Here is a 461,373-nt window from a genome sequence, read left to right on the forward strand (position 1 = left end):
GCGCATTAAACATAGTATTAAACCTGCATGAAGATCTGGAGTATCATCTTTTTTTGCACTTTGATCAGCTAGAAAGTCATTTAATCCAGAGATTGCTGCTTCGATGACTTGTTTTTGAATTAGAGTTTCAGTGTGAATTTGCGGAGCGAATCTAATTTCTGCATAAACTAAACCTTGTTGTTTTAACTCTACTAATAAATCATAGACAATCGTTTTAATATCGTGTTTTGTTTGCATTAATTTATTTGGTAAAGCAAATTTGGTTAAAAACTGATCTAAACTGGCACAACTTTTATCCACAAATAATTCTTGAGTAAGCTGTGTGTCAGTGTAAGTTAAATTATGTTCTTTCAGTAATTTTTGTACAGTATTTACTGGAACTGAGCCGTCGAGGTGTAAATGGAGGTCGATATAATGTTTCATGGTGTCCTTTCAAAAAATAAAATTAAATTGAAAGTATTTTACCACCAAAAACAAAAGTATGGTTAATAAAAAAGCTCGAAAAGATTTAATGTGTGTATTAATATAATTAGATAGCTAATTGAGATTTATTTGTGTTATAAACTACTAGATGTTTTACCATAATATTTCTTCTATTTTATTTGTGATAGTACATTTATTACGCATACATATTTGTCTTTTCACAATACTGATTAAGTGTGATACAATATTGTTTGTAACGAATCAAGGATTTCCGTTATGAGAACATAAACTCAAAAAGCTACATCTGTGCTGAGATGTAGCTTTATTTTTTCACTTAGTATAGTTCAAGCGTGAGTGCTGAATCTAACCATAATTTTAACGATGGTAGTGATTATTCAGCAAGTAATCAAATATTCCCACTATAAGTGGAGCGACCACCGTTTCAAGGATTTCCTTGAACATAACCTTCACCTCCTTTCAGGGGAGGATCATAAAGGCCAGACTTAATAAGTATACCAGTAAAATTAATGTGTAAAAAGCGAACAGCTAAAAAGCGTTATTCAATTAACAAATTTCTGGTAAAGTAATTCAAAAAATGATATGATTATCAAGTATTGATATCAAAAATATAGGTGGTGTAACATATAATGGCTGAAAATATAATTCTTGCTTGTACCGAATGTGGTGACAGAGATTATTTAACTAAGAAGAATAAGCGCAAGCATCCAGAACGTTTAACTTTGAAGAAATATTGCCCACGTGAAAGACACGTGACACTTCACCGTGAAACTAAGTAATTAAAGACAACAGGTTTTACCTGTTGTTTTTTCATATATAAAGCCAAAAAGCTATGGATAAAAAAGAATTTCGAAAAAAGCAAATTGCTAGAATTAAAGCCTTTGGTCAAACTGATACTAAAAAATTAGAAGATACGCAGCTAACTAAGCATTTTTTTAAGCAAGTTGATTTATCCAATATCAAAAAAGTTGGTATTACCATTTCAATGCCATATGAAGTAGATACTAGTAGGCTCATTATTATGTTACAAAAAATGGGTAAAAAAACTTATCTACCTAAAACTAATCCAGATAGATCAATGAACTTTTATGAATATAATAAAGATACTGAATTAAAACTATCTAAATTTGGTGTAATGGAAATAGTTAATCCAACTAATCTTGAGAATAATTTGGATTTAGTTATTGTTCCAGGGGTTGCATTTAGTGAAAGTGGACATCAACGAGTTGGCTTTGGTGGTGGTTATTATGATAGATTTTTAGCAAAATATGATCTAAAAACAGTGACTTTAGCAAACACGGCAATGAAATATAAGGATCCTATTTGGTCAATAGAGTCAACAGATGTTCCAATAGACCAAATAATTTTTGCAAATTAAATAAAGGATATAAATTATGCAATCGAGATTTAATTATCGTCAATCTTATATGACGATGCTCATATTAGTTGTATTATTTGTGGTATTCATTTTTGAAACTCTGAATGGTGGATCTGAAAATACTGCAACTTTGCTCAAAATGGGAGCTATGAATAATCTAGCTGTTGCTCAAGGTCAATGGTGGAGGTTATTTACGGCACAATTTTTGCATATTGGGATTATGCATATTGCTTCAAATGCAGTTATGGTCTTATATATGGGGCAATATATTGAACCATTAATCGGGCATTTTAGATTTTTGATAATTTATTTATTATCAGGAATTGGTGGTAACTTATTAAGTTTTGCTTTAGGCAATGACAATAATTTAAGTGCAGGTGCGTCAACTGCTTTATTTGGACTGTTTGGTGCGATGATTGCGATAGGATTAGCTAACAGAAATTATCCAGCAATTTCATTTTTATCAAGGCAAGCATTTGCACTGGCATTTATTAACTTAGCCCTAGATATATTTATGCCAAGCATTGATATTTTAGGCCACTTAGGGGGGCTAATTGCAGGATATTTATTAACTGTAATAATTGGCTCAAATAAATTAAGAAATTATAATACTATGTGGCGAATTGCCGCATTAGTTATACTAGTTATTTATACATTATGGACGATGAGGACAGGTATGGTGATAACTAACTGATGAAAAATTTATATGATGTAGAGCAGCTTTTAAAAAGGTTTAATATTTTTGTTTATGTTGGCAAAAGAAAATGGGATATTGAACTCATGGCGTTGGAATTAGATAATTTGAATCATGCTGGAGTTTTGACTCATAAAGAATATATGACTGCTAAGTTGATATTGCGACATGAACATGAAATTGAAGTTGCAAATGAAAAAAATTCAGAAAAGCGTTATCATTAAAGAGCTAAATAAATTAAGGAGTTGTTGTTTGTGGTTAACCAAATCATTTACATTATTGATATAGTATTATTGGTAATCTTACTAGGCTTTGTGGTCAACTGGGCTTGGAACAAAATTCAAGAAAAACGCTACGGCGGAAACTTGACGAATGAGCAATTTAAAGCAGGGATGCGTAAAGCTCAAATTATTGATGTTAGAGAAAGTGCAGAATTTAAGAAAAAGCACATTGATGGTGCAAGAAACATCCCATCAACTATGTTTAAATACCAATACAGTGAAATTCGTCCAGATTTACCTGTGTATATTTATTCTGATTCTAAAGCAATTACCTTGCGTGCAGTAAAAGTGTTGAAAAAGCATGATTATCCTAAAGTATTTTGGCTAACAGATGGCTTTGAAAAATGGGATGGGCGCACTAAGGTATCCAAATACTAAAATAAAAAAAGATTAATGATCTTCGTTTTTACACGTTGATACATTAATCTTTTTTGTTAGCTATTTAATTAAAACTTAGCCAAAGCGCCCATTGGATCCCATGGCAATAATTCAATAGGATTTTTAGTGCCTTCATCAAATGCCTTTTTCAAATCATTACTAAAGAATTTTTTGTTAATGACAGCTTGATATACAAAGTCATTGAACCAATCATCACTCATCACAAAGTATCCTTTAAATCCAGGCTTATCACCCCATGAATTTTCGATCTTCCATCTAGTTGGTTTTCCTTCAACTAAATCAACTCCAGTAATAACCATTGCGTGATCCATCATGCTTTCACCTGAATCAAGTTTTTGGGCTTTAGTCATTGAAAAGTCTACATCAAATAATTGGCTGCGTTGGTACAACTTAGTATCTAATAATCCAGCTTGTCTTTCTGAATCCTTAACAACATTAGAACCAAACCAAACAACTTCACCAGCTGATAGTTGCTTAATGATCATTTCTTTCATTTCATCAATTGGCAAGTTTAAGTGACGCACTTGACGACCATTAACAACATTACCTAGGTATTCAACAGAAAATACTTTGTGATATGGCTTGTCTGCAGTTGGTGCATTAATTGTTGAGATCATATCAGATAAATTCCAGCCGACATATTTTTTGAAAAATTCTTGTGGAGTAATATCTGCATCACGGTGATATACTTTGTCATCATCGCGGTATTCAAAGTCAAATTTAGTAGGTGGTACACCTAATGAAATTGCTAGAATGCGGTATACATCTTCTAACATCTTATTTTTGCGTTCTTGAATATCTTGTGCAGATTTACCATCTTGAACTAATTTACGTAGTTCTAGTCCATCTTTTCTAAGCAAAGTATTCAAAGTATCATTTAATTGACTTGAATTTTGTGAGCTAGCAGTTTCTGGATAAACATATTTTGGAACAATCCCATATTTTTCAATTAAACCACATAACATGTCCCATTGACCACCATCTTGTTGAGGAGTTGCAAACAAAAATGCAACTTTACGATCACCTAGCTCTTGGTTGGCAGTTTCGATTACATTTTCAAAGAACCAGTTAGACTTTTCAAATTTGTCCCAAAAGTTGGTGTAGTTTTGAGATAATTCAAATCCCTTGATCTTGAAGTTCTTTTGTAAATCATGGCGCATAGTGTTTAAAGCAGAAAACATCCAGCAACGACCAGATTGTTTTTGGTTAGAAACTTTACCAGTATCAATTTCAATTGAAAAGACAGGATCTAGATCAATTTTAGTTTCTCTGTTTTCACTTGCTTTAAAAATCCCATTGGTTTGGGTAGCATTTGCGGCAATTTGAGCTGATTTATCAGCAGATAATGCTTTAGTGAACTTTGCGATTTCGCTAGTTGTAATTTCTTTTGTCATATTTTTTTAATCCTCCTTAAACGGTTACATATATAGTAACTTAAATTAATTTTTGAGTCTATGTATTTGAATACCAGACACTTTTTACTAACTCAGGATTATTTTTAAAATATTGCAGTGAGGTAGGACCTAGTGGCCAAATTTTTAGTTGGTGATGTTTGGCAAAGTCAATTACTTGATTAAACAAGTCATTTGTTAAATCAGTTTTTACTTTTGGATTAATAAAGATATGATCTAAAACCATTACTCTCTGATTATTTTTATTAATTATGTTATAGTGCAAACGATAAGCAAGTTGGTTATTGATATTTTTTTCAAAACTTTGGTTTTCTTTTGACCAAATAAACATGTTAATGACCTTTCTATTAAATGGATTTCTGTATTAATTATACAAACGTATTGATATTTTTGTAATAAGAAAAAGTGTAAAATAAATAAGTTGCCAAAGGAGAAGTTGAAGATGAGGACAAGAGGATTTGAAGTTTGTAGTAAGTATCAAAGAGCTGGAATTAATTTACCTAAAAGACAAACTATAACAAGTGCAGGTTATGATCTAGAAGCTGCTGAAGATACTGTGATTCCTAGTATTTGGCGACTTAATTTTGTGAGAATTTTTCGTTTAATTAGAAATGGTCATCAATTAAATGAACGTGATTTAGAATTAGCTGAGCAAATTTTAAAACCAATCTTAGTCCATACTGGAATAAAAGTATATATGCCAGAAGATGAAGTGGTGATTTTAGCTAATAGATCATCAAATACTTTTTTGAGAAATTTAAGTTTGCCAAATGGGGTAGGGGTAATTGATGCAGATTATTACAACAATCCTGAAAATGAAGGTGAATTGATGATGCAAATTGTCAATTATGGTGTTCGTTCAATTCATATTCATAAAGGTGATCGTATTGGACAAGCAATATTTATGAAATATTATAAAACAGATGATGATGAACCAATTAATCGAGTTCGTAAATCAGGATTTGGTTCAACTAAAATGAAAGGTGATGTGGATGGCGAGAATACAGACTAGATATAAGTGTAAAAATTGTGGATATATTTCTGCAAGTTATCTGGGAAGATGTCCTAATTGTGGGGCTTGGAATCAATTTGAAAAAGAAACTCAGCAAGTTCAAAAAACTTCAACTAAGGCTACTGCAAGTAGATTAATTCAAAAAAAAGGTGCTAATGAGCCAGTTAAACTAGATGAAGTTGAAGCCAAAAAAGAAGATAGAGTTGTAACTAAATTTAATGAGCTAAACAGAGTTTTAGGTGGAGGGATTGTTCCAGGATCATTAGTTTTAATTGGTGGTGATCCAGGAATTGGAAAATCCACATTAATGCTGCAAATTATGAGTGACTTAGCTAATGATCACAAAGTTTTATATGTATCTGGAGAAGAATCTGCATCCCAAATTAAAATTCGCGCTGAAAGATTACATATAGGTAACTCCCCTATGCTTTTGTATCCAGAAACAAATATGCAAGACATTCGCGATCAAATAGATGAAGTGAAGCCAGAATTTGTTGTAATTGATTCAATTCAGACAATGAATGAACCAACAGTTGATTCAGTAGTTGGCAGTGCATCTCAAGTGCGAGAAGTAACAAATGAATTAATGAAAATTGCCAAAAATGAACAGATAACTATTTTCGTAATTGGTCATGTAACTAAAGAAGGCTCAATTGCAGGACCAAAAATTATGGAACATATGGTGGATACTGTTTTGTATTTTGAAGGTGATGAACATCATTCATATCGCATTATGCACGCTGTTAAAAACCGCTTTGGTGCAGCTAATGAAATTGGTATGTTTGAAATGCAGACAAGTGGATTGCAAGAAGTAACTAATCCATCAGCGATTTTTTTAGATGAAAGATTGCCCCAGTCAACAGGATCTGCGGTTGTAGTTTCACTAGAAGGAACTAGGCCAATATTAAATGAAGTCCAAGCTTTAGTGACACCAACAGCATTTGGCTATGCAAAAAGAACTACTTCTGGAATTGATTATAATAAAGTGGCTTTATTGCTTGCAGTATTAGAAAAGCGGGGCAACTTGATGTTGCAAAATCAAGATGCATTTTTGAAAGCAACTGGTGGGATTAAATTAAATGAACCAGCAATCGACTTAGCAATAATTGCAGCAGTTGCATCAAGTTATAAAAATAAAGAAATTGCTCCAACAGATTGTTTTGTAGGAGAAGTCGGCTTAACAGGGGAAGTTCGCAGGGTGAACAAGATAGAAGCCAGAATTAATGAAGCTCAACAGATTGGTTTTAAGAGAATTTTTATTCCTCGACATAATATGCAAGCAAAATATAAGGATTTAGATATTGAAGTTATTCCAGTTGCTAGTGTACCGCAGTTATTAAAATTGGTTTTTAACTAATAATTAATTGAACTTTTCCTATATTACGGGTAAACTAGATTCGTTAATAAATACATTGAAAGAAGCATAAATTAAATGGCTAAACAAAAAATTAGGGTACGTTACGCACCAAGTCCAACAGGACACTTACATATCGGAAATGCAAGAACTGCTTTATTTAACTACTTATTTGCAAGACACAATAAGGGTACTTTAGTTTTAAGAATTGAAGATACTGATACTGCACGCAATGTTGAAGGTGGAGCTCGTTCTCAAATGGATAACTTACACTGGCTTGGCATCGACTGGGATGAAGGTCCTGATGTTGGCGGTAAATATGGCCCATACAAACAATCAGAGCGTAAAGATATCTACAACAAATACATCAAACAATTACTTGATGAAAATAAAGCATATTATTCATACAAAACTGAAGAGCAACTTGAAGCAGAACGTGAAGAACAACGTGCTATGGGCGTTGCACCACATTATGTATATGAATATGCTGATATGACTCCAGATGAAATTAAGCAAAAACAAGCTGAATATGAAGCACAAGGGTTAAAACCTGTTGTTAGAATTCGAATTCCTAAAGGTGAGACTTTAGCTTGGAAAGATATTGTTAAAGGTGATATTAGTTTTGACAGTGATACAATTGGTGGCGATTTCGTTATTCAAAAACGAGATGGAATGCCTACATATAACTTCGCTGTTGTAATTGATGATCATTTGATGGAGATTACTCATGTTTTACGAGGCGATGACCATATAGCTAATACTCCTAAGCAATTAGTAGTTTATGAAGCATTTGGCTGGCAACCACCACAATTTGGTCATATGACTTTAATTATTAACTCAGCTACTGGTAAAAAATTATCCAAGCGTGATGAATCAGTATTGCAATTTATTGAACAATACCGTGATTTAGGTTACTTACCTGATGCAATGTTCAACTTCATTGCATTGCTTGGTTGGTCACCAGTAGGTGAAAATGAAATCTTTTCAAAGCGTGAATTGATTAAAGAATTTGATCCTAATAGATTATCAAAATCACCTGCTGCATTTGATGAGAAAAAACTTGAATGGGTAAATAACCAATACGTAAAAACTGCTAATCGTGACACCTTACTTGACCTTGCATTAAACAACTTACAAGAAGCTGGAGTGGTTGAAAAAGATCCAACACCTGAAAAGATGGAATGGGTCCGTCAATTAGTTAATATTTATTCAGTTCAAATGTCTTATACTCAACAAATTGTTGAATTTTCTAAGATCTTTTTCAAAGAAGCTGAAAACTTAAGTGATACTGAATTTGAAGAGTTAAGAAATGATGATGCTCGTAAAGTTGTTGAAGAGTTTAGTAAGCAACTAGAAAAGATACCTCGCTTTACTGCAGTTCAAATCATGAATGCTATTATGGTAACTCGTCGTGAAACTGGTGTAAAAGGACGTAAGTTATTTATGCCAATTAGAATTGCAACAACTCGTTCAATGGTAGGCCCTGGAATTGGTGAAGCGATTGAATTAATGGGCAGTGAGCGTGTTCAAAAACACCTTGCATTAACTCTAAAACAAATGGCTGAAAATGGACTTTAAAGTTTTGTTTTAAAATAAAGAACCTAGTGTCTGTAGGTTCTTATTTTTTTGCTAAAATATATATTACAAGGGGGCATTAATTGTGAAAATTTATAATACCTTAACTAGAACAAAAGAAGAATTTAAGCCAATAAATCCAGGACATATTGGAATGTATGTCTGTGGACCTACTGTTTATAACTATATTCATATTGGAAATGCACGTAGCAGTGTCGCATTTGATACAATTAGACGTTATTTTGAATATAAGGGCTATGATGTAAAATATGTCTCAAATTTCACTGATGTTGATGACAAAATGATAAATGAAGCACGACAAGAACATACTAGTGTTCCTGCATTAGCTGAAAAATATATTGCTGCATTTTTAGAAGATACTAATGCATTAAATATTGAACCTGCAACGCTGCATCCAAGAGCAACCCATGAAATTAAAGAAATTATTGCTTTTGTACAAGATTTAATTGATAAAGGTTATGCATATGTGGTAGATCATGATGTGTATTATCACACTAAAAAATTTAAAAAATATGGGGAATTAAGCCATCAAAATATTGCTGAACTAGAAGAAGGGGCTTCTGAGCATGTTAATGAAGAACAACAAGAGCAAAAAGAAGATCCGATAGATTTTGCTTTATGGAAAGGGCAAAAAGAACCTGATGAAATTGCTTGGGATTCTCCTTGGGGCAAAGGTAGACCTGGTTGGCATATTGAGTGTTCTGAAATGAGTACCAGATATTTAGGGGATACTTTTGATATTCATGGTGGTGGCCAAGATTTAATTTTCCCTCATCATGAAAATGAAATTGCCCAAAGTGAACCGAAAACTGGCAAAAAATTTGTTAATTATTGGATGCATAATGGTTTTGTGACTGTTGGGCAAAAAGAAACCAAAATGTCTAAATCATTGCACAATTTTGTAACAGTACATGAATTATTAAAGACAGTTGATCCCCAAGTCTTGCGCTTATTCATGGCAAGTGTACAATATCGCAATCCAATTAATTATTCTGAAGAAAACCTAGCTCAAACTAAGGTTATTTTGGATCGATTCAAGACAACTTGGCGTCTTACTAATGAGCGAATAAATGATGATAGTAAATCACAAGCTGACAATAATTTACAAGCTCAAATTACTGAAACTAAAAAGCAATTTGAACTAGCAATGGATGATGACTTTAATGTTCAAAATGCACTGAGTGCTATTTATAAATTATTGCCAATAGTTAATACTAACGCTGGCCAAAATAATGCTGATAAGACTGCATTGCATGAATTTATGACATTATTTGACCAATGGTTAACAATTTTTGGAATTAATACAAGTGATTTCATAAAAGATAGTGATGATGAACAAATAATCCTAGACTTAATTAAAAAACGTGATCAAGCTCGAAAAAATAAAGATTGGGCAGCAAGTGATCAAATTCGTGATCAATTAAAAAAGATGGGGATTACAATTGAAGATACAGCACATGGAACGAGGTGGCTACGTGATTAAAAAATTAACTGAAACTGATTTTGATCCAAATACTTTAAGTGGTCAGACTTTGGCATATTTAGGGGATGCAGTGTATGAAGTATATATCCGCAGACATTTAATTAAAAGTGGAATTGTACGGCCTAATTCTCTACAAAAAATTGCAACACACTATGTATCAGCTAAAGCTCAAGCTGGATTAATTACTCGAATGCAAGAGCTGGAAATGCTTATGTCAGATGAATTAGTTATTTTTAAACGCGGACGTAACGCTAAAAGTTATACACATGCAAAAAATACTAAGCTTGCAACGTACAAGTTATCCACAGGTTTTGAAGCAGTTTTTGGTTATTTAGATCTTGCAAATAGAAATGATCGAATAAAAGAGTTAGTAAAATGGTGCATTGAAACAGTAGAAAATGGGGATTTAGAATCATATGAGTTCGAATAATTCAGAGTTTGTGTTTGGTAGACATGCTAGCCTAGATTTTTTAAAAACACAGCCTGCACAAAAAATTAACAAGATTTTTTTGCAAAATGGAGTTCAAGAAAGTTTTGCAAATCAAATCTATGCTTTGACTCAAAAAAAGCATATTGTTGTTCAAAATGCTCCCAAAAATAAGCTAGATCAACTAGTGGATCGCCAAAACCACCAAGGGATTGTATTAGCAGTAGCTAGTTTTGAATATGCAGAATTAGATCAATTGTTAATGAAATTTGATAAAGAAAATAAAGAGCCTTTTTTGTTAATGCTTGATTCAATTGAAGATCCACATAACTTAGGCTCGATTTTGCGAACAGCTGATGCTACTGGTGTCGATGCAATTATTATTCCAAAAAGAAGGGCAACTGGATTGACTTCTGTTGTTGCTAAGACTTCTACTGGGGCAATTGATCATGTTCCCGTAGCTAGAGTGAATAACTTAGTTCAAACAGCTAAAATCTTGAAAGAAAAAGGTTATTGGTTATTTGGTACTCAAATGGCAGGACAAGACTATAGGACTTGGAATGCCAATGGCAAAACAGTTTTAGTTATTGGTAATGAAGGTAGTGGAATTAGCCCACTATTGTTAAAACAAATGGATCAAACTTTAACTATTCCTATGATTGGTCATGTTCAATCATTGAATGCATCAGTTGCTACAGGGGTATTGTTATACCAGATGTACAACAGTCGACACCCATTTGTTCGCAAAAGTGATACAAACTAGCCTAATTTGTTCGTTTAAACTTATGTTCGCTAAAAAAATATGTAACTCTCTTTTAGTCTTTAGTTAAAAGATTTAAAAGGGAGTTTTTTAATGGACAAAAAAGATAAAGAATTAATTCAAAAAATAAAGGCAGGCGATGAAATTGCATTAAGTGAACTATTTTTTAAGTATGAACCAATGGTAAATGCTGCTTGCAAGCGATTTATAAGTAAAACTTTAGAGCGAACAGATTTATTACAAGAAGCATTTTTAATATGTTATCAGACAGTGATGGTGTTCGACTTTGAAAGAACCGATAATTTTGGTGCTTTTTATAAAATGAACTTAATTAATCGCTTTAGAACAATGTTTCGTTTAAGTTTTGCATATAAGAGACTTAGTAATCTGTATTCAGTATCATTTGATGATTACAAAAATACAATTAAAGCAATACATACTGGAGAATATATGATAACTAACGTAGATTTTGAAGAGTATTTAGATAACTTGTCAAAACTTGAAACCAAGGTACTTAAATATTATATGAACGATATTGATAATGGCTTATCAGACCATACTAAAAGTGTTATTAGTACAGCCAAAAAACGAGCAAAGAAGAAACTAATGGAGCATCTTTTTTATAAATAAAACTGTGTAATTTTAATATGATTAGCATTAAATTAAAAAAATATCATTTATTTCTTGATTTATAATAATTAATTGGACTATAATCTAAGAAATTAAGAAATTGATGAGGTGAAAATGCTATGAAGAAATTAAAACTATTTTGTTCGATGATTGCCGTTTCAAGTGTGGCTCTTACTCTAGCTGCGTGTGGTAGTAATCAGTCGAGTTCTCAGGTACCGCATTTTAAAACAACAGTGCCTAAAAAAGCAATAAAGCAAGGTGGAAAAGTTTCAGTAGCTCTAGAATCGGATACTCCAATTACGGGATATTTTAGTGAAGAGTTTGTTGAAAGCCAACCCGATGTACAGGCAATGCAATTTGGTTGTGAATCTTTATTTAAAACCGATAACCATTATAAATATATTGATGGCGGTGCTGCAAATATCAAGGTAAATAAAAATGCTAAGACTGTAACAATTACTATTAATCCAAAAGTAAAATGGTCAGATGGTAAACCCTTAGTTGCAAAAGATATTGAGTATGCATATGAAATGCTGGGTAATAAAGATTCTAAAACTACGCTTTATACAGGGAGTCTGCAAACTTTAGTTGGAATGAAAGAATACCATGACGGAAGCGCCAAGACAATCTCTGGAATTGATATGCCTGACGGTGATAATGGACGCAAAGTAGTTTTACATTATCTTCAAATGAAACCTGCAATGCTTCAAGCAGGAAATGGTTATATTTGGGAAAGTGCTGCACCATATCATTATTTAAAAGATGTACCATTTAAAGATTTATTAGCTAGTGATAAAATCAGAAAACAGCCACTATTTTTTGGACCATATAAAGTTAAGAACATGGTTCGTGGTCAATCGATTACCTGGGTGCCAAATGAATATTACTATAAAGGCAAGCCTAAGTTAGATCAAATTACAATTACAGTTATTAATCCCAACACAGTGACTCAAGCAATTAACAGTCAAAAATTTGATGTTGCCGACGTTATCAACTCGCAATGGAAAAATGTCAAGAATGCTAAAAATACTAACTTTGTTGCACATATTCCATTAGAATATAACTATTTAGGATTCAAAGTGGGTAAATGGGATGCCAAAAAAGGCGAAAATGTGATGAATCCTAATGCTAAGATGAATAATCGTGCTTTAAGACAAGCAATTGCATATGGAATGAATGTAAATCAAGTTTATAAACGTTATACATCTGGATTAACGTTTAGAGTTCCAACACTGATTCCAGCACAATTTGGCAGTTACTTTGATAAAAATGATAAAGGATATGATTTTAATATTAAAAAAGGTAACGAAATTTTAGATAAAGCAGGATTTAAAAAGAAGGGAACATATAGAACTCTACCTGACGGTAAGCCGTTAGTAATTAACTTAGCTGCTAAATCAAAGGATTCTACAACTGATCCAGTTATTAGAAATTATATTCAGCAATGGAAGAAAATGGGATTAAATGTCAAATTGGTTGGAGGACGTTTGATGGAATTTAACTCATTTTATGATAAGTTGGCAAAAGATGATCCAGGTATTGATATGTACTTTGCTGGATGGGCATTATCAACAGAGCCAACACCAGATGATGAATATGGAGTAAAGGCTCCTTGGAACTATAGCCGTTTTGTAACTAAAGAAAATAATAAATTACTTGAACAGATGAATTCTTTGAAAGCTTTTGACAACAAATATCGTGTGCAAAAATTCCATGAATGGCAAACTTATATGAACAAAGAAGCTTACATTGTTCCAGTAGATAATCATTATGCAATTATGGCTGTTAACAAAAAGCTAACAGGGTATTCACTTGATCCAGATAAAAGCGATGGTAATAGCTTCCCTGACTGGTACAATGTTGGTTATGCAAAATAAATAAATTACTTTTAGTACCTATAAAAATTAAAAATAAGTAGTAAAATAAGTGTGTAAAGTTTTTATAGGAGGTCTTTTAAGATGGCAAATGATATTATGAAAACAGCATTGTTGGATCGTCACATGAAAGAAGTCTTTGACTGGAGTGATTCTGAAACACCAGTTAGAGATGCCCTTTGGGACTACTTTATGGAAAAAAATGGTAGAAATACCATTGAAACTGAAGAAGCTTTGGCTCCATTTTTGAGCTACTCTGACGATCAGATTAAAGATTTTGTCAATGAAAATCTTAAGAAGTAATGTCATATAAATAATTTTACGCACGGTGGTCACGCAATATTTGGCTACCAAAAAAGGAACATTCAATTGTGAATGCTCCTTTTTTAATATTGTCGATTTAACATTTTATTAGTTAATTGCTTAATTTGATTTGTAGTTTCATTATCAGGAAAGCTCTTTTCTAAAATTTTAAGAGCTTGCTGGGTGTACTTGTCAGCTAAAATTTGTGCTTGTTCAACTCCGCCTAATTCGACAACCAATTGCTGAATCTGAAGTAATTCATCATTAGTTAAATCTTTTCCTTTATGGATTAAATTATGCAATTTTTTTGTATGATCATTTTGCAAGGCAAAAATTAATGGTCCTGAATAAACTCCATCTTTTACATCTAATAAGACAGGCTTTTTTAGTTGATCAGTAGAAACTGTATAGTCTAAAATATCATCTTTTAATTGGAATGTTTGTCCTAATAGTTCACCAAATTTTTTGGCTTTTAATGCAGTAGTTAGTTTGTTATTAGTTTCAAATAGACCAATGAAACAAGAAAAGCCAAATAAAACTGCGGTTTTGCCCTTAATCTGGTTCAGATATTGTTTAATAGTGATATTTTCGTTATATGTGTTGTTATATTGTTCAGTCTCTCCAACTAAGATATCTTGCATTGCTTTACTATCAGCTTTTACACTGTCCATAATATTTGTATTGCTGCTCAATAATGTTAAAGATACCGCAAACAAATAATCACCAGCATACACTGCAACATGCTTACCATATTTTGCATAAATTGATTCTTGACCATGTCTGAGAGTTGATTCATCAATAATATCATCATGAATTAAAGTGGCATTATGCAACATCTCAGTGGAAGCGGCAATATTTAATAAGTTAGATTTTTTTGCAGAATATTGAGATCCTAATTCTCCAAATAATAAAATTAATGCAGGTCGCAGCATTTTACCTGGACTTGCAAAATTATAGCGTAAGGCTTCACCTAAATTACTTTTAACAGGTTTTATTTGATTAATTATAATTTGATGTATGTCAATTAAATCTTGTTGGAGATCTGGATATTGATCCCAAAAAGAAAAATATTGTTTTTGATTTGAAAAGAGATTGTTAAACATGTGTCTTGCTTCTACTTAATACTTAATATTTACTATCAAAAGTATACCATTAACTAAAAGATCAATCGAGCCAGTTATTTAGAAATATATTGTGTTAATATACTCTGTTAACTTTTTCACATTATGGTAAAATAGTAATGTTAAGGAGGAAAAGTCATGTTTGCTACTATCTTTTATTGGGTTGTTGTATGTGCGGCAACTTTATGGGGACTATGGTCTTTAGTTTGGTCAATAGTATATTTAAGTAAGCGCGAAAACGGCAACTTATGGATTTTTGCAATCATTAATTTAATCAGCAGTATTGTATTGGGATTAATTTATTGGATATATACTTCGCAAGATTATCAATGGTATTGGTTCGCATCCAAGCGAGCTGATATAGGCTGGATTGCATATATCTTTATTGCATATTTAATTTTAGTGGTATTCCAGTTTGTTACAGGTTTTACCAGAAAAGCAAAAAATGCATAATTAACTATTAAAAATGCTTGGTTCATTTTGTTGAATCAAGCTTTTTCATTCTAAGAGGAGTAATTTGTGTCAATCAAAAAATATTTCAAATTCGTTGAAATTCAGACTTCTGCATTATCATTATTTGGCTTTGCACTAAGTGCTGTATTTATTTACTATTATTTAGGACATTGGAATTTATTAAATGCTGTAGTATTTTTTATTGCAGAAATGATTATGGATAATATGATTACAGGGATTAACAATGTGATGGATTATATTATGGCAAAAGATGAAAAGTCCAGAAATGATAGTGTTATTGTTAAAGAGCATCTTTCTTTGAAAGTGGTATTTACATATATCATTGTTTTAATGGCAATCTCAGCTATTATGGGTGTTTGGTTATGTTATAAGACTAATTGGCTTTTATTTTTTATGGGTGGGTTATTATTTTTGATTGTTGGATCATACACTTCAGGTCCATTTCCAATATCGCGAATGCCAATAGGAGAATTTGTTTCTGGAATTGCCCAAGGATTTGGAGTGCCATTTTTGTTTGCTTATGTTAATGATAATTTTAAGCAGATGGCTACGCTTAATTTCTATCGAGCTAATCATAATTGGAACTTCACATTAGTTGGATCATTAACTATTATTGTTGCCTTTATTTTATTGTGTTATCCTTCAATGACTTTGACTGCAAATGTAATGCTAGCAAATAACATGTCCGATGAAAAACAAGATAAATTAAATGAAAGATATACTTTACCTGTAGTATTTGGTATGAAAAAGGCCGCAACAATGTATAAAATATTTGCATATTCACAATATGTTTCAATTATTTTGATGGTTATTTTGAAAATGGCACCAATTTTATATTTATTAACTTTGTTAACTTTTCCTAAGGTGAGAAAAAATGTTAATGCCTTTGTCGCAAATCCTGTGAAAAACAAAACTTTTCCTACAGCTTTAGAAAATTACCGAATAGTTGTAGGGATGCAAACAATTACAATGCTTATTGGTGCATTATTACATTTTTAGTCAAAAAAATAAGGATTAGTAATTAAATCCTTATTGTATCAATAATAGTATTTATTGTTTCTTCATCAAAATGATCTTTTAAATATTGAGTTGCTTGAGTTAATTGATTATTATCTAATAATTTTCCAAATTCTCGAGCTTGATTTAATCGCTTGGAGGATAAATTTCCGCTGTAAGCACCAAGAAAACATGCTAATTCATATAGTGTGTTTTCTTTTTTAGTTGAAAAAGTATTAGCATTTTTTGCCAAAACAGTTTGTAAGTCATAAATATTATCTTTTAAATATTGTGTTTGGTGAATATTTTGTTCAAATAGCTCTAATGAAATGACAAATAAATAGTCTCCAGCATAAATAGCCAATTGGGTATCTAATTTATTACAATTATCTAACTCATTATGCAGTTGAATACCAAAATGAAATAATTCAATTGCTACTGCTAGATTAATAACCTCTTTAGTAAGTTTATTTTGACCTAATTGATTAAATAAAATTACTAATTTACTATGCAATCCAGGCTTAAATGATGAAAATTTGCTTTTTAGAAATTTTTGTAAAGTTCTTGGAATATGACTGTTAACACTAAAGACAGTTTTTTGAACTTGAGAATCAATAGGTCGCAAGTCTATTTTGTTATTCATAAATTGCGACCTTTCAAGTTAAATAAATATTTGCCAGAAAAATCAAGTTTTGCGATATGTTGTAAAAATGTTTTTGCAACTAATCCAATTGCTGATCCAGCTATAATACCAAACACAGTTAGAATAGGTAAATAAAGCATGACAGTATTTGTATTAGCAATTAAACTGGCAACTAATAATTGTCCCAGATTGTGGAAAACAGCTCCTGCAATTGAGATGCCGACTATGCTGATAAGATTAATTTTATATAGATATAATAATAATTCCATGATTAATAGACTTAACATTGATCCTGCAAAAGCATAAACAAAAGTAGTAGCACCACCGCTAATGAGGGATGTCAGGATTAATCTAATTAAAGTTAATAATAAACAATCGTTAAAAGGTAAACTAAATATCGCAAATAAAGTTACTATTTGACTTAATCCAATTTTAGCACCAGGTGCAAAAGCAAAGATTGGTGGTAGCATCGCCTCAATTAGCCCCAAGATAATTCCTTGACTGCATAAGATACCTATAAAAATTGTGCGTTGTAGTTTTAAATCTTTTTTCATTACGGATTTACCAAAGTATGATCAAAAGTGTCTTTTGATTTCTTTTTAGTTGGAGTAGATTGAGTATGATTATTATTATTATTTTTCAACTCAATAATTAATTGATGTGGTAAACAGACAATAGTTTGACCTGGTTTATTTTTCCAACCTTCATGTACACAGACTTGATCTGGACAGTTTGCTTCTTCAATATGGATTCGATGGTTTTGTACAACAATAGTATTAGTTTCCGATCCATCGCGATATGTCCATTTTGCATCTTGTGATAAATTAAATGTTTTTACTGTTTTATGCTTTGCTTTAACGACAGCAATAACTGTATTTGAAGAATACTTAGGGGTTAAATAATATATTGGTAAAAAGCTTAAACCAAGCAAAATAATAATAATTAAAATATCGCCAAACTTGATAGTCTTGTGTTTTGCCATAGAAATTTCAACTCCAATAAAAAAGGCACTATAAGTTGTTATACACGCTTATAGACCTTTTTACTATATGATTAATCAATAATTAATTTTTATGTCCATTTTTATCGACGTAATATATCGGCCGCATGACTCCATATCTAGCTTTACCTAATTTTCTTTCAAGCCAAGGTACAAACCACATATCTAATCCAAATGATCTACCAGAGCCATTCATAACTGCAATAGCAGCAAAGAACATCCAAACATTAACCCAATAATTCATCCCTGATAAACAAAAGATTGCGATAAATGCTGCGCTTAAACCACCTGCTAAGAATGTACAAAAACCAACTACTAAACATAACCCAATTAAGATTTCTACAATGGTCATACCTTTTTGAACAGCTAAGGCAACATCTTTATTAGGTATCATAACTCTAGTAATTGATTGCATCCAATGAGGCATTTGATCAAATACTGGCATTGGTGAGTGACCATAGTCATAGTTGAGGGAAAATCTTGCAGCATTTGTAGTTGCAGCAGCTGATTTAACACTCGCGCTACTAGTGACAGCTTTAGAACTAGCACCACTAGTTGCTTGAATTAACCATGGAAATTGCAATTGCAATTTATTAGTAAACCAAGAATCAGGTCCTTGAATTTTGTACCAACAATCAACTAACCACATCATTCCCAAAAAGATACGCATTGGAACTGTCCACAAAACATTTCCATAGCGATTTAAGTTGCCTCGCCATAAGGTAGGGCGCTTAATTCTGAACCATTCATTCATCAAAAAGTGGAATAAATAGTAACCTGAGTAGATTTGCACTAGATATAGCATGTCTACTAAATCTTTCATCAAGATTGCAAAAAAGCCACTTAAATGGAAGGTATTAACTAATGATGCAACACCCCATGCAGGCCCTAATGACACCATAAATCCTGAATAGGTTCCTTTAAATGGAACTAAACTAGATCCATTAATTTGAGCTAAAATATTTTTAAATGCACATTTACCAGCAGATTCTGCACCTTGAACTACTTGTGGTTCCCCACGTCCTGAACCATTTTCATCATATAAGGCAACATCTCCGATGATATATACATGATCATCATCTGGCAATTGAGAATATTTATTAACAATAATTCTGCCCGCACGCCCTGTTTCAAAGCCAAATTGTTTAGCACTGTCAACTGCTTTAACACCAGCTGTCCAAATTAATGTTCTAGTTGGAAAAGTTGAGCCGTCTTTTAAGTCAATATGATCTTCATGAACACCAACAACACCTGTATTAACTTTAATTGAAACACCATGTTTTGTTAGATATTTTTCAGCTTTATTTGCATCTGATCTATCTAACATGTTCATCACAGTTGGAGCCATTTCCATCATGGTAATTTTAATTTCATCAGGATCTAAACTATATTTTTTAGCCAAATCGCTACGCCATGAATTAAGTTCACCAGCCATTTCAGTACCAGTAAATCCAGTACCAACAATTACGAAGTTTAAATATTGTGCGCGAATCTTTTCATCACGTTGTTTAGAGCCGACTTTTACCATTTCATCAATATGGAATTTTAAAGCTTCAGCTTCATCTAAGTTACCTAGGGTAAAGCCATATTCTTTAACTCCAGCTGTTCCAAAGTCATTTGGTTGAGAACCAATTGCTAAAACTGTGTAGTCATATGGATATGAACCATTTTTACCAATAACTTGATGCTTTTCACGATCAATTTTAGTGATCTCATCTGTTACTACATCAACATTTTTTCTTCTAGAAAAAAGCCTTTGTAAATCATATTTTAAACTATTTGGTTCAACTCGATTAGCTGCAACTTCATGTAGTGAAGTCATCATAGTCATATACGGGTTTTTATCAATTAATGTGATTTTTATGTCATTACGCTTTTTTAATTTTTTGGCAAGGTGTTTAGCAGTATACAAACCACCAAAACCACCACCAATAATGACAATATTAGTTTGTCCCATTTTTGTGCCCCTTCTTGTGCAAAATAGTCTGGTGTTATTGATCAGACCAACAAAACAATTATACAAAACAAAGGTATTAAAGTCTATCTCTTCACAAATTAAAATCAAATAATAAAAGTAGTAAAAAATAGAGCAAAACTGTATTTATATATTTTAGGAACCGATTGCAATAACAAATGTGTTATTCTATAATAAATTTATGTGATCTAATGAACTAGATTATTATTGTAAATGAACTTTAGTTAGGACAGGTAATTAGAGATATGAAAATCAGAAAAGTAATTTATAGCGTTTCAGCAGTTGCATTGTCGGCATTGATGTTATCAGCATGTACTACATCTTCAAAAAGTAGTAATTCTTCATCTTCTTCATCAACATCAAAAGTAGCTAAAAAATCAACTCCTAAAAAACAAAACAAGCAAGTTGCAGGAGCTGCTTTAAAAGATGGTACATATAACTTGGAAGAAAAAAATTATGACCATGGATACAAAGTTAAGTTATCAATGACTGTTAAAGATGGAAAAATTGCTGATACTAAATATGACCAAATAAATAAAGATGGCAAGTCAAAGACTAAAGATACTAGTTATGAAAAGCAAATGAAGAAAGTTACTAAGACTGGACCTAAAGAATATATTCCTGAATTAGAAAAGGAATTCAAAGACAATGGTTCTAACGTTAGTGCAATTCAAGTAGTGTCAGGTGCAACTGAAAGTTCAAACACTTTCAAAAATTATGCTAACCAATTAATTCAAGCCGCACAAGCTGGTGATACTAAGACAATCATGATTGATAATGGTGCCAAAATGAAAGATGGTACATACAAACTTGAAGAAAAGAATTATTCACATGGTTATCGTCAAGTTTATACTTTAGTTATTAAAGACGGTAAAGTTTCAGATTTGAAATATGATCAAGTAAATAAAGAAGGCAAGTCAAAGACTAAAGATTCTAGCTATGAAAAACAAATGAAGAAAGTTGAAAAAGTCGGTCCTAAAGAATATATCCCTCAACTAGAAAAAGAATTTAAATCAGCTAATGGTGATTTAAGTAAAGTTCAAGTAGTATCAGGTGCAACTGATTCATCTGAAACATTTTTAATGTACGTTGCAGAATTAATGAATGCCGCACAAGCTGGAAATACTAAGCCAATCGAAGTAGACAATATCGTTTACTCAGATTAATTACCGTAAAAATAAGCAGCTCTTAATGCTGCTTTTTTGCTTTATGGAGTTTTTTATGAAGAAAAAGATTTTTTTGTTTTTAACATCACTTGCATTAATTTTGCCACTAACAGCTTGTTCTACAAAAAGTCAATCACAAAAGCCAACAAAGACGGCTTTAACTACTACACCTGTACAAGATACGCAGTTTTTAATGGGTACTGTATGTACGATAAAAATTTACAATAAAGGTAAAACCTCTGCTTTAAAAGATGGTTTTGATCGCATTAAAACTTTGGCACAAGAAATTACAGTTAATCAAAAAGGCAGCGAGATTGACAAAATTAATCAAGAAGCTGGCATAAAACCTGTAAAAGTATCACCAGATATTTATCGATTGTGTCAAAAAGCATATTATTATAGTAATAATTCAGATGAATCATTTGATATGGCAATTGGACCAATTACTAATTTATGGAGAATTGGGTTCCCTGATGCGCATAAACCAACTCAGCAACAAATCGATGAAAGATTGAAGTTTGTTAATTATAAAAATGTTGTTTTAAATAATAAAAATAAAACAGTATTTTTGAGACAAAAAGGCATGGCACTCGACTTAGGTGGAATTGCTAAAGGATTCATTACCGATGAAGTGAAAAAGACATTACAAAAAGATGGCGTCACTAGTGCAATTATTGACTTAGGTGGCAACATCTATGTATTAGGACAATCTCCAACTAATCACGGCAATTGGACTGTTGGAATTCAAGACCCTGATGCAAGTCGAGGAACAGCAATTGGATCAATTCCTGAAATGAATAAGACAATAGTCACAAGTGGTATTTATGAGCGATATTTAAAAGTTGGCAATACAGTTTATAGTCATTTGATGAATCCAAAAACTGGTTATCCATTCCAAAATAATTTGATGGGAGTATCAATCATTACTAATTCATCTACAAATGGTGATGCATTATCGACTGCAACGTTTGATAAAGGATTGCAAGATGGCTTAAAATACATTGAACAAAAGCCTGATACTGAAGCTATATTTATTACAAAAGATAAAAAAGTTTATATAACTAGTGGTTTGAAAAATAAGTTTAAATTATTTAAAGATTCAGGGTATACTTTAGCAAATTAAAGTAAATATTTTACTTAGGGTAATTTTTTTGCTAGTATTAATAAAGTTTGGAAGGTGACAATATTGGCAGTGAAAAAAGCAGCATTGGCATGCAGTATCTGCGGTTCGCGAAACTACTCAATCACCGCAAGTAATACTCGCACCAAAAGATTAGAAATAAAGAAATTTTGTAAGCATTGTAATAAAATGACACTCCACAAAGAAACGAGGTAGAAACATGTTTAAGTTTTTAAAAGGCGTAGTACAAGAAATGAAACAAGTTGTTTGGCCAACATATGCACAAAATAGAAGAGATACTGCAATTGTTGTAACCATTTCTGTATTATTTGCAGCATATCTTGGACTTTTGGACTGGGCATTTAGTGCATTGACACAAGTAGTTTTATAACCAAAAATATGATATGATATATGTATCAACGAAGAAAACCTCTAGATGTAGAGGCTTTTTTATTTGCACTTAAAGGAGAAAAATAATGGTAGAAACTGCAGAAAAGAAATGGTATGTACTTCACACATATTCTGGTTATGAAGATAAAGTTAAGTCTGACTTGTTATCTAGAGCACAATCAATGGGGATGCAAAATTATATTTTCCGTGTAGTTGTTCCTCAAGAAGAAAAAATCGAAACTGTTCGTGGTAAAAAACAAGAAGTAGAAGAAAAGGTATTTCCAGGATATGTTTTAGTGGAAATGGTTATGACTGACGAAAGTTGGTATATTGTTCGTAACACTCCTAACGTTACTGGATTTGTAGGATCACATGGGGGTGGTTCAAAGCCAGCTCCATTATTAGATGGTGAAATTGAAAGAATCTTACAAAATCAAGGCCAACCTGCACAAAAGCCAAAAGAAAACTTTGAAGTTGGTGAAACAGTAACTATAACTGAAGGACCATTTGAAAAGATGGTTGGTAAAATTACTAGCATTCAAGATGATAAAGATAAGTTATTTGTTTCAATTGATATGTTTGGTAGAGCAACAACTGCAGAATTAGACTTTGATCAAGTAAAGCCTTTTGATGCAAATGATTCAAACAACTAAAGTTGTAATTACTTATCCATGGTGGTAAGATATTAAAGTATCTTTATTATTGTGGGAGGAGAAAGTGGAATTTCTCCATTTTAACCGCATCACGGAATCAAGGAGGTATTGACCGTGGCAAAAAAAGTTATTAATGTCGTTAAGTTGCAAATTCCAGCTGGTGCTGCAACACCTGCACCTCCAGTTGGTCCTGCTCTAGGTCAAGCTGGTGTTAACATTGTTGGTTTTACTAAAGACTTCAATGCTAGAACTGCCGACCAAAAGGGTATGATTATCCCTGTTATTATTACAGTTTACGAGGATCGTTCATTCGAATTCGTAACTAAAACACCACCTGCAGCAATCTTGTTAAAGAAAGCTGCTAAAGTGGACAAAGGTTCTGGCGAACCAAGTACCAAGAAGGTTGCTAAAGTAACCAAAGCACAAGTTAAGGAAATCGCTGAAACCAAGATGCAAGACCTAAACGCTGCTGATATCGATGCAGCTATGCGCATGGTTGAAGGTACTGCTAGAAGTATGGGCTTTGAAGTTGTTGACTAAAGCCGTAGTCTAGGATGTCGGATTGTTAATTAAAGTTAACGAATCAAGTGGGAGAGTTAGAAAAACTTGTTTGACCACAATTGCAAGGAGGAAATCACATGCCAAAGCATGGTAAGAAATATTTAGAAGCTGCAAGTCACGTAGATAAGAATAAGTTATATTCTATTGCTGAAGCTGTAGCATTAGTTAAAGAAACTTCATATGCTGATTTTGATGCTACTGTTGAAGTTGCATACAATTTATCAGTTGATCCTAAACAAGCTGACCAACAAATCCGTGGAGCTTTAGTATTGCCAAACGGTACAGGTAAAACTCAAAAGGTTATCGTTTTTGCTGAAGGCCCTCAAGCTGAACAAGCTAAGGCTGCTGGAGCTGACGAAGTTGGTTCAGATGATTTGGTAGAAAAAGTTCAAAATGGTTATTTAGACTTTGATGTAGTTATTTCTACACCTATGATGATGGCTAAAGTAGGTCGTTTGGGTCGTATTTTAGGACCTAAAGGTTTAATGCCTAACCCAAAGACTGGTACTGTTACCATGGATATTGAAAAAGCTGTTAAGAACGTTAAAGCAGGACAAGTTGAATACCGTGTTGATAAACAAGGTTTAATTCATGCACCTATTGGTAAAGTTTCATTTGTTGATGATAAATTAGCTGAAAACTTTAAAGCACTAAGAGATGTAATTTTACGTGCTCGTCCAGCTTCTGCTAAGGGTCAATATGTTAAGAGTGTTGCTTTAAGTGCAACCTTTGGCCCTGGTATCCATTTGGATCCATTAAACTTGAACTAAAAAAATTAAGTTTATAATATTAGTCATGAAGACTGAAGTATTTCAGTTTTCATGACTTTTTTTGTATATTTTATTGTGCTACACTGAATATGAAAGCGCAATACTAATTTTTTAGGAGGTAAATATTATGTCGACTTTAAGAGATGGGGAAAAGGAAAACCGCGAATCATTTAAGCGTGCAAAAGAAAGAAAAGCTAAAGATCGTATGGAAAAGCGCGAAGAACATCATCACACTTTCAAAAAAGATGTAACTAACGCCGAGCGTAAGTTTAAGACAGAAGAAAAAGAAGAAATGCATAAGATTGATGAAGATTATTAATCTTTATTAAATAGAAGAAGGTGATATATATGAGAAAAGATCATGAATTTGAAGCAAAGAATGCTCGCGATGTTGAAGAAATGAAACGTAAAGTTGAACGTGAAATGAAACAATCAGACTTTAAGTTAGACTCAAAAGAAGAGCGTGAACATCAAAAACAACCCAAAGCTAGAAAATAATATATTGTAATTTTTTTGTTTTATTCACGCAAATTGTCTCAGTTTAAAAAACTGAGACTTTTTTATTGAAATATTAATAAATATAAATTAAAGTCTTAATTAAAGATGAAGTTGGGAGTGGGACTGATCCGATAGAAGGTAGCGCATTAGCTATTGCAATATTGCAAAAACTTCAATTAAAGGGATGCTTGATTGCTGCAATAAAGCAAGATTGAACAAAATCAGGCGGTGGTTTTTGTAAATAAAGAATTTCATACAGTGCCTATTAAGAGACTAAAACTTAGAAGAAAAGCCCAAGATTTATATCCTAAAGGTTATAATGTCGACTTTTTATTCATAAAAGATTATAAAGACTACAAATTTAATAAAGATTTAGATCGTTGGTCTAAAAAAGCCTTCAAAAATTAAAAAAATTTGACAAGGATAGCAAACGTTGATAAACTAATTATCGTAAATTCTACCAAAGACTCGGGTGGTGTAAACCTCAAAATCCCGCCGAGGCCAGAAGATAATGATGAGTTTTAATACTCCATGTCTTTGTGGCATGGAGTTTTTTATATGGTCTATATAGAATTTATAATAATTATGGAGGTGAACAATTTGAGTAAAGCTGCTATTGCACAAAAAGAAAAGTTAGTTGATGCTTTTGCTGAAGAACTTAAAAGTGCTAAAGCTATCTTAGTTATTGATTACTTAGGTCTTACTGTTGATCAAGTTACAAGTATGCGTAAAGAACTTCGTGACAACGACGTTAAGATGAAGGTTATCAAAAACACTTACCTAAGACGTGCCGCTGCTAAAGCTGGTATTGAAGGATTAGATGATACTTTTGTAGGACCTACTGCAGTTATCTACACAGATAATGCTGATGATGTTACAGAACCTGCACGTATTGTTTCTAAGTATGAAGATGACTACGATGCTATTGAAATTAAGGGTGGTATGCTTGAAGGAAAGATTACTTCAAAAGAAGAAATCAAGAAACTTGCTGCTATCCCAGGTCGCGAAGGATTGTTATCAATGCTTGTATCTGTATTACAAGCTCCTGTACGCAACTTCGCATATGCTGTTAAAGCTGTTGCTGAAAGCAAAGAAGACGACGGTTCAGCTGCCTAAATATTGTAAATTAATTATCTAAATTATACGGAGGATACTTAAATGGCTTTAGATAAGGATAAGATTATTGAAGATTTAAAGGGTGCTACAATCCTTGAATTAAACGATTTAGTAACTGCTATTGAAGATGAATTTGGCGTTACTGCAGCTGCTCCTGTAGCTGCTGGTGCTGCAGCTGGTGCAGCTGCTGAAAAGACATCATTTGATGTTGAATTGACTGAAGCAGGTCAAGAAAAAGTTAAGGTAATCAAGGCTGTTCGTGAAATCACTGGTCTTGGTTTGAAAGATTCTAAGGATCTTGTAGATAGCGCTCCTAAAGTTATTAAGGAAGGCGTTAGTGAAGATGAAGCTAACGACATCAAGTCTAAACTTGAAGAAGTTGGCGCAACAGTTACTGTTAAGTAATTTGTTTCCTTACGAAAAGGATGGCAGAGGTGTCATCCTTTTTTATTTTGTTCAAAATTGTTAAACTAAATAGTCGAAACTAAAAAAGGAAAAATAAATGGCAGAACAATACTTTACTAAAAATCCTACTGTAGATCATCAAAAACAAATAATTGATTATCATTTTAATAATATAAATTTAAAATTTAATACTGATAGTGGAGTTTTTTCAAAAAATCGAGTTGATTATGGTAGTCGTGTTTTATTAAATAATTTAAATGAGCTAGCTTTACCTAATGGCAACATCTTAGATTTAGGCTGTGGATATGGGCCAATTGGATTATTTGCTGCAAAACTTTGGCCTGAAAGATTAGTTGATATGGTTGATGTGAATGAACGTGCACTTAATTTAGCAAAAGAAAATGCGAGATTAAATCGAATTAATAATGTAAATATTTTTGAATCAAATGTTTATCAAAATATTACAAATAAATACGCTTTAATTCTAACTAATCCACCAATTCGCGCAGGTAAAAAAGTAGTATCTGAAATTTTAGCCAATGCAAAAAAGCACATAGTACCAAATGGTAAAATCTTAGTGGTTATTCAAAAAAAGCAAGGTGAGCCTAGTGCGAAAAAATTAATGCAAGCAACTTATAATAATTGTGAAATTTTGGATCGTGATAAAGGTTATTATATTTTGCAAAGCATAAATAATTAGGAAAAATATGGAAGAAAGTAATAAAGCAAAGTATATGCAACTTGCACTGGTTGAAGCTAAACAAGCATTAATGCAAGATGAAGTTCCCATTGGTGCTATAGTTGTTTCACCAGATGGAAAAGTAATTGGCACAGGATATAATCGACGTGAATTAGATGAAGATGCTACAGCACATGCTGAAATAATTGCAATTAAACAAGCATGTGCTAATTTAAACTCATGGCGGTTAATTAATTGTTCAATTTTTGTAACGCTAGAGCCTTGTGCAATGTGTGCGGGAGCTATTATTAATAGCCGAATTAAAACGGTGTATTTTGGTGCATTAGACCCTAAAGCTGGAGCTGCAGGTAGTGTGGTTAATTTATTTGAATTAAAAAAATTTAATCATCATCCTCAAGTAATCAGAGGAATTTATGGACAAGAATCTGCGCAAATGTTGAAAGATTTTTTTCGTAAAATAAGAGAAAAACAAAAAAGTAACAAATCAGATAGTGGAAAAAAATTCTAGTTTAAGGTATGATAGTTATCGAGGCAATGTTTAACTGCCAAATCGTGTCAGGACCGGAAGGTAGCAGCACTAAGGTCTTTTGAACATGTGCCTTTTTTAGATAATTAGACAGCTCTTAACTCTAGCTAGAGTTAGGAGCTTTTTACTATGAATTAATTGTGAGGAAAAACATGGTATATCAGGCACTTTATCGCAAATGGCGACCACGTACGTTTTCCGCAGTAGTCGGCCAGAGTGCAATTACTGACACATTAAAAAATGCTATTATCACACAAAAAGTATCACATGCGTTTTTATTTGCAGGACCCAGAGGAACTGGAAAAACTTCATGTGCGAAAATTTTTGCTAAAGCTCTTAATTGTTTAGACTTAAAAGATGGTGAACCTTGTAATAAGTGTGTGAACTGTATTGCTGCAGATAATGGCTCAATGCCAGATATAATAGAAATAGATGCGGCCTCTAATAATGGTGTTGATGAAATTCGTGAAATTAGAGATAAAGTAAAATATGCACCAACTCAAGGCAAGTATAAGGTATATATTATTGATGAGGTTCATATGCTTTCTATGGGTGCATTTAACGCATTATTGAAAACATTAGAAGAACCGCCTGAGCATGTAGTATTTATTTTAGCTACAACTGAAATTCAAAAAGTTCCAGCAACTATTATCTCAAGAACGCAAAGATATAATTTCAAACGTATCACTAAAAAAGATTTAGTTGATCGGATGAAGTATATTTTAGATCAAGAAAAAATCCCATATGAAGATAAAGCCCTTGATGTAATTGCACAAGTTGCAGATGGTGGGATGAGGGATGCATTAAGTATCTTAGATCAGTTATTAAGCTATGAAAAGGATCAAATAACTTATAAAGATGCATTAAAGATTACGGGCTTTGCTTCGCGCGAGCGAGTTGAACAATTATTAATTACAATTTTGCAAAATGATACTGCAAAAAGTATGGAATTAATTCAGCAAGCATTAAATGATGGAGCAAGTTCTAAAAATATCTTGGATGAAATTATTGAATTGGCAACTAAATCACTGCTTGCAACTAAAGCTGATAGTGAAGAAGTTTTTTTGACGAAAGATTTTATTAATACTATCACAAATATTCCTGAAGATCGTTTTTTTAATGTAATTACATTAGCAAATGAGGCATTAAATGATTTGCGTTATACAAATCAACAGCAAATACCATTGAGTGTATTTATTGTGAAAGCTTCTAACTATCAACCACATATTGCAAAATCCGAAGTTGTACATACAAATGATAATCAATTAAAAGATCAAATTGCAGCATTGCAAAAACAAGTTGCGCAATTAACGCAAAAAATACAAAATACTGCTGCTAACTCAGATCAAACTTATCATATTGATCAAATAAAAACACCAAAAACTGCTCAAGTTGAAAAAATAGAAACTAAGGTGCAAACAGCATCTAAACCTATTCAACATAAAATAAAAGTAAATAAAGAGCAAGTTTTTGGAGTATTAAAACACGCTACTAAAAAAGATTTACAAACTATGCATGACGTCTGGCCAGATTTACAAGCTAAATTAGAAGTGTCACAACGTGCTTTATTAGATATCTTAGAGCCTGTTGCTGCAAGTAGTGAAAAAGTAATTTTAAGTTGTAAATATGTTATGTGGTTTGAAAAAGCTAATAGTGACGATACTTTTTTGAATACGCTAACTCAAGATATTGATTTATTTGCTAAACATAATTATGAAGTTATCTTGATCTCAGATTCAGATTGGATAAAATTAAGACAGGAATTTGTCAAACACTATAAAGCTGAATTATTAGCAAAAAAGCGTGGTCAATTAGATGCAATAAAAAAAGTAGATGACGCAAACGATGATCATGAACAACAAGAAAAAATAATTCAAAAGGCAAAAGATATGTTTGGCGATTTAGCCAAGATTAAAGATTAAAGGAGTTTTTTAAAATGGGAAGACGACCTAACTTTGGCGGCATGGGCGGTATGAACATGCAAGCTATGATGAAACAAGCTAAAAAATTACAACAACAAATGCAAGAACAGCAAGCTGAATTAAATAATCAAACTTTTGTTGGAAAATCTGCAGATGATTTGGTAGTTGCAACTTTTTCTGGTGATAGAAGATTACAAGATTTGACTATTAATAAAGATGCAATTGATCCGGATGACCCAGATATGTTGCAAGATTTAGTTATTGATGCTGTAAATAAAGGCTTAAAAAATATTGATGAGACTACTCAAGCAAGTTTAGGTAAATATACGAAAGGCTTGATTTAATGCAATATCCATTGCCAATTGCAAGGTTAATTGAAAGTTATATGCGCTTGCCTGGAATTGGAGAAAAGACTGCAACAAGATTGGCATTTTATACTTTAGATATGCCTGAAAATGATGTTGAAGATTTTTCTAAATCATTAATTGATGTCAAAAAAGATTTAAGACAGTGTTCTATTTGTGGAAATATAACTGAAGAGGATCCTTGTGAAATCTGTCGTGATCCCAATCGTGATCGTTCAACTATTATGGTTGTTGAGCAGCCAAAAGATGTTATGGCTTTTGAAGAAATGGGTGAATATCATGGCTTGTACCATGTATTACATGGTGTATTGTCACCAATTGATGGGATTGGACCTCAAGAGATCAACATTAAGTCATTAATTACACGCTTGCAAAAAAATGATGAAGTAAAAGAAGTTATTATTGCGCTAAATTCAACTCCTGAAGGTGAAGCTACTGCAATGTATATTGCAAAGTTAATAAAACCTTCTGGCATTAAAGTAAGCAGATTAGCATCTGGTCTTGCAGTAGGGACAGATATTGAATATGCTAATACAATTACTTTGAAAAGAGCTGTTCAAGGGAGAATTGATCTATGAAAAATAAAACTAGTTTAATAAAGCAAACTGAAGATGCTCGTTTAATGGCATTAATTCAAAAATTGCAACAACAAATTACCACTGAGCAAGAATTAGATCAAACTACTCTTGATATGTCTGAAGATAATATTATTGCAACAAAAATCTTGCAAGCAAAATATAATTTTGTTTATAATGAAGCAAGAGATCGAAAAACTAAATATAGTGGCATTACAAGTGCAATCACACAATAAATTGAGTCTTCTTTTGAAGACTTTTTTATTTTAGACTGTTTTTACAGCTGCTAATAAAGTAAAATGCTTAAGTAAAGGAGTTTTTTTATGGCAGGATATTTTATTACATTGGAAGGCCCAGATGGTGCTGGTAAAACCACAGTATTAGCTGAAATAATTAAAAAACTATCAGGTAAACTAAAATATGATTTTATAGTCACACGTGAACCTGGAGGTTCAAAAATTGCAGAACAAATTAGAGAAATCATTTTAGATCCCAAAAATAATGCAATGAATGATAAAACTGAAGCGTTGTTATATGCAGCAGCAAGAAGTCAGCATGTTAGTGAAATCATTATGCCTGCTTTAAAGCAAGGAAAAATTGTTTTTTCTGATCGATTTGTAGATAGTTCGCTTGCATATCAAGGTGCTGGTAGAAAATTAGGAATTGATAAAGTAAAAACAATTAATGATTTTGCAACTGATAATTTGGAGCCTGATTTAACTTTATTTTTAGATCTACCACCCAAAATTGGCTTAGCAAGAATTGCTGCAGAGCGTGCGGATCAAGAAGATAGGTTAGAACAAGAAAAAATTGATTTTCATAATCGAGTTTATCAAGGATATTTAACAGTTAATAATCTCTCTAATCATCCAGTTAAGGTAATTGATGCTAATCAACAATTAGATCAAGTGGTTGATGACAGTATAGCTTTGATAAAGGCCAACTTGCCTCAAATATTTAAATAGAGGATTTTTATGATAGATTTGAATAATGCTGGAAAAGAAGAAACAAACTTTTTAAAAGATGCACTTGAGAATAATAAATTGGCACATGCCTATTTGTTTATTGACACATTAAATGAACGCGCTGTAAATACTGCATATTGGCTTGCTTGTTATATTAATTGTACAGGTGTTAATAAACCAGATGGTACATGCAACAATTGTCGAAGAATTTTATCAGGAAACTTTCCAGATGTACATTATTTGACTACTCAAAATCGTAAAACATTGTCAATTGATCAAATAAGGCCTTTGAAACAAGAACTTGCAAAAAGTCCTGTTGAAAGCAAGCGGCGCTTTTTTATAATTAATCAAGCGCAAGCTTTGACTTTATCTGCTGCAAATGCTTTGTTGAATTTGTTAGAAGAACCAGTAGCTCCCGTAACTACGATTTTGATTTCAAATAATTTAGATCAGATTTTACCTACGATTCAATCTAGAACTCAACATTTATATTTTAATAATGAAAAACAAAAAAATAGTTTATTAGATGAATTTACTGAAGAACAAATTGATCAATTAGGTGATACTAAAGAATTAAGTGCAGAAGTTAAATATTTATTTCAAGAAATGCTGGATCATGATCACCTTGCAATAATTCAGATTCATAAACTAGCTAATTTATGCAAAACGAGTTTACAAGAGCAATTTGTATTTTATGAGCTAAAAAGGCTATGCTTAAATGAGTTGAAAAATCAAAGTAATACTTTAGCTATTAGCAAACTGCTAGAATTATTAATGACTGCAGATAAAATGAAAGCAAGCAACGTTAATTTTAGAAATCGACTAGATTATGTGGCATTAATGGAAATTGGTGAAAAATAATGGATTCTTATACTGAATTACGGCAATTACGTTTGAACTTAGAAGCAATGATAAAGACAGTCAATGGATTAGAAAATGATATGCTTGATACATTGAAAGAAAATACTGAATTAAAAGTTGAAAATCAATTGCTTCATGAAAAATTAGATAAATTAACTAAAAAAGGCGATCATGAAACTAAAACTCGAAGTGGATTAGAATCATTGCGTAAAATTTATGATTCAGGCTATCATATTTGCAATATGTATTATGGTACTCATCGTGATCCAAGTTCTGATTGTATGTTTTGTTTAGATATTTTGGATAATTTTGAAAATATGAGCAGACGAGGAAAATAATGCAAGTTCAAAGTAGTTTTAAAAATGATGAAGGTAGATTATATTTAGTGCCAACTCCAATTGGTAATTTAGAAGATATAACAATACGTGCAAAAAGAATTCTAACTGAAGCAGATTATGTTGCAGCAGAAGACACTAGAACAAGTGGAATTTTATTAGAGAGATTAGGAATTCATAATAGAATGATCTCTTTTCACAAATATAATTCTGTACAAAGAGCGCCAGAATTAATTGAATTAATGAAACAAGGTGCTACAATTGCAGAAATTAGCGATGCAGGGATGCCTGTAATCTCTGATCCTGGATATATTTTAGTCAAAGAATGTATTAAAAATAATATCCCTGTCATACCGCTGCCAGGTCCTTCTGCTTTTGCGACAGCGCTAATTGCATCGGGCTTTGATGCACAACCATTTACTTATTATGGCTTTTTACCCAAAAAAGTTTCTTTGCAAAAACAATTTATGCAAGAAATTTCTGATAGTCATGCAACATCAATTTTTTATGAAGCTCCGCATCGTCTAATTAAGACTTTGGAAAATTTAAAGGCTATTTTACCTGCTGATCGTAAGGTTTGTGCAGCAAGAGAATTAACTAAAATTCATGAAGAATTTGTTCGTGGAACTATAGTAGAAGTTAATGATTATTTTGGAAATCATGCTCCGCGAGGTGAATTTGTTATTTTGGTTTCCCCAAATACTGAAGAGCCTAAACAATTGTCTTGGGATGAATTATTAAAACAAGTTGATGATTTAGTAAAAGCTGGATCATATAAAAAAGATGCAATTAAAGAAGTTGCTAAACAAAATAATGTATCAAAAAATGAATTATATGATAAGTATCATCAGGAATAAAAAATATGAGATATCAAGAAAAATTAAAAATCAAATTAACTCAATGTGATGAAACTGGTTATATAAAGCCATCTGCAGTGGTTGACTTAATGATGGATGTTTCTAATGATCAATTACATGAAAAAAATGCCGGAATTGAAGATTTATATAAAAAAAATCTTGGTTGGGTAGTTACGCAATATCATTTTGATTATTTGAAAACTCCAAAAGGAAATCAAAATGTAATTGTATCAACTGAAGCAATGGGATATAATCGCTTTTTTGAGTATCGGAATTATTATATTCAAGATGAAGATGGAAATTATTTAATCAAAGTTAGCAGTCAGTGGGTAATTATTGATTTAAAACAGCGCAAGATAGTTTCTCCAGATCCTAAAATGATGGAGCGATTTGGGTCACCGTTATTAACCAAAATGCCTCGTTTTATCAGATTAAGACCTTTAGATAAATATGATATTGAAAGACAATACCGAGTTCAATATGAAGATTTAGATACTAATCGTCATATGACCAATGCCCATTATCTAAATTGGTTGATGGATAGTTTAGATCGTAATTTTTTAAATCAACATCAAATACACAGTTTAGATTTGAAATTTGACCATGAAATTACTTATGGGCAAAATCCATTAGTCTATGCACAAAAAGATGGTAATATTAGTTATCATAAAATTTCTATTGATGATAAAGTTGCTGCAGTAGCTAAAATCACTTGGAAACAAGCATAGATATGGAGGCAATTAGAGGAGATGTCAAAAAACGTATTTAAAAAATTAGAGTTAAGAGATTTAGTTTTATTAGGGTTATTTGTTGCATTAGCAATCGTTTTGAAAAAAATGTCTATTGGTTCTTCCATTTTACAAATTGGCTTTGGATTTATTGGGACTGTTCTACTAGCATATAAATTCGGCCCATTTTGGGGTGCAATTGGTGCAATGATTGTAGATATTATTGGTACATTAGTTTTTAATTCAGGTGGAGTGTTTTTTCCTGGATTCACTCTTTCTGCAATAGTAGCAGCAATTATTTATGGAATATTTTTATATGATCAACCAATTGCATTTTGGCGAATAGCTGTGTCTACATTGTTAGTCACAATTTTAGTTAATACATTAATGAACACACTTTGGATAGCATGGATGGCTAATTTTAAGATTAATTTCAATGTGTTATTGATTCAAAGATTAGCCAAAGAGATAATTTCACCATGGATACAAATGGTGATCATATACATTATCTTGAAAGCAATAAATAATGTTAAAATAAAACAGTAACTTTTTAAATGAGGCGAATAAATGTGAAAATATTGAGTATTTCAACAGCTACTAATTTTTTAACAGTAGCGTTGAATGAAGATGAAACAACTATTGCGATTAAGGAGGAATCAGATCGTCGCAACCATAGTGAACACCTTGATCCTTTAATTGCTGAAATATTAAAGGAAAATAATTGGCAATTAAAAGATATTGATAGATTTGCAGTTGCTATAGGTCCTGGATCTTATACAGGGTTGAGAATTGGTGTAACTACAGTGAAGATGTTTGCAAGCATTTTGCATAAAGATTTAGTTGGGATTTCTACTTTACAAGCACTAGCAAAAAATATTAATCGAGAAAATACTTTGATTATTCCATCAATTGATGCAAGAAATGGCAATTTTTTTGCAGGAGCATATTATTTAAAAGATGATAAAGTAATCAATGTTATTCCTGATGGACACTATTATATTGATGCATTACTTAAAGAAATATCTAAAGTATTAAATGAAGACTTTAAAGAAGTGGTCTTTGCGGGATTTGGAATTCCAAATTATCAAGATCGAATTGAAGCATGCTTAGGCAAAATTCCATATGAATTTGCTGAAGATGCTAAAAACCAAATTCATGCCGATAAAATAGGAATGCTTGCAGTTAATGCAAAAAAAGTTGATCCAGATATTTTAGTTCCAAAATATTTAAGAAGAACTCAAGCAGAAATGGATTGGCACAAAAAAACAGGTCATCCATTTGAAAAAGACACAAATTATGTTGAAAAAGTTTAGTAAATTTTGGCATAGAGACGCTAGAATAAATTTAGAATTTGAACCATATATGGTTACAATCAATAGTCATGTTCTACAGATTATGAAAGCAACTGATGACGCAATACCTGATTTATTACTTTTGGAGCGAAAAGTGTATTTTGGGCGGACTCCTTGGGATCGATTCTCATTTAGAACTGAGCTTGCTAAATGGCATAATTCATTGTATTTAGTGATGTATGAAAAATCTCAACTAGTTGCTTTTATTGGTGTACGTTTTACTAAAAATGATATGCATATTACTAATATTGCAGTTGATCCTACATATCAAAGACAAAAAATAGGTTCATATTTATTGAAATATGTGATTGAACGTGCACGAATTAGTCATATGGAGAGTGTTTCACTAGAAGTTCGTGCAGATAATTTACCTGCTCAAGATTTATACAAAAAAATGAATTTTGAATTTGATCGAGTTTATGAAAACTATTATGAAAACCATATTGATGCGATTCAAATGGTATTGTATTTAAAGCCAAGAAAAGTAATAGGAAAGAGGAACTAATTTGTCTGAAAAAAAGGATATTAGAATATTAGCTTATGAAAGTTCATGTGATGAGACTTCTACTGCTGTAATAAAAAATGGTCGAGAGATTGAAAGTATGGTCATTGCAACACAAATAAAAAGCCATCAAAGATTTGGCGGTGTAGTTCCTGAAGTTGCAAGTAGACATCATATTGAAGTTATTACCCAAATTACAAAAGAAGCAATGTTGCAAGCAAAAACATCTTGGAATGATATTGATGCAATTGCAGTTACATATGGACCTGGATTAGTTGGTGCATTATTAATTGGTGTTAGTGCAGCAAAAGCTGCAAGTATGGCAACTGGAATTCCATTGATTGGAGTCGACCATATTATGGGGCATATTATGGCTGCTCAATTAACTGATGAAATTGAATATCCTGCTCTTGCTTTGCAGGTTTCTGGCGGACATACTGAATTAGTGATTATGCATGATCCAATTCATTTTGAAATTGTTGGTGATACTCGCGATGATGCAGTAGGTGAAGCATATGATAAGATTGGTCGAGTATTAGGTGTAAATTATCCTGCTGGTAAAACCATTGATTCTTGGGCTCATAAAGGAAAAGATACATTTAATTTTCCACGAGCTATGATGGAAGATGATGATTATGATTTTTCATTTTCTGGATTGAAAAGTGCATTCATCAATACCGTGCATCATAGCAATCAAATCCATCAAGAATTGAATAAATATGATTTAGCTGCAAGTTTTCAAGCTGCAGTAATTGATGTATTAGCACACAAAACGATTAGAGCAATCAAAGAATTTGAACCAAAGACATTTATCTTAGGTGGTGGAGTTGCTGCAAATCAAGGTTTAAGAGATCGATTAACTAATGAAATTAATCATTTAAATAAAAAACCTAAGATTATTATTCCTCCAATTAGGTTATGTGGAGATAATGGTGCTATGATTGGTGCTGCTGCATATAATTTATATCAAGCAGGGAAATTTTCTGGTCTTGATTTAAATGCTGATCCATCTTTGGAATTACCATATGCAATAAGCGCACTAAAATAAAAGTTAAGCTATGTTTAAAGAACATGGCTTTTTGTTTGTAAAAAAAGTTCGTATTTTTAACCACAAAAAATTTTTTTATTATCTTTTATCATATATCATTAACTATAATCGAACGATTTATGTTGTATATATAAAGAATGTATGTAATAATAAAAGACGTCAAGTTATCAAATCATTATAGTTGATGGAGGAATAATTTTGGATAACCAATTGCAAACTAGCAATATATTTGAGCGTCTATTTCATTTAAAAGAAAATAAGACTAATGTAAAAAGAGAATCTTTAGCTGGGCTGACTACCTTTGTATCTATGGCATATATTTTATTTGTAAACCCAAGTGTCTTAGGTGCAGCTGGCATGGATAAGGGAGCTGTTTTTACAGCAACGGCACTGTCAACTATTTTAGGGTGTTTGTTAATGGGGTTTTTGGCTAATTATCCTATTGCAATTGCACCTGGATTGGGAGACAATGCATTTTTCACTTTTTCAGTTGTTTTGGCAATGGGAATTCCTTGGCAAAAAGCTATGGCTGGAGTTTTTGTAGCGTCAGTATTTTTCACGATAGTATCATTTTTCAAAATTCGTGAAATTATTATTGACGCAATACCCCAAGATCTAAAACTAGCAATGGCTGCAGGAATTGGAATATTTATTGCCTTTGTTGGACTGGAAGGTGGGGGATTAGTTACTGCTAATAAGTCAACTTTAGTAGGAATTGGATCACTATCTGTTCCAACAACATGGTTAACAATTTTTGGGATTTTCTTTATTGCAATTTTAATGGCTAAAAAAGTAGCTGGTTCAATATTTTATGGCTTAGTTGCAAGTACAGTTTTAGGGTTAGTGACTGGGTTAATCAAAATGCCTTCCCATGTAATTTCTTTTGCACCAAGTTTAAAACCAACCTTTGGAGTGAGCTTATTTAATTTAGATGTAATGAAGAGCCCACAAATGTGGTCAGTAGTTTTAATCTTTTTCTTGGTAGCATTCTTTGATACCGCAGGTACGCTAATTGGACTTGCCCAACAAGCACATATTATGAAAAATGGTAAAATGCCAAGAATTGGGAAAGCATTACTAGCGGATTCACTTTCAATGCTTGCAGGTAGTGTAATGGGAACTACTCCAACATCTACTTATGTTGAATCATCTGCAGGAATTGCTGTAGGTGGCAGAACTGGATTAACTGCTGTAGTTGTTGCAATATTATTTGCTTTTAGTATGATTTTTTCACCTTTGTTAACAGTTGTAACTGAACAAGTTACAGCACCTGCTTTAATAATTGTCGGTGTGTTGATGGCATCTGCATTACGTGAGATTCACTGGGATAAATTTGAAATTGCTTTTCCTTCATTTTTAATTATGATTGGAATGCCCTTAACTTATAACATTTCATATGGGATTGCATTTGGATTTTTAACTTATCCATTGTTAATGGTTGCTGCAGGAAGACGCAAAGAAATCAATCCACTTATGTGGGTAATGATGCTGTTATTCATTTTATTAATGTACACATTAAATATTTTGCCTAAATAATACTCAAAATAAAAAAGAAGATCAAACAAGATCTTCTTTTTTATATGTAATAAATATTTAAATTAAATGTAAATTAGTTTGATTATCTAAAAATGGTAAGTTAAGTGCTGTTTTTTTGATAGGTGAAACTAAATTTAATAGATCTTCACTTGAAAAACCACCCTCAATTAATACACCACCTTGATCGTCTAAATCATTAAAAACTACTGTAGTTGGTGTAAATTGAATATTATATTTTTTAGCAAGTTTTTGATCCTCACAAATAGACTCTTCCAGATACTTACTTTGCATTGCTTTGCAAATTGTTTTTGGACATAAACCAATATCTGTGATTATCTTTTCAAATAAGTCCTCATCAAATTTTACCCCGTGCACATTAAGAGCTTCTTGTAATTCATATATATATAATCTAGCCTTTTTGTTACCAGCAATGAGTTTGATTGCATGGTAGTGATTTAAAGCGTCATATGAAGCTTTTGTGGCGCGATTAAACAATTCTACATCAGAAGTTGATAGATGACGACGGCGTAGATCTCTTTGAATTCCCTTCAAATTAACGATGGGCACAATATGGTAACTTGCCTCAACACCTGCATTTTTCATTGTCTGCATTATGGTTTGTTCAACTTGGTAACATCTAGTACCAATTGGATTTATGAACATGAATGCTTCGAACATAATTTCCAACCTCCAATTAATTTTCATATTTACTTTAGCAGACAAAAAAAATTTTCGCTATCATTTTGTCTTATTTCGATGTTCATATGCTCGACCTATTTTACTTTGATTTTGATATTTTGAATTGAGATCTAAATTATATTTGTTTTTAAGTATGTTAAGTGTAGATTGAATTAATCGTGGCTTAGGATTTTCAATTTCCAGTTCATAATCCACATATTGATCTGGATATTTTGTTTGATCAACTGTTAATTCACACATTTTTGGACCGTTGAGCAAAATTCGACGAGTTTTACTCCAAGTTAATAAACGCAAATTATCTACTTGATTATGATAATTATTTTCAAAATATTGACCAATATTTCCCGTGAATTTGATTACATAATTATTTTTTGCTTGTTCAACTAATCGTTCAGCTGTTTTTTTGGATAAAATATCACTAATTTCGATTACTTCATGATAATTATTTTGAATTTTTTCAGGATCAGGAACTTTTAAAGTTTGTTCTGCATGATCTTTATAGATTCTAATTCTCAAAGAATTAAAATGTTTTTTCAAAAAATCATCTGCTGTATCAAAATAATAATTACTCTGAACAAAATCTGCTTTTTTAGGATAATCTGCAATAAGATCACGATATTGTTTATTAGTTAATAAAATTTTAGCTTCGATTTCACGACTTTTTCCCATGATTAATTCTCGCTTTCTATATTCATAACTAAGTATATGGTAATATTAGAGTGTTTGTTAAGAAAAAAAGGGGGCTTTTTTGTGAAAGACTGGGAAGTATTTTTGTGGCCATATGCTGAAGCTGTTCAAGAATTAAAAGTGAAATTTCGCAGTTTACGTCAAAGCTTTTTGAAAAAAGGAGAACATTCGCCAATAGAATTTGTGGTTGGGCGAGTAAAAACTGTTGATTCAATTAAAGAAAAAATGCATAGACGTGTGATTAGCCCTGAAGTGATTGAAACTGATATGCAAGATATTGCTGGTGTCAGAATCATGTGTCAATTTGTTGATGATATTTATCGCGTTGTTGACTTAATTCATGAACGCACTGATATGGAAGTTATCGAAGAGCGTGATTATATTAAAAATGCAAAACCATCAGGTTATCGTTCATATCACATGGTAATTCAATATTCCGTTTTTTTGCCAGAAGGCGAGAAAAAATTGATTGCGGAAATTCAAATTAGAACTTTAGCAATGAATTTTTGGGCTACTGTGGAACATACCTTGAGTTATAAATATAATGGTGAATATCCTGAAGATATTGCTCAAAGACTAAAGAGAACCGCAGAAGCAGCATATCAACTTGATGAAGAAATGTCTTCTATTCGTGCAGAAGTACAAGAAGCACAACGAATTTTTACAAAAAGTAAAGGTAAACAACAATCATGAAAATCGCAATAGCTCATAATGATAAGCCAACTACATTAAGAGTAGTTGCCAAATTAAAAAAGTTATTAGCACAACATCATTTACTTATAGATAATCAATATCCTGATATTGTCATTTCTGTTGGCGGAGATGGAACACTAATCAATGCCTTTCATCGATATATCAAACAAATCGACTCTATCAGTTTTATTGGGGTTCATACAGGTCATCTAGGATTTTATACTGATTGGCGTGATTACAATATTGATCGCTTAGTTGATGAATTATCCATGCGTGAACCTGAACCTGAAAGATATCCATTATTGCAATTAAAATTAACTACTACTACCAATACCCATACATATTTAGCATTAAATGAAGCATCGATTAAAGGTGTTGCTAAAACGCTAGAAGCAGATGTATATATCAAACATCAATTTTTTGAAAGATTTAGAGGAGATGGTTTATGTGTATCAACTCCTACTGGGTCAACTGCTTATAGTAAATCATTAGGCGGTGCTGTAATTCACCCTAGATTAAAAGCACTTCAAATGACTGAGATTGCATCGATTAATAATCGAGTTTTCAGGACTTTAGCTGCACCAATTGTAATTCCATCTGATGAATGGATGACTGTTAAAGTTGAAAGCGGCCGCGATAGTGTTGTTGTAATTGATGGACGTGAAGTGGCATTAGATGGCCATGTTGAAAAATTAGAATATCGAATCGCGGATAAATATATTCAATTTGATAAGTTTGCTCATACAAGTTTTTGGATTAGAGTACAAGAAGCCTTTATAGGGCATGATGATAAAAAAGAATGATTTATAAATATAGAGTAAAAAAGGGAGATCCTACTAGATTAGGATCTTTTTTAGACAAAAAAGGCTTATCCAAAAAAGCTATTATTAATGCAAAAAATAATGGTGGATTAATTTTAGTTAATCATAAGAGGAGATTTACTAGCTATCAATTAACTATTGGGGATATAATTCATTTTAAATTGGGGCAAGAAAAAGAAAATAAGTGGCTACATGCTGCAGATAAACCCATTGATATTGTTTTTGAGACAGATCAATATTTAGTTATAAATAAACCAGCTGGATTATTATCAATTCCTTCACGCTATGAAGACAGTGATTCAGTAGTTAATCGAGTACTTGCTTATTTGCAAAACCAAGATGACACTTTTAGTAAGCCACATATTGTTACAAGATTAGATCGTGATACAAGTGGATTAGTCATTATTGGAAAAAATAGTGTTGCTCATGCGCGATTTAGTCAATTAGACAAAAATACTGATTTTATCAAAAGATATCATGCAATTGTCCATAATGAATTTAAAAGCGATAAACTAAAAGGGAAAATTGACTTGCCAATTGGAAAAATAGATGATTCAGTCAAAAGATATATCACGAATGATGGTCAAAAAGCTCTTACTTTATATAAAGTATTAAAACAAGATAAGCAAATGAATTTGGTAGATATTAGATTAATTACTGGTCGAACTCATCAAATTAGAGTGCATTTTGCGGCAATTAATCATCCGCTTTATGGCGATAAGTTATATGGAATCAAAGATCGGTTTACTAGACAGGCATTAAATTGTTATAAATTAGAATTTGTTGATCCGTTTACTAACCAAAAACAAGTAATTGAAATCAACGATCCTCAAGATATGCAGAACTTATTAAAAAATATAAAATATTCCAAATAACCATTGATAACGCTTACGTTATTTTTTATACTTTGTCATAGACGTTATAAAAAATATTATTTAAAAATAGCGAGGCATTAACATGTATTATTCAAATGGAAATTATGAAGCTTTTGCTAATCCTAAAAAGCCTGCAGATGTTGATCACAAGAGTGCTTATATTGTAGGCAGTGGATTAGCTGGACTTGCAGCTGCAGTATTTTTAATTCGTGATGGTCAAATGAAAGGCGACCATATTCATATTTTAGAAGAATTACCTTTAGCTGGAGGCAGCTTAGATGGAGAAAAGCGACCTGATGCTGGTTTTGTAACTAGGGGCGGACGTGAGATGGAGAACCATTTTGAATGTTTGTGGGATATGTATCGTTCTATTCCATCTTTGAGAATTAAGGGTGCGTCGTATCTTGATGAATATTATTGGCTTGATAAAAAAGACCCTAACTCTTCGAACTGTCGTTTAATTTATCATCGTGGTGATCGTGTGCCAACTGATGGTGAATATGGTTTAGGAAAAGCTCAAAATGAACTTGTAAAATTGATTATGACTCCTGAAAGTGAACTTCAAGGCAAGTCAATTGAAGAGTATTTTAGTGATGAGTTTTTTGAAAGTAATTTTTGGCTATATTGGTCAACTATGTTTGCCTTTGAAAAGTGGCATTCTCTTAGTGAAATGCGTCGTTATGCAATGCGATTTATTCATCATATTGATGGATTACCTAATTTTACAGCTTTAAAATTTAATAAATATAATCAATATGAATCAATGGTCAAGCCAGTTTTGGCATACTTGAAGGATCATAATGTAGACATTCAATACGATGTACATGTTGAAAATGTAATAGTTGATAGCAGTGATAATAAAAAAGTCGCTCAAAAAATCATCACTATTAAAGATGGAAAGACTAAAGAAATTCATTTAACAAAAGATGACCTTGTATTTGTAACTAATGGCTCAATTACTGAAAGTTCTACATATGGTAACCAAGACACCCCAGCACCTATAACACATGCTAAAGGTAGTTCTTGGAAACTATGGGAAAATTTAGCAAAACAAGACCCAGCATTTGGTCATCCTGATATATTTTGTGAAAATTTACCTGATCGCAGTTGGTATGTTTCTGCAACAACTACACTTGAGAACAAAAAAGTTGCACCATATTTTGAAAGATTAACTAAACGTGATTTATATGATGGAAAAGTAAATACTGGTGGAATTGTGACTGTAACCGATTCTAATTGGGGATTGAGCTTTACAATTCACAGACAACCTCATTTTGTTTCACAAAAGCCAAATCAAATTATAGTGTGGATTTATGGACTATATTCTGACACTAAAGGTAATTATATTAAAAAGAGAATTACTGAGTGTACTGGACGCGAGATCGCTGAAGAAATGCTATATCATTTAGGAGTTCCTATTGATAAAATTCATGAATTATCCGCAAAAGAAAATATGAACACAGTTCCTGTGTATATGCCATATGTCACAAGCTACTTTATGGTAAGAAAAGATGGAGATCGTCCTAGCGTTGTTCCCAAAGGATCTGAAAATTTGGCATTCATTGGCAATTTTGCTGAATCTCCAACTCGTGATACTGTCTTTACTACTGAATATTCAGTCAGAACTGCAATGGAAGCTGTATATACACTATTAGATGTAGACCGTGGAGTTCCTGAAGTATTTGATTCAATCTATGATATTCGTCAATTATTAAGGGCAATGTATTATATGTCAGACAAAAAGAAGCTAGTAGATATGGATATACCAGTTCCTAAATTTATTGAAAAATATGGTTTGCATAAGTTAAGACGGACTTGGATTGAAGAGTTATTGCAAGAAGCTAATTTAGTTTAAAAAAAAGATCTTGAGCAAAATTAATACTCAAGATCTTTTTTATTACGAACTTTTTTGATTAAAGTTAAAATAGCAAATGCTAATATACTGAATACAATAAAAATAATAACAAGGTGAATAATTCTATGAATATTTAGATGCAAGATTGCATCCCCACCAAAAGCATATACACAAGCCATAGGAATTGACCCAATTAAGATAATTGCAATTTGTTTTTTGATTGATTTAATCAAATGCATATTGGCGTAATTGACCGTGATGTTTGGGATAAATGGAATTGCATAACATAGTACTAATGCAAAAGTTGGATAAGGAAAGTTAAGAATTAATTTGAGATAGTGGGAAGTTTTGAAATCTTCTTTGCGTGAAATTCTTTTCATCAAGGCTAGTAATAAAAATTGCCCACAAAAAACACTAAGCCAATTAATTATGAATCCCCAATATGGACCATAAACTACTCCATTTAATACAGACAATATTGCATTTGACATTCCAGGTATTGCCGCAAATAACATAGTAACTATAAACATAAAGAACATATCTGCTATTCCATGATGACGTAGTAATTTTAAAAATAGTGCTTGATTATGAGGGGTGAAGTCAGTTAATAATTTAATTTCAGGCAAAAAAGAATAATATAAGTGAATTAAAATGCTAATACTTATAATTAAGCCAACAATAGTTAAAAATATTCTAGTCAAGATTCTTTTATTCATGTATTTCACCTTCTAATAGTTTATTATGCGCAATAAAAAAAGTTCTGACAACATAGTCAGAACAAATTATTGAATTTATTATTAATGTGCAAATACACCAATTAAAATAACAATTATCCCTAAAATAATACGATACCAGCCAAAAGGCTTGAAGTTATGTGTTTGAATGTATTTAATCAAAAATTTAACTGCAATATAAGCTACTACAAATGATACAACCATACCTACTATTAAAATGGCTAATTGATTACCTACAAATACATGACCATGATGGAAGTATTCATAGATTTTGAGAAGTGATGCACCAAACATTGTAGGAATTGCAAGGAAAAATGAAAATTCAGTAGAAACGTATCTTGAAGCACCTAATAGCATTGCTCCTAAAATAGTTGCTCCAGATCTTGAAGTTCCTGGAATTAATGATAATACTTGAAAAATACCAATCATAAAAGCCATTTGATAACTTAAGGAATTTAATTTTGTCAAACTAGGCTTGCGTTTTTTGTAGTAATCTTCTAAAACAATGAACAAGATACCATAAATAATTAATGTAGCTGAAATTACTTGCCAATTAGTCATATGGGTATCAAGCCAATCATTTAATGGCAATCCCACAATTACTGCAGGAAGTGTAGCAACGATAACTTTAAACCATAAATTCCAAGTTAAGTGTCTTTGGTGAGTTGTTTTTGATGGAGAAAAAGGATTTAATTTTCTGAAATAAATCATTACCACACTTAAGATAGCTCCTAATTGAATTACAACCATGAACATATCTATAAAACTTTTTGGCTGAGCTAATTTAACAAAGTAGTTTGCTAAATATAGATGTCCAGTTGAAGAAATAGGTAGAAATTCAGTAATTCCTTCAATAATACCTAAGATAACTGCTTTAAAAATATCTAACATTAAAAACTCCTAACTAAAAAATAGAACACAGGTACCCTCTGGTACTGAGATGTCTTGTTGAATAGGTGTTAAGTATCCAGTTTCTGCATTTCTGATATATAAAGATGCATTATCAGATTCTTGATTTGCAACGACAACGTATTTTTCAGATTTATCCCAATTAAAATCTCTTGGGAAATCTCCAAATGTTGAAACGCGCTGCGTTAAACTTAATGAAAAATCACTTTCTATCTTAAATACACAAATAGAATTATGACCACGATTTGAAACATATAAAAATTGATCATCATAACTTATTCTAATTGCTGCAGCTCCATTATGAGCTGAAAAATCAGCTGGAATAGTTGAATAAGTATTGATTAAGTCAAAATTCCAACTTGATTCATCATATTTAATTACTGCAACTTTTGATGATAATTCACCTACTACAAACATATAAGGTCGATTGTTCGCAAAAACTAAATGCCTTGGACCAAATCCTGCTGGCATTTGATAAGAAGCTAATTTTTCTAATTTGTCATTGTCATTCAGTTTATAAAAAGTTAATGAATCATTACCTAAATCGCATACTACTAAATTTCCTGCAGGCGTTATATCAAAATAATGTGGATGAGCACTATCTTGCTCTTTTTTTGGACCTAAAGTTTTATCAGTGTGTTGCATACTATCTAATAAAGTTAAATGTCCTTCATTATCATAGCGATATACACAAACAATCCCAGTATGATAATTAGCACTATAAAGTAGACGAAATTGTTTATTGATTCCTATATATGCAGGTGATGATCCAGTCATTAATATTTGATCAACTTTTTTAGCATAATCGTCAATTAAGATGTAACTTGTAATTCCACCTTCAGAATCAGTTTTATCAATTGAAAATAATAAATTTTTGTCTACTTTAAAGTATGTTGGTCCAGAAATATTGATAATATTTCTAACGTTTTGTAAACGAGCCTGTGTATTTTCACCAACTAAATCAAGTTCATAAATTCCTTTTGATGTTTTTTTAGTATATCCACCTATTAAAACATGCATTCTATTTTCCCTCCTTTAATAAGTCTTCTAAATTATAGCATTCTTTGATTTTTATCCATTAAAACTTAAGTCATTTTTAGTTATTTGTGCAAAAATAGAGGTAGACAAATGCAGAGGCAAAAAAATGAACGAAAACGAAATTAGAAAATTATATGGACAAGCTGATATTGTTACTGTCTATAAAACCTTAAATTCATCACCAAAGGGTATATCTGAAGATGAGGCACACAAGAGATTAGTCAAATACGGTATTAATGAGATTAAAAAGGGAAAACAAGAGTCTGAAATCAAAATCTTTTTGAAAAATTTTATTAGTTTAATGGCTATTTTATTATGGATATCAGGATTTATTGCAATTATTTCTGGAACTGTTGAATTAGGGATTGCAATTTGGTTAGTAAATATAATTAATGGAGTATTTAGTTACTGGCAGGAGCGGCAGGCAAGAAAAGCTACTGATGCACTAAATAAAATGTTGCCAACTTATGTCCAAGTAATTAGAAGTGGCAAAAGGATTCAAATAAATGCAAAAGATTTAGTACCTGGGGATGTTTTTATTATTCAAGCAGGAAACTCTATTCCTGTTGATGCAAGATTAATTTCCGCAAATTCAATGCAAGTTGACCAAAGTGCATTAACTGGTGAATCAGTTCCGCTAATAAAAACGACCACATATAATCAAGGTCAAGGTCAACATGCTGAAAGTGATCTGATATATGCAGGAACTACTATCAGTGCAGGGACAGGTAGTGCAATTGCATATGCAACGGGCATGGATACAGAGTTTGGCAAAATTGCTAGTTTAACTCAAAAAGAAAATATTAAAAAAAGTCCTCTTCAAAAAGAGCTTGATCGCTTAACCAGGCAATTATCAATTATTTCAATAACTATTGGAATTATATTTTTTATATCTGCAATCTTTTTTGTACATTATCCAGCAGCAAAATCATTTATTTTTGCTTTAGGGATGATTGTAGCGTTTATTCCAGAGGGATTACTGCCCACAGTTACTTTGAGTTTGGCACAAGGTGTTCGTCGAATGGCAAAAAAGCACGCCTTAGTCAAAGAACTGAGTAGTGTAGAAACATTAGGTGAAACTACGGTTATTTGCTCTGATAAAACTGGAACCATTACTCAAAATCAAATGACAGTTCATTATATAAGAACTTTAAATCAAGAATACCAAGTAAGCGGTAATGGTTATTTAAATAATGGACAAGTTCAGCTTGATAAAAAACAAGTTAATTATGATCATGATCCAGATTTAGCAAGATTGATTGAAATCAGTGCATTAGATAATGATACGACACTAGAAGAAAAGCCTAATCAAAAAACTAAGATATTAGGGACACCAACAGAAGCTGCATTAATAATTATGGCTCAAAAAGCTGGTTTTAATATCCAAGACCATGAATCAAAAATGCCAAGAATCAAAGAATATCCATTTGATTCTGTGCGTAAAAAGATGAGCACTATTAATAAATTAAATGCTACTGAAAACATTTTATTAGTTAAAGGTTCATTTAGTGACATGTTTAAATATTGTGATTCAATTCAAATTAATGGGAAAATTCAACCATTAACTGACGCTATGCGCAAACAAATTACAGAAATAAATGCTTCTTATGCTAAAAAAGGCTTGCGTTCAATGGCAATGGCATACAGAATTTTGGATAACAGCGATCAAAATAATTTATCAGATGAGCAAGCGGAAAATAAGCTAACTTTTGTTGGACTGGCTACAATGAGTGATCCCCCTCGCCCAGAAATTTATGCTGCAGTAAAAAATTGTCATAACGCCAAAATCAGAATTATTATGGTAACTGGTGACTCAAAGTTAACTGCAAAATCAGTTGCAGTTCAAATAGGGATAACATCTGATAAAGCACGTGTAGTTAGTGGTGATGAGTTAGAACAAATGACTACTAGTCAATTGCAAGCTGCATTAAAAGGTGAAGTAATATTTGCTAGAGTTGCTCCTGAACAAAAATATAAAATTGTATCAACTCTACAAAAAAATGGTGAAATTGTTGCATCCACAGGTGATGGGGTCAATGATGCACCTGCTTTGAAAAAAGCTGATATTGGAATAGCTATGGGGCAAAGTGGTACAGATGTAGCTAAAGATGCTGCTAATATGATTTTAACTGATGATAATTTTGCTTCAATTGTGGCAGCAATTGAAGAAGGCAGAGCAGTATATAGCAATATACGAAAATTTTTGACTTATATTTTGACTTCAAATGTACCAGAAGCCTTTCCTTCAATTCTATTTTTGTTTTCTGTTGGATTAATTCCATTACCTATGACAATTATGCAGATTTTAACCGTTGATTTAGGTACTGACATGCTACCAGCACTGGGACTTGGTGCAGAGCCTGCAGATCCAGAAGTTATGCACGAGGCTCCAAGAAAAAGATCAGCTCATTTACTAAATAAATCAGTAATGTGGAAATCATTTTTGTGGTATGGATTAATTGAAAGTGTAGTTTCCATCGGGGCATATTTCTTTGTAAATTATCAAAATGGTTGGCCAAAGGTTGCACTTGCCGCAAGTGGACAGACATATTTAAGAGCCACTACAATAGTGCTTGGATCAATAGTGTTTTCACAAGTAGCTAATGTATTGAATTGTCGCACAAATAAGATTTCAATTTTTGAAAAGGGCTTTTTCAAAAACAAATTAATTTGGTTTGGAATTGTTTTTGAAATTTTCTTGTTCTTTATTTTAAGTGTTACCCCAGGTATTCAAAAAGTTTTCAATACTACTGCACTAAATGGACAAGATTGGTTATATTTATTTGCATTGCCAATTCCGATTATATTAATTGAGGAAATTCGCAAGAAGATTATCTATAATAGAGATAGAAAAGTTTTAAAGGAGAAATAGGAAATGAAATGGACATCAACAATTGAAGAAATCGGAGAGCAAGCTTTAAATGGAGATCATACAGTAATTTTATTTGGTCCAGATGCTACAGATAAGTTGCGGTTAGTTTCAGTTATTCAAGAGTTTGAAAAAGATAGTCCGATTAAAAATTTTGTCTTTAAAAAAGGCGACACAATTACAATTGACGGTACAACTTATGTAGCTTCTTATGTTGGACCTATGGTTGAGATGAATATGAAAGCACTAGGACATGCGACCTTATATTTTGGGGCTAGCGTGCCTAAAAATCCATTAGCCAACGCAATTTATTTAGAAACTGCCAAAGACGCCAAAGTACCTGAATTCAAATTAAATGATTGGATAATGTTCGAACATAAATAAAGAGGCATATGTATGAATGAAAAATCATCTAACACTGAGCATAGAAATGTCTTTACAACTTGGTTTTTGAATAATCGTTTGAGTGTAGCGCTGATCAATTTATTTTTGTTTTTTCTAACAATCTGGATGTTCAATCAAATATCATTTGTTTTAAATCCATTTTGGGTATTTGTTAATGCAATTTTTCCACCATTGTTACTAGCTGGATTGCAATATTATTTAATGAATCCCATGGTTGATTGGTTAGAAAATAAATACAAAGTGCCACGGGTATTATCAATTTTAGTTATATTTATTATTGTGTTAGCTACTATAGTTTGGATGATTACATCATTAATTCCTGTAATTCAACATCAAACAGATGCCTTGATCAAAAATTGGCCCAAAATTTGGAATAATGCAGTAAATACATTTCAAGATGCTTTAAAGGATCCAAGATTAAGTCCAATCAAAAAAAATATTAACCAAATGGTTGATGATACTCAAAAAACTTTGTTTAAAGCAAAAAGTAATCCATTACTTGCAACAATGGGAAATTTGAGTTCTGCAGTTAGTGTTGTAACGATGATTTTTATGACCTTATTAACAGCACCATTTGTTTTATTCTTTATGTTAAAAGATGGACATAAATTGCGTCCATATATTGTGCAATTTTTCCCAAAGCGTTGGCAAAAAACTTCAAATGATTTATTGCATGATATTAATAATGCTATTGCTGCATATATCCGTGGGCAATTAACAGTTGCTTTTTGGGTTGGGGTAATGTTCAGTATTGGGTACACCATAATCGGGTTGCCTTATGGAATTGCTTTAGCGGTAATTTCGGCAGTGATGAATTTAATACCATATTTTGGTACTCCAATTGCAATGATTCCAACTTTTATAATTGCCGCAATAACTTCATTTCCAATGTTAATTAAAGTTTTAATTGTTTTTGCAATTGAACAGACTTTAGAAGGAAGAGTAATTGGACCATTAGTTGTAGGTAATAAGATGAACATGAATCCTGTAACGACTATTTTACTTTTAATTGGAGCAAGTGCAGTTTCTGGATTATGGGGTGTAATTTTTGGAATTCCAACATATGCAGTTTTGAAAATTGTCGTTTCTCGCGTGTATAATTATTATCGCAAGACATCGCGAGTATACAAAGAAACAGATATTTCAAAATCTGAAGTCAAAAAAGAATAACTTAGCGCGATGCAATTGCATCGCGTTTTATATTAATAAAGAGGTAAAAATGACGAATCACATAGTATTATATGAACCATTAATGCCAGCAAATACTGGTAATATAGCTAGAACTTGTGCTGGTACTAATACGGTTTTAGATTTAATTGAACCATTGGGTTTTCAATTAGATAATAAAAAGATGAAGCGAGCAGGATTAGATTATTGGGATAAAGTTGAAGTTCATCTTCATGATGATTTACAAGCTTTTTTACAAACATTGACTGATCAAGATGAACTATACTTAATATCTAAGTTTTCATCAAAAAGTTACACTGATGTGGATTATAATGATGAGAATAAGAATTATTATTTTATCTTTGGTAAAGAAACTACTGGTTTACCAGAGACATTTATGCGAGAATATTATGAGCGCAATTTGCGAATTCCGATGTCTGACAACATTCGTGCATATAACTTATCCAATTCAGCTGCAATGGTAATAATGGAAGCTATGCGCCAGCAAGGATTTCCTGGATTAGAGATGAGTCATCATTATGAAAATGATAAATTAAAAGATGATTATAATCGACATGACCGTTATGAACGCAATTTAGGTGATTAAAAATGGATATAAAAAAAGAAACAGAAATCTTAGTACAGTCGTTTCATTTTGACATCAATGAAAAAAATAAAATTAAAAATGATGTTAATTTTGGCTTACGTCCAGTAAAACCAAAAGATCAATTAAAAGCTAATGATCAAGATAGCTATTTTGAATTAGCAGTAACTTTCGAAGTGGCTCCAGCTCCTGGTAATTTCACAGTAAGTGGATTAATTAATCAAATTGTGTGTTTGCAAAGCTATCAGGGAGATGGTAGCGATTTAAGTGCAGCCGACTATACTTTATTATCAAGACCTTTAGTGGAATATATTGAAACTTTGACTTATCAAGTAACCCAAGTTGTATTCGACAATCCAGTTAATTTGAATTTTAAAGCTAATTTTTAAAAAGGACAATTTGAATGGCAAGAACTAAAAAAAGAACTAGGAATAAAAAAAAGAAAAAGACCCAACAAACAAAATTAAATTGGGTCATTTTTGGCATTCTCTTAGTTTTGCTTGGAGTATTGTCAATTTTAAAATTAGGATTTTTAGGTAGACAAGTAACTAATTTAATTAGATTGTTTGTTGGAGATAGTTATATATTTGCAAGTGCATTATTAGTTTTATTTGGATTAGTGATGATAATTTATAATTCTCCAATTAAGATTGGTTTTAAGCGTACAACAGGATTAATAATTGCATATCTTGGATTATTAACAATTTTAAGTGATAATTTTTTTACACAACAACAAGTACATCAAGAATTTATTAATGCGTTTTGGTATCAAATAAACAGTGAATTTGCGCGAGCAAATATTACTACTAATGTTGGTGGTGGAATAATAGGGACTGCAATTTATCAGTTTTTGTATCCCTTAATTGGTAATTTGGGTCTAAAAATTGTCAGTTATTTAGTAATTCCTATTGGAATTTTGATGTTTTTTGATGTCAAATTTCGTAGTGTAATTTCTGTTTTTCAAAATTATAGCCAAGATATCATTGATAAAAATAAAAAAGCAAGCGATATGATAAAAGATAGATATGATGACGCAAAACAAAAATATCAACAAAAAAAGTTAGAAAATCGCGAAAAATTGCAAGATCCTTGGCAAGATTCTGTAGAACTTAAAAAGTCTGTTGATACATCTGAAGAAGTAATACCAAAACCTGGTGAAACAGCTGAATCAAGTATCCCAATTGAAAAGCCAATAAAGCATCAGGAACCTACAATTCAAATTGCAACTCACCCCAAGCCAGATGTGTTGCCTAAATCGCATTCATATACAGATGATGATCAAAAAATGCACCAAGAATTAGATACTATTGATCATGGTGAATTACCTGCCAAAACAGACATTAATAAAAATTATAAAAAACCGCCTTTGACTTTACTTGATCCAATTAAAGATGTAGATCAACAAGAAGATGAAGACCAAATTAAGAAAAATACACAAATCTTAGAATCAACTTTTAAGAGTTTTGGGGTTCATGTCATTGTTAAAAAAGCAATTTTGGGTCCAACCGTTACTCGTTATGAAGTTCAACCAGCAGTTGGTGTAAAAGTCAGTCGAGTGGTTAATTTGACTGATGATTTAGCATTGGCGCTTGCAGCAAAAGATATTAGAATAGAAGCCCCTATTCCTGGAAAGCCATTAATTGGAATTGAAGTGCCAAATAAAACTACTATGGCGGTTTCTTTTAAAGATGTAATGCAAAATCAAGATAGCAAAGCAAAAAAATTACCTCTTGATGTACCTTTAGGTAAAGATGTTACAGGCAAGATTATATCTACTAATTTGACTAAAATGCCTCATATGTTAATTGCAGGTTCAACTGGATCGGGTAAGTCAGTGGCAATCAATGTGATGTTAACCAGTATTTTAATGAAGGCACTGCCAGAACAAGTTAAACTAGTTTTAATTGACCCTAAAATGGTTGAACTATCAGTGTATAGTGGGGTGCCACATTTATTGATTCCAGTAGTTACTGATGCAAAATTAGCAGCTAATGCATTACATAAAACTGTTAAAGAAATGGAACGACGCTACAAATTATTTGCGGCAGGAGCGGTACGAAATATTACTGAATATAACCATAAAGTCAATCTTAATAATCAAGATAAGCAAAAGCCAGTGATGGAACGCTTGCCTTATATTGTAGTAGTTGTTGATGAATTAAGTGATTTGATGATGGTTGGTGGACGCGAAGTCGAAGATGCAATTGTTAGATTGGGTCAGATGGCACGTGCTGCAGGGATTCATATGATTTTGGCAACACAAAGACCAAGTGTTGATGTCATTACTGGTTTAATTAAAGCAAATGTACCTTCAAGAATTTCATTTGCAGTATCTAGTGGAGTAGACTCTAGAACAATTTTGGATCAAGTTGGCGCAGAAAAATTATTAGGACGCGGAGACATGTTGTATATGCCAATTGGAGCCTCTAAGCCAGAACGTATTCAAGGAGCATATATTTCTGTTGAAGAAGTTGAAAAAGTTGTTTCATGGGTCAAAAACCAGCAACAAGCTCAATATGATGAAACTATGATTCCAAAACAAGGTGAGTCTAATAATTCACAAACTACAGATGATCCAGAAGATGAGTTTTATAGCCAAGCAGTAAGTTTGGTAAGAAAACAGCAAAGTGCAAGTGTTTCAATGTTGCAGCGACGTTTTAGAATTGGTTATAATCGCGCTGCCAGAATTGTTGACGAAATGGAAGCTAGAGGAATAGTTGGACCATCTGAAGGGTCAAAACCTCGCCAAGTATTATTACCACCTGAAGATAATAAGGAAAATGCTAATGACAAATAATATTTCTATAAAAGAAAATAAACAATTTACAACTGGTTTTATGGGATGCTTTCTAAGGTTGCCACTTACTACAAAAAACTTTGCTTTAGTCAATTTATTAAGTCGAATTCAATCAAGTATAAGCAAAGAATTTGGCAGTATTCCTGAACAAATTCAAGCATTAACTAAGCTATATAATCTTGAATTAAGCATAACACCACAACTTTTTGGGAATGAAATAGTCTTAAGCTATGCTGCAGAATTTATTGAACCTACTGAGGTAATGGATTCTGATTATACTTATGAACAAATTTTGCATGTGTTTTCTAGTATTGTTCAACATCCTGATTTTAATGAGGATATTATTGATTTTTGTAAAAAGCAAATTCATTCAGATTATCAAGAAATAGCAGATAGTCCAGCAGATTATGCTATTGAAAAGTATTTTAAGTATTGGTATTCAGCAGTCCCTGACTATGCGCAGGGATATTTTGGATCTTTAGATGAGATTGATAAAATTCAACTTGAAGATTTGAAATTGTTTTTTAGATCTATAAAACATTTTCCTGCAACCATCTTGGCAAGTACACGTAATGTTAACTTAGTTCAAGAACTAATCAAACAAGAATTTACTAGTTTTGATTTGAATCAAGATTTTTTGGTCAATGATTTAATAATACGTGTGGCGCCAACTAATCTTATTGAAAAAATAGAAGATAAGCATTCTAATCAAGCAAACTTATTGCTTGGGTATCAAAATATTAAAGAAAGTACTTTTCAAGATAAGATGACTTCATTTGTTTTAGAGCAATATTTAGCAGGAGATGAATCTTCAGTTTTATTTAGAAGAGTGCGCGAAGAACTAGGTGCAGCATATGCAATAGATGCATCTAGTTATCCAAATAATTCGCTTATGCTAATATCTGCTGGGATAGATCCTGAAAAAGTACAAAAAGTAAAAGATATTGTTTCAAAAGAAGTTGAAAAAATTCAAAATGGACAAATAGATTTATCTTTATTGAAAAAGTCTCGAAAAGCAGTGATTAGAAATTATTTGATTCGACTTGACCGCCAGCAAGTTCAAATAATGTATCGCTTGACCCATATTTTAATTGGAAGCCCAATTGATGATCGAGTTGAATTTGTCAAAAAAGTTACTCCAGCACAATTGAAAAAAGTTGCTAATAGGTTAGTTTTGAAAGAAAGTTATTGCGTAAAATGAAGAAACCACAGATTTATAAACAAAAATATGAATCAGGCTTTTCTGGTTTGATAATTAAAAGACCCAAATTTAATCAGCGCTTTTTTGGTATTATGGTAAATTTTGGTAGTAGTGATGAAAATCAAGTTGCAGGTACTGCCCATTTTTTAGAGCATAAACTTTTTGCTAAAAAATCAGGTGATATTTCGTTGCGCTTTGAAGAAATTGGTGCTAGCGTTAATGCCTTCACTACGTATAACAAAACTATGTTTTATGCTAGTTGTGTAAATCATGATAGCAAAGTAATTGAACTAATTTTTGAATTAGTTGGGAAACCGTATTTTACTGACCAAAATGTTGCAAATGAAGCTCCCATTATCAAACAAGAACTTGCTATGTATCAAGATTATCCAACTTGGGATGCAATGAATGCAGTTTTAAAAAATATGTTTGGTAAATCAAATCTTGCAACTGATATTGCAGGGACGAAGACAACAATTGACCAAATTAATGCGAAGAGTTTAGAAAAAACATACTCAGAAAATTATCGAGCTCAAAATTTAGAATTTGTTGCTGTAGGTGATTTCTCCGATACTGAAATAGAAAAAATTGATGAACAAGTTCAAAAATTACAGAAAAAATATTTCAAAATAAAAGATGCACCTAAAATTATTAGAACAAGTTACCAAGGTGAATTTAAGCGAGAAATACTTAATTCTAAAAATCAAGCTTCTCAAATTGCAGTAGGCGTTTTTTTGCCAGATTTTAAGAATTTTTTAGCAAGTAATGATTTAGTACAAATTTTATTGCAAATCATGCTAGAATCTAAATTGGGCATGATGGGATCATGGTTCAAACATCAACAAGATGCAGGATTACTTCATAATTCATTGCAAATTGGTGTTAATCATACCAGACAAGGCAATTTTATTTTGATTTCTGGTACTAGTCCATATGCTAAAAAACTACTTGATGAGATTTTGAAGGAATTATCTGTGCCACTTATCCATGGTAAAAATGACACACCAGAATTTTATAGCTTTTTGTTTAAAATATTAAAAAATGAATGGTTTGCTCATTTGATTCGTAGTTTTAATGATGAATCGGCTATGGCAATTGAATTTGCAGAAAATAATATGGATCATGAAGATATTTTTAATAATATTCAATTTATGCAAACAATGAGTTTTTCAAAATATCAAAAAATATGTGACAATATTATGAAACAAAGTAAAATTACTGGGTGTGCGATTATTGGAACAGAAAGAAGATAATAAAATTTGAAAAGAGCAATAGTTTTTGGCGCAAGTGGTGATATTGGTCAGGCTATTTGCTATCAAATGGCAAAAGAAGGCTGGTCGATATATTTGCATTATGTTAATAATGATGTGCTAATTACCAAAATACAAAAGAAGATGCAAACAAAATATCCAAACCAAGATTTTTTCAAAATTAAGTTAGATTTTCTAGCTGATGATAAACAATTAGAGTCATTTGTTAATGGGTTATTTTCTGTTAATGCTGTAATTTTTGCACAAGGGATTACCCATTATGGATTGCTTGGACAAGAAAAGCTGGATAGCATTTCAAAAATAATGAATATTAATCTAGTAACACCAATTAAGTTAGTAAAATTATTTGAAAAAATGCTGTTAAAACAAGATTTTGCAAGAATCATTTTTATAGGTTCTGTTTATGGTCTGCAAGCTAGTGCATTAGAATCAGTGTATAGCTCAACTAAAGCTGGAATCAGTAGATTTGCTCAAGGATATAGTCGAGAAACTGCATCAAGTAATCTAACAGTAAATGTATTAGCACCAGGTGCGGTTGATACTAAAATGAATAATATTTTTTTAGAGCATGATTTAATTGCATTAAAAGCTGAAATTCCTGCATCAAGATTTGCTAAAGTAGAAGATATTAGTTATTGGACTAGTGTTTTATTAAATCAAAAATCAAGTTATCTAACCGGACAAACTATCGCAATTAGTGGTGGATGGTTAGTTTGATTAAAGTATTTATGGTATACTCAAATTTGTTAATTTTAAGATATTTAAGGGGTTAATATGACCGATATAGGAGAAAAATTACGTACTGCGCGTGAAGCAATGGGATTGTCTATTGCAGATGTTGAAAAGACAACTAAAATACAAGCTAGATATTTAAATGCTATTGAAAATGATGATTTTGATAAATTACCTGGTGATTTTTATACCAGAGCTTTTATTAGACAATATGCTCAAGTGGTTGGCTTAGATGGCAAGAAATTATTGGCTGATTTCCATAAAGATGTACCAGAATCAAAACCTGATGAATATGTTGAAGATTCTGTTGATAATAAAACAGAAGAAGTTAAAAAAACAACTAATAATAAAAAAAGCCAGGTACAAAAATATTTACCAAGAATTGCAACAATTGCTGGAATTGTCATTGTAGTAATTATTATTTATATTGTCTTCACCAGAATAGCTGGGGGTTCTAATAAGCAAGCAGAACCTGACAATAATGTAACAGTATCATCACAAACTAGTTCTTCTAAATCTTCTAGCACAAATCCAGTCAGAGTAAGCGCTGAAGGTGATAATATTTTTAGGGTAACTGGATTGAAAGCAGATCGTAAATTAGTGATTACTGCTGGCGCAAATGACACTTTCATGCGTGTATCATTTGATGGTAATCCAAAATACGCTCGAGTATTAGCTGCAGATGATCGTTATGAAGTTAACGTACCAAAAGATGTTAATTCAATTAGTATTCGCTTTAACGATGCAAGTGGAACTAAAGTCACTATTGGTGGCAAAAAAGTTCCCTATGACGCAACTGAAGGTCCTATGAATTTACAATTACTTTTGGGAAAGAAAGCTAAAATTTCAGATAATAGCAATCATACAAATAATAATGTGAACACTCAAACTTCCCAATATCAACAACCTCAAACAAATAATCAACCACAAAATAATACTGGAACTTATTCAAATAGTGCACAATCAAGAACTCAACAAAGTGTACGTCAATCAGCTCCTCAAACAAATAATCAAGTTCAAAATAATACTCAAAAACCATCTCAACCACAAAATAACACTCAACAAAATCAACAACAAACAGCCCCACAAACCAATGGAGGCAATAAATAATAATGAATTTACCTAATAAATTAACCACATTTAGAATTATTTTGATTCCAGTATTTATGTTGTTAATTATCTTTAATTTTCCTGCTGGAAGTTTTACCTTACTAGGAACAACAGTACCTTGGAGTCAATTAGTCGCAGCAGTTGTGTTTGCTGTTGCTTCTTATACTGATTATCTAGATGGGCATATTGCACGTGCACGTGGATTAGTAACTAATTTTGGAAAATTTGCTGATCCACTAGCTGATAAGATGTTAGTAATGACTGCATTTATCTTTTTAGTAGCTATGGGCAAGGCGCCTGCATGGGTGATTGCAATTATTGTATGCCGTGAGTTAGCAGTTACTGGATTACGTTTATTATTGGTTGAAAATAAAGGTCAAGTATTAGCTGCAAAAATGCCAGGGAAAATAAAGACTACAACTCAAATGTTGGCGATTATCATTTTACTTTTAAATAATTTGTTTTTTGGTAAGATTCCAATGGGTGAAATAATGCTTTATATTTGCTTATTCTTTACAATTTATTCTGGTTGGGATTATTTCTATCAATCAAGAAATGTATTTAAAGGTGAGCTTTAAAATTTTTTTGACGAGTTTTGGTTAAAATTCGTCTTTTTTGTTGTAATTATATTATGGGGGATTAACTACATAGAACGTTTGTTTGCAAAAAGCTTGTAATTATTCACTCAAAAAAAGTATAATGTAATGTATATTTAACAGCTTAAGGGGGAAGAACTTTGGCTCAAGACGAAAAACAAGCTGCATTAGCAGCTGCTTTAAAAAAAATTGAGAAGAACTTTGGTAAAGGCGCAGTTATGCGTATGGGTGAAAAAGTTGATACTAAGATTTCAACTGTTCCAACCGGTTCTTTAGCTTTAGATGCTGCAGTTGGCGTAGGAGGATATCCTCGCGGTAGAATTATTGAAGTATATGGCCCAGAATCTTCTGGTAAGACTACAGTTGCACTGCATGCAGTAGCTGAAGTGCAAAAAAGAGGCGGAACAGCAGCTTATATTGATGCTGAAAATGCGATGGATCCCGCATATGCCAAAGCATTAGGAGTAGATATTGATTCATTGATTTTATCTCAACCAAATACTGGTGAAGAAGGATTGCAAATTGTTGATACTCTAATTTCTAGTGGTGCGGTAGATATAGTAGTTGTCGATTCTGTCGCAGCATTAGTTCCGCGCGCCGAAATTGAAGGTGAGATGGGCGATGCACATGTTGGGCTGCAAGCTCGATTAATGAGTCAGGCATTAAGAAAATTATCAGGAACAATTTCTAAGACAAAAACAATTGCAATTTTTATTAATCAGATTCGTGAAAAAGTGGGAGTTATGTTTGGCAATCCTGAAACTACTCCTGGCGGTCGTGCCTTGAAATTTTATTCAACCATTCGACTAGAAGTTAGACGTGCTGAGCAAATTAAGCAATCTAGCGATGTTATTGGTAATCGTGTCAAAATCAAAGTTGTTAAAAATAAAGTGGCACCACCATTTAAAGTTGCAGAAGTGGATATCATGTATGGTAAAGGGATCTCGCAATCTGGCGAATTACTTGATATGGCTGCTGATAAAGATATTGTTAATAAAGCTGGTTCATGGTATTCATATAATGATGAACGAATTGGTCAAGGACGTGAAAATGCTAAGACATACTTAGTTGAACATCCTGATATGTACCAAGAAATTATGGAAAAAGTTCGTGATGCTTACGGTATGGGTAGTGGATCTGATTCAGATGATAACGATAAAAAAGATACTAATGAAGAAACAAAAACTGCCAGTAAAAGCAAAAAATAGTGAAGAGATAAAGTTAGACTTGAAAATTTAGTTTCAAGTCTTTTTTCATGTTAATTGACATCTGCAATATCTATATTTATCATTAATATTGTGTGAATAATTCTAAAAAAGGCGATAGTGATTAATATGAATATAATTTTAATTCCCGTCGTGGTCGCTATTGTTTCGCTTTTAGTGGGTTATGGCAGCGGTTATGTAGTTCGTAAGAAGCACTGGGAAAATCAAGCATATAATGCAAGAAATGATGCTGAACATATTATGGCTGATGCTAAAGCTCAAGTTGCAACTGCAAAAGCTGAAGTTAAAGCAGAAAAGAAAGCTGCTGGGGCTATCAGACAAGAAGCAGAAAATGCAAAAAAGGCAAAAATTCTTGAAGCTCAAGAAACAATTCGTGTACAAAAGCAAAAAGTTGATGATGTTTTAAATGAACAACGCAATGAAATATCACGAATCCAAACACGATTGCAACAAAGAGAAGATCTAATTGATCAAAAAAATCAAGAAGCAAAGCAAAAAGAAGATCAACTCGCACAAAAAGAAGATCAATTAAAGCGGCGTAGTGCTGAAATAACGATTAAGCAACAACAAGCTGACGAATTGGTTGCTCAAAGACAAGATAAGCTTTATGAAGTAGCACAACTAAAGCCAGAACAGGCTAAAGAAATTGTATTACAAGATTTATCGAATCAATTAGAAAAAGAACGTGCTGAATTAATTAATAATAGTAATGAGAAATGGCGTGCTAAAGCAGATCGCTACGCACGGCAAATTGTTATTGATGCAGTTCAAAGTAGTGCTGCAGATACAGTAGCTGAAACTACAGTATCTGTAGTAGAATTACCAAATGATGAGATGAAGGGACGTATTATTGGTCGTGAAGGCCGAAATATACGATCTTTTGAAGCTTTGACCGGTGTAGATTTGATTATTGATGATACACCAAAAGTTGTTACATTGAGCGGATTTGATCCAATCAGACGAGAAATAGCCAAAAGAGCTATGGAACGTTTAATTAAAGATGGTCGAATTCATCCTGCTCGTATTGAAGAAATGGTTGATAAAGCTCGTAAAGAAGTCAATGATGATATTTATGAATCAGGAGAAAGTGCATTAATTGAATTAGGTATTCATAAAATGCATCCTGAATTAGTAAAGATCTTAGGTCGATTAAAATATCGTACTTCATATGGACAAAATGTATTAGCTCATTCAATTGAAGTAGGTAAACTAACAGGTACTATGGCAGCTGAACTTGGTCTTGATGAAAAATTAGCGGTTCGCGCGGGATTATTACACGATATAGGTAAAGCCATTGACCATGATATTGAAGGTTCTCACGTTGAAATTGGAGTAGAATTGGCACGCAAATACCATGAACCAGATATAGTAGTAAATGCTATTGCGGCTCATCATGGTGATGTGCCTAAGTTATCATTTATTGCCGAATTAGTTGTTGCAGCAGATACTATATCTTCTGCAAGACCTGGTGCAAGAAGTGAATCATTAGAGAATTATATTAGACGTTTAACTCAACTTGAAACTATTGCAAAAAGTTATCAAGGAGTTGCACAAGCATATGCTATTCAAGCTGGTCGGGAGATCAGAGTAATGGTAGAGCCTGATAAAATTTCTGATGATCGAGTTACAATATTAGCTCGTGATATTCGAAATCAAATTGAAGCAGAAATGGAATATCCTGGAAATATTAAGATAACAGTAATACGTGAAAAGCGTGCTGTTGAAATGGCAAAATAAAATATTTGGAACTTATCTTTTTAGATAAGTTCTTTTTTAGTTTGTCTTAATGCCTTACTACTTGTATAATTGTTGCTAGATATAAAGAAAGTAGCAATCTATGTTTAAAATTATTGTCGAATTATTTTTATTAGTAATCATTCAGGCTGCAATTACACCTTTTATTAGAAGACTTGCATTCGTTTTAGGTGCTGTAGACAATCCTAATGCACGTCGTGTAAATAAGAAGCCAATGCCAACTATTGGTGGATTGGGTATTTTTGTGACGTTCAATATTGGGATGTTTATTTTGTTGCGTGAACAATTTCCAACTCATGAAGCATTTGCAATCTTGTTAGCTTCCAGCGTAATTGTATTGACCGGATTGATTGATGACATATTAGAATTAAAGCCTAGACAAAAAATGCTTGGCATTTTTATTGCCTCACTAATTGTGTATTTCTTAGCTGGGATAAAGATGAATGAACTATCTTTACCATTTATTCCTAAAATAAATTTAGGTTGGTGGAGTTTCCCAATAACTATTTTTTGGATCTTGGCATTGACCAATGCAGTTAACTTAATTGATGGATTAGATGGACTGGCAGATGGTGTATCACTAATTTCGTTATCTACAATGGGAGTAGTTGGTTATTTCTTTTTGCATACTAGACAACTATATGTGCCTATTGCATGTTTTATGTTAGCAGCATGTTTATTAGGATTTTTACCATATAATTTCCATCCTGCTAAGATCTTTTTAGGTGATACTGGAGCCTTATATATTGGGTTCATGATCGCTGTATTTTCTTTAAAGGGATTAAAAAATGTAACGTTTATTTCACTTTTAGTACCAATAATTATTTTGGGAGTGCCAATTACTGATACAATTTATGCAATGATTCGAAGAGTATTAAATAAAAGGCCAGTATCAGAAGCAGATAAACATCATTTGCATCATCAATTAATGCGGATGGGATTAACTCATCGTCAAACAGTGCTTGCAATTTATGGATTATCCATGATTTTTTCATTTGTTTCATTACTGTTTTTATTATCACCTGCTTGGGGCATTTGGCCACTAGCGTTAGGGTTATTAGTAGCACTAGAATTATTTGTGGAATCAATAGGTTTATTAGGCGAAAAGTTCAAACCATTGTTGCATTTAATCCAAAAATTAATTAATCAAACACGTCGAAGCGATCCAAAAGTTCAAGTCTGGCATTTAGGAAAAGAAAAACCGCAAAACAAGAAAAAAGAAAAATAAAAAGCATTTTGTATATCCGTAAAAAATGCTTTTTTGTTTATATTTCATGATAATTTTTTGCTTCAATTGGTCTTTCAACTTCTCGAAATTCGCCTTTGATAAATTTAACTTGTCCAGCCAACAAATTTTTTATATCAGTTTGAACGGACTTGACTTGCTCATCTGGTAAAAAAATATGTTCAATTACATCAATACCATAATCTTGTTTAGCTATGAAAATATCATTTTCATTCAAATAGTGATTAATTTCATCTACTTTTTTGTAAGGGATGTGAAATGAAATATCTTGTTCATAACTAACTTGAACGACTCCAATTTTATGGACAACTTCTGTAACACTATTTGAATATGCTCTAATTAATCCACCAGCACCTAGTTTAATGCCGCCAAAATATCTAGTAACTACGACTACTACATCTTTTAAATGCATTAATTGCAGGGCCTTTAATTCAGGTACTCCTGCAGTTCCAGAGGGTTCCCCATTGTCTGATGTTTTTACATATTGATCATGGTCGCCAATTGTATAAGCAAAGGTGTTGTGGGTTGCATCATGATATTGTTTTTGGATTTGTTCAATAAAATTCATAGCTTGTTCGACAGTTTCAACTCTTTTGATATTAGCAATGAATTTACTTTTATTAATAATGATTTGGTGTGAACCAGTTTCTTTAATTGTTAAGAATTTATTAAGTGATGTCAACTTGGTCATCCTTTCGCGTAATTATATATTATGAGGATAAATGAAGAAGAAATAAGTAAGCTGCAAGGCAGACAAATACTTATAAATGCAAACACAGAAAATATTAACATATTTGCTACTTGTAATAAAATAAATGCAATAATTGATGACAAATGCATTCGCTGTAATAACATAACTTATGCAAGATTACCTAATGGAAAACTATATTGCAGAAAGTGCATTAATATTGGGCGTGTGGTAGAAGGAGATATATTAGTTAGAATAAAAGCACAAAAATATCCAATATTAAAAACTGCATTAGTATGGCAAGGACAGTTAACTGATCAGCAAAATAATGTTTCAAAACAACTAGTTAATTCATTTAATAAACAAAGAGATCACTTAGTGTGGGCAGTTACAGGTGCTGGAAAAACAGAAATGTTATTTGAAAGTATTGATAAATGTTTAAAACAAGGCAAACGTGCATGTATCGCTACACCAAGAATTGATGTAGTTAATGAGCTTTATCCACGAATGCAAGAAGCATTTAAAAAAATCAAAATAGGGAACTATCATGGTCGAGAATATCATTCATTAGATAATGAACAATTCATTATTTGTACAACACATCAATTATTGAAATTTTATCAGGCATTTGATTTATTGATTATTGATGAAGTAGATTCATTTCCTTATGTAGATAATGAAATATTACATTTTGCTGCAAAATTGGCGGTAAAAAAATGTGGGTCAACTTTTTATTTGAGTGCAACTCCAACTGAAAAATTATTATTACAAGTAAAAAATAAAAAAATTGCGTTATCAAAATTGACTAGAAGATTTCATGGGGGATTACTACCTGTACCCCGAGAAAAATTATATTTGCGACCATTTTTAAAAATGCAAAAATTACATTCTAAGTTAAGTAAAGAAATAATTAGAATGTCAAAAAAACATCCTTTATTAGTCTTTGTACCAAGGATTAATCAGATTAATGATTATGTATCAGCAATAAAAAATAGTAATCCAAATTTAAATGTAGCAGGTGTTTTTGCACAAGACAAAAATCGCTTGAACAAGGTAGAAGAATTTAGAAATAAGAAAATAGATATTTTGGTTACTACGACGATTTTAGAGCGTGGAGTGACATTTAAAAATGTCTGGGTAATTGTTATTGCGGCCGATGATAAAATTTATCAGACGGCTAATTTAGTTCAAATTGCTGGACGTGTTGGAAGAGCAATAGATGATCCATTAGGTGAAATTATATTTTGTTACCACAAATATACTAAGCAAATAAAATTGGCCACTAAACAAATTAAGGAAATGAATAAATGAATTTATGTTTAATCTGTGATAACTATTTTTTACCCAAACATTCTTTTAAAGATATATTTTCTCTAAATAAATCATCTCTGCAATATATGTGCCCTAATTGCCACCAAAAGTTTGAAAAAATATCTGGAAAAGTATGTTCTTTATGTAATAAACAAACAGAAGATAAAACTTGTTTTGATTGTAAATATTGGCAAAAAAAATATCCAGAAAATATTTTAAAAAATACTGCCGTCTATAAATATAACCAGGCTTTCCATGATTTGATGGTCGATTATAAGCGATATGGTGACTATGAGTTGCGATTAGTATTAGCGCAATTAGCTAGAAAAAAGCTAAGAAAAATAAAAGCAGATTATTATGTACCAGTTCCCACTTCAAAAACACATCGTCAAACTAGGCAATACGACACTATTAGTGAAATCTTTTCAAATCTTGTATTGTTAACCCCAATTTTAAATAAAAAAGATGTATCTGATAGTCAAGGAGAAAAAAATCACCAACAAAGACTTGCAACTAAGCAAACTTTTTATGTTGATCAAAACGCAAATGTTGAATTAAAGGGAAAAGTTTTACTATTAGATGATATTTATACTTCAGGTAGAACTTTATATCATGCAAGGGATGCTATTATATCAACATATCCACAAGTAAAAGTGAATAGTTTTACAATTGTTCATTAGTTGTTGCGCATAGCGCTTACATATTTGGTATAATAAAAGTGTAAAAGGAAATCGCTTTCGGGCGGTGAAAGGAGTAATCTGTCATGTTAAAATACAATGTACGTGGAGAAAATATTGAAGTAACTGATGCCTTAAGAGGTTATGTTGAAAAGCGTTTAGCTAAATTAGAAAAATACTTTGACCTGAGTTCAGATGTAATTGCTCATGTTAATTTGAAAGTTTATAAAAACAGAACAGCTAAAGTTGAGGTAACTATTCCATTACCTTACTTAGTTTTAAGAGCTGAAGAAACTACTGATGATATGTATCGCAGTATTGACTTTGTTTCAGAAAAATTAGAACGTCAAATTAGAAAATATAAGACTCGTGTTAACCGTAAAGGTAGAGAAAAAGGGGTTTCAGAATTCTTTGTTGAAACAGAAACTGAAGAAGAAAAGCCACAAAAAGAATTTGACATTGTTCGTAATAAACGCGTTAGCTTAAAGCCGATGGATGCTGAAGAAGCGGTATTACAAATGGATATGTTAGGTCACAACTTCTTTGTATTCCAAGATGCTGAAACTAATGGAACTAGCATTGTTTACCGCAGAAATGATGGTAAATATGGTTTGATTGAAACTAATGAATAATTTTTATAATTAATATAATGAGCTCTAGATATAGTGTCTGGGGCTTATTTTATTTCTATAATATTTTCATTTTAATAGCACTCATGGTAAAATTTAATCTGTATATTTAGATTTGAAAATAAATTTAAGGATCGATTAAATGGCAAACATTTTAAGAAAACTATATGATGATGACAAGCGAGAATTAAAAAAGTTCGAAAAAATCGCAAATAAAGTTGAAAGCTATGCTGATGAATATGACAAGCTTTCAGATGAACAATTGCAAAATAAAACAGTAGAATTTAGACAACGTTTAAAAGATGGTGAAACTTTAGATGATATATTACCTGAAGCTTTTGCAACTGCTAGAGAAGGTGCAAAAAGAGTTTTAGGATTATATCCATTCCATGTTCAAGTTGTTGGTGGTATTGCGCTTCATTTTGGTAATATTGCTGAAATGATGACTGGTGAAGGAAAAACCTTGACTGCTACTATGCCAGTGTATTTAAATGCATTAGCTGGCAAAGGTGTTCATGTTGTTACTGTTAACGAATACTTATCAAGCCGTGATGAAACAGAAATGGGTCAATTATATAAATGGCTTGGGCTAACAGTCGGATTAAATTTGAACTCAATGTCTCCTGATCAAAAGCGTGAAGCATATGCAGCAGATGTTACATATTCAACTAACTCAGAATTAGGATTTGACTATTTGAGAGACAATATGGTTGTCTATAAAGAGCAAATGGTTCAAAGACCACTTAATTATGCAATCATTGATGAGGTTGACTCGATTTTAATTGACGAAGCTAGAACTCCATTGATTATTTCTGGACAAGCAGAACAAGCAAACGGCGAATATATTCGCGCTGATCGTTTTGTCAAAACTTTAACTGAAGATACAAGTGATGATGATGCCGATGATGATAAAGATTATGGTGATTACAAGATTGACTGGCCTACTAAGACCATTTCTTTAACTCAACAAGGTATCAAAAAAGCTACAGAACATTTTGGCTTAAAAAACTTATACGATGTAGAAAATCAAACTTTAGTACATCATATTGATCAGGCATTAAGAGCTAACTATATCATGTTAAAAGATATTGATTATGTGGTTCAAAATGGTGAAGTTTTAATTGTTGATTCATTTACTGGACGTGTAATGGAAGGCCGTCGTTATTCAGATGGTTTGCACCAAGCAATTGAAGCAAAAGAAGGAGTTAAGATTCAAGAAGAATCCAAGACTCAAGCTACAATTACTTATCAGAACTTTTTCAGAATGTACAAAAAGTTATCAGGAATGACTGGTACAGCAAAAACTGAAGAAGAAGAATTTCGTGAAATCTATAACATGCAAGTTATTAAGATACCTACTAACAGACCTATTGCTAGAAAAGATAGATCTGATATCTTGTATCCAACATTAGATTCAAAATTTAATGCCGTAGTTGATGAAATCAAAGAACGTCATGCAAAAGGTCAACCTGTCTTAGTTGGTACTGTTGCTATTGAAAGTTCAGAAAGATTAAGCAAATTATTAGATAAAGCGGGTATTCCACATGCAGTTTTGAATGCCAAAAACCATGCAAAAGAAGCTGAAATCATTATGAATGCTGGTCAAAAAGGTGCTGTAACTATCGCCACTAACATGGCAGGTCGTGGTACTGATATTAAATTAGGACCTGGCGTTAAAGAATTAGGTGGATTAGCAGTTATTGGCACTGAGCGACATGAGTCTAGAAGAATTGATAATCAGCTTCGTGGACGTTCTGGTCGACAAGGTGATCCTGGTGTAACTAGATTTTATTTGTCACTAGAAGATGACTTGATGAAGCGATTTGGTGGAGATCGAGTTAAAGGATTTCTCGATCGAATTTCTGATAATGATGATGATAAAGTTATCGAAAGTAGAATGATCACTCGCCAAGTTGAATCTGCTCAAAAACGTGTTGAAGGTAATAACTATGATACACGTAAGCAAACTTTACAATATGATGATGTTATGAGAATTCAGCGTGAGATCATCTATGGTGAAAGAATGCGAGTTATTGAAGAGAAAAACTCTTTGAAAGATGTTTTGATGGGAATGGTTAAGCGAACTATTGATCATCAGATTGATTTGTTTACTCAAGGTGAGAAAAAAGATTGGCGTAATGATTCAATTCGTGATTTTATTGTTTCTACTTTAACTACAGAAGATATTGCCAATGAAATCAACTGGAAAAATATGACAGCGGATGAATTGAAGAAAAAATTATACCAAATTGCTGAAGATAACTATGAAGAAAAAAGGGCAATTTTGTCTGATCCAAGTCAAATGCTTGAATTTGAAAAAGTTGTTATTCTACGTGTTGTTGATGATCGCTGGACTGATCATATTGATGCAATGGATCAATTGCGTCAATCAATTGGATTGCGTGGGTATGGTCAATTAAATCCATTAGTTGAATATCAGGAATCTGGTTATAGAATGTTTGAAGAAATGATTTCAAATATTGAATTTGATGCAACAAGACTCTTCATGAAGGCACAAATCAGACAAAACATTACTCGTTAATGTTAGGGAGGCTTTAGCAGGCCTTCTTTTTTTAGTTAATTTATATAATATACGAGGTTTTATATGGAACTTAGTGAAATACAAAATGAGCTTGATCAGTTAAAATCAAAATTAGCTAGCTTTAGGGGGTCTCTTTGACTCAGATGCTTTAAAAGAAAGTATAGCAATTAATGAACAAAAAATGTCTGAGCCTAGTTTTTGGGATAATCAAGAAAAAGCACAGAAGTTAATTCAAGAAAATAATTTGTTAAAACAAAAACAAGATAATTTTGAAAAACTGTCTAAACAATATGATGATGAAAAAATTGCATTAGAGTTATTAAGGCAAGAACCAGATGATGATTTGCAGCAAGAAGTTGAAACTGATTTAGAAAATTTGAAAAATAATTTTCATGATTATGAATTAAATCTACTATTATCTGGTAAATACGATCACAATAATGTTTTAATGGAAATACATCCTGGAGCTGGTGGAACTGAAGCAATGGATTGGGCTCAGATGTTACTTAGAATGTATCAACGCTATAGTCAAAACAAGGGCTTTAAATTTTATATTGATGACTATGAACCAGGAGAAGAAGCTGGGGCTAAAAGTGTTAGTGTTAGAATAGAAGGCACTAATGCATATGGATTATTAAAATCAGAAAATGGGGTTCATCGTTTAGTGCGCTTATCGCCCTTTGATTCTGCCAATAGACGGCATACATCATTTGCGTCAGTTGAAGTAACTCCAGAAATCGATGATAGCATTCATGTAGATATTAATCCTGCAGATTTACGAGTAGATGTTTATCGTTCAAGTGGCGCTGGTGGCCAGCATATTAATAAAACCTCTAGTGCAGTAAGAATTACTCACCTGCCAACTGGGATTGTGACTACTTCTCAAGCTCAACGCTCCCAGCTTCAAAACAGAGAAACTGCAATGAATGCGTTGCGTGCAAAATTATTTAAATTAGAAGAAGAAAAAAAGCGCCAACAAAAATTGGCACTAAAAGGTGATCAAAAAGAAATAGGTTGGGGGTCACAAATTCGTTCATATGTTTTTCACCCTTATAGTATGGTTAAAGATCATAGAACAGACTATGAAACTGCGGATGTTAATGGTGTAATGGATGGTAAGATCCAACCATTTATTGATGCATATTTACAATGGAATTTAAGTTTGGATAATCCTGAATAGAGGTTATAAATATGTCATTTTTAGCAATTTTATTTGTTGTAATTGTATTATTAATTCTAATTACATTATTTTTAGTAGCACTTAAATTTTTAATTTATTTAATTCCTGTTGCATTAGTTATTGCATTAATCTTGTGGTTAATTTATCGTTTTTATTGGAGAGACAAAATATTATCAAATATGCCTCATAGTTATAAATTTGATGAATTTGATAAAGAATCAAAACCAATACACAAAAAAGCTAGAGATGCCTCTGATAAGGATGTTAAATAAGAAAGTAGGTTAGTAAAATGGCCAATTCCGTTAAATTATCAAGATTAATTAAAGATAATGATATAATTCGCGTTTTTGAAGGACAAGAATTTGTTGGCAAACATGAAGTTTCAGTGTCAGATATTTATCGACCAGGATTAGAATTAACTGGATATTTTGATTTTTATCCAGCAGAGAGAATCCAATTACTTGGCAGGACAGAAATTTCATATGCTGCCAAACTAGATCATGATAGTAGAATGGAAGTTTTTTCAAAAATGTGTACTCCCAAAACACCATGTTTTTTGATTTCAAGAAATTTACCAGTTCCAAGTGAATTGCAAGAAACTGCAGAAAAAGCACAAATTCCTATCTTAATTACTAATGAATCAACTACTTATATTTTGAGTATTTTAACCCAATATTTGCGTGCACGATTGGCTCCAAGAATTAGTATTCATGGTGTTTTAGTTGAAATTAAAGGTATGGGTGTCTTGATCACTGGCGCAAGTGGCGTTGGTAAATCAGAAACTGCATTATCATTAATTCAGCGTGGTCATCGCTTGATTGCAGATGATCGAGTTGATGTGTTTCAGCGTGATCACAACACTGTTGTTGGTGAAGCTCCAAAAATCTTGAGGCATTTAATGGAAATTCGTGGTATTGGAATTATTGATATTATGGACTTGTTTGGTGCAGGTGCTGTAAAAAATAGAAGTGAGATAATGCTTAATATTAATTTGGTAAATTGGGATCCAAAAACTTCTTATGATCGACTAGGATTTAATCAAGATACTAAAGAAATTGCTGGGGTGTTTATTCCAGAAATTACAATTCCTGTTAAAGTTGGACGTAATTTAGAGATTATTATTGAAACAGCAGTGATGAATTTCCGTGCTAAGAACATGGGCTTTGATGCGACTAGAAATTTCCAGCATAATTTATCAAAGTTAATTGAAGATCACGAAGATGAAGATAGAGAAAAGGATAAGAAATAGTGTTATTAGCATTAAATCCAGTTGCCTTTCGTTTAGGTAGTCTAAATGTAAAATGGTATGGTATTTTAATGGCAACCGCAGTTTTAGTTGCAACTGTGATGGCCATAGTTGAAGGTAAAAAAAGGCAAATAATCCCAGATGACTTTCTAGATTTTTTGTTATGGGCAATTCCAATTGGATTTTTAGGAGCCAGAGCATATTATGTATTATTTGAGTGGGGATATTTCTCACAACACCCTGATCAGATTTTTGCAATTTGGAATGGTGGAATTGCTGTTTATGGTGGGTTATTAGCTGGATTAATCACATTAATTGTATTTTGCCGATCTCGTGGTTTATCGGTATTTTTAATGCTAGATATTATTGCTCCTGGCGTGATGGCTGGTCAAATTATTGGTCGTTGGGGCAATTTTATGAATCAAGAGGCTCATGGTGGTGTAACAACACTACAATTTTTGCAAAATTTGCATTTACCAGAGTTTATAATTAAGCAAATGAATATCAACGGAGTATATTATCAACCTACATTTTTATATGAATCATTTTTTAATTTAATTGGTTTAATTTTAATTTTGTTATTAAGACATAAAAAGCACTTGTTCAAACAAGGTGAGGTCTTCATGACATATGTAATTTGGTATGGTGTAGTTCGCTTTTTTGTAGAAGGGATGCGAACTGATAGTTTATATATTGCAAATACAATTAGAGTATCACAAGCATTAAGCTTAATTTTAATAATTACGATGATCGCATTGTGGATTTATCGTCGCAAAGTCGTAAAACCAAAGTGGTATTTAGATGGTAGTGGATTAAAATATCCATATAAGAGGTAAGAAAATGACAAAAATTACGGTTTTAGGTAGTGGATCATGGGGATCAGTACTTGGCTCATTATTAGCAGATAATGGAAATGAAGTAGTATTATATGGAAATAATGCTGAAGTGGCTCGGCAAATTAATGAAGACCATACTAATGAACATTACATCAAAAATTGGAAATTAAATGAGAATGTGACTGCAACTATTAACTTGATGGATGCTGTTAGAGATAGTGAAATTTTATTATTTGTGTTGCCAACTATTGCCATTAGATCAGTTGCAAAACAAGTAAAACAAGTTATTAGTGACTTGAGGATGGAGCCTTTAATAGTTAGTGCAACTAAAGGGATAGAACCAGAAACAAAAAAATTAATCTCTGAAATTTTACAAGAAGAAATTTACCCTAATAAATTGGATAACATCGTTGCAATATCTGGACCAAGTCATGCTGAAAATGTTGCTCAAAAAGATTTAACTGCGATTACTTGCGCTTCAACTAGTTTAGATAATGCTAAAAAAATTCAAGACATTTTTTCAAATGAATATTTACGCTTATACACTAGCAACGATCTAATCGGTGTTGAAGTAGGTGGTGCAGTAAAGAATGTTATTGCGATTGCGGCTGGAATTTTAGCTGGTAAAAATTATGGTGATGATGCCAAAGCAGCGTTGATGACTAGAGGGCTAGCTGAAATTGCCAGATTAGGGGTGGCATTTGGCGGCCAACCTTGGACCTTTAGTGGCTTATCCGGTATAGGGGATTTAATAGTAACTTGTACATCTGTCAATTCACGTAATTGGCGTGCAGGTCGATGGCTTGGTCAAGGCAAGAGTTTAGATTATGTTTTAGAAAACATGGGTCAAGTCGTTGAAGGGGCAACGACTGTTAAGGCAATTCATGAAATTTGCGCTAAAAATGAGATCGATATGCCTATTAGTGAAGCAATCTATGAAATTTTATATCAAAATGCAGATATTGATAAAAAGATTAAAGAAATGATGCTTAGAAAGCGTGGCCCTGAAGTTAGACTGTAAGCATTATAATTGTAATTTCGACAGAGTTTTGTAAAATATAGCTAGATACTTATTAAAAGTAAGTGAAGGAGAAAAATATGTCTAAAAGTTATGATGTGATTGTTATTGGTGCAGGTCCTGGTGGGATGACCGCTGCGTTATATGCAGCTAGGGCAAACTTAAAAGTGTTAATGCTTGATCGCGGAATATATGGTGGAAAGTTAGTTAACACTGATAAGATTGATAACTATCCTGGATTTACTGAAATTAAGGGACCAGATCTAGCTAAGAAAATGTATGACTCAACAATGAAGTTTAAGCCAGACTTTGAATATGGGGATGTACAAGCAGTATCAGTTGAAGCAGGCAAAAAAGTTGTTAAAACTGATGCGGGAGATTTTGATGCACCAACTTTGATTATCGCAACTGGCTCTGAAAGCAAGTTGCTAAAAGTTCCTGGAGAAAAAGAATACTCAGGACGTGGAGTTTCATACTGTGCAGTTTGTGATGGTGCATTTTTCAAAGATGAACCTGTAGTAGTCATTGGTGGTGGAGATTCTGCATTAGACGAGGGTCTATATTTAGCTAATTTAGCAAGTGGTGTGACAGTATTGCATCGTCGCGATAAGTTACGCGCACAACCAATTTTGCAAGATCGTGCATTGAATAATGATAAAATGCATTTCAAATATAATGTTGATGTCACTGAAATCTTAGGTGATGGTAAAAAAGTCACTGGAGTTAAATATATTGATCAAAAAACTAATGAAACAAAACAAGAAGTTGCTAGTGGTGTCTTCATTTATGTTGGATCAAAACCTATGACCAGTGCATTTAGTGATTTAGGAATCACAAATGATAAAGGTTGGATTCCAACAGATGAAAACATGGAAACTAAGATTCCTGGTGTATACGCAGTTGGAGATGTTCGTGAAAAAGATTTGCGTCAAATCGCTAATGCTGTGGGGGATGGAAGTATCGCTGGACAGCAAGCATATAATTATATTCAAGAATTGAATAAATAAAAAACAAAAAAGCAACTTAACTAAAGCTATGTTTCGATATATTTGAAGCATAGCTTTTTTGCTAAAAAAATAATTTAAAATTTGAGCATTCTATAATCTATATGCATATATTTACGATATACTATTTGATGTAATAGATGAAAATTATTTTGAAAGCGTGAAGAGCACTATGGTAAGCAAGAAAAACAAACTTATTCGTGAAAAAAAGCTTGGTGTAAAGAATATAAAATATTCTATTCGTAAACTTAAGTTTGGTGCGTTTTCTTGTGCCATAAAAAATATATTTAATGTTGGCGTAAATAAACAACAAAATAGTATTAAACAAGTAGAAAATGACGAAATTAGTGATATTACCAAGCACATAATTCAGGGTGCTATAGCTTTTGGTGCAATTTCTGGGGGAGTAGCGCTCACAACTAATACAGCATATGCTGCTACAACACCTGAGCAAACTTCAACACTAGACGACAAACAAGAAGGAATAGTCGCTGGAAAAAATAGTGTTAATTTAACTCCTGCTACTAAGAGTAATTCGACTAGTACAAGTAATACAGAAAGCTTAAGTAGTAGTGACTCAACAAGTTTAAAACAATCTGTAAGTGCCAGTGAGTCAAAAAGTTTGAAATCTGAAAGTATTAAAGATTCATCACTGTCTTCTATTGATGTGACACAAACAAGTACATCAACTAGTTTATCTGCAGATAAGAGTTCATTAGAAACTATACAGAATTCTCAAGCTATTAATGATAATGGATTAGTTATTGATCCAACAATTCAATTTTATAATTTAAATACGCAGATAGATGTTGCAAATAATAACAATACTTTGAAAAACACCTCAACGCAAAATGGTGCAAACGTATTCACATACTCAACAAGTGAATCAGAGAGTAGTTCAACAAGTGATTCAGAATCAACAAGTAGTTCAACGAGCGATTCAGAGTCGACAAGTGATTCAGAATCAGCAAGTAATTCAACAAGTGGTTCAGAATCAGAGAGTAGTTCAACGAGTGATTCAGAATCAGAGAGTAGCTCAACAAGTGATTCAGAATCAGAGAGTAGCTCAACGAGTGATTCAGAATCAGCAAGTAGTTCGACAAGTGATTCAGAATCAGCAAGTAGTTCGACAAGTGATTCAGAATCAGCAAGTAATTCAACAAGTGGTTCAGAATCAACAAGTAGTTCAACAAGCAATTCAGAATCAGAGAGTAGTTCAACGAGCGATTCAGAATCAGCAAGTAGTTCAATGAGTGATTCAGAATCAACAAGTAGTTCAATGAGTGATTCAGAATCAACAAGTAGTTCGACAAGTGGTTCAGAATCAGCAAGTAATTCAACGAGCGATTCAGAATCAGCAAGTAATTCAACGAGTGGTTCAGAATCAGAGAGTAGTTCAACAAGTGGTTCAGATTCAACAAGTAGTTCAACGAGCGATTCAGAATCAACAAGTAGTTCAACAAGTGATTCAGAATCAGCAAGTAGTTCAACGAGCGATTCAGAATCAACAAGTAGTTCAACAAGTGATTCAGAATCAACAAGTAGTTCAACGAGCGATTCAGAATCAACAAGTAATTCAACAAGTGAATCAGAGTCAGCAAGTAGTTCAACGAGTGGTTCAGATTCGACAAGTAATTCAAACTCTGTGAGTGAAGCAACGAGTAAATCCACTTCAACTAGTCTAAGTACCAATGAAATAACATCATTGAATGACACAACGAGCGCAAGTAATTCGACTAGTGAAAGTACTTTAGCTTCTGAAAGTCAATCAAACTCAACCAGCACCTCAAATAATCAGAGCCCAATTATTAATAATTCAACTAGCACAGCAGAATCGACCAATAATTCTACCTCAATAAATAGTTCTGAAGTGGTGAACACAGTCAAACCTAAAGATTATAAGAGTAGCTATGAATTTAATGAAAATATGCCAATTTCAATTAAGTCAGAAGAAACTAAACATACACACTTACCCCAAACTGGTAATGCTAAAATCTTATTAACGCCTATGGGAATTGCTTTAGCAAGTTTAGGAATGATAGTTGGATTCTCTGCTTTAAAACGAGATGATAAATAAAAATAACAAAATCATATTATAAGAACTAAGCGATCATCATCAAAACTTAGTTCTTTTTTAATTTCTGAGTAATTAACTTTAAAAATAATAAAATAGAATACCTTACGTAAAAAATAACCCAAAACGTTGCTGATCTATGATAAAATTTTGCTTAAGTAGTATAAAAACAGAAAGTTAATAAAAATGAATGATAAAGTAAAATTAACCCAACAGGCGACTTCTTTATGGGGTAAAAAAGATATCACTGAAGGAAAGGAGTATTGGCTCCCTTTAATCGAACACTTAATTGATACTAAGAATGTAATTAATTGGTTATATAATCATTGGCTCAGTGAAGGACAACGAGAATTATTTGAAGAAAGTTTATCAGATAATGAAATCGAAAAACTTATTAAATTTCTTGGCTTTTTTCATGATATAGGTAAAGCAACACCCGCTTTTCAAACTAAAAGATCATATATACATAATGAAGAACTTGATCAAAGTCTTATAGAAAAATTAATTAGAACAGGATTTAATGGCCTAAATTTAGATGACTTGCCTCAATCAAAACAATCCCCACATGCTAAAGCAGGAGAAGCTCTATTAGAAAAAGCAGGATTAAATATATCAATTGGCGCAATTATTGGCGGACATCATGGTAAACCGGAAGAAAGTATACCTTCAAATCAAATAAATGCTTTTACCAGTAATTATTATCAAAAAGATCACGATAAAATTATTCAGAACAAATGGAAAGCAGTTCAAAATAACCTGATTGATTACGGATTAGATACAGTCGGCTACAATTCTATACAAGATGTTCCAGAAGTATCTCAACCAATGGCTGTAATTTTAGAAGGCTTATTAATTATGGCTGATTGGCTAGCATCAAGTCAGTATATGAATGATGATAAGATGCTACCACTGTTTCCATTAATACCTATTGAACAAGGATTTAAAGATATTGATTCTAAAGTAAGATTTCAGAACGCTATTAATACGTGGTTATTGACTGATGAGTGGGAAGCTAAACCCATATCTAATATTGATGATCAATATAGTAAACGTTGGAATTTCACACCAAGACCTGTCCAGAAGACAATTTCAAAAGCTATAGGAACTATATCGGATCCTGGGATGATTATTATTGAGGCTCCTATGGGAATTGGTAAAACTGAAATTGCATTAACAGCAGTTGAACAACTCGCATATGTTTCTAAAAGAACTGGTTTGTTTATGGGCTTGCCAACACAAGCTACAACTAATGCAATGTTTACACGAGTTGAAGACTGGCTACAAAATATTTCTCAATCAGAAAAATTAAAATTGCCAATTAAATTAATGCATGGAAAAGCTCAATTTGATGATGAATATGCTAAATTACCAAAAGCAGAAAACGTTGAGGGTCAAAGTGCTGTTGTTATCAACAGTTGGTTTTCAGGTAAGAAGTCTATTCTAGCAAACTTTACTATAGGAACTATTGATCATCTATTATTGATGGGGCTAAAACAGAAACATTTGTTTTTAAGACATTTAGGTTTAAGTGGAAAAATTGTCGTAATTGATGAGGTTCACGCATATGATATCTACATGAGTTCATATTTGAATAAAGTAATTGAGTGGTTAGGTGCTTATCATGTGCCAGTAATTGCTTTATCTGCAACACTGCCTAAGGAAAAACGAAAAGAATTATTAGACTCATATATAAAAGGAAAATATGGCAAAAATGTATTAGATGCACCAAATAATTGGGAAATCAATAAAGCATATCCCATTTTGAGTTATTTGGATGGCAATAAATTAACTCAAGTTGATAAGTTTGAGACGCAAAATAATGAAAAAAAGAAAATTAATATAATAAGATTTAATGGTAATGAACAAGCAATAATTGATAAAACTATTGAAGAATTAGCTGATGGCGGAGTTGCTGGAATTATTGTTAATACAGTTAAAAAAGCTCAAAAGCTAGCAAAATTAGTGCCTAAAAACACAAAATATTTAATCTTACATTCAGCATTTTTGACACCAGAGAGAATGAAGTTAGAAACTGAATTACAAAAATATATCGGTAAAAATGGTAAAAGACCTGATAAATTAATTGTTATTGGTACGCAAGTATTAGAACAATCACTAGATATTGACTTTGATGTTATGTTTACAGATATTGCTCCAATGGATTTATTAATCCAGAGAGTGGGACGTTTGCATCGACATGAAATATCAAGACCAAAAATATTAAAAAATCCGAAAGTATATATTACAGGGATTAATGATTTTGGCGATTATGGGGAAGCTAATGAAAATATTTATGAAAAATATTTACTTATTAAGACAGATTATTTTTTGCTAAATGAGTTTATTTTGCCAGATGACATATCTAACTTAGTTCAAAAAGTTTATGACGAAGATAAAAATACTGACACGCAAATTGGAAGTATACAAAAAGCAAGGGAAAAATTTGAACATGATCAAGCGAAACTTCAAAATAAAGCTAAAACTTTTCAAATAAATGAACCAGAATTTAAAAAGTCACGATTTTTAAAAGAAAAAGGAACTATTATTGGATGGTTAGATAAGATGCAGCCCAATGCTGACAAAAATGACGCTCAAGCCCAAGCTGCTGTTAGGGATATCAAAGAAACTTTAGAAGTGATTTTAATTCAGAAAACACAAAAAGGTAGTTTTTTGATTGATGGCCGAAATATAAATGAAGTTAAAGATAAAGAAATTGCTGAACAGATTATTAGATTGCCAAATGCTGTTACATATGATATTTCTAAAACTATAAATTATTTAGAAGAATTAACTAGTAGAAATTATCCTGATTGGCAGAATAGAATTTGGCTGAAAGGCGTTTTAGTTTTACCATTAGATTCAAATTTACAAGCAAAATTAAATGGCTATCAGTTAACATATTCAAAAGATTTAGGTTTAAGTTATGAAAGAGAGGAGCAATAAATGGAAGAACAATTTAATTTGATTACACAGCCCTGGATCAAAGTTCTCGATAATGAAAAAAAGATACAACTAGTATCATTAACGGATGTCTTGCAAAATGCACAAAATTATCGGCAGCTAGCAGGTGAAATGAAAATGCAGGATTTATCAATTTTACGATTTTTACTTGCAATCTTGACCACTGTATATTCACGCTTTACTTATGATGGAGAGCCTTATAATTGGTTGACTACTAATGAAAGAATGCAAGTTAAGTCTGTTAATGAAGATTTGTATGATCCTGATGATTTATTAGAAACATGGGCACAATTATATACTGATAAAAAGTTTTCAAATATTGTGGTTAAATATTTGAATCAATATAATGATAAATTTGATTTTTTGAGTAAAGAAGATCCATTTTATCAAGTAAATAGAAAAGAATATGACAATTTAGTTCCAGCAGCAAAGTCAGTAGAAAACGCAATAAATAAGGGCACGGGAACAGTTACAATAAAACAAATTAATAGAACTATATCTGAAAGTAATAATAGCCCAGCACTTTTTTCACCAAAAGCTAATTTATATAAAAATGATATATCTATTGATGAATTAGTCAGATGGATAATCACTTATCAAAATTTTACAGGTGTTACAGATAAAACTAAAATCAATACTGACGAAAAGTTTTCTGCATCCAGTGGTTGGTTGTATGGACTAAATCCTATCTTTATTCAAGCTAATAATTTATTTGAAACATTAATTTTAAATCTAAAATTAATTGATGATACTGAAAAATATAAAATTCAAAAACCATTTTGGGAATATAAAAATGTTGATAAGCATATGACTAAAATGAAGAATGCAATATTACCTGACGATATTGCAGAACTTTATACAATGTGGTCACGAGTTGTACATATTGAATGGATCAATAATCAACCAATTATATCAGTAGCGGGTTTGCCAAAAGTAGAAAATAATAATGCATTTATAGAGCCAATGACTACTTGGAAATGGGATAAAAAAGATAAAGTATATAAACCTGCTACCAAGTGGATAAAATCATATGATAAAGCAATGTGGCGAAACTTTGGTGATTATGTGGATACTATGTCTGATGATAATAAGCACCAACCAGGTATAGTTACGTGGTTAAAAATATTACAAAATAGTAATTTAATTTCAGAAAATAGATTACTACATTTAACCACTATTGATGTGATCAGTGATGGAAATGCAACTTCACAAGCACCTGTTATTGAACTATATGACAATATGAAAATTAATGCAGATGTATTATTTGATAAAGATACTACTAAATCAGCCTATTGGCCAGCAGTAATAGAAAGTGTAATCAACTTAACTCAAAGTGTTGGTGACCAGTATTGGCATTTTGCAAAAGACATAGGGAAATTAAGAAATTTATCTGATCCTGCAACTTTTGCAAGTAAAATTAGTGCTATTTTTTATGAAAGTCTCAATGAACCATTTTATGGTTGGTTAGCTAATTTATCGAATAAGGAAGAACGTGATTATAAAGTAAAACAATGGAAGGAAACTCTAAATAATATTGCTCATCAAGCTGCCAAAAGTTTATTTCAACAAACATCATTTGTCGAAATACGTGGTAGAAAAACTGGAGAAGATATAACCAATATATTTGTTTTATATCGAATTTTTAATACTAAACTTTCTAAGTTATTAAAGGATTAAAGTGAGGCTTTATATGAGTAATGAGATTCGAAATATTACTGGTAGAATAATTCAAAAAATATATAATGATGGAGATTCTGATAAAGCGGTATTAGCAAATTTAAGATCATCGAGTTCAATTATGAGTAGACAAGCAATCGATGTGTGGCCAATTTTATTATCAGAAATTGATTCTAAGTATTTAAGTAAAAATGGTGTGCCTACTCGTGCAGAAATAGCAATATATTCTGCATTGAAATGTTATGCAAATTATCAACAAGGTAATGAGAATAATGTTTATGCTTCAATTTATTTTGATAAAAAGCCAGGCATAACCTTGTTCCAAGCTTTAGCTAAATTGCGAAAAAATTCTGATTTAACTAATGCACTGGATAGAAGGGTAACAATGGCTTTAAGCGATACAAATGCTAAGGGAGTTATAACAGCTATAGTACATTTAATTGGAATTTTGAAATCAAACGATAAAAATTTAAAGATAGACTTTGCTCAGTTAAGTCAAGATTTATATTATTTTCAAATGGGGTATGAATCAGCACGCCAAACATGCTTAAAATGGGGCGAACAATATTTTTGGACGCAAAAAGAAGCTAAAGGAGAAGAATAATGACTAATAAAAATTTATATATAGATATTAACGTATTACAAACTGTTCCTTCATCAAATATTAATCGTGATGATACAGGATCACCAAAAACGGCAATGTATGGTGGCGTTATGCGATCACGTGTGTCATCACAAAGCTGGAAAAGAGCTATTCGAGAAGCTTTTAAATCCAATGATAAAGAATGGCTTGATAGTTACAGAACGCTAAAGGTGCCACATCTTCTTTTTGAAAATATCAAAGTCGCTAGGACAAGTTTATCTGATGATGATATCTGGGAAAAAGTTGATGACATTTTTAAGTCAGCCAAAATTAAACTTGATAAAGATAAACAAACAAAAGCTTTATTGTTGGTCAGTCAAGCAGAAATCAATAAATTAACAGAATATGCTTTATCTGATGATAAAATTGATGCCAAAAATATCAAAAAAATTTTAAAAGAAAATGATTCTCTCGATTTAGCTTTATTTGGTCGTATGGTTGCAGATAATCCCGAATTAAATGTTGAAGCAGCATCGCAAGTTGCACATGCAATTTCAACACATGAGATAGTTCCAGAATTTGATTTTTATACAGCTTTAGATGATGAACAGTCTGTAGATAATGCAGGATCGGCAATGCTTGGAACAATTGAATATAATTCAGCAACACTTTATCGATATGCAAATATTAATTTTAATGAATTAAAAGAAAGCATTGGAAAAAATCTCGCAGTTAAAGGCGTTAAAGAGTTTATTAAAGATTTTATTTTGTCAATGCCTACAGGTAAACAAAATACGTTTGCAAATAAAACTCTGCCTCAATATATTATGGCAACATTTCGAGATGATACACCTGTAAATCTTGTTTCTGCTTTTGAAACACCAGTAAAAGCAAAAGATGGTTATGTAACAGAATCAATAAAAAAATTGGAACAAGAATTTAATGAAACATTAAAGTTGGTGGACAAACCATTAGATACAGTAGTGCTGACAACTAAAAATTCAAACATTGGAAAAAATGCTGATAATCTAGAGAATTTCTTGATCTCAGTTACTGATAATCTAGAGAAGGTCAATAATGAAGACGATAACAATTAAGTTAACGAGTCCTTTACAGTCTTATGGTAATGAAGCTAAGTTCAACAGACGTACAAGCTATCATTATCCTTCTAAAAGCGCTATTGTTGGGATTATCGCTGCATCATTTGGTTATAAAAGAAACGATAAGCGAATAAAAAGCTTAGCAAAATTAAAATTTGCTGTTCGAATTGATCAACCCGCACAGACACTAACGGATTTTCAAGTAGTCGAATATCATAAAAGCCCTACAAATTTAGCAAAAAAAATTACATACCGTGAGTATCTTCAAGATGCAATATATTTAATCGCTATTAGTTCAGATAACGATGAGTTTATAGATCAAATAAAATATGCGTTGCGGCATCCCAAGTTTCAAATATATCTAGGAAGGAAAGCCAATGTCCCCGCTGGTGTTTTACAAATAGAAGAGTTTAAAAATAGGAATATTCCATGTGTATTAACTGAAATGCCATGGCAAGCTGCAAAATGGTACCAAAAAAGGAATTATAGTCATGAATATTCTGCTGAAATTATTGGGGATGCTGATTTAATTGATGGATATGATAGTTTGACTCGGGATGAAATTGGGAGTTTTGATAGAAATCATCGATATCATACATATCGAGCTATTAGCACCACAAGAGTTTCTTTGAAAAATGAAAATTATGAAGAAGATTCTACTAATCATGATATTATGTCATTTTTATAAGTGAGGAAAATATGTATTATTTATCAAGAGTTGAAATTGATGATAAGAATCGTCAAAAATTAAAAGACTTAACACATGTAGGTGCATATCATGCTTGGGTGGAAGATAGTTTTCGTAATAAAGAAATAAAAGAAACGCAACGTTCACGAAAATTATGGAGAATAGATGAATTATCCCTTAAAAGATATTTATTAGTACTTAGTGATCAAAAGCCAGACTTAGAATTGCTAGAAAAATATGGTGCACCAAATTCTGCTCAAACCAAAAAATATGATGATTTTTTAGCTAAACTGAAGCAAAATCAGATTTATAGATTCAGGCTGACAGCTAACCCAACACATAAGGTGTCTAGTCCAAATAACCCAAAAGGCAAGGTGTATCCACATGTTACAGTATTGCAACAAGAAAAATGGTTAATAGATCGATCAAATAAATTGGGGTTTGAAATTTTAAAAGATGTTACTGGAAATTATGAATTTGACATAAAAGATCGTCAGTATGTTAATTTATATCATAAACATCAAAAACGAGTAAAACTTAGCCAAGTTACTTTTGAAGGCGTGTTAAAAATCACGGATATGGATGAATTTAAAAAAACATTAGTAACTGGCATAGGACGTGAAAAAGCATATGGTATGGGATTGCTTACAATAATTCCAATATAAGGTATAAATGTGGATAGAAAGTTTGGTGCGAAAAAGCCTGAAATTAATGAACTAAGTAAGATTAGTGATCGTGTTAGCTTTTTATATTTAGAACATGTAACTATTAATCGCCAAGATAGTGCAATTAAAGTAACAGATGATCGAGGTAATGCTTGCATACCTGCTGCTTTAATTAGCGTTTTATTACTAGGACCTGGAGTGGATATTACACATCGTGCTATGGAATTAATTGGAACTTCTGGGATGTCAGTTTCATGGGTAGGAGAGCGTGGGGTCAGAATGTATGCTCATGGTAGAGCATTAAACCATTCATCCAGATTTTTAGAATCACAAGCAAAATTATTTTCAAATACTCGTAGTCGACTGCAAGTTGCTAGAAAAATGTACCAAATGAGATTTCCACATGAAGATGTATCAAATTTAACAATGCAACAGCTGCGAGGAAAAGAAGGTTCCAGAATTCGAAAATTATATAGAATGCAGTCTGATAAAACAGGAGTTAAATGGATAAAAAGAGAATATAAAGTGGATGATTTTGATTCTGGTACGCCTATAAATAAGGCTCTTACTGCAGCACACCAAGCTTTATATGGCCTAAGCTATAGTGTGATTGTTGCTTTAGGAGCTTCTACAGGATTAGGTTTTGTTCATACTGGACATGATTTATCATTTGTATATGATTTTGCTGATTTATATAAAGCTAATTATTCAATACCTATTGCATTTGAAATAACTCAGAAATATAAAAACGATCCAGATATTGCATCTAAAACGAGACGTCGAATGCGAGATGCATTTGTTGACGGGAAATTAATTAAACAAATGGTTCATGATTTGAAATATTTATTGAATATTCAAGATACTGAAGAAACTGTTGTAATGAATTTGTGGGATGACAAAGGGGCACTGCAAAAATTTGGTGTTCAGTACCATGAATTTGATAACGAGATTTAATCATGATAGTCATAACATTATCTAAAGTTCCTCAATCATTGCGAGGCGATTTAACTAAATGGTGTCAAGAAGTTCAAACAGGTGTATATATTGGAAACTTTAATGCTAAAGTCCGTGATTTATTGTGGTCAAGAATATTAAAAAATATTGGTAGTGGTGAAGCTACAATAATTTATAATACTAATAATGAAATAGGTTATTCATTTGAAACAACACGAAAAGATAAAAAGGTTGTTGATTATGATGGAATACCTTTAATGATTTCATTAAACGATTCACCAATAGTTAAGCATGGATTTAGCGATGCATCAAAGTTTCATAGAGCAAGAATAGGCAAAAGTAAGTTTATTATAAAAAGTAATGTTGGCATTGTTTCAATTGATATTGAAACAACTGGATTAAATCCTGTAAATGATGAAATAATTTCAATTGGTGCTGTGAAACAAGTAAATAATAAAAAGTTAGAATTTTATCAACTTGTGAAATGTAGTAATAAAATACCTAAAAAAATTATTGACCTAACAAATATTTCAAATGAAATGTTAGAAACAAAGGGCGCACCAATAAAAACAGTGTTACAAGAATTTCGAAACTTTATAAATAACTATGATTTGGCAGGTTACAACATAGCATTTGATTATTCATTTTTGATGAATAATTTTAATAAGATTCATGAGACAATGATTACTAATAAAACAATTGATATTTTGTCAATTGTAAAAAAGAAAAATAAATTTTTAGATAACTATAGATTACAAACGGTGTTAAAGGAATATGGTATTAAAAATGAACAACCACATAATGCATTATGCGATGCAAAGGCAACTTTAGAGTTGATAAATTTATTAACAAAAAGGTAGAATTATGTTGGATCAGAACTAAAAGTGATTAAAAAATTGCTCATGGTATTTTACAAAGCATACAGACTCAGGGATCTTTTAATGTGTTCTCCACGCATGTGGGGGTGATCCTAAAACGCCATCATTTTTAATAGATTGATCAGCGTGTTCTCCACGCATGTGGGGGTGATCCTATGGGAATACATCATATTTAAGATTAGGAAGAGTGTTCTCCACGCATGTGGGGGTGATCCCAACGTCGAGCAGATGCTCAAGTTGAACGAAAAGTGTTCTCCACGCATGTGGGGGTGATCCTCAGGTTGATTGGACTAGCTCACAAATTGCTAAGTGTTCTCCACGCATGTGGGGGTGATCCTGCTGAGGGAAAAACAACTCAAGCTAATCGTGAGTGTTCTCCACGCATGTGGGGGTGATCCTATTTTGTAAGCAGGATTTGGCTTGTATTTTTTGTGTTCTCCACGCATGTGGGGGTGATCCTATAGTAACTGCAAAGGAGGTAAAGAAATTGGTGTGTTCTCCACGCATGTGGGGGTGATCCTAAGTCATTGAATATCTGGCTTGAACAATCAAAGTGTTCTCCACGCATGTGGGGGTGATCCTGCTATGGTGTGTACGCAACCTTGGTGACTTGAGTGTTCTCCACGCATGTGGGGGTGATCCTCGGATGATGGTAGCGTTGCAGTTGTGGGGGAGGTGTTCTCCACGCATGTGGGGGTGATCCTCGGATGATGGTAGCGTTGCAGTTGTGGGGGAGGTGTTCTCCACGCATGTGGGGGTGATCCTAATACTTTAGACCCAATGATTGAAGCTAGTTCGTGTTCTCCACGCATGTGGGGGTGATCCTTCTGATATTTTTTCATTGATAATGCAATTATCGTGTTCTCCACGCATGTGGGGGTGATCCTTATCACATGATTTTTAACGATAAAATCGGTAAGTGTTCTCCACGCATGTGGGGGTGATCCTACCGTTGATTTGATTATTCCAACTTGCTACTAGTGTTCTCCACGCATGTGGGGGTGATCCTAAAGTTGCAAATGTGTGCCTGAATCCATGCACTGTGTTCTCCACGCATGTGGGGGTGATCCTAGCAGTATGACTTTATATAGCTACGACACGGCGTGTTCTCCACGCATGTGGGGGTGATCCTCAGGTGTATTTTGTCTTTGTAAATCTCTCAGAGTGTTCTCCACGCATGTGGGGGTGATCCCATAGGCAGATTGATCTTTGTCAAAAAAGAGCAGTGTTCTCCACGCATGTGGGGGTGATCCTGCGTACGATGACCAAAGATATAGAGATATCCAGTGTTCTCCACGCATGTGGGGGTGATCCTTTCGACAGCATACGATGATCCTACAAATCCGAGTGTTCTCCACGCATGTGGGGGTGATCCTTACCCCGTTTAGGATATAATATTTGTCATTTAGTGTTCTCCACGCATGTGGGGGTGATCCTTAATGCTAATTATGTCGATTCTCAGTTTTATGGTGTTCTCCACGCATGTGGGGGTGATCCTGTATATACTCGCGTTGAATTGAATCTATTTTTGTGTTCTCCACGCATGTGGGGGTGATCCTTAATGCTAATTATGTCGATTCTCAGTTTTATGGTGTTCTCCACGCATGTGGGGGTGATCCTGTATATACTCGCGTTGAATTGAATCTATTTTTGTGTTCTCCACGCATGTGGGGGTGATCCCAATACCGTTTTGATCTGTAGCTTTTCTAGTTAGTGTTCTCCACGCATGTGGGGGTGATCCTAAGTTTGAAGAACGTCTTTATTCACACGGCGAGTGTTCTCCACATATGTGGGGTGATGGAAGTTAGTAATAAATTTTCAGAATTATCAATTAGCGATATACGTTATTTAGGAGTAAAAAACAATGAAGGATAATTTCACAAAGACAGAAGTAATATTTTCAATTATTGGTGGCATTAGTAGCATTATTGTGATAATATTAAACATTTTCAAATTTATGGGGATAGTTTCATGGTAAGCAAATTATATAAATGAACAAGAAAAAATAAAATACAAGTAATTTCAAGTAATTGTGGAGAATTTTTGTTTTTTTAGCAATTTACGTATAAAAACAAGTTAAAAAGAAGAGAAAAAAATGAATGTACTTCAAAAATATTAAGACGAAAACAATATTAGTAAATATAAAGTCGCTAAATGTTCTGGAATATCTAGTATGACTCTATCTCATGCAACAGAGAGTTCAAAGACGTTAGCAGGTCAAAAAGTTAAAGTCATAGTAGAAGTAGCTTATGCGTTAAATAAAACACCAGGTACTGTATTAGATGAATTAATAGAACTCCAAAATATAAGTAATAATAAACAATGCTGAAAAGTATTCATTTATAATCTATTCGTGAATTTAAAGTATTCAGATTCAGATCGAATGGTAACAAGCACTATGAAAAAATACAAAGCTATTAAGAAAATAAAAGGAATAATTTTTGGATTTGATTTAGATTTAAGACCACGGGTAATAATATTGTGGGTTCTTGAGTTAACTATTTTAGCAATAACGATATGCTTTTTATGGAGAAAAAAATGGCAAAATATACAGAAGCTAGAAAAGAAGCTAATTTTAAATAGGGCGAAAATAATAAGCAACGTAAGCAATATTTAAATAAACGTTCAACCGCTAAAAATTTTATTTTAAAATTAGCAACTGATGATTTACAAATGTTGCAAGAAGCTATAGACAAACAAAAATAACAATTAACACAGATTTAATTTATATAATAAAAGGAATAATTATATGAACTTAGAAATGAAACTACAAGATGTGCGAGATGAAGGTATCGAACAAGGGAGGTCAAGCAAGAGCAGCTTAATGGGCTTAAAAGATTATTGACATCATGAAAATCTCTTGGAATTGATAAAGATAAAATTTTTACTCAATTGAAAGTTCAATATGGCAAATACTTCTCAGATGAAGAAATCCGTAAATACTTGAAATAGTTTTAAAGGGGTTGAATGACGATTGTTATTCAAGCCTTTTTTGTCTTGCATAATGTTAAAATTAACTAGTAATTTTATCTACGAAAGTACTAAATATGAGGAGTTATGCAATGAAATATATATTGGGTATAGATATAGGGACTACTTCAACTAAAGGAATTTTGTATACTGATCAACTTATTCCTCAAGTTGAATTTAACCAAGGCTATCCTTTAGTGCGCAACCAAAGTGGCATGGCAGAACAAGATCCGAAGTTGCTTTTTATGGCTGTGTTAAAAATAATTTCTAAAACTTCAAATTGGGCACATACACATAATATAAGGATTTCAGCTGTTAGCTTTTCTAGCGCTAATCAAAGCTTATTACTGTTAGATCATAATTATCAACCGCTAACTAAAATTATTACTTGGGCTGATACGCGAGCTAGGAGTGATGCTAAAAAATTAAAGCAGTCTATTTTAGGCAAACAAATTTACGAAAAAACTGGTACTCCAATTCACCCAATGTCTCCTTTAGCAAAGTTGTTATGGATTAAACGAACACATCCCAATTTATTGAAAAATACATATATTGCTGATATTAAATCTTATATTTTTAAGAAATTATTTGGAGTTTTTAAATTAGATCTGTCAGTAGCATCTGCAACGGGATTAGTTAACTTGCAAACACAAAACTGGGATCCAGATATTTTAAAATTACTCTCGATTAAAGAAAATCAATTACCCAAAATAGTTGATATCACAACTACTGAGGATAAATTATTACCAGTTTGGCAAAATTTACATTTAAATAATGTTCCATTTGTGTATGGTGCTTTTGATGGAGCGCTTGCTAATCTAGGTATAGGAGCAATTAATAAAAAAACATTTGCTATAACTATTGGCACTTCTGCAGCTGTTAGAATTATGGTAAATAAGCCAATTTTAGATCATAAACAAAGATTATTTTGTTATTCTTTTGATTCAAACACATGGCTAGTAGGTGGTCCATCAAATAATGGAGCTGCTGTATTTGAATGGAGTGTGAATCAGTTTGCAAATAAATCATATGATATTGCAAACAAATTAATTTCTAAAACTCCCTCTGGTGCACATGGGTTGATATTTTTGCCTTATTTAGGAGGAGAAAGAGCACCATTATGGAATGCTGAAGCTAGTGGTTCATTTTTAAATTTAGCTAATACAACTACTAAGGCTGATTTGTTGAGAGCAACAATAGAAGGTATAACTTTTAATATCAAAAATATCGTAACTCTTATCAATAAATCGATTGTGGGATCCAAAATCGTTATGGCAAGTGGCGGTTTTGCCAAATCTGAAGTTTGGAAACAAATATTATCAGATATTTTGAATACGCAAATAAAAGTTCCAAATTCATATCAATCAAGCTGCTTAGGAGCTGTGATTGTTGCGATGAAAAGCATGAGAATGATATCTGATTATCAGGAAGTTTTACCATCATTAAACGACTATCAAATCTATGAACCAAGTGCTAATGCGAATACTTACCAAAAAATCAGTCAAGTCTTTAATAAAATGAATGATCTAATGCATCCTGAATATAAGACTTTAAATAAATTACGAAAAAAATAAAAAAGTAAATAACAATATTATGTTGATTCTATGCGGATCATCAATGTCATTTATGCAACATCAAGTATTAGGGTATAAAAGTCCTTTATGCGGTAAATTATGATGATAGTCAAGCTATTGTTGGTGAATGTAAGTGGCATAATCCAGATAAATTAGAATATCAAATGATTACTACTTTAATTCAATATGATCAATTTTTAACTATGCAAAAAGCAGCTTGCAAGATTGAAGCGAGCTGCTTTTTTAGATTTATTTATAAATATAATTACGAGTCATTGGTAAGGTAGTACCAGATGAACCTTTAGTAAGCAAGTATTGAATTACATCAATATTTCCAGATTCAAATGAGGCTGCACATGCTTGTAAATATAGATCCCACATTCTAGTAGTGCGCTCTCCAAGCATCCCTTGAATTTGCTCGCGATGTTTATTAAAGTTTTTATCCCAGATTTCAAGGGTTCTTTGATAATGACGACGCAACATTTCTACATCACTAATTTGCAATTTAGCGTCTTCAATATGTCCAACAATTTCTTGTAATCCTGGTAGATAACCACCTGGGAAAATATATTTATCAAGCCAAGCATTTGTTGCCCCACCTTGCTGTCTAGTGATTCCATGAATTAATGCAACACCATCGTCATTTAGATAACCTGCAACATCTTTAAAATAAAGACCTAGGTTTTCTTTACCAACATGTTCAAACATACCAACAGAAGTGATGTAATCCCACTTTTGATCACCTAATTCGCGATAATCAACCAGTTTCACTTCAGCTACATCATTTAAGTTTTCTTTATCAATAATATTTTGAACAAAGTTATATTGTTCTTGACTTAATGTAACACCAGTAACTTTTAATCCATATTCACGAGCTCCAGTTAACATTAATGTTCCCCAACCACAGCCAATGTCTAATAAGGTTTTGCCTTTTTGAGGATTTAATTTCTTTAAAATATGGTGCACTTTATCTAATTGTGCTTGGTATAAATCATCTTGATTATTTTCAGTAAAGTAAGCACATGAATACGTCATAGTCTTATCAAGCCAGATTTTATAAAAATCATTACCTACATCATAGTGGCTTTGTATATCTTCTTTACTTTCTTTTTCATCATGGTTTTGTTTTGGCATAAATTTACGTAATTTTGAATTACGCATAAAACTATCAGCACTTTGGTAAGCGGAATAAATTACTTTTTGAGGCGCATTTTCACCACCTAAAATTTCTAATCGCTTGTCCATATATGCTTCACCCAAAGCAATAGAGGCATTACGAGTTAATTCTTTGATAGGAATTTTTTCATTAAAAACTATTGTTGCTTCGGGTTCTCCTTCACCATATTGGGCCTTAGATCCATCCCAAAAAATAATTTTTATCGGTATATTGAAAGACCGACTTAATAGTCGCTTATAAAAAGTTTTTTCCAACATAAAAATATATAATCCTCGGTTCTGTTTGTGATTAGTAGTAGCTTTACTAACTATTAGTAAACAATTATATACCTTTTTATTGGTTATTCACAAGTTGGCTAGGATTAGTTTGACCAAAAACAATATTATATTTTTGAAGTTGCTCTATATACGCTATTAAATAATCATTTTTTATTCTGATAGAATCTCCTTTTATAACCTGCAAATGAATTCTATAAGTAATATTAGCTCCCATTTGATCAATGATTCCATATATCTGAGGTGGGTTACCTAAATAAATTTCATGATCTTTTAAATTTTCATTAGCTCTTTTGATGGCTTTTTTTATTTCAGTCAAATTATTTGTTGCACGCAAAGATAAATCAATATTTATTCCAAAGCCTCCATGAGTGATATTAGTTACATTGATAATATTTCGATTAGGAATATAAGTTAGTGATCTATCAGAATGTTGTAAGACAGTAGTCCTAATTCCTAAGCGCAAGACCGTTCCAGTATCTGAACCAATTTTTACGAAGTCACCAACATTAAATTGATTTTCACTCAAAATAAAAAAACCATTGATCAAATCACTGACAAAACCTTGTGCTCCCATTCCTATAGCTAATGAAAAAATCCCAGCACTGGCAATTAATGTGCCAACTGGCAATCCTAAAATGCTTAAAACTCCAAATAAATAAAAGAATAAAACAGTATATTGAAAAATATTAGATATAAGTTCAGCAATAGTTTTACTGCGCTTAGTAAATTTATCTTGATTTTTATTGAAATAATGATTAATAATTTTTTTACCAAAATGACCAATTAGATAAAAAATTATACTAGTAATAAAAATTTGCCAGATTACTGAGAATAGGTGGGTATAGATATTTTGCCAGTTAATGGTCCAATTTTTAGTTTCTGTTGTAATTGGGTTATTCATAGTGTATTTCCTTTACTTTTTTACTAATTATTAGCATACCAAAAAATGATATTAAAATTGCTACTTAGGCGTTTTCATGCTAGACTTTTTTTAGATGATTAACAATGGAGGTATGATTATGATAATTTCATATGGTTCAATCGCTGGTCTTATTGCTGCAATTGCATTTTTGATCCTTGTATTTTATATGGGACATTTATTGAGCAAAATGGCCAAAACAATGACAGAACTCAATAAAACAATGACAATTGTAAATGATTCATTAGGAAAAATTTTAGATAATGTAAATGATATTACTGAACAAAGTAATGATTTATTAGAAAAATCAAATAGCTTGATGGAAGATATCAATGGAAAAGTTGAAACATTAGATCCAGTTGTTCAAGCTGCAGCCGATTTAGGCGAAAGTATTTCAGATTTGAACAAATCTTCTAAAAAAATGGTTGAAAATCTAGCAAACAATCCTTTTAGAAAAACAGGAATTCTATCATCAATTTTAGTAAGTACACTAGCAAGAAGAGCTAGACGTAAGGGATTAGATTAAGGAGAATAATTATGAAAAAATTAGGTTCATTCGTATTAGGCACAATTGTTGGTGCAGCGGCGGGTTTAGTTGCTGCTGCATATTTGCTTCCAGAAGAAAAAGTCGAAGATTTAAAGCAAAAAATGATTGATAATGATGCATTACAAGACTTGAAACAAAAATATGATAATGGTACTGAAATTGTTAAAAATCAATTATCATCATTCCCTAAAAATGTAGATGACGATTCAGAAATTAAAGATTTTGATGATATTGTTATTGATGATACAAAAGATAGCTTAGGCAAAAATAAAAGTGCTGATGAAGAAGCATTAAATGATTTAGAAAATTCAGAAAAATAGATCAAAAAAACTGGCTCAAATGATATGAACCAGTTTTTTCATGCAATAAATTATTTTTCACGTAATGGTATATATTTTAAATCTTTGTCAGTATGTGTAAATGGTTCAAATCCATGTGAAGTTACCACACCACAATCTTCAATTCTGACACCTGCGACATCAGGAATATAGATACCAGGTTCAATTGAAAAGCACATGCCTTCTTGAATTACTAAATCATTACCTTCCATAATGGATGGATATTCATGAACATCCATGCCAATACCATGTCCTAGTCGGTGAATAAAGTATTTACCAAAACCTGCCTTATCAATAATATCGCGAGCTACTGCATCTAATTGACTTGCAGTAATTCCAGGTTTTGCTGCATCAATTGCAGCTTGTTGGGCGCGTCTATCAACTTCATAAATTTCTTTTTCTAAATCAGTAGGGGTTCCATAAGCAACAGTTCGACTTGCGTCAGAAGCATATCCTTCATGCATAGTACCTAAATCAAATAATACTAACTCATTTGGCTCAACTTTATTCATTGTCGGTCCCAAATGTGGATTAGCAGCATCTTTTCCTGCTTGAACAATGGTTTCAAAACTTGTATGCATGACACCTTTTTGCAATTTTAACTGATAATCAATTTGACCTGCAATATAGCGTTCAGTTACTCCAGTCGCAATTGCATCAAAGCCAACTTTAAATGCAAAATCTGCTTCTGCACCTGCAGCTTGCAATTTCTTAACTTCTTCAGGTGTTTTATACAAACGCAATTTTTGAATAACTGGTGATAAGTCATTAGTAAAAGTAGCATCAGGAAATGCAACTTTTAAATCTTGTAATTTTGCCACAGATAAAAAGTTTTTCTCAATTGCCCATTTTCTGGTATCATTAGTACGTTTGGTTATTTGTTTTGCAATTATTTTCCATGGATCTTGATGATCTAAATATCCATATACATCACCATTCCATGTTGAAGCTTTAGCTTCTTCAACATTTAATTCTGGAACAAAAATGAATGGAGCGGCATCCTTGAAAACAAGTAATGCAAATTGTCTTTCATGTGGTTCCATTTCATAACCTGTAAAATATGCAATTGAAATAGGATTAGAGATAAATGCAATATCATTATTAGTGTCTTGCAACCATTTTTGTAATTTATCTATATTCATAATAATTTCTCCTTTACTTGTGTTTAAAGCAAGTATATCAAATTTTTGAAAAAGATGATAAATTATGAAAATATATAGTAAGCGCTTGCATTAGCTATATCTTAATGATATGATGAATTATATATGAGCTTTACACTGAAGATTGGAGACAAAAATGCATAAACAAGAAATAACAATATATGATGTAGCACGTGAGGCGCAGGTGTCAATGGCAACGGTCTCTCGTGTAGTTAACGGAAATTCCAATGTTCGCAAAGAAACCCGTGAAAAAGTATTGGCTGTAATTAAGCGCCTGCATTATCAACCCAATGCCGTAGCACAAGGTTTAGCATCAAAAAGATCAACAACAGTAGGATTAATCGTACCTGATTTAACTAATTTATACTTTTCTGAATTATCTAAAGGAATAGATGATATTGCATTGCTGTATAAGTATAATATTATATTATCCAGTGTAGAAAATAGATTGTTAAAAGAAGACGAAGTAATCCAAAACTTATTAAACAAACAAGTTGATGGAGTTATTTACATGTCTAATCGACTTTCAAATGAAGCTTTTGAAGCATTTGAGCGTACAAATACTCCAGTTGTATTAACAGGAACTGTTGATTCAAGAAAGAAATTTCCTACAGTTACAATTGATTATAAAAAAGCTGATCATGATGCTTTTGATTTACTATATAATAACGGCAAAGAAAAATTGGCGCTTGTTGTAGGTGAAGGGGATGCTTCAATTAATCGTGATAATCGAATTCCTGCGTATAAAGATTTCATGAAAAGTATTCGTTTACCAGAAGAGCATATTTATAGAAATATTTTTACTTATGAAGATGGATATAATTTATATCCACAATTAGTGCAAGAGGGTATCAATGGAATTTTAGTTACAAGAGATATGCCTGCAGCAGGGATCTTGAATGCGGCATTAGATAATGGCGTAAAAGTTCCAGATGAATTTGAATTAATTACTTCTAGTGCAACGAAGATCGTTTCAGTAGTGCGCCCTGCGATGACTAGTATCAAACAACCATTGTATGATATTGGTGCAGTAGCTATGAGAATGTTGACTAAAATGATGTCAGATGAAAAATTAGAACAAGAACATGTGATTTTACCATATCAAATTGTCAAACGAGGAACTACAAAATAGCAAAGAAAAAAGGGATCTGTGCGATCCCTTTTTTGATACAGTTAATCTTCAATATCTTTTGACTTGGTTAGTTCATAAATTGCTTCTGCATAAATAGCAATTGAATTAATTAAATCATCAACTTTCATATATTCATTTGCTTGGTGCATTACCATTGGTGCGTCTTCTGGTTGAGCTCCAAATGCTACACCATGTTCAAATAATCTACCATAGGTTCCGCCACCAATAACTACTTCATGACCACGTTTGTTTGTTTGGTGTTCATATACTTTCAATAAAGTCTTTACTAGTGGATCATTTCCTGGCACATAATGAGGTTTTTCAAAACTATTGTATGATGCTTCTAAAATACTACTGTATTTTGCCATTACTTGACCAACCATTTTATCTGGGTCAGTTCCTTGAGGATAGCGAATATTATCCAAAATTTCTGCCTTATCATTTTCTGGATCATAATCAAACATACTTGGTGCACTAGACAAATCGCCCATTAAATCATCATGATGACTAATTCCTAATTTAGTTCCATCAAAGTCTTCATGCTCAACATCGGCGATAAAGTTCAAATAAGTTTTATCTCTGCCTTCAAAGTCAAATCTATCTAAAAATGCTCCTAAAAATGTTGCTGCATTGCGTCCAACAGAAGGTGCACTAGCGTGAGCTCCAACACCAACTAGTTCAATATCAGCAGTGCCATTATCATTAATGGTGAATTTACCAGTTAAGTTATTTTCGGCAATGAACTTTTCAAAGTCTGACTTGATTCTATCTAAATAATCAGCCGCAATTCTTGCAATAGCTTTTTGCGGAGTAACATTTTCAGCAATTCCTGCTTTAAATTTCAATAAAGTTACACGTCCTGTGTTTACTTTGCCACTAAAGCTTAACTTCAAAGTAAAAATACCTTGTTCACCATTGATAATTGGAAATTCTGCATCTGGTGAAAAAACTTGTTCAGGTGTTGGTTCATGTTTTAAGTAATAGTCAATACCTACCCAGTTAGTTTCTTCATTAGTACCCACAACGAAGTCAATTTTCTTTTTTGGCTCATAACCATTTTCTTTTAAAATCAACATACCATAATATGCTGCAAGAGAAGGTCCTTTATCATCAGCTGAACCACGACCATAAATTTTTCCATCTTTGATAGTCATCTTAAATGGATCTGTATTCCAGCCATCACCTGCAGGAACTACATCCATATGTCCAATAATGCCTAAACGACGATGACCTGTACCAAAATCAATTCTACCTGCATAGTTTTCAACATTTTTAGTTTCAAAACCATCCCTTTTAGCAAATGATAAAAACTTTTTCATTGCTTTAACTGGACCTGGCCCAACAGGATATTCTTTTGAAGTATTATCAAGATCTTCAGATGAATCAATTGCAATCAATTCACCTAAATCATGTAAAATATCGTCTTTTTTTGCTAGTGCTAATTTTTTATAATCTATATCCATAGTGTAAAATCCCCCTTAACTACTAATTTTATCATAAATAAAAGCGCTATTATTTGTTTAGCGCTTTATATGAGATAATTTGTAAGAAATTTTGTTTTTGATAAAAATAATTTATTGGGTAATTGGTTTTTAAGTATAAATTATTTATCAGTTGCAAGTTAGCATAGCGGTTCATTTCAGGTAATTTTTTATAATACCAAAATCCTACACTATTTGGATTTAGGCCAGTGAATAAAACATCTTGCCTGCGAATCCAACCATATTTTGTATTAATCCAAAGAGATTTTGGTGAACCAGAGAATCCCAAGATTGAGACTTTTTTGTTTGGGAAAATTTTATTCGTCTTTTCCGTATTAGATGGTTGTGAATAAATATAAACAGATTTTGTGTTGGGGACTTCAATTTTTAAATGCTCATAGGGCATAATTGCTTGAGGTGTTAAATCAAAACTAATAAAGCTTGCTGGAACAAATTTTTTATCCCCAATTTGATAAATAGTTTGATTATTGACAATATAGGCATTAGAAACATGGACTTGGTCAAAATTCTTGATTTTAGACTTAGATTTCACATTTCTATATGGGTTCACAGTTGCAGTAATTTGGTCTTTGCCTAAATAATATGCATCTCGATCAACTTTATATTCTTTGGAACCACTCATTGCCAATTTATATTTATATCCGGTATCTGGGAAATTAGTAACTACACCATCTATATGGTTATTAACTATCCAATTCCATAGAGAAGGAGTTTCATCCATTTCTGTCCAAACATATATTTTTTTCCCTGTTCCATGAATCCAATTAACTAAAAATGGATCTTTTTTGATTAGATCATTTGATACGTTAACTCCATTGACATATTGCAAAATATCAAAATTAATTCGTTTTAAAGATCCTACGATAAATATTCTAGGAATTTTAGGAGCTAATTGATTTAGATATTCTAGACTTTTTCCAGAAAATGAGTGAATCATAACTCTATCTTCCATATTGTATTGTTTAATACTGTTAACTAGAATACGTTCTAAATGATCAGTTTTATCAACTCCATGATCAATTTTTGTTTCAATTAAAAACTTGGCTTTAGGATTATTTTGATAATGTTCAAATAATTGATTTAAACTTATTACATGTTCACCATTTGAATAGGATAGTCTATTAAGATTTGTAAAATTGTTTTGTGATACAATTGCAGATGTATGAATAACTTGTGATAAGTCATCATCATGAGAGATAACTAAAACATTATCTTTTGATAATCGTACATCTAGTTCTACATAATCAGCTCCAGCTTGAAATGCTGCATCATCGCTTTGAATAGTTTCTTCTGGATATTTTGTGGGAAATCCGCGATGACCGATCACCAAAAAGCCGCTATTTAATACAAAAATTGAGCAGAAAAATAATGCTATAATTATGCGACTTTTAAATTTCATGTGTGCACCTCTTATTGCATTAACAATAGCACGCTTGAATTAATTTTTCTATTTTTAATTTTAAATTTTAACAAAAAACAATTTGAGGAATATTGCATTGGAAAAACACCCTTATGAACAATTCGATTTGATTGAAGAAATAACCCGTAATGACGGCAGCAAGTATTATGAAATTTCAAATGTTGATCAAAATGGAATTGCTGAACTTGCTGTTGATAAAAAGATGATTAAAAATGTCCGTATCTTGCAGCTTAATATTGCACGAACTAAAGCATTGATTACTTATGAAAAATACATAAATAAAAATTATGAATTACCAACTTTGACTAATTTAACTAAGTGGACTGAATGGGAAAAACCAAAAGGCAAAATTTTAGATGCATATAATATGATCCTAGAAGCCAATCGAATTGGTTAAAAGAAAGGACAATTATGGAAGAATTGCGTATTTTACATACTAATGATTTACATTCACATTTTGAAAAATTTCCCAAAATTGGTCGTTTTTTTAAAATTGCTCAAGCAGATTCCTCTGTTGACCAAGTATTAACTTTTGATGCTGGAGATTTTATGGATCGCAGTCATCCTTTAACTGATGCAACTAAAGGTCATTTTAATATTAGATTGATGAATGATTTTAAATATGATGCAATCACCATTGGTAATAATGAAGGAATTTCTAATTCACATCAAGTTTTGGAGCATTTGTTTGATCATGCACAATTTCCAGTGATTTTGGCTAATTTGCGTGAAGAAGATGAAACTATGCCTAAATGGTGTGTTTCAGATAAAATTTTAACTACTAAAAAGGGCACTAAAATTGCAATTGTTGGTTTAACAGCACCATATCCAATGACTTATGGACCTAATCATTGGCATGTTAAGATGTTATCTGCAGTATTGCCAGATATTTTGCAAAGATTAAAAGGACACTATGATGTTTTATTTGCAATCACTCATATTGGTTTAAAACTAGATGAATGGCTTGCTCGCACTTATCCTGAATTTGATTTGATTATTGGAGGGCACAGTCATGATTATTTACCAGAAGGCAAAAAAGTAAATAGAACTTGGATTGTCCAAACCGGTAAGTGGGGAGAGCATGTTGGTGATGTTACAATGAAGTTAGATGATCAACACAAAATAACTTCAATTGTGCCAACAACTCATTCAACTAGTAAAATGACCGAATTACCAAATGATCGAGAGTTGATTCACAGCTATTTTGAGTTAGGTAAACAAATGCTAGAAAAAGAGAAAATAGCTGATTTACCAGAGAAATTTGCTCATAATAAAGATCTAGCAATTGCCGCATCTTTGAATGCAATAGCTGATTTTGCTGGTACTAAGATTGCTATGCTTAGTTCAGGCTTATTTTTGACTCCATTTAAAAAAGGGATTTTGACAGAATTTGATTTGCAAAATTCGTTGCCTCATCCAATGCATGTTGTTAAATCGACACTAAAGGGTAGTGATTTATGGCGATTAGTTATGGAAATTGAAAAAAACCGTCATTATTTAGATAAGTTTCCACTAAAAGGGATGAGTTTTAGAGGAAAGGTATTTGGTCAGATGCACTACAAAGGAATCAAAGTAGATCTAGTGCATCGATTAGTTTATGTAAATGGTCAAGAAATCAATCCAAATTTAGAGTATGAAATTGCAGTCTTAGATCATTATGTTTTAGTACCATTTTTCCCAACCTTAGCTATTGCAGGAGAAAATGAATTTTTATTTCCACAGTTTTTAAGAGAAGTTGTAGGAAAATATTTAGCAAAAAAATATCCTATTAAAAGAGGTGAACTTGGTGACAGAAATAAATAAAACAAAATATGATATAGATAATGAACAGCAGCCCTTGCGTCATGAACTGGCAGAGGTTGCTTTATTTGGTCAAAATTTAGAAATTAATGGACAAATGTATCATATTGTTGCAAATGTACGAGATGCACTTGATTTAGAAATGTTAAAAAATAAATATGATCCTTATTTAGATCAATATGATTATATTGTGGGGGATGTTTCAAGTGAACATTTGCGACTAAAGGGGTTTTATGAAAAAGCTAGTCGATATGCAATTGACAAAAAAGCTTTAACTATTGTAGATTATTTAACTGAATATTGTAATCCCGGGATACCTTATTTTATTTTGGAGCGAGTTAGCAAAGCTCATTCAAATGATATGGATGAAGATGAATATTTTTGGCATCCTAAACCAAAATTTCATATAAACAAGTCACGTAGAAATAAAAATAAGTATCATCAAAAAAAGATACATAAAACTAAATTTAGTAAATCATATGCTGTAAAGCGCAATAAACATGCATTTATCATAAAGAAAAGAGAGAATTAAGCAAGTGAAAGACTACCAAACTTTCCTGATTGATTTAGATGGAACTATTTATCGAGGAAAACAAACCATCGAAGCTGGTGTTAGGTTTGTTAAAAGATTAGAGCAAGCAAACAAAAAGTACTTGTTTTTGACAAATAATACTACCAGAACACCACAAATGGTTGTTGATAAGTTGAAAAAACATGGTGTGACTACTGATATTAATCATATTTACACTCCAAGTATTGCGACAGCTAGTTATATTTTGAAAAATAATAAATCTACAAAAATTGGTGTTTATATTATTGGAGAAATTGGATTATGGTCTGAAATTATGTCTCATCCGCAATTTTTTGTTAATGAAATAAATCCTAATTATGTGATTGTAGGTATGGATACTGATTTAACTTATCATAAATTACGAGTTGCAACTAAAGCAATTTATAATGGAGCAACTTTTATAGGTACTAACGCTGATCTAAACTTGCCTTCTGGCTCAGAGCTTCTTCCTGGAAATGGGTCAGTTTGTACAATGTTAGCTGCAGCAACTAGAAAAAAGCCTTTATATATTGGTAAGCCTGAGCGAATAATTGTTGATATGGCACTGCAAAAATTTAATATCGACCCTAAAACTGCTCTGATAGTCGGGGATAATTATGATACTGATATAAAAGCTGGAATTAATAGCGATGTAGATACCTTGTTAGTATATACGGGTGTTACTAAAAAAAGTGAAATGATTGGCAAAACGCCACCAACATATGAAGTTGATAGTTTGGATGAGTTTATAGTATGAAAAAATTTTCATTAAAATCATTTGTTATAACAGGCATCTTTGGTCTTAGTAATAGCGTAATAGGGACGCTATTACTAAGTTATCCACTCTTGTATTTATTTGTAATTGTTCAAAAAACTAATCAAATTGTAAACTTATCAATTTCAACCGTTATGTCAAATTACTGGCAGTTATTGTGGTATTTGATTTGGCCCTTTAAACGAAAATTGCAAATGACTAATTTTCCAACTTCGCCTGATGCTGCAGAACATTTTTATGAATGTAAATTATTATTTCAACTTGCATTAACAGTATTTGTCATTCAGTTAGTCATTATAGGATATGAAAAATATAAAAAAGCTCCCAGTATTATTTATTTGTCCAAGGCTGGTGCCTTAATTTTTATGATTTTACCAGTAGCAATTTTGCCCTTTGCGATGACAAATTTTGATAGCTTCTTTGTAGTATTTCATCATTTATTATTCAACAACAATAACTGGTTGTTTAATCCATTGACAGATCCAGTGATCAACATTTTAACGGAAGGCTTTTTTGCTGGATGTTTTGCTATTGCTGGGATCATTTATGAATTATATTTTGCTCAATTTTTGTTAAAAAAATAAGGATTTCACCTTAATGAAATCCTTTTTTTAATACAAGCTTTTTGCGTAGCCACATTATTAATACTGGCAATACTGAAATAATGATGATGCCAATCACTATCAGTGAAAAATGGGTCTTAACAAAGGGAATATTACCAAAAAAGTAACCTATTGATGTAAATAAACCAGTCCATAATACTCCACCAATTACATTATATGTAATAAATGTTCCATAATGCATTTTACTAGCGCCTGAAACAAAGGGGACAAAAGTACGAATAATTGGGATAAATCTACCAATTACAATAGTTTTACCACCATGTCGTTCAAAAAACTTCTGGGCGGCGTAACGTTTGTCTTTATTAATTAGTTTGTTAAACCAGGGATGTTTAGCACCATGTTTTTCAGACCAGCTCCCAATTTCATAGTTAACACTATCACCAATTATTGCGGCAATAGTAACAATAAAAAAGCTTAACCAAATATTAATTCCATATTTTGGATTAGCAGCCATTGCACTAATAGCGAAAATTAATGAATCACCTGGTAAAAATGGAAAAATCACTAAACCGGTTTCAATAAAAATTACTGCAAATAAAATCACATAAGTCCAATTACCAAATTGATTGACGATTGTAATTAAATGACGATCAATATGTAAAATAAAGTCAATTAGTGGCATATGTTACTCCTTATTTGTGCTTTTTGAAGTATAAACACTGTCATCTTCTAAATTCATTTGAGTATGAGCTAATCTACTTGCTGCGGCCGCTGCAACTGCACCAACTAAGTCATCTAAGAACACATTGACCTTACCAGTTGATCGATCATTTAAAACTCCCAATATTCCAGGCTTGATTTTGTCTAAATATCCAAAATTAGTAAACCCAATTGAACCATATAAGTTAGTAATTGAAAAAGTTAAAACTTCATCGCAACCATATAGTGGTTCATCACGTTCCATAATTGATTGGAGTGGTTCAGATAATTGTTTTTTTTCAGCTAATACGTCTAATTGAATTCCTGTCATGATTGAATTTTGAACTTCACGCTTTTGCAAAACTTTGACAATACTTTCTTGCATCATTTCATGAGTCAATGGTTTAATATAGTCTTTTTGTAAAAAATAAACTAAATCTTCAATATCTGATAATTCAACTCCACGCTCTTTCAATAAGCCAATTATATAGTTATAAAAATGTTCTTGAATTTCTTTCACTGGTAAAAATCCTTTCTAAATACTAGTTGAATGAATGGTTAAACTTTTTGATGGAAATAAATTTTGCATAATTTGAGTTACTGCAATCTGAGCTTCACCAAATCCTAATGCAATTAATGGAACTCGTCCCAAATATGTTGCACTATCACCAATTGCATAAATTCCATCTATATTGGTTTGCATTTTATGATCGACTGTAATTAATTTATTTTCTAATTCAATACCCCATTGCTTTACAAAATTATTATTAGCTCTAAAACCATATGCTACTACCGCTTTATCAAAAGTTTTATTAATGATTTGTTTATCACCAACTTTTTTTAAAGTTAACAATAATTGATTATCATGCATTTTGATATCTTTTGGAAGGTATGGAGTTAAAAATTCTACATTTTTTAAGTTTTTTAATTTTTTAACGCTGCTATCTAACCCTCTAAATTCTTTGCGACGGTGAATTATAGCCACTTTAGCTACTTTAGCAAGCTCAATTGCCCAATCAAGAGCAGAATCCCCTCCACCAAATACTGCAACATTTTGATTTTTGAAGCTAGTTAAATCTTGGAGTGAATAATATACCAAATTATTTATTTCAGGTGCAAATTTTAATGGTAATTTTTTAGGAGTAAAAGCTCCATTACCTGTTGCAATAATTACACTTTTGACCAAATAGTTATCATCAATCAAGAAAAGATCATTTTGTTTAATAATTGTTTGAACTTTGTGATTAGTTCTAATATTAACTTCAGTTGGAAGATTATTCGTAAGTTGTCTAATGAAGTCTTTTGCTAAAATTGATTTGAACAAGGGAATATCATGAATTTCTTTAATAGGATATAAATGACTAGCTTGTCCACCAACTTCATCTAAAGATTCAAAAATAATTGTTTTTAAATTATGCAAATTGGCAAAATATCCTGCAAATATTCCAACAGGCCCCGCGCCAATGATTGCTAAGTCGTAAGTTTTAATAGAAAATACCTCCTAAAAAATATTGTAAGTGTAGCTTAACTTTATCATAAAAAAGTTTTTTGCAAAAAATTTATGCAAAAGACTAGCCAAACAAGCAAGATAAATGATATATTATTTAAGTCGCAAAAAACGATATCCAAGATATAAAACAAGAAGCTTAAAAGCCTTGAACAAGAAGTTAAAAAATAAAGAATAAAGTTCTTGACAAAGAGAAACAAAGCTAGTAATATATTTAGATGTCGTCAGTTGAAAGGCTGAGCGGCGCAAAAGATTTATCAAAAAGTTCTTGACAAGAAAGAACGAGTTATGATAAACTAATAAAGGCTTTTTACAAAGCAAGTTAGTACTTTGAAAACTGAACAAAGTTTCGCTAAATAGTGTGCGGGTGTAAGAACCCAAAACAAATAAGCGAAGTCAATTTCGCAAGCAATAAATTTGAGATAAACAAATCAAAAAAATCTAGAGCTAAAAAGCTCAAACTTTTAAAATTGAGAGTTTGATCCTGGCTCAGGACGAACGCTGGCGGCGTGCCTAATACATGCAAGTCGAGCGAGCCTGCCTATAGAAGTTCTTCGGAATGGAAATAGATACAGGCGAGCGGCGGATGGGTGAGTAACACGTGGGTAACCTGCCCTTCAGTCTGGGATACCTTTTGGAAACAGAAGCTAATACCGGATAAAAGCTTTAATCGCATGATTGAAGCTTAAAAGGCGGCGTAAGCTGTCGCTAAAGGATGGACCTGCGGAGCATTAGCTAGTTGGTAAGGTAACGGCTTACCAAGGCGATGATGCATAGCCGAGTTGAGAGACTGATCGGCCACATTGGGACTGAGACACGGCCCAAACTCCTACGGGAGGCAGCAGTAGGGAATCTTCCACAATGGACGCAAGTCTGATGGAGCAACGCCGCGTGAGTGAAGAAGGTTTTCGGATCGTAAAGCTCTGTTGTTGGTGAAGAAAGGTCAGGGGAGTAACTGCCCTTGACTTGACGGTAATCAACCAGAAAGTCACGGCTAACTACGTGCCAGCAGCCGCGGTAATACGTAGGTGGCAAGCGTTGTCCGGATTTATTGGGCGTAAAGCGAGCGCAGGCGGATTGATAAGTCTAATGTGAAAGCCTTCGGCTCAACCGAAGAATAGCATCGGAAACTGTCAATCTTGAGTGCAGAAGAGGAGAGTGGAACTCCATGTGTAGCGGTGGAATGCGTAGATATATGGAAGAACACCAGTGGCGAAGGCGGCTCTCTGGTCTGCAACTGACGCTGAGGCTCGAAAGCATGGGTAGCAAACAGGATTAGATACCCTGGTAGTCCATGCTGTAAACGATGAGTGCTAAGTGTTGGAAGGTTTCCACCTTTCAGTGCTGCAGCTAACGCATTAAGCACTCCGCCTGGGGAGTACGACCGCAAGGTTGAAACTCAAAGGAATTGACGGGGGCCCGCACAAGCGGTGGAGCATGTGGTTTAATTCGAAGCAACGCGAAGAACCTTACCAGGTCTTGACATCTAGTGTAAACCCAAGAGATTGGGCATTCCCTTCGGGGACACTAAGACAGGTGGTGCATGGCTGTCGTCAGCTCGTGTCGTGAGATGTTGGGTTAAGTCCCGCAACGAGCGCAACCCTTATTATTAGTTGCCAGCATTAAGTTGGGCACTCTAATGAGACTGCCGGTGACAAACCGGAGGAAGGCGGGGACGACGTCAAGTCATCATGCCCCTTATGACCTGGGCTACACACGTGCTACAATGGGCAGTACAACGAGAAGCGAACCTGTGAAGGTAAGCGGATCTCTGAAAGCTGTTCTCAGTTCGGACTGCAGGCTGCAACTCGCCTGCACGAAGCTGGAATCGCTAGTAATCGCGGATCAGCATGCCGCGGTGAATACGTTCCCGGGCCTTGTACACACCGCCCGTCACACCATGAGAGTCTGCAACACCCAAAGTCGGTGAGATAACCGCAAGGGATCAGCCGCCTAAGGTGGGGCAGATGATTGGGGTGAAGTCGTAACAAGGTAGCCGTAGGAGAACCTGCGGCTGGATCACCTCCTTTCTAAGGAAAAGGCAAAGGATATGGAGAGTAGCAATACTAAGAGAAGTATCCAAAGACCAGGAAGCACACTAAAGAAACTTTGTTTAGTTTTGAGAGTAGTAACTCTCAAGTTAGTACATTGAAAACTGAATAACAACGAAAAAAACCGAGACAATCAAAGAGAAAAGACCGAGAGCGTAAATAGAGAGCGATCGAACGAAAAAGTTAGGTCAAGTAGAAAAGGGCGCACGGTGAATGCCTAGGCACTATAAGGCGAAGAAGGACGTGACGAACCACGAAAGGCTTCGGAGAGCAGTAAGTAAGCTAAGACCCGGAGATATCCGAATGGGGGAACCCAGTGCAGAGATGCATTATTTATCAGTGAATACATAGCTGATAAAGGCGAGACGCAGTGAACTGAAACATCTAAGTAGCTGCAGGAAGAGAAAGAAAGATCGATTTTCTTAGTAGCGGCGAGCGAACAGGAAAGAGCCTAAACCATAGGATTTATTTTATGGGGTTGTAGGAAATACGATAAAGCATAAGAGCAGAGATAGACGAATTATCTGGGAAGGTAAGTCAAAGAAGGTGAGAACCCTGTAGTCGAAATCGAAGCGAAGTGTGAGTATTCTCCTGAGTAGGTCGGGACACGAGGAATCCCGATTGAAGCGACGAGGACCATCTCGTAAGGCTAAATACTCGATAGTGACCGATAGTGAACCAGTACCGTGAGGGAAAGGTGAAAAGAACCCCGGAAGGGGAGTGAAAGAGAACCTGAAACCGTGTGCCTACAAATAGTCAAAGCACATTAAAGTGTAATGGCGTGCCTTTTGTAGAATGAACCGGCGAGTTACGTTAATTAGCAAGGTTAAGTCAGAAAAGACGGAGCCGTAGCGAAAGCGAGTCTGAAAAGGGCGCAATAAGTTAGTTGACGTAGACCCGAAACCAAGTGACCTACCCATGTCCAGGCTGAAGGCCAGGTAAAACTGGCTGGAGGGCCGAACCCACGTAAGTTAAAAATTGCGGGGATGAGGTGTGGGTAGCGGTGAAATTCCAAACGAACTTGGAGATAGCTGGTTCTCTCCGAAATAGCTTTAGGGCTAGCCTCGTGAGAAAGGATAATGGAGGTAGAGCTCTGTTTGGACTAGGGGCCCGTCAGGGGTTACTGAATCCAGATAAACTACGAATGCCAGATATCCATACACGGGAGTCAGACTGCGAGTGATAAGATCCGTAGTCGAAAGGGAAACAGCCCAGATCACCAGTTAAGGTCCCAAAATCTATGCTAAGTGGAAAAGGATGTGGAGTTGCGCAGACAACTAGGACGTTGGCTCAGAAGCAGCAATCATTCAAAGAGTGCGTAATAGCTCACTAGTCGAGTGACGCCGCGCCGAAAATTTACCGGGGCTAAGCATAGTACCGAAACTGTGGATGTACTTGAAAAAGTATGTGGTAGGAGAGCGTTCTAATAGCGGAGAAGTCAGACCGAGAGGACTGGTGGAGCAATTAGAAGTGAGAATGCCGGTATGAGTAGCGAAAGACAGGTGAGAATCCTGTCCACCGCAAGACTAAGGTTTCCTGGGGCAGGCTCGTCCGCCCAGGGTAAGTCGGGGCCTAAGGTAAGGCTGAGAAGCGTAGCCGATGGATAACAGGTAGAGATTCCTGTACTAATACTAATCGTTAATAGCGATGGAGGGACGCAGGAGGCAAGTAACGCATGGAGCTGGAATCCATGTGCAAGCAGTAAGGATAAAGATGAGTAAAATGCTTATTTTTAGGAAGTCTGAGCTGTGACGCGGAGCGAAATTAAAGTAGCGAAGGTTATGTAGTCACACTGCCAAGAAAAGCTTCTAGCAAGAGAGGTATTACCCGTACCGCAAACCGACACAGGTAGTCGAGGAGAGTATCCTCAGGTGAGCGAGAGAACTCTCGTTAAGGAACTCGGCAAAATAGCCCCGTAACTTCGGAAGAAGGGGCGCTGATCGAAAGATCAGCCGCAGTGAAGAGGCCCAAGCAACTGTTTATCAAAAACACAGGTTTCTGCAAAATCGTAAGATGACGTATAGGAGCTGACACCTGCCCGGTGCTGGAAGGTTAAGAGGAACGCTTAGCGCAAGCGAAGGCGCGAATTGAAGCCCCAGTAAACGGCGGCCGTAACTATAACGGTCCTAAGGTAGCGAAATTCCTTGTCGGGTAAGTTCCGACCTGCACGAAAGGTGTAATGATTTGGGCACTGTCTCAACGAGAGACTCGGTGAAATTATAATACCCGTGAAGATGCGGGTTACCCGCGACAGGACGGAAAGACCCCATGGAGCTTTACTGTAGCTTGATATTGGGTAACTGTAAAAGATGTACAGGATAGGTAGGAGCCAGAGAAAGCAGGACGCTAGTCTTGCTGGAGGCGCTGGTGGGATACTACCCTTGTTTTACGGTTGCCCTAACCTAGGTTGAAAATCGCAATCAGGGACAGTGTCAGGCAGGCAGTTTGACTGGGGCGGTCGCCTCCTAAAAAGTAACGGAGGCGCCCAAAGGTTCTCTCAGAATGGTTGGAAATCATTCATAGAGTGTAAAGGCACAAGAGAGCTTGACTGCGAGAGAGACAACTCGAGCAGGTAGGAAACTAGGGCTTAGTGATCTGGTGGTACTGCATGGAAAGGCCATCACTCAACGGATAAAAGCTACCCTGGGGATAACAGGCTTATCTCCCCCAAGAGTTCACATCGACGGGGAGGTTTGGCACCTCGATGTCGGCTCGTCGCATCCTGGGGCTGAAGTCGGTCCCAAGGGTTGGGCTGTTCGCCCATTAAAGCGGCACGCGAGCTGGGTTCAGAACGTCGTGAGACAGTTCGGTCCCTATCCGTCGTGGGCGTAGGAAATTTGAGAGGAGCTGTCCTTAGTACGAGAGGACCGGGATGGACACACCGCTGGTGTACCAGTTGTCATGCCAATGGCACCGCTGGGTAGCTAAGTGTGGACGGGATAAGCGCTGAAAGCATCTAAGTGCGAAGCCCCCCTCGAGATGAGATTTCCTTTGTGTAAAGCAATAAGACACCTCTAAGACTAAGAGGTAGATAGGCTGGAAGTGGAAGGATAGTGATATCTGGAGCAGACCAGTACTAATCAGTCGAGAACTTGACCAAAGAGATTGTAAGGTAAGGAAGTTGTTATTCAGTTTTGAGTGTAAGAGCTCAAAAAGAGGAAGAAAAGTGCGGTGGCGCTAGCAAGAAGGAAACACCCGTAACCATGCCGAACACGGAAGTAAAGCTTCTTAACGCCGAGAGTAGTTGGTGGGAAACTGCCTGCGAGGGTAGGTAGCTGCCGTGCTTTTTTTTAATAATCCGGTTTAGCTCAGCTGGTAGAGCGCTTGACTGTTAATCAAGATGTCGTCAGTTCGAACCTGGCAACCGGAGTTATTATATATTATGGAATGTTGTCCGAGTGGCTTAAGGAGCATGATTGGAAATCATGTATATGGGCTTATACCTGTATCGAGAGTTCAAATCTCTCACATTCCGCTATGTGATATGCAATTAAGTGTTACGTGCTTAGTGGTTTTTCATTTTATATAATGCTCTAGGTTTTCATATCAGGTGATAATAAAAAGTTTAAAAAAGTGTTGACACTAAAAATCCTTTTAGGTAAACTAATTATTGTCGTTAAACGTATTATGACCCGTTGGTCAAGTGGTTAAGACACCGCCCTTTCACGGCGGTAACATGAGTTCAAATCTCGTACGGGTCACTTTTGGAGGATTAGCTCAGCTGGGAGAGCATCTGCCTTACAAGCAGGAGGTCACAGGTTCGAGCCCTGTATCCTCCATAACATAGAAGACTACCAGTGATGGTAGTCTTTTTTGTTAATATTTAAATTATTTATGGCTGTTCCGAAAGGATTCGATAATTCGAAGATGCCTTGTAACCGTCTAGGGGGACTAATATGGAAAAACGTTTATTTACTTCTGAATCAGTATCAGAAGGGCATCCAGATAAAGTTGCTGATCAAATATCTGATGCAATTTTAGATGCTATTTTGGCAAAAGATCCAAATGGTCGAGTAGCATGTGAGACTATTGTTACTACTGGTATGGTATTTGTCTTTGGCGAAATATCTACTTCTGCATATGTTGACATTCAAAAGGTTGTTAGAAAGACAATTTTAGATATCGGCTATGATCGACCAGAACTTGGTTTTGATGGTAATAATTGTGCTGTTTTAGTTGATATTGATGAACAATCACAAGATATTGCTGCAGGTGTTGATAATTCACTTGAAGTTCGTGATGATCAAAAAGACCAAGATCAATTGGATAAAATTGGTGCTGGTGATCAAGGATTAATGTTTGGTTTTGCGATCAAAGAAACACCTGAATTGATGCCTTTACCAATTGCATTAGCTCATGCATTAATGCGACGAGTTGCTAAATTGCGCAAAGATGGTACATTATCTTGGCTACGTCCAGATGCAAAAGCTCAAGTAACTGTTGAATATGATGAAAAGGGAAAACCAAAGAGAGTTGATACCGTTGTGATTTCAACACAAACTGACGCAGATGTATCAAATGAGGAAATTCGTCGTGCAATGATTGATTTGGTAATTAAAGAAATTATACCTTCAAAATATTTGGATGATAAAACTAAGATTTTAATTAATCCATCTGGACGTTTTGTTATTGGAGGTCCTAAAGGAGATTCTGGTCTAACAGGACGTAAAATAATTGTGGATACTTATGGTGGTTATGCACGTCATGGTGGTGGTGCATTTTCAGGTAAAGATCCTACAAAAGTTGATCGTAGCGCAAGCTATGCAGCACGCTATATTGCTAAAAATATTGTAGCTGCTAACTTAGCATATCGTTGCGAGGTACAATTAGCTTATGCAATTGGTGTTGCGCATCCAGTGTCAATTATGATCGATACTGATAATACTGGTGTGGTGAGCGATGAATTATTAGTGAAAGCTGTAAGACAAATTTTTGATTTACGTCCTGCGGGAATTATTAAGATGCTGGATTTAAGACGACCAATTTATCGTCAAACGGCAGCTTATGGACATTTTGGCAGAGCTGATATTGATTTACCTTGGGAAAAAACCGATAAGGTTGAGCAATTATTAGATTATGTTGCCAAAGTTAAGGGACAAGATGAATAAAAAATTAAAGAAAACTAATGTGTCAGTGGTAACACTGGCCATTTTTATGACTACATTTATGACAGCAATTGAAGGAACGATTGTGTCAACTGCAATGCCGACAATTATATCTGATTTGAATGGATTAGATATAATGAGCTGGGTTGTATCTGCATTTTTATTGATGACAGCAGTTTCGACACCAATTTATGGAAAATTAGCTGATAGTTGGGGTCGCAAGCCAGTATTTTTATTTGGAATAATAATTTTTGTAGTTGGATCATCTTTATGTGGATTATCTCAAAATATGTTACAATTGATTATTTTCAGAGTCATTCAAGGATTAGGATCAGGTGCAATTCAACCAGTCGCAATTACTGTGTTGGCGGATTTATATACCCTTGACAAAAGATCAAAAATGTTGGGATTAAACAACAGCTTTTGGGGTGTTGCGTCAATCATTGCGCCGTTATTAGGTGGTTTTATCGTCCAAAAATTGTCCTGGCATTGGGTATTTTATTTAAATGTTCCTATTGGAATATTAGCTGCTATAATGATTTTATTTTGGCTAGTTGAACCAAGAAAACGCAAACCTTCAAAATTAGACTTAAAAGGAACTGTTTTATTAGTTGTCTTTTTAGTGTCATTAATGGTCTTGCTGCAAAATATTGGTGGAAATATTGCGATTGATCTTTCGTTGATTTTTTTAATAATAGTTAGCTTCTATCTCTTCATAAAGGTTGAGCATCATGTTGATGACCCAATTTTGCCATTAGATATGTTGAAAGATCATGAATTTATTGCTGAAAATGCGATTACTCTATTAGTTTTTGGTGTAGTAATTGGATTTGAATTTTACTTACCAACTTGGATGCAAGGCATTAACGGGGCAAGTCCTTCGCTTGCAGGATTCGCTGTAACGCCAAGTTCATTGATGTGGATTGCAGGTTCATTTTTGGTGGGTACCATTTTAACAAGATATGGTATTCAAAAAGTTATAACAAGTTCACTTATATTGCTTTTACTTGCTGATATTGCATTGCTAGCAGTTCCTATATATACTCCATTTTGGGTATTTTGTGTGATCGCTGCGGTGAACGGAGCTGGATTTGGAACGATTATCACATCAGCGCAGATCAGAAGCCAAATTGTTGTAAGTAAAAATAATATTGGGGTTGCTACTTCATTTAATACCTTGATGAAATATTTGGGGCAAACAATGTTAGTTTCAATTTTTGGTATTGTATTTAATATGTCTGTTGCAAAAGGTTTAAAAGCTAATCCTAAATTAACTGAAAACATGATGAATAAAATCGTTAATAGCCAGAACTTACATAAATTACCTAGTGCATTAGTTCCAGGATTAAGACAAGTATTACATTCTGCATTGCAATCAATTTATGTTGTATCACTAGTTGCTATAATTTTGTCGTTCATTATTAACTATACATATAAAGCAAAAAAGCTTGATCAATAGCGATCAAGCTTTTTATGTAGTATCAAATACCAAAATATTATAAAAAATATACCTTCTAAAAATCCTCCTAAAACATCTGAAGGATAATGAACATGCAAATAAATTCGACTAATTCCAATTAAGATTGTATTTAACGCCAAAATAATGATTAAAGCCCATCTTATTGGCCTATTTTTGACTAACAAATAAATAATCACGCTTAAAACTAACGCCATTGACATACTACCAACCGAGTGTCCAGATGGAAATGAATAACCTTCTGCATAAACTAGATGGGGAACACTAGGACGTGGTCTTTTAACTAGGATTTTTATCAAATCATTGCACCAGTTAGCACTAGCCATAGACAACACGGTAAATAATGTAAACCAATATTTTTTGAAAATTAACAAAATTAATGTCAAGATGATTGATAGTGCAATTGTAGTATTAGTATTAGCTAGTCTAGTGAATTGTCTGAAAAAAGCTATTTCTGCAATATTTTTATTAGTAATAATAGTAATAAATGTTGAATCAAACTTTTGAATAAGAAATGTATGATTAATTACTAACGTCATCCAAATTAAAAATATAAGCAGAGCAGAAATATCAACTAATTGTAAAATTTTTATTATCTTATCTTTGTTCATAGTATATTTATCTTTATCTTTCAGTTCTTATGTGGTAAATTATAAACATAAATTTATTAAGAAATTAGAGATAGGAGTAGTAAGATTTATTTAAGTTTTTAGAGAAGGTTTCATAATGCTGCAAGAACCTAACTTAAAAAGTCTGAACTTACCTATAACAAACTCTAACTAGTTTAGCATCACTATAGGATGCTTTGAGGGTTGCAATTCTGCAAAACTTAGGTGGTACCGCGAGATAGATCGTCCTATGATTTTTCATAGGGCTTTTTTTATTAATTAGAATTAAGGAGTTTATTGTATATATGTACAATCATAAAGTTGTCGAAAAGAAATGGCAAAAATATTGGGCTGAACATGATACTTTTAAAACAGGGACTGATCCTAAAAAGAAAAATTATTATGCTTTAGATATGTTCCCATATCCATCAGGAAAAGGCTTGCACGTAGGACATCCGGAAGGATACACTGCAACTGATATTATTGCTAGAATGAAGCGTGCACAAGGTTATAATGTGTTACATCCAATGGGGTGGGATGCATTTGGGTTACCAGCTGAACAATATGCAATCAAGACTGGAAACGATCCTGCAACCTTTACTGACAAAAATATTGCAACATTTAAAAAACAAATTAACATGTTGGGCTTTTCTTATGATTGGGATCGCGAGATCAAAACTTCTGATCCTAAATATTATAAATGGACTCAATGGATTTTTGAACAAATGTACAAAATGGGTCTTGCTTATGAAGCAGAAGTCCCAGTTAACTGGTCACCTGATCTAGGAACTGTTGTTGCTAATGAAGAAGTTATCGATGGTAAAACTGAGCGTGGTGGATTTCCAGTATACCGTCGTCCAATGCGCCAATGGATGTTGAAAATCACTGCATATGCAGATAGATTATTAGATGACTTAGATGACTTAGATTGGCCAGAACCAGTTAAAGAAATGCAAAGAAATTGGATTGGTCGCTCAATTGGGGCACAAGTGACTTTTGATGTACAAGCAACTGATTATAAATTCAATGTCTTTACAACTCGCCCTGATACCTTGTTTGGCGTTAGTTATGTTGTATTAGCTCCAGAACATGAATTGGTATCAAAAATCACTACTAGTGACCATCAAGCAGACGTTGATGCATATTTGAAAGCAATAGCTTCTAAGTCTGATCTAGAGCGAACTGATTTGAATAAAGATAAGACTGGCGTATTCACTGGCTCATATGCTATTAACCCAGTAAATGGGCAAGCTGTGCCAATTTGGATTTCTGATTATGTTTTAGCAAGTTATGGTACTGGTGCGGTTATGGCGGTTCCCGCCCATGATGAGCGTGATTATGAATTTGCCAAAAAATTCCATCTACCAGTTAAGCGTGTAATTGAAGGTGGAAACTTAGAAAAAAATGCTTATATAGAAGATGGGAAGCATATTAATTCTGAATTTTTGGATGGATTAAATGTTGAACAAGCAAAAAAGAAGATGGTTGAATGGTTAACTGACCATAAAGTTGGTGCTAAAAAAGTTAACTATAAATTGCGTGACTGGCTCTTTTCACGTCAACGCTACTGGGGTGAACCAATTCCTATTATTCATTGGGAAGATGGAGAAACTACATTAGTTCCAGAAGACCAATTGCCACTAACTTTGCCAAAAACTAATAATATCAAGCCTTCTGGTACTCCAGAAAGCCCACTTGCAAATGTAACTGATTGGGTAAATGTAGTTGATAAAAATGGCCGCAAAGGTAAGCGTGAAACGAACACTATGCCTCAATGGGCAGGATCTTCTTGGTATTATTTACGCTATGTTGACCCACACAATAATGAAAAATTAGCTGATTATGATTTATTAAAACAATGGTTACCAGTTGATTTATACATAGGTGGTGCAGAACATGCTGTGCTTCACTTGCTTTATGCAAGATTTTGGCACAAGGTGTTATATGACTTGGGAGTAGTTCCAACTAAAGAACCATTCCAGCGCTTATTTAACCAAGGCTTGATTTTAAAAGATCATGAAAAAATGTCTAAATCAAAAGGTAATGTGGTAAACCCAGATGAAGTTGTTGCAGAATATGGTGCAGATAGTATGCGTATGTATGAAATGTTCATGGGACCATTAGATGCATCAATTGACTGGAATGATAACGGTCCTGCATCAACTAAGAAGTTCTTAGATCGTGTATGGCGATTGTTTGTAAATGATCTAGATTTAAAGGCAATTCCTGCAGACAAGATTGTTAAGGAAAATGATGGCAGGTTAGATAAGATCTACAATCAAACTGTCAAAAAAGTTACAGAAGACTTTGATGAGTTGCACTTCAATACTGCAATTTCTCAAATGATGGTCTTTGTTAATGAAGCTCAAAAAGCTAATACGATTCCAATGGAATATGCTGAAGGTTTTGTACAATTGATGGCTCCAATTGCACCACACATGATGGAAGAAATCTGGCAAATCCTGGGTCACAATAAGACAATTTCTTACGAACCATGGCCAAAATATGATCCAGCTAAGTTAATAGAAGCTAATGTAGAAGTCATGGTTCAAGTTAATGGTAAGTTGCGTGGTAAATTTATTGCAGCAAAAGATGCAGCAAAAGATGAGTTACAAAAACAAGCTTTAGCCAATGAACACGTTGAAAAATTCTTAAAAGGTAAAGAAATTAAAAAGGTAATTGTTATACCTAACAAAATAGTTAATATTGTAGCAAAATAATAAATATGAGAGAAAATAATTCACAACATCATGATTCACGCGCTCAATTGTTGCGCGGGTCAGCATGGATGACATTTGGTTCTATTGCCTCACGTATTTTGGGTGCAATATACATAATTCCGTGGTATGCCTGGATGGGCTCATATGGAAATTTAGCCAATTCACTAACTGCAAAAAGCTACAATATTTATAGCTTATTTATCATAATTTCAACTGCTGGAATTCCTGGTGCTATAGCCAAACAAATCGCCAAATATAACGCTATGAATGAATATGAAGTTGGGCGAAGGCTTTTTCATAAAGGCCTTGGCTTAATGATGGTATTTGGGTTGGTATCTGCGATTGTTATGTTCGGGGCGGCTTATTGGCTAGCTAGTGGTAACATGCAGGAAGTCCCAGTTATTAGAAGCTTGGCTTATGCAGTTTTAATAATTCCGATCTTAAGTATCCTGCGAGGATATTTCCAGGGCTATAATGATATGAAGCCGAGTGCGATATCGCAATTTATTGAACAGCTCGCCCGAGTAGTATGGATGTTGCTAACTGCATATGTTATTATGCAAGTCCAGCATGGCAACTATGTAAAAGCAGTTATCCAGTCGAACTTAGCTGCAGCAGTGGGTGCAGTATTTGGAATTTTATTACTAATATATTATTATCAAAAACAAAAAAGGGTTGTAGATCCATTAGTTGCCAATTCTAATAAGGCAATTGATGTTTCAACGACTGATTTAGTTAAAGAAATTATCCAACAAGCTATTCCATTTATCATTATTGATTCAGGAATTACCTTATATCAATTGTTTGACCAGTATACATTTCATCCAATGATCGCACATGTAGTGCATAACGTGTCATATACACAAATTGAAGAATGGTATGCCTTGTTTGGATTAAATGCTAATAAATTAATCATGATCATTGTCTCATTGTCAACTGCTATGGCGGTTACTGCGATCCCATTATTATCTGGGGCACATGCTAGACATGATTATAAAGACATTGCAAAACAAGTTGAAAATACATTAGAGCTGTTTTTATTTGTAATGATTCCTGCATCACTTGGGATGGCTGGGATTGCAGTGCCGATTTATACTGTGTTTTACCGCTATGATGTATTAGGTAGCAGCGTATTATATGTAGCTTCATTTACTGCAATTACGTTAGGGCTATTTACCGTTTTAATGGCAGTGTTGCAGGGCTTGTCTGAAAATGGTTTAGCAATTAGATATTTAGTTGTAAGTTTAATCATTAAGGCAGTATTGCAGTATCCTATGATTTATTTATTCAAGATTTATGGACCACTGCTTTCAACGACTGTAGCATTATTAGTAATAATTTTATTATCATTAAAGCATTTAGAAGTGAAGTTCCACTTTAATTTAAGAAAGACCACTCGTAGGTTTATGGGAATTTTGTTTTTATCAATGATAATGTTTATTGCAGTTGTCTTGATTGTAAAATTCGGTGGAATTGTGTTAACACCTGAGCGTCGCTGGACTGCATTAGCATTAGTAATTGTTGCTGTAGCAGTTGGGGGATTCATTTATGCGATTATGACAATTAGGTTAGGAATTGCTCAAAGAATCCTAGGCAACAAAATAGAATCCTTGGCTAGAAAATTACATATACGAATATAAATAAAAGAACGTTTCGATTTTGGAACGTTCTTTTTGTTCAATAGTTTTAATTGATTAAATTAGCCTAAACTACTTATGTTTACCAAATTTTTTATATAATTTTAGGTCAAGAAATAATCCAATTAAAAGCAAAATAAAGAATATTATAGTAAATGGTACTCTAATAATCACTAAAGCCCAGTAAGTATTCCACTCCAGTAAAGCCCAATTTATATCTTGATAAATTTTGTTGTTAGAATGGGAATTGTTATAATTATTTAATCTATCAGCCCATGTTTTTGTGCGATCTGAAATGATATTTCCATAGCTATACTTATAAGGGATGCCACTGGAAATCCAGCACTTGCTACATAATAATTCCTCCGTCGCAAAATTAGTCACCTCTTACAATTAAATTATAATATGTTGGCTAATATTTTAATTTAATTGATCATCTGTGTATTGAGCTTTTGTGATCAATATCTAATAAAACCAAAATCAATTGAAATGCTGTATTGGATATGTTAGGCTTAAACTACATTGCTTATATAATGTCACAATATGGATGACGAGTTTCTACCCAAAACCGTAAATTTTGGACTATAGGTAAATTAAGATGTTAGTTAAATTAACGGGCTTATTTACTTCACTGTAATAAGTCTGTTTTGTTTTAGGAGGATTTAAGGTGCAATTATTAGAAGATAGAATTCGACAAGATGGATTGATTTTGCCAGGAAATGTGTTAAAGGTGAATAGCTTTTTGAACCATCAAATTGATCCTGAATTGATGTATGAAGTGGGACAAGAGTTCGCAAGATTATTTAAAGAAAAAAAGATTAACAAAATCCTGACTGTAGAAGCTTCAGGAATTGCACCATCAATTATGGCTGGTCTTATTATGAAAGTTCCAGTTGTCTTTGCCAGAAAAGTTAAGCCTACCACTATGAATGATGAAACTTATACTGCTGAAGTTTATTCTTACACTAAAAAAGTTACCAATACAATTTCAGTTGATAAAAAATTCTTGAATAAAGAAGATCATGTCTTAATTATTGATGACTTTTTGGCAAATGGACAAGCTGTTAAAGGGATGCTTGAATTATGTAAACAAGCTGGCGCACAAGTTGAAGGGGTTGGAATTGTAATTGAAAAATCCTTCCAAAATGGTGCTCAATGGATCAAAGACCAAGGCATTCAACTAGAATCACTTGCAAGAATAGAATCATTTGAAGATGGACATGTTAACTTTGTTAAAGATTAATTGATATTTTTCATAGGTAAGGACATTATGAATAATCAAACTCCTAAAAAAGTAAAACAATCACAAGCTGTGATCTTAGGATTGCAACACTTACTAGCAATGTATTCAGGAGCAGTTGCAGTTCCATTATTAATTGGATCGGCGCTGCATTTTACTAGTGAACAAATGACATATCTAGTTTCAGTTGATATTTTTATGTGCGGTCTTGCGACGTTTTTACAATTAACTAGAAACAAATACTTTGGTATTGGATTGCCTGTAGTATTAGGTTCTGCATTTCAAGCAGTAGAGCCTTTAAAGATGATAGGTAAGCAATTCACTATTGGAACTATGTATGGAGCCATTATTATTGCAGGGATCTTTGTATTTTTAGTAGCAGGCTATTTTTCTAAGATCAAAAAACTGTTCCCACCAGTAGTAACAGGAACGCTGATTACAGTTATTGGGTTGACTTTGATACCAGTCGCTATGCAAAATATTGGTGGAGGAAATACATTAGATAAAAGCTTTGGTAGTGTAAGTAATGTTGCACTAGGATTTTTGACTATCGCAATTATTTTAGTGATTCAAGTGTTTACTAAAGGATTCATTAGATCAATTGCGGTATTAATTGGCTTAATTGTTGGTAGTGTGATTGCTGCAATCATGGGTAAGATTTCTCTAACTCCAATCAATGAAGCTAGCTGGTTCAGATTCCCACAACCATTTTATTTTGGAGTACCACACTTTGAGTGGTCATCATCAATTACTATGATCATCATCGCCTTAACTACAATGGTTGAATCAACTGGAGTGTATTTTGCCTTAGGTGATATTTTACACAAAAAGATCGGTGAAAAAGACTTAAAATTAGGTTATCGCGCAGAAGGTATTGCATATATCCTAGGTGGAGTGTTCAACACCTTTCCATATACAACTTTTTCTCAGAATGTCGGATTATTAGAACTAACTGGAATTAAAACTAAAAAGCCAATTTATTGGTCAGCAGTTTTATTAATGTTACTAGGATTATTGCCAAAAGCTGGAGCTTTAGTTACTATGATCCCAACTCCAGTATTAGGCGGAGCAATGCTAGTGATGTTTGCAATGATTAGTGTACAAGGGATGAGATTGTTGAGCAATGTTGACTTTGAAGACCAAAGAAACTTCTTAGTAGTCGCAATTTCAATAGGCTTGGGATTAGGGGTTTCAGTATACCCACAGATTTTCCAAGGTTTACCTAAGTCGATTCAATTGTTTTTAGCAAATGGAATAGTTGTAGCAAGTATCTCATCAGTACTATTGAATGTCTTATTCAAAGGCAAAGCTGGCTTTGCTGAAGATGTAAAACAAGTTAGTCCAGAAGTAAAAGACGTCGAAGATATTAAAGAATTGGAATAAATATTTGCATCTCCAAAATTTTTAGTGTAACTTATTAAAAGTAAGTAAAAACCAAGGAGATCACTTTATGGATTCACAATATTTAAAATTAATGGAAAAACGTCGCTCAATTTATAACTTGGGCAGAAATGTACAGCTGCAACCAGATACTATTGCTGATATTATTAAACAGGCAGTTAGACTATCACCTTCTGCATTTGATAGCCAAAGTGTACGCGTAGTTACATTATTTGGCGATAATTCAGATAAGTTATGGGATATTACAAGAGATGTATTGCGCCCAGTCGTCAATAATGATGAAGCATTCAAGTCAACTGAAGCAAAGCTTGATTCATTCAAGCAAGGTGTTGGTACAAACTTATTATTCACAGATGTAAATGTTGTAGCCAATTTAAAAGAGAAGTTTCCATTATTTGCTGATAACTTCCAAGATTGGTCAGAACAAGCTATTGGTGGCAGCCAACAAGCAATCTGGACTGCACTTGCTGAACAAAATATTGGTTCTTCATTGCAACACTATAATCCTTTAATTGATGAAAAAATTGCACAAGAATATGATATTCCTGATAATTGGAAGTTGCGTGCACAAATGCCATTTGGGTCAATTGAAAAGAGACCTGAGACTGAAAAGACATTCATTGATGAAAATGAACAATTCAAATTGTATAAATAAAACATTGATAAATCACATCTTGTAGTAAGGTGTGATTTTTTTGTAAAGATAAACTATTCGTTATTTAATTGAACCATAATTCACTAGATGTGGTAATATTTAGATGTAAACGATTTTAGAAATAATTTATACAAAGATAAGTAATAAGTTATATTAGCTTAGGGCGTAGATTTGTTAAAAAGGTGTCAGTATTAGGTTAAATGTTCCATTTAATAATGCTTGATATCTTATTTTGTATAAATATTAAAATCCAAAATTTTTATCCGAGGTAGATATCATGAAAAAGCTATCAAGAAAAAATAAATTAGGTATTGAACAAAGCATGGCAGAAGAGCGGCAACGTTATTCATTCAGAAAACTTAATTCTGGTATTTTAGTTTCTGCTGCAATAGGTGCATTTTTATTCTTTGGTGCAGGGACTGCGCAAGCTGCAACTCCAGATAGTGCACAAAGTAATTCAAATTCTGCAACACTAGCACCAACTGATGCGATGCAGCAGAGTCCACAAAATAACTCCCAACAAAAACAAGTTACATTGCCTAGTGCTGGGCAAAATACTGCAAAGCAAAACCTTTCCACCACCCCAGTAGCAAACACAAGTTCTAATGACACACAAAAAGTTAACACTGAAGTGCCTGAACCTGTATCAAACAATAATTTGCAAAATAGTGAATCAAAGCAATTAGCTACTAAATTTGCTGCAGCAACTACTAATATGGCAGCTACTCCAACAGCTGATACCCCAAAAGCAACTCTTTCAACTGGAACCAGTATAACTATTAACCAATCAACTATTGGAGCAATTAACGGTTCAGGTGATTTGGTTATTACATTGAATGTACCAAATTATCAGGCGGGAACAAAAGTAACTTTGGCTGTACCTAATGGGTATTATTATGGCCCTGATGGGAGTCAGAATTTACCAACTGGTACAGGGACGACGATTATTAATCCTAGTCTGACTACTAATCCTGGTCCATGGACAATTACTAATACTTACACCTCTGCTTCGAATGGTGGTGGAGGTACTACTCAGTCATTTGTATTTAAAAGATATAACAACTATATTGGACAAACAACTATTCCGATGAATCAGATTGGATTAGTCGACAAGATAGTAACATTAACTCAAACAGATCCTGGGCAAAAATCTGAATCTATCCCATTGACCTTTCAGCAATACACTATGCCTCAAATGGATCCAAGTATGAAACTTAGCCGTCCAATTGGTACATCAATGACAACACCATTAACTCCAAATACAACTTATATGTATGAAGTTGATGTAAATGAAACTACGGGGGTAGATTATGGTTTAAGTGATGCAAGTAAGCAGGTTAATAATGCAGTTAACTCTGGCACCACTATTACTATTCCTGTACCAGAAGGTTTTTTATTAAATCAATCATTAACTAGCCAACTTAACGGTTTCACTGATCAAACTACCATTAGTCAATCGGACGGCGCAGGATCAGATATTATTATTAATGTGCCAAAAGGTAGTGGTAGTCAAAATTATGAAAATAAACTAGGTTATCAATTAGCAGGACAGTATAACTTGCCAACTCCGCAAACAGATACTACTTATACTGCAAAAGGTCAAATAACAGTTGATCAACAAGTGCAATATGCTGATGGAACAATGCACCAATTAACTGGTACAATTGCTCCATGGTCAGTAGTAATTCAAGGTGATTCTACTATTCCAAGTAAAGTTCCTGCACTGGACATTAATGGCATAGGGTATTCTGGAAAAGGAACTGGTACTTTGAGAACTAATGCGGATCCTACTAAGCCACTATTAACATTTGATATTGACAATCCAAGTGTTCTAAATGTAACTAATGGGCAAGTAATTTTCACCATTCCTGATGGACTAGGAATTAACAAAATTACCACGCCTGTTAGTGCAACTAATTTACCAGGGACTACTAGTTATCAATGGCAAGCAACGTTGACTAATGGCCGAACTGTTAGTGGAACTGCTAATGCAGGGGATGCGATTACGACTGATTCTGCAATTAAAACTTTAATAATAAATCCTAACTTATTAGAACCAGGTGCCACTACTATAGGGAATAGTTTTAAATTTTATGGAACAGTAGATAAAACATTGGCTAATGGAACCACATTAACTGCAACAGGTAAAACTCAATATGCAGTCCTTGGGACGACATACTTTAAAACTGTAGAAGTTAGTCAAACTATAAGTCAAGCAACAGCTGGCGAAAATACTTTTTTCTGGAAAAATCAAACTCTACCAGGTTCTCAAGCTGGTTACATGTCAGTATTTTCAACATTTGGAGATCCCAACTCTAATCAAATTTATGAACCAATCTTTTATTATGTAATTCCTGAAGGTTTTTCTTATAATATGGCAAAGGGACTAGTAAATCCAAATGGGACTCAACCAGGTAATATTAGTTCTAATCCAATAACACCAAAAGTATCTACGTTTGAAGTCAATAGTCAAGAAGTTGTTAAATTAGACTACACAGGTACGGGCTATAACTTTATGACTGGTGGTAATAGTAACAACCAAGTTTATTTAAACATTTCTTCATTAGCTACACCTGGCACTAATTATCGTGCAGCAATTTATGTGGTTAGTCCAACCACTAAAATGACCAATCAAGCAGCTACAACTGACCCTAACTTCAATCCAGCGTACACCCAAGGTCAAACTGCAGATGCTTACTTAGTGGGAAGCGGTAACTACACTGTTTCAACAGCTCAAGTTGTTAGTGTGGGATCGGCTGCTCAAGGCAATTTGAATGCAGTACCTGAAATAAAGGGTTCATCTGATGATAAAGGTAGTCCTGCAATGAGTTTTCAAACTCGTGTGCAAAATGCCAGCAATACTGCAATGAATGATGGAACCTTAGTAATCAATGTTGATCAAGGTGGCACTGATTTCCAACTTACAGGTTCAATTACTGGGTTATCTGCAGATACAACAGTTACTTATTCAACAACTGCTCAAAAAGCACCAAGTTCAATGACAGGTGCACAACCTGATCTAACAAGTTATGTTAGTGCAGATCAAGTTAAAGATTGGAGTGCAATTAAGTCTATTGCGATTCATTTAGGCACAATTGCAGCTAATAATTATTCACCAATAATTACCTTGAATGGTACTGATCCAACAGTTACTCAAGACGCAGGTAAAACTGTCGGTATTGTGACACAAATGTACACCACTAACTTAGCTCCGTTAATTGGTAAAACTACTGATAATGCCCAAATCGCTGTTAGTGGTAAGTCAACTGTCACTTCACAATATAGTTATGTTGATGATCAGGGTAAGACTCAAATTATTGCAATTCCTGATTTAAGTTATACCTATAATGACAATAAAGACACTGCGTTAACTGTGACTCAAGCAAAGAGTAATTTAACAGCGGCTGATAAAGCATTAATCCCAGCAGGGTATGTTTTAGGCAGTGTACAATTATTGCCACCTGCAACTAAGAGTTGGCAAACAGATGCTCCAATTGGTACTCCTGAATTTGGTCAAAAAGTACAATACTTTTATAACAACGCAGTTGTCCAATATAACTTAGTTAAGGTATATTCAACTGACGCACAAACTAAAGACGTAACGCGGACAATCGATTATATTGATCAGACTACTGGTCAAACAATGCCAAATTCTTTAGCTAAAACAGTTACTCAAACTGCAACTGTAACTCAATATGAAGTTAAAGATAGCACTGGTAAAGTAATTGGTTATAACACCACAGGCACCTGGGCTAATGGAGTATACACTCCAAGTAAAGATGCTAATGGCCAAATAAAAGTTGATACAACTGACGCAAATGCAAGCTGGTTGGCTAATGGTAGTAAATGGGATCAAGTAACTAATCCTAACTTAAGTAGTCACGGCTATAACGGTCCATTTACTGATGATAGTAAAACTGCAAATCCAAGCGTGGCAGAAAACATTAAGCCAACAGCAGATGAGACTGTAAAAGTTTACTACACAGAAAATATTGTTGAGGTAAGTAAGCCTGTAACTACAACTGATACAATTCCTGGAACAGATACGCATTTTGCCCAAAATATTACAGACAGTGATTTATCTAGGACAATCACGCGGACAATTAATGTTTATGATCAAACTGGCAAGCTTGTAAATATTGTGCCACAAACAGTAACCTTCACTAGAAGTGCCCAAGTTAATGCAGTCACTGGTGCAATTACTAGATATACTGATTGGTCAAGTACTAATAGTAATTTTGATGCATATAAGCCAACTGTAACTGCTGATCAAGGTATTCAGTCAATTACAGATAGTAAAGGATCTGATTACACCAATGTATTAAAAGATACTAATGGTAAAGTAGCTGGAGTTGGTGAAGTAGCCGTTCCAAATACTGACACAAGTGCAAATGATGAAACTGTGAATATCTATTTAAATCAAGCTAAGACTTTTACAGGTACTGAAACGATCACATACAACACTTATGATAAAGATGGTAAATTAGTTGGCACTCCAACCACAGAAACTCATAATTCAACTGTTTCAGGGACTGAGTATTATAATCCAGCAACAGGTAAAGTCGAATATACATTTGATAATCCAACTGCAACTTACCAAAGTGTAAATGTTGCGCCTAAAACTGGTTATTATGCTTCGACAAATACAATACCTGAAGTATCAAAGACAATTACTAACGCTAACCCACAAGATAGTGATTTGGATAATATTGCGACAGTTGATTACAAGCCTATGGGTCAAGTAATTCAAGTTGATCAAAATGGTTATCAAATCCCAGGAACAACACCAGTTACTTATAATAATGATCCAGGCGTTCCAACAAAAGCTGGTGCAACTACTATTCCAGATGCACCAACTGGTTGGGTACCGGTAACTCCAGTCCAAACTTCAGTTACTCCTACTGATCCAGGTACTGATACCAAAGTAGTGTATGAGCCATTGAATACAGTAGTTCCCAATATTGAAACTGTAACTAGAACAATTAATTATGTTGATAAAACAACTGGTCAACCAATGCCAAGTAGTGTAGCTCCAGCAGTTACACAAAACGTAACTTTGACTCAATACGAAGTTAAAGATAGCACTGGTAAAGTAATTGGTTATAACACCACAGGAACATGGACTAATGGCGTCTACACTCCAAGTAAAGAAGCAAATGGTCAAATCAAAGTTGATACTACTAATGCTGCTGATTCTTGGATGAATTCTGATGGTAGTAAATGGGATCAAGTAACTAACCCAGATTTAAGTAGTCAAGGTTATGTTGGACCAACTGATAATTCAGACACTAGTGATCCAACAATTGCAGAAGTTACACCAACAACTTCTACTAAAAATACAACTGAAACAGTTTACTACACTGAAAAAACTGTCACAGTAACGTCAGATGAACCAAAAACTCAAAGTGATACAATTGATGGAACTAATGTTAAATACCCAACAGGAGTTGGTGAAACTGATTTAAATAAGACAATCACTAGAACTGTTACAATTGTTAACCCAGATGGTACAAAGACCACAACTCCGCAAACCTTTAAATTTACAAGAAGCGCTACAGTCAATGCAGTAACTGGTAAAGTCACATATGGATCTTGGAATGAAACAAGTCACAATTTTGATAGTGTAACTGTGCCAACGATTACAGGGTATACTCCAAGTAGAGATGTGCCAGTCATTACTGTGACGCCAGATAGTAAAGATAGTGATGTTATAATCACATACGCAGCTAATGATCAATCGGCTACAATCACTTATATTGACGATTCAACTGGGAAAACAATTACAAGTGAATCTGCTAGTGGTAAATTTGGTCAACCAATTTCATTTACTACAAGTTCAACTGATGAAATTAAAACTTTAGTAGGTGAAGGCTATGAATTAGTCTCAAATAACTTTACTGGTCAAAACTACCAAGCAGATAATGCAAATAATAATTTTGAAGTACACTTGAAGCATAACCTTACATCAAGTACTAACCATAAGACTGTATCTAGAACAGTTACAATTTATATGCCAGATGGATCTATGAGATCACTAGGAACTCAAGATGCCAAGTTCACTCAAAATGTGACAACAGATGATGTAACTCATGAGGTTACAACTGGTGATTGGATCCCAGATGGTAATGTTAACTGGGATGCAGTCGATATGCCTAACTTACCTGGTTATACAGTAGATAATATTGTTGGTGATATTAAGCCAATGATTGCTACACCTGATACAGGAGATATTACAGTTAAGATTTATCTTGCAAAAGCTGTAACATATAAAGGTATTGAAACCATTACGTTTAACACACATGATCAAGATGGTAATGTAACTACAACTACCGATACTTCTCATCATGTAACTGTATCTGGAACTGAGACTTTTGATCCAACGACTAATAAGACAGTTTATACATTTAATACGCCAAGTGGAACTTATTCAAGTGTGAAAGTACCTGTCAAAGACGGTTACTATGCTTCAACAAGTCAAGTACCAGAAGTTTCAAAGACAATTAATAGTGCTGATCCACAAAATAGTGATTTGAATACTAGTGCAATAGTTGACTATTACCCAATGGGTCATGTAATTCAAGTTGATCAAGACGGTAATCCAATCCCAGGAACCACTCCAATTACTTACGCACCTGATCCAAATGATCCAACTAAGGCTGGTGAAACTACGGTAACTACGCCAACAGACTGGGTACCAGTAAAACCAAATCAAACTTCAGTTACACCAACTAATCCAGGTGAAAATACGACCATCACTTATAAGCATGGTACTAAACCTGAAGCACCAGAAACTAAGACAGTAACTAGAACCATTAATGTAACCGATCCAGTAACTGGTAAAGTAACAACAACAACTCAAACGGCTAACTTCACTAGGACTGTAACTAAAGATTTGGTAACAGGTAATTTGACATATGGTGCTTGGAACACTGATCAAAAGTGGAATTCGTTTACAACTCCAACAATTGCTGGATACACACCAAGTCAAACAACTGTCGCAGAAACACCAGTTACAGCTAATGACACCAATCAAACAGTTAATATTGATTACACTGCAGATAAGCAAACAACTACGATTCAATATGTTGATGATGATGAAGATGGTAAACAAGTTGGCGATATTGTTACTTTAACTGGTACAACTGGTGAAAAAGTTAATACTAATATCACAGTTCCAAATAATTATGAGTTAGCGACAAATCCAAGGGATTTACCAAAGACAATTACATTCACTGCAAATGGTTATCCAAAAATTGTGGTTCATTTGATCCACAAGACTGAAACAGTTACTCAAAGTCAAGAGATTACGCAAACTATCTACTATGTAATGAATGATAAAACTGAAGCTTCTGCAGATAATGTTCAAACTCTCACAGTTACTAGAACAGGAATCAAAGATTTAGTAACTGGTCAAATAAATTGGACTTCATCACCTAGTCAGACATTTAATGATGTAACTTCTCCAACAATTCCTGGCTACATACCAGATCAAATAATAGTTAAGGGATTTACTGTAAGTTATGGTGATGTCAATGTTGAAGTAAGAGTAATTTATATTCCAGTTTCTTCAAATCCTGGTGAAAATGGTCATGGACATGAAGGCGAGACTACTCCAAATAAACCTGGACAAAAGCCAGTTGTTCCAACAACTCCAAATAAGCCAAGTCAAAAGCCAAATTTATTTAATGGATCTAATATTACAAACTCTAGTTCAAATGATAAATTGGCTAACAAAGCTAATGTATCTAATGCAAAGGCTGGCAATCAAAGTATGAAAGCTAGTGCTAATAAAGCTAAGAACGCAACCCTTCCTCAAACAGGTCAAAAACAAATTGCAAGTGGTTTGTTAGGATTGTTATTAGCAGGAGTCGGATTAGCAGGATTATTTATTGATAGAAAACGTAAAGACATAAATAGATGAAGAAATTCGTAAATATATGAACTAGCTTAACTTGTTAAATTACAAATATTTTTAAATAAAAATATTTGTATACCAAAAAGGACACTTCTTATCAGAAATGTCCTTTTTATCTATCTTTAACTATTGTTTCCAAGCTGCATTGAATTTTTGATTACCTTGTTCAATTGCAGTATTCCAATTAGATCCTTTTTTAGCTAAAGCTAAGATAGTTTGCATGTTAGCTTTAACCTGGTCATATGCAGGAGTTGCATTCTTAGTTACAGGAACAAAGTATAGATTCTTCGAAGTTTTAGCTAATTGAGCTGGAACCTTGCTATCGGATTCAGTATAAGCTTTAGAAACTAAGGCTTGATCGTTTACTGGGAAGTATCCAGTATTTTTACCCCAAGTAATTTGAGATTGTTTAGAAACTAAGAATTTGATGAATTTGAAGGCTGCTGCTTTTTGCATTGCAGTGGCATTATTGAACATATAAATATCAGTACCTTGTTGAATGTTGTATTCAGAAGGACGAGGGGCAACGTCATAGTTGAATTTTTTGCTCATCCCTGACTTGATATATGAATCATTAGCACAACTTCCAACAAACATTGCTAATTTTTGTGCAGCAAATGGATATGACAAGTATTTTTGTGTACCAGCAGTTTGGAAATATCCAGCCTTTACACCATCAGCATAATAGTCAATGACTTGTTTTGAATCTTTTCCTGAAAAGTTGATATTCTTAGTAAAGTTAATGCCCTTGTCTTTCATTGCTAACATATAATAATTATTCAATGAATCAAAGCCAGCACCGACAACTTTATGATCACTCTTTTCATAAATTGTTTGGGCGGCTTTTTTCATCTCTTGCATATTGGTTGGAACTTTTACCCCATATTTGTCAAATAAATCTTTATTATAAAATAGTACTTCAACTGATTTATTAAATGGTACACCATATTGAGTGCCTCTAATTTTTGCACCATCCCATAAAGATTGTTTGATGTTACTTTGTTCTAAACTGCCCCAACCAATGTCTTTATTATCAATATATGGTGTCATATTGACTAATAGTTTGTTTTTGGCAGCGCTATATAACCATCCTGGATAAGAAGTAGAGATTGTAGGTAAGTTCTTTGGTGATTGCATAGTAGAAGTTAATTTAGCTTGCAGATCGCTATAATTTCCTCCTTGGCTTTCTAATTTAACCTTGATTTTTGGATTTTCTTTTTCAAACTCCTCAGTTAATTTAGTTAATGTTGATTTGGAATGGCCAATTAATGAATGCCAGAAAACAATTTTAGTTGCTTTGGTAATTTTAGTTGGTATTTTTTCACTATCAGCACTTTTGTTTGAATTGCTAGTACATGCACTTAGTCCAAAAACCGCTAACGACAATGCAGCAATGGCTACAATTTTTTTTAATTTCATAGTTCCATGATCCTCCATTGAAATATAAAAATGCTATGAAAATAGTGCTTTCACACTGGTTAGATTGTAGCATATTTGTTAACTATAATCATCAAAAAAATAAAATTGTTCGATATTGACATAGAAACTAACAGCATCTTAAAATTAAAGTATGTGTTATAAGAACTTTGTAAAATAAATATAGGAGAAAAATATATGAATAATGATCCATTAGTTTATCAATATGCTATCGGCCATCAAAAGCCTTATGACTATGATTTTGGTGTTAATCAAAAGAGACCTTGTCCATTTTGCGATGTAAAGCATTTAATCGACATCTATGAACAAGATGGAGATAAAATCTGGCTTAAAAATCGCTATCCTACGCTATTAGATACGATGCAGACAATTTTAATTGAGTCTAGTGATCATAAAGGAGATATTTCAACATATACAAAAGAAGATAATCGTGAATTAATGCAATTCGCACTTGGATGTTTTCATAGTATGATTGACTCAAATAAATATAAAAGTGTTTTATGGTATAAAAATTTTGGTCCAAAATCAGATGGTTCACTCCAACATCCCCATATGCAACTAGTTGGGCTGTATAAAAATGATGGATATAAATATATTCAAACAAATAATTTTACAGGTTATTTAGTAGGGAAAATCAATGATGTAGAAGTTAATTTATCTGACCATCCAGTCCATGGGTATCAAGAAGTTAATATAATTACTTGGGAAAATAAAGATTTAAATACTTGGGCAGATTTAATTCAGCGTGGTACTCAATATGTTCGCTCGGTTTTGTCACATGGGGTAGATTCTTATAACTTATTTTTCTATCCAGTAAATAATGGAATAGGAACTTGTTGCAAGATAATCCCCCGCTTTTATGCTTCACCATATTTTGTTGGTTATAAATTATCGCAAGTAGATGATGAGCAAACTTTATTATGGGAGGCAAGTCGTCTGCGTGGTTTTATGACAGGATTTTCATTTGTTGACGATTGATCATAATTTCACAAATATCCCTAAATTAGATAAAATTTATAGTGTAGATGTCTGAAAATTAATATTGATTCAATTTAGTATATGCTTAATCTTTTTAGCAATTGGACTAGTCTTTTATAAATAATAACTTATAAATAACAAGCATAAATGGTGTTTACCTGTTAAAATTACGTTATAATGAAAGCGGTAAAATAATAAGTGATTATAGGAGGTAAAGTTTTATGAAGTATCCTAAAACAAAGGAAATTTTGAATCAAGCAGTTGCAGATTTAAGTCAATTAGCAATGGTTGTTCACCAACAACATTGGTACATGCGTGGACCTGAATTTTTGAAATTACACCCATATCTTGATGATGTGATGGATGAATTAAATGATCAATTAGATTTAGTAGCAGAGCGTTTGGTAACTTTAGATGGCTCTCCATACTCAACTTTAAAAGAGATGGTTGATCATTCTAAGATCCCTGCTCAAAAAGCTAATTGGACAGATTCAACACCAACTAGATTTGCTAGAATTGTCGAAGGTTATCGTTATCTAGAAGGTTTATACCAAGAAGGTATCGATGCTAGTGCTGCAGAAGGCGATGATTCTACTAATGATATGTTTATTGCAAATAAGACAGCATTAGAAAAGAGAATCTGGATGATGCAAGCTGAACTTGGCAAGGCTCCAGATATTGATGCTTAGTTAAAAATATATTTTTTGAGACACATTAGTGTCTCTTTTTTTCTGTAAAAGTTATTCTTTTCACACAATCATGGTTATAATTAAAGTAACAATTGTACGAAAGGAAAAATTAACTATTATGCAAAAAATTGTAGTTGTGGGAAGTAGCAATGTTGATACAACACTGCAAGTAAAAGAGTTCCCAAAACCTGGAGAAACAATAAATGCAATTGAGATCTCAGAGGCTGGCGGTGGCAAAGGTGCAAATCAAGCAATTGCCATTGCAAAAAGTGGAGCTCAAGCATATTTTATTAACCGAGTTGGTGAAGATAATGCAGGAAGATTCACACTAACTCAACTTAAAACTTATGGTGTAGATACAACTTATGTACAAACAACTCATGGAGTTAGCACAGGTCATGCTTATATAACCTTAAATCAAGCTGGGCAAAATGATATTATCATTGACCATGGTGCTAATTTTGAATTGAGTGTAGAAGATATTGATGCAGCAAGTGACATTATTAAAGATAGTGATATTGTAGTTGCTCAATTCGAAACGCCACTAGATGTGACACTAGAAGCTTTTAAAGTTGCAAAAAATGCTAACAAAATAACAATTTTGAATCCAGCTCCTGCAATTAAAGAAATTCCACAGGAGTTACTTGATTTAACTGATCTAATTATTCCAAATGAAACTGAAAGTGCCATAATTACAGGAATAGAAGTTACAGATGAAAATGCACTAGCTATTAATGCTAAAAAACTACATCAATTAGGAATTAAGTATGTAGTGATTACTTATGGTGATAAAGGCGCATATATTTCAGCGCCTAATATAGAAGAGTTGATTCCTGCATTTAAAGTTGATACAACTGATACAACTGGTGCTGGGGATACATTTATTGGTTTTTTGGCAAGTAAGTTAGACCATGATTTTTCTAATTTAAAACAAGCTGCAATCTATGCAAGTATGGCTTCTTCAATTGCAGTCCAAAGGCTAGGTGCACAGCCTTCAATTCCAACAAAAAATGAAGTCGAAGAATTAATGGAGGAACAAAACAATGGATAAAAATGAACAAGATTTATTAAAAAAGCAAGCTGCTGTACAAGCTGCCAAAATGGTAAACCCTGGGATCAATTTAGGAGTTGGAACTGGATCTACTGTTATGTTTTTTATTGATGCGTTAGCTAAGCGTAATGAGGAAACTCCATTGAGTTTAAATAGCATAGTAACTACATCAAATCGCAGTCAAAAACGATTAGAACAATATGGTTTTCAAGTCGAAGTTTTATCAGAAGTTGACCAATTAGATTTAACTGTTGATGGGGCAGACCGCGTTGATAGTAATTTAGATGGAATTAAAGGTGGAGGTGGCGCATTAACCTTAGAAAAAAATGTTGCAGTCAATTCAAAACGTAACGTTTGGATTGTAGACCAAAGTAAAGTTGTAGATCATTTGAGCGGTTTTGTTTTACCTGTCGAAGTACTTCCTGTATCATGTGAACAAGTTAAAGTAAAACTTGAAAAAGAAGGGTTAAACCCTAAATTCAGAATTGCAGATAATGGTTTACGCTATGTAACACACTATGGTAATTACATCTTAGATTTGAATATTGATCCAATTCCAGTCCCTCATGGCTTAGCAGACTATCTCGATCATATGGTTGGCGTTGTGGAACACGGACTATTTTTGGATATTTGTGATGAAGTATTAATTGCAAAACAAGATGGTACAATAGAGGATCGCACTCGCAAATAATATGAAGAAAAATAATAAATTATTCACTGCATTATTTGGATTATTGGCTGGTTTTGGCTTTTATTGGATTTTGACATTATTAGGATTGTGGCCTTTTAAATGATATTAAAGTTGAGGAGAAAAATATGTCTAAGACACCTTTGATTATTAGTACTGACCCTGGAATTGATGATGCAGTAGCAATTACTTTGGCTTTGTTTTCAAAAAAATATGATGTAAAGTTAATTGCAGCAACGTGGGGTAATGTTAGTTTAGATAAGACTTTAAACAACGCATTAAGATTAGAAGCATTTTTAAAAACTAAAGTCCCTGTAGTCTCCGGAGCAAGATTGCCTTTATTAAAAAAGCCAATTGATGCTTCAGATGTTCATGGAAAATCGGGGATGGATGGGTATGATTTTCCTGCACCAAATACAGATTTATTAATTAAAGGAATAGCTGCAGATGCAATTCATAATGTAGTATCAAATTCTGATCAAAAAGTTACCCTAATGCAGATAGGCCCTGCAACTGACTTTGCGATGTATTTCCGCCAGTATCCAGATGATCTGAAGAAAGTAAAAGAGTTAGTAATTATGGGTGGTGCAATTGGTCGCGGCAATTATGGACCTTATGATGAATATAATGTATCAGGTGATCCAGAAGCTGCCAAAATTGTTTTTGATAGCGATTTAGATATCAAAGTAGCTCCCTTAGAATTAGGGCATCAAGCACGTATTACCCCAGAAGTTATGAAAAAGATCAGAGCAATTAACGAAGTGGGCAATATGTTTTATAGTATTTTGTCTAACTTACATGAAGGCAATGGTAGTTTAGACCATGAAATCTATGATGCATTAGCAACTGCAATTTTGATTAAGCCTGATATGTTCACTTTCAAAAACGCTTATGTGGCAGTAGATACTAAAAGTCCATATACTTATGGTGCTTCAGTGATGGATTTTGATAACTTTTTTGGCGAGCCTGCAAATGCAGAAATTGGTGTCAAAATTGATAATAAAGAATTTGTGGATTGGTTTATTAATGCAATCAAGCAAATTAATATAAAGGAAAACTAATAATATGACTGATTTTGTATATCGCTCAGTAATGCGTGATATCAAACACAACATTTTAAATAAAAAATATCCTGAAATGAAGTTGCCTGATGAGCGTAGTTTGGCAGCGCATTATCAAGTTAGCAGATCATCAATGAAAAGAGCGTTAGGTCTGCTTGCGGCACAAGGAATAATTTTTAAAAAGCGTGGTAGTGGCACTTTTATTAACCCATTATATTTAAAAAATCAATCATTATTTAGGTATGAAGGATCTAATTTGGGGTTAACAGATTCTTTTTTGGCACCTGGGAAAACCCAAGGGATTAAATTGCTAGACTTCCATGTAATTAAAGCAAGCAAAAGCCTGGCTCAAGATTTATTTATCAAACAAGATGATTTTGTGTATGAATTCAAAAGATTGCGTTTATTAGATAATCAGCCAATTATCATTGAAACAGGATATATTCCAATAAAAATTGTCCCTGAATTAGGACCTGAAATCTTGCAAGGATCACTGTATAATTTTTTAGAAGATACAGCTAATAAAACTGTTACTAGAGCATTTTTGAATATTACTGTTGAACCGTCAAATAAAGAAGATCAAACACAGTTGAAATTAACTCCAGTGCAGCCAGTTGGTGTGATGGAAGGGATCTTTTTTTTAGATGATGGGACTCCATTTGAAGTATCTAATATGAGAATTCATTATAAATATATGCGCTATAATAGTTTTGTAGATTTGAATTAAGTCGTCTATACAGGCGATTTTATTTTTATTTATAAAATTGGTAGGATCCAATTTATTTAAAGGTTGAACTTTTTAATAAATGATTGTATTATATGGATAAAGAAAATTAATTGTTATTAATAAGGAGAAAAAACAATGGCAGTTGATTACGATTCTAAAGAATATTTAACTAGTGTTGACGCATGGTGGCGTGCTGCAAACTACTTATCAGTTGGTCAATTATTTTTGATGCATAATCCTTTATTACAAAAAGAATTAGTTGCATCTGATGTAAAGCCAAAACCTATTGGTCACTGGGGTACAATTGCTCCTCAGAACTTTATTTATGCTCATTTAAATCGTGTAATTAAAAAATATAACTTAAATATGTTTTATATTGAAGGATCTGGTCACGGCGGCCAAGTAATGGTCTCAAATGCCTATTTGGATGGCTCATATACTGAACGCTATCCACAGATTACTCAAGATAAAAAGGGAATGGCTAAATTATTCAAACAATTTTCATTTCCAGGTGGTGTAGCTTCACATGCTGCCCCTGAAACCCCAGGATCAATCCATGAAGGTGGGGAATTAGGATATTCATTATCACATGGTACAGGTGCAATTTTAGATAATCCCGATGTAATTGCTGCAGTTGAAATTGGTGATGGAGAATCAGAAACTGGACCGCTCGCTGCATCATGGTTTTCAGATAAATTTATTAATCCAATTAAAGATGGGGCAGTTTTACCAATTGTTCAAATCAACGGGTACAAGATCTCTAATCCAACATTACTGGCTAGAATGAGTGATGAAGAGTTAACTAAGTATTTTGAAGGTTTAGGTTGGAAACCATACTTTGTCAATGTTTATGATAAATCACATATGCAAGCCCATGAAGAGATGGCAACAACTCTTGATAAAGTTATTAAAAATATTAAAGCTATCCAAAAAAACGCTCGTGAAAATAATGATCAAACTTTGCCTCACTGGCCAGTTGTATTATTGCGTGCACCAAAAGGATGGACAGGGCCTAAAAAAGACCTGGAAGGCAATCCAATTGAAAACTCATTTAGAGCCCATCAAATACCAATTCCTGTAAGCCAAGAAGACATGGTTCACAAGGATATGTTAATTGACTGGATGGAGAGTTATAAACCGCAAGAATTATTCAACGAAGATGGCACCATTAAAGATATTGTTTTGCAAAATGCAGTTCATGGTGATCAAAGAATGGCAATGAATCCAATTACTAATGGAGGAATAAATCCAAAACGCTTGAACTTACCAGATTATCGTAAGTGGGCAATCAAGTTTGATCAACCCGGTTCTGTTGAAAAACAAGATATGGCAGAATGGTCAAAATATCTTGATGAAATTTCAACTTTGAATCCTAATAACTTTCGTGGTTTTGGTCCTGATGAAACTAAATCAAATCGTTTATTTACAATCTTAGATGATAAAAAGCGTCAATGGCTTGATCCAATTCATACTCCAAATGATGAAGATTTAGCTCCACAAGGTCGTTTAATTGACTCTCAATTATCAGAACACCAAGATGAAGGTTTCCTTGAAGGATATGTATTAACTGGTAGACATGGATTCTTCGCAACATATGAAGCATTTGGCCGTGTAGTTGATTCAATGTTAACTCAGCACATGAAATGGCTTAGAAAAGCAAAAGAGCAATATTGGCGCCATGATTATCCATCATTGAATATTGTTAATACTTCTACAGTGTTCCAGCAAGATCACAATGGATATACTCATCAAGATCCTGGCATGTTAACCCATTTATTTGAAAAACATCGTCCAGATTTAATTGCTGAATATTTACCTGCAGATACTAACTCATTATTAGCAGTTAGTGCTAAGGCTTTACAAACAAGAGGCAAGATTAATTTATTAGTTACTTCAAAACAACCTCGTCCTCAATGGTTCTCGATCAAAGAAGCACAAAAGTTAGCAGACAAAGGATTAGGTTACATTGATTGGGCTTCAACTGATCAAGGTCAAGAGCCTGATTTAGTAGTTGCTTCTACTGCAACAGAGCCTACAATTGAGAGTTTAGCTGCAATTGATATTTTGCATAAACAATTCCCAGAGTTGAAGATTCGCTACATAAATGTTGTTGAAGTGATGAAATTAATGGATCCAAGAACTAATCCAGATGCTTTAAGTGATGCAGAATTTGATCAATTGTTTACTAAAGATAAGCCTGTATTATTTGTATGGCATGGATATAAGACCATGATGGAATCTATCTGGTTCCATCGTCATAATAAAAATGTTCTTATTCATGGTTATGAAGAAAATGGTGATATCACAACTCCATTTGATATGAGAGTGTTAAATGAATTAGACAGATATCATTTAGCAAAAGATGCTGTATTGAGTATTCCAGAATTAGCTGCAAAAAATGAATCATTCATTAGCAAAATGGATGATATGATTGAAAAACACCATCAATATATTCGTGATAATGGTAAAGACATGCCAGAAGTTACAAATTGGAAATGGTCAGGTTTAAAATAAATAATTAGACATATAAGAGGGGCTGAAAAGCTTCTTTTTTAGTTAAATGGATATTTTAACATTAAACAAAAAGTGCAAAGACTAGAACCAAATCCTATTAATCCAATTATTAATAAAATTATTTTAGTCCGTTTTCTTTTTGGTTTATCAAAACTGAAAACAATACAAAAAGCACTAATAGTTATTAACAAAGCTAAAATAAGAAATGTCCAAAGATTAATTGTCATAGCAAAAATACCTACTTTCAATTTGAAATTTTAGCATAAATACTGATTAAATAAGAAAAAATAAAGTTAATTAAACAAAAGATACCAAACTACTAGCAACTGCGGTATTATAGAAACTATGCGGAGGTTATTATGAAAAAAATAAAAGTAATGACAGTTTTTGGAACACGTCCAGAAGCAATAAAAATGGCACCCCTCGTTCTTAAATTAAAAGCTGATCCAAGATTTGAGGAAGTGACAGTAGTTACTGCTCAACACCGTGAAATGCTAGATCAAGTACTTGAAATATTTAAGATAAAGCCTGATTATGATTTTAATATTATGCACAAAAACCAAACTCTAGAAGATATTACAACTAAAGTAATGGTTGATTTAGCAAAAGTTATTAAAGATGAAAAACCAGATATTGTTTTAGTTCATGGTGATACTACAACTTCATTTGCAGCCAGTTTAGCTACATTTTATGAACAAACTACTCTGGGACACGTTGAAGCTGGACTTAGAACTTGGAATAAATATTCACCATTCCCAGAAGAAATGAATCGCCAGTTAACTGATGTATTGAGTGACTTGTATTTTGCTCCAACTGAATTAAGTAAGGCTAATTTAATCAAAGAAAACCATAATCCAGAAAATATTTTTGTGACAGGTAATACTGCAATTGATGCATTGCAGCAAACTGTCCAAAAAGATTATCATCATGATGTCTTAGATGAAATTAAGCTAGGAAATCGAGTAGTATTGGTTACTATGCACCGTAGAGAAAACCAAGGTGAACCTATGCGCAGAGTTTTCAAAGTGATGAAACAAGTGGTTGATTCACAATCAGATGTTGAAATTATTTATCCTGTGCATTTGTCACCTAAAGTTCAAGAAGTTGCAAATGAGGTTTTGGGAGGCGATCCTAGAATTCATTTGATTAAACCACTAGATGTGGTTGATTTTCATAACTTGGCAAAACGTAGCTTCTTTATTATGACTGATTCTGGTGGAGTGCAAGAAGAAGCTCCATCTCTTGGAAAACCAGTTCTTGTATTGCGAGATACAACTGAACGACCAGAAGGAGTCAAGGCAGGAACGTTAAAATTAGTTGGCACTCAAGTTGATGAAGTGCGCACTCAAATGCTTAAATTACTTGAAGATTCTGCAGCATATGAGGAAATGGCTAACGCTAAAAACCCATATGGTGATGGTCATGCATCAGATAGAATTATGGATGCAATTTATTATTACTTTAATAAAAAAACCAAACGACCTGTCGACTTTAATTAAACTAAATTATTTAGCTTCTCAAATAAGAGAGGCTATTTTTTTGCAATCAAATATTTTGACCAGTGACATAGTGTCACTATATAATGATGACAAGATGTCACTAAGGAGTTATATAGGGAATAATATTATGCAAAAAGAAAGAATATTTGAAGTTAAAAAATTAAACTTATTAATTATTGCAGGAATAGTTTGGTTTATTGCAGGATTTAATGTTGTAAGATTAGGATTAATTGCATATAAAGAAATTGCTCCATTTCAATGGTGGCAAGGAGTTTTGTCAACAGTTGTGTTTATTGCATTTGGGGCAATGTTTTTAAAAATTAGTCAAAGACATGTCTTGAGAATTGAACAATATAAACAGGCTTTCAGACCAATTTGGGATTTCTTTGATGGAAAATCTTATATCATCATGGCAATTATGATGGGCGGAGGAATTTGGCTTAGATTATCTGGTTTAGTTCCTGATATGTTTATTGCAATTTTTTATACAGGATTAGGCTTAGCATTGACCTTAGCAGGGATATTATTTTTATATCAATACTTTAGAAAAATTAGAAAATAAAAAAACTGTAGCATGACAAAAAGTGCTACAGTTTTTGCTTTGTAATTATTTAGTTAAGCATTTGGTCAGAGATTTCATCTGCTGCTGCGTCTATTTGGACAATTGCATCATCATCTGGTGAATTTTCAATGGTTACTGGCTTTGTGATTTCTGTTGCGCCACATTTAATAAACATTTTTTCAAAGTCAAAAACATTTTCACAATAATGTTCACCATAAGTTTTATCACCTGAACCCATCACTACGAATTTTTTGCCAGTTAAGTCAACATCTTTTAATTGCTCATAAAAATCAGCAATCTCATCAGTCATCACACCTTCGCCGTATGTATAAGTGATAAAAATACATAAGTCATAGTCTAAATACTCGGTTGCGTCAGCAAAATTCACATCACTATTATCTACTTCAAAGCCTGCATTGACTAGATCATCTTCTAAAATTTCAGCTATATCTTCATCATTGCCAGTCATGCTAGCATAAACAATTTTTGCTTTCATAATAATTTCCTCACTTAAAAATTTGCGAATTACACATTAATTATACATAATTGTAATATGCGTTGTTAAAACATAAAGTTTGCTTTAGTAAACCTTATGAAAGGCATATAATAAAACAGTATGATTTTTTTAAAAGAGGTAATAAATATTGATTACAATTAAATCACTTCGTGAATTACAAGGTATGCAAGCATCAGGGCATTTATTAGCTCAAATGTTTGAAGGATTACGTGATGTTATTAAGCCAGGAATATCGACTTGGGAGATTGAAGTATTTGCTCAAAAGTTTGTCAAAAGTCGTGGTGGTCGATTATCAGAACAAGGATTTGAAGGATATAAATATGGCACTTGTGTATGTGTAAATGATGAAATTGCCCATGCGATTCCTCGCAAAAACTTGATTTTAAAAGAAGGAGACATTGTTTCAGTTGATGTAACTGTTAATTTGAATGGTTATGAATCTGATTCATGTACTACTTATCCAGTGGGCAAAATCTCTACAGCTGATCAAAAATTAATCGATGTAACTAAAAACGCTATGTACATGGGAATTAAACAAGCAACAGTGGGTCATAGAATTGGTGATATTGGTGCTGTTATTCAACATTATGTTGAAGATGAAAACCATTATGGGGATGTTCGCGAATTAGTAGGTCACGGTATTCAACCATCAATTCATGAAGACCCAGAAGTTCCACATTACGGCAGAGCAGGACATGGTTTGCGCCTAAAGCCGGGTATGACAATTACTTGTGAACCAATGGTTGAAGAAGGCGGGCATTGGGAGATTAAGCAAAATGTTGTTAAAGATCCTAATTATCCTGATTCAGATTGGGTATATTATTCTACAATCGATGGTTCAAAAGCAGCTCAATTTGAACATACTTTTGCAATCACTGAAGATGGTCCGAAGATCTTAACTTTGCAAAAACCTTATGATGGATTGGAAGAATTTATCCCTCATTTTGATGAAATGTAATAGGTATACTTGTGGCAAATTTATCACAATTTAAAAAACAAACTGGCAAATTTTTCCAAACCTTATCTCAATGTATGGGACGAGGAGAAATTACTCAAAGTTCTATAATAATCGCATATTACGCATTGTTTAGCTTGTTTCCTTTGATCATTATTATTGGAAATATTTTGCCATTGTTTCATATCAATACTGCTCCAATTGCACAATATTTATCTTTGATTTTACCTGATCGCATCTCAAATTTTGTGATGCCAATTGTTGATTCTTTATTGAAAAAACACTCTAATGGGTATATTTCTTTTGGGTTAATTATTGCAGCATGGTCAGTATCTGGACTAATTAATGCGATTAGAATTGGCATGAATCGTATATATGGTGTTCATCAATCAGAGATGGAGATGTCATTTGGCTATGTATTAGTTAACAGAGTCTTAATTATCGTGATGTCATCTGTGATGATGGTTTTATTTGCGGTAATTATTTTTGCCTTTATTTTTGGACAACAAATTTTAGAATTTTTAGCGCCAATTTTTAACTTCTCAATTGCGCCAATTAGAAAAATTTTTAACTATCGATGGCCAGTAATTATTTCGATGATGTTTGTTGTTGTTTTGTACTTGAATAATGTGTTACCTAATTTAGTTCGCAAAAAAAGAACGATTGTTCCTGGTGTGTTAACAACTGTTATTAGTTGGATCTTTTTGTCATATGTATTTAGTCTGTATTTACAAAAATTCAACTTACGTTGGGAAAATTATGGTATTATTGGAACGTTCATCATCTTTATGCTTTGGTTGAATATTGGTTCTTTATTGTTATTGTTTGGAACTTGTATTAATGCTGCATTAGATAAAATAAAATATGGTATGAATTATTATTCTCGGGGTCGCTTGGAACATTTTTTTGATAAAAACAAACATAATGGGACTAGATGAAAGCGGTTAATTCTGCTATTATGATAATGAATTTGTTTATAAGAATATTATAAAAGAAAGTGTAAGTGTAATTATATGAAAGTTAGAAAAGCCGTAATTCCTGCTGCTGGATTAGGAACAAGATTTTTGCCAGCTACTAAGGCAATGCCTAAAGAAATGTTGCCAATTGTTGATAAACCAACTATTCAATTTATCGTTGAAGAAGCAAAGGCATCTGGTATTGAGGACATTTTAATTGTTACTGGTAAATCAAAGAGAGCCATTGAAGATCATTTTGATTCAAATCCAGAACTAGAAGCCGACCTTGAAGAAAAGCATAAGCAACAATTGCTTGAATTAACTCAAAGTATCACTCACTTGGGAATTAACTTATATTATACAAGACAACCTTACCCAAATGGACTAGGGGATGCAATTTACCGTGCACGTAGCTTTGTTGCAGGTGAACCATTTGTAGTGTTATTAGGTGATGACTTAATGATGGATAAAGTTCCCTTGACCAAGCAATTGATTGATCGCTATGATAAAACTCATGCTTCAACAATTGCTGTCAAAAGAGTGCCACATGATGAAGTATCTAAATATGGTATTATCGATCCAGCTACTGAAATTATGCCAGGTTTATACAATGTTAAGTCATTTGTAGAAAAACCTGATGTGGATAAAGCTCCAAGTAATATGGCGATTATTGGTCGTTATTTGTTAACTCCTGAAATTTTTGATATCTTAGAAAATCAAAAACCAGGTGCTGGTGGTGAAATCCAATTAACTGATGCAATTAACACCATGAACAAAACTCAAAGAGTCTTTGCCCATGTATTTACTGGTCAAAGACATGATGTTGGAAATAAAGAAGGTTATTTGGAAACTTCAATTAGCTATGGCTTAGAGCATCCAGAAACTAAAGCTGAATTGCGCAAATTTATTATCAATTTAGGTAAAGAATTGCAAAAAGAAGATAAAGACAAACCTGCTAAAAAATAATCACATCAAAGTTGCAGTATGATTTATTAGAGATATCTGTACCCCATAAAAAGGCAATAGACTTTTATCTTTTTGATAATAAATTGGCAAATTTTTGGGATGGATATTGTTTAACAATTTAATCAATTTATGCTGGGTGATCGCATTATCACCAGGCAGCAAAAAACATGCTTTGCTAGTAAGAGTTATCTTACTTAAAGGCATGTTTTTTTGATTGATTTGAAAATAGAATTTAGTATTCTGATCTAAATCAGAAATTAATTGTAAAAAATCAACTAGTTGCATAATTTGAATTACCTTTTATTAAAACTAATGTTGGTTTTTCCAAGATCAATTGTATAAGTTTCAGATTCTAATGGTCGTTTAGTCATTCCCATATCCGTTGAATAAATGATCAAAACTAATTTTGATCCAGCAGGAACTTGATAATAAGTTGGTTGCAGTTTAAATTTTAGATCAACAAATTGATCTTCTTTAATTTTTGCTGGCTTTTTCATGTCAGCATAATTTTGCAAGTTCATATGAGCTTTAGTAATTAATTTTCCTTCGGTCATTTTATCTGGAACAAATTCTTGCAACGTATCAGTACCAAAACGATAACCTAACTCTTGTCCATTTCTCATCAAAAATTTTGGAGTAGGAGTTAATCTTTTACGATCACCAATTTCGACTAAAGCAACAGATAATTGCCCTTTAGCTAAAGACCCACTAACTCTTACTTTGATTTCAGGACGGCCAATAATTGTAATAGGGTGAGCAAAGGCATCGGTTTCAAATCTTAAGCTGTTTTTAGCCCATTTTTTCTTCCCAATAATAAATTTATATTGCCAGTCTGCTTCAGAGATCTTTTCTTTTTTGAACTTGGTACCACCAACATCTTCAAAGCTAACTTCCTTTTCATCTGGACGCTCTAATGTTAATGAATGTTTTTTAGTAGGGTAATAAATAGTCTTTCTGCCTAAATCATTACTCCAGTCAATTTCTTCATGCCAAATATCAGCATGCAAGTTATCTTGTACCATTACAGTTGGCCACTGATTGTATGCATTATTTTTCAAGTTAAGTAATTCATGACAAAACCATAGATTCATTAAGTCAGTAAAGTCAATTGAGACCAAGTTGTTCATGTTGTAGTGAGGTCCTTGGTGCAAAAATAGATGAGATTCAATTGGTAATTTAGAAATCTTTTGCCACAACTTGTAGACATTTTTTGGCTTAACATTCCAATCATTTAATCCATGAACTGAAATAAATGAGCATTTAATATTATCAGTATGATGACGGTAATTTCTTGCATCCCAGAAGTTGCTATATTGTCCAGTTAATCGATCTGATTTATTGAGCAAAGTTTCTTGCATTTTATCAAAAACAGGCTTGATCTTTAAATAATCGCCCGCATCCCATAAATTAGATTGGCAAGTCTCAGCTAATTTATCTAAATCTTCACCTTGGCAAGCTTCAGGAGCAATAACTAATCCATGTTCGCGATAATAATCATACCAAGATGAAATTGCAGCTTCTGACACTACTGTCTTTAATCCCTTAACACCAGTTGTGGCAATTGCAATTTGCAGAGTGCCTAAATATGATCTTCCAGTCATTCCGATATTTTGGTTGCACCAATATGCTTTAGTCTGAGTTTGACGAGTGCGATCAGTATAAGCAATTCGATCACCAGTTAACCATTCAATCACTTCTTTAGCAGCAATTGTTTCTTCTGGTGACCCAGTGATTCTCAACCCATCACTTTTGCGAGTTCCAATTGCACCTGCATAAACATTAGCAAACCCTCTAGCAAGTAAATACTCATTCAAAGTATAAGCTGCTTTGTGTACTGCATTTTCAGTTGATTTTTCATTTTGATCTGTTGGCTTTTGTGCATTAATTTTAGATGATGGGACGTATTTTGGATCAGTCCAGCTAGTTGCATCAGTTAAGTTTACATCAACTGAATGGTTGGTTGATTCATTATTTATAATTCCACCAAAATATGGATCAGCAGTATATAATGCAGGCACTTTTAGACCATAATCTGATTCTTTAGGTCTAAAAATAGTGACTTGCATTAAATCGCTCTTGCCATCTTGATCAGTATCTAGATCACTTTCAACATAGACTACTTCGCGAATAACTTGACTTGTGTTAAAAACAGGTAGACTTTTACCATTGAAGAATTTGAATTGATTTTCTCCCCAGAATTGAATGAAATAGCCTAGTCCAGCTAAGTTGTCAATTAAGGTTTGACCATTTTTAGCGCGAGTATTTAATAATAAATAAAATGCATTAATTAAATCCATCATGCTATTGATGTCATGTTCAACAGATGGTAAATTGTTGCGCTTCATCATGGCAACAGGTTCACGCAATGAATAGTCATAATTGACATGATAGCCGAGCAATTGCAAAGCTACATTATAAAATTCATTTGTAGTAATTTGAGTTGGGTTAGTCTTTAGAAAATCAGCTAAAGTTTGCTTGTCGCTTACCGCAAATTCTTTTAGCTTACTAGTTTTAGCATCGTCAGTTTTAGCTTCAACTAATGCAGTTTTCATAAAAAAAGTTAGTAAATTGCTAAAAGATAAAGCCTGATAGTTTTGAGGTAAGAAGTTGATACTCTGCAATTCTTTTACTTTATTGTCAAAACTTTCTTGTTGATAGGCATATTGATTATATCTCATAATATTTTCTCCATTTTTTTAAAGCCAAGTATTGTCATATACATCTTGTTTAAATCCGCTAGTCAATTTATTGCCAGACACAACTAGGGGTCGTTTGATTAATTTACCATCTGTAGATAATAATTCAGCAGCCTTTTGCGCACTCATTGAATCCATCTGATCTTTTAGATGCAGCTTGCGATAATGGATGCCACTGGTGTTGAAATATGATCGCAAAGGACGATCGGGATGCGTTTTAAACCATTGCAACCATTGTTTTTTTGTTGGAGGCTGTTCAATTAAATCTTGATATTCATATGATATATCATGATTATCAAGATACTTTTTTGCCTTTTGAGAAGTTGAACAGCGATTATACCCATAAAACTTAATCATAAAAAATCCCTCCTAGAAAATCATCTATTTTCTTTAATTGTATGGTAAGCGGAAACATAAGTCTACTATAAAATTGGTACGAACCAGCTATTAATTTTATTAAAATAAAAAATATTTTTTTATTAAATAGTTATCTGTATAAAACCAATTGTAGCAAGTAATGTGGTACCAACCAGCAGTCACAAAAACAGTTATATAAAGATTTGAACATTGCTTTTATAAAAGTAACCGTTTACAATTAGCGGTGGTTATAACCGAAGTAATGTTTAGAATTCATAACAGAGTATGGGAAAATAAGGGAATAAATAACGATGAATAGTTCAAACAACAATCATTTTAACAACCGAAATTTCAAAAAGGGAGTTTTTTATAGTACTGCATTTTTATCGTTCTTAATACTAGCTGGAGGACATAGTACTAAAGTAAATGCAGAAGTTGTAAATAATTCTCCTGCTGTATCACAAAATAATACAACAGCTGCACAAACGCAAAATAATAATGCAAATACTAATCAAAATAGGGCTAATAAAACTGCAACTGGTATGGTAAATACAACACCTGCAAATAATGAATCACAACAAACAACTAATAATGTATCTTCTTCAAAGACAAATGCATCTACTTCAGCACAAAACAACGCTACTGGAAATACACCTTCAAAAAGTGATCCAACCATTCAAGGTGTAATCAATGATGTTTCCAAAAAAGACAAATATTACGAAGTAGATTATGCTTCTGGTCAACAGGCAAGATTATATTTGCTAAATGATACCACATTTAGATACTATATTGATCCAACTAAAAAATATGGTTCACCTGAACAATCAGCCCCTGGATTAAATGCTAAGATGTTTGTCCAAGATATTAATGATCTTGATTTAACTAGCTTTAATGCATCAAAATTAACTAAAAATGACCAAGGCTGGGATATTAATACAAGTATCATAGATATTTTGTTCAATAAAGATTTAGGTACTATGAAAGTTGATAAAGGCGGTCAAACTGTCTTTGAAGAAGCTAAGCCAATTTCAGTAACTGATACTGGCAGCACTCAATATATTAAAGATGCTGACAATATTAACTACTATGGTGGTGGTACTCAAAATGGTAAGTTTGTCTTAAAAGATCAACAAGTCAAAATTGAAAATGTTAATAGCTGGCAAAGTGGCGACGTTGCTTCACCTAATCCATTTTATTGGTCAGTTAACTCAAATGGCGGTCAAGCATATGGTGTAATTCGTGATACCTTTATGCGTGGATTATATGACTTTGATTCAAGTCATGATGGAGAAATTGCGACAACTCATAATGAAAATAGATTCGATGCAATTTATTTCTTTGGTGATAGTGCATATGACATAATCAAAGATTACCAAGAATTAACTGGTATGCCGGCAATGATGCCTGCATATGGCTTTTATGAAGCGCATTTGAATGCATATAACCGTGATTTCTGGGTAGAAGTAACGCCAACAACCTCGGGTGCTATTAAATTAAGTGATGGTAAATATTACTTGGAATATCAGCCAGGACATGTGCCAGATGGCAAAACTGGAGTCAAAGAATCATTAAATGGTGAAAATAATAATTATCAATTTAGTGCAAGAGCTGTAATTGATAGCTACTTAAAACAAGATATGCCAATTGGTTGGTTCTTGCCAAATGATGGTTATGGTGCAGGCTATGGTCAAACTAATACTCTAGAAGGCAATTTGCAAAACTTGGCAGAATTTATTCAATATGCTAACTCTAAAGGTGTCCAAGTCGGTTTATGGACTCAACAAAATTTAGCTCCAGTTGATCCTAATAATCCAAAGCCAGATGACCGCGACTTTGCAAAAGAAGTTGAAGCTGGAGTTGTAGCATTAAAGACTGATGTTGCTTGGGTTGGTAATGGTTATTCATTTGGATTAGATGGTTTGCAAAAAGCTACTGATATGCTGGAAAGCATTAAAGGTGACTTACTTCGTCCATTCATTATTACTCTAGATGGTTGGGCAGGTACTCAAAGATATGCAGGAATTTGGGATGGAGATCAAACAGGTGGTCAATGGGAATATATCAGATTCCACATCCCAACATACATTGGTGAAGGATTATCAGGTCAACCTTATGTTGGTTCTGACATGGATGGTATTTTTGGAGGTCAAAACCCAATTATTAACACCCGTGATTACCAATGGAAGGCGTTTACTCCTATTCAATTAAACATGGATGGTTGGGGACAAAACCCTAAGAATCCTTATGTGTTTGGTGGTAAAACTGAAGAAATTAACCGTGCATATTTGAAGTTGAAGACAATGTTAATGCCTTATAACTACACGATGGATCATGAAGCTGCAACTGATGCAAAGCCTATGGTTCGTGCATTGCTATTAGATTATCCAAATATCCCAGAAACCTATACTGATTTGACTAAGTATGAATATTTATGGGGTGACAACTTCTTGATCGCACCTATTTATCAAGATACTGCAATGGATGCAGAAGGTAATGATATTAGAAATGGTATTTACTTACCTGATCCAAATCAAACTTGGGTAGATTACTTTACTGGTAAAGAATATCAAGGTGGACAAGTTATTAATAATTTTGCTGCACCTATTTGGAAGTTACCTGTATTTGTTAAAAAGGGTGCAATTATTCCTAAGACTGCTGCACATAACACACCAAATCAATGGAATAAGGCAGATCGTGAATTTGAAATTTTCCCTGGTGGATCATCAAGCTTTACTATGTATGAAGATGATGGCATTTCTCAAAAATACAAGGAGGGTCAATTTTCAACAACTCCAATCACTAGTCAATTAGATGGTCAAACTCTAAAAGTTACTGTTGGCAAGATGACTGGATCATACACTAATATGGTAACTAATAGAACTACTGAATTTGATATTAAGTCAGATTCAGAACCAACTAGTGTTGTTGCTAAAGTTAATGGACAAGATGTTACTTTAACTAAAGCAAGTTCATTAGCAGATTTCCAAAATGGCTCTAATAAGTATTACTATGATACAAGTTACAACACTGATTCATACTTAGGTGCAGATGATCTAGGTGGAACTGAAGTTAACCAAAAATTCTTACGTGTAAAATTAGCAGCAAATGATGTAACAAATAATGCGATTGAATTAGATGTTAATGGAGTTAGCGAAAGTGCAAATCCATCACATACAAAAACTCCAAGTAAAGATGTTGCAGTGCCAGCTAATGTCAAACAAGACACAGTGAAAACTACGGATACTCAAATTCCTATCACTTGGGATGCAGTAGATAAAGCTACTTCATATAATGTTAAAGCAGATGGAGTTTTGTACACTGCTGTTACAAATCCAAGCTTTACTTTGAAGAATTTGCTTGCAGACTCTAGTCATAAATTCCAAGTTCAAACTGTAATTGGCGATAAGGTTTCTGATTGGAGCAAGTTGCAAACATTTAAGACAACTAAGAATCCATTCTTAAATGCTGTGAAACCATACAGTGAAGAAGTTGTTCAGAGTGGTTTTCCTTCTAATCTGAAGCCAGCCCAATATTGGCAACAAGGTACGCCGCTAGCAAATATGTTTGATTTAGACCCTAATACTCAAGCACACAGCAATTGGGCATACCATACTGCAACTCCGATGACTATTAGAGTTGACTTAGGCAAGATCACCAATCTAGATCATTTCTTATATATTCCAAGAAACGATGGAGGTATTAATGGTATTGTAAGTAACATTACATTGAGGACTTCACTTGATGGATTACATTGGAAAGATAGTGGCCATGGTTCATGGGGTTCAACTTCAACTAATCAACAAACTATTCAATTTAATCCTGGCACTAAAGCACAATTTGTAGATATTGTGATTCCTAAAGGAGCTGGCTATGGCGGTTTTGTTTCAGGAAATGAAATGATGTTCTTCCAAACCCCAGGCTCTAAACAAAACATGGCTGGAGATATCTCAAATGATGGTAAAGTTGATGAAAATGATATTGAATCATTGAAAAACTATGCTGGATTAACTGCTGGAATTGATAGTGACTTTGGTGGTTATGTTGAAAAAGCTGACTTGAATGAAAATGGTACAATTGATGCCTTTGATATTAACTTTGTAACTAGTTTACAAGCACCATATATTTCAAGTTATGATACAAAAGCTCCACAAGGATCATTGACTTTGACCGCTGATAAAGCTTCATACAAAGTTGGCGATACTATTAAGTTAACTGTATCTGGTAAAGATTTAGCTAATGTAAACTCATTATCAATGAGAATTCCGTTTAACTCAAAAGAAGTAGATGTTAAAGAAATCACCTCTACCAAAGCTACGTCTGGTATGATTAACTTCTCGAAGGCAAGAACTCACAGTAATGGATCACAAGATCTATATGTGATTTTTGCAAATGAAGGTGAAAAGCCAAGATTAACTGGCAATGAAGATTTGGCTACAATTAGATTAGTTGCTAAAAAGCCTTTGAATGGTAAAGATTTGCAATTTAGATTGTATGATCCAGAGTTTGTAAATCAATGGACTACTGAATATGTTCCAACAACTTCTGCACAATTGACTTTGCCTGTTGGAGATGGAACTACTTCACCAACACCAGGTGAAGACAATTCTGGTAACACTGGAAATACAGGAGATACTGGTAATACAACACCAACTACTCCGTCTACACCTTCACAAAATCCTGATATTAACAAACCAACAATCCCAGATAATAAACCATCAGAAAATAAGGGTGATGAAAAATCATTAGATGGTACAGTTTATGTTCCTGTAATTAACAATGACAAGAACTGGAAAGTTGCTTTGCGTGATGCTAATGGCAAGACTACAGGCAAATACATTAGTACTGGTACTAATTGGAAAGTATTAGCTAAAAAGACCATTATGGGAGTCACATTCTACAGATTGGGTACTCAAGATCAATGGATTCCAGCACAATTTGCTAAGTCATTTGTCAGTGCAGGTGAAGAAACTAAGGTTTCAGGCACTGTACATATGCCTGTAATCAACCATAATCCAAACTGGAAAGTGGCACTATGGGATTCAAATGGTAAGCTTACTGGTCAATACTTGAAGACAAATAGTAATTGGAAAGTATTTGCAGTTAAAATTATTAATGGAGTTAAGATGATCAGATTAGGAACTGAAAGTCAATGGGTTCCTGCTAAATATACAGATTTTAATCTTTAATAAGTTTAATTAATCAAAATAAGGGTTGATATCAATTATCAGCTCTTATTTTTTTAAGCATATTTTTTGCCAAACATCCTGTTATATTTCAAGATAAAGAAAACAAGTTTGGAGAATGTGTTAATGATTAATAAAATTTGGTTGTATACAAAATATCAACTATTAACTAAAACAACAATTGCAATAATAATCTTTCCAATATATGGTTGGTTAATCAACATATTGCTAAAAAATAGTGGTCAATCAGTGATTTCAAGTGGAAACTATTTATCATTTTTATTCAGTGTCAATGGGATAGGAATGCTAATTCTAACTTTATTATTAATGTCGTTATTAATTGCAACTGATATTAATGCATTTATTATCATGAGTGCATTAGTGCAAAATAATGATTATTCAATGAAGGCAAGGTCACTAGTTTGGATTGCATTGAAATCTATTAAAAATTTCTTTACACCTAGTGGATTTTTAGTGATGATTTATGTTTCATTGATTTTTCCAATTATCGGGATGGGGTTAACAATTTCTCCAATGAAGAGTTTTCAAATCCCTAATTTCATAACTTCAGTGATTTATTCAACACCGTTATATTCGGCGTTATATTCACTAGTTTTGTTAATTTTAATATATTTCAGCTATCGAGCAATTTTTACTTTTCATTTTGTATTATTAGAAAATATGTCTGTCAAAAATGCACTAAAAGCGTCTTTTGCAACAACTAAAAAACGCAAATGGAATTTTTTGAAGCGATCAGTAATTGGAACGCTGAAATTTGGATTAAGCTTACTAGCAATCATCGCATTATTAACCGTTATCGCTAGCATAGTTCCACAATTATTTATTGCCAATAAGTTCCAATATCATGTAGCTTTATTCATGTCATATTTTACTTTGGTTGAATTAATAACTTATGCTATATCAATTGAAATGCCTCTATTAATAGATCGCTTGACTAAAGTGTTTTACATATATGCAACTCAAGACCATAGCGATCACATTATTGATAAACAAGTTGCGTTGATTAAAAGTAATATACCTAAATTAAAGCGCAATAAAATTTTAACAACACTTGGTGCAGTTGCATTTTTAGGAATAATTATTCCATTTAATTTCTTGTCTGCTATTGGTTATGCTGCGGATTTTCATCCACAAGCAATTAGAGATAAAAGAGTCTTAGTGATTGCACACCGTGCAGGAGGAGAGTTAGGAGCAGAAAATACAACTCAAGGGTTAAAACAAGCCATTAAAAATCATGCTAACTATGGTGAAATAGATGTTCAAAGAACTAAAGATAACCAATATATAATTAACCATGATGATAATTTCAAAAGACTAACTGGTAATTCCAATAGGCCACAAGATTTAACTTTAAACCAAATTAAACAATTAAAAGTTCAAGATTCTATTCATCCAAATAATAAACAGCCAGTTTCTACACTAGATCAAATGCTAGATACAGCAGATCATAGAATTGGATTATTTATTGAATTAAAAGGCACTAGTGCGGACAAAAAAATGGTTGATGATGTTGTAAAAATGGTAAAACAACACCATATGGAAAAAAGTGTAGTTTTGATATCTTTGAAATATGATTTGATTAAATACGTCCATAAAACTTATCCCAAGATTAAAACTGGTTATTTATATTTCTTTGCAATTGGTAAACCAAGTAATTTAGTTGGAGATTATTTAATCATGGAAGAGCGCGAAGCAAGCAGTGAGCATATTGAACAAATTCATGAAGCGCATAAAAAAGCAATTGTGTGGACAGTTGATAGTCAAGAAGGGATGGATAAATATTTGAATACTGATATTGATGGAATTATTACTGATAAAGTGAAATTGTTGAATTCAAGACAAAAAATGATGTCAAAAAGAAGTGATTTTCAAATTATCTTAGATCAAATTGCCAATTTAGAAGAGAATTAATCAAGATTAAAATGTGCAAAGATATTGATAAATCAAAAAAGGCGCGGTAAAATAAAGAAGTTGTATTTGTGAAGCCTCACATCTGCAACCGCACAAATATTGGTAATAAGTTCCTTAAAAAGGACACCATATTTGGCGAGTCTAAGTATTTTTTCGGAGGTGTACAAATGTACGCAGTAATTAAAACCGGTGGTAAGCAATACAAAGTTGCTAAAGGCGACAGTGTTTTTGTTGAAAAACTTGATGTCAAAGCTGGCGATTCAGTAACATTTGATGAAGTTGTACTTGTATCAGATGGTAAAGATATTAAAGTTGGTGCTCCATTAGTTAAAGGTGCCAAAGTGACCGCTAAAGTAGAAAAGCAAGGCAAAGAAAAGAAAGTTGTAACTTTCAAATACAAGCCTAAAAAGCATTCTCATTCAAAATACGGCCATCGTCAACCTTATACTAAGGTAACTATTGAAAGCATTGAAGCTTAATAAGAGGTGAATAACATGATGAACTTAACAGGAATGAAATTATTTGCCCACCACAAAGGTGGTGGTTCAACTGCCAATGGTCGTAACTCAGCTGGTCGTCGTTTAGGCGCAAAGCGTGCTGATGGTCAAGCAGTTCATGCAGGATCAATTATCTACCGTCAACGCGGTACTAAGATCCACCCAGGAATGAATGTGGGTATTGGTGGTGACGACACTTTATTTGCAAAAGTAAATGGTGTTGTTAAATTTGAACGCCTTGGTAAATTTAGAAAACAAGTTTCAGTTTACCCAGTTGAAGAAGCAAAATAATTCTTTTGCGACTGAAGATTTTTGATCTTCAGTCTTTTTTTCTCTTTAGGAGACTCGCTATGCAAAGCCAAGAACTATTATCAATAATTAATCATCGAATTAGTAAAGTTACTGATGAAATCAAAGCAAAACAAGCTGATGCTTTGATCATTTTTAATCAACAAAATTATCGCTATTTGACTAATTTTACAGGTGAAGAAGCAGAAGTAGTTTTATCCCAAAATGGTGATCGTATTTTATTATCTGATTCAAGATTTGCAAGTCAGATAAAGTCACAAGTTCCAGGTGATATTACCACCATTATGAAACATCAAGATTCTATTATAGAAATAAGCAATGTTTTACATAAAAACAACTTTAAAAAAGTTCTGGTTGAAGGGGAAGATATTTCAGCTGTTCAATTTGATGAATTGCGAGCAATGAATCCGAATATTGATTTTTTATTAGTCAGTCAATTAGTTGAAAAAGCTAGAAATGTTAAAGATCAACTGGAGCTTGCAACAATGCAAAAAGCAGTTGATATTTCTATGGAAAGTTTTAAAGCTATCTTACCTGATATAAAACCAGGTGCTATTGAAAAAAATATTAGTGCTAAACTTGATTATTTATTCAAAATCAATGGTGGTGAAGGCCCATCATTTGATACGATTGTTGCCTCAGGTGTGCGTTCTGCATGGGCACATGGTGTTGCAAGTGATAAAAAAATTGCAGATGGCGATTTAGTCGTTATTGATTTTGGTGCATTTTATCATGGCTATGCAGCAGATATTACGAGAACTGTAGCAGTTGGAAAAATTGATCCAGAACTTGAAAAGATCTACCGAATTGTTTTAAATGCTCAAAAATTAGGAATTGAAGAAGCTATTGAAGGTAAGTTTGGTGCAGATGTTGACTTTGCAGCTAGAAGTTATATTTCATCACAAGGCTATGGTGAATATTTTGGACATGGCATTGGACATGGAGTTGGACTGCAAGTCCATGAATTATGTATGCCTCAAATGCCTTTTAAAAAACAAAAATTAATTAATAATATGGTAATAACAGTTGAGCCTGGAATATATCTACCTGATAAAGGTGGCGTGCGAATCGAAGATGATATTTTAATTTCTGGTGACAATCCTAAAGTCATGTCAACTCTCCCAAAAGACAAATTACTTCATTTATAATGTTAGTAATGATGGAAATATTATAGTTTAATTGGTAAGATAAATAAGTAGAAATGAGGTAGAAATCTATGCCAATGATTTCAGTAAATGAATTCAGAAATGGGCTAACAATCGAATATAATAACGATTTGTGGCGTATTGTTGAATTCCAACACGTAAAACCTGGAAAAGGTAGTGCTTTTGTTCGTTCAAAATTAAAGAGTTTACGAACTGGTGCAGTTCAGGATTATACTTTTCGTTCAACAGAAAAAGTAAGTACTGCGGATATTCAAAATAAAAAGATGCAATATTTATATTTTGATGGTTCAAATTATGTATTTATGGATACAAATACTTATGAACAACTTGAACTTCCTGCAAAGCAAATTGAACAAGAAGCAAAATTCTTAAAAGAAAACATGATGGTTAACATTATTATGCATGGAAATGAGACTTTAGGGATTGATTTACCTAATACAGTTGATTTGAAAGTTGCTGAAACAGAGCCTGGTATCCGTGGCGATACTTCATCTGGTGGTGGAAAGCCTGCAACAATGGAAACTGGCTTAGTAGTGAATGTTCCATTTTTTATTAATGCAGGTGATGAATTAACTATTAATACCAGTGATGGGACTTATGTATCTCGTGCAAATAAATAATTAAGAGGTAATTGATATGGCTGATAATTCAACAATTCTTTTAAATGATAAAGATGATGGAAATAAAATAAAGATTGATTTGAATGTACTTGAAGTAATATTAGGTATTGCAGCAGAAAAAGTTGATGGCGTTGCAGGAATGCAAAATAATATTAAGTCAAGCTTGAATTGGATGTTAGGTCATGTAGATAAATCTAAGGGTGTCAAAGTTGAAGTTGATAAAGATGGAAATTTGACAGCTGATATTTATGCATACTTTTATGCGGGGACAAATGTGCCAGAAGTTGCTGCAAAAATCCAAAAAAAATTAGCTAAACAATTGACACAAATGACAGATTTAAAATTAGCTAATATCAATATTCATGTTGTAGGATTAGTTTCACCTGAAGATACTGAAAATGATACTCAGCCTGAAGAATTATTCTCTGAAACAGAAAAGGAAGATAAATAAATGTCCCAACATGATAACAGAAGAATTGCAATGCAAGGAGTATATTTATCAAATCAAGATCTTACACTTTCTTCTGATGAAATAATTCAAAAATTAGTGGCAAGTTTGCAATTAAAGCAATTGTCATCATATTCAAAGCAAATTATTGAAGGCGTTGTTAACAATAAAAAGTCACTGCAACAAGCACTGCAAAGCCACCTAAAAAAAGGTTGGCGCTTAGATCGAATGAACCAAGTAACTGTCGCAATTATGGAAGTTGCTTTGTATGAAATTGAAAATAGTAATGCAATCAGTGCACAAGCCGCAATTAATGAAGCATTGAATTTAGAAGATGAATTTGATGATCCTAAGTCTAAAGCTTTTGTTAATGGAGTTTTGGCTAACTTCATTCAGGATTAATTTGAATTAACCGGCACTCAGCCGGTTTTTTTATAGGGGTTTTTATTATGGCAGTAATTTTAGATGGGAAAAAATTAGCAACAAAATTAGCTGATCAGCTATCTGAAAAAATCAAAATTTTAAAAAGTAAGAATATAATGCCAAAATTTGTAGTAATCAATGCATCTAATGATCCTGCTAGCAAGGTCTACATTAAAGCTAAAAAACATTTAGCTGGAAAAATTGGCATTGAGTTGCAAGATGTCTTTTTTGATGAAACAGCAAAACAAGAAGATATAATTGAGTTAATAAAAAAACTAAACAAAGATGATTCAATTAATGGAATTATGGTGCAACTTCCATTACCTGTTCAATTTGATGAAAATAAAATAATTGATACAATTAATCCATTAAAAGACGTTGACGCGTTAACTGCTACTAATATTGGGCATTTGTGGCGTGGTGATTATACTGTATTACCAGCAACTGCAAGCGGCGTTATGAGTTTATTGAAACACTATGATATAAAATTAGCAGGGCAAAACGTGGTTATCATTGGTCGTAGCAATATCGTGGGCAAGCCCCTAGCAGCATTGTTATTGCAAGCTAATGCGACAGTATCGATTTTACATAGTAAAACTCAAGATATAAAAAGGTATACTAAAAATGCAGATATTGTAGTAGTTGCAATTGGAAGTGCAAAATTTTTAACAGCTGACTTAATAAAGCCTGGAGCTACCATAATTGATATTGGAATCAATCGAGATGCACATGAACTTTGTGGGGATGTTGATTTTGATTCAGTTCAAAATGTTGCAGGTGCTATAACGCCAGTTCCTGGTGGAGTAGGTCCATTAACTGTTGAAAGCTTAATGGAACAGGTAATTACATTGACGGAGATTCAGAATGGCTGATGCAGATAAATATTTAAGCGTTACAGATTTAAATTATTATATCAATCAAAAATTTAAAAATGATCCATATTTGCACAAGGTCTTTTTAAAAGGTGAATTATCTAACTTTAGATTTCGGATGAATTCACATCAGTATTTTTCATTAAAAGATGAAAAATCTAAGATAAATGTAGTGATGTTTCGTACTTTTTTTGAAAAATTAAAATTTAAGCCTAAAGAAGGTATGAAAGTCTACATTTCAGGATATGTGGGAGTATATGAACCACAAGGATCATATCAATTCTATGCACAAACAATGGAGCCTGCAGGATTAGGTGAATTATATGAGCGCTTGCGTCAATTGCAAGAAAAATTGACTAAAGAAGGCTTATTTAACCAAGAACATAAACGTCCTTTGCCACATTTTCCAAATAAAATTGCTGTAGTAACTAGTGCTTCTGGTGCTGTAATTCATGATATTATGGTTACAGTCAATCGGCGTTATCCACTTGCTGAAATCGATTTATTTCCAGCTATAGTTCAAGGAGATACTGCAGCGGATAGTTTAGTTCGTGCAATGAAGCAAATCAATGCTCATAGCGATGAATATGATGAAATGATTATTGGACGTGGCGGAGGATCACTAGAAGATTTATGGCCGTTTAATGAAGAAGCAGTAGTTCGACAGATTTATAATATGAAAATGCCTGTAATTAGTTCTGTCGGACATGAAACTGATGTAACTCTGAGTGATTTAGTAGCTGATGCACGTGCAGCAACTCCAACAGCAGCTGCGGAATATGCAACTCCTAATTTAGTTGATGAAATAGCTAAGATTCATCAGTTGCAATCAAGAATGTATGCAAGCATTCAAGCAGTCATTAAGCAACGAAAACAAGCATTAGATCGTATAAATAATTCAATCATCATGCGAGAACCAATGCGTTTATATGACCAACAAGTACAAAAAGTTGATGATGCACATCGTCGTTTGAATCAAGCGATGAAAGCTTTATTTATCGGTAAAAGACAAAGGTATTTGTTAGTTAAGCAAAAATTAGCAACTTCAAATGTTCAAAACGATATCCAGCATGACTTACAGCAAGTTTTATTTATTAAACAAAAATTAAATCATACTATGCAAAATATCTTAAAAGATAAGCAAAACAAACTCGCAAATAGTGCTCAACAGTTAAATGATATTAGTCCGTTGCAGACTTTAGCACGTGGGTTTGTTTATACAAGTGATAAATCAGGGAAAACGATTACTAGTGTAAAACAAATTAAGGAAAATGATGATTTGATTTTGCATTTTAAAGATGGTAAAGCTGAAACAAAGGTAATAAATACTCAAGGAGAATAAAAACATGGCTACTGAAAAAAACAATTTTGAATCACAATTAACTGAACTTGAAAAAATAGTTGCTAACTTAGAATCAGGTAATATCCCACTAGAACAAGCACTTGATCAATTTAAAACTGGAGTAGAAATTAGTCGCAACTTAGAAAAGAAGTTGACTCAAGCACAAGAAACCGTTGCAAAATTAATTGATGAAAATGGTGAAGAGCATAAATTAGATCCACAAAATTCTGCGGCTCCAGAGGAATAAAAAATGAAAGATTTCACAACTTTTGTTCAAAAACAAAGACCAATTATTGATGAGTTTTTAAGAGAAAATTTAACTACTGAAATTGAAGACGCGAATATGGGTGAAATGCTATCATATTCTGTAATGGCTGGTGGTAAAAGATTACGTCCATTGTTATTCTTTGCAACTTTAACTGCATTAGAGTATCCAATTTCTGAAAAAGAATTAAAAATTGCATCAGGAATTGAATTAATTCATACTTATTCATTAATTCATGATGATTTGCCTGCAATGGATAATGATGATTATCGTAGGGGAAAGCTAACTAGTCATAAAAAGTTCGGTGAAGCATATGCAATTTTAGCAGGGGATGCGTTACAAGCATTAGGTATTGAATGGGTTGCAAGTGCTGGCAATAGCGAATTAGTGTCAATTATTACTCAAGCAATAGGACCAAATGGCATGGTTTTGGGACAAGACTATGACATGAGATTAACTAATAATGATAAGCAAGCACATAATAAAAAGTTAATTGAGAAAATGGAGTGGCTTAAAACAGGTTGTCTTATTTTGGCAAGTGTACAAATGGCTGCAGTATATGCCAATGCAAGTGATGAACAAATGCAAAAATTAGGGCAATTTGCACATGCTTTTGGTCGTGCTTATCAAATTTATGATGATCTAGTTGATGTAATAGATACGCTGGATCAAGCTGGCAAAGCTACTCATAAAGATGAAGCAGAAGGTAAAAATAATAGCCTTACTTTAAATGGAATAAAAAAAAGCCAGCAAGAGTTAAAGCAATTAATTATAGATGCAAAGAATGCACTAAAAGGTATTAATAATAATGTATTATCTGGATTTTTAGATGTATATCAACGGGTATTGTAATGGGAAAAAAAAGAGCAGATATATTACTTTTTGAACAAGGCATTTTTAATTCGCGCACTCAAGCTCAAAGGGCAATTATGGCTGGATTAGTAATGGATCATAATCATCAGAGAATTGACAAAAGTGGCGAAAAATTTGATGAAACAGAAAAGTTCTTTGTCAAAGATGATCATAAAAAATATGTATCTCGTGGTGGATTTAAATTAGAAAAAGCTCTGCAGGTTTTTAATATAGATTTAAAGGACAAAATTTGTTTAGATATTGGAGCATCTACTGGTGGGTTTACAGATGTTGCTTTACAAAATGGAGCAAAGTTTGTTTACGCACTTGATGTAGGCTATAACCAATTAGCGTGGCAATTGCGTGATAATCCAAAAGTTGTTGTTATGGAAAGACAAAATTTTCGATATAGTAAACCTGAAGATTTTGATCAAGGGTTACCTGATTTTGCGATGACAGATGTTTCTTTTATTTCACTTGATTTGATTATGCCCCCAATGTATCAGATTCTAAAAAATAACTGTGATGCGGTATGTTTAATTAAGCCTCAATTTGAAGCAGGACCTGAAAATGTTGGCAAACATGGGATTGTACGCGATCATCAAGTACATTTGAATGTGATTAACCATACAATTGAAATGGCACGCAAAATTGGTTTTAATGTAATTGGATTAGATTTTTCTCCAATAAAGGGTGGAAAAGGCAATATTGAGTTCTTGATACATTTGCAAAAAGATTTAGAAAATCCAGGACAAATAAGTTTAGATAAAACTCCTCAGCTAGTAATTGATGCTGCTGTTAATCAGCTATAAAGAAAGGTTCAAATTGTGTTAGTCGAATTAGATATTCAAAATTTTGCAATTATAAAAAATTTAAAAATTAAATTTCAAAACAAAATGACTGTCTTAATAGGTGAAACTGGAGCAGGTAAGTCTATTTTGATTGATGCATTATCTTTATTATTAGGTCATCGTGCACAAAGTGAAATGATCCGTTCTGGTGAACAAAAGGCTATTATTACAGGCTTATTTACTTTAGCTAGTCAAAAAAAAGATGTCCAAAAATTATGTGATGAATATGGTTTACCTATGGATGGTGATGATTTAATAATTAGCCGTGAAGTCACTAACAAAGGTCGTAATGTCATCAGAATTAATGGACAATTGACAACTATTACTGTTTTAAAATTAATTGGTCAATATTTGGTAGATATTCATGGTCAAGATAATCAGCAAGTTTTAATGAATCAAGATCGTCAAATTGATCTTGTAGATGAATATGCAGGCACTGTTTTTGAGAAAAAGTTAGCTGATTACCAACAATATTTTATCCAATGGAAAAAGTTAACTAATCAATTACATAGCTTACAAAAAAATGCCCAAGAACTGGCTCAACAGCAGGATATTTTAGCATTTCAAAAAAACGAAATTGAACAAGCTGACTTGCAAGATCCAAATGAAGATGAAGAGTTAGAATCGGAATTTACTAAGTTAAATAATTTTCAAAAAATCGCTGATACAGCTAATTTGTTAATGCAAATATTTGATGATGAAACTCATGGCTTAAGTAATATGCTTGGTGATGTTGAAAATGCAGCTAATGATCTAGCTGATTATGGTGATGATTTTAAAAATATGTCGCAATCTATTAGCGAGGGTGTATTTTCTTTGACTGATGCTCGTAGTGAATTAGGGGTTATTATGGATAACCTTGATTTTGATGAAGAGCGCTATCAGTACGTGGTGGGGCGATTAAATACTTTAAATTCTTTAAAGAAAAAATATGGTCCAAGTCTAGAAGATGTCTTTATATTTAAAACAAAAGTTGATCAGCAACTAACTCAGTTTGAAACTGGGAATCTTGATGAAGATAAATTGACTAATGAAATTAGAACATTAGAAAATATCATGTCTATTAAGGTAGAAGATTTACATAAATTGCGTGAAAAAACAGCCTTGCTATTAGAAAAAGACATCAAACAAGAATTACAAGATCTATATATGTCAAAGGCTAGATTTAGTATTCGAATTTCTCAAAAACATACTTTTAACAATTTAGGAACAGATGAAGTTGTCTTTTATATTGCACCAAACCCAGGAGAAGATTTAATGCCTTTGGTTAAAATTGTTTCTGGCGGTGAACAATCAAGAATTATCTTGGCGCTAAAAGCAGTCTTTAGTCGAGTAGAACCAGTTGGTACGATGATATTTGATGAAATTGATACTGGAGTATCTGGCAGAGTATCCGCTTCAATTGGACAAAAAATGCATTCAATTGCTCAAAGTAAACAAGTTATTGCAATTACACATTCACCTCAAGTTGCTGCAAGTAGTGACCATCGAGATAAGATCCAAAAAATAGTTCAAAATGGTGAAACTTTTACTAAGATAATGCCATTAGATGATAAACAAAGCATTAGTGCAATTGCACAGATGATGGCAGGAGAACATGTCACTCAAGCTGCATTAGATAATGCAAAAGAATTAATTAAAAATACAAAAGAGTTTAAAAAATAGGAGTTTGCAAAAACTCCTATTTTTAATTTAAATCTATACGCAATACCTTATTTAGAGTGATTATGTGAAGTAATTTTCGATCAATATCTTGCACTACAAACTTATCATATGCAGGGAAACTGCGTAATTTACCAATTAAAGTTTTTCCATTATTGAATGTTACTAAAATATAGTCTTTGTGCAATTTTGCATAACTTAAACGATTAAGAATTTGATAAATAGATTGACCAAATGTAGTTAATTTATCAGGGTCATAAGAAAACAAGTAATTATATAAATTCTTTACTGGATGAGTAATCTTTTCTGCGATATTATTCATAATACATTCTTCTTTCGAACATTTGTTTGTAAAGCAATTATACGAATAAATGTTCGAAAAAGCAAGAACAAAAATTAAATATCTAATACGTACCCAAAACCTCGAACAGTCTTTAATATCTTAGGTTTTTGTGGATCTAGTTCTAACTTATCACGCAAATGACTAATATGAATATCAACTATTCTAGTAGTGCCAGGAATGTCATACCCCCATACACCTTTCATTAGTTGTTCACGACTTAGTACTTGTTTACGGTTATCAAGTAAATATTTTAATAAATGAAATTCTTTTGGCGTTAATTCAATATACTCGCCGCGGACAATAACTTTGTGTTTTGCAGGGTCAAGTGTAATTTCTGAATTTGCGATCACCTTTTTTTTATGTGGCTTAGTATGTAAATGCTCATTATATTGATAATTTTGTCGCCAGCAACGCTGATTAATTATATTAATTAATAAATTTAGATCAAATGGATATTGTAATAAGTCATCAACATGAACACCTAATAATTTATTAAAAGTTGATACTTTATATTGGGCACATAAAGCAATAATAGGACCGTTAATTTTTTTATTGATAATCTCAATTGTTGCAAGTGTTGTATCTAAGGTTGTTAATTCTAAATCCCAAATTAAAATGTCGGCTTTATGACGATTAAGCCAATCATATGTTGCAGCTGCTGTAGTTATACGATGTGTTAACCAATCTTGATCAGCAAATCCAGCTGCTATTTGTGCAAATAATTTGTCATTTTTAGTAACCAATAAAGCATGTTTATTCACTTATAATCACATCCCATACTATTATATAAAACTTTTACAAAAAATTTACATTCATGATATTAAACTTTTACAGCAACCATCTAAAATAAAAAACGAATAATACCAGTGAGGGATACAAAATGAAAAGCCGAATTTGGAAAATAATATTTGTTGTGTTAGCTATAGGACTTGTATGGCTTGGAATTACCACTAAAAAATCTGAGCATCCTAAGACTAGATTGACTGCAGTTGGTTCTACTGCATTACAGCCATTAGCAGAAAAAATCGCATATCAATATTCAAAAGACCATAATGACATTGATATTACTGTTCAAGGAGGAGGTTCTGGTACTGGACTTAGTCAAATTCAAGCAGGCACAATTCAAATTGGTGACTCAGATATATTTGCTCAACAGCAATCAGGAATTAATTACAAAAAAATCCTAGATCACAAAGTTGCAGTTGTGGGGATTGTCCCTGTTGTAGAAAAACATAATCCAGTGTCTAATTTATCTATGAAGCAGCTGCAGGAGATTTTCACAGGTAAAATTACTAATTGGAAACAAGTTGGCGGAAAAGATATGAAAATTACTGTAATTAATCGTGCTGCGGGAAGTGGGACTCGGGCTGCATTTGAAAGTGCTGTATTAACTAAAAATATGAAGCCAGTTAATGCACAAGAACAAGATTCAAATGGAACTGTTAAAAAAATAGTCTCTAACGCTCCAGGTGCAATTAGTTATTTAGCATTGCCTTATGTCAGCAGTGAATTAAAAGCATTAACTGTTGATCATGTGAAAATTAATGCCAAAAACATTTCAGTTAATAAATGGAAAATCTGGGCATATGAACATATGTATACGAGCAAACACCCTAATAAAGCAACGATTAAGTTTTTAAATTATGTTACATCAAAAAAAATTGAGTCAACAATTGTAGATGAATCAGGGTATATAAGTATCTATGATATGAAAGTAGAAATGGATGCTAAAGGAAAAGTAAGTAAAATCACAGGTGATAAAAAATGAAAAACTTATCAGTTTTAACTAAGCCAAATGCTGAAACTAGACAAGAAAAAATTGGTCGAACAATCAGTTTTATTAGTATCGTATTAATTTGCTTATTAGTTTTATCAATTATTTACTTTATTAGTGTTAGAGGATTAACAATCTTTTTTAAAGATCATGTAAATCCATTTGATTTTTTGTTTGGTACTGATTGGAAGCCTGGAAAAATCGCTAATGGTCATCAATTGGTAGGAGCATTACCAATGATTTCTACATCATTTATTACTACATTATTGTCAGCGATACTAGCGACACCATTTGCATTAGCAACTGCATTAGTAATGACAGAACTTGCTCCACCTAAATTTATGAAAGGGATGCAACCAATAATTGAACTGTTAGTTGGTATTCCATCAGTTGTTTATGGATTATTAGGATTAACAATGGTTGTTCCTTTTGTGAGAAATATTTTTGATGGTACTGGATTTGGTATGCTATCAGGAATAATTGTATTGACATTTATGATTTTTCCAACTGTGACTTCACTTACAGTTGATAGTTTAAAGGCAGTTCCAAATTATTATCGAGAAGCATCTTATGCATTAGGCGCAACAACTTGGCAAACAATCTGGCATGTTGTCTTAAAAACTGCAATTCCAGGTATTTTGACTGCAATAGTTTTTGGGATGACAAGAGCATTTGGTGAAGCCTTAGCAGTTCAAATGGTTATTGGTAATATCACTAAGATGCCAACTTCAATTACATCCCCTGCAGCAACGCTAACTAGTGTAATCACTAATGGTGTTGGCAATACTGTTTTGGGTACATTCAAAAATAATGCATTATGGTCACTAGCATTAGTTTTATTGATTATGTCATTAGTTTTCAATTTGATTATTCGTTTAATTAATCGAAAAGGAGTGAAATAAGATGCATAATTCTAAAATTACTAACAAGATTGCAATTGGAATTTTGTATTTTCTAACAGGATTAACGCTCTTTGCAGTTATTGGATTGATTGGTACTATTTTATGGCAAGATTTACCTGCATTGTCATGGCATTTTTTGACTAGTAAAGCAGAATCATTTTTAGCAGGTGGTGGCATTAGAGATCAATTAGTTGATTCAATATATTTATTGATAATGACACTAGTTATTTCGACACCATTAGCATTAGGTGCAGCAATTTATTTATCCGAATATGCTCCTAAAAATAAATTTACTAATTTATTAAGAACAACAATCGAAGTTTTGAGTTCACTCCCTTCAATTGTAGTTGGTTTATTTGGATATTTAATTTTTGTAGTAAAGTTTCATTTAGGCTTTTCAGTGTTAGCAGGAGCGATTGCCTTAACATTTTTTAACTTACCAATTTTGACTAGAAATTTTGAAGAGTCCCTAAGAGCCGTTCCACTGTTGCAGCGTCAAGGTGGCTGGGCATTAGGTTTATCTCAATGGCATACAATTCGCAAAGTTGTAATTCCAACAGCAATGCCAAGTTTACTAACAGGACTTATTTTAAGTGCGGGTAGAGTTTTTGGCGAAGCTGCAGCATTGATTTTTACTGCAGGACAAAGTGCAGCTACAGTTAATTATTCTAATTGGAATCCATTCATGTCAGATAGTTTTTTGAATCCATTAAGGCCAGCTGAGACACTAGCAGTACACATTTGGAAAGTTAATTCAGAAGGATTAATTCCAGATGCTCAAAAAGTTGCTAATGGATCAACAGCAGTATTGGTATTAATGGTTTTATTGTTTAATGTTTGTGCCAGACTACTTGGAGCATACCTAAAAAGACGTCAAGGAAATAAAAACTAGAGGTGATTGAGATTGAAGACATATTCTTTAACTACAACGCATATTGCTGAGCCAACAGAAGATATTGCTTTAAAAACTAGAAACTTAGAAGTCTTTTATGGAGAAAAGCAAGCAGTTTTTGATGTTAATTTAAATTTTCCAGAACATAAAATTACCGCATTGATTGGTGCTTCTGGTTCAGGAAAATCAACCTTATTAAGAAGTTTGAACAGATTAAATCAAGAGGTTGCTACTGTAAAAGGCCAAATTTTGTATCATGATATTGATTTGAATGCTAAAAATATCAATGTTTATGCAGTTCGTCAGCAAATTGGGATGGTATTTCAAAGGCCAAATCCATTTGCAATTTCAATTAAAGAAAATGTATTATTTGGACCAAAACAACATGGTGAAAAAAATAAGCATATATTAGAGCACTTGTTAGAAGATAGCTTAAAGGGTGCAGCATTATGGGATGAGGTAAAAGATAAATTAAATAAAAGTGCGCTATCACTTTCTGGTGGGCAGCAGCAGCGTTTATGCATTGCAAGAGCATTAGCAATGAACCCAGAAATTATGCTATTAGATGAACCTGCAAGTGCACTAGATCCTGTTTCGACTGCGAAACTAGAAGTAACATTGCAAGATTTGCGTCCAAAACAAACAATTATTATCGTAACTCATAATTTGGAACAAGCTTCTAGATTAAGTGACTATACAGCTTTTATGCATAAAGGACATTTATTGGAATTTGATAAAACTAAGAAGATGTTCACTTTACCAGAATTAGAAGCTACAAATGATTATCTGACAGGAAAATTTGGTTAGTGAGGAAAAAATATGACACCAATAATTACAGTCAATGGCCTGCATTTGTATTATGGAGATGTAGAGGCGTTACATGGAATTGATATGGAGTTCAACAAAAATGAAATTACCGCATTAATTGGACCTTCTGGAAGTGGAAAATCGACATTTTTGCATTGCTTAAATAGAATGCATGATTTGGATCGTAATGTTAAAATTACTGGTTCAATTAATTATCAAGGCAAAAACATTTATGCACCAGATACGGATTTAGTTGAGCTTAGAAGAAATATCGGAATGGTGTTTCAACAGCCTGTTGCCTTTCCTTTCTCTATTTTTGATAATGTAGCATATGGATTGAGACTTGCTGGCGAAAAAAATAAGAAATTACTTTCTGAAAAAGTTGAAAAAAGTTTACAGCAAGCTGCGTTATGGGATGAAGTAAAAGACACCTTAACTAAAAATGCTCTCGGATTATCTGGAGGGCAGCAGCAGCGTTTATGTATTGCAAGAGCACTAGCAATACAACCAGATGTGTTGTTATTGGATGAATCAACTAGTGCATTAGATCCAGTTTCAAGTAGTAAAATTGAAGAAACACTATATAATTTAAAAGAGCAATATACTATAATAATGGTTACTCACAACTTACAACAAGCTGCTAGAATTGCAGATATTACTGCAGTTTTAATGAAAGGCAAGCTGATTGAAGTGGGCAAGACAAGAAAAATGTTTTTGCATCCTAAAAATCAAAAAGTTGATGATTATCTTAGAGGTAAATTAAGTTAAAGGAGGAATAAAAATGCATGAACTATTTGCAGATGAACTAAAAAAATTACGCGGTCGATTTATGGAAATGGGAATCAATACTAGTGAGCAACTTTATCAAGCAACCAAGGCTTTTATTGATGAAGATGAAGATTTAGCCAAAAAAGTAATCTCTGGTGATGACAAAATCAACCAAGAAGAAATGAACTTGGAAAAACAAGCCTTTAGTATTATGGCTTTGCAACAACCTGTAGCTGGTGACTTTAGATTAATTATGAGTATTTTAAAAGCTAGTTCTGATCTAGAGCGAATGGGAGATTATGCTGCACATATTGCTCGTGAAACAACTCATTTAATTAATAAAGATATCAAGGACTTAGATATTAATGAAGGTATTCAGCAAATGACATCTAAAGTACGAGTAATGCTTGAAGAAGTTCTTGATAGCTATGCATATCAAAATGAAAAAGTTGCTTATAAAGTTGCTAATGAAGACTTGGCAGTGGATATTCAATACGTTGCACTTCGCAAAAAAATTATGCGTTGGATGGTAGATCATCCTGCACAAATAGGTGAAGGTGAAAGATATTTATCAGTAGTTAAAGTCATTGAGCGCTTTGGTGACCATACTGTTAACTTAGCTGAATGGGTTGTATATAGTAGTACTGGTAAAATAGTTGAATTAAATCCTGGAAAAGCAGATCACGAATTGGTTCATCGCGAAATAAAGAAAAATTCAAAGAACTAAAAATAATATTGCTTGAAAATATTGCTATAAAAGCGCAATATATTAAGTATTAATACTTTTTTAGGAGCGATCATGTCAAAAAAAGGTTTATTACTTGTATTATCTGGACCATCTGGTGTCGGAAAGGGTACAGTTAAAAGCGCAATTGTTGAAACAAAGGCATTTCCATTTGAATATTCTGTGTCAATGACCACAAGAAAACCACGTCCTGGTGAAGTTGATGGAAAAGATTATTATTTTGTTAGTGAAGAAAGATTCAAGCAAGCTATTAGCCAAAAAGAACTTTTAGAATATAATCAATATGTAGGCAATTACTATGGCACACCTGTTGCACCTGTCAAAAAAATGCTAGATGAAGGTCAAGATGTTTTGCTAGAAATTGATGTTAATGGAGCAAAAAAAGTCCGCGATCAAATGCCAGATGGTGTGTTTATCTTTTTAACACCACCTGATTTGCATGAATTAAAACAACGATTGGAACATCGTGGCACTGATTCAGAAAATGTTATTGCAGGTAGATTAAAGCAGGCAAAAAATGAAATATTAATGATGGCAGATTACGATTATGCTATTGTAAATGATACAGTGGCTAATGCTGTTGACCATATCAAAGCTGTGGTTGATGCAGAACATGTTAGTGTCAAAAGAGTAATTGGTGACTATCGTAAAATGGTTGAGGAGGACTAAAATGAGGATTACATATCCATCTATAGATAAATTATTGGATCATGTTGATTCAAGATATTCATTATCAGTGTTAGCTTCAAAAAGAGCACATGAATTAGAAGCAGGTGACCCACCAGCCTTAGAAAAATTCAAATCTGATAAGGCTGTTGGAAAAGCATTAGAAGAAATCGCCGCAGGGAAAGTAATTATTGATCCTGATAGACGAGAAAATCTTGAATAAATAATAATCCTCTATCAATTTGATGGAGGTTTTTTAGTTAGGTGATTTAATGATCGCACAAGTTATTGTTGATGTAGCGGCTAAACAAACAGATCGAATTTTTGAATATAAAATACCAGAATCGCTCAATCAAGTCAAAATTGGCTCAAGAGTTGTGGTGCCCTTTGGACCACGTAAAGTGCAAGGATTCATAGTAGGAATTAGTGATCATACTGACTATAGGGGAAAATTGCGCAATTTATTATTAGTGATTGATGAAATGCCACCTTTAACTGAAGAATTAGTGAAATTATCTCAAAAAATGTCGCAGGATATTTTTTCATTTAGGATAACTATTTTAAAAACAATGCTTCCTAGAGTGATGAGAGCTAATTATCGCAAAATATTAACTCCAATGCCTGAAACAAGGAAAATGCCTTTTTTTCAAGGGGATCCAATTGATCTAAATAAGATTACTGATTTAAAAGAGATAGTTTTTATTCAAAAATTACTGAAAGATGATAAAGCCAAGATTGAATACGTTGTTGAAAATCGCGCCAAAGTAAAAACTGAAAATCAATATGAACTAAAGCTATCAATTGATGAATATAAGAACCTTTATGAGCAATTAAATAATAATGCCACTAAACAAAAAATATTGTTGATGGATATAATTACAAATACTGCTGAATATCCAAAAAAACAAGCAGATATCCAGCAAAATCTAAATATTAGTGGTCAAACTTTGACTGCTTTTATCAAAAAAGGATGGCTAGAAAAAACAAAGGTTGAAGTCTATCGTGATCCTTTAAAAACTTTTGATGTGAAAAAACATAAGAAGATCACTTTAAATGATCAACAGCAACTAGCATTATCTGCAATAAAGAAAAAAATTGATGAAAAACGGCACCAAACATTTTTGTTAGAAGGTATTACTGGCAGTGGGAAAACTGAAGTATACTTACATGCAATTGATGAGACCTTAAAAATTGGCCGTAACGCTATCATGTTAGTTCCAGAAATTTCGCTAACTCCGCAAATGGTTAACCAAGTAAAACAGCGCTTTGGAAATAATGTAGCGGTGCTACACAGTGGATTATCTGATGGAGAAAAATATGATGAATGGCGGCGAATGAGACGAAGAGAGGCTAGAGTTGTAGTGGGCGCTAGAAGTGCAATTTTTGCACCATTAGAAAATGTTGGTTTAATCATAATTGATGAAGAGCATGAATCAACGTATAAACAAGAAGATAATCCTCGCTATCATGCAAGAGATGTAGCTATTGAGCGTGCAAAATATAATAATGCACCATTGATCTTAGGTAGCGCCACACCGTCGTTATACAGCAGAGCACGTGCACAAAAAGGCATTTTTAAATTGCTTAAATTAACCAAGCGTGCAAATAATAAAGAATTGCCACAAGTTAAGTTACTTGATTTAAAGCAGGCAGTTTTTGCAGGAAGTCAATTCGATTTATCAGTTGAATTAATTAATGCAATTAAACAGCGAATTGCTAACCATGAACAAATTATATTGATGTTAAATCGTCGTGGTTTTGCTAATTTTATGTTGTGTCGTAATTGTGGTTTTGTTTTAAAATGTCCAAATTGTGATGTGTCTCTTGCGATGCATAAAGATATAGGCTTAATGCAATGTCATTATTGTGGCTATACTGAAAAAATGCCCACTCGTTGTCCAAATTGCCAAAGTATGCAAATTAGATTTTTGGGTAGTGGTACTCAAAAAATTGAACAAGAATTGTCAGAATTAATTCCCAAATTAAGAATTTTGCGAATGGATGTTGATACTACTAGGCGCAAAGGTAGTTATAAAAAAATCTTAGACAGTTTTGCCAATCAACAAGCTGATGTTTTATTAGGTACACAAATGATTGCCAAAGGACTAGATTTTCCAAATGTAACACTAGTTGGAGTAATTAATGCAGATACTGGATTATGGCTACCTGACTATAATGCTTCTGAAAAAACCTTTGATTTATTAACTCAAGTTGCAGGAAGAGCAGGGAGAGATAAGAAGCAAGGTCAGGTTTTAATTCAAACTTATAATCCAGATCATTATGCAATTAGATTTGCTCAAACTCAAAATTATGAGCAATTTTATCAACATGAAATGTCTGTTAGGTTTGAAGGAAACTATCCACCATTTTTTTATACAACATTAATATCAACGGCTTCTAAAAATGAACAGCAAGCAGCTAGGGAATCTTTTGCAATAAAAAGAAAATTAATGACTCATTTACATACTCCAACCATTGTATTAGGTCCAACTCCTGGTACAATATCTAAAATAAAGAATCAATATTATTATCAAATACTGGTAAAATATAAAAAAGAACCTCAATTAAATGCTTTGTTACATGAAATTCAAGACAGTGCTCAAGAAAAAGAAAAATATGGTTTGAGTATTTTTATTGATAATGAACCACAACGCATTTTTTAACAGAATGGAGAAAAACAAATTATGACATCAATTATTTTTATGGGAACACCACAATTTGCAGTTCCGATTCTCAAAGGATTAGTCGATAATGATTATCAAATAGTAGCGGTTGTAACCCAACCGGACAAAAAAATTGGCCGTAAACAAAAATTAACTCCTACACCAGTTAAAGTTTTTGCCCAAACGCAAAATTTATCAGTTTATCAACCTGCAAAATTATCTAAATCGCCTGAATTAGATGAGTTAGTTAATTTACATGCTGATTTAATAGTGACTGCAGCTTATGGGCAATTTTTGCCAAATAAGTTATTAGGTAGTGTAAAAATCGCTCCAATTAACGTTCATGGATCACTGCTGCCAAAATATCGTGGTGGTGCACCTATACAATATGCATTAATGAATGGTGATAAAACTACAGGAATTTCCATTATGCAAATGGCCGCAAAAATGGATGCTGGAGATATTTATTATCAACAAGCAATTGAAATTGAACCTCAAGACACTGCAGGTACTTTATTTGAAAAGTTATCTTATTTAGGCCGTGATTTATTATTAAAAACTCTGCCAAAGATTATTGATGGTAGTGCTATAAAACAACCCCAAGATGAAAGAAAAGTTACTTTTTCTCCAAATATTAGTAAAGCACAAGAAAAAATTTCACTTGATTTTACTGCTAAACAAGCTAATGACTTAATTCGTGCCCTAAATCCAGATCCAGGTGCGTATATTGTCATTAATGATAAGCGAATTAAAGTCTGGAAGGCTAAAGTTGCCCAAGATCATACTAGTTTAGAAGCAGGATGTTTAGTATCAAACAAAAAGCGTTTTGCAATTAGTTTTGCCCAAAATACTATTTTAGATTTGCTAGAAATTCAGCCTGCTGGCAAGCGCAAAATGAATGTACAAGACTATTTAAATGGTGAAGGTAAAAACTTGCCACTAGGAGAAAAGATTGTCAATGAATAATTCTGCTAGAACATTAGCATTAGATGTATTAATAAAAGTCTTAAATAATCAAGGATATTCCAATATAAGTTTGAATAAAGTATTGCAAGATTACAAATTATCAGTAAAAGATAAGAATTTTGTTACCCAATTAGTCTATGGAACTATTCAATACCAATTATTTTTGGAATATCAATTAAAAGATTTAGTAAAATCAAAATTAAAAGATAAGTTCTTACAACCACTACTATTGATGTCGATTTATCAGATTGTTTTTTTAGATCGGGTGCCAAATAATGCTGTCTTAGACGAAGCAAATAAATTAGCCAAAAGTTTTGGTGGCAATCATAGTGGTAGTTTTAGATTGGTTAATGGGATTCTGCGCAATTTTTTGCGTAGAGGGATTGTATTACCTGCTGAAAAGCAAAAAATAGAATATCTCAGTGTCAAATACAGTATGCCAAGTTGGATTGTTAATTATTTGATTGATAATTTTTCTTTAAAAAGAACTCAAAGTATCTTAAAATCACTTAATCAACCAGCTAAAAATTCTGTTAGAATGTGTGTGGAGAAAAATAAACAAGGTTTATTAATAAGCCAATTAAAAAAAGCTGGATATGATCCCGAAAGATCAGTTCTTACACAAAATGATTTGATTTTATCACATGGCGGAATTAGTCAAACTAACTTTTTTAAAGATGGACAATTAACTATTCAAGATGAAGCAGCAAGTTTAGTCGTCGAAAGTTTTGACTTTATTGGCAGCGAAAAATGTTTAGATGCTTGTAGCGCACCTGGTGGCAAAACTAGCCAAATAGCTGAGAATTTAACTACAGGGAATGTTTTAGCAACTGATTTACATAAAAATAAGTTAAAATTAGTAATGCAGAATGCGGAACGCTTACTTGTTAAAAATAAAGTTGCAATTAAACAAATGGATGCTAAAAAGGCTAATGAAATATTAAAGGGTCAACTTTTTGATAAAATATTAGTGGATGCACCGTGTTCTGGATTAGGTTTATTAAGACGAAAACCAGAAATTAGATATGCGAAAACTATGGCTGATATCAAAAATTTAGCTAAAATTCAGTTAGCTATTTTAAATAGTGTTTGCCAAATATTAAGACCAAATGGTGAACTTGTTTATTCAACTTGTACAATAACTAATGAAGAAGATGAAGAAGTTATTGCTCAGTTTCTAAAAATGCATCCTGAATTTGAATTAATACCAATAGAACTACAAAACATTCAAAGTAAATCAACAATAAAGATATTACCTGATACATATGGTTCTGATGGATTTTTTATTGCAAAATTAAGACTAAGAGGTTAATTATTTTGATTTTTACGGCATTTGCATCAAGTATTGGAAGAGTTAGAACATCAAATCAAGATTTTGTCCAAGTTTTCAAAAACCAAAAGCAAGTTACTTTAGCAATAGTTTGTGATGGTATGGGAGGACATCAAGGTGGTGATGTTGCTTCTACAATGGCGGTCACGCAATTAGGGCACAATTTTGAAATAACTGATTTTGATGAGCCTACTATGGCTCGTCATTGGCTTGATGTGCAATTAAAAGCAGAAAATGAAATAATTTTAAAAACTGCTGATAAATTTGAAGATCTAAATGGAATGGGGACAACTATTGTTTTATCAATTAATTTTGAAAACAAAGCATTAATTGCCCACTTAGGTGATTCGCGTGCCTATATTTATACTGGCAATGCATTAAAACAAATAACCCAAGATCATTCTTTAGTTAATGAATTAGTTAAAATGGGGCAAATTACTCCAAGTCAAGCAAAAAATCATCCTCAAAAAAACATTATTACTCAAGCTTTAGGTGTATCAAGCACTATTGATCCTGAGTATGATCAAATTTCAATACGTGGAAATGAATTGATTTTACTTTGTACTGATGGACTAACAAATTCATTAGAAGATGTCCAGATTCAGCAAATATTAGCTACTAAATCTTTGAATTTACAAGAGCGATGCAATAAATTAATCAATGAAGCTAACCGTTTAGGCGGTGGAGATAATATCACGGTCTGTCTAATCCAATATGAGGAGGGTGACCAAAAGTGATTACAAAAGGTTATCTTTTAGGCGATCGCTATAAAATCATTGATACTCTAGGCGAAGGTGGGATGTCAAATGTATATTTGGCAGAAGACATCATTTTGCAAAGAAAAGTTGCTGTTAAAGTGTTACGACTTGATTTGCAACATGATCCTCAAACTTTGCATCGTTTTCAAAGAGAAGCATTAGCAACTAGTGAATTAAGTCATCCTAATATAGTTTCTGTTTTAGATATCGGTACTGATCAAGGTTCGCCTTATATGGTGATGGAGTATGTATCAGGACCTAATTTAAAACAGTATTTGCGTGCCCATTATCCATTGAAGTTGACTGAAATAATCAAGATCATGGATCAAATTCTTAGTGCAGTGGCTCTTGCTCATCAACATAATGTAATTCATCGTGACTTAAAACCAGAAAATATTTTAATGGATGCAAATGGCAATATAAAAATTGCCGATTTTGGGATTGCAGTTGCTCTAAATCAAAGTTTAGTTACTCAAACTAATTCAGCATTAGGATCTGTGCATTATATGGCACCTGAACAAACTAGAGGAGGATTAGTTACTAAGCAGTCAGACATTTATTCATTAGGAATAATTTTATATGAATTAATCACAGGAAAGCCTCCTTTTGATGGGGACACTGCAATTTCAATTGCAATGAAGCACTTAAATGAAGCAATGCCCTCTATTCGTGCACATAATAGTGCAATTCCTCAGGCATTAGAAAATGTTGTATTAAAAGCCACTGCAAAAGATCCACGCGATAGATATGATTCTGTTTTGGCAATGAAAGATAGTTTGGATGCTTCGCTATCACCAGCTCATGCTCATGATTCAATTTTTGTGCCAGCACATGATCCAAATAAAGATAAAACTATAGCTATGCCTACTGGGATTGGCGATGATGTTACTAATACTCACAAAGATGCAAAAACTGATTCAAAACCAGATAAAAAAACACTTATGCAAAATATTAAAGATCACAAATGGTGGTGGATCAGTTCGATTTTAGCGGTTGTATTGATTACCTTAATTTTGATCTTTTCATTAGGAAGAAGACATGATGTAACTGTACCAAACTTGCAAGGATATACTGAACAAGAAGCTGTTGTTGCATTGAATTCAGCAAATTTATCAGTTGGTACAATTACAAAAGCATATTCTGATAAAGTTAAAAAAGGCGAAGTTATTAAATCAAATCCTGCTGGTGGAACCACAATAGACAAAGGTAAGTCAGTGGATCTAGTAATTTCAAAGGGGAAAGGCTTAACATCGGTACCTGATGTGACTGGTCTTGATTATGATGCTGCCAAACTTAAGTTAGAAAAACTTGGCTTTACTGTTGAACGCCGAGAACAATATTCTGATGACATTGATCAAGGAAATGTCATGATGCAAAGTATTGATCCTGGCCAAAAAGTTAATGCGGCTAATACAACAATTGTTTTAACTGTATCAAAAGGCTCTAAAGAAAATAAGAGTTCTTCTAAAAAATCTACAATTAAAATGCGTGATTTAACTGGGTATTCACTAAAGAGTGTGCAAGATTATGCACATGATAATGATTTGAATCTGCAAGTTCAACAGCAAAATTCCGATAGTGTTGAAAATGGTTTAATTATCTCACAAACTCCGACTGCTGGGACAGAAATAAGTAAAGGATCGACTATAACAGTTATTGTATCGAAAGGTAAAAGCGCTAAAAATGATCAAACTACTGTAAATAAAAAAGTTAATTTAACTTTTGATAGTAGATATGACAACAACGGTCAAGGTAACCATGTTCAAATATATATTTCAGATGCTAATCACAATATAAGCAATGTTTATCGTGATTTGTATATAACTAAAGATACAAGCTTTACTATTCCATTCGATTTACAAAATAAACCCGGTGAATTAAAGATTGTTCAAGATGGCAAAATTGTTAGTGACGAAAGTGTGACTAATTAATGAAAGATAATGGAATTGTAGTTAGTTTAAATGCAGGATTTTATGATGTTGCTATAAAAAAACAAATTGTTAGAACCCGCGCACGTGGGTTATTTCGAAAACAAAAATTAAGGCCAATGGTTGGCGATAATGTAACTATTCAGCTAGATGAAAGGGGCACTAATTATTTAACTGAGATAAGTGAACGAAAAAATTTAATTGGACGTCCTGCAGTTGCTAATGTATCACATGTTTTATTAGTTATTTCGTGTGTGGAACCTAATTTTGATACAAATTTATTAGATAAATTTCTTACTTTTTTTGCTTGGAAACAAGTTCCGGTTTCAATTTATTTATCAAAAACTGATTTAGCTGATGAGAAATATGTAAATAATATTAAGCAAATACTTAAGTATTACCAAAAAATAGGATATTTTGTTTATACTGATAAACGAGAATTAATGAGTAAAATTAATGACTTAATTGTAAAAAATCAAATTTGGACATTAGCTGGGCAATCTGGTGCTGGTAAGTCAACATTATTAAATCTAATAAAACATGATGCTAATCAAGCTACTGGTGAAATCTCACAAAGTTTGAATCGAGGCAAACATACTACTAGGACTGTTCAGTTATTTGAAGTTGGGTCTGGTTTTTTGGCAGATACTCCTGGATTTTCAGCAATTGATTTAAAGCAAATAAAAGTTAAAGAATTAAAAAACTATTTTATTGAGATGAATGCTGCTAGTAAATATTGTAAATTCAGAGAATGCCAACATTTAAAAGAACCTGGATGTGAAATTAAGAAATTAGTTGCTGATAAAGAAATTTTACAAAGTCGTTATGATGACTATCTATTGCAGCGTCAAGATATAATTGATCAAAGAATGCCAGAATATTTGAAATAGGAGAAAAGATTATGAAAATAGCTCCATCAATTTTAAATGCTAATAACATGAACTTAGGATTGCAAATCAAGACTGCTGTTGATACAGGAATAACTAGATTTCATATTGATGTTATGGATGCTCATTTTGTCCCTAATTTATCTTATGGACCAGAATTGGTAAAAGACTTCAAAAATCAATTCCCTAATGAATTAGCTGAAGTTCATTTAATGTCTGATGCTTTAGAAACAATGATTCCAGCATTTGTAAAAAATGGAACAGATTTATTAGAGTTTCATTATGAAGCAACTGATAAAGTAAATTATTGGCTTGATTACTTACATGAACATAATTTAAGAGCTGGAATTGTTTTAAATCCTGAAACAAAAGTTGGTGTATTAAAACCATATCTAGATAAAATTGATCAAATATTATTAATGTCAGTTCATCCAGGATTTGGAGGACAAAAATTTATTGAGAATACTTTAAATAAAATTACTCAAATAAAGGCAATAAAACACGATATCCCAGTTGAAATAGATGGGGGTATTAATTATGATACTGGTAAATTAGTATCCCAATCTGGAGCTGATATTATTGTTGTAGGGTCATATATATTTAATGATCCAAATAATATCGAAAATAAAATAAAAAAACTACAAAACATTAAATAATGAAAGCAATAGCATTAGTGGGTGGTCCAGTAAATTTGTGGCCACAAAATATTAAAGATTTAATACATAAAACACAAAACCAAAAAATTATTGGTGTTGATCGTGGAGCACTTTATTTATTAGAATTAGGTATTATTCCAGATGTTGCAATTGGAGATTTTGATTCTTTAAAGCCTGATGAATTATCAAAATTAGAGCAGTGCGTTTTAGATATTCGTTATTCTAATCCAATCAAAGATTATACTGATACTGAATCAATGCTGCAGACTGCTTTAATTGATTACCATGTAAAAAAATTAAAGATATATGGTGCAACTGGAGGCAGACTAGATCACTTTTTGTCAACATTATTTACTGTGATAAATCCTAAATTTAATGATTATGCAGAAAAAGTTGAATTAATTGATCAGCAAAATAAAATTGTATTTTATAATTCTGGCAATTATCGAGTGACTAATGATTTAAACTATAAATATGTTGGAGTTATTATTTTGGATCATGTAAAAAATTTAAATATTAAAAATGCTAGATATGATTTAAAAAATTATAATAGCCATTATCCTTATAGTTTTGCATCTAACGAATTTTTAGCTAATAGTAAATATTTTGACTTGTCTTTTGATGAAGGCAATATAGCAGTAATTTATTCTAAAGATATTAATCGATTTAACAATTTATAATATGCAAAAAAAGCATGTACATCATCAGTACATGCTTTTTAGAATACGCAATTAATATTCAAATTATACGCGAGTAACTTTGCCAGATTTCAAGGCACGAGCTGAAACCCATACGCGCTTTGGCTTACCATCAACAAGAATGCGAACTTTTTGAAGGTTTGGCTTCCATGCACGACGTGTAGAGTTCAAAGCCTTTGAGCGTTTATTGCCGAATGTGGTAGTTTTACCAGTAACATAATCTTTTGCCATTTTGCTAAACCTCCTTTAAGTGTTTTATAATACTTAAACAATATAGCAAAAATAAAGATGATATGCAACATAAGAGTATAATTTTTTTGTGAAAAGGTTAGATAAAGTTGCTAACATTTAAAGCTATGATAAAATAGGATTCGTATATTTAGATCGAAAGCGGTGGGTAACATGGCAGTTAAAATCAAAACTAAATATGGTTTAATAGATATTTCTAATAGTGTTATATCTACAGTAGTTGGGGGAGCAGCAACTTCTAATTATGGTGTAGTTGGAATGGCCTCAAAAAATGCTATTAGAGATGGTATGAATGAAATTTTGAATAGAGCTAATTATAAACGCGGAGTAGTTGTTAAATCCGTAGACAATCAAATAACTGTTGAAGTGTACATTATCGTAGGTTATGGGCTTAAAATCTCTGAAGTTAGTCGTAATGTACAAGATAGTGTCAAATATAATTTGGAACAACAACTTGGTATTAAAGCAAAATCAGTTAATGTGATTGTGCAAGGAGTCAAAGTACTAGACGAATAATACCTTTAAGGAGAGAGACAACTTGGTAGAAACTAAAATCGATAGTAAACAATTTAGGGATATGGTTCGCGTTGCAACGCATCGTATGAGCAAAAATGCAGAATTTGTTAATAAATTGAATGTTTTCCCAGTTCCCGATGGAGATACTGGCACTAATATGAATTTAACCATCGAAAGCGGTGCAAAAGCAGTTAACGAAAATACCAGCAATAATGTTGGTGATTTGACAGAAAGTTTAGCTAAAGGGATGTTAATGGGGGCTCGTGGTAATAGTGGGGTTATTACTTCACAATTATTCCGTGGCTTTTATAAAGCAACTCAAGGAATGGAAAATTTAGATGCAAATCAACTGGCTGCTGCTTTTTCAAATGGTGTAGCTACTGCATATAAAGCTGTAATGAAGCCTGTTGAAGGAACTATTTTGACTGTTGCCCGTGTTGCTGCAGTTGAAGGTGCAAATAAGGCTAGCGAAACAGATGATGTCACTCAAGTGATGAAAGCTGTTGTTGAAGGAGCTAAAAAAGCACTAAAGACAACACCTGATTTGTTACCAGTATTAAAGCAAGTTGGTGTAGTTGATTCAGGTGGTCAAGGATTACTATTTATTTATGAAGGATTCTTAGAAGGCTTATTAGGCGAGGATTTTGCAGATCAATATCAACCAGATGAATCTGAAATGGATGAAATGATTAATGCAATGCACCATCAATCAGTTCAAAGTCAATTAGCTACTCAAGATATCAAGTATGGATACTGTACTGAGATTATGGCTGACTTAACAGCAGATGTTCCAAATAAAAAAACATTTGACATTGAAGAGTTTAGAAAGCATTTATCTGGATTAGGTAATTCATTATTAGCTGTCTCTGATGGTGATGTAGTGAAAGTTCATGTGCATACTGAACACCCTGGTGAAGTATTTAAATATGGAAGTCAATTTGGTCAATTGGGTAAAATCAAAATTGATAATATGCGTATTCAACATGAAACTATTGTTGAAAATGATGAAACTAATCAATCAACTGTTGAATTTGCGGTAATTGCAATAGCGTCTGGGAATGGTGTGCGTGAATTATTTGAAAGCGAAGGGGTTAACAGAATTATTTCGGGTGGCCAGACTATGAACCCTTCAACAAAGGATATTGTTGATGCAATCAAAAAATCTGGAGCTAAAAAAGCTATTATCTTGCCAAATAATGGAAATATTATCATGGCTGCAAAACAAGCTGCTGAAGTTAGTGATATTCCAGTAGGAATTGTACCTACTAAGACTATTCCTCAAGGATTAACAGCAATGTTATCATTTAATCCAGATGATAGTGTTGAAGACAATGTGGCTAATATGTCAGAGGATTTGACTACAGTTAAGTCAGGAGAAGTTACTAAGGCAATACGCGACACTACTATTGATAAAGTAGAAATCCATAAAGATGATTATATGGGAATAATTGATGGTACAATTGAAATTGATGATCCCGATGTAATTGATACTGCTGTCAAGATGGTTGAAAAAATGCTTGATGAAGAGAGTGAAATTATTACGATTATTTATGGTCGTGATAGCAATAAAAAACAAGCACAAGAAATTGAAAAAAGACTATCTGATAATCATGATGATTTAGAATTTGAAATCCATGATGGTGGTCAACCAGTATATAATTTCTTGATTTCTGTTGAATAAAAAAATGAAAACAAATACTTTATTTGATCCTGTGACAAGTTTGTCAGGAGTTGGCGCAAAAACTGCTGAGAACTTATCTACTTTAGGTATAAATTCATTATATGATTTATTATTTTATTTTCCCTTTCGCTATGATGATTTGGAAAATATCCCTCTTGATAGTGTTGTTGACGGTCAAAAAGTTCTACTTAAAGGTATAGTTGCAACCCCTCCTTATCTAAATAGATTTGGATATCGAAAAACGCGATTAACTTTTAAAATGAGAATTGATCATGATATTGTCATGGTCAATTTTTTTAATCAACCATGGCTCAAAAATAAACTTGAAGTAGGTCAAGATGTAGCTGTATATGGAAAATATGCAGTTGCAAGACAAAGCCTGGCTGGAATGAAATTAGTAGCTGTTAAGAGTGAAAATGTTGATGCTATGGCTCCAGTTTATCCGATTAATAAACACATCAGACAAAAAAAGTTGATCGAATTAATAAAAAAAGCAATGGATACATATTTGTCTGATTTGCCTGATATTGTTCCTGCTGAAATTAGGAAAAAATATCGACTATTTTCAGATCGTGAATTAGTTCAAAAAATGCATCAACCCAAATCACCAAATGAGGCTAAATTAGCTAAAAGATCTGCAATTTTTCGAGAATTTTTTTTGTTTCAAATTCAATTAGCACTTTTAAACAAACATGAGATACAAAATAGTGGAATAGCTAAAAAATATGATTTGAAAGAAGTAGCAAAATTAACCAAATCATTGCCTTTTGAACTTTCTGATGATCAAAAACAAGTAGTTAATGAAATTTTTGCTGATATGCATTCGAAAATGCCGATGAGGCGTTTGTTGCAAGGGGATGTTGGTAGTGGTAAAACAATTGTTGCAGTTTTTGCGATATATGCGGCAATTACTGCTGGTTTTCAAGCGGCTTTGATGGTTCCAACAGAGATTTTAGCAACACAACATTTTGCAAAAATTGATGAATTATTAAGGCCTTTAGGAGTCAGAGTAGTACTGCTGACTGGTTCAACTAAAAAAATTGAGAAAAAAGAAATATATCAAGAATTAAAAGATGGCACAATTAATGTGGTTATTGGCACTCATGCTTTAATTCAAAAAGATGTCGAGTTTAAAGACTTAGGATTAGTCATTATTGATGAACAGCATCGTTTTGGAGTAATGCAGAGACAAAAATTAATTAATAAAGCAAATAAAGCCGATGTTTTGGCAATGACTGCAACACCAATCCCAAGAACTTTAGCATTAACTGTTTATGGACAAATGGATGTTTCAGAGATTAGGCATTTACCCGCAGGAAGAGTCCCAATTATTTCAAAATGGATTACTAATAGTCATTTAGATGAAATGATTAGATTAATGCAAGATCAATTGAAGTTAGGCTTTCAAATATATGTGGTATCACCATTAATCACAGAGTCTGAAAAAATTGATCTAGAAAATGCTGAACATTTGTATAGAAAAATGCAGGAATTTTTCCCTAAATATAATGTGGTATTATTACATGGGCAGATGTCTGGCAATGAAAAAGATGAAATCATGAGTGAATTTGCTGATGGTAAGATCAATATATTAGTAACTACTAGCGTAATTGAAGTTGGGGTTGATGTAGCAAATGCTAACATGATGGTGATTTTTAATGCGGATAGATTTGGTTTGAGTCAATTGCATCAATTAAGAGGCCGAATTGGCCGAGGAAAAACTCAGAGTTTTAGTATTTTTGTTGCTGATCCAACTAGTGATGTTGGCAAAAAAAGAATGCAGATTATTGAGAGTACAACTGACGGCTTTGAATTAGCTCAAGAGGATTTAAAGTTGCGCGGCGAAGGTGATTTATTTGGTAAAGCACAATCTGGTCTACCTGAATTTAAAAATGGTGATGTAGTCAATGACTATAATACGTTAGTTGTCGCACATCAAGTCGCACAAAAATTAGTTGATGCAGATCCTGATTTAACTAAACATCAATTTTTAAATAAAGTTGTTAATTATAAAAAAATATCTCATGAAGACTAGGTGAAATTTATGAAAACAATAGCAATTGACGCAATGGGTGGGGAACATGCACCTGAAGCGATCGTTCAAGCTACATTAAGAGCCAAAAATGAATTAAAAAATACTAAGTTCGTGTTATTTGGTGATAAAGACAAAATTGAAAGTTTGCTAACAGATCATGAACGAATTGAAGTTGTCGCAACTACAGAGATCATTTCTGACAGTGATGAACCTGTAAAAGCAATTCGTCAAAAAAAAGATTCTTCTTTAGTAGTCGCTGCAAATTATGTTAAAAAAGGCCACGCTGATGCGTTATTGTCTTTAGGAAATACTGGAGCGTTATTAGCAAGTGCTATCTTTATAATTGGCAGAATTAAAGGGATTGATCGTCCGGGGTTAATGCCAACACTCCCCGTTCAAACAACAGATGTTGGATTTAATATGATTGATGTTGGTGCTAATGCAAAAACAAAGCCACAATATTTTTTGCAATGGGCACAGATGGCCAATTATTATGCTGAAAAAATTCGGGGAATCAATAATCCTAGAGTTGCTTTATTAAATAATGGTGCTGAAGATGATAAGGGTGATGATATTCACCAGCAAGCATATCAGTTATTAAAAGCAAGTGATTTAAACTTTATTGGCAATATCGAAGGTAATGAGTTATTGAAAGGAAAAGCTGATATTGTCGCAACAGATGGATTTAGTGGCAATGTTGCATTAAAGACCATTGAAGGCACCTCTAGTGTATTATTGCATTTATTAAAACATGAACTACTCAATAGTGGACTTGCAGTAAAACTTGGTGGTGCTTTAAGTAAACCAGCTTTTGCAAAATTGCAAACTAAATTTGATACTGCAAAATATGGCGGTGCAGTATTATTAGGAGTTGCAGTTCCAGTTGTTAAAACACATGGTAGATCAGATGAGCGACCAATATATTATACTTTGTTGCAAATTGATAAAATGCTGTCTGAAAATTTGATTGAAAAGTTTAAAAAAGAGTTTTCAAGTAAATAATTATGATATAGTTTTATAAAATAAAAATATGGAGAAAAGAAATGTCAAAAGAAGAAATTTTTAATAAAATTGCTGATATTTTAGCTGATCATTTTGAAATAAATCGTGATCAAATTACTGATAAATTGAATTTTACACAAGACTTAGACGCTGATTCTATTGACTTTGTAGAATTTGTATTGGATTTAGAAAGTGAATTTGGAGCAGAAATATCCGATGCAGATGCAGAAAAATTAAAGACAGTTGGTGATGTAGTTAACTACATAAACGAACATCAAAAGTAAACAAATTATAAACTTTTTAAAGAAAACTATAAGCTTTTTGTTGCAAGACAAAAAGCTTTTATTTATAATTGATACAAAATAGCGAACCTATTATTTAAGCTTTTTTTTAGAAAGTTTAAATAAGGGTATGAGATGGAGGAATGACCAGTGGAAAAACAGAGCGACCTGTTACTAGATATTCAACATTTACATACAGCATATCGTTTGCAAGGTGAATTTTATGATGCCGCAGATGATATTAATTTGACGTTAAAACGAAATGAAATTTTAGCGATTGTTGGAGAATCTGGTAGTGGTAAGAGTACAATCGCCTCAAGTATTATTGGTTTATATGATCAAAAAAATACAAGAGTAACAGGTGATATTCAGTATAATGAATTAAACCTAGTTGGTCTTAACGAATCATTGTTTAACAAGATTCGTGGGAATAATATTGGTATGATTTTCCAAGACCCATTGGCTTCATTGAACCCATTAATGAGAGTTGGAGATCAAGTTGAAGAGACTTTGTATTATCATACTGATCTAAATGCTAAGCAGCGAAAAGAGCGTGTTATTGAGCTATTTAATCAAGTAGGTATGCCAAGGCCAGAAGAGATGTATCAAGCATATCCACATGAATTATCAGGTGGGTTGCGTCAGCGTGTAGTTATAGCGATTGCAATTGCATGTAAACCAGAAATTATTATCGCTGATGAGCCAACAACTGCTTTGGATGTAACTATCCAAGCACAAATTTTAGATTTACTAGAAAACATCCAAAGACAATCTAATTCAGGAATTATTTTGATAACTCATGATTTAGGTGTTGTTGCTGAAACTGCAGATCAAGTAGCAGTTATGTATGCGGGACAAATTGTTGAAAAAGCTGATGCAAAAACTTTATTCGAGCATCCTTTGCACCCGTATACCAGATCATTACTTAATTCAATTCCTCAAACAGAAGATGAAGATGAAGATTTACATGTTATTCAAGGGACAGTTCCGTCATTAAAGAATATGCCAAGAACAGGCGATAGGTTTGCACCAAGAATTCCATGGATTCCTGCAAGTGCTCATGAAAAAAATCCTGTCATGCATGAAGTGGAACCAGGACATTTTGTACGATGCACATGTTACAAAGTCTTTCATTTCCAAGATGAACCAGAAAAGGTGAGTGAATAGCATATGTCTGAAATTATTCAAATCAAAAATTTAAAAGTTCACTATCCAATTCGTTCAGGATTTTGGAATCGAATTACTGATTATGTTAGAGCCGTAGATGGAATTAATTTTTCAATCAATGAAGGTGAAACTTATGGCTTAATTGGTGAATCAGGCTCTGGCAAGTCGACAACTGGTAAAGCAATTGTTGGCGTTGAAAAAGCAACTAGTGGTCACATCTTATATAAAGGAGTTGACATAACTAAGGCAAGCAATCGAAGAAAATTAAATTACAACAAGGATGTACAAATGATCTTCCAGGACTCAATGTCTAGTTTGAATCCTAGAAAACGAGTTGAAGATATAATTGCTGAACCAATTAGAAACTTTGAAAATTTAACTACAGATGAGGAGCGTAAACGAGTTCAAGAATTACTTGATATTGTTGGGATGCCAAGCGATGCCATTTATAAATATCCTCATGAATTTTCAGGAGGTCAAAGACAAAGAATTGGGATTGCTAGAGCAGTAGCTACTAGCCCTAAATTAATTGTTGCAGATGAACCAACTAGTGCATTAGATTTATCTGTGCAAGCCCAAGTTTTGAACTTTATGAAACATATTCAACAGCAATATAATATTTCATATTTATTTATTTCTCACAACTTAGGTGTGGTAAAGCATATGTCTGAAAATATTGCAATTATGCATAGAGGCCGATTAGTTGAGATTGGAACTCGTGAAGAAATTTATTCAGATCCAATGCATATTTACACTAAACGCTTATTATCAGCTATTCCTGAAGTTGATGTGGCCAACCGAGAAGAACACAAAAAACACCGTTTAGAAGTTGAAGAAGAGTTCAAGAAAAATCAAAGCAGTTGGTATGACAAAGATGGACGTGTTTTTCCACTTCAAAAAGTGTCTGCAACTCACTATGTTGCATTGCCTAAAGAAAAAGTTGAACAATTGGAAAAGGGGGAATAATCAATGTGGAAGACAGTTTTACGAAGATTATTAATCATGATTCCGCAATTAATCATTTTGAGTTTTTTGGTTTTCATTTTAGCTAAAATGATGCCAGGAGATCCATTCAGCGGAATGATCAATCCTAATGCTGATCCTAAGCAAATTGCCAGATTGCGCCAAGAATATGGATTAAATGATGCTCCTTGGGTTCAATACACAAGATGGGTAGGTAATTTATTACATGGTGATTTAGGTCAAAGTTATATCCAACATGTTCCTGTGTCTTCGCTAATTTGGGATCGTGCGGTTAATACATTTTGGTTATCACTATTATCAACTATTTTGTTATATGGTATAGCTATTCCGATGGGAATTGCTGCAGGTCGTCATCAAGATCAATGGCAAGACCAATCTATTCAAATTTTTAATTACATCACTTTTGCAGTTCCTGGATTTGTATTTTATATTTTGGGATTATGGTTATTTGGATTTACGTTGAATTGGTTCCCAATTTCTGGATCTGTAGGAGCAGATGTTAACCCAGGAACCTTTGCATATTTTATTAGTCGCTTTTATCACATAATTTTACCTGCGATGTTATATGCGATTATTGGGACTACTGGGACAGTTCAGTATTTGAGAACTGGAATCATTGATAATAAAGTTGAAGATTATGTTCGAACTGCTCGAAGCAAAGGTGTACCTGAAAAAGTGGTATTTGATAAACATATTTTGAGAAATTCACTCCTTCCAATTGCTGCATTCTTTGGTAACACGATTGCTGGATTATTAGGTGGTTCAATGATTATTGAACAGGTCTTTAGTTATCCTGGAATGGGAAAATTATTCCTTGATTCAATTGGACAGCGTGACTATAGTACACTGACTGCATTGATTTTACTCTTTGGTATTTTGACGTTAGTAGGTAATTTACTCTCTGATATTATTATGAGTATCATTGATCCACGAATCAGAATTAAATAAAGGGAGGAGAAATAAAATGGCTAAAAAAACAGCAAATAAAAAAGATGAAAGTCAAAAAATTTCTCGTCCAGCTTCTGGTTTTAGAATCGCAATCAGAGAAATTTTACATGATAAAGTTGCGCTAACAGCATTAATAATTGTGATAGCGGTATTATTAATTACTTTTGGTGGATCATTATTTTTGAATAAAGGTCAAGTTACTGAAATTAATATTGCTGAAGCATATTACGGTTGGGGCGAAGCTGGTCATTTGCTTGGAACAGATGATGGTGGTCGTGACATATTGAAATTATTAATCATGGGTGGACGTAATTCTATCATGATTGGTTTATCAGTTACTGTCATTATTGAAACTGTTGGTTTATTAGTTGGATTAGTTGCTGGTTATTTTGGTGGTGTTATAGATGCTATAATCATGCGTATCGTTGATTTTATTCAGATTTTGCCACAAATGCCAATTATCATTGTTTTGACTACAGTTATTCCTAATTACAATGCTGTTACTTTAGTATTATTGATTGCGATGTTTGGATGGACATCGACATCGAGATACTATCGTGCTTTTGTTTTATCACAGCGTGAAAGAGAATATGTACTAGCTTCTAAAACATCTGGTTCATCTAACTTAAAAATTATGTTTAGAGAAGTTTTACCAAATATTACTTCAATGATCATTATTGATGTTGTATTAACGGTAGCTGGGAATATTGGTATTGAAACTACATTATCATTTATTGGATATGGGCTTCCACCTTCCACACCATCACTTGGTACTTTGATTGGATTTGCTAATGACCCAGTTAATGTTATCAATAGACCCTGGTTGTGGCTGCCTGCAACAGTGCTTTTATTAATAATTTCATTAAGTATTAACTATGTTGGTAGGGCATTACAACGTGCAGGGGATGCGCGTCAGCGTGAAAATTAATTAAGTCTTCAAACGCCTCTAAGTACAGTCTTAGAGGCGTTTTTGTGTACATAAAATTAATTTTATTAGCAAAAAATGATGTTTTATGAGAATATATGTTGAACTTTTTATAATTTCATGCTAATATTTGAGTCAACAATTAAGATTTATGGAGGGAAAAACATCATGAATAAATTAAAAGTTTTAAGTTCATTAGGACTAGTGACGACAGTTGCCTTAACTTTAGTGGGGTGCGGACAATCAAATAAACAAGCTTCAACCAATGTTAAGGATTTTAAGATGTCTGTGCCTAAAAAAGCTACAAAACAAGGCGGTACAGTAAAAGTTGCCATTGAAGCTGATACTCCTTTTACAGGTATTTTTAATGCTGAACTAGCAAGCAGCGGAATAGATTCAAGTCTTGTGGGTCCTGCTGATGAAAGCTTATTTAAAATTGATAAAAATTATAAATTTATTAATGGTGGAGCTGCAAATCTTAAATTAAATCATCAAAACAACACCGTAACGATCACAATTAATCCTAAAGTTAAGTGGTCAGATGGTAAGCCTTTAGTTGCAAAGGATGTTGAGTATGCATATGAGATTATCGCAAATAAAGATACTCAATCCCAAAGATATACTGGAAGTTTACAACTTTTAAAGGGGATGGCTGACTATCATAATGGTAAGTCAGATAAGATTTCTGGAATTGAAATGCCTGATGGTCCAGATGGCAAGAAAGTAGTATTACACTATAGTCAATTAAAACCAGGCATGATGCAAAGTGGTAATGGGTATATTTGGGAATCTGCAGCACCATATCACTACTTAAAAGATATTCCATTTAAGAAATTAATTTCTAGTGATCAAATTCGTAAAAAGCCACTATTTTATGGTCCATATGTAGTTCAAAAAGTTGTCCGTGGTCAATCTGTAACTTTGGTACCGAATAAATATTACTATGATGGCAAGCCAAAATTAGATAAGATTGTTGAAACTTTAATTTCAACAAACTCAGCTAGTCAAGCAATTAAAAGCAATAAATTCGATATTATTGATGTTGTTAACTCACAATGGAAGAGTGTTAAAGGAACTAAAGGTTATAACTATATAGCCAACGTTCCATTAGGTTATGGTTATTTAGGATTTAAAGTAGGAAAATGGGATGCAAAAGCTGGTAAGAATGTCATGAATCCTAAAGCTAAAATGAATGACCGCTCACTTCGTCAAGCAATTGCTTATGGTATGAATACCGATGCAGTATACAAACGTTATACAGATGGATTAAGTTTTAGTATTCCAACTTTAATTCCAAAGGAATTTGGCAAATACTTTGATAAAAATGTTAAAGGATATTCATTTAACATTAAAAAAGGTAATGAAATACTTGATAAAGCTGGATACAAGAAAAAGGGTGAATACCGTGTACAACCAGATGGCAAACCTTTAACAATTCATCTAGCTGCAATGACTGGTAGTTCTATTCAAGAACCAATCATCCAAAACTATATCCAACAATGGAAGAAGTTAGGTTTAAGAGTTAAGTTAACTGGCGGTCGTTTAATTGAAATGAATTCATTCTATGATAAAGTTGAACATGATGATCCTTCAATTGATATGTTCTTAGGTAACTGGGGCTTATCATCTGAGCCATCACCAGATGACTTGTATAGTGAAAATGCACCATTCAACTTCTCAAGATTTGTAACTAAAGAAAATAATCAATTATTAGAGCAAATGAATTCGCAAAAAGCTTTTAATCAACAATATCGTTATGACAAATTCCATGAATGGCAAGCATACATGGATAAAGAAGCTTATGTAGTTCCGACAATCGGTAGCTATTCAATTACTGCTGTCAATAATAAGCTAACCGGTGTTAGTCTAGATCCAAATTCTAACTGGGTAAATGTAGCATATGCAAAATAGTAATTTATAATAAAAATTTTCTTTCCATATTAAAATAATAAAAATCTGATCTTAAATATAATATTAAGGTCAGATTTTTTTGCTTTTTTGCCCTAAACAGAAATTATTATCTTGTATATTTGCTATAATAAGTAATATATGGAAAGGAAAAAGGCATTATGAAAACATCAAAAATTTTAAGCTCTATTGGATTATTAACAGGTGTAGCATTAACTTTAGTTGCTTGTGGCAAGCCAAATTCAAATAATGGCAATGCTAAAGTTAACTTCAAAACTTCTGTTCCTAAAAAAGCTACAAAGCAAGGTGGAACAGTAAAAGTTGCGATTGAAGCTGATACACCATTTACAGGAATTTTTAGTAATGAATTAGCTGAAAACTCAATCGACCAAGATATTGCACAATATGGTAATGAAGGTCTGTTCCAAATCAATGATACTTATAAGTTCGTTGATGGGGGTGCGGCTGACCTTAAATTAGATCGTGATAATAAGACTGCTACTATAACTATCAACCCTAAAGTCAAATGGTCTGATGGTAAACCTTTAGTGGCAAAAGATGTTGAATATGCGTATGAAATTATTGGAAATGCACAAACCAAATCATCCCGCTACACAGGTAAAATGACTAATATTGTTGGTATGGAAGACTATCACAATGGTAAGTCAAACACTATTTCTGGAATTGAAATGCCAGATGGTCCAGATGGCAAAAAAGTAGTCATTCATTTTAAAGAAATGAAGCCTTCAATGAACCAAAGTGGTAATGGATACATTTGGGAAGCTGCAGAACCATATCATTATTTGAAGGATGTTCCATTTGATAAGTTGATTTCTAGTGATAAAATCCGTAAGAATCCATTATATTTTGGACCATATAAATTAGAAAAGATTGTTCGTGGACAATCAGTAACTTGGGTTCCTAATGAATATTATTACAAAGGTAAACCAAAGTTAAGCAAAATTGTAGCAAGTGTTGTATCACCAAATTCAGTTGCTCAATCAATAAAGAGTAATAAATTTGACATTATTGGTGTTGTAAATTCACAATGGCAAAATGTTAAAAATACTAAAGGTTATAACTTCGTAGCTAAAGTCCCGTTATCATATTCATATTTAGGCTTTAAAGTTGGTAAATGGGATGCAAAAGCTGGCAAAAATGTTATGAATCCTAATGCCAAGATGAATAATAAGTCTTTGCGACAAGCAATTGCATATGGAATGAATGTTAATGAAGTATATAAGCGTTATACAAACGGCTTATCATTCAGAGTGCCAACACTAATTCCATCAAGCTTTGGCAAGTACTTCGATAAAAATGTTAAGGGCTATGATTTTAACATTAAAAAGGGTAACCAAATTCTTGATAAGGCTGGATTTAAAAAGAAAGGCGAATATCGTGTACAACCAAATGGTAAGCCTTTAACAATTCATCTAGCTGCAATGACTGGTAGCTCCATTCAAGAACCAATCATTCAAAACTATATCCAGCAATGGAAGAAGATGGGCTTGAATGTTAAATTAACTGGTGGTCGCTTAATTGAAATGAATTCATTCTATGATAAAGTTGGTAATGATGATCCAGGTATTGATATGTTCATGGGTGCTTGGAATGTTGCAAGTGATCCATCACCTGCAAACTTGTATGGTGAACAAGCTCCATTTAACTATTCAAGATTTGTAACTAAAGAAAATAATCAATTATTAGATGAAATGAACTCAGAAAAAGCCTTTAATACAAACTATCGTGTTGATAAAGTTCATGAATGGCAAAAGTATATGGATAATGAAGCTTACGTAGTTCCAATTGCTAATGCATATCAAATTGATGCTGTAAATAGTAATTTAACAGGCTACTCAGAAAAGCCATCATTCAACTGGTATGATGTAGCATATGCTAAATAACAAATAAAAATCAAAAAATAGCTATCTCTTTTAGTTGGAGATGGCTTTTTTAGTTGTAAAAATTGATATAATAGTAAACATAAGAAAGGACTGTATTATGGTCAGTACAAATTTTAAACTACAACTAAAGGAAAAATATGGAATCCAATTCCATAATGAAAAATTATTAGAAGAAGCATTCACTCATTCATCATATGTTAATGAGCATCCCACAACATCGGTGAGAGATTATGAAAAATTAGAATTTTTAGGTGATGCAGTTTTGGAACTAGCAATTTCTGATTATTTGTATCGTCATTTTCCAAATTTAAATGAAGGAGAATTGACTAGAATGAGATCTAATATTGTTAGAACTGAAGGATTCTCTGAATTTGCCATTGAAGTTGGTTTTCAAAACGAAATTCACTTAGGCAATGGTGAAGAAAAAGTTGGTGCTCGCTCGCGCAAGACTTTATTAGAAGATGTGTTTGAAGCATTTAATGGAGCTTTATTTTTGGATCAAGGGATGCCTGCTGTACAACATTTTTTGCATTTAACTGTTTACCCATTAATTGCTAGTGGCGAGTTTGATGCAAGTCGCGATTACAAAACGGATTTGCAGGAGTTATTGCAACAAAATGGAGCTGTTGATATTTCATATAATGTTATTTCTGAATCTCAATTACCATCTAGTTTTACAGTATCAGTATCAGTGAATGGGGAAATAATGGGTCAAGGGCAAGGGCATAATAAACGTGCAGCCGAGCAAGTTGCGGCTAAACAGGCATTAACGAAATATCAAAGAAATTAGGTGAAAGAGTGTCTCTAGAAAAGTTAGAGTTAAGTGGGTTTAAATCATTTGCGGATAAAACTGTAATTACTTTTGATAAGGGAATTACAGGCATTGTCGGCCCCAATGGTAGTGGTAAAAGTAATATTACTGAAGCTATCAGATGGGTATTAGGAGAATCTAGTGCCAAATCACTACGCGGAAGTCAAATGAAAGATGTGATTTTTGCAGGAAGCGAATTTCGCAAGCCTTTAAATCGTGCAGAAGTAACTTTAGTATTTGATAATAATGATCATAGTTTAAAAATGCATTCTGATCATGTAACAGTTACTCGAAGATTAATGCGTGATGGAGAAAGTGAATATTTAATTAACAATCAATCCGTTCGTTTAAAAGACATCCATAGTTTGTTTTTAGATTCAGGTGTTTCACAAGATTCTTTAGCAATAATTTCTCAAGGAAAAGTTGATGAAATTTTAAATTCAAAACCTGAATCACGTAGATCAATTTTTGAAGAAGTAGCAGGAGTATTACATTTTAAACAACAAAAACAAGCTGCTAATATTCAATTGGAAAAAACCACTGATAATTTGATCAGAATTAATGATTTAGTCAAAGAATTAAAAGCCCGTGTTGCGCCATTACATGAACAAGCAAGCTTAGCTAAAGAATATTTATTTCAAAAAAAACATTATGACGAAAAAATGAAAGTTTTACTTGCCTTTGAAATTGAAGATCTAGATAAACAACATCAGCAACTAAAACATGAATTAGCTAATAAGACAGCACAACTTGCTAAATTAGATGAAGAAGTAAAAACTTCTCAAAGTGATTTAGAAAGCAAAAAAGATGAATCACAAGAATTAAATAAACAAAAAGAGAGTTTGCAAGAAAAGATTCTAACTAGTACTCAGAAAATTTCTCAAATAAATACTGAACTTGTTGTAACTGATCAATCCAGTCAATATAACGATGCAACAAGAGATGAGTATCAAGAGCAGATTGCAACACTACAAAAAAATCTTGATAAAAATGAGCAACAATTAGCTTCATTAATTGATAACAAGAAGCAATTGCAAGATCAATTGACAAATCTAAAGACACAAAAAAAGCAATTAGCAGACCACCTTGCTGAAAATCCTGATGAATTGCATGATAGATTAGAGAATCTGCGTAATGATTATATTCAAATGCTGCAAGATCAAGTCTCTAATAATAATGACATCACTTATTTGCAAAAAGAAATTCTTAAAAGTGAAAATACACAAAAAGTTGAGACAAATGATGTTACTAAAAGATTAGCTTTAGCTAAAAAAGAATTAGCAGCAATAAAAAGTGATCGTGTTAAATTTATTGATGAGTTAAATAAATTAGAAGCTCAAAAAAAATCAAAAACTGTTGAACTGCAAGAATTAAGTATAAAACGTAATCAGCAAACCAAAATAGTTGCTGGCCTTGCAAATAAATTTAGGACGTTATCTGCACGTTATGATGCGATTAATACTGTGCAAAAGCGGCATGAAAGCTATTATTATAGTGTTCGAAACATTCTGAACAACTTGCAACGATATCATGGCGTTATTGGTGCAGTTGGTGAATTATTAGAGTTTGATCCACAATATGAAGCTGCGATGGTAACTGCTTTAGGATCTAGTGTTCAATCATTAATTGTTGATACTCAAAATAATGCTAGAGATGCAATCACTACATTGAAAAATACCCATGCTGGTTGGGCAACATTTTTACCATTAGATAATCTGCATTATCGAACAATTCCACTGGCAACAGTCACTAATCTAAAAACTTTACCTGGATTTGTTGGTGTTGCAAGTGAATTAGTTAAAGCTAATACTAGAATTGATATTAATAATGCAATTAATTATTTGCTTGGAACTACAATAATTATTGATAATATTGATCATGCTGTACAAATCTCACATCATATTCGCAGTCGAATTGTTACGTTAGATGGGGATGTGATCAATGCTTCAGGTGCAATGACTGGTGGAGAGCGATCAAAGAAAAATAATTCCCCATTACAATTGAATTCTCAATTGATGAACTTGAAAAAACAGGTCAAACAAATAAAGCAAGACTATCAAATAAAAAATACTGCTATAACAAAACTAAATGATAGTTTTACGCAAATTAGTAATGATATCGGCGTTATAACGGGTAAAATTCAACAGTTAAATCAAAAGAATCTTGAAGTTAAATCACATTATGATACTAAACATAATGAGGTAATTACTTTAATGCAGACAAATGATATGTACCATAAGCAACTTCAAATGCAAAAAGAAACTTTGACTACGCAAAAACAGCAATTAAAAGACGCAAAAGTTGAAGCTAAAGAATTTGACCAAAAAATTGCTCAAAGAAAACGATCAATTAGTTTGTTGCAGGATCAAATAAAAAATTATGATATTGTAAGTAAAAAAATCCAAAAACAAATTGCTGAAAATAATGCTGATATTGCTGTGATCAAGACTAGATTAAACAATACTAATGAACAAATTGATGATCACAATGAAATAATTGCTAATTATTCTAATCAATTAGAAGTTTTGAATAATAAATTGAATGAGATAGGATCTAATCATAAATTAGCTTTGATTCAAAAAAAAGACTACCAAAATCAATTAGAAAAACTAGAAACTCTGCAAACTCAAACTAAAAAAGAACTTGCAAAAATCAGCCAACAACTCGGAAGATTTGATGCACAGATTAATGAACTAAATTCAATTTTTACTCGTAATTATGATTTGCGTAAAAATATGGCTCGTGAAAATGAAGACTATGTTGCAGAAATTTCTACTATTAAAGAAAAACTTGATCAAAAATTAGAACAATTAGCAAACTATTCAATTACATATGAAGCTGTCCTAAATAATGCCAAGGTTGAAAACAGTTCTTTGGAGCGTCAAAAACTGCAAAAAGAAATTAAATTACATAAAATGTCATTAGATGATATTGGATCAGTAAATATTAATGCGATTGAAGAGTATAATAATGTTAAAACTCGTTATGATTTTTTGAATCAGCAACAAAATGATTTGCTTCAAGCAAAAAATGATATTGAAAAATCAATGTCTAGTTTGGATCAAGAAGTAATTACTAGGTTTAGTGATACTTTTAATAAAATTGCTGCTAGTTTTCAAAAAATCTTTCCAATCGTATTTGGCGGTGGTAAGGCAAGCTTGATTTTGACTGAACCAGATAATGTGTTAGAAACAGGAATTGAAATTATTGCACAACCACCTGGCAAAAAATTGCAAAAATTAACATTGCTTTCTGGTGGAGAACGCGCACTAACTGCAATTACATTATTATTTTCAATGCTTGATGTGAACCCAGTACCATTTTCAATTCTTGATGAAGTAGAAGCTGCATTAGATGAGGCAAATGTAACTAGATTTGCTAAGTTTTTGAAAAAATTTGATGTGAATACTCAATTTATTGTAATTACTCATAGACAAGGTACGATGGAGTTAGCAGATCAGCTATATGGAGTAGTAATGCAAGAGTCTGGTGTGTCACAAGTGTTATCAGTTTCATTAAAAGAAATAAAAAATAAGGTGAGATAGATGGGATTATTTGATCGAATCAAAAAATCATTATTTGGCGAAGATGATATCAAAAAAGAAATCGCAAATAAAGTCAAAGAAAACATTGAAGAAAATAAAGCAGAACTTCCAAGTGAAGAAACAGAAGTAAAAAAAGATTCTAAATTGCAATCAAAAGATCTTGAAAGAGCCAATGAAGTTGATCTTAAAGAACAAAAAAATGATGCTGAACAAGATATTGTAGAAACTGAAGCAGAAGATGAAGATTCTGAAGACGAATTAACACCAGAAGATATCTATGAAAAAGGATTAGAAAAGACTAACCAAGGTTTTGGCGCAAGATTAAATGCATTTTTAGCTCAATTTAGGTCAGTTGATGAAGAATTTTTTTATAATTTGGAAGAATTGTTGATTGAATCAGATGTTGGTTATGAAACAGCTGTAGAATTAACAGATCAATTGCGTGATGAAGCAAAATTGCAAAAAGCAAAATCTAAGAAAGATTTAAGACGAGTAATTGTTGAAAAATTAGTCGAATTGTATGATCAAAATGGCAACAGCGATGATGAAAAATTAAAATATAATCCTGATGTCAAGCCAAATGTCTATTTATTTGTAGGTGTTAATGGTGCAGGTAAAACCACTACAATAGGTAAATTAGCTAAAAGATTTAAAGATGATGGTAAAAAGGTTTCTTTGATTGCTGCTGATACTTTTAGAGCGGGTGCTGTTGAACAACTTGTCCAATGGGGTAAACGTGTAGGAGTACCAGTAGTTACTGGAAAAGCGCAGGCAGATCCAGCTTCAGTTGTGTTTGATGGAGTTCAAAAAGCTAATGATCAAAAATTAGATTATGTATTAGTTGATACTGCAGGTAGACTGCAAAATAAAGTTAACTTGATGAATGAACTAGAAAAAATTCAGCGAACTATTAAAAAGTTGCTCCCTGATCAGCCTATTGAAACTTTACTTGTTTTGGATGGATCTACTGGTCAAAATGCATTACTGCAGGCAAAAGATTTTGATAAAACCACTAAATTGACAGGATTAGTTTTGACCAAACTAGATGGCTCTTCAAAAGGAGGAGTTGTTTTAGCTATTAGAAATGAAATGAAATTGCCAGTTAAATTAGTAGGTTTAGGCGAAAAACCTGAAGATTTAGCTGATTTTAATGCAGCTAATTATGCTATTGGTCTGTTCCATGGTTTGGTATAATATAGGCAAAACAATATTAAAGGAGAAAAAATTATGTCAGAATTAAGCGCATGTACAACTATATTAGTTGGTAAAAAAGCATCTATTGATGGTTCAACAATGATTGCCAGAAATGACGATACTTTCAAACCTATTACCCCACAAAAGTTTGTAATTAATCCAAGTATCCATGATCAAAAAGACCGCAAGATTAAATCTTGGCTTAATGGTTTTGAAATGGATCTTCCAGAAAATGCCTATCGTTATCCAGCAGTACCTAATGTTGATTATAAAAAGCTAGGTTATTATGAAGAAAGCGGCATTAATGAAAAAAATGTTGCTATGTCATGTACTGAATCAACTTATGGTAATGAGCGAGCATTAGCATTTGATCCATTAGTTAAAGATGGACTAGATGAAGATTGTATGGAAAATGTTGTTTTACCATATATTGATTCTGCTCGTGATGGGGTTGCTTTTTTAGGCAAGTTGATTGAAAGATATGGTTCTGCTGCAGGAAATTCTGTCTTATTTTCTGATAAAGATGAAGTCTGGTATATGGAGATTGTGACTGGTCATCACTGGGTTGCACAAAGAATTCCAGACAATGCATATGCAATTGCAGCAAATCGAGTATCAATTCAACAAGTTGATTTCAATGATCTTGATAACTTCATGTGGAGTGATGGAATCGAAGATTTTGTTAGCGAAAACCATCTAAACACTGACCAATCTGGTTGGAACTTCCGTCATATTTTTGGTACAAATAATGAAAAAGATCGTCATTATAATAATCCACGTGTTTGGTTTGGTCAAAGATACTTTAATCCAGAAATAAAACAAGATCCAGAAGATGGAGAATTACCATTTATTTGTTATACAGATAAAAAAATCTCAACTGATGATATCGAATATATTTTGGGATCTCATTATAATGAAACTCCATTTGATCCATTTGGCAAAGGTACTGATGAAGAAAAGCATCGCTATCGTCCAATTGGCTTGAATAGAACTCAAAACTCTCATATTTTGCAAATTAGAAGTGATGTTCCAGATGAAGTGGCTGCAATTATGTGGTTATGTATTGGCGGCCCTACATTTACTCCATTTGTCCCATTCTTTACTAATGTGAATGCTACAGATCCTAGCTATGACAATACTTCACTAGAATATAATGAAAAAGATGCTTATTGGTATTACAAGTCATTAGCTGCATTAGTAGAAAGTCATTACCCTCAATTTGTTCAATTAGATACAGATTACTTAATTGAAGCACGTCGAAACTTTAGAGAACATGTTGCAAAAACTATTGAAGATGCTAAAGGTAAGAGTGGGGATGAAATAACTGACTTTTTGACTAAAGAAAACCAAAAGGCAGTTGCACATATCAAGGTAGAATCTGAAAAATTAATGGCTAAGATGTTTGTTCAAAGTATTGAAATGTCTAAGTTGACATTTAATATGGACAAAAACCTTTAATAAATAGAAATAATCGAAGTAAAGCAAGTGTTTAAGCAAGCGCCTGCTTTTTTGTTAAATTGACTTAACAAACTTTTTAAACTAGTATTTTGCTAGCAGTGATTTGGTATAATAAATTTTGAAAATTATTTTTGTCTATTTTCTTTAAAATAAAAAAGGAACTGGTTCAATGAAATTAACCAAAAGTGAATCTTTAGGTGATCTATATGGCTTTTATCGTAATTTGTTAACAGATATTCAGCAAAAATATTTTGAAGATTATTATTTTAATGATTTATCATTAGCTGAAATTGCGGATAATTATCAAGTATCAAGGCAAGCTGTATATGATAATTTGAAAAGGACAAGTGCAATTTTACAAGAATATGAAACCAAACTTCATTTGATGAAGCATTTTCAATACATAGATCATTCTTTGACACAAGCTTTGAGTTTATTACATGATAAAAACTATTCTCAAGTAAAAGAAATATTAATTGATTTAGAAAACAGACTCCAGGAGGAATAAACATTGGCTTTTGAAAATTTAAGTGAACGGATTCAAAAAGCATTAAAAAATTTAACAGGCCGTGGACGAGTATCAGAAGCAGATATTAATGCTGCAAGTCGTGAAATTCGTTTAGCATTATTAGAAGCGGACGTTAATTTTAAAGTTGTTAAAGAGTTCATCAAAAAGATTAAAGAGCGTTCATTAGGACAAGAAGTTCAAGGATCATTAACACCAGGTCAACAAATTATTAAAATTGTTGATGATGAATTAACTAAGATGATGGGATCTAGTGCAGCTACTTTAATTAAAGCACCACAGATTCCGACAGTTATTATGATGGTTGGGTTGCAGGGTACTGGTAAAACTACTACCGTAGGTAAACTTGCATCTTATTTAGAACGCACTGAAAAAGCTCGTCCATTATTGATTGCAGGAGATATTTATCGTCCAGCAGCTATTGATCAATTAAAACAAATTGGTGACCAATTAAAAGTTCCAGTATATAGTGAACCAGATGAAAAAAATGTTGCTAAAATTGTTGAAGATGGTTTGGAACAAGCAAAAGAAAATAAAAATGATTATGTAATTATCGATACCGCAGGACGTTTAGAAATTGACGAACCTTTGATGAAAGAATTAGAAGAGGTCAAAGCTGTTTCACATCCTAATGATATTTTGTTAGTTGTTGATGCAATGACTGGTCAAGCTGCAACTAAAGTAGCTGAAGGGTTCGATAAACGTTTAGATGTAACAGGAATTATTTTAACTAAGCTTGATGGAGATACTCGTGGTGGTGCTGCATTATCTATTAGAGCAGTTACTGGTAAGCCAATTATCTTTACAGGGCAAGGGGAAAAATTAACTGATCTTGAAAAGTTCTATCCTGATAGAATGGCCTCTAGAATTTTAGGTATGGGTGATATGTTGACGCTAATTGAAAAGGCTCAACAAGATTATGACGCTAAAGAAGCCCAGAAAATGGCTGAAAAAATGCGTGAAAATACCTTTGATTTTAATGATTTTGTTGATCAATTAAACCAAGTCCAAAAATTAGGACCACTCGACAAAATCATGAAGATGATTCCTGGTATGGCTAATAACCCACAGTTGAAAAACTTCCAAATGGATGAAAAACAATTAGATCACATCAAAGCAATTGTTTATTCAATGACTGAACAAGAACGTGAAGACCCAGATGTATTATCCCCATCAAGAAGAAGAAGAATTGCTGCAGGATCAGGTCGTTCGATTGTTGAAGTCAATCGAATGATTAAACAATTTAAACAAACAAAAGACATGATGCAAAAAATTTCAAAGGGTAATACTAAAGCCCTAGCAGGCTTGCCTGGAATGGATTCTCCAATGGGGAGAATGGCAATGAGATCGATGAATCGGAGTTTTAAGAAAAATAAACGTAAGCGAATGAAGAATCGTCACCATTACAAGTCCTAAGACAAACTGTTAAGTAAAAACACTTTACAGGTATGATATTTTTTGATATATTAGTTATCGTTAAGAAATTAGGAGGAAATTATTCATGGCAGTTAAAATTCGTATGCGCCGTATGGGTGCCAAGAGAAAGCCTTTTTACAGAATCGTTATCGCTGATTCACGAGCACCTCGTGATGGTCGTTTCATTGAAGAAGTAGGTTATTACAACCCAGTATCAACTCCCAAGGAATTGAAGCTTGAAGAAGATAAAATTCTTGATTGGCTAGAAAAAGGTGCTCAACCATCAGAGACTGTTAGATCATTTTTATCTAACGCAGGTATTATGAAGAAGTACCACGACTCAAAATTGAGCAAGTAATTTAACTTTATAAGTTTGAAGTCTATGCTTCAAACTTTTTTTATACTTAAGCTGCAGGAGAATTATATGCATTTTTTTGATGTAGGGAAAATAATTGCTACTCATGGATTAAAAGGTGAAGTAAAAGTTGCGCTGATAACTGACTTTGCTGATGATAGATTCGCACCTAAAAGCAGATTATATTTGAGCGACGATCATGAACATGAACTAATTGTAAAAAGCAGTCGCCCCTTTAAAAGCTATTGGCTTGTTAGTTTTGAAAATATTGATGATATTGATAAAGCACAAAAATTAGTTGGGAAAACATTAGTAATTAGCCAAGAAGATCAACCAGAACTAAAAGGCGGTAGCTATTATTATTATCAAATTTTAAATAGTGAAGTTTTCGATAATCAAACTCAAGAAAAAATAGGTACAGTTGTTGATATTGAAGCACCTGGTGCCAATGATATTTGGGAGATAAAGCCTGATTTTGGAAAGAATTTTTGGATTCCTAATATTAAATCTGTAGTAAAAAAAGTTGATCCTGATAATCATGCAATCTATGTAGAATTAATAGAGGGGCTAAGAGATGAAGATTAATGTATTAACTCTTTTTCCTGAAATGTTTGATGCTCTTAAAAGTTCCATGATGGGGCGTGCATTAGATGATGGCAAGTGGAAATTAAATTTAATTAACTTCAGAGATTTTACTCATGATGTACATCATCATGTTGACGATAGCCCTTATGGCGGTGGTGCTGGGATGGTTTTACAAATTATGCCAATAAAAATGGGATTAGATACTATCAAAAATCCTGGCAAAGTTATCATTACAACACCTCGAGGAAAAACCTTTAACCAAAAAATGGCTGAAAGATGGTCAAAAGAAAAAAATTTAACCTTTATTTGCGGACATTATGAAGGCTTTGATGAACGAATCTACAATTTAGCTGATGAAGAAGTATCTATTGGAGATTATGTTTTAACTGGTGGAGAACTACCAACAATGAATATGATTGATGCAACTGTAAGGTTGATACCTGGCGTATTAGGAAATTCTGCATCCCCAGTTGATGAGTCATTTGTAGATGATTTATTAGAATACCCGCAATATACTAGACCAGCTGATTTTGAAGGTCAAAAAGTTCCTGAAGTATTAATGAATGGCAATCATGGAAAAATTGCGGAGTGGAGATTATATCAATCAATTAAGGAAACTTATTTGCACCGACCAGATTTGATTGAGAGGCATAATTTTACTGAGCAAGAGCAAAAACTGTTTGAACAAATAAAGCGAAAATTGGCACAAAAATAATTTTTTAAATTTACAAGAGTTAGTATTTTTGTTAAACTAATAAGCGTGGTTTTGACTGCAATAATAGTTATGGATATTCCGCTGGCAACAATGGGTTGGATAAGAATATCGAAGAAGGAGAAAAAATAATGGATCCATTAATTCAAGAATTGACAAAAGAACAATTACGTGACGATATGCCTGAATTTCGTGCAGGAGACACAGTTCGTGTTCATGTACGTGTTGTAGAAGGTACTCACGAACGTATTCAGTTATTTGAAGGCGTTGTAATTAAGCGTAAGGGCGCAGGAATTAGCGCAACTTATACTGTTCGTAAGATGTCAAGTGGTATTGGTGTTGAACGTACTTTCCCAGTTAACGACCCACGTGTTGCTAAAGTGGAAGTTGTAAGACATGGTCGTGTACGTCGTGCTAAGTTATACTACTTACGTAACTTACATGGTAAGGCTGCAAGAATCCGCGAAGTACGTAGATAATCTTGTATTAAGAACTGTTCCAAAGATTTTGGGACAGTTTTTTTGTGCAAAAAAAACACCACCATATATGGGGATGCTCAAGTTATATTTTATGCAATATCGTTTCTATATAAGCCAACAACTTTTCCTAAAATTGACACATTATTCAAAATAATTGGAGACATAGTATCATTTTCTGGTTGAAGGCGATAATGCCCTTTTTCTTTATAAAATCTCTTAACAGTGGCTTCATTATCTTCAGTCATTGCAACTACAATTTGACCATTTTGGGCTGTTTGTTGTTTTCTGACGATAACACTATCACCGTCTAAAATACCAGCATTGATCATACTAGTTCCATGAACTTTTAGCATGAATAATTCACCAGCGTCATTTTCTAAATCAGGAGGTAATGGGAAATAATCCTCTACGTCTTCTACAGCTAATATTGGTTGACCAGCTGTTACAACACCTACGATAGGGATAGTTGTGGGTTTAATACCCAAGGCATCTTTTCCTTCTTGAGTTACTTCAATAGCACGTGGTTTAGTTGCATCTTTCATAATGTAGCCTTTATTTTCAAGGCGTGTTAAATGACCATGGATTGTAGAAGTTGAAGCTAAGTGAACTGCAGTACACATTTCACGAACACTAGGTGGAAATCCTCTTCTTTTTACGGTGTCATAAATATATTGTAATATTTCTAATTGCTTTGTATTATGTTTTGTCATAATTAATTGCTCCATCTCTATTTGTAATCCTTATTTTATCAAAGAATAAAGCGTATTACAAACAACTGTTCTGCAAAAAGTGTATTGACAGATATAATCAAAAAGTTTAAACTTTTTATAATTTAATGTTTTTTATGTCTTTGATGGAAAGGAACAAGGATTAATGGCAAGAAAAGATGTCGTTTTAGATGTAGATGAACGACCAAAACCTATGCAATGGTTTGGTCTGTCACTGCAACACATGTTTTCGATGTTTGGTTCAACTGTATTAGTGCCCATATTAGTTGGATTGAATCCAGGAATAGCATTATTTAGTTCAGGCGTAGGTACTTTGATGTATCTATTAATTACCAAGCATAAAATTCCTGCCTACATGGGGTCTAGTTTTTCATTTATTGTGCCGATGATTGCATTGATGAAAACTACAGGTTATCCAGGAATTGCTCAGGGGACAGTTGCAGTTGGTGTAGTTTATTTGATAGTATCACTGCTGGTTTCATTTTTTGGCTCGGCATGGATTGATAAAATATTGCCACCAATAGTTGTTGGACCAATAGTTGTTGTTATTGGTTTATCACTAGCTGGTGCTGCTGCAAAAGATGCCACAATGAATGGTGCACATTATGATTTAAGATATTTTGCAGTAGCGATTCTTACTTTGTTTGTCACAATTGCTTTTAATATGTATTTCAAAGGCTTTTTAGGATTGATTCCAATTTTAATGGGGATAGTTTTTGGTTATTTGATTGCAGTGGCGTTTGGAATTGTCAATTTTTCTGGAGTCATGAAAGCGCCTTGGCTGTCATTGCCAGCTTTTCAAATCCCATTTGTTAATTATCAACCACAATTTTATTGGGGAGCTATATTGAGTATGGCACCAATTGCATTTGTCACTATGACCGAACACCTGGGTCATATTATGGTATTAAATGAATTAACTGAGAGAAATTACTTTAAAGATCCTGGATTAAATCATACCTTGTTTGGGGATGGTACTGCTTCGATTATTGCAGGATTTGTTGGGGGACCTCCTGTGACTAGTTATGGTGAAAATATTGGAGTATTAGCAATAACTAAAGTACACAGTGTGTTTGTAATTATGGGTGCTGCAATTTTCGCAATTTTATTTAGCTTTGTGGGTAAACTAAGTGCCCTGATTGAATCAATTCCAAGTCCAGTCATCGGCGGGATTTCATTTTTACTATTTGGGGTTATTGCTTCTAGTGGATTACGAGTAATGATTACTAATAAATTAGACTTTGATAAAAAACGTAATTTAATGATTGCTTCGAGTATCCTAGTTATTGGGATTGGTAATGCATATTTACAATTAGGTCAATACCAATTTTCTGGTTTAGCAGTAGCAGCAATTTTAGGAATTATTTTGAATTTAATCTTGCCAAAAAAAGCTGCCAGCGAAAAAGAAGTAGTAAAAAAATAACATATTTTTGTAAAACATATTTTGATTTTTTGTCAAAATATGTTTTTTATTTTGCAATATAATAACTATTAAAAATGTTGTAATATTAGTATTTTTAGACGAATATAAATATTTTATTTTGATATGTGTGAAAAAATGCACATTGAAAATAATATAACAAGTGTTATTATTGATATGAATAATATGTTTTATTAAAAAAGTAGGGGATTATATGCTATCTAAAAATAACTATAAATTAAAATTTCAAAAAGCTGCTCAAAAAGATCATACTTTTACATTAAGAAAACTAAGTACTGGTGTAGCTTCAGTAATGCTTGGTACATTATTTATTTTGAATAATGCTAATACTGTAAAAGCTGATACTACTGCAGATAAAACGGCTAATCAACCAGCTATTGCAAATGTAAAAAATGGCAAGGTACAACCTTCTGCATCATCTGATAAAAATGATGCAGCTGCACCAGCTGCCAATGTACCACAAACAGATACAACTGCTTCAACAGCGCCTGTATCGACTAAGCCAAATCAGAAAACACCGAAAATTACAAAAGCTGCTCAACAAGATGTTAAGTTAATTGACGATAATGCTAATAGTAATAATGTTACTCTAACACACGGAGATAATGGTACTAGACAAGTAAGTGTTTCACTTTCCGCTAATGCAGGTGATACAGTCGTAGTTAAAGTTCCTTCAATTTTCAATGCGTCAACTGATGAAAAATCATCATTGTATACAACATCAATTACACAATCAAAGGCTACGCCTGACTATGTAACCAATAAGTCTGTATCTGACACAATTTTTACCTACACAATTAATACTTCTGGATCAATTGATTTTAATCTTAAGTTAACTCCAACAGTTAGTAATTGGTCTTTTTTGCCAGAGGGTGCAATTTATGACTTGCTTATTAGCCAAAATGGTCAAGACGAAGGCAAGATCGAATATAAGATTGGTGAGCCTGCAATTATTACTAGTGTTAATCCAAACTTTGATCAAAACCAAGCAAGTAATAATAGCTTAGTCAAAGATCAAAATTATGAAGTTGGCATTAATTTAACAAATAATGGGATTAGTGATGGAGATAATTTTGCAGGAACTGTTACAGTTGATGTTCCAGATGGTTTTGTCTTAAGTGATGCAAAATATGTTGGACAAGGATTTGTATCTAATAGCACTCAAGCTGGAGATACTGATAGCCAATTTAATGATCTTACAAATCAATGGACAATTACATATAGTCAAGCAAGTGCAGGCGCTCCAGTAGTTATTAACTTTAATAATGCTAAGAGTGATTTAAATGGTGGCAATTTATTATTCTGGGGTAAATATACGAGGGATATTAGTGCTGCGGATAATAACTTTAAAGCTAGTGTTTCATATTATTCAACCAATAACGATGGAGATAAGACTAAAGCAAATCCATTAATCGCTCAATCAAAAGTATTTAATGTGAATCTTCCAGTTAATGAAGATGAAAAGAGTTCATTAAATTCTAAGTTTATCAACAATACAGGTGATATTTATACTGATAATGGTAAAGCTGATGGCACTCACCAACAAGATAACCATCAATTTGATTATGGCAATGGTAGAAGTATCCAACTATACAACAATGGAAATGTTGAACAGACTAATGTAGATGTTCATGTAAATATTGAGCCGGGAACTGTTTTGAATGGTGGTAATGGTATATATGCATTAACCGATATAACACCAAGTATCAATCAAATACAAAGTGTGACTGTAACATTAACCAATGGTAAAAAAGTTATTATAGCAAGTGGATTATATACTGGTGCTTTTAATAATTCAGGAATGGTTAATATTTCTCCTGATACAATTGCTAAAGGCGTTGCACCAGATGGTTCAAATATTAAAGCATTAGATATTGTATTTACAAATATTGAACCGGGAACTAAAGTTCAAATTAATTTTGCAAACAATGCAATTTTATCAAGCGCGACTGATAAAAAAGTTGGTGATACAGCCAATTACGATTTGACTGTTACTTCTGACCAAGGAGCTAATAGTAAAGATTCGATGAAGCTACCTATCAAGAATCCTGTTAATACTCAAAATGCATTCACTGGACAAATAGAAGACTTTGTTAATGGTAGTTATCAACCAACTAGTACAAATGGTGGTAATAAAGCAACTATTACTTATACATTTAGAAATGTTGCTAGTCTTGATCAACCTAGTTCATATTTGGTAGCAATTCCTGAAGGTTTTGATGTTGATGCTCTTAGTCAATTACACCTATATCAAAATAATCAAATATATAAAGATGGTACTATTAAGGATTTAGGCTATGTTGGCTTAAACGGCGAGCATATGTTTGAAGTTGATCTGAAGACAACTCCAAGTTACCAAGCTCCAATTTATTTAAAGGGATTAGATAATAAGCCGATTATTATTACTGTAAATCCAAATGAATTGCCTGGGTCTTATAGTTATCGTAACGGTAGTGGCGCTAATCAAATGAGTTTAATCATGGCCATTGATGATAATGATGAATTTTCTGCTAATGCATCTTATGATGTTGAAGAATTAACATTAAAAGATGGTACTAAGCATAAAGTTGTTTTGTCTGGTACTGGCTGGTATCCAAATTTTCAAGAAGCTAATTACAACTTTACTTATCCATCAATGTATGGTGCAATCAATGGTGTTAAGCGTGATGGTCAACCATTTTATAATGGTGAATATATTCCTTCAAAACCAGCGGCTAATATTACTTCATTAAATTACAGCGACAATAATGATGTTGATAATACCACAGGTTCGATCCAACTAAGTAATATATTAACTGATGGCAGTACTTCAAATTATTCATATAATGTTATAAACTTGCCAAGTGTAGCTGATGGTGACTCTACAACATTACAATTAACTGGTGCAGGCACAATTAAAGATCCAAATAACACTGGTTCTAAATTGATGTATTTATTAACACCATCTGATGGCGTTAACCACGGATCAGATCTTTCTAATTGGTTAACTGCAGATCAAGTAAAAGATTGGTCTAAAGTTCGTGCAGTCATGCTACTGTCAAATAAACTTACAAGTGTTAACGTAGTCAGCGCTGAACTACCATTTAAAGTTACTGCAATGGCTAAAAAAGGTAATACTCAATTTATGCTTGTTACTAAGTTTGATGGTGATCATTCAGGTGAAGAGTATTCAAAAGATAATGATTACATGGTAAATGTTGATCGCTATGTAGATTTGACTACTAATTGGGTAAAAGATGATGGTACTGTGATTAAACAACCAACTAAGTCAGTTATTAAATCAGGGGATACATATTCTACTAGTGGATTAACCGATAGTGATATTCCTAAGGGATATGCTTTAATAAAAACAGCTGGTGATCCAGCTAAAGGTACAGCTGGAATTAACAATGTTGATGTGACTTATGTTTATGGTCCATCTACAACGACTGAAGCTACTTCAAAGACAGTTAATGAAACAATTCATTATGTATATTCAGATGGAACTACTGCAAAACCAAACTACACAAAGGCCGTAACATTCACTGGAACTAAGACTACAGATAATGTGACTGGAAAAGTTACTTATAAATGGGATCAAGCTGGTCAAATTTTTGCACCAGTAGTAAGTCCAACAATTGCAGGCTATACTGCAGATTTATCCCAAGTAAATGCACAACATGTAACTTCAGATAGCAAGGATATTGTAGTAACAGTAACTTATACTAAGAAGGCACCAACTGAAGTAACTGACTCTAAGACCATAACTGAAACGATTCACTATGTATATTCAGATGGAACTAAAGCTGCAGATGATCATACTGCAACAGTTACTCTTACCAGAACAGGTAAAAAAGATGCCGTAACAGGTGATATTATGTGGGGCGATTGGACTAGTGATACATTTGCACCAGTAGTAAGTCCAACAATTGCAGGCTATACTGCAGATTTATCTCAAGTAAATGCACAACATGTAACTTCAGATAGCAAGGATATTGCAGTAACAGTAACTTATACTAAGAAGGCACCAACTGAAGTAACTGACTCTAAGACCATAACTGAAACGATTCACTATGTATATTCAGATGGAACCAAAGCTGCAGATGATCATACTGCAACAGTTACTCTTACTAGAACAGGTAAAAAAGATGCCGTAACAGGTGATATTATGTGGGGCGATTGGACTAGTGATACATTTGCACCAGTAGTAAGTCCAACAATTGCAGGCTATACTGCAGATTTATCTCAAGTAAATGCACAACATGTAACTTCAGATAGCAAGGATATTGCAGTAACAGTAACTTATACTAAGAAGGCACCAACTGAAGTAACTGACTCTAAGACCATAACTGAAACGATTCACTATGTATATTCAGATGGAACCAAAGCTGCAGATGATCATACTGCAACAGTTACTCTTACTAGAACAGGTAAAAAAGATGCCGTAACAGGTGATATTATGTGGGGCGATTGGACTAGTGATACATTTGCACCAGTAGTAAGTCCAACTATTGATGGCTATACTGCAGATTTATCCCAAGTAAATGCGCAACATGTAACTTCAGATAGCAAGGATATTGTAGTAACAGTAACTTATACTAAAGTTGTTGTTCCACCAACAACCCCAATACCTGAACCAATTCCAGAGCCAATACCTGTTCCTGAACCTAATCCAGAGCCAAGTCCTCAACCTCAACCAGAACCAGAAAATCCTGAAGTTCCAACAATTACAAAAGATACTGAAAAGCCTTTGCAAGCTCAGCAAGTACAACCGAAAGCTACAGTTTATATTTCTAGTGTAGTACCAGCTAAAAAAGCTACCATATCTAATATGACTACAGTAAAGCCAAAAGCTACTTCACAAAAATTACCACAAACTGGTGAAAATAATAAAAATTTATTTTCAATTTTAGGAATATTGAGTTTAACGTTAGGATTATTTGGATTAACTGAGCGTAAACGCAAAAACTAATAAAAATATATAAATTAAAGCATTTCATAATTGCATTGAGTAGTTATGAAGTGTTTTTTTGTCTATTATTGAAAACAATAATATTGATATATTACCATTAATACGTAATAACTGGCTTAATTTAAAAGGGGTAAAAAATGAATAATAAATTGTTTTGTCCAAATTGTGGTATTCTTGTATCCAAAGGAGATATATTTTGCCCAAATTGGTTACTACTGATAATCTACAAAAATTACTGACAACGCAGTCAAGCCGACCCAAGAGTATTTTGCACATAATAAATAGTTCTGAAGCTATTATAGCTACTGAGCAATTAAAAAATACTGGGATTTTTGGTCAATTATCAATTATTCAAAAGGGTAGATATTGGTTATTCTTTCCAAAATATCAATTAAAACTCAACACATATAGTCCTACTATAAAGAATAATCATGCAAACAGCACAGTTTATGCAAATAATAAAAAATTACTGTCCAAAAATCGGGTGACAGTTATCAAGCAAAAATAAATTCAATCTTTCCTGATGAATACGATATTGCAGTTAAATCAAAAGTTGCTGGACGCAATTTATGAGCAACCCAGATAACTTCAGTTTGGTCAAATAATTCTATTAATTTGAATATTAAGACTGCTACATTTGAAGAAAACTCTATCCCTCATGGTAAAATTTTTATCAATGGAGAGTCAGCTGTCACATTAAATAGCAATGGTACTAAGAAGTTTACTTATTATCCAATTTCTGGGAATATGAAGTTATATGTTGCAGGTAAATTTAATGGAAAAACAATAAAGTCTGAAACAGTTAATAATATTTCAGATATGGTTGGAGAAAATTCTGATGACTTTGACACTAATTCAGATTTCACTAAAAAACATGGTGTTTATATAATTACCTCTAAGTGGAAAGGCTTAATTGAAAAGGATAAAGCTGAGTCATTATTAGATGACAATTTTAAAGATCCCAATTCTGCAGCCTTTGTAAATGGTGATTTAAATGCTTATTATAAAGTCTTGGAAAAGATGGCTGATAATTGGAATGATTCAGATAAAATCGACAGTTTTGATGTTGATGTTAAAGTGACTAGCATTATTCCAGCAGGTGATAATTTAAGTCAAGTTACATATGAAATAACTTATAATTTTGACCATAGTGATGGTTCAAGTAGAACTCAGGTAGTTTCATATAAGGACGCTATTTTTCAATATGATAAAACAACTGATGATTATAAGATTAAATCTACTGGAAATGGCAAGATAATTAAAATTAACATATTTGAGGGCATGTTATGTATATACGTAAGGCTGAATTAACTGATTTAGATCAGATGGTTAAAATATTAAATCAAGCTAAGCAATTTTTAAAAGAATCTGGTAGCACTCAATGGCAAAGTGGTGATCCTAATGAAAAAACATTGCAACAAGATATTATTAACCAAAATAGCTATGTTTTAGTAGATAAAAATATTATCGCAGTTGCGGCATTGATTATAGGATCTGATCCAAATTATAATAAGATCTGGGATGGTAATTGGATTAATAAATCAGAAAATTATATTGCAATTCATCGAGTAGCAATCTCTGAAGATTTTCGCAATCAAGGATTAGGATATAGATTTTTGAAATTATTGGTTAATGAAATTAAATCCAGAGGATATAAATCTGCTAGAATTGATACATTTAGACTAAATCAACCAATGCAAAACATTGCAAAAAAAGTTGGATTCAAATATTGCGGAAAAGTTGCAGTAATAGATCCAATTGATTCAGAACGTTATGCGTATGAATTAGTTTTTTGAGTATAAGTATTGTATATTAGTAGTGAAGAAAACTATATTTATTGAGGTGATAATTATGGACAAAAAAGAAGAAAAAAAGATGATTGACCGAATTAACTTTTTGTATCATAAAAAAGAAAAAGAGGGCTTATCTGATAAAGAAGAAAAAGAGCGTGAAGAATTACATAAAGAATTTATCAAAAACTTCCGTGCTGGCTTCAAACAAGAACTAGAAGATATGGTTATCATTGATAAAAATGGTAAAGAAATTACTTCTGAAAAAGCTAAAGAAGCTCAACGTAAAAAAGGTTTAAGAAAAGATTAGACTTTATTTTTCGCAAAGCTTAATGTAAAATATTGTCATTAAGACAGTTGGGAGAGATTATTTTTTATGAATTTAGGTTTAGCGATTACTTTGATTATCGTAGCTTTATTAGTAGGTCTTGTTGGGGGCTTCTTTGGAGCTCGTGCATATATGAAGAAATATTTTCAAGATAATCCGCCAATTAGCGAAGATATGATTGTTGCTATGATGTCACAAATGGGTCAAAAACCTTCTGCAAAAAAGGTTAACCAAGTTATGAACATGATGAAACATCAACAATCAAAGAATTAACCATAAAAAATAAGGCTTCTAATATAGAAGCCTTATTTTTTTAGTTTATTTAGCAATATAATGAAATTTAGGATTTTGTTCTTTATCTAATTTATCCCATGATTTTTCCAAGTTTTTATAAAGTGCAGGAACAGTTTCTTTGTTTACCTTGGTTTTTCGATCAATTCTAATTGGATCGCCAAAATTGATTTCTAGATCTTTTCTTTTTAAAAAGTTTTTGAAAGTTAATGGTCCTTGATAAACAACAGGAACTAATGGCTTATTTGCTAATCTTGCAATTACAAATGCACCTTCTTTTAATTGGGATGAATGTCTAGTTCCCGACGGAAAAATCATCAATGAAAGTTTTCCAGCTTTTAAGCCTTTAATTGGAATTTTTAAAACAGATGGGCCTGGATGTTTTCTGTCTACAGGGAAAGCATGGGCGTGACGTAAAATAAAAGATAAAATAGGATTTTTAAACAATTCAATTTTAGTCATAAACATAAATTCCATTGGGCTTGCAGCTAGTGCAAACAAAATTGGTTCCCACCAAGTTCGATGAGGTGCAACTAAAATATAATTACCTTCTGGCAAGCGATCTTTATGATTTACATGCAAATGGCCATTCAAAATCCAAACTACAAAGCGGGCAATCCCGCGAATAAAATGATAAAACATAGTTTCCTCCATAATTAATATTTCGATTATAGCAAAATATTGCAAAGGATAAAAAATGATTGAATTAAAAGAAAACGAAAGAATTGACTATATTTACAATAAACATCTTAAAATAATTCAAGATAAAACAGCTTTTAGCTATTCTTTAGATACTTTATTATTAGCAGATAATGCCAAAAAGGCAATTCGTGATAATTCAAAAGTTGCAGATTTATGTGCTGGCAATGCTGCAGCAAGTATTTATTTATCTGAATTTAATCGAGCTAAATATGATGCAGTTGAAATTCAAAAAGATATTGTATCCCAAGCTGAGCGTTCAATAGAATTAAATCATTTAGAAAATCGCATTAATGTTCATGAATTAAATGTTTTAGATAGCCCTCAAGTTTTAAAAAAAGATAGCTATGATGTTGTGTTAGTGAATCCACCATATTTTAAAGTGGTGCAAGGACATCACATTAATCCAGACCGCAAAAAAGCAATTGCCCGTCATGAAGTGTTAATTAACTTAGAACAAATCATTGAAGTAGCTAGTAAATTGTTAAAAATGAAGGGTAAATTTTTTATTGTTCATAGACCAGAAAGATTAGGTGAAATTGCTTATTTTTGTTTAAAACATAATTTAAGTGTGAAAACAATTCAACCTTATTGCGGCCAAGTTGGCCAAAATGCCAATTTGGTGGTTGTCGAATGTGCTAAAAATACTGGTAGTGATGGATTAGTCTTAAAAAATCCAATTGTTGTTAATGATAAAGATGGCAAATATACTGATGAAGTAGCTAAAATTTCTTGGAATAATAATGATGAAAATAAATCAAAATATTATTTTTATGTTTTATTGTGTAGTGATGGTAGCTTTTATGGTGGGTTCACAAATGATTTATTACATCGCTTGGCTATGCACAATCAAGGAAAGGGGGCAAAATATACTAAAGCAAGGCGTCCAGTGCGGATGATATATCATGAAGAATTTGATGATAAAAATTTAGCATTAAAAAGAGAATATTGGTTTAAACATCATTCAAGAAAATGGAAAGAAGAATTTTTGACAAAACACAACGTTAAATTTTGACTTAAGAATATTTTTTTTGTAAACTAATTAAGTGTGTTTAATTTGCACATAAAAAACACATCAAGAGCGATCAATATCTGGGTGCCATATTTGGTCAGGTATTGAAAAGACCGCTTGAGAGGTAAAACCACAGGAGGAAGTTTATTATGTCAGTTGTTACAATGAAACAATTGTTAGAAGCTGGTGTTCACTTCGGTCACCAAACTAGAAGATGGGATCCGAAGATGAAGCCATATATCTTTACACAAAGAAATGGTATTTACATTATTGATTTGCAAAAAACAATCAAGATGTTAGATGATGCTTACAATTACATGAAAGCAGTTAGCCAAGATGGCGGAGTTTTCTTGTTTGTAGGTACTAAAAAGCAAGCTCAAGAAGCTATTGCTGAAGAAGCAACTAGAGCTGGGCAATATTATGTTAACCAACGCTGGTTAGGTGGTACTCTTACTAACTGGACAACTATTCAAAGCCGTGTTAAGCGTTTGAAGCAATTAAAGACAATGTCTGAAGATGGTACTTTTGATGTATTGCCTAAAAAAGAAGTTGCGTTGTTAACTAAAGAAATGGACAAACTAGAAAGATTCTTGGGCGGTATTGAAGATATGCCAAGAATTCCAGATGTTATGTTTGTTGTTGATCCAAAGAAAGAAAAGATCGCAGTTCATGAAGCAAACATTTTGGGTATTCCAGTAGTGGCTATGGTTGATACTAACACAGACCCTGAACCAATCGATGTTATCATTCCTTCAAATGATGATGCAATTCGTGCAATTCGTTTAATCGCAGGTGCTATGGCTACTGCAATTATTGAGGGTAAGCAAGGACAAGATGAAACTCAAGATGTTGAAAAACAAATGAGTGAAGGTTCTGAAAATGATGCTGAAGCTGAACAACATGGTAATGAAGGCTTCGAATCAACTGAAGATATGGTAAATTCATCAGATGATAGTAAAGATGAATTAAGATAATTTTTACTTTTAGTTCCAATTAGGAGGAATTATTCAATGGCAAAAATTACAGCTGCACAAGTTAAAGAATTACGTGATCGTACCGGTGCAGGTATGATGGATTCAAAAAAGGCTTTAGTAAAAGCTGATGGTGATATTGAAAAGGCAATTGATCTTTTGAAAGAAAGTGGCGTTGCTAAAGCTGCTAAAAAGAGTGGCAGAATTGCTGCAGAAGGTTTAGCTGAATATGCAATTGATGGTAATAATGCTGTTTTAACTGAAATTAATTCAGAAACTGACTTTGTTTCATCAAATGATAAATTCATTAAATTAGTAGATGATATTACTAAAGCAATTTTAGCTGCAAAACCAGCTAATGTTGAACAAGCTTTAAAAGCTCCAATGGGAGATACTACAATTGGTGATGCAATCACTAATTTAACAGCAGTTATTGGTGAAAAAATAACTTTAAGAAGATTTGATTTAGTATCTAAAAACGATGACGAAGTATTTGGTGCATACAAACATAATGGTGGTGCAATCGTAGCTTTAGTTACATTAAAAGGTGGTAATGAAGAAGCTGCTAAGAACATTGCTATGCATGTTGCTGCAATTAATCCAGAATACTTAGATCGTGATCAGGTTCCAGCAGATGCATTAGAGCGCCAAAAGGAAATCTTTACTAAAGAAACAATTAACGAAGGAAAACCTGAAAAGATTGTTCCTAAAATAGTTGAAGGTAGATTGAATAAATACTTAAGTGAGATCACTTTAGTTGATCAACCTTATGTAAAAGATTCTGATATGACAGTTGCTCAATATGCGAAATCTCAAAATGCTACTGTTGTAAACTTCATTCGTTATGAAGTTGGTGAAGGAATCGAAAAGAAACAAGAAGACTTTGCTGCCGAAGTTCGCGAACAAATGAAATAATTTTGAGTATAAAATATTAGTGCCCCACAATTATTAGATTTATTTCTAGTGATGTGGGGCATTTTTATAAAATAAGTTTTAACTTCGAGATGTAACTAATAAAACTAGCAGAAAAGTATTCTCAGCTATGGTAGAATTAAAATGCAAAATATAGAAGGGATGCAATCAATCATGAGTCAAGTTAAATATAAACGCGTAGTATTAAAAGTATCTGGAGAGGCTTTAGCAGGACCACAAGGAAATGGAATTAATCCAATAGTTATCGCTCATTTGGCAAAAGAAATAAAGGTTGTTCATGATCTTGGTGTTCAAGTTGGTATCGTTGTTGGTGGCGGTAATATGTGGCGTGGTGAAACTGGTGCAAAATTAGGCATGGAACGTGCACAAGCTGATTACATGGGAATGCTTGCTACTATTATGAACGGACTGGCTTTGCAAGACGGATTAGAGCATATTGGTGTGCCAACAAGATTGCAAACATCAATTGAAATGCGTCAAATTGCTGAACCATATATCCGTAGAAAGGCTTTACGTCATTTAGAAAAGGGTCGTGTAGTAATTTTTGGTGGTGGTACAGGAAATCCATATTTCTCAACTGATACAACTGCTGCATTGCGTGCTGCGGAAATTGATGCAGATGTAATTTTAATGGCTAAAAATGGTGTAGATGGTGTATATTCAGCTGATCCAAAGCTTGATCCAAATGCTAAGAAATACGATAATTTGACTCAATTAGATTTAATTGCCAAAAACTTAAAGGTAATGGATCGCACAGCAAGTTCATTATCAATGGATACAGATATTCCGCTAATTGTATTCAATGTAAATACTGAAGGTAACATTAAAAAGATTGTAAAAGGCGAAAATATCGGAACTGTAATTAGAGGTAAAAACAATGGCTAATGAAGCAATTAACAATTCAAAGACCAATATGGAAAAATCTATTGCTGTCTTTCAAAGAGAATTAGGTTCAATTAGAGCTGGCGTTGCAAACGCAAGCTTACTGGAAAATGTTAAGGTTGATTATTATGGAGCACCAACTCCTTTAACACAAATGTCTGGAGTTACAATTCCAGAACCACGTGTTTTAATGATAACTCCGTATGACAAAAATTCTTTAGATCAAATAGAACATGCATTATTAGCATCAGATTTAGGTTTAACTCCTGCAAATGATGGTAATGTTATTAGATTAGTAATTCCTCAATTGACTGGTGAACGCCGTCAAGAAATTGCTAAACAAGTAGGTAAATTGGCTGAACAAGCTAAGGTAGCTATTCGTAATGTTCGTCGTGAATCAATGGAATCATTAAAAAAACAAGAAAAAAATGGTGATATTACTGAAGATGAACAACGCAGTTTAGAAAAACAAGTTCAAGATATTACTGATAAATCAACCAAAAAAGTTGATGAACTAGCTGAAAACAAACGTCAAGAAATTACTAAGGGATAATAAAATGTCCAAGTCAAAACAGTTAAATCACCTTGCAATAATTATGGATGGTAATGGTCGGTGGGCTAAGAAAAAACATTTGCCAAGATTTGTTGGACATCGGCATGGTATGGATAATATCGAAAAAATTGCTTTAGCTGCTGATAAATTAGGTATTAAAGTATTATCGCTATATGCTTTTTCAACTGAAAATTGGTCACGTCCTACAGATGAAGTTAACTATTTAATGAAGTTACCTGTAGACTTTTTTGGTAAGTTCATGCCAAAATTAATGGAAAACAATGTAAAAGTGAATATCATGGGATATTTAGATGAATTACCTGCAAAAACCTATGAAATTACTCAAGAGGCAATGAAACAAACCGCAAATAATACTGGAATGATATTAAATTTTGCTTTTAATTATGGTTCAAGACGCGAGATTGTCACCGCCACAAAGCAAATTGCTCAAGCATTAAAATATGGTGATATTAAACTTGAAGACATTAATGAAGATATGTTTAATGATAATTTGCTGACTGCTAATTTAGCACCTTATCAAGATCCTGATATGTTAATTAGGACTTCTGGCGAACAGCGAATTTCTAATTTTCTTTTGTGGCAAATTGCATATTCAGAGCTTGCATTTAGTGAAAAAAACTGGCCTGATTTTACTGTTGAAGATTTAGAAGAATTTGTAAATGAATATAAAAAACGCGATCGGCGTTTTGGAGCACTTTAAATAAGATGAAACAAAGAGTTATTACAGCTGTTGTAGCTTTAATTTTCTTTATTCCCATTGTATTAGCAGGGGGAATTTGGATAGATGTATTAGCTGCGTTATTGGCAGCTGTTGGTATAAGCGAAATATTTTTAATGAAAAGACAACTACTTTTTTCAATTGATTTCGTATTGTCACTGCTTGCAACCCTAACATGGACTGTACCTAATGCATTTTTTAATTTTATGCCTCATAGAATCACTCGTCCTGGTATTTATTTTGCTTTAATTATGTTAATGCTGACGTGGACAGTATTGTCGAAAAATCGTACTAATTTTGATGATGTGGGTGTATATACTATTGCATCATTATATATTGGGACAGGCTTTCATTATTTAGCAGCTATTAGAAATTTACATAACGGCTTAGGATTAATTTATTTAGGTTATGTTTTTGTGGTTGTTTGGTCAACCGATATTGGAGCATACATTATTGGACGTCAATTCGGTAAACATAAATTATGGCCTGTTATCAGTCCTAATAAAACATGGGAAGGTTCTATTGGTGCTGTCATTTCTGCGGTTATTCTAGCTGCAATATACGTTATAGCAATTCCCGCAATTCACACTAGATATGATTTAATTTGGGGCGCATTTTTATTGTCAATAGTGGGTCAAATGGGTGATTTAGTAGAGTCTGCATATAAAAGATATTATGGTGTTAAAGATTCAGGGAAAATTTTGCCTGGACATGGTGGAATTTTAGATAGATTTGATAGCATGTTATTTGTCCTTCCAGTTGTCGCCCTATTATTTATCTAAGAGGTAGGTAGTTTATGCGAGGAATATTAATTTTTATTGTAGTATTTGGAATATTAGTTTTTGTTCATGAATTTGGACATTTTTATGTTGCCAAAAAAGCAGGTATTCTCGTACGTGAATTTTCAATTGGGATGGGGCCTAAATTATTTCAGGTACGTAAAAGCAAAACAACCTATACAATTAGATGGCTTCCATTAGGAGGATATGTTCGACTAGCTGGAAGCGATGATGCAGCGACTATTGATCCAGGTACAAATGTAGTTTTAGCATTGAATGACCAAGGAGTAGTCACCAGAATTGATGCATCTGAATCTGATATGCCAATTGAAGGGATACCAGTTCAAGTAAAAAAAGCTGATTTAGTTGATAAATTAACTGTTACTGGATATGAAAATGGAGATCAATTAAAGACATTTCCTGTTGATCATGATGCTACAATAATTGATTCTAAGGGCAATGAATTAATTATTGCACCAAAAGATACTCAATTCCAAAATGCAAAAGTTTGGAAAAAATTAGCAGTAAATTTTGCAGGTCCATTCATGAATATTGTTTTAGGATTTGTAGTATTTATGATCTGGTCATTAGTTACTGTGGGACCTTCTACTACAGTAATTGATCATACTATTAATAATTCACCAGCACAAAGTGCGGGTATACAGGCCAATGATAAGATAGTTCGCGTCAATAATAAGAAAATTAATTCCTTTGATGAATTTGGACAAATAGTTGCACAAGATCATGGAAAAGCTATTAATGTGACCGTTCAAAGGAAAAATAAGGACTATACTTATAAAGTCATCCCTAAAATAATTAAAAAAAATGGGAAAACTTATCAAATTGGGATTTATGCTAAGAGCGATGAATCACTTACAACCAAGACCAAAAGAGGCTGGAATACTGCTACTATGACAACAGGATTAATTTTTAATGCTGTTGGTAATTTGTTCAATCATTTTAGTTTGAACAAATTGGCTGGACCTGTAGGAATCTATTCTGAAACAGCACAAGTTTCCAAAATGGGTATTGGCTATTTATTAGCGTTTTTAGGGATGATTTCAATTAATTTAGGAATCGTTAACTTATTACCAATTCCTGGATTAGATGGTGGAAAATTATTACTAAACTTAATTGAATTAGTTAGAGGTAAACCAATATCTCAAGAACATGAAGCTATTGTAGAATTAATTGGATTTGGATTATTATTATTACTAATTATTGCTGTAACTGGTAATGATATTTATCGATATTTTATAAAATAAAAATAAGGAGAAATTATGCGTCAATCAAAATTCTTTATGCCAACATTGAAGGAAGTTCCTTCTGATGCTGTTGTAAAAAGTCATCAATTAATGTTGCGAGGAGGATATATTAAGCAAGTTACAGCTGGTATTTATGCCTATTTACCACTAGCTTATCGTGTTTTGCGTAAAGCACAAAACATTATGGAAGAAGAAATGGCAAATATTAATGTGCCAGAAATGTTGATGCCAGAATTTTTACCTGCAAGCTTATGGGAAAAATCAGGTCGATTGAAAAAATACGGTCCTGAAATGTTCCGTTTAAAAGATCGTCATGACCGTGAAAGTTTATTGGGTCCAACTCATGAAGAGACTTTTACAGAATTAATTGCTAAGTCATTGAAGAGTTATAAGCAAATGCCAATTGCTTTATATCAAATTCAAACTAAATTCCGTGATGAAAATCGTCCTAGGTTTGGTTTGTTGCGTGGACGTGAGTTTATTATGCTAGATGGTTATAGTTTTGCAGCAACTAAAGCCCAATTAGACCAACAATTTGATGATCAATTTAATGCTTATAAAAAAATTTATGAACGTGTTGGAGTAAAAGCTCTTCCAGTTATTGCAGATTCTGGAACAATGGGTGGTAAAAACTCAACTGAATTTCAAGCACCAGCTGATGTTGGTGAAGATATTATTGCCACAAACGAAAAAGGCACATATAGTGCAAACTTAGAAATGGCTAAAAGTGTAGATACATTTAAGCCAGAAAAAGAAAAGTTAAAGGAATTAGAAAAAGTTGCAACACCTGATAAAGAAACAATTCAAGATTTAGTAGACTTTTTAAAGGTTCCTGCAACTAGAATTGTAAAGAGTGTTTTATACATTGCGGATGGTAAAAATATTTTAGTTTTAATCCGTGGTGATAAAGACATTAATGAAACAAAATTAAAGAATGTTTTAGATGTTACTGAATTGCGTCCAGCAACCAAAGAAGAATTAATTTCAATTACTGGTGCTCAAAAAGGCGGAGTAGGTCCTATAAAAGCAAATTATGCTGATCAAATTATTGCTGATGATACTGTTAAAGGCTTATTTAACTTCATAGTTGGTGCTAATGAGACAGGATATCAATATGCTAATGCTAATTTAGATCGTGATTTTAAAGTATCTTCTTTTGATGACATTAGAACTGCTAAAGAAGGCGAATTAGATCCAGTAGATCATTTGCCCCTTAAGTTTACTAAGAGTATTGAAGTTGGTCACATATTTAAATTAGGTACATATTATACAAAAACTATGGGTGCTGATTTCTTAGATAATAATGGAAAAGCTCAGCCGGTTATCATGGGTAGTTATGGTATAGGTGTTTCTAGATTATTAGCCGCATGTGTTGAACAACATTTAACTGAACGCGGAATTGCTTGGCCAAAATCAATTGCACCATTTGATGTACATATTGTCCAAATGAAGATGAAGGATGAAACACAAACTAAACTTGCTGAATCTTTATATGAAAAATTTGGATCAAAATATGATATTTTATATGATGATCGTAATGAACGTGCTGGTGTAAAATTTGCAGATGCTGATTTAGTTGGTGCACCAGTGAGAATTACTATAGGTAAAAAAGCTGCTGAGGGTATTGTTGAAGTTAAACGTCCATTAGATGAAAAAGCATCAGAAGTTTATCTAGATGATTTAGCAGCATATTTAAAGGAAGAATTAGGGTAGTTTTTGTGACACAGGAAAATGAACTTTTCTTAAAGTTATTAAAGCAAGTGAAATTCCCAGCAACATTTTCAGATAATGAAATATTGCAACAAGGAGAAATTAAAAACGTGGACGTTTATGCAAGAGAGCATAAATGGGATATCCACGTTTTTTTTAGCACACCATTACAATTTGATACTTATCAAGCTTTAACAAAGGCAATTGCACACAATTTTGAATCTTTTGTCAAAGTAGATTTTTTAGTGCAAACAAGTGATGGTTTAGATAATTATTTACCAGATTATTGGAAATATGCTGTTTTAAATAGTGATTTATCCCAAATGGTTAAACAGACTTTAAGTACGATAAAACCATATAAAAAAATTAACAGATGGATAATTTCGCTAGAACAAGCGGTAATTGATAGAGTAATATCTCAAGAGCAATTAGATAAATTAACCTTAGATTTACGTAAGTATGGATTTTTTAATTTAAAATTTGCAACAGAATCAATTGATGAAAATGAAGATGCCAATCTGCAAAGTTTACAAGAAATTCAAGAACAACATGAACAAAATATGCAACAGGTCTATGAAAAAACGCCTGATAAACCTAAGCCAGTCCCTAGACAAACTCGAAAGACTGAATTTGGTAGTATTTCTGAAAATGCAAATTTAGTCCAGATAAAAAATGTTGATGATGGTGTTCGCAACGTTGTTATTGAAGGTAATATCTTTCAAATGGAGACTAGGACTTTGAAGTCAGGTACAGTAATATTTACTGGTGAAATTACCGATTATACAGACTCTATTTCATTTAAAAAGTTCTTATCTGATAAAGACCAAATCGAATATGTTGAATCACTAAAACCTGGAGTTTGGGCAAAAATGCAAGGTAGTGCAGCTGAAGATCAGTGGGAACATCAAGTTGTATTCAATATTAATAATTTCCAGGTGGTTGAGCATATTGGTCGAACGGAAAAATACACTGGTGAAAAAAAACACATTGAATTTCATGTTCATACAACAATGAGCCAGTTAGATGCAACTAATACTGCAACTGATTTTATTAATGCAGCCAAAAAGTTTGGGCAAAAAGCAATTGCAATTACTGATCATGCTGATGTTCAATCGTTCCCTGAGGCTTATCACAGTGGTGAAAAAGCAGGTATAAAGATTTTATATGGTGTAGAAGCTAATATGATCGATGATCATGCAATGCTAGTATTGAATCCTGCTGACATGACATATGAAAATCGTGAATTTGTGATTTTCGATGTGGAAACTACTGGCCTTTCTGCACAATATGATACGATTATTGAAATTGGTGCAGTAAAAATGAAAGATGGTGTAGTATTAGATCGATTCGATGAATTTATCAATCCGCATCATCCATTAAGTGAAACAACAATCAATTTAACTTCAATTACTGATGATATGGTGTCTAGTGCCCAAGATGAAAAAGATGTTATCACCAAATTTAAAGAATTTTATGGTAATGATCCATTATGTGGGCATAATGTTCAATTTGACGTTGGATTTGTCAATGAAGCATTAAAAAGAGCAGGATTAGCTCAAATAAGTCAACCTGTGGTAGATACTTTGGAAGTTTCTCGTTTGCTTCATCCAGAACAAACGAAGCACACTCTTGATTCACTTGCCAAAAAATATAATGTTTCATTAGAACACCACCACCGTGCAAATCAAGACGCAGAGGCAACTGGATATTTGATGTTTAAATTATTAGATGCATTTAATGAAAAATTCCATCAAGATAATTTAGGTAAAATGAATGATTATGCTAAGTTTGGTCAAGTTTATAAACGTGCTAAGCCAACTCATGTTTCAATCATGGCGCTTAATCAAACTGGCTTAAAAAACATGTATAAGTTGGTATCAAAATCAAATACTGAATATTTTTATAGAATTCCTCGAATTCCCAAGTCTGAATTAGCTAAATATCATGAAGGCTTGATTTATGGTAGTGCTTGCAATCAAGGTGATGTCTTTATTGCAATGATGCAAAAAGGATATGAACAAGCATTAGAAAAGGCAAGGTTTTATGATTATTTAGAAATTCAACCACCAGCTAATTATGAACAATTAATTAAGGAAGAATTGATTCATGATAAAGCACAACTGTATGAAATATTGAAAAATATTTATAAATTGGGTCAAGACTTACATAAACCAGTTATTGCTACAAGTGATTCACATTTTTTGGAGCCTCATGATGGTATTTATCGGGATATTTTGATTGCTTCACAGCGCTCTAATCCAAACAGATTAAGGAAAAATCCTGATTTGCATTTTTATACGACTCAAGAGATGCTAGATGCGTTTGAATTTATGGGAGAAGATATTGCTAAAAAAATAGTTATCGATAATCCTAACGAATTGGCTGAAAAGATTGATGAAATTGCACCAATTAAAAGTGGTTTGTATCCTCCACATTTGAAAAATGCAGATCAAGAAATGAAAGATTTAACTTACAATAAAGCCTATGAATTATATGGAAAACCATTACCTCAAATAGTTCAAGATAGACTTGATATGGAGTTAAATTCAATTATTTCAAATGGTTACGCAGTTATTTACCTAATTGCACAAAGATTAGTTGCAAAATCAAATAAAGATGGATATTTAGTAGGCTCTCGTGGTTCTGTCGGATCTAGTTTAGTCGCTACTATGAGTGGTATTACCGAGGTTAATCCATTAGCGCCACATTATCGCTGCCCAAAATGTCAGTATTCAGAATTTTTTGAAGATGGACAATATGGTTCAGGGTTTGACTTACCTGATAAAAAGTGTCCAAAATGTGGAACAGAATTAGTAAAAGATGGTCAAGATATTCCATTTGCAACATTTTTGGGCTTCCACGGCGATAAGGTTCCTGATATTGATCTAAACTTTTCTGGAGACTATCAACCTGTTGCACATAATTATATTCGAGTTATGTTTGGACCTAAAAATTCATTTCGTGCTGGAACTATTGCTACGGTTGCTGATAAGACAGCCTTTGGTTATGTAAAGCATTATGAAGATGAAAAAGAATTGCATTTAAGAAATGCAGAACTTGATCGACTAGCTCATGGAACTAGTGGAGTAAAAAGGACAACTGGTCAGCATCCAGCTGGAATTGTTGTGGTGCCAGATGATATGGATATTTATGACTTTACTCCAGTGCAGTACCCAGCAGATGATTTAAATGCTGCATGGTTAACCACTCACTTTGATTTCCATTCAATTCATGATAATATTTTGAAATTTGATATATTAGGTCATGATGACCCTACTATGATCAGAATGCTACAAGATTTGTCGGGAATTGATCCAATGACTATTCCGACTGATGATCCAGGAGTAATGTCACTATTTTCTGGAACTGATATTTTGAATGTCACACCAGAGCAAATTGAATCACAGACTGGAACGTTAGGTGTGCCTGAATTTGGAACGAGGTTTGTCAGAGGAATGTTAGAAGAAACAAAACCTACGACATTTGCTGAATTATTACAGATTTCTGGGTTATCTCATGGTACTGATGTGTGGCTGGGTAATGCAGAGGATTTAATTAATGATGGAATTTGTAAATTAAAAGATGTTATTGGTTGTCGTGACAACATTATGATGGACTTGATTCACTGGGGTGTAAAACCAGAAGTTGCATTTTCAACTATGGAATCAGTTCGTCATGGTAAAGGAATCAGTGCAGATGATATGGAAGTTTTACAAAAAAACGATCAAATACCAGATTGGTACATACCATCGTGCCTTAAAATTAAATACATGTTCCCTAAAGCTCATGCTACAGCTTATATCTTAATGGCTTTGCGAATAGCATGGTTTAAAGTTTATTATCCAGTAATTTATTACACAGCATATTTCTCAGTTAGAGCTGATTTATTTGATTTAGTTGCTATGAGTCATGGAAAAAATTCTGTGAAAGCAGCTTTACAAAAAATTCAGGATAAAGGAATGGATGTTAGTGCAAAAGAAAAAAGTTTACAAACAGTTCTAGAAATTGCAAATGAGTGTTTGGAGCGTAATATCAAAATTAAAATGGTTGATGTTAATCAATCAGATGCGACTAATTTCAAAATATTAGATGAACACACTATTTTGGCTCCGTTTAATGCAGTCCCTGGACTTGGTGATAATGCAGCAAAGCAAATTGTTGCAGCACGTGCTGAACAAAAGTTTTTATCAAAAGAAGATTTAGCAACTAGAGGCAAAGTTTCTCAAACAATTATGAATTACTTTGAAGAAAATAATGTTTTAGAAGGGATGCCTGATCAAAATCAGCTATCGCTGTTTTAATTTACAATTATAAAAAAATGTGGTACGCTATTTTAGAAGTTCGAATAACAATTCGAGTGAGCAGTAATGCTCACTCTTTTTATTGCGGAGGATAATATTTGTCAAAGTTAGTTGATCAAGTTACTCAATTAGTAAAACCTTTAGCTCAAAAGCGTGGGGATGAGTTAGTTGAAGTTGAATATGTAAAAGAAAAAAAGCAAAATTATTTACGAATATTTGTTGATCATGCAAATGGAATTGATATTGAAGAGATTGCTGCGTTAAGTGAGATTGTCTCTGACGAACTTGATACTTTAGATCCTGATCCATTTCCTGAACCATATATTTTAGAACTATCATCGCCTGGACTAGAGCGACCAATAAAGACTGATCAAGATTGGCAAAAAGCACAAGATGAATACATTCATGTTGGCTTATTCCAAAAAATAGATGGTAAAAAACAATTTGATGGTTTTTTAATTGAACAAAATCCAGAAACAATAAAACTAAAATATAAAGAAAAAACATTAATAAAAGAAGTTGTTATTCCTAGAAAATTAATTGCAAATGTTAGGTTTGCTGTTGAATTTTAAGAAAGGCTGATCCAAAACTTATGTCAAAAGAAATGTTGGAAGCGTTCGCCACACTAGAAAAGCAAAGAGGTATTAAGCAGGACGTTATAGTTGATGCCTTAAAAGCTGCATTAGTAGCTGCATATAAAAGAAATTATAATCAGGCTTCAAATGTAGAAGTTGAATTTGATGCTAAAAAAGGTAATTTCAAAGTTATTGCAATTAAAACTGTTGTTGAAGAAGGTCAAGATCCTAGATTGCAAGTAAGCTTGAAAGATGCATTAGATATTAATAAAGCATATGAAGTTGGAGATGAAATTCGTTTCGAAGTAACTCCAAAAGACTTTGGACGATTAGCTGCGCAAACTGCTAAGCAAATTATTGTTCAAAGATTACGTGAAGCAGAAAAGAATCATATTATTGATGAATATTCTCAATACCAAGATGAATTAGTTACAGGGACTGTGGAGCGAGTTGATAATCGATTTGTTTATGTAAAAATTGGTAATGTAGAAGCAGTTATGCCTCAAAATGACCAAATGCCAAATGAGCACTATAATCCACAAGATAAAATTAGAGTTATTGTTACTCATGTTGGTTCTGATTCTAAAGGCGCACAGATCACAGTTTCAAGAACTGCTCCTGATTTAGTAAAGCGTTTATTTGAACAAGAAGTTCCTGAAGTTTATGATGGAACTGTTGAAATTACATCAATTGCTCGAGAAGCAGGTGATAGAACAAAAATTTCTGTTCGTTCACAAGATCCAAATATTGATCCAGTTGGTACCTGCGTTGGTCCACGTGGTTCTCGTGTTCAAAATGTAGTTAATGAATTAAATGGTGAAAATATTGATATTGTAAAATTTGAAGATGATCCATCTGATTTTATTGCCAATGCGCTAAACCCAGCTGAAGTCATTGCTGTACAATTTGGACAAGGTGAAGAAGAAAAGAATGCTTTAGTTATTGTGCCTGATTATCAATTATCTTTGGCAATTGGTAAAAAAGGTCAAAATGTTCGTTTAGCTGCACGTTTAACTGGATATAAAATCGACATTAGACCAGAATCTGAAGTAGAATTTGTTGATGAAACTTCAGATGCTAATGAAGATGTCGAAGATAAACAAACAGATGATACAGTAGCTGAAGAAATTTCTGAAAATGCTGATGTACCTGAACAAGATGATGAATCAGAAAGCCAAGATTCTGAAGAATAAGGTGTTTTTTTGAAAAAGAGAAAAATTCCGATGCGTAAAGATTTATTAACAGATACAATGCAACCCAAAAAAGAGTTGGTACGGATTGTTGTTGATAAAGATAAAAATATAAGTGTCGATCCTACAGGAAAAAAAGCTGGTCGTGGAGCTTATGTCTCACTTATTCCAGAAAAAATAGCCCAAGCACAAAAAAGCAAAATCTTAGAACATAGTTTAGGAGCAAAAGTTCCACCAGAGTTTTATGAACAGCTATATGATTATGTTGACCATCAAAAGGCACGTAAAGAACTATTTGGTGATAAATAATTGCAAAAAAGTAAAATTCTCAATTTAATTGGATTAGCTCAAAGGGCAGGCAAAGTTATCTCTGGTACTGATTTAGCATTACAAGCTATTAACCATAATGAAGCAAAAATTATTTTTGTTGCAAATGATATAGCTGAAAATACTTTAAAAGCTATTATGTTAAAAATAGATAATGAACCTGTTGTAGATATTTTTTCTGGTAAAGAACTATCTCAAGCAATTGGAAAACCTCGAAAAGTTCTTGTAATTAAGGATAATGGATTTAAAAAGGCATTAATAAAAATGTTAAATAATTAATAGGGAGTGTGATTTAATGGCTAAGACTAGAATTTATGAATTAGCTAAAGAATTAGGTATCGACAATAAAGTCGTAGTACAAAAGGCAAAAGAACTTGGTTTTGATGTAAAAAGTCACATGTCATCACTTGAAAATGATCAAGTAGTAGAACTTGAAAAGAGTTTCAAAGCTCCTAAAAGTAATACTAATTCTCATGAAAACAAATCACGAGATAAAAGCAAAATTCAAATCTCTGTTAAATCTATTCGTAGAAATGAAAAAGAGTCTGAAGAAAAAAGGGCTCCTCGAAACAATCATCGAAATAGAAATAACAATAATAGAAATCATAGAAATAATAAGCAACAGCAAAATACTCGTAGCAAAAAGCCAGCTGCACGTGATTTGCTAGCACAATTTAAACAAAAACAACGCGCAGAAGAGCATACATTGGATAAACAAACTCAAAAGTCAAAACAGAAATGGCATGAACAACAACATGCTTCAAAACAAAGTAAAACTGAAGAAAAACATGAACAAGTACATATAGATCAACCAAAAGTTACAGGACCGAAGATTTTAAAACCTTCTCCTGCAAGAAATAAGGCAAACGCTGATAATAGAAATGAAAATTCTAATAACAGATCACTACGTCGCAATAATAATCATGTAAGAAGAAATTCTAATACAAATAAGTCAACATCACCAAAACCTAATTTATTAGCTGCTGCAACTCCAGCTCCTGAAAATGAAAAGCGTCGTAACAATAATGGTCATGGTAGAAATACTGGTAAACCAGGACGTAAGGGAATTGATTCAAGATTTGGTGAACGCAGTGAACATTCTGATCGTTCAGAGCGTAGAAAGCGTAAGAACAAACGTCGCCAAGAAAGAACAGAAGTCAAAAAGCAACCGACCGCTAGAAAAGAACGTCCATTACCTGAAACTTTAGTTTTTGAAGAGGGAATGAATGCTCAAGATCTAGCAAAATTATTACATAGAGAACCAGCAGAAATTATCAAAAAATTATTTATGTTGGGAATTATGACTAATCAAAATCAATCATTAGATAAAGATACGATTGAATTATTAGCTGCTGAATATGGTATAGAAGCTAAAGAAAAAGTTCATGAAGATATTTCTGATATTGACAAGATCTATGATAAAGAGATGAAGGAATCTCTTAAATCTAAACATCAAGAAAAGCGTCCTCCTGTAGTTACGATTATGGGACATGTTGACCATGGTAAGACTACTTTACTTGATAGATTACGTCATACTAATGTATCAGAACATGAAGCTGGTGGTATTACTCAAAAAATTGGTGCATATCAGGTTAAAATTGATAATCGACTAATTACATTTTTAGATACTCCTGGACATGCTGCCTTTTCAAACATGAGAGCTCGTGGTGCTGATATTACTGATATTGTTGTTTTGGTTGTTGCTGCAGATGATGGTGTTATGCCTCAGACTATTGAAGCTATCGACCATGCAAAATCTGCTAAAGTACCAATTATTGTTGCTATTAACAAAATGGATGTGCCAGGTGCTAATCCACAACATGTTACTGAGCAATTAATGAAGTACAACTTAATTCCTGAAGATTATGGCGGCAATACAATATTTGTTGATATTTCTGCAAAAACAGGTGAAAATGTTGAAGATTTGTTACAAATGATTTTATTGCAAGCAGATGTTCTAGAATTAACTGCAGATCCAGATCAAAAGGCTATTGGAACTGTCGTAGAAGCTCACTTATCACGTGGGAGAGGGCCTGTAGCAGATATCTTAGTTCAACAAGGTACTTTGCATATTGGTGATCCAATTGTTGTTGGTAATACATTTGGTCGAGTTCGTGTTATGACTAATGATAAAGGTCGCCGAGTTAAGAGTGCTACACCATCAATGCCTGTTGAAATTACTGGTTTAAATGATGTACCAGAGTCAGCAGATCGATTTGTCGTATTTGATGACGAAAAAACTGCACGTAGTGTTGGTGAACAACGTGCTCAAAATGCATTAAGAAAACAACGTGAACAAGTACAACATGTTACTTTAGATAATTTGTTTGATACTATGAAACGTGAAAACATGAAAGAAGTTGACATTGTTTTAAAGGCTGATACTCAAGGATCTGTTGAAGCATTGCAACAAGCTTTGGAAAAAATTGATGTTGAAGGCGTTCGTGTAAATATTATTCATGCAGGCGTTGGTGCAATTAATGAATCTGATGTAACTTTAGCTAGTGCATCTAATGGATTTATTATTGGTTTTAATGTTCGTCCAACTGCAACTGCTAAAGATCAAGCAGCAACTGATGAAGTAGATATTCGTTTATATAGTATTATTTATAAGGCAATTGATGACGTTGAAGCTGCGATGAAGGGTATGCTAGAGCCAACTTATGAAGAAAAAGTCACTGGTAATTTAACTGTACGTGAAATCTGGAAAGTTTCAAAAGTTGGTACAATTGCAGGTGCTTTTGTTGATAGTGGATATGTTACTAGAGACTCTGGAATTCGTGTAGTTCGCAATGGTGTTGTTATCTATGACGGAAAAGTAGCATCTTTGAAGAGATTTAAAGATGATGTTAAAGAAGTTAAGCAAGGTTTTGATTGTGGACTAACAATTGAAAACTATAATGATATCAAAGTTGATGACGAACTTGAAGCTTATGAAATGCAAGAGGTAAAGCCTCAGTAGTTAGGAGGTTTATATGAAACATCGTATTGGCCGTGTTGAAGGTGAAATTCTACGCGAGTTAACTACAATATTGCAAAAAAAGATTCGTGATCCAAGACTGCGTGAAGTTACAATTACAGCAGTTGAAGTCACAAATGATTTTTCATATGCAACAATTTATTACAGCTTATTGACTGAAAACAAGAAAAAAGAAGAGGAAGTTCAAGAAGGGTTAGAAAAAGCTAAAGGAATGATGCGTCATTTACTTGGTCAAGAACTAACTGTTTATAAAGTTCCTGAATTAATCTTCAAACGTGATACTTCAGTACAATATGGTAGTAAAATTGATAAATTGATTGCAAAAATAAAAAAAGAAGATCAAGAAAGATAATATATAAAAGCGTCACATTGTGACGCTTTTATATTAGGTGAGAAAAATGATAAATGGAATAATTGTTGTTAATAAGCCTAAAGGCATGACAAGTGCTGATGTAGTTTATAAGCTACGAAAAATTTTACATATAAAAAAAATTGGTCATGCTGGAACATTAGATCCTGATGTTACTGGGGTTTTGCCAATTGCGATTGGACAGGCGACTAAGTTAATTGATTTAATGCATACAAAGTCTAAAAAGTATCAAGGCTCTGGAATTTTGGGCTATAGTACAGATAGTTATGATATATCAGGAACAGTTTTAGAAAGAAGACCACTTTTGCAAAAAATTACCGCAGATAAAATTCAAAGTACTATGGATACTTTTTTAGGTACAATTGAACAAGTGCCGCCAATTTATTCTGCTATCAAGGTAAATGGAAAACATTTATATGAATATGCTAGAGCTGGTATAGAAGTTGAAAGACCAATTCGAAAAGTAAATATTGATGAATATAAATTATTAAATAAACCAGAATATGATGCAGCTAATCAACAAGAAACTTTTGATTTTGAAATTGAATGTAGCAAAGGCACTTATGTCAGATCATTAGTTAATGATTTAGGTACAAAATTAGATATTCCTGCAGTGATGTCAAATTTGATTCGTACAAATAGTGCCGGATTTGATTTAAAACAAAGTGTAACTTTAGAGCAATTACAAGAAGATACAAATCAAATTGATAAGTGGTTAATTTCACTTGAAGATTTTTTTGCAAACTATCCAACAATTAATTTGACTGAAAAGCAATGGCAAAAAGTAAAAAATGGTAATCAAATAGTATTAGATACTGATGAAAAAAAAGTAGCTTTACGCTACAATAATAAAGTTAAGGCAATATATAAATTATCTGGTAGCATATATACTCCAGAAATGATGCTATTGCAAAATAGTTAGTGAGGTTATTGTGTGCAGATTATTCATATAAAATATCCAATTACTAAAAATATTATTCCAGGAAAACTTGTTTTAGCTCTAGGCTTTTTTGATGGGGTTCATTTAGGTCACCAACGTTTAATAAAAGAAGCTCATGATATTGCTATAAAAAAGAAATTACCATTAATGGTATTGACTTTTAACAAGCACCCCAAAGAAATATACGCACATGCAACAAATTTTAATTATCTTACAACACTTGATGAAAAAGCTGATTTAGTTGAAAAATTGGGGGCTGATTATTTAGGAATATTAGAATTTACTTCGGCATTTAGTCAGATATCACCTAAACAATTTGTCGATAATGTACTTGTCAGATTAAATGCAGATACTGTTGTTGCTGGATTTGACTATACTTTTGGACCAAAAGAAATTGCTAATATGATTACTATGAAACAAATGTCTAAAGGACGTTTTGATGTGGTGACATTGCCTGAACAGACTTTTGATGGAATAAAAATTGGTTCAACTGCTGTTAGAAAAGCAATAATTGAAGGTAGAATGATTTATGCGTCAAAATTATTAGGATACCATTATAAACTTAGTGGCAAAGTAGGGCATGGCTTAAGAAATGGTCATAAATTGAGTTTCCCTACAATTAACTTGAGATCATATGGTTCAAAAATAATTCCAAAAGTTGGTGTATATGCAACAAAAACTAAAGTTAATAATCATTGGTATGATTCTATGACTAGTGTTGGTTATAATCCAACAATAGGTAACAATAACCATATTTTTATTGAATCAAATTTATTTAATTTTGATGAAGATGTATATGATAAACCAGCCACTATTGAATGGTTTAAATATTTGCGTGGAGAAATAAAATTTAATAATTTGGATCAATTAAAAAAACAAATGATTATGGATAAAAAGCATGTTCAGGAATATTTTGAAAGTGTGAAAAAATAAATTATTTTTCAAAAAAATTAGCAAAGCACTTGATTTAGTGCTAATTTCCTGGTATCTTATTCATTGTTAGCACATAAGACAAATGAGTGCTAAATAAGAGGCGATAGTATGTTAACTGAACGTCAAGAATTGATTTTAAAAACAATCATTATGGACTTTGCTCAGACACACGAGCCTGTTGGTTCAAAGACCGTTATGCAGCAATTACCTATTAAGGTGTCTAGTGCAACAATTAGAAATGAAATGGCTTATTTGGAACACAAAAATTTGATTGAAAAAACACATTCATCAAGTGGTAGAATTCCTTCAAGTCAAGGGTATAGATATTATTTAGACAATTTGATAGAACCTTTAGAATTGCCTAGCTCTGTATATACAAAAATCATTTCATTATTAGATCAACCATTTAATCAAGTCAATGAAATTGTTGAGCAGGCAGCTAAAATATTGTCAAATTTAACTAATTATACAGCCTTTGCTGAAGGCCCTGAAGCTGTAAATACAAAAATTACGGGCTTTAGGATAGTTCCACTGTCTAATCGCCAAGTTATGGCGATATTAGTTACTGATGATGGTAATGTTCAAAACCAAGTATATACGCTACCAAATAACATTAATGGAACTGAAATTGAACGAGCTGTTCGTTTATTAAATGATAATTTAGTTGGTCATTACATCAATGAAATTTCAATGGATTACTTGCACAAGATAGGTTTAGGTAATATTGATAATAATTCATTTGATTTGTTAAAACTGGTTGATGATGTTGTCAAAGATGCTGCCAGTGATCAGATGTATGTTGATGGGCAAATAAATTTATTGAGTAATTCCAAATTGGAAAACCCAAAACAAATTAAATCTTTATATCAACTATTGCAGGATAATAGTTTTTCAGATTTAATGAATCCTGAGACCAAAACTAAAAAAGGACCATACAGTGTTAGAGTAAAACTAGGTTCTGAGATGCCTAGTCAGTTACTAGAAAATTATAGTTTATTAACTGCTGAATATAATGTTGGAAATCATGGTAAAGGAACAATTGCGTTGCTAGGACCTACTAACATGCCATATTCACAGATGATAGGGTTACTGGAATATTTTAGTAATGAATTGGCTAAGAAATTATTAGATTATTATGGTGGCTTTAAATAAGGAGGGCATTTTGAGCGATAAAGAGTTTCCTAGTGAAAAAGATTTAAATCAAGAAAATGAAAAGACAAAAGAAAATATAAAAAAAGAAGATACTAAAAAAACTAGTGAAAAAACAGATGAAATAAAAAAGTTATCTGATTCTCTAGCTAAATTAATGGATACTAATAAAGAACTTGAAGATAAGTTTTTACGTAGTCAAGCTGAAATTCAAAATGCTCAAAATAGATATGCTAAAGAACGAGCACAATTGATTAAATATGAGTCACAAACTTTGGCAAAAGATGTTTTACCAGCAATTGATAATTTAGAGCGTGCACTGCAAGTAAAAGTTGATGATGACGCTTCAAAGCAATTGAAAAAAGGTGTTCAAATGACCTTAGATGCATTAGTAAAAGCATTAAATGATCATGGTATTACTGAAATTGAAGCTGATGGTCAAAAATTTGATCCGACCATTCATCAAGCAGTTCAAATGACAACTGCTCAAAATGATGATCAAAAAGACCATGTTGTTCAAGTGCTTCAAAAAGGTTATTTATATAAAGATAGAACATTAAGACCAGCAATGGTTATCGTGGCACAATAAGAGAGGAAGTTAAATTAATAATGGCAAAAGTTATTGGTATTGATTTAGGAACTACAAACTCTGCAGTTGCAGTACTAGAAGGAAAAGAACCTAAGATTATTACAAATCCAGAAGGAAATCGTACAACACCATCTGTAGTTGCATTTAAAGATGGTGAAATTCAAGTTGGTGAAGTTGCTAAAAGACAAGCTATTACTAACCCTAACACAATCGTTTCAATCAAACGTCACATGGGTGAAGCTGGATATAAAGTTAAAGTTGGAGACAAGTCATATACACCACAAGAAATTTCAGCTATGATTTTACAATACATCAAGAAGTTTTCTGAAGATTATCTTGGTGAACCTGTAAAAGACGCTGTTATTACTGTACCTGCTTATTTTAACGACGCTCAAAGACAGGCAACTAAAGATGCTGGTAAGATTGCTGGTTTAAATGTTCAAAGAATAATCAATGAACCTACTGCATCTGCTTTAGCATATGGTCTAGATAAAGATGATAAAGATGAAAAAATCTTGGTTTATGACCTTGGTGGTGGTACTTTTGATGTTTCTGTCCTTGAATTAGGTGATGGAGTATTTCAAGTATTATCAACTAATGGTGATACTCACTTAGGTGGGGATGATTTTGATCAACGTATTATGAATTGGTTGATTGACAACTTCAAGCAAGAAAATGGTGTTGATTTATCTAAAGATAAGATGGCACTGCAACGTTTGAAAGATGCAGCTGAAAATGCTAAAAAGGATTTATCTGGTGTTTCTCAAACTCATATTTCACTTCCATTTATTTCTGCAGGTGAAACTGGTCCTTTACACTTGGAAGCCGATTTAACAAGAGCTAAATTTGATGAATTAACTCATGATTTAGTTGATAAAACTAAAGTGCCATTTGACAATGCACTAAAAGATGCTGGTTTAACAGTAAATGATATTGATAAGGTCATCTTAAATGGTGGTTCTACTCGTATTCCTGCAGTTCAAGAAGCTGTAAAGCAATGGAGCGGTAAAGAACCTGATCATTCAATCAACCCAGATGAAGCTGTTGCTTTAGGTGCAGCTATCCAAGGTGGTGTTATTTCAGGAGATGTAAAAGACATCGTATTGCTAGATGTTACTCCATTGTCATTAGGTATTGAAACAATGGGTGGAGTATTCACTAAGTTAATTGATCGTAACACTACAATTCCTACATCAAAGAGCCAAGTATTTTCAACTGCAGCAGATAATCAACCAGCTGTTGATATTCATGTTTTGCAAGGTGAACGTCCAATGGCTGCAGATGATAAGACATTAGGTCGTTTTGAATTAACAGATATCCCTGCAGCACCTCGTGGTGTACCACAAATTCAAGTTACATTTGATATTGATAAAAATGGTATCGTTAATGTATCTGCAAAAGATATGGGCACTGGTAAAGAACAAAAGATTACCATCAAGAGTTCATCTGGTTTATCTGATGAAGAAATTAAGAAGATGCAAAAAGAAGCTGAAGAACATGCTGATGAAGATAAGAAGAGAAAAGATGAAGCTGATTTACGTAATGAAGTAGATACTTTAATCTTCTCAACTGAAAAGACATTGAAAGATGTTAAAGGCAAAGTTTCAGATGATGATACTAAGAAAGTTCAAGATGCTTTAGATGCATTAAAGAAAGCTCAAAAAGATAATGATCTTGATGAGATGAAAGCTAAGAAAGACGATTTAGCCAAAGTTGCTCAAGATTTAGCCGTTAAGTTGTATCAACAAAATGGTCAACAATCAAACCCAGGACAAAATCCTAACCAAAACAATTCTGGCGATGCAAATGGCTCAGATGGTGATACTGTTAATGGCGACTTTAAAAAAGTAGATCCTGACAAGTAAAAGGTTTATACTTAAAAGAACTGCGCAAGTAGTTCTTTTCTTTTGTAAAATAATAAGGAGCAACAATGGCAACCAATCGTGATTATTATGACGTTCTTGGCGTCAGTAAAGATGCCAGTGAACAAGATATTCAGAAAGCTTATAGAAAACTATCTAAAAAATATCACCCGGATCTAAATAAAGCTCCGGATGCAGAAGAAAAATTTAAAGAAGTTAATGAAGCCTATGAAGTTTTAAAAGATAAGCAAAAAAGAGCCCAATATGATCAATTTGGTCAAGCAGGTGTAAATGGTCAAGGCGGCTTTGGCGGTGGCAGTGCTAATGCTTATGGTGATTTTGGAGGCTTTGGCGGTTTTGGAGACATTTTTAGTGATTTATTCAATGGCGGTCAAAGACAACATGTAGATCCTACTGCACCAGTTCGTGGTGATGATTTAGATTACACAATGAATATTGATTTTATGGATGCAATTAATGGTAAGACTACTGATATTACTTATACACGTAGTGAAACTTGTCCTACTTGTAAAGGTAGTGGTGCAGAGCCTGGAACTCATCCTATAACTTGTGACAAATGTCATGGCACTGGAATGATGACAATCACTCAACAATCTATGCTTGGAGTTATTCAACGTAGTGTACCATGTGATAAATGTCATGGTCGTGGTGTAATTATTATGCATCCATGTAAGACTTGCGATGGCAAAGGTACAATTGACAAAAAACAAACTCTTGAAGTTAAAGTACCTGCAGGAATTGATAGTGGTCAACAGATTAGATTGGCTGGACAAGGTGAAGCAGGTAAAAATGGTGGATCCTATGGAGATTTGTACATAGTATTTAGAATTAAGCCAAGTAAAGAATTCACTCGGCGTGGCACTACTATATATACTACTGTTCCAATTTCTTTTGCCCAAGCTAGTTTAGGGGATAAAATTAGTATTAACACTGTACATGGAAAGACTAATTTAAAAATACCTGCTGGAACACAACCTGGATCTAAATTTACCTTGCGTGGTCAAGGGGTACCATATTTGCGTGGAAATGGTTCTGGTGACCAACAAGTTACAGTTGATGTAGTTATTCCAAAGACGCTTAACGACAAACAAAAACAAGCTTTAGTTGATTATGTTAAAGCAAGTGGTGGATCAATATCACCTCAGGAAAAGAACTTTTTCGAGCGTTTAAAAGATTCATTTAGTTAAATAAGAGCAGGTTTATATAGCCTGCTTTTATTTTGTTCTAGTTTATTGCCTTTGATATAATAGATAGCAGACGAAAAAGGTGAAATTAATGGATTTTAAAGAATTAGAAAATTATCAAAAGCATATTCGTAACTTTTCAATTGTTGCACATATCGATCATGGAAAATCTACAATAGCTGATCGTATTTTAGAATTAACTGATACAGTTGAACATCGACAAATGAAAAATCAATTATTAGATGATATGCCACTAGAGCGTCAACGAGGAATTACCATTAAATTAAACTCTGTTGAAGTAAAATATCATGCTAAAAATGGTGAAACTTATATTTTTCATTTGATAGACACTCCAGGACATGTTGACTTTTCTTATGAAGTATCAAGATCACTAGCAGCATGTGAAGGGGCTTTATTGGTAGTTGATGCAACACAAGGTGTTCAAGCACAGACTTTGGCAAATACTTATCTAGCAATTGATGATGATTTAACTATTTTGTCTGTAATCAATAAAATTGATCTTCCATCTGCAGATCCTGAAAATGCAAAAGAAGAAATTGAGGAAATGTTAGGACTAGATGCCGCAGACGCAGTAGAGGTATCTGGTAAAACAGGACAAGGTATTCCAGAATTATTAGAGCGGATAGTTTCTGATATTCCTGCACCCCAAGGCGATTTGAAAGCACCTTTAAAGGCTTTAATATTTGATTCAAAATATGATGATTATCGCGGAGTTGTTTTATCTATTCGTGTAGAAGATGGAATGGTAAAGCCAGGTGATCAAATTGAAATTATGAATACTCATAAAACTTATGAAGTTACCGAAGTTGGTGTTTCTACTCCAAGTCCCGTGAAAAAAGACGTGTTAGTTGCAGGTGACGTAGGATATTTAACTGCCAATATCAAATCTGTTAGAGAAACTCGTGTAGGTGATACTATAACTATTGCCAAAAATCCTACACGAGAGCCACTGCCAGGGTATCGCCAAATTCCACCAATGGTTTATTCAGGAATGTATCCAGTTGACAATGCAAAATATGATGATTTAAAAGAAGCATTGCAAAAATTACAACTTAATGATGCTGCATTGGAGTTTGAACCAGAGACTTCAACTGCTTTAGGCTTTGGTTTTAGATGTGGTTTTTTAGGGTTATTACATATGGATGTAGTGCAAGAGCGATTAGAGCAAGAATTTAATTTAGATCTAATTATGACCGCACCATCAGTTGACTATCATGCAATTATGAATGATGGCTCTACTAAAGTTATTGATAATCCTTCTGATTTACCTGAAGCTGGAGAATATAAGCAAGTTCAAGAACCCTTTGTTAAAGCTGAGATCATGGTTCCTAATGAATTTGTAGGGGCAGTCATGGAATTGTGCCAACACAAACGTGGCGAATTTGTAACTATGGACTATCTTGATAAATATCGAGTTAATGTAATATATAATATGCCATTAGCTGAAATTATTTTTGATTTCTTTGATGATTTAAAATCTTCAACTAAAGGATATGCCTCCCTTGATTATGAAATTACAGGCTATCGCACTACAGATTTAGTTAAAATTGATATATTACTTAATAAAGAGCCTATTGATGCCTTAAGCTTTATTGCTCATCGTGATGAAGCACAAGAGCGTGCAAGACAAATGACATCACTACTTAAGAAATTAATTCCAAGACAAAACTTTGAAGTAGATATTCAAGGAGCAATTGGGGCTAAAATTATTTCACGTGCCACAATCAAACCATATCGTAAAGATGTAACTGCTAGAATTCATACTGGTGACCCTGACCGTCGTGCAAAGTTATTAGATAAACAAAAACGTGGTAAAAAGCGGATGAAATCTGTTGGTCGTGTAGAAGTGCCACAAGATGCATTTATGGCAGTACTAAGAATGAATGATGATGATATCAAAGGAAAGTAACCTATGGCAACAAAAAAAAGCAAACGAAATATTTGGCTGCGAATACTTGCAATTGTTTTATTGATAATTGGCCTGGTCTTAATTTTCAACAAACAAATTTCAAATATGATGGTTTCGCAAAACCAAGCGAGTGCATTAAGTAGTTTGAATCGTGATAGCATAGAAAAAAATAAAAAGAAAAAAGGGATGTTTGATTACAGTAAAGTTAAAGAAATTGACTTTGCTCAAGTTACACGATCACGTGTAAAAAACACCTCCGATGCAATTGGTGCATTGGCTATTCCAAAGGTAAAAATGTATTTGCCAATTATGTTGGGACTAAGCAATGATGCGATGTCAACTGGCGGTGGCACTATGAGAGCTGACCAAGTAATGGGAAAGGGCAATTATCCATTAGCTGGGCACTATATGACGACTCAAGGGATATTGTTTTCACCTTTAGAAAATACTAAGCTAGGCGAAAAAGTATATCTGACTGATTTAAAAAAAGTTTATATTTATAAAATTTACATGAAAAAAGTTGTTGATCCAACAGCTGTATGGTTAGTCAATAATACTAAAGATAATATTGTTACATTGATTACCTGTGCTGATGGTGGAACTAATCGTTGGGCTATTCGTGGTAAATTAATCAAAACAGAAACTGCTACTAATAAGAATTTACAAGTGTTTAAATTAAAATGATTAAATGGGAAAAAAGACAAGGTCAAAATATTTCACAAGATGTAATTGACCAATTTCAACTTAGTCCAATTCAGGCTAAGTTGTTTTCATTAAGAGGAATAACTACTCAAAAAGAAATTGATTTTTGGTTGAATGCTAATGAAAATGATTTAGCTGATCCATATTTAATGCATGATATGGATAAAGCGGTCAAGCGAATTAACAAGGCAATTGATCAAGGTGAAAAAATTACTATTTATGGTGATTATGATGCAGATGGTATTACTGCTACTACAATTATGGTTGAAACGTTAAGTATATTAGGTGCTGATGTTCATTATTTTATTCCAGATAGGTTTAAAGATGGATATGGCCCCAATCTTGATAGTTATAAAAAAATTGTAGCTGATGGAACTAAATTAATAATCACTGTCGATAATGGTATTACGGGTGTCAATGAAGTAGCATATGCAGCTAGAATGGGAGTTGATACAATAGTTACTGATCACCATACTTTCCAAGAAAAAGTCCCAGATGCATATGCAATTGTTCATTGTAATTATCCAGGTCAAAAGTATCCTTTTGATGATTATTGTGGTGCAGGAGTTGCATATACAATTTGCCGTGCATTAATGGATGATCCAATGCCCGAATTATTAGAGTTTGTTATGATTGGTACTATTGGTGATATGGTTAAAGTTACTGGTGAAGGGCATATCATAGTTAAACGTGGGTTAGAGCAATTAAATGAAACAGAGCATATTGGTTTACAAGCATTAATCAAGCAAGCTGGATTAAAATTAGGATCCATTGATCAAACAGATATTGGTTTTATGATCGCTCCAAGATTAAATGCTGTTGGAAGATTAGCAGATGCAAAACTTGCTGTTGAATTATTGTTAGCAGATGATGATGAAACTGCCCAAAAATTAGCTGAAAAAATTGAAGAATTAAATACCAAAAGGCAACAATTAACCAAGCAAGTTTTTGATCAAGCAATAATGCAAATTAATCAAATGAGCTACGGAAAAAATAATACTTTAGTTTTATACAATCCTAATTGGCATCAAGGAGTTTTAGGATTAGTCGCAAATAAAATTGTTGAACAAACAAATAAACCAGCGATTTTGTTAACCAAGGCTGAAAATGGCGAAATAGTTGGTTCTGGTAGAAGTAAAACCGGATTTAATTTATTTGATGCACTACATCCTTTTTCAAAAACTTTATTAACTAAATTTGGTGGTCATGATTTTGCTTGTGGTTTATCAATGAAGCAGTCAAACATTTCAAAATTACGTCAAGAATTTGAAAAAAGTTATCATTTGACTACTAATATAGCTATAAAAAATTATGATGAGGCTTTAGATCCAAATGATATTACTATAAATTTGTATAATGAAATTCAATTAGTAGGTCCATTTGGTACAGGTAATCCAGAGCCAATATTTGAAATAAATAATCCTAATATTACTAATTTAATGGTAATGGGGCAGACTAAAGCACATATTAGATTTCAATTAGCTAAGTTAAAGGTAGTAGGTTTTAATAAAAGTTATTTGACTCAAACTTTATTACCTTTTGTCAAGAAAATATTTGTGACTTTAAATATTAATGAATGGCAAAATAAAAAATCAATTCAAGCTTCAATAGTAGATTTTGAATTTGGACTACCTAAATTAGCAATGCCTACTAAGGTTATTGATTTTAGAAATGAAAAACATTTGTTAGGTTTTGCAGATAAGTATTTATTGTTTGATCCTGCAAATAAAAATGCTAGTTTAAACAGTTATAATATAGATCCTGAAAAAATAGAATTAGCAAATAATTATCAAGGTCAAAAACAAATTATTACTTTACTTGATGCACCACATAATATTTTTCAATTAAAGCAAGTTATTGAACAAAATAATTTTGAGCAAGTTTATTTACGTTTTACAATAGATAACTTACCAGTGGATGAAATTCCATCAGATATGAAATTCAGGAAGGCTTTAAAATATGTATATTCTCATCCTGGCTTGAAACCAGAGGATTATAAAATAGTTGCACCACATCTTGATATGAATACGGAAACTATATACTTTATCTTGCGAGTGTTTTTAGAGCTAAATTTTGTTAAAATGGAAGATGTTCAAATAGTTCCTGAAAAAAATGCACAGAATCAAGCCTTAACTAATTCACGGTATTATCAAGCTGTGAAATCGCAAGTTGATTTTGTACAAAATCTTAGAACTATGCCATCCATTAAACTTTTGAATTATATTAAAAGTTTAATGCATTAATGGAGGTTTTTGATAATGGCAATTGATTTTAGAAAGTATATTGCAAGCGTACACGATTTTCCTAATAAGGGGATAACTTTTCGTGATATTACACCATTGTTGCAAGATGGAAAGGCATATCGTGCTGCAACACATGAATTAGCTAAATATGCTAAAAGCAGAAATGCTGATGTAATAGTAGGCCCTGAAGCTAGAGGCTTCATTGTGGGTTGTCCTGTTGCATATGAATTGGGATTAGGTTTTGTTCCTGCAAGAAAGCCACATAAACTTCCTCGTAAAACAGAAATTGCTTCATATGATTTAGAATATGGATCAAATAGTCTAGAAATGCACATGGATGCAATAAAACCAGGACAAAAAGTTGTTATTTGTGATGATTTAATGGCAACTGCAGGAACCCTAAGAGCTGCTAGAGAGTTAATTGAACGTTTAGGTGGTACAGTTGTGGGTGCTGCATTTTATATTGAATTGACTAATTTAAAAGGTAGAGAAAAATTACCTGATATAGATATGTTTTCATTAGTTAAATATGATGATAATAAATAAAAAAATGCCAAGGCAAATTTGAAGTGCCTTGGCATTTTTTAATGTTAAACTTTATTGATCAATGGTTTATAAACTAAATCTATGATAATTGCAGCTACTAGTGCAACTATTGCAGTGATTAAGATATGCATAATTGAGATTTTACTCATTGCAATTCCTAATCCTGCTAATAAAAATGTCAATAAAACATCAATAATTTGTACAGTTCCAACATATTTTGAAGGATGAGATTGCCAGAAATATGTTTTGGTACGAGTAATTAAAATTAAAAACATAGCGGTTAATACTAGATAGACATAAATTGCTGTTGCGATGGTATTATGCGAATAATTTTGAGACATCATAAATTGCATATATCCAAATCCAGCAACAGTCCAACCTAAAGCTAGTGAAAATGAAATTTTTGAGAGTTTAGGAATATCCCAATTTTCTGGCTTATAAGTAACTGCTGCATGATCTGTTCCAATCATTAAAGTCACCATATTATTCATAATCGTATAAATAACCATAGCGTTAAATGCTAATGGTAAATATCCAAAAGCCAAATAACCTAAAGTAATCAAAACAGTTAATTCTGCTGTTCTTGATAATTTTGTTAGAGACCAAGTTGTCATTCGTTGGTATACACGGTGTCCAGCATCTAGGATTTTAATAATTGGCATTAATCCTTCATCAAGTAATACCATTTTGCTGGTTCTTTTTGATACATCAGCTGCATTTGACATTGCAATACCGACTTCAGCTTGCTTTAATGCAGGAGCGTCATTGACACCATCGCCAGTCATCCCCACTATATAGCCTTTTTTTTGAAATAGTTTGACCATATCAAGTTTATTTTCTGGTAAAACATCAGCGATACCTGATAATTCAGATAAGGGGGTGTTTTCATCAAACTCATGAATTGAAATAACTTTACCTTTAAGACCAACTTGTTTAGCTACATATGCTGCGGTTCTTTGATTATCACCAGTCAACATAATTGGTTTAATTCCACGCTTTTTCAATTCAGTTAGTGCACGTTTACTATCAGGTCTAATTTTATCTTGCAGGATAAATACACCAGCAAGTTTATTATCAATTAAAACAGCTACTGATCTACCAGCAGTAAAATTAATATCTTTTACTTTTATTTGTGCAGCAGGATCAATTTTAGACAATTGTCTAAATGAGCCAAGTTTTATATCATGATCTGAACTTTTAGCTTCTGAATATCCCTTATCAGAAGAAAAGGGGATGTAAGATTTTGCATCAACAATTGCGATGTTATGGTCTTTTAAATAATCAAGAATTGCTTCATCAATTACACCCAAGTTTTGTTTATCACAAGCTAATCCTGCTAATTTTAGAACTTGATTGTTTTTCATTGTAGAAAAGTTAGTCCAACTTGCAACCTCAGTTTTATTTTCTGTAATGGTACCAGTTTTATCTAATAATAATAAATTCAAATTAGCTGCATCTTGAATTCCTGTTAAATCAGAAGTCAAAATACCTTCTTTGCTCAATCTTTTTGCTTCAAATGAATTAGATAATGCAAAAGTTGAAGGCATCGCAACAGGAATTGATGCAATAAACATCATTGCCAAAAATGGCATCATCTGGATAATATTGTCATGTCTAATAATTGCAGCGATGATTAAAATGATAGTTAAAACAGAATCTAATAAACATAAATATAAAATTATTTTAGTTAATAGTTGTTGCAAATGACCTGGTGCAGCAGAATTATTAATCAAATTTACTGTTTTACCAGAGCGAGAATTGGCACCAGTTGCAGTAACAACGGCTAACCCATTACCCGCAACTACTGTAGTTCCAGCAAATAACTGACTATTTAGTTTTTTTGTGACAGATTTTGATTCACCAGTAATCGAACTTTCATCACAAGACATTTGTCCAGAAATCAATTTTGCATCTGCTGGCAAGATTGCACCACGATTTAAACTGATTAAATCACCTGGAACTAGATATTTAGAATTTATTTTTTGCCACGTATTATCTCTTTTAACAGAAACGATAGGGGTTAATTCATGTGAAATATCATCTAAGACTTTGCGTGATTTTCTTTTTTGGATGGTTCCATTTAATGCCGCAAACAATAACATTAATAAAACAAAGCTTGCTTGAATTCCTTTGCCTAAAAAGACTTCTAGAACTAATGCTGCCTCTAATATCCATGCAGATAAATTCCAAAGTTTAGATAAAAATGCTTTAAAAAAGTTGAATTTTGGTTCTGGAACTTCATTGTTTCCATATTTAGTTAATAATTGTTTAGCTTGATCAGAAGTTAAACCGGTTTTTTGTTCGGTCATATAAATGACCTCCTTACTAAAAGTTTGTCCATAATAAGCGTATAAAAAAAGTGAGATACTTGCAAATAAGTATCCCACTTTTTGAATTTAAAGATTAAATTTATTTCTTATCTAAGAAACTGTAATAATCAATATAATCTCTGTCAATTGAGTCAGGGAAGTAAGCTAAACGTTCACCTGCGCCTAATTCAGCTTCGATTCTTAATAATTGGTTGTACTTTTCAACACGTTCACTACGTGCAGGAGCACCAGCCTTTAATTGACCTGCGTTAGTAGCAACTGCAAAGTCAGAAATAAAGGTATCACCAGTTTCACCAGAACGGTGTGAAATCATGGTGTTGTAACCATTCTTTTTACCTAAACGAATAGCCTCTAGAGTTTCAGTTACACTACCAACTTGGTTCAACTTAATTAGTAAAGCATTACCACATTTTTCCTTCATAGCTTTAACAATTAATCTTGGGTTAGTACAAATAAAGTCATCCAAAACAATTTGAATACGGTCTTTGAAGCGAGCAGTAAATTTAGCCATACCTTCAACATCGTTTTCATCATATGGGTCTTCAATTGAAATTAATTCAGGGAATTCATCAATTAATTTACCATAGTAATCAGCAAGTTCTTCATCAGTATAAGTCTTGCCCTCAAGGTCATATTTCTTAGTTTCTTTGTTGTAAAAGTATGATGCAGCACAGTCACAAGCAATCGCAATATCTTCACCTGGTTTGTAGCCAGCTTTGATAATAGCTTCATGTAACATCTTCAAAGCTTCTTCAGAGTTGTTTAAGTTAGGTGCAAATCCACCTTCATCGCCTAATCCAGTAGTGAAGCCTGCATCTTCGATAACTTTTTTCAACATGTGATAAGTATTAACGATCTTGTTAAAACCATCACGGAATGAAGTCTTAGTAACTGGTGTGATCATGAATTCTTGGATATCAATACCATTGTCTGCGTGTTCACCACCATTAATAACGTTGTGGAATGTTTGAGGCATTTCCAAATCGTCACCACCGATGTAGCGATATAGAGGTACATTTAAGCTGTTTGCTGCAGCGCGCATAGTTGCCATTGATACACCTAAGATTGCGTTGGCGCCTAAACGAGCTTTGTTTGGAGTACCATCTAATTTAATCATAGTTTCATCAATTAATGGTTGGTTGTAAGGAGACAAACCTTTTAATGCATCATTAATTTCAGTGTTAACATTGTTAACTGCTTTAGTAACGCCTTTGCCACCTAAACGTGAACCACCATCACGTAATTCAACAGCTTCGTTTTCACCAGTTGAAGCACCAGATGGAACTTCAGCACTACCAGAGACACCATTTGATAAAACAACAGTAGCTTCAACTGTTGGGTTACCACGTGAGTCAAAAATCTCTAGTGCGTGAACATTTTCAATAACAGGTTTAATCATAAAAATCCTCCTATAAATATCACGAAAAGGTTCTGCGATAAACGTTGAATGAAGGTTTTCGCTTTTTATTATCCAAGGGCTATTTTAGTTCAAGCTTGTGACAATGTAAACAAAAAATAGATATAATAATGATCAAATGTGAGAAGTAGAAAAAGGAAGAATTAATTTTTATTCAAGTCTTTAGATAATTCATCAACTGAATTTGCTGTTTTATAGTTACCATTTCTGTATTCCTCTAATGATTTATCAATACTTTTTTGTATTTCAGGAGAAATATCAGAATATCTAGAAAGGTTTACTGGAATCGCATTATCACTTACAACTTGTGTTAGGATCATTCTCATAGCGGATGACCAATCTAAACCATATTCATTAAAAACTTTTGTAGCTTGTTTTTTTAGATCTTCTGGTAATCTTAAACTTATAGTAGTTGACATAATTATCACCTCTTATAAAATGTGTTACATTTAATTACATTGTATTACAAGTAAAACAAAAAAGGAAAAAATATGGATATAGAAATAAAATTTTATGAAGATAAATATTTTAATAAACTTTGTGCTGTTATTGATAAGGCTAGAATGCAAGAATTGGAAAGTGAAAACTTGCAAGAAGTTTTTATCCCATTAACAAAAGCACCATATCAAAATTACTTATTATCATGTAAAATTTATATAGCAGTAAAAAATGAAGAATTGCTGGGCTTTGTTGGATTTAATGATAATCATTTAGAATTTATCTATGTTGATCCATCAAAACAAAAGCAAGGTGTGGCAACCAAATTATTAGCTAAAGCATTGAATGAAATGGAAAGACCAATATATTTAGAAGTATTTAGCAACAATAAAGGGGCTAAAGCATTATATGAAAACTTCGGCTTTAAAACTGTCAAAACTGCAACAGAAAAGTGGTCAGATGAGTATCCAGTTGAATTTTCTCAGGATGCTATGGAATTAAGATAATACGAGGAAGAAATGTATGAATGAAAAACCATTTATTTTAGATTTTGATCCAAATAAACATGCTGTATTAGAACCGAGACATGAAGAGTGTCCATATAAGTTTCATTCCCGTCTTTTATTTGCATTTGTACCAAAAGAAAAAATTAATCAATTTTTAGATAAACATTTGCATCGTACTATCGGTGAATTTAAAACAATTTCGTTTAATCCCAAAATCTACGAAGTCCAAATAAATGGTGAATTTTTCAGTTTGTGTCAAGCTCCACTTGGAGCTCCTGCTGCAGTTCAACTGCTAGATTGGCTTATTTGTTATGGAGTTAAAAAAGTTCTAGCAATAGGGACTGCAGGAGCACTTGTTGATTTGCCTGAAAATACAATGTTAGTGCCCAAAAGAGCGATTCGTGATGAAGGTACATCATTTCATTATATGCAAGCTGACAATTTTGTTAATATTGATCCTGAATTTTTGAACAAGATAGAAAAAATTAGTGATGAATTGAATTTTAAATATGATGAAATTACAACTTGGACAACAGATGCATTTTATAGAGAAACTCCGCAAAAAATTGCGCAGTTTAAACAACTAGGTGCTGCAGTTGTTGAAATGGAATGTGCTGGGATGGTAGCATGCAGTAAATTTAGAAAAGCAAGTTTTGCACAAATTTTGTTTACAGCAGATTCTCTTGCTAACATGGATAATTATGATGAGCGTGACTGGGGTGAAAAATCACATAGCACAGGTTTAGATATAGGATCGCAAATTTTAATAAGGATATAGGGTTATTAGAAGATTGAAAAAAGCGTAAATGAATAATGAATTGAAGTTATATTGGTGCCAATTTTGCCAAAAACATAATTTAGATGTTAATACGAAAGTAGACAGTTATGCTTTTGGCAGAACTGAAAAAGAAGCAGATAACTTGGCTAATTTAGTAAATAAAGGAATAAAAACTGCTACATCATCAGCTTATGAATTGTATGCAAAAGATGAGAAGTTGCCACAAGTTGGTGAATACAGTATTATTTTGAATAGTAAAAATAAACCTGTATGTGTAGTTAAAGAAGTAGGTGTTGAAATTATTCCTTATAACTTGATTTCTCCAAAGTATGCATATTTAGAAGGAGAAGGGGATAGGAGTTATATTTATTGGAGAAAGGTTCATGATAAGTTTTTTAAACAAGAATATGAATTAGCTGGGAAGACATTTTATTTGCAAGCACCAATAGTGTGCGAAATTTTTAAAAAGATAGAATAGATGATTTGGTGACAAAAGATGCACAAGATATATTTTTTATGTACTGGCAATTCTTGTAGAAGTCAGATGGCAGAGGGTTTTGCCAAAAAAATATTTGATAATAGTTGGGACGTGCGCAGTGCAGGAGTTGAAATGCATGGTGTAAATCCATATGCAATTAAGGTTATGGCTGAAAAGGGTATTGATATATCACATAATAAGTCAAAACTGATTGATGAAGATTATTTGCGCTCATGTGATTATGTTGTAACTCTGTGCGGGGATGCAAGGGATAAGTGCCCTTATACTCCAAATAGTGTGAAAAAAGAGCATTGGACATTACCTGATCCAGCAAGAATAGTTGGCGATGATAAGACAAAATTGGCAGGATTTAGGCAAGTTAGGGATGAAATTGAAGATAGAGTTGTAAAGCTATATAAAAATATACAAGAAAAAAAGAGCTGTTAGCATTTAACAACTCTTTTTAAAATGGTAGGTTAAAGTTATTAGACTCTAAGGATCAAAGGTCATATAAATAATTATATCTTATTCATATGACTCATTAATTTCATCACCTGTGTAATCATGAGCAAGATTGTCAGTGTCCATATCAGAATACTCATTTTCTTTTACATTTGCATAAATATCTTTTACTTTAGGAATTAACGAAATAGTTCCATTAGGTTCAGCAATTGAATAAAATTCTTGACCTGGCTTTACATGTAATGATTTTGTAAGTGTAATCACTATGACATTACCTTGTTTATGTGTTTTTATAGTTTTCATTAAGCTTCACCTCTATTGACTATTTTACATATGATTACATGTAAATATAAGTAATATCAATAACTAATAAAACAAAATAGATAAAAGCACTCCATAAATTACTATTATTATAATTGCTATAATTGTTGCTACTATAAAATTTCTTCGCCTAATTTGGTGCTTAAGCTTTCGCTTCTCATTTAATGATTTTCGTGTTACTTTCACCCTTTTCACCACTTTTGTTGTAAACAAAAAGCCTTGAAATAGAATTTCTTCTCTTCAAGACTTACATTTAATCTGTTTTTAGCTTTAGTTCTTACCAGCCATTTCAAAGACTGCTACTAAATTACCATTAACTTGTCTAACAGCAACTGCTGCATATCCATTTCTGGCTGTTGAACTTTGAATTATGGTTTTATGCATATAATCCCCTACAGTCCAACCGTCAAATACTAATTGGGCTGATTGTTCATTAGTTAGACCAGAAACAGGAATTATTGCTAAGCATTCACCGTATCCAGTAATATAAATGTTTTTACCTAGTGTTGGTAATAATTTCTTATATTCTGCAACACTCATATCTTCACCGTTAGGACGAGTATGTGAATAACTTTGTTGTATTTCTTTTACTCGTAAATCAGCTAATGCCTGCATTTCAGAGTTTGGTTGATATGCGTTAACTAACCCATTGCCTTTCTTTTGAGCAATATTGGTTCCATCAGCATCTTCACCTAAATATGTGGAGGTTCTTAGAGCATTAATTTTTTGCATTAAATACATTTGAACTTTAGCTGCATCGAAAGGTTCAGCTTGTTGAACTGGTTTTGAAGGCTTAGAAGGGGTTGTTGGTTGACTTGGAGTGGTTGGTTTTTGATTATTATCAACATTTGGCTTGCTTGGAGTTACAGGCTTTGTTGATTGGCTAGGTGTAGTTGGTTTAGTTACTGATGAATTACCAGAACCAGAATTACTTACACTAGCTTTTTTAGGCTTATTAGTATAACGAGATGAAATCCATTGATTACCACCTAAGTTGTACCAAACATAACCATCATTACCATTTGCTTCTCTAAACATCTTCCAAGAAGTATTATGTTGCAATCTCTTGCCTATATAAGAACCATTTTGTGCTGCTGAATAAACATTAATTCCATACCCTGGAACATATTTAATGGTTACAACATCTGCTCTAGCTGAATTGCTTGAATTTGCAGTAACTTCTTGCATATTAGTGTATTTTTCAGGAATCCATTGCTTATCTGTACCTAGACGATACATTGTTTGACCATTAATAATAGCCTTTGCAAAAGTTTTCCATCTAGTATTCTTGCTTACATATTGGTTTTGATATTGTCCATTACCATTTAATAAACAAACTTTACCTTTGCCATCATATTTAACAGTAATTACTCCATGAATTGGACTTTCGTTAGTTGCAGCATCTACTTTGTTGTTAACTGACATTACTCCTGCACCTAATAGTGCAACACCTGCTAAAGCAGTTACTAATCTTTTTTTGTTAAATTTAGAACTCATGATAAACCCCTCCGTATATTTAGATTATTGTTCTAATATTCACTTATATTTTAAAATAACAATTTTTTATAATCAATATTATTTATAAGATGTAAAAAAAGTTTTGATATGCTTACATGAATTGTTATGGTCAGTAATCGCTTTTGAACATTCTTTTATGCAAATTTTCTGTCACTATAATAGCTACAAATTTTATAATGCATACCAAATGTTTGGTTATTACCTTATATTTTCAATATTATTATTTGGAATGGCATTATCTCATCCTAGAAAATGGACATTTTTAGTGGCAATAATAGGAGAAATCGTATTAGGTTTTGCTGTTGATCAACTACTAAGTCAGTTAGGTTTTACTTTTATGTATCAACAATGGGAAGTGTGGCTATATACTATACCTGCAGTGATCATGCAATTAATTGGTATTTGTTTTATCAAACGCAAAAAATAGGCTAAGTTTAATCATGAATTAATATTAAAAAAGCCCTATGTGTCAACACATAGAGCAATCATTTTAAGGAAAGTACAGGATTTGAACCTGCGCGCCGGTATAAACCAGTTCGCCGGATTTCGAGTCCGGTGCATTACCACTCTGCCAACTTTCCGAAACATTGACAATTATAACAATGTTTGAAAAAAAGATAAAGCTTTAGTTGATTATCTATAATGACAATTATTAAACCATTTTAGGACCATATTTCGATATTCAATCGGTGTTATGGCTGTTTTGCAATGTTATTGCTTCTATGCCTTGTTTTTTGATACAGTAAAACATATATTAACTGAGGAGTAAAAAATGAGCATAAGAAAAGATGAACTTGAATTTGAAAATGTGCTGATAGATCATCTAACAAAAATGGGTGGGACTAAACAGTGGCAGTATGAACCCAAAATAAAAACTAATGATGATTTGTGGCGAAATTTCAAGCATATATTAGAGTTACACAATCAAGATCGTATTTGTAATCCTTTATCTGATAATGAGTTCAATCAAGTTAAAAACATAATTACAAGTTTAAAAACACCATATCAAGCTGGTCAATTCTTATATGGTGTGAATGGAATATCACAAGTAGAAGTTGATTTAGATAATGGACAACATCAATATTTAAAAGTTTTTGATCAAGATAACATTGGCGCAGGTGATACTATTTATCAAGTGGTTAATCAAATTGAGCGCCCAGCAGTAATTCCCAATAAAAAGAGTCGTCGGTTTGATACAACACTACTAATTAATGGCTTGCCAATTATTCAAATAGAAGAAAAAGCTGACGGTCATTTAGTTGATGAAGCATTGAATCAAATGCATCAATATATTGAAGAACAACAATACACTGGCATCTTTTCAACTGTTCAAATTTTAGTTGCTTTAACTCCTCATGATGGGAAATATATGGCTAATACAACTAATTTCAATAAGACTTTTGCTTTTAGATGGCAACGAGCCAAAGACAATTCCCAAGTAATGGATGGCTTTGAATTTGTGGATTCAATGCTTTCAATCCCAATGGCTCATCAAATGGCAACAAATTATATAATTCTTGATGGAACAAGGAAAAATCAGAATATCAAAGTTATGCGTCCATATCAAGTATATGCCACTAAGCGTGCAATTAAAAAATTACGAAATCATGATTTTGAAACAGATCCTAAAGAAGTAGGATATATCTGGCATGCTACAGGATCTGGTAAGACGATAAGTTCTTTTAAAGCTGCATGGCTTGCATCAAGATTGCCTAATGTTGATAAAGTTGTATTTTTGGTAGACAGAGTAGCACTGACAGATCAAACTGTATCTGAATATCAAGCATATGATCCAGAAAACACAGATGACTCAGTTGGTGGGGTAGTTACTGATACCTCTAATAGATTTGTGTTAGCTAAAAAGTTAAAACGTAAGGGTAATGCAATCATTGTAACATCAACTCAAAAAATGGATGCTCTCGTTAGAAATGAAAAATTTCAAAAAAACAAAGATCATGTTGTCTTTATTGTTGATGAAGCACATCGTTCAACTTCCGGTGAAATGCTTGAAAGAATAAAAAATGGCTTTCCTAATTCCGCTTGGATTGGATATACTGGAACACCGATTTTTGATAAAGAACCAACAACTGAAACTGTATTTGGCGATTTAATTCATGCATATACAATAAAAAATGCAATTTCAGATGGTAATGTGCTAGGTTTTAATGTTGATTTTCAAACAACAATTCCAGAAGATATATTAAAAGATCAATATTTACCTGAATATTTTCATGCAAGGTATCCAAAAAAGACAGCCAAGGAAATAAAATATCGAATTGAGCATATGACTCCGAATGATATGGATGATACAGTAGAGCCATCAGTTTTTGATAATAACTTAGATCATGTAAAGGCAGTAGTGGATGATATTATTAAAAATTGGTCAAAACGTTCTAGAAACGGTGAATATAATGCGCTTTTGACTACACATGTTGGAGGAATGCATGCATCAACACCAATGGCAATGATGTACTATCGTGAATTTAAAAGAAGAAATAAAGAGTTAGAGCATCCTTTAAAAGTAGGTATTACTTTTAGTCAAGATACATCTAATAGTGATGGGATGCTTGAAAAAAACCAGGCATTAAGAGAAGCAATGGATGATTATGCAAAAGAATTTGGTACTCAATTTGATGATAATCAAACTAAAGAATATACAGCTGCAGTAGTTTCAAGATTAAATCGCTCAATTGATGATGGTAATTACTTTGATATTGTAATAGTAGTAGATCAATTATTGACAGGATTTGACGCACCACAGTTAAATACTTTGTATGTTGATCGAACGCTGCATGGTGCATCGCTAATTCAAGCTTATTCACGCACAAATAGAGTATTTGATATGCAAACAAAGCCATTTGGTCATGTTGTTAATTATCGCTGGCCAGCTAATTCAAAAAAACTGATGAATGAAGCTTTAGCTATTTACGCAGATCCGCAATCAGCATATAAGCAAATGGATTTTGTCGATAAAACTAATCCTAATAACCCAGGTGATGGTGTGCTAGCACCGAATTATCATAAAGCTGTAGAAAACCTTAAAGAAATAGTTACAACTATCAAAGAAGAATCTGACAACTTTACTAGTGAACTAAATGGAGAAACTAAAGATACTGTAGAAAAAATATATCATGATATTCGAGAATATAATGAGGCAATGAGTGCTGTTAAACAATATGAAGAATATGATGTAGATCATCCTGAAAAGCTCTTAGAACAAATAAATCTTACCGATGATGAGGAGGAAAAGTTAACTACAATTTTTGCTTCAGAAGTTAAAAGAAAATTAGCTGATATTCGTAAAGTAGACATTAGTGAGCTAAATTTTGATATGCGTATGGAGCATGTAGAAGAGGTAATTGTTAATTATTCATATCTTAAACAGCTAATTATTAAGATGATCAATAGCTATCATAATAATGATTTAAAAACAGCCCAAGAAAGTGCTGAGCAAATTAAAATTGCAGCTGCAAAATTAGAGAATGCAAAAGAAGAAGAAAAAATCGTTAACTTTACTAATGATGTTATGGCAGGTAATTTTACTGTTCATAAACATCCTGTTGAAGAAGGTGACATAGACGATCTATTAAAAGAACATGCTAAAAAATCATCACGTTCTGAAATATTAACTTTTAAGAAAAAATGGGGCTTAGTAGATATTGAAGATAGCCAAACCGTCAATAAGTTGGTTAATCGACATGTATATGCACAAGACGATCTAAACTCCAATGGTGAATTGGATAATTTAGTAATGGAAGCAAGCAAAGTTTATAAAGTTGATGCTGAATCAGAAATGGTTAGAAAATTGTCAAAAATCAAGTATCATAATAAATTAAAACAGCAACTTACTGAATTTGCAGATAAAATGAAGAGAAAGTATTAATAATGGCACAAGAAGAAATAAAAGATATTAGAAGTAAAATTTGGGATATGGCTAATAAACTGCGTGGCAATATGGATGCAAATGAATATAGGGATTATATTCTAGGCTTTATCTTTTATAAGTTTTTGTCTAAACACCAGGCTGATTTTCTAGAAAAACAAAAAGATATTTTAGAAATAGCTCCTAATCAATCAGTTAATGAAGCATATCAACAGCAAGCCAGTGGCGCTGACTTAAATGATTATTTAGAAGCGATTGCAAGTTCATTAGGGTATGCAATTGCGCCTGCATATACGTGGACTACATTAGTTGATAAAGTTCATGATAATACAATTGCACCATCTGATTTCCAAGATATGTTTGATAGTTTTGCTCATAATGCAGAATTGAATTCTAATTCAAGACAAGACTTTAGAGGTGTATTTTCAGACATTAATTTAGGAAATAATCGTTTAGGTAATACTACCGCAAGCCGTGCTAAAAGCCTGATTGGTATTGTTGATTTGGTTGATCAGATTCAATATAAAGATGAATCTGGACATGATATTTTAGCTGATGTGTATGAGTATCTAATTGCTGAATTTGCTGAAAATTCTGGTAAAAAGGCTGGTGAATTTTATACACCACACCAAGTATCAGAAGTTTTAGCTAGTTTGGTGACTATATCACTTGATCAAAATAATTTGCGACCTGAAGTTTATGATTTTGCCTGTGGATCAGGTTCTTTATTATTAACTGTGCAAGAGCATGTAGATAATAAACTCTATTATTATGGTCAAGAATTAAATACGACAACATATAACTTAGCTAGAATGAACTTGATGATGCATGATGTGGACTACAGTCATATGGATTTAAGAAATGCAGATACGCTTGAAAATGATTGGCCAGATGGGGTTGATGATAGGGGAGTTGATCATCCGCATAGTTTTGATATGGTTGTTGCAAATCCTCCATATTCAGCAGAGTGGGATAACAATGACAATAAAATGAAAGATCCTAGATTTAAAGAATATGGATTAGCTCCTAAGAAAAAAGCCGATTATGCATTTTTATTGCATGGTTTATATCATTTAAGCCAAGATGGGACAATGGCAATTGTTTTACCTCATGGTGTCTTATTCAGAGGAGCAAAGGAAGGCAAAATTCGTCAAGCTATATTAGAAAAGAACCAACTTGATGCTGTTATTGGATTGCCAGAAGGTCTATTTTATTCAACTGGGATTCCTACTGTTGTATTAGTTTTGAAAAAGAATAAAACGAATAGGGATGTTTTATTCATTGATGCATCAAAGAATTTTGAAAAAGGTAAGAAGCAAAATATTTTACGTCAAGAAGATCTAGACAAAATTATCAATACCTATAAAAAACGCAAAGATGTTGATAAATATGCACATGTAGCTGATTTTGATGAAATAAAGGAAAATGACTATAACCTGAATATTCCAAGATATGTTGATACGTATGAACCAGAACCTGAGATTGATTTAGGTGAATTAACTAAGGAAATGGCAGAAACTGATAAGAAAATTAATGAAACACAAAGTGAACTACTTAGGATGATGAAAGAATTAACTTCTAATGATAATAAGATACAGAGTGACTTAGATGGCTTTATCAGTTATTTAGAAAATGGGCTAAAAAATGAAGAAAAGTAAAAATGATAAACTTACGCCTGATGTACGGTTTCGAGGATATACTGACGATTGGAAACAGCGAAGATTGGGTGATGTAGCTACAATAGTTGGCGGAGGCACGCCATCTACAAAGAATAAAGACTATTGGAATGGTACTATTAATTGGTATTCTCCTGCTGAGATAGATAATGAGGTTTATGTGAATAGTAGTCAAAGAAAGATCACTAAGCTAGGATTAACTAAGAGTTCAGCTTTCTTACTTCCAATTGGTACTGTTCTTTTTACTTCACGTGCTGGTATAGGGAAAACTGCAATTCTTAAAACGGAAGCATGTACAAATCAAGGTTTTCAATCGATCATTCCATCTAAAGGTAAAATTAATTCGTACTTCATTTATACTATGACACCTCAATTAAAACATTATGGTGAAACTCATGGGGCAGGCTCCACTTTTGTGGAAGTATCTGGAACACAGATGTCAAAAATGTCGATAAAATTACCAAAGTATAATGAACAAATTTGTATATCTAAGATATTTAAAAAGTTAGATTCTCTCATTACTCTTTTGCAGCGTAAGCAAAAGCAGTTACAGCATCTGAAGAAAGCTATGTTACAAAAAATGTTTCCTAAGAATGATAGTCAAGTTCCAGAAATTAGATTTAATGGGTTCAGGGATGTATGGAAGCAGCAAAAGCTTGGAAATGTAGCTAGTTATAGAAACGGTAAAGCACACGAAAAAGATATTGATCCATCTGGTAAATATGTGGTGGTCAATTCAAAATTTGTTTCTTCTAATGGTACGGTAAGAAAATACTCTAATAAACTGATTGAGCCCTTAAGTAAAGGAGAAATAACATTTGTGTTAAGTGATGTTCCTAATGGAAAGGCTTTGGCTAAAACTTTTTTAATCGATCAAAATGATACGTATTCTTTAAACCAAAGAATAGCGGGGATTCTGCCCAAGCAAGAGACAAGTTCATATTTTCTATCAACATTACTAAACAGAAACAGCTATTTTCTCAAATTTGACGATGGTGTTGGCCAAACTAATTTATTAAAGAATGATGTTATAGAATGGAAAACTTTTTATCCTTCTTATTTTGAACAAAAAAAGGTGGGAACCTTTTTCAAACAGCTTGATTCTCTCATCACTTTCAACCAACAAAAATTAGACTATCTAACTCAACAAAAAAAATATCTACTTCAAAAAATGTTTATATAATTTAAACCTCCCGTAAAATTAGCTTGTAGAACTAATTAAAAGGAGGCTTTTTTCATGTCAAAACAATATAGTACTAAATTACTGTATAAATATTATCGTGAATGGATACATTTATATAAAGAAGGAGCTATCAGAGACGTAACGCTAGAGAAGTACTGGATTACATATAGTTGGTTGCGTAAACTTGCACCTAATGTACATCTTAATGAATTAAATCGTCGTACTTATCAAAAAATACTCAATGAATATGCAAAAACACACGAAAAGCAAACAGTACTTGATTTCCACCATCAATTTAAAGCAGCAATAATTGATGCAGTTGATGATGGATTATTAGAAAACTTGCCAACTCATCGTGTAATTATCAAAGGTATGAAGCCTAAACCAAAAAAGACAAAATATCTAAGTTTATTTGAGTTGCAACTTTTATTAAAAAATTTACAGCTTGATAATGAGATTTCCTGGGATTGGTTTATTTTATTAGTTGCTAAAACTGGCTTACGTTTTGCTGAAGCTTTAGCATTAACACCTAATGATTTTAATGTTGAAAATCAAACTATTAATATTAATAAATCATGGAATTATAAAGATAAAGTTGGTAAATTTCAAGAAACAAAAAATTTATCTTCTAATCGAAGTGTTATGATTGATTGGCAATTGATGAATCAGTTTCAAAAATTAATGATTAATTTGTCAGCTGATGAACCGATATTTCCCAATAAATTTGGAAAAATATATAATTCAACGGTTAATACTCGACTTGAAAAATATTGTACAAAGCTAGATATTCCAGTTATTTCTATTCATGGATTACGGCATACCCATGCTTCGCTTTTATTATATGAAGGAGTTTCTATTGCAAGTGTTGCCAAAAGATTGGGACATTCGAATATTACTACAACGCAAAAGACATATATTCACATAATTAATGAGTTAGAAAATAAAGATAACAATAAAGTAATGAAAACACTAAGTAAATTAAGCTAAAGAAATACCATGGTGCTTTTAACGCCATGGTATTTTGTATGCTATATAAACATTTTTTGAATTAAATATTTTTTTATTTGGATTAGATGGTCTAGTTTTTGCTGGTTGCGCACAATTAACTTATCAAATTGATGAAATAAATTACCCACTTTATTTTGTTCATTTAATTTAGTAATAGGAATAAAAAATATATCTAAGAAATTTTTTTGAACATGAGGAATATTTGGAGTACGGTAATTAGCATATATATCTTTTTGACGCAATTTTAAATATTCATACACAAAAAAATTATTACTATCGCTTAACTTATAGGCTTTAAGTGTCGAACCTAAAATTCCTGAAAAATTTGTGTATACAGTTCCTGCTTTTGAACCATCCCATAAAATAATAATATCGTTAATATTAACATCTTGAGCGCCACTTACCAGCAGATTTTTTCCCCCATTGAGACTACTGGTATCTAAATATTTGATATTTCCAGGTTGTAATTCATTAATTTTACCTTTACCTTTTATTTGATCTTTAACAACTGATTTTAACTTTTTCTGCTTCCATACATCCCTGAACCCATTAAATCTAATTTCTGGAACTTGACTATCATTCTTAGGAAACATTTTTTGTGACATAGCTTTCTTTAGATGCTGTAACTGCTTTTGCTTACGCTGCAAAAGATCAATAAGCGAATCAAAACACTTTAAAAACAGTCTAATTTTTTCTTGCTCTACTTTAGAAGGTAAGATTATTTTTTGATTTTTCACTAAATCAGAATTTAAGTTCACCTGACTGCCAGGTTGACCATACTTATTCCACTTTGGCCTGAACATCTCAAGCCATTGATACATGTATTCAAGATCAAAATTAGGCTCCAAAAATATTAGAAATCCATCGTGTACACCCGTTTTTACATAATTAATAACGGGCTTTCCCACTGTTGCAGCTATACTAAGCAATAAATGCGGTTCAGTAATAACTCTAGTTTTTTCTTGACCTAATTTTGAAATATGTTGTTTTAGATGATGAATTCGTCCATTTTGACTTGTAACATCTGAAATTCTTAACCAGCCTATATCTGAACCGTCATCAAACCATTTTGGATCGCTGATTGGCCTTGGACTAGCTCCTCGAACTATTTTTGCTAAATTTCCAAGTCTTCGCTGTTTCCAAATCATCGTGCTTTGAGATCGTAAATGCTAGTTTCTTATGCAATAATTAAAGTAACCAACAAAGTATTATTAGAAAGGGCAAACATCATGAAAATCATTATTAACAATAAAGAATTATCTCATTACAAATTACATCATTGGGAATACACAAGAGTAAAAAGTTCATATGCAGTATTACAACGTCTATGTAATAACTTGAATGATGAACGATTAGAACGTGCAATCAAGCAAAAAAATGTAGTTTTGGCACAACAATTATTAGCTGAAACAAAATACAACATTGGACCTACTAAATTAGAATCATTACTTAAAAAAGATACTAAAAAAGCCAATCTTCTTACTGAATTCATGGCACGCTTTTCTTTTGGTAAAAGAAAGTTCAGCGAAACTGACTTCGTTGTCCCTAAAAATGGATTCTCTGCAAAAAAATTAATGGACAGATTTGAAGAAATTCAATTAATTAATTCAAATCAAAATAGGGATCTAAACTTAAATGCTAATCCTGATCACTATGTATCAAAAGGATATCCTAACAAAAAACAAGAAGTTATTGAAACTACTGGTAGTGCAATTTTGCCTGGGCATTTTTTCATACAATATGGCGATCAAACAGGTCTGAAATCAAAATTTGATCCAAAATATAAATATGAAGTTCCAGGTGCAGCTTATACACCTACCGGCACAGTAATTGGTGGGGTGCGTCATCAATTTGGGGAAGATGAAAATCATATCCTAATAAAAACATTAGTAGAATTTCCATTACTAACACCAAATTATGTTGTCCATCAACATGAATTGCATTTGGCGTGTGAATTTAGTCATTGGATTGATGACATTTTGGGTGAATAATATGATTAATAAAGTAAGAATTATGCTCTATGTTGATGATGTAGAAAAGATAAGCGAATTTTGGCAAGATAAATTGCAAGCTTCAATTTTAGAAACAAACACTCTACCAGATAATAGTAAAAATATAGTCTTAAAAATTACAGATGATATAGAACTTTCATTATTTGCCAAGTCATTTATCAAGGCATTTTCGCCAGAAGTGTTAGATAATAAACCGTCATTGATGTTTTTTACCAATCAATTTGAAGAGCTTCACCATAAATTAGCACCTTCTGTAAAAGTTATGGAAATTAATGATACTAAAACTTTTAATTTCAAAGATCCAGAAGGGAATTATTTTGTAATTGCTTCTGAAAAATAGGCTGTATATTAAGGTATAATAAAAACAGTCTATTTAACAAAGGGGTAATTTGCATGGCAATAAAAATGTTGGCAGTGGATCTAGATGGAACTCTGCTTACTACAACTAATACTATTTTGTCTGAAACAGAAAAGACTATTAAACAAGCTACTAACCAAGGTATCAAAGTTGTTTTAGCTTCTGGTAGACCATTATCTGGAATCATAAAATATGCTAGGCAATTAGATCTTGCTGATAATCAATATGCAGTAGTTTTTAATGGTGCAGTTGTTCAAAAGTTATCTGGAGAAGTGATTATTGATAAACAATTAAATTATCAAGATTTTCACAACTTACATCATTTTCAAACATTTAGTCATGTTAACTTGCATTTTGAAGACACAAAGACTTTTGTCACTTTGGATCGTGATTTATCTGTCACTATGCAAAAAAATGCAGCATTGACTAATAACAGAATGTTAATTAAAGATCGTAAAGATATCGATAAACACTTTACTTTTAATAAAGCTGGATACACTGTAGATACTGATATTGAACAGATGGAGATATTCTGGAATCGATTACCTGATTGGGCATTTGCTAGTTATAACATTGTTAGAAGCTGGGATAATATTGTCGAAGTTGGTGCAATAGATGCTTCTAAAGGTGAGGCATTAATTGAACTTGCAAGTAGATTAGGCTTTGAACAAAATGAAGTAATGATTTTTGGTGATCAAGGTAATGACATCTCAATGTTTGATAATCCAAACTTTAAAAAAATAGCGATGGGTAATGCAATTGATTCGATTAAAGAACGTGCTGATTATGTTACAGATGATAATAATCACAACGGGATTGCTAAAGCTTTGAAAAAGTTTGTTTTATAAATACACTATAGATTAATAGTAATGTATATGCTAAAATATTAATCAAATCTGTAATTATTAAATTAAAATTAATAATTAAATAAAATTGAAGGAATGAGCATATGGAAAAAACAAAATCTTCCGCACCTAAACTGAAACGATCAATGAGTGCAGGACAAATGGAGATGATCTCTTTAGGTGGAGCCATTGGAGTTGGCCTTTTCATGGGTGCAACTTCAACAATTAAATGGACTGGGCCTTCAGTATTATTTGCCTATATGTTTGTTGGCTTAATTTTATATATAGTTATGCGTGCATTAGGTGAAATGCTATATGTAAACCCAGGAACTGGTTCATTTGCAGATTATGCTACAGAATATGTGCATCCTCTTGCTGGATATATGGCAGAGTGGGCTAATGTATTTGAATATATTGTAGTTGGGATGTCTGAAGTAGTTGCTGCTACTGAATATTTAAAATATTGGTGGCCGAATATTTCAATGCTTTGGAGTGGAATTATTATAATTGCATTTTTATTAATTGCCAATTTAGCCAGTGCCAAAGCATATGCATCTCTTGAATTTTGGTTTGCAATGATTAAAGTTATTACAATTATTTTGATGATCATCCTAGGATTTTTGGTAATCTTTTTTGGAGTAGGTCATGGAGGAAAACCAGTTGGCTTTAGTAATTTATGGTCACATGGTGGATTTTTCACTGGTGGAGTAAAAGGATTCTTTTTCTCAATGTCAATTATTGTTGGATCATATGAAGGAATTGAATTACTTGGAATTTCTGCTGGAGAGGTGGTAAATCCAAAGGAAGCTGTCGTTAAATCTGTTAAGTCAGTTTTACTAAGGATCCTGATTTTTTATGTAGGAGCAATTTTTGTCATTGTAACTATTTATCCTTGGAACAAATTGGATGCTATTGGATCACCATTTGTAACAACATTTGCAAAAGTTGGAATTACAGCTGCAGCTTCAATTATTAACTTCGTCGTATTGACTGCTGCACTATCTGGGGCAAACTCTGGAATTTATAGTTCTAGCAGAATGCTTTTTAAATTATCACATGATGGGGATGCACCTAAGATTTTTAGACATATTTCGAAAAGAATTGTCCCAAGTAGAGCAATTATGGGAATTTCAGGAGGGATCTTTATTGGGTTTGTCTTAAATGTTATTGCAGCTAAATTCAATAAGTCAGCTCAAGATCTATTTGTGATTGTCTTTAGTTCATCAGTTTTGCCAGGAATGATTCCTTGGTTTGTAATATTGCTTGCTGAATTAAAATTCAGACGACACAATCCTGATCTCTTAGAAAATCACCCATTTAAATTGCCACTATATCCATTTTCTAATTATTTTGCATTTATTATGTTGATAGTAATTGTGATATTTATGGTGATTAATCCAGAAACTAGAGTATCGGTAATTGCTGGAGCAGTTGTATTATTAGTTGCAATGGTTGTATATATTGCACGTCATGGCTTAAGAAATAGCGCGAAATAAAAAGCGCACATAATGTACGCTTAAGTGATTTGGTATCAATCATCTTGATGCCAAATTTTTTTGATTGAAGGAATGTTACCTAATTCAGTTAAATTATCTTTATCCATCACTACTAAATTATTTGGACCTTCAGCTAAGTTATTGAAGCTTTCCAAGCTTTGATTACGGAAATAACCATCTTTTGCTTGGCTCAATGCTTCATCTAATTTATTAATTTTGTATGCGTCAGCATCAGCTTGCAATTTAATTGCTTCAGCCTTTGCTTTGGCCGTTGCAACTAAGGCATCATTTTTAGCTTTTGTAGTTAATTCAATATTACGAGCTTCACCTTCAGCTTTTGCAATTGCTGCAGTTTTTTCACGATCTGCAGTTAATTGCTTGTCCATTGCACGTTGAATTTCTGGGCTTGGCAATAACTCATCAACATTAACACGAACTACACGAATTCCATATACATCAGTTAAATCACCGATTGCTTGTGCTAATTGCATATTAATTTGACTAGTTGAACCCAATGCTTCATTTAAGTCCATCCGTCCAATAATATCACGTAAGTGACCACGAACTAATTGAATCATAGATTCAACAGAATCTGTATTGTTATAAAAGTATTTATAACTATCAGTTACTAAATAATTCAAGGTCAAACTAGTTGTAACTTCCGCATTATCTTTAGTAATAATAGAATATTTATTAATTTCTAGTGGTTGCAGTGCTAAAGATACTCTGCGAATGCGCTGGAATAGTGGCCAAATAAAAATAAATCCAGCTTTAACAGTCTTTGAATATTTACCAAGAGTTTCAATTAGACCTTCATAATTTTGAGGGACAATTGAAAAGCCAATTGCTATATATACTAGCAATAATACAGCCAGTATAATAAAAATTATCATTAACATAACTTAATCCTTTCTCTTTTATGCATAAATGTGGTTTAATGTGCTCAATAACAAAATATGCTTACGTAAATTATATACTTGGAGGGATTAAAAATGCTAACTTTTGTATGGGCACAAGATTTACAAGGAAATATTGGATATCATGGTCATCTTCCATGGCATTTGCCAGCTGATTTAAAACATTTTAAACAAGTTACTGGTACTAATCCTATGATTATGGGGAGAACTACATTTGATAGTTTAGGCGGAATTCTACCAAATAGGTTGCATGTAGTTTTAACTAAAGATCAAGAATTAATGCAAAAATATCAAGATAATAAATCTGTCTTAATGTTTAATAATGAAGCTGACTTAGTAGATTGGGTAAAAAATAATACGACTGATATGACTGTTATTGGTGGCAGATCAGTCTTCAAGATATTTTTACCAATGGTTGATAGACTAGATTGCACAGTAGTAGACGGGATTTTTCCTGCAGATACAAAAATGATTAAAATTGACTATCATGATTTTGATTTAGTAGAAAAGACATTTTATGAAGCAGATGCGAAAAATAAGTATAACTATACAAGTTATATTTATAGTAGAAAAAAGCAATAAAAAAGCTGCCTTTTATAGCAGCTAATAATTCTATTTACTTTGCTTTTTTAACAAGTCACGGATTTCTTTTAAATACAGCTCTTGTTGGCTAGGAGCAGCAGGTTTTTCTTCTTTTTTAGGGAGAACTTTGCTAACAGCTTTTACTAATAAAAAGACCACAAAGGAAATAATTAAGAAGTTAATAATTGCGTTGATAAAGCTCCCATATTTAAAAGTTGCTCCTCCAACTTTTAAAACTAAGTTGGACAAGTCAATTTTTCCTAAAAACAATCCAATAAAAGGATTTAAAATATTGGTCACAAGTGAATTAACAATGGCTGTAAAAGCACCACCAATAATTACACCAATAGCCAGATCCATCACACTACCACGTGAAATAAATTTCTTAAAATCATTTATCATTTATTATGCCTCCTAAACAATTGTAAGTATTAACTAAGATGAATTATAAACATTATTAGATATTAAACAAATAAAAATATCGAAGTGGGTGATTATTATGAGAAAAAAACGTATTAAAAGACGTATTGTTATGAGTGTTATTACAGGTATCATCTTAATTTTAGGGTGGTTTTCATTTGGTCCAACTAGCAACCCTAAATCACAAAAGACAGTGACTGTTGGTGTAGTAGCCCAAACCAAAGACGATGCAAAAATATGGCAAAAAGTAGCTGAAAAAGTAAAAAAAGAAGCTGGTATTACCTTAGTTTTTAAAAACTTCTCTGATTATAATCAACCAAATAAAGCTTTACAAAATGGTGATATTGATTTAAACGCATTTCAACATCAAGCATATTTAAATACTTGGAATAAAGAAAATCATGGAAACATTGTTTCAATTGGAAAAACATATCTAGCACCTATTAGATTATATTCAAAAAAATATCATAGTGTGAAAGATCTCCCAGATGGTGCAACAATTGCAATTCCAAATGATGTAAGTAATGAAGCAAGAGCTCTTGCAGTATTGCAAGATGCAAAATTAATTAGTTTAAAAAATAAGCATAAATTAGCATCATTAACTGATATTTCTAAAAATCCACATAATTTTAAATTAAAAGAGCTATCTGCAGAGCAACTTGGTCGATTAATTAATTCAGTTGATGCTGCAGTAGTGAATAATGATTATGCCTTGCAGGCAGGACTATCTGAAAAACAAACATTATATGTAGAACCGATTAATAAGCAAACTGAACAATGGATAAATATTATCGCGACTACAAAAGCTAATCATAATAATAAAATGTACAAAGAAATTGTAAAAGCATATCAAACAAAAGAAACAAAGAGATTATACAAAAAGTACTATGGCAACATGCAAGTTGCAGGTTGGGATTTTGATACGAAGGATTAACAAATGTCAATTGTCGAATTAACAAATATTAGTGTGGCTTTCACGCAAAACAAAAAAACTAATATTGCTGTCAAAAATGTCAATCTAGTAATTGAAAAAGGCGATATTTATAGTATTGTTGGATTTTCTGGTGCAGGAAAGTCAACTTTAGTGCGGACAATTAATTTATTGCAACAGCCAACTAGTGGAGAAATAAAAGTAAATGATGTAGTTTTTGCAAAGGATGGTCAACAAGTCATTTCTGCTAAAGATTTACGTCAAAAAAGAAGAAAAATTGGAATGATCTTTCAGCACTTCAATTTATTAGATGAAGCAACCATTTTTGATAATGTTGCATTTGCCCTAAAACATGCAAAAATGTCTGATCAAGAAGTTGAAGACAAGGTCAAAAGGTTGTTAGAATTAGTAGATTTAAAAAATAAAGCTGATTTTTATCCATCACAATTATCTGGTGGACAAAAACAGCGTGTTGCAATTGCACGAGCTCTTGCTAATGATCCTGATATCTTGATTTCAGATGAAGCAACTAGTGCATTAGATCCTCAAAATACTGTCCAAATTCTAGATTTATTAAAAAGATTAAATCAAAAAATGGGATTAACAGTAATCTTAATTACTCATGAAATGGACGCAGTAAAAAGGATCTCCAATAAAATCGCTATCATGAAAGAAGGAAAAGTAATTGAACATGGTCTATTAAGACAGGTTTATTTGCATCCAAAACATGATTTGACTAGAAGATTTATTGGTGGTGCCCAAGAAACTATTCATACATTGAATAAGTTGCATTTAGACAAATTGAATGCTGATGAAAGTATTTATCAACTTGTTTATAGTTTATCTAATGTGACACAATCAATTATAATTGAACTTTATGAAAAAATTGGCGCACAAGCTAGTATGTTATATGGCAATGTAGAAGTTTTAAATGATGAACCAATCGGTACTTTAACAGTTTTATTAAGAGCTGATACTCCAACACGACAAAAGGCTATAGAATTTTTGCATAAAAAAGGAGTCATCACTATCCAATTAAATGAAAGAGGAGAGGTTATATGAGTAATCTTATAAAATATTTTCCTAATGTTTTAACACTAGGTTGGAGTGGTGAAACTGGATGGGGAACAGCAATTTTTCAAACCTTATTTATGACATTTTGGTCTGCAATTTTTGGTGGTATTTTGGGATTAATCTTTGGAATACTCTTAGTTATATTAAAGCCTGGTGGAATATACGCCAATAAGTTTTGGTTCAATATCTGTGATAAGTTAGTTTCAATCTTTAGAGCGATTCCATTTATTATTTTGTTAGCATTTATTGCACCAGTAACTCAAAAGATTGTTGGCACTCAAATTGGGATGAAAGCTGCAATTATTCCATTAACTTTAGGAGTATTTCCATTTTATGCTAGGCAGGTAGAAGTTGCATTATCTAGTGTGTCTATGGGAAAAATAGAAGCTGCTGAAAGTTTAGGAGCAAGCAATTGGGATATTATCTGGGATATATATTTAACAGAAGCTCGCAGTGAGTTAATTAGAATCTCAACAGTAACAGTTATTTCGTTAATTGGTTTGACTGCTATGGCAGGAGCTGTTGGAGCTGGTGGATTAGGAAATACTGCAATTGCTTATGGGTATAACAGATTTAATAACGATGTTACGGTTGTTGCAACGATTTTGGTGATTATTTTGATTTTTATTGTTCAAATAGTTGGAGATTCATTAGTTAAACATTTTAATCATACAAACTAAAAAAGCAGGCATAAGCCCGCTTTTTACTTGTAATAAATTAATTATTTGATGTTCCAGTTTGTGTCAAAAATTTTCCTATTTTTAATGTAATTTGATGAAACACCCATCATGTGAACACTAATGTGACCTGGATTATTCTTTAAATTACTAAAGCTCATACCAAAGTATTTAGTAGTTGCATCATAACCTTTGAGACTGCGCAAACCTAATAAATCTCCAGCGTGTTCCCATTCAGTATAGCGAGAAGCGTTATTCATATCGCTATTTGTACCATAAAATCCACCAAATAACATTTGTTGAACATTGTAGTAAATTTGAGCTTTTAAAGCATACATTGAACGTTTAGTACCACTAAATTCAGAAGTAATAGGAAGCCCCGCTTCATCTTCATATACTTGACCAGCAGTTGAATTTAAGCCCATCTCTGCAGCGGCACGTTCAATTCCTGTAGTATAGTGATCACTGTCCCAAACACTACGATTATTGTCATGATATTCACGAGCTACATAATCTGCAAAGTAAATTGCGCTTACGTTTAAAGTCCAAGGCTTTTTCCCTAATTGTGCACGAGCTGAATTAATTAAGCTTAATGCAAATTGATTGATTTCAACTTTCTGACCCCAAGTTAGGTTAGTTACATCAACCATTACATTTTTATCACTTGGATTGCCAACAAAATTATTGTTTTTCATACCAGCCATTGAACTAGCAATCAAAGCTTTCTTTTGTGCCGCTGATAATTGGTTATTGTTTGCCTTTAAAATAGCAGAAGTTGTGTAACCACTAGGTAATTTAATAGTAGAAGTTTCGCTTGCCTTCACAGTTTGTGTAGAAGCAATAGATGGATTAATAATATTAATTGCACTTACGCTAGTTGTTGTTAATAATAACGCTACTGATACACTGCTTAAAACTTTAATACTCTTTTTCATGATAATTAACTCCTTGTTATGTGTTTAAAAGTTTATATAAGTGATTTCTTATATCTTTTTACCATGAATAGTACTAGGTTTTATGGAATTGTATATCGACTTATATGATAAATAACTTCAGGTAAATAATTCAATAACAAGTGTTTTCTTTAAATAAGATAGCAGTAATGATTAAATAGCACATGTTATTAAATATATAGCAATTTAAATAAATGGTTAAGAAAGCTTAAAGGTAATTAAATATATACTAATCTATATAAAAATAACATTAGTTATTTAATTTTATTAAATGAATATTGTAAAAAAATATAGGATAAGGGTATAAAAAAGTTATCGTTCAAAAAAACAAGAAAAATGAAAGCGCTTGATGTATAATCAGTTATGTAAATATCTAATTATCGAGGTTTTAAGTTATGAGTAAAACAAAAGTATTTTTAGTTGGTGATGGTAGTGTAGGTTCAGCTTTTGCAAATGATTTATTGCAAAATACTGATTTAAATGAATTAGTAATCTGCGATGTTGCACAACAGCGTGCTGCTGGGGATGCATTGGATTTGGAAGATATAACTCCATATATGGGTGATACTAAGATCCACCAAGGCAGTTATGATGAAGCAAAAGATGCAGATGTAGTTGTAATTACTGCTGGGGTTCCTAGAAAGCCTGGCGAAACTAGATTAGATTTGGTCAATAAAAATGTTATGATCTTAAAATCTATTGTTAAACCAGTAGTTGATTCGGGATTCAAAGGAATTTTTGTTGTTTCAGCAAACCCAGTAGATATTTTGACTACATTAACACAAAAATTATCTGGTTTTCCTAAAAATAAAGTTATTGGAACAGGAACATCATTAGATACTGCTAGATTGCATGTTGCATTAGCACAAGAATTAGATAAGCCTGTAACTAGTGTGGATGGTTATGTATTAGGTGAACATGGTGATACTTCATTTGAAAATTTTGATGAAGCAGTAATTGATCACAAACCACTTAAATCTTATAGCAAATTAAGTGAAAATAAATTAGCTGAAATTGAATCTGCGATTCGTGCAAAGGGTGGTCAAATTATTAAGCGTAAAGGGGCAACTTATTATGGGGTTGCGATGATGTTAACGCAAATTGTAAAGGCAATATTAGAAAATAAAGAAATTGTTCTTCCATTATCTGCTCCAGTTAAAGGAATATATGGGATTCCAGATGAATTATACTTAGGAACTCCTGCTGTAATTAATTCAAATGGGATACAAACTGTAATTGAAACGAAGTTATCAGAAGATGAACATGCAAAGATGTTGTTATCTGCTGAAAAGATGCAAGAAGTAATTGAAACTATTGAATTATAGCTAATAGTAGAAATTTAAAATTATCAAAATAGCTCTGAAGTCGAAAGATTTCAGAGCTATTTATATGAAAGCAACTTGTAAATCTTTTTGTAACGTCTATAATTTTATATGTTTAACAAAAGTTAAGAGAGTAGAGATTTATGAGTCAAGATATAGAAAATTCAAAACATCATTTGTCCCATCATCATCATATGCATATTCAATGGGAAGAATTCTTTTTAAGTGATAATAAAACCCCAGCCAAGGAAGCAACATTAGTTGAAAAAGCTAGTATTGTAGGGCGAGTTGGATTAATGCTACTTAGTTGTGGGACTGGAGCGTGGCGAGTGCGTGAGTCAATGGATACAATGGCTAGGACACTTGATTTAACATGTTCTGCAGATATTGGTTTAGTTTCATTAGAATATACATGCTTTGATGTAAATAACCAAAGCTACTCTCAAACATTAAGTTTAGCTGGTACTGGTGTAAACATGACTAAGTTATATGAAATGCAAAAGTTTTTCAGACAATTTGCTGAAGGGGAGGGTAATTGGACAATAGGTCAAATTCACAGAAGATTAGGTGAAATAGAACACCAAAAAAGTCGTTATTCTCCAACAATCGCAATGTTTGCAGCAGCTATGGCAAGTGCTGGATTCATTTATTTATTAGGTGGCGGAATTCCTGAGATGATTTGTACTTTTGTGGGAGCTGGAATTGGTAGCTTAGTACAAAGAAAACTAGGAGATATGAGACTAACTGTAGTACTGAGAATCGCAAGTGCGGTAGTTACAGCATGTATTGGCTATGTACTGGTCTTTTGGCTATTGCATGGATTATTTCATATCAGTTTGCAACATGAAAATGGCTATATTGGAGCGATGTTATTCGTAATTCCAGGATTTCCATTTATTACATCAGGACTTGACTTATCTAAACTAGACATGAGATCAGGCTTAGAGCGTGCAGCATATGCATTATTAATTATTGTAATTGCGACGGCTGTGGGGTGGGTAATAGCTACAGTATTGCATTTACAACCAGGACAAATTGATAAGTTGAATTTGTCACCTGAGTTAACTACTTTATTTAGATTATTGGCTAGTTTTAGTGGGGTATTTGGATTTTCTCTAATGTTCAACACTAAAGTTGATATGGCAGCCCTAACTGCAGTAATTGGTGCTTTTGCAAATACTTTGAGATTATCCTTAATTGACTTCGGGCATATGGAGGCGCCCTTTGCAGCATTTTTAGGAGCACTACTTGCTGGGTTATTAGCATCACTTGTCCGCAAAGAACGTATTAGCTACCCAAGAATTGCAATTACTGTTCCATCAATTGTTATCATGGTTCCTGGATTATATATGTATCGTGCAATGTTTAATCTTGGCTTAACTAATGTCAATGTGGGTGCAGATTGGCTGATTCAAACAGTAATGATCGTAATATCATTGCCACTTGGATTAATTGCTGCAAGAATAATATCTGATAAAAAATGGCGGCATATGGATTAAAAATATAAATAAACAAATCAAGCATATTGATTTAGCTAAAACTAAATTGATATGCTTTTTTATTGCTCAGTTTTAAGAGATAATTTATCAAAATATTAGATAAATAGAATAAAAAGATAAAAGAAATTAGTAAAAAGTGGTATTATTAATTAAATATAAATAGTTGATAATAGAACTAGTGCTATAGATCATAAAACAAATATAAAAATCATAAAAAATATACTCGTTTCATCAAATACTATTTTATTCATAGCACATAATCTAGATTCAGCTACTTTGAAAATGTTTGATAAGATAATCAATATCAAATAAAAATAGCTCTCAAAGTTATTAAACTCTGGGAGCTATTTCTGCATCAAGATTAATTTATTTTTTTGGAGACTTTGTACAAAGTCCTATAATAAACATTATGACTACAAGGCCAATTAAGAAGCCTAAAATACCAAGAAATATATGCATAATATAACCTGCTTTCTCTTTTTATAACATAATTATTATAGCACAATCTACGATATATAAGAGCGCTTACCAAGTTATATAACACTATTTTTCAAGTAAGTCTGCAAAAGTTGCATCAGTAATTTTTTGTAAATCTAATGGATTCAAAAAGACACTTCTGCCAACTTTGCCACTTGATACAGCAATTTCAGGTTCTTTTTTCATACTTTCATCTAAATAAATAGGGAAGTGGTCATTTAAATAAATACCAATTGGAGTGTTTGCCCCATGTACGTAACCAGTAGTTTTTGCTAATATCTTTAGTGGTAGCATTTCGACTTTTTTATTTCCTGAAATTTTAGCTAATTTTTTTAAGTCTAAATGTTCAGTTACTGGAACAACCCCAACGACGGGTCCTGTTTCATTGCCAGATGCTACTAAAGTTTTATAAACAAGATGTTCATCTTTATCTAATTGCGATGTATGCATACGAGCTACTCCATGGTCATTTTTAACATCAAATGATGCTTGTCGATATGAGATTTTTGCTCGATCTAACATTTTTTCTACTAAGGTTTTATCTAAGCCTTTTTTATGTTTTTTTGACATTTTTATCACCTTGGATAATGATAACATTTACTAGCTGTTTAATTAAGGGATGTACATAATAATGAAGTTATTAGCAATAAAAATTGAAACCAGTCATGAAGTTGAAGATGCGTTAACTTTTTTTGCAGAAAATGATCTTAATGCATTAGGAACAGAAGTGAGAAAACGCAGTGATTTTGAACAAGCAGGTTGGGAAAAAGATTCAACTGTAGTTAAACTTGATGAGATTAAAGACTTGCCAGAAGATCTAGAATTTATTGCTTATTTTGATGAAGAAGCTGATTATCAAGTATTAATTAAAAAAATCGAAGCTAAATTGCAAGAATTAAAATCATATGGATTAAGTATTGCACCTGAAAAAATAAGTCGCTATTATATTGCAGATCAAGACTGGAATACTGTTTGGCAAAAATATTACCATGTAATTAATTTTTCACGTCATTTAGCATTAGTGCCTGAATGGGAAAATTATCAACCAAAATTTTCAGATCAACAAATTATTAAATTAAACCCAGGTCTTGCCTTTGGAACTGGTGGGCATACAACAACTCAATTAGTTTTAATGGGGTTAGAGCGAGTATTAACAAAACCTCAAAGTGTTTTGGACTTAGGAACAGGGTCAGGAATTTTAGCAATTGCTGCAAGTAAATTAGGTGCGACTAAAGTTTTAGCAACTGATATTTCTGATGAATCAATTACTGCTGCAAAAGAAAATATTGCCTTAAATAATTTGACTAATATTGGAGTGAAAAAGAGCAATCTATTAAAAGATGTTTCTGGAAAATATAATATAATTTTGGCTAATATTTTGGCTGAGATTTTGTTTGATTTGATTCCAGATTTAGATGCTCATTTACAAAAAGATGGAAAGGCTATCTTTTCGGGGATTGATTATTTACAATTAGACCAAATAAAGGAAGCACTAGAACATAATAATTTTGAAATTGAATTAACTATGCGTCAAAACCGCTGGGTAAGTATCATTATTTCGCGAAAGCATAATTAAAAGTGCTAAAATAAATAAAAAAATAAGAAGGATGAATTTTACAATTGATGAAAAATTTACAACAAAAACTGATGCATATTAAAGGTATATCTACCATAGTTAACTTTTTTAAAAAATTAAATAAGCACAAGTTTATGCCAGTTATCTGGTGGAGTTTGTTAATAGTTATTCTGACATATGCTTCAAGCCTTCTAAAAATTCCTAAGGTATGGCGATTAGGATTATTATTTTTGATAATTAATAATGTAATTGCTTATCATATTGGACGAGTTATTCAAGAAAAAAAGTTAGCTAAATGGTGGTTGTTATTAATGCCAGTAATTTTTGTATTAGTTATTTTGTCGCATTATGCAAAATACAATTTGATCTTAGCAATAAGCTATTTGATTTTAGAATTATTGGGGTTAATCCATGATAACTTTTATAGAGATCCTAGTAAGGGAAGGTTGTTTTAACTAATGTCAAAATATATTGAAATGACTCATGATGAAGTTATAGATACTGTCAAAAAATACATGAACAAAGACCAAGTAGCCTTTGTTGAAAAAGCATATGAATTTGCAAATCATGCTCATGCTAATCAAAAAAGAGCCAGTGGCCAGCCATATATAATTCATCCCACACAAGTAGCAGGAACTCTTGCAAACTTAGGCTTAGATCCAGACACAGTCGCCGCAGGATTTTTGCATGACACAGTAGAAGATACTCCTGTTACAAATGAAGATATTAAGAAAAATTTTGGCAGTGATGTAGCGTTTATCGTTGATGGGGTAACTAAGTTAAACAAGTATGAATATAATTCTCATGAAGAATTTCTAGCTGAAAACCATCGTAAAATGTTAATTGCAATGGCTAAAGACTTGCGTGTAATTATGGTTAAACTAGCAGATAGATTGCACAACATGCATACTTTAGATCATTTGCGTCCTGATAAGCAACGCCGCATTGCATATGAGACATTAGATATATATGCACCACTAGCTGATAGATTAGGTATTGGTACCATTAAGTGGGAATTAGAAGATATGAGTCTTCATTATTTAAATCCTGAAGAATATTATCATATTGTTAACTTAATGGATGCAAAACGTAGTGTCCGCGAAAAATACATTGCTGATGCAATAACTACTCTAAAAAAGACCCTAGATAGTTTAGGAATTAAATATGAAATTTATGGACGTCCTAAGCATTTATATTCTATTTATAAAAAAATGGTCAATAAACATAAAGACTTCAGCGAGATCTATGACTTATTAGCAGTTAGAGTAATCGTAAAAAACGTTCGTGATTGTTATGCAGTTTTAGGTGCAGTTCATACTAAGTGGAAGCCAATGCCAGGGCGATTTAAAGACTATATAGCTGTTCCTAAAGTCAATGGTTATCAATCCTTACATACAACTATTATTGGACCTGGTGGAAAACCACTAGAAATTCAAATTAGAACTGAAAAAATGCACCAAATTGCTGAATATGGTGTTGCTGCACACTGGGCTTATAAACAAGGTAATTTGCAAGGAGTTAATGAAACAAATTCTGGTAAAAAGCTTGATATGGTGCGTGAAATCTTAGAATTGCAAGATGAAACAACTGATGCTAATGAATTCATGAAGAGTGTCAAAAGTGATATCTTTTCAGATCGTGTCTATGTGTTTACACCAAAAGGTGAAGTTTATGAACTACCGAAAGGATCAATCCCTCTAGATTTTGCTTATATGATTCATACCGATGTAGGTAGTCATTCAGTTGGAGCAAAGGTCAATGGAAAATTAGTGCCACTAGATTACAAGCTAAAAAATGGTGACGTAGTTGAAATGTTGACTCAGACAAATGCAAGTCCATCGCGTGATTGGATGACCATGGTCAAAACTTCTCGTGCCAGAAATAAAATCAGAAGATATTATCGTGATCAATTAAAAACTGAAAATATCAATAAAGGCAAGCTTGAACTTGCTGAAATGTTCAAGCAAAAAGAGCTTTCTAGTAAAGACTTTTTGGATAAAGAACATTTAGATAAAATTTTTGATCATTTTAATTTCCGCAACAGTGATGAAATGTATGCTGCAATTGGCTATGGTGAAATTTCTGCATTAGTTATTGTAAATCGATTAACTCATGAAATGAGGCAACAAGAACAAGACCAAAAACAAAAAGAACTTGAACAAAAAATCATGAGTTCTGGTCAAATTGCTGCACAACGTGCAAATCAAAGCCAAAATTCTGTGATGAGAATCAAGCACAAAAATGGGGTTATGATTCAAGGTGTCAGCGATTTAATGTTGCATTTGGCAAAGTGTTGTAACCCAGTTCCAGGTGATCCAATTGTAGGTTATGTGACCAAAGGACGTGGAGTAACAATTCACCGCCAAGATTGTCGCAATGTAACTCAAGAAGCAGCAAATGCAGGTAGATTAATTGAAGTTCAATGGGAAAACATTGGTGATCGAACTGAACAAAACTTTAGTGCTGATTTAGAAATTTTTGGATATAATCGTTCTAATTTATTAAGTGATATAATCAATAAGCTAAATTCATTAACTAAAAACATTAAAAATATCTCCGGTAAAGTAAATGAAGATAATATCGCTCATGTATATGCAACAGTAGCTGTTAAAAATAGTGAACAATTAAGTAGTATTTTGAAAAAGCTAAAAGATATTCCGGATGTGTATGAAACAAAGAGGTCAGATAATTAAATGCGTGTAGTCATTCAAAGAGTCAATCAGGCTCAAGTTGCAATTGATAATAATGTTGTTGGTAAGATTAATAAAGGATTGCTTTTATTAGTTGGGTTAAGAAATGGTGATGAGCTAGCACAAGTTAAAAAAGCTGCTGATAAAATATCCAAAATGCGAATTTTTGAAGATGAAAATGGCAAGACAAACAAGAGCTTAAAAGATGTTAATGGACAAATTTTAAGTGTTAGTCAATTTACTTTGCTAGCTAATTTAGAACATGGTAATCGACCTGGGTTCACTAATGCAATGAAACCTCCTAAGTCAAAAGAATTATGGGAAAATTTTAATCAAGAACTAATAAATAATGGTTATCATGTTGAAACTGGTGAGTTTGGTGCAGATATGCAAGTATCATTAGAAAATGATGGACCATTTACAATTGTCTTAGATATTTAATGCAATAATTGCTTTTAAATATTGACTTTAGACGTTGAAAAAAGTAAGCTATAAAAGAATTATCGATGACAAAGACTGCAAGGTAAAATTGCTTATTCAGAGAGCTTTAGTTATGTGAAAAAAAGCTAAGCAAATGCCCGTGACCCCTTTAGCAGATAACAGATCGTATGACGAGCGTTAATCGTAGCAAGCAAAAGGTGGTACCGTGCTATTTAAAGCGCCCTTGATTAAGTTCAAGAGTGCTTTTTTATTTAAAAGGGATGAAATTAATGAAAGTACAAAAACCTAAAGGAACTGTAGATATTTTACCTGGTGAATCTAGCAATTGGGAAAAAGTTGAAAGCATTGCTCGTAATTTTTTCCAAAAAGCAGACTATGGTGAAATAAGAACACCAGCCTTTGAAAATTATGAAATATTTGCAAGATCTAGTGGTGAAACTTCTGATGTTGTAGAAAAAGAAATGTATGATTTTTATGATAAAGGCAAACGTCATATTGCATTGCGTCCAGAAGGAACAGCTGGGGTGGTTAGAGCATATGTCGAATCTAAATTATATGGTCCTGAATATCCAAAACCATACAACGTTTTTTATATTGCTTCTATGTTTAGATATGAAAGACCACAAGCTGGACGTCAGCGTGAATTTCATCAAATAGGTGTTGAAAGCTTCGGTTCTAATAATCCCTTAGCTGATATTCAAACTATCATGATGGGACATGATTTGTTAGCTGAATTAGGTGTTAAAAAATATGAATTACATATTAATTCATTAGGTAATGAAAATGTTAGAAAAGCTTATCATGATGCCTTAGTTGATTACTTTACTCCTGTTGTTGATCAATTATCAAAGGATTCTCAAAGAAGATTAAAAAGTAATCCATTGAGAATACTTGATTCTAAAGATGAAAAAGATAAGCAATTCTTACCAGCCGCACCAAAGATCATAGATTACTTAGATGATCAATCACGAAAAGATTTCGAATATATTACTCAAGTTTTAGATGAATTGGGAATTAAGTATGTGTTAGATAATGATTTAGTACGTGGACTTGATTATTATACTGGTGTAATTTTTGAATTTATGGTAAATGATCCTAGTCTATGGTCTAGTCCTTCAACTATTTTAGGCGGAGGAAGATATAATAACTTGGTTTCAGAATTTTCAGGACCTGAAACTCCAGCTGTTGGGTTTGGAATTGGTGAAGAGCGTTTGATGTTAGTGTTATCAAAACAAAATCCTGAATTATTTGTAAACCAAGGGATTGACTTTTTCGTAACAAATATTGGTGAAAATACTGATGTTAAATTGCTTGAGATAGTAAGAATGCTGCGTAAGCAAGGCTATAATGCCGACTTTGATGTTGATCAAAGAAAATTAAAAGCACAATTTAAAAAAGCTGATCGTTTGCAAGCAAAATTCGTAATCACAATTGGTGAAAATGAACTTGCTAACCAAAAATTAAGGGTTAAGCGTTTATCAGATGGTAAGCAATTTGATATTGCAATGGCTGATATTGAAGATATGAATAATGTAATGGATGAATTAATGGGGTAAAATGATGGAAAAAAGAACTGATTATTGTGGTAATATCACAAAAAAATATGTTGACCAAGAAGTAAATTTATATGGTTGGGTTCAAAGAGTTCGTGACCTTGGAAATTTAATTTTTATTGATTTAAGAGATCGTGCTGGAATTGTGCAGGTTGTTGTAAACCATGAATCTGGTGCTGATTTAATGAATAAAGCACAAGATTTACATAGTGAATACGTAGTTCAAATCAAAGGAAAAGTTGTTTTAAGATCAGATCCTAACCCTGAAATGAAAACAGGGGATGTAGAAGTTGATGCAAGCAAAATTGTGATTTTGAATAAAGCTAAGACTCCTCCATTTGAAATTAAAGATAATATTGATGCAAATGACATTACTAGATTAAAATACCGTTACTTAGATTTGCGTCGTCCAGTACTGCAAAAAGCATTAATGATGCGTTCAAAAATCACTGCAGCAACACATGCTTACTTTGATTCTGAAGGATTTATTAATATTGAAACTCCTGATTTAGGTAAATCAACTCCAGAAGGAGCAAGAGACTACTTAGTTCCATCTAGAGTATATCCAGGTAGTTTTTATGCATTGCCACAGTCACCACAATTGTTTAAGCAATTATTGATGGGGGCTGGATTTGATAAGTATTACCAAATTGCAAGATGTTTCCGTGATGAAGATTTGCGCGGTGATCGTCAACCAGAATTTACCCAAATTGATATGGAAACTTCATTCTTAGACGAAAAAGGTGTCCAAGATATCACAGAAGGCTTATTGCAAAAAGTTATGCATGATGTAAAGGGTGTTGATTTGCAACTACCATTACCAAGAATCACTTGGAATGATGCAATGAATTATTATGGTTCTGATAAGCCAGATATGCGTTTTGATATGAAGATTCACAACTTAAATGATGTATTTAAAGATTCGAACTTTAAAGTCTTCAAAAATGCAATTGATAATGACGGCTTTGTAAAAGCAATAAGTGTTCCAGATGGAGCAAAAGCATATTCAAGAAAACAAATTGAACAAATGCAAGATTATATCAAGCGATTCCATGCTAAAGGTTTAGCTTGGGTAAAATTTGAAGATGGGAAGTTTACAGGTCCTGTTGCAAAATTCATTTCTGATGAAGAAGGAAAGCAATTAAAAGACATCTTCAAACTCAATAATGATGAATTACTATTATTTGTTGCAGATAAATGGAAAGTGATTTGTGATTCATTAGGATATTTACGTCGAGCTATTGCAATAGAGCAAAAGATGGTTGATGACAATGATTATCACTTTGTTTGGGTTGTTGATTGGCCTTTATTTGAATTTGATGAAGGTACAAATAAATGGATCGCTGCACACCACCCATTTACAATGCCAGATGATAAAGGCATTAAGTTATTAGAAACTGATCCTCATAAAGCACATGCTAGAAGTTATGACATTGTATTAAATGGCTATGAATTAGGTGGAGGTTCGATTCGTATTCACAAACGTGAAATACAAGAAAAAATGTTGAAGGCATTAGGCTTTACAAAAGAGCGTGCATATGAACAATTCGGCTTTTTGCTAGATGCATTGGATATGGGATTCCCACCACACGCAGGATTAGCTATTGGATTAGATAGATTTGCAATGTTATTAGCTGGGAAAGATAATATTCGTGATGTTATTGCCTTTCCAAAAACTGCTAGTGCATCTGATCCTATGACTAATGCGCCAGCACCAGTTGAAGATGAGCAATTAGAAACTTTAGGAATTGAAGTTACTAAAAAAGCTCGCAAACAACGTGATGAAGACGAAAAAAAGCTTTATCATGAAGCTGAGGAAGAGATCAAGGCAAATAACGATAAATAATTGATAAATTATAAAAGTTTTTGGATGAAAAGTATCCAAGAACTTTTATTTTTTTGTATTATAGTGTATTATATACATATAACAATGGAAAGGGATGATTTGATGGAATTTAAAGATAATATCCCAATTTACTTACAAATTGAACAATATTTATATCAGCTAATTGCGACAGGAAAATTAAAACCAGGTGCACAGATACCATCTGTAAGGCAACTTGCAGTTGAGTTAACAGTTAATATAAACACAGTTCAGCGTGCATTGAGAGAGATGAATGCACAAGGGCTTTTGAGTACAAAACGTGGAGAAGGTAATTTTGTTACAAATGATGTTGAGTTAATTAACACTACCAAGCAAAAATTGATTGACCAAGTATTATTAGACTTTGTTACAAGTATGAAAACCTATGGTGTTCGTGAAAATTTCATACCACAAATGGTTCGCAACTTTATCAAGAAAGAAGGGGAGTAACAATGGAAAATGTTTTAAAAATTGAACAACTTACTTATAAAAAGAATATGCGTCCTATTTTACAAGATGTAAATATGAAATTAAAGCCTGGAAAAATAGTTGCATTATTAGGTGCTAATGGTTCTGGGAAAACTACATTAATGAGAATTATTGCAGGTGTTGCTAAAAACTGGAGTGGCACAGTAGAAGTTATGGGGCAAACAAGAGATGATCAAAAAAAGACCAAGCTTGCTTTCACTGACAAATTATCTGCATTTTCAGATATGACTAAAATATCTTATATTAAGCAATTTTATAGTACTATGTATCCCAATTTTGATGAAGCTGAATTTGAGAAATTAATTCAATTTATGAAGCTTAAAGAGGAAATGAGGTTGAATCAATTATCTAAAGGGATGAAAGAACAACTAATTATTGCTCTAGTTTTTAGTCAAGATGTAGATCTTTATTTATTAGATGAACCATTTGGCGGGATTGATATTATGACTAGGGAAAATATTATTAATTCTATCTTGCTTTGGAAAAATGATAAATCAACTATTTTATTATCTGATCATTATTTAAGAGAAATAGCCAATTTAGTTGATGAAGTGGCTATTTTAAAAGATAAATCAATCATCGATTTCCAAGAAGCTGATGATATTAGAGCAAAACACAAGAGTATAGAAGAATATTACACAAGTTTTTATGATGGAGAAGAGGATGAATAAAATGACTTCGTTTGGAGCAATTTTAAAACAAATGCTTAAAACAAAAAGTAAAGGAGTCTATATTGCAATTGGGCTTCAATTAATTGGTGCAATCATTTCAAGTGCTCTTTTTATAATTAATAATCACACTGTTCCAGTTGGTATAGTTCCACTAATGCACTTTATGACCTGGGGAGTAGCTGCAGGATTTTGCTACTTCATTTATACTATTATTCAAAATGAAAGAATAAATACCAGCCAAACTTGGCGATTGATTCCAATTAGTGATACTAAGTTTTATTTGAGTAATATATTTAGTGCTGTGATAACTTATATTTACTTTTTGGCAATTGAATTGATTACGGTATTAGCGTTTGCTGCTGTAGCATTTTTCAGTAATTCAATAGAACATAATAATTTTTTTGCAGTTAACGCACCAGCTGATTTTTGGGCAAACTTTGATTGGATTATAGTTATTAATATAGTTTTTATTTTGTTTTTGACAGGAGTATTAACGTATTTAACATTTTCTTTGATTAACTTTTCAAGTAGAACTATTATTGATTTTTTGCCTATTGCAAGAAGTAGGGTGATCTTAATAATTACTAGACTTATTATTGTTTCAATAGTCTTTATCTTAATTTCAAAAATTGGATCTAGTTTAACTTCATTAATTCAATGGTTATTAATGCATAATAGTGTTAGAGGTTCTCAATATATGTCATTATTTTATGTAAATATATCTTTGGTAATTATTATTTTAATTTTTGGAGCAGTCAATATTTGGCTAATTAATAAATTTGTAGAAGCAAAAATAAACTAAAAAAATTGATCTTCGCGAAATAAAGATCAATTTTTGATTTACATATTTGCATGAATATAATCTAATAACTGATTAATATCAGTCGATGATGGCAAGTCCTCGCCAACTTTCATTGCGTGAATTTTTTCTACGGATAAGTGGCTGGCAAAAGCTAAATCATTATCATTTACTTGATGTTTTAATTCGAATTCAATAATTTGATCTGAAAGTTCTTCTGGGTTCATTTTTACTTCTCCTTGATTTTCATCCTTAACTTCATTGTAACGATTTGAATTAACTTTTGTAAATATTATAGCTTAAAATACTGCAATTCTATTTAGTGGCCAATATCTTAATTTTACTTGTCCAACAATTGCTTGTCGTTTAATAAAACCGATAATTCTTGAATCTTTTGAAACATCGCGATGATCACCCATGACGAAGTATGAATTAGCAGGTACGCGATTAACATGGAATAAAGTTTCTAATGAAAAATTATTTGTATAAAGTTGACCTTTTGGCAATTTACTTTCATATTGAGTTAAATATGGTTGCTTAATTGGCTTACCGTTGATATACATTACATCATTTTTAGATTCCACAGTGTCCCCAGGCATCCCAATGATTCGCTTGATATATAATGCACCTGGTTCATCTGGTGCTTTTAAAATGACGATATCATTGCGCTTTAGTGTGCTATGTCTTACAGCGATTACTCGATCTCCTGATTCAAAAGTTGGCTGCATTGATGGTCCAGAGACTGTTTCATTTGATAAGAAAAACGTAAATACAATATAGTATATACCTAATAAAATAGCCATTATAATTACAATTTGCAATATTGAACTAGCAAAGCTCTCGCTTTTTTTATTTTCTTGTTTTTTTGCCATTAATAAAAACTCCTTTTATATGCACTTTTTATTATAACTGATTTTCACCTACGTGCATGGTAAAATTAGTTTAAGGAAAAAACTTATGACAAAATTTATTAATCAATTAAATCATCTCAATCAAAAATTTGAAGATCCATTAATTTTAAGTCAAATAGCAACTGTTAATGAGATCGATTATCATGTGAAAAATCATCTCGTCTTGTCTAAAAGCCCACAAAAATTAGGATTTTTACCTGATAAATTTGCATACTTAAAAGCTAAATATCCAGATAAAATAACTGATTTACAAAAACTAAATAACTTATTAAATAATGTAAGACAATATTTGTCTTTGCAATATGGTATTTGGTCTTTGCCTAATCAAAATGCAGCAGATAAATTCATTGAATTATTTAAAATTAATTCTGTATTAGAAATAATGTCTGGTAATGCATATTGGTCATTAGCTTTTTCAAAATCAGCTATGTCAATTGCAACTGATTCTTTTGTTTGGTCAAAAACTTCTAAAACTGGCAGTGATCTATTTTATCCTGTACAAAAACTCTCTGCTAAACAAGCAATTATAAAATATTCTAACGTTGATGCGATTTTTTGCTCATGGGCGCCCAATTTTGGTCAAAGTGATGTAGAATTAATTGATCACTGGCGTCAATATTCACCTAGATCGCGATTATTTTTTGTAGGTGAAAAAGATGGAAGTACTAACTCGCCACTTTTTTGGCAAAAAGTTAAGTTTAATAATTCTGATGAAATAAAAAAAGTCAATGAAACTTTTACTAGTTTTGATTTTATAGATGAAAGCTTTTTTGAGATATAGAAATGAATATAAGAAAAATTATAGTTTACATAGTATCATTTGTTTGTTTTGTGATAACTGGATTAATGATCTCAAATATCCAATCAATGCAGGCAGATCAAATATTAAATGCAAATGGGTTATCTGGAAATTCAAGAACTCTAACAACTAATCGAAATATTGAAATTGCTACATTATTAAAGCATTTGCAAAAATATCAAAATAAAGATGAATTAGAATTGCAACTGACAAATAGATATGATACAGATCAAGTTTTAGTGTGGTCTAATACTACTAAAACAAAATTGCCTGTCACTAAAGGCAGATATTTTATTCCATCTGATTTTATGGGACAAGTAACATTTGCTTTAGCCTCACCTGACTCTAATGTGCGCACACTCACTACCCAAAATAATGAGTATGTAATATTGAACAATCGCTATATTTCTGTTCTTGGTAAATTAAAACAAAATGTTAGTCAAACTCAAAATACATACTATTTAACTACTGGTGTCAATCAGTTTAATTCTAAAAATAGATTAAGTAATTATTATATTATCCTGGATTCTCCAACTAGAGGAGCAATTGACCACACTGCAAAATATTTGAATGCCAAGATAGGTATTCCAGCTTTTGTTAAAAAGCACCAGCAAACTCATCGTACACTTGAAATAGTGGAATTAAGTTTGATTTTGATATCAATTATAGTTGCTACTTTGGTAAGCGTTGTTTTTGCAATTATCCAAACTAAAAAAGCTGATTTGGTTAAAGTCAAAGGTCCATTATTTAAAAACTTACTTGCAAATAAGGCTTGGAGATTTATGTTGGGAGAAACTGCAATAGGTATATTGGCATACTGGCTTTTGAGCATTAAGGCATATTTTACTGATCAAAGTGTTTTTGGATATGTATTATTGATAACGATTTTAATGCAGATAATTGGTTATAGTGTTGTCTTTATTTTAGAAAATAAAAAGGCGGTTAATTAGGTGAAATTACCACAAGAGTTTAAGAATAAATATCATAAGTTACTAGGAGAAAAAGGATATAAGTCATTTATCAATGCTTTAAATCAAGAATCTAAAAAGGGCTTTCGATTAAATCCACTAAAAACAAATTTTCGAAATGTTGAATATAATCTAAGTCATCCAATTCCAGGGACAGAATATGGTTATTATGGTGAAGTTTCAGGAAAAAGCATTGATTGGGTGAGTGGATATGTATATAGCCAAGATCCATCTGCGATGTTTCCCGCGATTGCATTAGATGTGAAGCCTGGACAGAAAGTTTTAGATCTGTGTGCAGCCCCTGGTGGGAAAACTACGGCACTGGCTAGTGCAATGCAGAATCAAGGGCTATTAGTAGCAAATGAAATCTCAAAAAGTCGAGTTAAGATCTTGCGTGAAAATATAGAGCGCTGGGGAGCAAGTAATTGTTTAGTTACTAATAATGATTCAGAAAAGATTAGAGATAGCTTTCCTGAATTTTTTGATGCAATTTTAGTAGATGCACCATGCAGTGGGGAAGGGATGTTTAGAAAAAATCCTGAAGCAATTACTTATTGGACGCAAGACTATGTTTTAGTTTGTCAATCAAGGCAAAAAGAAATTTTAGATAACGCAGTAAATGCTTTAAAGCCTGGTGGTAGATTGGTATATTCAACTTGTACTTATTCACCAGAAGAAGATGAACAGATTGTTGAATGGTTAGTCGATTCATATGGGATGTGCGTGCTACCAATTGAAAACTTTGATCAAGGTGAACCTGGTAAACCTGAATGGACAAAAAATAATTTGCCAGAAGTTGCAAATACTAAAAGATTCTGGCCACAAGATAATATTGGAGAAGGCCAATTTGTGGCATTACTTCAAAAGCCAGGTATTGCTGTAGAGAAAAAAGTTAAACATAAAAGAAATAAAAATGGTCATCAAGATTTTTTGAACAAAAATGAGATGCAATTAGTTAGTGATTTTTTGAATAATTATAATATAAATGAAATATTAACTATTGATAATAAAAGTATTGTAAAAATAAATAATCACGTAATTTATCAACTGTATAATGTGAAAAATAGGCTATATATTATTAATAATGGGGTTGATTTAGGAGTATTAAAAAAGAACAGATTTGAGCCAAGTTATCAATTGGCACAGGTATTAGGGCAAGAAAAACAAGAGCGTATTTATAAAATAAAATCATTGGAAGAATTCTATAAATACATACATGGTGAAGCTTTACAAGTTAATAGTAAATTGAAAGGTTTTGTATTAGTAAGTTATCAAAATAAAGTATTTTCATTTGGTAAAGTTGCACAAAACATATTGAAGAATTATTATCCTAAAGGATTAAGAATTTTGAAATAAATATTGACACATACATTTATGTATAAGTATTTGAACTTATTTATTCGAAAATGCTAAGATATTACTAATAGATTGGAGTGAAATAATGGAAAAACATAATCACATAGTTAAGGGAATGACCTTGGCGGGATTAGCATCTGTTAGTTGGGGTGTATCTGGTACAGTTTTACAATATATTTCGCAAAACTTAGCAGTACCTGCAGCCTGGATGTTGTCAACAAGGACCATGGTTACTGGTATTATTTTGCTCTTAATAAGTGCAGTAATATATAGAAAAAAGATTTTTGATGTTTTCAAAACAAGATCTATGACTTGGTCTGTGATCAGTTATGGGATTTTTGGATTAGCTGCGAACTTGTATACATTTTATTACGCAGTTCAGACAGGTAATGCGTCAATTGCTACGATTCTACAATATTTATCTCCATTATTTATTGTATTAGGGGCTGTAGTTTTTCAAAGACGTAGACCATTGCGATTAGATGTAGTTTCATTTTTAGTGGCATTGGTTGGAGTGTTTTTTTGTATTACAAGAGGTGATTTATCTCACCTAGCAGTTCCAATGAATTCACTATTGTGGGGGATTGGATCAGGAATCACTGCAGCGTTTTATGTGGTATTACCTCAAAAAGCTTCAATAAAAAATCCACCTATTGTAGTACTTGCATGGGGAACGCTAATTGCAGGAGTATTGTTCAATATTATGCATCCCTTCTGGATTAATCCACCCCATGCATCAGTTGGATTAATTTCTGCAGTAGGAACTGTGATTATCTTTGGGACGATTTTCCCATTTGGAGTTTTATTATATGCAACAAGATTTGCTCCATCTGATGTTGTAAGTATTATGGATGCATTGCAACCAATTGTGACAACAATTTTAAGTGTGATTTTTTTCCATATAAAACTTACTGCAATTGAAATTGTGGGGATTGTCTTAGTGCTACTTGCAATTTATATTTTGCAATATGGTAGAAGATCCAAAATACCTCAAGTTAAAAAAGAAAAATAAAAATAGCTGTAAGTTTGAATTTTCAAACTTACAGCTATTTTGTTTATTTTAATAATTGCTCAACAGAATTTCTTAATTGTAAATCTAAGTAATATTTTATTTGAGTTACTTGAGATAAATTATTTGCGCCAAACAAAGCAAGCAAACTAGCTAATTCATATTTCCATGAATGAATTAACTCTTGCAAACCATCTGTACCATCTCTTTTAACAGTTTGCAAAAATGTATTGGCAACTCCCGTATATTTAGCCCCCAATGTTAATGCTTTTAAGATATCTAATGGGTTTCTAATTCCACCTGACGCAATAAAGGGAATATCAACTTTTTTGGCTAATATTTCACTTTGAATAGTTGATAATCCAATTTCATTTAGATAGGCTAATTGAGATTTTCTGCGATCATTTTCGATTTTGGCAAAATTAGTGCCCCCTTTACCACCTAAATCAACTAAATTACACTTATATTGTTTTAATAAGTTTAAACTAGCCATATCAAAGCCAAAGCCTACTTCTTTAATAATTACAGGAATAGTTACATGATCGCGAATTTTTATTATTTTATTCAACCATCTAAAATCGCGATCTCCTTCAGGCATTGCTAACTCTTGCACACTATTTACATGAATTTGCAAGGCATTGGCGTTTAATTCAGAAATAATATAATCAACTGTTTTTATTGGAGTGTCAGGATTGACGTTAACTATTATTACTCCATTCGGATTTTGATTACGTGCTATATAGAAGCTATCGATTAATTCAGATTCTTTTGTCAAAATATTTGCAGAACCTAATGCCATAGCGATATTTTCTTTATCAGCGATCATACCCAATGCTTCATTAATTATTTTTGATTGATTGGATCCACCAGTCATTGCATTAATGAAAAAAGGAGCTGCGACAGCTTTATTAAACATTTTAGTTTTAATTGAATCTAAATCTACATAAGTTTCTGGTAGGGCAGGGCGCACTAAATGAATTTGGTCAAAGTCGTTAATTTTTTCTTGATTAAAAAACTTAGCAGCGAGTGCTAAGTGTTCTTCTTTTCTTTTTGAATTTTGTGACATAAGAATATCCTTATTTACTGATAGAATGCACTTTAAAATCTAGCGGCAATATTTTATCATGTTTCCATTCATTTTTTAAAGCAGTTAGATCAGTATTTTTGTCAGCAATCACAATCCCGCAATCACCATTTCCAGCGCCAGAAGTTTTAGCAGCGGCGCCGAAGCTTTCAGCAATATTAATAAGTTGTGTTAATCTAGGTATTTCAATTGCAATATTGTTTAGTTTGGCAAAATGCTGCAACAATTGACGATTAACTCTAATTTGTTTTTGAATTAATTGAATATTATTTTTGCTAAAGCCTTTAATCATTTCTAAAACACATTTACGTGAATTATTTAAAAATTCTCGATATTGTGTTTCAATATTAACTTTTTGAGCATTAGTTTCATCAACTAAACGAGATGTTGAAGCTGGCTTTTGACTCCAACCAATTAATAATTTTAAATCTTTTGGTGGAGTTAATAACTGAACTTTTAACCCAGACCAGGCCATATTAATTGTTTGACTTAATGAATATTTATTTAGTTGATTTGTAAGCCATTTTTTATCAAAGGTTTGATAGGCAATCCATCCACCATAGACACTTGCAGCAATATCTCCAGCAGATCCATTGCCTTGGACTGAATAATGGGCAATTGCAGATAATTTATAAATCAAATCATTATCTAATTTAATCCCATAAAAATGCAGAATGGCCTTCACAGTAGCTACAGTAACTGCAGCAGATGATCCTAAACCATATTTTTTACCATCTGATGAATCTAAATCAGAGTTGACTTTTAAATCATAAACAGTTAATTTAACATTTTGTTCAAGTAAATAACGTTCAGTAAACTTTATAGCAGCTAAAATATATTCAAAAGGGTTATCACGATTATCGATAACCATTTTAGTGCCACGTCTTGTCCAATGAATTGAGTTTTGGGAATATTGCTTAGAATGAATAGTTCCCATCTGTCCAATTGCAGGTGCAATTGAAACTCGTACAAATTGATTAACAGCAACTAATATAGCAGGGCAATTTTGTTCTAAAACCGCATATTCTCCAGCTATATATAATTTTCCAGGTGCTTTTTCACTGATCAAAATTTTTCTCTTCCTTTTGTCATTAATTTTATATTTTAATCAAGATATTCAATACCCGACCCAAACCCTAACTCAATAATATTAACATTAGGAAGCAATTGTTGCACTTTTGTTTGAATAACTTTGCTATTTCTTAATTGAGTTAAGATTTTAACATTGGGTCCTGCATCAATTGTGTAATAGCATTCAATACCTTCTTGTCGCAATTGCTCAACTAATTTGATTAGAGAAATAGTTTCTGGTTCAAAATACGTAAATTCAGGCATTGCAGTGAAGTTAATTGCATGCATTTCATTAGCACTTAATTCTGCTAAACTACCTAATTTAGTAAAATCATTTTGTCTAATTGCAGTTTTCATTTCAAAAATTTCTTTATTATTGCGTCTCAGCCAAGGACGATAAAGTGGGGAAGTAGTTGCTAACTCCATGCCTTTTGTTGATGAAATTTTTTTAGGTGTTTTATCTAATTCAACAGCTAGTAGTTTTAGATCCATTGCAGGGTATTCATCAATAATTTCAGCATATGATGATTCATCGCTGCTGCCTTTTTTCCATTCCACAAACCCACCATAAATAGACCTTGTTGCAGATCCAGAACCTAATCTGGCTAATCTTGATAAATCTCTTTTTGAAAGATTAAGTTGATAATTTTTAGTAAATGCTGCAGCTAATGCTGCAAATGCAGAACTGGAAGATGCTAATCCTGCACTAGTTGGAACATGGTTAGTTGAATTGATAATAAAATTGCCAGAGACTTTAAATTTATCTTGCAACATATGAATATAGTTAATTGCACGAGTTGGCTGTTTCTCTTTTTGTCCATTTAAAATAAACTCACTATCGCCATCAGTTAATTTAAATTCAGTATCTGTATAATATTTATCTAATGTCATTGAGAGACTAGACATCATTGGCAAGCGCAATAATTCATCTGCCTTGCCCCAATATTTAATTAGTGCAATATTTGTATGTGCACGAACTTTACTCATTATATTTCCTCAATCCAATAATTATTAATTAAATTTTTGCTATCATTAGCAATTTTTTCGGCAAGTTTTGGTGATTCAACTAGCGCAATTACAATTCCGCCCAAACCGCCGCCTGATAATTTTACGCCTAAGGCACCATCTCGCAGACCGATAACACATAATCGATTTATTTTTTTAGTAGAAACACCAAAGTAGGTTAATAGATTTTGAGCCTGATTAAAAGCTTGACCAATTGTTTGGATATCTTGATTTTTCCATGCTTTTAAAACAATGTCAGCTAAATTACCTAATTCTTGCATTTTTTGTTTTGCAACACTATTTTCTTGGTATAATTTTTGTACTTTGGTTACGGCCTTTTTAGTATTTCCTAAATCACCTGTATCCATGATTAATAAATATGCCCCAAGTTTTGAAGTGATCTTTTTAATTCCTTTTTTAGGATTAAAAAAAACTAGGTAATTAGAAGCAACTGTTGCACTATCTAATCCAGAAGCCTTACCATGATTGATGGTTTCTGCATGGTTAGTGATTTCCATGATTTTTTTGTGTGATAAGTTCAAATGATAAAAATCATTGATTGCTCTAACTGTTCCTAAGGCTACTGTGGCACTTGATCCAAAACCGCGCTCAATTGGAATTTGACCTTCGTATGTAATTTTTAAAGCAGCATTATTATTTGCTAGATGCTGCATAGTTGTTAAGACATACTTTAATCCATCATATTCATCAGGAGCGTCCATAAATTTTCCATGATAATGCACAGTATCCATAATAGAATCTGCATTATCAGTTCTTTCAACGTAAGTTTTAATATTAAGGGATTTTATGGGCATTGCCAGTGCATCGTAGCCATAAACGACAGAATGCTCGCCAATTAAAATGACCTTCCCATGTGCTGTATAACTTGTTTGCAAAAATATTTCCCCTTTAAAAGCTAATACTAATTTTAAATTTTTTCCTATGCTAAAATGCTATAAGTAAGGAGCTAACGACATGATTACAATTCTTAGTGGTCGTCAAACAGACCCATTGCAAGAAAAAATTCTGGATCAAGCTGTAAATAATTACACAAAGCACCCAGAACAAGAAACATTTATCATTGTACCAAACCATATCAAGTTTACCACAGAAGTAAGTGCAATAAACAAAGTTGCTATTGCAAGACAAACATCAGAAACAACAGTTAAGAATTTACAGATTCTTTCTTTTTCTCGTCTTGCTTGGTATTTTTTAAAAGACAATCCTGAATTAATGCCTAAAATTATTGATGACGCAGCAGCTACAATGCTGCTTGCACAGATCATTCAAGATAAGCAAGATGAATTATCATTATTTCAAGATAATAATGTGAATAATGGATTGTTAAAACAACTTTATCAAACATTGCTAGATATAAAGTCTGGTAATTTTGATCTAGAAGACATTGATGAAAAAGAGTTAGATTTAGAAACAAAAAATAAAATCCATGATTTGAATATTATTAATGAAGAATTTACTAAAAAAATTGCTGATAGATTTACTACTAAAGACGAATTACTACATCGATTATTAGAAGCTCTAGATAGTAGTGATAAGTTAAAACAAGCTAGTTTTTATTTTACCGATTTTTCACATTTTTCACTTCAAGAAATGATGATTGTAAAACTACTTGCAAAAAGAGCTCAACAATTTGTTATAGCTTTTAAAACACAAAATGGATTGCTAAAAAATAATATTCAAACAGGGGATTATGATTATATTGTTCAAACTACTATCCAAACTTTAACAAGATATTTACAAAAAAATAATTTATCTTTTCAAATAAAAAAATATCCAGTTTCACCAAAACCAACAGATAGGGAAAATTTGAATAGTATCTGGGCTAGAAATATTAGTCAAGATCTTGATTTGCATAATTTTGTCCAATTAGTTAGGGCAGATTCTAGATATGCTGAAGCTTATTTTGTTGCTAGAACTATTTACCAACAAGTTGTACTGGGTAATTATCGTTATCGAGATTTTTTGGTATTAGCTCCTAACATGCAAGAATATGAAACATATTTAACTCCAATTTTGCGTAAGAATAAATTACCGTTTTTTAATGATTTGCAACAACAAATGAAGTATCATCCTTTAGTTATTGTGATTGAAAGCTTGAATACTTTATTAACAAGAAAACTGTATACACCAAGTATTTTAGCAATTATGAAAACTAAGCTAATAATTCCTGATTGGTACCATAGTGATGCTGAATATGTACATGACTTGGACTTATTAGAGAATTTTGTTTTAGCGCATGGAATTAATTATAAATTGTGGCAGCGATCTTTTAAGGATTTTGTGGATGCACAAGTCATCAGAATTGATCAACAAGAAAATATTATTGAACGTTTGGATCACTTGCGTGAATATTTTGTTAATCAAGTTACTGGTATTTTAGATACTCTGCAAAATCAAACAAATCCTCAAAAAGCTATTACTAGTTTTTTTGACTTTTTAATAAAAAATAAAATACCTGAACAATTAAATAATTGGCGAAATAAGGCTTCTGAAGTTGGCGATCTGCAAGCAGCTCAGCAACCAGAACAACTATGGTCATTATTATTGCAGTTACTGCAGGATTATTTATTAATTAATGAACAAGATTTTGATTTAGCAAACTTTTTTAATGTTTTGATCAGTGGATTCAAAGAAGCAAATTTTGCGCAGATCCCTTCTACACTAGATGGAGTTGTACTATCTGAAATGGGAATGGTGCAACCAGATAGTTATAAACAAGTCTTCATAATTGGCTCCACTAGTAATAATTTACCAAAAATTGAAAGAACACCTGGATTTTTAAATAGTGAAAACTTAGCTTCCTTAAATCATGATAGTAGTGATAACAGTTATTTAGAAGATCATCAGAGTTTAAATAATTTAGATCAGGATTATCAATTTGGATTGAAATTAGCACTAGCACATGATCGAGTATATATAAGTTATCCTGTATTAAATGCCAATAATGAGCAGTTAATGCCGTCGTTATACTTTAATCGTTTGAATAATTTGGCAACTATATTTGAACAACATGATTTACCAAATGAAGATGCTAGTGATTTATTGTCATTTATGACTAATGCTGATGCTAGTTTGGGTTATTTGAGCTTTATTAATCCTGGAAAAATGAAAGATGAACTAGTTAGTTTAACTAATAATTATTTACCTCAAAAAACTGAAAAGGTAATTAATGCCGCAGACTTTGATAATCAACCAGAGTCAATAACGCCTATGTTAGCTCAAAAATTATATGGTAATGAATTAAATTCATCAGTATCACAACTAGAAACTTATTATCAAAACTCATTTGAATATTTTTTGAATTATGGATTAAGATTGCGTCCACGCTTTGAAAATGAATTAGGAGTAGTAGAAGCTGGAAATTATTTCCATGAAACTTTTGATCGTTTAGTAAAATTACTTCATGAAAAGCAACTTGATTTATCAGCTTTATCTAAAAAACAATTGCAAGATTTGCTAATGCAAGCAAGAATTGCAATGCAAGATGAAGGACGCTATCGACAGTTATTAAATGATCCATTTAATAAGTTTTTATTTAATAGCTTAGATAAAACGACTGACAAGGTTGCTTTTAATTGGCAAAGCTCGCTAAAAAATACTCCATTTAGGCCTCAATATTCAGAGCTGAGCTTTGGTAATCATGAAAAATTGCAAGGGTTAAAATTTGAACTACCTGATCAAAAATCTGTGAGTTTGCGTGGAAAAATTGACCGTGTTGATCTAGCTCCTGGAGAAGGGCATATTTTGGGTCAAGTTATTGATTATAAATCTTCTCAAAAGCAATTTGAACTGGGATTATTTGCTAGTGGAATAGCCTTGCAGATGGTATCATATTTGGATGTTTTGACTAAAAATGATAAGTTTTTTTCAAAAAATGAACGATTAGCGTTATTAGGAGCGTTTTATCAAACGGTAACTAAGCAGGTTGATCGCTTAAATAGTGACAAATTAATTAATACTAATTTTGAAATCAAAGCGGAAAATGAAGATGCCAAGCCAAAATTAATGTATAAAGGGTTAATTGTTAACGATCCTAAATTATTGATTGAAGCAGAACCTTTGCTTGATCAATCAGATACCAAATCACAAATCTATGATGGATTAAGAACTAAGATAAAAGGTGGCTTTAGTCTGCCAGCTAAAAGAGCCTTTAATGAAAAAGAATTAGAGCAATTATTAAGCTATGATGAACATCTAATTAAACGAGCAGCTGATGAAATTTTATCTGGGAAAATTGATTTAAATCCATATAAATATGGTCAGCAAACAGGATTACAATATTCTGATTATAAAGATATTTTCTTTTTTGATGCAATGATGCCTCAAAATAAATACCATATAATTAAAAAATTAGACACAAAAGCATTATTTGAACAAATAAAAGAAGATTTAGAAAAGGGGGAAACAAAATAATAATGGTTAAATACACTCCTGAACAAAATAGGGCAATTAATGACCAAGATTGTGATATTTTAGTATCTGCTTCTGCAGGTTCTGGCAAAACCATGGTATTAGTTGAACGTGTTTTGCGTTTATTATTAGATAAAAACAGCTTAGATAATATGTTAGTAATTACTTTTACTAAAGCTGCTGCAGAAGAAATGAAGCAGCGAATAAAAAGTATATTAAATCAAAAAGTCATTAGTGCACCAGATAATGCATTTTTGCGCAATGAATTAATTAAAGTAGATACTGCTAATATTTCGACAATTGATGCTTTTTGTTTAGATGTGATTAGAAGATTTTATTTTGCAATTGATTTAGATCCAAGCTTCAGCATCCTAACCGATCCAACTCAATCAGAATTATTAAAAGAGCGCGCTTTAAAAGAAGTTGAAGCTGAATATTTAGAGAAAAAAGACAGTTCATTTACTCATTTTTATGAAAATTTTGTTGGTGATCGCAATGCTGACACAGCTAGAAAAATTTTGTTGGACTTATATAATTTTGCAATGGCAAAGCCTGATTATAAAAAGTGGCTACAAACTTTACCAGATAATTATCAAGTTGGTGATGACTTAGTAAATTCGATTATTTGGCAAAAACAAATTAAACCATATCTTCAATTGCGCATAAAAGATTTAAATCAGAAAATAGATCAAGTATTGCAAACATCAATCATAGAAAATACAGAGTTAGATAAAGTTAAACAAAATTTTGAATCGTTAAAAAAAACTCTACAGGTATATCGAAATGCACTTGATCAAGATGCTGATTTTAATAGTCAACAAGCTGCATTGCGCAATTGTCAATTTAGGATTTCTACTAGAAAAAATCCTAAATGGGATGAAGATATTGCAGAATTTTATGCAACAAGTCAAACTATAAAAAATGATTTAAAAAAAATAATATTTGCTGTTTATACAGCTTTTTATGCAGCAGATAATGATTTGCAAACTAAAGCTATGCAAAAAGGGCAAAAAATTGTTACTACAATTTGTCAAGTTGAATTGAAATTGATTAAGCGATTTCAAGATTTAAAAAAAGAACAAAACTTAATTGATTATGCAGATATGGAACAATATGCTTATCAAATCTTGAGTCAAGATACTTCTAATTCGCAAATGGCTAGACAATATTATCAACATAAATTTCAAAATATACTAGTTGATGAGTATCAGGATATCAACGCACTTCAAGAAAAAATTATTCAATTAGTTAAAACTAAAGATAACCATTTATTTATGGTGGGAGATGTCAAGCAATCTATCTATGGCTTTAGACAAGCAGAGCCAAGCCTTTTTTTGGATAAATATCAAGAATATGCAAATATTGATGAAAAAGAAAGAATTGTTTTGGGTGATAATTTCCGTTCTAGTAAAGCTGTAGTCAAAAATGTCAACAAATTATTTGATCCATTATTAACTGAAGATTTTGGAGGAATAGATTATCAAAAAGAAGGTCGTTTATCTTATGGAGCAGATTATGATGATCAGATAGGCCAAGCAACAGAATTTATTTATCATGAAAAAAGCAGAAACTCAGATCAAGATAGTAATCAAGTCGACTTTGACGAAATTCAGATGGTGATAAGTAGAATTAAACAATTAAAAAAAGAAAAGTTTAAAATTTATGATCCAAAAACTCGTGAAATGCGTCCATTTGAATATTCTGATATTGCTATTTTGACTCGAAGTCGGTCAAATAATTTAAATATTATGCAGCAGTTTGCGGAAAATAATATGCCATTATTTGTTATTGATGCAGAAAATTACTTCCAAACATTTGAATTGACTATTATTTTGGCTTATTTAAAAATTATCGATAATCCAGATCAAGATATTCCACTAGTATCTGTAATGAGATCTCCATTATATAATTTTGATGAATCAGATTTTGCCAAAATTAGAATTCATACTAAAAATGCCAGCTTTTACACTGCTTTAACTAGTTATGTAAGTGTTCATGATGAATTATCTGACAAAGTTAAATTGTTTTTGAATGATCTGCAAAATCTGAGAGAATTTGAGACAACTCATAGAATCTCTGAATTAATCTGGAGCATATATGAAAAAACAGATTTATTGGATATTGTGACAGGAATGCCTAATGGACATCAGCGTAGAGTTAATCTGCAAGCATTATATGAAAGAGCAAATTCATATGAAAGTGCTGGGTTTAAAGGACTATATCAATTCATTTCGTTTATTAATAGAATGCGTGCCAGTCAAAAAGATTTAGCACAACCTCTGCTTTCTAAACAAGCTGGGAATGCAGTAAAATTAATGACGATTCATGGATCAAAAGGTTTGGAATTTCCAATTGTCTTTTATGTTGGATTAGCACATCATTTTCAAATGCGTGACTTGAATGAAAATTACATTATTACTCCAAATAATTTAGGTATAACTATTAACTTTCCAAAATATCGCTTAGATACTTTAGTTAAGAGCATGAGTAATGTTTTAAAGAAAAAACAACTCCTAGAAGAAGAATCTAGAATTATGTATGTTGCAGTAACTCGTGCTAAGCAAAAGCTTATTATGGTAGCTGATATAGCTAATTTTTCTAAACAAATTAATACGTGGAAAATGCAATTAAATAATGGATTACTAGATATTAATGCAAAACTGCAAGCAAATACACCACTAGATATGTTTGGACCACAACTTGATTTTGATAATAATATTAGTCAAAATATTAATGATTTGACTTTAAATATTGATGAAGTTCCTAAAATGATTTATGTTAAATATGATGTGCAAACAAAAGATATTGAGACAAAATCCCAAGTTGAAACTGAATCTCAGATACAATCAAAGTTGATCTTGCAAACAGCTGATAAATTGTATAGTTTCAATTATCCATTTGATATCAGCACTAAAACTACCGCTTATCAAGCAGTATCTGAAATTAAATCAGCATTTAATAATCCAGATGATGTTGATTTAGCAAATAGTCATTTAATCAAATCAAGTAATCGCTATTTACAAACGATTGATACAAAGCCTAACTTTTTATATCAAACCAAATTTACTGGAGCACAAAAAGGTACGGCGATGCACTTAATTTTGCAATATTATGATTATTTTCATCATGAGAAAAATCAGTTAGATTTTGAGATTGGTAAGTTAATTAAACAAGGTCAATTAAATCCAAAAATAGTTGAAGAATTGCCACTTGATGAGATTAAGTGGTTTGTTAATAGCGAGTTTGCACAAAGATTTTGGCAAAATCCTAATCAATTATTTAGAGAAGTTGATTTTTCAAGTTTGATTAAAGCTTCTACGATATTTTCAAAATTTGATGATCCTAATGCTAAAATTTTAGTACATGGAACAATTGATGGATATTATCAAGAAGATGATGGGATAATCTTATTCGATTATAAAACTGATTATGTTGATAAAATCCATCATCAAGAAGCGTTAAATAATTTAACTAAAAAATATAGTGGTCAGTTAAACTTATATGAAAAAGCTTTAAGTGAAATGACTAACAAAAAAGTTAAAGAAAAATACTTAATTTTACTAAATTCAAAAGAATTATTAACATTAAAATAAATTAGAAAGGAAAGATAAGTGTGACACTAGCAGATGAAGTGTTTGCAGTAGTTGATTTAGAAACTACTGGCACCCAAAGAGAAGAAGGACATCATATTATTCAATTTGGTTGTGCCGTAATAAAAAATCTGAAGATTGTTAAAACTTATTCTTTTATGATTAATCCTAAAAGAAAAATTCCTAATGCTGTTGAAGCACTAACTGGTATTTATGATGAAGATCTAGTAGAAAAACCAGATTTTTCATATTTTGCACCAAAAATAATCGAAATTTTAAAAGATAAAATTTTTGTTGCACACAATATCAATTTTGACCTTCCTTTTTTAAATTATGAATTAGCCAACTTTGGCTTTGAACAATTAACTAATAGAGCTATTGATACTGTGGAGCTAGCTCAAATTGCTTTTCCAACTTTAGCTTCATATAAATTGCGAGATTTGACTACTCAACTGCATTTAAAACATTTAAATCCACATAAAGCAGACTCTGATGCATATGCCACTGCTGGGTTATTATTAGACATTATTGATAAATTATCTTCGTTGCCACAAGCTACACTAAATACTTTAAATGTTTTGGCAAAAGGGTTATTGCGAGACACTAATTTAATTTTTAAAGAAATAGCAGATGAGGCTAGACAAAATAAAAGACCATTAGGAAAACAATATCTGCAAGTTAAATCCTTAATTTTGCATCGAAATTCTGAATTTTTACAACATGATTTAACTGATACACCAGATTTTCCTATAACAGATAACCAAAAAGAAAAATTGTTTAACAACAAGATAACTTTTAGGCGTGGTCAAGTTACTTTAATTAATCGAATCCATGATTTTATTGAAGTTGATAAGAAAAATAAGTTATTAGTTGAAGCTCCTAATGGTACAGGGAAAACTTTTAGCTATTTATTTAGTTTTGCTTATTCTTTGATAGCAAATAAAAAATTGGTAATTGCCACAACAACTCAAGTTTTGCAAGAGCAAATTTTAAGACAAGAAATCCCGCAACTATTAGATATAACAGGTCTGTCACTTAATGCTCAAATAGTTAAATCAAGTAGTCATTATTTAGATTTAGATGGATTTATGCAAACTTTAATGCATCCCACAACTAATCAGCCAACTTTAGTTTTACAAATGAGAATTTTGATTTGGCTAACTCAAACTGAAACTGGCGATTTAGATGAACTTCAACTAGCAAACTTTAATGCACCACTATTCGTTCAGATTCAGCATCCAGGGGATGCGCGAGTTGGGACTGCTTTTGCAAAATATGATTTTTGGAATTTGGCTAGATTTAGACAAGAACAAGCTGATATTTTAGTTACTAACCATGCTTACTTAGCAAATCACTATCAAGATTCAATCTGGGGAGCTAATCCATATTTAGTAGTTGATGAAGCACACAGATTTGCGGATAATGTAACTAATTCACGCAATGATTCTCTGCAATTTGAATCATTTTGGGGAGTGTTAGCGCATTTGCGAAATTTGATTTTTAATAGTGAAGATAATTTAGCTAATAACTACACTACAGATTCTCAAATCAGCTATTTATTATCTAAGCTAGAACCAAATATTGGAAAATTAATCCATATAATTAATGAATTGCAGCGAATGCTATATAGTCAGCGCTCAAATGCGATTAGTCAAAATGTACGACCGAATAACACTATAGAATTAGGATTTGAATCAAAGACTTTATTTGCAGAATACAAACAATTTAATACTTTAATGAAAATAATGCAGCAGAGATTAGAGGAGGTTAGAAATCTAACTAATCAAGTGCTTTATCGGCTATATCAAGAACATGATGCATTTTTACCTAGTGAAGAAGCTATATTAAATGAAATATCAGATGAAGTAGACAAATTAGATTTTTATACCGAAAAAGCATACAGCCTTACCGATAAATTAACTGATCAAAATGTCTTTGAAAACTTAGGCTTTATGTTAATTGTAACTGATCCATCAGATCCATTAGCAACTAATCTTTCTTGGCTAACAATTGATCCGCGGGATGAACTAAAAGCAATCTATGAACACTTCAGTAAAGTATTATTGATTTCTGCTACATTAACTGATCAAAATAATTTTGATTATATAGAAAATATTTTGGCGCTTGAAAAGCATGAAGTAATAACATATCAAGCAAAACAAGCATTTAATTTAACAGATCATTTAAAAGTATTGGGTCTAAGTGATTCAAAAGTTCCAATGAATCCAAATGATAATCATTTCACTAAATTTATTGGGCAATTATTACCTCAAGTGTTAGAATCAGATCATATTTTAGTTTTATTTACGAATTTGGAAACTATTCGTGATGTTTTTGGGATGATTGTGAACCGACCAGAATTTAGTGATTATGAAATTTTAGCTCAAAAAATCACCGGCTCTAATGATCGGATTTCTAAGCGATTTACAGTTGCAAAAAAAGCAATTATTTTGGGTGCTAATAGTTTTTGGGAAGGTGTTGACTTTTTTGACACTAAAATCAATTTAGTCATTGCGACCAAATTGCCATTTGATGCACCAGATCAACCTGAAATAAAATTACGACAAATTAGACTGGAAAGAAATGGTATTGATGTGTTTCAACAAGATACTTTGCCACGTGCGATAATTAGATTTAAACAAGGCTGTGGTAGATTAATTCGCGGAGAAAATGATCATGGCATCTTTGCTATTTTAGATCAAAGGCTGTGGAATGATTCATATGGCAATTCATTTATTCAAAGCCTGCCCGTATCACCTAAAAAAGTTGATCACAAACAATTAATCAATAACCTGAAATCGAGGGATCAGAAATGATAGATTATGAGTGGCGTAGTGTTTGGAAATTTTTAGCTTGGCTTTTCGCAATATTAGTAGCTTTATATATTGCTGCAATTATTATTATGGGAATTGCAACTAGACCTAATCGTGTTGCTGCTAAAAACATCACTCAACTTGCTGAAAGCAAAACTTCAATGAAAAAAGTTGATAAGTATTATCATTTAAGTCGAGAAGTTACTAGCCAAGCAGTTGAAGGAGTAAATAATAAAAATCAAAAAAGCTATTTTATTTATTTACCAAAAACCAAAAAGGCATATTATTTACCAGCTACTAAAGGATACAGTGAAAATCAAATTAAGAAAAAATTTGAGCAATTACATCCATACAGACCTATTAGAGAAATTAACTTAGGGTGGTATAATGGAAAAGCCGTATGGGAGGTGGCCTTTGGTAAAGAAAATCAAAATTATGGTTATGCGCTATTTAATTTTAATAATGCCAAAGAGATATCATATATCGATAATTTGTAAAAATTTTGGTATGATAACTAATAAGAAATATTCTAAAAGGTGGTTGTGTTATGACAGAACTTATTTCAATTAAAGATTCATCCAAACATGTTGGACAAGAAGTTAGAATGCATGTCTGGTTAACAGATAAACGCTCAAGTGGAAAAATCATTTTCCTGCAATTGCGTGATGGTACTGCATTTTTTCAAGGTGTTGTATTAAAAAATAAAGTTTCAGATGAAGTATTTGAAGCAGCTAAAAGTCTGCACCAAGAAGCTAGTTTTTATATAACTGGTGTAATTAATGAAGATGCAAGATCTCATTTTGGATATGAAATTCAAATCAATAATATAAAGATTGTTTCTAATACTGAAGATTACCCAATTGGAAACAAAGAGCATGGTGTCGATTTCTTATTAGATAATCGTCATTTATGGTTAAGAAGTCGTCGTCAATTTGCAATTATGCAAATTCGTAACACAATGATCAATGCTACCTATGAATTTTTCAAAAAAGAAGGTTTTATTAAATTCGATGCTCCAATTTTGATGCATTCTGCACCTGAAGGAACAACAGAATTATTCCATATTGAATATTTTGATCATGATGCATATTTGTCACAATCTGGACAATTATATGCAGAAGTTGGAGCACAAGCATTTGGCAAAGTGTTTACCTTTGGACCTACTTTCAGAGCTGAAAAATCAAAGACTCGCCGTCATTTAACTGAATTTTGGATGATTGAGCCTGAAATGGCTTGGACTCATCAAGATGAATCATTAGAAGTTCAAGAAAGATATATCGCTGCACTGGTTAAAAGTGTATTAGATAACTGTCAATATGAATTAAAATTATTGGGTCGTGATCCTAAACTATTGGAGCCAACAACTGAAGGTAATTTTGTAAGATTATCATATGATGAAGCTGTTAAGGTATTGCAAGATGCTGGTTATGACTTCAAGTGGGGCGATGATTTTGGAGCTCCTGATGAAGCATTTATTTCAAAACAATATGATCGCCCAGTATTTATCAAGAATTATCCTACAGCAATAAAACCATTTTACATGAAGAAAAATCCTGAAAATCCTAAGGAATATTTATGTGCTGACTTATTAGCACCTGAAGGTTATGGTGAAATTATTGGTGGATCTGAACGTGAAGAAGATTATGAAGTATTAAAAGCTCAAATTGAAGAGGCTGGCTTGAATTTGGAAAATTATAGTTGGTACCTTGATTTGCGTAAGTATGGTTCTACACCACACTCGGGTTTTGGATTAGGATTTGAACGTGCAATCGCTTGGATTTGCCATTTAGATCACTTACGTGAGGCAATTCCATTCCCAAGAATGTTGAATCGTTTAGAGCCTTAATATAAACAATATAATAAATTTAAAAAGTTGAACTGAATTGCAGTTCAGCTTTTTTGAAAGGAAAAATAATGTCTTTTAATTCTTATCGTCAATTTGGTTTTAGTGTTTTACCAAATGCATTATTATCGTTTTATCATGATTTAAAAATTTCTGATGCGGAATTTCTGGTAATTGTTCAATTAGAATCTTTTATGCAAGCAGGTAATCAATTTCCTTCAGAAAAGCAACTTGCAACTAAAACAAATCTAAGTCCTTCAGAAATAGGGGCTTTATTACAAAATTTAATTGAAAAAAAGTTGCTTAATATTATGCAAGACCATGATAATAATGGAAAAATTTTGGATAAATATGATTTAGCCCTTCTATATGATAAATTAGATAAATATTTAGATGAGAATTATCCTATTGATAAAAATAATGTATCTGCCGAACCAAAGCAATTAAATCCTGCCGCCAGATTAGTTCAACAATTTGAAATTGAGTTTGGAAGATTGTTAAGTCCAATAGAGCGAGAAGAAATTTCTGCTTGGATCAGCCAAGACCATTATCAACCAGATGTAATTCAATTAGCGCTGCGCCAAGCAGTTTTGTCACACGTTTATAATTTTAAATATGTTGATAGAATATTATTGAATTGGCAAAGGATGAATTTGCGGAGTGTTGAAGATGTGAAATCATATTTGGGAAGGAATTAAAATGGCTGAAAAATTATTGACTGATGACCAAGCTAAAGAAGTTTTAGAGCGAATATTACAACTATATCCTGATGCAAAAGGAGAGTTAAAATGGGATTCAGTATTTCATTTATTATGTGCTGTTTTGATGAGTGCCCAAACAACTGACAAGCAAGTAAATCGTGTGACACCAAAATTCTTTGGTGATTTTCCAGATGCAGAAGCTTTAGCAAAAGCTCCAATAGAGAAAATTGAAGCAGATATAGCGTCAATTGGCTTATATCATTCAAAAGCTAAACATTTAAAGAAAACGGCCCAAATATTACAAGATAAATATGATGGGAAAGTTCCAAAATCAAAGTCTGAATTAGTTAAACTGCCAGGTGTTGGTATTAAAACAGCTAATGTTGTTATGGCAGAGGCCTATGGTGTTCCTGCAATTGCGGTAGATACTCATGTATCAAGAATTTCTAAAAAGTTTCATATTGTTGCCCAAAATGCAACCCCAATTCAAGTTGAAAAAAGATTAGAAGAAATTTTACCTAAAGATCAATGGATTACAATGCATCATGCAATGATCTTTTTTGGTAGATATACAATGACAGCTAGAGCAAAAAAAGATCCATATTCATATTTACCAGAATTGAAAAAGTAACAAAAAAGGATTTGACCATATTACATTGATATGAAATCAAATCCTTTTTTATTATTTTTTAACACGAATCAAAGTATATTTACGTTTACCTTTTCTAACAATGATAAACTTACCATCAAAACTATCTGCAGGATTTATTTCAAAGTCTAAATCTTGCTCTTTTTCACCATTAATATAAATGGCACCATTTCTAATATCCTCTCTTGCTTGACGCTTAGAAGGGACGATCTTGGCTTTTACTAAGAATTCAACAATATTTTGCTTCTCATTTGCAATTTCACTACTTGGAGCATTCTTGAATCCTTGTTCAATTTGTTTAGTCGTTAATGACTTAATATCACCAGAAAATAGGGCATTAGTAATAGTTTCAGCTTCTTTTAAGCCGCTTTCACCATGGACGAATTTAGTTACTTCTTGTGCTAATTTCTTTTGTGCTTCACGCTTCCAAGGCTCATTCTTAACTTTTTGCTCTAATTTATCAATTTCTTCATGTGATAAGAAAGTGAAGTACTTCAAGTATTTGATAACATCACGATCATCTTGATTTAACCAGAATTGGTAGAATTCATAAGGACTAGTTTTTTCAGGATCAAGCCAAACAGCACCACCAGCAGATTTACCAAATTTAGTACCATCCGCTTTTAACATTAATGGGATAGTTAATCCAAATGCTGGATGGTTATTGCCTTGCAGTTTATGGATTAAGTCAACACCAGAAGTGATATTACCCCATTGATCAGCTCCACCAATTTCTAATTCAACATGGTGGTCACGATTCAAAATATAAAAGTCGATGGATTGTAAAATTTGGTAAGTAAATTCAGTAAAAGAAATACCACTACTTAATCTGCTGGCAACAGTTTCTTTATTAAGCATAGTGTTAACGTTGAATAATTTTCCATAATCACGCAAAAACGGTAATAATCCAAACTTACCTAGCCAATCTTTGTTATTAACGATAGTGAAGTTTTCAGTCCCAAATAATTTAATCATTTGGCGAGTTAATGCTTGTTCATTATGTCTAACTTGTTCGTCGCTTTGCAAGACACGTTCAGTTTTACGACCAGAAGGGTCACCGATCTCGCCAGTTGCACCACCAATTAAAATGTAGGGATGGTATCCAGCTTCTTGGAATCTTTTCAAAATCATGAATGGAATTAAATGCCCAATATGAAGTGAATCACCAGTTGGATCAGTTCCACAGTATAAAGATAGATCATCGTGATCTTTTAAGTATTCACGCAGTCCATCTGCATCAGTTTCCTGATTAATAGCTCCACGCCACTTTAAATCTTCTAAAATATCAAATTTTGCCATGGTATTTTCCTCCAATAAAAAAATCCCTCAAGCAAATAAGCTCAAGGGACGATCAAAATCAATTTAAACCGTGGTACCACCCACATTTGTGCATCTATTGTGCACCTCAACATTATAAGAATGTATATGTATTTCGTTAAGTTAGTCTGCCTAGTTTGCACCTACCACTAGTTCTCTGAACACTGAACTAAATAACTACTAGTTGACTAATATGCTACAAGTAAAAATGAGATAAGTCAATACAATTAATAATATTATTTCTTTATATTTTGTGGTAGCCTATTGATAAAGTTAATGCGAGGAGAAAAAAGATATGGGTAATAAAGTAAAGCCAAAAATAAAAGCAATAGAAAGTTTAATTGTAATTATAGTAATATTATTGATCTTAGGATATTTAATTATTTTCAAAAAACAAGCTCCACAAATTCCTTTATTAATATCTGTATCTTTATTAATGTTATATGGATATTTGAGAGGATTTAATTGGGATACTATAGTTGATGGAATTGCTGATGGGATCAAGTTAGGTGCAATTCCAATGTTTATATTTATTTTGATTGGGGTATTAATTGCCACATGGATTTATGCTGGTACTATTCCGACTATTATGTATTTTGGCTTTAATATAATTTCAGTGGATTATTTTTTACCAACAGTTTTTATAGTGTGTTCTTTGATGGGGATAGTTGCAGGTAGCTCATTTACCACAATCTCAACTTTAGGTATTGCATTTTTAGGAATTAGTATTGCTTTAAAAATCAATGTTGGCTTAGCTTCAGGTGCAATAGTATCTGGCGCGTTTTTTGGTGCAAATGTTTCTCCATTATCTGGTACTACAAATCTTGCTGCTGGGATAGGGAAAATTAACTTATATGATCACATTAAAAGCTTATTATGGACTGATATACCTGCGTGGATTATCACTTTAGTTTTATATATAATATTGGGTTTTCATCATTCTAATGCTAGTTTGAAAACTATCAAAATAATGATGATGCAATTAAAACAAGGCTTTTGGATATCTATTTGGACACTTTTACCAATTGTATTGTTATTAGTGCTTGCTTGGCGTAAAGTTCCTGCAATTCCATCTTTAGCATTTGGATCATTTTTTGCATTAATTGTTGGATATCTACATAAGCCAGTTAAAGTAAATATCTTAGCCAATTATATTATGAATGGATATGTAGCAAAAACAGGTAGTCATCAAATGAATACGTTGTTATCTAAAGGTGGTATATCGAGTATGCTAGGGTCTCTTGCGTTAATTATATTTGCACTTGCATTAGGAGGATTATTAATAAAATTTGATATTATTAATAATCTTTTAAATAATATTTCTGCATTTATCAGCTCTCCTGGTAGGCTTAATTTTACGACAATTATTGCATGTTTAGGAGTTAATTATTTAGTTGGTGAACAATATTTATCAATAATATTACCTGGCGAAAGCTTTAAAAAATCCTATGACCAAATACACTTACCAAGAAAATATCTGACTAGAGTTCTTAATGATGCTGGCGCTGCGGTCAATTCAATTGTGCCATGGAGTGTTAGTGGTATATTTATATCTAGTACATTACGAGTTGATCCATTACAGTACATTCATTTTGCATTTTTCCCTATAATAGTATTATTGATAAATGTATTACTTGGTTTTAAATTGCATAATACGAATTAACAAATTGATGATGAGCAGATTCTCAACGACTTTTTTTATTGTTTGATATTATTAAGAAAACGAAGAAGGCGGGGAATTACAATGACAGAATTTAATAAAAAAGAAGCTTTAAAGAATTTAACTGATGAACAATATGCAGTTACTCAAAAAGCGGCAACGGAGCGCCCATTTTCTGGAAAATATGATAATTTTTATCAACCAGGTATTTATGTAGACGTAGTGTCCGGTGAGCCTTTATTTTCAAGTACAGATAAATATGATGCGGGGTGCGGCTGGCCTTCATTTACTAAACCAATTGAAAAATTAGATTATAAACGTGATCAATCATTTGGGATGGAACGCACAGAAGTAAAAAGTCCCAAGGCTAATTCTCATCTAGGACATGTTTTTACTGATGGACCAGTTGATAGAGGGGGGTTAAGATATTGTATTAATTCCGCTGCATTAAAATTTATTCCTGAACAAGATCTAGAAAAAGAAGGGTATGGGCAATATAAAAAATTGTTTGAAAAATAAGGTCTTAAAGTGCATTGAATAGTTAAAAGTAAGTACGATGGATAAAGTCGTACTTTTTTAATAAATAAGATTTGAACAACTATTTATATAGTATTAGTGTTCAAATAAAAAAAGCACAAACAACTGTCATTTGTACTTTTAAGCTAACTAATTTTGCTAATTCATGTATTTAAGAATTTGTGTGTCTGAGAAGTATTTAGCGTCATTCAAACCGTAAAACTAAACTACTTCTTGTTCTTTAAAGCGACCATAAATTTTTGTAACTTCACTTACACTAACAAATGCATAGGGATCACTTTTTGTAATAGCCATTCTGATATCATACATGTCATATCTATCAATAATGGTTAATAAGATTGTTTTTTCAACATGTCCATAAGCTCCTTCAGCATCATGAATGATTGTGATACCACGATGCATTTTTTCTTGAATACTATCTATAATTTTTTGAGGGTGTTCAGTAATAATCATTACTTGCATTTTTTGATGCTGCGTATACACCGCATCAATTACTCGACCATTAATAAAGATGTTCAATGCAGTATATAAGGCTCTTGTCCAGCCGAAGACAAATCCCGCTGCCATCACAATTAATAAGTTAATTGCAATATTGATAGAACCAAAACTAGTCCCAGTTTTTTTACGCAAGATAATACCAATAATATCTAAACCACCTGTAGAAATACCACTCTTTAAAGCCATACCTGTTCCTACACCATTGATAACGCCACCAAAAATTGCACATAATAGAGGATCTAAATGTGCAACCCAAGGGTGAATAGTATGCATCATAACGGAAGCAAGTAAGACTGTGATAATTGTATATAATGTAAATCTCTTACCAATTTTGAACCAGCCCAAAATAAATAAAGGAACATTCAAAATAAAATACATTACAGAAGTTCTTAAAGTAAATGGTAAATATCTAGTTGACACTGATTCCAAAATCTGAGCAAACCCAGTGACACCAGATGAATAAATGTGGCCAGGTTGCCAGAAGAAGTTCAATGCAATAGCAACCGCTAATGAATAAAAAAATGCCGCTGATAGTTTTGATAATATGTTATAGCGACGTGAAATTCGATCAAGTTGATCCATAATTAATTTCCTTTTCAACAAAACTTAAATCTATTGTTAAGTGTACACAAGTTTAACTTAAAAAACATTACAAAATAAATAAAAAAAGACCATTTTAATAAATGATCTAAAAAATTACTAGTTGTGTCTATTTACCCCAATGTTCCTTAATAAACTGACTTCGTCCACCCATTTCTTCAATTTGATAACGAAATGGGTTCTTTTTGTAAAAATCTTGATGATATTGCTCTGCTGGATAAAAAGGCATAGCTGGTTCGATTTTAGTAACAATAGGTTTGTCGAATTTATGACTTGCTTCTAACTCATCTTTTGATTTTTCAGCAATTTGTTTTTGCGAATCTGAATTATAAAAGATCACTGGACGATATGAATCGCCACGATCTTGAAATTGCCCCATGGCGTCGGTTGGATCAGTCACTTGCCAATAAATATTTACCAGATCGTTGTATGAAATAATTTTTGGATCATAAGTTATTTTTACTGCTTCAGTATGACCTGTAGTTTCTGATGCAACTTGTTCATAAGTTGGGTTAACAACATGTCCGCCAGTATATCCTGAAACTACTTTTTTGATGCCAGGAACAGTGTCAAAAGGTTGAACCATGCACCAAAAACATCCTCCAGCAAAAATTGCGGTATTTAAATTAGTATCTTTTTCACTCATAATGATAACCTGCCTCTTTTGATAACTATAAGAATTTTACAACGGAGCAAATGAGTAGGCGATTATTTTGCTTACAATTGAAACTAAAAAATGAGCTCAATCTATATAAAGTTGAACTCATTTTTAGATTATAATATTTTAAAATTAGCTAAAGATTTCTTTGATATCAATAACTACTGGGTATGCAGTTGGTGCATCTGATCCTTCAAGAACTTTCTTTGCATAATCATCATTTTCATGAATGTGAGCTACACCTAGGATACGAACATTAGTATGAGTAGGTACATCAGCAACTACAACAGCTACTTTTGAACCATTTTTAATGTTTTCATATGCATGTGCCTTAGTTTTTTCAAGATATTGTAAATGTGTTGAATCTAATACGCGCATAGATTGCTTAGGACCAACTTGTGGTTCACCATTTTTATCAACAGTTGCAAGGTATGCTAAATGAGTCTTAAAAAATTCTATTTGTTCAGGGGTAAGTTTTGTTGCATCTAATTTCTTCATAAAAAATTTCCTTTCTATTTTTGTAATATTTAACTTCACTGATAATTATAACAATCCATAAAATAGTTTACTAATAGTAAGTTTTAAAATTTTAAATTATTTTTGAGCAATAATAACAAATGCAAATATCAATAGGCGTCGAAGTAGTTGCATCAAGTCAATTTAAATAAAACATATTATTTTTCATCATCATAGCCTAAATGATGCAAGATTAATGCAGCAGTTTCCTCAATAGATCTATGTGCAACATTTACCACATAGCAATCTAATTTTTTGAATAGTTTGTTTGCGGACTCTAATTCTTCATTAATCGAATCCATATTTGAATACGCGGTATCTGGATTTAAACCATAACTGCGCATTCTTTCACGTCTGATTTCATTTAACACTTTAGGATCGTTAGTTAAACCAACAATTTTATTGTGATCAATTTGGTAAATTTCTTCAGGAATATGAGTTTCAGGGACAAGAGGCAAATTAGCTACTTTTAAGTTCTTATTTGCTAAATATAATGATAATGGTGTCTTTGAAGTTCTAGAAACTCCAAGCAATACCACATCAGCTTCCAAAAAACCTTTAGGGTCTTTACCATCATCGTACATAACGGCAAATTCCATTGCAGAAATGCGATCAAAGTAGTTTTTGGTTAATTTATGTTGACCACCAATTTTACCAGATGGTGCAAGTCCAGTCATTTGATGTAAATCATCAACTACAGGACTAAATAAATCAATATATTTGGCCTTATGTTCTCTTGAAAACTTAATTACTGCAAGTTGCATGTTGTCATTAACTAATGTATATGAAATTAATAAATTAGGAAATTTTTCAATTTCATCAAAAACAGTTGTTAACTTCTCCATAGTGGTGATGAATGGGTATCTTCTATAATTAATAGTGGTATCTGGATATTGTGCAGCAGCTGCTTGAACTAAATTAAATGCTGTATCACCAACTGAGTCAGAAATAATGATGATATTAATGTCTTTGTCTGTTTGTTTTTGATCTGTCATATTTGTTTCACCTCATACAGCTATTATACCTATTTAACATGGGATTGAATACGCTTTTAATTACTATATTTTATTTAGTAAAAAAAGTTTCATAAAATGTTGTTGCGACTATTGACGACAAAGGGCAGTTTTGTCTATAATTTATGTATATTGTAACTGGCAACACTGCCAAGAAATGGAAGGAGGGATCTCACATGGCTAAGACAATTGTTCACGAAAATGAGTCTATTGATGATGCTCTTCGTCGTTTTAAGCGTTCCGTTTCTAGAAGTGGTACCCTACAAGAATACCGCAAACGTGAATTCTATGAAAAGCCGAGCGTACGCAGAAAGTTAAAATCTGAAGCTGCACGCAAGCGTAGACATTATTAATTTACTTGAAGCTCTCGACCTAGATTTTGTCGGGAGCTTTTTTTAGGAAATAAAAGGGCAGGTAATATAAAATGAGTATATCAGATCAAATTATGGCAGATATGAAAACCGCGATGAAAAATCGTGACAAAGAAACTCTAAACACAGTTAGAATGTTGAAGTCTGCTTTAATGAATGAAAAAATTAAATTAGGACATGATTTAACTTCTGATGATGAAATTAAAGTTTTAAGTTCTGAATTAAAACAACGCAAAGAATCTTTAGATGAATTTATTAAAGGTAATCGAGAAGATTTAGCTGATGAAACTCGTAAAGAAATTAAAATTGTTCAAAAATACTTACCAAAACAATTGGATCCTGAACAATTAGCCAAAATTGTAGCAGAGACTATTGAAGAAACTGGTGCAAAATCCAAATCTGACTTTGGTAAGGTAATGAAAGCAATAATGCCGAAATTAAAGGGTCGTGCAGATGGTAAGGAAGTTTCTAAATTAGTTTCACAGAAGTTAAATAAATAGCTTTTTTAAACTAAGGAATGGTTAAATGGTTCAATCAATCTTCACACCACAAAATCCAGAAAATATTATAAATTTAGTTGGGGTAAATGACGCTAACTTAAAGTTATTAGCTGATGGTTACAATGTTAATGTTTCAGATACTGGCAGCAATATTCAAATATCTGGTGATGATGAAAAAGATATAAAAAAAGTAGAGAAAGTTTTGACTGCGCTTGAGCGTGTGGTTAACTCTGGTATTTTAATAAATGCAACTGACGTTGTTAGTGCTATGAAGATGGCAGATAAAGGTACAGTCGAATTTTTTGGTGATCTGTATAATCAAATACTAATTCGAGATGCTAAAGGCAGACCGATTCGTGTTAAAAACTTGGGTCAACAAAAATATGTCGATGCAATTCATAAATCAGATGTTGTTTTTGGAATAGGGCCAGCAGGTACAGGAAAAACCTTTTTGGCTGTTGTTTGTGCAGTTGCTGCATTTAAAAATGGTGAAGTATCAAGAATTATCCTAACTAGACCAGCTGTTGAAGCTGGTGAATCATTAGGATTTTTACCAGGTGATTTAAAAGAAAAAGTTGATCCTTATTTAAGGCCAATATATGATTCTTTATATGCAATCTTAGGCACTGAAACAACTAATAGATTAATGGATCGAGGAATTATTGAGGTTGCACCTCTTGCTTATATGAGAGGTAGAACTTTAGATGAAGCGTTCGTTATATTAGATGAGGCACAAAACACTACTGATGCACAGATGAAGATGTTTTTAACTAGATTGGGGTTTAACTCTAAGATGGTTGTAAATGGAGATGTCACTCAAGTAGACTTGCCTGGTAAACAACATAGTGGATTGATTCAAGCAATGCACATATTAAAGGGAATTGAGCAAATTAAGTTTGTGGAATTTACTTTCAATGATGTTGTAAGACATCCAGTTGTTGCAAAAATTATTCGTGCATATGAAGAAAAGGGAGAATAATGTCACCAATTGATATTACATTTACAGATGAAGTTAACTTTTTAGATGATCCAGCTAGAGATTGGAAAAAATGGATTTTAGATCTGTTATTACTTGCAAAAGATAAAATTCATAAAGGAAATAATCTTGAAATGAGCATTAACTTTGTTAGTCCTGAAAAGATTCATGAAATTAATAAAGAATATCGTAATAAAGATCGTGCTACTGATGTAATTTCTTTTGCAATTGAAGATGGTGAAGATAAAGTAGATCTGAAGTTATTTTCGTCTGATCCTAATTTTGTAGAAGATATTGGGGATTTATTTATCTGTCCTGAAGTTGTAAGACAGCACGCTGTAGAATATGAAACAGGTTTTGATCGTGAATTTGGTTATACCTGTGTTCATGGCTTTTTGCATCTTAATGGATATGACCATATAGATCCTGATGAAGCAAAAGTAATGTTTGGCATTCAAGGTGAAGTTTTACAAGAATATGGATTACCATTACATAAGGATTAATAAATGACACAAGAAAACAAATATAAGTCAGGTTTTGTAGCGTTAATTGGACGACCTAATGTTGGTAAATCAACATTAATGAACTATTTAGTTGGTCAAAAAGTAGCAATTACTTCAAATAAACCACAAACAACTAGAAATAAAATTGCTGGTATTTATACATCAGATTCAATGCAAGTTGTATTTGTTGATACACCAGGAATTCATAAGCCTAAAAACAAGTTAGATGACTATATGGATGATGCATCACTATCAACTTTAAATGATGTTGATATGGTCTTATTTATGGTTGAACCAAAAGAAGCTGGAAAAGGTGATGAATATATTGCTGAATTGCTTGCTAAGGTTAACGTACCTGTATTTTTAGTTATAAATAAAATTGATACAATTCATCCAGATAAGTTGTTGCCAATAATGGAATCATTTCAAAAGTTTGGAGATTTTTCAGAAACAATTCCGATCTCTGCACGTGTAGGAATTAATATCAATGATTTATTAGATACAATTCAAAAATATTTGCCAGAAGGTCCACAAATGTATGGGGATGATGAAATTACTGATCGTCCAGAATATTTTGTGGTGGCTGAGTTGATTCGTGAACAAATCTTGCAATTGACTCAACAAGAAATTCCACATGCAAGTGCAGTTGTTGTCAATCAAATGAATCAACGTGTAAATGGTAAATTGCAAATTGAAGTTACCATTTATGTTGAAAGAGATGGGCAAAAAGGTATCTTGATTGGAAAAGCTGGTTCAATGCTTAAAAAAATTGGAATCGCATCAAGAAAGCAAATTGAACAATTACTTGGTGAAAAGGTTAACTTAAAGTTGTGGGTCAAAGTACAAAAAAATTGGCGCAGTGATCCAATCTTTTTAAAACAAATTGGTTATGATAAAAAGGATCTTTCATAATGAGTAAAGAACTTGTTGAAGTATCTGGAACTATATTTAAACGACAAAAATATAAAGAGGCCGATGTTTTAGCAAAAATCTTTAGTAAAGAATTGGGTATCTTCACAATTTTAGTTCATGGGGCATTAAGACCTAAATCTAAAATGGGTGCAGATACCCTTAATTTTTCTACTGGAACATTTGTGGTGATGACTAATAGGCATGGAATTAGTGTTTTACGAACAATCAAAAAAGCAAAACAATTAGATTATATTTATAATGATTTAGTTGCTAATGCTTATGCAAGCTTTATTTTTGACTTGGTTGATCATGCATTTGAAGAGTATCAAAATTTAGGCAATTATTTTGAGTTGATTAATCAAGCTATTAACAAAATAAATGATAAACAAGATCCAGAAATTATTACTGATATGGTTGAACTGAAATTGTTAACTGCATATGGTGTACAACCTGAATTAAAACAGTGCATTATTTGTGGTAGATTTAAAGGGATTTTTGATTATTCAATTAAATTAGGTGGGGTTATTTGCGATAGACATTTTTTGCAAGTGTCTGATAGAATGCATCTAAAGCCAAAAGAAACTGCTTTAATTCGCACATTAGGTTTATTGCCAATAACTCAATTGGGCAATATCCAAGTTTCAATTGCAATGAAAAAGAGTATCAGAAAAGCAATTGATCGAATTTTTAATCATACTGTAGATTTGGATTTGAAAAGTAAAAGATTTTTAGATGAATTACAAACTTTTAATGAAAATATCTAAACAAATTTATATAATCCTTGATCAAAATGTGCTAGAATGTTTAAGTATTCAATAGTGATGATGAGGAATAAAAAAAGTACTAGTTTAGCGAGTGTTGGTTGATGAAAGAACACCTAGGAAAAGGCACCTCTAGCTATACAATTAAGTGCAGGAAATTTTTCCTGAATTAGGGTGGAACCGCGAGATAATCGTCCCTATGCAAAACTTTATTGCATAGGCTTTTTTTATGGTCTAATGCGTGATAGGAGCAAAAATATGACGAAAACTTTGGATATTCAAAATATGATTTTCAAACTTGAACAATTTTGGTCATCAAAAGGTTGTATGATTATGCCTTCTTATGATGAACAAAAGGGTGCAGGAACTATGAGCCCATATACTTTTTTGAGAGCTGTTGGACCAGAACCATGGGCAGCATGTTATGTAGAACCATCAAGAAGACCTGCAGATGGTCGTTACGGTCAAAACCCTAATAGATTATTTCAACATCATCAATTTCAAGTAGTTATCAAACCATCACCTCTTGAAATTCAACAATATTATTTAGATTCTCTTCGTGTACTAGGAATTGAACCACTAGAACATGATATTAGATTCGTTGAAGATAACTGGGAAAACCCATCAATGGGTTGTGCAGGTGTTGGTTGGGAAGTTTGGCTTGATGGCATGGAAGTTAGCCAATTTACTTATTTCCAAGTAGTTGGCGAATTAGAAGTAAAGCCAGTTATGAGTGAGATTACTTATGGTGTAGAAAGACTTGCATCATATATTCAAGATGTTAATTCTGTTTTTGACTTAGTATGGGGAAATGGAATTTTATATCGTGATATTTTCCAAGAGCCTGAATATGAACATTCTAAGTATGCTTTTGAAGAAAGTGATCAAGATCAATTGTTAAAATTCTTTGATATTTATGAAGCAACTGCTCAAAAATTATTGAACCAAAATTTAGTTCACCCAGCTTATGACTATATTTTGAAGTGTAGTCACACTTTTAACTTACTTGATGCACGTGGTGCAGTATCAGTAACTGAGCGTGCAGGATATTTATCAAGAATCAGAAACTTAGCTCATGAAGCAGCTTCAAGTTTTGTAGAAGTCAGAGAAAAATTAGGATTTCCACTACTAAAAAATGCAAATGAAAGGGGCAATGAAAATGAGTAAAGATTACTTATTTGAAATTGGTACTGAAGAAATGCCAGCACATGTCGTTTCAAAAAGTGTTGACCAATTAGCTACAAAAACTGCTAATTTTTTAAAGAAAAATGGCTTAACTTTCAAAGATATTAAGAAATTTTCTACACCACGTCGTTTGACTGTGTTAGTTCAAGATTTAGCTGAGAAACAAGCTGATATTGATGAAATAAAAAAAGGCCCCGCTAAAAAAATTGCTTTAGATAAAGATGGTAACTGGTCAAAGGCAGCTCAGGGCTTTGTTCGTGGTCAAAAAATGACTACTGATGATATTTACTTCCAAGAATTAAAGGGTACTGAATACGCATATCTTCATGTCCAAAAAGAAGGTAGAAAAGCTGAAGATATCTTACTAGGAATGTCTGAGGTTATTAAGTCATTAACTTTTCCTACTAAGATGAGATGGGGAGACAATAATTTTGAATTTATTCGCCCAATTCATTGGTTAGTATCAATTTATGGTAGTGAAGTAGTGCCAGTTAAGATTTTGAATATCACTGCTGGTCGCAAAACTGAAGGTCATAGATTTCTAGGTGATTCAGTAATCCTAGCAAATAGTGATGATTATGAAGAAGCTTTAAAAAATCAATTTGTAATTGTAAATAGTGGCGAAAGAAAAGCTATTATCACTAAGCAAATTAATGATTTGGCTGCTGAACATAACTGGAAGATTGTTTTACATCCAGGATTGTTAGAAGAAGTTACCAACTTAGTTGAATACCCTACTGTTTTTGCGGGAAGTTTTGACAAAAAATATTTAAATATTCCAGATGAAGTCTTGATTACTTCAATGAAGGATAATCAACGTTACTTTGAAGTATACGATCAAAATGATAAATTATTGAATCATTTTGTTGCAGTACGTAATGGTAATTCTGAATATTTAGATAACGTCATCAAAGGTAATGAGAAAGTTTTAGTTGCAAGATTAGATGATGCACAATTCTTTTATGATGAAGACAAAAAATACCCAATCAGTCATTTTGTAGATCGACTAAAGGATGTATCATTCCATGATAAGATTGGTTCAATGTCTGAAAAAATGGTTCGTGTAAAAATTATTGGTGATTATCTAGCTAATAAGTTTAATATGAACGAACAAGAAATCGTTGATTTTGATCGTGTAAGTCAAATTTATAAATTTGACTTAGTAACACAAATGGTTGGTGAATTTGCTGAATTGCAAGGTGTGATGGGGATGCATTATGCAAGACTAGCTGGTGAAAACGAAGCAGTGAGTGTTGCAATTAAAGAACAATACATGCCAAATACTGCAGAAGGCAAGTTACCAGAAACTAAAGTGGGATCTTTATTATCAATTGCAGATAAATTAGATACAATCATTGCGTTCTTTGGTGCAGGAATGATCCCTACTTCATCTAATGACCCGTATGCCTTGCGTAGATATGCTTATGGTATTGTTCGTATTTTATTAAATGAAAAATGGTCATTACCAATTAATGAAGTACTACCTGAAATTATTAAATTATTAACTGGAAAAACTCCAGCTAAATTACCAAAATCTTCAGAAGATGAGGCTATTATTGCAATTTTTGTACGTGATAGAATTAAGCAATATCTACAAATCAATGATTTTAAATATGATGTTATTGACGCAGTTATTGCTTCTAGCCAACAAGATCCTCGTCAAATTGTGCAAGCTGCTAAAGTGTTGCAAACACATCATGATAGCGAAGACTTTAAGCCAGTTGTTGAAAGTTTAACTAGAATTAATAATATACTAGTAAAAGCAAAATTTGATGCTCAAAAGCCAGTAAATACTGAATTATTTGAAGATCAAAGTGAAAATGAATTGTTCTTAGGTACTGAAAGTTTAGAAGCAACAACTGATCTAGTAGAACTATATGAAGGTTTTGTTGCTTTGCAACCAGTAATTGATCATTATTTCAGTGTTAATATGATCATGTCTAAAGATGAAGCAGTAAAGAATAATCGTTTAACTCAATTAGCGACAATTAATCAACTTGCAAGTCAATTAGGAGATTTGAGCAAATTAGTAATTAAAAAATAGGTGATGCTAAATGGCAGGACGAATTCCAGAGAGTTTTATCGATGAAGTTCGATCAAGTGTCAATATTGTTGATGTAATCAGCCAATATGTTTCTTTAGAAAAAAAGGGCAAAGATTATGTAGGTTTATGTCCATTTCATCAAGAAAAAACACCATCTTTCACTGTTAGTGAAGGTAAACAATTTTTTAAATGTTTTGGATGTGGTCGTGGTGGAAATGTATTTAAGTTTTTAATGGATAAGGATAATCTGACTTTTCCTGAAAGTGTTGAAAAAGTTGCACAAATGGCGCATATTGCGATGCCTTCAGGATATAATCATCAAGTAAAGCCTTTAAGTCCATTAAAAAAAGTTCAAGCACAAGCAAATGTCTTTTTTCATCATGTATTATTAAATACAAAAGTTGGCCAAAAAGCATTAGATTATGCGACTGATCGCGGTTTAAATACTGAATTAATAGAGCATTTTCAAATTGGGTATGCTCCTGATAGTCAAGATTTATTATTAAAGTATTTAAAAGATCAAGGCTTTTCAGAAAGCGACTTAATAAAAAGTGGCTTGTTTGCACAAAGTCAAAGTGGACAATTATTTGATCGGTTTCGAGATCGGTTAATATTTCCATTGACTGATGAATTAGGGCAAATAGTTGGCTTTTCTGGTAGAAGATTAAGCAATGATAAAGAAATTGCTAAATATTTAAATAGTCCCGAAACTGAAATTTTCACCAAGTCAAAGGTATTATTTCATTTTGCGGAAGCTAAAAAAGAGTCAAGAAAAGAAAAACACCTTGTTTTATATGAAGGTTATATGGATGTTATTGCTGGATATAAAGCTGGCGTAAAATCTGGAATTGCTTCAATGGGTACTAGTTTGACTGATGAACAAGTGTATATGCTGCGGCGAGTCACCCCAAATATCATTTTGAATTACGATGGAGATGCACCTGGAATACATGCAATGGAGCGAGCAACTAGATTATTTGATAAAGCAGGCCACTTTAATTTAGGAATTGTTGTTTTGCCAGATAACCTTGATCCAGATGAATATGTAAAAAAATATGGTATTGATAAATATCAACATGCGGTAAAAAATGCTATATCGACAACAGATTTCTTATTAAATCAATCAAGCAAAAAATATAATTTTGATAATGATCGAGAAAAGTTAGCTTACATTGATGAAGCAATTAATTTAGTTGCTCAATTACCAGATCCTGTCGCACGTGATTTATATTTAGTAAAAATTGCTAAGCAGACTGATGTATCAAAAGACTCCTTAAAAGTTAACTTAATTAGGGCAAGTAGAAAATTACGTCGTGTAAAGCAACATGTTGCTTCAACGCCTTATATTCAAAATCAAGAACTACCAGTTCAAGATCAGCCCAATATACCAAATACAAATAATCGTCAATTATTACGTTTGTTATATCTATTTATTCATTCAGAAAAGGCAAGAGATTATTTATTAAGTAAACATTTTTTGTTTCCAGATGAAAATTATGCTAAACTTGCTGAATATTGGCTAAATTTTATGGAAACGCATAATAATACAACCATAAATAGTTTCTTAGATTTTATTCCTGAACAATTACAAGGTATAATAGTAAACATGGAAATGACTCCAATGCCAGAAGAATTTAGTCAACGCGAATTAGATGATCAAATGAACAGCTTTGCTCAGCAACATATCAGTCAACAAATCAGACGTTTATTAAATCAGTTGCAGGAAGCAAAAGCAGTAGATGATCAAGCAAAAGTGCTGAAAATTACGCAACAAATATTAACGTTAAAAAGAAGTCAAAGCTAGAGGAGGCTTTTTAATGGTAGAAAAAAAGACTACGAAAACAGCAGAAACAACGACTTCTACTCCTGAAGTTAAAGAAAGTTTAGACAAAGTAGTCAAACAAGTAGTTAAAGAAGTAAAAAAATCAAAAGAAATTTCAGAATCGGAATTTGTAGATCGTTTAGTAACTCCATATAAACTAGAAGGAAAAGCAGTAGACCAATTGGTTCAAGAATTTGAAGATAATGGAATTAGTATTGTCGACGAAAATGGCGAACCTTCAAAGTTGGCTTTGAAAAAGCAAAAAGATGTTGAAAAAGCAGAATTGAAGGATATGTCTGCACCATCTAGTGTAAGAATGAGCGATCCAGTTAGAATGTATCTGAAAGAAATTGGGCGAGTTTCATTATTAAATGCAGATCAAGAAATTGCTTTAGCAAAACGCATTCAAGATGGTGATGAAGAAGCCAAACAAGAATTAGCTGAAGCTAACTTACGTTTGGTTGTTTCAATTGCTAAAAGATATGTTGGACGTGGTATGCAATTCTTAGATTTAATCCAAGAAGGTAATATGGGATTAATGAAAGCTGTAGATAAGTTTAACTACAAGCTTGGATTTAAGTTTTCAACTTATGCTACTTGGTGGATTAGACAAGCAATCACGCGTGCTATTGCTGATCAAGCTAGAACCATTAGAATTCCTGTTCATATGGTTGAAACAATTAATAAATTGATTCGAATTCAAAGACAATTACTGCAAGATTTGGGTCGTGAACCAACTCCTGAAGAAATCGGTGCGGAAATGGATATGTCTACAGATAAAGTACGTGATATCTTGAAGATTGCACAAGAACCAGTATCTTTGGAAACACCTATTGGTGAAGAAGATGATTCTCACTTGGGTGACTTTATTGAAGATAAGGACGCGACATCTCCTGAACAACATGCCTCATATGAAATGTTAAAAGAACAGCTAGAACAGGTATTAGACACATTGACTGATAGAGAAGAAAATGTTTTAAGACTTCGTTTTGGTTTAGATGATGGACGTACTAGAACTTTAGAAGAAGTAGGTAAAGTATTTGGTGTTACCCGCGAGCGAATTCGTCAAATAGAAGCAAAGGCTTTAAGAAAATTGCGTCATCCAAGTCGTTCAAATCAATTGAAAGACTTCATGGATTAATTCAAAGTATTGACTTACTAAAAGTTAGAAGATAAAATATATTTCAAATAATAAAAACTTGATTCTAAAGTGTTTTTAGAATCGAGTTTTTTGCTTGTTAAGTGAAATAAATTTATAAATAAATGGAGAAAATATTATATGGCAGCATTATTAATTGCATTAGTTAATATCCTAGGTTGGGGACTAATTCCACTAACTGTTAAAGGATCACCATCTAGTCAGGTAGCAGGTATGGGAATTGGAGCTTCTTTAATGGGGCTTTTGATTTTTGTATTAACTCGACCTACAGTTGATACAAAAGTATGGTTACTTGCATTTGTGGCAGGTGCCCTTTGGACAATTGGACAGATTGGACAGTTTATATCCTTTACTAGAATTGGTGTTAGTGGAACGATTCCATTATCAACTGGATTTCAATTAGTAGGTAATTCATTAATTGGAGTTTTAATTTTTGGTGAATGGCCAACTGCCACTGCTAAAGTTGTTGGATTTATAGCTTTAGCATTAGTAGTTGTTGGTGTAGTTCTTAGCTCAAAAAGTGAAGATCCAGCTAAAGGTTCAACTAATGCTCAAAATATAATCTTTTTATTAACTACTACAATTGGTTATTGGGCATATTCAAGTTTTCCTAAGTTTATTTCAACTCAAGTAAATTCACATATTACAGGATTAAACTATATTTTTCCTGAAATGCTTGGTGTGTTAGTTGCGACAAGTATTTATGTTTTAGCAACACATTCAACTAAGGTATATAGTGATCGTATTATTTTGAGAAACATTTTAGCTGGTATTGAATTTAGTATAGGTACATTGTTTTATCTATTTTCAGTTAAACAAAATGGTGTTACAAATGCCTTTATTTACAGTCAACTTAGTGCTGTATTATCTACTTTTGGTGGTATTTGGATTTTGCATGAATCAAAGACCAAAAAGGAAATGTTATATGTGGTAATCGGCATTTTACTAATAGTCGGTGGTAGTATTATGACTGGATTTGCAAAATAACTTAAATTGCTCAGAACGGATTATGTTCTGAGTTTTTTTAAGTCCAAAATTAGCTCAATAGTTTGATATAATTAAGTTTAATAAGGAAGTGAAGTTCATGTTAGAAGCTAGATTATCAACAATTGCTAGCATGGTTGCCCCTAATGCTCGCATTGCTGATATTGGTACGGATCATGCATATTTACCAATTGACTTAATTAAAAATAAAAAAATATCTTTTGCTATAGCTAGTGATGTTGCAAAAGGGCCACTAAAAAATGCTAGAAATGATATCAAAGAAGCTGGATTGTCCAAAAAAATTGACACAAGGCTTGGTTCTGGGTTATCAACTATAAGACACAACGACAACATTGATACTATAATTATTGCGGGTATGGGTGGTAAGTTAATGGTTCAATTATTAACAGAAAACAAGTTAGCTCCATTTAAGAATTTAATCTTGGAACCCAATGTTGGTGAGCCAGTAGTAAGAACATGGTTAGTTGATAATAATTATAAGATTGAAGCTGAACAAATCATTGATACAGGGGGGCATGTCTATGAATTGATTCGAGCAAAACTAAGTAATATACAAATTAACTTAACTCAAAAAGAAATCGAATTTGGACCATACTTATTAAAAAATAAGACTAGAATTTTCATCAAAAAATGGACCAATCAATTAAGATATTATCAAAATTTAAAATCCAACTTATTAAAAGCTAAAAATGTTGATTCAAATAAGCTCCAGCAAGTTGAACAATTAATTGAAATGATTCAAGAGGTATTAAGATGACAACAGTTCAGACAATAGTTGATAGATTAGAGCAAGATTTTCCAAAAGAAATTGCATCTGTTGGAGATCCAGTCGGATTACAGATAGGTAATTTAAACCAAGAAGTTTCATCTATTATGACCACGCTAGATGTTAGACCTAATGTAGTTAAAGAAGCAATAAAAGAAAATGCGGATTTAATAATTAGCCATCATCCTGTAATGTTTCGGCCAGCAAAAAATCTAGATCTAGCTAATCCGCAAAATCAAATGTATGCTGATATCTTAAAAAATAATATTACTGTATATTCAATCCATACTAATTCAGATAAAGCACAAAATGGATCAAGTGATTGGGAAGCACAAGAATTAGGCTTGCAAGAAGTCACTGGTTTTTGTCCTGACACAGATGGAATTGCAATTGGACGCAAAGGGATATTAGATCATGAAATGAATGCATATGACTTTGCAAAATATGTTGAAGAAAAAATGCATATTAAAAATGTTCGTTTGATTTCACCAAGTCATTCTAAAAAAATTCGTAAAGTTGCTTTAATCTGCGGAGATGGTAGTAAATATTTTATGCAGGCAGTTAAAGATAAAATGGATGCCTTTGTAACAGGAGATATTTATTACCATACTGGTCACGATATTATTTCAAACGGTTTATGCGTAGTTGACCCAGGGCATTATACTGAAGTATTATTTACTAAAAAGATGGCACAGCTTTTAACCGATTGGAATCAAATTGAAGAATGGAAAGTTAATATTATTCCATCAAAAGTTTCAACTAATCCGTTTGAAGAATTATAGTTAGGAGAATTTTATTATGAAATATCCAGAATTATTACCTAGATTTTTAAAATATGTAAAAATCAATTCACGCTCTGATGAACATTCAGACCGTTTTCCTTCGACTGAAAGAGAAGTAAAATTTCAAAAGGTTGTTATGAAAGATTTAGAAGATCTCGGATTAAGTGATGTTCACTATAATAAAAAAGCAGGTGCAGTAATTGCTGAAATTCCAAGTAATGTAAATTACGATGTTCCTGTAATGGGATTTTTGGCACACTGTGATACAGCCGATTTTAATTCAGTTGATATCAAGCCACAGGTTCATGAAAACTATGATGGAAAATCTAAAATTCGTTTGGGTAATTCTGAATTTTATTTAGATCCTGCCGTTTTTCCTAATTTGAAAAAATACAAAGGTCAAACAATCATTACTGCTTCTGGTGATACTTTACTTGGTGGAGATGATAAGTGTGGTGTTAGTGAATTAGTAACATTTGCACAATATCTTTTAAACCATCCTGAGATCAAACATGGTATTATCAAGTTAGCCTTCACTCCAGATGAAGAGATTGGTACTGGAGCTGAACATTTTGATGTAGCTGATTTTGGTGCAAAATTTGCTTATACAGTAGATGGGGAAGGTCCTGGAAAATTAGATTGGGGTACATTCAGCGCAGCACAATTTAGTTTAGATATTCAAGGAGTTAATGTTCATCCAGCTGTAGCTAAAGGGCAAATGATCAATGCGATTCAAGTAGGGATTAATTTCCATAATCAAATACCACAAAATGAAGTTCCTGAACATACTTCTGGTAGAGAAGGATTTTATCATATCTTTAACTTTTCTGGAACAGTTGATAATGCTCATATGGACTACATTATTCGAGATTTTGAACGAGATGGCTTGGAAAAACGTAAGAGTTTAGTCAAATCAATTGTTAAAAAGATGAATGATGATTTTGGAGTTGAACGAATCAAGCTAGAAATGCACGATCAATATTACAATATGGCAGATGAGCTTAAAAAGCATATGGATGTTGTTGATTTAGCAAGGGATGCATATAAAGCAGAGGGTCTTACAATTAATGAAGATCCAGTTCGCGGTGGTACTGATGGTTCTCAATTAACTTATATGGGACTACCTTGTCCAAATTTATTTGCAGGTGAAGAAAATATGCATGGTCGTTATGAATATACTGTTTTAGAGTCAATGTATAAAGCAGTTGATGTCATGATCAAAATAGCTGAATTAAATGCTGAACGTGCAAGAAAATAATTGTGAAACTTTTTCGACTATATAAAATCAACATTTTCAATTTTGTATAGTAATAAAAATCATTGATAATTCAATAAAATATACATATCGAACTGAATGAAAAAAGTTATGCACTTATACTCAATTCACTAAAAATAAGTCAATTAAAAGCTGATATATAAGCATTTTATATTGGCTTATTTTTATTTATATAAAAAATATAGATTTGTGAAACATTATAAATGTACATGTTAGAAATAGTGTTAAAAAAGATAATGCATTTAGAAAAAAGTTTGTTATAATTGACTTCAATTGAAACTAAATCATTTAAGATTTAGTTTTTAAAATATATATGTGGTGGTAGTATGAATAAATTTAAATTAATGAAATTTATCAATTTAATTATTGGTTTAGTTACAATTGTTTCGTTATTTTTATCATTTGCGATTCCAGCAAGTGCTGCATCAAAAAAAGTAGGTAATGGAACAATTTTGAAAAAAGTAGAGCAGACGCATACATTAGTTGTTGGGACATCTGCTGATTATCCACCATTAGAATTTACAACTAGTGAGAATGGTAAGACAAAATATGTTGGTGTAGATATTGAATTAGCCAAAGAAATTGCTAAGGATTTACATGCAAAACTAGTCGTAAAAAATATGAGTTTTGAATCACTTTTAGTAGCTCTTGAAACAGGAAAAGTTGATATGGTCATTGCAGGCATGTCACCTTCACCTGAACGTGCAAAAAGTGTTGATTTTTCAAAGATTTATTATAAAGCTTCTGGCGAATATTTCTTAATTAATAAAAAAGACAAAAATAAATATAAAACTATCAAGGATTTTGATGGAAAAAATATAGGTGCACAAACTGGTAGTATTCAAGCACAACTGATTAAAGATCAAATGACTAAGTCACATTACAAAGGGTTAGATAAAATTAATAATTTGGTTTTAGCTTTGCAATCTGGCAAGATTGATGGAATTGTTATGGATGAATTGACATCCCATGCATATCAAACCAATAATAAAAACTTAATTGCTGTGAGATCAGATCTAAAAGAAGACCAAACTGGTAATGCTGTTGCGATTGCTAAAGGTCAGCCTGGTATGTTAAAGGCAGTGAATAAAACAATTAATCGAGTTCAAAAACAAGATTTGATTAATAAAAAATATCTTCCAGAAGCTGCTAAATACATGAAGACTTCACAAAAAAGTAATACTATGATGAAGTATGCTCCATATTTTGTTCAAGGTGTTGAATATACACTAATAATTACGGTATTTTCTGTATTAATTGGTGTAATTCTAGGAATGGGACTAGCTTTAATGAGATTATCAAGCAATAAAGTCTTACATTGGATTGCGGTTTGCTATATCGAATTTGTTAGAGGGACTCCTCAATTAGTGCAAATTTTATTTGTATATTTTGGTATTGGAACTTTAATATCTAATATGTCAGCTGTTGTAGCTGGAACAATTGCAATTGGATTGAATTCAGGAGCGTATGTTGCAGAAGATATTAGGTCAGGAATTAATTCAATTGCTAAAGGTCAAACTGAAGCAGCTCGCTCACTTGGATTAAGTCAATCAAAAACTTATAGATATGTAATAATTCCGCAAGCTTTGAAAAACATCTGGCCTGCATTAGGTAATGAATTTATTACTTTATTAAAAGATAGTTCACTAGTTTCTGTTATTGGGGTTACTGAATTAATGTATCAGACGGAACTAATTCAAACTTCAACATATCGAGGAGTTTTACCATTATTTATTGCTATGATTATTTACTTTGTAATGACCTTTACCTTATCAAGAATATTAGGCTATTTTGAAAGACGGATGAACTACCATGAATAAAATGATTGAAGTTAAGCATTTAAAAAAGAATTTTGGAAAAACTGAAGTACTAAAAGACATCACCGCTTCAGTTGATAAAAAACAAGTTATTTGTATTATAGGCCCATCTGGATCTGGGAAAAGTACTTTCTTGCGTTGCTTGAATATGTTAGAGCATCCAACTTCTGGTCAGATAATTTTTGATGGAACCGATTTAGCAAAATTAGGTGAAGGAAAGAAATTAGATGAATTACGAGAAAAGATGGGGATGGTATTTCAAAACTTCAATCTTTTTCCTAATATGAATGTAATTGAAAATATTAAATTAGCTCCAATGAAAGTTAAAAATCTTGATGATAAAACAGCGACTGAATTAGCATTAGATTTATTAGAAAAAGTTGGGTTAAAAGATAAAGCTAATCAATATCCTACTAGCTTATCTGGTGGTCAGCAGCAGCGTGTAGCAATCGCAAGAGCACTTGCAATGAAGCCTGAAATGATGTTGTTTGATGAACCAACTAGTGCACTTGATCCAGAAATGGTAGGAGAAGTTTTAAAAACTATGAAAGACTTAGCCGAATCTGGAATGACTATGGTCGTGGTAACTCATGAAATGAATTTTGCACGTGAAGTGGCAGATGAGCTATGGTTTATGGCAGATGGCTATATTTTAGAAAAAGGTAAACCAGATGACGTTTTCGAGCATCCTAATAACCAACGTGCTAAAGAATTCTTGTCAAAAGTCTTGTAAAAAAATAAAATGTTGATAGTACTCATTTTAATGGAGTATCGTCAACATTTTTTATTTAGGTAATTTATCTACAAAATTTTCATAAGCGATTTGTTCGATAGTTTTTTTACTTTCAAAATTTCTTACATTTGCATTATGTAAATCATTTTCACTAATTGATACATTATCAGTAATTGTCGCATTACCAATTAATTCAATCCAATAATGGTTATTGTCATAATGCAAGATTGTTTTAACCATTCCACCTGGATTATAAACACTGATTTCTTGATTAAAATCAGCTAAATTAGGATAAATTAAAGCAAATGCCAAACTTGTGGCAGACATCCCAGTCCCACAAGCATTTGTAAAGCCAACTCCACGCTCAAAAGTTCTCACAAAAATACTATTATGTCCCAAAATTTTTGCAAAACTAACATTTACTCCATCACTAAAATAAGGGTTAGGAGAATTTAGATAAGTCCCCAATTTTTTTAAAGTATCACTTTCTAATTCTTTTTGATCAACAAAACTAATCAAATGTGGATTAGGCACTGCAAGTGCACTAAAGCGTAGATATGGCGATAGTTCTGGCACTAATGTATTTAAGAGTCTTTTATGGCCTAAGTTCGAAAAGGGTAGATCCTTATTATCAAAATTAACTGGTGAAATTTCAACTCCAAATGCTGGAACGTCAGGTGCAAAATCAGCGGTTTTATGAACTTGCAAGCTAGTGTTTAATGTATCAACTTTAAAATCATCAACTTGATCACGTTGAGATATATAGCGTGCAACTGTTCTAAGACCATTGCCACACATTAAAGCTTCACTACCATCTGAATTAAATATCCGCATTTGAGCAATCGAATTTTTTCGAGTAGGACAATTCACAACTAACAATCCATCAGCTCCATTTAAGACTTTATTAGCTGAATCAGTAATTTTTTTGGCGAGTTCAACTAATTCATGATCAGTTAAAGGACTATTTAATTTAGTTTGATCCAAAATAAAAAATGAATTTTGAGAACCGTGTACTTTTAATAATTGAGTCATATTTATCTCCTAATTAAAAAATCTATGGTAAATAGCACGTACCGCATCATCGGCGTCATTATCATATGTGCCAATCATTATAGAAATACGTGAAGCCCCTTGATTAATCATCGGTACCGCAATGTTTTTATCTGCTAAAGAAGTCAAGATATTATTAATAACTCCAGTTTTATTACGCATACCTTCGCCAACAACCATAATAATTGCATAATTATCAATCCATTCTAAACGATCTGGATTAACAGCTTCTTGGATTTCATCTGAAATCTTATCGATTAACTGATCATTAACTGCATTACGATCCAAGATAATAGTTATATCATCAATTCCAGAAGGCATATGCTCATAAGAAATATTATATTTAGCTAGAATTTGCAAAATTTTTAAAGTAAATCCAGTTTGTTTATTCAATAAATACTTGTGTAAATACAGTGCTGCAAAATGTTTGCCACTTACTACACCAGTAATAGTATTAGCAGGGTTGATATCTTTATCTGGAACAATAAAAGTACCTAATTCATTTGGATTATTAGTATTTCTAACATTTATTGGAATGTTAGCTTGAATAACAGGGATTAATGCCTCATCATGAAAAACTGAAAATCCAGCATAAGATAATTCTCTCATTTCTCGATAAGACATTTTGGTAATTGGCTTGGGATTAGTTACAACTTGTGGATTTGCTGAATAAATTGCATCAACATCTGTAAAATTTTCATAACTTGTCGCATGTAACCCTCTAGCTAAAATTGCTCCTGTGATGTCAGAACCTCCTCTTGAAAAAGTAGCAATATGTCCTGCTAAGGTAATTCCATAAAATCCTGGAAAAACTAAAATTTCATTTTTATTAACTTTAAATCTACCTAAATCTGCATAAGTTTTTGGAACTACACTGGCATTATTTGGGGTACCACTAACAGTAATTCCTGCTTTTTTTGGACTAACAAATTTTGCATTATAGCCTAATTTATTTAGGATAATTGACATTAGCTGCGCAATTAAATGTTCACCATGTGCTTTAAATGCAGCTAGTAAATATTCATCATTAGGATAAGATTGTTTGGCAAGTGATAATAATTGATCTTTAAGAGGGAATAGTTGATCAAATACATTGAAATAGCTACCAATTTCTTTATAACGGCTAAAAATCTCCTCTAGAATTTTCTGAAAATTAGTATGATTGATAACCGCATTAGCATAATTAATTAATAAATCAGTCACTTTTGTATCATTTGGAAATCTTTTTCCTGGAGCAGACACCACGACAACTTGACGTTCTTCATCACTTGTGATGATATTGATTGCTTTTTTAAAAGATTCACCACTTGCTAAAGAACTTCCTCCAAATTTGATAACTTTCATGTTCGATCCCCCTATAGTCGGATTATCTAAGACATTGCTTAAATAAATTAATCAAATTTTAGCACATTTTTTACAAGTTACAAGTAATTTAATGTTCGGAAAATAAGTAAATAAAATTCATTTTTGGTATTGACATTTAAACTGAACACTTATAAGCTATGAGTAAATCGAAAGAGGTGCAACCAACACAAGTAAATTAACTGAGCTTAGCCAAAAGTTATGAAGTTAATTGAAAAGGGAGGTTGCCGAAGGGCTTAACTATGGCAAAATTAAGTTTCCTGGGATATGGTTAAATAAACTATATACTGTCGTAAGAAAAACTTACGGTGCGCTGTCGAGAACTGATAATGGGTATGTTTCCACTGTTTGTTAAGCGCAAACAGTGGATTTTTTTATATATTTTTTGCGAGGACATTATTATGAATGAGCAAATTACTGATGAGCAAGTCAATTTGGCAGGTCATTTAACAATTGCAGGATGTGATGCAATTGAATTAGCGCATGAATATGGAACTCCACTAATTGTGTACGATGTTGAAAAAATCCGTAAACAAATTCATGCATTTAAGCAAGTATTCAAGCGAAATAATGTTGCTTATGTCATTAGCTATGCTAGTAAAGCCTTTACTTCAATTGCAATGTATCAGGTTATTGCTCAAGAAAGAATTCATAGTGATGTGGTTTCAGGTGGGGAATTGTACACTGCTATCAAGGCTGGATTTCCAATGCAAAATTTGAGTTTTCATGGCAATAATAAATCAAAACAAGAATTAGAAATGGCAGTCAAACATCAAGTAGGGATGATAATCATTGATAATTTTTATGAGATTGAATTATTGGAAAAAATTTTAGAAAATTATGATACAACAATCAAGGTATTACTCCGAATTGCACCTGGAATATCAGCTCATACTAATAAATATATTCAAACTGGTCAAGTTGATAGTAAATTCGGATTTGATTTACAATCAGGTCAAGCAGATAAAGCTGTTAAACAAGTTTTGAATTTACCAAGAATGAAATTACAAGGACTTCATGCACATATTGGATCACAGATTTTTGAAACAGTTGGCTTTAAATCAGTAGCTCAAAAATTAGTCCAAATAGCTGCTAGTTGGCAAGAAAAATTTGGTTATCAAAGCAAGATCATTAATGTAGGGGGCGGATTTGGAATTAAATATACAAAAGATGATCAACCACTTGCTCCAGAAATCTTTGTACAGTCAATTATTGATGCAATAAAACATGAAATAGCAAAAACTACGCTGACAATGCCTGAAATTTGGATTGAACCTGGTCGTTCAATAGTAGGGCCTGCTGGATATAATTTATATACTGTTGGCAGTAGAAAAGATATCCCTAGATATTTACCATATGTGACAGTAGATGGGGGGATGGGAGATAATATTCGCCCAGCATTATATCAAGCAAAATATGAAACTGTTTTGGCATCTGATCCTAAAAAGAAATTACAAGAGCATGTCAAATTAGCTGGTAAATACTGTGAGTCAGGAGATATCTTGAGCTATGATCAACCATTGCCAATAACTCATCCAGGAGATATTTTAGCAATGCTTGACACAGGAGCATATGGATATTCCATGGCATCCAATTACAATCGTAATTTAAAACCCGCAGTTGTTTTTGCGGAAAATGGAAAAGCACAAGTTGTTATCAAAAGACAAACTTATGAAGATTTGATTAGTTTGGATAAATCATATACTAACAATTGATTTGGAGGATAAAGATTTATGGAAGAGTTGAATGCACAAGAAATCATTAATTACATTAGTAATGCACCTAAAAAAACACCTGCCAAAGTCTATTTAAAAGGTAATTTATCAAAAATAGAATTTCCTAACACTGTTGAAACATTCATTGAAAATACAACTGGGGTAGTATTTGGTGATTGGAAAGACATAAAGCCTTTACTTAAAAAATATAAAGCTGAGATACAAAACTATCATATTGAAAATTTTGCACGTAATTCTGCAGTACCTCTGCTTAATATTAAGAATCTTAATGCTAGAATAGAACCTGGGACAATTATTCGTGATAAAGTCAAAATTGGCAATAATGCAGTAATTATGATGGGAGCAATAATCAATATTGGTGCAGAAATTGGTGATAATTCAATGATTGATATGGGAGTTGTATTGGGAGGAAGAGCAATTGTTGGCAAACACTGTCATATTGGCGCAGGTGCAGTGTTAGCTGGAGTAGTCGAACCAGCTAGTGCTAAACCAGTAATTGTTGAAGACAATGTTTTAGTTGGCGCAAATGCGGTAATTATTGAAGGAGTTCATGTTGGTGCAAATGCAGTAATTGCGGCAGGTGCAGTAGTTACAAAAGATGTTGAACCATATACAGTAGTTGCTGGAGTTCCTGGTAAAGTAATAAAAAAAGTTGATCAAAAAACTTCTAAAAAAACGAAATTAGAAGATGATTTGAGAAACATATAGGAAGTGTGTAATTTGTTAAGTGAAAAGCAATTAATTGAAATTAGGCGACATTTACATCAGATTCCTGAACTTGCACTGCAAGAAGATAAAACACATGAATATCTGTTAAAGATAATTTCAAGTTTTAATCAAAAATATCTTGAAATCAAAACCCCTGATGAATTATCTACTGCCTTATTAGTTTTAATTAAAGGTTATAGTCCAAAAAGAACAATTGGCTACAGAGCAGATATTGATGGATTACCAATATCTGAAAAAACTAATCTTGAATATACCTCAAAAACTCCTGGTGTTATGCATGCTTGCGGACATGATATTCATATGACAGTCGCATTAGGACTATTAAATTATTTTAGTGAACATCAACCAAAAGATAATATCTTAATTTTTTTCCAACCTGCTGAAGAAAGTGAAAGTGGTGGGAAAAAAGCCTATGAGTTAGGCATTTTTACTGGCAAATTTAAACCAGATGAATTTTATGGCTTACATGATAATCCTGATTTGCCTACTGGAGCAATTGGTTGCAGGATGGGAACATTATTTGCAGGAACTACTGAAGTAAATATTGATTTATATGGTAAAGGAGGACACGCTGCATTCCCACAAGATGCAAATGATACCGCTGTTGCAATGGCAAATTTAATTATGCAAATCCAAACGATAATTTCGCGCAATATTGATCCAATTGAAAGTGGCGTTATCACTTTAGGAAAAATACAAGTTGGCAACATTAGAAATGTGATTGCTGGTCACGCACGAATTGAAGGAACAATTCGCGGATTAACACAAGAAATGATTGAAAGAATTGATCAACGGATAAAAGAGATTTGCCTAGGAATTAATAAGAGTTTTAACATGAAAGTTGACTTAGAGTTAAATCAAGGTGGGTATTTACCAGTTGAAAATAATCCTAAACTAACCAAAAACTTCATTAATTATATGAAAAATAATTCTAATGTAGATTTTATTGAAACTAAACCTGCAATGACGGGTGAGGACTTCGGATTTTTATTATCTAAGTTTCCAGGAACAATGTTTTGGCTAGGAGTTCAAGATGATGCACAATTGCATTCAGCTGACTTAACACCTAAGGAATCTTCAATTAAAAAAGGTGTAGACGAAATTGTAGGATTTTTGAAATATAGAATGGAGGAGTGTAAATGAATTTATCAGATTTAAAAAATGCGGATCTAATGACTGCAATTGTGACACCATTTGATGACAATGGAAAAATCAATTATCAGGTATTAGAAAACTTAACTAATTATTTAATTGAACATGGCTGCAACGGCTTTGTAGTAGGAGGGACAACAGGAGAGACTCCTGAATTAACTCATGATGAAAAAATTGAGCTTTATACAAAGTTTGGTCAAATTGTTGCAGGACGTGTTCCAACAATTGCAGGAACTGGCAGTAATAACACTGTAGAAACTATTGCTTTTACAAATGAAGTATCACAAATCAAAGGGATAGATTATGCTTTGGTTGTGGTGCCACCGTATAACAAACCAAATCAGCGAGGGATGTTAGCACACTTTAATGCAGTTGCTAATGCAACAAAAATGCCTATTATTATCTATAACATCCCAGGTCGAACAGGCGTAAAAATGAATCAAGATACAATTGTTCAATTATCTCATCATGAAAATATAGCAGGGATCAAGCAATGTGCGAGTTTAGAAGAATTGCAATATATCATTGATAATAGTGATCCGAACTTTGCAATTTTTACAGGTGAAGATTCTCAAGCACTGACTGCAAGAGTATTAGGTGCAGATGGAGTAATTTCAGTTGCTAGTCATAGCTATATTTATCAAATGCGAAAAATGTATGATCTATTATACCAAGATAACTATCAACAAGCTGGTCGCTTGCAGCGCTGGCTTACGCCTAAGATGAGTGCACTATTTATGTATCCATCTCCATCACCAATAAAGGCGGTGTTGAATGCACAAGGGTTTAATGTAGGAAGGTGCAGGCTGCCGATTATGACATTAAACGATCAAGAAAAGCAAATGCTTGAAGAAAAATTAGAATTACCTACAAATTCACTTGCAGGTAATTTACCTTTGAATCTAGGTGAATAAAAAATGCAAAATATATTAGTTGCAGGTGCAACAGGAAATATGGGACAAGAAGTTATTAAGTTGATTAATTCATTGCCTAATTTTCAAATTGAAGCTGCATTAGCTCCAGACATAAGTGAAGACAATAAAAGTAATTATAATCTAGCTGATAATATAAAAACTTATCAGAATTTAGATCAAATTAAGACTGACAATCTTGATATTTGGATTGATTTTACACAACCTAAAGCTGCTTATGAGAATGTAAAATTTGCCTTAGACCATGAAATAAAGCCAATTGTTGGAACCACTGGAATGAGCGAAAGTCAGCAAAAAGATTTAGTTGAATTAAGCAAAAAAAACAAACTAGGTGGCTTAATTGCGGCTAACTTTGGACTTTCTGCAGTTTTATTGATGAAATTTGCTCAACAAGCAGCAAAATATTTCCCAGATGTAGAAATTATTGAAATGCATCATGCTGGCAAAAAAGATGCTCCATCTGGCACTGCATTAAAAACTGCTCAATTAATTGATGAAGTCAGACCAAAACATGAAACCAATCCTAATGAAACTCAAATTTTGCCAGGAGTGCGAGGTGGCGATATTGATGGAATTAAAATTCATTCAGTTAGATTGCCAGGATATATTGCTCATGAAGAAGTATTGTTTGGTGGAAATGGTGAAGCGTTAACTATCAGACAAGATTCATTTGACCGAAAGTCATTTATGAATGGAGTCAAAATCACGCTAGAAAAAATTGATAATTTATCAGAAATCATAATTGGATTAGAGAATATTTTATAAGAGGTACAAGATAATGCCAGAATTACAAAAAGAACTACATAGTATCATTAATAAGCAAATAAAGTCAGTTCCGATGGCAAAAATCAGAGCGTTCGATAACGAAATCTCCGCAATCCCAGGATTAGTTAAATTGACTATTGGTGAACCTGATTTTGCAGTTCCAGATCATGTCAAAAAAGCCGCAATTAAAAGTATTGAAGAAGATGACTCACATTATGCTCCAAGTCGAGGTAAAGAGAAATTATTACAAGCAATTAGTGATTATTTAAAGCGTTCAAGGGATGTTTATTATAATCCAAAGACTGAGATCATCGTTACAGTAGGTGCAACTGAAGCAATTACTGCTACTACAATGACTTTGTTAAATCCTGGTGATAAAGTCATTGTTCCAACCCCGACATTTCCATTATATTTTCCAAGTGTTGCACTAACTGGAGCACAAGTTATGATGGTAGATACATCTGATGAGAACTATTTATTGTCTGCAGATCATTTAGAAAAAGTCCTAGATAAACAAGGTGAAAGTGTTAAAGCAGTTATTTTGAATTATCCAAATAATCCAACTGGTAGATCTTATACTAAAGATGAATTGCAAGCTTTAGCACAAGTGATTAAAAAACATCATATTTATGCGATTGTTGATGAAATTTATAGTTCATTAATGTATGAACGTCCATTTTATTCATTAGCATCTATTTTACCTGAGCAAACTATCTTAATTAGTGGATTGTCTAAATCTCATGCAATGACAGGATATAGAATTGGTTATGTTGCAGGACCTGCTGAGTTTATTTCTGAAATGTCAAAGATGCATTCATTTATGGTAACCTCTGTTAATGATACTGCACAAAGAGCTGCAATTGAGGCGCTTAATAATGGGGATATGGATCCAGAAAACTTCAAAAAAGTCTATCGCAAAAGACGAGATAAATTAGCAAAAGCAATGAAAGACATGAGATTTGAAATTGCATTACCTGATGGAGCATTTTATATTTTTGCAAAAATTCCAGATAGATTTGGAACAGATGATACAGCGTTTGCGACTAAACTAGCATATGATGCAAAAGTTGGGGTAATTCCTGGTAGTGCTTTTGGTAAGGGTGGAGAAGGTAATTTGCGCTTATCTTATGCGGCAGCAGATTCTGTGATTGATACAGCAATTGAGCGAATGCAGGAATTTATGTCAGATAATTAGTCATATGGGGGAATAATTATGAGTAATGGATACAATGTAGCAATTTTGGGCGCTACTGGTGCAGTTGGTACAAGAATGATTGAGCAATTAGAGCAGTCGACTATTCCAGTCAAAAGTCTTAAATTATTAGCTTCTAGTAGATCTGCAGGAAATAAATTGAAATTCAAAGGACAAAAATTAATAGTAGAAGAGACTAAACCTCAATCGTTTGAAGGGATAGATATTGTTTTATCTTCTGCAGGTGGAGCAGTATCCAAAAAGTTCTTGCCTGAAGCTGTAAAACGAGGTGCGGTATGTGTTGATAATACTAGTGCTTATCGAATGGATCCTAATGTTCCATTAGTGGTTCCAGAAGTTAATGAATTGGCTATTAAAAACCATCATGGAATTATTGCCAATCCAAATTGCTCAACAATTCAAATGGTTGTTGCATTAAATCCAATTAGAAAAGCTTATGGATTAAAACAAATAATAGTTTCAACATATCAAGCAGCATCTGGTGCAGGACAAAAGGCACTAAATGAGCTACTAAAAGAAGCTCAAGATTATTTAGATGATAAAGATATGCAAGAAGATGCTAAAATTTTGCCAACCAAAGGTGATAAAAAGCATTATCCACTTGCGTTTAACCTATTGCCCCAAATTGATGTCTTTGAAAAAGATGGATACTCTCATGAAGAATGGAAGATGATCCATGAAACTAAAAAAATTATGTTAAATGATATGAATGATAAGCGTATTAAAGTAACTGCAACTTGTGTAAGGGTTCCTGTTCCTATAGCACATGGTGAATCAGTTTATTTCACTGTAGCAGATAGCAAAGCTACTAGTAATGATATTAAAAAGTTGTTAAGCAAAGCAGCTGGAGTAGTTGTACAAGATGATCCAAGTAATCAATTATATCCTCAACCTATTAATGCGGTAGGAAAGAGAGAAACATTCGTTGGTAGAATTCGACCAGATGAAGAAAATACAGGTGCATTTAATATGTGGGTTGTATCTGATAACTTATTAAAAGGCGCTGCTTGGAATGCGGTGCAGATTGCAGAATGTTTAGTTAAAAATAATTGGCTGTAAGAAAGTATACAGCAAGGCAATATACAGTAGATATTAAATTGTAAACTTATTACCATACTCATATAAAAATTAATACTTGAAAATCAGATATTTAAAATCCGTCTCTCATTGTGATATGAAAGGCGGATTTTTTTGCTATTATTCTATTATTTACTATTTAATCTCAAAACTAGTTTAATATTTTCCTTCTTCTAGTAATAATTACTTAGCTAAGCTCAATTCCTTTTCTTGATTTGGTGTCATATCTGGATAAGCCAGCGGCAACTCTTCCATAGCTTAGTCAAAATATTGGACATGATTAAGCGTGAATAACATGTTTACAAATTACTTTTTAAAATAAGAATTAACATCCCTTGACCAAATAATTGCCATACAATGTTGGCCAACATGAACCCCAACAACAGGTCCAATAATCGATTCAAGAACTTGAACTTTAGGGAAACTTTTCTTATAATCAGCTACCCATTTGGCTTTGACTTCAGGATCTAGTGCATCAAATATAGTCACTTGAATAGGGTAGTCTTTATCTTTGATTGCTTTTGCAAAATCATTTTTGATTTTCAGATAAGCTCTTTTTGCTTGGCGTTCTTTGCCAATGGCAGATATTTTGCCTTCACCTTGAACATCCATAGATAAGATAGGCTTTATTTTTAATAGACCACCAATAAAACTTGATGCATTAGATAAACGACCAGTTCTTTTTAGATGGTTTAAATCATCTACCATGAATCTAACCCCTATAGTGGATCGTAAGTCTTTTAGATCTTTTAAAATGGTTTCAAGATCTGCACCATTTTGAACTAATCTTGCAGCTAAGATAGCCAAACTTGCTTGACCTGCACAAGTTACTTTTGAATCAAAGGGATGAATATTAATTTTATTTTCTTGTTTTGCATATGCACTAACAGTTTGATAAAAATTAGAAATACCACTAGATAAAGTAATAACAATTACATCGCTATAACCATTTTCAATATACCAGTCAATTGCCTTATGAATTTCTCCAGTAGATGGTTGAGAGGTAGTAGGCAGCGTCGTATCAGTTTTTAGTTTTTTATAAAATTCTTCGTAGCCAATAGTTTTTAAATCATAATAAGTTTTATCGCCCCAGATAATAGGTAAAGCAAGAATTCTAATACCATATTGATCACATTGGGCGTTTGTTAAATAGCTTGAGCTATCAGTTAATACACCTATTTTCACAGTTTGTATTCCTTTCCAAATTAAACAATCATATATATTTTAAAATAGATTTACTTTGAATGCTAGAACTTGTTTTTATTGTTATAATACATTTGTAAAGTGAAAACGAGGGCGGTTTATGAAAAAGCATCTTATTTTTTTGAAAAACTCTGGGATTATTTATTACAGTTGGTTGTTTATCATCTTAGGGATTAGTTTAATTTTAGCTTATGAAGGAAGCCAAACTATAGTTTGGCCAGCCGTTATAGTTGGAATTATATTTGGGATATTAGCGCTATTTACTTGGTTTAATTCATATGTTGAACTGACTAAAAAGCAAACTATTCTTAAATTGCCTTATTTGAAAAAAAGAGTATTAACTACTAAACCTCAGTTAGTAACAAGTTGGCATAAGTTTAAGATTTATACCATTGCGGTATCTGAGTATCAAACAGTGAAATATTTAGTTATTGGTAAAGGAGTATAGTTCGATGAAAACAGATCTTGAAATAGCACATGAAATACAAGGATTGCCAATTAGTGAAATAGGTCGCAAATTAGGCTTTGATGTTCGTGATTTAGAGTTATATGGTTCAGATAAAGCAAAATTGACTTGGTATGCTATTAAGCGTTACCGCCACATGACCCCATTAGGTAAGTTAATTTTAGTTACTTCAATCAGTCCAACTCCTGCAGGAGAAGGCAAGTCAACGATGACTATTGGATTAGGGGATGCAATTAACAATCAATTACATAAAAAAGCAATGATTGCAATGCGTGAGCCATCAATGGGACCTGTTTTTGGATTAAAAGGTGGTGCCACTGGTGGAGGAATGTCACAAGTTATTCCGATGGAAGATATTAACTTGCATTTTACTGGTGATATTCACGCTTTAACTAGTGCAATTGATACTTTATATGCATTAGTTGACAACTATTTATACCAAGCAAATGATCTTAATCTAGATGAAAGTACTGTTACTTTAAAAAGAGCCTTAGATGTAAATGATCGAACATTGCGTCAGATTACTGAAGGTTTAGGATCAAAATTTAATGGTATTGAAAGAAAATCTGGCTTCACTATTACCGCAGCTAATGAATTAATGGCTATTTTATGTTTGGCAAAAGATATCGATGATCTGAAAAAACGTATAGGTGATATGTTTATTGGCTTTACTAAAGATAAAAATCCAGTTTACCTTCGTGATTTAGGATTTCAAGGTGCAATTGCGGCAATTTTAGCTGATGCATTAAAGCCAAACCTTGTACAAACGCTAGAACGAACTCCTGCCTTCATTCATGGTGGACCTTTTGCTAACATTGCTCATGGAACTAACTCAACTATGGCTACTAACTTAGCATTACATTTAGCAGACTATGTAGTAACTGAAGCTGGTTTTGGAGCTGATTTAGGTGGTGAAAAGTTTATGGATTTTGTTGCACCACAACTTGACCAAAAGCCATCTGTGACAGTTATTGTAGCTACTGTCCGTGCATTAAAATATCAGGTAATTAAACATACTGATAGATTAGATCATGAAAATCTAGATGCATTAAAAGAAGGTTTTGCCAACTTAAAGCGCCACATTGATAACATGAAGAAATTTGGGGTACCAGTAACTGTAGTTATTAATAAATTTACCACAGATACTCAAGCTGAACTTGATTTGTTAAAGAAATTAATTGAAGAACAAAATGTAACAGCTAATGTTGTTACTTTTCATGAAGATGGTTCAAAAGGTGGAATTGAAGCTGCTAAAGAGGTTGTTAGATTGGCTGATTCAAATAAAGCTGATCTGCAAGCAATTTATGAAACTGACGATGATATTAAAACTAAGGTATCTATGATTTCAACTAGAATCTATGGTGCCAAAGATGTTGTCTATACTGATAAAGCTAATGAACAAATCGAACAAATTACTAAATTAGGTTATGACAAATTACCAGTAATTATCGCTAAAACACAAGCAAGCTTTACAGATGATAAATCAATCTTAGGTGCACCAACTGGCTTTACAATGCATGTAACTGATGTAACAGTACGCAGTGGAGCTGGATTTGTCGTAGTCAAAATGGGCAAAATGCTATTAATGCCAGGATTGCCAAAGGAGCCTGCCGCATTGGGCGTTGATGTAGATAATGATGGTAAAATCACAGGTCTATTTTAAGGATAATCTATGCAGTTTTTATATTTGATAATTTCAGTAGTTGTAGTTATTTGTGATCAAGGGCTAAAGGCTTTTGTTGCAGGTAATTATGATTTAGGTAGTATTCACCAACTTATTCCAGGTGTCTTGTCATTAACTTATTTGCAAAATGATGGGGCTGCCTGGAATATTTTGCGTGGTCAGATGTGGTTTTTTTATCTAATTTCTATTGTTGCAATTGGTGTTACGCTATATTATTTATTTAACAAAAAATACCGTAATCCAGTTTTTGATGTTGGCCTTGCTTTAGTGTTAGGTGGAATAGTAGGAAATTTAATTGATCGAATGCATTTAAAATATGTGATTGATATGTTGCAACTAGATTTTATCAATTTTAATATTTTCAATATTGCAGATTCTGCTATTAGCATTGGCGTACTCTTAATTTTTATTTACTTATTATTTATGACAAAGGATCACGATTAAATGGCCAAAAAATATGAAATCACAGTTTGCGAAAAAGATCATGGACGCTTAGATAAATATTTGTCGGATAAATTAGATGATTTATCACGTTCAAAAATAAAAGAACTAATCGAAGATAAAAATATTTTAGTCAATCAAAAAGTAGAAAAAGTTTCTTATAAAGTTCAACCAAATGATCAAATTAGCGTAACTGTGCCTAAATTGAAATCTTTGAATTTAGAGCCAGAAAATATCCCATTAGATATAATTTATGAAGATGATGATGTAATTGTAGTTAATAAACCACAAGGAATGGTAGTACACCCATCAGCAGGACATCCCGACCATACCTTAGTAAATGCGCTTTTATATCACACTAAAGATTTAGCTGCAAGTCCAGAAGGTTTTAGACCTGGAATTGTTCATCGTATTGATAAAGACACCTCTGGATTATTAATGATTGCAAAAAATGATCATGCAAGACAGAGCTTAGAAAAACAACTTGCTCAAAAAACAAACAAACGTCAATATCTAGCAATTGTCCATGGTAATTTTCAGGAACAATCAGGAACAATCAATGCGCCAATTGCAAGAAGTCGATATGATCGCAAAAAAATGGCTGTTATAGAAGATGGAAAACACGCAGTAACTCATTTTAAGGTATTAGAGCAATTTAGGAATTATTCATTAGTGCAAAATCAACTAGAAACTGGTCGAACTCATCAGATTCGCGTACACATGAAATATATTAATCATCCTGTAGCAGGAGATCCGATTTATGGACCTCATAAAACTCTAAAGGGCAATGGGCAATTTTTACATGCAAAAACATTAGGATTTATTCAACCCACAACTGGTAAATTGCTGGAATTTAGTGTTGAACCCCCAATAATTTTTCAAGAAACTTTAAATAAGCTGCGTCAAGGAAAATAAAATGAAACGATATTTAATCTTAGAAGATGGAACTTCTTATGAAGGAACTGGCTTTGGTGCAGAAACTATCAGTACCGGTGAATTAGCTTTGCAAACTAGTAATTATGGTTATCAAGAAGCATTGACTGATCCAACTAATACTGGTAAGATTTTGGTTTTTGCAACACCAATTATTGGTTCATCTGGCATTAATGCGATTGATTATGAAGCAATTGATCCTACAGTAAAAGGAATAATTGCTAACGATATTGGAATTAATGTTTCTTCGAGTAATGATTTTCAAGATTTAAATTATTTTTTAAAAGAAAAAAAAATCCCTGCGATATGGGGAATTGATACTAGAGCATTAGCACATAAACTTGCATCTATTGATACAATTAAAGCTAGTTTAATGGATACAAACGACGAACATGCCTTTGATCAAATAAAAGCATTAGTTTTACCTAAAAACAAGACCGCTCAAGTCTCTACTATTAATCCATATGCTGCACCTAATATTGGTAAGTCAGTTGCCGTAATTGATCTAGGATTAAAACATTCTATGCTTAGATCATTATCTTTGCGCAAGATAAATGCGACTGTTCTACCATATGATGCCACAATGCAAGATGTGGATAATTTACGACCTGATGGGATTATTATCTCTAATGGTCCTGGACAGTATTTTGAAGTATCAAAATTTTTACAGCCAATTTTACAAAAATTCTATGGTAAATTGCCAATATTAGGAGTTGGCTTAGGTTTTTTATCAATTAGTGTTTTTTTAAATTTTGAGATCTTAAATTTGCCATACCCTTATAATGGATCAAATTATTCAGTCATTGAACAAAATAGTAATGTTATTTGGCAAACTGCAATGAATATTAGTCAATTAATAATGCCACAAAATATTTCTTTAGATTTGAGTGAAGAATTCTTTGACTTACATAGTGAGTTACTAGCTGGATTTGCTAGCAAAAAAGATAAAGTAATTGCCACTGCTTTTAATCCAGAAGGATCGCCTGGCACGTTAGATGCTAAAGCAATTTATGATCAATTTTTGCAAATGATGGAGTAAAAAATAATGCCTTTAAAAAAAGATATTAATAAAGTATTGATTATAGGTTCTGGTCCAAATATATCAGGAAGCATCTCAGAGTTAGATATTCTAGCTACTAATGCAATAAAAGCTTATTTACAAGATGATGTTTATGTTGTTTTAGTTAATCCCAATCCTGCAACTGTTCAAACTGATCCTCAAAAAGGAGTAACTGTTTATTTAGAGCCCATGACATTAGATTTCATGAAGCGAATTTTGCGGATGGAACAGCCTGATGCAATAGTTACAGCTTATGGGAGCACGACGGCATTAAAGATTGCTTATGCTTTAAAACAAGATGGTATTGTAGCTGATATGGATTTACGGTTTTTAACTATTAGCAAACAAGCATTAAATTTGAATACTCAAGGAAAAGTCATTAGTTTTTTGCATGAAAAAAGCTTACCTACAAGTGAGAGTTGGAATTTAGACAGTTTTGATAGGGAGAATATATCAAAGAACTTTCATGGAATAACTTATCCTGTATTGGTAACTAAATATCACCGTTATATTCAAAATGAACATTTTAAGTTCTCTGAAATACATGAGCTAGTAGAATTTTTTAAAAAAGAAATTACTGATGATCATTTTTCAATAAATGATTATCATTTTACTCAAGACCTATCTAATTTAGAAGAAGTTGTGGTTAGTGTTATTAGAGACAATCGAGGAAATTTTAACTTTATAAACTTCGCAGCCTCAATTGAACCTATATCAATTAATTCCGGAGATTCAGTATTAGTTAGTCCAGTATTAACTTTAAATAATGATCACATTCAAAAGTTGCGCTCAGTTAGCCAAAAAGTGATGGAGCGTTTGAATTTAAAGGGATATTTAAACATTCATTTTGCAATAGATCATACTGGAACACAAATTGGAGTTAAAATTCTATCAATCACTCCAGCTCTTACAAGATCTAGTTTAATTGGGATGCGAGTTGGAATGTATGATTTAGGATATGTCTTAGCTAAAATTTCTTTAGGATACAACTTAAATGAAATCATTAATCCATTAACTGGATTAAACGCTGCAATTGAACCCGTACTTGACAATGTTGCTGTTCGTGCTCCATATTGGTCATTTACGGGATCTGGGTATAATCATTATCAGTTATCTGATCAACAACAAGCTAGTGGAGAAGCAGTAGGAGTTGGACGCAATTTTGAGTCTGCATTTTTAAAAGCGGCCACTTCGACTATTGATTTTAATGTTTTAAAGCAAGTCTTTATATCTGAAACTAAAAAGTCAAAAGAAGAAATACTGGCTGATTTAAAACATCCAAATGAATTTCATCTGATCTATCTTGTCGCAGCGCTAAGAGTTGGATTAACTTATGGGGAATTACATCAAGTAATTAGATTACATCCTATTTATCTTCAAAAATTCCAACATTTAATAAGAATTAGCTCTAAGTTAAGCCAAGAGCCTTTAGATGAACAAGTATTATTAGAAGCAAAAGAATATGGTTTTTCTAATTTATTAATTGCAGCTATTAGTAATCAGTCTCCAGAATATGTTAGAAAAAAACTTGATGAATATACGATTGAACCAAGTTATATTGCCTTAGATGGTACAGCAGGTTTATTACATCCAGAAGTGTCTGCGGTTTACAGTGCTTATGGTGTGCAAAATGAAATTGATGCATTTAAAGCAAAGCAAAAAGTATTGGTTATAGGGATGAAGCCAATACAAATTTCTTTAAACAATGAATTTGACTATATGATTTATCATGTTGTTAAAACTTTGAAGCAAAATAATATTGGCGTAGTTTTACTATCTAATAATGCCGAAGCTGCTTCAACCAATTATAAATTAGCTGATCGAGTTTATTTTGAACCAATAAATATTGAAAATATCATTAACGTTACCAAAAAAGAAGGTATAAAAAAGATAATTACCCAATTTGCTGGTAAAGAAGTAAACAGTTTTCGAAACGAATTAAAAAAGCATGGATTAGCAATTCTGGGTCAAGAAGAATTAGAATTTAAAGAACTAGATTTTAGTCAGAATAATATTAAAAGTGTACCATATCTTCATACCCAAAATGATAAAAAAGCGATTGATTTTGCTAAAGAAGCAGGCTTTCCAATTTTAATTGGAGGTCAAAATCAGTCAACTAAACAAAAGTCTGCAGTTGTTTATGATCTACCAGCATTAAAAAAGTATATATTTGAAAATGAACTAGATGATATTCATATTTCGAAATTTATTTCTGGGAAAAAATATGAGGTCACCGCAATTTCTGATGGTAAATCTTGCACAATTCCTGGAATAATAGAGCATTTAGAACAATCTGGATCTCATGCCAGCGATTCGATAGCAGTCTTTCAACCACAAAATTTGACTAAATTTCAAGAAAAGCGTTTAAAAGATAGTACTATTAACTTAGTAAGTCAAATGAAAATAAAGGGACTAATAAATCTGCATTATTTGTTTGTTAATGAAAGATTATATTGTTTACAAGTAAAAACTTATGCTGGACATAATATTGCCTTTTTGAGCAAATCATTAAAACGCGACATTATTCGAGTTTCTACACAAGCTCTGTTAGGAAAAACTCTAGATGAAATGCAACTAACTTCTGATATTTGGCCAGCTAGTTCGTTAATTCATGTCAAAATGCCTGTATTTGCGATGCTTAATTATAGAAGTGAAAACACTTTTGATTCAAAAATGAAATCTTCAGGTTCAGTAATGGGACGTGATACTTTATTATCCAAAGCTCTATATAAAGGGTACGAGGGGAGTACCTTGAAAATTCCAAGTTATGGAACGATTTTTATTTCTGTAAGAGATGAAGATAAGCATCGAGCAATTAAGCTTGCAAAAAGATTCCATAAGCTGGGATTTAAATTAGTTGCGACAGAAGGGACAGCTATAATATTAGCAGAAGCTGGAATTACAACTGGAATAGTTAGCAAAGTGCAAGATGACCCAAATAATATCCTAGATAAAATTGCCTCACATAAAATAGTTATGGTTATAAATATTACTAATTTATCTGATACTGCAAGTCAAGATGCTATTGCGATCAAAGATAAAGCATTAAATACTCATATACCAGTATTTTCGAGTTTAGAAACGACTAAGTTAATTTTGGAAGTATTAGAATCATTAGCATTAACAACGCAGCCAATTTAATAGGATAAATTTACTAATAATAATCTATATTATGTAAAACAAATCATAGAAAATAAAACTTAAAAATCTAAAACAAAGAGAACAGTACCCAGGTAAAAATCTTCAAAATAAAAACGTTAGTATCAAAAATTGGTACTAGCGTTTTTATTTAATCAACTTTTTTAGCTAAGACATTTTTTTCATCTGGAGTTACTACAATTGAATTTTGACCTGTGTAAATTACAAATCCAGGTTTTGCACCATTAGGTTTTTTAACACGTTTATCTTGAACATAATCAACTTGTACATGTCCAGACATTCGAGCTTTAGAATAATAGGCAGCAATCTCTGCAGCTTCACGAATATCTTGTTCGCTTGGATCTGAACCTTCCAATATAACATGTGAACCTGGCATATTTTTTACATGGAACCAATAATCTGATTTATTAGCTTTTTTGAGAGTTAACCAATCATTTTGCAAATTATTTTTGCCAACTAAAACAGTTTTACTTGAAGATAAAATAAATTTATTCAAACTGCGGTCAGAAATTTTTTTGCGCCTTTTTTTAGTGGTTTTATATAAATATCCTTGACTGATTAATTCATCATTAATTGCATCAATATCTTCTGGATCAGCATTATCAATCGCAGATTGTACTGAATCAAAATATGCTAGGTTAGATTTTGCTAGTTTAATTTGTTCATTAACATGCTTAATAGAATTACGTAATTTTTGATATCGTTTAAAATATCTTTGAGCATTTTTGGCAGGGGAGAGTGCAGGATCTAATTTTATCGTTAATTCACGATTATTGTCATAATAATTTGGCAAACTAACTTTAGTTTCACCAGATCTTACTTGTCCTAAATATGTATTAAGCAATTCGCCTTTAATTCGATAACTTTCAGAATTTTCAGCTTCATCAAGTTGTTTTTGCAACTTGATGATTTTTTTACTTAATTTTTTGCGTTCATTAGATACTATATTTTCAATAATTCGTGAACGTTGACGCACCCAATCTTTATTTGCCTGCTCTTGATAGAATTGATACAAAATCTTATTTACATCATCATTAGAATCAACCTTAATTAAATCTAAATGATAAGGCAAATATAAAAATACTTTTTCTTTATGTTTAGTATTTTCCATAATGAATCCATGAGGATCAGAAAATTGATCAAAAAAAGTCTTAAAAGATGAATACGAATAAGCATCTTCTAGATATCCTGTCAATTCCAATCTATCATCACGATCTAATCCTGATAGCCTCTTAGCGAAAGTTTCAGGATCGGAATTATCTTTTAGCTGCTCAAATTGCTTTTCACTTATATCAAAACCATTGAATCCACTAGTTAATGGAGGCAGTTCGTACTTAGCTTTTGGAAGCAACATCCTAGCGCGATTTTCATCAGGATTAACACGTTTTAATAAATCGATAATCTTTCCATCTATTTTGTTATACAAAATGACATTACTATGACGACCCATTAACTCCACAGATAATACTAATTCGATTTCATCACCTAATTCATTTCGGTTAGTGAAATAAAAATTAACAATTCTGTCTACACCAACTTGTTTAATCTGCTTTAAAACAGATCCTTCTAGATACTTTCTTAATACCATTACAAAGGTTGGAGCAATATCTGGATTTGATATATTTTGATCGGTTAAATAAAATCTTGGATATTGTGCGTTTGCAGAAATTAGCAAACGCAAATTTTTTCTTTCTTTTCTAAAAACTAAAACTAAATCTTGAGCAAATGGTTGATAAATTTTTGATAATCTAGCAGTTTCCAATTTGGGAGTTAGATTAGTTAATAAGCTATGGATAAATACACCATCAAATGCCATAAAATCACCTCATTAAGTAATCTAATTATACCAATAAATTGGTATAATTTTAAACATTAAGATACGGTACTAATTATTAAATATGTTTCACAAAAAAGCACGATTTTGATCTGTGAAACATACGATTAAGCTTTTATTAATTTGAACTATGCAACAGAAGCGTTCGACTAGATATGAAAATTTATGATATAATTTTTTATAACAATCTCAAAAAGGAAAATAGAAGGTCCTAAAACGTGAAAATTGCACTTGTAACTGATAGCAGTAGCTATCTAACTAAAAATGAAATAAAAGATAATAATATTATTGTTGTTCCAATTCCCGTAATTGTTGACGAGCATTCATATGAAGAAGGAGTAAATATTACTGCAGAGCAATTATTCCAAATGGAAAATTCTGGTGCAGGATTTCCAAAGACATCCCAACCAGGAATGGGAAAGATGATGGAATTATTCAATAAGCTTCATAATGAAAATTACGATGCAATTATCGTGATTACTTTAGCTGGAACAATCAGCGGGTTTTATCAAACTTTAAAAAATATTGCTAATAATTATCCTGACTATCATTTGTATCCATATGATTCAAAAATAACTACACATTTACAGGGATACATGGTTATCGCTGCAGCAAGGATGATTAAAAAAGGCTATACACCTGAACAAATTACTTCTAAATTAGATGACATCAGCAACACAGTAGGAGAAGTTTTTGTTGTTGACGATTTAAAAAATTTGAGTCGTGGTGGTAGATTAAGCAATGCTAGTGCATTTATTGGCTCAATATTACAAATAAAGCCGTTACTTACATTTGATGATAAAAGTGATAAAATTGTTGCCTTTGATAAAGTTCGATCCATGAAACGAGCTATAAAAAAAGCAGAGCAAGTAATGATAAAGCAGACGAATGACTTATCATATTTAGATAGATTACGTTTTGTAATAATCCATTCTAATGATTTAGAACAAGCAAAAATAGTTAAAGATTTTGTCCATAATAAATACCCTGATAATCCTATAACTATTGATGAATTCGGCCCTGTAGTAGCGACACACTTAGGAGAAAAATCAATAGGAATTACATGGATGGTAAATATTGATAAATTAACTTTTTAATATAAAAAACAATCTAGTTTTATGTTGCTAGATTGTTTTTTTATGGTCAAAAATAACATAACATTTTTGTAATGATATGAATTGGACTAACATTTATAAGCCTTTACTTGATGGTGGTTAGTGGACTTTTTCAATTTAATGTCTGCACAATAATAATAACTAGTGTTATAATATTATTAACATAACGAGTGTTATTTTTATGGAATATTGGAGGATATTAATATTATGACTAAATTTAGATCGAAAAAGAGTAGCATTATAGCTGCTATAGCAGTATCGGGAGCTTTTTTATTGGCAAATGCTCCAACAACTGTCCATGCAGATGCAACGAATACTACTTCTGATCCACAAATTACCCAAAAGGCAACTTCTCCTTCTGCTAATAAAGAAAATAATACAACACCACAAGCGCCAAAAAGTGATGTTCCAACCAATACTAAATCTTCATTAAACAGCTTAGAACAAGCTGCACCAGTTGTTCTTTCTAATCCAAATATTAAAGGACAAGCAGAGATGGAAACAAATGGAGTCAAGTATTCCACATCAGTTTCTGCAATAGATAAATTTACTGGTGAAAAAGTTACTGTAAATGGCTCAAATGGGGGGCAGTACAGCGGCAATAGACCTGAAATCAACGGATTAATTGAATACAATAAAGCAAAAGATGTTACCGAACATATTGAATTCAGCAATACCACTGATCAAGATAAGTCATTAAGTGTTGATTTTAGTGGTTTTGTTGGTAACAACCCTGGTGTACAAGTCGACACAAATAATATTGATTTAAATGATGGTTTTGTCTTAACTGGTGATAAAGGTGATGCGATTCATAGTAAAATTTCATTAAATTCTGATGCATTAAAAAACTCTGCTGATCATGGTTATCATTCAATGCAATATTACATTGATCATGGATATACAACTTCTGAAGTTGCAAATAATGCTTCATATATTTGGTTCAATAATGAAGCTATGAAAGCTAATGAAACTTATTCATTGGACATTCCAATAAAGATTGAAGTTACTCAAGAAGAATTAAAAAAGGCAAATCAACTGACTATTAAAGTAGATCCATTATTTACTTATATCGATGGACAATTGACTACTAATGATAGTGTAATTACTCAAGCCTCAAAGCCAGTAACTAATTTCGACCAAAATGAAAATAAAAAGTTTTTACCTGTTTTTCGTCCAAATCCAAATATAGAAGATTATCATATTACAGCTGATGATTTGGCAGAATTAACTGATGCAATGCCTACTTTAAAAGATTTAGTTAAAGTTAATAACTTTGGTCATAATGAAACCAATGCTCAAATGTATAATAAAGGCCAAGATATGGGGACCTTATGGATGGGTGGTCATTATTTCTTTGACTTAGATACTGTTCAACAAGCTATACAAAAATTAGGTTATTCAGTCAATGTAGCTTCTAACAATCAAGATATTTATAATTATTATTCATATCAAACAACAGGGAATCATGCAGATCTTAATGTTGGATCTAACAATATAACCATAGGCTCTGGTAAATTTGCTGGTTATTTAGGTCATATTGAAATTCACCAAGTATTGAATACTCAAGATCTAACTTATGAAATGAACAGCCAAGACGCTAAAGATTGGTTAAATAATATCACAAGAAGCTTAGCTGAATTACCTGATGGGTATCTAGTTAATAATATAAATGGTAAAACTGATTTAGATATTAAAGGGGATCCTGCACAAGTATTTTTAGTTAATAATGGAGGCTATGATCCATCAAAGCCTGGAACTTATACCATAACTCTGGGTTATAAATTACAAGATTCTAACAACAAAACAATGTTGATTACTAAAAAAGCTACAATCACTATTACTCCAAAGCCAGTTCAACCTGTAACTCCACCAACTAGTGAACCTGCTCCTCAGCCACAACCTCAACCAACACCAGAACAACCAAATGATCAAGAGCCTGATACAGTGAAGCCTCAACCTGAACCCGCACCAGATGTAGATCAAAATACTTCAAATGAAGATAATACTGTTAAACCAAAGGCTACTATAGTTTCACCAATAACAGATACAACCGCTCCAAAAGCTGCTATTAATCCAGTAAAGAAAATTGCTGAAACTAACATCCCAAAGCCTATGGCTCAACAATCCGTTCATGTAAGAAATAATAAAAAAGTTCAATTACCACAAACTGGTGAAAAAGATAATTCTAAAGGATTAATTGGATTAATTTTAACAGGATTAGGAATGTTTGGATTATTTGCTGGTCAAAGACGTAAAGAAAATAATTAATTAATAAATTAAAAGGACGAGTTCTAAGAAACAAAAGTTTCAAAGTTCTCATCCTTTTTTATTTTAGCTATTTAAAACATCATTCAAAAATTCACTCATTGTTGGATGTGTATATATCATATCTCGTAATACTGTATAATCAATATTTTGATCAATTGCCAAACTAATAATATTAACAACTTCTTGTGATTCTAATGCATAAATTGTAGCACCTAAAATCTTATTCGTATTTTTATCAACTAAGATCTTATATATTCCACGACTATCACCAGCAACATGAGCTTTAGGATTATTTGCGGCTAATAATTTAAATACTTTATAGTCATACCCACGCTCTTTTGCACGCTTTTCATTTAGTCCTGTTCCAGATAATGGAGGAGTTATAAAAGCAGTGTAGGGGATATACTTTCTATCTTTTGTAGAACGAGAATTGTCACCTAACAGTTCATTTTTAACAATTCTAAAATCATCTAAAGATACATAAGTGAATTGAGGTCCTCCATTAACATCCCCAATTGCCCATACATTATCAACAGTAGTATGCAACTTGGCATCAACTTTTATTGCACCACGATCAGTGGTTTTAATATCAGTATTTTCTAAGTGTAAATTATCAATATTAGGTTTGCGACCAGTTGCTACTAATACCATATCAGTTTTGATTTTGTTTTGTTTACCATCTTTTTCAATTACAACTTCAATATTATTATCATTTTCAGTTAATTGAAGAACCTTACTACCAAGTTCAAACTCAATCCCATCATGTTGCATATCTTGATAAACTAGATCCGCAACATCTTGATCTTCTTTAGTTAATAATTGCTTTCTGTCATCTACAACAGTAACTTGACTGCCATAACTAGTAAACATTTCTGCAAACTCTAAGCCAATATATCCACCACCAATAATCAATAATGATTTAGGATTATTTGGTATTTCCATAATTTCTTTAGAAGTAACAATCTTAGAACTTAATGTTAATCCTGGAATATTAGGAATAATAGGGATAGCACCTGTATTGATAAAAATTCTTTTACCTTCAAATTCTTCAGCATTACCATTTGGCAGAGCTACTTTTATTTGATGATTACTAATAAAACTAGCTCTACCATCCAGGACAGTAGCATTAGGTAAGTCAGCAACCATATGATAATTTTTGTTTCTTAACTTGTCAGATAATTCTGTACGAATTTTTATTGCTTGCTTAAAAGGCATATGACGGCGACCATTAATAATTAAATTTTTAGAAGGAAGGCAGCCTACATTGATACAGGTTCCACCATACATTTGACTTGATTGTTCAACTAATAAAACTTCTTGACCCGCTTTTGCTAGAGCTTTAGCAAGGGTTTTTCCAGCTTTACCAAAACCAATGATAATATTTTGATATGTTCGCATATAATTCTCCTTGGATATTGTAAATATTTAACAGTACCAATGTATCACCGCGGTCTTATTTTTAGTTAGTAATATGCTCATCCTTTTTTATCTTTTGGCTAATTTCATTTAATGCTTGTCGCTGCAAAGTTTGATCAACATGAGTATACAAATCGGTTGCAGAAGTTCCTTTTTGTCCTAATTGTTGTGCAACTAAAACCTGATCCTTAGTTATCCCATACAATTCAGAAGCTAAAGTATGGCGTAATTTATGGGGTGTAAGAGGGTGCCCAAATAGAGCAGAGTACTTGTTTACCATTTTTTCAATTGCATTAGTTGTAATTCGTTTAGTTTTTCCATGATATAAGGTTAAGAAAAATGCACGCTCTTTTTTACCAGCACGATATCTTTTTTCTCGTAAATTGGCATATGCTTTAATATAAGGTAGTGTCCATGTCGCAATTGGAACACTATCACGCTGTCCACCTTTTCTAGTAACATTTAGAGTGGCGTCTTTTAAATTTAAATCTGCTAGGTTAATTCCAGCACATTCTGACACTCGCACCCCAGTACCTAAAATCAAGGCACAAATTGCTAAGTCCCTCTCCTTGTTTTGCTTAAAGGAGGGAAGGGCTTGTTTATTTGCCTTATGTTCATATTCATTATTAATAAAGTTTAGAAAGTCATATTTCATATCACCAACATACATATGAGATTCCAAAACATGAGCACGATAGTTTAAAGTTTTAGTATCATTTAAAGAATCAATTTTTAACATTACATTTCTATCAAAATATGCTTGACCGTTATTGTTATCAGCAGTAACCGTTAAGAATTTAAATAATGAACGTAGTGCATTAATTGAACGATTGACTGTAGTTGCAGAATTTAAACGTTGCTGTTGATTTTTTGTATGCTTAAGATAGTCGATATAAAGCATAATATCATTACGACGTAAATTTGAGAGCGTCTCAGTGTCGATCTCAGCATTAGTTTTGGCATTCGAGATGTTTTCTTGACGCAGCCAATCAAAGAACCGTCGAATTTCAGTTAAGTATTGATATGAAGTTGTCATTGAATGATTAGTCCCAAGATTATATTGTTTAACAAAATCTGGCATTAGAGAAAGTTCACGATTAATTAATTGTAAATATTTATTTGATTCCATATAAAAGACTCCGATAATTGGTCAATCTATAATTGATTCATGTATGTAGGTAAGTATATCTACCTGTCATTAAAATTATAGTTTTAATGACAGCTGATGTCAATTTTTAATTGAAGTAGTATTTTTATATTAAATGCTGACATGTTCATTGTGTTGTAAAAATAATTAAATGTTTTGATAACTTCCTCTTCATAAAAACTAATTATTATCTGTATCTTATAAACATTTATATTTTTTCGTAAAATTTCTTTGCTTATACCAACTAATAAATTGCGCAAAAAATGGTACGGATAAATAATTTTTCCTGTGATCAAAATTATCTAATAAATACTTGATTGATACATTTTGAACATTTGCTTGAGCTATTACATCTAATAAATGTCTATCTGTCTTTGAAATCTCTGTATTATAGTTTTTCATATGCATTCATATATAAATCATGCTTTGCAAGTTCTAGAGTTTCATTGACTACTTGATTAGTAATTTCCTTTTTATACTTGCTTTATACTTTTTTCTTTGCCTAGAATTTAAAATTTAAGTTGCAAAATCTAACATTAAATAAAACAACTAAAATAATTAAAATAGATCCTAATCTGTTAATAAAAATAGGTTTTATTTTTATGGTTCTAATTACTAATACATCAACTATCTATGCTGCAATAACATAGACTATCACAATCACTAAAATTATAGTCATATAAATAACAATTATCTAGTTTAATTGTGTATTAATCTAGTCCTAATCATGGTATATTAATTATAATTTTTATACTACTAAGGAGGAAAAACATGCATTCTAAGACGAAAAGATACTTAGTTATAAGTTCAATGATATTTGCTTTATTTTTTGGAGCTGGGAACTTGATTTTCCCTCTTCATTTAGGTCAAATTGCTGGCCATAATTGGTTTACAGCAGCTATTGGCTTTATAGTAACAGGAGTGTTACTCCCGCTACTAGCAATTTTAGCAATTGTAGTAACTCATTCTAAAGGAGTTTATGGATTAGGGTCTCCTTTAGGTGCCAAATTTGCAATATTTTTTATGGTTTTGATTCAAATGACAATTGGTCCTGTATTTGGTACACCAAGAACTGCTACCGTTTCATTTGCTGTAGGAGTTGCTCCATTTATTCCGACACATTATCAACAATTAGCACTTGGTATTTTTACGGCAGTATTTTTCTTAATCGCCTATCTGATTGCTTATAACGAAAGCGACATTTTGGATAGTTTAGGAAAAGTATTAAATCCTATTTTTTTAATTTTGTTATTTTTGGTATTTGTAGTTGCGTTCATGTTTCCTTTAGGAAATCCTAGCACAGCACCTGCAACAGCTCAATATACAACAGTTGGCAATTCATTTTTAAGTGGTTTTTTAGAAGGATATAACACAATGGATGCCCTTGCAGCCTTGTGTTTTGGTATCACCATCATCACTTCTATTAAACAAATGGGTATTAAATCTGATAAAGAAATTGCCCTTACTACTGCAAAATCAGGTACTCTAGGAATGATGGCAATCGCAATTATTTATTTATTATTAATTGTTTTAGGTGCAATGTCTCTTGGAAAATTTAAAGTAGCACCTGATGGTGGTGTTGCGTTCGCCCAAGTTGTTCAAAGTTATGCTGGAATGATAGGACAAGCAGTCTTAGCCACTATGATGACAGTAACTTGCCTTACTACAGCGGTTGGATTAGTTTCTGCATTTGCATTAGATTTTAACAGACATTTTCCAAGAGTCAGCTATCATAGATGGTTATTAGTTTCTTGTCTAGGATCATTTATTGTAGGAAACTTTGGATTAGATGCATTAATCAAATGGTCGATCCCAGTGTTAATGTTTTTATATCCTGTATCTATGGCAATTATCGTATTATCACTGCTCTCACCTTTATTTAAAAAAGATAAGATGGTTTATTGGATTGCAATAATCTTTACTATGATTCCTGCATCTTTAGATTTTATTGTTAACTTGCCACCTTTTATCAGTAATACTACATTTGGCAATTCTGCTAAAGCTATTAGAAGTTCTTTACCCTTAGCTAATTTAGGATTAACCTGGCTTTTACCACTTATTATAGGTTTAGTATTGGGAATGGCTATTTATAAATTAATCAAGCTTAATGATCAACGCTAATTAAATATTCAAAAAACGGTTCATATTATTGATGATATGAACCGTCTTTTATGCTATTTATTTTCTAATAACCAATCTAGAATATTTTTCTTTTGAATTCCATTATAATTTGCATCTTTATTTAAAGTATCTAGGGTTAACAAATATTTTGGATATGAGTCCTTAATATTTGTTAATGGTTTTAATTCTCTATCCAATACTTGTGGATCAAGCGTTGTTAACGCAACTTGAAAATATGTAGCATGGTTTTCACTATCTAATGCTACAAAATCAACTTCTAAATTATTAATATTTCCAACATATACTTTAGAATAACGTCGTAATAATTCAAGATAGACTATATTTTCAATAATATGTCCATAATCTTGATCATGATCTGGTAATAATAATCTACGAAGTCCTATATCAACTGCATAATATTTACTATTGCTATTCAAAAGATTCCTGCCATGAATTTTATACTTTTTTGCTTCATAAATTAATAAACTATTGATAATCCCATCCATATAATTACTAATAGTTTTATTATTAGCAGAAACATGATTACTTTTTAAAGTATTGGTAATTTTGTTAACTGAAATTTCACTACCAATATCACTGAATAAAGTTTGGATTAATCGTTCTAATACAGATATATCACGAATTTTCAATCTTGCAACTATATCCGTAAGAACAATTGTTGAGTAAATTCCTCGTAAATACTCTTGTCTTTCTTGATCGTTGTCTACAAATAAAGTATAAGGAAAAGAACTCTTTAAATAAATATTGAATAATTCTTCAATATTTATTTCTATATTATTTTGTTTATGCCACTGCACAAATTCACTAAATGATAAAGGTAAAATATTAAGTTGCACATATCTTCCTGTGAGCAGTGTTGCTATTTCTCCACTTAAAAAGTATGCATTAGATCCAGTAATATATAAATCAACATTATCTTTTATGTATAAAGAATCTACTACTTTTTCGAAGTTATTGACATGTTGAATTTCATCTAGAAAAATATAATTCATCCTGTCAGCAATCAGCCGTTTCTCAATATATTGATATAATTTTTTTGGTTGCAACAATGGTTCATTATTTATATCTTCAAAATTTAAAGTAATAATCTGTGATGATGAAATACCTGAATTTTTTAAATACTCTCTAAACAATAAGAATAAAATAGATTTTCCTGAGCGTCTCACACCAGATACTACTTTTATGATGTTCTTATCTTGATGTCGTTTTAAAAAATCTAAATATTGTTTTCTAGCCACATATCTTTTAATAATCATTAAATCACCTAATTTTTAAGCACTTTACTTTGTATTATAGTACTTAAAAGTTATATATATCAAAAATTTTTGTAGTATAGTACAAAAATTTTAAAAGAAATTAAAATTTTAAAGCTTTTCATCTTCTTAAAAATATTTTTTTGCTACTTCATGTACCTTAATATTATTGTCACAAAAAAGCTCTGAAGCTATCAAATTCTTCAGAACTTTTTGTATCTTTATAGTCAAACTTTTAGTTATTATCTTTATGTTTTCGATCAACAAATAGACTAAACAATGATACACCACTTGCTAACAACATTCCGACCAAAACTAATTTATTGGATCTTTCACCAGTCTTAGGTAAAATCTTTTCAGTATATGCTGAAGTTATTTTTGTATTATTGTTGTTGTTCTTAAATTTACTATTAGTTTCCTCATTATGTTTTTGAGCTTTAATAAAGATAACTTTATTAGAGTTGTGAATTTTGCGGTGTTTTTGAGGAATTAATGGGGGGTTAGATGGCGTTTCATTTATAGGAGTCTTTGGATTTTCCTTTGGTGGCTCTGGTGTTTTTATTGGTTCGTGTGGATTTTCTACTGGAGGAGTATATTCACCACCATTGCAAATTTTAGTCAAGTAAACATAAATATTTGTACTTACTTCAGAGATAGTTCCGCTAATTGCACCTGCTGGAATATCTTTAGTTGCCAATTTATATCCATGACTGCTATAATCCCAAAGTTTATTAGTGTATGGATCACCATAGTTCTTATCTTTAATATCTTGTTCAGTATCAGCTATTTCCGTTCCATCCGTTGATTGGAAATTACCATCTTTATCTGGCTGCTTTCCACTTACATCAATGTAGTGAATATGAACACTACCTTTTTTATGAGTTACATAGATAGTTAATAATTTAGGCTTTTCTTTGTCTGGATCAGTGAACGTTAAAGCATTATCAAGTGAATCTGATTTCTTTAATTTAGTATCTGTAGGGTTAGGATCCACAATATCATAATTTTTAAAAACATCATCTGTTCCTTTGAGTAAGTTCTGATATTTCTCACCAATAGTTATTGATCCATCTTTAGTTGATGCAATATTATCACCAGTTGCACCTATCCCTAATGGAGTTGGTTTAACCAATGTTTTTTCTACATTGCCATGTTCATCTTCAACTATGACTCGGTAATTAATAGTTTGGGCACGCTTCAAATAAACATAATAGTTTTGAACTATTGAAGACATGTAACCTCCCATTATCTCAGGACCGGGTTGATTATAATTGAAAGTACCATTTGCATCATCTGATGCATAAGGATCAAAGATTTGTTTGCCTAATGTTTGTTTATCACGTTGAACAACAATGTATTTATTATCTAGTAACTTTAATATTTGTTCATCTTCTTTAGTATTGCCGTAACTTTCTCCACCATCAGTAATTGGAATCGTTATAGTAGCTTGAGGTTGGTCATAAGTCTTCAATGGTTTGGTGGTTAATGTATGATCAGAATTAAGCAAAAATTCTGGTATATTTTGTCCATTGCTTAATGAATAATATGCTGAATACTTATAATCTTTATTCAAGGTGAGGTTATAACTATCAGCTATCTTTTTATAGTCAGTATCTGTTAAAGGTGGAATATTATCAACATCAACATAATGGATTCTAATTGAACTACTTTGATCAACTAATGGTAGTGGAGCATAGTGAATGGTAATAATTTGAGGAGCAGGATCTGTTTTGGCATCCCCGTAAGCCGTATCATCAAACACCCATCTTTTATCATCAGGTATTGGGGCAATATGTCTTCCAGAATCATCTAGTTCAAGATTAGACAATCCATCTATACTTATTTCATAATTTGGATTCTTATTGGTATCTTTAATTTGAATTAATTCATACATTCCAGAAGTTGTTAAAGTATTCAATAATTTCAACATTGAATCTGTTCCTGTATCACTATAAAGTCCATTCTTTTTAAAATTATCTATATTAAGATTATTAGTAATAGCAAATACATGAGTTTTACCAGTATTGTCTTTTACTTGATATGTTGCTTTTTGAATATAATATCCTGCACGTTTATACAAACTAAGGGCGCTTAACTCATAAGGCATATTTGGATCATATGGCCAATTAAAACAAGAAAATGCTGGAAATTCATAGCTATTATTTATCAAGCTATCACCTGATTTACCTGTAAGTTTAAAGTGATTACCAGTGTTTTCTGATTGGTTAATAGAGTCTGGTAAGGCATATGGTTTAGTTAAATCATTATTTTTATAAGGATCATCGTCACTCAGAATATATAAATTTTGATCACTGTCTTCAAGTGGAGTATAAACCACAAAGAAATTCTGCGTATACCCTGCAATACCCAGATAATTAGAATCTGAAGCATCTACTTTTTTATCATATTGTGGGTGAGCTAATAATGCTTGTTGCAGACTATCATATTTTTCAAGTGAACTATTTTGTAAAATCTCAGACGCTAATATGTAATGAAAAATATTATTACCCTCTGTATCATTATGAGGATAATAAGTTCCAGTTACACCAGAATCAGCTAAAGATTTATCTTGTGCATAAAAGACCTTATAGGTATAGCCTGTTTTTACTAAATCAGCATCACTTTTAGCGAAACTAATCTGTTCATTTACAGAACCATCTTGGTTGATACTGCTGGATGAACCTAAAAGCTGATTATCTTGTCCTAAATTTTGGCCAACAGAAATTAAGTTTGCTTCACTTGGAATGTAGTAAACAGTTACATCTTGATTGAATTCAGTTGTATTAACCTTTGGAGTCAATTTGGTATTAGGAGTTATTTTATTAGCTATATCAATATCGTAACATATACCTTTAGAATCAACATTGTTTGAAACATAATCATTAATTAACCCACTTGGAATTGAAGGAATTTTTCCATTATTGAGCTCAGATACTTGTATATATCCATCAATTGTTGGGAAATTTGTATACTCATCTAAAGTTTGACTCTTTAATGCATCATCAATATTAGTCACATCTGCGGCCCCAGTTAATGGATTGCGTTTACCTTTAATTGTCACTTTAGGAGTATCTTGTTCTACATCATGTGCTATTTCTTTTTTATTTTCTATATTAACGAAATGAATAACTCGGTTAATAACAACATTTTGTCCTTCAAAGTCTTCTTTTTTGACTAAATTAAATACTACTGTATCACCATCAAAGTAATACTGAACTGTTTTACCAAATTCTGCCAGTAAGTTATTTGGATCAGAGCTATCAGAATTTTCAATATGTGCCCCATTTTCGATTCGTAAGACATAATCAGATGGAATTGCATCAATTATGGCTTTTGAAATTTTGCTATAATCATGATTTTTAACTGCTTTATCATAATCACTGTTTTTATTCGCCTTTATGAAGTCACTTAATTGCATAGTATCAATTCCATCTTGATAAATATGACTCAGTGCGGGAATTGAAATATCAGGTTGACTGTTATCTTCAAAATGGAGTTTAAAGTTAACAGTTGCTTTACCTGTGATCTTAATAGAAGCAGAATTTTTATCTGCTGGATTTATAATAAAAGGCTTCAAAGTATCAGTCCAAAAAATTGATGAAGTATAAGCTATTTTATTAATGTCTTGTATAATATTTGGATCTTGGCCTTTAAATACAATACTATAAATTGATGATTGTGGAATTTTATTAATCTTAGTTAATACGCTCTTAACCTTTGACCAATCTTTAACTTGATCTGCACTAACAAAGTGTGACATCAGATTAGGATCATGCGAAGCATTTGCTAAATCAATTTTATCCATTGAATAATATTGTGTTATTCCGCTAGTAATAACACTATTAGTTGAATTATTTATCACACTGACAGAATTTTTATCTTTTAAATAAATATTATATTTAGATTTACCATCATCTATACTTGGCACATTAGTTATAACATCTGCGTTATTTAAAATTTTATCTTGGGAGTTGACAATAACAGTTGAAAATTCCATGTCTTTAGAACCATGACTGTCAGAGCTTGCTGAAGTAGTTAATGAAGCATTATTATTTCCTTGTGCTTGACTCGTCGAATATGATCCTAAACTAGCTAATATTTCCCATGTACCTTTATACAATTGATAAGCATTATTTGAATTTTCAACATAAATTTTATCAGCAGTAGAAACTTGACTTTGCTTTCCAGTAGATAATTCTTGTTCATCGGGCAATACTACATAAACGCTATAATCAGAATCATTAATAAGTTGATCTATAATATTTAGATTATCTAATTGAATATTCCAATGAGTATTTGGTTTTTCATATTCTACTCCAGCTGGAAAATATCCAGCAATTTTCAAAACACTTCGATTATTTATAGATAATTCAGATACTTTAGCATTACCAGGTAATCCTGTAATTCCTGTATTTAAATCTACTGTAGCATAAGTTGGTAATACTACATAATAAGTTAATTGTGTAGGGTTATCAATTAAATCATAGTTTATAACTTGAATATTTCCAGCATTTTTTTTGCCAGGATCTTTAGAAAGTTGAGTTGAAGAAGCATTAAAGCTATTTTTATGAACAACTTCATCTTTTGATTTACCTACGATTGTTTGTAAGCATGAAGCATTAGCAGTTCCTATTAAATTATCTGCCTTGATAGTTAAAGTAGTTAGTAAAGTATCACCCACTTTAACTTCTGAACCATCAGAGTATTTCTTTGCTAAAACACCAACTAAGTGAAATAAATTAATACTTTCATATGCCGGAAAATCTGGGAAAGTTAATTCTATGGTTTTTATTGAATGACCAGAAGGAACAAAGGTATCTGTTGTAATACTTCCATCATCTAATGTAAATTGACATGTATACTTTGGCATATTACGTGCGTTGAAATTAACGATATGCATACCATCAGGCACATTTATTGTAACAACCATATTTTTGATATCATATTCAAAATTACTAGCAATATTAATATCATTAAGCGAATGATAAGTTGTATTATCTATGTTAGTTATAGGTTTATTATCATTTTTATCATATTCATCAGGGTAAACCGTGGCATCTAGAACATTAGCAATATTATTATTTAATCCATCATTTTTACCTAATATGGTTACATATACTGGACTTATTTGTAGTGATTTTTGACTAGTATCGCCAGTATCTTCTATGAACATTGGTTGTTGAGAATTTCCCAGATATGTCTTTTTATCAGGTACATCCATACTAAAGGATCCTATCAATTTAAAAGTAAGTATTGATTGATTGATCAATTTGTCAATTTCACTATCCGTTAATTGTGGAAATGTTACATCGATCATTCCATATTGTTGTGTAATTGTTGCATGATAGTGATTGATTAAATCTGCATTTCTACTTTTGGTGGCAGCTTCATCCATAATAAAGTATTTAGGCATAGGAATAGTTACAGCTGTACTATGATTAAAATTAGGAATTGGATTTATCTCTACATCCCATTCATAATCAGTATTTGCTTGAATAGTCACATTTTTCACCTGATTACCTTCCATTGTGTAAATGGAACTTTCATATCGATCGCCATTATTCCACTGAAATGTAGGATTAACATTGACAACTTGTTTAAAGGGAAGTGTTTGAATGAGTTCATCGTTTTTATAAAGTGATACTACACGGTTGAAAATACCAGTAGAATGCAATGTTTGATTAAAATTGGTTCCAACACTCAATATAATTGGTTGTGTAAAAGTACTATCTTTATAAAAAGTATCAGTAATAATCAATTCATGCTTTTCAGGATCTTCATAACTTGATACCTTAGCGTAATCACCTGTAATTTGTCCAGGTTCTACATTATAAGTATTAGAAGCATCTAATTTATCATCTTTTTCTGGAATAATGATTTTATACACATCTCCAGCCTTTGCTTCATTAGTTTTAAAAATAAAAGTAATTTTATTATTTGCATTAGCTGTATCACCAGACACAACTTGAGTTTTATCTTCAGTAAATGTAGTTTCATTTACTTTTGGCACTTGTGCATTAGTAACTTGAGGCTTTACATCAAGTTTATTATTTTGCAGTACTTCTTGAGTTTTATTATCAGTTAGTTGTGAATTTTCATTTATATTAGTAGCAAGAGTTGTTTGTTTATTTACATTAGTTGTATTTGCAGCTTGATCTGCATGTGCAACAGCAGTATTACCATTCAAATAAAACACTGTACCTATTAAGACTGAAGCAGCACCAATAGACAGTTTTCGAATACTGAATCTTAGCTTTCCATCTGTAATATTATATTTTTTACTTTTCATTATTCTTTTCTCCCATAAATATAAATTTAAATTTATTCCATACACTTTAATAATATTACTTGTTATTATTATTTCAACTAATATTTCGAATATGTCGTTATAATATTAAATAAAATTTTGATTATCTAATTATTAAGGTTATTTATATTTTATTGATGTTAAACTAAGCTATTTATTTTCTTATAAAAAAAGACTTGAAACACAAAGTCTCAAGTCTTGTAAAAACTATTTTCTATTTGCCCAATATTGATAAAAGTCCACTCGTAAATTACCATTGTACAGTTTACGTTTTTTAGTTGCACGTTTGCCAAAATATTTTTCAAAATCACGATCAGCAGTTAAATAATATTGGCTAAAACTATCATAGAGTCTAAATACTTCCCCCATCTGTTTATATAATTTTTCTGCAGAAATTTTATCTTTTAATCTTACTCCATATGGAGGGTTAGCAATAATGATTCCATTTTCAAAGTCTGTCTTAAAGTCCTTTACAGCAACTTGTTTGAACTTAATATCAGTTAACACTCCCGCATTATTGGCATTTAATTTAGCAATTTCTAAGATAGATTGATCAATATCACTTGCTAAGATTGGAGATTCTAAAGGTCTTACTTCAGCTTTTGCCTCTTCTAATAATCCTTCATGCAATGTTTTATCGAACCAATCAAAGTTATCAAAAGCAAATTTTCTCCAAGTTCCAGGAGCAATATTTTTAGCAATTAATGCAGCTTCAATTGCCAAAGTTCCAGATCCAGTCATTGGGTCAATTAAGGGATGTGTACCATCATAAGGAGTTAATTTTAATAAACTAGCTGCGAAGTTCTCTTTTAATGGAGCCCCCCCATGTTCTACACGATATCCACGTTTGAATAAACTATCACCTGTGGTGTCTAATGATATTCTAGCTAAATCTTTATAAATATGAATACCTAATGGATATAAACTACCAGATTCTGGCAAAAATCCACGTCTTTTATATCCATCAATCATTTTGTTAACAATTGCTTTTTTGGTAATTGACTGAATATCTGGCTCCGAATGTAATTTTGATCTTACTGCACGACCTTTTACTGGAAACTTTGCATCTACTGGCAATAACTTAATCCAATCATAGTCATAGATTTCATCATATAACTGATCAAAACTAGTTGCTTTAAATTCCTTCAATAAAATCTTGAATCTGTCAGCGGTACGACTCCACAAATTTACCTTTACAATATCTTCTTGAGTGCCCTCAAAAAAGACTCGTCCATTTTCAGTTCTAGTCTCATATCCTAAACTCTGCAATTCTTTTGCAACAACACTTTCAAAACCAGCACCCATTGTCGCAAATATTGTATATTTTTCGCTCATATTTATTACCTCATAAAAAAAGGCTGAACTACAAAAGTTCAGCCCGTCCAATGTGAATTTCTATAAGCCACGTTTTGTTCAGACAAGCTTGACACACTTATCATCAGTGATCATCTATCTTCATTTAAAATGACCTCATCTTTAGTTCATTTTCTTAGATGAGACGCCCCTACCAAAAGTTTGGGTTGCCCGCTCGCAGGGTTTACCTCGTTCCACCAACTTAGTTTCCTAAATTGCTACGTCACTGTGGCACTTTCAAGGATAGTCACGCATGTTCAAAGAATTTAGCGCTTTTTCCGCCGTTGTACTTAAATACTCTCCAGCTTATTGAGCTGAATACGATCACTACAGGCACTCTCAGCCCGTGCGGGCGTGGACTTTCCTCAGCTAGCATAAGCTAACCGCGATCACTCAAAATTCACAATATATTATTATAATAAAAAATTATCTATTTTGGAAGCCAAACACACGTTGTTCCAAATTATATACCTTACGCTCTAAAGTTGAAACTCGTTGAATTAATTCCATGTTAGTGCTTAATTCATGATCTGCTTTATTTTGAATCGCATTATTTGGTACTTGATTTGCTTGTTGTCTAGCATCATGCAAACTACTAGGTTGATTATAATGTGGAACATAGCGTTTAACATCATCTTGTTGAGTAGCTGGTGTTATTGGCTCTTGACTATGTTGTACAGCTTGAGGGGGAGTATTTGGAGAAACTTTTTTTTGTTCCATGATTACATGTTGTAATTTTCCAATTTTTCCATATAGATCTTCAATTATTTGATTATAAACATTATAGTCAGAGATAATTTTGTCTAAATAAGCATCTACTTCTTCAGTATCATAGCCCTTCATTTTAGTTCTGAATTGTTTTTTTAAAATATCTTGAGATGAAAGTTTAATGTCGTTTAGATCTGCCATTTTAATAGCTCCTTTGTCTCCCTCATTTTAGCAAAAAGTAATACATCTTAAAAGTTATTATTTCACCACTGTGATATATATTTACCAAAAATTAATTATCAGTACTTATTATGCTTTTCTCTCATCAATTCTTGATATTCATCTGCATATTCTTGTAAATCATAGAAATCAATTAAATCAACAGGATAATCATGAGTATCTTGATAATTTTGCATTAATTCATAATCATATTTTGGCTTCCCTGGATGTTCTGGATCATAAATCATAATTGCTCGATCTGTATGTTGCACCATAAAATTTTGATAATTGCGCAATTGCACAGGATCTTTATATGGAGTGTTAGAAGTCGAAGCAAAAAAATCAACCTTAGTCGTCAAATCTGTAAATACTGCTTGATTATGTGCATTCCAGCGCCCAGCAAAATTTTCATATGGAGTCATAATACTAACATGAATTGCATCTTTTTGTTTCATTCCAAGCCCCACTTGTGCACTCCACTGTTCGACTCCTAAATTAGCTCCAGTTATGATCCAATCAAGCTGATCATCTTCATATAAGCTATGTAATCGAGATTTTAACGCAAATTTAATAACTGCAATTTTAGGGTCTTTATCACCGAAAACATTCAATTCATATGATCGATAACCACTAACCCATACACGTTGCATATCAATTCTCCTTCTTGATCAGTATTCAAGACTTAAGTTTATTGCTATAATATGCTAACAGGAAGTGAGGCTAATGGTCAAATATCCAAGTGGGAATTTGGCAAACTTTCGTAATACTCAAGTTAAGCAAAATTCCAAGCATCGTTTGGAAAAAAGCATTAATTTTTCCGATCGTGGAATGACGCTTGAACAAGAAATAAATGAATCAAATGCGTATTATCTAGAAAACGAAATTGCTGTCGTGCACAAAAAGCCAACCCCAATACAAATCGTTAAAGTAGATTATCCAAAGCGCTCCAAAGCTGTAATTCGAGAGGCTTATTTTAGACAAGCTTCGACTACAGACTATAATGGGGTTTATAATGGATATTATCTAGATTTTGAAGCAAAGGAAACTCGCAATAAAACATCATTTCCATTAAAAAACTTTCATGAGCATCAAATACTTCACTTGCAAAGATGTTTAAATCAGAATGGAATATGTTTTGTAATCATTCGGTTTGCTAGTTTGCAACAATATTTTGTCATGCCAGCTAGTGTCATTATTAGTGCTTGGAAACAAGCTGACAAAAGATCACTAACTCTTGACGAAATAAAACAATTCTCTATTGAAATTAAAAGCAGCTATCGACCAACACTACCTTATTTAACGGCAGTGGATCATTTTATTGCAGATAGGAAAGAACTTAATGGCAACAAATAATAATTCAGATAGAAATTCTCGCATGTCTATGCATAAAAATAAGGATAACCCTCCCGCCAGAACTTGGCTAAAAGTCTTAAAATGGACTTTTTTAGGACTTTTAATTGTTGTAGTATCTGGAATTGGATTATTTGCATATTATGCAAAAAGTGCGCCAAGTATAAGCATAGAACAGCTGCAAAGTGGTGGAACTTCTGGTTTGTATACTACTAGTGGTAAATTTTTAATGAATTTAGGCTCTGAAAAAAGAACTTATGTAAAAAATGCAGATATTCCTGACCAATTAAAAAATGCAATTGTATCAGTTGAGGATAAAAGATTTTATAGTGAAAAACTCGGCATTGACCCTGTTAGAATTGTTGGTTCAATGCTGTCTAATGCTCAAAGTAATTCTATTTCTGCAGGTGGTTCAACAATTACCCAGCAATTAGTTAAATTGACGGTCTTTTCAACTGCTGCTAGCCAACGTACATTAAAGCGTAAAGCCCAAGAAGCTTGGCTTGCAATGAAGGTGCAACATGATTATTCTAAAGACCAAATTCTAGAATTTTATATCAATAAAGTTTATATGAATTATGGTAACTATGGTATGGGGACTGCAGCGCGTTTTTATTATGGTAAGAAGTTAAATGAACTTGATTTAGCGCAAACCGCTTTAATTGCAGGGATGCCTAATGCTCCTGTAACTTTCAATCCATATCTTAATCCTGATAAGGCAAAATATCGTCGCAACATTGTGTTACAAGCAATGTATGAAAATAAAAAGATTACTAAAGGCCAAATGCAACAAGCAATGGCAGAGCCAATCACACAAGGGTTAGTCCCAATGAAGCCAACTGCTGAATCACGAATTCGTAAAATCAATGACCCATATTTAAAAGAAGTTATTAATGAGGTTCGTGAAAAAGGCTTTGATCCATATAATGATAACTTGAAGATCACTGTTAATATCAACCAAGCTGCACAAACTAAACTATATGACCTAGTAAATAACGGTAATATTCCATTTAGCAGCGATAAAATGCAAGTTGGAGCAACTGTAGTTGACCCAGCTAATGGTCATGTCATCGCAATTATTGGTGGTCGTCATTTACCTGATGTGCAATTAGGGTTAGATCGTGCAGTACAAACTTCTAGATCTACTGGATCTAGTGTTAAGCCAGTTTTAGATTATGCTCCTGCAATTGAATTTCTGGATTGGTCAACAGCTCATATCTTAGATGACTCAAAATATGTCTACCCTGGCACTCATGTCCAATTATATGATTGGGATGATAAATATATGGGTAATATGTCTATGAGATATGCTCTAGAGCAATCACGTAATGTTCCTGCAGTTAAGACATTAAGTCAAGTCGGACTCAGTCGTGCATCAAAATTTGCTGGTCAAATGGGAATAAGTGTTCCAATTAAATCAGGTGCTGGGTTATCAGTCGCAATTGGCGCTAACGCATCTTCTCTTCAAATGGCTGGTGCATTTGGCGCATTTGCTACAGAGGGTGTTTACCATAAGCCACAATTTGTTTCAAAAATTGAAACTCCAGATGGATTAGTAAGAAACTATGATGATCCTGGGGTTCGAGTAATGAAAAAATCAACTGCATATATGATCACAGACATGCTGAAAGGCGTCTTAACTAAAGGTTCAGGTACTCAAGCAAAAATTCCTGGTCTATATGAAGCTGGTAAAACTGGTACTGTTAAATATTCTGACCAAGATTTGTCAAAATATCCTAGTTATGAAGGTACTCCTAAAGATGCTTGGTTTGTTGGATATACTAAGAGTTATTCTATGGGAGTCTGGACTGGGTATGATAATCTGAAAGATGGAACAATTTCAGGTGATGGACAGTATGCTTCACAAATTTTGTATAAAGAAATGATGTCATACTTAATGCAGGACAAAGAAAATTCCAATTGGGAGAAGCCTAGCTCTGTTGTTCGAGTAAAGTCTGAATTATACGTAAAAGGACATGCACCAGCTGGAGCAGTTGATGATTATGATTCTGCAGATGAACAAAGTGACACTAACACTTACAATAATTCTAATTCTGATAACTTTAACACATCAGAAGATACTGGTACTTCTACAACTAACTCAGATAATTCTTCAACAACTAGTTCAAATAATAATTCCACTAATACTAAAACTGAAGAAAATAATAAGCAGAGTAATACAACCCCACCTACTGAAAATAAAAACCAAGGTGGCACTGGTAATGGGCAATCAACTCCGCCTAGTGCTCCACCAGCAGGTAATAATCAAAATAATGCTAATACGGGACATTAAGAAAAGCGCAGCTAAATTAGTTGCGCTTTTTTCATTGCTTTTATTTTATTATTGCGTTTTCAATCAAGGTTATTAATATCCACCACCTCATAATGCTTATTTTACAATTTTATAGCTATTTTCTAACCTCTTAATTCTTTTATCTAAACTTGGGTGATCAGAAAATAAGTTTTTAATCCAACTTTTGGTAGCTGGCAAATTGAAATATAAAGTATTTAACATTAAATTAGAATTTGACGGCTGAATTTGATTTGCTGAATCTTCTAGCACCTTTAATTTAGTTAATGCTGAAATCAAACCGCTTGGATCTCGTGTTAAATCAACAGATCCAACATCAGCTAGATATTCACGTTGTCTAGATACTAATAAAAACAATAGTTTAGCAATAGGAATACCTACTAATGAGACTGCACCACCTACTGCAATTATCATCACCCCTAGAATCTTAAATAATATTGTAATTAAGTTAACTTTGCCACTAACAACTATTGTCCAGCCTACTATAACTAATCCTAAACCTGTATAATCAATCAAACCAACTATCCCACTGGCAATTACGGTAATACGAGTATCATAATTTCTTATATGAGATAATTCATGCCCAACAACACCTGTAATTTCATGGATATCCATAAGTTCAAGTAATCCTTGCGTCAGTGCCAAACTTGCATGCTCAGGATCGCGTCCTGTCGCAAATGCATTAGGACTTGGATCAGGAACTATATATAATTCGGGCATTGGCAAATTTGCAGCAATACATAACTCTTCGACTATTTCAAAGATTTGAGGATATTTATCTTTAGTAATATGTCGTGCATTAACTACTTTCATCAAATGCCTTGTAGCATTGAAATATACGCGAAACATATAGATCATACCAACTATGAAAAATATTAAGCCTACTATTGCAGAAAAAATTGCTCCAATAAAACAACTAATCACTAATATTAAAACTGCAAATCCAAACATTAATATCCATGTATTGCGCTTATTTTGCGCTATCTGCTTGTATAACATTTTTGCTCCTTCAGTTTTTGCTTCCAACATTCATTATAGAGGATTTGTTTACTTATTGGATATGAATATTTTGTTTTAGTTAGATTATCTATGATTTGTTTTACATAATATAGATTATTAACAGAATATTTATTTAAAAAATTTTTTACCGATTTGTTCTTTCTTTATCGTTAAAATCAAGAAAAAATGATATATTACAGTCAATAATGTGTTACTTAATGTAGAAAAAAGAAATAAGGTTATTGGTAAATATCTATATTAAATAAAAAGGTTAGCACTCATGTGCTAGCCTATTTAATTATTTGAAATAAACAAGTCCATTCCATATTTAATTCTCTTCTTCTCTCCATTATCAGACTTAATAACCAAGTAATAATCTTTATCTAAATCATAATTTTTGTTTTGTATGTTAATCGTTATAGCTATCGTGCGATCAGCTGCTGACCCTACTCTCATAATGTCATAAACATCAAAAACTTTTAAATTTACTTTTGATGCTAATGGTGAGCTTTTTAGCTTATTTAACATTTTATTCATTTCAATAGTGTGATCAGCAGGATAATCAAATATATAATAACCTACTTCATTAGATAATCCTCTGTTAGCTTGAAAATTAGGATCAAGTAATTGCTCTTTTAAGTGATCAAACCTTATTTTTAAGTTTTCAGACATTATTTTTCTACTCCCAATGCTGCTAATTCATAATCTAACTTTGAAGCTTTCATTATTAATATTACTTGAGAATCTATTATTGGAAAGAGCAATTCATCTTCAGATTTATCCTTAATTTTCATTAATCCTGCATCCCTCAAAAAAGTTTTTATAGACCCTTTCACTCTTTTTTGAGTATTTAATGACCAATTATTTATTTCAGAACTTTCAATTTTCTTTTGATTAATAAAAGCTTCGATTTCATAATCTTGCAATAATGTTTCTTGTCTTAAAATTTTTGGTCGATAAACTTCATACATGAATTCATCTAGTAATCTGCTAGATAACATCAGTGAAAATAATGAAATTATTTTTTTATTTGTAATATTTAGGTCGCTATATACATCTATTAATGGCTTAGGTAACAACTTTATTCTCAAAGCCAAGTTCCTTGAACTTCTTTTTGCCCTAGTTGGCGTTGACATTTGAAAGACATTAGTTTTATCACTTAATTCTTTAATTTCAGCAATACTTTTTCCAGATTGATATAATTCAATGAATTTTGTCATTTCTAAAACCCATAGTGCATATGATGAAATTCCGCCATTATAACTTTGCTTCATAGATTACTCCTCATTCATAAATCTACTAACAATTATACATTATGCGTAAACTAAAAAAGCTTTGAAAATTCAAAACTTTTTTATAACTTCTATTCAACTGTTATTGACTTAATCACTACCTCATCTTTTGGCTTATCAGAATTATCTGTTTTGACTTTAGCTATTTTATCAACTATTTCCATCCCATCAATCACTTGGCCGAATACGGTATGTTTATAATCAAGCCAAGGTGTTCCGCCTTGCTTATAAGCTTTAACAATTTCATTTGGATAACCAGCTTCTTTTAATTGTCTGCTAATTCTCTTTGGAACATTCTTATTTTGAACAATAAAGAATTGACTACCATTTGTATTAGGTCCTGCATTAGCCATTGATAAAGCTCCTCGCAAGTTAAACAATTGATCTGAAAACTCATCTTCAAATTCATGTCCCCAAATACTTTGGCCACCTGCACCAGTTCCTTCAGGATCCCCACCCTGAATCATAAAATCACTAATCACACGATGAAATGTAGTTCCATCATAGTAACCTTTTTTAGCTAATCTAACAAAATTTTCTACTGTCATTGGTGCTTGTTTTGGAAATAATGTAATTGAAATATCACCAAAATTTGTATGCATAGTTGCATCAACTTTATGATCATCTAAATTTAATTGTGGATACATATTTTTTCACCTTTACTAATATAAATAAAGCTAGCTGCCCTTTTAGCAACTAGCTTTAAAATAATAATTAAGCATTAAAAGCATCTGTCAATGGTGGAACAACTTGCTTTTTACGTGATACAACACCTGGGAGTGCAACACTAGAGTCTTGCAATTTAACACCAAATGCTTTTTCAAAGTTTGCTTTCATTTCATCACTACCAACAACAATACCTTCTGAATCTGAATCTAAGATATTAGTAATAACTAAAACAAACATATCATAGTTGTTATCTTTACTTGATTTTTCCATTGCTTTAATGAAAGCATCTTTACGTTTCATAGCTTCTGGTAAATCAACTACATTAATTTGTGCAATTCTTACAGGATGACCATTTAATTCAAAGCTCTTAGCATCAACATCAATTAATTCATCTTCTGACTTATCAGCGATGTTAGTTCCTGCTTTTAACATTTCAAGACCATATTTCTTGAAGTCAACGCCAGCTTTTTCAGCTAAATCTTGAACTGCATGAACATCATCATCAGTAGTTGTTGGAGATTTTAATAATAAAGTATCTGAAATTATAGCTGACATCATAATACCAGCAATATTTTCAGGAATTACTACTCCAGCTTCTTGGAACATCTTCCATAATACAGTACTTGTACAACCAACTGGTTCATCACGGAAGAATAATGGCTTTGCAGTATCGAAGTTCATGATTCTATGATGATCAACAACATGAGTTACAGTTAGTTTATCAATATCTGAAACGCTTTGTTGAGGTTCATTATGATCAACTAACATAACTTCATCAACTTCATTAGCTGCTGTCTTAATTACTCTAGGTGCGCTAAACCCAAAAGTTTTTAATGCATATTGTGTTTCTTCATTAGCTTCACCTAATGCTACAGGTTCTGTATCATAGCCTTGTTGGTTTTGAAAATATGAATAAGCTATTGCAGTTCCAATTGCGTCAGTATCAGGATTTTGATGTCCAAAAATTAATTCTTTTGCCATTACAATTTGCCTCTTTACTAAAATTTTTTACTTATCACAGTTCATTTTACTAGACTTAACCAGTTTCTCCAAGTATTTATTCCATGCATCCGCAAAATTTGCAATTCGTGGAATTCGTAGTTTTCCTTTGCGATACATATAACAAATTTTAAAACTGTCATTACCTTTGATTCTTACTGGAGTCAAAGTAATTTTATCTTGGTGCATTTTATAATAGCTTTTAGAAACAAAAGTATTATATTTAGTAGCTTCAGCCGTTGCGATTAATTGCTCAGTATCCCCAAATCTGAACACTGGATTCATAGTGGTTCCAGTTTCTCTAACAAAGATTTGATCCATCAAACTAGCTAAATAATAATTTTTTTCAAAAGAGATCCACTTATCATATTTGAATTTGGTTATTGGATATTCTTTACAATGAATTAGATCTCGGTGTGTCAAAATGATTAATTCATCAGCAACAATTTCGTGTATTTCATATTGATGGAGTAATTTTTCATTGGTTCCAGTCACTTCAGGCATATATACAATTGCAAAATCTAATTGGTTAGCTTCAAGTTTATGCCAAAGATCTCGACGATTATATAAAGAATAGCTAATTGTAATATTAGGATATTTTTTGTTGAATTCTACTAAAAACTTTTCCAAAATATTAGACTTTAAAGTCATTAATACTCCAATTGAGATATGTCCTTCATCGGTTTTGGAATATTCTTGTATTTTACTTATGCTATTAGAGACCAACGAAAAAATTTTATGGGCAGTTTGTTCTAATTCAAAACCAGCTTCAGTTAAATATAACTTCTTACCCATCTGTCCAAATAAAGGCGCTCCAATTGCACGTTCTAACTTTTTAATTTGTTGAGTTAATGCGGGTTGTGTAATGCCAAGAATTTGAGAAGTCTGCGTGTAATTCATATTGTCAACAAGTTGTAAAAAATAATGTAATGATTTTGCTGATAAAACTGTATCAATATTTTCCTTAGACATTTCTTTTCCCTCCTTCTTAGTTAATTATTAGAAATATTTTTTAAATATTAAAATTGCGTATTATGCTTTGATAGCCTTAAAAACTCAATACATTATAATAATAACTTATATAACACAAAAAGGGCAAATTAATGCCCTTTTTAATCATTTATAATTTTATACTTATAAAACCATAAGTTTTAATCAAATAAATCAGAAACGTCTCTTGCTTGCTGACCTAATGGTCTGCCTAACTCCATTTTCGTTGGAACTCCATCCGTAGTAGGATCTAACACAAATGAACCATTGGAGTATCTATCACCTAAAGGATACTCATTAGTATTAACTTTTATAATTCTGTGACTAGTAGTTGTAATTATTAATTGATGGTTTTGATAATATCCAGCTAATGCTTCAATACGATGAGGTTTAGTTTTTAATTCTCTTAAGACTAAAACTCCACGTTTTGCTCTAGTAACTAAATTAATTAAATTCAACTTAAGCTGCTTGAATGCCCCTCTTTGCGTAATTAACCCAATTATTAAGTTATCAACTTGTGCAGGTTTAACTAATACATATGACACTACATAATCATCTGCTTTTAAGTTAACTGACTTAACTCCAGCTGCTCTTGCACCTAAAGTTGGCACCTCGCTCACTTTATACCTAACTGCATAAGCTTGATTAGTAAATAAAGAGATTTCTTGTTTACTATCTGGTTTTATTTTGTCTACACGAACAACTCGAGAGTTTTCAGTTTTAACTTTAATTGCCATCATAGCTTTTGATTTATAAGTCCGAGTAGGTTGAATATTTTCTAACTCTAGTTGCTTAATATATCCATCATTTGTTGCAATTAAGAAATTACTTTGTTCATGTAAATTCTTGAAGTCAAATACTCTGATAATTAATTCATCAGAAGCAAGTCCAATTTCTTGTGATAAATGTTGTCCTGTTTCTTTCCACTTAGTTTCAATTAATTCATGAACTGGTCGATAGATAATATTGCCTTTATTAGTAAACAAATATAGATTACTTAAAGTTGACAGATTTTTTTCAAATACTACTGCATCCCCATCAGGCAATCCATTATCTCCAACATCAGTTGACTGATATGAGCGAATAGAAGAGCGCTTTAAATACCCATCTTGACTAACCAATACTCTCACTTCTTCATCTGCAACTAATGCTTTTTCATCAATTGTAATTTTAGAAGTATGCTCAGTAATTTCAGTTCTTCGTTCACTACCAAAATCTTTTTTGACTTTAGTTAATTCTTTGATAATTTGTTTTTGTAATACTTTTTTGTTAGCAAGTAACTTTTCAAAACGAGTAACTTCTTTATTTAAAGTTTCTTGTTCTGAAACTAATGCATTAACATCAGTATTAGTTAAACGATACAGCTGCAAAGATACAATAGCTTCTGCTTGTCTTTCAGTAAAATGATATTGTGCAATTATGTTTTTCTTAGCGTCAGCTTTGTTTTTTGAACTTCTGATTGTTTTAATCACAGCATCTAATATATCTAAAGCATGAATTAAACCTGCAATAATTTCTAGGCGATCTTGATCTTTTTTAAGATCATATTTTGTTCTTCTAGTAACTACATCTTCTTCATGCAAAATGTATGCATGTAGGATTCTTTTTAAACTAGCTTGAACTGGTGCCATTTCATCAATAGCCACCATATTGAAATTATAAGAGACTTGCAAGTCAGTATTTTTAAATAAATAGTTCAAGATATTTTGTGAATCAGCACCCTTTTTTAATTCAATGACAATTGCTAAACCATGACGATCAGTTTCATCACGAACTTCACTAATTCCATCGATTTCACGATTTAATCTAATTTCATCGATTTTTTTAACTAAAAAGGCTTTATTCACATTAAATGGAATTTCAGTTACTACAATTTCTTGTCTCTGACCTCTAATATCTTGAATTGCAGTCTTTGATCTAACTTGGATTCTTCCACGGCCAGTTTCATAGGCTTCTTTAATACCTTTGGTACCTAAAACAATTCCACCAGTTGGAAAGTCAGGTCCTTTAATATATTGCATTAAATCATCTAAACTAGCATCTGGTTTTTTAATCAAATGAATTATTGCATCAATTACCTCAGCTAGATTATGCGGTGGGATTTCTGTAGCATATCCAGATGAAATTCCAGTTGCTCCATTAACTAACAAATTAGGAAATTGTGCTGGTAATACAGTGGGTTCATATTCTGTGTCATCAAAATTCAAAACCATATTGACAGTTTCTTTATCAATATCTTGCAATAAAACATTAGATATTTTACTTAATCTTGATTCTGTATAACGCATTGCAGCTGGACTATCGCCATCCATTGAACCATTATTGCCGTGCATTTCAATTAATGGCTCACGCATTTTCCAGTCTTGTGATAAGTGAACTAAAGCTCCATATATAGAACTATCACCATGAGGGTGAAAATTACCCATAATGTTACCAACTGCCTTAGCAGCTTTTTTAAAGGCTTTATCATAAGTATTATTATCTTTATACATTGCATATAAAATTCTACGCTGTACAGGTTTTAATCCATCCCTAATATCAGGCAAAGCTCTTTCTTGAATTATATATTTAGAATATCTTCCAAATCTTTCACCCATTACCTGAGCTAGTGGCATATCGGTGATTCGTTCAGTTTTTTGTGCCAATTAAAATCATTAACCTTTCTATTGATTTTCTAAAATTGAAGCTTCTTCACCCATTCTAAACTTCACATTTTCTTCAATCCATTTTCTTCTTACAGCAACTTTATCACCCATTAAAGTGGTGACTCTGCGTTCGGCTAGTGCTGCATCATCAATTAATACTCGAATTAACATTCTAGAATCAGGATTCATAGTGGTTTGCCACAATTGATCAGCATTCATTTCACCTAATCCTTTAAAACGCTGCAATGAATAGCCATGACCCAGCTGTTTTTCATCTTTTGCAAGTTCTTCATCAGTCCAAGCATATTCAATCTTAGTATTTTTGCCCTTGCCTTTTTGCAAGCGATATAAAGGAGGCAATGCAATATAAACTTTACCAGCTTCAATCATTGGTCTCATATAGCGATAAAAAAATGTCAAAAGCAATATTTGAATATGGGCACCGTCATCATCGGCATCAGTCATGATAATGATTTTGTCATAGTTACTATCTTCTACTTTAAACTCATTGCCAACTCCTCCACCAATGGTGTAGATCATAGTGTTGATTTCTTCATTTTTGAAGATATCAGCTAATTTAGCTTTTTGAGTATTTAAGACTTTACCTCTTAACGGCAAAATTGCCTGGAATTTACGATCACGGCCTTGTTTTGCAGAACCACCCGCAGAATCACCTTCGACTAAAAATAATTCATTACGCTTTGGATTGCGTGATTGAGCAGGTGTTAACTTACCAGATAGAATTTCTTTCTTGCGTTTTTTCTTGCCATTACGACTTTCATCACGGGCTCTTTTAGCAGCTTGTCTTGCATCTCTAGCACGTTGAGCTTTTCTAACTAAATCTTGAGCCCACTCACCATTTTCCATTAAATAGTAAGACATTTTTTCATAAACAATACTATCTACAACACTTCTAGCCTGAGGAGTACCAAGTTTTCCTTTAGTTTGACCTTCAAATTCTAATAGCTCTTCTGGAATCTTAACTGATAAAACTGCACTTAAACCTTCCCGGTAATCAGAGCCCTCAATATTTTTATCTTTTTCTTTTAATAAACCTTGTTTTTTAGCATATTCATTAAATGCTCTAGTAAATCCGCTGCGTGCTCCAATTTCGTGACTTCCACCATCAATAGTTCGAACATTATTAACAAATGAAACTAAGCTTTCTGAATAACTATCACTATATTGTCCACTAAATTCTACTTCAATCTCATCTTGCTTGCCTTCAAAATAAAAGACGTTCCCAATAGTATCTTTGCCTTCATTTAAATATTCAACAAATGACTTGATACCATCATCATATTTAAAGCTTTCATGATGATTTGGTTCTCTTTCATCAGTTAAATTAAATCTAACTCCTTTCAGCAAAAATGCAGATTCTCTGATTCGCTCTTCGATAGTTTCATAATTAAATGTTGTTGTCGAAAAAATAGATGCATCTGGTTTAAACGTAATTGTAGTACCAGTTTTTTCATTAGTTTTGCCTAAATCTTTTAAACTTCCTACAGGTTTACCACCATTGCGAAATTCTTCTTCATATGCTCGACCATTTCGTACAACATGTACTTTTAAATAAGACGATAACGCATTAACAACTGATGATCCAACACCATGTAACCCACCTGAAGTTTGATAAGTTTTTTGAGTGAACTTACCACCTGCATGTAATACAGTCAAAATAACTTCAATTGTTGGAATTCCTGACTCATGCATCCCAGTTGGCATCCCTCTCCCAAAGTCTTGAACTGTAACACTGTTGTCTTTATGAATAGTTACATTAATTTCTTTACCATATCCAGCCATTGCTTCATCGACTGAATTATCTACGATTTCATAAACTAATTGATTCAATCCATGTATATCAGTTGATCCTATATACATTCCAGGTCGTTTTCTAACGGCCTCTAATCCATGTAAAATCTGAATTGAAGAATCATCATATGTATTTTTATTACTCATTAATTTCTCCATTTATCTAAAATTACAGAAATAAAAACCCCATTTTGTTAAATCTTTTGCTACAATACCAATAGACTTAAAAGGGGTTGTATTTATGGCTGCTATAAAAATAGTGCTGTTAATTATTTTAGCATATCTTATCGGTTCTTTTCCTACTGGTGTGTTAGTTGGTAAAATTTTTTTCAAAAAAGACATTAGGAAATTTGGCTCTGGCAATACTGGATCAACAAATAGTTTTCGTGTATTAGGACCTGGTGCTGGAACAATAGTTTTAATTATTGACGTTTTAAAGGGTACTGTAGCCTCGCTATTACCACAATGGACGCATTTGGGGCCACATTATTTAGTTTTAGTATTTGGTGCAATTGCTATTTTAGGACATACATTTTCTATCTTTTTAAAATTCCATGGTGGTAAAGCTGTTGCCACAAGTGCAGGAGTTTTACTAGGTTATAGCTTAAACTTTTTCTTAGTTTGTGCAATAGTTTTTATTCCAATGGTCTTCATTACCAGCATGATCAGTGTATCAAGTTTAATCTCAGTAGTAATAATTTTTATTGCTTCATTTTTCTTTCATGATAAATATTTAACGATAGTAGCTGCAGGAATGGTTATATTATTTTATGCAAGACACATTTCTAACATCAAGCGCATTCTCAATCATGATGAAAACATGGTACCATTTGGTTTATATTACTGGTATAGAAAAAGAAAGAACAAATCTAAATAAACCAATAAAAGTCATACTTTGAAATTTTCAAAATATGACTTTTTAATATGTCTTATATTTTAATAAATTACTCTGCACTATGGAATGTCATTTCAAAACCACCTTGCCAAGTTTGCCCCTTTGATAAACGATTCATTCCTTTTTTATCTTCTAATTTACCATCACTGTCTAATGTGTCTGCAATTCCCCACCAAGGCTCTACACAAACATAATCTGCAGATTTAGGATATTGTGACCAAATTCCTACATAAGGAACATTTTTCATCCATACATTTATATGATATTTATTTTGATCATTTTTTAAAGTAACTTTGTTTTCGGATCCGCGTAGTTCATAAACTAAAGCATCATTTTTAAATAAATTATCAGTAATTGTAATTGGTGTATCAATTGCAGATAGTGTTCTATTTTGCCAATCAAGATATGGCGCTTTTAATGGGATTCTAATTCGATCTTTCAAAGGCATTATTTGGAAATAATAATCATCGCGCTTTAAATGCGCATTAGTTGGTAAATTAAATCCAGGATGTCCTCCAATACCAAAGATCATTTCACCATCGGTTTTATTAATTACTTCAAAATCTTCTCTAATCAAATTATTTAATAGCGAATATGTGACACGCAATTCGAATTTAAAAGGATATTTTTTCAAGGTTGCTTCAGTGTCTTTCAAAGAAAAAGTTATACTGTCAGCTTTTCTTTCAAACACATCAAACTCCATATCTCTAGCAAAACCGTGTTGACCCATATGATATGTTTTGCCTTGATAAGTATATTGATCACCTTTTAGTCGACCAACGAAAGGAAACAATATTGGTGCATGACGACCCCAAATTTTAGGATCAGCTTGCCAGAGATATTCCGTGCCGCTGTGGTTATCTTTGACACTTTGCATTTGAGCTCCATCTGAAGAAATAATCACAGTTAAAAATTTATTTTTTAGTTCATAGTTCATATGTCAAAATCCTTATTTACAAAATAAATTTAGTTAAGTCTTTATTTTTAATAATATCGCTTAATTTTTTCTCAACATAGGCTTGAGTGACTGTTATTTCACCCATTTCCATATCAGGGCCTTCAAATAATACATCTTCGAGCAATTTTTCTAAGATTGTAGCTAGTCTTCTAGCACCAATATTATCAGTTCCTTGGTTGACATCATAAGCAATTTGAGCAATTTTTTCGATTGCTTCTTTAGTAAAGATTAAGTTTACACCATCTGCTTTTAATAATGCACTGTATTGCTTTAATAATGAATTTTCTGGATCTTTTAAAATCTTGACAAAATCATCTTGTGTTAATGCATCAAGTTCAACTCTGATAGGGAATCTACCTTGCAGCTCAGGAATCAAATCACTAGGTTTTGATTCAGCAAATGCACCTGCAGCTATGAATAAAATATGATCTGTTGAAACTGAGCCATATTTAGTTTGAACAGTAGAACCTTCAACAATTGGTAAGATATCTCGCTGAACACCTTCTCTTGAGACTTGACCATTTTGTTGTTTATTACCAGCAGTAATTTTATCAATTTCATCAATGAAGATAATTCCATTTTGAGTGGTTCGTTCAATTGCTTTTTGATATAAATTGTCATAATCAACCATATTATGAGATTCTTCTTGAATCAAAACTTCTCTAGCATCCTTGACAGCCAAAGTTCGTTTGATTTTTTTCTTAGGTACTAAATCTCCTAACATTGAATTCATATCCATTCCCATTTGACCCATCATATCACTCATTGGGTTAACCTTAGGAGCTTCAGTTACTTCAATAGTTACTTCGCGATTTTCAAGTAAGCCTTTGCTTAATTTATCAGCTACACTCAAACGTTCATTGCGAATGTTATCATCTACTTCTTCAGTAGGTTCACTAGGGTTTTCATTGCCATTCATAAGCATTTGCATCATTTGCTGCATTTGATTTTCACGTTTTTCACGTTTGATTCCAGGAACTAGTAATTTAACCAGTTTTTTATTAGCTCTTTTTGTAGCTTCTGCTTTTACTTTAGCAAATTGATCTTTTTCTTCCATACGAACAGCTTCTTGAACCAAATCACGAACCATTGATTCAACATCACGTCCAACATAACCAACTTCAGTAAACTTCGTAGCTTCAACTTTTACAAAAGGCGCCTCAACAATATTAGCTAATCTACGTGCAATCTCAGTTTTACCAACACCGGTAGGTCCTGCCATTAACATATTTTTAGGTGTGATTTCTTCTTGCATGTTTTTTGGCAATTGCAAGCGGCGATATCGATTATATAAAGCAATCGCAACTGCTCTTTTAGCTTCTTGTTGTCCAATAATATATTGATTTAATTCATTAACAATTTCTTTTGGAGTTTTTACTGACATTTTTTTACCTTAAATTTCATCTGTAATAATTTCATGATCTGTAAAGACATCAATTCCGGCTGCAATATCGACGGCTTCTTTAGCAATTTGACTAGCAGTCATGTTTTGTGAATGCCTTGTCATAGCTAATGCAGCAGATTGTGCAAAATTACCACCAGATCCGATTGCTACAACATTTTCATCTGGTTCTAATACCTCACCATTGCCTGAAATTAACAATAAATCTTTTTGATTAAACGCTATTAACATTGCTTGCAATTTTTGCAAAGTAGGGTCTTTGCGCCAACTTTGAGCCATCTCTACTGCAGCTCTGCGCAAATCGCCAGAATAAGCCTCTAGTTTGCCTTCTAGCATCTCTTGCAAACTAACTGCATCAGCAACCCCTCCAGCAAAGCCAATAATTACTTTGTCATGATAAATTCTTCTAATTTTTTTAGCCGTTGCTTTAGCAATAACTTTTTCACCTAAAGTTACTTGCCCATCACCAGCAATAGCAGTTTTTCCATTATATTTTACGGAACATATTGTTGTCATAATTAATTGTCTCCTTTAATTGTGAGATAATTTACAATTACCTACTAAAACCATGTTATCAGTTTTGGAATATAAAAACACCAAAAAAGAAAACATTTTCATAAGTTTTAACTTTTTCTATTTTGGAAAATATTTATCATAATTATCTTTCAAGTGCTTCATAGTCACATGAGTATAAGCTTGAGTTGATGATAGATTTACATGTCCTAATAATTCTTGAATTGTTTGTAAATCCGCTCCATGATTGAGCATTTGAATTGCAAATGTATGTCTTAATTCATGTGGATGAACATTTTGTTCAATTCCATTTTCTTTAAAGACTTTCTTCATGACATATGAAATCCCCGTAGAAGTTAATCTATCCCCCAACCTATCTAAAAATACATAGTCATTGGTTTTATTTTTTAACAGAATTGGACGACTTTTACTTAGATATGCCAATAAAGCAGTTTTAGCAGGATTGCCAAAATCAACATAGCGATCCTTTTTACCTTTACCATGAACTAAAATCATTTTTAAATCAAAATCTATTTGATTTATCATCAAATGACTCATTTCACTTACACGCATCCCCGTCGCATAAAACAATTCAAATAAGGCTCGATTACGCATTGTAAAAGGATCAGTTGCAGTTAGTGAATCAAGCAACCCATCAATCTCATTTTCATAAAAAAAATCTGGTTGTTTTCTTTTTCCTATAGCAAATTCTATATCCATAGCGGGATTATTAGTAGTCAAATGTCTACGAACTAAAAATTTATAAAAAGACCTTAAACTTGATAACTTTCTAGCTTGAGTTGTCTTAGCATTTTTGGTATCCAATGTTTGCAAATAAAGCACAATATCATTAGTTGTCACTTTATTCCACCCTAAAAAGCCCTTATTTTTTTGAAAATAAGTTTGTATTTTTTGTAAATCTGTTTTGTATGCAGTAATAGTTTTAGAACTATATTGACGCTCATATTTTAAATAATTGATAAAAGCATTAATTTTATCATCATCGCTATCCATTTAATTCATCTCGCATAAATTCAGATAAAACTTCTAATCCACGTTCGCTAATCAATTGCTTGCGCAAGCGCTTATTACGTTCTTTATGATCTAATTTAGGAATTAATGCAAAACTTGCATTCATAGGTTGGAAATGCTTTACATCCACACTAGTAATATATTTTGCCATTGAACCTAAAGCGGTTTGCTTAGGAAATACAACTGGTTGCAATCCTTGCGCTTTTTTAGAAGCATTGATTCCAGCTACTAACCCGCTTCCTGCACTTTCTACATAACCTTCTACTCCAGTCATTTGACCTGCAAAAAATAATCCAGCTTGTTTTTTTGATTCATAAGTTGCATTTAGCATTGCAGGACTTGCAATATATGTATTTCTGTGCATTTTTCCATATCTGATAAAACGTGCATTTTCTAAACCAGGAATCATTGAGAAAACCCGCTTTTGTTCACCATATTTTAGATGAGTTTGAAACCCAACGATATTGTACATAGATCCTGCAGCATTATCCTGACGCAATTGTACTACTGCATATGGAATCTTTCCTGTTCTTGGATCTTGTAGTCCAACTGGCTTTAAAGGTCCAAATAACATGGTTTTAATTCCACGCTTAGCCATTACTTCAATTGGCATACAACCTTCAAAAACATTTTTGTTTTCAAAACCATGTAGTTGTGCAGTTTCAGCCTCAATTAAATTATTAGCGAATTTTTCAAATTGCTCTTGATCCATTGGACAATTAATATAAGCAGCTTCTCCTCGATCATAACGAGATTTTTTATATGCAATATTCATATCAATCGAATCAGCCGCAACAATTGGGGCTGCTGCATCAAAAAAGTGCAAACTATCAACCCCAGCGAATTTAGTAATACTATTAGCCAAATCATCACTAGTTAAAGGACCGGTTGCTACAATGGTAATCCCATCTGTTGGTAATTGAGATAACTCTTTTTGATGAACTGTCACATTATCTAAACTATTAAGTTTATCAGTGACCATTTGACTAAATTGACCGCGATCAACAGCTAATGCACCACCTGCAGGAACAGCAGTTTGATCTGCACATTGCATTATTAGAGAGTCTAGTTTTCGCATTTCTGCTTTTAATAAACCAACTGCATTAGACAATTGATCTGAACGCATTGAATTAGTACATACTAATTCAGCAAATTTATCTGTTTGATGGGCTGGTGTGTGTTTTACTGGTCGCATTTCATATAAATCTACTTCTATATTGCGTTTTGCTAGTTGCCAAGCAGCTTCACTACCAGCTAATCCAGCACCAATTACAGTTACTTTTTGAGGCATATTACATCTTTCCTTTATCTTGTCTTTGTTTAAAATCATATCATTTATTTTACAATACAGGATATTTTCTTGATTACAAAAATAAAGCCCATCTCTGAGCTTTATTATCTATTATTATTTAATCATTATCTGGAACTTCTTCGCGATAGTCTCCATTTGGACACAAAATTATTAAACCTTTCTTAGTCTTTTTTTCTACTAAGAAATGTCCATCATTTGGACAATTACGTCCTACAGGCTTATCCCAAGAAACAAAGTCACATTTTGGATAGCGTGAACATCCATAAAATTTACGACCACGTTTTGATTTCTTTTCAACAACTTGGCCTTTACCACACTTAGGGCAAATAACTCCAATTTCTTTAATAATAGGCTTAGTATTACGGCAATCAGGGAAGCGTGAACAAGCATAAAATTTACCATACCGTCCCATTTTTATAACCATTGGAGCGCCACAAATATCACAATTGAAGCCAGCGGGTTCATCTTTAATTTGAATTTTTTCCATTTCAGAATCAGCTTTATCTAGTTCTTTTGAAAATGGCTTGTAATATTCATCAATAACTTTTACCCAATTATTTTTTCCTTCTTCGACTTTATCCAAATCAGATTCCATTTGAGCTGTAAAATCAATATTAACAATGTCTGGGAAGAACTTTTCAATTAAACTATCAACAATTTCTCCTAATTCAGTAGGAACTATTGATCTACCTTCTAGTTTTACATAATAGCGTCTTTGAATTGTGTCGATAGTTGGTGCATATGTAGATGGACGACCCACACCATTTTCTTCTAGTGCATGAACTAAGCTAGCTTCAGTGTATCTTGCAGGTGGCATAGTGAAGTGTTGTTTTGGATCAACTTTTGTTAATTTTACTTGATCATTTTCTTTTAAATCAGGTAAATCAATATTTTTTTCATGTGCATTATCATAAACTTTTGTAAATCCAGCAAATTTTAATACAGAGCCTGTAGTTCTAAAAATAACACCATTTTGTTCAATATCTGCACGAACAGTATCATAAACAGCAGGTGTCATTTCACTTGCCACAAATCTTGACCAAATCAAAGTATATAAGCGTAATTGTTCTTTAGTTAACACTGATTCCAAAGACTTTGGTGTTCGATAAACACTTGTTGGTCTAATTGCTTCATGGGCATCTTGAGCATCTTCTTGGTTTTTGAAATGACGTTGTGATTTAGCGGCAAATTCACTACCATATATTTCATTTATAAATTTTGAAGCTTCTTGTTGAGCAATTGGGGAGGTTCTTTTTGAATCTGTTCTCATATAGGTAATCAATCCAACTGTTCCTTGCTTACCTAAACTAATACCTTCATATAGCTGCTGTGCTATACTCATAGTTCTTCTAGTTCGATAACCAAGTCGCTTATTTGCTTCTTGTTGCATTGTAGAAGTTGTAAATGGAGCAGCTGGTTGGCGTTTACGTTGCTTTTTGACAACTTTTGTTACTTCAAATGCCTTTTTTCGGTCAATTCTTGCTAAAACTTCTTGCACTGCATCATTGTTAGGTAAATCAGTCTTTTTACCATCTATTCCATAAAAGCTGCCTTGAAACTTTTTTCTTCCCTTAGTAAATTCACCATCAATTGACCAATATTCAACAGGTTTAAAGTTTTTAATTTCCTTTTCACGATCAATTACAATTTTTAAAGCAACCGATTGTACTCGACCAGCACTTAAGCCCTTTTTGACTTTTGCCCATAAAATTGGACTTAGTGAATAACCAACAAGTCTATCTAGTATTCTTCTAGCTTGCTGGGCATCCACAGTATCCATATCAATAGTTCTTGGAGTCTTAAATGCATTTTTGACAGCATCTTTAGTTACTTCATGAAATGCTACACGATTTTTTTCTTTTTCATCTAGTCCTAAAACATGAGCAACATGCCAAGCAATAGCTTCTCCTTCTCGATCGGGGTCAGATGCTAAATAAACATATTTAGCTTTTTTTGCTTCTTTTTTCAATTCTTTAATTGTGTCGCCCTTACCACGAATTGAAATATATTTTGGCTTATAATTATCATCAATATCAACACCCATTTGTGACTTAGGCAAATCACGAATATGTCCCTTTGATGCAATAACATGGTAATTACGTCCAAGATATTTTTCAATTGTTTTGGCTTTTGCAGGCGATTCTACAATAACTAAATTCTTTTTTCTTTTAGTAGGCATCAAATGCCCCTTTCTTATTTGTTAAAATCTTGATTAGTCTAAAATAATATCATTAATATTGTCAAATAATATCATTCAAAAGCGAAATCTTTCAAATTAATAATTGGAATAGCTCCACCAGCAATTAACTGATTTGGACCTTGTGATAATTGCTTTGTAATTAAACCAGGTATTGCATAGATATTTCTATTTTCTTGCAAGGCAATGCTTGCAGTAATTAAAGAACCTGATTTTTGTTTTGCTTCAGTGACAATAACATGTTTACTCAATCCTGCCAAAATTCTATTTCGCTCTGGGAACCTAAATGGTCTTGGTGGTGTATCTGGTAAATATTCACTTAATATTAATCCAGTTTCAGCAATCTGGTTTTGCAATTGATAGTTTTCCTTAGGATAAAAATGATTTAATCCATTACCAACAACTGCAATAGTCCCTATATTATTTTTTATAGCTTCTTGATGAGCTAGAGAGTCCACCCCTCTAGCTAAGCCACTAGCAATCAAATAGTTTTGTTTACCAATTTTAGGAACTAATTCACTAATTACTTTTTCGCTATATTTTGTAGGATACCGCGAACCGACGATTACTGCAATTTCTTTTTTAAGTAATTGAATATTTCCTTTGGCAAATAAAATTAATGGTGGGCAATAAATCTCCCTTAATTGCATTGGATAAATATCATCAAAAAAGGAGATTACCTGACATTGCTGATAAATACGATCTAATTTTTTATCATATTCATCAGACTCAAATGCCTTTATAGCAATCCTTTTTATATCATCTGGAATATTTAATGAGCTTATTTGGCTTTTAGTGACCAGATTTTGTTGCAACTGTGATGCAATTAATAATGTCTTTTTATATCCTATATTTTTTGTGAGCTTTAATCTTAATAAGAAATCTGTAATATTCATTTTTTATCCCCCTATTATATAAGTACGACAAAAACTAGAAATTATTACTTTTTTATTTAAAAAATTCACTCACTGGTTCAAAACTTTTGCGATGGATAGGAGTGGGTCCAAATTTTTGCAGTGCTTCAATGTGTTTTTTAGTTCCATACCCTGCATTATTTTCAAAATCATATTGAGGATAAATCTTAGCATAGTCATCCATCAATTGGTCACGAAAAACTTTTGCGACAATTGAAGCTGCCGCAATAGAATTAGATTTACTATCGCCTTTGATTAATTTTATTTGTGGAATTTCTACAGGTATCTGCATTGCATCAACTAATAAAGTTTGTGGCTTGATATTTAATGCATTAACAGCTTGTGCCATCGCAACTCGATCAGCTTCATAAATATTAATTTTATCAATTACTTCAGGTGATGATGTTCCTATGCCTACTGCAAGTGCTTCTTTTAGAATCTTGGGATATAGCTCCAATCTTTTTTTAGGAGATAATTTTTTAGAATCATTAACTTCAATTAAATCAAAATCCGAAGGCAAAATCACAGCTGCTGTAACTACAGGCCCAGCTAGTGGCCCACGTCCTACCTCATCCACTCCTGCCACTAACTTATTTTTATTCCAATAGTGTTTTTCATAGATAAATCTATTTTGAAAAGCTAACTTTGCAAGAGTTAATTTTTCTTGCCGTTTTTGATATAAGACTAATAACTTTTTCACACCAATTCTAGGATCAGACTTTAATTCATTAAGTTGATTTTCACTAATACTTTGACTAGTAAGTAACTGTTTTATTTCTTTAATTGTCATGGTCTGTCTAAAGTGATTCTTCCTATCTTACCTTTTCTTAAACGTTGTAAGAAATAAAGCGAAAAGCGTTCATAATCATCACGCATTCCATATTTTTCTGTCATTTGTAATAAAAGTTCAGGATTAGTTTCAGCTAAGACTTTTTCTTTATCAATTCTTGAAAACTTTACAAAATCTGCCAAATAATATTTTTTTAATAATTCCGTGACATATAACGCAACATCATCAGCATGAAACACGCTGTCTTTAATTGCACCTAGAGCAGCTAATTTATAACCAACTTCTTGATCTGAAAACTTCGGCCATAAAATTCCTGGTGTATCTAAAATTTGAATGTTAGTATTTGTTTTTAGCCAGCTTTGCCCTTTTGTGACGCCTGGCCTATCTCCAACGATCGCAACGTTTCGGCCAACCATACGATTAATAATCGTAGATTTCCCACAATTTGGCACACCTGCTAATGCAATTCTGATCATAGGATTGGGTACGCCTTTTTCTTTTAACTTATTAGTTTTCTCAGCAGCAGCTTTTTTTACAATCGCAAAAACATAATCCATATTAGTATTGTGTTGTGCATCAAGAGAAATTACAAATTTACCCTTTTCAGCTAACTTCTTTTGCCATTTTTTAGTTAATACTGGATCTGCTAAATCTGCTTTATTCAAAATAATAACATGTGGCTTATTCCCAGCAAGCTCTGCAATCATTGGATTACGTGAAGCTACAGGGATTCTTGCATCAACGATTTCAACTAAAACATCAATTAAATTAAGCTTATCTTCTAATTGATTTCTAGCTTTATTCATATGTCCTGGATACCATTGAATTGTTGACATTGTTTTTCCTTTCTAATCACAAAAAATACCAAGCAACTAGCTTGGCTATCATTTATTCCATATGTTCTACATATAATTGATAAGCATGGTCAAATATGCTCATTGCAGGTAAATACCCAGCATTTTCTTCTAGATATTCAGATAATTTTTGATAATCTTGTTCCTGTTTTGGAAAAGATTGGTCATGTTGCGCATTATTAGCAAATTGAGCAACTTCATCTAAAGAATCTGGATCGCGGCGAGTCATTAAAAATCTATAAAAGCTTTCTCTATATGCCATTATTTACTCCGTATAATATTCAATTGCATATGCACCATGTCCAGCATGAGTTATTATTATAGGACTAGTTTCTTGAATCATTACTTCAATATCTGGCTTAACTTGCTTGATCTTTTCAGCTATAATTTGCATCTCTTCTGGTGTATCTACATAGGATATCCCTATTTTTTTAATATTAGATGTTTGTTTAATTTTATCAATTAGATAAGTATCAAATTTTTTAGTAAATTTTTTACCACGACCACGTTCTGCAATTTCTAATTTGCCCATTTGCATTTTTAATGCAATTCGAATATTTAATAAGCTAGCAACTCTTCCTGTTAAAGTACCCAATCTTCCCCCTTTGATAATATTAGTTAAATTTGTAACCATCATTGATAGGTTCATATTTTTTTGGATTTGTTTAAGATGAGCTAATATTTCATCAACATTTTTTCCAGCATCAATATCTTGTGCTGCAGCAATTACTTGAAATCCTTCAGCCCAATCGATATATTCAGAATCAACGATTGTTGTTTTTGTTTCAACTAATTTAGCAGCTTGTTTTGCAGCGTCAATAGTCCCACTTAAACTCTTAGTCATAAAGATTCCCAAAATCTCGCTACCATCTGCAGACAACTCTTTCATTTTATCTACAAATAGTCCAATTGAAGGTTGACTGGTTTTTGGTAATTCTTTAGCTGCATCCATCTTTTGGATAAAATCTTTTCTAGTAATATCTTTTCCATCAACATAAGTTTTATTATCAATTGTGATGGACAAAGGGACAACAGTTATATTATACTTTGTAATTTCTTCTTGAGTTAATTGAACTCCAGAATCTGTCATAATCTTAATCAAAGTTAACGCCTTCCATTCTATGGCATATGTTTATTATGTTAAAATAAAAGCCATACAGTTATAATTCAGTATATCAAAAATTTGTTAGAAAGAAAGATCTTTACATGGAGGATTTGATTTGCACCTAAAAAAACTTATGCAACCAATGCAAAATCGCTCTAAAACTTATCATATACTTGATAATATTTTTAGTGCGATAACTCATGGAATTGGATTTGGGCTTTCAGTAGCTGGGCTAGTTATATTAATTGTAAAAGCTGCACAAACGCATAATCCATTGAGAATAACCACTTTTACTATCTATGGTTCTAGTTTAGTACTATTATATTTATTTTCCACGTTATATCACAGTTTAGTGTTTACTAAAGCAAAAAGAGTTTTTCAGATTTTTGACCACTCATCTATTTTTATTTTAATCGCAGGCTCTTACACTCCATATTCTTTAGTTGCAATTGGCGGAATTGCTGGTTGGGTGATGTTTGGAGTCATTTGGACAATCACAATAATTGGAATTTTATATTATATATTAAATAAAGGCAACCATATCATTTTTGATACAATTTTATATGTTGTAATGGGATGGATGGTTTTATTATCTGGAACCCAATTATATACCAGATTAGGCAATACAGGATTTTGGCTATTAGTTTTTGGAGGAGTGGCTTATACAGCAGGTGCTTTATTATACACATTACGAGGCATTCCATATATTCATGTTATCTGGCATTTATTTGTAATGCTTGGATCAATATTAATGTATTTTTCCGTATTACTTTATGTTTAAAGGGCGTTTAAACGTCTTTTTTTATTGCAAAAATTTATCAATATCATCTTCAGTGTTTTTAATTTCACCAGATACTACAGCTTGCAAAACTTGGTTTAATTTTTCTCCTATCTGAGGTCCCTTAGCGATTCCTTTTGCGATTAAATTTTGCCCATTAATAGCTAATTCATGATTACTTTTTATAGGAAGTGCTTGATATCTATCAACCATAGGCTCTGAACTAATCGGTTGACCTAAGGTATGTGCCACATCAATTGTAGAAATTATAGTTTTCAATCCAGCTTGATATAATTCAAAATCACTTGGTGTTTTTTCAGAAATCAAATCAAAAAATTCAATAATTTCTTCTACTTCTCGTGTCATCGCATTAGAATTTTTCCAAGCACGCATAAATTGATGAATTTGCGCATTTGGCAATTTTAATAGGATAATAATCACTGCCCAAATACTAGATTCACTTGTAGGAATAAAGTTAAGATCAGGAAAAACTGCCAATTGTGCTTTTTTACCTTTAAAATAAGGTACTTCTTCACTTAATTTGGTTGATAAAAATAATGAAAATGCTTTTTTGGCATCTTTTCCCATCATCATTTTTAAAAATTCTTCACGAATTCTTTCAACAGAAATTTTTGAAAGTAATTCATGATGATCTGAAATTGCCTTTTGCGTATTATGTTCTAATTTAAATTCTAATTGACTCATAAAGCGCAATGCTCGCATCATCCGCAATGCATCTTCATTAAATCGTTGTTCAGCATCCCCAACAGCTCTAATTAAATGATTATGTAAATCTTCAATTCCATTAAATAAATCAACGATATCTCCATTACTATCCATTGCTAGAGCATTAATAGTAAAATCTCTTCTTTTTAAATCTTCATTTAAATTTTGAACAAATTCCACATGATCAGGTCGCCGATAATCTTGATACCCAGATTCGGTTCTAAAAGTGGTTATTTCATAACTACTATCATGATATAAAACAGTTACCGTTCCATGTTTAATTCCAGTATCTATTGATTTATTGAATAATCTTTTTACTTCTTCAGGATACGCACTAGTTGCAATATCAATATCATGAATATGTCTTTTTAATAGTAAATCCCGCACACTTCCACCAACAAAATAGGCTTCATATCCAGCTGAATTTAACATATTCAATATTGGCAATGCCTCTTTAAAAACCGTAGGTAAATCAGAAATTTCCATTAGAACCTCATTTCTTATTAATTCTTTGATAAAATAATTATGTATATTTCAACTAAGGAGGTTAAAAATGAAAAAACATCAAAAACAATTCTTAATTGAACTTTTTATGATTGCACTAGGATGTGCGCTCTATGCCTTAGGTATTGATGCCATCAGCATACCTAATAAATTAGCTGATGGTGGGTTAACAGGTATCACTTTGATTTTACATTACTGGTGGCGCATTAACCCAGGGCTCAGTACTTTAGTGTTAAATATACCATTAATTTTAATAGGTTACCGCTATTTAGGCAAAAAACTCTTACTTGAAACTATTTGGGGAACTTTATGTCTATCATTTTTCTTATGGATCTGGCGATATGTTCCTATTATATATCAATTAAATTTAGAACATGATCTGTTAATTTCTGCAATTTTAGTTGGATTATTATCAGGTCTTGGATTAGGATTGGTATTTAAATATAATGGAACTAGTGGAGGAACTGATATTATTGCACGAATTTTCCAAATGCAATATGGTGTACCATCTGGAAAAACTATATTAATTTTAGATACTATAGTATTAACCGCTTCATTATCATATTTAGATATTAAACATATGATGTATACTTTGATTGCTAGTTTTATTTTGTCACAAGTCATGGATTCAGTTCAACAAGGTGCTTATAGAGCTGTTGGAATATTAATTATTTCAGATAAATATAAAGAAATTGGCAATTTGATCGATTTAAAATTAGAACGTGGATATACTTTAATTGATGCAACAGGTGGATATCAGCAAGCTGATAAATATATTATTTATTGCATTGTTTCTCCAAGAGAAGTCACCAGTGTTAAAAGACTTACTTTAAATGAAGATCCTAAAGCATTCATGTCAATTTTTAATGTTCATGAAGCTTTAGGGGAAGGATTCTCATATAAACGCAAGCGAAAAACTATTTTTAGAAAATGAGTATAACAAAAAAGCTATTAGCCTCAGTTATCTGTACAAATACTAAAGCTAATAGCCTTTTTATTTACCATTAATTAAATAATTTTGGAAAGTATCATAATCTTTATGGACTTGCTTACTATAAGCCCATGACCAATCACTCAGTCCTGCATCTAAATCTTTTTGACCTTTTAAATATCCATAAATCATTGGCGCTGTAGGTGTACGATAATGTGCCATTGATAGCATAAAACTACACATTTGAGAATATACATTAAAACTTTCCTTATCTAATTTAGTAGCATCAATAGAATCTTTCATATCACGGAATTGTCTAATATAATAGCTTCTACTGCCAAATTGCATACTACCTAAAAAGACATCTGAATATGTTTGTAAAACTCTTTGGGCAGTAATTATACGATCTCCTTCATCAAAACTCTGCTCATTTGCTTGACGTACAGTTAAAGATGACATATTAAATCTCAATGGCAATGCTTCTTTGATTTGCAATACTAAATGACTACCATCTTTACCTTCTAATAAAACTAAATAACATCTTGTCCCAAAGCTTCCAACTCCAACACTGTAGCGCATAATATCACATACTTTGAAGTTAATCAAAAATACTTTTACAGAATCTCTGCTAGCAGCTTGATATTGTCGAAATGCTTTTTTAATAGTTTCAAATAGTTCAGGTGAAACCCTTCTAGCTCGTGGAGGATTTTCTTTAAAAATCAACTTTCCGGAAGCATCAGTTGTAGTAAATTTTTTGACAACTTTATCGGAATTATTATTAGGTGCTCTTTTTATTATTTTGTCTAATACATGAGTCATTTGTGAATCATCTTTTGCAAAGGCCATTAAGTCAAGTATTGTATATGATAAATAAAATCGTTGAACTAAAGAAATTCCATTGGCATGTTTAATACCATGTCGATACATCCTAATCGTTGACTTCAATGTATCAGTTATATCTGATGAAGAATATCCATTAACTTCACCAGTTAAAATAATGCTAACTAATAATCGTTTTAAATCACTTTCCCAATTACCAACACGAGCTTCATCGAAATCATTTAAGCCAAACAATAACTGTCTTTCAGGAGAAGCATAAAAACCAAAATTATTTAAATGTGCATCCCCACAAATAATTGTTGGAATATGACTTTGATTCTGCTTTTTTAAATCTAATTCCATTAATCCTGCAGTACCTCTAAAAAAGGTAAAAGGATTTTGCATCATTCTTTGATGTCTTAATGGTAATAATTCAGGGATCATTTTATCTTCAGTAGCTTTGATTAAACTAACAATATCTCTATGGACTGGAATATATGTGGACAATTGTTGGGTGGTAACTTTTTGTTGCTTTTGTTCGCCAACTTTTATCAATTGATCTTTCGTTTCATTAATGAATACTTTTTCAATTTTGAAATCTTCCAAATCTTTTTCCATTTTATTAGCCTATTCTTCATCTAAATTAAGATCATCATCATGCTTTTTCATTGGAGTAAATGTTTCTTTATCCAATTCTAACTTTTGGTTATGAAACTCTCTAAGCTGCTTTTGCTTAGTTTCAGTTTCTTCAACAAAATATTTTTGTGCATTAAATGGTTCTTTGCCTCGTCTATCTATAAAACTATAAATATCATTGTTTAATATTCTAGTCTTAATATTATCTTGCCACAATTTATCAAAAATTTTAATTGTTCTGTCTTTTAAATCTTCTTGTTCAATTGGGAATAATGTTTCAACTCTTCTATCCAAGTTGCGTTTCATCATATCTGCACTGGCTAAATATATTTCACTACTTCCATCATTATAAAAGTAATAAATTCTACTGTGTTCCAAAAATCTTCCTACTATTGAATGCACTGTAATATTATCACTAATGCCTGGTAGATCAGTTCTCAAACAGCAAATACCACGAACTAATAAATGGATTATTACTCCAGCTTTTGATGCTTCATATAATTTTGCAATAATATCAGGATCAGACAGTGAATTCATCTTCATATGAGTTTCAGCGTGGCGACCTGTTTTTGCAATAGCAATTTCTTGATCCAATTTTTGATTAATAAATTCACGAATATATTTAGGTGAAATTCTTAACTTTCTGAAAAATGGTGGTTTAGAATATCCAGAGAGCATATTAAAGATATTAGTCACATCTAATCCCATATCTCGATCGCATGTAAATAAGCCCATATCTGTATAAAAATGCGCTGTCACGTCGTTATAATTACCCGTTCCCATATGCAAGTAACGTCTAATTCCATCTTCATCACGTCTGATGACCATAGTTAATTTAGTATGGGTCTTTAACCCTTTTAATCCATAAATTACATGACAACCCATCTGCTCTAGAGTCTTTGCCCAGTGAACATTATTTTCTTCATCAAATCTTGCTTTAACTTCAACTAAAACAGTAACTTGTTTTCCATCTTGTGCAGCATTCCCCAAATATTTAATAATTGGAGAGTTACCAGAAACTCGATATAAAGTCATTTTTATTGCTAAAACTTTTGGATCAATAGAAGCTTTTTTAATAAAGTTTAGTACTGCGTTAAATGTATCATAAGGATGATGAACTAAATAATCTTTTTTTCTGATTGCACTAAAAATATCACTATCAATTTCTAAAGCTGGATCAAGATAACCTTTAAATGGTTGATAGCGCAAATCATTATGTCCAGAAACATACCCAGGTATTTTTTTCAAAAATGTTAAATCAATTGGACCACTAATTAAATAAATAGCTTCTTTTTCAACATTTAAGTTTTTTACTAAATGCTTTAACAACTTATCACTAATATTGCTTTCAACTTCTAGCCTTACAACATGTCCATGTTCTCGATCTTTCAGCTGCTTTTGTACACTCTTTAAAAAATCTGATGCATCTTTTTCTGAAACATCCAAATCCATATCACGAGTTACTCTAAATGTTGAAACCTCATCAACTTTATATCCATCAAATAAATTACCAATATATTCTTTGATAATATTTTCAAGTAAAATGAATCCATTATCTACTCCAGGTAATTTTACTAAACGATTAAACACATTTGGTACACGGACTGTTGCATATTCATGATCACCTTTTTCAATATCTTTTAGTCTAATCGCAAGATTCAATGAATCATTTGAAATAAATGGAAATGGTCTAACAGTATCATCAGCCATTGGAGTTAACACTGGAAATAATTCGTCATTGAAATAACGTCTAACAAAATCTTGCTGATCTTGTGATAAATCTCTAATCCCTAAAATAAGAATATTATTTTTTTCAAGTAAAGGCATTAATGATCTGGTATAAGTAGAATAGCGCTTTTCCACAGCCTTATGTTCTTTTTTATTAATTGCTTTTAATTGCTTTTCAGGTGTCATTCCAGAAGCATCTGTTGAGGTAATATGAGCAGCAACTAATTTATGCAAAGATGCAACGCGCACCATAAAAAATTCATCTACATTACTTTGTGTTATTCCTAAAAAATTAATTCTTTCAAGTAATGGATTATCAGTACTTCTTGCTTCTTGCAATACACGATCATTAAATTCCATCCAACTCAATTCACGATTCATAAAATAGTCTGTTTTTTTGAATTCTTTAAGTTGCTTACTCATTAATTTTACCTCTTTTTTGTACAAACTTTACCTTCATACCAAATACTTTTTCAAATAATCGTATATTTTGTTTGAATGCCCACCTCTCTAATGTAATATCACCGTTGGTAAATGCTTTTACTACCATTATATTTTCTTTAATCGAAACAACAATTTGCTTGATTTTTTGCTTATGTGATGCATCTAAAGCTTCTGAAAGTCTTAAAATTGAGGCTATTTTTGCAATATTTAATTGCATTTCAGGATTATAGTGACTCAACTGACTTTGCATATCATCATCTAGATTATAACCCGATATTTGGGCAATCATCTCATTTTCTTGATCAGATAATCCAATTATTTTTTTAGCATCTAAAATATATGAGGAGTGCTTATATTGATTATCAGGACTGATGAAATTTCCAACTTCATTAACTACCGAAGTAACTTCTAATAATTTACGATCTGCAATATTTAATAAATTCAACCTTTTCATTCGATCAAATATATGTAAGGCAAAATCTTTAACTGCATTAGCATGTTTTAAATCAACTAAATATCTACGAGCCATATTTTGAACAGATGTCATAACAACTTGATCAAAATTTGCCTTTTGTCCTTTAGTTTGAAACTTTTCTTGCACTAATAATCCTGTAATTACTGATCGGTTAGTTAAATGAATTTCATTGGGATCAAGTAATTGTAACATTTGCTTGATGAATACTATATTTGGCAGTACATGTGCTAATTCTGATTGTTCTACATGAAGTTCATCTACAAAAAAATCATTTGACATATTTAAAGCTTGTTTAAAAAAATCATAAAATTGCTTTTTAGTTATTTGAACAGGCTTATCATCACTTGCCTCAAAACGATTATTCAATGCAGGAGCATGTTGAATAATAAGTGTCGCGTGGTCAGATTTTACAAATTGTCTTTTTAAATACTGTAATTTTGCACCAATATAATCTGACATAACATCAACAGAATTACCTGCAGTTTCACTAGTTAACTTATTTATTTCTTGTAATTCTTTAGGTCCTAATGCAAATGACCAAGTCCACATGAATTTACCCTTATTAAATAATGATAAATTCATCATAGCTGATCCTAAACTTAAAAGATAAGTATATGAATTTTCAATTATTTGTTTATGTTTATTTAAACTAAACATCCCAGCTAAAACTTTGTTATAAATAACCTGACTACTATTTAGCCAGGTTAATTTAAAGCCAGTTCTAACTTTTATCTGGTCTTCTACGAATCTAGCTAAATCTGAATCTAACAATTGCCTATTTGCATAAAACTTATAATTTTTTATTTTGTATTCTGCTAGCTTGATCTTAAATCCATCTAAAGCAGAACATATTTTAGTAAGAGATTCTTCATAAACAGCAAATTTGCTATCAGATTGAATAAAAGATGGAGAATCTAACTTTTCAACAACATTTAAATTTTTTAAATTAACAATGTCTAATTGTATTTTGTAAGAAGACATGTAAATTAGTCCGAATAACTTTTTCATATCTACACCTATTTTGAATTGATTTATCTTGTTTTATTTTACTATTTTTATCACAAAAAATAACATCATTTAAAAAAAACTGTCAAAAAAAGTCGAACAAATTGTTCGACTTCATATCATTATTTTTCTTCTAGTTGCTCTAATAATTCTTGCACTTGATAATCGTCTGGAACTAATTTCAAATAGTGCTTTACAAGTTCTTTTAAAGTTGTATTTTCACCAATAGTTTGGAAAAGCTCAATCATTTGATGGATAAATTCGGGATTATTTTGAAAAGCTGGATAAGCAAGTAAATATTCACTACGTGCTTTATCATATTGCTCCAAGCCTTGATATGAAATTGCTAAATTCCAATGATCTTGCGGTTCTAAGTTATCATCATCGACATTTTTAAATAAATTGATATTTTTTTGATACTGATGTTCATGAATATACAAATTCGATAATTGCAATCGCAAATTACCATTATCTGGGTTGATCTCTAATCCTTTAGCAAGTAATTCCTGAGCCGTATCTAATCGATCAACTTTGGTTGCTTGTAAAGCTCCAATTGAATATAAGGTCTCATCATATTGATTATATAATAAGCCTGTCTGTGCGATATCTAATGCATTTTCAGGATCATTATCTTGCTGATAAGCTTGTGCTAATACTGTATAGGCATTTACGTAATCTGGACTTTGATCTAATACTTCTTTTAAAAATTTAATTGCACCAGTGTAATCTTTTACAGCATATAAGATTAATCCAGCTTGATATTGTGCATCAATATCAAGTAATGCAGATTCATGTTCTTTAATTATTTGACTTGCTTGTTCATATTGACCTAACTTAGCTAAAGTAGTTAAAAGTCTTTCATACAAATTTACTTCGCCAAAAGTTTTTTGACGGTTAAGTAAATCTTGATATAATGCAAGTGCACCATTATAGTTTCCACTCAAATAGTCAAGTTCAGCCAAGCCAAATTTAATTGCATCTTCTTGTGGTGCTAATTTAAGTGCTTGAGTTAATTTGTTTTTAGCGGTTTCAATTAATCCATTTGTCTGGTAATAATCAGCTTGGGTAAGCAAACTTTCAACATATGCATCACTACTTGGCTTAATATCATATAATAAAGTCAATCCATCATCATCATTACCATCATTCAATAAGATTTCAGCCAGATATACTTTAAATAAATCTTCCTTAGGAAATTGAGCTATTAAGTATCTATAAACTTGCTTGGCTAAATCTGTAAAGCCCATATCAGTTAAATTGTCTGCCAAAGAAGCTAATATTTCAGGCTGATCATGATCCAAAGCTTTATTTAATAATTCTTGATTTTGAGAAAAATCGTGTCTTTCAATGGTATCTAATAATTGATCAGAATAATTCATTCTAATACCCCTTCTTTCAGTTAAAACAATATCAAAAAAAGACATCAGTTCAAAGTCTGATGTCTTTTTTAAAACTAAGAAGCTATTATTTAACAGCATCCTTAAGGGCTTTACCTGGTTTAAATGCAGGTACCTTGCTTGCTGGGATTTGGATTTCTGCACCAGTTTGTGGGTTACGTCCTTTACGAGCAGCACGATCACGTACTTCAAAAGTACCAAAGCCGATTAATTGAACCTTATCGCCCTTAGCAAGATTTTCTTGGATTGAGCTAAAGATTGCATCAACTGCTTCTGCAGATTCTTTTTTATTTAAATCTGTTTTTGAAGCAACTTCTGAAACTAATTCTGCTTTATTTGCCATAGTATTTTCACCTCCTGATTTTGAACCCGAAAGTTCAAAGCCTTACTCCTTTAAAAAAGAAAGAAGAAATAATGATCAAAGATCAATCATTGTTCCCTGAATTAAAAAATAGCACAAAAACCCCATTACGACAAGGTTTTTTCTAAAAAAAGTGGACTTTTTTATTATTATTTTCGTTTTCTAGGTAAAATTTTTATTGGTGTACCTTCAAAATCAAAATTTGATCTTAATTGATTAATTAAAAACCTTTGATATGAAAAATGCATTAGTTCGGGGTCATTGACAAATACTACAAAGGTAGGAGGATTAGTACTTACTTGTGTCATATAATACACTCTCAATCTTTTACCTTTAATTAAAGGCGATGGAACTAATTTAGATGCATCAAGAAGCATTTCATTTAAAACACTAGATTGAATTCGTTGATTTTGATTTTTATATACTTTTTTTACTAATTTAGGTATTTCTACCAAATTTTGATGAGTTTTTGCGGATACAAAAATTATTGGTGCATAATCAAGATACTGAAACTCTTCTCTAATTACTGCAGTAAAGTCTTTAGCAGAATTACTTGTCTTTTTAGGAACATCCCATTTATTAACTACGATAATTATGCCTCTACCAGCGTCGTGGGCATAACCTGCAACATGCTTATCTTGTTCTCTAATACCAGTACTTGCATCTAATACTAATAGAACTACATCTGATCGATCAACCGCACTCAAAGCTCTTAAAACAGAATATTTTTCAGTTTTTTCGTATACTTTACCACGTTTTCTAATACCAGCTGTATCAATTAATTTAAATTTAGTCCCATCTTCATCAACAAATGGAGTATCGATTGCATCTCTAGTAGTTCCTTCTTCGTTAGCTACAATTACTCGATCTTCACCTAATAAACTATTGATGATGGACGATTTTCCAACATTAGGACGTCCAATAACACTAAATGAAATAACATCTTTTTCCTTTGTATCACTTTCTGCTGGAAAATCAGAAACTATTTCATCAAGTAAATCACCTATTCCAGTACCATGACTGCTTGAAATTGGAATTGGGGTTCCTAATCCTAAACTATAAAAATCATAAATATCTGCTCGTTGTTCAGGATTATCAGCTTTATTTGCCGCAAGAATAACTGGTTTATCACTTCTATATAATAACTTTGCAATTCTTTCGTCTAAATCTGTTATATGCTGAACTGCACTAACAACAAACACAATAACATCTGCTTGAGTAATTGCGATATCTGCTTGGGCACGGATTTCTTCTTCTATTTTTCCGCCTTCCCAAGTGATTCCACCAGTATCAATAACATTAAATTCATGTCCTAACCATTGTGCTTTAGCGTAATTTCTATCTCTAGTAACTCCAGGCTTATCTTCAACAATTGCTAACCTTTTATTAATAATTCGGTTAAATAGCGTTGATTTACCAACATTAGGTTGTCCCACAATCGCAACAGTAGGAATTGCCATATAAATTCACCCTCCTTGAAAAATATAAAAAAAGCCGACTAAAGTCGACTCTTTTATAACCTTAATATGACTTATTTGCGGTCTTTAAGTTGATCACCAATAATATCACCAAGTGCAAATCCATTATCATTATCGTTCATGTATTGATTTGATACATTATCACGACGTGATTGACGACGTTGGTGTCCAGATTCATTTGATGAAGGTTGTGCTTGCTTAATTGAAAGAGAGATTCTTCTATCATCAGGATCAATACTCAAAATTTTAACCTTAACCTTTTCGCCAACCTTTAAAACATCACTTGGTTTATCGATGTGCTTATTAGCAATTTCTGAAACGTGTACTAATCCTTGAATTCCATTTGCAATTTCAACAAATGCACCAAAAGTAGTTAATGATTTAACTTCACCTTCAATAACATCACCAGGATTCAATTCAGAAGTAGCTTGTTCAAATGGTGATAATTCAGTTTGTTTGATAGATAGGGAGATGCGATGTCTTTCATCGTCAATGCCGATTACTTTAACTTTCACAGTTTCGCCAACTTTTAAAACATCACTTGGTTTATCAATGTGCTTATATGAAATTTCTGAAATATGAACTAATCCATCAACACCACCAACATCAATAAATGCACCAAAGTTAGTTAAACGAGAAACAGTACCTTCAACAATGTCACCAACAACAAGTTGTGATGCTACGCTTTCAAAAGCTTCTTCACGTTCTTCTTCAATTAATTCTTTATGTGATAAGATCAAACGATTCTTATTAGGATCAATTTCTGTAATCTTAACTTTAATTTGTTTACCAATATATGGTTTCAAATCTGAAACATAATGATTTGAAATTAATGAAGCAGGTAAAAATCCTCTTGTACCAACATCTACTAATAAACCGCCACGTACAGAACTTGTAACTGTACCTTCGATTGCCTTGCCTTCTTCGAAGTCTTTTTGAAGCTTGTCATAAGCTTCTCTTTCCTTCAAGCGAGTAACTGATAAGAAGAATTCACCATTTTCTTTATCGCCACCAGCTCTTCTTAAAACTAAAGCTTTAAATGTGTCGCCTGGTTTTACTAATTCGCGTAAATCTGCGTTACGATCAGTTGTAAATTCTCTGCGAGTAATTACGCCTTCTACACCGGCATTTTGGACACCTACAGTGATTTGACCGTCTTCAACATCTAAGACTTCAACGTTAACGATGTTGCCAACTTCAACTCCCTGCATTTCCTTTAAAGCATTTAAAAATTGATTACTATTATCTGACATATATACCTCCAATATCAAGTTCCATTTTAAAGGAAAGTAAAAGATTTTTCTACCTTTTAGGTCTAATTTCTTGATTTTTTTAAAACAATTTTTTGAATTGCGTCTACAACTTGGTCAACAGTCATATTTGTTGTATCCAATTCAACTGCATCACTAGCTTTTTTTAATGGTGAATTTATGCGATGGGAATCTTTATAATCACGTTTAGCAATATCTGATTCAATTTCTGATAAGTCTTGGTGTATCCCTTTTTCTTCATAATCGTGATACCTTCTTATAGCTCTTGAATGTACACTTGCAACCAAAAAAATTTTTACTTGTGCATTTGGCAATACTACTGTACCAATATCTCTTCCATCCATAATTACATTATTTTTACCTGCCATTTTTCTTTGCAATTCAACCATAGCAGTTCTTATTTTAGGTAGTGCAGAAACTTGTGATACATTTGAGGTAATATCAGGGGTTCTTATTTCTAGTGATACATCTTTACCATTAATAAAGACTTTTTGATCACCACCAACAATCTTGAATTCAATGTTAGCTTGCTTGACTTGTTTTAGAATTTTTCCTTGATCCTCATAATTAATATGGTGCTGACGTGCTATCAATGTGCATGCTCGATACATTGCACCAGTGTCTATATAAACATATGATAATTTTTTAGCTAAAATTTTTGCTACAGTACTTTTTCCAGCTGATGCTGGTCCATCAATTGCTATTTGCATGATTAACAATAAAAAAGAGACATAAGTCTCTTTTATTTCCTTTCAATTTATTATTTTAATTTGATAACTTGACCAGCAGCTAAACTTTTAGGATCTGAAATCCCATTTAGTTGCATTAGTTGTTCAACAGTCATATTATTTTGAGCGGCTATAGTTGATAAAGAATCTCCTGCCTTAACAGTATATGTATTTGCTTTATTGACATTATTGGCTGGTTTTTTTTCATTTTTTTGATTAACCACTGGTTTTTGTGAAGAAATGCTACTTTTAGTTGTTGGCTTTGAACTTGACTTTTTCTTATAAGGTAATGCATTACCTGCGCTTGTTGAAACAGTTGTACTAGTTTTTGCTTGTTCTTGATTTGCATTTTTTGAAGCAATTGTATGCACTATAGGCACTAGTGCAATTACAATAATAACTAAAATAAGTACAATGATGCCCCATCTAGTAGGTTTCTTATACTCTTTAACTCTTGACTCATTGGGTCGTTTATAATGCTTATATGGACCTTTATTTTGTGGTGAATTATCCATTTCAACTCCTCCTCATATTCATTGTTTCATTTTAGCATAATTACACATGATTTTGTGGCAAAAAATAAACCTAGTCTAAACTAGGTTCAATTATTAAAATCTTTTTTCTACAAATTTTTTTAATGGAGGAATCACACTCTTATATACAATAAATATAACTATGCTATTGATTAATCCTTTAATTAAATTAAAAGGAATCACACCCCACAAAATATATGATGCTGGAAATTTAAAATTAGCCAAGGCACTATAAATTGGCATTAAAAACCATAAATTAGCAATTATCATAATTACAACTAATGACAATATTGCTAAGATTGCTCCCATAATCTTCTTTGATAAACTATTTGTGTATTTTTTAGTTGTGTAATAAATTGGCATTATAAATGCAACTGTTGCCAAAAATGCAGCAGTCTGACTTATTAATGAAATTGGATTTGCTCCACTAATTATAAAACTCAATAAGCTACGAATCAGAGCAATTATAATGCCAGCTAATGGACCAAATACAAAAGTACCAATTGCGACAATAACATCAGAAAAATCCATTTTTAAAAAAGGAAATAATGGAATTAAAGGAAATTCTAATCTCATCACAACAAATGCAATTACTCCTATCATTGTCCAAGCAACAGCATTTTTAAAAGATAATCCAACTTTTTTATTCATAATAAAAGCCCTTTCTTGAATAAATAAAAGTCTGTTGCTTCAGCAACAGACTTTTAAAAGTTTGATTATCGTTTTAAAAGACTGCCTTCTTTCATCTAGACTTTAACTATCGGTACCATTACAGATTCAACCGCTACTGCGGGTCGCTGACTTTACAGCCGGTCGGGACTTTCACCCTGCCCTGAAGACAACATATTTAATTTTTTCTACATCAAAAGCTTACACCAAATGATTTAATTTGTAAACTTCTTGTCTTGACAATTCACGATATTTACCTGAAGTTAAAGATTGCAATGTCAAAAATGCATATTTTTCACGTGATAGTTTGTCAACTAAATATCCTACTGCACTAAACATTTTTTTTACTTGATGATAATGTCCTTCATGAATTGTCAATTGAACAATTGAAGTTCCTTTATCTTTATTAGTTTTTAATATTTTTAATTTTGCAGGAGCACTTTTTTTACCATCAATCATAACTCCATGAACTAAAGCGTGTATCGCTTCTGGAGTCAAAAAACCTTTTATTTTTGCAACATATACTTTAGGTATTTCATGTCTAGGATGCATTAATTTATTAGCCAATGCACCATCATTAGTTATCAATAATAATCCAGAAGTATCATAGTCTAATCTTCCAACTGGATAAAGTCTGTATGGTTTATCTTCAAAAAAGTCCAAGACAGTCTTCCGCCCTTTTTCATCATGTGTGGTCGAAATAACTCCACGAGGCTTATATAGTAAATAAGTGTGTATTGGTTCTTTTTGAATAGGAATATCATCTACTGCAACTTCTTGATTACTTTCAACTTTAGTTCCTAATTCAGCAATAATTTTACCATTTACACTTACACGTCCTTCAGTAATTAACTTTTCAGCTTTTCGTCTAGAAGCAACTCCAGATTGTGCAATAACTTTTTGTAATCTCTCAGCCATTTTCTTCCCCTTGTAAATGTTTATCAGTAATACCTTGACTTTCAAATAAATCTATTTGTGAATCTTCAAAGCTTTTAATTTCTGGTAAATCTGCTAATGTTTTATACCCAAAATATTGTAAAAAATATGAAGTTGTCACATATAAGTTAGGATGTCCAGGAACATCTTTCTTTCCTTCAGCTTTCACCAAATCTCTCCAAATTAAAGTCTGAAGTGCTCCAGTAGAATTTACTCCTCTTATATCATCAACTTCAATTCTTGTTACTGGTTGCTTATATGCAATTATTGACAAAATCTCTAAAGCAGATTGACTAATTTTATTTGTTAAATCTTTTTGAAAATATTTTTCAATAATTGAAGCAGTAGTCTTATTAGTAGTTAATTTATATATATCATTCAACTTTTGAATTTCAAGACCAGAATCTATATTTTTATTTAATTTATCAGATAGTTTTGTGGCTAATTGTCTAACAGCTGGTCTATCGATTTCTAATAAATTTGATAAATCACGTTCACTAATCCCACTATCACCTGCAACATATAATAAAGATTCTAGTTGTGCTATCTTTCTTGCCATTTATTTATCAAGTCTTTCTAAAACTATATCACCATACTCACGATTTTGTACAAGTGAAACTAGACCTTTTTTGCACAATTCCAAAGTTATCAAAAATAAGCTAATAATATTATCTATATCACCAAGTGACACAGCTAGTTTAAAAAAACTAACTTGCTCATTTTTGGCCAATAAGTCTGTCAATGTCTGTCTTATTTCAGCAGTATTTCGTTTTTTCACTTGCATTTTTGCCACATCAGGCTGCTTCATATAAAATCGTTGCATAACTAAAGCGAATGTATCAATTAATTCATCAGTAGAAATATTTCCTTTTGGCAAGGGTGATATTTTATTATTTGGTACGGTGGGTTGTTTGGCCATTGTAATTGGAATTTCTTCATTTCTCTTTTTAAAATATGCAGAGATTTTTTTAAACAAAGAATATTGAACTAATTGCCCTACTAATTCTTGACGTGGATCCTCAAACTCATCTTCTGGCACTTCATAAAAATCATTTTTGGGTAATAAATATTGTGATTTCAATTTTAACAAAGTTGATGCCATCACAAAATACTCACCTGCAACAGTGAGATTCAGTTTTTTCAGTTTTTCCAAGTAAGCTAAATATTGTTTAGTTATTTCAGCAATCGGAATATCATATATATCAATTTTATTTGACCTAATCAAATGAAGTAATAAATCTAATGGTCCTTCAAAGTTAGGTAGTTCTAATTTTAAATTTTCAGTCATTTCTTTAATAGTTTTAACAAATATGTATATTGTGGAAGTGCCATCAATATGTCATTAGGATATTCATTAGTAATATCTTCTAGTAATTTCTTTACATATTTTTCTGAACGAAATCCTGGTGCAAAAGATATATATCGAATTAATATATATCCTTGTCCTTCTTGTAAACCTACAACTCCAATTGTATCTGAATTTGTTATTTTGAATAAATACATTACAAACTCAGAATCAGGTTCGTAAAGTTTCATTTCATCTTTTAAATTTTTTAGATTTTTGAAATCTGGCAAATAAGATAAAAATCCCATTGCAATTTTTTCATTATCTTTTTTATACCTGCTTAACATCATGCTCTTGGATGCGTCCTTTGATAAACTTCTCTAATATGTTTATGTGTCATAGCTGTATAAACTTGAGTTGAATTAATACTAGTATGTCCTAAAATTTCTTGTACTACACGCAAATCAGCACCATTTTCTAATAATGTTTTTGCAAATGTATGCCTTAAAGTATTAGGTGTAACATCTTTTTTTATTTTTGACTGCTTGCAGTACTTTTTGATTATTTGCCAAATGGCTTGTCTTGTCATAGGCTGTCCCAAATAGTTCAAAAATACTATATCTGTAGACTTTTTTGACTTTTTTTGTAGTTGTCTGCGTAATTGTTGATTATAACTATTAATAATTTTTAATGCATTATCTGTAATAGGAACTACTCGCTGTTTTCCAGCTTTATTAGTTATTTGAATTAACCTTACATCATTAAGTATATCTGATAACTTTAAATTAATTACCTCAGATACTTGCATACCTGTAGCATATATCAATTCCATCAATGCTTTATCACGTAAACCCATTTTACTAGTAATATCAATTTGCTCAAAAATCAGCTTTACTTCTTTTTGAGTCAAAGATATAGGTATTCGATATTCCTTTTTAGGCATATCAATTTCATACATTGGATTTTTAGCAATTAACTTTTGCAAATTTAGCCAGCGATAAAATTTGCGTAAAACTGAAAGCATTCTACTGATCGAACTACTTTTTTTATTAATATTTTTTTGCTTTTCTAAATATGTATCAATAATTGCAGATTCTGTTGGCCACTTATCAATCTTATTTTCGTTCAAATATTTAGCAAATTGATTTAAATCATTTTTATAAGCAATAAGTGTATTCTCACTTAAATTTTTTTCATTCTTTACATACTGTAAATATTGTAAAACTGTTTGGTTATTTATCTTCATTATTGTCAACTAAGCTAATTTTATTATTTTCTTTATCTTCAATAATTAAATTTTGTTTTAATAAATTACCTAGAGCACGTTTAAAAGCAGACTTTGAAATACCAAAATGTTGTTTAATATTTGAAGCATCACTTTTATCACTAAAAGGTAGAGTTTTATCAGCTTGTCGCTGCAAACTAACCAAAATCATTTGTGCATCATCACTAATTTCTTCAAAACTTCTAGGTAATACACTCAAATTTAATCTACCATATTTACTGATTCCAATTACACGACCTTTGAATTGTTCACCAACATGAAGTGGACGCATCATCTGACTTTGATGAATAAATCCTAAATAATATTCATTAGTAATTACAAACGCACCAACATCTCTCGAAGAATAAACCGTTCCAGAAATATTTTTATTAACTATATCTCTAGGAAATTTTGAAGCAAGTTGGTCAAATACATTTTCATCTGCTAATTTTGCCCAAATTCGATCCTTGTTATCAGTTTCTAGGTTAACTAATAATTTGTCATCTATTCGTGGCCACTTGCTTTTATCAAATGGTAAATCATCTAATGAAACTACTACATCTTTATCTGGCAATCCTATATCGACAAATACACCTAAATCACTTTTTACTTGAGTGACTTTGCTCCAACCATATTGATCAGCCTGTGCAAATGGTAGAAATTGAGTCATTTCTCTTTTATGATGTTTATCATCATAAATAAAGCCTTGGACAAATTCTCCTATATTAGGATATTCATCCTGTGTTACTTCTTTCTTTTTAAGTTCATAAGTTATTCCATCAACTTGCACAAAATAAGAATCATCATTTTTATCAATAACTTTTCCTCTTACTATTTGTCCTAACATAAAATCCCCCCTTTCGAAAAAAACTATCTTTTAATAGTATAAATAAAATTAACGCAAAATAAAATAGCCAGCACTTATGCTGACCATTTTATCTAACTATTTAAATATTATAAGTTAGTAGCTTCACCTTGGTAAACTGCACCACGACGAGCATCAACAGTAATAGTTTCACCATTCTTGATCTTATTAGTAGCATCAGTTGCACCAACAACTACAGGAATTCCTAATGATAAACCAACAACTGCTGCATGTGAAGTTAAACCTGAGGTTTCAACAACTAAACCACTTGCTTTCTTGATTGCAGGTAAGTAATCCTTATCAGTTGTCTTAGCAACTAAGATGTCACCTTCTTGAACATTAGCATTAGCTTGTTCTGCATTGTCAGCAACTACAGCTTTACCAATTACAGATTGGCTACCTACACCCAAACCTTTAACAAGTTTTGAACCAATTAATTGTAATTTCATCAAGTTAGTAGTACCAGATTCACCAACTGGAACACCAGCAACGATAATTACAAGGTCACCATCTTTTACATAGCCATTTGCTTTAGCAACTTCTGCTGCTTTGTCAAACATATCATCAGTTGACTTAGGCTTTTCAGTCAATAAAGGTTGTACACCCCATACAATACCTAATGAGTGTTGAACTTTTTCATCAAAAGTCATAGCGATGATATCTGCATCTGGACGGTATTTAGAAATCATTCTTGCAGTATAACCTGAGTTAGTTGCAGCAATAATTGTTTTAACACCCAATTCACCAGCAGTACGAACAACTGATTCACCGATAGCTTCAGTAACGTTTGAACCCTTATATTCTTCAAATCTTTGTAATGCTAAAGTGTTACGGCTGTCTAAGTACTTTTCAGTACGCATATCAATGTCAGCCATAGCTTTAACTGATTGTACTGGATACAAACCATTTGCTGATTCACCTGATAACATTGTTGCATCAGTTCCATCTAAAACAGCATTAGCTACGTCAGTTACTTCTGCACGAGTTGGACGAGGATTTTCTTGCATTGAATCAAGCATTTGAGTAGCAGTAATAACTGGCTTACCCAATGCGTTTGCTTTTTTAATCAAAGTCTTTTGTACAAATGGTACGTTTACAAATGGAATTTCAACACCCATGTCACCACGAGCAACCATCAAACCATCTGAAACTTGCAAAATTGAATCAATATTGTCAATACCTTCTTGTGATTCGATCTTAGGGAAGATCTTAACTTCATCTTGACCTGCATCTTCACATAATTGACGAATATCTAGAACATCTTGTGCTTTACGTACAAATGAAGCAGAAATAAAGTTAATACCATGCTTCAAACCAAATGTAATATCATCACGGTCTTTTTCAGTGATTCCTGGAAGGCGAATTTCAACACCAGGTGCATTAACACCCTTCTTAGAACCAATAACACCTGTATTTTGAGCTTTAGTAATCAATTCATGCTTAGCTTCATCTTTACCAGTAATCAATAAATCAACTTTACCATCATCAATTAATACATGACCACCAATGTTAGTATCGTCATATAAACCTGGGTAAGTAACAAATAACTTGTTCTTGTCACCTTCTTGTGATGCATCCATTGAAATTCTAATTTCATCACCAGTATTCAAAGTAAACTTGCCTTCTTTTTGAGAAGTAGTTCTAATCTCTGCACCCTTAGTATCAAGCATGATACCAACTAACTTACCAGTCTTCTTTTCAGCTTCACGAGCCATCTTCATACGTTCAAGATGTTCTTCATGGTCACCATGTGAAAAGTTGAAACGGAATACATTCGCACCAGCTTCAACTAATTTAACAATAGTTTCAAGGTCATTTGAAGCAGGTCCTAAAGTACTAACAATCTTTGTCTTTTTCATTATTGAATATCTCCTATTCATAAAACATTACAAATTATTTTGCCAAAATCTTATTTAACTCAAGCAATGAGTAATCTCCGTGATGTTTTTGGTCAAACAAATCAAGAATATCATGAGATGTAATCTTATTATTTTCGATTCCTACAGCTAGACCACCTTTTCCATCAAGAAGTAGTTTTACCGCATGTTCACTCATCTTACTTGCTAAGATACGATCCATTACAGATGGTTCGCCACCACGTTGCATGTGTCCTATAACAGATGCACGCGCATCAAAATCACCATATTTTAATAATTCATGCATAAAATCTGATGCATTCATGACGCCTTCAGCAACAACAACAATACCATGATCCTTACCGTTGGCAAAACCTTGTTTTAATCCCGCAGCTATTTCTTTAATATCATATGCTTTTTCAGGAATTACAATAGCATCTGCACCACTAGCAAGTCCTGCGTACATTGCAATATCACCACAGTTTCTGCCCATTACGTTAACAACGAACACTCTTTGATGACTACTTGCAGTATCGCGAATCTTATCAATAGCATCAGCTGCTGTACGACATGCTGTATCGAAACCAATCGTAAAATCAGTGTAAGGAATATCATTATCAATTGTTCCTGGCAAACCTACTGCATTGTATCCACGTTTAGTAAGAGCCAATGCACCATGGTAAGAACCATCGCCACCAATAACAACTAATGCTTCAATTCCAAATTTCTCTAATTGTTCGATTCCCTTAAGTTGCCCTTCTGCTTGAGCAAACTCTGGATAGCGAGCTGAATAAAGAAATGTACCACCACGGTTGATCTTGTTAGCAACTGTGCTAGATGTCATTGGAAAAATATCGCCCGCAACTAAACCTGCAAAACCATAATTGATCCCAAATACTTCAATACCATTGGCAATTGCAGTTCTGGTTACGGCTCTGATTGCGGCATTCATTCCAGGAGCATCTCCGCCACTAGTTAAAATACCAATCCGTTTCATGTATTCACCTCATAATATATAATATGTGCAATTTCTCACATCAGTTAAATAGTAACATTTTTTTGGTATAAAGTCTTCATTATTTTATCGATAGAATACGCTTTCTTTAATGATAGCGTTATCATTTAATCTTTAATCTTTACTTGCTTTAAATCTGTTAATAATAATTGTAATTTACCATTATCATAATTATCACTTTGAGTTTTTATTTGAAGAAGATAAATTTGCCCTTCTTTTAATAATCCCTGAATTTTTAGATATACTCGTGGAAAAATAGTAACCTCTTGAGAACTTGTACTATCTGCAAATGTTGCAAAGGCCATTGTTGCACCCCTTTTAGTTTTTATTGGCTTATATTTCATCAACTTGCCGACACTAATTCCTTTTTGATTAATCAAAAAACTATTTAAAGGCTGTGCTTTAAAGCGTTGGGCATATTTTTCAACAGCTAATAATGGAGTTTGTGTAATTGAAAATCCCATTGCTTGATCTTCCATCAATGCTTTTTGTGATTTGTCAGGCATCTTACCTACTTTGGCCTTAACACCTAAAGTCTCTGATAAGCCAATATTTGAACCTGTAAATTTAATATTTTCGATCATATCTTTTACACTATTAAGTAGCGTATTACGATTTTTTTCGATACTATCAAAACATCCTGCCTTAATTAATGCTACAATTGCGTCTTCATTGAGAAATTTAGAATTAATTGATCTTAAAAATTCAATAAAGGAATCTATTGGATGCTTTAAGCTAACTATGTTTTTAATAAAATCTGTTCTCAAGCCTTTAATTGCCCTGAATCCTACCAATATTTGACCTTTGTTCAATATAAATTCAGCCTGACTTAAATTGATATCTGGATGCAATATTTTTACTCCAGCATTTTGTGCCTGAATTATATAGTCAGTAATCTTAGTTTTATTAGCAACATTTGAATTAATCAAGGCAGTAAAAAAAGCTGCTGGATAATGCACTTTTAAATATGCTAGCCAAAAAGCAATAATTGAATAAGCAACTGCATGTGAACGGTTAAAGCCATAATTTGCAAATTGTTCAATGTAATCATAAACTTTTTGTGCTAATTCTTTAGTGTGTCCTAATTTTACTGCTCCAGATATAAACTTTGTTCTTTGTTTATCTATGATATCTTGCTTTTTTTTCGACATTGCCCTGCGTAATAAGTCAGCTTCCCCTAAAGAAAATCCTGCTAATATTTGGGCTGTCTGCATAACTTGTTCTTGATAAACTAGAATTCCATAAGTTGATCCTAAAATACTCTTTAAACTTTCATCTGGGTAAACTACTGCTTGCTTGCCATGTTTTCGTGCAATAAACGTATCTATATTTTGCATCGGACCTGGCCTATAAAGTGCATTCACCGCCACAATATCTTCGAATTTGTCTGGATGTAATCTTTTTAAAACATTTCTAATTCCACTAGATTCAAATTGAAAAATAGCATCAGTATTTCCATCTTGAAACAATTTTAATGTATCTGGATCATCTAATGGTATTTTATTAGGATTGAACTTTATTCCTTCTTTGTTAAGTATAGATAAAGTATTTCCTAAAATAGTTAAATTACGCAGCCCAAGAAAATCAATTTTTAATAAACCTAAAGCTTCAACATTTGTTTTTGTTTGTTGCGTTACAGGAATTCCTAATGGTCCTGCTTGCAAACCAACTATTTTAGCAATTGAATTATCAGAAATAACCAAACCAGCTGCATGAACAGAATAATGCCTTGGAATACCTTCGATTTTTTCAGCAGTTTTAAATAATAATTGGTTTAATGCAGTAGCATTAACCAAAATTTGTAGTTCATTTGAATTTTTATAGGCTTGTCTTAATGTGATTTTAGTTTTTGAAAAAGGAACTGCCTGAGTCCATTTATTTGCTTGCAAAACAGTTAAGCCAAAAATTCGTGCACAATCACGTAAAGCCTGCTTAGCAGCTAAAGTTCCAAAAGTTAATATTTGTGCTGCATGATCCATTCCATATTTATCAAACATATATTTAATTACTTCATCACGACGATTATCAGGAATATCTAAATCTATATCTGGCATTTGTGCACGAGATGGATTTAAAAAACGTTCAAATAACAAATCATATTTTAATGGATCAACTTCAGTAATTTTTAATGCATATGCAACTACTGATCCTGCCGCAGATCCACGCCCAGGACCAGTAGTTATTTTCTGCCTATGTGCATAGTTAATAACATCCCAGACAATCAAGAAATAATCATTAAATCCCATTTGATTAATTACTTGCAATTCATATAAAAGTCTTTTGCGATATATATCTGGGATAATTTTATTTGCAAATCGTTTTTTTAAACCTTCTTTTGTCAAATATTCTAAATATTTCTGTGAAGTTGGAAATTTATTTTGCTTATATTTTGGTAATTGAGGTTCTTTAAATTCAATTTCAGTATTAGCAGTATCTGCTATTTTGCTGGCATTATTTAATGCTTCATCTAAGTCTAATTCATGATAATTAGCAAGCAATTCATTTTTATTTTTTAAATAATGCGAACCGCTTTGTTGAGCTATATCTTTAATTTCTGGCAATTTCTTTCCATCTTTAATAGCAAGTAAGCTTTTGCGTAAGAATTGATCCATTGGCTTTAGATATTGCGTATCTTCCACAGCAGTTAATGGTATTCCAAATTGCTTACTTAATGATGAAACAAAATCAATATAATTAATTTGCTTTTTATCTGCAAACACTCCTAAATAAATATCTGAAGTTCCAGGTACAATTTCTTGCAATTGCCTTATATATTCAGGAGCCAAATTAACGTTATTTTCACTCAAATAATGTAATTCACTGTTTATATTAGCTGGTGTAATAATAAATAAATTTCCTAAATACTTATCCAAATCTGTTAGCGTAATTACTTTTCCATTAGTGCCATTATCTGTCTTTAAGTTTATTGCACTAGACATACGCAAAATGTTTTGATAACCAATATTATCTTTTGCAATTACAATTAAATCATAAACACTCATAGCATCTATCAAACCATTAATCCTAATTTGCATCCCTAGTAATGGTTTTAAATTTTTTTCCTTAGCTAATTTATAAAAATCAACTAGCCCATAAGTAACATTAATATCTGTAAGAGCAAAAGAATTATAGCCTGCTTTAACAGCTGTATCTACTAAATCTGCTAATTTTGTCGGGCTTTGTAAAAGTGTATATGAACTTATATTTTGTAATCCTGTTATTTGATTCATTAAATTCACCCCTTTTATTAAAGTATAACAACAGTTTACTGGTCTTGCTTGTAAGTTAGTACTTTTTTTGATAAAATTTCAATCGAAAAGAAAGAAGGATAATCTATGCGCAATTTTTTTGAAGACTGCTTACGCTACATTGTTACAGCAGCTTGGGGAGCAATATTTATGTCCATAATTGGATTTATTGCTGCCGCATTGACCCAAAGACAATACGATCCGCCAAGATCTTTAATAATCGGTGCAGTATTTGGATTATTATTTGCTGTAATTATTCCAACTATCACTGCTCGCTCACACAAAGATAAAAGTAAATATAGTAAATCATAAAAAAAGCCGAGATCAATCTCAGCTTTTTTTGTTAATAAAATTTATAATTAGCTTTTGTATCTACTTTAACTTTTTCATGGGTTAGGAATTCTGTAAACATTTGTACATAATCTTTATCCAGCAAATATTTGATTTTATCTGGAGAATAGACTGGATAAAAGCCACCACCCATAGCTCTATAATTATTAACAGCTAAAGTATATATTTTATCTGAATCTAATGGCTTGCCATTTAAAGTTAACTTTGTGAGCCTTGTTCCTACGGGTTTAGAAATATCTGCTTCATATTTTACAGGATAAAAAACATCAAAATGATATAACATCGGTTTGGGTTCCATATAACGTTTTACAAATGAAATCTTTCCAATATTATCTTTTTGCAAAAAACTTGTGCTATATTCAATGATTTCACGTAATTGCCTCCCAGTAAGCTGCACTACACATAATTGATTAGCATATGGATAATTTAGCAAAATATCACGTAAAGTGACTTTTGTACCGAATCCATGAGCCTTTTCACTCATAATCGCTGTTGCAGATACATCAGCTTTGGTAAACCATAATTGCATTTGTTGAATCAAATTAATAAATGGAGCACCCTCAATTCTACCTTTTATAGCATTTTTTATAGGTGCAGGCTCACTAAGTTCAGCAATTGGCTGATCAAGCCATTTTTGAGTATGCTTATCAAGTGTTTTAACACAATCAATAACGGCTTTATCTGGATCATAATCTTTAGTATCTATTAAGCATGTAGTTATATTTTTTATTTTATGATTTTTTTCATCAATATCTAAAACTACTTTAGCAACTGCCTCTCCTCTATAGCCAGGTTGAACTATTGCTGTGTTACTTACTACTTCATTTAATCGGCGATGTTGATGCCCAGTTAAAAAAACATCTATTTCTGGTATTTCAGTTAAAATTTTATAACCTTCATTTTCACCAGTATGGGGTTCGGTTTTCTCACCAGTTAATGGATCACTTTCAAAGCCTCCATGATAAATAACTGCCAACACATCAACTTTTTTCTTTAATTGAGGGGCTAGTTTTTTTATTTGATCGTATGCAGAAACAAATTTTAATCCTTCAATATGATCTTTTGCTTCCCAATGTGGGACAAATTGAGTAGTAATACCCAAAATACCAACTTTTATTCCCATTTTTTCAACAATCGTATACTCTTGACCAAATGCACTAGTATTAGTTTTAGAGTCTAATATATTATCATTAAGAATTGGAGCTTTATTATTATCAATATAATAAGTTAAATAATCTAATCCATAATTAAAGTCATGATTTCCCAATGCTCTTGCATCATAATCAACATTATTATATGCATCAGTAAATTTCTGCAAAGCAGCATAATTTTCTGTAGATTGGTTATGTACATAAGTTGCTAAAGCAGAACCCTGTAAGCAATCCCCTGCATCAGTGACAACAATATGATCTGCACCATATTTAGCTTTTTGAGCTTTAATAACACTACTCACACGACTTAATCCTATTGGAGCATTGTAATTTGTTTTATCATGATAATCTGTTGGCATAATAAAGCCGTGCGTATCACTAGAATGTAAAAAAATTAATTTCATATCTTTCTCTTTCGCATAAAAAAAACACCTCAAGGGTGCATTTTAATTAGTCTTCATTGTTATTTGTTTTGTTAACAACTTGACGACCTTTATAATAGCCTTTTGGTGAAACGCGGTGGCTTAATCTGTATTCACCAGTAGTTGCATCATAGTGCATTGCTGGTACAGTTAATTTAATATGTCCACGACGTGAACGTTTCTTTTGCTTAGAAGTTTTTCTTGCAGGAACTGCCATTGATTAGATCTCCTTTATTTCAGTTTAATACCAAGTCTCTCAACTCACGTATTCTAATAATACTATTGATATTCTAATAAATCAAGCCCAAATATTCTGATGTTTTGTAATTAATTTTTATCAAGTTGTGCCTGTTTTAGTTTAGCAACTTCATCATTTAAACGATTGATTTGTTTATTTTTATCATCTAATTCTTTTTGATATTGTTTAGTTAATTCTTTTCTTTGTAAATTCAATTTTTTGACAAATTGTTTTTGTGTAGCAGGAACATCCCTTTTTCCCAAAAAGAAGGTAATAACTGCTCCCAACAAAAGCATTATAACTAAAATAACAATCAATGGTAATTTAGGTTGCGCGAAGCCAAAATTAATTGTTACGGGGCTTGTATTCAAAATGACAAATATTACTGCAATCAACGATAATGCAAGCCCTATTACCCAAGTTCTTTGCTTTTCCATAATAATACCCCTTATTTTTTAGATGCAAATGTTAATGATAAATAATCTCCTATAGTTGGAAATAGATCATATAATTTGGCCAATACTGCTAAACTCCATGGAAGATTAAGTTCTCGTTTATCACTGTCAAAATAATGAACGATCTCCCAAGCAACATCATCTGGATCAAGCATAAAAGCATCTACATTTTTAGCATAATCACCTGTTTCATCCGCAATGTTGAAAAAGTTAGTGTATACAGGTCCAGGATTCACAGTCATAACCTTTACATTAAAGGGCTTTAATTCTAATCTTAAAACGTTCGAAAATTGGATAACTGCAGCTTTTGTGGCACTATAAACAGCAGATTTAGCTGTAGGGATCTTTCCAGCCATTGATCCTAAATTAATTACATGACCAGATTTTTGATCAATCATTACTCTAGCAACAAGTCGTGTAAAATACATTAATCCCAATACATTAACTTGAAACATATCTGACATTTGTACAACATTTTGGTCTAAGAATCTTGAAAATTTACCAAATCCAGCTGCATTAACTAAATAATCTATTCGTTTAACTTTTTGAACTATTTTTTTAAATGTTTCATCAATTTGTTCTGCATGCCCCATATCCGTTGGAAAAACAAAGGCTTGACTTCCAGATAAATGCATTGCTTCTTGTGCCACTTCATTTAATTTCGCAACATCACGTGCAATTAATACCACTGTTGCCCCTCTTTCAGCAGTTTCAAGAGTAATTGAGCGACCAATACCACTTGAAGCACCTGTAATAATAACGACCTTATCACGTAAAGAATTACTCATTAGTAATCTATCCTTTCATTGGAATATCAAAGCTATCAAAATCATTAACTAACCTTGTATTAGGAAAAACTTTTTTAGCCTGCTTTTCTAAATTATAAGCCTTTTGCCCCAAATATCGAGCAGAAATATGTGTTAAAAATAATCTTTTAACATTTGCTCTTTTAGCTATAATTGCTGCCTCTACTGCTGTTGAATGGTAATATGCTCGTGCCATCTTAGCTTCATCACCTGCAAAAGTAGATTCATGTACTAAAACATCTGCATTTTTTGCCAATTTTTCAATATTAGGTGTAGATCTAGTATCATAAATTATAGTTACTACTCTACCAGGTTTATCAGGTCCAACAAAATCTAGCCCATGCAAGATTTTACCAGATGATAATACTATATCTTTTCCAGCTTTTAATTGCCCTAATAAAGGTCCATTAGGAACTTTATATTCTTTTACTTTGTCCATTAAAAGCTCACCGGGGCGAGATTTTTCTACTATTCTAAAACCATAACTAGCAATTCGATGATCTAATTTTTCAGCAAACACTGTAAATTGATCATTTTCAAAAATTTTTCCGCCTTTATCTAATATCACATAATTAATTGGATAAGATATCTTAGTTTTTGAAACTCTAAGTGCTGTTTTTACAAACTGATCTATTCCAGCAGGGCCATAAATAGTTAACGGTTCGACATCTCCTTGAAACGACCTAGTTGATAAAAATCCTGGTAATCCAAAAATGTGATCTCCATGATTATGTGAAATAAAAATTCTTTTAATTTTTCTTGGTCTAATATTTGTCTTAAGTATTTGATGCTGAGTTGCTTCTCCTACATCAAATAGCCATATTTCATTTATCTCATCAAGCAATTTTAATGCAATACTTGATACATTGCGTGTTTTGGACGGTTGCCCAGCACCTGTCCCAAGAAATTCTATTTCCATCAATATCCCATTCTAACAATTAAAACTTACTATGATCTACGATTTGTTTAGCAATATATGCAGTGTAATAATATGAGCCATTTGGTGTTGGATGTGTTTGATCTGGATAAAACCAATTTGAATGCTTGGAAGAGTATCCATACCAATCAATTATAGTTAAATTTTTATATTTTTTAGCAGCTTGGTTCAACAATTTATTTACTGGATCTTGCCATTGTCTAGTTGGTACATGTACATTAACCCAAAAAACATGACGCTTAGATCCAATTATTTGCATCATATGATCTAAATCACTCATTGGGAATGATCCATTAGTACCTAATCCCAATAAAACATTATTTGCTAAGACACCTTGATTTTTATAATTTTGAATTATTCCAAATGTATCACTCAACTGACGTGAAACTGTCGCATCAATTACAGAATTTGGCATTAATTGCTTTAATTTATCACTTGATCCTGCCATTACTGAATCACCTACAGCAGTAATAGCTGTCTTGTGTGCTAATTGTAAGTCAAGTTGGCTAATACCATATTTTTCATATTCTTTGTTTACTGGATGTTTAACTGCATTAATCTTAGCTTCTTGATACATTTTTGATTTTGATTCAGCAGATTTCCCATGCATTTTAATATTATCAATAACTTTTTTATTATCTTTTTCTTGTTGAGCACGGTTTTTGGTTATTTGTCGAGCAAGATTAGACTTATTTGGATTAGCTGCTTTGACATAAGGAGCTCTAATTATTGCAATACTTCCTAAAACTAATATAATCAGTGCAAATAATGCGCGTAACTTTTGTTGCCAGTTCCCATTATCCCAATTAAATACACTATTAAAGTAATTTCTAGCTTTATTCAAGGTGATTTTTCCAATAGGTCTCTCAATTAATCTATAAGTTATTTCTGAAATTACAAAAATTAATACAACTTCGATAAAATGATACAAAAATGGATGATCAGCAACATTAGTAAACTTATCTTCAAAAAAGATCATTACAGGAAACTGATACAAATAAATCCCATAACTTCTACTTCCAATATAGTTAAAAATTGAATTAGTCATCCATTTATTCCAATGACTTGCAGGATGAGCAATAATGGCCACAAATATTGTTGTAAAAGCTGAAAATAAAAACATTCCGCCATGATAAATAAATGCCTTTTGTGGATCTACTACCCTATCGAAAAATAAAACTAACATTCCAACAAAGCTTACTGCACCAGTTATATCTAATATTTGTGCATATCGTGGCGCAATATTCTTATTTAATTTTCCCGTTGGCCATACATATGCAAGCATTGCACCTAATCCTAAAGAAAAGAATCTGGTATCAGTTCCATAATAAATTCTACTAGTATCTACACCTGGCTTAAATAATATTGCCATTTCTAATACAGAAGCTATGGTAAGGACAGTTATAGTCCAGAAAGCTATCTTTTTTTTATGAGCATATTTTACTAATAAAAAAATTACTAGAGGCCATAAAATATAAAACTGACCATCAATTGACATCGTCCATAAATGTGTAAATGGAGATTCATTACTTGCAAATCTTTCAAAATAGCTTTGACCATTTGCTATCTGCCACCAATTGTATACATTTAACAAATTAGTCCAGACTATTTGATTAAATTTAGCTAATAAATTTTGCTGAAACAATAATATATATGCACCACTCGACCACAAAACGGTGATCATCTGTGGATACAATTTTCTTATACGGTTGATATAAAAGCGTTTATAATCATAGCTTCCAGTTTTTGCATAACTTGCAAGCATATGATCAGTAACTAAATATCCTGAAAGCACAAAAAAAATCGGCACTCCTAAATATCCACCAATAAAAACGCTAGGATCTAGATGATACAAAATAACACCAACAACTGCCAGTGCTCTTAATCCAGAATATCCTGTAATAAACCGATTTTTTGTTTGTTTAATCATTTTATCTTAATCTTTTTTCTTAATTATTGGACAAATTCAAAAGTGAAATCGCCAATTGTAACTTCATCACCATCGACTGCACCTGCTTCACGCAATGCATCATCGACTCCCATATTCTTTAATTTACGTGCAAGAAGCATTATCCCATCTTGATGTTCAACATTAGTCATTGCAACTAATCTTTCTAGTTTTTGTCCAGAAATCGCAAATTGATTATCTGCAACCTTTTCAACCTTAAATTTATCATCAGGCTTAAATTTATATTCTTTATGTTCAACAGTAGATTCTATTTTTTCTGTTTCTTGTTTCTTTTCTACTTCTTCTAAAAGATCTGCAGCTTTTTGCATAACTTCTTGTACACCTTGATGTGTCACACTTGAAATTGGAAAAATAGGTTCTTTTATGCCTAATTGCTCTAGATCTTTTTTGAATTCATCAAATCTTTCCTTACTCCCTGGAAGATCCATTTTACTTGCAACTATAATTTCTTTTTTATTGGTTACATCAAGTGAATAATTAGCTAATTCTTTACGAATTTTTTGGTAATCTTCTTTTGGAACACGACCATTATTAGGATCCATTGATACAACATGTAAAATAACCTTAGTTCTTTCTACATGACGTAAAAATTGTATTCCTAATCCAACACCTTTACTTGCACCCTCAATTAATCCAGGTAAATCAGCTATTGAAAAATCACGGCCATCGGGTAATGTTACCATACCTAAATTAGGAGTTAATGTGGTAAATTCATATGCAGCAATTTTAGGCTTTGCTTTAGTTACAACTGATAACAATGTAGATTTACCCACGGATGGAAAGCCTACTAATCCAACATCAGCTAAAACCTTTAGTTCTAAGCGTAATGTACGAAATTCTCCAGGTTCTCCATTCTCAGCAATTTCAGGAGCAGTATTCACTGAATTGGCAAAATGAATATTGCCACGACCCCCGCGACCGCCATGGGCAACAACAAGTTCTTGACCATTTTGTGTTAAATCGCCAATTAATTCACCAGTATTAAAATCAGATACAGTAGTGCCCACAGGTACTTTTAAATATACGTCTTTGGCTGCTCTACCATATTGTGATTTAATACGACCATCTTCGCCAGCAGTAGCCTTAAATTTGCGACGATATCGAAAATCCATTAAGGTTCGTAATCCGTTATCCGCCACAAAAATAATACTACCACCACGACCACCATCTCCACCAGCAGGTCCGCCATTGGGAACGTATTTTTCATGACGAAAAGCTACCATGCCATCGCCGCCTTTACCGGCTTGGACATCAATTTTTGTTTGATCAACAAATGCCATATATACCCCTCTCCTTTCATAATTTCTACTAGTTATTTATAATACCATATAAGTTTATTATATATAAGCCTTTATCTTACTTTTTACCAATATCTTGTAACGCCAATTTTACAGTTTGTGCTTGAGTAATAGTTAAGCCTGCATTTTGCATTTGTTCAATAGTTGCATGCTGAATTTTTGATAAAGATCCAAATGTTCTCAATAACTTATTTCTACTTTTAGGCCCAATACCTTTAATATCATCTAATCTACTTGATAATGCATTTTTTGCATGAGTTCTACGATGGAATGTAATTGCAAAGCGGTGAACTTCATCTTGAATTCTTGTCATCAGATAAAATCCTTGTGATTTTGGATTTAGTGGAATTAGTCTAAATGGATTACCAAATATTAAATGATTGGTGTGGTGATGATTATCTTTTACCATTCCAGCTACTGGAATATTTAAATTCAATTCATTTTTTAAAACATCCAATGCTGCGTCTACTTGAATTTGCCCCCCATCCATCAATATCAAATCTGGCATTTTTTTGTGCTCGCGTAGCAATCGACCATAGCGTCTTCTTACGACTTCACGAGTATTTCTTACTTCATCTCCACCTTTTTGATGTTCAACTTCACCTTTTAATTTATATTTTCTATATCCTGATTTAAATGGTTCCCCATCTTTAAACACAACTAAAGCAGACACCGGATCAGCACCTTGAATATGAGAATGATCAAAGCTTTCAATATAATGCCCATAAGGTAATCCTAATGCATCAAATATCTCTTTTTGAGCACCTTTTGTTTTACGATTACCTAATTCTAATAATCTAAATTTTTCATCAAGTTTCAATTTAGCATTTTCCTTTGCCATTTTTAGTAATGAATATTTTGTGCCTCGTTGTGGTGTTCTAACTGGTACACGTAAAACTTGTGATAAACTTTCAGTATCAACTTTTTTTGGAACTAACACTTCTTTTGGCAATACTCGATTGTGTTGATTATAAAATTGTACAATAAACGAAACAAATTCATCTTCAGGATCTTGATCATCAACTAAAGGGAACATTCTGGTAACACGTTTTAATAATTTAGCTTGTCGTAAAAAGAAGATTTGAATAGAAATCCATGATTTATCAACATAATAATTAAATATATCTCTTTGAGTGTGATCATTAGATATGATTTTTTGTTTTTCAACAGTTTGTTCAATATATTTTAATTCATCACGCAATTCTGCGGCTCTTTCAAATTCCATGTTGTGAGCTGCTGTTTCCATCTTTTCTGTTAAATCTTTTTTTACTTGACCAATATCACCATTCAAAAAACTTTTTATTTTTTTTATTTGTTCTGCATACTCAACCTTAGGGACTTCTCTAAAACACGCCCCTAAACATTGCCCCATATGATAATACAAACATGGTCTTCCTTGATAGCCACGACAGCGCCTTAATGGATACACTTTATGAATAAACTTTAAAGTTGCTTGAGCCGCATATACATTAGGATATGGTCCAAAATAGTAACCATTATCTTTGCGAACAATACTCGTCAATTTTGTTTCTGGATCACGCTCATTTGTGATTTCAATATACGGATAACCTGTGCCTTGTTTTAGTTGAATATTGTAATAAGGCATGTATTTTTTGATCATTGTAATTTCTAACAAAAAAGCTTCTTTATTTGAAGAAACAACAATTGTATCAAAATCTCTGATGTCTCTTACCAAGTTAGCTCTTCGTCCAACTTGCGTACTTTTAAAATATGATCGAACACGATTTTTTAGATTCTTAGCTTTTCCAACATATATTATTTTTCCTTCAGCATTTTTCATAAGATAAATTCCTGGCTTATCAGGTAAAAGTTTTAATTTATTTTCAATATGATCACTAGCCAAAATTCCACCTTCTTGTAATAACTAAAATTTTTTCAGCAGATTTAAGTTTAACACGAATATCAATTTTACTATGCAAATTTTGTTTATTCAAAAATAGTAACCACAATATGCAGTTACTATAATATGCAGTTACTATTTTGTATATTAATCTTTAATTTTCATCATTTGATCAGTCAATATCCTGCTTGAATGGTATGCATTAATCACACTACTATCCTTTGAATAACCTAGTGCAATACCAATGACAATAGTTTCATTATCAGAAATTCCCATAATTTTGCGAGCAGTATCGGGAAATTTTGCAATTTCATATGCAGGTATTGATGATATTCCCCTATCTTTTGCAGCTAATAATAGAGTCTGAACAAAACTACCAGCATCAAATTTTGACCAATCAGTTGAATTCTTGGGTATAGTTACATAAATTAAAGCAGGGGCATCATATAGTTGTTTTTGTTGGTCTTTATATTTTGCAAGTATCCCATCATTCCAAATACTTGCACGATATGCAGTAGTCTGTGCCATATGTTCTCTTGGAAAAGCATCCCAATCTTGTCTATGTCTTGTTGGAAAATCAGAGTGAGGTTTTATACCTTCTTCATAATTTTTTATATGTGCTAGTTTTATTTTTTTAAGAGTCTCACCAACAGCAACATATACTCTCCATGGTTGAGAATTTACCCAAGATGGTGCATGCTGCGCAGTTGCAATAAGTTCTTTGATATCAGAAATTTCTACTTTTTTAGATGAAAATTCTCTAACACTGTGTCGATTCATAATTGTTTCAATTGTATCCATTACAAAAGATCCTTTCATATTACTTACACTTATTACTATAGTCTATTATAATAAATAAAAAAGATAGAAATGAGGATAAATTAATGGGATTAACATTTAAAAGACAAGATGAATTAGAAAGAATGCTAGATAAATTTGCAGTCATCCCTGATGACCCTAAGAAAAAAACAGCCAAAAAGCTCGAAAAGTCTAATGAAAAAAATTCTCTCGACAAAAACAAATAATAAGTTACACAAAAAGGCAGATCATTTTGATCTCGCCTTTTTTAGTTATCCAACTTTATTTTCAACCCATTTCAAGATTTTCTCACTATTGATTTTAGTTATCGAACTATATGGTATTACTATTACATTTGATTTCTTAATATCAATATTTTTAGCAAGATTACTAATGATTTTATTTTGCTCGTTTTTCTTAAGCTTATCGACTTTAGTTGTAACAATTAAAATTGGTAAATTTAAATATTGAGCATATTCATACATAGCTATATCATCTTTAGTTGGCTCATGCCTTGAATCAATTAAAATTATTAGTGCTTCTAAATTAGCTCTAGTTTCTAAATAATCTTGAATCATAATCCCAAAATCTTGTCTCTTAGCTTTCGACACTTTTGCATATCCATATCCAGGAACATCAACAAAATAAAATTGTTCATTAACTTTATAAAAAATAAGTGTCTGTGTTTTTCCAGGTGAAGAAGACGTTCTTGCCAAATTTTTACGATTTAATAGCGAATTGATTAAACTAGATTTTCCAACATTTGATCTACCAGCTAATGCAATCTCAGGTAAATTGTCTGTTGGATATTGAGACTCTTTCACGGCACTTAAACTATAAGCACTGCTAATTATTTTCATTTATTAACTACCTCATTATCGGCATTTTCATCATTGTCTTGTTTGTAAGTTATTTTTGGTTTATCATGTCTCAAAATTACCCCTTTAGTGATTTCAACTTTTTCAATATTATTTTCACTAGGTGTTTCATACATTATATCCATCATTGAATTTTCAATGATCGTTCTCAACCCTCTTGCCCCCATCTTTCGTTCAATAGCAAGATGTGCAATTGCTTTTAAAGCTTCAGTTGAAAAACTCAATTCTACACCATCAAGAGATAATAATTTTTGATATTGTTTTACTAAAGCATTCTTTGGTTCAGTTAAAATTCTAACTAAATCTTTATCATTTAACTTATCTAATGTTGCAATGACTGGAATACGACCTATGAATTCAGGAATTAGTCCAAATTTTACTAGATCCCCTGTAGTTAGATATTTATTCCAATTATCACTATCAATAGCATTTAATTGACTTTCTGCTCCAAAACCTATTGTCTTTTTACCCAATCGATTTTTGACAATACTTTCAATACCATCAAATGCACCACCAACAATAAACAAAATATTTTTAGTATCGATATGGATCATTTCTTGTTGTGGGTGTTTTCTTCCACCTTGAGGTGGAACTGACGCTATAGTTCCTTCTAATATCTTTAATAAAGCTTGTTGAACGCCTTCACCTGAAACATCTCTAGTAATAGAAACATTTTCGGCTTTTTTAGATATCTTATCAATTTCATCTATATAAATAATTCCACGTTGGGCTCTATCAATGTCGTAATCAGCATTTTGCAATAATTTTAATAAAATGTTTTCAACATCTTCACCAACATATCCAGCTTCTGTTAATGTTGTCGCATCGGCAATAGCAAAAGGTACATCCAATATTCTTGCTAAAGTTTGAGCTAAATAAGTTTTACCAGATCCAGTTGGTCCAATTAAAGCGATATTTGATTTTTGCAATTCAGTTGAAGAATCTACATCCATTTGGTTAATACGTTTATAGTGATTATAAACAGCAACTGATAAAATTTTCTTTGCACGGTTTTGTCCAATTACATAATCATCAAGCTTGCTTTTAAGTTCTTTAGGTTTTGGTAAATCTTTGGTTTCTTTTAAAGTGTCAGTTTTTAATTCATCATCAATGATCTTTTTAGATAAGGCAACACATTCATTACAAATATATACACCATTACCAGCAATCATTTTTTTGACTTGTGCTTGGGTTTTACCACAAAATGAACATGTGATTTCTTCTGGGCCATCTTGGTATTGTTTAGCCATACAAAAATTCCCTCCTTGATTCAATGTGTTTAGAGTAACATAAAAAGACTATAAAAACTTTCTTTTTGACTCAAATGAAAAAACGACTCACATTAGAGCCGTCTCCTTAAATAATAAAATTATTACTTAGTTTCATCTTTTTTTGATGAAGTTTTTGCCTTTTTAGCAACTTGTTTTGCATTATCAGTAATAAGATCCATAGCTTTACGAACTGTAATATCATGTTCAAGCATATCATTGCTTAATGTATTGCGAACGGTCTTTTCATCCATGTTATATTCAGCTGCTAAATCTTTGATTTCTTGATCAATTTCTTTTTCAGTAGCCTTCAAGCCTTCTTTGGCAACAATTGCTTCTAAGACTAAGTTAGTTTTAACACGTTCTGCAGAATCTTGTGATAATTGATCACGTAATTGTTGTTCAGTAGTATTGGTTAACTTGAAATATGTTTGAGGATCAATACCTTGACGCTGCATGTTTCCTAAGTATTGATTCATTTGAGTATTAACATCTTCTTGAATCATTGCTTCAGGAATTTTATCAATTTTGGCATTAGCTACAGCGCCTTCAATAGCAGCTTGTTGAATTGTATCTTCAGCTGCTGCGGTCTTTTCTTCTTTTAATTGCTTCTTGATTTTTTCTTTTAATTCATCTAATGAATCTACTGAATCATCAACATCTTTTGCAAATTCATCATCAAGTTTTGGAAGTTCTTTAGATTTTACTTCATGGATCTTAGTTGCAAAATGAGCTTCTTTACCAGCTAAATCCTTTGCACCATATTCTTTAGGGAATGTAACTACTACATCAACATCATCACCAGCTTTGTGACCAATTAATTGATCTTCAAAACCAGGAATAAATGTATTGCTACCTAATTCAAGAGAATAATTTTCAGCACTACCACCATCAAATGGCTTGCCATCAATTGTACCCTTATAATCAATAGTTACTGTATCACCTTTAGTAGCTTTTCCATCTTTTAATACAAGTTCAGCATTTTGTTCACGTTTTTTATCTAATTCAGCATTTACATCTTTAACTAATACACGTGTATTTTGCTTAGGTACTTCGATCCCCTTATATTCGCCCAATTTTACTTCTGGCTTAGTAGTAACTGTAGCTTTCATAGTCCAAGATTTACCTTTTTCCATAGAAACAGGTTCAATTTTTGGTTGACCTACAGCTTCTACTTTAGCATCTTTCAAAGCAGCTTCATATGCATTTGGTAATACAGCATTTAAAGCATCTTCATATAATGCTTCTTCACCATAATATTGATCAAAAATAGTACGGCTAACATGTCCTTTTCTAAAACCAGGAACACGTAAATTGTTTTTTACACGTTTAAAAGCTTGATCCAAGCCTAATTTAATTTCTTCAGGTGAAATTTCAAAAGTTAATTCTCCGGTAGTATCTCCGGTTTTTTCCCATTTTACAGACATTAATTCAATACCTCCGATGTCAAAGTTGGGTTTGCTATTGCACACTCAACTATCTTACATTAATAAGCTTTAAAAAACAAATAAGTGAAGTCTTTTTCATAAAATAATCATGTTTTCTTGCTTATCATTAATTATTTTTATAAAAAGTTTCTTGTACAGCATGGGTGATAGCAATTTTATCATGAGCATATGATAATCCACCTTGAATATATAAACGATATGGATCACGTAAAGGTCCATCAGAAGATAATTCGATAGTTGATCCTTCAGTGAAGCTTCCAGATGCCATTACCACTTCATCTTCATAACCATCTTGATGATAAGGAATCGGATCAACAAATGAATTCATAGGTGAATAATGCTGAATAGCTGCACAAAATTTAACCATTGGATCAGGTTTACCAAAAGTTACAGTTTGAACAATATCAGTTCGTGGTGCATCCCATTTTGGAGCAACATCCATACCCATTTTTTCACATAAAGCGGCTGTAAAAATCATACCTTTAATAGCTTCACCAGTTGTATGCGCAGCCATAAAAAAGCCTTGATAAATATCTCTTAAATATCCCCAAGTGGCGCCTTCACCTTTTCCAGCTCCAGGAACTGTTAATCTAGAACCTGCTCCATCTATTAGATCTTGTCTACCAACTAAAAAGGCACCACTTTTAACAATACCTGCTCCAGCATTTTTAAATAGAGAACCTGCCATCATATCAGCTCCATAAAAGCTAGGTTCTACACACTCAGAAAATTCACCATAACAATTATCAATAAAAACATTTACATCTGGCCTAATTTTTTTAACAAATTCAATCATTTTTTTGATTTTATTGACAGTAAAGCTTGCTCTAACAGCATATCCCAATGAGCGCTGAATAGCTACTACTTTTATTGTTTTATCACTCAATGCTTTTTTAGCATTTTCATAATCGACTTCACCATTGTCTAATAATTCAGTTGTTGCAAATTTAATACCATATTCCATCATATTACCTGGCTTATCACCAGTTAAACCAATTGATTCTTGAATAGTATCATACGGAGTACCAGTCAAATAATATAATGTATCTCCTGGTCTGAGCATACTGAATAATCCTACAGTAATAGCATGTGTGCCAGAAGCAAATTGTGGACGCACTAAAGCATCATCTACTTTAAAATAATCTGCATAAATTGCTTCAATTTTATCTCGACCAATGTCATCATAACCATAACCAGTTGATGGGACTAAGTCTTCTTCACCAACACGATGTTTTCTAAATAATTCTAAAACACGTTGCTGATTGAATGTGACCTGTTCATCAATTTCTTCAAGTCGTGGTCGAATCTCTTTTTCTACTTTAGTTACTTTATCTTTTAAATCTTTTGGTAAGTCACTTTTCCATGATAATTCCATATCTGTATTTCCTCTTTAGATTATTTTAATACTTCTGCTTGTATTGAAATCTTATCATTGATTTTTTTCCAATAAACACCTTGAATTTCTGGTACAAAACCAGGAAATTTTACAATTGCACCAGCTAATATTTCAAAATATTTTTTATCAATATTTGTCCATCTTTCACCTGGTGCAACAATAAATATCCCAGGTGGATAAGGCAGTGCGCCTTCTGCAGCAATCTCACCTTCAATATCTGTTAAATCTACCAATTTATTCTTATTTTTAATAAATAATTTATCAGCAGCTGCAGGGGATATAATATAATTTTGCATATCTTTTCTTGCAAATAATGCTTTTTGTAAATCAAAAGTATCATTTTTAGCATAATATTCATGCATTTCTTGACACAGTTGCTTTAAAGAATAATTATGATATCTAATTTTATAAGCTTCATATAGTTTTGGTAATACTTGTCTTAAAGGTGCATTTTCATTATAAAACTTTTCAAACTTTAAAAAAGCTTCTAGTAATGTATTTAACTCCTTTTCTGTATCTCCAGGAGTTAATAAAAATAAAAGTGAATTCAAATCATTTTTCGCTCTAATTATATGATTTTCCATTAAAAACTCGGCTACAACAGATCCTGGTATTCCATGCTTTTCATACCTTTGTTGTTTAATATCAATTCCAGGAGTAACTACAGTAAGCTTCATAGGGTCAATCATTGCTTGACCCTTAGCTACCTTTAAAAATCCATGCCACAAATTTTTATTATCTAATTTCCAATAATCAGCATTAGTAGATAGCTCTTCAGTACTTATTTTGGCAAAATCATCTGAAACAAATGGTTTAAATAGCTTAGATTTTTTAAGTAACTTTTTACGCCACTTAATACCCATTTTTAAAGTTTCATCCCACCACTTCTCATTAGTTTTATCTGCTGTAAGATATGCATTCACCGTTAAAGAAGCATATAAAGGATATGAATAACTTGAGGTTACGAATTTTAAATATGCATGATTAAAATGCTTATGATCAACATAACGTGATTGTCCTTTAATATGTGCATCTTTTTTTAAAATTTGTGAAGCTTGAGCCATCCCGGCTTGCTGTTTATGAAGAGATTGAGTAACTAAAATTCCTGGATCTTCAGGACCTAAATCTAACAATAATGGTGATAAATGTCGCATAATTGGTACAAAAGATTCAAAACCGCCCCAAGCACAATCAAATAAGATATAGTCACATAATTTACCAATGTGATCTAATATCCATTTTGCATCATAAAATATACCGTCATAAGTTTCTGCTTGCACAATTGCCAAACGAAATGGACGTTTTTTCTCTGCTTTTTCAGGATCAACTTTAGCAATTTCTGCACGAATTCTATCCTCATTAAAGCTCTCAGGATCCATTTCTCCAATTAAACCTAAAGGATTTCGATCTGTTGGAATATACACTGGAATAGCACCACTCATAATTAATGCACTATTATACAAAGATTTATGATTATTTCGATCAAATAACACTAGATCTCCATCTGTTAATAAAGCACTTGCGCAAATTGAGTTAGCACTTGTTGTCCCATTTGTACAAAAATATACTTTGTCTGCATTATACGTTTTTGCGGCCTTTTGCTCTGCATTCAGTGGAGTGCCTGTGTGCATCATAGTATCCCCCAATTGCGGAACAGTGTCACTAGTGTCAGCATACATTAAATTTTTACCAAAGAATTTATTAAATGCAACACCTGCAGGATGTTTATCATAATATTGCCCATTATGATGACCAGGTGTAGTAAAACTGATTGGTTTATTTTCCGCAAAATTAATCAAATCAGTCAAAAAGCTAGGAATCATTTCTTCTGTATACTGTTTCACTTTTTCATTAATTACTTTTTGTTGTTTTCTAGTTATTGCTTTATCTACTAGTATAATCGGAATATTAAAACCAGATTTTTCTTTCAGTTTATGAGCTTTCTTTATTTCTTGATCATTGTGTTTATTTACAACTATAGCTGCCACAGCAGCAGCATTTTTTATTTTATCTAGCCTTATAGTTGATTGTGCTAAAGTTTTTTCATTTTTTATATGGGTACCAATTGCAATTTTTAGAAAGTTCATAAATTTCCTCTTTATATTTACATGCTATTGCAAAACTTAAATAAACCTTTATAATTTTTAGAGTGTTTCTTTTCTTGTAAGAAAATAGCACTATTCATATAAAAATTATATATACATTGGAGGGGTTACTCAAGTGCATTTACCTTACTCTCCACCCTAATTAAATATTTTCGTAAAATTAATATACTATTAATTAGGGGGAAAATATGGAATTTGAAGAAACGATTACACCAAAAAATAGGCATTATATGAGTTGGCCAGTTATTGCTTTAATTGACTTTGTTACCATTATTAGTTTTGAAAACATCTTTTATCCTTTTCAAAATCAAGGATTATCCGTCGTAATTTCTTGGATCTTTCTGTTGTTTGCATATGTTATACCTTATGCTTTAATGACTAGCCAAATGGGACTAACATTTAAAGATCAAGCAGGAGGATTAGCATCATGGGTTCGTCATTCAAGCAATGATACCTTAGGTTATTGGACATCATGGATGTATTGGGTACAAAGTGTTCCTTATATCGTCGATGTTTCTAATTCGGTAATCGTATCATTTAGTTGGATTTTGTTAGGAAATAATAGTTTAGACAAAAAAATGTCCACATTTTGGTTTGGACTTTTAACTTTTGTAATTATTTTGATTTTCATTTTACTTGAAAATGCAATAAAAAATTCATTAGAAATACTATCATTAATCGGTGGTGGTGCAATGTTCATCATGTCAATGCTATTTGTATTGCTTGCAGGTTATGCGATCTTGCATGGTCATCATATTGCAACTCAACCATTTAATCTTGCAGCATTTAAACCATCTTTTAGCTTAAGATATTTTTCAACTACAGGGTTATTGATTTTTGCAATGTCTGGAGCTGAACTTGCAGCACCTTATATTGTTCAAATGCGTGATCCGAAACATGAATTTCCAAAGGCTATGTGGATGCTAGCAATCATGACTGGATTTTTAACAATCTTCGGAACTTTAGCATTAGCAATGTTTTTCAATGCTAATCATATACCACATGATTTTAAAATGAATGGGCCTTACTATGCATTTCAAATGCTTGGAGAAAGCTTAGGCTGGGGTAAAATACTTATGTATTTATTTGCCATTGTTCAAGCAATTTTTATGATGGCTCAATTGGCTGTATTGCTCGATGCATCAAGTCGAGTATTTGCAGGTGACGTTGCAGATAAATTTATGCCTAGTTGGCTAACTAAGAAAAATAAAGATGGACGTCCTATTCATAGCTATACATTAACTACAGGTTTAAGTTTGTTTTTACTATTATTAACAGGTACATTGCCAAATATTAATTCAATATATAATTGGCTATTAAATATTAATGGAATTATTTCACCCTATAAAACATGTTGGGTATTCTTTGCATTCATTATGATGCGAATGCAACAAAAGAAATTCCATTCAGATTATGTATTTATTAAAAACAAAACTGCAGCATTAGTTGTTGGTTGGTGGTGTCTGATCTTTACATTCGTTTGTGCAACTTTGGGATTTATACCTCAAGAAGCAGAAGCAACCTTTGGCAGTGAGGCATTTACTCACCAACTGACAATGAATATAATTACTGTAATTGTATTATTCGGACTAGGATTTATTTTACCTTGGTTACGCAAATTACAAGAAGATTAACAAATAACGTAGCATTTATAAAAACTTTAGAATAAAAAAATACTGATATTACAACGTTTTAACAATAAACGAAAATATCAGTATTTTTACTCTGAATTAACAAAGATTAATTTAAAATAAAAAAGATGTGCTTTGCACATCTTTTTTTGACGTTAGAATTAGTCAAGAATTTCAGTAACCTGACCAGCACCAACAGTACGTCCACCTTCACGAATAGTGAATTTAGTACCTTTTTCAATAGCAACTGGTTTGATTAATTCAACTGTAAATTCAGTGTTATCACCAGGCATAACCATTTCAGTACCTTCTGGCAATTCAATTGATCCAGTAACATCAGTTGTATGGAAATAGAATTGTGGACGGTAGTCTGAGAAGAATGGAGTATGACGTCCACCTTCTTCTTTCTTCAAGATATAAACTTGACCCTTAAACTTCTTATGAGTTTGAATTGAACCTGGTTTTGCTAAAACTTGTCCACGTTCAACTTGATCACGGTTAACACCACGAAGTAATACACCAACGTTATCTCCGGCTTCACCTAAGTCCAAGGTCTTGTGGAACATTTCCAAACCAGTAACAACTGATTTCAAAACATCTTCAGTTAAACCAACGATTTCAACTTCGTCACCAACTTTAACTGTACCACGATCAATACGACCAGAAGCAACAGTACCACGACCAGTAATAGTAAATACATCTTCTACTGGCATTAAGAATGGTTTATCAGTATCACGTTCTGGAGTTGGAATGTATTCGTCAACTGTCTTCATCAATTCCAAGATAACCTTTTCTTGTTCAGGATCACCTTGCAATGCTTTTAATGCTGAACCACGGATAACTGGTACATCGTCACCAGGGTAACCGTATTCTGATAATAAGTCACGAACTTCCATTTCAACCAAATCGATCAATTCTGGATCATCAACTAAATCAGTCTTGTTTAAGAAAACAACGATATAGTTAACACCAACCTGACGAGCAAGCAAAATGTGTTCACGAGTTTGAGGCATAGGACCATCAGTTGCAGCAACAACTAAGATAGCTCCATCCATTTGAGCAGCACCAGTGATCATGTTCTTGATGTAATCTGCGTGTCCTGGAGCATCCATATGTGCATAGTGACGGTTTTCTGTTTCGTATTCAACGTGGGCTGTGTTAATAGTGATTCCACGTTCTTTTTCTTCTGGTGCAGCATCGATTTGTGCATAATCTTCAGCCTTTGCCAAACCTTGTTTTGATAAAACTGTAGTAATAGCTGCAGTTAATGTGGTCTTACCATGGTCAACGTGGCCGATGGTACCAATGTTTACGTGCGGCTTAGTTCTAACGTAATGTTCTTTTTCTGCCATTAAAATGACCCTCCTGTTTTTTTGCAAGAAGTCCGTTGAGATATGTTAACGGATAATTCTCTGTTGAATATTGTACTACTTTCTCTAGCGAAAGCCTAGTATTTTATTAGGGCTTTGCTTTAAGAAAATATCCTTATACGATTATACTAAATCAAGTTAAAAAGTAAACCTTTTTGCTTAAATTTTATTATTTAATGTATGATACATTGATTCTATCAACTGCTGATCTATCCCACCATTTTTAGTTTCTATATATGTCAATAAATTTTTGGTAAACCTGTCAGGATTATTAATATATTTATTTATCAATGGATAAATTGTGCTTAATACTAGATTGATTTCTGCAAAATATACTGGAATTTTTTCAGGTGATTTTTTCAATTTATCATATATTGACTGACAAATCTCCTGATAAATTGGATTTTTCTTCAATAAAAATGTATGACTTGGGTTAAAACTGGTTAATTTATTCAAAACAAAAATATTTATTTTTTTGTTCACTCTTAATTTAATTAGATCTTCACACAAAGCTATTTTTAGTGCCATATCAAGTGTTGGATCAATTAATAAGCTTTGAGCAAACAAGATGAAATTGGTCTCATTTAGCTGGTATAAACTTCGATAAAGCTCATATGATATGTTTTTAGCAGTCTTAAATTTAGTCATTATTTCTTGCTGCTTTTTGTCATTGATAGGTTTAATCTCTAATTCAATTTTTTGACTTCTCAATCTTTCTATCTGCAATTTTTCAATAAAGTAATTCTTCTTAGCTAAAGTTTGAAGATATAGTTTGTAAATTTTAACATCAGAAAAAAGATCAGGTTCTTGCTTTAAAAGCAAATATGCCTGATCAAATTTTTTTTGTTCAATATCTAGTTCAATTAATTGCATTACTAAAACATGATCATATGAAATAGATAAAGCTTGTTCAAGATTTTTATACGCTTCGTCTGTTTTATGATTTTTTTTATTATCTATAGCTTGTTTTAACAAATTTTTTTGACTAATGCTTAACATTATTTTTATCAGCCTTTTCAATCATTTGCTTATGCAATTTGGTAGAATTTTTATCATTGTTTTTTTGTGCTGCGATTGCTCTATGTCTATTTTGGTTTACTTCCATCACCACAGGCAATACTACTGGATGCCTATTAGTTTTTTTAAATAAGAATTTTTCTAAATCGTTGCGCACATCTGTTTTTAATTCTGACCAATCAAATTTTTTATGATCAAAATTATTATTAATTGCATTTTTTATTACATCAATTGATTCATTCATCAATTCACGATTAGCCTTGATGTACACAAACCCTCTACTGGTAACTTTAGGTTGTGAAATAATTTTCTTTTTCTTGCGATCAATAGTTACAACTGCAATAAATATTCCATCATCAGATAATACTTCACGATCTCTTAAAACAATATTACCAACATCACCGATTCCAGAACCATCAATCATCGTATCTTCACCAGGAACTGGGTCGGTTAAATAAAATCTATCCTTATCTAATAACAATGTATCCCCATTTTTAGTTATATAAACATTTTTTGGGTCAATTCCAACAGCCTCTGCCAATTTTTGTTGAGTTACTAATAAACGATACTCTCCAATCACAGGAATCAAATATTTGGGTTTTAAAGTTGTTTCAAGTAATTGTAAATCTCTACCAGTTGCATGACCACTAGAATGTTTGTCATGTCCTAATTGAATTACTGTCCCACCAGCTCTATAAACTAAATCACTAGTTTGAGCAACTAAAGTTTCCACGGAAGATGAAGGAGTGGTTGCAATAAATACTAAATCGCCTTTATGAATTGTAACCATTCTATGTCTATTAGTGGCCATTTTTTCTAATGACTTTAAAGGCTCACCCATTCTTCCTGTCTCTAACACAACTGTTTCATAATCAGGTGTATTTTTCAGATCTTTTGAATGAATTAATAAGTCGTCATCTACTGTTAAGTATCCTAACTTAATAGCCGTTCGAACAATTTTATTAACTCCTCTACCTGTTAATAAAACTTTTCTATCAGTAACTTTTGCAGCATCAAACACTTGCTGTACACGAGTTAAATTTGAGGCTTTAGCTGCTACAATTATACGACCATCCGCATTTCTAAAAGTTTCAGTTATATATTCAGCAATTTCACTTTCAGGAGCATTGGGAAAATTACTATCTGCATTAGAAGAATCGCTTAATAATGCTAATACACCTTTTTTAGAAATTTCAGCTAGACGATCCATATTAGTTCTATAAGCTGGCTTTGCTGAAGGATCAAATTTAAAATCACCTGTATAAACAATTTCACCAGCTGAAGTATGAATGTCTATCCCTAATGAACCTGGGATTGAGTGTGTTGTACTAAAAAATGAAATATTTGCATTATTAAATTCAATTTCAGAATCTGCATCAATAATATGAAACAACTTGCTTTTCCGCCGCTTATTTTCGCGTTGAACTTCCATTTTAGCTAGTTCAACAGTTAATTTTGAACCAAATATTGGTATATCATGATTCCTCAAGATATATGGTAATGCACCTATTGAATCGGCGTGCCCATGAGTCAAAAAAATTCCTGATATTTGATTGCTATATTTTTCAAAAAAATCCATGTCTGGAATGACAATATCAATGCCATAGAGTGAACTATCAGGGTATTTTAATCCAGCATCCATTACAAATATTTCATCGTTTACCTGCACCGCAAACATATCTTTACCTTGTTCACGTACCCCACTTACAATCATTATTTTTATTGTATCTGTCATAATACTTCCTTCTTTATTTTTATAAGTTTTAATGGATCAATAGATCAAATCGATATAGTCTTATCAATTTTAGCATAGAATTTAGTATTTTACAGCAAAAAAAATCGACTCAATCATTATGAGTCGAATCTTTTTATAAAATATTAACGACGTAAGCCTAACTTAGAAATCAAGTCACGGTAACGATTAATATCATTTTCACGTAAATATGCAAGTAAGTTACGACGGTGACCAATCTTTTTCAATAAACCAACGTATGAATGATGATCTTGCTTATGAGCACGTAAGTGTTCATTCAAGTTATTGATATCTTCAGTTAAAACAGCTACTTGAACTTCAACTGAACCAGTATCTCCTTCATGACGAGCATATTCTTTAATAATTTCATCTTTTCTAGCTTGTGAAATTGCCATAATAATTTTTACACCTTTCTTAATTAATTGCCAAAAACAACGTAAATCGTTGGTGAATCGATATACAGCGTTAATGGTTCAACAACATTTATAATCATACAGATAAGTAATCCAAAAAGCAAGCACAAAATTTCTTGCAACTAGCTTAGTTCTTAAGTATAATCAATTAAGTGAATTTCAATTTTCAATGGAGGTGAAAGTTCATGCCACAAATTAAATCAGCAATTAAACGTGTGAAAACACAGGCTAATACTAATAAACGTCGTTCTGCTCAATTAAGCGAGTTAAGAACTGCTGTTAAGAAGTTCAAAAACGCTGTTGATGCTGGGGCTGATGATGTAGAAAATTTGGGTAGAGAAGCTATGAGCGCTATCGATAAGGCAGCAACTAAAGGTTTAATTCATAAGAATAAAGCTAACCGTGATAAGAGCCGTCTATCTAAGTTATCTAAATAATTAAGTTTAATAAAAAATAGAGCATGCATTAATCATTTTATGCATGTTCTATTTTTTTACTCTAAATTTCTAATAAAAACATTCTTAAAAAATCATCATTTTGATATATTCCACTTTTATATCCATATTCTAATGAAATAGCCTTTGATAATACTTGCTCTAAATGTTTCACTTCAATCCTAGTCTGGATTCCTAGCTTCACCCTATATGGATGAATATTCAATGTTTGAACAATCTCCACATCACTACGTTTTCTTTTTTGCAAGATTTTAATTGCAAGCAACACTTCTAATTGACTTTCAAATATACCCAGCAATTGGATATTAGAATCTCCAGCATTCAGACATTCATTTAAGCGCAAAATTGATTCTTTATAATTTTTATTCATGGCTTTAGTCAATATTTCAAAAACATTTTGTGCTAAAGAAATATCTATGTTGTCAAAAACTAACTTCTCAGTGATTTTATTATTAACTGCACTTATTTTTAATTTATCAATATTTGATAATACAGTATCCATTACGTGATCACTGCGATCAATCAATAAATGCAATGCATTAGAAGTTATTTCATAGCCTTGTTTTTTTAATATTGAATTTATGATTCTTTCAATCTCATAAGATTTAAAAGAAGTATTGACAACATTAAAATGAGTCTTTACTAACTTAGAAATCTTTTTTCTTTGATCTAATTTTTCATAGTTTGCCTCAATTACAACTATATCTGTCAAACTTGCAAGGTTTTCAAAAATTACTTGTAATTTAGTAACTTGTTTTTTGAACTTCATAGGAGATTTTGCAGTTAAAAAAAAGGGATTTTTAATCAACACAATTTTTTGTAAAGAAAATAAACTTGATTCAGTTAAAGTTGCTATTAAGCTATCCAATCCATCAGCTTCACAATCTACAATTACTTTTTCCAATTCAGTAAAACGGTCTTGCTTTAAAAAATCTGCTACTAACAAGTCATTTAATTGAGTATCTGCACCCTGAATAAGCGTGTTAGAATTTTGCGGACTTGTATTTTTAAATATTTGAATTAACACACTATTTTCCCTTCATAAAAGTTACAAATTTTTCTTTACCTATACCATACTGATAACTAATCATACCACATTGCTGTGTACTGATAGCAGGAATATCCAAATGTTCCAATGTATTTAATGTTTCTTGATGGGGATGATTAAATCTGTTTTTTCTACCTGCAGAAATAAATACAAGTTTAGGATTTAGTTTTGTTAAAAAAGCTTTTGAGGATGAAGTTTTGCTTCCATGATGACCTAATTTGAAATAATCAGCTTTAATTCTATATTTATACATTAATTTATCCTCTCCTTTTTTATCTAAATCACCTGTAAATAACCATCTATGTTTATTTATTTTAAAATAAATAGCCATGGAATCTTCATTCTTTCCAGTTCCTGGTATAAAGGGATATAAGATATTAAAATCTATTTTTTCATTTATTACATCCCCTGCTAATACTTCGATAAATTGAGTTTTTTCTTTGTTTGAAAAAACTCTTTTTTTAAATGCAGGATTTTTAATCAAACCTTTTCCCATGTATAGTTTATCAACTTTTATTTCTGACATTAAAGCTTTTAAATCTCCAACATGATCTGCATCTTGATGCGACACAAAAATTCCATCTATCTTTGAAATTCCTTGAGCTTTCAAAAATGGAATAGTAATTTTATTAACCTGAGGATTTTGCTTTTTCTTAGTAAAATTAAGCTTCCCTCCTGTATCAATTAAATAGACTTTTCTAAATACGGGCGTGGTAATTAAAATGCTATCTCCTTGCCCAACGTCTATAAAAGTTACCTGACCAGTTAATGGATAATGAATTGAGATAAATATCAAACAATAAAATAATGTTATGATATAAGCAATTTTTTTAGTTTTTATTAACCTTAATTTAGGGTCAAGTATAATCAAATAACAAGTTATTAAATATAATAATACACATTGCCAATCGGAAATTTTTCCATACATCAAAATTCCTAAATCTGTTTTAGCAAGTGTACTAATTATTGATTCTCCAACATTTAAACTTGTTTCAAAAATAGTAGTTAGATTAGGCATTATTTTTGCAAATATTAGGTTCAAAAAAGTACATGGTAAAACTATCAAATTGAAATATGGTATTATCAGCACATTAAATATAATAGTTAATAAATTTAATTGATAAAAATACGTTAATAAAAATGGTGTAATACTAATATTTATCATTATAGTTTGCTTGGCTTTTGACATTTTTTCAGTCATCAATAATGCTAATGCCAAGACGTAACTCAAAATTGCTCCAGTTTTTAAAAAGAGCAAAGGATCAAATAAAACATGAATTATAGCAGTTAAGCCCAGTAGATCATATTTTTGTAATTTATAATTATTCAACTTAAATATCTGACCCAATATATATGTAATACTTGCACGTACAAATCCTGGCTGAAACTGGCTCAATAAAATTCCTACTAACAAAATCAATGTACATATACATGTTGTTTGCTCTTCATCAAATTTAAAAAATGAACAAACTATACTAATTATACCTGCATATAAACTAACATGAAGTCCAGAAATTGCTAAAACATGTATAATGCCTAAATCACGATAATTATTTAACGTTTCATCATTATCTGCTTTATTATTTTCCGCTAAAATCAATTCACTAGAAAAAAATGCTAATTTTTTAGGCATTGTTAAAAAGAATTTTTGCAGTCGATATCTAATTTGATGAAGATTATTATTTTTTTGCATTATTACATCATAATTAGTTAATTTAATTTGCTTAGTTATATTTTGACCTTGATAGTATTTTCTAAAATCAAATTCTCCATAATTAGTTGCTGGAGCTATGCCCGTTACTTCTCCTGTCAAGTTATATAGAACTATTTTTTTATCATTCTTAATTGCTTTTTTTAAATCAGGACTTACTCTTCCTGATATTAGTATCTTTTTTGATTTATTATTACCCTGTCCTGTGAACCAATCATCTTTAACTTTAATTTGATCTGGATAAATTATTAAAGGCTTCGATAAAGTAACATTTGTTTTTTGCTTTTGTTTAATATTGATCAAATTACCAGTACTAACCAAAATTATTAACAAAACTATCAACTTTAATTCATATTTTTTAATCAATAATATAAAAATATACATGAATACAAAAACACCAATTATTGAGCAAAAATTGATATTTATATAAGTAAATAATAAGCTCAAACAGATTAATAATAATGCTAATAAAAACAAAAATCCTGAATCATTTATTTTATAAAGCAAGTTGGTCTTTAAGCGCTGCAAAAGTTTTCTCTCCTATTCCACTAACTTGCGTTAAATCTTCAATTTTTTTAAATTCTCCTTTTTGTTCGCGATAGGCAATTATTTGTTCAGCCTTTTTCTCCCCTATCCCATTTAGTTTTTGTAAATCTGATAAAGTAGCAGTATTTAAGTGAACTTTATTTTTATCACTATCATTGGTTTGCATCCTAGTTGCATTATTTTGATCATTGTTTATTGAATCAGTGGTTACTTCTCCTTTATATGGAATATGTATTTTTTCTTGATCTTTTAATATAATTGCACGATTGACTGCCTTTAAATCTGCATTACTTTTTATGCCACCTGCAGCCTTAATTAAAGTATCTACTCTTGCACCTTTTTTTAAAGTATATACTCCTTCTTTGTTAATTGCTCCTGAAATATCACAAGTTATCTCTGATTGATTATTTTTTACTTGTGATTGACTTTTTTGGTTAGACGCGCTCCTTGGAATTTGCTGTTTAGCATTATTTAATAAATATTCATTATCAGCAGGTCTATTTTGTGAATTTTGATACCAAAAACCCCCTATTACTAAAACTAAAATTCCTAAAACATAAAATTTTCTTTCAATAATCCAACTTTTGATTTTTTCTAAATCCATATTTTTCACCTCATATTTAATTACAAGAAAAAAAGACTCAATTTACATTGAATCTTTGATCTTAATTATTTTTTAAATATTTTAGTGCATCATCAAAAGTGGCGACTGGTACAATTCTCATTTTTGAATGTAATTGCTTAGCCGTTTTTTTAGCTACCATATAATTGGTTTGGCTTTCTTTCATCCCTGGCAATTTTTGTGTTGGAGCAAAAAACACCTTTGCATGTATTTTATTTGCAGCCACTACTTTTTTATCAATCCCACCAATGATTCCAACGTTGCCCTTATCATCAATTGTACCGGTTCCGGCAATTTTTTGATTATTAGTTAAATTTTGATGAGTAAATATTTGATAACATTCTAGTGAGAACATTAATCCAGCTGAAGGCCCTCCAATCTGTCCAGCATCTATTTTAATTTTCGGTTTAACTATAGTTTGGGCACGTTCAACTAATTCAATTCCAATTCCAGCTTTACCTGTACCTTTTACTTTAATAATTTTTCCTACAAAATCTTTAGTTTTATTATTCCGCAGAACTGAAATTTTTACTTTGGAACCTAATGCTTGATGTTGCATATATGATATCATAGCAGACATTGAATTAAACTTTTGATCGTTAACAGCTGTTATCAAATCACCAACTTTTAACCTGTTTCTAAAAGTCGAGTCCTTAGTCACATCCATCACATATACACCCATAAATTTTCTTTTAGGATCTAATTTTGCTTTTTTAGCAGCATAATATATTGCATTATCCTGGCTAGATTGCATATACCATTTTTGCAACTGAGTATACTGAGCATCATTGCTATTCCCCATTATCTGTTGACGAGAATAGCGAGTGTCATATTTATTAAATGAACTAAGTAAATAATCAAACACAATAGCTGGACGTTCACTCACTGTCACCATATAAAAATTTCCTGATGGTTTTCCGGCATCGGTTTTTATATATTGTTTTACAGCAGTTGCTTCTCCAGGTGACTCAATAATATCATTAGTGGGCATCATTCCAATAAAAAAAATGACCATTAAACTTATTATAAGTGCTAGCCAAACAACCGCTTGTCTATGTTTTTTTAAAAAATCTTTCATTGCTGTTTATATCGCTGTTTCATTGCAATTGCTGCTTGTTTAGGCAAAAACTGTTCTACATCTCCACCAAATTTTGCAACTTCTTTTATCATACTTGATGCTATTAATGCATTTTGCGGACTTGTTAAAAATAAAGCAGTTTCAATTTCTGAATCTAAACGATTATTCATCTCCGCGATTTGCTGTTCATAAATAAAATCTTCTGTATTTCGTAATCCTCTGACAATTACATGTGCATGCAGACTTTTAGCAACATTAATAGTTAAATCTTCACTTCGAATTAATACTTCAATATTTTTTATATCTTTTAATGCATCTTTTATAAAAAAAGCCTTTTGTTCATTAGAAAACATGTATTGCTTTTGCGTATTAGTCATGATAATGATATACAACTTATCAAATATCTTAGCTGCTTTTTTAGCAGTTTCTACATGCCCATTAGTTATTGGATCAAAACTCCCAGGAAATATTGCAATAGTCATAATTATTCTTTCGTATTATAAAACCATAAAATTGTTCTACCCAATTGGTGTTTTTTTTCTAAAATATATCCTTGAATTTCAGGTAAAATATCATGTTCATCTGTTTCTGCAACAATTTGTGCATTGTTGTTTAAAATCTTTGCTTCCAAAAAAATTTTCATTATATCAACTATTTTTTGTTTAGCATATGGCGGATCTAGGAACACTAAATCAAATTTCTCACTATTTTTTGCAAAATCTTTAATTGCACTAACATCACGTTGATTAATAACTTGAAAACGTGATGTTTCCTTAGTTAGTTCAACATTTTTTTTGATAATATCTACTGCTTGATGATTAATATCAACTAAGCTAGCCTTATCATAACCTCGAGAAACTGCTTCTATGCCTAATGCACCACTTCCAGCATAAAGATCTAATACATTCCCTCCGTTGAAAAATTGACCTAGACTATTGAATAAAGACCCCTTTACTTTATCACTAGTAGGTCGCGTTTTATTGCTCTTTAATGTATATAAATTTCTTTTAGAATATTTACCTGCAATGATTCTCATAGTTTCATATTCCCATTTTTTTCTAGTTGCTTCTCAGCTTCTTTAGACATTTGATTGATCATATTAGTTTCGTAATCAGGATCAAAATTAAGATCCTCACTTGGAATAACCTCCGCCTTAATTACATACCGCAGGTGATTCAACGAATCGAGCGTTTCTTCAAGTTTATCTTTATTAATATAAATTATACAATATTTATTTTTCTTAGATACATGAACAATATTACCATAGCGACGCAGCTTAAATTGATCTTGTGTTTTATTTAAATAAACTACTATTGGTATTCTTGAAACGATATTAGTATTTTTTAATTCGTCATTAACTGTCATCTTACACTTAATGCCCTTTCTTCTCGAATTCGTTCATTAGCATAAATATTTAATACTAAGCCAATTCCTGCAGATAACACAATTACCGATGAACCACCGAAACTGATAAACGGCAAAGTTACTCCAGTAATTGGTAAAAGCCCTAGAACCGCGCCTACATTAAATATAGTTTCAGTAAAAATAATAGTTGCAACACCATAACAAACTAAAGTATCAAATTGGCTAGCTGCCTTAACGCCAATATCCATAATGTTCCACATTAAATAAAACAATAACCCTAAAACAATAGCAGCACCCAAGGCACCTAATTCTTCACAAATAATAGATAAAATAAAGTCAGTATAAGGTTCTGGCAAATACCCCCTTTTTTGCATACTATTACCTAGCCCTACTCCAAAAAGGCCGCCATTATGTATTGCATAATATGAATTAACTAACTGTGCTCCACCTGTTTTTTCTAATTTAAAAGGATGTGCAAATGCTAACAATCGTTGAAATTGATATGAATTTTGTAAGAATTTGGGACTAATCAACAAAACAAGCAATACTACACCAATAACCCCCACAAAGACTATTCCCAATGTCCAAAATGCCAATCGCTTATTAATTCCAGAAACTGAAAACATGATAATTACAATCATGAATAAAATTGCGGCTCCACCAAAATCAGGTTCCACAATAACTAATGAAATCATGATAAAGGTATTTAAAGCAGGGTATTTTAATAATCTAATTAGATTACCTGGTATTAATTTACCATCACGTTTATTAAAAACGTTTGCTAAAAAAATAACTAAGGCTAGTTTTGCTATTTCAAGTGGTTGAATGTTAACTAAACTGCCAATTTTTATCCAACCTACTGCTCCATTAACAGCTGCGGAACTTCCTCGAAATATTTTTAAAATTACTAAATATGCAAGCATTGCATCAGATAATAATAAGAATCCAATCACAAATTTATTGCTCTTAAAGATATTTAATTTGGCCCAGAAAAATGGTATTCCAAAGCAAACCAGCGCAACACAGTCATATATTAGTTGACGTTGACCATAAAAGAATGGATTAAAGCCATTAACTAGCAAAATATCAGAGCTAGCAGAATAAACCATTATTATTCCAATAATCATTAGTACTAAGTAAGGAATAAGAACTTTATAATTTAGATATTTTAGTTTTTGGTGCACTGCTATTTTCTCCTTTTTTACAAAGTAACCTAATTAAATATTATAAAACAAACCTATAAGGATAAAAACAGTTCAAACACAAATTTAAAAAAGAAAAAAGCCGTATAAATTAATACGACTTTTATCTAAATCCTTAAAACATTCTATTGACGAGCACGCTTTTTATCAGCTTTTTGTCTTTCAGAAGTATTCAAAATCTTCTTGCGTAAACGAATACTTTCAGGTGTTACTTCACAATATTCATCATCATTCAAAAATTCAATTGCTTCTTCCAATGTCATCTTCTTAGGTGTCTTAATTGCAGCAGCATGGTCTTTACCAGCAGCACGAGTGTTAGTTAAGTTTTTACCCTTTGTAACATTAACTGCAATATCGCGTTCACGAGATGATTGTCCAACAATCATACCTTCGTAAACTTCAACACCTGCGCCAATAAACAATTGACCACGTTGTTCAACAGATTGTAAGGAATAAGTTGTTGATTGTCCTTGGTTAATGGATACTAATGCGCCATTACGACGACCAGGTTCCCAATTTTTAACAACTGGTTTATATGAATCAAAAGTATGGTTCATAATACCATAACCACCAGTTTGAGACATAAATTCGTTGTTGTAACCAATTAAACCACGAGATGGTACCAAAAATTCAATTCTAGTTTGTCCATTACCAGTAGATTCCATATTCTTCATCTCACCTTTACGCTTTGATAAAGAATCAATTACACTACCAACATACTCATCTGGAGTATCAATTTGAACCGCTTCAAATGGTTCACTCATGACTCCATCAACTTCACGATAAATAACTTTAGGACGTGATAGTTGCAATTCAAAACCTTCACGACGTAATTCTTCGACTAAAATTGATAGGTGAAGTTCACCACGACCAGATACAGTCCAAGCATTAATTTGATCAGTAGGCTCTACCTTTAAAGATACATCTGTACGTGTTTGTCTAATTAAACGATCTTCTAGTTTCTTAGGTGTTACTTGATCACCCTCGCGACCAGCAAATGGTGAATCATTTGCAACAAAGTCCATTTGCAAAGTAGGTGGATCAATTTTTAATGGAGGTAATGCTACAGGATCTTCAGTTGAGGCAATAGTTTCACCCACAAAAATATCATTAATTCCGCTAATTGCAATCAAATCTCCAGCTTTAGCTTCATTAATTTCAATTCTCTTCAAGCCAAAATATCCAAATAATTTAGTAACACGGAAATTTTGTTTACTGCCATCAATTTTCATAACGGTAACTTGATCGCCAACTTTAATTTTTCCGCTAAATACACGACCTACACCAATACGTCCTACATAATCATCCCAATCAAGCATAGTGATTTGGAATTGCAATGGTTGATCAGAATTATCAATTGGTGCTGGGATATATTTCAAAATAGTATCAAAAATAGGATCCATTGTTTCTTTTTGATCTGATGGATTATCTGAGTAACTAGAAGTCCCATTTAATGCACTTGCATAAACTACTGGAAAATCCAATTGTTCGTCATTGGCACCTAATTCAATAAATAATTCCAATACTTCGTCCAACACTTCAGCTGGACGTGCACCTGGACGGTCAATTTTATTAATAACAACAATAGGTTTTACACCAGCTTCTAATGCTTTTTTCAAAACAAATCGAGTTTGTGGCATGGTCCCTTCATAAGCATCAACTAATAATAGTGCACCATCAACCATTTTCATAATACGCTCTACTTCACCACCAAAGTCGGCATGTCCTGGAGTATCCAAAATATTGATTGTTGTATCATGATACTTTACAGCTGTATTTTTGGACAAAATGGTAATTCCACGTTCACGTTCAATAGCATTTGAATCCATTGCACGATCTTGAAGATCCATATGCTCTGGTAAGGTATCAGATTGTTTTAACAATTGGTTAACTAAAGTTGTTTTACCATGGTCAACGTGAGCAATAATTGCAATATTTCTGATATCTTCTCTTCTTTTTTGGTCTGACAAAAAAATTCCTCCTACCTTCTCAATAAAAAAACTGTGACGCTGTCACAGTCAGCAAACGCAAATAGTTACGTTAATTATATGAAGTTTTATTCTTTTATAGTTTCGTTGTCAAATTTTACCACTTAGCCCTCATTTGGTCAATCAAATGAGTTGTGAAGAAGATTTTTCGCAATACAAAAATATTAAAGTGTGGTAAAAATATTAATAGACTGTTTTATAAAGGAGCAATTACATTGATTTTAATGAAAGATATTACAAGAGATGGAAATCCTGTTTTGCGAGAAATTGCTAAACCTCTAACCTTCCCTCTCTCAGATGAAAATAAAAAATTAGCAAAAGACATGATGCAATACTTGATTGATTCTCAAGATCCAGAAATTGCTAAAAAACATCAATTACGAGCAGGTGTGGGCTTAGCTGCTCCACAAGTTGGAAAAAGTTTGCAGATGGCCGCATTACTAGTTCCAGATGACAAAGGTAACATTATTTTTAAAGAAACCTATGTAAACCCAACTATCGTATCTGAATCAGTGCGACAAGTATGTTTATCAGAAGGTGAAGGGTGTTTAAGTGTTGATAAAGTAATTGACGGTTATGTTCAAAGACCTAATAAGTTGACAATTCACTATTACACTGTAAATGGTGAAGAAAGAACAATTCGATTAAAAGGATACCCAGCAATTGTATCCTCTCATGAAATTGACCATTTAAATGGGCATTTATTTTATGATAGAATTAATAAACAAGATCCATTTTCACTACGTCCAGATACAATTGTAATTTCATAATAAAAAAAGCAGGTTCATTTTTATGTGCTTGCTTTTTTTATTAACAAATTTCTTACCTATACTAATTCACTTAATTTATGCTACAATAGTCGTTAGCTTTGGATATTTTTATCCATATTAGGAACAAATTATTACAATTGAATATTAAAGGAGAAATATATATGATCTATAAAGTTTTATATCAAACAAGTCAGATCGTCAACCCAAGAAGAGAGACCACTAAGACTCTATACCTTGAAGCTGACAATTTAGTTGCAGCACGTAGAATGGTTGAGGAAAATACCCCCTATAACATTGAACTCATCCAAGAATTAACTGGAAATTCATTAGCTTATGAAAAGCAACATGCCGACTTTAAGCTAACTTCATTTAACTCAGAGAAGTAAATTAAGTGAAAATAAAAAATAATGAAGTTGCCGTTTTTGCCATTGGGGGACTCGGCGAAATCGGTAAGAATATGTACTGCGTCCAATATCAAGATGAGATCATCATTATGGATTGTGGTATTAAATTTCCTGAGGATGAGTTACTTGGAATCAATTATGTGATTTCAGATTATTCATACTTAGTTAAAAATCGTGAAAAAATTAAGGCATTGGTTGTAAGTCATGGTCATGAAGACCATATTGGTGGAATTCCATTTTTATTAGAAAAGATTCCAGAAATTCCAGTATATGCTACTCCTTTTGCTTTATCTTTGATCAAAGGTAAATTAGAAGAACATGGTATATTGAAAACCACAAAATTGTTCGAAGAACATGAAGACACTGTCTTAAAGTTTCCAAAATTAAGTGTTACATTTTTTAGAACTACACACTCAATTCCCGACACTTTAGGTATTGCAGTTCATACTCCATTAGGAGCTGTGGTATTTACTGGAGATTTTAAGTTTGACTTAACTCCTGTAATGAATCAGCCTGCACCCGACTTCCAAAAAATGGCTCAATTGGGTCAACAAGGTGTTTTAGCATTATTATCTGATTCAACTAATGCCGAAATTCCCGCATTTACAAAATCTGAACGGTTTGTTGCAAAATCCTTGCATAATATTATTAGTAATATTCATGGGAGAATCATTTTTGCAACATTTGCTTCGAATTTATATCGTGTATCAACTGCTATTCAAGCAGCTATTGATACTGGTAGAAAAATTGCGATTTTTGGACGTAGTATGGAAAATGGTGTTCAAAATGGAATTGATTTAGGCTATCTACATGTTCCTAAAGGCCTAATTGTTGATGCCAATGAAATAAATCAAACCCCAGCAGATCAAGCAATGATTTTATGTACGGGTTCTCAAGGAGAACCATTAGCTGCATTATCTAGAATTGCAAATGGAACTCACAGACAAATAAGTATTCAACCAGAAGATACGGTGATTTTTTCATCCAATCCTATTCCCGGGAATACCACTAGTGTCAATAATTTAATCAATAAATTAATGGAAGCTGGTGCTAATGTAGTTCATGGTCGTATAAATAATGTTCATACTTCTGGACATGGTGGCCAAGAAGAACTAAAAATGATGGTTCGTCTTGCAAAACCAAAATATATGATACCAGTACATGGTGAGTACAGAATGCAAGTTGTGCATTGTCATTTAGCAATTGCTGCAGGTGTGAAACCAGATAATGCCTATGTACTAGAAAATGGAAAAGTTATTGCATTTAGTCCCGATGGTGCTAGAATTGCAGGACATGTCCCTGCAGGTGACGTTTTTGTAGATACTTCTGGTACAGCTGATGTTGGTAATGTAGTTGTACATGACAGACAAGTATTATCTGAAGAAGGTTTAGTCGTGGCTGTCGCTACAATCGATATTCAACATAAACGTGTTTTAGCTGGGCCTGATATACTAAGTCGTGGCTTTGTATACATGCGTGAATCCACAGAATTAATTAGTCAAGCTCAAAAGAATGTGTATCATGTATTACGCAATGAAATGGCTAAAAAAGGATCTGTTAGTGAAGCAGATTTAAGACGTGCAGTTGTTGAAAATTTACAAGATTTTTTGTATTCTAAGACTGAACGACAACCGTTAATTTTACCAATGTTAATTGAAAAAAATAAGTAAAAAAAGAACCGTTTGAATCACAACGGTTCTTTTTTTACTCTCGTTTTGTTAATTTTATATTTTGCATCCCTATCATTGGATCAACTTGCCCAGAATAAATTAATTGAGGAGTTAATTCATATATCTTATTAACTTCTTTAATATCTTCATTTTTCATGTGTGGCTTCAGTAATCTGACAATTTTTGAACTTAATCCAGTTAATCTATCATTGTCCTTAGTGTTAATTGCCATTAAAAATGCTCGTCTTTGGCCTAACATAATTAAAAACTTTTCAGCTCTTGTAATTGCTGTATATAATAAATTTCGCCTCAACATCATATAATTTTGCATAGTTAGATCCAAAATTACAACGGGAAACTCTGATCCCTGTGATTTATGTATTGTAATAGCATAAGCTAATGTTAAATCACTCAATTCTCGTTTAGCATATGTAACTTCATTTCCATCAAAATTTGCAATTAATGAATTTTTTGAATCATTTTCATTAATTCCAATAACTTTCCCAATCTGTCCATTATATACTTCTTTTTCAGGATTATTTTGGAGTTGCAATACCCTATCACCTATATAAAACTTCATATTAGGAACTTCAATATATTTAGCATCAGATTTTTTAGGGTTCATTATTTTCTGTAATAAGCTATTCATTTGATTAATGCCACCATTACCATGGTACATTGCGCTTAATACCTGAATATCATCCTTTTTAAAGCCACTGTTAATTGCATGCTCAACTACTTTTTCAGTTGCATTAGCAAGTGCTTCTGGATTGCAATTAATGAATGAATAGTTTTTAGTTTTTTCGAATAAAAGATTAGGATCCTTATTTTCATTTATTGCATGAGCAAGAGTTACAATACTTGAATCTTCACCTTGTCTATGAATATTAGTTAATCTAGTAGTTGGAAAGGCTTGAGATTTAATTAAATCACTAAAAACATTACCAGGACCAACAGATGGTAGTTGATCTTTATCACCAACAAAAACTATATGCTTAGTTTCATTAATATTTGCAACTAATTGTCTAAATAAAAACATATCAACCATTGACATTTCATCAACAATTAAAATGTCTCCATTTAGTTCGTTTAAATCTTCAACACTATCATTTCCAATCCCTAATCCCAATAAACGATGAATAGTTTTAGCTTCTAGATCCGTAACTTCAGACATTCTTTTAGCAGCTCGCCCAGTAGGTGCAGCAAGTAAAAAAGGCATATCTTCACTATATAATGCGCTATCAGGTATTTCTTCTAATTTTTTTAAAACTAATAATATCCCATTTATAATTGTCGTTTTCCCAGTGCCTGGACCTCCAGTTAATATAGAGATAGAATTAGTAATTGCATTTCGTATCGCCTTTTTTTGTGTATCATCATACTTAATTTTTAATGATTTTTCAGCATGAGTGATTGCTAAATTAATTTTTTTATCTGAATAGTTGGTAATTTTTATATCACGTGATACTAATCTTTGCAGGTTTTGTGCAATTTCTTCTTCCGTATGAAAGATCTTTTGAATAGCAGCTTGATCATTATCGACAATAACTTTCCCCGCACATTGCAAATTATTTAGCGCTTCTGCAACTAAGTCGTATTCTGAAATTTCTAATAATTCAGTAGTTTTTTCTAATAAGTATTTTAATTCAACATAGGTATTACCATCTTGATATAATGCGTCTAATAATACTTGAAAAATTGCGCCTTGGATTCTTTCAGGTGAATCTTGTGCAAAATCTAATTCTCGTCCCAAATTATCTGCAGTTCTAAAAGCATATCCAGTTACATCCAAAATTGGTTCATATGGATTCTTTTCAAGTTTAGCTATTGCTTCTGAATGATAAGTTTGAAAAATCTTATTAGCTATCCGTTTATTAATTCCAAACTGATTAAGTTTCAAAATTATCTCAGAGTAAGAATCTATTGTATTAATGCCCGATAACAAACTATTTTTTTGCTTTTGATTTAATGACAATGTTGAAATTTTTGCAGGATTTTCTTTTAATATTGTTAAAACATTTAATCCAAGTTCATCAATAATCGTTTCAGCCGCCTTTTTTCCAATTCCAGGAAATTTATCTGAACTTAAATATTTTGTCAAACTACCTTCTTGATGAGGCAAAATTTGTTTATAACTACTAGCCCGAAATTGTAGTCCAAATTTGTCATGCATGACTAATTGGCCAGTAAATTCATATGAACTATTTATCTGAATATCGCCAAAATTTCCAGTAACTTTTATTTCATCTCTCGAATATCCTGAAAGTTGTCCTTGAATAGACACATCTAGAATTTTAAACATATCTTGATTGTTTTCAAAAACAATTGCATTAACCTTGCCTGCAAATTCGACCATTAAATTTCGCCCCTTAAAGTAAATACAATATGTCTATAATAACCAATATTGTAAACAACGTGCAAATTATTTAAAACTGATCTCATACCTATTGTCCCTATCTTCTTGGACGATTTCTGCAGATTGACCTACTGGTACAACTACAGTTGTTTCAAAATCTGTTGGTACATCTAGTTCATTTAGTAATTCAGTAGAATTATTAATTTGCATTGCACCACCCATTACATAAACTGAACCTAACCCTAAACTAGTTGCTTCAATCATAATATTTTCAGCAGCTGCAGATGCATCGCGCTGGCCAAACGGACTACCCTTTTTGGTATTAATAACAAATAATACCGGTGCACCATAAAAAGCATTATCTGTTTCTTGTTCCATTTTTTGTTTAAGTTCTTTATTTTCAACTACAACTAGTTGCATAACATCTGCTTGATGCATGCCACATGGAGTTGCTTGAAATGCAGCAACTAATTTTTCAATATCTGTCTTGGCAACCTTCTTATTTTCATATTTTCTAATTGCTACCCTTTTTAAAACTGGATCATTACACATTTTATTCTCCTTTATTCTTTCTTCCATTGCTTTTTTAAAAAGTATGCTGCGGCTTTTGGTTCACGATCTCTAGTAAAAATACCCTTATCATTACCACCAACTCGCATAATGCCTTCAGTTGTTTTAAAATCAGCAAAATTCCACACTAATTCACCCTTTACAAATGAATATTCATTAAAAATATCAAAATACATTTGATAATACTTATCTTGATATTCAGGACTCCACATTTCTGCTGGTAATCGATGCAAATCAGCCAAAGTATCTGCACCAAATTCAGTAAATACAAATGGTTTGTTGACCTTTAGTTTTTGCCAAGCATCCATTTCTTCTTCTAAAGACTTTTTTGCATCAACTATTTCGCGACCACCTTGTATATACCATCCATAATACCTGTTTAAACAAATTATGTCACATAACTTATGAACTTTATCATTATCAGGGCCACTACCCATTACTAAAGTTCCAGTGTATGGACGATTTTGTGGATCTAATTTTCTTGCATAATCAAAAATATCTTTGAAATAATCATATGCTTGTTTAGTAGTTGATTGTGGTTCGTTAAATAAACTCCATGCAATCACCGAAGGATGATTTTTATCTCTATCAATCATTTCTTTTATTTCTGTTTGATGAACTTTTTTTAACTTTGATATTGTCTCT

Annotated in this window: 412 protein-coding genes, 5 tRNA genes, 3 rRNA genes, 2 other RNA genes, 2 pseudogenes, 1 CRISPR repeat array, 4 riboswitches and 2 other annotated features (2 of these 431 only partly in view); of the genes and pseudogenes, 287 read left to right on the forward strand and 137 right to left on the reverse strand. The window is 32.3% G+C overall.

What is annotated here, in order from left to right:
- On the reverse strand, nt 1–423 hold the start of the coding sequence (gene add, locus AC38BG_RS03965; RefSeq protein WP_489936575.1) for an adenosine deaminase. The gene continues 570 nt to the left of window position 1, outside the view; the window shows 423 of its 993 coding nt (coding positions 1–423); its start codon is at nt 421–423; its stop codon lies off the left edge, out of view.
- A gap of 647 nt (nt 424–1,070) precedes the next feature.
- On the opposite strand from add, the gene rpmG (AC38BG_RS03970) reads away from it, so the two are divergent.
- From rpmG (AC38BG_RS03970) to AC38BG_RS03990, 5 genes are read left to right on the forward strand one after another with little or no spacing between them, the layout of a single operon-like run.
- Complete coding sequence (gene rpmG / locus AC38BG_RS03970) at nt 1,071–1,220, forward strand: 50S ribosomal protein L33 (RefSeq protein WP_489936576.1); 150 nt, start codon at nt 1,071–1,073, stop codon at nt 1,218–1,220.
- A 53-nt stretch (nt 1,221–1,273) separates the two neighbouring features.
- Nucleotides 1,274–1,819: a 5-formyltetrahydrofolate cyclo-ligase gene (locus tag AC38BG_RS03975; RefSeq protein WP_489936577.1), complete on the forward strand. Its 546-nt coding sequence runs from the start codon at nt 1,274–1,276 to the stop codon at nt 1,817–1,819.
- Between the two features lie 16 nt (nt 1,820–1,835).
- Nucleotides 1,836–2,513 (forward strand): rhomboid family intramembrane serine protease, encoded by a 678-nt coding sequence (locus tag AC38BG_RS03980; protein WP_489936578.1) that lies wholly within the window; start codon nt 1,836–1,838, stop codon nt 2,511–2,513.
- Nucleotides 2,513–2,737: a YqgQ family protein gene (locus AC38BG_RS03985; protein WP_489936579.1), complete on the forward strand. Its 225-nt coding sequence runs from the start codon at nt 2,513–2,515 to the stop codon at nt 2,735–2,737. The genes AC38BG_RS03980 and AC38BG_RS03985 overlap by 1 nt, the downstream gene beginning before the upstream one ends.
- A 30-nt stretch (nt 2,738–2,767) precedes the next feature.
- Nucleotides 2,768–3,172, forward strand: coding sequence for a rhodanese-like domain-containing protein (locus AC38BG_RS03990; protein ID WP_489936580.1), 405 nt, complete (start codon nt 2,768–2,770; stop codon nt 3,170–3,172).
- A gap of 68 nt (nt 3,173–3,240) precedes the next feature.
- Here AC38BG_RS03990 and pepC read toward each other — a convergent pair whose 3' ends face one another.
- Nucleotides 3,241–4,587 carry an aminopeptidase C gene (pepC, locus tag AC38BG_RS03995; RefSeq protein ID WP_489936581.1) on the reverse strand — a complete coding sequence of 449 codons (1,347 nt, stop codon included), beginning with the start codon at nt 4,585–4,587 and terminating at the stop codon, nt 3,241–3,243.
- A gap of 58 nt (nt 4,588–4,645) precedes the next feature.
- Nucleotides 4,646–4,936, reverse strand: a complete 291-nt coding sequence (locus tag AC38BG_RS04000; RefSeq protein ID WP_489936582.1) for a GNAT family N-acetyltransferase — start codon at nt 4,934–4,936, stop codon at nt 4,646–4,648.
- 111 nt (nt 4,937–5,047) lie between these two features.
- Between AC38BG_RS04000 and AC38BG_RS04005 the strand changes: the two genes are divergently transcribed.
- The 9 genes from AC38BG_RS04005 (at nt 5,048) to AC38BG_RS04045 (ending at nt 14,044) form a co-directional block, all read left to right on the forward strand.
- Nucleotides 5,048–5,617 (forward strand): dCTP deaminase/dUTPase family protein, encoded by a 570-nt coding sequence (locus AC38BG_RS04005; protein ID WP_489936583.1) that lies wholly within the window; start codon nt 5,048–5,050, stop codon nt 5,615–5,617.
- On the forward strand, nt 5,598–6,974 hold the full coding sequence (gene radA / locus AC38BG_RS04010; protein WP_489936584.1) for a DNA repair protein RadA: 1,377 nt from the start codon (nt 5,598–5,600) through the stop codon (nt 6,972–6,974). The genes AC38BG_RS04005 and radA overlap by 20 nt, the downstream gene beginning before the upstream one ends.
- Before the next feature lie 75 nt (nt 6,975–7,049).
- Nucleotides 7,050–8,549 carry a glutamate--tRNA ligase gene (gene gltX / locus AC38BG_RS04015; protein ID WP_489936585.1) on the forward strand — a complete coding sequence of 500 codons (1,500 nt, stop codon included), beginning with the start codon at nt 7,050–7,052 and terminating at the stop codon, nt 8,547–8,549.
- An 82-nt stretch (nt 8,550–8,631) separates the two neighbouring features.
- Entirely contained in the window at nt 8,632–10,050 is a 1,419-nt protein-coding gene (gene cysS / locus AC38BG_RS04020; protein WP_489936586.1) for a cysteine--tRNA ligase, read from the forward strand.
- Nucleotides 10,046–10,480 (forward strand): Mini-ribonuclease 3, encoded by a 435-nt coding sequence (locus AC38BG_RS04025; protein ID WP_489937838.1) that lies wholly within the window; start codon nt 10,046–10,048, stop codon nt 10,478–10,480. The genes cysS and AC38BG_RS04025 overlap by 5 nt, the downstream gene beginning before the upstream one ends.
- Complete coding sequence (rlmB, locus tag AC38BG_RS04030) at nt 10,467–11,240, forward strand: 23S rRNA (guanosine(2251)-2'-O)-methyltransferase RlmB (protein ID WP_489936587.1); 774 nt, start codon at nt 10,467–10,469, stop codon at nt 11,238–11,240. Before AC38BG_RS04025 ends, rlmB begins: the two co-directional genes overlap by 14 nt.
- A 90-nt stretch (nt 11,241–11,330) precedes the next feature.
- Nucleotides 11,331–11,867 (forward strand): sigma factor, encoded by a 537-nt coding sequence (locus tag AC38BG_RS04035; protein ID WP_489936588.1) that lies wholly within the window; start codon nt 11,331–11,333, stop codon nt 11,865–11,867.
- A 119-nt stretch (nt 11,868–11,986) separates the two neighbouring features.
- Nucleotides 11,987–13,744: an oligopeptide ABC transporter substrate-binding protein gene (locus AC38BG_RS04040; protein WP_489936589.1), complete on the forward strand. Its 1,758-nt coding sequence runs from the start codon at nt 11,987–11,989 to the stop codon at nt 13,742–13,744.
- An 81-nt stretch (nt 13,745–13,825) separates the two neighbouring features.
- Nucleotides 13,826–14,044: a P8 family protein gene (locus tag AC38BG_RS04045; RefSeq protein WP_489936590.1), complete on the forward strand. Its 219-nt coding sequence runs from the start codon at nt 13,826–13,828 to the stop codon at nt 14,042–14,044.
- Between the two features lie 83 nt (nt 14,045–14,127).
- On the opposite strand, the gene AC38BG_RS04050 is transcribed toward AC38BG_RS04045, so the two are convergent.
- Nucleotides 14,128–15,147: a polyprenyl synthetase family protein gene (locus tag AC38BG_RS04050; RefSeq protein WP_489936591.1), complete on the reverse strand. Its 1,020-nt coding sequence runs from the start codon at nt 15,145–15,147 to the stop codon at nt 14,128–14,130.
- 156 nt (nt 15,148–15,303) lie between these two features.
- Here AC38BG_RS04050 and AC38BG_RS04055 point away from each other — a divergent pair, with 156 nt between their 5' ends.
- Both AC38BG_RS04055 and AC38BG_RS04060 read left to right on the forward strand, forming a co-directional pair.
- Nucleotides 15,304–15,618, forward strand: coding sequence for a hypothetical protein (locus AC38BG_RS04055; protein WP_489936592.1), 315 nt, complete (start codon nt 15,304–15,306; stop codon nt 15,616–15,618).
- A 66-nt stretch (nt 15,619–15,684) separates the two neighbouring features.
- Entirely contained in the window at nt 15,685–16,638 is a 954-nt protein-coding gene (locus tag AC38BG_RS04060; protein WP_489936593.1) for a UbiA family prenyltransferase, read from the forward strand.
- A 22-nt stretch (nt 16,639–16,660) separates the two neighbouring features.
- Here AC38BG_RS04060 and AC38BG_RS04065 read toward each other — a convergent pair whose 3' ends face one another.
- The 4 genes from AC38BG_RS04065 to AC38BG_RS04080 all read right to left on the reverse strand — a co-directional run bounded on the left by AC38BG_RS04065 (nt 16,661) and on the right by AC38BG_RS04080 (nt 20,235).
- Entirely contained in the window at nt 16,661–17,278 is a 618-nt protein-coding gene (locus tag AC38BG_RS04065) for a polyprenyl synthetase family protein (RefSeq protein ID WP_489936594.1), read from the reverse strand.
- Nucleotides 17,275–17,832 (reverse strand): Gx transporter family protein, encoded by a 558-nt coding sequence (locus tag AC38BG_RS04070; protein WP_489936595.1) that lies wholly within the window; start codon nt 17,830–17,832, stop codon nt 17,275–17,277. Before AC38BG_RS04070 ends, AC38BG_RS04065 begins: the two co-directional genes overlap by 4 nt.
- Nucleotides 17,832–18,260 carry a NusG domain II-containing protein gene (locus AC38BG_RS04075; RefSeq protein ID WP_489936596.1) on the reverse strand — a complete coding sequence of 143 codons (429 nt, stop codon included), beginning with the start codon at nt 18,258–18,260 and terminating at the stop codon, nt 17,832–17,834. The genes AC38BG_RS04070 and AC38BG_RS04075 overlap by 1 nt, the downstream gene beginning before the upstream one ends.
- 82 nt (nt 18,261–18,342) lie before the next feature.
- Nucleotides 18,343–20,235, reverse strand: coding sequence for an NAD(P)/FAD-dependent oxidoreductase (locus tag AC38BG_RS04080; RefSeq protein WP_489936597.1), 1,893 nt, complete (start codon nt 20,233–20,235; stop codon nt 18,343–18,345).
- A 263-nt stretch (nt 20,236–20,498) separates the two neighbouring features.
- Between AC38BG_RS04080 and pplA the strand changes: the two genes are divergently transcribed.
- The 29 genes and pseudogenes from pplA to AC38BG_RS04225 all read left to right on the forward strand — a co-directional run bounded on the left by pplA (nt 20,499) and on the right by AC38BG_RS04225 (nt 39,204).
- A complete protein-coding gene (gene pplA / locus AC38BG_RS04085; protein ID WP_489936598.1) occupies nt 20,499–21,419 on the forward strand; it encodes an extracellular electron transfer flavoprotein PplA in 921 nt (306 codons plus the stop codon).
- A gap of 55 nt (nt 21,420–21,474) precedes the next feature.
- On the forward strand, nt 21,475–22,542 hold the full coding sequence (locus AC38BG_RS04090; protein ID WP_489936599.1) for an FAD:protein FMN transferase: 1,068 nt from the start codon (nt 21,475–21,477) through the stop codon (nt 22,540–22,542).
- Nucleotides 22,543–22,605: 63 nt separating this feature from the next.
- The gene (gene rpmG / locus AC38BG_RS04095) at nt 22,606–22,755 is read left to right on the forward strand and encodes a 50S ribosomal protein L33 (RefSeq protein ID WP_489936600.1); all 150 of its coding nucleotides are present in this window, start codon (nt 22,606–22,608) and stop codon (nt 22,753–22,755) included.
- 4 nt (nt 22,756–22,759) lie between these two features.
- Nucleotides 22,760–22,930, forward strand: coding sequence for a preprotein translocase subunit SecE (gene secE, locus AC38BG_RS04100; RefSeq protein ID WP_489936601.1), 171 nt, complete (start codon nt 22,760–22,762; stop codon nt 22,928–22,930).
- Between the two features lie 85 nt (nt 22,931–23,015).
- Nucleotides 23,016–23,582, forward strand: a complete 567-nt coding sequence (gene nusG / locus AC38BG_RS04105) for a transcription termination/antitermination protein NusG (protein ID WP_489936602.1) — start codon at nt 23,016–23,018, stop codon at nt 23,580–23,582.
- 114 nt (nt 23,583–23,696) lie between these two features.
- Complete coding sequence (gene rplK, locus AC38BG_RS04110) at nt 23,697–24,122, forward strand: 50S ribosomal protein L11 (RefSeq protein WP_489936603.1); 426 nt, start codon at nt 23,697–23,699, stop codon at nt 24,120–24,122.
- Nucleotides 24,123–24,220: 98 nt separating this feature from the next.
- Entirely contained in the window at nt 24,221–24,913 is a 693-nt protein-coding gene (gene rplA, locus AC38BG_RS04115) for a 50S ribosomal protein L1 (protein ID WP_489936604.1), read from the forward strand.
- A 127-nt stretch (nt 24,914–25,040) separates the two neighbouring features.
- Nucleotides 25,041–25,232: a hypothetical protein gene (locus tag AC38BG_RS04120; protein ID WP_489936605.1), complete on the forward strand. Its 192-nt coding sequence runs from the start codon at nt 25,041–25,043 to the stop codon at nt 25,230–25,232.
- A 29-nt stretch (nt 25,233–25,261) separates the two neighbouring features.
- On the forward strand, nt 25,262–25,411 hold the full coding sequence (locus AC38BG_RS04125; RefSeq protein WP_489936606.1) for a hypothetical protein: 150 nt from the start codon (nt 25,262–25,264) through the stop codon (nt 25,409–25,411).
- A 219-nt stretch (nt 25,412–25,630) separates the two neighbouring features.
- Nucleotides 25,631–25,819: pseudogene (locus AC38BG_RS04130) on the forward strand (hypothetical protein); the annotation flags it as partial.
- 34 nt (nt 25,820–25,853) lie between these two features.
- Nucleotides 25,854–25,977, forward strand: a sequence feature (ribosomal protein L10 leader region).
- Between the two features lie 34 nt (nt 25,978–26,011).
- Nucleotides 26,012–26,527, forward strand: coding sequence for a 50S ribosomal protein L10 (gene rplJ, locus AC38BG_RS04135; RefSeq protein ID WP_489936607.1), 516 nt, complete (start codon nt 26,012–26,014; stop codon nt 26,525–26,527).
- Between the two features lie 42 nt (nt 26,528–26,569).
- The gene (gene rplL, locus AC38BG_RS04140; protein WP_489936608.1) at nt 26,570–26,932 is read left to right on the forward strand and encodes a 50S ribosomal protein L7/L12; all 363 of its coding nucleotides are present in this window, start codon (nt 26,570–26,572) and stop codon (nt 26,930–26,932) included.
- A gap of 97 nt (nt 26,933–27,029) precedes the next feature.
- Nucleotides 27,030–27,632, forward strand: coding sequence for a class I SAM-dependent methyltransferase (locus AC38BG_RS04145; protein WP_489936609.1), 603 nt, complete (start codon nt 27,030–27,032; stop codon nt 27,630–27,632).
- A 7-nt stretch (nt 27,633–27,639) separates the two neighbouring features.
- Nucleotides 27,640–28,140: a tRNA adenosine(34) deaminase TadA gene (tadA, locus tag AC38BG_RS04150; protein ID WP_489936610.1), complete on the forward strand. Its 501-nt coding sequence runs from the start codon at nt 27,640–27,642 to the stop codon at nt 28,138–28,140.
- Between the two features lie 12 nt (nt 28,141–28,152).
- Nucleotides 28,153–28,250: signal recognition particle sRNA small type (ffs, locus tag AC38BG_RS04155), an RNA gene on the forward strand.
- Nucleotides 28,251–28,310: 60 nt separating this feature from the next.
- Entirely contained in the window at nt 28,311–30,080 is a 1,770-nt protein-coding gene (dnaX, locus tag AC38BG_RS04160; RefSeq protein ID WP_489936611.1) for a DNA polymerase III subunit gamma/tau, read from the forward strand.
- 14 nt (nt 30,081–30,094) lie between these two features.
- Nucleotides 30,095–30,424, forward strand: coding sequence for a YbaB/EbfC family nucleoid-associated protein (locus AC38BG_RS04165; protein WP_489936612.1), 330 nt, complete (start codon nt 30,095–30,097; stop codon nt 30,422–30,424).
- Nucleotides 30,424–31,023: a recombination mediator RecR gene (gene recR / locus AC38BG_RS04170; RefSeq protein ID WP_489936613.1), complete on the forward strand. Its 600-nt coding sequence runs from the start codon at nt 30,424–30,426 to the stop codon at nt 31,021–31,023. Before AC38BG_RS04165 ends, recR begins: the two co-directional genes overlap by 1 nt.
- Nucleotides 31,020–31,256, forward strand: a complete 237-nt coding sequence (locus AC38BG_RS04175) for a YaaL family protein (protein ID WP_489936614.1) — start codon at nt 31,020–31,022, stop codon at nt 31,254–31,256. The genes recR and AC38BG_RS04175 overlap by 4 nt, the downstream gene beginning before the upstream one ends.
- An 87-nt stretch (nt 31,257–31,343) precedes the next feature.
- Nucleotides 31,344–31,985: a dTMP kinase gene (tmk, locus tag AC38BG_RS04180; protein WP_489936615.1), complete on the forward strand. Its 642-nt coding sequence runs from the start codon at nt 31,344–31,346 to the stop codon at nt 31,983–31,985.
- 9 nt (nt 31,986–31,994) lie between these two features.
- Nucleotides 31,995–32,846 carry a DNA polymerase III subunit delta gene (locus AC38BG_RS04185; protein ID WP_489936616.1) on the forward strand — a complete coding sequence of 284 codons (852 nt, stop codon included), beginning with the start codon at nt 31,995–31,997 and terminating at the stop codon, nt 32,844–32,846.
- On the forward strand, nt 32,846–33,184 hold the full coding sequence (gene yabA / locus AC38BG_RS04190) for a DNA replication initiation control protein YabA (protein WP_489936617.1): 339 nt from the start codon (nt 32,846–32,848) through the stop codon (nt 33,182–33,184). The genes AC38BG_RS04185 and yabA overlap by 1 nt, the downstream gene beginning before the upstream one ends.
- Nucleotides 33,184–34,038: a 16S rRNA (cytidine(1402)-2'-O)-methyltransferase gene (gene rsmI, locus AC38BG_RS04195; protein WP_489936618.1), complete on the forward strand. Its 855-nt coding sequence runs from the start codon at nt 33,184–33,186 to the stop codon at nt 34,036–34,038. Before yabA ends, rsmI begins: the two co-directional genes overlap by 1 nt.
- 5 nt (nt 34,039–34,043) lie before the next feature.
- Nucleotides 34,044–34,766 (forward strand): acyl-[acyl-carrier-protein] thioesterase, encoded by a 723-nt coding sequence (locus AC38BG_RS04200; RefSeq protein WP_489936619.1) that lies wholly within the window; start codon nt 34,044–34,046, stop codon nt 34,764–34,766.
- Nucleotides 34,767–34,787: 21 nt separating this feature from the next.
- Nucleotides 34,788–35,312: a folate family ECF transporter S component gene (locus tag AC38BG_RS04205; RefSeq protein WP_489936620.1), complete on the forward strand. Its 525-nt coding sequence runs from the start codon at nt 34,788–34,790 to the stop codon at nt 35,310–35,312.
- Nucleotides 35,313–35,335: 23 nt separating this feature from the next.
- Entirely contained in the window at nt 35,336–36,079 is a 744-nt protein-coding gene (gene tsaB, locus AC38BG_RS04210) for a tRNA (adenosine(37)-N6)-threonylcarbamoyltransferase complex dimerization subunit type 1 TsaB (protein WP_489936621.1), read from the forward strand.
- Nucleotides 36,045–36,623, forward strand: a complete 579-nt coding sequence (gene rimI / locus AC38BG_RS04215; protein ID WP_489936622.1) for a ribosomal protein S18-alanine N-acetyltransferase — start codon at nt 36,045–36,047, stop codon at nt 36,621–36,623. The genes tsaB and rimI overlap by 35 nt, the downstream gene beginning before the upstream one ends.
- Before the next feature lies 1 nt (nt 36,624).
- Complete coding sequence (gene tsaD / locus AC38BG_RS04220) at nt 36,625–37,668, forward strand: tRNA (adenosine(37)-N6)-threonylcarbamoyltransferase complex transferase subunit TsaD (protein ID WP_489936623.1); 1,044 nt, start codon at nt 36,625–36,627, stop codon at nt 37,666–37,668.
- 198 nt (nt 37,669–37,866) lie between these two features.
- Nucleotides 37,867–39,204 carry an NCS2 family permease gene (locus AC38BG_RS04225; RefSeq protein ID WP_489936624.1) on the forward strand — a complete coding sequence of 446 codons (1,338 nt, stop codon included), beginning with the start codon at nt 37,867–37,869 and terminating at the stop codon, nt 39,202–39,204.
- Between the two features lie 57 nt (nt 39,205–39,261).
- Here AC38BG_RS04225 and AC38BG_RS04230 read toward each other — a convergent pair whose 3' ends face one another.
- Both AC38BG_RS04230 and AC38BG_RS04235 read right to left on the reverse strand, forming a co-directional pair.
- Nucleotides 39,262–39,882: a DsbA family protein gene (locus AC38BG_RS04230; RefSeq protein ID WP_489936625.1), complete on the reverse strand. Its 621-nt coding sequence runs from the start codon at nt 39,880–39,882 to the stop codon at nt 39,262–39,264.
- 60 nt (nt 39,883–39,942) lie between these two features.
- Nucleotides 39,943–40,572, reverse strand: coding sequence for a CYTH domain-containing protein (locus AC38BG_RS04235; RefSeq protein ID WP_489936626.1), 630 nt, complete (start codon nt 40,570–40,572; stop codon nt 39,943–39,945).
- 81 nt (nt 40,573–40,653) lie between these two features.
- On the opposite strand from AC38BG_RS04235, the gene yjbM reads away from it, so the two are divergent.
- The 4 genes from yjbM (at nt 40,654) to AC38BG_RS04255 (ending at nt 44,834) form a co-directional block, all read left to right on the forward strand.
- Nucleotides 40,654–41,283 carry a GTP diphosphokinase gene (yjbM, locus tag AC38BG_RS04240; protein WP_489936627.1) on the forward strand — a complete coding sequence of 210 codons (630 nt, stop codon included), beginning with the start codon at nt 40,654–40,656 and terminating at the stop codon, nt 41,281–41,283.
- Nucleotides 41,280–42,086, forward strand: coding sequence for an NAD kinase (locus AC38BG_RS04245; protein ID WP_489936628.1), 807 nt, complete (start codon nt 41,280–41,282; stop codon nt 42,084–42,086). Before yjbM ends, AC38BG_RS04245 begins: the two co-directional genes overlap by 4 nt.
- The gene (locus AC38BG_RS04250; RefSeq protein WP_489936629.1) at nt 42,083–42,979 is read left to right on the forward strand and encodes an RluA family pseudouridine synthase; all 897 of its coding nucleotides are present in this window, start codon (nt 42,083–42,085) and stop codon (nt 42,977–42,979) included. Before AC38BG_RS04245 ends, AC38BG_RS04250 begins: the two co-directional genes overlap by 4 nt.
- An 82-nt stretch (nt 42,980–43,061) precedes the next feature.
- Nucleotides 43,062–44,834, forward strand: coding sequence for an oleate hydratase (locus AC38BG_RS04255; protein WP_489936630.1), 1,773 nt, complete (start codon nt 43,062–43,064; stop codon nt 44,832–44,834).
- A gap of 20 nt (nt 44,835–44,854) precedes the next feature.
- Here AC38BG_RS04255 and AC38BG_RS04260 read toward each other — a convergent pair whose 3' ends face one another.
- From AC38BG_RS04260 to AC38BG_RS04270, 3 genes are all read right to left on the reverse strand, one after another.
- Complete coding sequence (locus AC38BG_RS04260; protein WP_489936631.1) at nt 44,855–45,550, reverse strand: TVP38/TMEM64 family protein; 696 nt, start codon at nt 45,548–45,550, stop codon at nt 44,855–44,857.
- Between the two features lie 81 nt (nt 45,551–45,631).
- Complete coding sequence (locus AC38BG_RS04265) at nt 45,632–46,459, reverse strand: undecaprenyl-diphosphate phosphatase (RefSeq protein WP_489936632.1); 828 nt, start codon at nt 46,457–46,459, stop codon at nt 45,632–45,634.
- A gap of 9 nt (nt 46,460–46,468) precedes the next feature.
- Nucleotides 46,469–47,497 (reverse strand): lactonase family protein, encoded by a 1,029-nt coding sequence (locus tag AC38BG_RS04270; RefSeq protein ID WP_489936633.1) that lies wholly within the window; start codon nt 47,495–47,497, stop codon nt 46,469–46,471.
- Between the two features lie 124 nt (nt 47,498–47,621).
- On the opposite strand from AC38BG_RS04270, the gene AC38BG_RS04275 reads away from it, so the two are divergent.
- The 14 genes from AC38BG_RS04275 (at nt 47,622) to AC38BG_RS04340 (ending at nt 64,476) form a co-directional block, all read left to right on the forward strand.
- The gene (locus tag AC38BG_RS04275; protein ID WP_489936634.1) at nt 47,622–50,387 is read left to right on the forward strand and encodes a cation-translocating P-type ATPase; all 2,766 of its coding nucleotides are present in this window, start codon (nt 47,622–47,624) and stop codon (nt 50,385–50,387) included.
- 3 nt (nt 50,388–50,390) lie between these two features.
- Nucleotides 50,391–50,768: a PTS glucitol/sorbitol transporter subunit IIA gene (locus AC38BG_RS04280; RefSeq protein ID WP_489936635.1), complete on the forward strand. Its 378-nt coding sequence runs from the start codon at nt 50,391–50,393 to the stop codon at nt 50,766–50,768.
- 12 nt (nt 50,769–50,780) lie between these two features.
- On the forward strand, nt 50,781–51,959 hold the full coding sequence (locus AC38BG_RS04285) for an AI-2E family transporter (protein ID WP_489936636.1): 1,179 nt from the start codon (nt 50,781–50,783) through the stop codon (nt 51,957–51,959).
- A gap of 49 nt (nt 51,960–52,008) precedes the next feature.
- Nucleotides 52,009–52,563 carry a tRNA (cytidine(34)-2'-O)-methyltransferase gene (locus AC38BG_RS04290; RefSeq protein ID WP_489936637.1) on the forward strand — a complete coding sequence of 185 codons (555 nt, stop codon included), beginning with the start codon at nt 52,009–52,011 and terminating at the stop codon, nt 52,561–52,563.
- A 2-nt stretch (nt 52,564–52,565) separates the two neighbouring features.
- Entirely contained in the window at nt 52,566–52,949 is a 384-nt protein-coding gene (locus AC38BG_RS04295; RefSeq protein ID WP_489936638.1) for a DUF1149 family protein, read from the forward strand.
- Nucleotides 52,950–52,963: 14 nt separating this feature from the next.
- A complete protein-coding gene (locus AC38BG_RS04300; RefSeq protein ID WP_489936639.1) occupies nt 52,964–55,357 on the forward strand; it encodes a DNA translocase FtsK in 2,394 nt (797 codons plus the stop codon).
- Nucleotides 55,347–56,558, forward strand: coding sequence for a M16 family metallopeptidase (locus AC38BG_RS04305; protein ID WP_489936640.1), 1,212 nt, complete (start codon nt 55,347–55,349; stop codon nt 56,556–56,558). The genes AC38BG_RS04300 and AC38BG_RS04305 overlap by 11 nt, the downstream gene beginning before the upstream one ends.
- A complete protein-coding gene (locus tag AC38BG_RS04310) occupies nt 56,555–57,811 on the forward strand; it encodes a M16 family metallopeptidase (protein ID WP_489936641.1) in 1,257 nt (418 codons plus the stop codon). The genes AC38BG_RS04305 and AC38BG_RS04310 overlap by 4 nt, the downstream gene beginning before the upstream one ends.
- A gap of 6 nt (nt 57,812–57,817) precedes the next feature.
- Nucleotides 57,818–58,546 (forward strand): elongation factor P 5-aminopentanone reductase, encoded by a 729-nt coding sequence (gene ymfI, locus AC38BG_RS04315; protein WP_489936642.1) that lies wholly within the window; start codon nt 57,818–57,820, stop codon nt 58,544–58,546.
- A gap of 57 nt (nt 58,547–58,603) precedes the next feature.
- Nucleotides 58,604–59,671 carry a helix-turn-helix domain-containing protein gene (locus tag AC38BG_RS04320; protein WP_489936643.1) on the forward strand — a complete coding sequence of 356 codons (1,068 nt, stop codon included), beginning with the start codon at nt 58,604–58,606 and terminating at the stop codon, nt 59,669–59,671.
- Nucleotides 59,672–59,673: 2 nt separating this feature from the next.
- Nucleotides 59,674–60,249 (forward strand): CDP-diacylglycerol--glycerol-3-phosphate 3-phosphatidyltransferase, encoded by a 576-nt coding sequence (gene pgsA / locus AC38BG_RS04325; protein WP_489936644.1) that lies wholly within the window; start codon nt 59,674–59,676, stop codon nt 60,247–60,249.
- A gap of 158 nt (nt 60,250–60,407) precedes the next feature.
- Nucleotides 60,408–61,475, forward strand: coding sequence for a recombinase RecA (recA, locus tag AC38BG_RS04330; RefSeq protein WP_489936645.1), 1,068 nt, complete (start codon nt 60,408–60,410; stop codon nt 61,473–61,475).
- Nucleotides 61,476–61,601: 126 nt separating this feature from the next.
- Entirely contained in the window at nt 61,602–63,230 is a 1,629-nt protein-coding gene (gene rny / locus AC38BG_RS04335) for a ribonuclease Y (RefSeq protein ID WP_489936646.1), read from the forward strand.
- 100 nt (nt 63,231–63,330) lie between these two features.
- Nucleotides 63,331–64,476: a glycosyltransferase family 4 protein gene (locus AC38BG_RS04340; RefSeq protein WP_489936647.1), complete on the forward strand. Its 1,146-nt coding sequence runs from the start codon at nt 63,331–63,333 to the stop codon at nt 64,474–64,476.
- Between the two features lie 37 nt (nt 64,477–64,513).
- Here AC38BG_RS04340 and AC38BG_RS04345 read toward each other — a convergent pair whose 3' ends face one another.
- The gene (locus AC38BG_RS04345; protein WP_489936648.1) at nt 64,514–65,176 is read right to left on the reverse strand and encodes a YigZ family protein; all 663 of its coding nucleotides are present in this window, start codon (nt 65,174–65,176) and stop codon (nt 64,514–64,516) included.
- Between the two features lie 30 nt (nt 65,177–65,206).
- Between AC38BG_RS04345 and AC38BG_RS04350 the strand changes: the two genes are divergently transcribed.
- From AC38BG_RS04350 to AC38BG_RS04445, 20 genes are all read left to right on the forward strand, one after another.
- On the forward strand, nt 65,207–66,493 hold the full coding sequence (locus tag AC38BG_RS04350) for a DEAD/DEAH box helicase family protein (RefSeq protein ID WP_489936649.1): 1,287 nt from the start codon (nt 65,207–65,209) through the stop codon (nt 66,491–66,493).
- A complete protein-coding gene (locus AC38BG_RS04355) occupies nt 66,490–67,173 on the forward strand; it encodes a ComF family protein (protein WP_489936650.1) in 684 nt (227 codons plus the stop codon). The genes AC38BG_RS04350 and AC38BG_RS04355 overlap by 4 nt, the downstream gene beginning before the upstream one ends.
- An 83-nt stretch (nt 67,174–67,256) precedes the next feature.
- Nucleotides 67,257–67,802, forward strand: a complete 546-nt coding sequence (gene hpf / locus AC38BG_RS04360; RefSeq protein ID WP_489936651.1) for a ribosome hibernation-promoting factor, HPF/YfiA family — start codon at nt 67,257–67,259, stop codon at nt 67,800–67,802.
- 139 nt (nt 67,803–67,941) lie between these two features.
- Complete coding sequence (gene secA, locus AC38BG_RS04365) at nt 67,942–70,341, forward strand: preprotein translocase subunit SecA (protein ID WP_489936652.1); 2,400 nt, start codon at nt 67,942–67,944, stop codon at nt 70,339–70,341.
- A gap of 63 nt (nt 70,342–70,404) precedes the next feature.
- Nucleotides 70,405–71,521, forward strand: a protein-coding gene (gene prfB / locus AC38BG_RS04370; RefSeq protein WP_489936653.1) for a peptide chain release factor 2 whose coding sequence is annotated in 2 segments (ribosomal slippage) — nt 70,405–70,476 and nt 70,478–71,521 — 1,116 coding nt in all. Because the reading frame shifts where the segments join, the coding sequence is not laid out codon by codon here.
- An 11-nt stretch (nt 71,522–71,532) separates the two neighbouring features.
- Nucleotides 71,533–71,793 (forward strand): hypothetical protein, encoded by a 261-nt coding sequence (locus AC38BG_RS04375; RefSeq protein ID WP_489936654.1) that lies wholly within the window; start codon nt 71,533–71,535, stop codon nt 71,791–71,793.
- A gap of 17 nt (nt 71,794–71,810) precedes the next feature.
- Nucleotides 71,811–72,770: an HPr(Ser) kinase/phosphatase gene (gene hprK / locus AC38BG_RS04380; RefSeq protein ID WP_489936655.1), complete on the forward strand. Its 960-nt coding sequence runs from the start codon at nt 71,811–71,813 to the stop codon at nt 72,768–72,770.
- Nucleotides 72,770–73,603 (forward strand): prolipoprotein diacylglyceryl transferase, encoded by an 834-nt coding sequence (gene lgt, locus AC38BG_RS04385; protein WP_489936656.1) that lies wholly within the window; start codon nt 72,770–72,772, stop codon nt 73,601–73,603. Before hprK ends, lgt begins: the two co-directional genes overlap by 1 nt.
- Nucleotides 73,604–73,607: 4 nt before the next feature.
- Nucleotides 73,608–74,624 carry an NAD(P)H-dependent glycerol-3-phosphate dehydrogenase gene (locus AC38BG_RS04390; RefSeq protein WP_489936657.1) on the forward strand — a complete coding sequence of 339 codons (1,017 nt, stop codon included), beginning with the start codon at nt 73,608–73,610 and terminating at the stop codon, nt 74,622–74,624.
- Nucleotides 74,625–74,701: 77 nt separating this feature from the next.
- On the forward strand, nt 74,702–75,628 hold the full coding sequence (gene trxB, locus AC38BG_RS04395; RefSeq protein ID WP_489936658.1) for a thioredoxin-disulfide reductase: 927 nt from the start codon (nt 74,702–74,704) through the stop codon (nt 75,626–75,628).
- Between the two features lie 169 nt (nt 75,629–75,797).
- The gene (locus AC38BG_RS04400; RefSeq protein WP_489936659.1) at nt 75,798–77,702 is read left to right on the forward strand and encodes a YSIRK-type signal peptide-containing protein; all 1,905 of its coding nucleotides are present in this window, start codon (nt 75,798–75,800) and stop codon (nt 77,700–77,702) included.
- A gap of 183 nt (nt 77,703–77,885) precedes the next feature.
- Entirely contained in the window at nt 77,886–80,642 is a 2,757-nt protein-coding gene (gene cas3 / locus AC38BG_RS04405; RefSeq protein WP_489936660.1) for a CRISPR-associated helicase Cas3', read from the forward strand.
- Nucleotides 80,643–82,337: a type I-E CRISPR-associated protein Cse1/CasA gene (locus AC38BG_RS04410; protein WP_489936661.1), complete on the forward strand. Its 1,695-nt coding sequence runs from the start codon at nt 80,643–80,645 to the stop codon at nt 82,335–82,337.
- 13 nt (nt 82,338–82,350) lie between these two features.
- A complete protein-coding gene (gene casB, locus AC38BG_RS04415; RefSeq protein ID WP_489936662.1) occupies nt 82,351–82,941 on the forward strand; it encodes a type I-E CRISPR-associated protein Cse2/CasB in 591 nt (196 codons plus the stop codon).
- A complete protein-coding gene (cas7e, locus tag AC38BG_RS04420) occupies nt 82,941–84,017 on the forward strand; it encodes a type I-E CRISPR-associated protein Cas7/Cse4/CasC (protein ID WP_489936663.1) in 1,077 nt (358 codons plus the stop codon). Before casB ends, cas7e begins: the two co-directional genes overlap by 1 nt.
- Entirely contained in the window at nt 83,998–84,708 is a 711-nt protein-coding gene (cas5e, locus tag AC38BG_RS04425; RefSeq protein ID WP_489936664.1) for a type I-E CRISPR-associated protein Cas5/CasD, read from the forward strand. Before cas7e ends, cas5e begins: the two co-directional genes overlap by 20 nt.
- 11 nt (nt 84,709–84,719) lie before the next feature.
- Nucleotides 84,720–85,373: a type I-E CRISPR-associated protein Cas6/Cse3/CasE gene (gene cas6e, locus AC38BG_RS04430; protein ID WP_489936665.1), complete on the forward strand. Its 654-nt coding sequence runs from the start codon at nt 84,720–84,722 to the stop codon at nt 85,371–85,373.
- A 9-nt stretch (nt 85,374–85,382) separates the two neighbouring features.
- A complete protein-coding gene (cas1e, locus tag AC38BG_RS04435; RefSeq protein WP_489936666.1) occupies nt 85,383–86,327 on the forward strand; it encodes a type I-E CRISPR-associated endonuclease Cas1e in 945 nt (314 codons plus the stop codon).
- A 2-nt stretch (nt 86,328–86,329) separates the two neighbouring features.
- Nucleotides 86,330–87,187 carry a type I-E CRISPR-associated endoribonuclease Cas2e gene (gene cas2e, locus AC38BG_RS04440; protein ID WP_489936667.1) on the forward strand — a complete coding sequence of 286 codons (858 nt, stop codon included), beginning with the start codon at nt 86,330–86,332 and terminating at the stop codon, nt 87,185–87,187.
- Nucleotides 87,188–87,270: 83 nt separating this feature from the next.
- Nucleotides 87,271–88,947: a CRISPR direct-repeat array (repeat unit 29 nt; unit sequence GTGTTCTCCACGCATGTGGGGGTGATCCT).
- Nucleotides 88,948–90,267: 1,320 nt separating this feature from the next.
- On the forward strand, nt 90,268–91,749 hold the full coding sequence (locus AC38BG_RS04445; RefSeq protein ID WP_489936668.1) for a gluconokinase: 1,482 nt from the start codon (nt 90,268–90,270) through the stop codon (nt 91,747–91,749).
- Between the two features lie 249 nt (nt 91,750–91,998).
- Here the strand turns inward: AC38BG_RS04445 and AC38BG_RS04450 are convergent, their stop codons facing one another.
- Nucleotides 91,999–93,183: a class I SAM-dependent methyltransferase gene (locus tag AC38BG_RS04450; RefSeq protein ID WP_489936669.1), complete on the reverse strand. Its 1,185-nt coding sequence runs from the start codon at nt 93,181–93,183 to the stop codon at nt 91,999–92,001.
- A gap of 76 nt (nt 93,184–93,259) precedes the next feature.
- Nucleotides 93,260–94,105 (reverse strand): mechanosensitive ion channel family protein, encoded by an 846-nt coding sequence (locus tag AC38BG_RS04455; protein WP_489936670.1) that lies wholly within the window; start codon nt 94,103–94,105, stop codon nt 93,260–93,262.
- 118 nt (nt 94,106–94,223) lie between these two features.
- On the opposite strand from AC38BG_RS04455, the gene AC38BG_RS04460 reads away from it, so the two are divergent.
- Nucleotides 94,224–94,649, forward strand: coding sequence for a DUF948 domain-containing protein (locus tag AC38BG_RS04460; protein ID WP_489936671.1), 426 nt, complete (start codon nt 94,224–94,226; stop codon nt 94,647–94,649).
- Nucleotides 94,650–94,660: 11 nt separating this feature from the next.
- Nucleotides 94,661–94,990: a DUF1269 domain-containing family protein gene (locus AC38BG_RS04465; RefSeq protein ID WP_489936672.1), complete on the forward strand. Its 330-nt coding sequence runs from the start codon at nt 94,661–94,663 to the stop codon at nt 94,988–94,990.
- A 50-nt stretch (nt 94,991–95,040) separates the two neighbouring features.
- On the opposite strand, the gene AC38BG_RS04470 is transcribed toward AC38BG_RS04465, so the two are convergent.
- Nucleotides 95,041–96,150, reverse strand: coding sequence for a M24 family metallopeptidase (locus AC38BG_RS04470; RefSeq protein ID WP_489936673.1), 1,110 nt, complete (start codon nt 96,148–96,150; stop codon nt 95,041–95,043).
- 154 nt (nt 96,151–96,304) lie between these two features.
- Here AC38BG_RS04470 and AC38BG_RS04475 point away from each other — a divergent pair, with 154 nt between their 5' ends.
- The gene (locus tag AC38BG_RS04475) at nt 96,305–97,300 is read left to right on the forward strand and encodes a substrate-binding domain-containing protein (protein WP_489936674.1); all 996 of its coding nucleotides are present in this window, start codon (nt 96,305–96,307) and stop codon (nt 97,298–97,300) included.
- A gap of 41 nt (nt 97,301–97,341) precedes the next feature.
- Here the strand turns inward: AC38BG_RS04475 and pepV are convergent, their stop codons facing one another.
- Together pepV and AC38BG_RS04485 are read right to left on the reverse strand one after the other, a co-directional pair.
- Complete coding sequence (pepV, locus tag AC38BG_RS04480) at nt 97,342–98,763, reverse strand: dipeptidase PepV (RefSeq protein ID WP_489936675.1); 1,422 nt, start codon at nt 98,761–98,763, stop codon at nt 97,342–97,344.
- Nucleotides 98,764–98,812: 49 nt separating this feature from the next.
- On the reverse strand, nt 98,813–100,201 hold the full coding sequence (locus AC38BG_RS04485; protein ID WP_489936676.1) for a glycerophosphodiester phosphodiesterase: 1,389 nt from the start codon (nt 100,199–100,201) through the stop codon (nt 98,813–98,815).
- A gap of 97 nt (nt 100,202–100,298) precedes the next feature.
- Here AC38BG_RS04485 and AC38BG_RS04490 point away from each other — a divergent pair, with 97 nt between their 5' ends.
- Genes AC38BG_RS04490 through AC38BG_RS04510 form a run of 5 tightly spaced genes read left to right on the forward strand, consistent with a single transcriptional unit; the run spans nt 100,299 to nt 103,931 of the window.
- Nucleotides 100,299–100,619 (forward strand): hypothetical protein, encoded by a 321-nt coding sequence (locus AC38BG_RS04490; protein WP_489936677.1) that lies wholly within the window; start codon nt 100,299–100,301, stop codon nt 100,617–100,619.
- Nucleotides 100,620–100,633: 14 nt separating this feature from the next.
- Nucleotides 100,634–102,025, forward strand: coding sequence for a bifunctional metallophosphatase/5'-nucleotidase (locus AC38BG_RS04495; protein ID WP_489936678.1), 1,392 nt, complete (start codon nt 100,634–100,636; stop codon nt 102,023–102,025).
- The gene (locus AC38BG_RS04500) at nt 102,009–102,554 is read left to right on the forward strand and encodes a YutD family protein (RefSeq protein WP_489936679.1); all 546 of its coding nucleotides are present in this window, start codon (nt 102,009–102,011) and stop codon (nt 102,552–102,554) included. The genes AC38BG_RS04495 and AC38BG_RS04500 overlap by 17 nt, the downstream gene beginning before the upstream one ends.
- 4 nt (nt 102,555–102,558) lie before the next feature.
- Nucleotides 102,559–103,329, forward strand: coding sequence for a TIGR01457 family HAD-type hydrolase (locus tag AC38BG_RS04505; protein ID WP_489936680.1), 771 nt, complete (start codon nt 102,559–102,561; stop codon nt 103,327–103,329).
- Nucleotides 103,326–103,931 carry a TIGR01906 family membrane protein gene (locus AC38BG_RS04510; protein ID WP_489936681.1) on the forward strand — a complete coding sequence of 202 codons (606 nt, stop codon included), beginning with the start codon at nt 103,326–103,328 and terminating at the stop codon, nt 103,929–103,931. Before AC38BG_RS04505 ends, AC38BG_RS04510 begins: the two co-directional genes overlap by 4 nt.
- A 10-nt stretch (nt 103,932–103,941) precedes the next feature.
- Here the strand turns inward: AC38BG_RS04510 and AC38BG_RS04515 are convergent, their stop codons facing one another.
- The 3 genes from AC38BG_RS04515 to AC38BG_RS04525 are packed head-to-tail and all read right to left on the reverse strand — an operon-like array spanning nt 103,942 to nt 106,077.
- Nucleotides 103,942–104,592, reverse strand: a complete 651-nt coding sequence (locus tag AC38BG_RS04515) for a VTT domain-containing protein (RefSeq protein ID WP_489936682.1) — start codon at nt 104,590–104,592, stop codon at nt 103,942–103,944.
- Between the two features lie 3 nt (nt 104,593–104,595).
- Complete coding sequence (locus AC38BG_RS04520; protein ID WP_489936683.1) at nt 104,596–105,129, reverse strand: phosphatidylglycerophosphatase A family protein; 534 nt, start codon at nt 105,127–105,129, stop codon at nt 104,596–104,598.
- Between the two features lie 15 nt (nt 105,130–105,144).
- Nucleotides 105,145–106,077, reverse strand: coding sequence for an NAD(P)/FAD-dependent oxidoreductase (locus tag AC38BG_RS04525; protein WP_489937839.1), 933 nt, complete (start codon nt 106,075–106,077; stop codon nt 105,145–105,147).
- A 505-nt stretch (nt 106,078–106,582) separates the two neighbouring features.
- Between AC38BG_RS04525 and AC38BG_RS04530 the strand changes: the two genes are divergently transcribed.
- The 9 genes from AC38BG_RS04530 to AC38BG_RS04570 all read left to right on the forward strand — a co-directional run bounded on the left by AC38BG_RS04530 (nt 106,583) and on the right by AC38BG_RS04570 (nt 114,731).
- Nucleotides 106,583–108,146: ribosomal RNA gene (locus AC38BG_RS04530) — 16S ribosomal RNA — on the forward strand.
- A gap of 207 nt (nt 108,147–108,353) precedes the next feature.
- Nucleotides 108,354–111,267 (forward strand): 23S ribosomal RNA (locus AC38BG_RS04535).
- A gap of 67 nt (nt 111,268–111,334) precedes the next feature.
- Nucleotides 111,335–111,451 (forward strand): 5S ribosomal RNA (gene rrf / locus AC38BG_RS04540).
- Together the 16S, 23S and 5S rRNA genes with 4 tRNA genes alongside form the textbook arrangement of a ribosomal RNA operon.
- A 13-nt stretch (nt 111,452–111,464) precedes the next feature.
- Nucleotides 111,465–111,537: transfer RNA gene (locus AC38BG_RS04545), tRNA-Asn, on the forward strand.
- Between the two features lie 14 nt (nt 111,538–111,551).
- A tRNA-Ser gene (locus tag AC38BG_RS04550) sits at nt 111,552–111,642 on the forward strand.
- 154 nt (nt 111,643–111,796) lie between these two features.
- Nucleotides 111,797–111,868: transfer RNA gene (locus AC38BG_RS04555), tRNA-Glu, on the forward strand.
- Nucleotides 111,869–111,873: 5 nt separating this feature from the next.
- Nucleotides 111,874–111,946: transfer RNA gene (locus AC38BG_RS04560), tRNA-Val, on the forward strand.
- 48 nt (nt 111,947–111,994) lie between these two features.
- Nucleotides 111,995–112,066, forward strand: a riboswitch (SMK box riboswitch).
- Nucleotides 112,064–113,275, forward strand: coding sequence for a methionine adenosyltransferase (gene metK, locus AC38BG_RS04565; protein ID WP_489936684.1), 1,212 nt, complete (start codon nt 112,064–112,066; stop codon nt 113,273–113,275). Its footprint overlaps the riboswitch before it by 3 nt.
- Nucleotides 113,268–114,731 carry an MDR family MFS transporter gene (locus AC38BG_RS04570; protein WP_489936685.1) on the forward strand — a complete coding sequence of 488 codons (1,464 nt, stop codon included), beginning with the start codon at nt 113,268–113,270 and terminating at the stop codon, nt 114,729–114,731. The genes metK and AC38BG_RS04570 overlap by 8 nt, the downstream gene beginning before the upstream one ends.
- Here AC38BG_RS04570 and AC38BG_RS04575 read toward each other — a convergent pair.
- Nucleotides 114,725–115,360 carry a phosphatase PAP2 family protein gene (locus AC38BG_RS04575; RefSeq protein WP_489936686.1) on the reverse strand — a complete coding sequence of 212 codons (636 nt, stop codon included), beginning with the start codon at nt 115,358–115,360 and terminating at the stop codon, nt 114,725–114,727. The genes AC38BG_RS04570 and AC38BG_RS04575 overlap by 7 nt on opposite strands.
- 302 nt (nt 115,361–115,662) lie before the next feature.
- Here AC38BG_RS04575 and leuS point away from each other — a divergent pair, with 302 nt between their 5' ends.
- The 6 genes from leuS (at nt 115,663) to AC38BG_RS04605 (ending at nt 130,931) form a co-directional block, all read left to right on the forward strand.
- Nucleotides 115,663–118,077 (forward strand): leucine--tRNA ligase, encoded by a 2,415-nt coding sequence (gene leuS / locus AC38BG_RS04580; protein ID WP_489936687.1) that lies wholly within the window; start codon nt 115,663–115,665, stop codon nt 118,075–118,077.
- Between the two features lie 5 nt (nt 118,078–118,082).
- The gene (locus AC38BG_RS04585) at nt 118,083–119,717 is read left to right on the forward strand and encodes a putative polysaccharide biosynthesis protein (RefSeq protein ID WP_489936688.1); all 1,635 of its coding nucleotides are present in this window, start codon (nt 118,083–118,085) and stop codon (nt 119,715–119,717) included.
- A gap of 503 nt (nt 119,718–120,220) precedes the next feature.
- Nucleotides 120,221–120,319, forward strand: a riboswitch (purine riboswitch).
- A 62-nt stretch (nt 120,320–120,381) separates the two neighbouring features.
- Nucleotides 120,382–120,957 carry a xanthine phosphoribosyltransferase gene (locus AC38BG_RS04590; protein ID WP_489936689.1) on the forward strand — a complete coding sequence of 192 codons (576 nt, stop codon included), beginning with the start codon at nt 120,382–120,384 and terminating at the stop codon, nt 120,955–120,957.
- Nucleotides 120,958–120,984: 27 nt separating this feature from the next.
- On the forward strand, nt 120,985–122,337 hold the full coding sequence (locus tag AC38BG_RS04595; RefSeq protein ID WP_489936690.1) for a nucleobase:cation symporter-2 family protein: 1,353 nt from the start codon (nt 120,985–120,987) through the stop codon (nt 122,335–122,337).
- A gap of 67 nt (nt 122,338–122,404) precedes the next feature.
- Complete coding sequence (locus AC38BG_RS04600; RefSeq protein WP_489936691.1) at nt 122,405–123,010, forward strand: nitroreductase family protein; 606 nt, start codon at nt 122,405–122,407, stop codon at nt 123,008–123,010.
- 277 nt (nt 123,011–123,287) lie between these two features.
- Nucleotides 123,288–130,931: a mucin-binding protein gene (locus AC38BG_RS04605; RefSeq protein ID WP_489936692.1), complete on the forward strand. Its 7,644-nt coding sequence runs from the start codon at nt 123,288–123,290 to the stop codon at nt 130,929–130,931.
- A gap of 120 nt (nt 130,932–131,051) precedes the next feature.
- Here the strand turns inward: AC38BG_RS04605 and AC38BG_RS04610 are convergent, their stop codons facing one another.
- Nucleotides 131,052–132,344: an extracellular solute-binding protein gene (locus AC38BG_RS04610; RefSeq protein WP_489936693.1), complete on the reverse strand. Its 1,293-nt coding sequence runs from the start codon at nt 132,342–132,344 to the stop codon at nt 131,052–131,054.
- A 195-nt stretch (nt 132,345–132,539) separates the two neighbouring features.
- Here AC38BG_RS04610 and AC38BG_RS04615 point away from each other — a divergent pair, with 195 nt between their 5' ends.
- From AC38BG_RS04615 to AC38BG_RS04655, 9 genes are all read left to right on the forward strand, one after another.
- Nucleotides 132,540–133,340: a DUF4931 domain-containing protein gene (locus AC38BG_RS04615; RefSeq protein WP_489936694.1), complete on the forward strand. Its 801-nt coding sequence runs from the start codon at nt 132,540–132,542 to the stop codon at nt 133,338–133,340.
- A gap of 221 nt (nt 133,341–133,561) precedes the next feature.
- Complete coding sequence (locus AC38BG_RS04620; RefSeq protein WP_489936695.1) at nt 133,562–134,029, forward strand: Dps family protein; 468 nt, start codon at nt 133,562–133,564, stop codon at nt 134,027–134,029.
- A 118-nt stretch (nt 134,030–134,147) separates the two neighbouring features.
- Nucleotides 134,148–135,080 (forward strand): ribokinase, encoded by a 933-nt coding sequence (gene rbsK / locus AC38BG_RS04625; protein WP_489936696.1) that lies wholly within the window; start codon nt 134,148–134,150, stop codon nt 135,078–135,080.
- Nucleotides 135,073–135,771, forward strand: coding sequence for a ribose-5-phosphate isomerase RpiA (gene rpiA, locus AC38BG_RS04630; RefSeq protein ID WP_489936697.1), 699 nt, complete (start codon nt 135,073–135,075; stop codon nt 135,769–135,771). The genes rbsK and rpiA overlap by 8 nt, the downstream gene beginning before the upstream one ends.
- A 125-nt stretch (nt 135,772–135,896) precedes the next feature.
- Nucleotides 135,897–136,829 carry a nucleoside hydrolase gene (locus AC38BG_RS04635; protein WP_489936698.1) on the forward strand — a complete coding sequence of 311 codons (933 nt, stop codon included), beginning with the start codon at nt 135,897–135,899 and terminating at the stop codon, nt 136,827–136,829.
- A 4-nt stretch (nt 136,830–136,833) separates the two neighbouring features.
- Nucleotides 136,834–137,556, forward strand: coding sequence for a GntR family transcriptional regulator (locus tag AC38BG_RS04640; RefSeq protein WP_489936699.1), 723 nt, complete (start codon nt 136,834–136,836; stop codon nt 137,554–137,556).
- Between the two features lie 135 nt (nt 137,557–137,691).
- Nucleotides 137,692–140,070, forward strand: coding sequence for a phosphoketolase family protein (locus AC38BG_RS04645; protein WP_489936700.1), 2,379 nt, complete (start codon nt 137,692–137,694; stop codon nt 140,068–140,070).
- Between the two features lie 359 nt (nt 140,071–140,429).
- Nucleotides 140,430–141,569: a non-hydrolyzing UDP-N-acetylglucosamine 2-epimerase gene (gene wecB / locus AC38BG_RS04650; RefSeq protein WP_489936701.1), complete on the forward strand. Its 1,140-nt coding sequence runs from the start codon at nt 140,430–140,432 to the stop codon at nt 141,567–141,569.
- Between the two features lie 40 nt (nt 141,570–141,609).
- Entirely contained in the window at nt 141,610–142,131 is a 522-nt protein-coding gene (locus AC38BG_RS04655; RefSeq protein ID WP_489936702.1) for a hypothetical protein, read from the forward strand.
- Nucleotides 142,132–142,180: 49 nt separating this feature from the next.
- Here the strand turns inward: AC38BG_RS04655 and AC38BG_RS04660 are convergent, their stop codons facing one another.
- Complete coding sequence (locus tag AC38BG_RS04660; RefSeq protein ID WP_489936703.1) at nt 142,181–142,627, reverse strand: flavodoxin domain-containing protein; 447 nt, start codon at nt 142,625–142,627, stop codon at nt 142,181–142,183.
- Nucleotides 142,628–142,775: 148 nt separating this feature from the next.
- On the opposite strand from AC38BG_RS04660, the gene map reads away from it, so the two are divergent.
- From map to galU, 3 genes are all read left to right on the forward strand, one after another.
- Nucleotides 142,776–143,606 carry a type I methionyl aminopeptidase gene (gene map / locus AC38BG_RS04665; protein ID WP_489936704.1) on the forward strand — a complete coding sequence of 277 codons (831 nt, stop codon included), beginning with the start codon at nt 142,776–142,778 and terminating at the stop codon, nt 143,604–143,606.
- 11 nt (nt 143,607–143,617) lie between these two features.
- Nucleotides 143,618–144,541 (forward strand): YihY/virulence factor BrkB family protein, encoded by a 924-nt coding sequence (locus AC38BG_RS04670; protein WP_489936705.1) that lies wholly within the window; start codon nt 143,618–143,620, stop codon nt 144,539–144,541.
- A 75-nt stretch (nt 144,542–144,616) separates the two neighbouring features.
- Nucleotides 144,617–145,525 (forward strand): UTP--glucose-1-phosphate uridylyltransferase GalU, encoded by a 909-nt coding sequence (gene galU, locus AC38BG_RS04675; RefSeq protein WP_489936706.1) that lies wholly within the window; start codon nt 144,617–144,619, stop codon nt 145,523–145,525.
- Here galU and AC38BG_RS04680 read toward each other — a convergent pair whose 3' ends face one another.
- The 3 genes from AC38BG_RS04680 to AC38BG_RS04690 are packed head-to-tail and all read right to left on the reverse strand — an operon-like array spanning nt 145,526 to nt 148,578.
- On the reverse strand, nt 145,526–145,810 hold the full coding sequence (locus AC38BG_RS04680) for a hypothetical protein (protein ID WP_489936707.1): 285 nt from the start codon (nt 145,808–145,810) through the stop codon (nt 145,526–145,528). It lies immediately after the preceding gene.
- 8 nt (nt 145,811–145,818) lie between these two features.
- Nucleotides 145,819–148,203, reverse strand: a complete 2,385-nt coding sequence (locus tag AC38BG_RS04685) for a Xaa-Pro dipeptidyl-peptidase (RefSeq protein WP_489936708.1) — start codon at nt 148,201–148,203, stop codon at nt 145,819–145,821.
- A gap of 18 nt (nt 148,204–148,221) precedes the next feature.
- The gene (locus AC38BG_RS04690) at nt 148,222–148,578 is read right to left on the reverse strand and encodes an arsenate reductase family protein (RefSeq protein ID WP_489936709.1); all 357 of its coding nucleotides are present in this window, start codon (nt 148,576–148,578) and stop codon (nt 148,222–148,224) included.
- A 311-nt stretch (nt 148,579–148,889) separates the two neighbouring features.
- Between AC38BG_RS04690 and AC38BG_RS04695 the strand changes: the two genes are divergently transcribed.
- From AC38BG_RS04695 to recN, 14 genes are all read left to right on the forward strand, one after another.
- On the forward strand, nt 148,890–153,764 hold the full coding sequence (locus AC38BG_RS04695) for a TIM-barrel domain-containing protein (protein ID WP_489936710.1): 4,875 nt from the start codon (nt 148,890–148,892) through the stop codon (nt 153,762–153,764).
- 123 nt (nt 153,765–153,887) lie between these two features.
- On the forward strand, nt 153,888–155,693 hold the full coding sequence (locus AC38BG_RS04700; RefSeq protein ID WP_489936711.1) for a glycerophosphoryl diester phosphodiesterase membrane domain-containing protein: 1,806 nt from the start codon (nt 153,888–153,890) through the stop codon (nt 155,691–155,693).
- Nucleotides 155,694–155,769: 76 nt separating this feature from the next.
- Nucleotides 155,770–155,846 (forward strand) — a sequence feature (ribosomal protein L21 leader region).
- 14 nt (nt 155,847–155,860) lie between these two features.
- Complete coding sequence (gene rplU, locus AC38BG_RS04705) at nt 155,861–156,172, forward strand: 50S ribosomal protein L21 (RefSeq protein WP_489936712.1); 312 nt, start codon at nt 155,861–155,863, stop codon at nt 156,170–156,172.
- Nucleotides 156,173–156,190: 18 nt separating this feature from the next.
- On the forward strand, nt 156,191–156,481 hold the full coding sequence (gene rpmA, locus AC38BG_RS04710) for a 50S ribosomal protein L27 (RefSeq protein WP_489937840.1): 291 nt from the start codon (nt 156,191–156,193) through the stop codon (nt 156,479–156,481).
- Nucleotides 156,482–156,540: 59 nt separating this feature from the next.
- Nucleotides 156,541–157,647: an aminopeptidase P family protein gene (locus tag AC38BG_RS04715; RefSeq protein WP_489936713.1), complete on the forward strand. Its 1,107-nt coding sequence runs from the start codon at nt 156,541–156,543 to the stop codon at nt 157,645–157,647.
- Between the two features lie 74 nt (nt 157,648–157,721).
- Nucleotides 157,722–158,285 carry an elongation factor P gene (efp, locus tag AC38BG_RS04720; RefSeq protein WP_489937841.1) on the forward strand — a complete coding sequence of 188 codons (564 nt, stop codon included), beginning with the start codon at nt 157,722–157,724 and terminating at the stop codon, nt 158,283–158,285.
- 16 nt (nt 158,286–158,301) lie between these two features.
- Nucleotides 158,302–158,736 (forward strand): Asp23/Gls24 family envelope stress response protein, encoded by a 435-nt coding sequence (locus tag AC38BG_RS04725; RefSeq protein WP_489936714.1) that lies wholly within the window; start codon nt 158,302–158,304, stop codon nt 158,734–158,736.
- Nucleotides 158,737–159,135, forward strand: coding sequence for a transcription antitermination factor NusB (gene nusB / locus AC38BG_RS04730; protein WP_489936715.1), 399 nt, complete (start codon nt 158,737–158,739; stop codon nt 159,133–159,135).
- A gap of 47 nt (nt 159,136–159,182) precedes the next feature.
- Nucleotides 159,183–160,028 (forward strand): bifunctional 5,10-methylenetetrahydrofolate dehydrogenase/5,10-methenyltetrahydrofolate cyclohydrolase, encoded by an 846-nt coding sequence (locus AC38BG_RS04735; protein ID WP_489936716.1) that lies wholly within the window; start codon nt 159,183–159,185, stop codon nt 160,026–160,028.
- Nucleotides 160,021–161,370: an exodeoxyribonuclease VII large subunit gene (gene xseA / locus AC38BG_RS04740; RefSeq protein WP_489936717.1), complete on the forward strand. Its 1,350-nt coding sequence runs from the start codon at nt 160,021–160,023 to the stop codon at nt 161,368–161,370. The genes AC38BG_RS04735 and xseA overlap by 8 nt, the downstream gene beginning before the upstream one ends.
- 4 nt (nt 161,371–161,374) lie before the next feature.
- Nucleotides 161,375–161,617 carry an exodeoxyribonuclease VII small subunit gene (locus AC38BG_RS04745; protein ID WP_489936718.1) on the forward strand — a complete coding sequence of 81 codons (243 nt, stop codon included), beginning with the start codon at nt 161,375–161,377 and terminating at the stop codon, nt 161,615–161,617.
- A gap of 3 nt (nt 161,618–161,620) precedes the next feature.
- Entirely contained in the window at nt 161,621–162,487 is an 867-nt protein-coding gene (locus AC38BG_RS04750; RefSeq protein WP_489936719.1) for a polyprenyl synthetase family protein, read from the forward strand.
- A complete protein-coding gene (locus AC38BG_RS04755; RefSeq protein ID WP_489936720.1) occupies nt 162,487–163,299 on the forward strand; it encodes a TlyA family RNA methyltransferase in 813 nt (270 codons plus the stop codon). Before AC38BG_RS04750 ends, AC38BG_RS04755 begins: the two co-directional genes overlap by 1 nt.
- A 15-nt stretch (nt 163,300–163,314) precedes the next feature.
- The gene (gene recN / locus AC38BG_RS04760; RefSeq protein WP_489936721.1) at nt 163,315–165,003 is read left to right on the forward strand and encodes a DNA repair protein RecN; all 1,689 of its coding nucleotides are present in this window, start codon (nt 163,315–163,317) and stop codon (nt 165,001–165,003) included.
- 22 nt (nt 165,004–165,025) lie between these two features.
- Here recN and AC38BG_RS04765 read toward each other — a convergent pair whose 3' ends face one another.
- Together AC38BG_RS04765 and AC38BG_RS04770 are read right to left on the reverse strand one after the other, a co-directional pair.
- Entirely contained in the window at nt 165,026–165,322 is a 297-nt protein-coding gene (locus AC38BG_RS04765; protein ID WP_489936722.1) for a hypothetical protein, read from the reverse strand.
- A gap of 74 nt (nt 165,323–165,396) precedes the next feature.
- Complete coding sequence (locus AC38BG_RS04770) at nt 165,397–166,104, reverse strand: winged helix-turn-helix domain-containing protein (protein ID WP_489936723.1); 708 nt, start codon at nt 166,102–166,104, stop codon at nt 165,397–165,399.
- 119 nt (nt 166,105–166,223) lie between these two features.
- Here AC38BG_RS04770 and AC38BG_RS04775 point away from each other — a divergent pair, with 119 nt between their 5' ends.
- From AC38BG_RS04775 to AC38BG_RS04850, 16 genes are all read left to right on the forward strand, one after another.
- The gene (locus AC38BG_RS04775; RefSeq protein WP_489936724.1) at nt 166,224–167,111 is read left to right on the forward strand and encodes a phosphate ABC transporter substrate-binding protein PstS family protein; all 888 of its coding nucleotides are present in this window, start codon (nt 166,224–166,226) and stop codon (nt 167,109–167,111) included.
- Complete coding sequence (gene pstC, locus AC38BG_RS04780) at nt 167,108–168,019, forward strand: phosphate ABC transporter permease subunit PstC (RefSeq protein WP_489936725.1); 912 nt, start codon at nt 167,108–167,110, stop codon at nt 168,017–168,019. The genes AC38BG_RS04775 and pstC overlap by 4 nt, the downstream gene beginning before the upstream one ends.
- Nucleotide 168,020: 1 nt before the next feature.
- Nucleotides 168,021–168,911 (forward strand): phosphate ABC transporter permease PstA, encoded by an 891-nt coding sequence (pstA, locus tag AC38BG_RS04785; protein ID WP_489936726.1) that lies wholly within the window; start codon nt 168,021–168,023, stop codon nt 168,909–168,911.
- 12 nt (nt 168,912–168,923) lie between these two features.
- On the forward strand, nt 168,924–169,718 hold the full coding sequence (pstB, locus tag AC38BG_RS04790) for a phosphate ABC transporter ATP-binding protein PstB (protein ID WP_489936727.1): 795 nt from the start codon (nt 168,924–168,926) through the stop codon (nt 169,716–169,718).
- A 12-nt stretch (nt 169,719–169,730) separates the two neighbouring features.
- Nucleotides 169,731–170,486 carry a phosphate ABC transporter ATP-binding protein PstB gene (gene pstB, locus AC38BG_RS04795; protein WP_489936728.1) on the forward strand — a complete coding sequence of 252 codons (756 nt, stop codon included), beginning with the start codon at nt 169,731–169,733 and terminating at the stop codon, nt 170,484–170,486.
- Between the two features lie 13 nt (nt 170,487–170,499).
- On the forward strand, nt 170,500–171,213 hold the full coding sequence (gene phoU, locus AC38BG_RS04800) for a phosphate signaling complex protein PhoU (RefSeq protein ID WP_489936729.1): 714 nt from the start codon (nt 170,500–170,502) through the stop codon (nt 171,211–171,213).
- A gap of 72 nt (nt 171,214–171,285) precedes the next feature.
- Nucleotides 171,286–171,900, forward strand: coding sequence for a guanylate kinase (gene gmk / locus AC38BG_RS04805; RefSeq protein ID WP_489936730.1), 615 nt, complete (start codon nt 171,286–171,288; stop codon nt 171,898–171,900).
- A gap of 1 nt (nt 171,901) precedes the next feature.
- Nucleotides 171,902–172,120: a DNA-directed RNA polymerase subunit omega gene (gene rpoZ, locus AC38BG_RS04810; RefSeq protein WP_489936731.1), complete on the forward strand. Its 219-nt coding sequence runs from the start codon at nt 171,902–171,904 to the stop codon at nt 172,118–172,120.
- A 49-nt stretch (nt 172,121–172,169) separates the two neighbouring features.
- A complete protein-coding gene (gene priA, locus AC38BG_RS04815; RefSeq protein WP_489936732.1) occupies nt 172,170–174,560 on the forward strand; it encodes a primosomal protein N' in 2,391 nt (796 codons plus the stop codon).
- Between the two features lie 21 nt (nt 174,561–174,581).
- Complete coding sequence (gene fmt, locus AC38BG_RS04820) at nt 174,582–175,526, forward strand: methionyl-tRNA formyltransferase (protein WP_489936733.1); 945 nt, start codon at nt 174,582–174,584, stop codon at nt 175,524–175,526.
- Entirely contained in the window at nt 175,519–176,838 is a 1,320-nt protein-coding gene (gene rsmB, locus AC38BG_RS04825) for a 16S rRNA (cytosine(967)-C(5))-methyltransferase RsmB (RefSeq protein ID WP_489936734.1), read from the forward strand. The genes fmt and rsmB overlap by 8 nt, the downstream gene beginning before the upstream one ends.
- A 5-nt stretch (nt 176,839–176,843) precedes the next feature.
- Nucleotides 176,844–177,593, forward strand: coding sequence for a Stp1/IreP family PP2C-type Ser/Thr phosphatase (locus tag AC38BG_RS04830; protein WP_489936735.1), 750 nt, complete (start codon nt 176,844–176,846; stop codon nt 177,591–177,593).
- On the forward strand, nt 177,590–179,545 hold the full coding sequence (gene pknB / locus AC38BG_RS04835; protein WP_489936736.1) for a Stk1 family PASTA domain-containing Ser/Thr kinase: 1,956 nt from the start codon (nt 177,590–177,592) through the stop codon (nt 179,543–179,545). The genes AC38BG_RS04830 and pknB overlap by 4 nt, the downstream gene beginning before the upstream one ends.
- Nucleotides 179,545–180,432 (forward strand): ribosome small subunit-dependent GTPase A, encoded by an 888-nt coding sequence (gene rsgA, locus AC38BG_RS04840; protein WP_489936737.1) that lies wholly within the window; start codon nt 179,545–179,547, stop codon nt 180,430–180,432. The genes pknB and rsgA overlap by 1 nt, the downstream gene beginning before the upstream one ends.
- Before the next feature lie 11 nt (nt 180,433–180,443).
- A complete protein-coding gene (rpe, locus tag AC38BG_RS04845) occupies nt 180,444–181,085 on the forward strand; it encodes a ribulose-phosphate 3-epimerase (protein WP_489936738.1) in 642 nt (213 codons plus the stop codon).
- Complete coding sequence (locus AC38BG_RS04850) at nt 181,085–181,765, forward strand: thiamine diphosphokinase (RefSeq protein WP_489936739.1); 681 nt, start codon at nt 181,085–181,087, stop codon at nt 181,763–181,765. Before rpe ends, AC38BG_RS04850 begins: the two co-directional genes overlap by 1 nt.
- A gap of 63 nt (nt 181,766–181,828) precedes the next feature.
- Here the strand turns inward: AC38BG_RS04850 and rpmB are convergent, their stop codons facing one another.
- Nucleotides 181,829–182,014, reverse strand: coding sequence for a 50S ribosomal protein L28 (rpmB, locus tag AC38BG_RS04855; RefSeq protein WP_489936740.1), 186 nt, complete (start codon nt 182,012–182,014; stop codon nt 181,829–181,831).
- Between the two features lie 171 nt (nt 182,015–182,185).
- Between rpmB and AC38BG_RS04860 the strand changes: the two genes are divergently transcribed.
- From AC38BG_RS04860 to rplS, 21 genes are all read left to right on the forward strand, one after another.
- Nucleotides 182,186–182,548, forward strand: a complete 363-nt coding sequence (locus AC38BG_RS04860) for an Asp23/Gls24 family envelope stress response protein (protein WP_489936741.1) — start codon at nt 182,186–182,188, stop codon at nt 182,546–182,548.
- A gap of 22 nt (nt 182,549–182,570) precedes the next feature.
- Complete coding sequence (locus tag AC38BG_RS04865) at nt 182,571–184,229, forward strand: DAK2 domain-containing protein (protein WP_489936742.1); 1,659 nt, start codon at nt 182,571–182,573, stop codon at nt 184,227–184,229.
- A 4-nt stretch (nt 184,230–184,233) separates the two neighbouring features.
- Entirely contained in the window at nt 184,234–186,264 is a 2,031-nt protein-coding gene (recG, locus tag AC38BG_RS04870) for an ATP-dependent DNA helicase RecG (RefSeq protein WP_489936743.1), read from the forward strand.
- Nucleotides 186,265–186,273: 9 nt separating this feature from the next.
- Entirely contained in the window at nt 186,274–187,266 is a 993-nt protein-coding gene (plsX, locus tag AC38BG_RS04875) for a phosphate acyltransferase PlsX (RefSeq protein WP_489936744.1), read from the forward strand.
- A gap of 41 nt (nt 187,267–187,307) precedes the next feature.
- On the forward strand, nt 187,308–187,550 hold the full coding sequence (acpP, locus tag AC38BG_RS04880) for an acyl carrier protein (protein WP_489936745.1): 243 nt from the start codon (nt 187,308–187,310) through the stop codon (nt 187,548–187,550).
- A gap of 147 nt (nt 187,551–187,697) precedes the next feature.
- Nucleotides 187,698–188,714: an ABC transporter ATP-binding protein gene (locus AC38BG_RS04885; protein WP_489936746.1), complete on the forward strand. Its 1,017-nt coding sequence runs from the start codon at nt 187,698–187,700 to the stop codon at nt 188,712–188,714.
- Between the two features lie 3 nt (nt 188,715–188,717).
- Nucleotides 188,718–189,680 (forward strand): ATP-binding cassette domain-containing protein, encoded by a 963-nt coding sequence (locus AC38BG_RS04890; protein ID WP_489936747.1) that lies wholly within the window; start codon nt 188,718–188,720, stop codon nt 189,678–189,680.
- 3 nt (nt 189,681–189,683) lie between these two features.
- Nucleotides 189,684–190,646 carry an oligopeptide ABC transporter permease gene (gene opp4B, locus AC38BG_RS04895; protein WP_489936748.1) on the forward strand — a complete coding sequence of 321 codons (963 nt, stop codon included), beginning with the start codon at nt 189,684–189,686 and terminating at the stop codon, nt 190,644–190,646.
- A gap of 16 nt (nt 190,647–190,662) precedes the next feature.
- Nucleotides 190,663–191,574 carry an ABC transporter permease gene (locus tag AC38BG_RS04900; RefSeq protein WP_489936749.1) on the forward strand — a complete coding sequence of 304 codons (912 nt, stop codon included), beginning with the start codon at nt 190,663–190,665 and terminating at the stop codon, nt 191,572–191,574.
- Nucleotides 191,575–191,739: 165 nt separating this feature from the next.
- Nucleotides 191,740–193,482, forward strand: a complete 1,743-nt coding sequence (locus AC38BG_RS04905; RefSeq protein ID WP_489936750.1) for an oligopeptide ABC transporter substrate-binding protein — start codon at nt 191,740–191,742, stop codon at nt 193,480–193,482.
- A gap of 158 nt (nt 193,483–193,640) precedes the next feature.
- Nucleotides 193,641–195,383, forward strand: a complete 1,743-nt coding sequence (locus AC38BG_RS04910; protein ID WP_489936751.1) for an oligopeptide ABC transporter substrate-binding protein — start codon at nt 193,641–193,643, stop codon at nt 195,381–195,383.
- A 97-nt stretch (nt 195,384–195,480) separates the two neighbouring features.
- Nucleotides 195,481–196,173 carry a ribonuclease III gene (gene rnc, locus AC38BG_RS04915; RefSeq protein ID WP_489936752.1) on the forward strand — a complete coding sequence of 231 codons (693 nt, stop codon included), beginning with the start codon at nt 195,481–195,483 and terminating at the stop codon, nt 196,171–196,173.
- A gap of 8 nt (nt 196,174–196,181) precedes the next feature.
- Nucleotides 196,182–199,739: a chromosome segregation protein SMC gene (gene smc / locus AC38BG_RS04920; protein ID WP_489936753.1), complete on the forward strand. Its 3,558-nt coding sequence runs from the start codon at nt 196,182–196,184 to the stop codon at nt 199,737–199,739.
- On the forward strand, nt 199,740–200,933 hold the full coding sequence (gene ftsY, locus AC38BG_RS04925; protein WP_489936754.1) for a signal recognition particle-docking protein FtsY: 1,194 nt from the start codon (nt 199,740–199,742) through the stop codon (nt 200,931–200,933).
- A gap of 33 nt (nt 200,934–200,966) precedes the next feature.
- The gene (locus tag AC38BG_RS04930; RefSeq protein ID WP_489936755.1) at nt 200,967–202,391 is read left to right on the forward strand and encodes a C69 family dipeptidase; all 1,425 of its coding nucleotides are present in this window, start codon (nt 200,967–200,969) and stop codon (nt 202,389–202,391) included.
- 169 nt (nt 202,392–202,560) lie between these two features.
- On the forward strand, nt 202,561–202,899 hold the full coding sequence (gene ylxM / locus AC38BG_RS04935; protein WP_489936756.1) for a YlxM family DNA-binding protein: 339 nt from the start codon (nt 202,561–202,563) through the stop codon (nt 202,897–202,899).
- Nucleotides 202,900–202,902: 3 nt separating this feature from the next.
- Nucleotides 202,903–204,333, forward strand: coding sequence for a signal recognition particle protein (gene ffh, locus AC38BG_RS04940; RefSeq protein ID WP_489936757.1), 1,431 nt, complete (start codon nt 202,903–202,905; stop codon nt 204,331–204,333).
- Between the two features lie 85 nt (nt 204,334–204,418).
- Complete coding sequence (gene rpsP, locus AC38BG_RS04945; protein WP_489936758.1) at nt 204,419–204,691, forward strand: 30S ribosomal protein S16; 273 nt, start codon at nt 204,419–204,421, stop codon at nt 204,689–204,691.
- 66 nt (nt 204,692–204,757) lie between these two features.
- The gene (rimM, locus tag AC38BG_RS04950) at nt 204,758–205,273 is read left to right on the forward strand and encodes a ribosome maturation factor RimM (RefSeq protein WP_489936759.1); all 516 of its coding nucleotides are present in this window, start codon (nt 204,758–204,760) and stop codon (nt 205,271–205,273) included.
- A complete protein-coding gene (trmD, locus tag AC38BG_RS04955; RefSeq protein WP_489936760.1) occupies nt 205,263–205,988 on the forward strand; it encodes a tRNA (guanosine(37)-N1)-methyltransferase TrmD in 726 nt (241 codons plus the stop codon). Before rimM ends, trmD begins: the two co-directional genes overlap by 11 nt.
- Nucleotides 205,989–206,116: 128 nt before the next feature.
- Nucleotides 206,117–206,464 carry a 50S ribosomal protein L19 gene (gene rplS / locus AC38BG_RS04960; RefSeq protein ID WP_489936761.1) on the forward strand — a complete coding sequence of 116 codons (348 nt, stop codon included), beginning with the start codon at nt 206,117–206,119 and terminating at the stop codon, nt 206,462–206,464.
- Between the two features lie 89 nt (nt 206,465–206,553).
- Here the strand turns inward: rplS and lexA are convergent, their stop codons facing one another.
- A complete protein-coding gene (lexA, locus tag AC38BG_RS04965) occupies nt 206,554–207,174 on the reverse strand; it encodes a transcriptional repressor LexA (protein ID WP_489936762.1) in 621 nt (206 codons plus the stop codon).
- 163 nt (nt 207,175–207,337) lie between these two features.
- Between lexA and AC38BG_RS04970 the strand changes: the two genes are divergently transcribed.
- The 7 genes from AC38BG_RS04970 to AC38BG_RS05000 all read left to right on the forward strand — a co-directional run bounded on the left by AC38BG_RS04970 (nt 207,338) and on the right by AC38BG_RS05000 (nt 215,975).
- Nucleotides 207,338–208,615 carry a solute carrier family 23 protein gene (locus AC38BG_RS04970; RefSeq protein ID WP_489936763.1) on the forward strand — a complete coding sequence of 426 codons (1,278 nt, stop codon included), beginning with the start codon at nt 207,338–207,340 and terminating at the stop codon, nt 208,613–208,615.
- A 211-nt stretch (nt 208,616–208,826) separates the two neighbouring features.
- Nucleotides 208,827–213,584: a mucin-binding protein gene (locus AC38BG_RS04975; protein ID WP_489936764.1), complete on the forward strand. Its 4,758-nt coding sequence runs from the start codon at nt 208,827–208,829 to the stop codon at nt 213,582–213,584.
- 196 nt (nt 213,585–213,780) lie between these two features.
- A complete protein-coding gene (locus tag AC38BG_RS04980; RefSeq protein ID WP_489936765.1) occupies nt 213,781–214,092 on the forward strand; it encodes a hypothetical protein in 312 nt (103 codons plus the stop codon).
- Nucleotides 214,093–214,199: 107 nt separating this feature from the next.
- A complete protein-coding gene (locus AC38BG_RS04985; RefSeq protein ID WP_489936766.1) occupies nt 214,200–214,895 on the forward strand; it encodes a TcaA 3rd/4th domain-containing protein in 696 nt (231 codons plus the stop codon).
- Nucleotides 214,871–215,380, forward strand: coding sequence for a GNAT family N-acetyltransferase (locus tag AC38BG_RS04990; protein ID WP_489936767.1), 510 nt, complete (start codon nt 214,871–214,873; stop codon nt 215,378–215,380). Before AC38BG_RS04985 ends, AC38BG_RS04990 begins: the two co-directional genes overlap by 25 nt.
- A 55-nt stretch (nt 215,381–215,435) precedes the next feature.
- Complete coding sequence (locus tag AC38BG_RS04995; RefSeq protein ID WP_489936768.1) at nt 215,436–215,684, forward strand: DUF896 domain-containing protein; 249 nt, start codon at nt 215,436–215,438, stop codon at nt 215,682–215,684.
- 66 nt (nt 215,685–215,750) lie between these two features.
- On the forward strand, nt 215,751–215,975 hold the full coding sequence (locus tag AC38BG_RS05000; protein ID WP_489936769.1) for a YneF family protein: 225 nt from the start codon (nt 215,751–215,753) through the stop codon (nt 215,973–215,975).
- A 45-nt stretch (nt 215,976–216,020) separates the two neighbouring features.
- Here AC38BG_RS05000 and AC38BG_RS05005 read toward each other — a convergent pair whose 3' ends face one another.
- Complete coding sequence (locus tag AC38BG_RS05005) at nt 216,021–216,635, reverse strand: lysophospholipid acyltransferase family protein (RefSeq protein ID WP_489936770.1); 615 nt, start codon at nt 216,633–216,635, stop codon at nt 216,021–216,023.
- 55 nt (nt 216,636–216,690) lie between these two features.
- Between AC38BG_RS05005 and AC38BG_RS05010 the strand changes: the two genes are divergently transcribed.
- The 26 genes from AC38BG_RS05010 to AC38BG_RS05135 all read left to right on the forward strand — a co-directional run bounded on the left by AC38BG_RS05010 (nt 216,691) and on the right by AC38BG_RS05135 (nt 247,378).
- Nucleotides 216,691–217,707, forward strand: a complete 1,017-nt coding sequence (locus AC38BG_RS05010; protein ID WP_489936771.1) for a GIY-YIG nuclease family protein — start codon at nt 216,691–216,693, stop codon at nt 217,705–217,707.
- Between the two features lie 146 nt (nt 217,708–217,853).
- Nucleotides 217,854–218,678 carry a 30S ribosomal protein S2 gene (gene rpsB, locus AC38BG_RS05015; protein ID WP_489936772.1) on the forward strand — a complete coding sequence of 275 codons (825 nt, stop codon included), beginning with the start codon at nt 217,854–217,856 and terminating at the stop codon, nt 218,676–218,678.
- Nucleotides 218,679–218,714: 36 nt separating this feature from the next.
- Nucleotides 218,715–219,590 (forward strand): translation elongation factor Ts, encoded by an 876-nt coding sequence (gene tsf / locus AC38BG_RS05020; RefSeq protein WP_489936773.1) that lies wholly within the window; start codon nt 218,715–218,717, stop codon nt 219,588–219,590.
- Nucleotides 219,591–219,761: 171 nt separating this feature from the next.
- On the forward strand, nt 219,762–220,493 hold the full coding sequence (pyrH, locus tag AC38BG_RS05025; protein ID WP_489937842.1) for a UMP kinase: 732 nt from the start codon (nt 219,762–219,764) through the stop codon (nt 220,491–220,493).
- Complete coding sequence (gene frr, locus AC38BG_RS05030) at nt 220,486–221,043, forward strand: ribosome recycling factor (protein WP_489936774.1); 558 nt, start codon at nt 220,486–220,488, stop codon at nt 221,041–221,043. Before pyrH ends, frr begins: the two co-directional genes overlap by 8 nt.
- A gap of 4 nt (nt 221,044–221,047) precedes the next feature.
- Nucleotides 221,048–221,764 carry an undecaprenyl pyrophosphate synthase gene (uppS, locus tag AC38BG_RS05035; RefSeq protein WP_489936775.1) on the forward strand — a complete coding sequence of 239 codons (717 nt, stop codon included), beginning with the start codon at nt 221,048–221,050 and terminating at the stop codon, nt 221,762–221,764.
- A 5-nt stretch (nt 221,765–221,769) separates the two neighbouring features.
- On the forward strand, nt 221,770–222,564 hold the full coding sequence (locus AC38BG_RS05040) for a phosphatidate cytidylyltransferase (protein WP_489936776.1): 795 nt from the start codon (nt 221,770–221,772) through the stop codon (nt 222,562–222,564).
- Between the two features lie 14 nt (nt 222,565–222,578).
- Nucleotides 222,579–223,826, forward strand: a complete 1,248-nt coding sequence (gene rseP / locus AC38BG_RS05045; protein WP_489936777.1) for an RIP metalloprotease RseP — start codon at nt 222,579–222,581, stop codon at nt 223,824–223,826.
- Between the two features lie 15 nt (nt 223,827–223,841).
- The gene (locus tag AC38BG_RS05050; protein ID WP_489936778.1) at nt 223,842–225,539 is read left to right on the forward strand and encodes a proline--tRNA ligase; all 1,698 of its coding nucleotides are present in this window, start codon (nt 223,842–223,844) and stop codon (nt 225,537–225,539) included.
- A gap of 5 nt (nt 225,540–225,544) precedes the next feature.
- Nucleotides 225,545–229,837 carry a PolC-type DNA polymerase III gene (locus AC38BG_RS05055; RefSeq protein ID WP_489936779.1) on the forward strand — a complete coding sequence of 1,431 codons (4,293 nt, stop codon included), beginning with the start codon at nt 225,545–225,547 and terminating at the stop codon, nt 229,835–229,837.
- Between the two features lie 98 nt (nt 229,838–229,935).
- Nucleotides 229,936–230,409, forward strand: coding sequence for a ribosome maturation factor RimP (rimP, locus tag AC38BG_RS05060; RefSeq protein ID WP_489936780.1), 474 nt, complete (start codon nt 229,936–229,938; stop codon nt 230,407–230,409).
- 20 nt (nt 230,410–230,429) lie between these two features.
- The gene (gene nusA, locus AC38BG_RS05065; protein ID WP_489936781.1) at nt 230,430–231,605 is read left to right on the forward strand and encodes a transcription termination factor NusA; all 1,176 of its coding nucleotides are present in this window, start codon (nt 230,430–230,432) and stop codon (nt 231,603–231,605) included.
- 9 nt (nt 231,606–231,614) lie between these two features.
- Nucleotides 231,615–231,911, forward strand: a complete 297-nt coding sequence (gene rnpM / locus AC38BG_RS05070) for an RNase P modulator RnpM (protein ID WP_489936782.1) — start codon at nt 231,615–231,617, stop codon at nt 231,909–231,911.
- The gene (locus AC38BG_RS05075; RefSeq protein ID WP_489936783.1) at nt 231,912–232,208 is read left to right on the forward strand and encodes a ribosomal L7Ae/L30e/S12e/Gadd45 family protein; all 297 of its coding nucleotides are present in this window, start codon (nt 231,912–231,914) and stop codon (nt 232,206–232,208) included.
- 16 nt (nt 232,209–232,224) lie between these two features.
- Nucleotides 232,225–234,891 carry a translation initiation factor IF-2 gene (gene infB, locus AC38BG_RS05080; protein WP_489936784.1) on the forward strand — a complete coding sequence of 889 codons (2,667 nt, stop codon included), beginning with the start codon at nt 232,225–232,227 and terminating at the stop codon, nt 234,889–234,891.
- Nucleotides 234,892–234,904: 13 nt separating this feature from the next.
- The gene (locus AC38BG_RS05085) at nt 234,905–235,261 is read left to right on the forward strand and encodes a ribosome-binding factor A (RefSeq protein ID WP_489936785.1); all 357 of its coding nucleotides are present in this window, start codon (nt 234,905–234,907) and stop codon (nt 235,259–235,261) included.
- A gap of 46 nt (nt 235,262–235,307) precedes the next feature.
- Complete coding sequence (gene truB, locus AC38BG_RS05090; RefSeq protein ID WP_489936786.1) at nt 235,308–236,201, forward strand: tRNA pseudouridine(55) synthase TruB; 894 nt, start codon at nt 235,308–235,310, stop codon at nt 236,199–236,201.
- Nucleotides 236,202–236,213: 12 nt separating this feature from the next.
- Nucleotides 236,214–237,152, forward strand: coding sequence for a bifunctional riboflavin kinase/FAD synthetase (locus AC38BG_RS05095; protein ID WP_489936787.1), 939 nt, complete (start codon nt 236,214–236,216; stop codon nt 237,150–237,152).
- Between the two features lie 150 nt (nt 237,153–237,302).
- The gene (hrcA, locus tag AC38BG_RS05100; protein WP_489937843.1) at nt 237,303–238,304 is read left to right on the forward strand and encodes a heat-inducible transcriptional repressor HrcA; all 1,002 of its coding nucleotides are present in this window, start codon (nt 237,303–237,305) and stop codon (nt 238,302–238,304) included.
- A gap of 10 nt (nt 238,305–238,314) precedes the next feature.
- Nucleotides 238,315–238,890 (forward strand): nucleotide exchange factor GrpE, encoded by a 576-nt coding sequence (gene grpE / locus AC38BG_RS05105; RefSeq protein ID WP_489936788.1) that lies wholly within the window; start codon nt 238,315–238,317, stop codon nt 238,888–238,890.
- Nucleotides 238,891–238,910: 20 nt separating this feature from the next.
- A complete protein-coding gene (gene dnaK, locus AC38BG_RS05110; protein WP_489936789.1) occupies nt 238,911–240,755 on the forward strand; it encodes a molecular chaperone DnaK in 1,845 nt (614 codons plus the stop codon).
- Between the two features lie 65 nt (nt 240,756–240,820).
- Nucleotides 240,821–241,960 carry a molecular chaperone DnaJ gene (gene dnaJ, locus AC38BG_RS05115; protein ID WP_489936790.1) on the forward strand — a complete coding sequence of 380 codons (1,140 nt, stop codon included), beginning with the start codon at nt 240,821–240,823 and terminating at the stop codon, nt 241,958–241,960.
- Between the two features lie 88 nt (nt 241,961–242,048).
- On the forward strand, nt 242,049–243,887 hold the full coding sequence (lepA, locus tag AC38BG_RS05120; protein WP_489936791.1) for a translation elongation factor 4: 1,839 nt from the start codon (nt 242,049–242,051) through the stop codon (nt 243,885–243,887).
- Nucleotides 243,888–243,890: 3 nt separating this feature from the next.
- Nucleotides 243,891–244,571: a class A sortase gene (locus AC38BG_RS05125; protein WP_489936792.1), complete on the forward strand. Its 681-nt coding sequence runs from the start codon at nt 243,891–243,893 to the stop codon at nt 244,569–244,571.
- Complete coding sequence (gene recJ, locus AC38BG_RS05130; protein ID WP_489937844.1) at nt 244,571–246,832, forward strand: single-stranded-DNA-specific exonuclease RecJ; 2,262 nt, start codon at nt 244,571–244,573, stop codon at nt 246,830–246,832. Before AC38BG_RS05125 ends, recJ begins: the two co-directional genes overlap by 1 nt.
- A gap of 15 nt (nt 246,833–246,847) precedes the next feature.
- The gene (locus AC38BG_RS05135; protein ID WP_489936793.1) at nt 246,848–247,378 is read left to right on the forward strand and encodes an adenine phosphoribosyltransferase; all 531 of its coding nucleotides are present in this window, start codon (nt 246,848–246,850) and stop codon (nt 247,376–247,378) included.
- Between the two features lie 44 nt (nt 247,379–247,422).
- Here AC38BG_RS05135 and AC38BG_RS05140 read toward each other — a convergent pair whose 3' ends face one another.
- From AC38BG_RS05140 to AC38BG_RS05150, 3 genes are all read right to left on the reverse strand, one after another.
- The gene (locus tag AC38BG_RS05140) at nt 247,423–249,687 is read right to left on the reverse strand and encodes an HAD-IC family P-type ATPase (RefSeq protein WP_489936794.1); all 2,265 of its coding nucleotides are present in this window, start codon (nt 249,685–249,687) and stop codon (nt 247,423–247,425) included.
- Nucleotides 249,688–249,787: 100 nt separating this feature from the next.
- Nucleotides 249,788–251,107: a phosphopyruvate hydratase gene (gene eno / locus AC38BG_RS05145; RefSeq protein ID WP_489936795.1), complete on the reverse strand. Its 1,320-nt coding sequence runs from the start codon at nt 251,105–251,107 to the stop codon at nt 249,788–249,790.
- Between the two features lie 161 nt (nt 251,108–251,268).
- Complete coding sequence (locus AC38BG_RS05150; protein WP_489936796.1) at nt 251,269–251,544, reverse strand: type II toxin-antitoxin system RelB/DinJ family antitoxin; 276 nt, start codon at nt 251,542–251,544, stop codon at nt 251,269–251,271.
- Nucleotides 251,545–251,616: 72 nt separating this feature from the next.
- On the opposite strand from AC38BG_RS05150, the gene AC38BG_RS05155 reads away from it, so the two are divergent.
- Genes AC38BG_RS05155 through arsC form a run of 4 tightly spaced genes read left to right on the forward strand, consistent with a single transcriptional unit; the run spans nt 251,617 to nt 253,772 of the window.
- Complete coding sequence (locus tag AC38BG_RS05155; protein WP_489936797.1) at nt 251,617–252,069, forward strand: GNAT family N-acetyltransferase; 453 nt, start codon at nt 251,617–251,619, stop codon at nt 252,067–252,069.
- A gap of 16 nt (nt 252,070–252,085) precedes the next feature.
- Nucleotides 252,086–252,847 (forward strand): nucleoside phosphorylase, encoded by a 762-nt coding sequence (locus AC38BG_RS05160; protein WP_489936798.1) that lies wholly within the window; start codon nt 252,086–252,088, stop codon nt 252,845–252,847.
- 28 nt (nt 252,848–252,875) lie between these two features.
- A complete protein-coding gene (locus AC38BG_RS05165; protein ID WP_489936799.1) occupies nt 252,876–253,325 on the forward strand; it encodes an ASCH domain-containing protein in 450 nt (149 codons plus the stop codon).
- Nucleotides 253,326–253,343: 18 nt separating this feature from the next.
- A complete protein-coding gene (gene arsC, locus AC38BG_RS05170; RefSeq protein WP_489936800.1) occupies nt 253,344–253,772 on the forward strand; it encodes an arsenate reductase (thioredoxin) in 429 nt (142 codons plus the stop codon).
- 78 nt (nt 253,773–253,850) lie between these two features.
- Here arsC and mazE read toward each other — a convergent pair whose 3' ends face one another.
- Nucleotides 253,851–254,090 (reverse strand): type II toxin-antitoxin system PemI/MazE family antitoxin, encoded by a 240-nt coding sequence (gene mazE / locus AC38BG_RS05175; RefSeq protein ID WP_489936801.1) that lies wholly within the window; start codon nt 254,088–254,090, stop codon nt 253,851–253,853.
- Nucleotides 254,091–254,378: 288 nt separating this feature from the next.
- A complete protein-coding gene (locus tag AC38BG_RS05180) occupies nt 254,379–255,605 on the reverse strand; it encodes a hypothetical protein (protein WP_489936802.1) in 1,227 nt (408 codons plus the stop codon).
- 286 nt (nt 255,606–255,891) lie between these two features.
- Between AC38BG_RS05180 and AC38BG_RS05185 the strand changes: the two genes are divergently transcribed.
- Nucleotides 255,892–256,053 carry a hypothetical protein gene (locus AC38BG_RS05185; RefSeq protein WP_489936803.1) on the forward strand — a complete coding sequence of 54 codons (162 nt, stop codon included), beginning with the start codon at nt 255,892–255,894 and terminating at the stop codon, nt 256,051–256,053.
- Nucleotides 256,054–256,119: 66 nt separating this feature from the next.
- Here the strand turns inward: AC38BG_RS05185 and AC38BG_RS05190 are convergent.
- A tRNA-Ser gene (locus tag AC38BG_RS05190) sits at nt 256,120–256,207 on the reverse strand.
- 191 nt (nt 256,208–256,398) lie between these two features.
- Between AC38BG_RS05190 and AC38BG_RS05195 the strand changes: the two genes are divergently transcribed.
- Genes AC38BG_RS05195 through AC38BG_RS05210 form a run of 4 tightly spaced genes read left to right on the forward strand, consistent with a single transcriptional unit; the run spans nt 256,399 to nt 263,355 of the window.
- Entirely contained in the window at nt 256,399–259,509 is a 3,111-nt protein-coding gene (locus AC38BG_RS05195) for a type I restriction endonuclease subunit R (protein WP_489936804.1), read from the forward strand.
- Between the two features lie 2 nt (nt 259,510–259,511).
- Nucleotides 259,512–261,167 (forward strand): type I restriction-modification system subunit M, encoded by a 1,656-nt coding sequence (locus AC38BG_RS05200; protein WP_489936805.1) that lies wholly within the window; start codon nt 259,512–259,514, stop codon nt 261,165–261,167.
- Nucleotides 261,154–262,368 carry a restriction endonuclease subunit S gene (locus tag AC38BG_RS05205; RefSeq protein ID WP_489936806.1) on the forward strand — a complete coding sequence of 405 codons (1,215 nt, stop codon included), beginning with the start codon at nt 261,154–261,156 and terminating at the stop codon, nt 262,366–262,368. The genes AC38BG_RS05200 and AC38BG_RS05205 overlap by 14 nt, the downstream gene beginning before the upstream one ends.
- A 54-nt stretch (nt 262,369–262,422) precedes the next feature.
- A complete protein-coding gene (locus tag AC38BG_RS05210; protein ID WP_489936807.1) occupies nt 262,423–263,355 on the forward strand; it encodes a site-specific integrase in 933 nt (310 codons plus the stop codon).
- Nucleotides 263,356–263,396: 41 nt separating this feature from the next.
- Here the strand turns inward: AC38BG_RS05210 and AC38BG_RS05215 are convergent, their stop codons facing one another.
- Entirely contained in the window at nt 263,397–264,524 is a 1,128-nt protein-coding gene (locus tag AC38BG_RS05215) for a restriction endonuclease subunit S (RefSeq protein WP_489936808.1), read from the reverse strand.
- Between the two features lie 18 nt (nt 264,525–264,542).
- Here AC38BG_RS05215 and AC38BG_RS05220 point away from each other — a divergent pair, with 18 nt between their 5' ends.
- From AC38BG_RS05220 to AC38BG_RS05235, 4 genes are all read left to right on the forward strand, one after another.
- On the forward strand, nt 264,543–265,367 hold the full coding sequence (locus AC38BG_RS05220; protein ID WP_489936809.1) for a hypothetical protein: 825 nt from the start codon (nt 264,543–264,545) through the stop codon (nt 265,365–265,367).
- Nucleotide 265,368: 1 nt separating this feature from the next.
- The gene (locus AC38BG_RS05225) at nt 265,369–265,728 is read left to right on the forward strand and encodes a VOC family protein (RefSeq protein WP_489936810.1); all 360 of its coding nucleotides are present in this window, start codon (nt 265,369–265,371) and stop codon (nt 265,726–265,728) included.
- A 53-nt stretch (nt 265,729–265,781) separates the two neighbouring features.
- Complete coding sequence (locus tag AC38BG_RS05230) at nt 265,782–266,594, forward strand: Cof-type HAD-IIB family hydrolase (RefSeq protein WP_489936811.1); 813 nt, start codon at nt 265,782–265,784, stop codon at nt 266,592–266,594.
- 101 nt (nt 266,595–266,695) lie between these two features.
- On the forward strand, nt 266,696–268,087 hold the full coding sequence (locus tag AC38BG_RS05235) for an amino acid permease (RefSeq protein WP_489936812.1): 1,392 nt from the start codon (nt 266,696–266,698) through the stop codon (nt 268,085–268,087).
- A gap of 35 nt (nt 268,088–268,122) precedes the next feature.
- Here the strand turns inward: AC38BG_RS05235 and AC38BG_RS05240 are convergent, their stop codons facing one another.
- The gene (locus tag AC38BG_RS05240) at nt 268,123–268,980 is read right to left on the reverse strand and encodes an SPFH domain-containing protein (RefSeq protein WP_489937845.1); all 858 of its coding nucleotides are present in this window, start codon (nt 268,978–268,980) and stop codon (nt 268,123–268,125) included.
- Between the two features lie 99 nt (nt 268,981–269,079).
- Here AC38BG_RS05240 and AC38BG_RS05245 point away from each other — a divergent pair, with 99 nt between their 5' ends.
- Nucleotides 269,080–269,586, forward strand: a complete 507-nt coding sequence (locus AC38BG_RS05245; RefSeq protein WP_489936813.1) for a dihydrofolate reductase — start codon at nt 269,080–269,082, stop codon at nt 269,584–269,586.
- Nucleotides 269,587–269,616: 30 nt separating this feature from the next.
- Here AC38BG_RS05245 and mscL read toward each other — a convergent pair whose 3' ends face one another.
- On the reverse strand, nt 269,617–269,988 hold the full coding sequence (gene mscL / locus AC38BG_RS05250; RefSeq protein ID WP_489936814.1) for a large-conductance mechanosensitive channel protein MscL: 372 nt from the start codon (nt 269,986–269,988) through the stop codon (nt 269,617–269,619).
- Nucleotides 269,989–270,085: 97 nt separating this feature from the next.
- On the opposite strand from mscL, the gene AC38BG_RS05255 reads away from it, so the two are divergent.
- The 3 genes from AC38BG_RS05255 to AC38BG_RS05265 are packed head-to-tail and all read left to right on the forward strand — an operon-like array spanning nt 270,086 to nt 272,691.
- On the forward strand, nt 270,086–270,940 hold the full coding sequence (locus AC38BG_RS05255; RefSeq protein ID WP_489936815.1) for a MetQ/NlpA family ABC transporter substrate-binding protein: 855 nt from the start codon (nt 270,086–270,088) through the stop codon (nt 270,938–270,940).
- A gap of 3 nt (nt 270,941–270,943) precedes the next feature.
- Nucleotides 270,944–271,999 (forward strand): methionine ABC transporter ATP-binding protein, encoded by a 1,056-nt coding sequence (locus tag AC38BG_RS05260; RefSeq protein ID WP_489936816.1) that lies wholly within the window; start codon nt 270,944–270,946, stop codon nt 271,997–271,999.
- The gene (locus tag AC38BG_RS05265; protein WP_489936817.1) at nt 271,996–272,691 is read left to right on the forward strand and encodes a methionine ABC transporter permease; all 696 of its coding nucleotides are present in this window, start codon (nt 271,996–271,998) and stop codon (nt 272,689–272,691) included. The genes AC38BG_RS05260 and AC38BG_RS05265 overlap by 4 nt, the downstream gene beginning before the upstream one ends.
- A 41-nt stretch (nt 272,692–272,732) precedes the next feature.
- Here the strand turns inward: AC38BG_RS05265 and AC38BG_RS05270 are convergent, their stop codons facing one another.
- Nucleotides 272,733–273,623, reverse strand: coding sequence for an SEC10/PgrA surface exclusion domain-containing protein (locus tag AC38BG_RS05270; protein ID WP_489936818.1), 891 nt, complete (start codon nt 273,621–273,623; stop codon nt 272,733–272,735).
- 413 nt (nt 273,624–274,036) lie between these two features.
- Here AC38BG_RS05270 and AC38BG_RS05275 point away from each other — a divergent pair, with 413 nt between their 5' ends.
- Both AC38BG_RS05275 and AC38BG_RS05280 read left to right on the forward strand, forming a co-directional pair.
- Complete coding sequence (locus AC38BG_RS05275) at nt 274,037–274,966, forward strand: L-lactate dehydrogenase (RefSeq protein ID WP_489936819.1); 930 nt, start codon at nt 274,037–274,039, stop codon at nt 274,964–274,966.
- Between the two features lie 140 nt (nt 274,967–275,106).
- A complete protein-coding gene (locus tag AC38BG_RS05280; protein WP_489936820.1) occupies nt 275,107–276,462 on the forward strand; it encodes a threonine/serine exporter family protein in 1,356 nt (451 codons plus the stop codon).
- 543 nt (nt 276,463–277,005) lie between these two features.
- Here AC38BG_RS05280 and ybaK read toward each other — a convergent pair.
- A complete protein-coding gene (gene ybaK, locus AC38BG_RS05285; protein WP_489936821.1) occupies nt 277,006–277,509 on the reverse strand; it encodes a Cys-tRNA(Pro) deacylase in 504 nt (167 codons plus the stop codon).
- Nucleotides 277,510–277,570: 61 nt separating this feature from the next.
- On the opposite strand from ybaK, the gene prmA reads away from it, so the two are divergent.
- The 9 genes from prmA to AC38BG_RS05330 all read left to right on the forward strand — a co-directional run bounded on the left by prmA (nt 277,571) and on the right by AC38BG_RS05330 (nt 287,025).
- Nucleotides 277,571–278,515 carry a 50S ribosomal protein L11 methyltransferase gene (gene prmA / locus AC38BG_RS05290; protein WP_489936822.1) on the forward strand — a complete coding sequence of 315 codons (945 nt, stop codon included), beginning with the start codon at nt 277,571–277,573 and terminating at the stop codon, nt 278,513–278,515.
- Nucleotides 278,516–278,562: 47 nt separating this feature from the next.
- The gene (locus tag AC38BG_RS05295; RefSeq protein WP_489936823.1) at nt 278,563–278,970 is read left to right on the forward strand and encodes a hypothetical protein; all 408 of its coding nucleotides are present in this window, start codon (nt 278,563–278,565) and stop codon (nt 278,968–278,970) included.
- A gap of 3 nt (nt 278,971–278,973) precedes the next feature.
- Nucleotides 278,974–281,208, forward strand: coding sequence for a RelA/SpoT family protein (locus tag AC38BG_RS05300; RefSeq protein WP_489936824.1), 2,235 nt, complete (start codon nt 278,974–278,976; stop codon nt 281,206–281,208).
- Nucleotides 281,209–281,646, forward strand: a complete 438-nt coding sequence (dtd, locus tag AC38BG_RS05305) for a D-aminoacyl-tRNA deacylase (protein WP_489936825.1) — start codon at nt 281,209–281,211, stop codon at nt 281,644–281,646. It begins immediately after the preceding gene.
- 269 nt (nt 281,647–281,915) lie between these two features.
- The gene (gene hisS / locus AC38BG_RS05310; RefSeq protein ID WP_489936826.1) at nt 281,916–283,202 is read left to right on the forward strand and encodes a histidine--tRNA ligase; all 1,287 of its coding nucleotides are present in this window, start codon (nt 281,916–281,918) and stop codon (nt 283,200–283,202) included.
- 4 nt (nt 283,203–283,206) lie between these two features.
- Nucleotides 283,207–285,045, forward strand: a complete 1,839-nt coding sequence (aspS, locus tag AC38BG_RS05315; RefSeq protein WP_489936827.1) for an aspartate--tRNA ligase — start codon at nt 283,207–283,209, stop codon at nt 285,043–285,045.
- Nucleotides 285,046–285,147: 102 nt separating this feature from the next.
- Nucleotides 285,148–285,513 (forward strand): GntR family transcriptional regulator, encoded by a 366-nt coding sequence (locus AC38BG_RS05320; RefSeq protein WP_489936828.1) that lies wholly within the window; start codon nt 285,148–285,150, stop codon nt 285,511–285,513.
- A gap of 2 nt (nt 285,514–285,515) precedes the next feature.
- Nucleotides 285,516–286,223 carry an ATP-binding cassette domain-containing protein gene (locus AC38BG_RS05325; RefSeq protein ID WP_489936829.1) on the forward strand — a complete coding sequence of 236 codons (708 nt, stop codon included), beginning with the start codon at nt 285,516–285,518 and terminating at the stop codon, nt 286,221–286,223.
- A gap of 1 nt (nt 286,224) precedes the next feature.
- Nucleotides 286,225–287,025 (forward strand): hypothetical protein, encoded by an 801-nt coding sequence (locus tag AC38BG_RS05330; protein WP_489936830.1) that lies wholly within the window; start codon nt 286,225–286,227, stop codon nt 287,023–287,025.
- 38 nt (nt 287,026–287,063) lie between these two features.
- Here the strand turns inward: AC38BG_RS05330 and AC38BG_RS05335 are convergent, their stop codons facing one another.
- Together AC38BG_RS05335 and lepB are read right to left on the reverse strand one after the other, a co-directional pair.
- Nucleotides 287,064–287,249 (reverse strand): LBP_cg2779 family protein, encoded by a 186-nt coding sequence (locus AC38BG_RS05335; RefSeq protein WP_489936831.1) that lies wholly within the window; start codon nt 287,247–287,249, stop codon nt 287,064–287,066.
- Nucleotides 287,250–287,321: 72 nt separating this feature from the next.
- On the reverse strand, nt 287,322–287,894 hold the full coding sequence (lepB, locus tag AC38BG_RS05340; RefSeq protein WP_489936832.1) for a signal peptidase I: 573 nt from the start codon (nt 287,892–287,894) through the stop codon (nt 287,322–287,324).
- A gap of 85 nt (nt 287,895–287,979) precedes the next feature.
- Here lepB and AC38BG_RS05345 point away from each other — a divergent pair, with 85 nt between their 5' ends.
- The 4 genes from AC38BG_RS05345 to AC38BG_RS05360 all read left to right on the forward strand — a co-directional run bounded on the left by AC38BG_RS05345 (nt 287,980) and on the right by AC38BG_RS05360 (nt 292,068).
- Nucleotides 287,980–288,714, forward strand: a complete 735-nt coding sequence (locus tag AC38BG_RS05345) for an SAM-dependent methyltransferase (protein WP_489936833.1) — start codon at nt 287,980–287,982, stop codon at nt 288,712–288,714.
- Nucleotides 288,715–288,716: 2 nt separating this feature from the next.
- Nucleotides 288,717–289,682 carry a hypothetical protein gene (locus AC38BG_RS05350; protein WP_489936834.1) on the forward strand — a complete coding sequence of 322 codons (966 nt, stop codon included), beginning with the start codon at nt 288,717–288,719 and terminating at the stop codon, nt 289,680–289,682.
- Nucleotides 289,683–291,056: an RsmB/NOP family class I SAM-dependent RNA methyltransferase gene (locus AC38BG_RS05355; protein ID WP_489936835.1), complete on the forward strand. Its 1,374-nt coding sequence runs from the start codon at nt 289,683–289,685 to the stop codon at nt 291,054–291,056.
- A gap of 85 nt (nt 291,057–291,141) precedes the next feature.
- Nucleotides 291,142–292,068, forward strand: a complete 927-nt coding sequence (locus tag AC38BG_RS05360; protein WP_489936836.1) for a DMT family transporter — start codon at nt 291,142–291,144, stop codon at nt 292,066–292,068.
- 43 nt (nt 292,069–292,111) lie between these two features.
- Here the strand turns inward: AC38BG_RS05360 and fni are convergent, their stop codons facing one another.
- The 4 genes from fni to mvk are packed head-to-tail and all read right to left on the reverse strand — an operon-like array spanning nt 292,112 to nt 296,121.
- Nucleotides 292,112–293,131: a type 2 isopentenyl-diphosphate Delta-isomerase gene (gene fni, locus AC38BG_RS05365; protein ID WP_489936837.1), complete on the reverse strand. Its 1,020-nt coding sequence runs from the start codon at nt 293,129–293,131 to the stop codon at nt 292,112–292,114.
- Nucleotides 293,132–293,141: 10 nt separating this feature from the next.
- Complete coding sequence (locus AC38BG_RS05370; protein ID WP_489936838.1) at nt 293,142–294,218, reverse strand: phosphomevalonate kinase; 1,077 nt, start codon at nt 294,216–294,218, stop codon at nt 293,142–293,144.
- A 35-nt stretch (nt 294,219–294,253) separates the two neighbouring features.
- On the reverse strand, nt 294,254–295,210 hold the full coding sequence (gene mvaD / locus AC38BG_RS05375) for a diphosphomevalonate decarboxylase (protein WP_489937846.1): 957 nt from the start codon (nt 295,208–295,210) through the stop codon (nt 294,254–294,256).
- Entirely contained in the window at nt 295,207–296,121 is a 915-nt protein-coding gene (gene mvk, locus AC38BG_RS05380; protein ID WP_489936839.1) for a mevalonate kinase, read from the reverse strand. The genes mvaD and mvk overlap by 4 nt, the downstream gene beginning before the upstream one ends.
- A gap of 79 nt (nt 296,122–296,200) precedes the next feature.
- Between mvk and AC38BG_RS05385 the strand changes: the two genes are divergently transcribed.
- The 7 genes from AC38BG_RS05385 (at nt 296,201) to nth (ending at nt 309,234) form a co-directional block, all read left to right on the forward strand.
- Nucleotides 296,201–299,659, forward strand: coding sequence for a PD-(D/E)XK nuclease family protein (locus tag AC38BG_RS05385; protein WP_489936840.1), 3,459 nt, complete (start codon nt 296,201–296,203; stop codon nt 299,657–299,659).
- Between the two features lie 2 nt (nt 299,660–299,661).
- Nucleotides 299,662–303,249 (forward strand): helicase-exonuclease AddAB subunit AddA, encoded by a 3,588-nt coding sequence (gene addA, locus AC38BG_RS05390; protein ID WP_489936841.1) that lies wholly within the window; start codon nt 299,662–299,664, stop codon nt 303,247–303,249.
- A 14-nt stretch (nt 303,250–303,263) separates the two neighbouring features.
- Nucleotides 303,264–306,062, forward strand: coding sequence for a helicase C-terminal domain-containing protein (locus AC38BG_RS05395; RefSeq protein WP_489937847.1), 2,799 nt, complete (start codon nt 303,264–303,266; stop codon nt 306,060–306,062).
- Complete coding sequence (locus tag AC38BG_RS05400; RefSeq protein WP_489936842.1) at nt 306,059–306,556, forward strand: hypothetical protein; 498 nt, start codon at nt 306,059–306,061, stop codon at nt 306,554–306,556. The genes AC38BG_RS05395 and AC38BG_RS05400 overlap by 4 nt, the downstream gene beginning before the upstream one ends.
- Before the next feature lie 50 nt (nt 306,557–306,606).
- Entirely contained in the window at nt 306,607–307,905 is a 1,299-nt protein-coding gene (gene asnS / locus AC38BG_RS05405; protein ID WP_489936843.1) for an asparagine--tRNA ligase, read from the forward strand.
- A gap of 68 nt (nt 307,906–307,973) precedes the next feature.
- A complete protein-coding gene (locus tag AC38BG_RS05410; RefSeq protein WP_489936844.1) occupies nt 307,974–308,600 on the forward strand; it encodes a DnaD domain protein in 627 nt (208 codons plus the stop codon).
- 1 nt (nt 308,601) lies between these two features.
- Entirely contained in the window at nt 308,602–309,234 is a 633-nt protein-coding gene (gene nth / locus AC38BG_RS05415; protein WP_489936845.1) for an endonuclease III, read from the forward strand.
- Nucleotides 309,235–309,285: 51 nt separating this feature from the next.
- On the opposite strand, the gene tyrS is transcribed toward nth, so the two are convergent.
- The gene (gene tyrS, locus AC38BG_RS05420) at nt 309,286–310,551 is read right to left on the reverse strand and encodes a tyrosine--tRNA ligase (RefSeq protein WP_489936846.1); all 1,266 of its coding nucleotides are present in this window, start codon (nt 310,549–310,551) and stop codon (nt 309,286–309,288) included.
- A gap of 313 nt (nt 310,552–310,864) precedes the next feature.
- Between tyrS and nhaC the strand changes: the two genes are divergently transcribed.
- Entirely contained in the window at nt 310,865–312,232 is a 1,368-nt protein-coding gene (gene nhaC, locus AC38BG_RS05425; protein WP_489936847.1) for a Na+/H+ antiporter NhaC, read from the forward strand.
- A gap of 81 nt (nt 312,233–312,313) precedes the next feature.
- Nucleotides 312,314–312,748, forward strand: coding sequence for a peptide-methionine (R)-S-oxide reductase MsrB (gene msrB / locus AC38BG_RS05430; RefSeq protein WP_489936848.1), 435 nt, complete (start codon nt 312,314–312,316; stop codon nt 312,746–312,748).
- Between the two features lie 219 nt (nt 312,749–312,967).
- Here msrB and AC38BG_RS05435 read toward each other — a convergent pair whose 3' ends face one another.
- The 4 genes from AC38BG_RS05435 to AC38BG_RS05450 form a co-directional block, all read right to left on the reverse strand.
- Nucleotides 312,968–313,846, reverse strand: coding sequence for a YitT family protein (locus AC38BG_RS05435; protein ID WP_489936849.1), 879 nt, complete (start codon nt 313,844–313,846; stop codon nt 312,968–312,970).
- 127 nt (nt 313,847–313,973) lie between these two features.
- Nucleotides 313,974–314,510, reverse strand: a complete 537-nt coding sequence (gene msrA, locus AC38BG_RS05440; protein WP_489936850.1) for a peptide-methionine (S)-S-oxide reductase MsrA — start codon at nt 314,508–314,510, stop codon at nt 313,974–313,976.
- Nucleotides 314,511–314,654: 144 nt separating this feature from the next.
- Entirely contained in the window at nt 314,655–315,020 is a 366-nt protein-coding gene (locus AC38BG_RS05445) for a pyridoxamine 5'-phosphate oxidase family protein (RefSeq protein WP_489936851.1), read from the reverse strand.
- A 176-nt stretch (nt 315,021–315,196) separates the two neighbouring features.
- Nucleotides 315,197–316,033, reverse strand: coding sequence for a pyruvate, water dikinase regulatory protein (locus AC38BG_RS05450; protein WP_489936852.1), 837 nt, complete (start codon nt 316,031–316,033; stop codon nt 315,197–315,199).
- Between the two features lie 194 nt (nt 316,034–316,227).
- Between AC38BG_RS05450 and rpsU the strand changes: the two genes are divergently transcribed.
- The 16 genes from rpsU to AC38BG_RS05530 all read left to right on the forward strand — a co-directional run bounded on the left by rpsU (nt 316,228) and on the right by AC38BG_RS05530 (nt 332,663).
- A complete protein-coding gene (rpsU, locus tag AC38BG_RS05455) occupies nt 316,228–316,404 on the forward strand; it encodes a 30S ribosomal protein S21 (protein ID WP_002880182.1) in 177 nt (58 codons plus the stop codon).
- Nucleotides 316,405–316,475: 71 nt separating this feature from the next.
- Nucleotides 316,476–316,922 carry a GatB/YqeY domain-containing protein gene (locus AC38BG_RS05460; protein WP_489936853.1) on the forward strand — a complete coding sequence of 149 codons (447 nt, stop codon included), beginning with the start codon at nt 316,476–316,478 and terminating at the stop codon, nt 316,920–316,922.
- 25 nt (nt 316,923–316,947) lie between these two features.
- Nucleotides 316,948–317,901, forward strand: coding sequence for a PhoH family protein (locus AC38BG_RS05465; RefSeq protein WP_489936854.1), 954 nt, complete (start codon nt 316,948–316,950; stop codon nt 317,899–317,901).
- Nucleotides 317,901–318,401, forward strand: coding sequence for an rRNA maturation RNase YbeY (gene ybeY / locus AC38BG_RS05470; protein ID WP_489936855.1), 501 nt, complete (start codon nt 317,901–317,903; stop codon nt 318,399–318,401). The genes AC38BG_RS05465 and ybeY overlap by 1 nt, the downstream gene beginning before the upstream one ends.
- Nucleotides 318,402–318,404: 3 nt before the next feature.
- Nucleotides 318,405–319,313 (forward strand): GTPase Era, encoded by a 909-nt coding sequence (gene era, locus AC38BG_RS05475; RefSeq protein WP_489936856.1) that lies wholly within the window; start codon nt 318,405–318,407, stop codon nt 319,311–319,313.
- Nucleotides 319,313–320,077 (forward strand): DNA repair protein RecO, encoded by a 765-nt coding sequence (recO, locus tag AC38BG_RS05480; protein WP_489936857.1) that lies wholly within the window; start codon nt 319,313–319,315, stop codon nt 320,075–320,077. The genes era and recO overlap by 1 nt, the downstream gene beginning before the upstream one ends.
- Before the next feature lie 255 nt (nt 320,078–320,332).
- On the forward strand, nt 320,333–321,241 hold the full coding sequence (gene glyQ, locus AC38BG_RS05485; RefSeq protein WP_489936858.1) for a glycine--tRNA ligase subunit alpha: 909 nt from the start codon (nt 320,333–320,335) through the stop codon (nt 321,239–321,241).
- Nucleotides 321,234–323,303, forward strand: coding sequence for a glycine--tRNA ligase subunit beta (gene glyS, locus AC38BG_RS05490; protein WP_489936859.1), 2,070 nt, complete (start codon nt 321,234–321,236; stop codon nt 323,301–323,303). Before glyQ ends, glyS begins: the two co-directional genes overlap by 8 nt.
- 10 nt (nt 323,304–323,313) lie before the next feature.
- Nucleotides 323,314–325,107 carry a DNA primase gene (gene dnaG, locus AC38BG_RS05495; protein WP_489936860.1) on the forward strand — a complete coding sequence of 598 codons (1,794 nt, stop codon included), beginning with the start codon at nt 323,314–323,316 and terminating at the stop codon, nt 325,105–325,107.
- A 13-nt stretch (nt 325,108–325,120) separates the two neighbouring features.
- Complete coding sequence (gene rpoD, locus AC38BG_RS05500; RefSeq protein WP_489936861.1) at nt 325,121–326,266, forward strand: RNA polymerase sigma factor RpoD; 1,146 nt, start codon at nt 325,121–325,123, stop codon at nt 326,264–326,266.
- Between the two features lie 138 nt (nt 326,267–326,404).
- Nucleotides 326,405–327,271 (forward strand): GRP family sugar transporter, encoded by an 867-nt coding sequence (locus AC38BG_RS05505; RefSeq protein WP_489936862.1) that lies wholly within the window; start codon nt 326,405–326,407, stop codon nt 327,269–327,271.
- Nucleotides 327,272–327,368: 97 nt separating this feature from the next.
- On the forward strand, nt 327,369–328,046 hold the full coding sequence (locus tag AC38BG_RS05510; RefSeq protein ID WP_489936863.1) for a tRNA (adenine(22)-N(1))-methyltransferase: 678 nt from the start codon (nt 327,369–327,371) through the stop codon (nt 328,044–328,046).
- A complete protein-coding gene (locus tag AC38BG_RS05515; RefSeq protein WP_489936864.1) occupies nt 328,043–328,837 on the forward strand; it encodes a Nif3-like dinuclear metal center hexameric protein in 795 nt (264 codons plus the stop codon). The genes AC38BG_RS05510 and AC38BG_RS05515 overlap by 4 nt, the downstream gene beginning before the upstream one ends.
- A 16-nt stretch (nt 328,838–328,853) precedes the next feature.
- Nucleotides 328,854–330,095, forward strand: coding sequence for a peptidase T (gene pepT, locus AC38BG_RS05520; protein ID WP_489936865.1), 1,242 nt, complete (start codon nt 328,854–328,856; stop codon nt 330,093–330,095).
- Nucleotides 330,096–330,439: 344 nt separating this feature from the next.
- Nucleotides 330,440–331,933, forward strand: a complete 1,494-nt coding sequence (locus AC38BG_RS05525; RefSeq protein ID WP_489936866.1) for an ABC transporter substrate-binding protein/permease — start codon at nt 330,440–330,442, stop codon at nt 331,931–331,933.
- Nucleotides 331,926–332,663: an amino acid ABC transporter ATP-binding protein gene (locus AC38BG_RS05530; protein ID WP_489936867.1), complete on the forward strand. Its 738-nt coding sequence runs from the start codon at nt 331,926–331,928 to the stop codon at nt 332,661–332,663. Before AC38BG_RS05525 ends, AC38BG_RS05530 begins: the two co-directional genes overlap by 8 nt.
- Nucleotides 332,664–332,714: 51 nt before the next feature.
- On the opposite strand, the gene dapF is transcribed toward AC38BG_RS05530, so the two are convergent.
- On the reverse strand, nt 332,715–333,695 hold the full coding sequence (gene dapF / locus AC38BG_RS05535; protein ID WP_489936868.1) for a diaminopimelate epimerase: 981 nt from the start codon (nt 333,693–333,695) through the stop codon (nt 332,715–332,717).
- A 9-nt stretch (nt 333,696–333,704) separates the two neighbouring features.
- Complete coding sequence (locus AC38BG_RS05540; RefSeq protein WP_489936869.1) at nt 333,705–335,057, reverse strand: aspartate kinase; 1,353 nt, start codon at nt 335,055–335,057, stop codon at nt 333,705–333,707.
- Between the two features lie 163 nt (nt 335,058–335,220).
- Nucleotides 335,221–335,399: riboswitch (Lysine riboswitch) on the forward strand.
- A gap of 77 nt (nt 335,400–335,476) precedes the next feature.
- Between AC38BG_RS05540 and lysA the strand changes: the two genes are divergently transcribed.
- From lysA to AC38BG_RS05575, 7 genes are read left to right on the forward strand one after another with little or no spacing between them, the layout of a single operon-like run.
- Nucleotides 335,477–336,790: a diaminopimelate decarboxylase gene (gene lysA / locus AC38BG_RS05545; RefSeq protein WP_489936870.1), complete on the forward strand. Its 1,314-nt coding sequence runs from the start codon at nt 335,477–335,479 to the stop codon at nt 336,788–336,790.
- A gap of 18 nt (nt 336,791–336,808) precedes the next feature.
- Nucleotides 336,809–337,519 carry a 2,3,4,5-tetrahydropyridine-2,6-dicarboxylate N-acetyltransferase gene (gene dapD / locus AC38BG_RS05550; protein WP_489936871.1) on the forward strand — a complete coding sequence of 237 codons (711 nt, stop codon included), beginning with the start codon at nt 336,809–336,811 and terminating at the stop codon, nt 337,517–337,519.
- A gap of 12 nt (nt 337,520–337,531) precedes the next feature.
- Nucleotides 337,532–338,683, forward strand: coding sequence for an N-acetyldiaminopimelate deacetylase (locus tag AC38BG_RS05555; protein ID WP_489936872.1), 1,152 nt, complete (start codon nt 337,532–337,534; stop codon nt 338,681–338,683).
- Entirely contained in the window at nt 338,680–339,606 is a 927-nt protein-coding gene (gene dapA / locus AC38BG_RS05560; protein WP_489936873.1) for a 4-hydroxy-tetrahydrodipicolinate synthase, read from the forward strand. The genes AC38BG_RS05555 and dapA overlap by 4 nt, the downstream gene beginning before the upstream one ends.
- 3 nt (nt 339,607–339,609) lie before the next feature.
- A complete protein-coding gene (dapB, locus tag AC38BG_RS05565) occupies nt 339,610–340,389 on the forward strand; it encodes a 4-hydroxy-tetrahydrodipicolinate reductase (protein WP_489936874.1) in 780 nt (259 codons plus the stop codon).
- A gap of 13 nt (nt 340,390–340,402) precedes the next feature.
- A complete protein-coding gene (locus tag AC38BG_RS05570) occupies nt 340,403–341,584 on the forward strand; it encodes an aminotransferase class I/II-fold pyridoxal phosphate-dependent enzyme (RefSeq protein ID WP_489936875.1) in 1,182 nt (393 codons plus the stop codon).
- Nucleotides 341,585–341,602: 18 nt separating this feature from the next.
- Complete coding sequence (locus AC38BG_RS05575; protein WP_489936876.1) at nt 341,603–342,661, forward strand: aspartate-semialdehyde dehydrogenase; 1,059 nt, start codon at nt 341,603–341,605, stop codon at nt 342,659–342,661.
- Nucleotides 342,662–342,985: 324 nt separating this feature from the next.
- Here the strand turns inward: AC38BG_RS05575 and AC38BG_RS05580 are convergent, their stop codons facing one another.
- Entirely contained in the window at nt 342,986–343,864 is an 879-nt protein-coding gene (locus AC38BG_RS05580) for a DegV family protein (RefSeq protein ID WP_489936877.1), read from the reverse strand.
- Nucleotides 343,865–343,982: 118 nt separating this feature from the next.
- Between AC38BG_RS05580 and AC38BG_RS05585 the strand changes: the two genes are divergently transcribed.
- From AC38BG_RS05585 to carB, 6 genes are read left to right on the forward strand one after another with little or no spacing between them, the layout of a single operon-like run.
- Nucleotides 343,983–344,330, forward strand: coding sequence for an EbsA family protein (locus tag AC38BG_RS05585; RefSeq protein WP_489936878.1), 348 nt, complete (start codon nt 343,983–343,985; stop codon nt 344,328–344,330).
- Between the two features lie 4 nt (nt 344,331–344,334).
- Nucleotides 344,335–346,011, forward strand: coding sequence for a formate--tetrahydrofolate ligase (locus tag AC38BG_RS05590; protein WP_489936879.1), 1,677 nt, complete (start codon nt 344,335–344,337; stop codon nt 346,009–346,011).
- A gap of 9 nt (nt 346,012–346,020) precedes the next feature.
- A complete protein-coding gene (gene lspA / locus AC38BG_RS05595) occupies nt 346,021–346,476 on the forward strand; it encodes a signal peptidase II (RefSeq protein WP_489936880.1) in 456 nt (151 codons plus the stop codon).
- A complete protein-coding gene (locus AC38BG_RS05600; protein WP_489936881.1) occupies nt 346,477–347,388 on the forward strand; it encodes an RluA family pseudouridine synthase in 912 nt (303 codons plus the stop codon).
- Between the two features lies 1 nt (nt 347,389).
- Nucleotides 347,390–348,445 (forward strand): carbamoyl phosphate synthase small subunit, encoded by a 1,056-nt coding sequence (locus AC38BG_RS05605; protein WP_489936882.1) that lies wholly within the window; start codon nt 347,390–347,392, stop codon nt 348,443–348,445.
- A gap of 6 nt (nt 348,446–348,451) precedes the next feature.
- Nucleotides 348,452–351,607 carry a carbamoyl-phosphate synthase large subunit gene (gene carB, locus AC38BG_RS05610; RefSeq protein WP_489936883.1) on the forward strand — a complete coding sequence of 1,052 codons (3,156 nt, stop codon included), beginning with the start codon at nt 348,452–348,454 and terminating at the stop codon, nt 351,605–351,607.
- A gap of 148 nt (nt 351,608–351,755) precedes the next feature.
- Here carB and AC38BG_RS05615 read toward each other — a convergent pair whose 3' ends face one another.
- The gene (locus AC38BG_RS05615) at nt 351,756–353,441 is read right to left on the reverse strand and encodes an Rqc2 family fibronectin-binding protein (protein WP_489936884.1); all 1,686 of its coding nucleotides are present in this window, start codon (nt 353,439–353,441) and stop codon (nt 351,756–351,758) included.
- Between the two features lie 236 nt (nt 353,442–353,677).
- On the opposite strand from AC38BG_RS05615, the gene AC38BG_RS05620 reads away from it, so the two are divergent.
- Nucleotides 353,678–354,556 (forward strand): DegV family protein, encoded by an 879-nt coding sequence (locus tag AC38BG_RS05620; RefSeq protein ID WP_489936885.1) that lies wholly within the window; start codon nt 353,678–353,680, stop codon nt 354,554–354,556.
- 225 nt (nt 354,557–354,781) lie between these two features.
- Nucleotides 354,782–356,842, forward strand: coding sequence for an LPXTG cell wall anchor domain-containing protein (locus AC38BG_RS05625; RefSeq protein WP_489936886.1), 2,061 nt, complete (start codon nt 354,782–354,784; stop codon nt 356,840–356,842).
- 63 nt (nt 356,843–356,905) lie between these two features.
- On the opposite strand, the gene AC38BG_RS05630 is transcribed toward AC38BG_RS05625, so the two are convergent.
- The 3 genes from AC38BG_RS05630 to AC38BG_RS05640 all read right to left on the reverse strand — a co-directional run bounded on the left by AC38BG_RS05630 (nt 356,906) and on the right by AC38BG_RS05640 (nt 359,807).
- A complete protein-coding gene (locus tag AC38BG_RS05630; protein WP_489936887.1) occupies nt 356,906–358,240 on the reverse strand; it encodes an FAD-dependent oxidoreductase in 1,335 nt (444 codons plus the stop codon).
- Nucleotides 358,241–358,301: 61 nt separating this feature from the next.
- Complete coding sequence (xerS, locus tag AC38BG_RS05635) at nt 358,302–359,387, reverse strand: tyrosine recombinase XerS (RefSeq protein ID WP_489936888.1); 1,086 nt, start codon at nt 359,385–359,387, stop codon at nt 358,302–358,304.
- Between the two features lie 216 nt (nt 359,388–359,603).
- Entirely contained in the window at nt 359,604–359,807 is a 204-nt protein-coding gene (locus AC38BG_RS05640) for a hypothetical protein (RefSeq protein ID WP_489936889.1), read from the reverse strand.
- Between the two features lie 369 nt (nt 359,808–360,176).
- Here AC38BG_RS05640 and brnQ point away from each other — a divergent pair, with 369 nt between their 5' ends.
- Nucleotides 360,177–361,526: a branched-chain amino acid transport system II carrier protein gene (brnQ, locus tag AC38BG_RS05645; protein ID WP_489936890.1), complete on the forward strand. Its 1,350-nt coding sequence runs from the start codon at nt 360,177–360,179 to the stop codon at nt 361,524–361,526.
- A gap of 53 nt (nt 361,527–361,579) precedes the next feature.
- Here the strand turns inward: brnQ and AC38BG_RS05650 are convergent, their stop codons facing one another.
- From AC38BG_RS05650 to AC38BG_RS05675, 6 genes are all read right to left on the reverse strand, one after another.
- The gene (locus tag AC38BG_RS05650) at nt 361,580–362,803 is read right to left on the reverse strand and encodes an ATP-binding protein (RefSeq protein ID WP_489936891.1); all 1,224 of its coding nucleotides are present in this window, start codon (nt 362,801–362,803) and stop codon (nt 361,580–361,582) included.
- A gap of 232 nt (nt 362,804–363,035) precedes the next feature.
- Nucleotides 363,036–369,089, reverse strand: coding sequence for a YSIRK-type signal peptide-containing protein (locus tag AC38BG_RS05655; RefSeq protein WP_489936892.1), 6,054 nt, complete (start codon nt 369,087–369,089; stop codon nt 363,036–363,038).
- Between the two features lie 225 nt (nt 369,090–369,314).
- Entirely contained in the window at nt 369,315–370,442 is a 1,128-nt protein-coding gene (locus AC38BG_RS05660) for a THUMP domain-containing class I SAM-dependent RNA methyltransferase (protein ID WP_489936893.1), read from the reverse strand.
- A 58-nt stretch (nt 370,443–370,500) separates the two neighbouring features.
- Nucleotides 370,501–370,861: RNase P RNA component class B (gene rnpB / locus AC38BG_RS05665), an RNA gene on the reverse strand.
- 25 nt (nt 370,862–370,886) lie between these two features.
- Nucleotides 370,887–371,369: a DivIVA domain-containing protein gene (locus AC38BG_RS05670; protein WP_489936894.1), complete on the reverse strand. Its 483-nt coding sequence runs from the start codon at nt 371,367–371,369 to the stop codon at nt 370,887–370,889.
- A 98-nt stretch (nt 371,370–371,467) separates the two neighbouring features.
- Nucleotides 371,468–372,037, reverse strand: a complete 570-nt coding sequence (locus tag AC38BG_RS05675) for an SLOG family protein (RefSeq protein WP_489936895.1) — start codon at nt 372,035–372,037, stop codon at nt 371,468–371,470.
- 73 nt (nt 372,038–372,110) lie between these two features.
- On the opposite strand from AC38BG_RS05675, the gene recU reads away from it, so the two are divergent.
- Nucleotides 372,111–372,740 (forward strand): Holliday junction resolvase RecU, encoded by a 630-nt coding sequence (gene recU / locus AC38BG_RS05680; RefSeq protein ID WP_489936896.1) that lies wholly within the window; start codon nt 372,111–372,113, stop codon nt 372,738–372,740.
- The gene (locus AC38BG_RS05685) at nt 372,727–375,030 is read left to right on the forward strand and encodes a PBP1A family penicillin-binding protein (RefSeq protein ID WP_489936897.1); all 2,304 of its coding nucleotides are present in this window, start codon (nt 372,727–372,729) and stop codon (nt 375,028–375,030) included. The genes recU and AC38BG_RS05685 overlap by 14 nt, the downstream gene beginning before the upstream one ends.
- A gap of 96 nt (nt 375,031–375,126) precedes the next feature.
- On the opposite strand, the gene AC38BG_RS05690 is transcribed toward AC38BG_RS05685, so the two are convergent.
- The 8 genes from AC38BG_RS05690 to parE all read right to left on the reverse strand — a co-directional run bounded on the left by AC38BG_RS05690 (nt 375,127) and on the right by parE (nt 384,601).
- On the reverse strand, nt 375,127–376,047 hold the full coding sequence (locus AC38BG_RS05690) for a M48 family metallopeptidase (RefSeq protein ID WP_489936898.1): 921 nt from the start codon (nt 376,045–376,047) through the stop codon (nt 375,127–375,129).
- Nucleotides 376,048–376,341: 294 nt separating this feature from the next.
- Nucleotides 376,342–376,719 carry a hypothetical protein gene (locus AC38BG_RS05695; RefSeq protein WP_489936899.1) on the reverse strand — a complete coding sequence of 126 codons (378 nt, stop codon included), beginning with the start codon at nt 376,717–376,719 and terminating at the stop codon, nt 376,342–376,344.
- Nucleotides 376,719–377,321: a DUF1819 family protein gene (locus AC38BG_RS05700; protein ID WP_489936900.1), complete on the reverse strand. Its 603-nt coding sequence runs from the start codon at nt 377,319–377,321 to the stop codon at nt 376,719–376,721. The genes AC38BG_RS05695 and AC38BG_RS05700 overlap by 1 nt, the downstream gene beginning before the upstream one ends.
- Nucleotides 377,322–377,410: 89 nt before the next feature.
- Nucleotides 377,411–377,986 (reverse strand): peptidylprolyl isomerase, encoded by a 576-nt coding sequence (locus tag AC38BG_RS05705; protein WP_489936901.1) that lies wholly within the window; start codon nt 377,984–377,986, stop codon nt 377,411–377,413.
- 67 nt (nt 377,987–378,053) lie between these two features.
- Nucleotides 378,054–378,989: a manganese-dependent inorganic pyrophosphatase gene (locus AC38BG_RS05710; protein ID WP_489936902.1), complete on the reverse strand. Its 936-nt coding sequence runs from the start codon at nt 378,987–378,989 to the stop codon at nt 378,054–378,056.
- A 27-nt stretch (nt 378,990–379,016) separates the two neighbouring features.
- A complete protein-coding gene (locus AC38BG_RS05715) occupies nt 379,017–379,979 on the reverse strand; it encodes a LysR family transcriptional regulator (RefSeq protein ID WP_489936903.1) in 963 nt (320 codons plus the stop codon).
- Between the two features lie 179 nt (nt 379,980–380,158).
- Nucleotides 380,159–382,642: a DNA topoisomerase IV subunit A gene (gene parC, locus AC38BG_RS05720; protein WP_489936904.1), complete on the reverse strand. Its 2,484-nt coding sequence runs from the start codon at nt 382,640–382,642 to the stop codon at nt 380,159–380,161.
- An 18-nt stretch (nt 382,643–382,660) separates the two neighbouring features.
- A complete protein-coding gene (gene parE / locus AC38BG_RS05725) occupies nt 382,661–384,601 on the reverse strand; it encodes a DNA topoisomerase IV subunit B (RefSeq protein WP_489936905.1) in 1,941 nt (646 codons plus the stop codon).
- 94 nt (nt 384,602–384,695) lie between these two features.
- Between parE and plsY the strand changes: the two genes are divergently transcribed.
- The gene (gene plsY, locus AC38BG_RS05730; RefSeq protein ID WP_489936906.1) at nt 384,696–385,331 is read left to right on the forward strand and encodes a glycerol-3-phosphate 1-O-acyltransferase PlsY; all 636 of its coding nucleotides are present in this window, start codon (nt 384,696–384,698) and stop codon (nt 385,329–385,331) included.
- Nucleotides 385,332–385,398: 67 nt separating this feature from the next.
- Here the strand turns inward: plsY and AC38BG_RS05735 are convergent, their stop codons facing one another.
- The 11 genes from AC38BG_RS05735 to AC38BG_RS05785 form a co-directional block, all read right to left on the reverse strand.
- Entirely contained in the window at nt 385,399–386,286 is an 888-nt protein-coding gene (locus AC38BG_RS05735) for an aldose 1-epimerase family protein (RefSeq protein ID WP_489936907.1), read from the reverse strand.
- Nucleotides 386,287–386,302: 16 nt separating this feature from the next.
- Entirely contained in the window at nt 386,303–387,691 is a 1,389-nt protein-coding gene (gene hslU, locus AC38BG_RS05740) for an ATP-dependent protease ATPase subunit HslU (RefSeq protein ID WP_489936908.1), read from the reverse strand.
- Nucleotides 387,692–387,700: 9 nt separating this feature from the next.
- A complete protein-coding gene (hslV, locus tag AC38BG_RS05745) occupies nt 387,701–388,225 on the reverse strand; it encodes an ATP-dependent protease subunit HslV (protein WP_489936909.1) in 525 nt (174 codons plus the stop codon).
- A 117-nt stretch (nt 388,226–388,342) separates the two neighbouring features.
- Nucleotides 388,343–389,236 carry a tyrosine-type recombinase/integrase gene (locus tag AC38BG_RS05750; RefSeq protein WP_489936910.1) on the reverse strand — a complete coding sequence of 298 codons (894 nt, stop codon included), beginning with the start codon at nt 389,234–389,236 and terminating at the stop codon, nt 388,343–388,345.
- The gene (trmFO, locus tag AC38BG_RS05755; protein WP_489936911.1) at nt 389,229–390,545 is read right to left on the reverse strand and encodes a methylenetetrahydrofolate--tRNA-(uracil(54)-C(5))-methyltransferase (FADH(2)-oxidizing) TrmFO; all 1,317 of its coding nucleotides are present in this window, start codon (nt 390,543–390,545) and stop codon (nt 389,229–389,231) included. The genes AC38BG_RS05750 and trmFO overlap by 8 nt, the downstream gene beginning before the upstream one ends.
- Before the next feature lie 118 nt (nt 390,546–390,663).
- Nucleotides 390,664–392,745, reverse strand: a complete 2,082-nt coding sequence (gene topA, locus AC38BG_RS05760; protein ID WP_489936912.1) for a type I DNA topoisomerase — start codon at nt 392,743–392,745, stop codon at nt 390,664–390,666.
- A gap of 71 nt (nt 392,746–392,816) precedes the next feature.
- The gene (gene dprA, locus AC38BG_RS05765) at nt 392,817–393,659 is read right to left on the reverse strand and encodes a DNA-processing protein DprA (RefSeq protein WP_489936913.1); all 843 of its coding nucleotides are present in this window, start codon (nt 393,657–393,659) and stop codon (nt 392,817–392,819) included.
- Between the two features lie 52 nt (nt 393,660–393,711).
- Nucleotides 393,712–394,467 (reverse strand): ribonuclease HII, encoded by a 756-nt coding sequence (gene rnhB, locus AC38BG_RS05770; protein WP_489936914.1) that lies wholly within the window; start codon nt 394,465–394,467, stop codon nt 393,712–393,714.
- On the reverse strand, nt 394,464–395,303 hold the full coding sequence (ylqF, locus tag AC38BG_RS05775) for a ribosome biogenesis GTPase YlqF (RefSeq protein ID WP_489936915.1): 840 nt from the start codon (nt 395,301–395,303) through the stop codon (nt 394,464–394,466). The genes rnhB and ylqF overlap by 4 nt, the downstream gene beginning before the upstream one ends.
- A gap of 52 nt (nt 395,304–395,355) precedes the next feature.
- Nucleotides 395,356–395,583 carry a YozE family protein gene (locus AC38BG_RS05780; RefSeq protein WP_489936916.1) on the reverse strand — a complete coding sequence of 76 codons (228 nt, stop codon included), beginning with the start codon at nt 395,581–395,583 and terminating at the stop codon, nt 395,356–395,358.
- Nucleotides 395,584–395,586: 3 nt separating this feature from the next.
- Nucleotides 395,587–396,411 (reverse strand): DegV family protein, encoded by an 825-nt coding sequence (locus AC38BG_RS05785; protein WP_489937848.1) that lies wholly within the window; start codon nt 396,409–396,411, stop codon nt 395,587–395,589.
- Between the two features lie 148 nt (nt 396,412–396,559).
- Here AC38BG_RS05785 and trhA point away from each other — a divergent pair, with 148 nt between their 5' ends.
- Complete coding sequence (gene trhA / locus AC38BG_RS05790; RefSeq protein ID WP_489937849.1) at nt 396,560–397,207, forward strand: PAQR family membrane homeostasis protein TrhA; 648 nt, start codon at nt 396,560–396,562, stop codon at nt 397,205–397,207.
- A 21-nt stretch (nt 397,208–397,228) separates the two neighbouring features.
- On the opposite strand, the gene AC38BG_RS05795 is transcribed toward trhA, so the two are convergent.
- Nucleotides 397,229–398,416, reverse strand: a complete 1,188-nt coding sequence (locus AC38BG_RS05795) for a CCA tRNA nucleotidyltransferase (protein WP_489936917.1) — start codon at nt 398,414–398,416, stop codon at nt 397,229–397,231.
- A 67-nt stretch (nt 398,417–398,483) separates the two neighbouring features.
- Here AC38BG_RS05795 and AC38BG_RS05800 point away from each other — a divergent pair, with 67 nt between their 5' ends.
- A complete protein-coding gene (locus tag AC38BG_RS05800; protein WP_489936918.1) occupies nt 398,484–399,368 on the forward strand; it encodes a YitT family protein in 885 nt (294 codons plus the stop codon).
- Nucleotides 399,369–399,428: 60 nt separating this feature from the next.
- Here the strand turns inward: AC38BG_RS05800 and AC38BG_RS05805 are convergent, their stop codons facing one another.
- From AC38BG_RS05805 to AC38BG_RS05895, 19 genes are all read right to left on the reverse strand, one after another.
- Nucleotides 399,429–400,802, reverse strand: a complete 1,374-nt coding sequence (locus AC38BG_RS05805) for a DUF2252 domain-containing protein (protein WP_489936919.1) — start codon at nt 400,800–400,802, stop codon at nt 399,429–399,431.
- A gap of 9 nt (nt 400,803–400,811) precedes the next feature.
- Nucleotides 400,812–402,971, reverse strand: a complete 2,160-nt coding sequence (locus AC38BG_RS05810) for an RNA degradosome polyphosphate kinase (protein WP_489936920.1) — start codon at nt 402,969–402,971, stop codon at nt 400,812–400,814.
- Nucleotides 402,964–404,475: an exopolyphosphatase gene (locus AC38BG_RS05815; RefSeq protein WP_489936921.1), complete on the reverse strand. Its 1,512-nt coding sequence runs from the start codon at nt 404,473–404,475 to the stop codon at nt 402,964–402,966. The genes AC38BG_RS05810 and AC38BG_RS05815 overlap by 8 nt, the downstream gene beginning before the upstream one ends.
- Nucleotides 404,476–404,594: 119 nt before the next feature.
- Nucleotides 404,595–405,851 carry a tetratricopeptide repeat protein gene (locus AC38BG_RS05820; RefSeq protein WP_489936922.1) on the reverse strand — a complete coding sequence of 419 codons (1,257 nt, stop codon included), beginning with the start codon at nt 405,849–405,851 and terminating at the stop codon, nt 404,595–404,597.
- Between the two features lie 85 nt (nt 405,852–405,936).
- Complete coding sequence (locus AC38BG_RS05825) at nt 405,937–406,212, reverse strand: HU family DNA-binding protein (RefSeq protein WP_489936923.1); 276 nt, start codon at nt 406,210–406,212, stop codon at nt 405,937–405,939.
- A gap of 167 nt (nt 406,213–406,379) precedes the next feature.
- The gene (gene der, locus AC38BG_RS05830; RefSeq protein WP_489936924.1) at nt 406,380–407,690 is read right to left on the reverse strand and encodes a ribosome biogenesis GTPase Der; all 1,311 of its coding nucleotides are present in this window, start codon (nt 407,688–407,690) and stop codon (nt 406,380–406,382) included.
- 71 nt (nt 407,691–407,761) lie between these two features.
- Nucleotides 407,762–408,961 (reverse strand): 30S ribosomal protein S1, encoded by a 1,200-nt coding sequence (rpsA, locus tag AC38BG_RS05835; protein ID WP_489936925.1) that lies wholly within the window; start codon nt 408,959–408,961, stop codon nt 407,762–407,764.
- A gap of 62 nt (nt 408,962–409,023) precedes the next feature.
- Nucleotides 409,024–409,689, reverse strand: coding sequence for a (d)CMP kinase (gene cmk / locus AC38BG_RS05840; RefSeq protein WP_489936926.1), 666 nt, complete (start codon nt 409,687–409,689; stop codon nt 409,024–409,026).
- Nucleotides 409,690–409,739: 50 nt separating this feature from the next.
- Nucleotides 409,740–410,222: a LysM peptidoglycan-binding domain-containing protein gene (locus AC38BG_RS05845; RefSeq protein WP_489936927.1), complete on the reverse strand. Its 483-nt coding sequence runs from the start codon at nt 410,220–410,222 to the stop codon at nt 409,740–409,742.
- Nucleotides 410,223–410,315: 93 nt separating this feature from the next.
- Nucleotides 410,316–410,891, reverse strand: coding sequence for an ECF transporter S component (locus tag AC38BG_RS05850; RefSeq protein ID WP_489936928.1), 576 nt, complete (start codon nt 410,889–410,891; stop codon nt 410,316–410,318).
- A gap of 79 nt (nt 410,892–410,970) precedes the next feature.
- Nucleotides 410,971–411,084: riboswitch (FMN riboswitch) on the reverse strand.
- Nucleotides 411,085–411,110: 26 nt separating this feature from the next.
- Nucleotides 411,111–411,827 (reverse strand): pseudouridine synthase, encoded by a 717-nt coding sequence (locus tag AC38BG_RS05855; protein WP_489936929.1) that lies wholly within the window; start codon nt 411,825–411,827, stop codon nt 411,111–411,113.
- On the reverse strand, nt 411,820–412,404 hold the full coding sequence (gene scpB / locus AC38BG_RS05860; protein ID WP_489936930.1) for an SMC-Scp complex subunit ScpB: 585 nt from the start codon (nt 412,402–412,404) through the stop codon (nt 411,820–411,822). The genes AC38BG_RS05855 and scpB overlap by 8 nt, the downstream gene beginning before the upstream one ends.
- Entirely contained in the window at nt 412,405–413,133 is a 729-nt protein-coding gene (locus tag AC38BG_RS05865; protein WP_489936931.1) for a segregation and condensation protein A, read from the reverse strand.
- Entirely contained in the window at nt 413,130–413,480 is a 351-nt protein-coding gene (locus tag AC38BG_RS05870) for a reductase (protein WP_489936932.1), read from the reverse strand. The genes AC38BG_RS05865 and AC38BG_RS05870 overlap by 4 nt, the downstream gene beginning before the upstream one ends.
- Complete coding sequence (gene xerD / locus AC38BG_RS05875; protein WP_489936933.1) at nt 413,477–414,376, reverse strand: site-specific tyrosine recombinase XerD; 900 nt, start codon at nt 414,374–414,376, stop codon at nt 413,477–413,479. Before xerD ends, AC38BG_RS05870 begins: the two co-directional genes overlap by 4 nt.
- On the reverse strand, nt 414,363–415,241 hold the full coding sequence (locus AC38BG_RS05880) for a CvfB family protein (protein ID WP_489936934.1): 879 nt from the start codon (nt 415,239–415,241) through the stop codon (nt 414,363–414,365). Before AC38BG_RS05880 ends, xerD begins: the two co-directional genes overlap by 14 nt.
- Nucleotides 415,242–415,348: 107 nt before the next feature.
- Nucleotides 415,349–417,118, reverse strand: a complete 1,770-nt coding sequence (gene pyk / locus AC38BG_RS05885) for a pyruvate kinase (RefSeq protein ID WP_489936935.1) — start codon at nt 417,116–417,118, stop codon at nt 415,349–415,351.
- A gap of 34 nt (nt 417,119–417,152) precedes the next feature.
- Entirely contained in the window at nt 417,153–418,112 is a 960-nt protein-coding gene (gene pfkA, locus AC38BG_RS05890; RefSeq protein ID WP_489936936.1) for a 6-phosphofructokinase, read from the reverse strand.
- A 125-nt stretch (nt 418,113–418,237) separates the two neighbouring features.
- Complete coding sequence (locus tag AC38BG_RS05895) at nt 418,238–421,360, reverse strand: DNA polymerase III subunit alpha (protein ID WP_489936937.1); 3,123 nt, start codon at nt 421,358–421,360, stop codon at nt 418,238–418,240.
- A 105-nt stretch (nt 421,361–421,465) separates the two neighbouring features.
- Between AC38BG_RS05895 and AC38BG_RS05900 the strand changes: the two genes are divergently transcribed.
- A complete protein-coding gene (locus AC38BG_RS05900; protein WP_489936938.1) occupies nt 421,466–421,690 on the forward strand; it encodes a YjzD family protein in 225 nt (74 codons plus the stop codon).
- Between the two features lie 31 nt (nt 421,691–421,721).
- Here the strand turns inward: AC38BG_RS05900 and AC38BG_RS05905 are convergent, their stop codons facing one another.
- The 9 genes and pseudogenes from AC38BG_RS05905 to AC38BG_RS05945 form a co-directional block, all read right to left on the reverse strand.
- Complete coding sequence (locus AC38BG_RS05905; protein WP_489936939.1) at nt 421,722–423,284, reverse strand: bifunctional metallophosphatase/5'-nucleotidase; 1,563 nt, start codon at nt 423,282–423,284, stop codon at nt 421,722–421,724.
- Nucleotides 423,285–423,330: 46 nt separating this feature from the next.
- Nucleotides 423,331–423,519 (reverse strand): 50S ribosomal protein L32, encoded by a 189-nt coding sequence (rpmF, locus tag AC38BG_RS05910; RefSeq protein WP_489936940.1) that lies wholly within the window; start codon nt 423,517–423,519, stop codon nt 423,331–423,333.
- A 218-nt stretch (nt 423,520–423,737) separates the two neighbouring features.
- A pseudogene (locus AC38BG_RS05915) lies at nt 423,738–423,977 on the reverse strand (lipopolysaccharide assembly protein LapA domain-containing protein); the annotation flags it as partial.
- Nucleotides 423,978–423,988: 11 nt separating this feature from the next.
- Nucleotides 423,989–424,783 carry an SDR family NAD(P)-dependent oxidoreductase gene (locus tag AC38BG_RS05920; RefSeq protein WP_489936941.1) on the reverse strand — a complete coding sequence of 265 codons (795 nt, stop codon included), beginning with the start codon at nt 424,781–424,783 and terminating at the stop codon, nt 423,989–423,991.
- Between the two features lie 7 nt (nt 424,784–424,790).
- Nucleotides 424,791–425,720 (reverse strand): ribonuclease Z, encoded by a 930-nt coding sequence (rnz, locus tag AC38BG_RS05925; protein ID WP_489936942.1) that lies wholly within the window; start codon nt 425,718–425,720, stop codon nt 424,791–424,793.
- 19 nt (nt 425,721–425,739) lie between these two features.
- On the reverse strand, nt 425,740–427,668 hold the full coding sequence (locus AC38BG_RS05930) for an acyltransferase family protein (protein ID WP_489936943.1): 1,929 nt from the start codon (nt 427,666–427,668) through the stop codon (nt 425,740–425,742).
- A 23-nt stretch (nt 427,669–427,691) separates the two neighbouring features.
- The gene (gene obgE, locus AC38BG_RS05935) at nt 427,692–428,987 is read right to left on the reverse strand and encodes a GTPase ObgE (protein ID WP_489936944.1); all 1,296 of its coding nucleotides are present in this window, start codon (nt 428,985–428,987) and stop codon (nt 427,692–427,694) included.
- A gap of 76 nt (nt 428,988–429,063) precedes the next feature.
- Nucleotides 429,064–430,869: an excinuclease ABC subunit UvrC gene (gene uvrC, locus AC38BG_RS05940; RefSeq protein WP_489936945.1), complete on the reverse strand. Its 1,806-nt coding sequence runs from the start codon at nt 430,867–430,869 to the stop codon at nt 429,064–429,066.
- A gap of 144 nt (nt 430,870–431,013) precedes the next feature.
- Complete coding sequence (locus AC38BG_RS05945) at nt 431,014–431,667, reverse strand: nitroreductase (RefSeq protein ID WP_489936946.1); 654 nt, start codon at nt 431,665–431,667, stop codon at nt 431,014–431,016.
- Between the two features lie 83 nt (nt 431,668–431,750).
- Between AC38BG_RS05945 and AC38BG_RS05950 the strand changes: the two genes are divergently transcribed.
- Complete coding sequence (locus AC38BG_RS05950) at nt 431,751–431,891, forward strand: SPJ_0845 family protein (protein ID WP_489936947.1); 141 nt, start codon at nt 431,751–431,753, stop codon at nt 431,889–431,891.
- Nucleotides 431,892–431,936: 45 nt separating this feature from the next.
- Here AC38BG_RS05950 and yihA read toward each other — a convergent pair whose 3' ends face one another.
- The 5 genes from yihA to AC38BG_RS05975 all read right to left on the reverse strand — a co-directional run bounded on the left by yihA (nt 431,937) and on the right by AC38BG_RS05975 (nt 438,741).
- Nucleotides 431,937–432,524: a ribosome biogenesis GTP-binding protein YihA/YsxC gene (gene yihA, locus AC38BG_RS05955; protein ID WP_489936948.1), complete on the reverse strand. Its 588-nt coding sequence runs from the start codon at nt 432,522–432,524 to the stop codon at nt 431,937–431,939.
- Nucleotides 432,521–433,792 carry an ATP-dependent Clp protease ATP-binding subunit ClpX gene (gene clpX / locus AC38BG_RS05960; RefSeq protein WP_489936949.1) on the reverse strand — a complete coding sequence of 424 codons (1,272 nt, stop codon included), beginning with the start codon at nt 433,790–433,792 and terminating at the stop codon, nt 432,521–432,523. The genes yihA and clpX overlap by 4 nt, the downstream gene beginning before the upstream one ends.
- A gap of 122 nt (nt 433,793–433,914) precedes the next feature.
- Nucleotides 433,915–435,237 (reverse strand): trigger factor, encoded by a 1,323-nt coding sequence (gene tig / locus AC38BG_RS05965; RefSeq protein ID WP_489936950.1) that lies wholly within the window; start codon nt 435,235–435,237, stop codon nt 433,915–433,917.
- A gap of 127 nt (nt 435,238–435,364) precedes the next feature.
- The gene (locus tag AC38BG_RS05970; RefSeq protein ID WP_489936951.1) at nt 435,365–436,633 is read right to left on the reverse strand and encodes a methionine gamma-lyase family protein; all 1,269 of its coding nucleotides are present in this window, start codon (nt 436,631–436,633) and stop codon (nt 435,365–435,367) included.
- A gap of 20 nt (nt 436,634–436,653) precedes the next feature.
- Nucleotides 436,654–438,741, reverse strand: coding sequence for a putative ornithine decarboxylase (locus AC38BG_RS05975; RefSeq protein WP_489936952.1), 2,088 nt, complete (start codon nt 438,739–438,741; stop codon nt 436,654–436,656).
- A gap of 206 nt (nt 438,742–438,947) precedes the next feature.
- On the opposite strand from AC38BG_RS05975, the gene AC38BG_RS05980 reads away from it, so the two are divergent.
- Nucleotides 438,948–440,393, forward strand: coding sequence for an APC family permease (locus AC38BG_RS05980; RefSeq protein ID WP_489936953.1), 1,446 nt, complete (start codon nt 438,948–438,950; stop codon nt 440,391–440,393).
- A 158-nt stretch (nt 440,394–440,551) separates the two neighbouring features.
- Here the strand turns inward: AC38BG_RS05980 and tuf are convergent, their stop codons facing one another.
- The 4 genes from tuf to rpsO form a co-directional block, all read right to left on the reverse strand.
- Nucleotides 440,552–441,742 (reverse strand): elongation factor Tu, encoded by a 1,191-nt coding sequence (gene tuf / locus AC38BG_RS05985; protein WP_489936954.1) that lies wholly within the window; start codon nt 441,740–441,742, stop codon nt 440,552–440,554.
- A gap of 177 nt (nt 441,743–441,919) precedes the next feature.
- Entirely contained in the window at nt 441,920–442,759 is an 840-nt protein-coding gene (locus tag AC38BG_RS05990; RefSeq protein ID WP_489936955.1) for a hypothetical protein, read from the reverse strand.
- The gene (locus AC38BG_RS05995) at nt 442,746–444,512 is read right to left on the reverse strand and encodes a ribonuclease J (RefSeq protein WP_489936956.1); all 1,767 of its coding nucleotides are present in this window, start codon (nt 444,510–444,512) and stop codon (nt 442,746–442,748) included. The genes AC38BG_RS05990 and AC38BG_RS05995 overlap by 14 nt, the downstream gene beginning before the upstream one ends.
- A 143-nt stretch (nt 444,513–444,655) precedes the next feature.
- Entirely contained in the window at nt 444,656–444,925 is a 270-nt protein-coding gene (rpsO, locus tag AC38BG_RS06000; protein WP_489936957.1) for a 30S ribosomal protein S15, read from the reverse strand.
- A gap of 203 nt (nt 444,926–445,128) precedes the next feature.
- On the opposite strand from rpsO, the gene rpsT reads away from it, so the two are divergent.
- Nucleotides 445,129–445,380, forward strand: a complete 252-nt coding sequence (rpsT, locus tag AC38BG_RS06005) for a 30S ribosomal protein S20 (protein ID WP_489936958.1) — start codon at nt 445,129–445,131, stop codon at nt 445,378–445,380.
- Between the two features lie 61 nt (nt 445,381–445,441).
- On the opposite strand, the gene holA is transcribed toward rpsT, so the two are convergent.
- From holA to typA, 9 genes are all read right to left on the reverse strand, one after another.
- Nucleotides 445,442–446,425, reverse strand: coding sequence for a DNA polymerase III subunit delta (holA, locus tag AC38BG_RS06010; protein ID WP_489936959.1), 984 nt, complete (start codon nt 446,423–446,425; stop codon nt 445,442–445,444).
- Between the two features lies 1 nt (nt 446,426).
- Complete coding sequence (locus AC38BG_RS06015; protein ID WP_489936960.1) at nt 446,427–448,685, reverse strand: DNA internalization-related competence protein ComEC/Rec2; 2,259 nt, start codon at nt 448,683–448,685, stop codon at nt 446,427–446,429.
- Nucleotides 448,654–449,307 carry a helix-hairpin-helix domain-containing protein gene (locus AC38BG_RS06020; RefSeq protein WP_489936961.1) on the reverse strand — a complete coding sequence of 218 codons (654 nt, stop codon included), beginning with the start codon at nt 449,305–449,307 and terminating at the stop codon, nt 448,654–448,656. The genes AC38BG_RS06015 and AC38BG_RS06020 overlap by 32 nt, the downstream gene beginning before the upstream one ends.
- Nucleotides 449,308–449,368: 61 nt before the next feature.
- Nucleotides 449,369–450,403, reverse strand: coding sequence for a SepM family pheromone-processing serine protease (locus tag AC38BG_RS06025; RefSeq protein WP_489936962.1), 1,035 nt, complete (start codon nt 450,401–450,403; stop codon nt 449,369–449,371).
- A complete protein-coding gene (gene coaD, locus AC38BG_RS06030) occupies nt 450,400–450,885 on the reverse strand; it encodes a pantetheine-phosphate adenylyltransferase (protein WP_489936963.1) in 486 nt (161 codons plus the stop codon). Before coaD ends, AC38BG_RS06025 begins: the two co-directional genes overlap by 4 nt.
- A gap of 2 nt (nt 450,886–450,887) precedes the next feature.
- Entirely contained in the window at nt 450,888–451,439 is a 552-nt protein-coding gene (rsmD, locus tag AC38BG_RS06035) for a 16S rRNA (guanine(966)-N(2))-methyltransferase RsmD (protein ID WP_489936964.1), read from the reverse strand.
- Nucleotides 451,436–451,768 carry a DUF2129 domain-containing protein gene (locus tag AC38BG_RS06040; protein ID WP_489936965.1) on the reverse strand — a complete coding sequence of 111 codons (333 nt, stop codon included), beginning with the start codon at nt 451,766–451,768 and terminating at the stop codon, nt 451,436–451,438. Before AC38BG_RS06040 ends, rsmD begins: the two co-directional genes overlap by 4 nt.
- Nucleotides 451,765–452,952 (reverse strand): FtsW/RodA/SpoVE family cell cycle protein, encoded by a 1,188-nt coding sequence (locus AC38BG_RS06045; RefSeq protein ID WP_489936966.1) that lies wholly within the window; start codon nt 452,950–452,952, stop codon nt 451,765–451,767. The genes AC38BG_RS06040 and AC38BG_RS06045 overlap by 4 nt, the downstream gene beginning before the upstream one ends.
- A 143-nt stretch (nt 452,953–453,095) precedes the next feature.
- Nucleotides 453,096–454,940, reverse strand: a complete 1,845-nt coding sequence (gene typA / locus AC38BG_RS06050) for a translational GTPase TypA (RefSeq protein ID WP_489936967.1) — start codon at nt 454,938–454,940, stop codon at nt 453,096–453,098.
- Nucleotides 454,941–455,173: 233 nt separating this feature from the next.
- Here typA and def point away from each other — a divergent pair, with 233 nt between their 5' ends.
- The 3 genes from def to rnjA all read left to right on the forward strand — a co-directional run bounded on the left by def (nt 455,174) and on the right by rnjA (nt 457,802).
- Nucleotides 455,174–455,728, forward strand: coding sequence for a peptide deformylase (gene def, locus AC38BG_RS06055; RefSeq protein ID WP_489936968.1), 555 nt, complete (start codon nt 455,174–455,176; stop codon nt 455,726–455,728).
- Nucleotides 455,729–455,889: 161 nt separating this feature from the next.
- Complete coding sequence (locus AC38BG_RS06060; protein WP_489936969.1) at nt 455,890–456,114, forward strand: DNA-dependent RNA polymerase subunit epsilon; 225 nt, start codon at nt 455,890–455,892, stop codon at nt 456,112–456,114.
- A 5-nt stretch (nt 456,115–456,119) separates the two neighbouring features.
- Nucleotides 456,120–457,802 (forward strand): ribonuclease J1, encoded by a 1,683-nt coding sequence (rnjA, locus tag AC38BG_RS06065; protein WP_489936970.1) that lies wholly within the window; start codon nt 456,120–456,122, stop codon nt 457,800–457,802.
- 34 nt (nt 457,803–457,836) lie between these two features.
- Here rnjA and recD2 read toward each other — a convergent pair whose 3' ends face one another.
- The 3 genes from recD2 to uidA all read right to left on the reverse strand — a co-directional run.
- Nucleotides 457,837–460,158 carry an SF1B family DNA helicase RecD2 gene (gene recD2 / locus AC38BG_RS06070; protein WP_489936971.1) on the reverse strand — a complete coding sequence of 774 codons (2,322 nt, stop codon included), beginning with the start codon at nt 460,156–460,158 and terminating at the stop codon, nt 457,837–457,839.
- Nucleotides 460,159–460,224: 66 nt separating this feature from the next.
- Entirely contained in the window at nt 460,225–460,710 is a 486-nt protein-coding gene (locus tag AC38BG_RS06075) for a nitroreductase family protein (protein ID WP_489936972.1), read from the reverse strand.
- Between the two features lie 11 nt (nt 460,711–460,721).
- On the reverse strand, nt 460,722–461,373 hold the final stretch of the coding sequence (uidA, locus tag AC38BG_RS06080; RefSeq protein ID WP_489936973.1) for a beta-glucuronidase. 1,145 nt of this gene lie beyond the right edge of the window; 652 of the gene's 1,797 nt are visible here — the last part of the coding sequence; its start codon lies off the right edge, out of view; its stop codon occupies nt 460,722–460,724.

The organism is Lactobacillus sp. M44 (assembly GCF_058130005.1).

Bases quoted from the DNA above. Each gene is read 5' to 3' on its own strand.
- AC38BG_RS05990 (WP_489936955.1), bottom strand. From the start codon at position 442,759: ATGTTAAGCATTAGTCAAAAAAATTTGTTAAAACAAGCTATAGATAAT.
- dapF (WP_489936868.1), bottom strand. From the start codon at position 333,695: ATGACTCAATTATTAAAAGTACACGGTTCTCAAAATTCATTTTTTATT.
- AC38BG_RS05675 (WP_489936895.1), bottom strand. From the start codon at position 372,037: ATGCAACGTGTATGGGTTAGTGGTTATCGATCATATGAATTGAATGTT.
- AC38BG_RS04075 (WP_489936596.1), bottom strand. From the start codon at position 18,260: ATGGCAAAACACAAGACTATCAAGTTTGGCGATATTTTAATTATTATT.
- secE (WP_489936601.1), top strand. From the start codon at position 22,760: ATGTTTAAGTTTTTAAAAGGCGTAGTACAAGAAATGAAACAAGTTGTT.
- AC38BG_RS06060 (WP_489936969.1), top strand. From the start codon at position 455,890: ATGATCTATAAAGTTTTATATCAAACAAGTCAGATCGTCAACCCAAGA.
- AC38BG_RS05270 (WP_489936818.1), bottom strand. From the start codon at position 273,623: ATGAAAAAGAGTATTAAAGTTTTAAGCAGTGTATCAGTAGCGTTATTA.
- AC38BG_RS06025 (WP_489936962.1), bottom strand. From the start codon at position 450,403: ATGAAAGATTTTTTAAAAAAACATAGACAAGCGGTTGTTTGGCTAGCA.
- metK (WP_489936684.1), top strand. From the start codon at position 112,064: ATGGAAAAACGTTTATTTACTTCTGAATCAGTATCAGAAGGGCATCCA.
- lepB (WP_489936832.1), bottom strand. From the start codon at position 287,894: ATGGCAAAAAAACAAGAAAATAAAAAAAGCGAGAGCTTTGCTAGTTCA.
- AC38BG_RS05670 (WP_489936894.1), bottom strand. From the start codon at position 371,369: ATGGCAGATCTAAACGACATTAAACTTTCATCTCAAGATATTTTAAAA.
- AC38BG_RS04120 (WP_489936605.1), top strand. From the start codon at position 25,041: ATGTCGACTTTAAGAGATGGGGAAAAGGAAAACCGCGAATCATTTAAG.
- gltX (WP_489936585.1), top strand. From the start codon at position 7,050: ATGGCTAAACAAAAAATTAGGGTACGTTACGCACCAAGTCCAACAGGA.
- AC38BG_RS04510 (WP_489936681.1), top strand. From the start codon at position 103,326: ATGAAAAAATTTTCATTAAAATCATTTGTTATAACAGGCATCTTTGGT.
- AC38BG_RS05200 (WP_489936805.1), top strand. From the start codon at position 259,512: ATGGCACAAGAAGAAATAAAAGATATTAGAAGTAAAATTTGGGATATG.
- AC38BG_RS05590 (WP_489936879.1), top strand. From the start codon at position 344,335: ATGAAAACAGATCTTGAAATAGCACATGAAATACAAGGATTGCCAATT.
- AC38BG_RS04465 (WP_489936672.1), top strand. From the start codon at position 94,661: ATGAAAAAATTAGGTTCATTCGTATTAGGCACAATTGTTGGTGCAGCG.
- AC38BG_RS05150 (WP_489936796.1), bottom strand. From the start codon at position 251,544: ATGTCAACTACTATAAGTTTAAGATTACCAGAAGATCTAAAAAAACAA.
- AC38BG_RS05515 (WP_489936864.1), top strand. From the start codon at position 328,043: ATGACAACAGTTCAGACAATAGTTGATAGATTAGAGCAAGATTTTCCA.
- AC38BG_RS05895 (WP_489936937.1), bottom strand. From the start codon at position 421,360: ATGAATCAAATAACAGGATTACAAAATATAAGTTCATATACACTTTTA.
- AC38BG_RS04320 (WP_489936643.1), top strand. From the start codon at position 58,604: ATGACCGATATAGGAGAAAAATTACGTACTGCGCGTGAAGCAATGGGA.
- AC38BG_RS04890 (WP_489936747.1), top strand. From the start codon at position 188,718: ATGTCTGAAATTATTCAAATCAAAAATTTAAAAGTTCACTATCCAATT.
- AC38BG_RS05040 (WP_489936776.1), top strand. From the start codon at position 221,770: ATGAAACAAAGAGTTATTACAGCTGTTGTAGCTTTAATTTTCTTTATT.
- nth (WP_489936845.1), top strand. From the start codon at position 308,602: ATGGCTGAAAAATTATTGACTGATGACCAAGCTAAAGAAGTTTTAGAG.
- pyrH (WP_489937842.1), top strand. From the start codon at position 219,762: ATGAGTCAAGTTAAATATAAACGCGTAGTATTAAAAGTATCTGGAGAG.
- AC38BG_RS05140 (WP_489936794.1), bottom strand. From the start codon at position 249,687: ATGACCGAACAAAAAACCGGTTTAACTTCTGATCAAGCTAAACAATTA.
- AC38BG_RS05400 (WP_489936842.1), top strand. From the start codon at position 306,059: ATGATAGATTATGAGTGGCGTAGTGTTTGGAAATTTTTAGCTTGGCTT.
- rplS (WP_489936761.1), top strand. From the start codon at position 206,117: ATGGATCCATTAATTCAAGAATTGACAAAAGAACAATTACGTGACGAT.
- trmD (WP_489936760.1), top strand. From the start codon at position 205,263: ATGAAGATTAATGTATTAACTCTTTTTCCTGAAATGTTTGATGCTCTT.
- casB (WP_489936662.1), top strand. From the start codon at position 82,351: ATGAGTAATGAGATTCGAAATATTACTGGTAGAATAATTCAAAAAATA.
- AC38BG_RS04050 (WP_489936591.1), bottom strand. From the start codon at position 15,147: ATGTTTAACAATCTCTTTTCAAATCAAAAACAATATTTTTCTTTTTGG.
- AC38BG_RS05785 (WP_489937848.1), bottom strand. From the start codon at position 396,411: ATGACAGATTCTGGAGTTCAATTAACTCAAGAAGAAATTACAAAGTAT.
- AC38BG_RS04610 (WP_489936693.1), bottom strand. From the start codon at position 132,344: ATGAAATTAAAAAAAATTGTAGCCATTGCTGCATTGTCGTTAGCGGTT.
- AC38BG_RS05570 (WP_489936875.1), top strand. From the start codon at position 340,403: ATGCCAGAATTACAAAAAGAACTACATAGTATCATTAATAAGCAAATA.
- AC38BG_RS05510 (WP_489936863.1), top strand. From the start codon at position 327,369: ATGTTAGAAGCTAGATTATCAACAATTGCTAGCATGGTTGCCCCTAAT.
- AC38BG_RS05800 (WP_489936918.1), top strand. From the start codon at position 398,484: ATGAAAAAACATCAAAAACAATTCTTAATTGAACTTTTTATGATTGCA.
- AC38BG_RS04600 (WP_489936691.1), top strand. From the start codon at position 122,405: ATGGATTCACAATATTTAAAATTAATGGAAAAACGTCGCTCAATTTAT.
- AC38BG_RS04450 (WP_489936669.1), bottom strand. From the start codon at position 93,183: ATGTTGGAAAAAACTTTTTATAAGCGACTATTAAGTCGGTCTTTCAAT.
- rbsK (WP_489936696.1), top strand. From the start codon at position 134,148: ATGCAAAAAATTGTAGTTGTGGGAAGTAGCAATGTTGATACAACACTG.
- AC38BG_RS05865 (WP_489936931.1), bottom strand. From the start codon at position 413,133: ATGACTGAAAATTTAAAATTAGAACTACCTAACTTTGAAGGACCATTA.
- arsC (WP_489936800.1), top strand. From the start codon at position 253,344: ATGCACAAGATATATTTTTTATGTACTGGCAATTCTTGTAGAAGTCAG.
- AC38BG_RS04765 (WP_489936722.1), bottom strand. From the start codon at position 165,322: ATGAATAATATCGCAGAAAAGATTACTCATCCAGTAAAGAATTTATAT.
- trmFO (WP_489936911.1), bottom strand. From the start codon at position 390,545: ATGCCTCAAAAAGTAACTGTAATTGGTGCTGGATTAGCTGGTAGTGAA.
- AC38BG_RS05870 (WP_489936932.1), bottom strand. From the start codon at position 413,480: ATGATGTTAAGCAGGTATAAAAAAGATAATGAAAAAATTGCAATGGGA.
- AC38BG_RS05245 (WP_489936813.1), top strand. From the start codon at position 269,080: ATGCTAACTTTTGTATGGGCACAAGATTTACAAGGAAATATTGGATAT.
- rplL (WP_489936608.1), top strand. From the start codon at position 26,570: ATGGCTTTAGATAAGGATAAGATTATTGAAGATTTAAAGGGTGCTACA.
- AC38BG_RS04350 (WP_489936649.1), top strand. From the start codon at position 65,207: ATGAGGATAAATGAAGAAGAAATAAGTAAGCTGCAAGGCAGACAAATA.
- AC38BG_RS05215 (WP_489936808.1), bottom strand. From the start codon at position 264,524: ATGATTTGGAAACAGCGAAGACTTGGAAATTTAGCAAAAATAGTTCGA.
- pepT (WP_489936865.1), top strand. From the start codon at position 328,854: ATGAAATATCCAGAATTATTACCTAGATTTTTAAAATATGTAAAAATC.
- AC38BG_RS05685 (WP_489936897.1), top strand. From the start codon at position 372,727: ATGGCAACAAATAATAATTCAGATAGAAATTCTCGCATGTCTATGCAT.
- AC38BG_RS04570 (WP_489936685.1), top strand. From the start codon at position 113,268: ATGAATAAAAAATTAAAGAAAACTAATGTGTCAGTGGTAACACTGGCC.
- pplA (WP_489936598.1), top strand. From the start codon at position 20,499: ATGAAAATCAGAAAAGTAATTTATAGCGTTTCAGCAGTTGCATTGTCG.
- rny (WP_489936646.1), top strand. From the start codon at position 61,602: ATGAATATAATTTTAATTCCCGTCGTGGTCGCTATTGTTTCGCTTTTA.
- AC38BG_RS05575 (WP_489936876.1), top strand. From the start codon at position 341,603: ATGAGTAATGGATACAATGTAGCAATTTTGGGCGCTACTGGTGCAGTT.
- rpsA (WP_489936925.1), bottom strand. From the start codon at position 408,961: ATGTCAGATAATAGTAATCAATTTTTAAATGCTTTAAAGGAAATGCAG.
- rpoZ (WP_489936731.1), top strand. From the start codon at position 171,902: ATGAGGATTACATATCCATCTATAGATAAATTATTGGATCATGTTGAT.
- hisS (WP_489936826.1), top strand. From the start codon at position 281,916: ATGAAAGTACAAAAACCTAAAGGAACTGTAGATATTTTACCTGGTGAA.
- recD2 (WP_489936971.1), bottom strand. From the start codon at position 460,158: ATGGTCGAATTTGCAGGCAAGGTTAATGCAATTGTTTTTGAAAACAAT.
- ylxM (WP_489936756.1), top strand. From the start codon at position 202,561: ATGAAATTAACCAAAAGTGAATCTTTAGGTGATCTATATGGCTTTTAT.
- AC38BG_RS05975 (WP_489936952.1), bottom strand. From the start codon at position 438,741: ATGAACTTTCTAAAAATTGCAATTGGTACCCATATAAAAAATGAAAAA.
- AC38BG_RS04255 (WP_489936630.1), top strand. From the start codon at position 43,062: ATGTATTATTCAAATGGAAATTATGAAGCTTTTGCTAATCCTAAAAAG.
- AC38BG_RS04640 (WP_489936699.1), top strand. From the start codon at position 136,834: ATGACTGATTTTGTATATCGCTCAGTAATGCGTGATATCAAACACAAC.
- AC38BG_RS04040 (WP_489936589.1), top strand. From the start codon at position 11,987: ATGAAGAAATTAAAACTATTTTGTTCGATGATTGCCGTTTCAAGTGTG.
- AC38BG_RS04575 (WP_489936686.1), bottom strand. From the start codon at position 115,360: ATGAACAAAGATAAGATAATAAAAATTTTACAATTAGTTGATATTTCT.
- asnS (WP_489936843.1), top strand. From the start codon at position 306,607: ATGACAGAACTTATTTCAATTAAAGATTCATCCAAACATGTTGGACAA.
- mazE (WP_489936801.1), bottom strand. From the start codon at position 254,090: ATGAAAACTATAAAAACACATAAACAAGGTAATGTCATAGTGATTACA.
- wecB (WP_489936701.1), top strand. From the start codon at position 140,430: ATGAAAAAAATAAAAGTAATGACAGTTTTTGGAACACGTCCAGAAGCA.
- yabA (WP_489936617.1), top strand. From the start codon at position 32,846: ATGGATTCTTATACTGAATTACGGCAATTACGTTTGAACTTAGAAGCA.
- dapB (WP_489936874.1), top strand. From the start codon at position 339,610: ATGCAAAATATATTAGTTGCAGGTGCAACAGGAAATATGGGACAAGAA.
- msrB (WP_489936848.1), top strand. From the start codon at position 312,314: ATGACAGAATTTAATAAAAAAGAAGCTTTAAAGAATTTAACTGATGAA.
- AC38BG_RS05275 (WP_489936819.1), top strand. From the start codon at position 274,037: ATGAGTAAAACAAAAGTATTTTTAGTTGGTGATGGTAGTGTAGGTTCA.
- AC38BG_RS05690 (WP_489936898.1), bottom strand. From the start codon at position 376,047: ATGTTATACAAGCAGATAGCGCAAAATAAGCGCAATACATGGATATTA.
- AC38BG_RS05240 (WP_489937845.1), bottom strand. From the start codon at position 268,980: ATGATAATTTTTATTATACTGGCTGTATTATTGCTAGTATATATAGCA.
- AC38BG_RS05600 (WP_489936881.1), top strand. From the start codon at position 346,477: ATGGCCAAAAAATATGAAATCACAGTTTGCGAAAAAGATCATGGACGC.
- hprK (WP_489936655.1), top strand. From the start codon at position 71,811: ATGGCCAATTCCGTTAAATTATCAAGATTAATTAAAGATAATGATATA.
- AC38BG_RS06075 (WP_489936972.1), bottom strand. From the start codon at position 460,710: ATGTGTAATGATCCAGTTTTAAAAAGGGTAGCAATTAGAAAATATGAA.
- pgsA (WP_489936644.1), top strand. From the start codon at position 59,674: ATGAATTTACCTAATAAATTAACCACATTTAGAATTATTTTGATTCCA.
- hpf (WP_489936651.1), top strand. From the start codon at position 67,257: ATGTTAAAATACAATGTACGTGGAGAAAATATTGAAGTAACTGATGCC.
- tadA (WP_489936610.1), top strand. From the start codon at position 27,640: ATGGAAGAAAGTAATAAAGCAAAGTATATGCAACTTGCACTGGTTGAA.
- AC38BG_RS05230 (WP_489936811.1), top strand. From the start codon at position 265,782: ATGGCAATAAAAATGTTGGCAGTGGATCTAGATGGAACTCTGCTTACT.
- AC38BG_RS03975 (WP_489936577.1), top strand. From the start codon at position 1,274: ATGGATAAAAAAGAATTTCGAAAAAAGCAAATTGCTAGAATTAAAGCC.
- rsmD (WP_489936964.1), bottom strand. From the start codon at position 451,439: ATGAGAATCATTGCAGGTAAATATTCTAAAAGAAATTTATATACATTA.
- AC38BG_RS05220 (WP_489936809.1), top strand. From the start codon at position 264,543: ATGCTAGTTTCTTATGCAATAATTAAAGTAACCAACAAAGTATTATTA.
- cas6e (WP_489936665.1), top strand. From the start codon at position 84,720: ATGTATTATTTATCAAGAGTTGAAATTGATGATAAGAATCGTCAAAAA.
- dapD (WP_489936871.1), top strand. From the start codon at position 336,809: ATGGAAGAGTTGAATGCACAAGAAATCATTAATTACATTAGTAATGCA.
- rpmA (WP_489937840.1), top strand. From the start codon at position 156,191: ATGAACTTAACAGGAATGAAATTATTTGCCCACCACAAAGGTGGTGGT.
- AC38BG_RS04620 (WP_489936695.1), top strand. From the start codon at position 133,562: ATGAAGTATCCTAAAACAAAGGAAATTTTGAATCAAGCAGTTGCAGAT.
- AC38BG_RS05900 (WP_489936938.1), top strand. From the start codon at position 421,466: ATGCGCAATTTTTTTGAAGACTGCTTACGCTACATTGTTACAGCAGCT.
- AC38BG_RS04930 (WP_489936755.1), top strand. From the start codon at position 200,967: ATGTCAGAATTAAGCGCATGTACAACTATATTAGTTGGTAAAAAAGCA.
- AC38BG_RS05000 (WP_489936769.1), top strand. From the start codon at position 215,751: ATGAATTTAGGTTTAGCGATTACTTTGATTATCGTAGCTTTATTAGTA.
- nusB (WP_489936715.1), top strand. From the start codon at position 158,737: ATGTCCCAACATGATAACAGAAGAATTGCAATGCAAGGAGTATATTTA.
- rsgA (WP_489936737.1), top strand. From the start codon at position 179,545: ATGAAAGATAATGGAATTGTAGTTAGTTTAAATGCAGGATTTTATGAT.
- plsY (WP_489936906.1), top strand. From the start codon at position 384,696: ATGGCTGCTATAAAAATAGTGCTGTTAATTATTTTAGCATATCTTATC.
- rimM (WP_489936759.1), top strand. From the start codon at position 204,758: ATGCATTTTTTTGATGTAGGGAAAATAATTGCTACTCATGGATTAAAA.
- AC38BG_RS05210 (WP_489936807.1), top strand. From the start codon at position 262,423: ATGTCAAAACAATATAGTACTAAATTACTGTATAAATATTATCGTGAA.
- AC38BG_RS04275 (WP_489936634.1), top strand. From the start codon at position 47,622: ATGAACGAAAACGAAATTAGAAAATTATATGGACAAGCTGATATTGTT.
- AC38BG_RS04285 (WP_489936636.1), top strand. From the start codon at position 50,781: ATGAATGAAAAATCATCTAACACTGAGCATAGAAATGTCTTTACAACT.
- recO (WP_489936857.1), top strand. From the start codon at position 319,313: ATGAGTAAAGAACTTGTTGAAGTATCTGGAACTATATTTAAACGACAA.
- AC38BG_RS04175 (WP_489936614.1), top strand. From the start codon at position 31,020: ATGAAAAATAAAACTAGTTTAATAAAGCAAACTGAAGATGCTCGTTTA.
- AC38BG_RS04230 (WP_489936625.1), bottom strand. From the start codon at position 39,882: ATGTTCGAAGCATTCATGTTCATAAATCCAATTGGTACTAGATGTTAC.
- dnaG (WP_489936860.1), top strand. From the start codon at position 323,314: ATGGCAGGACGAATTCCAGAGAGTTTTATCGATGAAGTTCGATCAAGT.
- AC38BG_RS05435 (WP_489936849.1), bottom strand. From the start codon at position 313,846: ATGGATCAACTTGATCGAATTTCACGTCGCTATAACATATTATCAAAA.
- AC38BG_RS05360 (WP_489936836.1), top strand. From the start codon at position 291,142: ATGGAAAAACATAATCACATAGTTAAGGGAATGACCTTGGCGGGATTA.
- rnhB (WP_489936914.1), bottom strand. From the start codon at position 394,467: ATGACAATTAAAGAAATAAAACAGTTACTTACTAGTCAAAGTATTAGT.
- pstA (WP_489936726.1), top strand. From the start codon at position 168,021: ATGCATAATTCTAAAATTACTAACAAGATTGCAATTGGAATTTTGTAT.
- rplA (WP_489936604.1), top strand. From the start codon at position 24,221: ATGCCAAAGCATGGTAAGAAATATTTAGAAGCTGCAAGTCACGTAGAT.
- AC38BG_RS05325 (WP_489936829.1), top strand. From the start codon at position 285,516: ATGGAAAATGTTTTAAAAATTGAACAACTTACTTATAAAAAGAATATG.
- eno (WP_489936795.1), bottom strand. From the start codon at position 251,107: ATGATTAAACCTGTTATTGAAAATGTTCACGCACTAGAGATTTTTGAC.
- AC38BG_RS04850 (WP_489936739.1), top strand. From the start codon at position 181,085: ATGAAAGCAATAGCATTAGTGGGTGGTCCAGTAAATTTGTGGCCACAA.
- fmt (WP_489936733.1), top strand. From the start codon at position 174,582: ATGACATCAATTATTTTTATGGGAACACCACAATTTGCAGTTCCGATT.
- pstC (WP_489936725.1), top strand. From the start codon at position 167,108: ATGAAAAACTTATCAGTTTTAACTAAGCCAAATGCTGAAACTAGACAA.
- rpmF (WP_489936940.1), bottom strand. From the start codon at position 423,519: ATGGCAGTTCCTGCAAGAAAAACTTCTAAGCAAAAGAAACGTTCACGT.
- rpe (WP_489936738.1), top strand. From the start codon at position 180,444: ATGAAAATAGCTCCATCAATTTTAAATGCTAATAACATGAACTTAGGA.
- mscL (WP_489936814.1), bottom strand. From the start codon at position 269,988: ATGATAAATGATTTTAAGAAATTTATTTCACGTGGTAGTGTGATGGAT.
- AC38BG_RS03980 (WP_489936578.1), top strand. From the start codon at position 1,836: ATGCAATCGAGATTTAATTATCGTCAATCTTATATGACGATGCTCATA.
- pyk (WP_489936935.1), bottom strand. From the start codon at position 417,118: ATGAAAAAGACAAAGATTGTTAGTACTTTAGGACCTGCTTCAAATGAC.
- AC38BG_RS04070 (WP_489936595.1), bottom strand. From the start codon at position 17,832: ATGAAAAAAGATTTAAAACTACAACGCACAATTTTTATAGGTATCTTA.
- lepA (WP_489936791.1), top strand. From the start codon at position 242,049: ATGGATTTTAAAGAATTAGAAAATTATCAAAAGCATATTCGTAACTTT.
- AC38BG_RS05050 (WP_489936778.1), top strand. From the start codon at position 223,842: ATGCGTCAATCAAAATTCTTTATGCCAACATTGAAGGAAGTTCCTTCT.
- AC38BG_RS05705 (WP_489936901.1), bottom strand. From the start codon at position 377,986: ATGTATCCACAATTAAATTTAGATGATCATAAAGTTGATGCAACTATG.
- AC38BG_RS04775 (WP_489936724.1), top strand. From the start codon at position 166,224: ATGAAAAGCCGAATTTGGAAAATAATATTTGTTGTGTTAGCTATAGGA.
- ybaK (WP_489936821.1), bottom strand. From the start codon at position 277,509: ATGTCAAAAAAACATAAAAAAGGCTTAGATAAAACCTTAGTAGAAAAA.
- ybeY (WP_489936855.1), top strand. From the start codon at position 317,901: ATGTCACCAATTGATATTACATTTACAGATGAAGTTAACTTTTTAGAT.
- recG (WP_489936743.1), top strand. From the start codon at position 184,234: ATGAAAACAAATACTTTATTTGATCCTGTGACAAGTTTGTCAGGAGTT.
- AC38BG_RS05460 (WP_489936853.1), top strand. From the start codon at position 316,476: ATGAGTATATCAGATCAAATTATGGCAGATATGAAAACCGCGATGAAA.
- pepC (WP_489936581.1), bottom strand. From the start codon at position 4,587: ATGACAAAAGAAATTACAACTAGCGAAATCGCAAAGTTCACTAAAGCA.
- AC38BG_RS05815 (WP_489936921.1), bottom strand. From the start codon at position 404,475: ATGAAAAAGTTATTCGGACTAATTTACATGTCTTCTTACAAAATACAA.
- AC38BG_RS04860 (WP_489936741.1), top strand. From the start codon at position 182,186: ATGGCAGTTAAAATCAAAACTAAATATGGTTTAATAGATATTTCTAAT.
- galU (WP_489936706.1), top strand. From the start codon at position 144,617: ATGAAAGTTAGAAAAGCCGTAATTCCTGCTGCTGGATTAGGAACAAGA.
- AC38BG_RS04685 (WP_489936708.1), bottom strand. From the start codon at position 148,203: ATGAGATATAATCAATATGCCTATCAACAAGAAAGTTTTGACAATAAA.
- AC38BG_RS04310 (WP_489936641.1), top strand. From the start codon at position 56,555: ATGAAGAAACCACAGATTTATAAACAAAAATATGAATCAGGCTTTTCT.
- hslU (WP_489936908.1), bottom strand. From the start codon at position 387,691: ATGTCAGTAAAAACTCCAAAAGAAATTGTTAATGAATTAAATCAATAT.
- obgE (WP_489936944.1), bottom strand. From the start codon at position 428,987: ATGGCATTTGTTGATCAAACAAAAATTGATGTCCAAGCCGGTAAAGGC.
- trxB (WP_489936658.1), top strand. From the start codon at position 74,702: ATGTCTAAAAGTTATGATGTGATTGTTATTGGTGCAGGTCCTGGTGGG.
- cas3 (WP_489936660.1), top strand. From the start codon at position 77,886: ATGAATGATAAAGTAAAATTAACCCAACAGGCGACTTCTTTATGGGGT.
- AC38BG_RS05650 (WP_489936891.1), bottom strand. From the start codon at position 362,803: ATGATTATTAAAAGATATGTGGCTAGAAAACAATATTTAGATTTTTTA.
- AC38BG_RS05335 (WP_489936831.1), bottom strand. From the start codon at position 287,249: ATGAACCCAGAAGAACTTTCAGATCAAATTATTGAATTCGAATTAAAA.
- AC38BG_RS04990 (WP_489936767.1), top strand. From the start codon at position 214,871: ATGTATATACGTAAGGCTGAATTAACTGATTTAGATCAGATGGTTAAA.
- AC38BG_RS04235 (WP_489936626.1), bottom strand. From the start codon at position 40,572: ATGGGAAAAAGTCGTGAAATCGAAGCTAAAATTTTATTAACTAATAAA.
- AC38BG_RS05505 (WP_489936862.1), top strand. From the start codon at position 326,405: ATGGCAGCATTATTAATTGCATTAGTTAATATCCTAGGTTGGGGACTA.
- tsf (WP_489936773.1), top strand. From the start codon at position 218,715: ATGGCAAAAATTACAGCTGCACAAGTTAAAGAATTACGTGATCGTACC.
- cmk (WP_489936926.1), bottom strand. From the start codon at position 409,689: ATGCAAATAGCAATTGATGGACCAGCATCAGCTGGAAAAAGTACTGTA.
- AC38BG_RS04245 (WP_489936628.1), top strand. From the start codon at position 41,280: ATGAAAATCGCAATAGCTCATAATGATAAGCCAACTACATTAAGAGTA.
- AC38BG_RS05855 (WP_489936929.1), bottom strand. From the start codon at position 411,827: ATGGCTGAGAGATTACAAAAAGTTATTGCACAATCTGGAGTTGCTTCT.
- AC38BG_RS04755 (WP_489936720.1), top strand. From the start codon at position 162,487: ATGGGAAAAAAAAGAGCAGATATATTACTTTTTGAACAAGGCATTTTT.
- AC38BG_RS05850 (WP_489936928.1), bottom strand. From the start codon at position 410,891: ATGAATAAAAAAGTTGGATTATCTTTTAAAAATGCTGTTGCTTGGACA.
- AC38BG_RS04090 (WP_489936599.1), top strand. From the start codon at position 21,475: ATGAAGAAAAAGATTTTTTTGTTTTTAACATCACTTGCATTAATTTTG.
- AC38BG_RS04205 (WP_489936620.1), top strand. From the start codon at position 34,788: ATGTCAAAAAACGTATTTAAAAAATTAGAGTTAAGAGATTTAGTTTTA.
- AC38BG_RS04485 (WP_489936676.1), bottom strand. From the start codon at position 100,201: ATGAAATTTAAAAGTCGCATAATTATAGCATTATTTTTCTGCTCAATT.
- AC38BG_RS04680 (WP_489936707.1), bottom strand. From the start codon at position 145,810: ATGCAACTAGTTGATTTTTTACAATTAATTTCTGATTTAGATCAGAAT.
- cas7e (WP_489936663.1), top strand. From the start codon at position 82,941: ATGACTAATAAAAATTTATATATAGATATTAACGTATTACAAACTGTT.
- rlmB (WP_489936587.1), top strand. From the start codon at position 10,467: ATGAGTTCGAATAATTCAGAGTTTGTGTTTGGTAGACATGCTAGCCTA.
- nusG (WP_489936602.1), top strand. From the start codon at position 23,016: ATGGTAGAAACTGCAGAAAAGAAATGGTATGTACTTCACACATATTCT.
- AC38BG_RS05655 (WP_489936892.1), bottom strand. From the start codon at position 369,089: ATGAAAAGTAAAAAATATAATATTACAGATGGAAAGCTAAGATTCAGT.
- AC38BG_RS04725 (WP_489936714.1), top strand. From the start codon at position 158,302: ATGGCTGATAATTCAACAATTCTTTTAAATGATAAAGATGATGGAAAT.
- AC38BG_RS05540 (WP_489936869.1), bottom strand. From the start codon at position 335,057: ATGAAAGTTATCAAATTTGGAGGAAGTTCTTTAGCAAGTGGTGAATCT.
- rpsP (WP_489936758.1), top strand. From the start codon at position 204,419: ATGGCAGTTAAAATTCGTATGCGCCGTATGGGTGCCAAGAGAAAGCCT.
- parE (WP_489936905.1), bottom strand. From the start codon at position 384,601: ATGAGTAATAAAAATACATATGATGATTCTTCAATTCAGATTTTACAT.
- AC38BG_RS04080 (WP_489936597.1), bottom strand. From the start codon at position 20,235: ATGGGACAAACTAATATTGTCATTATTGGTGGTGGTTTTGGTGGTTTG.
- phoU (WP_489936729.1), top strand. From the start codon at position 170,500: ATGCATGAACTATTTGCAGATGAACTAAAAAAATTACGCGGTCGATTT.
- AC38BG_RS04605 (WP_489936692.1), top strand. From the start codon at position 123,288: ATGAAAAAGCTATCAAGAAAAAATAAATTAGGTATTGAACAAAGCATG.
- AC38BG_RS04355 (WP_489936650.1), top strand. From the start codon at position 66,490: ATGAATTTATGTTTAATCTGTGATAACTATTTTTTACCCAAACATTCT.
- tyrS (WP_489936846.1), bottom strand. From the start codon at position 310,551: ATGGCAAAATTTGATATTTTAGAAGATTTAAAGTGGCGTGGAGCTATT.
- AC38BG_RS04460 (WP_489936671.1), top strand. From the start codon at position 94,224: ATGATAATTTCATATGGTTCAATCGCTGGTCTTATTGCTGCAATTGCA.
- AC38BG_RS05820 (WP_489936922.1), bottom strand. From the start codon at position 405,851: ATGAATTATTCTGATCAATTATTAGATACCATTGAAAGACACGATTTT.
- rsmB (WP_489936734.1), top strand. From the start codon at position 175,519: ATGAATAATTCTGCTAGAACATTAGCATTAGATGTATTAATAAAAGTC.
- rpiA (WP_489936697.1), top strand. From the start codon at position 135,073: ATGGATAAAAATGAACAAGATTTATTAAAAAAGCAAGCTGCTGTACAA.
- AC38BG_RS05625 (WP_489936886.1), top strand. From the start codon at position 354,782: ATGACTAAATTTAGATCGAAAAAGAGTAGCATTATAGCTGCTATAGCA.
- AC38BG_RS05605 (WP_489936882.1), top strand. From the start codon at position 347,390: ATGAAACGATATTTAATCTTAGAAGATGGAACTTCTTATGAAGGAACT.
- AC38BG_RS05710 (WP_489936902.1), bottom strand. From the start codon at position 378,989: ATGGCAAAAGAATTAATTTTTGGACATCAAAATCCTGATACTGACGCA.
- AC38BG_RS04475 (WP_489936674.1), top strand. From the start codon at position 96,305: ATGCATAAACAAGAAATAACAATATATGATGTAGCACGTGAGGCGCAG.
- AC38BG_RS04280 (WP_489936635.1), top strand. From the start codon at position 50,391: ATGAAATGGACATCAACAATTGAAGAAATCGGAGAGCAAGCTTTAAAT.
- AC38BG_RS04200 (WP_489936619.1), top strand. From the start codon at position 34,044: ATGAGATATCAAGAAAAATTAAAAATCAAATTAACTCAATGTGATGAA.
- AC38BG_RS05750 (WP_489936910.1), bottom strand. From the start codon at position 389,236: ATGGATAGCGATGATGATAAAATTAATGCTTTTATCAATTATTTAAAA.
- rnc (WP_489936752.1), top strand. From the start codon at position 195,481: ATGGTCAGTACAAATTTTAAACTACAACTAAAGGAAAAATATGGAATC.
- AC38BG_RS05255 (WP_489936815.1), top strand. From the start codon at position 270,086: ATGAGAAAAAAACGTATTAAAAGACGTATTGTTATGAGTGTTATTACA.
- AC38BG_RS04375 (WP_489936654.1), top strand. From the start codon at position 71,533: ATGTCATTTTTAGCAATTTTATTTGTTGTAATTGTATTATTAATTCTA.
- AC38BG_RS04745 (WP_489936718.1), top strand. From the start codon at position 161,375: ATGGCTACTGAAAAAAACAATTTTGAATCACAATTAACTGAACTTGAA.
- frr (WP_489936774.1), top strand. From the start codon at position 220,486: ATGGCTAATGAAGCAATTAACAATTCAAAGACCAATATGGAAAAATCT.
- AC38BG_RS04715 (WP_489936713.1), top strand. From the start codon at position 156,541: ATGCAAAGCCAAGAACTATTATCAATAATTAATCATCGAATTAGTAAA.
- dnaX (WP_489936611.1), top strand. From the start codon at position 28,311: ATGGTATATCAGGCACTTTATCGCAAATGGCGACCACGTACGTTTTCC.
- AC38BG_RS05810 (WP_489936920.1), bottom strand. From the start codon at position 402,971: ATGAGTAAGCAACTTAAAGAATTCAAAAAAACAGACTATTTTATGAAT.
- lexA (WP_489936762.1), bottom strand. From the start codon at position 207,174: ATGACAAAACATAATACAAAGCAATTAGAAATATTACAATATATTTAT.
- pepV (WP_489936675.1), bottom strand. From the start codon at position 98,763: ATGGATATAGATTATAAAAAATTAGCACTAGCAAAAAAAGACGATATT.
- AC38BG_RS04910 (WP_489936751.1), top strand. From the start codon at position 193,641: ATGAAAACATCAAAAATTTTAAGCTCTATTGGATTATTAACAGGTGTA.
- AC38BG_RS05160 (WP_489936798.1), top strand. From the start codon at position 252,086: ATGAATGAAAAACCATTTATTTTAGATTTTGATCCAAATAAACATGCT.
- topA (WP_489936912.1), bottom strand. From the start codon at position 392,745: ATGCCTACTAAAAGAAAAAAGAATTTAGTTATTGTAGAATCGCCTGCA.
- AC38BG_RS05980 (WP_489936953.1), top strand. From the start codon at position 438,948: ATGGAATTTGAAGAAACGATTACACCAAAAAATAGGCATTATATGAGT.
- AC38BG_RS05530 (WP_489936867.1), top strand. From the start codon at position 331,926: ATGAATAAAATGATTGAAGTTAAGCATTTAAAAAAGAATTTTGGAAAA.
- rpsB (WP_489936772.1), top strand. From the start codon at position 217,854: ATGTCAGTTGTTACAATGAAACAATTGTTAGAAGCTGGTGTTCACTTC.
- acpP (WP_489936745.1), top strand. From the start codon at position 187,308: ATGTCAAAAGAAGAAATTTTTAATAAAATTGCTGATATTTTAGCTGAT.
- AC38BG_RS05465 (WP_489936854.1), top strand. From the start codon at position 316,948: ATGGTTCAATCAATCTTCACACCACAAAATCCAGAAAATATTATAAAT.
- nhaC (WP_489936847.1), top strand. From the start codon at position 310,865: ATGGGTAATAAAGTAAAGCCAAAAATAAAAGCAATAGAAAGTTTAATT.
- addA (WP_489936841.1), top strand. From the start codon at position 299,662: ATGGTTAAATACACTCCTGAACAAAATAGGGCAATTAATGACCAAGAT.
- AC38BG_RS03985 (WP_489936579.1), top strand. From the start codon at position 2,513: ATGAAAAATTTATATGATGTAGAGCAGCTTTTAAAAAGGTTTAATATT.
- AC38BG_RS04900 (WP_489936749.1), top strand. From the start codon at position 190,663: ATGGCTAAAAAAACAGCAAATAAAAAAGATGAAAGTCAAAAAATTTCT.
- infB (WP_489936784.1), top strand. From the start codon at position 232,225: ATGGCTAAGACTAGAATTTATGAATTAGCTAAAGAATTAGGTATCGAC.
- AC38BG_RS05085 (WP_489936785.1), top strand. From the start codon at position 234,905: ATGAAACATCGTATTGGCCGTGTTGAAGGTGAAATTCTACGCGAGTTA.
- fni (WP_489936837.1), bottom strand. From the start codon at position 293,131: ATGTCACAAAATTCAAAAAGAAAAGAAGAACACTTAGCACTCGCTGCT.
- dapA (WP_489936873.1), top strand. From the start codon at position 338,680: ATGAATTTATCAGATTTAAAAAATGCGGATCTAATGACTGCAATTGTG.
- AC38BG_RS04970 (WP_489936763.1), top strand. From the start codon at position 207,338: ATGGCAAGAAAAGATGTCGTTTTAGATGTAGATGAACGACCAAAACCT.
- AC38BG_RS05225 (WP_489936810.1), top strand. From the start codon at position 265,369: ATGATTAATAAAGTAAGAATTATGCTCTATGTTGATGATGTAGAAAAG.
- AC38BG_RS05930 (WP_489936943.1), bottom strand. From the start codon at position 427,668: ATGATTAAACAAACAAAAAATCGGTTTATTACAGGATATTCTGGATTA.
- ftsY (WP_489936754.1), top strand. From the start codon at position 199,740: ATGGGATTATTTGATCGAATCAAAAAATCATTATTTGGCGAAGATGAT.
- dprA (WP_489936913.1), bottom strand. From the start codon at position 393,659: ATGAATATTACAGATTTCTTATTAAGATTAAAGCTCACAAAAAATATA.
- prmA (WP_489936822.1), top strand. From the start codon at position 277,571: ATGAAGTTATTAGCAATAAAAATTGAAACCAGTCATGAAGTTGAAGAT.
- AC38BG_RS04340 (WP_489936647.1), top strand. From the start codon at position 63,331: ATGTTTAAAATTATTGTCGAATTATTTTTATTAGTAATCATTCAGGCT.
- AC38BG_RS05640 (WP_489936889.1), bottom strand. From the start codon at position 359,807: ATGAAAAACTATAATACAGAGATTTCAAAGACAGATAGACATTTATTA.
- pstB (WP_489936728.1), top strand. From the start codon at position 169,731: ATGACACCAATAATTACAGTCAATGGCCTGCATTTGTATTATGGAGAT.
- AC38BG_RS04995 (WP_489936768.1), top strand. From the start codon at position 215,436: ATGGACAAAAAAGAAGAAAAAAAGATGATTGACCGAATTAACTTTTTG.
- dnaJ (WP_489936790.1), top strand. From the start codon at position 240,821: ATGGCAACCAATCGTGATTATTATGACGTTCTTGGCGTCAGTAAAGAT.
- carB (WP_489936883.1), top strand. From the start codon at position 348,452: ATGCCTTTAAAAAAAGATATTAATAAAGTATTGATTATAGGTTCTGGT.
- AC38BG_RS04005 (WP_489936583.1), top strand. From the start codon at position 5,048: ATGAGGACAAGAGGATTTGAAGTTTGTAGTAAGTATCAAAGAGCTGGA.
- AC38BG_RS04295 (WP_489936638.1), top strand. From the start codon at position 52,566: ATGGATATAAAAAAAGAAACAGAAATCTTAGTACAGTCGTTTCATTTT.
- aspS (WP_489936827.1), top strand. From the start codon at position 283,207: ATGGAAAAAAGAACTGATTATTGTGGTAATATCACAAAAAAATATGTT.
- AC38BG_RS05280 (WP_489936820.1), top strand. From the start codon at position 275,107: ATGAGTCAAGATATAGAAAATTCAAAACATCATTTGTCCCATCATCAT.
- AC38BG_RS05615 (WP_489936884.1), bottom strand. From the start codon at position 353,441: ATGGCATTTGATGGTGTATTTATCCATAGCTTATTAACTAATCTAACT.
- priA (WP_489936732.1), top strand. From the start codon at position 172,170: ATGATCGCACAAGTTATTGTTGATGTAGCGGCTAAACAAACAGATCGA.
- AC38BG_RS04595 (WP_489936690.1), top strand. From the start codon at position 120,985: ATGAATAATCAAACTCCTAAAAAAGTAAAACAATCACAAGCTGTGATC.
- scpB (WP_489936930.1), bottom strand. From the start codon at position 412,404: ATGGCAAGAAAGATAGCACAACTAGAATCTTTATTATATGTTGCAGGT.
- AC38BG_RS05880 (WP_489936934.1), bottom strand. From the start codon at position 415,241: ATGTTAGGACAAATAGTAAGAGGAAAAGTTATTGATAAAAATGATGAT.
- AC38BG_RS04445 (WP_489936668.1), top strand. From the start codon at position 90,268: ATGAAATATATATTGGGTATAGATATAGGGACTACTTCAACTAAAGGA.
- AC38BG_RS05805 (WP_489936919.1), bottom strand. From the start codon at position 400,802: ATGGAAAAAGATTTGGAAGATTTCAAAATTGAAAAAGTATTCATTAAT.
- hrcA (WP_489937843.1), top strand. From the start codon at position 237,303: ATGGACTTTGCTCAGACACACGAGCCTGTTGGTTCAAAGACCGTTATG.
- tig (WP_489936950.1), bottom strand. From the start codon at position 435,237: ATGTCTGTAAAATGGGAAAAAACCGGAGATACTACCGGAGAATTAACT.
- glyQ (WP_489936858.1), top strand. From the start codon at position 320,333: ATGACGAAAACTTTGGATATTCAAAATATGATTTTCAAACTTGAACAA.
- AC38BG_RS05735 (WP_489936907.1), bottom strand. From the start codon at position 386,286: ATGAACTATGAACTAAAAAATAAATTTTTAACTGTGATTATTTCTTCA.
- pfkA (WP_489936936.1), bottom strand. From the start codon at position 418,112: ATGAAACGGATTGGTATTTTAACTAGTGGCGGAGATGCTCCTGGAATG.
- AC38BG_RS04495 (WP_489936678.1), top strand. From the start codon at position 100,634: ATGGAAGAATTGCGTATTTTACATACTAATGATTTACATTCACATTTT.
- hslV (WP_489936909.1), bottom strand. From the start codon at position 388,225: ATGACAACAATATGTTCCGTAAAATATAATGGAAAAACTGCTATTGCT.
- AC38BG_RS05320 (WP_489936828.1), top strand. From the start codon at position 285,148: ATGGAATTTAAAGATAATATCCCAATTTACTTACAAATTGAACAATAT.
- AC38BG_RS05950 (WP_489936947.1), top strand. From the start codon at position 431,751: ATGGGATTAACATTTAAAAGACAAGATGAATTAGAAAGAATGCTAGAT.
- AC38BG_RS04300 (WP_489936639.1), top strand. From the start codon at position 52,964: ATGGCAAGAACTAAAAAAAGAACTAGGAATAAAAAAAAGAAAAAGACC.
- AC38BG_RS05920 (WP_489936941.1), bottom strand. From the start codon at position 424,783: ATGAGTAATTCTTTACGTGATAAGGTCGTTATTATTACAGGTGCTTCA.
- truB (WP_489936786.1), top strand. From the start codon at position 235,308: ATGATAAATGGAATAATTGTTGTTAATAAGCCTAAAGGCATGACAAGT.
- AC38BG_RS04000 (WP_489936582.1), bottom strand. From the start codon at position 4,936: ATGTTTATTTGGTCAAAAGAAAACCAAAGTTTTGAAAAAAATATCAAT.
- lysA (WP_489936870.1), top strand. From the start codon at position 335,477: ATGAATGAGCAAATTACTGATGAGCAAGTCAATTTGGCAGGTCATTTA.
- AC38BG_RS05410 (WP_489936844.1), top strand. From the start codon at position 307,974: ATGTCTTTTAATTCTTATCGTCAATTTGGTTTTAGTGTTTTACCAAAT.
- AC38BG_RS04045 (WP_489936590.1), top strand. From the start codon at position 13,826: ATGGCAAATGATATTATGAAAACAGCATTGTTGGATCGTCACATGAAA.
- rpsO (WP_489936957.1), bottom strand. From the start codon at position 444,925: ATGGCAATTTCACAAGCTAGAAAAGATGAAATTATTAAAGAATATGCT.
- AC38BG_RS04065 (WP_489936594.1), bottom strand. From the start codon at position 17,278: ATGAATAACAAAATAGACTTGCGACCTATTGATTCTCAAGTTCAAAAA.
- plsX (WP_489936744.1), top strand. From the start codon at position 186,274: ATGAAAACAATAGCAATTGACGCAATGGGTGGGGAACATGCACCTGAA.
- AC38BG_RS05845 (WP_489936927.1), bottom strand. From the start codon at position 410,222: ATGGATAATTCACCACAAAATAAAGGTCCATATAAGCATTATAAACGA.
- xerD (WP_489936933.1), bottom strand. From the start codon at position 414,376: ATGAAGATAAATAACCAAACAGTTTTACAATATTTACAGTATGTAAAG.
- AC38BG_RS05525 (WP_489936866.1), top strand. From the start codon at position 330,440: ATGAATAAATTTAAATTAATGAAATTTATCAATTTAATTATTGGTTTA.
- AC38BG_RS04265 (WP_489936632.1), bottom strand. From the start codon at position 46,459: ATGTTAGATATTTTTAAAGCAGTTATCTTAGGTATTATTGAAGGAATT.
- AC38BG_RS05350 (WP_489936834.1), top strand. From the start codon at position 288,717: ATGAATATAAGAAAAATTATAGTTTACATAGTATCATTTGTTTGTTTT.
- AC38BG_RS04250 (WP_489936629.1), top strand. From the start codon at position 42,083: ATGATTTATAAATATAGAGTAAAAAAGGGAGATCCTACTAGATTAGGA.
- rpsT (WP_489936958.1), top strand. From the start codon at position 445,129: ATGCCACAAATTAAATCAGCAATTAAACGTGTGAAAACACAGGCTAAT.
- rpmB (WP_489936740.1), bottom strand. From the start codon at position 182,014: ATGGCAAAAGATTATGTTACTGGTAAAACTACCACATTCGGCAATAAA.
- rsmI (WP_489936618.1), top strand. From the start codon at position 33,184: ATGCAAGTTCAAAGTAGTTTTAAAAATGATGAAGGTAGATTATATTTA.
- AC38BG_RS05715 (WP_489936903.1), bottom strand. From the start codon at position 379,979: ATGTCTAAGGAAAATATTGATACAGTTTTATCAGCAAAATCATTACAT.
- AC38BG_RS04260 (WP_489936631.1), bottom strand. From the start codon at position 45,550: ATGAATAAAAGAATCTTGACTAGAATATTTTTAACTATTGTTGGCTTA.
- clpX (WP_489936949.1), bottom strand. From the start codon at position 433,792: ATGGCTAAACAATACCAAGATGGCCCAGAAGAAATCACATGTTCATTT.
- AC38BG_RS04290 (WP_489936637.1), top strand. From the start codon at position 52,009: ATGACGAATCACATAGTATTATATGAACCATTAATGCCAGCAAATACT.
- AC38BG_RS04035 (WP_489936588.1), top strand. From the start codon at position 11,331: ATGGACAAAAAAGATAAAGAATTAATTCAAAAAATAAAGGCAGGCGAT.
- glyS (WP_489936859.1), top strand. From the start codon at position 321,234: ATGAGTAAAGATTACTTATTTGAAATTGGTACTGAAGAAATGCCAGCA.
- AC38BG_RS04515 (WP_489936682.1), bottom strand. From the start codon at position 104,592: ATGCCACTAATTGACTTTATTTTACATATTGATCGTCATTTAATTACA.
- leuS (WP_489936687.1), top strand. From the start codon at position 115,663: ATGTACAATCATAAAGTTGTCGAAAAGAAATGGCAAAAATATTGGGCT.
- AC38BG_RS05450 (WP_489936852.1), bottom strand. From the start codon at position 316,033: ATGACAGATCAAAAACAAACAGACAAAGACATTAATATCATCATTATT.
- AC38BG_RS05445 (WP_489936851.1), bottom strand. From the start codon at position 315,020: ATGAAGAAATTAGATGCAACAAAACTTACCCCTGAACAAATAGAATTT.
- AC38BG_RS05235 (WP_489936812.1), top strand. From the start codon at position 266,696: ATGGAAAAAACAAAATCTTCCGCACCTAAACTGAAACGATCAATGAGT.
- AC38BG_RS04695 (WP_489936710.1), top strand. From the start codon at position 148,890: ATGAATAGTTCAAACAACAATCATTTTAACAACCGAAATTTCAAAAAG.
- AC38BG_RS05945 (WP_489936946.1), bottom strand. From the start codon at position 431,667: ATGGATACAATTGAAACAATTATGAATCGACACAGTGTTAGAGAATTT.
- AC38BG_RS05630 (WP_489936887.1), bottom strand. From the start codon at position 358,240: ATGCGAACATATCAAAATATTATCATTGGTTTTGGTAAAGCTGGAAAA.
- gmk (WP_489936730.1), top strand. From the start codon at position 171,286: ATGTCAAAAAAAGGTTTATTACTTGTATTATCTGGACCATCTGGTGTC.
- AC38BG_RS05265 (WP_489936817.1), top strand. From the start codon at position 271,996: ATGAGTAATCTTATAAAATATTTTCCTAATGTTTTAACACTAGGTTGG.
- AC38BG_RS04185 (WP_489936616.1), top strand. From the start codon at position 31,995: ATGATAGATTTGAATAATGCTGGAAAAGAAGAAACAAACTTTTTAAAA.
- AC38BG_RS04660 (WP_489936703.1), bottom strand. From the start codon at position 142,627: ATGAAAGCAAAAATTGTTTATGCTAGCATGACTGGCAATGATGAAGAT.
- AC38BG_RS04645 (WP_489936700.1), top strand. From the start codon at position 137,692: ATGGCAGTTGATTACGATTCTAAAGAATATTTAACTAGTGTTGACGCA.
- AC38BG_RS04145 (WP_489936609.1), top strand. From the start codon at position 27,030: ATGGCAGAACAATACTTTACTAAAAATCCTACTGTAGATCATCAAAAA.
- AC38BG_RS05005 (WP_489936770.1), bottom strand. From the start codon at position 216,635: ATGTTTTATCATTTTATTCGCGGGATTGCCCGCTTTGTAGTTTGGATT.
- ylqF (WP_489936915.1), bottom strand. From the start codon at position 395,303: ATGTCAACAATTCAATGGTATCCAGGACATATGAATAAAGCTAGAAAT.
- AC38BG_RS04055 (WP_489936592.1), top strand. From the start codon at position 15,304: ATGTTTGCTACTATCTTTTATTGGGTTGTTGTATGTGCGGCAACTTTA.
- AC38BG_RS04470 (WP_489936673.1), bottom strand. From the start codon at position 96,150: ATGAATATAGATAAATTACAAAAATGGTTGCAAGACACTAATAATGAT.
- AC38BG_RS04750 (WP_489936719.1), top strand. From the start codon at position 161,621: ATGAAAGATTTCACAACTTTTGTTCAAAAACAAAGACCAATTATTGAT.
- xseA (WP_489936717.1), top strand. From the start codon at position 160,021: ATGGCTGATGCAGATAAATATTTAAGCGTTACAGATTTAAATTATTAT.
- AC38BG_RS04165 (WP_489936612.1), top strand. From the start codon at position 30,095: ATGGGAAGACGACCTAACTTTGGCGGCATGGGCGGTATGAACATGCAA.
- AC38BG_RS04735 (WP_489936716.1), top strand. From the start codon at position 159,183: ATGGCAGTAATTTTAGATGGGAAAAAATTAGCAACAAAATTAGCTGAT.
- AC38BG_RS05295 (WP_489936823.1), top strand. From the start codon at position 278,563: ATGAAAAATTTACAACAAAAACTGATGCATATTAAAGGTATATCTACC.
- efp (WP_489937841.1), top strand. From the start codon at position 157,722: ATGATTTCAGTAAATGAATTCAGAAATGGGCTAACAATCGAATATAAT.
- AC38BG_RS05585 (WP_489936878.1), top strand. From the start codon at position 343,983: ATGAAAAAGCATCTTATTTTTTTGAAAAACTCTGGGATTATTTATTAC.
- rpmG (WP_489936576.1), top strand. From the start codon at position 1,071: ATGGCTGAAAATATAATTCTTGCTTGTACCGAATGTGGTGACAGAGAT.
- AC38BG_RS05780 (WP_489936916.1), bottom strand. From the start codon at position 395,583: ATGGCATATAGAGAAAGCTTTTATAGATTTTTAATGACTCGCCGCGAT.
- AC38BG_RS04905 (WP_489936750.1), top strand. From the start codon at position 191,740: ATGAATAAATTAAAAGTTTTAAGTTCATTAGGACTAGTGACGACAGTT.
- AC38BG_RS05330 (WP_489936830.1), top strand. From the start codon at position 286,225: ATGACTTCGTTTGGAGCAATTTTAAAACAAATGCTTAAAACAAAAAGT.
- dtd (WP_489936825.1), top strand. From the start codon at position 281,209: ATGCGTGTAGTCATTCAAAGAGTCAATCAGGCTCAAGTTGCAATTGAT.
- AC38BG_RS04975 (WP_489936764.1), top strand. From the start codon at position 208,827: ATGCTATCTAAAAATAACTATAAATTAAAATTTCAAAAAGCTGCTCAA.
- recR (WP_489936613.1), top strand. From the start codon at position 30,424: ATGCAATATCCATTGCCAATTGCAAGGTTAATTGAAAGTTATATGCGC.
- AC38BG_RS05700 (WP_489936900.1), bottom strand. From the start codon at position 377,321: ATGAAGCAAAGTTATAATGGCGGAATTTCATCATATGCACTATGGGTT.
- lspA (WP_489936880.1), top strand. From the start codon at position 346,021: ATGCAGTTTTTATATTTGATAATTTCAGTAGTTGTAGTTATTTGTGAT.
- AC38BG_RS05970 (WP_489936951.1), bottom strand. From the start codon at position 436,633: ATGGAATTATCATGGAAAAGTGACTTACCAAAAGATTTAAAAGATAAA.
- uppS (WP_489936775.1), top strand. From the start codon at position 221,048: ATGTCCAAGTCAAAACAGTTAAATCACCTTGCAATAATTATGGATGGT.
- AC38BG_RS04615 (WP_489936694.1), top strand. From the start codon at position 132,540: ATGAATAATGATCCATTAGTTTATCAATATGCTATCGGCCATCAAAAG.
- AC38BG_RS05205 (WP_489936806.1), top strand. From the start codon at position 261,154: ATGAAGAAAAGTAAAAATGATAAACTTACGCCTGATGTACGGTTTCGA.
- rseP (WP_489936777.1), top strand. From the start codon at position 222,579: ATGCGAGGAATATTAATTTTTATTGTAGTATTTGGAATATTAGTTTTT.
- AC38BG_RS05995 (WP_489936956.1), bottom strand. From the start codon at position 444,512: ATGACAGATACAATAAAAATAATGATTGTAAGTGGGGTACGTGAACAA.
- AC38BG_RS05660 (WP_489936893.1), bottom strand. From the start codon at position 370,442: ATGAGCGAAAAATATACAATATTTGCGACAATGGGTGCTGGTTTTGAA.
- AC38BG_RS05385 (WP_489936840.1), top strand. From the start codon at position 296,201: ATGATTACAATTCTTAGTGGTCGTCAAACAGACCCATTGCAAGAAAAA.
- AC38BG_RS05825 (WP_489936923.1), bottom strand. From the start codon at position 406,212: ATGGCAAATAAAGCAGAATTAGTTTCAGAAGTTGCTTCAAAAACAGAT.
- AC38BG_RS06020 (WP_489936961.1), bottom strand. From the start codon at position 449,307: ATGGATTTAGAAAAAATCAAAAGTTGGATTATTGAAAGAAAATTTTAT.
- AC38BG_RS04125 (WP_489936606.1), top strand. From the start codon at position 25,262: ATGAGAAAAGATCATGAATTTGAAGCAAAGAATGCTCGCGATGTTGAA.
- AC38BG_RS05195 (WP_489936804.1), top strand. From the start codon at position 256,399: ATGAGCATAAGAAAAGATGAACTTGAATTTGAAAATGTGCTGATAGAT.
- AC38BG_RS04390 (WP_489936657.1), top strand. From the start codon at position 73,608: ATGACAAAAATTACGGTTTTAGGTAGTGGATCATGGGGATCAGTACTT.
- der (WP_489936924.1), bottom strand. From the start codon at position 407,690: ATGGCAATTCCTACTGTTGCGATTGTGGGACAACCTAATGTTGGTAAA.
- AC38BG_RS04585 (WP_489936688.1), top strand. From the start codon at position 118,083: ATGAGAGAAAATAATTCACAACATCATGATTCACGCGCTCAATTGTTG.
- AC38BG_RS05795 (WP_489936917.1), bottom strand. From the start codon at position 398,416: ATGGAAATTTCTGATTTACCTACGGTTTTTAAAGAGGCATTGCCAATA.
- rnz (WP_489936942.1), bottom strand. From the start codon at position 425,720: ATGGAAATAGAATTTCTTGGGACAGGTGCTGGGCAACCGTCCAAAACA.
- AC38BG_RS04400 (WP_489936659.1), top strand. From the start codon at position 75,798: ATGGTAAGCAAGAAAAACAAACTTATTCGTGAAAAAAAGCTTGGTGTA.
- opp4B (WP_489936748.1), top strand. From the start codon at position 189,684: ATGTGGAAGACAGTTTTACGAAGATTATTAATCATGATTCCGCAATTA.
- AC38BG_RS05165 (WP_489936799.1), top strand. From the start codon at position 252,876: ATGAATAATGAATTGAAGTTATATTGGTGCCAATTTTGCCAAAAACAT.
- AC38BG_RS05905 (WP_489936939.1), bottom strand. From the start codon at position 423,284: ATGAAATTAATTTTTTTACATTCTAGTGATACGCACGGCTTTATTATG.
- AC38BG_RS05300 (WP_489936824.1), top strand. From the start codon at position 278,974: ATGTCAAAATATATTGAAATGACTCATGATGAAGTTATAGATACTGTC.
- brnQ (WP_489936890.1), top strand. From the start codon at position 360,177: ATGCATTCTAAGACGAAAAGATACTTAGTTATAAGTTCAATGATATTT.
- AC38BG_RS04455 (WP_489936670.1), bottom strand. From the start codon at position 94,105: ATGAATAACCCAATTACAACAGAAACTAAAAATTGGACCATTAACTGG.
- recU (WP_489936896.1), top strand. From the start codon at position 372,111: ATGGTCAAATATCCAAGTGGGAATTTGGCAAACTTTCGTAATACTCAA.
- coaD (WP_489936963.1), bottom strand. From the start codon at position 450,885: ATGACTATTGCAATATTTCCTGGGAGTTTTGATCCAATAACTAATGGG.
- xerS (WP_489936888.1), bottom strand. From the start codon at position 359,387: ATGGAATCAAATAAATATTTACAATTAATTAATCGTGAACTTTCTCTA.
- trhA (WP_489937849.1), top strand. From the start codon at position 396,560: ATGCAACCAATGCAAAATCGCTCTAAAACTTATCATATACTTGATAAT.
- tmk (WP_489936615.1), top strand. From the start codon at position 31,344: ATGGCAGGATATTTTATTACATTGGAAGGCCCAGATGGTGCTGGTAAA.
- rpsU (WP_002880182.1), top strand. From the start codon at position 316,228: ATGGCTAAGACAATTGTTCACGAAAATGAGTCTATTGATGATGCTCTT.
- AC38BG_RS05695 (WP_489936899.1), bottom strand. From the start codon at position 376,719: ATGTCTGAAAACTTAAAAATAAGGTTTGATCACTTAAAAGAGCAATTA.
- AC38BG_RS05345 (WP_489936833.1), top strand. From the start codon at position 287,980: ATGACAAAATTTATTAATCAATTAAATCATCTCAATCAAAAATTTGAA.
- AC38BG_RS06040 (WP_489936965.1), bottom strand. From the start codon at position 451,768: ATGACAGTTAATGACGAATTAAAAAATACTAATATCGTTTCAAGAATA.
- nusA (WP_489936781.1), top strand. From the start codon at position 230,430: ATGTCAAAAGAAATGTTGGAAGCGTTCGCCACACTAGAAAAGCAAAGA.
- AC38BG_RS05125 (WP_489936792.1), top strand. From the start codon at position 243,891: ATGGCAACAAAAAAAAGCAAACGAAATATTTGGCTGCGAATACTTGCA.
- AC38BG_RS04700 (WP_489936711.1), top strand. From the start codon at position 153,888: ATGATTAATAAAATTTGGTTGTATACAAAATATCAACTATTAACTAAA.
- AC38BG_RS05010 (WP_489936771.1), top strand. From the start codon at position 216,691: ATGATTGAATTAAAAGAAAACGAAAGAATTGACTATATTTACAATAAA.
- rpoD (WP_489936861.1), top strand. From the start codon at position 325,121: ATGGTAGAAAAAAAGACTACGAAAACAGCAGAAACAACGACTTCTACT.
- era (WP_489936856.1), top strand. From the start codon at position 318,405: ATGACACAAGAAAACAAATATAAGTCAGGTTTTGTAGCGTTAATTGGA.
- AC38BG_RS04635 (WP_489936698.1), top strand. From the start codon at position 135,897: ATGTCTAAGACACCTTTGATTATTAGTACTGACCCTGGAATTGATGAT.
- AC38BG_RS04690 (WP_489936709.1), bottom strand. From the start codon at position 148,578: ATGATTAAGTTTTATGGGTATAATCGCTGTTCAACTTCTCAAAAGGCA.
- tuf (WP_489936954.1), bottom strand. From the start codon at position 441,742: ATGGCAGAAAAAGAACATTACGTTAGAACTAAGCCGCACGTAAACATT.
- AC38BG_RS05180 (WP_489936802.1), bottom strand. From the start codon at position 255,605: ATGAGTTCTAAATTTAACAAAAAAAGATTAGTAACTGCTTTAGCAGGT.
- yihA (WP_489936948.1), bottom strand. From the start codon at position 432,524: ATGAAAATAATTAGCAGTGCTTATAGTTTAAGTGCCGTGAAAGAGTCT.
- AC38BG_RS05260 (WP_489936816.1), top strand. From the start codon at position 270,944: ATGTCAATTGTCGAATTAACAAATATTAGTGTGGCTTTCACGCAAAAC.
- cas5e (WP_489936664.1), top strand. From the start codon at position 83,998: ATGAAGACGATAACAATTAAGTTAACGAGTCCTTTACAGTCTTATGGT.
- cas2e (WP_489936667.1), top strand. From the start codon at position 86,330: ATGATAGTCATAACATTATCTAAAGTTCCTCAATCATTGCGAGGCGAT.
- dnaK (WP_489936789.1), top strand. From the start codon at position 238,911: ATGGCAAAAGTTATTGGTATTGATTTAGGAACTACAAACTCTGCAGTT.
- msrA (WP_489936850.1), bottom strand. From the start codon at position 314,510: ATGAGTGAAAAAGATACTAATTTAAATACCGCAATTTTTGCTGGAGGA.
- secA (WP_489936652.1), top strand. From the start codon at position 67,942: ATGGCAAACATTTTAAGAAAACTATATGATGATGACAAGCGAGAATTA.
- AC38BG_RS05135 (WP_489936793.1), top strand. From the start codon at position 246,848: ATGGCAATTGATTTTAGAAAGTATATTGCAAGCGTACACGATTTTCCT.
- AC38BG_RS05155 (WP_489936797.1), top strand. From the start codon at position 251,617: ATGGATATAGAAATAAAATTTTATGAAGATAAATATTTTAATAAACTT.
- radA (WP_489936584.1), top strand. From the start codon at position 5,598: ATGGCGAGAATACAGACTAGATATAAGTGTAAAAATTGTGGATATATT.
- AC38BG_RS04270 (WP_489936633.1), bottom strand. From the start codon at position 47,497: ATGCATGTTTTAATAGGTGGATATACTAAAAAAACATCAAAAGGAATT.
- AC38BG_RS04410 (WP_489936661.1), top strand. From the start codon at position 80,643: ATGGAAGAACAATTTAATTTGATTACACAGCCCTGGATCAAAGTTCTC.
- rplU (WP_489936712.1), top strand. From the start codon at position 155,861: ATGTACGCAGTAATTAAAACCGGTGGTAAGCAATACAAAGTTGCTAAA.
- AC38BG_RS04305 (WP_489936640.1), top strand. From the start codon at position 55,347: ATGACAAATAATATTTCTATAAAAGAAAATAAACAATTTACAACTGGT.